At 63.4% G+C, this 423,573-nt stretch carries 415 protein-coding genes, 2 tRNA genes, 3 pseudogenes and 3 riboswitches (1 of these 423 running past the window's edge); of the genes and pseudogenes, 218 read left to right on the forward strand and 202 right to left on the reverse strand.

The window, feature by feature from the left end; genetic code table 11:
* Both ACXAF5_RS02740 and ACXAF5_RS02745 read left to right on the forward strand, forming a co-directional pair.
* A protein-coding gene (locus ACXAF5_RS02740) for a DUF1244 domain-containing protein (RefSeq protein ID WP_474945455.1) crosses the window boundary here: on the forward strand, positions 1-120 show its 3' end. It extends 213 nt beyond the left edge of the window; only the last 120 of its 333 coding nucleotides appear in the window; its start codon lies beyond the left edge, outside the window; it ends in the stop codon at positions 118-120.
* Between the two features lie 187 nt (positions 121-307).
* Positions 308-1,102, forward strand: a complete 795-nt coding sequence (locus ACXAF5_RS02745) for a DODA-type extradiol aromatic ring-opening family dioxygenase (protein WP_474945456.1) — start codon at positions 308-310, stop codon at positions 1,100-1,102.
* 64 nt (positions 1,103-1,166) lie between these two features.
* On the opposite strand, the gene ACXAF5_RS02750 is transcribed toward ACXAF5_RS02745, so the two are convergent.
* The 3 genes from ACXAF5_RS02750 to dgcN form a co-directional block, all read right to left on the reverse strand.
* Entirely contained in the window at positions 1,167-2,027 is an 861-nt protein-coding gene (locus ACXAF5_RS02750) for a D-amino-acid transaminase (protein ID WP_474945457.1), read from the reverse strand.
* A 10-nt stretch (positions 2,028-2,037) separates the two neighbouring features.
* Complete coding sequence (gene dgcA, locus ACXAF5_RS02755; protein WP_474945458.1) at positions 2,038-3,003, reverse strand: N-acetyl-D-Glu racemase DgcA; 966 nt, start codon at positions 3,001-3,003, stop codon at positions 2,038-2,040.
* Between the two features lie 105 nt (positions 3,004-3,108).
* On the reverse strand, positions 3,109-4,110 hold the full coding sequence (dgcN, locus tag ACXAF5_RS02760; RefSeq protein ID WP_474945459.1) for an N-acetyltransferase DgcN: 1,002 nt from the start codon (positions 4,108-4,110) through the stop codon (positions 3,109-3,111).
* A 308-nt stretch (positions 4,111-4,418) separates the two neighbouring features.
* On the opposite strand from dgcN, the gene ACXAF5_RS02765 reads away from it, so the two are divergent.
* Positions 4,419-5,381 carry an L-malyl-CoA/beta-methylmalyl-CoA lyase gene (locus tag ACXAF5_RS02765; RefSeq protein ID WP_474945460.1) on the forward strand — a complete coding sequence of 321 codons (963 nt, stop codon included), beginning with the start codon at positions 4,419-4,421 and terminating at the stop codon, positions 5,379-5,381.
* A gap of 113 nt (positions 5,382-5,494) precedes the next feature.
* On the opposite strand, the gene ACXAF5_RS02770 is transcribed toward ACXAF5_RS02765, so the two are convergent.
* Together ACXAF5_RS02770 and ACXAF5_RS02775 are read right to left on the reverse strand one after the other, a co-directional pair.
* Positions 5,495-5,863: a VOC family protein gene (locus ACXAF5_RS02770; RefSeq protein WP_005675675.1), complete on the reverse strand. Its 369-nt coding sequence runs from the start codon at positions 5,861-5,863 to the stop codon at positions 5,495-5,497.
* Between the two features lie 620 nt (positions 5,864-6,483).
* Positions 6,484-6,936, reverse strand: a complete 453-nt coding sequence (locus ACXAF5_RS02775) for an Lrp/AsnC family transcriptional regulator (protein WP_009175900.1) — start codon at positions 6,934-6,936, stop codon at positions 6,484-6,486.
* 76 nt (positions 6,937-7,012) lie between these two features.
* Here ACXAF5_RS02775 and ACXAF5_RS02780 point away from each other — a divergent pair, with 76 nt between their 5' ends.
* Positions 7,013-7,615, forward strand: a complete 603-nt coding sequence (locus ACXAF5_RS02780) for a LysE family translocator (protein ID WP_474947786.1) — start codon at positions 7,013-7,015, stop codon at positions 7,613-7,615.
* Between the two features lie 109 nt (positions 7,616-7,724).
* On the opposite strand, the gene ACXAF5_RS02785 is transcribed toward ACXAF5_RS02780, so the two are convergent.
* On the reverse strand, positions 7,725-8,558 hold the full coding sequence (locus ACXAF5_RS02785) for an AraC family transcriptional regulator (protein ID WP_474945461.1): 834 nt from the start codon (positions 8,556-8,558) through the stop codon (positions 7,725-7,727).
* A 274-nt stretch (positions 8,559-8,832) separates the two neighbouring features.
* Here ACXAF5_RS02785 and ACXAF5_RS02790 point away from each other — a divergent pair, with 274 nt between their 5' ends.
* Positions 8,833-9,795, forward strand: a complete 963-nt coding sequence (locus tag ACXAF5_RS02790; protein ID WP_239318599.1) for an acetyl-CoA carboxylase carboxyltransferase subunit alpha — start codon at positions 8,833-8,835, stop codon at positions 9,793-9,795.
* Between the two features lie 142 nt (positions 9,796-9,937).
* On the opposite strand, the gene ACXAF5_RS02795 is transcribed toward ACXAF5_RS02790, so the two are convergent.
* Positions 9,938-10,174, reverse strand: a complete 237-nt coding sequence (locus ACXAF5_RS02795; RefSeq protein ID WP_239318601.1) for a hypothetical protein — start codon at positions 10,172-10,174, stop codon at positions 9,938-9,940.
* Positions 10,175-10,583: 409 nt separating this feature from the next.
* On the opposite strand from ACXAF5_RS02795, the gene napF reads away from it, so the two are divergent.
* The 6 genes from napF to ACXAF5_RS02825 all read left to right on the forward strand — a co-directional run bounded on the left by napF (position 10,584) and on the right by ACXAF5_RS02825 (position 15,415).
* The gene (gene napF, locus ACXAF5_RS02800; protein WP_474945462.1) at positions 10,584-11,090 is read left to right on the forward strand and encodes a ferredoxin-type protein NapF; all 507 of its coding nucleotides are present in this window, start codon (positions 10,584-10,586) and stop codon (positions 11,088-11,090) included.
* Entirely contained in the window at positions 11,087-11,359 is a 273-nt protein-coding gene (locus ACXAF5_RS02805; protein ID WP_474945463.1) for a chaperone NapD, read from the forward strand. Before napF ends, ACXAF5_RS02805 begins: the two co-directional genes overlap by 4 nt.
* A gap of 3 nt (positions 11,360-11,362) precedes the next feature.
* Entirely contained in the window at positions 11,363-13,858 is a 2,496-nt protein-coding gene (napA, locus tag ACXAF5_RS02810) for a nitrate reductase catalytic subunit NapA (RefSeq protein WP_474945464.1), read from the forward strand.
* Positions 13,859-13,934: 76 nt separating this feature from the next.
* The gene (locus ACXAF5_RS02815; RefSeq protein WP_474945465.1) at positions 13,935-14,375 is read left to right on the forward strand and encodes a nitrate reductase cytochrome c-type subunit; all 441 of its coding nucleotides are present in this window, start codon (positions 13,935-13,937) and stop codon (positions 14,373-14,375) included.
* 23 nt (positions 14,376-14,398) lie between these two features.
* On the forward strand, positions 14,399-15,106 hold the full coding sequence (locus ACXAF5_RS02820) for a NapC/NirT family cytochrome c (RefSeq protein ID WP_239360670.1): 708 nt from the start codon (positions 14,399-14,401) through the stop codon (positions 15,104-15,106).
* Positions 15,107-15,142: 36 nt separating this feature from the next.
* Positions 15,143-15,415 (forward strand): hypothetical protein, encoded by a 273-nt coding sequence (locus ACXAF5_RS02825; protein ID WP_474945466.1) that lies wholly within the window; start codon positions 15,143-15,145, stop codon positions 15,413-15,415.
* Positions 15,416-15,595: 180 nt separating this feature from the next.
* Here ACXAF5_RS02825 and hemN (ACXAF5_RS02830) read toward each other — a convergent pair whose 3' ends face one another.
* Positions 15,596-16,951 (reverse strand): oxygen-independent coproporphyrinogen III oxidase, encoded by a 1,356-nt coding sequence (gene hemN, locus ACXAF5_RS02830; RefSeq protein ID WP_474945467.1) that lies wholly within the window; start codon positions 16,949-16,951, stop codon positions 15,596-15,598.
* 60 nt (positions 16,952-17,011) lie between these two features.
* Here hemN (ACXAF5_RS02830) and fnrL point away from each other — a divergent pair, with 60 nt between their 5' ends.
* Positions 17,012-17,752, forward strand: coding sequence for a transcriptional regulator FnrL (gene fnrL / locus ACXAF5_RS02835; RefSeq protein ID WP_239318610.1), 741 nt, complete (start codon positions 17,012-17,014; stop codon positions 17,750-17,752).
* Between the two features lie 413 nt (positions 17,753-18,165).
* Here fnrL and ACXAF5_RS02840 read toward each other — a convergent pair whose 3' ends face one another.
* Entirely contained in the window at positions 18,166-19,005 is an 840-nt protein-coding gene (locus ACXAF5_RS02840; RefSeq protein ID WP_474945468.1) for a universal stress protein, read from the reverse strand.
* A gap of 226 nt (positions 19,006-19,231) precedes the next feature.
* Here ACXAF5_RS02840 and ccoN point away from each other — a divergent pair, with 226 nt between their 5' ends.
* Genes ccoN through ccoP form a run of 4 tightly spaced genes read left to right on the forward strand, consistent with a single transcriptional unit; the run spans position 19,232 to position 22,675 of the window.
* Entirely contained in the window at positions 19,232-20,836 is a 1,605-nt protein-coding gene (gene ccoN, locus ACXAF5_RS02845) for a cytochrome-c oxidase, cbb3-type subunit I (RefSeq protein ID WP_474945469.1), read from the forward strand.
* A gap of 14 nt (positions 20,837-20,850) precedes the next feature.
* Positions 20,851-21,582 carry a cytochrome-c oxidase, cbb3-type subunit II gene (ccoO, locus tag ACXAF5_RS02850; protein ID WP_239318617.1) on the forward strand — a complete coding sequence of 244 codons (732 nt, stop codon included), beginning with the start codon at positions 20,851-20,853 and terminating at the stop codon, positions 21,580-21,582.
* A gap of 14 nt (positions 21,583-21,596) precedes the next feature.
* Positions 21,597-21,794: a cbb3-type cytochrome c oxidase subunit 3 gene (locus tag ACXAF5_RS02855; protein ID WP_239318619.1), complete on the forward strand. Its 198-nt coding sequence runs from the start codon at positions 21,597-21,599 to the stop codon at positions 21,792-21,794.
* On the forward strand, positions 21,791-22,675 hold the full coding sequence (gene ccoP / locus ACXAF5_RS02860) for a cytochrome-c oxidase, cbb3-type subunit III (RefSeq protein WP_239360645.1): 885 nt from the start codon (positions 21,791-21,793) through the stop codon (positions 22,673-22,675). Before ACXAF5_RS02855 ends, ccoP begins: the two co-directional genes overlap by 4 nt.
* 624 nt (positions 22,676-23,299) lie before the next feature.
* Here the strand turns inward: ccoP and ACXAF5_RS02865 are convergent.
* Positions 23,300-23,503, reverse strand: a complete 204-nt coding sequence (locus ACXAF5_RS02865; protein ID WP_474945470.1) for a hypothetical protein — start codon at positions 23,501-23,503, stop codon at positions 23,300-23,302.
* 110 nt (positions 23,504-23,613) lie between these two features.
* On the opposite strand from ACXAF5_RS02865, the gene ACXAF5_RS02870 reads away from it, so the two are divergent.
* From ACXAF5_RS02870 to ccoS, 5 genes are all read left to right on the forward strand, one after another.
* Positions 23,614-24,498, forward strand: coding sequence for a LysR substrate-binding domain-containing protein (locus tag ACXAF5_RS02870; RefSeq protein ID WP_239360641.1), 885 nt, complete (start codon positions 23,614-23,616; stop codon positions 24,496-24,498).
* Positions 24,499-24,644: 146 nt separating this feature from the next.
* Positions 24,645-26,075: a cytochrome c oxidase accessory protein CcoG gene (gene ccoG, locus ACXAF5_RS02875; protein ID WP_239318625.1), complete on the forward strand. Its 1,431-nt coding sequence runs from the start codon at positions 24,645-24,647 to the stop codon at positions 26,073-26,075.
* 3 nt (positions 26,076-26,078) lie between these two features.
* Entirely contained in the window at positions 26,079-26,555 is a 477-nt protein-coding gene (locus ACXAF5_RS02880) for a FixH family protein (RefSeq protein ID WP_239360635.1), read from the forward strand.
* Between the two features lie 138 nt (positions 26,556-26,693).
* Positions 26,694-28,877 carry a heavy metal translocating P-type ATPase gene (locus tag ACXAF5_RS02885; protein ID WP_474945471.1) on the forward strand — a complete coding sequence of 728 codons (2,184 nt, stop codon included), beginning with the start codon at positions 26,694-26,696 and terminating at the stop codon, positions 28,875-28,877.
* A 20-nt stretch (positions 28,878-28,897) separates the two neighbouring features.
* A complete protein-coding gene (gene ccoS / locus ACXAF5_RS02890) occupies positions 28,898-29,056 on the forward strand; it encodes a cbb3-type cytochrome oxidase assembly protein CcoS (protein ID WP_239318628.1) in 159 nt (52 codons plus the stop codon).
* Between the two features lie 202 nt (positions 29,057-29,258).
* Here ccoS and ACXAF5_RS02895 read toward each other — a convergent pair whose 3' ends face one another.
* Positions 29,259-30,854 (reverse strand): D-alanyl-D-alanine carboxypeptidase family protein, encoded by a 1,596-nt coding sequence (locus tag ACXAF5_RS02895; RefSeq protein ID WP_474947787.1) that lies wholly within the window; start codon positions 30,852-30,854, stop codon positions 29,259-29,261.
* A gap of 406 nt (positions 30,855-31,260) precedes the next feature.
* Positions 31,261-31,974: an HAD family hydrolase gene (locus tag ACXAF5_RS02900; RefSeq protein WP_239318631.1), complete on the reverse strand. Its 714-nt coding sequence runs from the start codon at positions 31,972-31,974 to the stop codon at positions 31,261-31,263.
* A gap of 90 nt (positions 31,975-32,064) precedes the next feature.
* On the opposite strand from ACXAF5_RS02900, the gene clpS reads away from it, so the two are divergent.
* The 5 genes from clpS to ACXAF5_RS02925 all read left to right on the forward strand — a co-directional run bounded on the left by clpS (position 32,065) and on the right by ACXAF5_RS02925 (position 36,332).
* The gene (gene clpS / locus ACXAF5_RS02905; protein WP_239318633.1) at positions 32,065-32,406 is read left to right on the forward strand and encodes an ATP-dependent Clp protease adapter ClpS; all 342 of its coding nucleotides are present in this window, start codon (positions 32,065-32,067) and stop codon (positions 32,404-32,406) included.
* A 39-nt stretch (positions 32,407-32,445) separates the two neighbouring features.
* Positions 32,446-33,432, forward strand: a complete 987-nt coding sequence (locus ACXAF5_RS02910; RefSeq protein WP_474945472.1) for a class I SAM-dependent methyltransferase — start codon at positions 32,446-32,448, stop codon at positions 33,430-33,432.
* A gap of 152 nt (positions 33,433-33,584) precedes the next feature.
* Entirely contained in the window at positions 33,585-34,388 is an 804-nt protein-coding gene (locus tag ACXAF5_RS02915; protein WP_239318637.1) for an SDR family NAD(P)-dependent oxidoreductase, read from the forward strand.
* Between the two features lie 40 nt (positions 34,389-34,428).
* On the forward strand, positions 34,429-35,331 hold the full coding sequence (hemF, locus tag ACXAF5_RS02920) for an oxygen-dependent coproporphyrinogen oxidase (protein ID WP_474945473.1): 903 nt from the start codon (positions 34,429-34,431) through the stop codon (positions 35,329-35,331).
* 122 nt (positions 35,332-35,453) lie between these two features.
* Positions 35,454-36,332 (forward strand): glycoside hydrolase family 25 protein, encoded by an 879-nt coding sequence (locus ACXAF5_RS02925; protein WP_474945474.1) that lies wholly within the window; start codon positions 35,454-35,456, stop codon positions 36,330-36,332.
* A 171-nt stretch (positions 36,333-36,503) separates the two neighbouring features.
* Here ACXAF5_RS02925 and ACXAF5_RS02930 read toward each other — a convergent pair whose 3' ends face one another.
* Together ACXAF5_RS02930 and hemC are read right to left on the reverse strand one after the other, a co-directional pair.
* A complete protein-coding gene (locus ACXAF5_RS02930) occupies positions 36,504-37,454 on the reverse strand; it encodes a fatty acid desaturase family protein (protein ID WP_474945475.1) in 951 nt (316 codons plus the stop codon).
* A 135-nt stretch (positions 37,455-37,589) separates the two neighbouring features.
* A complete protein-coding gene (gene hemC, locus ACXAF5_RS02935; RefSeq protein WP_474945476.1) occupies positions 37,590-38,546 on the reverse strand; it encodes a hydroxymethylbilane synthase in 957 nt (318 codons plus the stop codon).
* 121 nt (positions 38,547-38,667) lie between these two features.
* Here hemC and hemE point away from each other — a divergent pair, with 121 nt between their 5' ends.
* Positions 38,668-39,711 carry a uroporphyrinogen decarboxylase gene (gene hemE / locus ACXAF5_RS02940; RefSeq protein WP_239318644.1) on the forward strand — a complete coding sequence of 348 codons (1,044 nt, stop codon included), beginning with the start codon at positions 38,668-38,670 and terminating at the stop codon, positions 39,709-39,711.
* A gap of 39 nt (positions 39,712-39,750) precedes the next feature.
* Here the strand turns inward: hemE and ACXAF5_RS02945 are convergent, their stop codons facing one another.
* Entirely contained in the window at positions 39,751-40,863 is a 1,113-nt protein-coding gene (locus ACXAF5_RS02945; protein ID WP_474945477.1) for a CaiB/BaiF CoA transferase family protein, read from the reverse strand.
* 216 nt (positions 40,864-41,079) lie between these two features.
* Between ACXAF5_RS02945 and ACXAF5_RS02950 the strand changes: the two genes are divergently transcribed.
* The 11 genes and pseudogenes from ACXAF5_RS02950 to fdhA all read left to right on the forward strand — a co-directional run bounded on the left by ACXAF5_RS02950 (position 41,080) and on the right by fdhA (position 51,677).
* Positions 41,080-41,625 carry a CoxG family protein gene (locus ACXAF5_RS02950; protein ID WP_474945478.1) on the forward strand — a complete coding sequence of 182 codons (546 nt, stop codon included), beginning with the start codon at positions 41,080-41,082 and terminating at the stop codon, positions 41,623-41,625.
* A 271-nt stretch (positions 41,626-41,896) separates the two neighbouring features.
* Entirely contained in the window at positions 41,897-42,826 is a 930-nt protein-coding gene (locus ACXAF5_RS02955) for an ABC transporter ATP-binding protein (protein WP_239360599.1), read from the forward strand.
* Positions 42,823-43,584 carry an ABC transporter permease gene (locus tag ACXAF5_RS02960; RefSeq protein WP_239318650.1) on the forward strand — a complete coding sequence of 254 codons (762 nt, stop codon included), beginning with the start codon at positions 42,823-42,825 and terminating at the stop codon, positions 43,582-43,584. The genes ACXAF5_RS02955 and ACXAF5_RS02960 overlap by 4 nt, the downstream gene beginning before the upstream one ends.
* 275 nt (positions 43,585-43,859) lie before the next feature.
* Positions 43,860-44,657 carry a S49 family peptidase gene (locus ACXAF5_RS02965; RefSeq protein ID WP_474945479.1) on the forward strand — a complete coding sequence of 266 codons (798 nt, stop codon included), beginning with the start codon at positions 43,860-43,862 and terminating at the stop codon, positions 44,655-44,657.
* Positions 44,658-44,828: 171 nt separating this feature from the next.
* The gene (locus ACXAF5_RS02970; protein WP_474945480.1) at positions 44,829-45,773 is read left to right on the forward strand and encodes a calcium/sodium antiporter; all 945 of its coding nucleotides are present in this window, start codon (positions 44,829-44,831) and stop codon (positions 45,771-45,773) included.
* A gap of 28 nt (positions 45,774-45,801) precedes the next feature.
* A pseudogene (locus ACXAF5_RS02975) lies at positions 45,802-46,587 on the forward strand (SDR family oxidoreductase); the annotation flags it as partial.
* A 334-nt stretch (positions 46,588-46,921) separates the two neighbouring features.
* On the forward strand, positions 46,922-48,802 hold the full coding sequence (gene uvrC / locus ACXAF5_RS02980; protein ID WP_474945481.1) for an excinuclease ABC subunit UvrC: 1,881 nt from the start codon (positions 46,922-46,924) through the stop codon (positions 48,800-48,802).
* A 134-nt stretch (positions 48,803-48,936) separates the two neighbouring features.
* On the forward strand, positions 48,937-49,608 hold the full coding sequence (gene pgsA / locus ACXAF5_RS02985; protein WP_239318655.1) for a CDP-diacylglycerol--glycerol-3-phosphate 3-phosphatidyltransferase: 672 nt from the start codon (positions 48,937-48,939) through the stop codon (positions 49,606-49,608).
* Entirely contained in the window at positions 49,608-49,853 is a 246-nt protein-coding gene (moaD, locus tag ACXAF5_RS02990) for a molybdopterin converting factor subunit 1 (protein WP_239318656.1), read from the forward strand. Before pgsA ends, moaD begins: the two co-directional genes overlap by 1 nt.
* A 4-nt stretch (positions 49,854-49,857) precedes the next feature.
* Positions 49,858-50,304: a molybdenum cofactor biosynthesis protein MoaE gene (locus ACXAF5_RS02995; RefSeq protein WP_474945482.1), complete on the forward strand. Its 447-nt coding sequence runs from the start codon at positions 49,858-49,860 to the stop codon at positions 50,302-50,304.
* A gap of 188 nt (positions 50,305-50,492) precedes the next feature.
* Positions 50,493-51,677, forward strand: coding sequence for a formaldehyde dehydrogenase, glutathione-independent (gene fdhA, locus ACXAF5_RS03000; protein WP_239318660.1), 1,185 nt, complete (start codon positions 50,493-50,495; stop codon positions 51,675-51,677).
* 41 nt (positions 51,678-51,718) lie between these two features.
* Here the strand turns inward: fdhA and ACXAF5_RS03005 are convergent, their stop codons facing one another.
* The 4 genes from ACXAF5_RS03005 to ubiA form a co-directional block, all read right to left on the reverse strand.
* Positions 51,719-52,117, reverse strand: a complete 399-nt coding sequence (locus tag ACXAF5_RS03005) for a DUF4440 domain-containing protein (protein ID WP_474945483.1) — start codon at positions 52,115-52,117, stop codon at positions 51,719-51,721.
* Positions 52,118-52,438 carry a hypothetical protein gene (locus ACXAF5_RS03010; protein ID WP_239318664.1) on the reverse strand — a complete coding sequence of 107 codons (321 nt, stop codon included), beginning with the start codon at positions 52,436-52,438 and terminating at the stop codon, positions 52,118-52,120.
* On the reverse strand, positions 52,435-54,399 hold the full coding sequence (locus ACXAF5_RS03015) for an OmpA family protein (protein WP_474947788.1): 1,965 nt from the start codon (positions 54,397-54,399) through the stop codon (positions 52,435-52,437). Before ACXAF5_RS03015 ends, ACXAF5_RS03010 begins: the two co-directional genes overlap by 4 nt.
* A gap of 81 nt (positions 54,400-54,480) precedes the next feature.
* A complete protein-coding gene (gene ubiA / locus ACXAF5_RS03020) occupies positions 54,481-55,443 on the reverse strand; it encodes a 4-hydroxybenzoate octaprenyltransferase (RefSeq protein WP_474945484.1) in 963 nt (320 codons plus the stop codon).
* Between the two features lie 12 nt (positions 55,444-55,455).
* On the opposite strand from ubiA, the gene ACXAF5_RS03025 reads away from it, so the two are divergent.
* From ACXAF5_RS03025 to ACXAF5_RS03045, 5 genes are all read left to right on the forward strand, one after another.
* On the forward strand, positions 55,456-56,187 hold the full coding sequence (locus tag ACXAF5_RS03025; protein ID WP_474945485.1) for a 16S rRNA (uracil(1498)-N(3))-methyltransferase: 732 nt from the start codon (positions 55,456-55,458) through the stop codon (positions 56,185-56,187).
* On the forward strand, positions 56,187-57,056 hold the full coding sequence (locus ACXAF5_RS03030; RefSeq protein WP_474945486.1) for a GNAT family N-acetyltransferase: 870 nt from the start codon (positions 56,187-56,189) through the stop codon (positions 57,054-57,056). The genes ACXAF5_RS03025 and ACXAF5_RS03030 overlap by 1 nt, the downstream gene beginning before the upstream one ends.
* Positions 57,053-57,580, forward strand: coding sequence for a hypothetical protein (locus ACXAF5_RS03035; RefSeq protein ID WP_474945487.1), 528 nt, complete (start codon positions 57,053-57,055; stop codon positions 57,578-57,580). Before ACXAF5_RS03030 ends, ACXAF5_RS03035 begins: the two co-directional genes overlap by 4 nt.
* 102 nt (positions 57,581-57,682) lie before the next feature.
* Positions 57,683-59,053 (forward strand): glutamate--cysteine ligase, encoded by a 1,371-nt coding sequence (locus ACXAF5_RS03040; protein ID WP_474945488.1) that lies wholly within the window; start codon positions 57,683-57,685, stop codon positions 59,051-59,053.
* Between the two features lie 210 nt (positions 59,054-59,263).
* A complete protein-coding gene (locus tag ACXAF5_RS03045) occupies positions 59,264-59,518 on the forward strand; it encodes a hypothetical protein (protein WP_474945489.1) in 255 nt (84 codons plus the stop codon).
* Between the two features lie 115 nt (positions 59,519-59,633).
* Here the strand turns inward: ACXAF5_RS03045 and ACXAF5_RS03050 are convergent, their stop codons facing one another.
* The 7 genes from ACXAF5_RS03050 to ACXAF5_RS03080 all read right to left on the reverse strand — a co-directional run bounded on the left by ACXAF5_RS03050 (position 59,634) and on the right by ACXAF5_RS03080 (position 64,534).
* The gene (locus tag ACXAF5_RS03050) at positions 59,634-60,119 is read right to left on the reverse strand and encodes a YHS domain-containing (seleno)protein (RefSeq protein WP_474945490.1); all 486 of its coding nucleotides are present in this window, start codon (positions 60,117-60,119) and stop codon (positions 59,634-59,636) included.
* Between the two features lie 280 nt (positions 60,120-60,399).
* The gene (gene plsY / locus ACXAF5_RS03055) at positions 60,400-61,008 is read right to left on the reverse strand and encodes a glycerol-3-phosphate 1-O-acyltransferase PlsY (RefSeq protein WP_474945491.1); all 609 of its coding nucleotides are present in this window, start codon (positions 61,006-61,008) and stop codon (positions 60,400-60,402) included.
* Positions 61,008-62,318, reverse strand: coding sequence for a dihydroorotase (gene pyrC / locus ACXAF5_RS03060; RefSeq protein WP_474945492.1), 1,311 nt, complete (start codon positions 62,316-62,318; stop codon positions 61,008-61,010). Before pyrC ends, plsY begins: the two co-directional genes overlap by 1 nt.
* Entirely contained in the window at positions 62,315-62,863 is a 549-nt protein-coding gene (locus ACXAF5_RS03065) for an aspartate carbamoyltransferase catalytic subunit (RefSeq protein ID WP_474945493.1), read from the reverse strand. Before ACXAF5_RS03065 ends, pyrC begins: the two co-directional genes overlap by 4 nt.
* Entirely contained in the window at positions 62,863-62,994 is a 132-nt protein-coding gene (locus ACXAF5_RS03070; RefSeq protein WP_474945494.1) for a hypothetical protein, read from the reverse strand. The genes ACXAF5_RS03065 and ACXAF5_RS03070 overlap by 1 nt, the downstream gene beginning before the upstream one ends.
* Positions 62,995-63,035: 41 nt before the next feature.
* Positions 63,036-63,569 (reverse strand): hypothetical protein, encoded by a 534-nt coding sequence (locus ACXAF5_RS03075; protein WP_474945495.1) that lies wholly within the window; start codon positions 63,567-63,569, stop codon positions 63,036-63,038.
* Positions 63,570-63,574: 5 nt separating this feature from the next.
* Positions 63,575-64,534 (reverse strand): aspartate carbamoyltransferase catalytic subunit, encoded by a 960-nt coding sequence (locus ACXAF5_RS03080; protein WP_474945496.1) that lies wholly within the window; start codon positions 64,532-64,534, stop codon positions 63,575-63,577.
* 149 nt (positions 64,535-64,683) lie between these two features.
* Here ACXAF5_RS03080 and ACXAF5_RS03085 point away from each other — a divergent pair, with 149 nt between their 5' ends.
* From ACXAF5_RS03085 to ACXAF5_RS03110, 6 genes are all read left to right on the forward strand, one after another.
* Entirely contained in the window at positions 64,684-65,451 is a 768-nt protein-coding gene (locus tag ACXAF5_RS03085; RefSeq protein WP_474947789.1) for a uracil-DNA glycosylase, read from the forward strand.
* A gap of 24 nt (positions 65,452-65,475) precedes the next feature.
* A complete protein-coding gene (locus ACXAF5_RS03090) occupies positions 65,476-66,075 on the forward strand; it encodes a metallophosphoesterase family protein (protein ID WP_239318682.1) in 600 nt (199 codons plus the stop codon).
* A complete protein-coding gene (locus ACXAF5_RS03095) occupies positions 66,072-66,695 on the forward strand; it encodes a LysE family translocator (protein WP_474945497.1) in 624 nt (207 codons plus the stop codon). The genes ACXAF5_RS03090 and ACXAF5_RS03095 overlap by 4 nt, the downstream gene beginning before the upstream one ends.
* 5 nt (positions 66,696-66,700) lie before the next feature.
* On the forward strand, positions 66,701-67,243 hold the full coding sequence (gene moaB / locus ACXAF5_RS03100) for a molybdenum cofactor biosynthesis protein B (RefSeq protein ID WP_474945498.1): 543 nt from the start codon (positions 66,701-66,703) through the stop codon (positions 67,241-67,243).
* A 114-nt stretch (positions 67,244-67,357) separates the two neighbouring features.
* Positions 67,358-68,821 carry an efflux RND transporter periplasmic adaptor subunit gene (locus tag ACXAF5_RS03105; RefSeq protein ID WP_474945499.1) on the forward strand — a complete coding sequence of 488 codons (1,464 nt, stop codon included), beginning with the start codon at positions 67,358-67,360 and terminating at the stop codon, positions 68,819-68,821.
* Positions 68,822-68,904: 83 nt separating this feature from the next.
* Positions 68,905-72,318, forward strand: coding sequence for an efflux RND transporter permease subunit (locus ACXAF5_RS03110; protein WP_474945500.1), 3,414 nt, complete (start codon positions 68,905-68,907; stop codon positions 72,316-72,318).
* On the opposite strand, the gene ACXAF5_RS03115 is transcribed toward ACXAF5_RS03110, so the two are convergent.
* Positions 72,264-72,755, reverse strand: coding sequence for an NUDIX hydrolase (locus ACXAF5_RS03115; protein WP_474945501.1), 492 nt, complete (start codon positions 72,753-72,755; stop codon positions 72,264-72,266). The two genes, ACXAF5_RS03110 and ACXAF5_RS03115, sit on opposite strands and share 55 nt — an antisense overlap.
* A 68-nt stretch (positions 72,756-72,823) precedes the next feature.
* Complete coding sequence (locus ACXAF5_RS03120) at positions 72,824-73,654, reverse strand: protein-disulfide reductase DsbD domain-containing protein (RefSeq protein ID WP_474945502.1); 831 nt, start codon at positions 73,652-73,654, stop codon at positions 72,824-72,826.
* 180 nt (positions 73,655-73,834) lie between these two features.
* Here ACXAF5_RS03120 and ACXAF5_RS03125 point away from each other — a divergent pair, with 180 nt between their 5' ends.
* Complete coding sequence (locus ACXAF5_RS03125) at positions 73,835-74,389, forward strand: YqgE/AlgH family protein (RefSeq protein WP_239360540.1); 555 nt, start codon at positions 73,835-73,837, stop codon at positions 74,387-74,389.
* Between the two features lie 215 nt (positions 74,390-74,604).
* Here ACXAF5_RS03125 and ACXAF5_RS03130 read toward each other — a convergent pair whose 3' ends face one another.
* On the reverse strand, positions 74,605-75,558 hold the full coding sequence (locus tag ACXAF5_RS03130; RefSeq protein ID WP_474945503.1) for an L-threonylcarbamoyladenylate synthase: 954 nt from the start codon (positions 75,556-75,558) through the stop codon (positions 74,605-74,607).
* 200 nt (positions 75,559-75,758) lie between these two features.
* On the opposite strand from ACXAF5_RS03130, the gene ACXAF5_RS03135 reads away from it, so the two are divergent.
* From ACXAF5_RS03135 to ACXAF5_RS03155, 5 genes are all read left to right on the forward strand, one after another.
* A complete protein-coding gene (locus ACXAF5_RS03135; RefSeq protein WP_474945504.1) occupies positions 75,759-77,471 on the forward strand; it encodes an acyl-CoA dehydrogenase in 1,713 nt (570 codons plus the stop codon).
* Positions 77,471-78,514: an MBL fold metallo-hydrolase gene (locus ACXAF5_RS03140; RefSeq protein WP_474945505.1), complete on the forward strand. Its 1,044-nt coding sequence runs from the start codon at positions 77,471-77,473 to the stop codon at positions 78,512-78,514. Before ACXAF5_RS03135 ends, ACXAF5_RS03140 begins: the two co-directional genes overlap by 1 nt.
* A 45-nt stretch (positions 78,515-78,559) precedes the next feature.
* Positions 78,560-79,021: a DUF6173 family protein gene (locus tag ACXAF5_RS03145; protein ID WP_474945506.1), complete on the forward strand. Its 462-nt coding sequence runs from the start codon at positions 78,560-78,562 to the stop codon at positions 79,019-79,021.
* Between the two features lie 325 nt (positions 79,022-79,346).
* Positions 79,347-79,481, forward strand: coding sequence for an aa3-type cytochrome c oxidase subunit IV (locus ACXAF5_RS03150; protein WP_239318702.1), 135 nt, complete (start codon positions 79,347-79,349; stop codon positions 79,479-79,481).
* Positions 79,482-79,537: 56 nt separating this feature from the next.
* On the forward strand, positions 79,538-80,161 hold the full coding sequence (locus ACXAF5_RS03155; protein ID WP_474945507.1) for a hypothetical protein: 624 nt from the start codon (positions 79,538-79,540) through the stop codon (positions 80,159-80,161).
* Between the two features lie 98 nt (positions 80,162-80,259).
* Here the strand turns inward: ACXAF5_RS03155 and ACXAF5_RS03160 are convergent, their stop codons facing one another.
* Positions 80,260-80,604: an AzlD domain-containing protein gene (locus ACXAF5_RS03160; RefSeq protein WP_239360527.1), complete on the reverse strand. Its 345-nt coding sequence runs from the start codon at positions 80,602-80,604 to the stop codon at positions 80,260-80,262.
* Between the two features lie 2 nt (positions 80,605-80,606).
* Positions 80,607-81,332, reverse strand: coding sequence for an AzlC family ABC transporter permease (locus tag ACXAF5_RS03165; protein WP_239318708.1), 726 nt, complete (start codon positions 81,330-81,332; stop codon positions 80,607-80,609).
* Positions 81,333-81,387: 55 nt separating this feature from the next.
* On the opposite strand from ACXAF5_RS03165, the gene ACXAF5_RS03170 reads away from it, so the two are divergent.
* The 6 genes from ACXAF5_RS03170 (at position 81,388) to ACXAF5_RS03195 (ending at position 86,043) form a co-directional block, all read left to right on the forward strand.
* The gene (locus tag ACXAF5_RS03170) at positions 81,388-82,269 is read left to right on the forward strand and encodes a formate dehydrogenase accessory sulfurtransferase FdhD (RefSeq protein ID WP_474945508.1); all 882 of its coding nucleotides are present in this window, start codon (positions 81,388-81,390) and stop codon (positions 82,267-82,269) included.
* Positions 82,270-82,372: 103 nt separating this feature from the next.
* Entirely contained in the window at positions 82,373-82,831 is a 459-nt protein-coding gene (locus tag ACXAF5_RS03175) for a hypothetical protein (protein ID WP_474945509.1), read from the forward strand.
* Positions 82,828-83,466: a molybdenum cofactor guanylyltransferase MobA gene (gene mobA / locus ACXAF5_RS03180; RefSeq protein WP_474945510.1), complete on the forward strand. Its 639-nt coding sequence runs from the start codon at positions 82,828-82,830 to the stop codon at positions 83,464-83,466. Before ACXAF5_RS03175 ends, mobA begins: the two co-directional genes overlap by 4 nt.
* Positions 83,463-83,954 (forward strand): molybdopterin-guanine dinucleotide biosynthesis protein B, encoded by a 492-nt coding sequence (gene mobB / locus ACXAF5_RS03185; protein WP_474945511.1) that lies wholly within the window; start codon positions 83,463-83,465, stop codon positions 83,952-83,954. The genes mobA and mobB overlap by 4 nt, the downstream gene beginning before the upstream one ends.
* A gap of 20 nt (positions 83,955-83,974) precedes the next feature.
* Positions 83,975-84,784, forward strand: coding sequence for a molybdopterin guanine dinucleotide synthesis (locus ACXAF5_RS03190; protein ID WP_474945512.1), 810 nt, complete (start codon positions 83,975-83,977; stop codon positions 84,782-84,784).
* Positions 84,784-86,043 carry a molybdopterin-binding protein gene (locus ACXAF5_RS03195; RefSeq protein ID WP_474945513.1) on the forward strand — a complete coding sequence of 420 codons (1,260 nt, stop codon included), beginning with the start codon at positions 84,784-84,786 and terminating at the stop codon, positions 86,041-86,043. Before ACXAF5_RS03190 ends, ACXAF5_RS03195 begins: the two co-directional genes overlap by 1 nt.
* A gap of 236 nt (positions 86,044-86,279) precedes the next feature.
* On the opposite strand, the gene ACXAF5_RS03200 is transcribed toward ACXAF5_RS03195, so the two are convergent.
* The 4 genes from ACXAF5_RS03200 to ACXAF5_RS03215 form a co-directional block, all read right to left on the reverse strand.
* Positions 86,280-86,792 carry an N-acetyltransferase family protein gene (locus ACXAF5_RS03200; protein WP_474945514.1) on the reverse strand — a complete coding sequence of 171 codons (513 nt, stop codon included), beginning with the start codon at positions 86,790-86,792 and terminating at the stop codon, positions 86,280-86,282.
* A 28-nt stretch (positions 86,793-86,820) separates the two neighbouring features.
* Positions 86,821-87,852 carry a hypothetical protein gene (locus tag ACXAF5_RS03205; protein WP_239318716.1) on the reverse strand — a complete coding sequence of 344 codons (1,032 nt, stop codon included), beginning with the start codon at positions 87,850-87,852 and terminating at the stop codon, positions 86,821-86,823.
* Between the two features lie 38 nt (positions 87,853-87,890).
* Positions 87,891-88,361 carry a transcription elongation factor GreA gene (gene greA, locus ACXAF5_RS03210; protein ID WP_239318717.1) on the reverse strand — a complete coding sequence of 157 codons (471 nt, stop codon included), beginning with the start codon at positions 88,359-88,361 and terminating at the stop codon, positions 87,891-87,893.
* A gap of 315 nt (positions 88,362-88,676) precedes the next feature.
* The gene (locus ACXAF5_RS03215; RefSeq protein ID WP_474945515.1) at positions 88,677-89,057 is read right to left on the reverse strand and encodes a VOC family protein; all 381 of its coding nucleotides are present in this window, start codon (positions 89,055-89,057) and stop codon (positions 88,677-88,679) included.
* A gap of 152 nt (positions 89,058-89,209) precedes the next feature.
* Here ACXAF5_RS03215 and soxR point away from each other — a divergent pair, with 152 nt between their 5' ends.
* The 4 genes from soxR (at position 89,210) to ACXAF5_RS03235 (ending at position 94,203) form a co-directional block, all read left to right on the forward strand.
* Complete coding sequence (soxR, locus tag ACXAF5_RS03220; RefSeq protein WP_474945516.1) at positions 89,210-89,665, forward strand: redox-sensitive transcriptional activator SoxR; 456 nt, start codon at positions 89,210-89,212, stop codon at positions 89,663-89,665.
* A gap of 235 nt (positions 89,666-89,900) precedes the next feature.
* Complete coding sequence (locus ACXAF5_RS03225; RefSeq protein ID WP_239318723.1) at positions 89,901-91,550, forward strand: electron transfer flavoprotein-ubiquinone oxidoreductase; 1,650 nt, start codon at positions 89,901-89,903, stop codon at positions 91,548-91,550.
* Between the two features lie 123 nt (positions 91,551-91,673).
* Positions 91,674-93,392 carry a tetratricopeptide repeat protein gene (locus tag ACXAF5_RS03230; RefSeq protein WP_474945517.1) on the forward strand — a complete coding sequence of 573 codons (1,719 nt, stop codon included), beginning with the start codon at positions 91,674-91,676 and terminating at the stop codon, positions 93,390-93,392.
* The gene (locus ACXAF5_RS03235; protein ID WP_474945518.1) at positions 93,379-94,203 is read left to right on the forward strand and encodes a 4-(cytidine 5'-diphospho)-2-C-methyl-D-erythritol kinase; all 825 of its coding nucleotides are present in this window, start codon (positions 93,379-93,381) and stop codon (positions 94,201-94,203) included. Before ACXAF5_RS03230 ends, ACXAF5_RS03235 begins: the two co-directional genes overlap by 14 nt.
* A 60-nt stretch (positions 94,204-94,263) precedes the next feature.
* Here the strand turns inward: ACXAF5_RS03235 and ACXAF5_RS03240 are convergent, their stop codons facing one another.
* On the reverse strand, positions 94,264-95,262 hold the full coding sequence (locus tag ACXAF5_RS03240) for a polyprenyl synthetase family protein (RefSeq protein ID WP_474947790.1): 999 nt from the start codon (positions 95,260-95,262) through the stop codon (positions 94,264-94,266).
* A gap of 57 nt (positions 95,263-95,319) precedes the next feature.
* Between ACXAF5_RS03240 and ACXAF5_RS03245 the strand changes: the two genes are divergently transcribed.
* The 3 genes from ACXAF5_RS03245 to ACXAF5_RS03255 all read left to right on the forward strand — a co-directional run bounded on the left by ACXAF5_RS03245 (position 95,320) and on the right by ACXAF5_RS03255 (position 96,712).
* A complete protein-coding gene (locus ACXAF5_RS03245) occupies positions 95,320-95,541 on the forward strand; it encodes a putative signal transducing protein (RefSeq protein WP_239318727.1) in 222 nt (73 codons plus the stop codon).
* Positions 95,534-96,313: a tRNA1(Val) (adenine(37)-N6)-methyltransferase gene (locus ACXAF5_RS03250; protein ID WP_474945519.1), complete on the forward strand. Its 780-nt coding sequence runs from the start codon at positions 95,534-95,536 to the stop codon at positions 96,311-96,313. Before ACXAF5_RS03245 ends, ACXAF5_RS03250 begins: the two co-directional genes overlap by 8 nt.
* Positions 96,314-96,544: 231 nt before the next feature.
* Positions 96,545-96,712, forward strand: coding sequence for a YdcH family protein (locus ACXAF5_RS03255; RefSeq protein ID WP_239318732.1), 168 nt, complete (start codon positions 96,545-96,547; stop codon positions 96,710-96,712).
* Between the two features lie 196 nt (positions 96,713-96,908).
* Here ACXAF5_RS03255 and yddG read toward each other — a convergent pair whose 3' ends face one another.
* From yddG to ACXAF5_RS03285, 6 genes are all read right to left on the reverse strand, one after another.
* Positions 96,909-97,772 carry an aromatic amino acid exporter YddG gene (gene yddG, locus ACXAF5_RS03260; protein ID WP_239318734.1) on the reverse strand — a complete coding sequence of 288 codons (864 nt, stop codon included), beginning with the start codon at positions 97,770-97,772 and terminating at the stop codon, positions 96,909-96,911.
* Positions 97,773-97,778: 6 nt separating this feature from the next.
* A complete protein-coding gene (locus ACXAF5_RS03265) occupies positions 97,779-98,717 on the reverse strand; it encodes a transcriptional regulator GcvA (protein WP_474945520.1) in 939 nt (312 codons plus the stop codon).
* 363 nt (positions 98,718-99,080) lie between these two features.
* A complete protein-coding gene (gene phbB, locus ACXAF5_RS03270) occupies positions 99,081-99,803 on the reverse strand; it encodes an acetoacetyl-CoA reductase (protein ID WP_239360456.1) in 723 nt (240 codons plus the stop codon).
* Positions 99,804-100,024: 221 nt separating this feature from the next.
* Positions 100,025-101,200, reverse strand: coding sequence for an acetyl-CoA C-acetyltransferase (locus tag ACXAF5_RS03275; RefSeq protein ID WP_239318738.1), 1,176 nt, complete (start codon positions 101,198-101,200; stop codon positions 100,025-100,027).
* A gap of 296 nt (positions 101,201-101,496) precedes the next feature.
* On the reverse strand, positions 101,497-102,336 hold the full coding sequence (locus tag ACXAF5_RS03280; protein WP_239318739.1) for an EAL domain-containing protein: 840 nt from the start codon (positions 102,334-102,336) through the stop codon (positions 101,497-101,499).
* Positions 102,337-102,518: 182 nt separating this feature from the next.
* Positions 102,519-103,082: a TlpA family protein disulfide reductase gene (locus tag ACXAF5_RS03285; protein WP_474945521.1), complete on the reverse strand. Its 564-nt coding sequence runs from the start codon at positions 103,080-103,082 to the stop codon at positions 102,519-102,521.
* 19 nt (positions 103,083-103,101) lie between these two features.
* On the opposite strand from ACXAF5_RS03285, the gene argH reads away from it, so the two are divergent.
* From argH to ACXAF5_RS03300, 3 genes are read left to right on the forward strand one after another with little or no spacing between them, the layout of a single operon-like run.
* Complete coding sequence (gene argH, locus ACXAF5_RS03290) at positions 103,102-104,493, forward strand: argininosuccinate lyase (RefSeq protein WP_474945522.1); 1,392 nt, start codon at positions 103,102-103,104, stop codon at positions 104,491-104,493.
* Positions 104,494-104,515: 22 nt separating this feature from the next.
* Entirely contained in the window at positions 104,516-104,692 is a 177-nt protein-coding gene (locus tag ACXAF5_RS03295; protein ID WP_474945523.1) for a hypothetical protein, read from the forward strand.
* 13 nt (positions 104,693-104,705) lie between these two features.
* Entirely contained in the window at positions 104,706-104,903 is a 198-nt protein-coding gene (locus ACXAF5_RS03300; protein ID WP_474945524.1) for a hypothetical protein, read from the forward strand.
* A gap of 84 nt (positions 104,904-104,987) precedes the next feature.
* On the opposite strand, the gene ACXAF5_RS03305 is transcribed toward ACXAF5_RS03300, so the two are convergent.
* The 4 genes from ACXAF5_RS03305 to ACXAF5_RS03320 are packed head-to-tail and all read right to left on the reverse strand — an operon-like array spanning position 104,988 to position 107,884.
* Positions 104,988-105,593 (reverse strand): pyridoxamine 5'-phosphate oxidase family protein, encoded by a 606-nt coding sequence (locus ACXAF5_RS03305; protein ID WP_474945525.1) that lies wholly within the window; start codon positions 105,591-105,593, stop codon positions 104,988-104,990.
* Positions 105,571-106,320 carry a lysophospholipid acyltransferase family protein gene (locus ACXAF5_RS03310; RefSeq protein ID WP_474945526.1) on the reverse strand — a complete coding sequence of 250 codons (750 nt, stop codon included), beginning with the start codon at positions 106,318-106,320 and terminating at the stop codon, positions 105,571-105,573. The genes ACXAF5_RS03305 and ACXAF5_RS03310 overlap by 23 nt, the downstream gene beginning before the upstream one ends.
* On the reverse strand, positions 106,317-107,210 hold the full coding sequence (locus ACXAF5_RS03315) for a cell division protein FtsX (protein ID WP_239318747.1): 894 nt from the start codon (positions 107,208-107,210) through the stop codon (positions 106,317-106,319). Before ACXAF5_RS03315 ends, ACXAF5_RS03310 begins: the two co-directional genes overlap by 4 nt.
* A complete protein-coding gene (locus ACXAF5_RS03320; RefSeq protein ID WP_239318748.1) occupies positions 107,207-107,884 on the reverse strand; it encodes a cell division ATP-binding protein FtsE in 678 nt (225 codons plus the stop codon). Before ACXAF5_RS03320 ends, ACXAF5_RS03315 begins: the two co-directional genes overlap by 4 nt.
* A 223-nt stretch (positions 107,885-108,107) precedes the next feature.
* On the opposite strand from ACXAF5_RS03320, the gene ACXAF5_RS03325 reads away from it, so the two are divergent.
* Positions 108,108-109,196 (forward strand): zinc-ribbon domain-containing protein, encoded by a 1,089-nt coding sequence (locus tag ACXAF5_RS03325; protein WP_474945527.1) that lies wholly within the window; start codon positions 108,108-108,110, stop codon positions 109,194-109,196.
* A gap of 96 nt (positions 109,197-109,292) precedes the next feature.
* Here the strand turns inward: ACXAF5_RS03325 and ACXAF5_RS03330 are convergent, their stop codons facing one another.
* From ACXAF5_RS03330 to ACXAF5_RS03395, 14 genes are all read right to left on the reverse strand, one after another.
* Positions 109,293-111,956: a TIGR02302 family protein gene (locus ACXAF5_RS03330; protein ID WP_474945528.1), complete on the reverse strand. Its 2,664-nt coding sequence runs from the start codon at positions 111,954-111,956 to the stop codon at positions 109,293-109,295.
* A gap of 122 nt (positions 111,957-112,078) precedes the next feature.
* The gene (gene lysA, locus ACXAF5_RS03335) at positions 112,079-113,344 is read right to left on the reverse strand and encodes a diaminopimelate decarboxylase (RefSeq protein ID WP_474945529.1); all 1,266 of its coding nucleotides are present in this window, start codon (positions 113,342-113,344) and stop codon (positions 112,079-112,081) included.
* Between the two features lie 176 nt (positions 113,345-113,520).
* Complete coding sequence (locus ACXAF5_RS03340) at positions 113,521-113,835, reverse strand: EthD family reductase (RefSeq protein ID WP_474945530.1); 315 nt, start codon at positions 113,833-113,835, stop codon at positions 113,521-113,523.
* A gap of 91 nt (positions 113,836-113,926) precedes the next feature.
* Positions 113,927-115,324 carry a dihydrolipoyl dehydrogenase gene (gene lpdA, locus ACXAF5_RS03345; protein ID WP_474945531.1) on the reverse strand — a complete coding sequence of 466 codons (1,398 nt, stop codon included), beginning with the start codon at positions 115,322-115,324 and terminating at the stop codon, positions 113,927-113,929.
* Positions 115,325-115,464: 140 nt separating this feature from the next.
* Positions 115,465-116,025 carry a L,D-transpeptidase family protein gene (locus tag ACXAF5_RS03350; protein WP_474945532.1) on the reverse strand — a complete coding sequence of 187 codons (561 nt, stop codon included), beginning with the start codon at positions 116,023-116,025 and terminating at the stop codon, positions 115,465-115,467.
* Positions 116,022-116,432: an MAPEG family protein gene (locus ACXAF5_RS03355; protein ID WP_474945533.1), complete on the reverse strand. Its 411-nt coding sequence runs from the start codon at positions 116,430-116,432 to the stop codon at positions 116,022-116,024. The genes ACXAF5_RS03350 and ACXAF5_RS03355 overlap by 4 nt, the downstream gene beginning before the upstream one ends.
* 151 nt (positions 116,433-116,583) lie before the next feature.
* Positions 116,584-118,092, reverse strand: coding sequence for a 2-oxoglutarate dehydrogenase complex dihydrolipoyllysine-residue succinyltransferase (gene odhB / locus ACXAF5_RS03360; RefSeq protein WP_474945534.1), 1,509 nt, complete (start codon positions 118,090-118,092; stop codon positions 116,584-116,586).
* A 14-nt stretch (positions 118,093-118,106) separates the two neighbouring features.
* A complete protein-coding gene (locus ACXAF5_RS03365) occupies positions 118,107-121,061 on the reverse strand; it encodes a 2-oxoglutarate dehydrogenase E1 component (RefSeq protein WP_239360381.1) in 2,955 nt (984 codons plus the stop codon).
* Between the two features lie 240 nt (positions 121,062-121,301).
* Positions 121,302-122,189 (reverse strand): succinate--CoA ligase subunit alpha, encoded by an 888-nt coding sequence (sucD, locus tag ACXAF5_RS03370; protein ID WP_239318759.1) that lies wholly within the window; start codon positions 122,187-122,189, stop codon positions 121,302-121,304.
* Positions 122,190-122,207: 18 nt separating this feature from the next.
* Positions 122,208-123,047, reverse strand: a complete 840-nt coding sequence (locus tag ACXAF5_RS03375) for a glycosyltransferase family 25 protein (protein ID WP_474945535.1) — start codon at positions 123,045-123,047, stop codon at positions 122,208-122,210.
* 57 nt (positions 123,048-123,104) lie between these two features.
* The gene (gene sucC, locus ACXAF5_RS03380) at positions 123,105-124,298 is read right to left on the reverse strand and encodes an ADP-forming succinate--CoA ligase subunit beta (RefSeq protein WP_239318761.1); all 1,194 of its coding nucleotides are present in this window, start codon (positions 124,296-124,298) and stop codon (positions 123,105-123,107) included.
* A 373-nt stretch (positions 124,299-124,671) separates the two neighbouring features.
* Complete coding sequence (locus tag ACXAF5_RS03385) at positions 124,672-125,211, reverse strand: GNAT family N-acetyltransferase (RefSeq protein WP_474945536.1); 540 nt, start codon at positions 125,209-125,211, stop codon at positions 124,672-124,674.
* A 99-nt stretch (positions 125,212-125,310) separates the two neighbouring features.
* Entirely contained in the window at positions 125,311-126,273 is a 963-nt protein-coding gene (gene mdh, locus ACXAF5_RS03390; RefSeq protein WP_239318763.1) for a malate dehydrogenase, read from the reverse strand.
* Between the two features lie 455 nt (positions 126,274-126,728).
* A complete protein-coding gene (locus tag ACXAF5_RS03395; protein ID WP_239318764.1) occupies positions 126,729-127,040 on the reverse strand; it encodes a hypothetical protein in 312 nt (103 codons plus the stop codon).
* A 350-nt stretch (positions 127,041-127,390) separates the two neighbouring features.
* On the opposite strand from ACXAF5_RS03395, the gene ACXAF5_RS03400 reads away from it, so the two are divergent.
* The 5 genes from ACXAF5_RS03400 to ACXAF5_RS03420 all read left to right on the forward strand — a co-directional run bounded on the left by ACXAF5_RS03400 (position 127,391) and on the right by ACXAF5_RS03420 (position 130,918).
* The gene (locus ACXAF5_RS03400; RefSeq protein WP_474945537.1) at positions 127,391-128,245 is read left to right on the forward strand and encodes an HpcH/HpaI aldolase/citrate lyase family protein; all 855 of its coding nucleotides are present in this window, start codon (positions 127,391-127,393) and stop codon (positions 128,243-128,245) included.
* Positions 128,246-128,283: 38 nt separating this feature from the next.
* Positions 128,284-128,832, forward strand: a complete 549-nt coding sequence (locus ACXAF5_RS03405; RefSeq protein ID WP_474945538.1) for an NnrU family protein — start codon at positions 128,284-128,286, stop codon at positions 128,830-128,832.
* Positions 128,833-128,835: 3 nt separating this feature from the next.
* On the forward strand, positions 128,836-129,039 hold the full coding sequence (locus ACXAF5_RS03410; protein ID WP_068240441.1) for a DUF1737 domain-containing protein: 204 nt from the start codon (positions 128,836-128,838) through the stop codon (positions 129,037-129,039).
* A 1-nt stretch (position 129,040) separates the two neighbouring features.
* Positions 129,041-130,081, forward strand: a complete 1,041-nt coding sequence (locus ACXAF5_RS03415) for a MaoC family dehydratase (RefSeq protein WP_474945539.1) — start codon at positions 129,041-129,043, stop codon at positions 130,079-130,081.
* A 162-nt stretch (positions 130,082-130,243) separates the two neighbouring features.
* Positions 130,244-130,918: a DUF1194 domain-containing protein gene (locus ACXAF5_RS03420; RefSeq protein WP_239318774.1), complete on the forward strand. Its 675-nt coding sequence runs from the start codon at positions 130,244-130,246 to the stop codon at positions 130,916-130,918.
* Between the two features lie 55 nt (positions 130,919-130,973).
* Here ACXAF5_RS03420 and ACXAF5_RS03425 read toward each other — a convergent pair whose 3' ends face one another.
* Complete coding sequence (locus ACXAF5_RS03425) at positions 130,974-131,579, reverse strand: TetR/AcrR family transcriptional regulator (protein ID WP_474945540.1); 606 nt, start codon at positions 131,577-131,579, stop codon at positions 130,974-130,976.
* 70 nt (positions 131,580-131,649) lie between these two features.
* Here ACXAF5_RS03425 and ACXAF5_RS03430 point away from each other — a divergent pair, with 70 nt between their 5' ends.
* The 13 genes from ACXAF5_RS03430 to ACXAF5_RS03490 all read left to right on the forward strand — a co-directional run bounded on the left by ACXAF5_RS03430 (position 131,650) and on the right by ACXAF5_RS03490 (position 142,549).
* A complete protein-coding gene (locus ACXAF5_RS03430; RefSeq protein WP_474945541.1) occupies positions 131,650-132,186 on the forward strand; it encodes a peroxiredoxin-like family protein in 537 nt (178 codons plus the stop codon).
* A 13-nt stretch (positions 132,187-132,199) separates the two neighbouring features.
* Positions 132,200-132,598: a hypothetical protein gene (locus ACXAF5_RS03435; RefSeq protein WP_474945542.1), complete on the forward strand. Its 399-nt coding sequence runs from the start codon at positions 132,200-132,202 to the stop codon at positions 132,596-132,598.
* 380 nt (positions 132,599-132,978) lie between these two features.
* On the forward strand, positions 132,979-133,368 hold the full coding sequence (sdhC, locus tag ACXAF5_RS03440) for a succinate dehydrogenase, cytochrome b556 subunit (RefSeq protein WP_474945543.1): 390 nt from the start codon (positions 132,979-132,981) through the stop codon (positions 133,366-133,368).
* Between the two features lie 11 nt (positions 133,369-133,379).
* Entirely contained in the window at positions 133,380-133,751 is a 372-nt protein-coding gene (gene sdhD / locus ACXAF5_RS03445) for a succinate dehydrogenase, hydrophobic membrane anchor protein (RefSeq protein WP_239360359.1), read from the forward strand.
* Positions 133,752-133,774: 23 nt separating this feature from the next.
* On the forward strand, positions 133,775-135,583 hold the full coding sequence (gene sdhA, locus ACXAF5_RS03450; protein WP_474945544.1) for a succinate dehydrogenase flavoprotein subunit: 1,809 nt from the start codon (positions 133,775-133,777) through the stop codon (positions 135,581-135,583).
* Positions 135,584-136,426 carry a sulfotransferase domain-containing protein gene (locus tag ACXAF5_RS03455; protein ID WP_474945545.1) on the forward strand — a complete coding sequence of 281 codons (843 nt, stop codon included), beginning with the start codon at positions 135,584-135,586 and terminating at the stop codon, positions 136,424-136,426. It begins immediately after the preceding gene.
* The gene (locus ACXAF5_RS03460; protein ID WP_474945546.1) at positions 136,423-137,289 is read left to right on the forward strand and encodes a hypothetical protein; all 867 of its coding nucleotides are present in this window, start codon (positions 136,423-136,425) and stop codon (positions 137,287-137,289) included. The genes ACXAF5_RS03455 and ACXAF5_RS03460 overlap by 4 nt, the downstream gene beginning before the upstream one ends.
* 129 nt (positions 137,290-137,418) lie before the next feature.
* Entirely contained in the window at positions 137,419-138,198 is a 780-nt protein-coding gene (locus ACXAF5_RS03465; protein WP_239360331.1) for a succinate dehydrogenase iron-sulfur subunit, read from the forward strand.
* A 550-nt stretch (positions 138,199-138,748) separates the two neighbouring features.
* A complete protein-coding gene (locus tag ACXAF5_RS03470) occupies positions 138,749-138,925 on the forward strand; it encodes a hypothetical protein (RefSeq protein ID WP_239360329.1) in 177 nt (58 codons plus the stop codon).
* Between the two features lie 150 nt (positions 138,926-139,075).
* A complete protein-coding gene (locus ACXAF5_RS03475; RefSeq protein ID WP_239318798.1) occupies positions 139,076-139,273 on the forward strand; it encodes a hypothetical protein in 198 nt (65 codons plus the stop codon).
* A gap of 289 nt (positions 139,274-139,562) precedes the next feature.
* Positions 139,563-140,135 carry a nucleotidyltransferase family protein gene (locus tag ACXAF5_RS03480; protein ID WP_474945547.1) on the forward strand — a complete coding sequence of 191 codons (573 nt, stop codon included), beginning with the start codon at positions 139,563-139,565 and terminating at the stop codon, positions 140,133-140,135.
* A 226-nt stretch (positions 140,136-140,361) separates the two neighbouring features.
* The gene (locus ACXAF5_RS03485; protein WP_474945548.1) at positions 140,362-141,579 is read left to right on the forward strand and encodes a type III PLP-dependent enzyme; all 1,218 of its coding nucleotides are present in this window, start codon (positions 140,362-140,364) and stop codon (positions 141,577-141,579) included.
* A gap of 112 nt (positions 141,580-141,691) precedes the next feature.
* Positions 141,692-142,549: an urea carboxylase-associated family protein gene (locus tag ACXAF5_RS03490; protein WP_239318804.1), complete on the forward strand. Its 858-nt coding sequence runs from the start codon at positions 141,692-141,694 to the stop codon at positions 142,547-142,549.
* 158 nt (positions 142,550-142,707) lie between these two features.
* On the opposite strand, the gene deoD is transcribed toward ACXAF5_RS03490, so the two are convergent.
* From deoD to ACXAF5_RS03505, 3 genes are all read right to left on the reverse strand, one after another.
* Positions 142,708-143,412, reverse strand: coding sequence for a purine-nucleoside phosphorylase (gene deoD, locus ACXAF5_RS03495; protein ID WP_239318806.1), 705 nt, complete (start codon positions 143,410-143,412; stop codon positions 142,708-142,710).
* A gap of 16 nt (positions 143,413-143,428) precedes the next feature.
* On the reverse strand, positions 143,429-143,749 hold the full coding sequence (locus ACXAF5_RS03500; RefSeq protein ID WP_239318808.1) for an H-NS histone family protein: 321 nt from the start codon (positions 143,747-143,749) through the stop codon (positions 143,429-143,431).
* Between the two features lie 130 nt (positions 143,750-143,879).
* Entirely contained in the window at positions 143,880-145,865 is a 1,986-nt protein-coding gene (locus ACXAF5_RS03505; protein WP_474945549.1) for a methylmalonyl-CoA mutase family protein, read from the reverse strand.
* 177 nt (positions 145,866-146,042) lie between these two features.
* Here ACXAF5_RS03505 and ACXAF5_RS03510 point away from each other — a divergent pair, with 177 nt between their 5' ends.
* The 5 genes from ACXAF5_RS03510 (at position 146,043) to ACXAF5_RS03530 (ending at position 152,369) form a co-directional block, all read left to right on the forward strand.
* Entirely contained in the window at positions 146,043-147,473 is a 1,431-nt protein-coding gene (locus ACXAF5_RS03510) for a 1-acyl-sn-glycerol-3-phosphate acyltransferase (RefSeq protein WP_474945550.1), read from the forward strand.
* A 127-nt stretch (positions 147,474-147,600) separates the two neighbouring features.
* Positions 147,601-148,881: a crotonyl-CoA carboxylase/reductase gene (gene ccrA, locus ACXAF5_RS03515; protein ID WP_239318822.1), complete on the forward strand. Its 1,281-nt coding sequence runs from the start codon at positions 147,601-147,603 to the stop codon at positions 148,879-148,881.
* A 392-nt stretch (positions 148,882-149,273) separates the two neighbouring features.
* Complete coding sequence (locus tag ACXAF5_RS03520; protein ID WP_239360309.1) at positions 149,274-149,993, forward strand: helix-turn-helix transcriptional regulator; 720 nt, start codon at positions 149,274-149,276, stop codon at positions 149,991-149,993.
* Positions 149,994-150,081: 88 nt separating this feature from the next.
* Positions 150,082-151,635, forward strand: a complete 1,554-nt coding sequence (locus tag ACXAF5_RS03525; RefSeq protein ID WP_474945551.1) for an ATP-dependent DNA helicase — start codon at positions 150,082-150,084, stop codon at positions 151,633-151,635.
* Positions 151,632-152,369, forward strand: coding sequence for an SDR family oxidoreductase (locus ACXAF5_RS03530; protein ID WP_474945552.1), 738 nt, complete (start codon positions 151,632-151,634; stop codon positions 152,367-152,369). The genes ACXAF5_RS03525 and ACXAF5_RS03530 overlap by 4 nt, the downstream gene beginning before the upstream one ends.
* 137 nt (positions 152,370-152,506) lie before the next feature.
* Here the strand turns inward: ACXAF5_RS03530 and ACXAF5_RS03535 are convergent, their stop codons facing one another.
* The 16 genes from ACXAF5_RS03535 to paaA form a co-directional block, all read right to left on the reverse strand.
* The gene (locus ACXAF5_RS03535; RefSeq protein WP_474945553.1) at positions 152,507-153,289 is read right to left on the reverse strand and encodes a TIGR02186 family protein; all 783 of its coding nucleotides are present in this window, start codon (positions 153,287-153,289) and stop codon (positions 152,507-152,509) included.
* Positions 153,289-154,206, reverse strand: coding sequence for a sulfite exporter TauE/SafE family protein (locus tag ACXAF5_RS03540; RefSeq protein ID WP_474945554.1), 918 nt, complete (start codon positions 154,204-154,206; stop codon positions 153,289-153,291). Before ACXAF5_RS03540 ends, ACXAF5_RS03535 begins: the two co-directional genes overlap by 1 nt.
* 312 nt (positions 154,207-154,518) lie before the next feature.
* Complete coding sequence (locus ACXAF5_RS03545; protein ID WP_474945555.1) at positions 154,519-155,526, reverse strand: ABC transporter permease; 1,008 nt, start codon at positions 155,524-155,526, stop codon at positions 154,519-154,521.
* Positions 155,526-156,620 (reverse strand): ABC transporter permease, encoded by a 1,095-nt coding sequence (locus ACXAF5_RS03550; protein WP_239318829.1) that lies wholly within the window; start codon positions 156,618-156,620, stop codon positions 155,526-155,528. Before ACXAF5_RS03550 ends, ACXAF5_RS03545 begins: the two co-directional genes overlap by 1 nt.
* Positions 156,621-158,150 carry an ABC transporter ATP-binding protein gene (locus tag ACXAF5_RS03555; protein WP_239318830.1) on the reverse strand — a complete coding sequence of 510 codons (1,530 nt, stop codon included), beginning with the start codon at positions 158,148-158,150 and terminating at the stop codon, positions 156,621-156,623.
* Between the two features lie 193 nt (positions 158,151-158,343).
* Positions 158,344-159,339, reverse strand: a complete 996-nt coding sequence (locus ACXAF5_RS03560) for a BMP family lipoprotein (protein ID WP_239318831.1) — start codon at positions 159,337-159,339, stop codon at positions 158,344-158,346.
* A 137-nt stretch (positions 159,340-159,476) separates the two neighbouring features.
* Positions 159,477-159,914, reverse strand: coding sequence for a ribosomal protein S18-alanine N-acetyltransferase (rimI, locus tag ACXAF5_RS03565; RefSeq protein WP_474945556.1), 438 nt, complete (start codon positions 159,912-159,914; stop codon positions 159,477-159,479).
* Positions 159,907-160,560 carry a tRNA (adenosine(37)-N6)-threonylcarbamoyltransferase complex dimerization subunit type 1 TsaB gene (gene tsaB, locus ACXAF5_RS03570; RefSeq protein WP_474945557.1) on the reverse strand — a complete coding sequence of 218 codons (654 nt, stop codon included), beginning with the start codon at positions 160,558-160,560 and terminating at the stop codon, positions 159,907-159,909. The genes rimI and tsaB overlap by 8 nt, the downstream gene beginning before the upstream one ends.
* 300 nt (positions 160,561-160,860) lie before the next feature.
* Positions 160,861-161,424 carry a NifU family protein gene (locus ACXAF5_RS03575; RefSeq protein WP_239318836.1) on the reverse strand — a complete coding sequence of 188 codons (564 nt, stop codon included), beginning with the start codon at positions 161,422-161,424 and terminating at the stop codon, positions 160,861-160,863.
* A 124-nt stretch (positions 161,425-161,548) separates the two neighbouring features.
* Positions 161,549-162,004, reverse strand: coding sequence for a universal stress protein (locus ACXAF5_RS03580; RefSeq protein ID WP_239318837.1), 456 nt, complete (start codon positions 162,002-162,004; stop codon positions 161,549-161,551).
* Between the two features lie 353 nt (positions 162,005-162,357).
* The gene (locus tag ACXAF5_RS03585) at positions 162,358-163,221 is read right to left on the reverse strand and encodes a branched-chain amino acid aminotransferase (RefSeq protein ID WP_239360287.1); all 864 of its coding nucleotides are present in this window, start codon (positions 163,219-163,221) and stop codon (positions 162,358-162,360) included.
* A 110-nt stretch (positions 163,222-163,331) separates the two neighbouring features.
* Entirely contained in the window at positions 163,332-164,402 is a 1,071-nt protein-coding gene (locus ACXAF5_RS03590; protein ID WP_474945558.1) for a 2Fe-2S iron-sulfur cluster-binding protein, read from the reverse strand.
* A gap of 13 nt (positions 164,403-164,415) precedes the next feature.
* On the reverse strand, positions 164,416-164,892 hold the full coding sequence (paaD, locus tag ACXAF5_RS03595; RefSeq protein WP_474945559.1) for a 1,2-phenylacetyl-CoA epoxidase subunit PaaD: 477 nt from the start codon (positions 164,890-164,892) through the stop codon (positions 164,416-164,418).
* Positions 164,893-165,002: 110 nt separating this feature from the next.
* A complete protein-coding gene (paaC, locus tag ACXAF5_RS03600) occupies positions 165,003-165,764 on the reverse strand; it encodes a 1,2-phenylacetyl-CoA epoxidase subunit PaaC (RefSeq protein ID WP_474945560.1) in 762 nt (253 codons plus the stop codon).
* On the reverse strand, positions 165,764-166,048 hold the full coding sequence (gene paaB, locus ACXAF5_RS03605) for a 1,2-phenylacetyl-CoA epoxidase subunit PaaB (protein ID WP_065323761.1): 285 nt from the start codon (positions 166,046-166,048) through the stop codon (positions 165,764-165,766). Before paaB ends, paaC begins: the two co-directional genes overlap by 1 nt.
* Positions 166,049-166,136: 88 nt before the next feature.
* Positions 166,137-167,129 carry a 1,2-phenylacetyl-CoA epoxidase subunit PaaA gene (gene paaA / locus ACXAF5_RS03610; protein WP_005665833.1) on the reverse strand — a complete coding sequence of 331 codons (993 nt, stop codon included), beginning with the start codon at positions 167,127-167,129 and terminating at the stop codon, positions 166,137-166,139.
* Between the two features lie 244 nt (positions 167,130-167,373).
* Here paaA and ACXAF5_RS03615 point away from each other — a divergent pair, with 244 nt between their 5' ends.
* The gene (locus tag ACXAF5_RS03615) at positions 167,374-168,024 is read left to right on the forward strand and encodes a GntR family transcriptional regulator (RefSeq protein WP_474945561.1); all 651 of its coding nucleotides are present in this window, start codon (positions 167,374-167,376) and stop codon (positions 168,022-168,024) included.
* Here ACXAF5_RS03615 and ACXAF5_RS03620 read toward each other — a convergent pair.
* Complete coding sequence (locus ACXAF5_RS03620) at positions 168,021-168,731, reverse strand: type 1 glutamine amidotransferase (protein WP_474945562.1); 711 nt, start codon at positions 168,729-168,731, stop codon at positions 168,021-168,023. The genes ACXAF5_RS03615 and ACXAF5_RS03620 overlap by 4 nt on opposite strands.
* Before the next feature lie 73 nt (positions 168,732-168,804).
* Between ACXAF5_RS03620 and ACXAF5_RS03625 the strand changes: the two genes are divergently transcribed.
* The 3 genes from ACXAF5_RS03625 (at position 168,805) to ACXAF5_RS03635 (ending at position 172,380) form a co-directional block, all read left to right on the forward strand.
* Positions 168,805-170,064, forward strand: a complete 1,260-nt coding sequence (locus tag ACXAF5_RS03625) for a cytochrome P450 (RefSeq protein ID WP_474945563.1) — start codon at positions 168,805-168,807, stop codon at positions 170,062-170,064.
* Between the two features lie 166 nt (positions 170,065-170,230).
* Positions 170,231-171,520 carry a type I glutamate--ammonia ligase gene (locus tag ACXAF5_RS03630; protein ID WP_474945564.1) on the forward strand — a complete coding sequence of 430 codons (1,290 nt, stop codon included), beginning with the start codon at positions 170,231-170,233 and terminating at the stop codon, positions 171,518-171,520.
* Positions 171,521-171,645: 125 nt separating this feature from the next.
* Positions 171,646-172,380 (forward strand): FkbM family methyltransferase, encoded by a 735-nt coding sequence (locus tag ACXAF5_RS03635; protein WP_474945565.1) that lies wholly within the window; start codon positions 171,646-171,648, stop codon positions 172,378-172,380.
* Between the two features lie 33 nt (positions 172,381-172,413).
* Here ACXAF5_RS03635 and ACXAF5_RS03640 read toward each other — a convergent pair whose 3' ends face one another.
* The 5 genes from ACXAF5_RS03640 to ACXAF5_RS03660 all read right to left on the reverse strand — a co-directional run bounded on the left by ACXAF5_RS03640 (position 172,414) and on the right by ACXAF5_RS03660 (position 178,319).
* Positions 172,414-173,646 (reverse strand): Tm-1-like ATP-binding domain-containing protein, encoded by a 1,233-nt coding sequence (locus tag ACXAF5_RS03640; RefSeq protein ID WP_474945566.1) that lies wholly within the window; start codon positions 173,644-173,646, stop codon positions 172,414-172,416.
* A 101-nt stretch (positions 173,647-173,747) separates the two neighbouring features.
* Complete coding sequence (locus tag ACXAF5_RS03645) at positions 173,748-175,214, reverse strand: aldehyde dehydrogenase family protein (protein ID WP_474947791.1); 1,467 nt, start codon at positions 175,212-175,214, stop codon at positions 173,748-173,750.
* Positions 175,097-176,716: a tripartite tricarboxylate transporter permease gene (locus tag ACXAF5_RS03650; RefSeq protein ID WP_474945567.1), complete on the reverse strand. Its 1,620-nt coding sequence runs from the start codon at positions 176,714-176,716 to the stop codon at positions 175,097-175,099. Before ACXAF5_RS03650 ends, ACXAF5_RS03645 begins: the two co-directional genes overlap by 118 nt.
* A gap of 27 nt (positions 176,717-176,743) precedes the next feature.
* Positions 176,744-177,274: a tripartite tricarboxylate transporter TctB family protein gene (locus ACXAF5_RS03655; protein WP_474945568.1), complete on the reverse strand. Its 531-nt coding sequence runs from the start codon at positions 177,272-177,274 to the stop codon at positions 176,744-176,746.
* Positions 177,275-177,374: 100 nt separating this feature from the next.
* Positions 177,375-178,319: a tripartite tricarboxylate transporter substrate binding protein gene (locus ACXAF5_RS03660; protein WP_239318854.1), complete on the reverse strand. Its 945-nt coding sequence runs from the start codon at positions 178,317-178,319 to the stop codon at positions 177,375-177,377.
* Between the two features lie 205 nt (positions 178,320-178,524).
* Here ACXAF5_RS03660 and ACXAF5_RS03665 point away from each other — a divergent pair, with 205 nt between their 5' ends.
* Complete coding sequence (locus tag ACXAF5_RS03665; RefSeq protein WP_474945569.1) at positions 178,525-179,304, forward strand: IclR family transcriptional regulator; 780 nt, start codon at positions 178,525-178,527, stop codon at positions 179,302-179,304.
* A 29-nt stretch (positions 179,305-179,333) separates the two neighbouring features.
* Positions 179,334-180,704, forward strand: a complete 1,371-nt coding sequence (locus ACXAF5_RS03670) for an aminotransferase class III-fold pyridoxal phosphate-dependent enzyme (RefSeq protein WP_474945570.1) — start codon at positions 179,334-179,336, stop codon at positions 180,702-180,704.
* Positions 180,705-180,898: 194 nt separating this feature from the next.
* On the opposite strand, the gene rpe is transcribed toward ACXAF5_RS03670, so the two are convergent.
* A complete protein-coding gene (rpe, locus tag ACXAF5_RS03675; protein WP_474945571.1) occupies positions 180,899-181,582 on the reverse strand; it encodes a ribulose-phosphate 3-epimerase in 684 nt (227 codons plus the stop codon).
* Between the two features lie 229 nt (positions 181,583-181,811).
* On the opposite strand from rpe, the gene phnC reads away from it, so the two are divergent.
* The 5 genes from phnC to ACXAF5_RS03700 all read left to right on the forward strand — a co-directional run bounded on the left by phnC (position 181,812) and on the right by ACXAF5_RS03700 (position 186,688).
* Positions 181,812-182,630: a phosphonate ABC transporter ATP-binding protein gene (phnC, locus tag ACXAF5_RS03680; protein WP_474945572.1), complete on the forward strand. Its 819-nt coding sequence runs from the start codon at positions 181,812-181,814 to the stop codon at positions 182,628-182,630.
* A gap of 69 nt (positions 182,631-182,699) precedes the next feature.
* Entirely contained in the window at positions 182,700-183,602 is a 903-nt protein-coding gene (phnD, locus tag ACXAF5_RS03685; protein WP_474945573.1) for a phosphonate ABC transporter substrate-binding protein, read from the forward strand.
* Between the two features lie 112 nt (positions 183,603-183,714).
* Positions 183,715-184,593, forward strand: coding sequence for a phosphonate ABC transporter, permease protein PhnE (gene phnE / locus ACXAF5_RS03690; RefSeq protein WP_474945574.1), 879 nt, complete (start codon positions 183,715-183,717; stop codon positions 184,591-184,593).
* Between the two features lie 3 nt (positions 184,594-184,596).
* On the forward strand, positions 184,597-185,916 hold the full coding sequence (gene phnE / locus ACXAF5_RS03695; RefSeq protein WP_239360244.1) for a phosphonate ABC transporter, permease protein PhnE: 1,320 nt from the start codon (positions 184,597-184,599) through the stop codon (positions 185,914-185,916).
* Between the two features lie 157 nt (positions 185,917-186,073).
* Complete coding sequence (locus ACXAF5_RS03700; RefSeq protein ID WP_474945575.1) at positions 186,074-186,688, forward strand: LbetaH domain-containing protein; 615 nt, start codon at positions 186,074-186,076, stop codon at positions 186,686-186,688.
* A 209-nt stretch (positions 186,689-186,897) separates the two neighbouring features.
* On the opposite strand, the gene phnF is transcribed toward ACXAF5_RS03700, so the two are convergent.
* Positions 186,898-187,620, reverse strand: coding sequence for a phosphonate metabolism transcriptional regulator PhnF (gene phnF / locus ACXAF5_RS03705; RefSeq protein WP_474945576.1), 723 nt, complete (start codon positions 187,618-187,620; stop codon positions 186,898-186,900).
* A 122-nt stretch (positions 187,621-187,742) separates the two neighbouring features.
* On the opposite strand from phnF, the gene phnG reads away from it, so the two are divergent.
* The 7 genes from phnG (at position 187,743) to phnN (ending at position 193,032) form a co-directional block, all read left to right on the forward strand.
* A complete protein-coding gene (phnG, locus tag ACXAF5_RS03710; RefSeq protein WP_474945577.1) occupies positions 187,743-188,195 on the forward strand; it encodes a phosphonate C-P lyase system protein PhnG in 453 nt (150 codons plus the stop codon).
* On the forward strand, positions 188,195-188,770 hold the full coding sequence (gene phnH / locus ACXAF5_RS03715) for a phosphonate C-P lyase system protein PhnH (protein WP_474945578.1): 576 nt from the start codon (positions 188,195-188,197) through the stop codon (positions 188,768-188,770). The genes phnG and phnH overlap by 1 nt, the downstream gene beginning before the upstream one ends.
* A gap of 4 nt (positions 188,771-188,774) precedes the next feature.
* Positions 188,775-189,878 carry a carbon-phosphorus lyase complex subunit gene (locus tag ACXAF5_RS03720; RefSeq protein WP_474945579.1) on the forward strand — a complete coding sequence of 368 codons (1,104 nt, stop codon included), beginning with the start codon at positions 188,775-188,777 and terminating at the stop codon, positions 189,876-189,878.
* A gap of 156 nt (positions 189,879-190,034) precedes the next feature.
* On the forward strand, positions 190,035-190,916 hold the full coding sequence (locus ACXAF5_RS03725) for an alpha-D-ribose 1-methylphosphonate 5-phosphate C-P-lyase PhnJ (protein WP_126138767.1): 882 nt from the start codon (positions 190,035-190,037) through the stop codon (positions 190,914-190,916).
* A complete protein-coding gene (phnK, locus tag ACXAF5_RS03730; protein ID WP_009175801.1) occupies positions 190,916-191,686 on the forward strand; it encodes a phosphonate C-P lyase system protein PhnK in 771 nt (256 codons plus the stop codon). The genes ACXAF5_RS03725 and phnK overlap by 1 nt, the downstream gene beginning before the upstream one ends.
* 93 nt (positions 191,687-191,779) lie before the next feature.
* A complete protein-coding gene (phnL, locus tag ACXAF5_RS03735; protein WP_474947792.1) occupies positions 191,780-192,463 on the forward strand; it encodes a phosphonate C-P lyase system protein PhnL in 684 nt (227 codons plus the stop codon).
* Positions 192,460-193,032, forward strand: a complete 573-nt coding sequence (gene phnN / locus ACXAF5_RS03740; protein ID WP_474945580.1) for a phosphonate metabolism protein/1,5-bisphosphokinase (PRPP-forming) PhnN — start codon at positions 192,460-192,462, stop codon at positions 193,030-193,032. The genes phnL and phnN overlap by 4 nt, the downstream gene beginning before the upstream one ends.
* On the opposite strand, the gene ACXAF5_RS03745 is transcribed toward phnN, so the two are convergent.
* Entirely contained in the window at positions 193,014-193,697 is a 684-nt protein-coding gene (locus ACXAF5_RS03745; RefSeq protein ID WP_114963235.1) for a DUF1045 domain-containing protein, read from the reverse strand. The genes phnN and ACXAF5_RS03745 overlap by 19 nt on opposite strands.
* A 52-nt stretch (positions 193,698-193,749) precedes the next feature.
* On the opposite strand from ACXAF5_RS03745, the gene ACXAF5_RS03750 reads away from it, so the two are divergent.
* Positions 193,750-194,892, forward strand: coding sequence for an alpha-D-ribose 1-methylphosphonate 5-triphosphate diphosphatase (locus tag ACXAF5_RS03750; protein WP_474945581.1), 1,143 nt, complete (start codon positions 193,750-193,752; stop codon positions 194,890-194,892).
* A gap of 404 nt (positions 194,893-195,296) precedes the next feature.
* On the opposite strand, the gene ACXAF5_RS03755 is transcribed toward ACXAF5_RS03750, so the two are convergent.
* The 7 genes from ACXAF5_RS03755 to ACXAF5_RS03785 are packed head-to-tail and all read right to left on the reverse strand — an operon-like array spanning position 195,297 to position 201,846.
* Positions 195,297-195,776 (reverse strand): class I SAM-dependent methyltransferase, encoded by a 480-nt coding sequence (locus ACXAF5_RS03755; protein WP_474945582.1) that lies wholly within the window; start codon positions 195,774-195,776, stop codon positions 195,297-195,299.
* Between the two features lies 1 nt (position 195,777).
* On the reverse strand, positions 195,778-196,536 hold the full coding sequence (locus ACXAF5_RS03760; protein WP_474945583.1) for a polysaccharide deacetylase family protein: 759 nt from the start codon (positions 196,534-196,536) through the stop codon (positions 195,778-195,780).
* Positions 196,537-196,558: 22 nt separating this feature from the next.
* Positions 196,559-197,698: a glycosyltransferase family protein gene (locus ACXAF5_RS03765; protein WP_474945584.1), complete on the reverse strand. Its 1,140-nt coding sequence runs from the start codon at positions 197,696-197,698 to the stop codon at positions 196,559-196,561.
* Positions 197,695-198,279 (reverse strand): histidine phosphatase family protein, encoded by a 585-nt coding sequence (locus ACXAF5_RS03770; RefSeq protein ID WP_474945585.1) that lies wholly within the window; start codon positions 198,277-198,279, stop codon positions 197,695-197,697. Before ACXAF5_RS03770 ends, ACXAF5_RS03765 begins: the two co-directional genes overlap by 4 nt.
* Positions 198,276-199,382 (reverse strand): glycosyltransferase family 4 protein, encoded by a 1,107-nt coding sequence (locus ACXAF5_RS03775; protein ID WP_474945586.1) that lies wholly within the window; start codon positions 199,380-199,382, stop codon positions 198,276-198,278. The genes ACXAF5_RS03770 and ACXAF5_RS03775 overlap by 4 nt, the downstream gene beginning before the upstream one ends.
* Positions 199,379-200,620, reverse strand: a complete 1,242-nt coding sequence (locus tag ACXAF5_RS03780; RefSeq protein WP_474947793.1) for a glycosyltransferase family 4 protein — start codon at positions 200,618-200,620, stop codon at positions 199,379-199,381. Before ACXAF5_RS03780 ends, ACXAF5_RS03775 begins: the two co-directional genes overlap by 4 nt.
* A gap of 2 nt (positions 200,621-200,622) precedes the next feature.
* Entirely contained in the window at positions 200,623-201,846 is a 1,224-nt protein-coding gene (locus tag ACXAF5_RS03785; RefSeq protein ID WP_239318888.1) for a glycosyltransferase family protein, read from the reverse strand.
* A gap of 435 nt (positions 201,847-202,281) precedes the next feature.
* On the opposite strand from ACXAF5_RS03785, the gene ACXAF5_RS03790 reads away from it, so the two are divergent.
* Positions 202,282-204,669, forward strand: a complete 2,388-nt coding sequence (locus ACXAF5_RS03790) for a mechanosensitive ion channel family protein (protein ID WP_474945587.1) — start codon at positions 202,282-202,284, stop codon at positions 204,667-204,669.
* Positions 204,670-205,027: 358 nt separating this feature from the next.
* On the opposite strand, the gene ACXAF5_RS03795 is transcribed toward ACXAF5_RS03790, so the two are convergent.
* The 5 genes from ACXAF5_RS03795 to ACXAF5_RS03815 all read right to left on the reverse strand — a co-directional run bounded on the left by ACXAF5_RS03795 (position 205,028) and on the right by ACXAF5_RS03815 (position 212,258).
* On the reverse strand, positions 205,028-205,789 hold the full coding sequence (locus tag ACXAF5_RS03795) for a CoA transferase (RefSeq protein ID WP_474947794.1): 762 nt from the start codon (positions 205,787-205,789) through the stop codon (positions 205,028-205,030).
* A 581-nt stretch (positions 205,790-206,370) separates the two neighbouring features.
* Entirely contained in the window at positions 206,371-207,540 is a 1,170-nt protein-coding gene (locus tag ACXAF5_RS03800; RefSeq protein ID WP_474945588.1) for an ABC transporter permease, read from the reverse strand.
* On the reverse strand, positions 207,537-208,565 hold the full coding sequence (locus ACXAF5_RS03805; protein ID WP_239318893.1) for an ABC transporter permease: 1,029 nt from the start codon (positions 208,563-208,565) through the stop codon (positions 207,537-207,539). Before ACXAF5_RS03805 ends, ACXAF5_RS03800 begins: the two co-directional genes overlap by 4 nt.
* Positions 208,565-210,487: an ABC transporter substrate-binding protein gene (locus ACXAF5_RS03810; RefSeq protein WP_474945589.1), complete on the reverse strand. Its 1,923-nt coding sequence runs from the start codon at positions 210,485-210,487 to the stop codon at positions 208,565-208,567. The genes ACXAF5_RS03805 and ACXAF5_RS03810 overlap by 1 nt, the downstream gene beginning before the upstream one ends.
* Positions 210,480-212,258 (reverse strand): ABC transporter ATP-binding protein, encoded by a 1,779-nt coding sequence (locus ACXAF5_RS03815; protein ID WP_474945590.1) that lies wholly within the window; start codon positions 212,256-212,258, stop codon positions 210,480-210,482. Before ACXAF5_RS03815 ends, ACXAF5_RS03810 begins: the two co-directional genes overlap by 8 nt.
* Positions 212,259-212,512: 254 nt before the next feature.
* Here ACXAF5_RS03815 and ACXAF5_RS03820 point away from each other — a divergent pair, with 254 nt between their 5' ends.
* Positions 212,513-213,004 carry a class I SAM-dependent methyltransferase gene (locus ACXAF5_RS03820; RefSeq protein ID WP_474945591.1) on the forward strand — a complete coding sequence of 164 codons (492 nt, stop codon included), beginning with the start codon at positions 212,513-212,515 and terminating at the stop codon, positions 213,002-213,004.
* Between the two features lie 131 nt (positions 213,005-213,135).
* Positions 213,136-213,810 (forward strand): TetR/AcrR family transcriptional regulator, encoded by a 675-nt coding sequence (locus ACXAF5_RS03825; protein WP_239318896.1) that lies wholly within the window; start codon positions 213,136-213,138, stop codon positions 213,808-213,810.
* Between the two features lie 109 nt (positions 213,811-213,919).
* On the opposite strand, the gene ACXAF5_RS03830 is transcribed toward ACXAF5_RS03825, so the two are convergent.
* Positions 213,920-217,339 (reverse strand): indolepyruvate ferredoxin oxidoreductase family protein, encoded by a 3,420-nt coding sequence (locus ACXAF5_RS03830; protein ID WP_474945592.1) that lies wholly within the window; start codon positions 217,337-217,339, stop codon positions 213,920-213,922.
* 167 nt (positions 217,340-217,506) lie between these two features.
* On the opposite strand from ACXAF5_RS03830, the gene ACXAF5_RS03835 reads away from it, so the two are divergent.
* Positions 217,507-217,965 (forward strand): Lrp/AsnC family transcriptional regulator, encoded by a 459-nt coding sequence (locus tag ACXAF5_RS03835; RefSeq protein WP_239318898.1) that lies wholly within the window; start codon positions 217,507-217,509, stop codon positions 217,963-217,965.
* Positions 217,966-218,097: 132 nt separating this feature from the next.
* Positions 218,098-218,688 (forward strand): type 1 glutamine amidotransferase family protein, encoded by a 591-nt coding sequence (locus ACXAF5_RS03840; RefSeq protein ID WP_474945593.1) that lies wholly within the window; start codon positions 218,098-218,100, stop codon positions 218,686-218,688.
* A 72-nt stretch (positions 218,689-218,760) separates the two neighbouring features.
* Here the strand turns inward: ACXAF5_RS03840 and ACXAF5_RS03845 are convergent, their stop codons facing one another.
* Positions 218,761-219,150 (reverse strand): DUF3307 domain-containing protein, encoded by a 390-nt coding sequence (locus ACXAF5_RS03845; RefSeq protein ID WP_239360190.1) that lies wholly within the window; start codon positions 219,148-219,150, stop codon positions 218,761-218,763.
* A gap of 322 nt (positions 219,151-219,472) precedes the next feature.
* On the opposite strand from ACXAF5_RS03845, the gene ACXAF5_RS03850 reads away from it, so the two are divergent.
* Complete coding sequence (locus ACXAF5_RS03850; RefSeq protein ID WP_474947795.1) at positions 219,473-222,439, forward strand: ABC transporter transmembrane domain-containing protein; 2,967 nt, start codon at positions 219,473-219,475, stop codon at positions 222,437-222,439.
* Positions 222,440-222,537: 98 nt separating this feature from the next.
* The gene (locus tag ACXAF5_RS03855) at positions 222,538-223,386 is read left to right on the forward strand and encodes a fumarylacetoacetate hydrolase family protein (RefSeq protein WP_474945594.1); all 849 of its coding nucleotides are present in this window, start codon (positions 222,538-222,540) and stop codon (positions 223,384-223,386) included.
* A gap of 34 nt (positions 223,387-223,420) precedes the next feature.
* Here the strand turns inward: ACXAF5_RS03855 and ACXAF5_RS03860 are convergent, their stop codons facing one another.
* From ACXAF5_RS03860 to ACXAF5_RS03895, 8 genes are all read right to left on the reverse strand, one after another.
* Complete coding sequence (locus tag ACXAF5_RS03860; protein WP_474945595.1) at positions 223,421-223,735, reverse strand: ArsR/SmtB family transcription factor; 315 nt, start codon at positions 223,733-223,735, stop codon at positions 223,421-223,423.
* A gap of 475 nt (positions 223,736-224,210) precedes the next feature.
* Positions 224,211-225,449, reverse strand: a complete 1,239-nt coding sequence (locus ACXAF5_RS03865) for a mandelate racemase/muconate lactonizing enzyme family protein (protein ID WP_474945596.1) — start codon at positions 225,447-225,449, stop codon at positions 224,211-224,213.
* A gap of 154 nt (positions 225,450-225,603) precedes the next feature.
* On the reverse strand, positions 225,604-226,695 hold the full coding sequence (locus tag ACXAF5_RS03870; protein ID WP_474945597.1) for a Zn-dependent alcohol dehydrogenase: 1,092 nt from the start codon (positions 226,693-226,695) through the stop codon (positions 225,604-225,606).
* Positions 226,696-226,920: 225 nt separating this feature from the next.
* Positions 226,921-227,649, reverse strand: a complete 729-nt coding sequence (locus ACXAF5_RS03875; RefSeq protein WP_474945598.1) for an alpha/beta fold hydrolase — start codon at positions 227,647-227,649, stop codon at positions 226,921-226,923.
* Positions 227,642-228,433 (reverse strand): 3-oxoadipate enol-lactonase, encoded by a 792-nt coding sequence (gene pcaD / locus ACXAF5_RS03880; protein WP_474945599.1) that lies wholly within the window; start codon positions 228,431-228,433, stop codon positions 227,642-227,644. The genes ACXAF5_RS03875 and pcaD overlap by 8 nt, the downstream gene beginning before the upstream one ends.
* A 150-nt stretch (positions 228,434-228,583) precedes the next feature.
* The gene (locus ACXAF5_RS03885) at positions 228,584-229,561 is read right to left on the reverse strand and encodes a threonine ammonia-lyase (protein ID WP_474945600.1); all 978 of its coding nucleotides are present in this window, start codon (positions 229,559-229,561) and stop codon (positions 228,584-228,586) included.
* Complete coding sequence (locus ACXAF5_RS03890) at positions 229,558-230,406, reverse strand: alpha/beta fold hydrolase (protein ID WP_474945601.1); 849 nt, start codon at positions 230,404-230,406, stop codon at positions 229,558-229,560. The genes ACXAF5_RS03885 and ACXAF5_RS03890 overlap by 4 nt, the downstream gene beginning before the upstream one ends.
* A 15-nt stretch (positions 230,407-230,421) precedes the next feature.
* Complete coding sequence (locus ACXAF5_RS03895; protein WP_474945602.1) at positions 230,422-231,111, reverse strand: haloacid dehalogenase type II; 690 nt, start codon at positions 231,109-231,111, stop codon at positions 230,422-230,424.
* Between the two features lie 164 nt (positions 231,112-231,275).
* Here ACXAF5_RS03895 and ACXAF5_RS03900 point away from each other — a divergent pair, with 164 nt between their 5' ends.
* Both ACXAF5_RS03900 and ACXAF5_RS03905 read left to right on the forward strand, forming a co-directional pair.
* Entirely contained in the window at positions 231,276-231,704 is a 429-nt protein-coding gene (locus ACXAF5_RS03900; protein WP_239318918.1) for an FKBP-type peptidyl-prolyl cis-trans isomerase, read from the forward strand.
* 444 nt (positions 231,705-232,148) lie between these two features.
* Positions 232,149-233,222, forward strand: a complete 1,074-nt coding sequence (locus ACXAF5_RS03905; protein WP_474945603.1) for an ABC transporter substrate-binding protein — start codon at positions 232,149-232,151, stop codon at positions 233,220-233,222.
* Positions 233,223-233,337: 115 nt separating this feature from the next.
* Here the strand turns inward: ACXAF5_RS03905 and ACXAF5_RS03910 are convergent, their stop codons facing one another.
* The 5 genes from ACXAF5_RS03910 to fabA form a co-directional block, all read right to left on the reverse strand.
* Entirely contained in the window at positions 233,338-233,952 is a 615-nt protein-coding gene (locus ACXAF5_RS03910) for a TetR/AcrR family transcriptional regulator (RefSeq protein WP_474945604.1), read from the reverse strand.
* Positions 233,949-234,581, reverse strand: a complete 633-nt coding sequence (locus tag ACXAF5_RS03915) for an HD domain-containing protein (protein WP_474945605.1) — start codon at positions 234,579-234,581, stop codon at positions 233,949-233,951. Before ACXAF5_RS03915 ends, ACXAF5_RS03910 begins: the two co-directional genes overlap by 4 nt.
* Positions 234,582-234,719: 138 nt before the next feature.
* Positions 234,720-235,514 carry an enoyl-ACP reductase FabI gene (locus ACXAF5_RS03920; protein WP_005676343.1) on the reverse strand — a complete coding sequence of 265 codons (795 nt, stop codon included), beginning with the start codon at positions 235,512-235,514 and terminating at the stop codon, positions 234,720-234,722.
* A 5-nt stretch (positions 235,515-235,519) separates the two neighbouring features.
* Positions 235,520-236,749: a beta-ketoacyl-ACP synthase I gene (gene fabB, locus ACXAF5_RS03925; protein ID WP_474945606.1), complete on the reverse strand. Its 1,230-nt coding sequence runs from the start codon at positions 236,747-236,749 to the stop codon at positions 235,520-235,522.
* Between the two features lie 81 nt (positions 236,750-236,830).
* On the reverse strand, positions 236,831-237,340 hold the full coding sequence (fabA, locus tag ACXAF5_RS03930; protein WP_239318928.1) for a bifunctional 3-hydroxydecanoyl-ACP dehydratase/trans-2-decenoyl-ACP isomerase: 510 nt from the start codon (positions 237,338-237,340) through the stop codon (positions 236,831-236,833).
* A gap of 229 nt (positions 237,341-237,569) precedes the next feature.
* On the opposite strand from fabA, the gene irrA reads away from it, so the two are divergent.
* Positions 237,570-237,986 (forward strand): iron response transcriptional regulator IrrA, encoded by a 417-nt coding sequence (gene irrA / locus ACXAF5_RS03935; RefSeq protein ID WP_239318929.1) that lies wholly within the window; start codon positions 237,570-237,572, stop codon positions 237,984-237,986.
* 5 nt (positions 237,987-237,991) lie between these two features.
* Here irrA and ACXAF5_RS03940 read toward each other — a convergent pair whose 3' ends face one another.
* Positions 237,992-238,900 (reverse strand): LysR family transcriptional regulator, encoded by a 909-nt coding sequence (locus ACXAF5_RS03940; RefSeq protein ID WP_474945607.1) that lies wholly within the window; start codon positions 238,898-238,900, stop codon positions 237,992-237,994.
* A 92-nt stretch (positions 238,901-238,992) separates the two neighbouring features.
* Here ACXAF5_RS03940 and ACXAF5_RS03945 point away from each other — a divergent pair, with 92 nt between their 5' ends.
* On the forward strand, positions 238,993-239,790 hold the full coding sequence (locus ACXAF5_RS03945; RefSeq protein ID WP_474945608.1) for a phytanoyl-CoA dioxygenase family protein: 798 nt from the start codon (positions 238,993-238,995) through the stop codon (positions 239,788-239,790).
* An 82-nt stretch (positions 239,791-239,872) separates the two neighbouring features.
* Here the strand turns inward: ACXAF5_RS03945 and ACXAF5_RS03950 are convergent, their stop codons facing one another.
* Positions 239,873-240,742: a glycosyltransferase family protein gene (locus tag ACXAF5_RS03950; RefSeq protein ID WP_474945609.1), complete on the reverse strand. Its 870-nt coding sequence runs from the start codon at positions 240,740-240,742 to the stop codon at positions 239,873-239,875.
* Between the two features lie 162 nt (positions 240,743-240,904).
* Here ACXAF5_RS03950 and miaB point away from each other — a divergent pair, with 162 nt between their 5' ends.
* The 4 genes from miaB (at position 240,905) to ACXAF5_RS03970 (ending at position 244,714) form a co-directional block, all read left to right on the forward strand.
* Positions 240,905-242,227, forward strand: a complete 1,323-nt coding sequence (miaB, locus tag ACXAF5_RS03955; RefSeq protein ID WP_474945610.1) for a tRNA (N6-isopentenyl adenosine(37)-C2)-methylthiotransferase MiaB — start codon at positions 240,905-240,907, stop codon at positions 242,225-242,227.
* A gap of 367 nt (positions 242,228-242,594) precedes the next feature.
* Positions 242,595-243,161, forward strand: coding sequence for an OmpA family protein (locus tag ACXAF5_RS03960; RefSeq protein ID WP_239319213.1), 567 nt, complete (start codon positions 242,595-242,597; stop codon positions 243,159-243,161).
* Positions 243,162-243,171: 10 nt separating this feature from the next.
* The gene (locus tag ACXAF5_RS03965) at positions 243,172-243,477 is read left to right on the forward strand and encodes a hypothetical protein (protein ID WP_239318934.1); all 306 of its coding nucleotides are present in this window, start codon (positions 243,172-243,174) and stop codon (positions 243,475-243,477) included.
* Positions 243,478-243,697: 220 nt separating this feature from the next.
* Positions 243,698-244,714: a PhoH family protein gene (locus ACXAF5_RS03970; RefSeq protein WP_474945611.1), complete on the forward strand. Its 1,017-nt coding sequence runs from the start codon at positions 243,698-243,700 to the stop codon at positions 244,712-244,714.
* Between the two features lie 93 nt (positions 244,715-244,807).
* On the opposite strand, the gene ACXAF5_RS03975 is transcribed toward ACXAF5_RS03970, so the two are convergent.
* Positions 244,808-245,287 (reverse strand): GNAT family N-acetyltransferase, encoded by a 480-nt coding sequence (locus tag ACXAF5_RS03975; protein WP_474945612.1) that lies wholly within the window; start codon positions 245,285-245,287, stop codon positions 244,808-244,810.
* A 77-nt stretch (positions 245,288-245,364) separates the two neighbouring features.
* Here ACXAF5_RS03975 and ybeY point away from each other — a divergent pair, with 77 nt between their 5' ends.
* From ybeY to rpsA, 11 genes are all read left to right on the forward strand, one after another.
* On the forward strand, positions 245,365-245,877 hold the full coding sequence (gene ybeY, locus ACXAF5_RS03980) for an rRNA maturation RNase YbeY (protein WP_474945613.1): 513 nt from the start codon (positions 245,365-245,367) through the stop codon (positions 245,875-245,877).
* Between the two features lie 22 nt (positions 245,878-245,899).
* Entirely contained in the window at positions 245,900-246,802 is a 903-nt protein-coding gene (locus ACXAF5_RS03985) for a hemolysin family protein (RefSeq protein WP_474945614.1), read from the forward strand.
* Positions 246,799-248,331 (forward strand): apolipoprotein N-acyltransferase, encoded by a 1,533-nt coding sequence (gene lnt / locus ACXAF5_RS03990; protein WP_474945615.1) that lies wholly within the window; start codon positions 246,799-246,801, stop codon positions 248,329-248,331. Before ACXAF5_RS03985 ends, lnt begins: the two co-directional genes overlap by 4 nt.
* 53 nt (positions 248,332-248,384) lie before the next feature.
* Positions 248,385-248,434, forward strand: a riboswitch (SAM-SAH riboswitch).
* An 8-nt stretch (positions 248,435-248,442) separates the two neighbouring features.
* On the forward strand, positions 248,443-249,624 hold the full coding sequence (gene metK, locus ACXAF5_RS03995; RefSeq protein WP_239318941.1) for a methionine adenosyltransferase: 1,182 nt from the start codon (positions 248,443-248,445) through the stop codon (positions 249,622-249,624).
* A 186-nt stretch (positions 249,625-249,810) separates the two neighbouring features.
* Positions 249,811-250,473 carry a COG3904 family protein gene (locus ACXAF5_RS04000; protein ID WP_474945616.1) on the forward strand — a complete coding sequence of 221 codons (663 nt, stop codon included), beginning with the start codon at positions 249,811-249,813 and terminating at the stop codon, positions 250,471-250,473.
* A 66-nt stretch (positions 250,474-250,539) separates the two neighbouring features.
* Positions 250,540-250,923 (forward strand): hypothetical protein, encoded by a 384-nt coding sequence (locus ACXAF5_RS04005; RefSeq protein ID WP_474945617.1) that lies wholly within the window; start codon positions 250,540-250,542, stop codon positions 250,921-250,923.
* Positions 250,924-251,044: 121 nt separating this feature from the next.
* On the forward strand, positions 251,045-251,815 hold the full coding sequence (trmB, locus tag ACXAF5_RS04010; protein ID WP_474945618.1) for a tRNA (guanosine(46)-N7)-methyltransferase TrmB: 771 nt from the start codon (positions 251,045-251,047) through the stop codon (positions 251,813-251,815).
* 258 nt (positions 251,816-252,073) lie between these two features.
* Positions 252,074-253,426, forward strand: a complete 1,353-nt coding sequence (gene aroA / locus ACXAF5_RS04015; protein WP_474945619.1) for a 3-phosphoshikimate 1-carboxyvinyltransferase — start codon at positions 252,074-252,076, stop codon at positions 253,424-253,426.
* Positions 253,427-253,519: 93 nt separating this feature from the next.
* The gene (gene cmk / locus ACXAF5_RS04020) at positions 253,520-254,131 is read left to right on the forward strand and encodes a (d)CMP kinase (protein WP_474945620.1); all 612 of its coding nucleotides are present in this window, start codon (positions 253,520-253,522) and stop codon (positions 254,129-254,131) included.
* Positions 254,132-254,323: 192 nt separating this feature from the next.
* Positions 254,324-254,953, forward strand: a complete 630-nt coding sequence (locus ACXAF5_RS04025; RefSeq protein ID WP_474945621.1) for a nitroreductase family protein — start codon at positions 254,324-254,326, stop codon at positions 254,951-254,953.
* Between the two features lie 752 nt (positions 254,954-255,705).
* Positions 255,706-257,382: a 30S ribosomal protein S1 gene (gene rpsA, locus ACXAF5_RS04030; protein WP_239318954.1), complete on the forward strand. Its 1,677-nt coding sequence runs from the start codon at positions 255,706-255,708 to the stop codon at positions 257,380-257,382.
* Positions 257,383-257,498: 116 nt separating this feature from the next.
* On the opposite strand, the gene ACXAF5_RS04035 is transcribed toward rpsA, so the two are convergent.
* Positions 257,499-258,182, reverse strand: a complete 684-nt coding sequence (locus ACXAF5_RS04035) for a metal-binding protein ZinT (RefSeq protein ID WP_474945622.1) — start codon at positions 258,180-258,182, stop codon at positions 257,499-257,501.
* Between the two features lie 114 nt (positions 258,183-258,296).
* Entirely contained in the window at positions 258,297-259,211 is a 915-nt protein-coding gene (locus ACXAF5_RS04040) for a glutaminase (protein ID WP_474945623.1), read from the reverse strand.
* Between the two features lie 286 nt (positions 259,212-259,497).
* Here ACXAF5_RS04040 and ACXAF5_RS04045 point away from each other — a divergent pair, with 286 nt between their 5' ends.
* From ACXAF5_RS04045 to ACXAF5_RS04080, 8 genes and pseudogenes are all read left to right on the forward strand, one after another.
* Positions 259,498-259,773, forward strand: coding sequence for a hypothetical protein (locus tag ACXAF5_RS04045; protein ID WP_474945624.1), 276 nt, complete (start codon positions 259,498-259,500; stop codon positions 259,771-259,773).
* 269 nt (positions 259,774-260,042) lie between these two features.
* Positions 260,043-260,330: an integration host factor subunit beta gene (gene ihfB, locus ACXAF5_RS04050; RefSeq protein ID WP_239318961.1), complete on the forward strand. Its 288-nt coding sequence runs from the start codon at positions 260,043-260,045 to the stop codon at positions 260,328-260,330.
* Entirely contained in the window at positions 260,331-260,681 is a 351-nt protein-coding gene (locus ACXAF5_RS04055; RefSeq protein ID WP_239360074.1) for a LapA family protein, read from the forward strand.
* A gap of 1 nt (position 260,682) precedes the next feature.
* The gene (locus ACXAF5_RS04060) at positions 260,683-261,330 is read left to right on the forward strand and encodes a phosphoribosylanthranilate isomerase (RefSeq protein ID WP_474945625.1); all 648 of its coding nucleotides are present in this window, start codon (positions 260,683-260,685) and stop codon (positions 261,328-261,330) included.
* A 273-nt stretch (positions 261,331-261,603) separates the two neighbouring features.
* The gene (locus tag ACXAF5_RS04065; protein WP_474945626.1) at positions 261,604-262,449 is read left to right on the forward strand and encodes a LysR family transcriptional regulator; all 846 of its coding nucleotides are present in this window, start codon (positions 261,604-261,606) and stop codon (positions 262,447-262,449) included.
* Between the two features lie 247 nt (positions 262,450-262,696).
* Positions 262,697-263,956 carry a tryptophan synthase subunit beta gene (gene trpB, locus ACXAF5_RS04070; protein WP_474945627.1) on the forward strand — a complete coding sequence of 420 codons (1,260 nt, stop codon included), beginning with the start codon at positions 262,697-262,699 and terminating at the stop codon, positions 263,954-263,956.
* 278 nt (positions 263,957-264,234) lie between these two features.
* Positions 264,235-265,128: pseudogene (locus ACXAF5_RS04075) on the forward strand (ammonium transporter); the annotation flags it as partial.
* A gap of 4 nt (positions 265,129-265,132) precedes the next feature.
* On the forward strand, positions 265,133-266,581 hold the full coding sequence (locus tag ACXAF5_RS04080) for a methyl-accepting chemotaxis protein (RefSeq protein WP_474945628.1): 1,449 nt from the start codon (positions 265,133-265,135) through the stop codon (positions 266,579-266,581).
* A 58-nt stretch (positions 266,582-266,639) separates the two neighbouring features.
* On the opposite strand, the gene hmuQ is transcribed toward ACXAF5_RS04080, so the two are convergent.
* The 3 genes from hmuQ to pth form a co-directional block, all read right to left on the reverse strand.
* Positions 266,640-266,963, reverse strand: a complete 324-nt coding sequence (hmuQ, locus tag ACXAF5_RS04085) for a heme-degrading protein HmuQ (protein WP_239318969.1) — start codon at positions 266,961-266,963, stop codon at positions 266,640-266,642.
* 183 nt (positions 266,964-267,146) lie between these two features.
* On the reverse strand, positions 267,147-267,527 hold the full coding sequence (locus ACXAF5_RS04090) for a DUF2237 family protein (protein WP_474947796.1): 381 nt from the start codon (positions 267,525-267,527) through the stop codon (positions 267,147-267,149).
* Positions 267,528-267,750: 223 nt separating this feature from the next.
* Positions 267,751-268,476, reverse strand: coding sequence for an aminoacyl-tRNA hydrolase (gene pth, locus ACXAF5_RS04095; protein ID WP_474945629.1), 726 nt, complete (start codon positions 268,474-268,476; stop codon positions 267,751-267,753).
* Between the two features lie 192 nt (positions 268,477-268,668).
* Here pth and ACXAF5_RS04100 point away from each other — a divergent pair, with 192 nt between their 5' ends.
* The gene (locus tag ACXAF5_RS04100) at positions 268,669-269,154 is read left to right on the forward strand and encodes a hypothetical protein (RefSeq protein ID WP_474945630.1); all 486 of its coding nucleotides are present in this window, start codon (positions 268,669-268,671) and stop codon (positions 269,152-269,154) included.
* Between the two features lie 109 nt (positions 269,155-269,263).
* Here the strand turns inward: ACXAF5_RS04100 and ACXAF5_RS04105 are convergent, their stop codons facing one another.
* Together ACXAF5_RS04105 and ACXAF5_RS04110 are read right to left on the reverse strand one after the other, a co-directional pair.
* Positions 269,264-269,905 (reverse strand): 50S ribosomal protein L25/general stress protein Ctc, encoded by a 642-nt coding sequence (locus ACXAF5_RS04105; protein ID WP_239318972.1) that lies wholly within the window; start codon positions 269,903-269,905, stop codon positions 269,264-269,266.
* Positions 269,906-270,011: 106 nt separating this feature from the next.
* Positions 270,012-270,713 (reverse strand): hypothetical protein, encoded by a 702-nt coding sequence (locus ACXAF5_RS04110; protein ID WP_474945631.1) that lies wholly within the window; start codon positions 270,711-270,713, stop codon positions 270,012-270,014.
* Positions 270,714-270,732: 19 nt separating this feature from the next.
* Here ACXAF5_RS04110 and ACXAF5_RS04115 point away from each other — a divergent pair, with 19 nt between their 5' ends.
* Entirely contained in the window at positions 270,733-271,893 is a 1,161-nt protein-coding gene (locus tag ACXAF5_RS04115) for an MFS transporter (RefSeq protein WP_474945632.1), read from the forward strand.
* Positions 271,894-271,932: 39 nt separating this feature from the next.
* On the opposite strand, the gene ACXAF5_RS04120 is transcribed toward ACXAF5_RS04115, so the two are convergent.
* The gene (locus ACXAF5_RS04120) at positions 271,933-273,096 is read right to left on the reverse strand and encodes an alpha-hydroxy acid oxidase (RefSeq protein WP_474945633.1); all 1,164 of its coding nucleotides are present in this window, start codon (positions 273,094-273,096) and stop codon (positions 271,933-271,935) included.
* A 472-nt stretch (positions 273,097-273,568) separates the two neighbouring features.
* Between ACXAF5_RS04120 and ACXAF5_RS04125 the strand changes: the two genes are divergently transcribed.
* The gene (locus tag ACXAF5_RS04125; protein WP_474945634.1) at positions 273,569-274,957 is read left to right on the forward strand and encodes an ATP-binding protein; all 1,389 of its coding nucleotides are present in this window, start codon (positions 273,569-273,571) and stop codon (positions 274,955-274,957) included.
* 3 nt (positions 274,958-274,960) lie between these two features.
* Here the strand turns inward: ACXAF5_RS04125 and trpA are convergent, their stop codons facing one another.
* Together trpA and ACXAF5_RS04135 are read right to left on the reverse strand one after the other, a co-directional pair.
* Entirely contained in the window at positions 274,961-275,764 is an 804-nt protein-coding gene (gene trpA / locus ACXAF5_RS04130) for a tryptophan synthase subunit alpha (RefSeq protein ID WP_474945635.1), read from the reverse strand.
* A 99-nt stretch (positions 275,765-275,863) separates the two neighbouring features.
* Positions 275,864-276,376, reverse strand: coding sequence for an acyloxyacyl hydrolase (locus ACXAF5_RS04135; protein ID WP_474945636.1), 513 nt, complete (start codon positions 276,374-276,376; stop codon positions 275,864-275,866).
* Between the two features lie 186 nt (positions 276,377-276,562).
* Between ACXAF5_RS04135 and ychF the strand changes: the two genes are divergently transcribed.
* From ychF to ACXAF5_RS04150, 3 genes are all read left to right on the forward strand, one after another.
* The gene (ychF, locus tag ACXAF5_RS04140; protein ID WP_474945637.1) at positions 276,563-277,660 is read left to right on the forward strand and encodes a redox-regulated ATPase YchF; all 1,098 of its coding nucleotides are present in this window, start codon (positions 276,563-276,565) and stop codon (positions 277,658-277,660) included.
* A gap of 156 nt (positions 277,661-277,816) precedes the next feature.
* Complete coding sequence (locus ACXAF5_RS04145; RefSeq protein ID WP_474945638.1) at positions 277,817-278,740, forward strand: nucleoside hydrolase; 924 nt, start codon at positions 277,817-277,819, stop codon at positions 278,738-278,740.
* A 366-nt stretch (positions 278,741-279,106) separates the two neighbouring features.
* Positions 279,107-279,196 (forward strand) — tRNA-Ser (locus ACXAF5_RS04150).
* 145 nt (positions 279,197-279,341) lie between these two features.
* Here ACXAF5_RS04150 and ACXAF5_RS04155 read toward each other — a convergent pair.
* Positions 279,342-279,669 (reverse strand): annotated as a pseudogene (locus ACXAF5_RS04155) (IS3 family transposase); the annotation flags it as partial.
* Positions 279,670-279,799: 130 nt separating this feature from the next.
* Here ACXAF5_RS04155 and ACXAF5_RS04160 point away from each other — a divergent pair.
* From ACXAF5_RS04160 to ACXAF5_RS04170, 3 genes are all read left to right on the forward strand, one after another.
* Entirely contained in the window at positions 279,800-280,309 is a 510-nt protein-coding gene (locus ACXAF5_RS04160) for a sigma-70 family RNA polymerase sigma factor (RefSeq protein ID WP_370687459.1), read from the forward strand.
* Positions 280,306-280,989 (forward strand): anti-sigma factor, encoded by a 684-nt coding sequence (locus tag ACXAF5_RS04165; protein ID WP_474945639.1) that lies wholly within the window; start codon positions 280,306-280,308, stop codon positions 280,987-280,989. Before ACXAF5_RS04160 ends, ACXAF5_RS04165 begins: the two co-directional genes overlap by 4 nt.
* A 122-nt stretch (positions 280,990-281,111) precedes the next feature.
* On the forward strand, positions 281,112-281,663 hold the full coding sequence (locus ACXAF5_RS04170; RefSeq protein ID WP_239318987.1) for a fasciclin domain-containing protein: 552 nt from the start codon (positions 281,112-281,114) through the stop codon (positions 281,661-281,663).
* Between the two features lie 246 nt (positions 281,664-281,909).
* On the opposite strand, the gene ACXAF5_RS04175 is transcribed toward ACXAF5_RS04170, so the two are convergent.
* The gene (locus ACXAF5_RS04175) at positions 281,910-282,614 is read right to left on the reverse strand and encodes a helix-turn-helix transcriptional regulator (protein ID WP_474945640.1); all 705 of its coding nucleotides are present in this window, start codon (positions 282,612-282,614) and stop codon (positions 281,910-281,912) included.
* A gap of 104 nt (positions 282,615-282,718) precedes the next feature.
* Here ACXAF5_RS04175 and ACXAF5_RS04180 point away from each other — a divergent pair, with 104 nt between their 5' ends.
* Positions 282,719-283,156, forward strand: a complete 438-nt coding sequence (locus tag ACXAF5_RS04180) for a VOC family protein (protein ID WP_474945641.1) — start codon at positions 282,719-282,721, stop codon at positions 283,154-283,156.
* 815 nt (positions 283,157-283,971) lie between these two features.
* Here the strand turns inward: ACXAF5_RS04180 and ACXAF5_RS04185 are convergent.
* The 3 genes from ACXAF5_RS04185 to ACXAF5_RS04195 form a co-directional block, all read right to left on the reverse strand.
* Positions 283,972-284,358, reverse strand: coding sequence for a RidA family protein (locus tag ACXAF5_RS04185; RefSeq protein WP_239318992.1), 387 nt, complete (start codon positions 284,356-284,358; stop codon positions 283,972-283,974).
* Positions 284,359-284,434: 76 nt separating this feature from the next.
* Entirely contained in the window at positions 284,435-285,340 is a 906-nt protein-coding gene (locus tag ACXAF5_RS04190) for an alpha/beta hydrolase family protein (protein WP_474945642.1), read from the reverse strand.
* Between the two features lie 800 nt (positions 285,341-286,140).
* The gene (locus ACXAF5_RS04195) at positions 286,141-286,953 is read right to left on the reverse strand and encodes a helix-turn-helix transcriptional regulator (protein WP_474945643.1); all 813 of its coding nucleotides are present in this window, start codon (positions 286,951-286,953) and stop codon (positions 286,141-286,143) included.
* Between the two features lie 131 nt (positions 286,954-287,084).
* Between ACXAF5_RS04195 and ACXAF5_RS04200 the strand changes: the two genes are divergently transcribed.
* The 13 genes from ACXAF5_RS04200 (at position 287,085) to ACXAF5_RS04260 (ending at position 301,824) form a co-directional block, all read left to right on the forward strand.
* Entirely contained in the window at positions 287,085-288,059 is a 975-nt protein-coding gene (locus ACXAF5_RS04200; RefSeq protein ID WP_474945644.1) for a threonine dehydratase, read from the forward strand.
* 11 nt (positions 288,060-288,070) lie between these two features.
* A complete protein-coding gene (locus ACXAF5_RS04205) occupies positions 288,071-288,976 on the forward strand; it encodes a DMT family transporter (RefSeq protein WP_474945645.1) in 906 nt (301 codons plus the stop codon).
* Positions 288,977-289,126: 150 nt separating this feature from the next.
* Entirely contained in the window at positions 289,127-289,762 is a 636-nt protein-coding gene (locus ACXAF5_RS04210; RefSeq protein WP_474945646.1) for an NAD(P)-binding oxidoreductase, read from the forward strand.
* 435 nt (positions 289,763-290,197) lie between these two features.
* Positions 290,198-291,397: a GntR family transcriptional regulator gene (locus ACXAF5_RS04215; protein WP_474947797.1), complete on the forward strand. Its 1,200-nt coding sequence runs from the start codon at positions 290,198-290,200 to the stop codon at positions 291,395-291,397.
* 77 nt (positions 291,398-291,474) lie between these two features.
* Positions 291,475-292,743: a Gfo/Idh/MocA family protein gene (locus tag ACXAF5_RS04220; protein ID WP_474945647.1), complete on the forward strand. Its 1,269-nt coding sequence runs from the start codon at positions 291,475-291,477 to the stop codon at positions 292,741-292,743.
* On the forward strand, positions 292,740-294,284 hold the full coding sequence (locus ACXAF5_RS04225; protein ID WP_474945648.1) for a CehA/McbA family metallohydrolase domain-containing protein: 1,545 nt from the start codon (positions 292,740-292,742) through the stop codon (positions 294,282-294,284). The genes ACXAF5_RS04220 and ACXAF5_RS04225 overlap by 4 nt, the downstream gene beginning before the upstream one ends.
* A 48-nt stretch (positions 294,285-294,332) precedes the next feature.
* Complete coding sequence (locus ACXAF5_RS04230) at positions 294,333-295,598, forward strand: ABC transporter substrate-binding protein (RefSeq protein WP_474945649.1); 1,266 nt, start codon at positions 294,333-294,335, stop codon at positions 295,596-295,598.
* Between the two features lie 63 nt (positions 295,599-295,661).
* Entirely contained in the window at positions 295,662-296,609 is a 948-nt protein-coding gene (locus ACXAF5_RS04235) for a carbohydrate ABC transporter permease (RefSeq protein WP_474945650.1), read from the forward strand.
* On the forward strand, positions 296,606-297,436 hold the full coding sequence (locus ACXAF5_RS04240) for a carbohydrate ABC transporter permease (RefSeq protein WP_239319006.1): 831 nt from the start codon (positions 296,606-296,608) through the stop codon (positions 297,434-297,436). Before ACXAF5_RS04235 ends, ACXAF5_RS04240 begins: the two co-directional genes overlap by 4 nt.
* Positions 297,437-297,439: 3 nt before the next feature.
* Positions 297,440-298,447, forward strand: a complete 1,008-nt coding sequence (locus tag ACXAF5_RS04245; protein WP_239360007.1) for an ABC transporter ATP-binding protein — start codon at positions 297,440-297,442, stop codon at positions 298,445-298,447.
* 8 nt (positions 298,448-298,455) lie between these two features.
* Positions 298,456-299,472 carry an SIS domain-containing protein gene (locus ACXAF5_RS04250; protein ID WP_474945651.1) on the forward strand — a complete coding sequence of 339 codons (1,017 nt, stop codon included), beginning with the start codon at positions 298,456-298,458 and terminating at the stop codon, positions 299,470-299,472.
* Positions 299,472-300,407: a carbohydrate kinase family protein gene (locus tag ACXAF5_RS04255; protein WP_474945652.1), complete on the forward strand. Its 936-nt coding sequence runs from the start codon at positions 299,472-299,474 to the stop codon at positions 300,405-300,407. Before ACXAF5_RS04250 ends, ACXAF5_RS04255 begins: the two co-directional genes overlap by 1 nt.
* Before the next feature lie 10 nt (positions 300,408-300,417).
* Entirely contained in the window at positions 300,418-301,824 is a 1,407-nt protein-coding gene (locus tag ACXAF5_RS04260; protein ID WP_474945653.1) for a sulfatase family protein, read from the forward strand.
* Positions 301,825-302,842: 1,018 nt separating this feature from the next.
* Here ACXAF5_RS04260 and ACXAF5_RS04265 read toward each other — a convergent pair.
* The 4 genes from ACXAF5_RS04265 to ACXAF5_RS04280 all read right to left on the reverse strand — a co-directional run bounded on the left by ACXAF5_RS04265 (position 302,843) and on the right by ACXAF5_RS04280 (position 306,694).
* Positions 302,843-302,919, reverse strand: a tRNA-Arg gene (locus ACXAF5_RS04265).
* Between the two features lie 204 nt (positions 302,920-303,123).
* Entirely contained in the window at positions 303,124-304,509 is a 1,386-nt protein-coding gene (locus ACXAF5_RS04270) for a sensor histidine kinase (protein ID WP_239359998.1), read from the reverse strand.
* A gap of 28 nt (positions 304,510-304,537) precedes the next feature.
* Positions 304,538-305,953 (reverse strand): dihydrolipoyl dehydrogenase family protein, encoded by a 1,416-nt coding sequence (locus tag ACXAF5_RS04275; protein ID WP_474945654.1) that lies wholly within the window; start codon positions 305,951-305,953, stop codon positions 304,538-304,540.
* 3 nt (positions 305,954-305,956) lie between these two features.
* A complete protein-coding gene (locus tag ACXAF5_RS04280; protein ID WP_474945655.1) occupies positions 305,957-306,694 on the reverse strand; it encodes a TVP38/TMEM64 family protein in 738 nt (245 codons plus the stop codon).
* 406 nt (positions 306,695-307,100) lie between these two features.
* Between ACXAF5_RS04280 and rpmH the strand changes: the two genes are divergently transcribed.
* From rpmH to yidD, 3 genes are all read left to right on the forward strand, one after another.
* Complete coding sequence (gene rpmH, locus ACXAF5_RS04285; RefSeq protein ID WP_005980833.1) at positions 307,101-307,235, forward strand: 50S ribosomal protein L34; 135 nt, start codon at positions 307,101-307,103, stop codon at positions 307,233-307,235.
* A 32-nt stretch (positions 307,236-307,267) separates the two neighbouring features.
* Positions 307,268-307,735 (forward strand): ribonuclease P protein component, encoded by a 468-nt coding sequence (gene rnpA, locus ACXAF5_RS04290; protein ID WP_474945656.1) that lies wholly within the window; start codon positions 307,268-307,270, stop codon positions 307,733-307,735.
* Positions 307,736-307,903: 168 nt separating this feature from the next.
* A complete protein-coding gene (gene yidD, locus ACXAF5_RS04295; protein ID WP_474945657.1) occupies positions 307,904-308,158 on the forward strand; it encodes a membrane protein insertion efficiency factor YidD in 255 nt (84 codons plus the stop codon).
* Positions 308,159-308,286: 128 nt separating this feature from the next.
* Here the strand turns inward: yidD and ACXAF5_RS04300 are convergent, their stop codons facing one another.
* From ACXAF5_RS04300 to ACXAF5_RS04350, 11 genes are all read right to left on the reverse strand, one after another.
* On the reverse strand, positions 308,287-309,087 hold the full coding sequence (locus ACXAF5_RS04300; protein ID WP_474945658.1) for a formylglycine-generating enzyme family protein: 801 nt from the start codon (positions 309,085-309,087) through the stop codon (positions 308,287-308,289).
* A gap of 91 nt (positions 309,088-309,178) precedes the next feature.
* Positions 309,179-310,327 (reverse strand): copper-containing nitrite reductase, encoded by a 1,149-nt coding sequence (gene nirK / locus ACXAF5_RS04305; RefSeq protein ID WP_474947798.1) that lies wholly within the window; start codon positions 310,325-310,327, stop codon positions 309,179-309,181.
* Positions 310,328-310,631: 304 nt separating this feature from the next.
* The gene (gene hemN, locus ACXAF5_RS04310; RefSeq protein ID WP_474945659.1) at positions 310,632-311,987 is read right to left on the reverse strand and encodes an oxygen-independent coproporphyrinogen III oxidase; all 1,356 of its coding nucleotides are present in this window, start codon (positions 311,985-311,987) and stop codon (positions 310,632-310,634) included.
* 50 nt (positions 311,988-312,037) lie between these two features.
* Positions 312,038-312,730 (reverse strand): NnrU family protein, encoded by a 693-nt coding sequence (locus tag ACXAF5_RS04315; RefSeq protein WP_474945660.1) that lies wholly within the window; start codon positions 312,728-312,730, stop codon positions 312,038-312,040.
* The gene (locus tag ACXAF5_RS04320; RefSeq protein WP_474945661.1) at positions 312,727-312,945 is read right to left on the reverse strand and encodes an NnrT protein; all 219 of its coding nucleotides are present in this window, start codon (positions 312,943-312,945) and stop codon (positions 312,727-312,729) included. The genes ACXAF5_RS04315 and ACXAF5_RS04320 overlap by 4 nt, the downstream gene beginning before the upstream one ends.
* Entirely contained in the window at positions 312,942-313,115 is a 174-nt protein-coding gene (locus ACXAF5_RS04325) for a hypothetical protein (protein ID WP_239361191.1), read from the reverse strand. Before ACXAF5_RS04325 ends, ACXAF5_RS04320 begins: the two co-directional genes overlap by 4 nt.
* 1 nt (position 313,116) lies before the next feature.
* Positions 313,117-314,994 (reverse strand): nitric oxide reductase activation protein NorD, encoded by a 1,878-nt coding sequence (locus ACXAF5_RS04330; protein WP_474945662.1) that lies wholly within the window; start codon positions 314,992-314,994, stop codon positions 313,117-313,119.
* Positions 314,995-314,999: 5 nt separating this feature from the next.
* Positions 315,000-315,794: an AAA family ATPase gene (locus tag ACXAF5_RS04335; RefSeq protein WP_474945663.1), complete on the reverse strand. Its 795-nt coding sequence runs from the start codon at positions 315,792-315,794 to the stop codon at positions 315,000-315,002.
* Between the two features lie 3 nt (positions 315,795-315,797).
* The gene (locus ACXAF5_RS04340) at positions 315,798-317,141 is read right to left on the reverse strand and encodes a cbb3-type cytochrome c oxidase subunit I (RefSeq protein WP_474945664.1); all 1,344 of its coding nucleotides are present in this window, start codon (positions 317,139-317,141) and stop codon (positions 315,798-315,800) included.
* A gap of 12 nt (positions 317,142-317,153) precedes the next feature.
* A complete protein-coding gene (locus tag ACXAF5_RS04345; RefSeq protein WP_474945665.1) occupies positions 317,154-317,606 on the reverse strand; it encodes a c-type cytochrome in 453 nt (150 codons plus the stop codon).
* A gap of 336 nt (positions 317,607-317,942) precedes the next feature.
* Positions 317,943-318,638: a Crp/Fnr family transcriptional regulator gene (locus ACXAF5_RS04350; RefSeq protein ID WP_474945666.1), complete on the reverse strand. Its 696-nt coding sequence runs from the start codon at positions 318,636-318,638 to the stop codon at positions 317,943-317,945.
* Positions 318,639-318,737: 99 nt separating this feature from the next.
* On the opposite strand from ACXAF5_RS04350, the gene ACXAF5_RS04355 reads away from it, so the two are divergent.
* A complete protein-coding gene (locus ACXAF5_RS04355) occupies positions 318,738-319,166 on the forward strand; it encodes a pseudoazurin (protein WP_474945667.1) in 429 nt (142 codons plus the stop codon).
* Between the two features lie 77 nt (positions 319,167-319,243).
* On the forward strand, positions 319,244-320,443 hold the full coding sequence (locus tag ACXAF5_RS04360) for an NnrS family protein (protein WP_474945668.1): 1,200 nt from the start codon (positions 319,244-319,246) through the stop codon (positions 320,441-320,443).
* A gap of 67 nt (positions 320,444-320,510) precedes the next feature.
* On the opposite strand, the gene hmpA is transcribed toward ACXAF5_RS04360, so the two are convergent.
* Positions 320,511-321,692 (reverse strand): NO-inducible flavohemoprotein, encoded by a 1,182-nt coding sequence (gene hmpA, locus ACXAF5_RS04365; protein WP_474945669.1) that lies wholly within the window; start codon positions 321,690-321,692, stop codon positions 320,511-320,513.
* 152 nt (positions 321,693-321,844) lie between these two features.
* Here hmpA and ACXAF5_RS04370 point away from each other — a divergent pair, with 152 nt between their 5' ends.
* The 6 genes from ACXAF5_RS04370 to ACXAF5_RS04395 all read left to right on the forward strand — a co-directional run bounded on the left by ACXAF5_RS04370 (position 321,845) and on the right by ACXAF5_RS04395 (position 326,195).
* Entirely contained in the window at positions 321,845-322,270 is a 426-nt protein-coding gene (locus tag ACXAF5_RS04370; protein ID WP_474945670.1) for an RrF2 family transcriptional regulator, read from the forward strand.
* A gap of 129 nt (positions 322,271-322,399) precedes the next feature.
* A riboswitch (cobalamin riboswitch) is annotated at positions 322,400-322,616 on the forward strand.
* Between the two features lie 129 nt (positions 322,617-322,745).
* Complete coding sequence (locus ACXAF5_RS04375; protein WP_474945671.1) at positions 322,746-323,534, forward strand: DUF4198 domain-containing protein; 789 nt, start codon at positions 322,746-322,748, stop codon at positions 323,532-323,534.
* Positions 323,535-323,537: 3 nt separating this feature from the next.
* Positions 323,538-324,152 (forward strand): cobalt transporter CbiM, encoded by a 615-nt coding sequence (cbiM, locus tag ACXAF5_RS04380; protein WP_239319054.1) that lies wholly within the window; start codon positions 323,538-323,540, stop codon positions 324,150-324,152.
* The gene (locus tag ACXAF5_RS04385; protein ID WP_474945672.1) at positions 324,152-324,757 is read left to right on the forward strand and encodes a cobalt ABC transporter permease; all 606 of its coding nucleotides are present in this window, start codon (positions 324,152-324,154) and stop codon (positions 324,755-324,757) included. The genes cbiM and ACXAF5_RS04385 overlap by 1 nt, the downstream gene beginning before the upstream one ends.
* A gap of 3 nt (positions 324,758-324,760) precedes the next feature.
* Positions 324,761-325,555 carry a cobalt ECF transporter T component CbiQ gene (gene cbiQ / locus ACXAF5_RS04390; protein WP_474945673.1) on the forward strand — a complete coding sequence of 265 codons (795 nt, stop codon included), beginning with the start codon at positions 324,761-324,763 and terminating at the stop codon, positions 325,553-325,555.
* Positions 325,542-326,195: an energy-coupling factor ABC transporter ATP-binding protein gene (locus tag ACXAF5_RS04395; protein ID WP_474945674.1), complete on the forward strand. Its 654-nt coding sequence runs from the start codon at positions 325,542-325,544 to the stop codon at positions 326,193-326,195. Before cbiQ ends, ACXAF5_RS04395 begins: the two co-directional genes overlap by 14 nt.
* Positions 326,196-326,240: 45 nt before the next feature.
* Here the strand turns inward: ACXAF5_RS04395 and ACXAF5_RS04400 are convergent, their stop codons facing one another.
* On the reverse strand, positions 326,241-326,762 hold the full coding sequence (locus tag ACXAF5_RS04400) for a winged helix DNA-binding protein (protein ID WP_474945675.1): 522 nt from the start codon (positions 326,760-326,762) through the stop codon (positions 326,241-326,243).
* Between the two features lie 201 nt (positions 326,763-326,963).
* Here ACXAF5_RS04400 and ACXAF5_RS04405 point away from each other — a divergent pair, with 201 nt between their 5' ends.
* From ACXAF5_RS04405 to ACXAF5_RS04430, 6 genes are read left to right on the forward strand one after another with little or no spacing between them, the layout of a single operon-like run.
* Positions 326,964-327,935, forward strand: a complete 972-nt coding sequence (locus tag ACXAF5_RS04405; RefSeq protein ID WP_474945676.1) for a TRAP transporter substrate-binding protein — start codon at positions 326,964-326,966, stop codon at positions 327,933-327,935.
* 59 nt (positions 327,936-327,994) lie between these two features.
* Positions 327,995-328,543, forward strand: coding sequence for a TRAP transporter small permease (locus tag ACXAF5_RS04410; protein WP_239319060.1), 549 nt, complete (start codon positions 327,995-327,997; stop codon positions 328,541-328,543).
* A 9-nt stretch (positions 328,544-328,552) separates the two neighbouring features.
* Positions 328,553-329,848 (forward strand): TRAP transporter large permease, encoded by a 1,296-nt coding sequence (locus ACXAF5_RS04415; RefSeq protein WP_474945677.1) that lies wholly within the window; start codon positions 328,553-328,555, stop codon positions 329,846-329,848.
* A 5-nt stretch (positions 329,849-329,853) separates the two neighbouring features.
* Positions 329,854-330,606 (forward strand): 5-oxoprolinase subunit B family protein, encoded by a 753-nt coding sequence (locus ACXAF5_RS04420; RefSeq protein ID WP_474947799.1) that lies wholly within the window; start codon positions 329,854-329,856, stop codon positions 330,604-330,606.
* Positions 330,603-331,619 (forward strand): 5-oxoprolinase subunit C family protein, encoded by a 1,017-nt coding sequence (locus tag ACXAF5_RS04425; RefSeq protein ID WP_474945678.1) that lies wholly within the window; start codon positions 330,603-330,605, stop codon positions 331,617-331,619. Before ACXAF5_RS04420 ends, ACXAF5_RS04425 begins: the two co-directional genes overlap by 4 nt.
* 9 nt (positions 331,620-331,628) lie before the next feature.
* Positions 331,629-332,402, forward strand: a complete 774-nt coding sequence (locus ACXAF5_RS04430) for a LamB/YcsF family protein (protein WP_474945679.1) — start codon at positions 331,629-331,631, stop codon at positions 332,400-332,402.
* Positions 332,403-332,460: 58 nt separating this feature from the next.
* Here the strand turns inward: ACXAF5_RS04430 and ACXAF5_RS04435 are convergent, their stop codons facing one another.
* Positions 332,461-333,582 (reverse strand): Gfo/Idh/MocA family protein, encoded by a 1,122-nt coding sequence (locus ACXAF5_RS04435; protein WP_474945680.1) that lies wholly within the window; start codon positions 333,580-333,582, stop codon positions 332,461-332,463.
* Between the two features lie 471 nt (positions 333,583-334,053).
* Between ACXAF5_RS04435 and ACXAF5_RS04440 the strand changes: the two genes are divergently transcribed.
* Both ACXAF5_RS04440 and ACXAF5_RS04445 read left to right on the forward strand, forming a co-directional pair.
* Positions 334,054-335,679, forward strand: coding sequence for a GMC family oxidoreductase (locus tag ACXAF5_RS04440; protein WP_474945681.1), 1,626 nt, complete (start codon positions 334,054-334,056; stop codon positions 335,677-335,679).
* Between the two features lie 157 nt (positions 335,680-335,836).
* Positions 335,837-337,450, forward strand: coding sequence for an ankyrin repeat domain-containing protein (locus ACXAF5_RS04445; RefSeq protein WP_474945682.1), 1,614 nt, complete (start codon positions 335,837-335,839; stop codon positions 337,448-337,450).
* 210 nt (positions 337,451-337,660) lie between these two features.
* On the opposite strand, the gene nrdF is transcribed toward ACXAF5_RS04445, so the two are convergent.
* From nrdF to ACXAF5_RS04500, 11 genes are all read right to left on the reverse strand, one after another.
* Positions 337,661-338,638, reverse strand: coding sequence for a class 1b ribonucleoside-diphosphate reductase subunit beta (gene nrdF, locus ACXAF5_RS04450; protein ID WP_474945683.1), 978 nt, complete (start codon positions 338,636-338,638; stop codon positions 337,661-337,663).
* A 99-nt stretch (positions 338,639-338,737) separates the two neighbouring features.
* Positions 338,738-340,870, reverse strand: coding sequence for a class 1b ribonucleoside-diphosphate reductase subunit alpha (gene nrdE, locus ACXAF5_RS04455; RefSeq protein ID WP_474945684.1), 2,133 nt, complete (start codon positions 340,868-340,870; stop codon positions 338,738-338,740).
* Positions 340,852-341,274 (reverse strand): class Ib ribonucleoside-diphosphate reductase assembly flavoprotein NrdI, encoded by a 423-nt coding sequence (gene nrdI / locus ACXAF5_RS04460; protein ID WP_239319079.1) that lies wholly within the window; start codon positions 341,272-341,274, stop codon positions 340,852-340,854. Before nrdI ends, nrdE begins: the two co-directional genes overlap by 19 nt.
* Before the next feature lie 9 nt (positions 341,275-341,283).
* A complete protein-coding gene (gene nrdH / locus ACXAF5_RS04465; RefSeq protein WP_239319080.1) occupies positions 341,284-341,505 on the reverse strand; it encodes a glutaredoxin-like protein NrdH in 222 nt (73 codons plus the stop codon).
* A 114-nt stretch (positions 341,506-341,619) separates the two neighbouring features.
* A riboswitch (cobalamin riboswitch) is annotated at positions 341,620-341,812 on the reverse strand.
* A 93-nt stretch (positions 341,813-341,905) separates the two neighbouring features.
* Positions 341,906-343,435 (reverse strand): chemotaxis protein CheW, encoded by a 1,530-nt coding sequence (locus ACXAF5_RS04470; protein ID WP_474945685.1) that lies wholly within the window; start codon positions 343,433-343,435, stop codon positions 341,906-341,908.
* Between the two features lie 4 nt (positions 343,436-343,439).
* Entirely contained in the window at positions 343,440-346,196 is a 2,757-nt protein-coding gene (locus ACXAF5_RS04475; protein WP_474945686.1) for a methyl-accepting chemotaxis protein, read from the reverse strand.
* Positions 346,197-346,382: 186 nt separating this feature from the next.
* A complete protein-coding gene (locus ACXAF5_RS04480; protein ID WP_239359898.1) occupies positions 346,383-346,871 on the reverse strand; it encodes a GAF domain-containing protein in 489 nt (162 codons plus the stop codon).
* A 3-nt stretch (positions 346,872-346,874) separates the two neighbouring features.
* A complete protein-coding gene (locus ACXAF5_RS04485) occupies positions 346,875-347,624 on the reverse strand; it encodes an ABC transporter ATP-binding protein (protein WP_065321212.1) in 750 nt (249 codons plus the stop codon).
* Complete coding sequence (locus ACXAF5_RS04490) at positions 347,621-348,460, reverse strand: ABC transporter ATP-binding protein (protein WP_474945687.1); 840 nt, start codon at positions 348,458-348,460, stop codon at positions 347,621-347,623. Before ACXAF5_RS04490 ends, ACXAF5_RS04485 begins: the two co-directional genes overlap by 4 nt.
* The gene (locus ACXAF5_RS04495; RefSeq protein WP_005622798.1) at positions 348,457-349,362 is read right to left on the reverse strand and encodes an ABC transporter permease; all 906 of its coding nucleotides are present in this window, start codon (positions 349,360-349,362) and stop codon (positions 348,457-348,459) included. Before ACXAF5_RS04495 ends, ACXAF5_RS04490 begins: the two co-directional genes overlap by 4 nt.
* 9 nt (positions 349,363-349,371) lie before the next feature.
* Entirely contained in the window at positions 349,372-350,415 is a 1,044-nt protein-coding gene (locus tag ACXAF5_RS04500) for an ABC transporter permease (RefSeq protein WP_065328471.1), read from the reverse strand.
* 248 nt (positions 350,416-350,663) lie between these two features.
* On the opposite strand from ACXAF5_RS04500, the gene ACXAF5_RS04505 reads away from it, so the two are divergent.
* The 3 genes from ACXAF5_RS04505 to ACXAF5_RS04515 all read left to right on the forward strand — a co-directional run bounded on the left by ACXAF5_RS04505 (position 350,664) and on the right by ACXAF5_RS04515 (position 354,090).
* Positions 350,664-351,278 (forward strand): helix-turn-helix domain-containing protein, encoded by a 615-nt coding sequence (locus ACXAF5_RS04505; RefSeq protein ID WP_239319088.1) that lies wholly within the window; start codon positions 350,664-350,666, stop codon positions 351,276-351,278.
* A gap of 46 nt (positions 351,279-351,324) precedes the next feature.
* On the forward strand, positions 351,325-352,914 hold the full coding sequence (locus ACXAF5_RS04510; protein WP_126137789.1) for an ABC transporter substrate-binding protein: 1,590 nt from the start codon (positions 351,325-351,327) through the stop codon (positions 352,912-352,914).
* 72 nt (positions 352,915-352,986) lie between these two features.
* On the forward strand, positions 352,987-354,090 hold the full coding sequence (locus ACXAF5_RS04515; protein WP_474945688.1) for a M24 family metallopeptidase: 1,104 nt from the start codon (positions 352,987-352,989) through the stop codon (positions 354,088-354,090).
* A 35-nt stretch (positions 354,091-354,125) separates the two neighbouring features.
* Here ACXAF5_RS04515 and ACXAF5_RS04520 read toward each other — a convergent pair whose 3' ends face one another.
* The 3 genes from ACXAF5_RS04520 to ACXAF5_RS04530 are packed head-to-tail and all read right to left on the reverse strand — an operon-like array spanning position 354,126 to position 357,083.
* Positions 354,126-354,881 carry a maleate cis-trans isomerase family protein gene (locus ACXAF5_RS04520; RefSeq protein WP_474945689.1) on the reverse strand — a complete coding sequence of 252 codons (756 nt, stop codon included), beginning with the start codon at positions 354,879-354,881 and terminating at the stop codon, positions 354,126-354,128.
* A complete protein-coding gene (locus tag ACXAF5_RS04525; RefSeq protein ID WP_474945690.1) occupies positions 354,881-356,044 on the reverse strand; it encodes a M24 family metallopeptidase in 1,164 nt (387 codons plus the stop codon). The genes ACXAF5_RS04520 and ACXAF5_RS04525 overlap by 1 nt, the downstream gene beginning before the upstream one ends.
* Complete coding sequence (locus tag ACXAF5_RS04530) at positions 356,037-357,083, reverse strand: pyridoxal-phosphate dependent enzyme (protein WP_474945691.1); 1,047 nt, start codon at positions 357,081-357,083, stop codon at positions 356,037-356,039. Before ACXAF5_RS04530 ends, ACXAF5_RS04525 begins: the two co-directional genes overlap by 8 nt.
* Before the next feature lie 174 nt (positions 357,084-357,257).
* Here ACXAF5_RS04530 and ACXAF5_RS04535 point away from each other — a divergent pair, with 174 nt between their 5' ends.
* A complete protein-coding gene (locus ACXAF5_RS04535; protein WP_474945692.1) occupies positions 357,258-357,725 on the forward strand; it encodes an Lrp/AsnC family transcriptional regulator in 468 nt (155 codons plus the stop codon).
* A gap of 139 nt (positions 357,726-357,864) precedes the next feature.
* Here the strand turns inward: ACXAF5_RS04535 and ACXAF5_RS04540 are convergent, their stop codons facing one another.
* The 30 genes from ACXAF5_RS04540 to ACXAF5_RS04685 all read right to left on the reverse strand — a co-directional run bounded on the left by ACXAF5_RS04540 (position 357,865) and on the right by ACXAF5_RS04685 (position 390,665).
* The gene (locus tag ACXAF5_RS04540; protein ID WP_474945693.1) at positions 357,865-358,437 is read right to left on the reverse strand and encodes a hypothetical protein; all 573 of its coding nucleotides are present in this window, start codon (positions 358,435-358,437) and stop codon (positions 357,865-357,867) included.
* A 129-nt stretch (positions 358,438-358,566) separates the two neighbouring features.
* Positions 358,567-359,661 carry a helix-turn-helix domain-containing protein gene (locus tag ACXAF5_RS04545; RefSeq protein WP_474945694.1) on the reverse strand — a complete coding sequence of 365 codons (1,095 nt, stop codon included), beginning with the start codon at positions 359,659-359,661 and terminating at the stop codon, positions 358,567-358,569.
* A 139-nt stretch (positions 359,662-359,800) separates the two neighbouring features.
* A complete protein-coding gene (locus ACXAF5_RS04550; RefSeq protein ID WP_474945695.1) occupies positions 359,801-360,511 on the reverse strand; it encodes a 4'-phosphopantetheinyl transferase family protein in 711 nt (236 codons plus the stop codon).
* Positions 360,508-361,665, reverse strand: coding sequence for an acyl-CoA dehydrogenase family protein (locus ACXAF5_RS04555; protein WP_474945696.1), 1,158 nt, complete (start codon positions 361,663-361,665; stop codon positions 360,508-360,510). The genes ACXAF5_RS04550 and ACXAF5_RS04555 overlap by 4 nt, the downstream gene beginning before the upstream one ends.
* A 12-nt stretch (positions 361,666-361,677) precedes the next feature.
* Positions 361,678-362,700, reverse strand: a complete 1,023-nt coding sequence (locus ACXAF5_RS04560) for an LLM class flavin-dependent oxidoreductase (protein ID WP_474945697.1) — start codon at positions 362,698-362,700, stop codon at positions 361,678-361,680.
* 51 nt (positions 362,701-362,751) lie between these two features.
* Positions 362,752-364,128, reverse strand: coding sequence for an FAD-dependent oxidoreductase (locus ACXAF5_RS04565; RefSeq protein ID WP_474945698.1), 1,377 nt, complete (start codon positions 364,126-364,128; stop codon positions 362,752-362,754).
* Between the two features lie 4 nt (positions 364,129-364,132).
* On the reverse strand, positions 364,133-365,326 hold the full coding sequence (locus ACXAF5_RS04570; RefSeq protein WP_239319109.1) for an ABC transporter permease: 1,194 nt from the start codon (positions 365,324-365,326) through the stop codon (positions 364,133-364,135).
* Positions 365,327-365,330: 4 nt separating this feature from the next.
* Positions 365,331-366,491, reverse strand: a complete 1,161-nt coding sequence (locus tag ACXAF5_RS04575) for an ABC transporter permease (protein ID WP_474945699.1) — start codon at positions 366,489-366,491, stop codon at positions 365,331-365,333.
* The gene (locus tag ACXAF5_RS04580; protein ID WP_239359860.1) at positions 366,482-367,186 is read right to left on the reverse strand and encodes an ABC transporter ATP-binding protein; all 705 of its coding nucleotides are present in this window, start codon (positions 367,184-367,186) and stop codon (positions 366,482-366,484) included. The genes ACXAF5_RS04575 and ACXAF5_RS04580 overlap by 10 nt, the downstream gene beginning before the upstream one ends.
* A 3-nt stretch (positions 367,187-367,189) precedes the next feature.
* The gene (locus ACXAF5_RS04585; protein ID WP_474945700.1) at positions 367,190-368,392 is read right to left on the reverse strand and encodes an efflux RND transporter periplasmic adaptor subunit; all 1,203 of its coding nucleotides are present in this window, start codon (positions 368,390-368,392) and stop codon (positions 367,190-367,192) included.
* 190 nt (positions 368,393-368,582) lie between these two features.
* Positions 368,583-370,124 (reverse strand): AMP-binding protein, encoded by a 1,542-nt coding sequence (locus tag ACXAF5_RS04590; protein WP_474945701.1) that lies wholly within the window; start codon positions 370,122-370,124, stop codon positions 368,583-368,585.
* A gap of 118 nt (positions 370,125-370,242) precedes the next feature.
* Positions 370,243-371,589, reverse strand: a complete 1,347-nt coding sequence (locus tag ACXAF5_RS04595) for a cytochrome P450 (RefSeq protein ID WP_474945702.1) — start codon at positions 371,587-371,589, stop codon at positions 370,243-370,245.
* Between the two features lie 12 nt (positions 371,590-371,601).
* Positions 371,602-373,155: an AMP-binding protein gene (locus ACXAF5_RS04600; protein WP_474945703.1), complete on the reverse strand. Its 1,554-nt coding sequence runs from the start codon at positions 373,153-373,155 to the stop codon at positions 371,602-371,604.
* On the reverse strand, positions 373,152-373,418 hold the full coding sequence (locus ACXAF5_RS04605) for a phosphopantetheine-binding protein (protein ID WP_474945704.1): 267 nt from the start codon (positions 373,416-373,418) through the stop codon (positions 373,152-373,154). Before ACXAF5_RS04605 ends, ACXAF5_RS04600 begins: the two co-directional genes overlap by 4 nt.
* A gap of 40 nt (positions 373,419-373,458) precedes the next feature.
* The gene (locus ACXAF5_RS04610) at positions 373,459-375,036 is read right to left on the reverse strand and encodes a class I adenylate-forming enzyme family protein (protein WP_474945705.1); all 1,578 of its coding nucleotides are present in this window, start codon (positions 375,034-375,036) and stop codon (positions 373,459-373,461) included.
* Positions 375,012-375,986, reverse strand: a complete 975-nt coding sequence (locus tag ACXAF5_RS04615; protein WP_474945706.1) for a beta-ketoacyl-[acyl-carrier-protein] synthase family protein — start codon at positions 375,984-375,986, stop codon at positions 375,012-375,014. The genes ACXAF5_RS04610 and ACXAF5_RS04615 overlap by 25 nt, the downstream gene beginning before the upstream one ends.
* Complete coding sequence (locus tag ACXAF5_RS04620) at positions 375,986-376,849, reverse strand: hypothetical protein (RefSeq protein ID WP_474945707.1); 864 nt, start codon at positions 376,847-376,849, stop codon at positions 375,986-375,988. Before ACXAF5_RS04620 ends, ACXAF5_RS04615 begins: the two co-directional genes overlap by 1 nt.
* The gene (locus ACXAF5_RS04625; RefSeq protein ID WP_474945708.1) at positions 376,846-379,290 is read right to left on the reverse strand and encodes an acyl-CoA dehydrogenase family protein; all 2,445 of its coding nucleotides are present in this window, start codon (positions 379,288-379,290) and stop codon (positions 376,846-376,848) included. The genes ACXAF5_RS04620 and ACXAF5_RS04625 overlap by 4 nt, the downstream gene beginning before the upstream one ends.
* The gene (locus tag ACXAF5_RS04630; RefSeq protein WP_474945709.1) at positions 379,287-379,565 is read right to left on the reverse strand and encodes a hypothetical protein; all 279 of its coding nucleotides are present in this window, start codon (positions 379,563-379,565) and stop codon (positions 379,287-379,289) included. The genes ACXAF5_RS04625 and ACXAF5_RS04630 overlap by 4 nt, the downstream gene beginning before the upstream one ends.
* Positions 379,562-380,533 (reverse strand): 3-oxoacyl-[acyl-carrier-protein] synthase III C-terminal domain-containing protein, encoded by a 972-nt coding sequence (locus tag ACXAF5_RS04635; RefSeq protein WP_474945710.1) that lies wholly within the window; start codon positions 380,531-380,533, stop codon positions 379,562-379,564. Before ACXAF5_RS04635 ends, ACXAF5_RS04630 begins: the two co-directional genes overlap by 4 nt.
* Positions 380,527-381,504, reverse strand: coding sequence for an alpha/beta fold hydrolase (locus ACXAF5_RS04640; RefSeq protein WP_474945711.1), 978 nt, complete (start codon positions 381,502-381,504; stop codon positions 380,527-380,529). Before ACXAF5_RS04640 ends, ACXAF5_RS04635 begins: the two co-directional genes overlap by 7 nt.
* Positions 381,494-382,855, reverse strand: a complete 1,362-nt coding sequence (locus ACXAF5_RS04645; protein WP_474945712.1) for an MATE family efflux transporter — start codon at positions 382,853-382,855, stop codon at positions 381,494-381,496. The genes ACXAF5_RS04640 and ACXAF5_RS04645 overlap by 11 nt, the downstream gene beginning before the upstream one ends.
* The gene (locus tag ACXAF5_RS04650) at positions 382,855-383,493 is read right to left on the reverse strand and encodes a hypothetical protein (RefSeq protein WP_474945713.1); all 639 of its coding nucleotides are present in this window, start codon (positions 383,491-383,493) and stop codon (positions 382,855-382,857) included. The genes ACXAF5_RS04645 and ACXAF5_RS04650 overlap by 1 nt, the downstream gene beginning before the upstream one ends.
* A 4-nt stretch (positions 383,494-383,497) precedes the next feature.
* The gene (locus ACXAF5_RS04655) at positions 383,498-384,148 is read right to left on the reverse strand and encodes a hypothetical protein (RefSeq protein ID WP_474945714.1); all 651 of its coding nucleotides are present in this window, start codon (positions 384,146-384,148) and stop codon (positions 383,498-383,500) included.
* Positions 384,141-384,410 carry an acyl carrier protein gene (locus ACXAF5_RS04660; protein ID WP_239359828.1) on the reverse strand — a complete coding sequence of 90 codons (270 nt, stop codon included), beginning with the start codon at positions 384,408-384,410 and terminating at the stop codon, positions 384,141-384,143. Before ACXAF5_RS04660 ends, ACXAF5_RS04655 begins: the two co-directional genes overlap by 8 nt.
* A gap of 35 nt (positions 384,411-384,445) precedes the next feature.
* Positions 384,446-385,381 carry a 3-oxoacyl-[acyl-carrier-protein] synthase III C-terminal domain-containing protein gene (locus ACXAF5_RS04665; RefSeq protein ID WP_474945715.1) on the reverse strand — a complete coding sequence of 312 codons (936 nt, stop codon included), beginning with the start codon at positions 385,379-385,381 and terminating at the stop codon, positions 384,446-384,448.
* Positions 385,382-385,913: 532 nt separating this feature from the next.
* Positions 385,914-387,080 (reverse strand): mannonate dehydratase, encoded by a 1,167-nt coding sequence (gene uxuA / locus ACXAF5_RS04670; RefSeq protein ID WP_474945716.1) that lies wholly within the window; start codon positions 387,078-387,080, stop codon positions 385,914-385,916.
* A gap of 52 nt (positions 387,081-387,132) precedes the next feature.
* Positions 387,133-387,864, reverse strand: a complete 732-nt coding sequence (locus ACXAF5_RS04675) for an FCD domain-containing protein (RefSeq protein WP_239319135.1) — start codon at positions 387,862-387,864, stop codon at positions 387,133-387,135.
* Complete coding sequence (locus tag ACXAF5_RS04680) at positions 387,861-389,672, reverse strand: glycoside hydrolase family 2 protein (RefSeq protein ID WP_474945717.1); 1,812 nt, start codon at positions 389,670-389,672, stop codon at positions 387,861-387,863. The genes ACXAF5_RS04675 and ACXAF5_RS04680 overlap by 4 nt, the downstream gene beginning before the upstream one ends.
* A gap of 18 nt (positions 389,673-389,690) precedes the next feature.
* Positions 389,691-390,665 carry a TRAP transporter substrate-binding protein gene (locus ACXAF5_RS04685; RefSeq protein ID WP_239359818.1) on the reverse strand — a complete coding sequence of 325 codons (975 nt, stop codon included), beginning with the start codon at positions 390,663-390,665 and terminating at the stop codon, positions 389,691-389,693.
* Between the two features lie 251 nt (positions 390,666-390,916).
* Here ACXAF5_RS04685 and ACXAF5_RS04690 point away from each other — a divergent pair, with 251 nt between their 5' ends.
* The 6 genes from ACXAF5_RS04690 to ACXAF5_RS04715 are packed head-to-tail and all read left to right on the forward strand — an operon-like array spanning position 390,917 to position 398,819.
* Complete coding sequence (locus ACXAF5_RS04690) at positions 390,917-391,432, forward strand: TRAP transporter small permease (protein WP_474945718.1); 516 nt, start codon at positions 390,917-390,919, stop codon at positions 391,430-391,432.
* Between the two features lie 13 nt (positions 391,433-391,445).
* Complete coding sequence (locus ACXAF5_RS04695) at positions 391,446-392,747, forward strand: TRAP transporter large permease (protein ID WP_239319141.1); 1,302 nt, start codon at positions 391,446-391,448, stop codon at positions 392,745-392,747.
* Positions 392,747-395,119: a glycoside hydrolase family 31 protein gene (locus ACXAF5_RS04700; RefSeq protein WP_474945719.1), complete on the forward strand. Its 2,373-nt coding sequence runs from the start codon at positions 392,747-392,749 to the stop codon at positions 395,117-395,119. The genes ACXAF5_RS04695 and ACXAF5_RS04700 overlap by 1 nt, the downstream gene beginning before the upstream one ends.
* Complete coding sequence (locus ACXAF5_RS04705) at positions 395,116-396,531, forward strand: mannitol dehydrogenase family protein (RefSeq protein ID WP_474945720.1); 1,416 nt, start codon at positions 395,116-395,118, stop codon at positions 396,529-396,531. The genes ACXAF5_RS04700 and ACXAF5_RS04705 overlap by 4 nt, the downstream gene beginning before the upstream one ends.
* 3 nt (positions 396,532-396,534) lie before the next feature.
* Positions 396,535-397,935, forward strand: a complete 1,401-nt coding sequence (gene uxaC, locus ACXAF5_RS04710; protein WP_474945721.1) for a glucuronate isomerase — start codon at positions 396,535-396,537, stop codon at positions 397,933-397,935.
* Positions 397,932-398,819, forward strand: coding sequence for a sugar kinase (locus ACXAF5_RS04715; RefSeq protein WP_474945722.1), 888 nt, complete (start codon positions 397,932-397,934; stop codon positions 398,817-398,819). Before uxaC ends, ACXAF5_RS04715 begins: the two co-directional genes overlap by 4 nt.
* A gap of 32 nt (positions 398,820-398,851) precedes the next feature.
* On the opposite strand, the gene ACXAF5_RS04720 is transcribed toward ACXAF5_RS04715, so the two are convergent.
* From ACXAF5_RS04720 to ACXAF5_RS04730, 3 genes are read right to left on the reverse strand one after another with little or no spacing between them, the layout of a single operon-like run.
* Positions 398,852-399,340 (reverse strand): hypothetical protein, encoded by a 489-nt coding sequence (locus ACXAF5_RS04720; RefSeq protein ID WP_474945723.1) that lies wholly within the window; start codon positions 399,338-399,340, stop codon positions 398,852-398,854.
* Between the two features lie 41 nt (positions 399,341-399,381).
* Entirely contained in the window at positions 399,382-399,870 is a 489-nt protein-coding gene (locus ACXAF5_RS04725; protein ID WP_239319150.1) for an AidA/PixA family protein, read from the reverse strand.
* 33 nt (positions 399,871-399,903) lie between these two features.
* Positions 399,904-400,314: a hypothetical protein gene (locus tag ACXAF5_RS04730; protein ID WP_239319152.1), complete on the reverse strand. Its 411-nt coding sequence runs from the start codon at positions 400,312-400,314 to the stop codon at positions 399,904-399,906.
* Positions 400,315-400,679: 365 nt separating this feature from the next.
* Between ACXAF5_RS04730 and ACXAF5_RS04735 the strand changes: the two genes are divergently transcribed.
* From ACXAF5_RS04735 to ACXAF5_RS04750, 4 genes are all read left to right on the forward strand, one after another.
* Complete coding sequence (locus ACXAF5_RS04735) at positions 400,680-401,324, forward strand: hypothetical protein (protein WP_474945724.1); 645 nt, start codon at positions 400,680-400,682, stop codon at positions 401,322-401,324.
* A 104-nt stretch (positions 401,325-401,428) separates the two neighbouring features.
* The gene (locus ACXAF5_RS04740; RefSeq protein WP_474945725.1) at positions 401,429-403,147 is read left to right on the forward strand and encodes a winged helix-turn-helix domain-containing tetratricopeptide repeat protein; all 1,719 of its coding nucleotides are present in this window, start codon (positions 401,429-401,431) and stop codon (positions 403,145-403,147) included.
* A 31-nt stretch (positions 403,148-403,178) separates the two neighbouring features.
* Positions 403,179-404,351, forward strand: coding sequence for a phosphatase PAP2 family protein (locus ACXAF5_RS04745; protein ID WP_474945726.1), 1,173 nt, complete (start codon positions 403,179-403,181; stop codon positions 404,349-404,351).
* Between the two features lie 4 nt (positions 404,352-404,355).
* The gene (locus ACXAF5_RS04750) at positions 404,356-406,434 is read left to right on the forward strand and encodes a S8/S53 family peptidase (RefSeq protein ID WP_474945727.1); all 2,079 of its coding nucleotides are present in this window, start codon (positions 404,356-404,358) and stop codon (positions 406,432-406,434) included.
* A 125-nt stretch (positions 406,435-406,559) separates the two neighbouring features.
* Here ACXAF5_RS04750 and ACXAF5_RS04755 read toward each other — a convergent pair whose 3' ends face one another.
* Positions 406,560-407,678, reverse strand: a complete 1,119-nt coding sequence (locus ACXAF5_RS04755) for a Gfo/Idh/MocA family protein (RefSeq protein ID WP_474945728.1) — start codon at positions 407,676-407,678, stop codon at positions 406,560-406,562.
* 11 nt (positions 407,679-407,689) lie between these two features.
* Entirely contained in the window at positions 407,690-408,412 is a 723-nt protein-coding gene (locus ACXAF5_RS04760; RefSeq protein ID WP_239369230.1) for a GntR family transcriptional regulator, read from the reverse strand.
* 113 nt (positions 408,413-408,525) lie between these two features.
* On the opposite strand from ACXAF5_RS04760, the gene ACXAF5_RS04765 reads away from it, so the two are divergent.
* From ACXAF5_RS04765 to ACXAF5_RS04790, 6 genes are all read left to right on the forward strand, one after another.
* Positions 408,526-409,680 carry an LLM class flavin-dependent oxidoreductase gene (locus ACXAF5_RS04765; RefSeq protein ID WP_474945729.1) on the forward strand — a complete coding sequence of 385 codons (1,155 nt, stop codon included), beginning with the start codon at positions 408,526-408,528 and terminating at the stop codon, positions 409,678-409,680.
* Positions 409,680-410,570, forward strand: coding sequence for an aldo/keto reductase (locus ACXAF5_RS04770; protein ID WP_239319167.1), 891 nt, complete (start codon positions 409,680-409,682; stop codon positions 410,568-410,570). The genes ACXAF5_RS04765 and ACXAF5_RS04770 overlap by 1 nt, the downstream gene beginning before the upstream one ends.
* A 1-nt stretch (position 410,571) precedes the next feature.
* Positions 410,572-411,093: a flavin reductase family protein gene (locus tag ACXAF5_RS04775; protein ID WP_239369232.1), complete on the forward strand. Its 522-nt coding sequence runs from the start codon at positions 410,572-410,574 to the stop codon at positions 411,091-411,093.
* Positions 411,094-411,164: 71 nt separating this feature from the next.
* The gene (locus tag ACXAF5_RS04780; protein WP_474945730.1) at positions 411,165-411,743 is read left to right on the forward strand and encodes a TRAP transporter small permease; all 579 of its coding nucleotides are present in this window, start codon (positions 411,165-411,167) and stop codon (positions 411,741-411,743) included.
* A complete protein-coding gene (locus ACXAF5_RS04785; protein WP_239319169.1) occupies positions 411,743-413,032 on the forward strand; it encodes a TRAP transporter large permease in 1,290 nt (429 codons plus the stop codon). Before ACXAF5_RS04780 ends, ACXAF5_RS04785 begins: the two co-directional genes overlap by 1 nt.
* 33 nt (positions 413,033-413,065) lie before the next feature.
* Positions 413,066-414,124 carry a TRAP transporter substrate-binding protein gene (locus tag ACXAF5_RS04790; protein ID WP_474945731.1) on the forward strand — a complete coding sequence of 353 codons (1,059 nt, stop codon included), beginning with the start codon at positions 413,066-413,068 and terminating at the stop codon, positions 414,122-414,124.
* A 209-nt stretch (positions 414,125-414,333) separates the two neighbouring features.
* On the opposite strand, the gene ACXAF5_RS04795 is transcribed toward ACXAF5_RS04790, so the two are convergent.
* On the reverse strand, positions 414,334-414,933 hold the full coding sequence (locus tag ACXAF5_RS04795; RefSeq protein ID WP_474945732.1) for a TetR/AcrR family transcriptional regulator: 600 nt from the start codon (positions 414,931-414,933) through the stop codon (positions 414,334-414,336).
* Between the two features lie 124 nt (positions 414,934-415,057).
* On the opposite strand from ACXAF5_RS04795, the gene ACXAF5_RS04800 reads away from it, so the two are divergent.
* From ACXAF5_RS04800 to ACXAF5_RS04835, 8 genes are all read left to right on the forward strand, one after another.
* A complete protein-coding gene (locus ACXAF5_RS04800) occupies positions 415,058-415,456 on the forward strand; it encodes a RidA family protein (protein WP_474945733.1) in 399 nt (132 codons plus the stop codon).
* Between the two features lie 148 nt (positions 415,457-415,604).
* Positions 415,605-416,510, forward strand: a complete 906-nt coding sequence (locus ACXAF5_RS04805) for a protoglobin domain-containing protein (RefSeq protein ID WP_474945734.1) — start codon at positions 415,605-415,607, stop codon at positions 416,508-416,510.
* Positions 416,511-416,514: 4 nt separating this feature from the next.
* Positions 416,515-416,868 carry an STAS domain-containing protein gene (locus ACXAF5_RS04810; protein WP_239319176.1) on the forward strand — a complete coding sequence of 118 codons (354 nt, stop codon included), beginning with the start codon at positions 416,515-416,517 and terminating at the stop codon, positions 416,866-416,868.
* 1 nt (position 416,869) lies between these two features.
* A complete protein-coding gene (locus ACXAF5_RS04815) occupies positions 416,870-417,289 on the forward strand; it encodes an anti-sigma regulatory factor (protein WP_239369238.1) in 420 nt (139 codons plus the stop codon).
* The gene (locus tag ACXAF5_RS04820) at positions 417,289-417,903 is read left to right on the forward strand and encodes a SpoIIE family protein phosphatase (RefSeq protein WP_474945735.1); all 615 of its coding nucleotides are present in this window, start codon (positions 417,289-417,291) and stop codon (positions 417,901-417,903) included. The genes ACXAF5_RS04815 and ACXAF5_RS04820 overlap by 1 nt, the downstream gene beginning before the upstream one ends.
* Positions 417,900-419,069: a sensor histidine kinase gene (locus ACXAF5_RS04825; protein ID WP_474945736.1), complete on the forward strand. Its 1,170-nt coding sequence runs from the start codon at positions 417,900-417,902 to the stop codon at positions 419,067-419,069. The genes ACXAF5_RS04820 and ACXAF5_RS04825 overlap by 4 nt, the downstream gene beginning before the upstream one ends.
* On the forward strand, positions 419,066-419,488 hold the full coding sequence (locus tag ACXAF5_RS04830) for a response regulator (protein WP_474945737.1): 423 nt from the start codon (positions 419,066-419,068) through the stop codon (positions 419,486-419,488). The genes ACXAF5_RS04825 and ACXAF5_RS04830 overlap by 4 nt, the downstream gene beginning before the upstream one ends.
* 273 nt (positions 419,489-419,761) lie before the next feature.
* Complete coding sequence (locus tag ACXAF5_RS04835) at positions 419,762-422,974, forward strand: reductive dehalogenase (protein ID WP_474945738.1); 3,213 nt, start codon at positions 419,762-419,764, stop codon at positions 422,972-422,974.
* Positions 422,975-423,573 lie beyond the last annotated feature (599 nt).

A 423,573-nucleotide genomic window follows, 5' to 3' on the forward strand; every position in this document is an offset into this window, starting at 1 on the left:
ATCTTCTACGGCATGACCATGGACGCGTGGAAAGCCAACTATCAGACCGACGCAGGCGCCGACAAACAGGAGGCCTTCAAAAAGTCCTTTGCCGAGAATGTCGGCACCAACAAGGGCTGACGGCCGACCCCTGTTTTCATTAGAAACGGACAGCGCCCGCCTATCAGCCGGGCGTTGTTTCATCTATCGCAGGGCAGATCCCGCACACCGTTTGCACAGGCTCTGTGCGGACCTGCGCCTAGGCAGCCTGGACACACAGGCCTAGCTTCATGAGAGTTCCACAATCCTGCACTCCGGGAGAGCCCTCATGACCCGCATGCCCACATTCTTTATCTCTCACGGTGGTGGCCCATGGCCGTGGCTGCCGGACTGGCGGGCGCAGTTTGCCCCGTTGGAGGCCTCTCTCAAGGCGATGCCGGATCAGCTGCCGGAGCGCCCCAAAGCGGTGCTGATGATCTCCGGCCATTGGGAGACCGAGGGCTTTGCGGTGATGTCCAACCCGCAGCCGCCGATGGTCTATGACTACACCGGTTTTCCGCCCGAAACCTATCAGATCACCTATCCCGCCCCCGGCGCGCCGGATCTGGCTGCGCGCACCCATGCGCTGCTTGCGGCGGCGGGCCTGCCGACGCGGCTTGATGCGGAGATGGGCTATGATCACGGCACCTTTGCCCCGATGGCGGTGATCTACCCCGAGGCCGACGTGCCGCTCTATCAGGTGTCACTGCAACAGGGCTACGACCCGGCGGCGCATTTCGCCATGGGCCGTGCGCTGGCTCCCTTGCGCGACGAGGGCGTGGTCATCATCGGCTCCGGTCTCAGCTATCACAACCTGCGCGCCTTTGGCCCCGGTGCGCGCGTGCCGTCCGAGGCGTTTGATGCCTGGCTGAATGAGACGCTGATGCTCCCGCCAGAGGCGCGGACCGAGGCGCTGATGCACTGGGAACAGGCCCCCCATGCGCGCGACTGCCACGCTGAAGAGGACCACCTCGCCCCGATATTTGCCGCCCTTGGTGCGGCAGAGCAGGACGACATGACCCGGATCTATCACCAGACCGAGATATTCGGCGGTGTGACCGCCTCGGGCTTTCGGTTCGGCTGACATGAAAAAAGGCCACCCGTCATAGGGTGGCCTTTTGAAGAATTCCGTCAAGTCTTGTGTGGTATCACACAGCCGCCTTGATGCTTTCCTCAAGGTAGATCTCGCGCAGGCGCTTGGCGATCGGACCGGGGGTGCCGTCGCCCAGAGCGACGCCGTCGATCTCCACAACCGGCATCACAAAGGCCGAGGCGGAGGTGGTAAACGCCTCATCCGCCGCTTTTGCCTCGTCGATGGTGAACAGGCGCTCTTCGACCTTGAGCTGCGCCTCTTCGGCCATGCGCAGCACCGCCTTGCGGGTGATCCCGTGCAGGATGTCATTGGACAGCGGGCGCGTCACGATCACGCCATCCTTGACGAAATAGGCGTTGTTGGAGGTGCCTTCGGTCACATGGCCATCCTCGATCATCCAAGCGTCATCGGCACCGGCTTTCTTCGCCATCATCTTGCCCATGGAGGGGTACAAGAGCTGCACGGTCTTGATGTCGCGACGCCCCCAGCGGATGTCCTCAATCGAGATGATCTTGGCACCCACCTTGGCCGCAGGACTGTCCGCGAGGCCCGGTTTGTTCTGCGTAAACAACACGATGGTCGGCTTGGTGTCGGCGGCAGGGAACACAAAATCGCGGTCCCCGTCCGAGCCGCGCGTGACCTGCAAATAGACCAGCCCCTCGTCGATACCATTCAGCTCCACCAGCTTGCGGTGGATCTCCAAAAGCTCCTCCTTGGTGCAGGGCTCGGCCATCTCCAGCTCATCCAGCGACCGCTTCAGGCGCACCGCGTGGCCCTCAAAATCGATGAGCTTGCCGCCCAGCACAGAAGTCACCTCATAGACCGCATCCGCCATCAGAAAGCCGCGATCAAAGATAGAGACCTTGGCCTCGGTTTCCGGCAGGTAGTCGCCGTTTACATATACGGTACGGGTCATGGTCGTCTCCTTAGCCCCAGAGCGCAGGCCGTGGGGGGTGCACCCCATCGGCGTCAAAAGTCAGCGGTTCGGGACGGTCTTCGGCCAGAAGCAGCGGCCCGTCAAGATCCGTCACCAACGCGCCCTGCGCGACCAGTGTCGCGGGAGCCATCGCCAGCGACGATCCCACCATGCAGCCGACCATCACCTGATAGCCCTCGGCCAGCGCTGCATCGCGCAATTTCAAGGCTTCTGTTAGACCGCCGGTCTTGTCCAGTTTGATGTTCACAACATCATATTTGCCCTTGAGTTTCGGCAGGCTGGCGCAGTCATGCGCGCTCTCATCGGCGCAGACCGGCACCGGACGTTCCATCCCGATCAGCGCCTCATCCTCACCGGCGGGCAGGGGTTGCTCCACCAGCTCAACCCCAAGGCGCACAAGATGCGGTGCAAGTTCGGCGTAAACCTCGGCCGACCAGCCCTCATTGGCGTCAATGATGATCCGGGCCTCGGGCGCGCCCGCGCGCACCGCCTCAAGGCGGGGCATATCCTCGGGCGTGCCGAGCTTAATCTTCAACAGCGGACGATGGGCATTCTCTGCGGCCTGTTTCTGCATCTCTTCAGGAGAGGCCAGCGACAGCGTGTAGGCGGTGATCTCCGGCCCCGGCCGATCCAGCCCAGCCAATTCCCAGACCGGCTTGCCCGCTTTCTTGGCCTCCAGATCCCACAGGGCACAATCCACCGCATTGCGCGCAGCCCCTGCGGGCAGTAGCGATTGCAGTTCCTCGCGCGTAAACACGTCAGGCAGCGCTTCGATCTGAGCCGTCACCGACTCCAGCGTCTCATCATAGCGCGCATAGGGCACACATTCGCCCCAGCCCGCATGATCTCCATCTTCCACCCGAACCGTCAGCACCTTGGCCTCGGTGCGCGATCCGCGCGAGATGGTGAACACCTGCGCCAGTTTGAACACATCGGGGGTGACAGTGATTTTCATGGCTCTCCCTCCGGGCAGCGCCGCCACCCCTTCTTCATCTTCTTAAAAATATCCCCGCCGGAGGCTCCTGCGCGATCCACAGACGCCCCCGGCAAAGACGTTCAATCAGACCGCAGCCAGCGCGTCCACCAGACGACCGGCGCCGTGGCGATAGGGATCAACCGCAGGCAGGCCCATGCGGCCCTCGGCTTCTTTCAGGTAGGCCACGGCTTCCTCCTCACCCAGATGCTGGGTGTTGACGGAAATGCCGACAATCTTGCAGTCCTTGTTGGCCCGTTGCGCCAGCGGCAGGGCCACATCGCGCAGCTCCTCCAGCGAAGGCACATCGTAATCGGGCAGACCGCGCATATGGGTGCGCGTGGGCTCGTGACACAGGATCAGCGCGTCGGGCTGGCCGCCATGCACCAGTGCCATGGTCACACCGGAATAGGACACATGGAACAGCGATCCCTGACCCTCGATGAGATCCCAGTGATCGTCATCATTGTCGGGGGTCAGATACTCGATCGAGCCCGCCATAAAGTCGGCGATCACCGCATCCAGCGGCACACCGTCACCGGTGATCAGGATGCCGGTCTGACCCGTCGCACGGAAGGTCGATTTCATGCCGCGCGCCTGCATCTCCTTGTCCATCGCCAGTGCGGTGTACATTTTACCCACGGAACAATCGGTGCCCACCGCAAGGCAGCGCTTGCCGCGACGCTTCACACCATCGGCGATCGGATACTGCACCGACGGCACCCGCACATCATGCAGGGTGCGCCCGGTTGCTTCGGCCACGGCGGCCAGATCCGGCTCGTCGCGCAGAAGGTTGTGCAGCCCGGAGGCAAGGTCAAACCCCTCTTCCAGAGCCTGCACCAGCACTTTTTTCCATTCCTGACTGATCTTGCCGCCCCGGTTGGCGACACCGATCACCAGCGTTTTGGCACCAGCGGCTTTGGCTTCTTCAAGGGTCATCTCGGTGAGGCCGAGGTTTGCACCGCAGCCGGGCAGGCTGATCTGGCCCACCGCATGGTCAGGGCGCCAGTCGCGGATGCCAATGGCAACCTTGGCGGCCAGCATGTCGGGCGCATCGCCGAGGAACAGAAGATAAGGGGTCTCGATCATATCCAGCGTCCTTTTTTGGAATTCGTCAGAGTTCAAGGTAGCTTGCGGCAATCGCGCTGCAACTTCCTGTCTAATTCGCCGGTGCAGCGGAGCTTCGGGGGGATTTCTTCGAGCATTGGACATATTCATCGAAGAATCTCCCACTTGATGACAAAATACGCCCAAGATGGCGCGGATCACGCAGAAAGACTATGCAGATGCGGCATCACTAGAATGCTGCAACTGCAAATAAGACTTGCCATCGCGCGAGCAACGAAATACCAAAATGTGAGCCTATTTTGGAATTTATGAACCTGGAGAGACCATAGATGAGCTTTCGCCTTCAGCCCACGCCCCCGGCCCGCCCCAACCGCTGCCAGCTGTTCGGCCCCGGCTCCAACACGAAACTCTTTGCCAAAATGGCCGCCTCTGCGGCGGATGTGATCAACCTCGATCTTGAAGATTCCGTGGCCCCCTCAGACAAGGACCAGGCCCGCGCCAATGTGATCGAGGCGATCAATACGGTCGATTGGGGCACGAAGACCCTGAGCGTGCGCATCAACGGGTTGGATACGCCCTATTGGTACCGCGATGTGGTGGATCTGATGGAACAGGCGGGCGCGCGGCTTGATCAGATCATGATCCCAAAGGTGGGCTGCGCCGAGGATGTCTATGCGGTGGACGCGCTTGTGACGGCGATCGAACGCGCCAAGGGCCGCCAAAAGCCGATCAGCTTTGAGGTCATTATCGAATCTGCGGCAGGTATCGCCCATGTCGAGGCCATCGCCGCCAGCAGCCCGCGCCTGCAGGCCATGAGCCTTGGCGCGGCGGATTTTGCCGCCTCCATGGGGATGCAGACCACCGGGATCGGCGGCACGCAGGAAAATTATTATATGCTCCGCGAAGGCGCGAAACACTGGTCCGATCCGTGGCACTGGGCGCAAGCCGCCATCGTTGCCGCCTGTCGCACCCATGGCGTGTTGCCGGTCGATGGCCCCTTTGGCGATTTCTCCGATGACGAGGGCTATATCGCGCAGGCCAAACGCTCCGCGACGCTGGGCATGGTCGGCAAATGGGCGATCCACCCCAAACAGATCGCTCTGGCCAATCAGGTTTTCACCCCCTCGGACGAGGCCGTTTCTGAGGCGCGCGACATTCTCGCCGCCATGGAAGAGGCCAAAGCCAGCGGCGCGGGCGCAACCGTCTACAAAGGCCGTCTGGTCGACATCGCCTCGATCAAACAGGCCGAAGTCATCGTGGCGCAGTCCGAACTTATTGCCCAAAACAGCTAAAACACGGCCCTTACACCCCTCCTCTTCTAACTAGAAATATCCCGGAGCGCGAGGCAGAGCCTCGCTCCCTCGCGTTCCTCCTCGAAGCAGATGGAGCCAATACGGGGTCGGGTTCAAACCCCGAACCCTGCATCAGACCGCAAGGCGCAGCGCGTGCCTGCGGGGTCGCAAAACTCCGCAGTGCTGCCCCATCCGTGGTGAAGCAAACGCACCTCAACACCCCGTTGCCGCAGATCTTCACAGCTTGCTTTGATGTCAGGCACATTAAATCGCAACTTCAGTGGCAGTCTGGCCAGAGGTGCGGCGAGATCTTCCGCCGGTTCGATCATCAAATAAGCACCACCCAGATCAAAGGTACTCAGGGTCTCCCCGGGACGATTGATGCTATGGAGCAGCCTCAATCTCAAACAGTCCCGATAAAAGGTGACGCACGCCTGATAGTGCGACGTGAATAATATAAGACCCGCTGTGGTAATTTTCATACTGATTGTCCCCTGAAAATGGCCGTCACGAAAAGGAGTCTCGGATCTCAAGCGGGGTTGAGGTCAAGCGCGCAGTTTAAGCGCGAACGACAGGTCGCGCGATCTGTGTGTCTGCGGTGAAGAAGACGGGCAGGAGGGGGAGCGCTCCCGCCCCTTTGCGGATCAGGGCAAGCCTGATCCAAAAGCGTTGGGCCAAGCCGGGGGCCGCGCCGAAGGCGCGGCCCCCGGCCCTGCGGCGTCGCGCGCAGCGCGGCGCAAACCCTCAGCCCCTCGGCATATCAGCAGCGCAATGGCCGGCGTGTCCCGGGATGGGGCGCCGTAACGGTCTTGCTGTCTGGGTGATCCTCGGATTGGGTGGGGATCTGGATGATGAGGACGATAATAATGTTGACGATAAGGAGGCGGCGCCGCCAGATCGGAGATGGACGGGTGTATCCACCCGCGCGCTAAACGTTGTCTCTGCACGCTTCCCTCGCGGGAAAGCCGGTTCCTGGTGTGACCGGGGTGTCAGGTCCGGTCGATGATCGCGATCACCTGAGATCCTAGCGGCAGATCCGAAACATTCCCCTGCCAGAGCGTCCGCGCCCTGCGCAACACCTCGCGCAGACCTTGCCCAAGGATCAGGCGCGCTGGTCCTTGGGGGAGCCCATCACCACATATGTCGTGATCGCCGTCACAAAGGGCGAGGTGCCGAGGATTTCTGTGTGGAATTGTTTGTAACTCTTGAGGTCGGCGCATTCGACGCGCAAGAGATACTCGATGGTGCCGGTGATATTGTGGCACTCCACCACCTCCGGCGCGCTGGACATGGCGCGCTCAAAGGCGGCCTGCGCTTCCTTGGTGTGTTCGCCAAGGCCGACGCCGATATAGGTCACAAACCCCACGCCCATCGCCTGAGGGTCCAGAACGGCGCGGTAGCCGGTGATGACACCTTCGCGTTCAAGCTCCTGCACCCGGCGCAGGCAGGCTGAGGGGGACAGGCCGACGCGCTCTGCCAGTTCAAGGTTTGAGATCCGCCCGTCGCGGCTCAGTTCTTGCAATATATGTTGGTTTATTCGATCTGTTTTCGCCATTTGTTGCGATTATAGCGGGTTCACGCGCGAGATCGCAATTTCATTTCCCCGGCATAGGCGCACATTATTGCGCATGATGACCTATGACCTTCTTGCCGCGCTTGCGCTCTTTGCCTTTGTCTCCTCGATCACGCCGGGGCCGAACAACCTGATGCTTATGGCGTCGGGTGCGAATTTCGGCTTTCGCCGCACCATTCCGCATATGCTGGGGGTGGCGCTGGGATTTGTGTTCATGGTGCTTTTGGTGGGGGCAGGGCTGGTGCAGGTCTTTGACGCCTATCCGGTAAGCTACACGGTGCTGAAGGTCGGCTCCGTTGTCTATCTGCTCTATCTGGCGTGGAAGATCGCCAACGCGGGCGCGGCCAAGACCGGGGCGGGCGATGATGCAGGCACCCCGATGACGTTTTTGCAGGCGGCGGCGTTTCAGTGGGTCAATCCGAAAGCCTGGGCGATGGCGCTGACGGCGATCAGCGCCTACACGCCGGATCATACGCTCTGGGCGATCCTCGTGGTCGGGGTGGTCTTTGGTGCGATCAACCTGCCTTCGGTGGGGTCATGGACCGTCCTTGGCCAGCAGATGGCGCGGTTTTTGACCAGCCCCAGACGGCTGACCCTGTTCAACTGGACCATGGCGGTGCTACTGGTGGCCTCACTTTATCCGGTGATCTGGCCGCATTGATCCCTTGCGGAGGCGGAACAGGACGTCGCGTGGTGGGGGGCGCGTGCAAAACCCCCATCGAGGGGGCTTTGCACGCCCTTTTTCGACCGGGTCGAAAAAGGTGGGTGCCCTATTTCAACGGCAGTATGATTTCGGTGAGCAGGTCCTCGGGCGCGGTGCTGCGGGGATCGTTCAGGTAAATCTCGTAGCAAGGTTCATCCGCCGGGGTTTCGCCCGATTGCGGCAGCCAGCCGCCGAACAGGCTGTCATAGGCCGAAGAGAGCCCGGCATAGGGACCCTTGAAGGTCAGGACAGCCGATTTGCCGCCGGGGATGTCAAAGGGCTGCATCCCCTCGGGGGTCTCGGTGCCATGATACTCGGCGCCGGCGAAGCTGCGCAGCTGGTCCTCCGGCACCTCGCCCGGGGCATCCATATAGACGCCGATCACCGGCCCCAGATCCGGCCAGAGGCTGCGGCTGTTGACCAGCGCCGAGAAATGTTCAAACGCCCGGCCGATCTCGGCGTAGGGGCCGATATGGGGGACGGTGACAAGGCGGCGCGCAGGTTCGGTGCGCAGGATGACATCATGCATGGAAAGCTCCTTTGGATCGCGAAGCGCCAGGGGCGGCAGGTGCTGCCCCTTGGCGCGAAAGGCCCCCGGCGCGTGGCCGTAGGCGGTGGTGAAGGCACGCGAGAAGGAATAGCGGTTGGGATAGCCCACAGTGGCGGCGATGTCCTCGATCGGGGCCTCCGAATGTGTCAGCGCCACCGCCGCGTGATGCAGCCGGATGCGGCGCACCGACTGGCCGCAGGTCTCGCCGGTGAGGGCGCGAAACACCCGATGCCAGTGAAACCGCGACATCGCCGCCACATCCGCCAGCCGATCCAGGCTGAGATCCCCTGCCGGATTGTCGTGAATATAGGTGAGCACCCGCAGGATGCGATCTTCGTAACGCTGGGCCATCCGCCTGTCCTTGTGTCGTCGTGCCACCTGCGTGATGCCAGAGACGCGCGTGACAAATCTTGCTGAGTTTGCGCCCGGTCGCCAAGTTGCCCGCTGGAGGGGGCGCAGGGTTCCGGGGGCGGCTGCCGGCCCTCGCGGAGAGGAGCGGAGCCCTGCCGGTGCGGCGGCGGCCGGTCCCCGATGCCAGCCCGATGCCACCCCGATACCACACGGAGAGTTGCATCAGACGCTGCGTAAGTCCATATAACGGGCAAACCGTGACAGTAGAGACAGCATGACCCAGTATCTGGAATTCGAAAAACCCCTCGCCGAAATCGAAGGCAAGGCGGAAGAGCTGCGGGCGATGGCGCGCACCAACGAAGAAATGGATGTGGTGGACGAGGCCGCCGCGCTGGACAAGAAGGCCGCGCAGCTCTTGCAGGATCTCTATGCGGATCTGACCCCGTGGCGCAAATGCCAGGTGGCGCGCCACCCGGAGCGTCCGCACTGCAAGGACTACGTCGAAAAGCTCTTTACCGAATATACGCCGCTGGCCGGCGACCGGAACTTTGCCGATGACCTGGCGGTGATGGGCGGGCTGGCGCGTTTCAACGATCAGCCGGTGATGGTGATCGGCCACGAGAAGGGCTCTGACACCAAATCGCGCATCACCCACAACTTTGGCATGGCGCGTCCCGAAGGCTATCGCAAGGCGGTGCGCCTGATGGAGATGGCCGGTCGGTTCGGCCTGCCGGTGATCACGCTGGTGGACACCACCGGGGCCTATCCCGGCAAGGGTGCCGAAGAGCGTGGCCAATCCGAGGCGATCGCCCGTTCCACCGAGATGTGCCTGAAGATCGGCGTGCCGCTGATCTCTGTCATCATCGGCGAGGGCGGCTCGGGGGGCGCGGTGGCCTTTGCCACCGCCAACCGCGTCGCGATGCTGGAGCATTCGGTCTATTCGGTGATTTCGCCCGAGGGCTGTGCGTCGATCCTATGGAAGGATGCCGAGAAAATGCGTGAGGCCGCCGAGGCGCTGCGCCTGACCGCGCAGGATCTGAAGGCGCTGGATGTGGTGGACCGGATCATCGCCGAGCCGCTGGGCGGCGCCCATCGCGACCCGGAGGCGAGCTATAGCGCGGTGGCGGCCGCGATCGGTGAAATGCTCGGTGAATTGAAGCCGATGGACGCCAAGGCGCTGATCGCGGACCGGCGCAAGAAGTTCCTCGATATGGGGTCCAAGGGGCTGGCGGCCTGACCGGCCGCCTGACCTGAAGAGGCCGCAACCGGCCCGCTGAATCAAGAAAGCCCTCGCAAGATGCGAGGGCTTTTTCATGTCGGGGTCCCGCAGCGCGCGTGTCCCTGGTGACGGGTCCGGCGGGGGCAGCGGGGCCGGGCGGTCAGTCCTGTTCCTGCAGCGCCTGTTCTGGTGTCTGCGCCTCTTCAACCTCGGCAGGGGTCGGGGCGCGGCCCTTGTGTTGCAGGCGTGCCTTGCGCAGCTTTTCGGTCTTTTCGCGGCGGGTCTGGGCCTCGTCCTCCATGATCTCGCGCGCGGTGCGGGCGGTCTTTTCCAATGCGGTTTCGCGGCGCGGCTGCTGGCCGGCGCGGTCAAGTTCTTCGGTTGTAATCTTGCTCATCTGGACGCGCTCCTGACGTCTGGGCGCGCCTGTCACGGCCTCGAAGGGCGCGCCGCGTGCGTGAATTGCACTCGGATCCGCGCCGTTGTCATGACGCCGCACCTCCAAGCGGGGTGAACCTCTTGTATGTGACCCCTATCCAAGAATGTCCGGGCTGTACATCCCCAGTGGGAAACCGATTTCCGCGCCCCGCACAGGCGTCGCGCAGGCGGCGGGCAGGCGCGCGGCGGGCGTTTCGGTTGCGCAAGGGTAGCGTGAAAGCGAACGTGGCCGGTTTGATTTGGGTCAAGGCGGTTGAGGCGAATCCATTTTCTACCTAGGGTAGATTCACGCGAACGTGATCGGCGCACGTGCATTCCGTTGGCATGTCGTGAGGGCCGAGAGTTTCAGTCTTGGGGCCAGGAAGTCTATGACGACCGAGCACAGCAGACGCAGTTTCTTGCGCGGACAATTCTCGCAGACCGAGGTGTCCCGGATGCATCCGCCCGGCGCGCAACCGGATGTGGCGCAGCTGTGTACCCAATGCGGGGCCTGCGTCGATGCCTGCCCCGAGGCCATTCTCATCCCGCAAGACGCCAGCGCGCCGATCATCGATTTTTCCCGCGGGGCCTGCACCTTTTGCAACGCCTGCGCCGAGGCCTGTGACACCGGGGCGCTGGTGCCCGCCGAGCCGCCGCACTGGCCGTGGCGGGCCACAATTGCGGCGCATTGCTTTTCGCTGACGGGCATCACCTGCCGCGCCTGTGAGGACGCCTGCGCGCCGCGGGCGATCCGGTTTCGCCTGATGACCGGCGGGCGCGCCGCCCCGATACTGGACAGCGACCTGTGTACGGGCTGTGGCGCCTGCGTGGCGAGTTGCCCGGCGGCGGCGATCCGCTTTGAGGTTCCCTCTGACGCGAAGGAGGAGGTCGCATGAACATCTGTGGCTGCCTTGTCCATGTCACCCCCGAGCGGCTGCGCCCGGCGCGCGCGGCGATGGAGGCCATGCCCGGCGTCGAGGTCCATGCCGAAGCCGAGGATGGCCGCCTTGTCGTGGTGGTCGAGGATACCGAGGCCGCCTTTGCCTCGGACACGATCATGGCGCTGCATCATGTGCCGGGCGTGATTTCCCTGACGCTCAACTATCACCATTTCGAGGATCCCGCGCCGCGGGTCCCCCTTGCCGCCCCCCAGCCGGAGACCTGACGCATGACCCTATCGGAATCCCGTCGCACCTTCCTGAAGGCCACCGCAGCGGCCAGCACGGCCGCCGCCGCGGGCATTCCGCTCGCGCCCGAGGAGGCCATGGCGCAAACCCCCGGCAATGCCGACATCCGCTGGGACAAGGCCCCCTGCCGGTTCTGCGGGACCGGGTGTTCGGTCCTGGTCGGCACCAAGGCCGGTCGGGTGGTGGCGACGCAGGGCGACCCCGAGGCGCCGGTGAACCGGGGGCTGAACTGTATCAAGGGCTATTTCCTGTCCAAGATCATGTATGGCGCCGACCGGCTGACCACGCCGCTGCTGCGCAAGTCCAACGGGGTCTATGACAAGAATGGCGCATTCGAACCGGTCAGCTGGGACGAGGCCTTCGACGTCATGGCGGCAAAGTGGAAGGAGGCGCTGGCGCAAAAAGGGCCCGGCGCCCTGGGCATGTTCGGATCGGGCCAGTGGACCATCATGGAGGGCTATGCCGCCTCCAAGCTGATGAAGGCCGGGTTCCGCACCAACAACATCGACCCGAATGCGCGCCACTGCATGGCCTCGGCGGTTGTGGGGTTCATGCGCGCCTTTGGCATCGACGAGCCGATGGGCTGCTATGATGACCTGGAGGCCGCCGATACCTTTGTGCTCTGGGGCTCCAACATGGCGGAGATGCACCCGATCCTGTGGTCGCGCCTGACCGACACGCGGCTGACAAAACCGGACTCGCAGGTGCATGTGCTGTCGACCTTTGAGCACCGTTCGTTCGAGCTGGCCGACAACGGCATCGTGTTCAAGCCGCAGACCGATCTGGCGATCCTGAACTATGTGGCCAACTACATCATCCAGAATGATGCGGTGAACTGGGCGTTCCTGGAAAAACACGTCAATATCACCAGGACCGAAACCGACATCGGCTTTGGCCTCCGGGACACGGACCCGCGTCAGGAGGCGGCGGCGCACCCGAACTCGGGCAAGCTGACACCGATCGACTTCGACGAATACGACCGGGCCGTTGCGCCCTATACGGCTGAATATGTATCGGAACTCTCCGGCGTGCCGGTGCATCAGCTGGAGAAACTGGCGCAACAATATGCCGACCCGGATCGCAAGGTCATGTCGCTCTGGACCATGGGGTTCAACCAGCACACCCGGGGATCCTGGGCCAATGGCTCGGTCTACAACATTCACCTGCTGACCGGAAAGATCTCCGAACCGGGCAATTCGCCGTTTTCCCTGACCGGTCAGCCCTCCGCCTGCGGCACCGCGCGCGAGGTGGGCACCTTTGCGCATCGGTTGCCCGCGGACATGGTGGTGACAAACCCCGAGCACCGGGCCTATGCGGAAAAGATCTGGCGCCTGCCCGACGGCACCATCCCGGCACAGCCCGGTCTGCATGCGGTTGCGCAGAACCGGGCGCTGAAGGATGGCACGCTCAATGTCTATTGGGTGCAGTGCAACAACAACATGCAGGCCGCCGCCAACATCAACGAGGAGGGGCTGCCGGGATACCGGAACCCGGAGAATTTCGTCACCGTTTCGGACGCCTATCCCACGGTGACGGCGATGACGGCGGACCTGATCCTGCCGGCGGCGATGTGGGTCGAGAAGGAGGGCGCCTATGGCAACGCGGAACGCCGCACGCAGGTGTGGCGGCAGCAGGTCATGGCCCCCGGCGAGGCGCAATCCGACCTCTGGCAGCTGATGGAATTCGCCAAGCGGTTCACTGTGGAGGAGGTCTGGGGCGCGGAGCTGATCGCCAAGCAGCCGGAGGTCGCCGGCAAGACGCTCTATCAGGTTCTGTTCGAGAACGGCACCGTCAACAAATTCCCGCTGAGCGAGACCGCCGAGGGGTTTGCCAACGTGGAATCGCACCACGTCGGTTTCTATGTCCAGAAGGGGCTGTTCGAGGAATACGCCGCCTTTGGCCGCGATCACGGTCACGATCTGGCCCCCTACGACATGTATCATCAGGTGCGCGGGCTGCGCTGGCCCGTCGTCGATGGCAAGGAGACCCTCTATCGCTACCGCGAAGGCTATGACCCCTATGTGCCCGAGGGCGCGGATGTGTCGTTCTACGGCCATGAGGACGGCAAGGCCAGGATCATCTTCGCCCCTTACGAGGCCCCGCCCGAGGTGCCGGATGAGGAGTATGACCTGTGGCTGTCGACGGGGCGGGTGCTGGAACATTGGCACTCCGGTTCGATGACCCGGCGGGTGCCGGAATTGCACCGCGCGGTGCCCTCGGCGGTGGTGTTCATGCATCCCGACGATGCCCGCGACCGGGGCTTGCGCCGGGGCCAGGAGATCGAGATTTCCACCCGCCGGGGCCGCATGCTCAGCCGGGTCGAAACCCGGGGGCGCAACAAGCCGCCCAGGGGGCTGGTCTTTGTGCCGTGGTTTGATGAGCACCAGCTGATCAACAAACTGACGCTGGATGCGACCTGTCCGCTGTCAAAGCAGACCGATTTCAAGAAATGCGCCTGCAAGGTGGAGCGCGCCTAGCGGCCGCATCGGCCCCCGCGGGCGGCGGCGTGGCCGCGTCGCGGGGGCGCCCGGGACAGACAGATGGAGAGCTGACATGAAACTGACAGTCAAAGCGGGGATTGCCGCCATCGCCACCACCCTGGCGCTGTCCGGATGGGGCGTGGCGCAGTCCGGCGGCCAGGTTCAGGCGCTGCGCGGTGCGGATGTCGACCTGACGCTTCCGGCGCCCGAGCTCTATCAGCAGCAGGAGGGGCGAGAGGTGCGGAACTACCGCCAGCAGCCCCCGGTGATCCCGCATTCGATGCATCAGTATCAGATCGACAAGCGCACCAACCAGTGTCTGGCCTGCCATGACTGGTCCAATGCCGGCGAGCGCGGCGCGCCGACGCTGTCGATGACGCATTACCTCGACCGGGACGGAAGGCAGCTTGATACCGTCGCCGGGACCCGCTGGTTCTGCAACCAGTGCCATGTTCCGCAGGCCGACACTCCGGCGCTGGTCGGCAATACGTTTCTCCCCAGCCATTCTCGCTGACGCAGGTATCGGAAGGACAAGTTATGGCGGACAATGACACAAACCCCCGGCGCCGGTCCCTGTTGCGGCGTCTTTGGGATGGGTTCTGGAGCCCCACCGGTGTCCTGAGTGTCGGTTTCCTGCTGATTGCCGGGTTCATTGCCGGCATCCTGTTCTGGGGCGGCTTCCACTGGTCGCTCGAACTGACCAATACCGAAGAATTCTGCGTGTCCTGCCACACGATGGAAACCAACCTCGGCGAATACCGCGAGACGGTGCACTACAACAATCACTCCGGCGTGCGCGCGATCTGTTCCGATTGCCACGTTCCGCATGAATGGCAGTACAAGATCAAGGCCAAGATCATGGCGGTGAAGGATGTCTACCACGAGGTGCTCGGCACCATCTCGACAGAGGAAAAATACGAAGAGCGCCGGCTGGAGATGGCCGCGGCGGTCTGGGCCAAGATGAAGGCCAGCGACAGTCGGGAATGCCGCAACTGCCACGCCTTTGAATATATGGACTTCACGATCCAGGAAACCCGCGCCGCCGACAATCACCAGCGCGCCATCGACGACGGCATGACCTGTATCGACTGCCATCAGGGGATCGCCCATGACCTGCCGCCCGGCTACCTCGAGGAATACGAACATGTGGTCGACATGCTCGCCGGTACGACGCCGATCGGACAGGGCACCGATGTGTCCGACGTCCGCGCCTGGATCGGGGGGCAGAGCGATGCCGCGCACTGACGGGATAAGCACAGGCCGACAGGGGAGCACCCAGCCATGATCAGCTTTCTGGATCTACTTGGAACCATCGGGGCCAGCATCATCGGCCTGCCGGGGATCATTGGCGTTGCGGTCGGGATGGCGACGCGCAAGTGGTTTGTGGCGGCCGCGCTTGGAGGTCTGGTCGGCCTGCTGGCGCCGATGATCCTGGGCGGGTCGCATTCGACCCATGTGGCGGTCACGCCGATGGAATACGCGATTTCCATTGGGATCGGCCTGTTGGCGGGGCTGGTGGGCTGCGCCATCCGTCACAAGGGCGCCTCTGTCTGAGGCGGCTTTGCCCCTTCCCGGACTTGGACTTTGCCAGACGTGCATTTTGCCAGACTTGCCCTCTGCCAGTATTAGACACTGCCAGAGTTGGACTGTGTCAGGCCCGCGTGTCGCCGGGCGGTCACGCCCGACCCGGCCTGTGCGTCCGCGCCAGCGGCGGGCCCGCCAGGGATCCGCCGCTCAGATCGCGGAGCTATGGCCCGCCTTGCTGAGGTCATAGGCATCGAAATGGCGCGCGATGATGCGCGTCAGCGGTTTGCCCTCGGGACGGATGTGCAAGCCGTCCGCACTCACATCCAGCATGCCGGGAAAGGCTGCGGCGGCGGCACGAAACATGGCCTCCAGCGCGGCCGGCGAAATGTCGAAGACTGGCAGGATGTCCTTGGCGAAGATCGAGAAATCACACATCAGCGATTCGATCATGCGGCCGCGCAGCAGGTCGTCGCCGGCAAAGACATGCCCGCGTTCGGTGGCAAAGCGCCCCTCCCGCACCGCCTTGGTATAGGCGGAGGTGGAGGGGGCGTTCTGCGCATAGCCCTGCGGAAAGCGCGAGATGGACGACGCCCCGAGGCCGATCAGCACGTCGGATCGGTCATCGGTATAGCCCTGGAAATTGCGTCGCAGATTGCCGGTGCGTTCGGCAACCGCCAGCCCGTCATGCGGGGTGGCAAAATGGTCGATGCCGATCTCGCGATAGCCATCCCAGCGAAACAGCCGCTGGGCGGTTTCGAACAGATGCAGGCGGGCTTCGGGTGTTGGCAGGCTGTCGGTCGGGATCATGTTCTGGCGCCGTGCCATCCAGGGCACATGGGCATAGCCATAGAGCGCCACCCGGTCCGGCGACAGCGACAGCAGCTTTTGCACGCTTTCGGTCATGCGCAGCCGGGTCTGATGCGGCAGCCCAAAGAGGATGTCGGCGTTGAGACTGGCGATGCCACGGGCGCGAATCATCTCCACCGCGTCGCGGGTGACGTCGAAGGGCTGGATGCGGCCGATGGTCTGTTGGATTTCGGGATCGAAGTCCTGCACCCCGATCGAGGCCCGGGTCATGCCCGCCGCAGCCAGCGCATCCAGCCGCGCGGCGTCGATTTCGTTCGGATCTATCTCGACCGAGAACTCTCCGCCCCGCGCCAGGGGCGTCACGGCAAAGATCTCGGCCGCAAGCTCCGTGATCATGTCGGGCGGCAGCAGCGTCGGCGTGCCGCCACCCCAATGCAGGCGCGACAGCTGCACGCCCTCAGGCAGGTGCTGCGCCAGCTGGGCGATCTCCTGTTTGAGCACGTCCACATAGGCTCTGACCGGCGACTCCGTCTGCGTGCCCTGGGTGCGGCAGGCGCAGAACCAGCACAGCCTGCGACAGAAGGGCACATGCACGTAGAGAGAGACCTCCGCACCCGGTTTGACCGACCGGATCCAGGTCGCAAAGCGGTCCGGACTCACGTCATTGTTGAAATGAGGCGCGGTCGGATAGCTGGTGTACCGGGGCACTTTTGCGTCGAATAGTCCGAGCCGTGCCAATTGAGATTCCTGTGTCATACGCGTAGGGTAGGGGCAATCGGCCAGGTCGGCCTTGATACAGATCAACCAGAGGCGTGCATGACCGTTGCTCAATTCCAGTCGATCCAGTGCGCGGATTGTCCGATCCGGCACCGCGCTGTCTGCGCCCGTTGCGATGGTGACGAGCTGGAGGCGCTGGATGCGATCAAATACTACCGCAGCTACGAGGCGGGCCAGCCCATCATCTGGTCCGGCGATCAGATGAATTTTGTCGGCTCCGTGGTGTCCGGCATCGCGACGCTGACCCAGACCATGGAAGACGGGCGCACCCAGATGGTGGGCCTGTTGCTGCCCAGCGATTTTGTCGGGCGACCGGGGCGCCAGGGGGCGGCCTATAACGTGGTGGCCACGACGGATGTGGTCATGTGCTGTTTTCGCAAGAAGCCCTTTGAGGAGCTGATGGCGCGCACGCCTCATATCGCCCACCGGCTGCTGGAGATGACGCTGGATGAGCTGGACGCGGCGCGGGAGTGGATGCTGGTCCTGGGCCGCAAGACCGCGCGCGAGAAGATCGCCAGCCTGCTTGCCATTATCGCGCGCCGGGATGCCTCGCTCAGCACCGATGCGGCGACGGGGGCGGTGAGCTTCGATCTCAAGCTGACGCGGGAGGCGATGGCGGACTACCTCGGCCTGACCCTGGAAACGGTGAGCCGCCAGATCTCTGCGCTGAAGAAATCCGGCGTGATCGTTCTGGAGGGCAAGCGGCATGTGACCGTGCCCGACATGCGCCGCCTGATCGAAGAGGCCGGCGATGACAGCGACGGCGGGTTTGTTGACTAGGCCGCGGAGGATTTGGGTGCGCGAACCGGGCACGGTTCGGGCACGGCGCGGTCAGTGTGCCGTCAGAGTCAGTGTGCAGTCAGACCTGTGCCCTGCCCGGATCGTCCCTGTCTGATTTTTGTCTGATTTTTTGCATTTGAGGATCGGCAACCTGCCCGGGGGTGCATCCCCCTGACTGGATGTGCCTGCCTCGGAGGCGGGGGCGCCGCGTGGCCAAGGGCCACGCGGCGCGCAGCCAGCCCCCGGTGGGGGCTGGCTGCCGGGCCCAAGGCCGTCTGTAGGGGCCTGACCTCCGGTCAGGGTCTGCGCGGGCGCGGGAGCGCCCCCGGCTGCGCCCCTGCGCACGGGGAGCGGTTCGCCGGGGAGGCTGGCCCGTGAAGCTGGCCCGTGAAGCTGGCCTGTGTCGCGGGCGGTTAATGCGCCATCAGCACCGGCACCTCGGCATGTTCCAGCATGTTGCGGGTGGTGCCGCCAAGGATCGATTCGCGGAACCGGGAGTGGCCATAGGCACCCATCACGATCATCTCCGCACCGGTGTCGGTGGCGTGGCGGCTGAGCACATCGGACACGCGCGGCAGCGTCTTGCTCAGCACGTCGATTTCGCAGGCCACCCCGTGCCGCGCCAGCATCTGGCACAGCATCCCGCCCGGGTCGGAGCGTTCGATCCCGTGTTTGGGCGGGTCGATTACCGCGATCCGCACCGTATCAGCCGCTTGCAGGAAGGGCAGCGCCTTGCGCACCGCGACCAGGGCCTCGATGCTTTCGTCCCAGGCGACAAGAACGGTCTTGGGGGCGGGGGCGATCACGCCGCCGTCGGGCACCACCAGAACCGGGGTGCGGGCATCAAACAGCGCCGCCTCGACGATCGGTTCCACCTCCGGGCCCTGACCGTCGCCATAGGGCAACTGCATCACCACCAGGTCGCTGAACCGCGCATGGTGGGCGGTGACCCGGGAGATATCGCCAAGCGGCGCGATCGCGGTAAAGATCGCATGCGCCACATCGCTGGATTTCAGCCGCGCCGCAACCGCGGTTTCGGTGGCTTTGACCTCTTCGCGCGCGCGCTCCAGCATGGTGTTGATGGCGATCGCATTGGCGCCGCCATCGTAATAGCCGACGCGGGTGCGATCCACGCCCAGGCACAGCACATCCAGATGCCCGTCCGCCCGGCGCACCATCGCCTCGGCCTGCTCCAGTGCGGTTGCATTGCCGTCCGGTGTCGAACGCACCGTGAGAATCGTCTTGTAGGTCATGAGTTGGCCCTTTCCCAAATCGAGTGGTCCCAGAAAGGATAACGCGCCCGGCTGGCCCTCTGTGCCACCCGTATCCCGTGAGGTGACATGACACATCCCATACGAGAGTATCTTGATGCAGATCAATGTTTGCAAAACCCCGCTCTGGCATCAGGGTTGGGAAAACGACGCCCGTGCTGTGTCTGCGAGGGATACGATTCGGGTGAACCATTCAAAGGGGCATGAAATGTCTAATTATCTCAAGCTGATCGTGCTTGGCGTGTTGACGGTCTTCTTCATGATCGCCGCCGGCTACGCCAGGGATCTGGCCTATCAGGTGCATGCGGTGATCCTGATGCTCGTCGCGGGCGGCCTGTTCCTGGCCACATTGCGCAACACCGACGAGCCGGTGCCGGCTCCGGTGACCGGAGAATACCTCGATGGTGTGGTGCGGGCCGGCGTCATTGCAACCGCGTTCTGGGGCGTGGCGGGGTTCCTGGTGGGCACCTTCATCGCCTTCCAGCTCGCCTTTCCGGTGCTGAACTTCGACTGGTCCGAAGGCTTTGCCAACTTTGGCCGGTTGCGGCCGCTGCACACCTCGGCGGTGATTTTTGCGTTTGGGGGCAACGCATTGATCGCGACCTCCTTCTACGTCGTGCAACGGACCTCGGCGGCCCGCCTCTGGGGCGGCAATCTGGCGTGGTTCGTGTTCTGGGGCTATCAGCTGTTCATCGTGCTGGCGGCGACGGGCTATCTGCTGGGCGGTACCCAGTCCAAGGAATACGCCGAGCCTGAATGGTATGTCGACCTGTGGCTGACCATCGTCTGGGTCGCCTATCTGGCCGTGTTCCTGGGCACCATCATCCGCCGCAAGGAGCGCCACATCTACGTGGCAAACTGGTTCTTCCTCGCCTTCATCGTGACCGTTGCCATGCTGCATGTGGTCAACAACCTGACCATTCCGGTGTCGATCTGGGGCTCCAAGTCGGTGATCGTCTGGCCGGGGGTGCAGGATGCCATGGTGCAATGGTGGTATGGCCACAACGCCGTGGGCTTCTTCCTGACCGCAGGCTTCCTCGGCATGATGTACTACTTCATCCCGAAACAGGCGGATCGTCCGGTCTACAGCTACAAACTGTCGATCATCCACTTCTGGGCGCTGATCTTCATCTACATCTGGGCCGGTCCGCACCACCTGCACTATACCGCGCTGCCCGACTGGGCCTCGACGCTGGGCATGGTGTTCTCGGTCGTGCTGTGGATGCCCTCGTGGGGTGGTATGATCAACGGTCTGATGACGCTCTCGGGCGCCTGGGACAAGCTGCGCACCGACCCGGTGCTGCGGATGCTGGTGATCTCGGTCGGGTTCTACGGCATGTCCACGTTTGAGGGTCCGATGATGTCGATCCGCGCGGTGAACTCGCTGTCGCACTACACCGACTGGACCATTGGTCACGTGCACTCCGGTGCGCTCGGATGGAACGGCATGATCACCTTCGGCTGTCTCTACTATTTGACGCCGGTTCTGTGGAAGCGCGAGCGGCTCTATTCGCTGAGCCTAGTCAGCTGGCACTTCTGGCTCGCCACCATCGGCATCGTGCTCTACGCGGCGTCCATGTGGGTGACCGGTATCATGGAAGGCCTGATGTGGCGTGAAGTGGACGCAAACGGCTTCCTCGTGTGGTCCTTTGCCGACACCGTGGCTGCGAAGCTTCCGATGTATGTGATGCGTGGTTTGGGCGGGGTTCTGTTCCTCACCGGGTCGCTGGTCATGTGCTACAACCTCTGGATGACCGTTCGTCGGGCACCGGCCAAAGAGGCCAGCCTGTCCGTCGCGGTCCCGGCTGAATAAGGAGGGCCGGAGAGATGGCAATTCTCGACAAGCATAAAATCCTCGAGACGAACGCGACGCTTCTGCTGATCTGTTCCTTTCTCGTCGTCACCATCGGTGGCCTGGTGCAGATCACCCCGCTGTTCTACCTGGAGAACACCATCGAGGAGGTGGAGGGCATGCGTCCCTACACCCCCCTCGAACTGGCGGGGCGCGACATCTACATCCGCGAAGGCTGCTACGTCTGTCACAGCCAGATGATCCGCCCGATGCGGGACGAGGTCGAACGCTACGGTCACTATTCGCTGGCGGCGGAGTCGATGTACGACCACCCGTTCCAGTGGGGCTCCAAACGCACCGGGCCGGATCTGGCCCGTGTGGGGGGGCGTTACTCGGACGAGTGGCACGTCGATCACCTGCGCGACCCGCAGGCGGTGGTGCCGGAATCGGTGATGCCGAAGTACGACTTCCTCGAACGCACCCGCATCGACGGCGAGTATATCGGTGATCTGATGGCCACCAATGCCATCGTCGGCGTGCCCTACACCGAGGAGATGATCGAACAGGCCCAGCGTGATTTCCGCGCCCAGGCCGATCCGGACAGCGATTACGACGGGCTCTTGGAACGGTACGGCGAGGACAGCGTCAACGTGCGCAACTTCGATGGCCAACCCGGTGTCTCCGAGGCGGATGCGCTGATCGCCTATCTGCAAATGCTCGGCACGCTGGTCGATTTCTCGACCTTCACACCTGACGCAAGCCGGTAAGGGAGGATTGAGCCATGGAAACCTATTCCCTGCTGCGACAGTTCGCGGACAGTTGGATGCTTCTCTTTCTGTTCCTCTTTTTCATCGGTGTGGTGATCTGGGCGTTTCGCCCCGGTTCGACCAAGACCTATGAGGACACAGCCAATATCCCCTTCCGCAATGCGGACAAGCCGGCGCCCGAGAGCGCCACTCAATCGGAGGCCCAGCAATGAGTGACACGGGCAACACCAACAAGGTCAAGATCCACGACGGCGATCCCAAGACCACCGGCCACGAGTGGGACGGGATCATGGAGTTCGACAACCCGATGCCGCGCTGGTGGCTGTGGGTGTTCTACGCCACCATCGTCTGGGGGATCGGATACACCATCGCCTATCCCGCCTGGCCGCTGGTGAGCGAGGCGACCTCCGGCATGCTGGGCTGGTCCTCGCGCGCCAAGGTGGAGGCGGAGATCGCCGCGGTCGAGACCGCCAATGCGCCGATCAATGCCGAACTCGAAGCACTGGAGCTGGCGGCGATTCCTAACCACCCCGAGCTTGAGGGCTATGCGGTCTCCGCCGGCTCTGCGGTGTTCAAGACCTGGTGCGCCCAGTGTCACGGCTCCGGCGCGGCAGGGGCCAAGGGCTATCCCAACCTTCTGGATGACGATTGGCTCTGGGGCGGCACCATGGAGGACATCTACACCACCGTTGCCTACGGGATCCGCAACGAGGACAGCGACGATGCGCGCTATTCCGCGATGCCGGCCTTCGGGCGGGACGAGCTGCTGGACAAGACGCAGGTCAGCCAGGTGGTCAACTATGTGATGTCCCTGTCCGGCACGCCCGAGGATGCCACCGAAGTGGCCGAGGGGGCCGTGGTGTTTGAGGAAAACTGCGCCTCCTGCCATGGCGAGGATGCCTCGGGCGACATCTATCAGGGCGCGCCGAACCTCAAGGACGCGATCTGGCTCTATGGCGGCGACTACGACACCCTGTACGAGACCGTCTGGAACTCGCGGTTTGGGGTCATGCCGAACTGGGACAGCCGTCTGAGCGAGGCCGAGATCCGCGCCGTCAGCGCCTATGTGCACCAGCTGGGCGGCGGCGAGTAAGCCGCGCGCCGGTCCCTGACAAACGGATCGCTGAACACGACCGGGGCGCCCCAATGGGGCGGCCCTTTTGCATTGCTGGCGGGGTGGCTTCCTGCCGCCCGCCCGCGCCGCTCTCGGTAAACAGCCCCGGTTGCGGCATTTTTATAAAAATCCCGGGCGCAGTTGATCTGCATCAAGGCTGTGCGGGGGGTGGCGGGGCACTCTGGGGGCAAGACGGAATTCTGGGCCATGGTTGGGAAGGCTATCGTGTCAGGCCCCGGGTTCCGCCGTACCCCGCCAGGACCTCCCGGCGGGTGTTTCCAGCGCCGGTTCCCTGCTTGTTCGCGCGTTTCCTAGGGAGCCGGCGCTTTTTCTTCTCATAAGCCCTGTAATAGCGCCGTTTGGTCCGCCTTCGCTGTATGTCCCCTGTATGCTTCCGGGGTGGCTCCGGGGCGGGGTGACGGCGGGGGCCTCCTGCAACGGGTGTCCTGATGCGCACAGGTTTGAAGGGGGGCAGCGCGGCGCGGGCCCCCCCCCCCCCCCCCCCCCCCCCCCCCCCCCCCCCCCCCCCCCCCCCCCCCGCTGGTCGCTTCGGGCAAAGCCCGAAGCGAAACCCGTGATCGAGTCTTTCTTGATCGCAGGCCATTACTTGCAGGCCACCGGAACATCGCAGCGCGGGGTGCCGGTGGCCGCGGGCTGCGGACGCCGCGCCCAGAGCGCCGAGATCAGGCGGCGCAGAGCCCCCGGGCGACGCCGGGGCGCGCGATACGGCTGCGGCAATGGGCGCTGCGGCAGATCACCGTGACGGGTCGCGTTCAGCAGGGTGCGGGCGTAAATATCAACTAACATGGCACATCTCCTTGGCATGTGATCCACACGCTGGATCTGTGCTCATACTTGCCCGACTCACCCATCTATGCGAGTCAGGAAGAAATCTGACATGTAAGCAGGGATTACATATGAACTGGCGTGACATGCCTCCGCTCGCCGCCTTGCGCGCCTTTGCCGTCTTTGCCGAAACCGGCAATCTGCAACAGGCCGGCGCGCTGGTGAATGTCAGCCATGCTGCCATCAGCCAGCAGCTGCGCCAGCTGGAGGCCCATATGGGGGTGCCGCTGCTGGACCGGTCTGGCCGTGCCCTGAAGCTGACAGCCGAAGGCGAACATCTGGCGCAGGCCCTGACGCTGGGGTTCGGCGCCATTCGCGCCGCGGTGCAGGACCTGACCAGACGGGGCGCCGGGCAGCCCCTGCATGTGACCTGCACGCCGATGTTTGCCACCCATTGGCTGATGCCCCGGCTGGCCGGGTTCCGGCAGGCCTATCCGGAGGTGGATCTGGTCATCGACCCCACCGGCGAGGTGGTGCAGATGACCCCGGGCGGCATCGATGTTGCATTGCGCTACGGGCACGGCGCCTGGCCCGGGCTGGAGGCCGAGATGCTGCTGCCCTCGCCCATGGTCGTGGTCGCGGCGCCCGGCTTGCTGGACCAGCGCCGGGTGGAACAACCCGAGGACCTGCTCGACCTGCCCTGGCTTGAGGAAATCGGCACCAACGAGGCCTCGGTCTGGCTGCGGTCGCGCGGGGTCGAGGACAGTCTGAAGGCTGGCCGGGTCGTCTTGCCCGGCAACCTGCTGATGGAGGCCCTGCGCGCCGGGCAGGGGGTGGCGGTGTCGGTGCGCGATTTCGTCGCGCCGGATGTGGCCGCCGGGCGCCTGACCGAGCTTTTCTGCGAAGAACAGGGCCGTGGCTACCATATCGTGCACCGCCCGGGGCTCCTGCGTCCGGGTGCGCGTCATTTCGTCAACTGGTTGCGGCGCGAGCGCGCTTCTACCTCCTTGAGGTGACCGCAGAAATTTGCTGCGGGCTCCTGAAGGCTGCGACATTTGCGCAAAACGCACATGTAGAATGCAAATTTTGATCCACGTCAAAGTCTCGCCGGCCGGCCTCTGGGAGAACACCATCAGACCTGTCACAGGATCGGAGCCAGACGTTGAGCGATTCGAGCCAAGCCCCCGGCCTTTACGCCGCACGGGAACCCATTTTTCCGCGCCGTGTATCGGGCAAGTTCCGCACCCTCAAATGGGTGATCATGGCGATCACCCTGGGCATTTATTACCTGCTGCCATGGATCCGCTGGGACCGTGGTCCGGAACTGCCGGATCAGGCGGTGCTGCTGGATCTGGCCGGGCGGCGGTTCTATTTCTTCTGGATCGAGATCTGGCCGCATGAGTTCTATTTTGTCGCCGGTCTGCTGATTATGGCGGGCCTCGGCCTGTTCCTGTTCACCTCAGCGCTGGGGCGGGTCTGGTGTGGCTACGCCTGTCCGCAGACGGTCTGGACCGACCTTTTCATCCTGGTGGAGCGCTGGATCGAGGGGGATCGCAACGCCCGCCTGCGCCTGCACCGGCAGAAGAAATGGGACATCCGCAAGGCCCGCCTGCGGGTCACCAAGTGGATCGCCTGGCTCCTGATCGGTCTGGCGACCGGCGGCGCCTGGGTGTTCTATTTTGCCGATGCGCCGACGCTGGCGCAGGATCTGGTGACCGGACAGGCGCATCCCGTGGCCTATACCACGATGGCGATTCTGACCTTCACCACCTTCTTCTTTGGCGGCTTTGCCCGCGAACAGATCTGCATCTACGCCTGCCCCTGGCCCCGCATCCAGGCGGCGATGATGGATGAGGACACGCTGACCGTGGGCTATCGCGACTGGCGCGGAGAGCCGCGCGGCAAGCATCGCAAATCCGCCGAGGCCGACAAAATGGGCGACTGCATCGACTGCATGGCCTGCGTCAACGTCTGCCCGATGGGGATCGACATCCGCGATGGTCAGCAGATGGAGTGCATCACCTGCGCGCTCTGCATCGATGCCTGCGACGACATCATGGCCAAAGTGGGCAAACCGCGCGGGCTGATCGACTATATGGCGCTGTCGGATGAGACCAACGAACGCGCGGGCAAGCCGCCGCGCCCGGTCTGGAAACACATCCTGCGCCCCCGCACGATCATGTACACCACGCTCTGGGGCGGGGTCGGCCTGGGGCTGGTGTTTGCCTTGTTCATTCGCGCCGACATCAACATGACGGTGGCGCCGGTGCGCAATCCGACCTTCGTGACCCTGTCCGATGGCACCATTCGCAACACCTACGACGTGCGCCTGTCGAACAAACATGGCGAGACCCGGGAATTTGCCCTGTCGGTGGTGGGCGATCCGGCGTTGCAGGTCTCGCTTGAGGGCGAGGAGGGTGTTACCGTCGATGTGCCCGCGGACACTGCCAGCCTGCAACGGGTCTATATCACCGCTCCGCGCGGCACCGGCCCGGCAGAGGCGGAAAGCACCGGATTGCGGCTCTGGGTCGAGGATGTGACCTCGGGCGAGCGCGCCTATCGCGATACCACCTTCAATGGACGGGGGAACTGATCCATGACCAGCAAGACCGATGCAAAGCCACGGGAATTCACCGGCAAGCACATGCTGGCGATCTGCGTCACCGCCTTTGGCATCATCATTGCCGTGAACATCTACATGGCGGTCAGCGCGGTGCGCACCTTTCCGGGGCTGGAGGTGAAGAACTCCTATGTGGCCAGCCAGCAGTTCGACACCCGCCGCGCCGCGCAGGAGGCGCTGGGCTGGTCGGTCTATGCCTCTGCGGTCGGCGATCAGGTCAAGCTGGAGATCACGGATCGCGACGGGCAGCCGGTGGAGGTTGCCTCGCTCACGGCGACGCTGGGGCGGGCCACCCATGTGAAGGACGACCAGAAGCCGCAGTTCACATTCGACGGCAGCGCCTATGTGGCCTCGGCAGAGCTGGCCCCCGGCAACTGGAACATTCGCATGATCGCGCGGGCCGAGGACGGCACCGAATTCATGCAGCGGGTGATCCTGCATGTGCAGCGCTGAGCAGATGACCCGCGTGCGCCCGACGGGTGGGTCCGCCTCCGGATCGCCCTCCGGACCGGCGGCGGGCGCATCATGGTCCCCCCGGCGGCGCCCGCGCCCCGCGGTGCCCGCTGTCAGAGGTTTGGAAGAGACATCGCAATGACCGCTCCCCTGCGCCATCAGACGGCCGTGTGCCCGGGCTGCGTTGCCGCCCCGAGCGAGGCGGTCGACACTGCCCCGACCGAGGCCCGGCTGGCGATTTCGCTGCCGACGATCCATTGTCAGGCCTGTATTTCCGCTGTCGAGCGCGGCCTGAATGCGGTGCCGGGGGTGCGGGATGCGCGGGTCAACCTGACGCTGAAACGCGCCTTGGTCGAGGCTGACCCGGATCTGCGGGCGGCGGATCTGGTGCCGGTGTGCGAGGCGCTGGGATACGAGGCGCACGAGCTGGACGCCGCCGCCCTCTCGGCCACGGCGACGGATCGGGCGGGCCGGGACCTGCTGCTGCGGCTGGCGGTGGCGGGCTTTGCCTCGATGAACGTGATGCTCTTGTCGATTTCGGTCTGGTCCGGGGCCTCCGACGCCACCCGTGACATGTTCCACTGGATCTCTGCCGCGATCACCTTTCCGGCGGTGATCTATGCGGGCCAGCCCTTCTATCGCAATGCCTGGGCGGCGCTGAAGGCCGGGCGCCTCAACATGGATGTGCCGATCGTGCTGGCGCTGCTGCTGGCGCTGGTGACCTCCCTGTGGGAGACCTCGCTGTCCGGTGAGCATGCCTATTTCGATGCCGCCCTGACGCTGACCTTCTTTCTGCTGGCGGGGCGCTACCTCGACCATCGCACCCGTGCCGCGGCCCGATCCGCCGCCGAGGAGCTGGCAGCCCTAGAAGTGCCGCGCGCCTGGCGGCTGGATGCGCAGGGCCAGGAGGTGGAGGTCTCTGTCGCGGATCTGAAGATCGGCGATCTGATCCGGGTCCGGCCGGGCGGCCGCATGCCGGTGGATGGCGAAATCGTCGAGGGGCGTTCGGAACTGGATCGCTCGCTCCTGACCGGGGAAACCCTGCCGGTGCTGGCCGAACCCGGGCGGCAGGTGTCCGCAGGCGAGGTCAATCTGACCGGCCCGCTGACCCTGCGGGCAACCGCGGTGGGAGAGGAGACCTCGCTGCATCGCATGGCCGATCTGGTGGCCATCGCCGAGTCGGGGCGGTCGCGCTATACCTCGCTCGCCGACAGTGCGGCAAAGCTCTACGCGCCGGGGGTGCATATCCTCTCGGCGCTCGCCTTCGTGGGCTGGTATCTCTACACGTTTGACCTGCGCACGGCGCTGAACATCGCCGCCGCGGTGCTGATTATCACCTGCCCCTGTGCGCTGGGGCTGGCGGTGCCGGCGGTGACGACCGCGGCCTCCGGTCGACTGTTCCGGGCCGGTCTGCTGGTCAAGCACGCCACCGCGCTGGAGCGCCTGGCGGAGGTGGACACGGTGGTTTTTGACAAGACCGGGACACTGACGGCGGGGACGCCGGAGGTGGTGAACCTGGAGGATCTGAGCCGCGAGCAGCTGTCACTGGCACTGGCGCTGGCAGAGGGGTCCGCGCACCCCCTGGCGCAATCGCTGAGCCGTGCCGCACGCGCCGCCGGGATCACGCCTGTGGCTGTCACCGATCTGCGCGAGGTGCCGGGCTATGGGACCGAAGGCCGCCTCGCGGGGCGGCAGGTCCGGCTGGGCCGTGGGGCCTGGGTCGGTGCCACGGCGTCGACGACGCAAACCACCACATGGCTGGACCCGGGGGAGGGCGCGCCCGTTGCGATCCGCTTTGCCGACAGCCTGCGCCCGGGTGCGGCGGCGGCGGTCTGCGCCCTGCGCGACGCCGGCAAGGACGTGCGGCTGGTTTCGGGCGATGCCGCGGCAGCGGTGGAGGATCTGGCGCAGCGGCTCGGCATCCGGACCTGGGTGGCCGAAGCGCTGCCAGAGCAGAAGGCGACCTATGTGGGGGATCTGACCCAGGCCGGCCACAAGGTGCTGATGGTCGGCGATGGTCTGAACGATACCGCCGCCCTGGCGGGGGCGCATGTCTCGATATCGCCGGCTTCGGCGCTGGATGCCGCCCGCGTGGCATCCGACATCGTGCTGCTGGGGCAGGACCTCGCGCCGATTGCCGAAGCCTGTGGCGTGGCGCGCCGGGCCACCCGCCGCATCCGCGAGAACTTTCGTATTGCCACGATCTACAATATCATTGCGGTGCCGCTGGCGATTGCCGGTCTTGCCACCCCCTTGATCGCAGCGCTGGCCATGTCCACCTCCTCGATTACCGTGTCGCTCAATGCGCTGCGGTTGCGCTGAGCGGGTGAAGGAGAGCACGTATGACTGTCTTGTCCTATCTGATTCCGATTTCCTTGATCCTTGGCGGGGCGGGGCTGATCGGCTTCATCTACACCGTGCGCTCGGATCAGTATGATGATCCGGAAGGGGACGCGCGGCGCATTCTCAGTGATGAGTGGGACGACCACCCCAAACCCTGACACGTGCCGGACCGCACCCGGAGGAAGCGCATCCTTGGGGCGCATCCGCATCTGATTGTGATCTGGCCGATGAAAAACGGGCCCGCACCGCGTCAGCGGTGCCGGGCCCAACTGGCATCGCGCATGTCAATGCGCGTTTGGCAGGCGGGAGCCGCCCCGCCCCGGTCTTGCCCGGTGGGGAGGTCCCGCGTGCAACGCGGTGTCAGGAGGCCGGCCCGAGGGTTTCGCAGGTCACATTGCGCGAATTGAGGCGGCGACAGGCGAGTTCCGCGCCGTCCTTGGTCATGCCGAGGAAATGGGCGTCAAACCCGCGCGGGCTCTGCACCACCTTGCGCAGGGACCCGTCGAGGGTCTCCATCTCGGCCAGCGCCGTGCGCAACAGGACCTTTTCGGCCTGGAACCGCGTCGTGTAGCGCCCGACGTTGATGCCCCAGTAGCGCCCCCCCGATGTGGACAGACGGGTCACCACCACCGGTTCCTCCTCGACGGAGGCGACGCGGGTGTCAAAGGAGGCCGGGCGCGCCTGCGGGCGCGGACCGGTATAGCGGCGCTGGGTGGGGGCGGAGACCGCCTTGGCCACGGCGGTGCTGATCTCCGCTTTCAGCTCCGCATCGCCGTCGGTCTGCGCTTGCAGGCTCTCGGGACGGGCCACTGGTTGCAGGGCGGAGACTTCGGTGACTTCCAGAATGGCGCTGTTGATGCCGGACTGAAGCGCATCGGAATCAAGTGCGGCGACCTGGACCTCCTCGCCGGTGTCCGGGCTCGCCTCTTCCGGGATCTCGGCAGCGGCGACCAGGGCGGCCGGATCGACCTCGGGGGCGGGGCGGGCGCGCGGGCGCAGGGTTTCAGAGATGACACCGCTCACCCGGATGGTCTTGCCCGCCAGGCCATGGGAGTCGTCTTCGGCCAGCTGCACGCCGCTGTTGCCGACATAGGGCGGCAGCGCCGGTTTCTGCAGCTTGGCATAGGCCGGCGCGCGGCGGAAGCCGAGGTCCAGAAGCTCTGCGATCTTGGCATTGCGCGAGGCGGTGGATTTGCCGCCAAAGACGGTTGCGATGATCCGCTCATCGCCGCGTTTGGCAGAGGACACGAGGTTGAAGCCCGCCGCGCGGGTATAGCCGGTCTTGATGCCGTCGGCCCCGCGATAGGCGGCCAGCAGGCGGCGGTTGGTGTTATAGACCACCTTCATCCCGGCATCGGTCGAGGTCCGGGAAAACAGGTTATAATATTCCGGGTAATCATAGAGGATGTGCCGCCCCAGCGTGGTCATGTCGCGGGCGGTCGACAGATGCCCGCTGGCGGTCAGGCCGTGGGCGTTCTTGAACGTGGTGCGGGTCATGCCAAGGGCCTTGGCGGTGCGGTTCATGCGCCGGGCAAAGGCCGCTTCGGACCCGGAGATCGCCTCGCCGATGGCGGTGGCCGCGTCATTGGCGGATTTCACTGCCGCCGCCCGGATCAGATAGCGCAGGGCGATCTTCTGCCCGCGACGCAGGCCCAGTTCCGACGGGGGTTCAGCTTCGGCGTTGCGCGACACCGTGATTCGGGTGTCGAGGTCGATCTCGCCGTTCCGCACCGCCTCAAAGGCGATGTAGAGCGTCATCATCTTGGTCAGCGAGGCTGGGTGCAATCGGGTGTCGGCATTGCGGGAATGCAGCACTTCGCCGGTGCGCGCATCCATCACCATCGCCGCATAGGGCGCGGCGTCCACCCGGGACGCCTGCGCCGCAACCAGTCCCGCGATCAGCATCAGCCCCATCGTGGCCAGCCTGCATCGCCGTGCAAGTCTGCGGAGGCTCATCTGCCCCGGAGTGCGTTCCGTTTCACGGACCAATCCCGCCACAATAGAGGAGGGACGACCGCCATCGACCTGAGAAATCACTGCCATGTCTGCCTCGTGTCGCCGGTTTTCCGGCTGACGTTTTGTCTGCTGCGATCAGCGTATCATAGCCGGTGGGTCGAATAAACCAGTTGTGAAGGAACATCGAAGCGCCTGCACAGCGCAATTTGCGAGCCGCTTCGACATGTGGTGTCCTGTCGAAATAGCACCGCTAGATCGGGTGGGCCGGGCGCCTGCGCCCCCTGCGATTTTCTGGTGTTCGCTTTGCTGTGGCGGGTCAGGAAACCGTGCATTTTCTGAGCAAATGCGGCCTTGGGGTCACAGCAGTGAATAAAGGGTTAACATAACCTCTGCTGCTCGGCAGGACTCAGCCGATGCGCGCGATCAGGGTCGGCAGATCGCCGAGGTCGCGGATCTCGTGAAACCGGGGGCTGTCGGCGGGGGCCTCGGCGTGTTCGACCTCCCAGACCAGACCGTGGGGCACATAGACGCCAAAGCCGCCGGCCTCCACCACCGGGACCACATCGGATCGCATCGAATTGCCCGCCATCAGCGCATGCTCCACCCCGGAGCCATGGCGGTCGAAGATGTCGACATAGACCTGCGGCGTCTTCTCCGACACCACTTCGACGGCGTCGAACAGATCGCCCAGGCCGGATTGCGCCAGTTTGCGCTCCTGATCCAGCAGGTCGCCCTTGGTGATCAGCACCAGCTTGTAGTCCTCGGCCACGGCCTCGACAGTGCTGCGGGCATGGGGCAGCAGCTCGATCGGGAAGGACAGCATCATCTGTCCCGCTTCCAGCAATTCCTTGATGACGGCAGAGGGCACGCGCCCCTCCGTCACGTCGATCGCGGTTTCGATCATCGACAGGGTGAAGCCTTTGACCCCGTAGCCATAGGCGCCCAGGTTGCGTTTCTCGGCGTCCAGCAGTTTGCGGTCCAGTTCCTCGGGCCCCATGTCGTCGGGGGTGTGATCCATCAGCAGTTCGGCAAAGCGGTCCTGAGTGACCCGAAAGAAGCGCTCGTTGTGCCAGAGCGTGTCATCTGCGTCAAAACCGATGGTCGTCAGCGTTCTAGGCATTATCCCGATCTCAATCTCTTTTCCTTATTGGGTCTTCCCCTATATAAGCCGGTGACGAACGCAGATGCACGACTGGAAACTTTTGATCCCATGCTAAAGCACCCCGTTATGATGTCGGACACTCCGGAAGACGACAGCGACCTTGGTGTCCTGACCAAGACGCGCCCGCGGACGCAACGGCCGCCGCGCTACAAGGTGCTGCTGTTGAATGACGACTACACGCCGATGGAATTCGTGGTGATCGTGCTGGAGCGGTTCTTTGGGCTCAATCATGCGCAAGCCTTTGAAATCATGCTCACAGTGCACAAAAAAGGCGTCGCCGTCGTTGGCGTTTTCAGCCATGAGGTCGCCGAAACCAAGGTTGCGCAGGTGATGGATTACGCTCGTCGCCACCAGCATCCGCTGCAATGCACCATGGAAAAAGACGACTGATCCGCCCCTGCGCGGTTGGTCCCGGAAAGGTCTTTCAAGATGTCCCAACGCCTGAGCCTCGCGGTTCAATCGGGCGCGTTCGCCGTTCCTGAAACGGGGCGAATCGCCGTGTTCCATCCGCGCGAGGGGCATGATCTCTCCGCATTGCCGCAGGACCGGCTGGAGGTGATCCAGCCGCTGAAGCCCGATCATGACGATTGGGCCGCGCGGGGGCTGTCCTGCCTGGCCGAGGTCCAGCCGGGGGCGACCTATGCTGCTGCGGTGGTGTTCCTGCCGCGGGCCAAATCCCTGGCGCGGCATCTGGTGGCGCAGGCGGCAGCGACGACGACGGGCCCGGTGCTGATTGATGGCGCCAAGACAGATGGCATCGATTCCCTGTTGAAGGCGTTGAAGACATGCACCGACCCCACGGCCGCCATTTCCAAGGCGCATGGCAAAGCCTTTTGCATCAATGGGGGGCTGGATCTGTCCGACTGGATCGCGGCGCCGCAGGTGGTCGCCGGTGGTTTTGAGACGGCGCCGGGCGTGTTTTCCGCCGATGGCATCGATCCTGCCTCTGCCTTGTTGGCCGCGGCGCTACCGGAAAAACTCGGCAAGGAGGTGGCCGATCTTGGGGCCGGATGGGGCTATCTCTCGGCGCAGGTTCTGAGCCGCGCCGGTGTCGAGGTGCTGCATCTGGTGGAGGCCGATCATGGTGCCCTGGCCTGCGCGCGCCGCAACGTGACGGATACGCGGGCGCAGTTGCACTGGGCGGATGCGCGCGACTGGGGTGCCAAGGGCAGTCTGGATGCGATCGTGATGAACCCGCCGTTTCATAGCGGGCGCAGCGCGGAGCCGGCGCTGGGGCAGGCGTTTATCGCCAATGCCGCGCGGCTGCTGAAACCGGCGGGCCAGCTCTGGCTGGTGGCGAACCGGCATCTGCCGTATGAGACCCCGCTGGGCGCGGTGTTTGCCTCTCACAGCGAGGTTGCGGGCGACAATCGCTTCAAGATCCTGCATGCCTCACGTCCGCGCCGGACGCGCTGACCCCGGTCTGCGGATGCGGCTGCAAAACCTGTTCAAATCTGCAAACCTTCGGGGTATCGTCGCGGCGACATGAGGTCCCCTGCGGGACTTCTGATCTGCAACCTGGCCCAAGGAACAGGCGCATCGCCTGACCAAGCAAGGATCTTTATCCCATGAGTTTTTCAATCTCCGGCAAGACCGCGATCGTGACCGGCGCTGCCAATGGCATCGGTTTGGCGATCGGGCGGCAATTTGCCCGCGAAGGCGCAAATGTGATGTTCGTGGACCAGGATGAATCGGCGCTGCTGCAAGAGTTGGGCAGCGACGTCGAGGACAGCAATATCCGCCATTTTGCCGGTGACCTGCGCGAGCGGCTGACCATCGCCAACCTGTTGTCGGCCACAATCGACGCGTTTGACAAGATCGATATCCTGGTCAATGGCGCCCGCAAGGTCGTGCCCAGCGAGCCGCTGAACCCCGATGACGAAAGCGTCGAGTTCCTGCTGCGGCAGAACCTGATGTCCACCCTGCGCCTGTCGCAGCATGTGGCCAAGCGGATGATCCGCCAGGGCGAAGAGCGCGACGACGACGGCGCAAACGGTGCCATCATCAACCTGTCGTCCATCGCCGCGCGGCGCACCCACCCGGATCTGATGGGGTACTCCGTGACCTCGGCTGCGCTGGATCAGATGACACGCTCGTTGGCGGTGTCGCTGGCGCCGCATAAGATTCGGGTGAACTCCATCGCCTTCGGCTCCGTGATGAGTGCGTCGATGCAGGCCACGCTCAAGGACAACCGCTCCCTGCGGCAGGACATCGAGGAGCATACGCCCCTGAACCGGATCGCACCGCCCACCGAACTGACCGAGACGGCGCAGTTTCTGGCGTCTGAGGCGTCGGGGTTCATGACCGGGCAGGTGCTGACGCTGGATGGTGGGCGCACGCTGCTTGATCCCGTCACCGCGCCGGTGCATTGAGGCGGCACACCCGAATTACGATCTGACCCAGGAGGCCCGGATGGCAGAGAACGCGACAGAGATGTGCGCAGAAAAAGCGCGTGCGGCAGCATGGTTCCGGGAGCTGCGCGATCAGATCGTTTCAGCTTTTGAGGGGCTGGAGGACAGCCATACAGACGGTCCCTTTGCCGATATGGAGGCGGGTCGGTTTGACGTGAGCGAGACCAAGCGCACGGCGGACGATGGCTCTGACGCGGGTGGTGGCCTGATGAGCGTGATGCGGGGCGGCCGCGTGTTTGAAAAGGTCGGCGTCAATATTTCCGAGGTCTACGGCACACTTGGCGAACGCGCGCAAAACGCGATGGCGGCCCGCAAGGGGCTGCCGGGCATGAAGGAAGATCCACGGTTCTGGGCCTCGGGCATTTCGCTGGTGGCGCATATGCGCAACCCGCATGTGCCGGCGGTGCATATGAACACGCGCATGTTCTGGACGCCGCATGGCTGGTGGTTCGGCGGCGGGTCTGACCTCAACCCGTGTATCGAGTATGACGAGGACACGGCGCATTTCCACGGCGTGCAACAAGCGCATCTCGACCCGCATGGCGGCGATCTCTATCCCCGGCTGAAGGCCTGGGCGGATGAGTATTTCTTCATCCCGCATCGCGGTCGCGCGCGCGGGGTTGGCGGTATTTTTCTGGACGATCACAACACCGGCGACTGGGCGGCGGATTTTGCGCTGGTTCAGGATATTGGCCGCGCCTTTCTGCCCGCCTTTGTGCCGCTGGTGGAAAAACGGCGCGTGCAGAGCTGCTCTGAGGCGGACAAAGACGTGCAGCTCATTCATCGCGGGCTCTATGCGGAATACAACCTTGTATATGATCGCGGCACCAAGTTCGGTCTGGAGACCGGGCATGACGCCAATGCGGTGTTGATGAGCCTGCCGCCGCTCGCGAAATGGGTCTGAGGGTCGCATCGGTGTAAACCCGCTCAGCGCGCGGGAAAGCGGACCCTATTCGGCATTCTGCATTGAAGGATCTGCCTGTCTCCGGCTCTATGGAGGCAGGCAGATTTCTTTGGCAGGTAGATATGACATTTCATCGGTTGATTGGTTTGGGGATGCTCGCGGCGCTGGCCGCCTGCGGCAGTGCAACGCGGGAGCCGGTGCCGCCGCCGCCTCTGGAAGGGGAGGTCGAGCGGGTGATAGATCCCGCTTTTGCGCGTGCCTATGCGGCGCTCGCGACCTATCCGAAATACGGCGACAATGACCCCCATGACTGGGACGGGGGCACGCCATGGGGCTATCCGATCCATGGCATCGATGTGGCGCGCTATCAGGGCGATATCGACTGGCGTCAGGTGGGCGCGGCGGGGGTGTCCTTTGCGTGGATCAAGGCCACGGAAGGGGGCGATCACCTGGACCCGGAGTTCAAGTCCAACTGGCGCGCGGCACGGCGTGCAGGTCTGCGACGCGGAGCCTATCATTTCTATTATTTCTGTCGCAGCCCGGAAGAGCAGGCGCGCTGGTTCATCCGAAATGTTCCCAAGGAGGCGGGCAGCCTGCCGCCGGTGCTGGATATCGAGTGGAACCATGCCTCGCCGAGCTGCAAACGCCGCCCGTCCGGGGCCGAGGCGCGGCATGAGGCGGAACGCTTCATCCAGAAGATCGAGCAGCACTATGGTCGCAGGCCGGTGGTGTATACCACGGTGGATTTCTATCGAGATACTGGAATTGGGCAGCTTCAGGGGGTGGACTTCTGGCTGCGGTCGGTCGCCGGGCATCCGGAACAGGTCTATCCCGGCGCGCATTGGGTGTTCTGGCAATACACGGGCACAGGCTCCGTGCCCGGCATCGAGGGGAATGTGGATCTGAACGCCTTTGCGGGGAGCGCGGAGAACTGGCTCCAATGGCTGGGATATCGGAAATACCTGCCGGTGGAGGTGCCCGCGACAGAGGCGGAGGGCTGATCCGGGCGCGGTGCAAGAGGTTTTGCGCTCCGCTTGCGCGGATCGCCGGGGGGCAGGGGCAGCGCCTTCGGCGCTGCCCCTGCCGGGCCCAACGCTTTTGGGGGAGACGTGTCTCACCCGCAAAGGGGCGGGAGTGCCCCCTTGCCCGGTGCGGCAGCAGCGAGGGTGTGGTCAGGCGCTACGGCGGTGCCAGCCCGCTTCGATCAGGGCCTGTCCGTAGCTTTTTGCCACCCGCATGCGCGCGCCGTATCCTTTCGCCAGCAACACAGCGTGCAACTTTGGGAGCTGCCAGCAGGGCACATGCATGACCATGTGGTGTTCGAGGTGATAGTTCACCCAGTAGGGGGCGACCAGAGCACGGGCCAGGGGGCCGGCATAAGTGGTGCGCACGTTCTGGAACGGGTTTTCTGAGCGCTCCACCGCGCCATGTTCGGCGATATTGCGCAGGCGCACGACGAACTGGAACCATGTCAGATAGGGCAGGAGCCAGAAGGCCAGCCCCCACCACCAGCTGCCCAGCAGGCTCATGACCAGCATCGGCAGCAGGAACATTGGCAGGGCGGGCAGCAGGCGCGGGCTCTTGAACGTCTGCGCAAAATCACCCGAGGCGGCTTCCATCGCCTCGTGATCACCGGCCAGCACGAGGGACATGCGGATCTGGCCAAAGAGTTGCTTGAGACCGGTTTGTCCCGTGAGGTCGCGGGTGAACTTGCGCTTGAGAGAGGCGCGGGTGGTCGGGAAGGCCAGTGACAGCGCCAGATCCGGGTCCTTGTCGGTCTGGGTGTGGCGGTGATGGGTCAGGTGGTAGTGGCGATAGGCCGGCAGGTCGGCCAGGATCGGACGCGCGCAGAACCATTGCCCGATGCGATCATTCAGCCTGCGGGATTTGAACAGCGCATTATGCGCGGCCTCATGCATCAGGATCGCCAGTCCCAACTGGCGCGAGCCGATGAGCATCACGGCAATCAGCGCTGTCAGGAGGTTAGGCCGAAGCGCAAACAGCGCCACCGCCGCCGCAATCACGCCCCAGCAATGCAGCACCAGCCACACGCCCATCAGGTCTGATCGCGCTGCAAGCGGGCGAATGTCGTCGCTGCTGAGATAGGCCTTGCCCGGTGTCATCCTGCGCCCTCCCCGCCGCCTGATCCTGTCGTCTCAGGCTGGCAGCGGAACGGGTCTTGCGTCAATCGGGGCGTGGCGTCACGCAGGCTGCGACCAGTTCTGACAGTCGCAACCGCGGGAGCGCGGGCCCGGCGGTCAGTGGCTGAAGAACCCTTCTCCCGCCCGCGCGCGCAGAGCCTCGCCCATGCGGCGACCGAGTTCGGCGCCGTCCTCGATCGCGCAGCTTTGCTGATCCGCCAGAGCCTCTGACCCGTCGGGGCGCAGGATCTGGCCGCGCAGCTGCAAGGTGCCGCCGGAGAGATCGGCCAGCGCGGCGATCGGCGTTTCGCAGGATCCATCCAGCGCGGCCAGGAAGGCGCGCTCGGCCGCGAGGCGCAGGCTGGTCTCGGCGTGGTGGATGGCCTCCAGCATGGTGGCCGCGGTTGTGTCGTCGCTGCGGCGTTCGATGCCGATGGCGCCCTGGGCCACCGCAGGCAGCATGTCCTCGGGCGCGATGGGCGTGGCGGGAACCTCCTCGGCCATGTTGAGGCGGCGCAGCCCGGCCATGGCGAGGAAAGTGGCGCTGGCCACGCCATCGTGGAGTTTCTGCAGGCGGGTCTGGACGTTGCCCCGGAACTCCACCACCTGCAAATCCGGGCGCTGGTGCAGCAGTTGCGCGCGCCGGCGCAGGGAGGAGGTGCCCACGACCGCGCCCTCCGGCAGATCGGCAATCGCACGGATCTGCGGGGAGACAAACGCGTCGCGGACATCTTCGCGCGGCAGGTAGCAATCCAGCATCAGCCCTTCGGGCTGTTCGGTGGGCATGTCCTTCATCGAATGCACCGCGAGGTCGATGCCGCCGGAGGTCAGCGCCTCTTCGATCTCCTTGGTGAACAGCCCCTTGTTGCCGATCTCTTTCAGCGGACGATCCGCGTCGATCATGGCGCGGTTGTCGCCGGTGGTCTTGATCACCACGATGTCAAAGGCCGTGGGCTCCAGCTCAAAGGCGCGGGCCAGCCGGTCGCGGGTCTCATAGGCCTGAGCAAGCGCCAGCGGAGAGCCGCGGGTGCCGATCTTCAGGGGCGAAGCGGGAGAGGGCAGGGTCAGGGTCATGGGGCACAGGATTAGTCGCGACATTATGCCGTGGCAAGCGCCAGTCTGTGCGGGCTGGCAAGCCTTGACAATTTGCCGCTGAGGCTAGACCTCAGAGGGACCGCAATAAAAGGGGCAGAGCATGGGCCAGCAAAAGACGATCCTCCGCGCATTGGCAGGCGAGACGCAGGCCGTGCCGCCCATATGGATGATGCGCCAGGCGGGCCGCTACCTGCCCGAATACCGCGCCACCCGCGCCCAGGCCGGCGATTTCCTGAGCCTGTGCTACAATCCCGAGCTGGCCGCCGAGGTGACGTTGCAGCCGATCCGTCGCTACGGGTTTGATGCCGCGATCCTGTTTGCCGATATTCTTCTGGTGCCGCAGGCGCTGGGGGCGGAGCTGTGGTTCGTCACCGGCGAAGGTCCGCGCCTGTCCACCATCACCACGGAGGCGGATTTTGCCAAGCTTGGCCCCGCCGGCGACGTGCATGAGACCCTCAACCCGATCTATGAAACCGTGCGCATCCTGTCGCGCGAACTGCCGTCGGACACCACGCTGATCGGCTTTGCCGGCGCGCCCTGGACCGTGGCCACCTATATGATCGCCGGGCGCGGCACCCCGGATCAGGGCCCGGCGCATGCGCTGATGCAGGAAAACACCGCTCTGTTCGAGGCGCTGCTGGCGCGGATCACCGAGGCGACCATTCACTACCTCTCGGCCCAGATCGAGGCCGGGGCCGAGGTGGTGAAGATCTTTGACAGCTGGGCCGGATCGCTGAAGGGCGCGGCCTTCGAGAAATACGCGCTGGAGCCCGCGCGCGAAATCACCGCGGCGCTGAAGGCGCGCCACCCCGGCATTCCGGTCATCGGCTTCCCGCGTGAGGCGGGCGAGAAATACGTGGGCTTCCACAAGGCCACCGGCGTCGATTGCGTGGCGCTCGACAATTCCGTGGATCCGGAATGGGCGGCGGCGCATGTGCAGGTGGACGGCTGCGTGCAGGGCAATCTGGCCTCCCGGCACATGGTCACCGGGGGTGAGGCGCTGGTGGCGGATACGCGTCGCATCGTGCAGGCCCTGTCGCAGGGGCCGCATATCTTCAACCTCGGCCATGGGATCACGCCCGATGCCGATCCTGACAATGTGCAGCTGATGATCGACACGGTGCGCGAGGGCGCGGGCCAGTAACGCGGGCAACGGCGGCTCGGCCTGCCCGGAGCTTGCGCCTCACGCGCCTTCGGGGTCCGTCTTGTGCGTCGCTGACGCAGCGAGGGCGGCGAGGATTTCCGTCCGGTTGCCGTCGCGGCGCGGGCGTGTGCCCACGGGCTGGGTCTTGCCATCAAATCGGGGCGCGGGGGCGGCTTGCAGATCGCCGTCCCGGTTGATCCACGTCTTGCGGATGTTCATGGGGTCGGCTGCGGCTTCGGCCGGGGACAGCACCGGCGTGACGCAGGCATCGCTGCCCTCGAACAGTGCGGCCCAGTGGTCGCGGCTGTGTTCGGCAAAGCGCCCGGCGAGGCGGACGGTCAGCTCCGGCCAGAGCGATCTGTCGAACTGGCGTGTGAACTCCGGGTCCTCCGAGAGACCCAGCGTCTCGAGGAAGATCCTGTAGAACTTGGGCTCCAGACATTGCACGGCGATATGCCCGCCGCCCCGGCACAGGTAGGTCCGGCTCCAATGCGGGCCGTCCAGCAGGTTGTGCCCGCGCGTCTCGCCAAACCCGCCGGCCTGGCGCAGCGCCATCAGCAGGTTCATCATATGCGCCGAGCCATCGTAGATCGCCGCATCGACCACGGCGCCCACACCGGTTCGTGCGGCGCGCAGGAGGCCGGTCAGCAACCCTGCGACCAGGTAGAGCGCGCCGCCCCCGATGTCGCCGACAAGCGTCGCTGGCGGCAGGGGCACATCGCCGGGCGCCGACGCGGGCCAGAGCGCCCCCGACAGGGCGATATAGTTGAGGTCATGCCCGGCCCGGGCGGCGCGGGGACTGTCCTGCCCCCACCCCGTCATGCGGCCATAGACCAGCCCCGGGTTGCGCGCGTGCATCTCGTCCGGGCCAAGCCCCAGACGTTCCATCACGCCGGGGCGAAACCCCTCGATCAACCCGTCCGCCGTTGCAATCAGCTGCTGCGCAATCCCGACGTCCTCATGGTCCTTCAGATCGAGGGCGATGGATTTCTTGCCGCGATCCAGGATCGAGTGCTCCGGCAGGCCGGGGGTCGCGGTGCCGCCTTTGCGATGGATGCAAATGACCTCGGCGCCCAGGTCGGCCAGCATCATACCGGCAAAGGGGGCGGGGCCGAGGGCTTCGATTTCGATGATGCGGATCCCGGTGAGCATATCGGCCCTCTCTGGCGGCGGGTGGCTGTCGATCTCATTCGGGCAGGGTGGCGCCGCGGCTGTCAATCCGCGCGCCGATCCGTGACGCCACGTTGTGTTGCGCGGGCGCGGGCGTGTCGCGGCGTATCATCCTCCTTGGCAGCGGGGCGCAATTCCGGCTAGGTGGAGGCGGACACGCCATGCGGGCCACAGGCCCGAAGCCAGGGGAGAGACGCCATGCAAATGAGTGACCAGAAGGAAATCGCGGCCGATCCCGCAACCGTGTATGCGGCCCTGCTGAGCCCGGAGGTGCTGAAAGCCTGCGTGCCCGGCGCGCAGGAGGTGACCGGCTCTGCCGAGGAGGGGTTCGAGGCGAAGGTGACCCAGAAGGTGGGTCCGGTGAAGGCGACCTTTACCGGAACCGTTACGCTCTCGGATCTGGTGCCGGGCGAAAAGCTGACCATCACCGGCGAGGGCAAGGGCGGTGCTGCGGGTTTTGCCAAGGGCGGCGCCGAGGTAACGCTCGCCGCCAGCGAGACCGGCACGCTCCTGTCCTATGACGTGGATGCCAAGGTCGGCGGCAAGCTGGCCCAGCTGGGCAGCCGCATCATCGACGGGTTTGCCAAGAAGATGGCCGATCAGTTCTTTACCAATCTGCAAAATGCGCTTGCGCCGGAAGCCCCCGAGGACGATGCCGAGGCTGCCGAGGCCGGGGGCACGCAGAAGGGCTGGTTCCGCAAGATGCTCGGCGGGTCGGGCAGCGGTGACACCGACAACGGGTGACGCCGCCAGAGGGTGACGCCTTCCTAGGGTGACCCCGGCACGTGGGGCGCTGCCAAAGGGGGGCGTGCCCGGGGGCAGACCCGCGGCGCCCCCACCACCTCCAAAGGAACGCCTGGGGAACAGTTCAAGGCTGCGTGCATGCACAAGCGCTTGCGCGGCGATTGGGGGTGGCCGTTTGTTCACGGGGCCGTTACCCCTAACACAATCCCTGAACAGTCCTGTTCATCTCACCGACAGCCCTGATCCGGGCCAGATCCGAACCGGAGGCCGTATGAGCACCATCCTGTCCATTTCCGACCTGCGCAAATCCTATGCAGGCGGTTTCGAGGCGCTGAAGGGCGTGAACCTGGAAATCGAGGAGGGCGAGATCCTCGCGCTGCTGGGGCCCAACGGCGCCGGCAAGACCACCCTGATTTCCACCATCTGCGGCATTACCACCGCGACGTCGGGCGCGGTCACTGTTGGCGGGCACTGTATCGAGCGCGACTATCGCGCCGCGCGGGCCATGATCGGGCTGGTGCCGCAGGAGATCAACCTGGAGCCGTTTGAAACCGTGATGAACTCGGTCCGGTTTTCGCGCGGCCTGTTTGGCAAACCCCGCAATGATGCGCTGATCGAAGACATCCTCAAGAAGCTGTCGCTCTGGGACAAGCGGACCAGCCAGATCAAGGAGCTCTCCGGCGGGATGAAACGCCGGGTACTGATCGCCAAGGCGCTGAGCCATGAGCCGCGGGTGCTGTTCCTGGACGAGCCCACCGCCGGCGTCGACGTGGAGTTGCGCAAGGACATGTGGGACGTGGTGCGGGAGCTGCGCGAGAGCGGCGTCACCATCATCCTGACCACCCACTACATCGAGGAAGCGGAGGCGATGGCCGACCGTGTCGGTGTCATCGCCGGCGGGGAAATCCTGCTGGTGGAGGAAAAGGCCGATCTGATGGCCCGCATGGGCAAGAAGGAATTGCAGGTGATCCTGACCGACCCGATCAGCGCCGTGCCGGCGGCGCTGGCGGACCACGACCTGCGGCTGGGCGAAGATGGCCGGTCGCTGGTCTACACCTATGACGTCAAGGCCGAGCGCACCGGCATCACCGCATTGCTGAACGACGTGGCGGCGGCGGGGCTGGTGCTGTCGGATGTGGCCACCCGGCAATCCAGCCTCGAAGACATTTTTGTCGGTCTTGTATCGGGAGAGAACGCATGAACTGGACAGCTGTTGCAGCGATCTATCAATTTGAAATGGCGCGGTTCTTTCGCACGCTGGCCCAGAGCTTCCTGTCGCCGGTGCTGTCCACGTCACTCTATTTCGTGGTCTTCGGCGCGGCCATCGGCAGCCGGATCGATCAGGTCGAGGGGGTGTCCTATGGCGCTTTCATCGTGCCGGGGCTGATCATGCTGAGCGTGATCACGCAGGGCATCTCCAATGCGTCTTTCGGGATCTACTTTCCCAAGTTCATCGGCACCGTCTACGAGCTCCTGTCGGCGCCGGTGAACTTTCTGGAGATTGTGCTGGGCTATGTCGGGGCGGCGGCCACCAAGGCGCTGTTCATCGGCGTGGTGATCCTGGCCACGGCGCATCTGTTTGTCGATATCACCATCCAGCATCCGCTGGCGATGATCCTGTTCCTGGTGCTGACCTGCGTGAGCTTTGCGCTGCTTGGGTTCATCATCGGGATCTGGGCGAAGAATTTCGAACAGCTGCAACTGGTGCCGCTATTGATCGTGACGCCGCTGATCTTTCTGGGGGGCTCGTTCTATTCGATCTCGATGTTGCCGCCGGTGTGGCAGACCATCACCCTGTTCAATCCGGTGGTCTACCTGATTTCCGGGTTCCGCTGGTCGTTCTTTGGCACCGCGGATGTGCCGGTGGCGATGAGCCTCCTGGCGATCGCGCTCTTTACCGGTTTGTGCCTCTTTGTGATCGGCTGGATCTTCCGCACCGGCTGGCGCCTGCGGTCCTGAGCCGGCAGGGCGGGGGAGGCTCCCGCCCGGCGTGGTTGCATTGAAATGCCCCCGCGCCCGTTGGGCCCGGCGCCCCCCCTCCAAGGAGGGGGCGGCGCGGTTGCGTCCGGCCTCATCCCGGCTGCCACAGCGTGCCGTGGCACAGGGTGCCGCCGGGCAGAACCGCATGGGATACGTTGCATTTTTACCCGGCACCGGCCGCGAAACGTAACATCGCCGGAATTCCTCTCGGCCGATACCTTGTTTCCGGCAGGTGGGCATTCTACATCGGCGCCATGACTGTTCGATTGCCCTTTCTCAAGCGGCCACCCACGGTGGCGGTTGTGCGCCTGTCCGGAGCCATCGGGATGGCCGGACGGGGCAGTCTCAACGACTCCTCGCTGGCGCCTGTGCTGGAACGGGCCTTCAAGCGCGGCAAGCCCAAGGCGGTGGCGCTGGAGATCAATTCGCCCGGCGGCAGCCCGGTGCAGAGCGCGCTGATCGGCGCCCGCATTCGCCGCCTCTCCGAAGAGCATGATGTTCCCGTCATCGCCTTTGTCGAGGATGTGGCCGCGTCCGGTGGCTACTGGCTGGCGGCGGCGGCGGATGAGATCTTTGCCGATGCTAGCTCCGTCGTGGGCTCGATCGGGGTCATTTCCGCCGGGTTCGGGGCGCATGTTTTCCTGGCGCGCCAGGGGTTGGAGCGCCGCGTGCATACGGCGGGGGAGAGCAAGAGTATGCTGGACCCCTTCCGCCCGGAAAACGAAGAGGATGTGGCACGCCTGAAGGTGCTGCTGAACGACATCCACGCCAATTTCATCGATCACGTCACCGAGCGCCGGGGGCCGAAGCTATCGGATGAGGAGAACCTCTTTACCGGCGAGATCTGGCTGGCGCGTCGGGCCGAGGCGCTGGGCCTCATCGACGGGATCGGCCATCTGAAGCCGGTCCTGGAAGCGCGGTTTGGCAAGAAACTCCGCCTGCGGCGCTACGGGATCAAGAAACCGTTCCTGAGCCGGTTTGGCCTGTCGCTGGCCGAGGACGCCCTGGCTGCGGTCGAGGAGCGCGCGCAGTTTGCGCGTTTTGGCCTTTGACGTGATTTTGAAGATCGTCTCCCTGTTTCTGGTGGCCATGGCAGTGCTTGCCATGTTCGGACGGTTGCGTTTCCCGGGACAAAAGAAACTCAATTCGGCCCGCTGCCGGTCCTGCGGACGTTTCCGGATCGGCAAGGGGCCCTGTGCCTGTGGACAAGGAGGTCCCAAGACATGATGCCCTGGCTGTTTTCTGCGCTTGGTCTGGTGATCCTGTTGCTGGCGGGGGATGCGCTGGTGCGGGGGGCGGTGAACCTGTCGCTGCGGATCGGCATTCCGGCCCTGATTGTCAGCCTGACCATCGTTGCATTCGGCACTTCGGCGCCGGAGCTGCTGATCGCGGTGCAGGCCGTGCACGAAAACGCCGACGGCATCGCGCTGGGCAATGTGGTGGGATCCAACACCGCCAATATCCTGCTGGTCCTCGGCCTGCCCGCCATGCTGCGGGCCCTGCACACCAGCGAGTGCAACACCCGCAAGAACTACATCTTCATGATCGCGGCCTCGCTGCTGTTCATCGCGCTTGCCTTCTGCGGCACCTTCACCTGGATCTCGGGCGTGGTGCTGCTGGTGGCGCTGTTCGGGGTGCTTTTCACCGCCTTTCGCGAGGCCAAGGCGCACCGCGAGGCCGGCGTGGCGGATGACCTCGAAGAGATCGAGGAAGCCGACCCAGACATGCCCTATTGGCGCATCGGGATCTATCTGGTGCTGGGCCTCGTGGGGTTGCCGCTGGGGGCGGAGCTGCTGGTGGAGAACGCCACCATCATCGCCCGCATGTATGGCCTCTCCGAGACGGTGATCGGCCTGACGCTGGTGGCGCTGGGCACCTCCCTGCCGGAACTTGCGACCACGTTGATGGCGGCATTGCGCCGCCAGGCGGATGTGGCGCTGGGCAATGTGATCGGGTCGAACATGTTCAACCTGCTTGCGATCATCGGGCTGGCGACCTTTGTCGGGCCGATTTCGGTCGATCCGGAGTTCCTGCGCTTTGACCTCTGGGTGATGCTGGGCGCATCGCTGATCATCATACCCTTCGTGTTCTTCCGTCAGGACATCACCCGCCTGTGGGGCGTGATTCTGACGCTACTTTATGTGGCCTACATCTGGATGCTGCTCTAGATCGTGGTGAAAGCCACAGGCACGAGGAGAGCAGAACATGCGGGCATTGGTCACCGGAGCGGGCAAGCGCCTGGGCCGCGCAATGGCGCTGGCCCTTGCGGAAGACGGCTATGACGTCGCGGTCCACTATGCCAGCTCGGAGGCGGCGGCGGCCGAGACGGTTGCCGCCATTCGGCACACCGGACGTCGGGCCGTTGCCCTGCAGGCGGATCTGCTGCAGGACGCGGAGACATCGAGGCTGTTGCCACGCGCCGCAGATGCGCTGGGCGGGCCGATCACCTGTCTGGTCAACAATGCCTCCATATTCGAAGAGGACAGCCTGGAAACGGTGACGCGCGACAGCTGGGATCGCCACATGCAGAGCAACCTGCGCGCGCCGGTGCTGCTGTTGCAGGCGCTGGCGGCGCAGGCGCTGCCCCCACGGCGGGACACCGCCGGAGAGCCTCTTGCCGGGGCTGTGGCGATCAACATGATTGACCAGCGGGTCCGCAAGCTGACCCCGCAGTTCATGAGCTACACGCTGGCGAAATCCGCCTTGTGGACCCTGACCCAGACCGCCGCGCAGGCGCTGGCCCCGCAGATCCGTGTCAATGCGATCGGACCGGGGCCGACCTTGCAGGGCCCGCGCCAGACCGCGGCGGATTTTGCGGCACAGCGCGCCACCACCCCGTTGCAGCGTGGTGCCGGGACGCAGGAGATTGTCGCCGCGCTGCGATACCTGGTCAGCGCCCCGGCCGTAACCGGGCAATTGATCTGCGTGGACGGGGGGCAGCATCTGGCCTGGAACACCCCGGATACCGCGCTTCCGGAGTAGCCCTGCACCTGTGGTAAACCTGTGTCGCCAATGTACAATTCGGGCCGTGATGCCTTGACTTATGCACGAGTCACAAACCGTTCACCTAAGCGTTACAAAAACACGAGTGTTATCAATGATTTGGATCTGAGATGAAAAAATATCATTCAAAATCAATACCTTGATAATTCGCTTAAATTTTAGGCAACTGAGCGAAACCGCCAGATATAAAGGGAAAATCCCAGCTACCCAAAAGTTACCCGCGTAGTTATCCACAAGAATGGTGGATTCATCACAGCTTGAATTCACCGCCGGAAGATTGCAGCGGAGACGCCAGAATCATATGTCAGACAGCATGAGTGATCCCAGCGCAGAATCGTCCGGTCCGACCGACCTTCCGCACACCGGCTATGGTGTGATCCAGGCCTATCTGCGGACGCTCGGTTCCTCGCCCGGGGTCTATCGCATGCTGGATGCCGAGAGCCGTGTGCTCTACGTCGGCAAGGCCCGCAACCTGCGTGCCCGGGTGTCGAACTATTCCCGTCCCGGCCATACGCCGCGCATCGAGAAGATGATCTCGCAGACCGCGTCGATGATGTTCCTGACCACGCGGACAGAGACCGAGGCGCTGCTGCTGGAGCAGAACCTCATCAAGCAGCTGAAGCCGAAATACAATGTGCTGCTGCGCGACGACAAAAGCTTTCCCAATATTCTGGTCGGCAAGACCCACGACTATCCGCAGATCAAGAAGCATCGCGGCGCGCGCAAGGAGAAGGGCAGCTATTTCGGCCCCTTTGCCAGCGCCGGCGCCGTGAACCGGACGCTCAACCAGCTGCAAAAGGCGTTCTTGCTGCGGAATTGCTCTGACAGCATGTTCGAAACCCGCTCACGTCCGTGCCTGCAATATCAGATCAAACGCTGTTCGGGGCCCTGCGTCGGGCTGATCTCGCGCGAGGACTATGCCGAAAGCGTGCGCGACGCCGAGCGGTTTCTGTCGGGGCGCTCCACCAAGATCCAGGAGGAGTTGGGCGCGCAGATGATGGCAGCGTCCGAGGCGATGGAATTCGAACGCGCGGCGGCGCTGCGGGATCGGATCAAGGCGCTGACGCAGGTGCAGTCGGCCCAGGGCATCAATCCGCGCGGTGTGACCGAGGCGGATGTGATCGGCCTGCATCTGGAGGCGGGGCAGGCCTGCGTGCAGGTGTTCTTTATCCGCGCCAATCAGAACTGGGGCAACCAGGACTTCTATCCGCGGGTGTCCGAAGACATGTCGCCCGCCGAGGTGATGGAGGCCTTTATCGGCCAGTTCTACGACAACAAGGAAGTTCCGCGTCAGCTGATCCTGTCCGATGACATCGAGAACGCCGACCTGATGAGCGAGGCACTGGGCGACAAGGCCGGGCGCAAGGTGGAGATCCTGGTGCCACAGCGCGGCGAAAAGACGGAACTGGTGGCCAGCGCCGTGCGCAACGCCCGCGAAAGCCTCGCCCGCCGCATGGCCGAGAGCGCGACGCAGGCGAAACTGCTGCGCGGCATCGCCGAGGCCTTTGGTCTGGAGGGGCCGCCGCAGCGGATCGAGGTCTACGACAACTCCCACATCCAGGGCACCAATGCGGTGGGTGGCATGATCGTGATGGGGCCCGAAGGGTTCATGAAAAACGCCTATCGCAAGTTCAACATCAAGGGCGAGGACCTGGTGCCGGGCGATGACTTCGGCATGATGAAGGAGGTGTTGAACCGTCGCTTCTCGCGGCTGCTCAAGGAAGACCCGGATCGGGACAAGGGCATGTGGCCCGATCTGTTGCTGATTGACGGCGGGGCCGGGCAGGTGTCGGCCGTGGCGGAGATCATGGAAGAGCACGGGGTTGCGGATATTCCGATGGTCGGCGTCGCCAAGGGTGTTGATCGCGACCACGGCAAGGAGGAGTTCTATCGCCCCGGTGCCGCGGTCTTTGCCCTGCAACGCAACGATCCGGTGCTGTATTTCATCCAGCGCATGCGGGACGAGGCGCACCGGTTTGCCATCGGCACCCATCGCGCCAAACGGGCCAAATCCATGGCGGCCAACCCGCTGGATGACATCCCCGGCGTCGGGGCGCGGCGGAAAAAAGCCCTGTTGACCCATTTCGGCAGCGCCAAGGCGGTGAGCCGCGCAAACCTGTCGGATCTGAAGGCGGTGGACGGGGTCTCGGATGCGTTGGCCGAGACGATCTACAACTATTTTCAGGACCGCTGAGGCAACCGGTTCCGGCATGAGGGGCGCTGCCCCTCAAACTCCCCGAGGTATTTGACAAAAGGTGAAGGCCCAAGTGGCGGTCCGGGACGAATTGACCCTTCCCGACCCGCGCGGCAGCCTGTAGGTATGCGCTCATGATCTGGAATTTACCCAATGTCCTCACAGTCCTGCGGTTGCTGGCGGCGCCGGCGCTGGCAGTGATGTTCCTGTTCTTCTCGCGCCCGCATGCGGATTGGTTTGCGCTGATCCTGTTTGTCGGTGCCGCGGTGACGGATTGGTTTGATGGCTATCTGGCCCGCAGCTGGAAGCAGGAAACCAAGATGGGCGCGATGCTCGACCCGATCGCCGACAAGGCGATGGTGGTGATCGCGCTGATGATCCTCGTGGGCTATGCGGCCTCGCACTGGACCGCCTGGCTGGTGTTGCCGGCCACGGTGATCCTGTTCCGCGAGGTCTTTGTCTCCGGGCTGCGCGAGTTCCTCGGCGATACGGCGGGCACGCTGAAGGTCACCAAACTGGCGAAGTGGAAGACCACGGCCCAGATGATCGCGATCGCGACATTGTTTTCGCAGGGCATTTTTGAGCACCACCTCGGAATGGGGGGCTTTGGCATGGATCGCCAGATGGTGCAGGATGTGCTTTCTGGTGCGGTGGAGGACACGCAGGGGCTGCGGTTCTATTTCGAGGGGATGGTCTGGTCCGGGCGCATCGGCCTGTGGCTGCTGTGGATTGCGGCGGCATTGACGCTGATCACCGGGTTTGACTACCTCAAGAAGGCCCTGCCCTACCTGAAGGAGACGCGCTGATGGATGTTCTGTATTTTGCCTGGGTGCGCGAACGCATCGGCGTCGCAAAGGAACAGGTGGAAACCTCGGCGGTGACGGTGGCGGAGCTGGTCGAGGAATTGAAGGAGCGCGAGCCACGCTATGCGGCGGCCTTTGCTGATCTCTCGGCGCTGCGGGTCGCGCTTGATCAGGAGCTGGCGGAATTCGATGCGCCGCTTGCGGGCGTGCGCGAGGTGGCCTTTTTCCCGCCGATGACCGGGGGGTGAACCGATGCGGGTTCTGGTCCAGGAGGCGCCGTTTGCCTTTGCAGCCGAGGCCGATGCCTTTGCCTCCGCGGCCAGCGGGGCGGGGGCGGTTGTGACCTTTACCGGCGTGGTGCGCGACTCTGACAGCGGCGCCATGTCGGTGATGGAGATCGAGCATTATCCCGGCATGACCGAAAAGGCGCTGACGCAGATCGCCAGTGAGGCCGTGTCCCGGTGGGATCTTGCCGATGTTCTGGTGATCCACCGGCATGGGCGCCTTGTCCCCGGGGATCAGATCATGATGGTGGCCACCGCCGCGCGCCATCGTGTCGCCGCCTTCGAAGCGGCGGAATTCCTGATGGACTACCTGAAATCCCGCGCGCCGTTCTGGAAGAAGGAAATCCTCAAGGACGGGGCAGCGGAGTGGGTGGCGGCCAAGGACGCGGATGAGGACGCGCTCGACCGCTGGTAACCCCATCGGCCCCGATGCTGTTTAATTACACCCTATAGTTGTGTTCGCATGTCCATACGCTCGCATGGAGTGTCGCATATGCGCCACCTGACCTCCTGATCTTTGCCTAGCGTGCACCTGTATGCCGGGCCACCTCTCGACGCGGGAGGTGGCGCGCGGTGCGACACATTTGAGGAGGAGATTAGATCATGACCAGCAATCGAGGCGTCGTATACCTCGGCCCGAACGAGGTCGAAGTCCAGAATATCGCCGATGCAAAGCTCGAAGCCCCGGACGGGCGCCGCATCGAACACGGGGTGATCCTGAAGGTGGTCTCCACCAATATCTGCGGCTCGGATCAGCACATGGTGCGCGGGCGGACCACCGCCGAGGCCGGTCTGGTGCTTGGTCATGAGATCACCGGCGAGGTGATCGAGGTCGGGCGCGACGTGGAGATGCTTGCGGTCGGCGATCTGGTCTCGGTGCCGTTCAACGTGGCCTGCGGGCGGTGCCGCTGTTGCCGATCCCAGGACACCGGCGTCTGCCTCACCGTCAATCCGGAGCGCGCGGGCGGGGCCTATGGCTATGTCGACATGGGCGGTTGGATCGGTGGTCAGGCTCATTACGTGACCATCCCCTATGCCGACTTCAACCTGCTGAAATTCCCCGACAAGGATCAGGCGCTGTCGAAGATCCGCGACCTCACCATGTTGTCCGACATCCTGCCCACCGGCTTTCACGGGGCCATGCAGGCCGGTGTGGGTGTCGGATCGGTGGTCTATGTGGCGGGAGCCGGTCCGGTTGGCCTGGCGGCGGCGGCCTCGGCCCGTATTCTCGGCGCGGCGGTGGTTCTGATCGGGGACTTCAACGCCGAGCGTCTGGAGCATGCCGCCCGGGTCGGGTTCGAACCGGTGGATCTGAGCAAGGGGGACAACCTTGGCGAGTTGATCGCCGAGATCATCGGCACGCCCGAAGTTGATGCGGCCATTGATGCGGTCGGCTTCGAGGCGCGCGGCCATGCCGGTGGCGAACAACCGGCGATCGTGCTCAACCAGATGATGGAGATCACCCGGGTGGCAGGCTCGATCGGCATTCCGGGCCTCTATGTCACCGAAGACCCCGGCGCCGTGGATGCGGCGGCCAAACAGGGCAGCCTGTCGATGCGGTTCGGGCTGGGCTGGGCCAAGGCGCAAAGCTTCCACACCGGGCAGACGCCGGTGCTGAAGTACAACCGGCAGCTGATGCAGGCGATCCTGCACGAACGGTTGCCGATTGCGGATATCGTCAATGCGACGATCATCCCGCTGGAGGATGCGGCCAAGGGCTATGCCAGCTTCGACAAGGGTGTGGCGCAGAAATTCGTGCTGGACCCCCACGGCATGCTGGCGGCGTAAACCCAACCCCTGGTCCGGCCTGATCTCGTGTCGGGCCGGATCTACCCCGCAGGCAGAGCGGGTGTGTCCTGGCTGAAGATGTTCCGCCAGTCCGGGCCGTGGCGCTGCCAGATCGAGCTGACGAACATGACGTCGCTTGTGTCCCGCCCGACGCGCAGAAAGGTCGCGCGATAGCTGAGCAGCGCATGCTCCGGACCAAGCGGGCGGGCCTGCATCTGATCCAGCTGGTAGGTCTGAACGGTCGGCCCCTGTTGCAACTGGCCGGTGTGGTCGGCCTTGTTTGCAAAGCCATCGGCATAGACACCGAGGAAACTGTCGCACAACAGCGCGGCATCCGCGGATTGGTCGCCACGCACCAGCGCCTCCCAGACCTGACGCTCGCAGGTGGTCAGCGCGCGCAGGAGATCGGCATCAGACGGCAGAGGCGGCGGCGCGGTCACTCAGCCCATGCCGCGCAGCTGGCTGCGCAGTTCTTCGGTTTCATGCCGGGCTTCGCGCAGGCCATCCATGGCGGCGCGCAGTTCCGCTTCGGTCTGGCTGAGCTGATTGGTCAGTTCCGCCTCGCGCTGTTGCAGGTAGGTGATCGCCTGATCGCGCGTCTCCTCGGCCTCGTGCAGTTCCTGGCTCATGCGGTCCAGGTCGGCCACATCGCTCTGGCGCACGCGGGTGAAGCGATGCACCAGCCAATTGGCAAACCATCCCATCGCAAAGGCGACAAAGAGGATGATCGCTGTGGTGAGGATGAACTCTGTTCTGCTCATTGTCCGTCGGTGTCCTCTTCGGTTTCCGCCTCCGTGGCGGCGTCTGCGGCGGGCTCTTCCGTATCCGTATCAGGGGCGGCGGCTGCGCCCTCCGTGCCAGTGTCCGCTTCGGCGGTGTCGCCGTCCGCTGCGTCCGTGTCCTCCTGCGGCAATTCGCTTTCGATCAGGCGGAATTCGATGCGGCGGTTGGCCTCGCGGCCCTCTTCGGTGTCATTGGTCGCGATGGGGTTGGATTCGCCATAGCCCTTGGCGACGAAGCTGCCGGTCAGGATGCGCCGCGCCCGCAGTGCATTCAGCACCGACTGCGCCCGCGCCTGGCTGAGGTTCTGGTTCATCTCCTCGCGCCCCTGGCTATCGGTATGTCCCTGAATCTCCAACGGGATTTCGCCGCATTGCCGCAGCAGCTTGGCGATCTTGTCGATCACCCGGGCACTGTCGGCGGCCACGGTGGCGGAGCCGGGTTCAAAGGCGATCTTGTCCGCACGCTGAATGGCGGCCAGCTCCGCCTCGCAGAGCGCCGGCGCCATTAGCTGGTCCTCGGGTTCGGGCGGCGCCTCATAGGTGATGTCCAGATCGTAGTCTTCGGCCTCGCCCAGCTTGTCCGACAGCATCCGCGCCACTTCGGCGCTGGCGTTTTCGACGTGGCTCATGCCGCGCACGGAAACCAAGTCCGGCGTCACCGTGACCGAGCCGCGTTCCAGCTGCGCCAGCGCATCCAGCGCCGCCAGCACGCGGATCGGCCAGACCCCGGGCAGGTCCGGCGCATTGCGGGTGGCGAGGTGGACCACATCGCTTCCAAAGCGGGCCTTGGCGTAGCTGTCCACGGTGCGCCGCTGGGCGTTGTCGCTCAGCCGGCCGCGCAGCTGCACCTGGCCTTCGGGGCTGAGGGTGGCCGTGAATTCCGGCCTGATATCGGGGTTCTGTTCTTCGGGTTCCGGCAGCACCGCATGCAGGACAAACACCTGCGGCAGCGCGTTTTCCAGTTCGCCCACCACATGGTCGAAACGCGCCTGCGGCGTGTTCTGGGCCGCCACCAGCGTCACGTCGCCGTTGGAGAAGGTGATCGATCCCTTGCCCAGTTCCTGGAGCGCGTCGAGCCCGACCTCGACCGCGCGGGCCCAGTTTGCCGAGGGCACGCCCAGACCGATGGTGCAATCCGCCTGCCTGCGCAACTGCGCATCCTCGGCGGCGCGCAGGATGCGGGCACGGCTCTCCTCGCTTTCGGCAGAGCAGGCATCAAACCGGCCGCCCTCTTCGCCCAGCACATAGCGCAGGGTGAAAGGCGAGATCACCGGCCGGGGGGCTGCAATGTCCAGGCTCACATGCACCGTGGGCGGCAGCATCCGGTTCAACTGGTTTTCCAGCTGTTCCTTGGCCTCGGGGCTGTCGGCGATCGCGGTGATGCTGACGGCACCGGCCTCGACGGAGATCTTGGTCCGGGGCAGCAGCGCCAGGGCCCGCAGCGCATAATCGATCGCATCCGACCAGCCCTTGGGCACGGGGTGATCGGCGGTTTCCACAAAATCCGTCACCTCCGGCGTGCCCCGGATCGCGCCCAGCTTGCGCAACAGCGCCGCGTGGTCGCTGGCGGCGGGGATCAGGCCGATGATGGAAATGCCCGCGTCATTGCGCAGGATTTCGGTGGAAAAGCGCGGCGGTGCGATGCCTTCCGAAGGGGTGACCTGCATCTGGTCGATGATCCGCGCGGCATCCACCACGGCGCCGACGCGCGAAATCGCGGCAAAGCGCTTGGCCTCGTCCGGGGCTTCGCCCGACAATTCCACCCGCAGCCCGTCGGCCACCACTTCCGCCCAGGAAAACCCGGCTTCGTCCAGGGTCCGGCGGACCACGATCTCGGAGTTGGTTTCCAGTGCCGTGGCCGCGAACCCGGCCACCACCAGGCTGAGGCCGGCAGCCCCGGCAAAGGTCGCGGTGGGGATCAGGAGCGAAGAAAGACGCATGAGGTCAGGCATTCCGGCAGTTTGGGTGTCATTGGTCTTACAAGCGGGGGCGTCGCGGATCAATCACGCGGGGCGCGACATTCAGGCAAACAGCGCCAGCCCGAGGAAGATGAGCGGAATCAAGCCGGTGTCGCGGTTGAGCCGAAACAGCGACAGCAGGCGGTCATTATTGTCCGCATCAAAGGCGCGCAATTGCCAGGTCATATGCCACCCCATCGCCCAGGGCGCGCAGAGTGACAGCGCAAGGGCAAGGATCGACGCCGTCGGCTGCACCGCCATGATGATCGCCAGCGCCATCAGACAAACGGTGGCGACGATGAACCGGCGCAGCCAGACCGGCGAGCGGTCCGCAAACAGGCGGGCGGTGGATTTCACTCCGATCAGCGCGTCATCCTCGGTATCCTGATGGGCGTAGATGGTGTCGTAGAACAGCGTCCAGGCCATCCCCGCGAGGTAGAGAACGATCGCCGGCCACTCCAGCCAGCCGGTATGGGCGACCCAGGCCAGCATCGCGCCCCAGTTGAAGGCCAGACCAAGGAAGATCTGCGGCCACCAGGTGAACCGTTTGGCAAAAGGGTAGATCGCCACCGGGAACAGCGCCAGGATGCCCATGGCGATGGCAGCCTGGTTGAAGGTCAGCAGAATGCCAAAGGCGATCAGCGATTGCAGCGCCATCCATGCCAGCGCGCCCTTGACCGTGACCTGACCGGAGGGGATCGGGCGGGAGCGGGTGCGCTCCACCCCGCCGTCGATGTCGCGGTCGGTGATGTCGTTCCAGGTGCACCCCGCCCCGCGCATCAGCCAGGCGCCCAGCCCGCAGCCGACAAAGATCCACAGATCCTCCCAGCGCGGGTTCTGCCCCGCGATCATCGCCAGCGCCAGCCCCCACCAGCAGGGCAAGAGCAACAGCCAGGTGCCGATCGGGCGGTCGGCGCGGCTCAGCCGCAGGTAGGGCCGGGTCCAGGCGGGGGCGTAGATGTCCACCCAATTGCCTTTTACCGCATCGGCGACTTGTCCATCTGGTGTTGGCGACTGGCCTTGCATATGTAGGACCCCATGAATGCTAAAGTCAGACTGTATGTAGATCACCCCTTGGGGGCAGGGCAAACGGTTCCTCTGGACCGGGACCAGGCGCATTACCTGTTTGGGGTGATGCGGCTGGCTGTTGGCGCGCGGGTGGCGCTGTTCAACGGGCGCGACGGGGAATGGCAGGCTGAGGTGGTCGAGGCCGGCAAGCGCGGCGGCGTGCTGACCTGCGCGGAGCAGTCCAGGCCCTTGCAGCTGCCGCCGGACCTCTGGCTGATCTTTGCCCCGATCAAGAAGGCGCGCACCGATTTCATCGTCGAGAAGGCCGCTGAAATGGGCGCTGCGCGTATCCTGCCGGTGGGAACGGAGTTCACCAATTCCGAGCGCATCCGCCAGGACCGGCTGCAAGCGCATGCGGTGGAAGCGGCCGAGCAATGCGGCGGCACCTATGTGCCCGAGGTAGCAGCGTTGCAAAAGCTCTCCGCCCTGCTGGATCAGTGGCCCGCCGAGCGGCAGCTGATGTTCTGTGACGAGGCCAAGGTGGGACAGCAGCTGTTCCTGGACAGCGCCGCGGGCGGCGCGGCGGCGGGTCCCTGGGCGATCCTCATCGGTCCGGAAGGCGGGTTTTCCGATGCGGAGCGCACACGCCTGCACGCGATGCCGCAGGCCCATGTCGTCAGCCTCGGCCCGCGTATTTTGCGAGCCGATACGGCGGCGGTGGCGGCCATGACCCTCTGGCAACATACCTTAGGGGACTGGTGATGGTCTGGCGTGCGGCAACCGAAGCGGATGTGGCGTGCGTCCTGCCGTTTCTGGATGCCCATATCCAGAGCTCGATGTTCCTGTTGGAAAACCTCAGCCTGCATGGGCTGGGCTCGGATCACCCGAACGGGCTGACCCTCTGGGTGCAGGCGCGGGGCGACGGGGTCTTTGGCGTCACCAATCGTGGCACCGTGCTGATGCAGATGCCCGAGGGTCGCACAGCGGATTGGCGCGCTGCCGGGCAGCTGCTCTCCGGTCGCGAGATCCACGGCGTGCTCGGCGATGCACCGCAGGTGCGCGGCTTTGTTGCGGCCAATGATCTTGGCGGTCATCCGTGCCAGCTGGACAGCGATGATCCGGGGTTTCTGCTCGATCTTGACGATCTGACGGTGGAGATGCGCCCGGAGGAAGAGCTGATTTCCGTGCGCGATGCGCCGCGCGCGCTGATGGACGCCTGGCGTATCGCCTATGAGATCGAAGCCGTGCAGGCCCCGCCCGAGGCGGCGCGCATCAAGGGGCCGCAGGATATCGATCAGTTCATCGCCCGCGACAGTCACCGGGTGCTGCTGGTCGATGGCGTGCCGGTGGCGATGAGCGGTTACAACACCACATATGAAGATACGGTCCAGGTGGGCGGGGTCTATACGCCGCCGGACCTGCGCGGGCGGGGCTACGCGCGCCGCGTCGTCGGTCGGCACATGGCCGAACGTCGCGCCCGCGGCGCTCGGCGGGCGGTGCTCTTTGCCGCCAGCGCGGATGCGGCGCGGGCCTATCGCGCCATCGGTTTTCGTCCCGCCGGGACGTTTGCCCTGGTTCTTTTTGCGCAACCTGCGCGTATCGGCGGGGTGCCGAGGGAGGTGACGGAATGAGCTTTATTCGACCCGAAGCCCGCGCCCTGCTGTGGCGCTGGCGCGAAATCCTGGGCGCCTTGCTGTTGCTGGCGCTGGGGCTGCGCTGGGCGCTGGTGGGTGTCGGCGTCACCCAGATCACCGGCTGGGCCTGCGTCACGCTGGCGGTGGTGCTCGGGGTTGTCGGGGCACAGCGAATGCGGTTCCGCCGTGGCTCGGATGGGCCGGGGGTGGTGCAGGTGACCGAAGGCCAGATCAGCTATTTCGGGCCGCTCACCGGCGGTGCCGTGGCGCGTTCCGAGATCGAGACGGTGCGGCTCGACCATACGGCGCGGCCCTCGCATTGGGTGCTGGAGCAGCCGGGCCAGCCGCCGCTGGCCATCCCGGTGACCGCCGCCGGGGCAGAAGCCCTGTTTGATGTCTTTGCCAGCCTGCCGGGGCTAAAGACAGAACGCATGCTGAGTGAACTGCATCACAAAGGTCCTCATCAAGTCGTGATATGGCAGCGATCACCAGAGCCGCGCAGCCTGCATCGGCTGCATTGACACTGGCGCGATTTCGCATCACCACTTTAACCCCGGGCCCCGTGCCCTTTGTCAGAAATGCCACGCCTGCCCTTGGCGGCGACCTACGAAGGGGGCCTACCCATGTCCATTCCCCAGTCCGGTGGCGGACCGATCGAAAGCCATGCGCAGCTGGCTGCCTATATGGAGGCGGGCTGCAAGCCGCGCGACGATTGGCGCATCGGCACCGAGCATGAAAAATTCGGCTACTGCAAGGATACGCTGAAGCCGCTGCCCTATGAGGGAACGCGCTCGATTCGGGCCGTGCTCGAAGGGTTGCGGGATCGCCACGGCTGGGACCCGGTCACCGAGGGGGGCAAGCTGATCGGCCTCACCAAGGATATGGCGAACGTCAGCCTGGAACCGGGCGGCGCGCTGGAGCTGTCGGGGGCGCCGCTGGAGACCATCCACGAGACCTGCGACGAGGTGAACATTCACCTGTGCGAAGTGAAGGACATCGCCGACGAGATCGGGGTTGGCTTTATCGGTCTTGGCGCGGCGCCAATCTGGCAGCATGACGAGATGCCCCTGATGCCCAAGGGGCGTTACACGCTGATGAACGACTACATGGAGCGCGTCGGCACCATGGGGCGGGCGATGATGCGGCGCACCTGCACCGTGCAGGTGAACCTCGATTTCGCCTCCGAAGCCGACATGGTGCAGAAGCTGCGCGTGGCTCTGGCCCTGCAGCCGGTGGCGACGGCCTTGTTTGCCAATTCTCCCTTCTTTGAAGGCAAGCCAAATGGGCTGAAATCCTGGCGCAGCCACATCTGGCGGCATCTGGACGACGCCCGCACCGGCATGCTGCCCTTCGTGTTTGAAGATGGCATGGGGTTTGAGCGTTACGCCGATTATGCGCTCGATGTGCCGATGTATTTTGTCTACCGCGATGGCAAATATATCGACGCGCTGGGCCAGTCCTTCCGCGATTTCCTCAAAGGCGAGCTGCCGGCGCTGCCGGGCGAGACACCGACGCTGAGCGACTGGGCGGATCATCTGACGACCGCCTTCCCGGAAGCGCGGATCAAGAAATACATGGAAATGCGCGGCGCCGACGGTGGTCCGTGGCGGCGTCTGTGCGCCTTGCCGGCGATCTGGGTCGGGCTGATGTATGACCAGACCGCCTTGGATGCGGCTTGGGATCTGGTCAAGGGCTGGGATGCGGAAACCCGCGAGAGCCTGCGGGTCGAGGCCGCGGTCAAGGGATTGCAGGCCGAGGTGGGCGCCATCAAGATGCATGATCTCGCCCGGGAGGTGCTGCGCATTGCCGAGGCCGGATTGCAGGCGCGCGGGCGACAAGGCGCGGGCGGGCTGGTGCCGGACGAGACCCATTTCCTCAACGCGCTGAAGGAAAGCGTCGAAAGCGGCAAAGTGCCTGCCGACGAACTTCTGGAGCGCTACAATGGCGACTGGAATGGCGATCTGACACAGATCTACGCCGACTACAGCTACTGAAACCCGGCACAGCGCACAGGTTGAAGAACGCAAGGAAGGGGCGCCGCCGAGACGCCCCTTTTTTGTGCCCATGGTGGTCTGGCGGCGCGCCAAGACCTCGGTTCGCGTGGTGAGGTGTCGGGGGTGTTTTTCCCCCTAACCCGCTTCTTGTGAGACGCAATGCAGCCCCTTAAGAGAGCGCTCGATCTCTCGTTCCCAAAAGGTGTTCAAATGGGCAATTTCTTTATCTCTGCATTCGAAAAACTTGTTGGCGTCGTTGTGGTGCTGCTGCTGATCGGCGTGGCCATCGGCGCGGTCTTTGCGTTGGTGGAACCGATGGGTGGTGGTCTTCTGCCAGCGCTTCTGGTGCTGGTTGGCGGCTCGCTCTACGTGATCCTGATTGGCGGATCGCTCTATCTGGCGCTGGGGATCTACAACAACACCAAGCGCACTGCCGAAGCGGTGGAGCGCCTCGCCGCGAAATAAGCACCCTGTTCACCGTTCCCTCCGGTGTCAGCGTGCAAAGAACGGGCGGCAGGATACCCCTGCCGCCCGTTTTGCGTTGTCCGTTGTTATGGTGCCGTGAGTGGCGCGGGCAGCCTTACTGAAGCAGCTCCGCCGGATCCGCGTCTTCGATATCTTCCCAGTTCACGTCCGCTTTTTCGATGTAGCCCGGGATGTCGGTGGCCCAGCGTTCCTGAATGTCCTTGGAGAGGTTCAGGTACAGCACGTCGTCAACGATTTTCCACTGATGCGGGTCGCCATCGAATTTGAAGCCCATCGCCGCGCCGAACGCGCAGTAGCCGCCATAGGCCGGCACATAGGCCTCCGGATTGGCTTCGAACAGGGCTTTGTTTTCCTCTGACGCGAACCAGTAGGTCGCTTCGTCATGCGTCGCGGTCAGCTTGTAGCTGCCCTTGTTGGCCTCACCTTCGGTGAAATAGGCAACCGGGTCGAAACCCTGCATCGCAAGGCCGGTGGAGGAGGCGTTTACATCGACGCCCGCAGCGAAGGAGGCAGTTGCCAGCGCCACGGAGAAGGCGAGACCGCCGAGGAGGGATTTGGTCAGGGATTTTGTCTTGGTCATCGGTTTGAACCTTTTGATCTGTCCGGGGCCACGCTGCGCCCGGGGGGAGGGGTTGAATGTGACAGGTGCTCGAAATCCTGCGTGAGTTGGACGGGTCAGTGCCGCCACACCGACGATCTGGGGAGCGGTCTGATCACATGCAAAACAACTCAATTTGTGTGTGCACAGGCGCAAACAGAGCCTGCGCATCCGCGGCAAAACAATCCCGTGAGCGCAATGTGAAAAGCCCCGCCGATGAGGGCAGGGCTTTGAAAATCAACGGTGTTTACGCTGGGCGGCGTTACTTCTGGCCAATCTTTGGCTCGGTCCCCGCCAGCAGCCGTGCGATGTTGTCCTTGTGCCGCCACAGGATCACCAGGGTGAGGATGATCGAGAGCGCAATGGTCGACGGGTACCCCAGGACCAGACACCAGATCGGAGCCGCCACAGCCGCACAGAGCGCCGCCAGCGACGAGATCCGCCGCAGCAGCGCCAGTGCAAGCCACGTCAGGCAACAGGCGATGCCCACCGGCCAGGCGATCGCCAGCAGGAGCCCGAGGAACGTTGCAACACCCTTGCCGCCCTTGAACCCCAGCCAGACCGGGAAGCAATGCCCGACAAAGGCCAACAGCCCGGCCAGCTGCGCCGCATCCTCGCCCGCCAGAGCACGCGCCAGCAGCACCGCCGCCGCGCCCTTGCCGCCATCCAACAGGAGCGTCGCTGCCGCGGCGGCTTTGCTTCCGGTGCGCAGCACATTGGTGGTGCCGATATTGCCCGATCCGATTTCGCGCAGGTTGCCCAGACCAAAGGCCCGCGTGATCACCATGCCAAAGGGAATGGAGCCCAGAAGATAGCCGATCACACCCCACATCAGGAGCATCGGCAGGGCGGTCTCAAACGCAGGCAACATCACGCCTCCTTCCGATAGACGGGTTCACCCGCCACATAGGTGGCCAACACGCGGCCCTGCATCTGCTGGGTGTCAAACGGCGTGTTCTTGGATTTGGACTGGAGTTTGAAACGGTCCAACACCAGCGGTGCGTCCGGGTCGAACAGCACCAGATCCGCCGGCGCGCCTGCGCTCAGGCGGCCAGACGCAAGACCAAGCCGCGTCGCGGGGTTCAGCGACATCGCCCGAAACAGCGTCGGCAGGTCCAAAAGCTCCGCATGATAGAGGCGCATCGCCGCCGGCAGCAGCGTTTCCAGCGCCACCGCCCCGGCGGCGGCCTCTTCAAACGGCAGGCGCTTGCTCTCTTCGTCCTGCGGCGTGTGCATCGACGAGATCACGTCAATCAGACCCGTGCGCACGGCCTCGACCACGGCGAGGCGATCCTCTTCGGAGCGCAGCGGCGGCTTCACCTTGAAGAAGGTGCGATAATCGGCCACGTCCAGCTCATTCAGTGTCAGGTGGTGGATCGAGGTGCCCGCCGTGATGTCGATCCCGTTGGCCTTGGCGCGCTCCAGCGCAGGCAGCGCGCGCGCCGTGGTGATCTGATCCGCGTGGTATTTGGCACCGGTCATTTCCAGCAGCGCGATGTCGCGGTCGAGGCCCATCCGCTCCGCCATGGGAGAGACCGACGGCAGCCCGCGGAGCGCTGCGAATTTGCCAGAGGTTGCAGCAGCGCCCGCCGACAGGCCCGGCTCTTGCGGATGAGCGATCACCAGTGCGCCGCAACTCTTGGCATAGGTCAGCGCGCGCGAGAAAACCTTGGTGCTGGTGACCACGTGGTCGCAGTCGGTAAAGGCCACGGCGCCTGCGTCCAGCAAGAAGCCGATCTCGGTCATCTCGCGCCCCTCGCGCCCCTTGGTGAGCGCGGCCATGGGCAACACATTGACGGGGGCGTCGGCCTGTGCGCGGCGAGTGACGAACTCCAGCGTCTCCGGATTGTCGATACAGGGCGAGGTGTCCGGGCGGGTCACGATGGTGGTCACACCGCCTGCCGCCGCCGCAAGCCCTGCGGATTTATAGCTTTCCTTGTGACGCTCGCCCGGCTCGCAGACTTTGACGCCAATATCGACGATCCCCGGCGCAAGGCATTTGCCGCCGCAGTCGATCACCTGCACGTCGTCGGCGCGCAGATTGTGATCCGCAAGAAGCGCGGCCGTGTCGCTCTGATCGGAGCGGGCGAGGATCGTGCCGCGGTGCACCAGAAGGCTGCCGGGCGCATCGCTTCCGGCCTCGGGATCGATCAGGCGGGCGTTGATGAAAAGATTGGTCATGTTTCCGGTGTCTCCATGGTGCTGTCCGCTCCGGCCTGGACCTGTCGCATCAGGCGGAGCACCTCGCGCCCGTTGCTGATCCGTTCAAAGCCCGTTCGTTTGGGATATGCATTTGCGCCCTCACCAATTGTTTCCTCGTGAAACCATATTGTAGAGTATCTGCCTTCCTCGAACTCGATCACGGAATCGCTGTCGATGTCCCAGAAGCGCAAGCCCCGGCCGACAAAAGGCAGGTCCGTGGCAATAAATGCGCGGCGGTTGGTCAGGCTGTACCAGGTGCGCCGCCGCGAAAAGGACGGCCAGAACAGGCCGGCGCCAAGCAGGTACAAACCGACCCCAAGCGGGAACAGGCCGGTGATCCCCAGCAACACCCCAAAGGACATCGCGCCCACTGTCCAGAAGGCTCCGAAGCAGGTGACGATCAGCCCGAAAATGGTAAAGGGAATCATGTTCCCGCTCACCACGAAGCCGGGGTTGGGGCGCCCCTGCCACAGGACGTGCTCCTCCGCATCCAGAAGACCCTCCCAGCCGCGCGCATCCGTCATCACAGTGCGCCCCTGACGGTGGCGACGGTGTGGCCCGGATCTGCCTGCGGTTCGATCAGCTGCGTGTTGCCGGCAAAACCACGGCCCGATGCGGGGGCGATAAGGCGGGCGTTGCGGAAAAGCGTCGTCATCGGACCGAAGCCTTCGCACATGTCAGAGCGGCAGGGTGCGTTCATGTGGCAAGCCCCCAGATCAGCAAGCCGATGAGCAGCATCACCACCGCAAACAAGCTCGCCCCGATGCGTCGGGCGCGGTTGCGGGCGTCGCGGGGCGGTGTGCGCAGGGACGGCTGAGCCGCGTCACTGGGGATCGCGCCGGGCGCGGACCAGTCGGTTTTGATCTCGCCGAGACGCGCCACCAACAGGAGGCTGCTGGCCGGGGTCAGCCGGGTCTCCGCCCCGTCAAAAGCGCGGGCGCGCAGCACCAGGACCCAGCCGCTGAGGCCATCCAGCGCCATGCCGTGGTCGGAAAGATCGGCCTCGGAAACCCCCATGCCCTCGCGCAGATACCCCAGCAGCCCCAGACCTTCGAGGTCCTCGACGGGGAAGATCTCCGCTTGCGTCATGTCCAGTGCGGGCAGTCCCAACACTTGCGCCAACGCGCCATCTTCGTCGCGCAGGAATTTTGCCTGCTCCACCGGCATGTCGAGGGCAAAGACCAGCACCTGATCGCGGGCACCCTTGGGGATTTCGATTACATCACTCATCGCGCTCAGGATGCCTCGGCCTGCCGGGCGCTGCGCAGGTTGCGCGCCAGCAGATCCATCGCAGCCATGCGCACAGCCACCCCCATCTCCACCTGTTCCTGAATGACGGAGCGTTTGATGTCGTCGGCGATGGTGCCGTCGATCTCCACGCCGCGATTCATCGGGCCGGGGTGCATGACGATGGCGTCGGGCTTGGCCAGCGCCAGTTTTTCGGCATCCAGCCCGTAGCGGTAGAAATATTCGCGTTCCGAGGGGATGAAACCGCCGTCCATACGCTCCTTCTGCAGACGCAGCATCATGACCACATCGACGTCCTTCAGCCCTTTTCGCATGTCGTCATAGATTTCGGCGCCAAATTCCGCAAATTGCTGCGGCACCAATGTGGGCGGGCCGATCAGGCGGATGCGGTTTTCCATCTTGCCCAGCAGGATCAGGTTCGACCGGGCCACCCGCGAGTGGGTGACATCACCGCAAATCGCGATGTTCAGCCGGTGCAGCCGGCCTTTGGCGCGCCGGATCGTCAGCGCATCCAGCAGCGCCTGCGTCGGATGTTCGTGCCGTCCATCGCCGGCGTTCAGCACCGCGCAGTTCACCTTTTGCGCCAGGAGATCCACCGCGCCGGAATGCGGGTGGCGCACCACCAGCAGATCCGGGTGCATGGCGTTCAGCGTCATGGCGGTGTCGATCAGGGTTTCGCCCTTTTTGATCGAGGACGCCTGCATCGCCATGTTCATCACATCCGCGCCCAGACGCTTGCCCGCCAGTTCAAAACTGGCCTGGGTGCGGGTGGAGTTCTCAAAGAACATATTGATCTGGGTGAGGCCCGCCAGCGCCTCGGAATGTTTCTCGGTCTGCCGGTTCAGCGCTACGTAGTCTTCGGCCAGATCCAGAATGGCGGTGATCTCATGTGGCCGGAGCGGCTCGATCCCGAGGAGATGGGGCTGGTCGAAAGAGGGGGGCTGCATGGGCGAACTCCGCGCTGTTTCGGCCCTTATAGGAGGGGGGCACGCATGGGGCAAGCGGTGGGCTGCCGGGGCAGGGGGCGAAACGCTGGCGAGGGTGCCCATGTGATGAGGCGTTTTCCTTTGTGCCGCAGGGGGCTACTGTGTCGCTCATGGAATCGGAACTGGATTATTGGAGCGCAAAGGCGCTGTTGGAATGGCAGGTGGAGCTTGGCGCCACCGAAGCCATGATGGACGTGCCCATTGATCGCTTCGGGTTGGAAGACCAGAAACCCAAACCCGCGCGCGCTGCCGATGCGCCGCCGCCACCGGTGAAGCCCAAGACGATCGACCCCGTGGCGGAGGCGACCAAGGCCGCCCAGGGCGCCGATGCGCTGCCCAGCCTGCGGGCGGCGATGGAGGCCTTTGAGCATTGCGACCTCAAGCACGGCGCGCGCAACCTGGTGTTTTGTGACGGCCAGGCCGGGGCGCGGGTGATGATCATCGGCGAGGCGCCGGGCCGGGATGAGGATTTGCAGGGCAAGCCCTTTGTCGGGCGGGCCGGGCAGCTGCTGGACAAGATGCTGGCGGCCATCGACCTCAGCCGCGACCAGAATGTCTATATCACCAATGTGCTGCCCTGGCGTCCGCCGCAGAACCGCGATCCGCTGCCGGCCGAAATTGCCATGCTGGTGCCCTTTCTGGAGCGCCATGTGGCGCTGGCGCAACCGGATGTGCTGGTGCTGATGGGCAATATCTCCTGTCAGGCGGTGCTGGGCAAACGGGGCATCACGCGGTTGCGGGGGCAGTGGGAACAGGCCTGGGGCAAGCCGGTGATCCCGATGTTCCACCCCGCCTATCTGCTGCGTCAGGCCCATGCCAAACGCCAGGCCTGGGCCGATCTCCTGGAGTTGCGCGCGCGGCTCAACAGCCTCAACTGATCCCGTCATCAAGGACATCTGCTTATGAAAATCCTCGCGTTTTCCGATCTCCACCTGGTCGAGGAGCTGGCCGTCGATCTGGTGACCGCCAGTGTCGGCGCGGATCTGGTGATCGGCGCGGGAGATTTCTGCAATACACGGCAAGGCCTGCCGCGGGCGATGGAGATGCTGGCCGGGATCGCGGCGCCAATGGTGGTGGTGCCCGGCAATGCCGAGAGCGCCGAGGAGCTGCACGGCTGTGCGCTGCCGTTCATGACCGTGCTGCATGGGCAGGCGGCCGACGTCCAGGGGCTCAGGATCTTTGGGCTGGGTGGCGGCATCCCGGAGACCCCCTTTGGCGATTGGTCGTTTGACCTGTCGGAGCGTGCCGCCGCCCGAGAGCTGGCGCAGGTCGGGGAGATCGACATCCTGGTGACCCATTCGCCCCCCAAGGGCGCGGGCGACACCACCTCGGCCGGGCTGTCGATCGGCTCTGACAGCATCCGCGCCACCATCGAGGCCACGCAGCCGCGGCTTGCGGTCTATGGCCATGTGCATGATTGCTGGGGCTATCGGGGTCGGATCGGGGGGACGGAGTGCGCCAACCTTGGCCCAACGCCTAACTGGTTCGAGGTGACGCCATGATCGCGCTTTCCACACTTGTGGCCTTTGTTCCGGCGGCGCTGGCGCTCAATATCACCCCGGGGGCGGATATGATGTTCTGCCTCGGTCAGGGGCTGAAATCCGGCCCCCGCCCGGCGCTCGCGGCCAGCCTCGGCGTGGCGGCGGGCGGCATGGTGCATGTGGCGCTGGCGGGTCTTGGCGTGGCCGCGGTGGTGGCGACGCAGCCGGCGCTGTTCGACATCATCCGCTGGGTCGGCGTGGCCTATCTGCTCTATCTGGCGTGGGGCGCGATCCGGCATCCGGGTGGTGCCGGGGTCCCGGGGCAGGCGGTGCCCGCCCGCCGCGCCTTTCGCGCCGGGCTGATGGTCAATCTGACCAACCCCAAGGTGATCCTTTTTGTGCTGGCCTTTGTACCGCAATTCGTCCGTCCCGAGGCCGGATCGGTGCTGGGGCAGTTTCTGGTGTTCGGCGCGATCATCGGGCTTGGGGGCGTGCTGGTGAACGGTGGCGTCGGAATCTTTGCCGGACGGGCGCGTGCGCTCTTTGCCGGCGGCGGGCAGGCCGCGCGCTGGATGAGCCGGATCACAGGTGGAATTTTTGCGGGCCTCGCGCTGCGGCTCGCGCTCTTGGAAAGGGCCTGACAGCCATGTCCCGTATCGACGACAGCACAGATTTCATTCCCGTCCGCATCGCCATCCTGACGGTGTCCGACAGTCGCAGCCTGGCGGAGGATCGCTCCGGTCAGGTGCTGGTCGACCGGCTGGAAGGCGCCGGCCATATCCTGGCCGACCGCAAGATCCTGCCCGATGAACGCCGCGACATCGCAGAGCAACTGCGCCTCTGGTGCGCCGACCCGGAGATCGACGTGGTGATTTCGACCGGCGGCACCGGCCTGACCGGGCGTGATGTGACGGTGGAGGCCCATCGCGATGTCTATGAAAAGGAAATCGATGCCTTTGGCACCGTGTTCACCATCGTTTCGATGCAGAAAATCGGCACCTCAGCCGTGCAGAGCCGCGCAACGGGCGGTGTCGCCCGGGGCACCTATCTCTTTGCGCTGCCCGGCAGCCCGGGCGCCTGCAAGGATGCCTGGGACGAGATTTTGCAAAAACAGCTCGATTATCGGCATCGTCCCTGCAATTTCGTAGAAATTATGCCCAGACTTGACGAACATTTGCGACGGAAATGATCTGCGGTCACGTATAAGCACGTAGACTGTAGGATACGTGCTATATCCATCAGTGGTTCGAGTGTCGGGCATATCATGGCCAGCCGGTCTTTCGGCCAGCCGAAAGGAAAGACGATGCGATTTTTGCGACACAGCGTTGTGGGCTTGTTCCTGCTTGGGCTGACGGCGGCCCTGGTGCTGTTTGCGGTGCAGATGATCCACTCTGCCATCCAGCAGAGCCTGGCAGAGGAACGGATCGCCCCGCCCGCGCGCGAGCGGGTGTTTGCCGTCAATGTGGTGACCGCGCGCCTTGGGCCCGAGCAGCCGGAAATGGTCGGCTTTGGCCATGTCGAAAGCCGCCGCACGCTGGAATTGCGGGCCGCGGTCTCCGGGCGTGTTGTCACCCTTGCGGAGGCGTTTCAGGACGGCGGCGCGGTCACGGCGGGCGATACGCTGGTGCAGATCGACAAGGCGGATGCCCGCGCCGCCCTGGAACGGGCCGAAGCCGACATGATGGACGCCCAGGCCGAGAGCCGCGATGCCAGCCGGGCGCTGGTGCTGGCCCGGGACGAGTTGGAAACCGCACGGATGCAGGCCGAGTTGCAGGAGCGGGCCTATCAGCGGCAGGTCGACCTGAAGGAGCGCGGGGTCGGTACCGAAGCGCTGGTGGAGGCGGCGGAACTGACCGCGACCAGCGCCCGCCAGTCGGTGTTGACCCGACGCCAGGCTGTCAGCCAGGCCGAGGCGCGCGTGGATCAGGCCCGCACTCTGGTGGCACGGGCCGAGATCGCGTTGGACGAGGCGCAGCGCGATCTGGACGATACCACCGTCACCGCGCCGTTCACCGGCACCCTGCAATCCGTCACCCTGGTCGAGGGGCGTCTGGTGTCGGCCAATGAAATCCTTGCCCAACTGGTAGACCCGGATCAGCTGGAAGTGGCGTTCCGGGTATCGACCACGCAATATGCCCGCCTGCTCGATGAGGCGGGGCGCCTGATCCCGGCCGAGGTCACGGTGACGCTGGATGCCGCCGGTGCCGGGATCCGTGCGGCCGGTCAGCTTGCCCGTGCTAGCGGCGCGGTTGGCGATGGCCAGTCGGGGCGGCTGATCTATGCCCGGCTGGACACGGTTGCAGGGTTCAAGCCGGGGGATTTTGTGACTGTCACCGTGCGCGAACCGGTGATCGAGAACCTGGCCCGCCTGCCGGCCTCGGCGATGGATTCGCGCCAGACCGTGCTGGTTCTGGGGACGGATGACCGGCTGGAGGAACTGCCGGTGCAGCTGGTGCGCCGGCAGGGCGATGACATTCTAGTCCGTGGCACCGGGCTGGCCGGGCGGCAGGTTGTGACCGGACGCACGCCGCTGCTGGGGGCGGGCATCAAGGTGCGCCCGCTGACGCAGGGGGCGGAGAACGCGGCTGTCACGTCCGAGCCGGACCTGATCGAGCTCACAGAAGAGCGCCGCGCCCGGCTCAAGGCGTTTGTGACCGGCAATGGCGGCATGCCCAGTGCGGTAAAGACCCGCGTGCTGGCGCAACTGGAACAGGCGCGCGTTCCCGCCAAGCTGGTGACGCGCATCGAACAGAACATGGGCGGCTGACGCCCGCCTTCGGCGCGGTCCCACGTCGCGTCCGCCGCCCGCCCTCCAGGGGGGGCGCCCCGATCAAGCACAGGTGACTTCTCATGGCGACCACACCGACCCAAAAGGCCAGCGGCATCCTGAGCTATTTCACCCGCCATCGCACGGCGGCGAACCTGTTGCTGATGCTGCTTCTGGTGCTTGGCGCCGCCGCGATCCCCAATATGCGGGCGCAGTTCTTCCCGGATGTGATTGTCGAATCCGTTGATGTCTCTGTGGTCTGGGAGGGCGCCGGCCCCGAGGACGTCGACAGCGCCATCGTGCAGGTGCTGGAACCGGCCCTGCTGGCGGTGGATGGGGTCGAAGAGACCCAGTCGTCCTCGCGCGAGGGGCGCGCGGTGATCGACATCGACTTCGAACCCGGCTGGGACATGGCCCGCGCCACCGATGATGTGCAGAACGCGGTCGACGCGGTCACCACCCTGCCCGAAGACGCCGAAGACCCGGAGGTCGAGCGCGCGATCTGGCGTGACCGCGTCACCGATATCGTCATCACCGGCCCGGTCGGGGCGCAGCAACTGGGGCTGTTGGCGGATGAGCTGATCCTGCGGCTCTTTGAGGTGGGCGTCACCCGCACCACCATCCGCGGTGTCGCCGCCCCCCGCACCATTGTCGAGGTGCCCTCCAGCCAGCTCATTGCCCATGACATCACCATGGCGGAGATTGCGTCGGTGATCGCCGCCGAGGTGGAGATCAACCCGGCGGGCGAGGTCGAGGGCGCAAATGCCCGCGTGCGCACCGGCACCCAGAAACGCACGCCCGAGGAACTGGAGGCGGTCGTCCTGCGCTCGGAGGCGGATGGCTCGGCGCTGACCATTGGCGATGTGGCCACAATCCGGGTCGAGGGCGCGGATCGCCAGCGCAGCTACTTTGTCGGCGACAACCGGGCCATGTCGATCCGGGTGGACCGCTCTGACAAGGGCGATGCGATCAGGATCCAGCGCCAGGTCGAAGACGTCGTGGCCGAGATGAACCTGTCGCTGCCGCAGGGGGTGGAGGTCTCGCTCATCCGCACCCGCGCCGAGGCGATCACCGGGCGGCTCGATATTCTGGTCGACAACGGTCTGATGGGCCTCGGGCTGGTGGTGATCCTGCTGTTTTTGTTCCTCAATGCCCGCATTGCATTCTGGGTGGCCGCTGGCATCCCGGCGGCGATGTTTGCCGCGATCGCACTGATGTATATCGGTGGGCTGACGATCAATATGATCTCGCTCTTTGGCCTGATTATCACGCTGGGGATCGTGGTGGATGACGCCATCGTGGTGGGCGAACACGCCGATTTCCGCGCCCGCCGCCTGGGCGAGCCGCCAATGGTCGCCGCCGAAAACGCGGCCCGGCGCATGGCGATGCCGGTCTTTGCCGCGACGCTTACAACCGTGATCGCCTTTTTTGGTCTGGTCGCCATCGGCGGGCGGTTTGGCGAGTTGATCGCCGACATTCCCTTTACCGTCATTGCGGTTCTGGCGGCGAGCCTGATGGAGTGTTTCCTGATCCTGCCCAACCATATGGCGCACGCCCTCGCCCACACCAGCGAGCGGCATTGGTATGACGCGCCGAACCGGGTGGTGAACCGGGGCTTTCGCTGGTGCCGGGACCGGTTGTTCCGGCCACTGATGGTCGGTGTGGTGCGGGCGCGCTACGTGGTGGTGGCATGTGCCTTTGTGCTGCTGGCCAGCCAGATGGCGCTGTTCATCAAGGGCGATGTCACCTGGCGGTTCTTCAACGCGCCGGAGCGGGCATCGGTGTCCGGCAATTTTGCCATGGTCGAAGGTGCCACCCGCGCCGACACGTTGGAGCAGATGCGTGAATTCCAACGCACGGTCGAGGCATTGGGGGCGGAATATGAGGAACGCTATGGCCGCAATCCGGTCGATTTTGTCATGGCCGAAGTCGGCGGCAACACGGGCCGGGGCCTTGCCGGGACAGAAACCAAGGACAGCGACCTCTTGGGCAGTATCGCGATCGAGCTGATCGACGCCGACCTGCGCCCCTATTCGAGCTTTGCCTTTGTGGGCGAGCTGCAGGAGCGCGTGGTGCAATTGCCCCTGACCGAGGTGGTGTCCTTCCGCGGCTGGCGCTCCGGTCCCGGTGGCGATGCGCTGGACGTGCAGTTCTATGGCGCTGATGTCACCACGCTGAAGGCCGCCGCAGAGGATCTGAAAACCGCCCTGACCCGCTATCCAGAGGTTTCGGCGGTGGAGGACAACCTCGCCTATGACAAGGAAGAGCTGGTTCTGGATCTGACACCGCAGGGCCAGGCGCTCAATTTCACCATTGAAAACCTCGGTCAGGCCCTGCGCCGGCGTCTGAACGGGATCGAGGCCGCCACCTACCCGGACGGGCCGCGCTCTGCCCAGATCCGGGTGGAACTGCCCGAAGGGGAGCTGACGGCGGACTTTCTGGAACGTACGCAGATGCGCGCGCCGTCAGGGATTTATGTGCCCCTTGCGGATATCGTGACCGTCAGCCAGCGCACCGGATTCTCAACCGTCCGGCGCGAAAACGGGGTGCGGCTGATTTCTGTCACCGGCGACATTTCCGAGGATGATCCGGTGCAGGCCGAGGCCATCATCGAGGCGCTGGAAACCGAGATCCTGCCCAAGATCGCCGAGGAACGTCAGATCGAGTTCCGCCTGTCCGGCCTCAGCGAGCAGGAGGACGAGTTCCTCAGCGATGCGCGCACCGGGCTGATCCTGTGTCTCACCGGGATTTATCTGGTGTTGTGCTGGATCTTCTCCAGCTGGACGCGCCCGATCGTGGTGATGGCGATCATCCCGTTTGGCCTCGTCGGGACCATCTGGGGCCACCACCTGTGGGAGCTGCCGATGAGCATGTTCACCGTCGTGGGGCTTTTGGGGATGACCGGGATCATCATCAACGATTCCATCGTGCTGGTCTCGACCATTGACGAATACGCGCAGGAGCGCGGGTTGATCCCCTCGATCATAGATGGGGCGGCGGACCGGTTGCGGCCGGTGATGCTGACCACGCTGACCACCGTGCTGGGGCTGGCGCCGCTGATGTATGAGACCTCGCAACAGGCGCAGTTTCTGAAACCCACGGTCATCACGCTGGTCTATGGCCTTGGGTTTGGCATGTTCCTCGTGTTGCTGGTGGTGCCGGCGCTGGTCGCAATCCAGGCCGATGTGGCCCGCCCGATCCGGTCGTTGAAACGCGCCCTGGCTGCGGGGTCGCATGCGGGGGCCCGCCGCCTGCGGGGCTTGATGCTGCTGAGCGGTCTGGCACAGGTCGGCTGGATCGCGGTGACCCTTGGCTGGACCATGGCAAACGGCGTGCTGCCCGCAAGCCTTCGGCACATGCTGCCGGGGCTGGCCGAGGTCGCCCCCATCCGCGCGGCACTGCTGCTATGTCTGGGCGGGCTGGTTGTTCTGAGCGGGGTGACCTATGTGATCGGCGCGATGGGCGCGGCGCGGGGCACATCGCGCCAGGACGCCTGAGCCAGTCGCGCCAGATCCGCCACCCGGTCCAGCAGCTCAAGACCCAGATCCTCGATCCGCGCAACTGGGACCCATCGGGCCTCCAGCGCATCATCATCGGGCACCGGCTGGCCGGAGACGTAATGGCATAGTGTCGCGACAAGGAAATACTGCCCGCCAACCGAGCCATCGGCATTGCGCGGGATCACGTCGAGCGTCATCAGTTGCGCGCCGGGCTCCGCGATAACGCCGGTTTCCTCGCACAATTCGCGCGCGGCGGCCTCGGCGGCGGTTTCACCCAGCTCCACATGACCACCGGGAAAGCCCCAGGTGCCCGCATTGGGTGGGTTCTTGCGCTTCACAAGGATCACGCAATCCTCGCCCTCGATATGGGCGCAGACCACCCCGAGGGCACCAAGGATCGGTCGGCGCGGCGGGGCCGCGGCTGGATCGGTCATCAGGATAAAGGCCTTCTGTCGACACAAAGGGCGCGGCGATGACCGGGGCGTGGCGTGACGATGGGCCCTTAGCCCGACGTGCAGCCCCGGATGTCCACCGCATGCGATGTGCCCAGCACCGTAAAGCGCAGGGCGGAGCGGTCAACCGCAACCGGGCCATTTGCGGCCGGCAAAAGCTCGGCCTCGGCGACCAACTCGCGGCCCTCGCGCCAGGATTTGGTCTCTGTCGCGATCAGCGTGCCGTCGCCTTCGATCACGGCATATTCTTCGCCGCCCGCGGAGGGCATCGCGATGCGGGCGGAGACCTTCAGCCCGTAGGGCGTGGGCGACAGGCGGCAGGTCACGGCCCGCACCTGCGCCTCGCTGGCGGAGTATGGCCGCGCCGCGAGCGCGGCCGCGATGGCCGGGTGGCGTCCGGCCGTCAGGTCGGCGCGATGGTCAAAGCGCAGCTCGGACGGGATGCAGACATCCTTGCACAGACCCAGTTCCATCCGGCCCTTGATGCGGATCGGCTGGCCCGGTGTCTTGGGGGTGATCTCGATCGGCAGCACCAGCTCGTCGTGATAGCCGATGGTGCGCATGCCCGAGGTCAGAAACACCTCCGGGGTGGGCCAGGTGATGCGCAGATCGGCGATATTGCGCGATCCGTGCCAATTGAACTGCGGCGGTATGCCGGCGTCTCCCGGCGCGCGCCAGTAGGTTTTCCACCCCTTGGCGAGGCGCAGGTGCAATGCGCCCATGTAGCGCCCGTCGGCAGAGGGGCCGCCATCGAGCACATCGATGGACACGAGGTCAGCCATGTTCTCCTGCGCGGCAACGGGGGCCACGGCCGCGGTCAAGGCAGCCCAGGCAAGCAGGAGGATCGCAAGGCGGGTACGCCAGGAAGGATGCAAGGTCATGCCCAGAGCTATTGCCTCTGGGCACCGTCAAAGCCAAGTCACATCCCGGAGAGCGCTCGGGGAAGTAACTCAAACGTGACAGTTCCGGGGTGTTTATGACCAAGGGGGGCAGGGTTGCATGTGGCGCGCCTGCGCGTCATGCTGGGTCCAAAGGCCACGCGCCGCAACAGAGGCAGTCACATGGAACTGACAGGTAAGTTGCTGATCGCCATGCCGGGAATCGGGGATCCCCGATTTGACAACTCGGTGGTGTTTCTGTGTTCGCACGGGGATGAAGGGGCGATGGGGCTGATTATCAACAAGCTCGCCCCCGGCGTGGAACTCAGGACGCTGTTCGACCAGCTGGAGATCGAGACCAAACCGACGCCCGGGCGCGCGCCGGTCTATTTTGGCGGGCCGGTGGAGACCCAGCGCGGATTTGTCCTGCATTCGGATGAATATATCTCGACCGTGAACTCGCTGCCGGTGAAGCCCGGGTTTTCGATGACGGCCACGCTGGACGTGCTGGAAGAAATCGCCGAAGGGCGCGGGCCGGAGCAGTTTCTGGTGATGCTGGGCTATGCCGGATGGGGGCCAGGGCAGCTGGAGGATGAAATCGCTCAGAACGGTTGGCTCACGGCGGAGGCCGAGCCGGAGATGATCTTTACCGATACGGCGGATGAAAAATGGGAGGCCGCGCTGGCCAGCATCGGTGTGACGCCGTTGAACCTGTCGATGGATGCCGGTCACGCCTGATCCGTCAGGGTCTGCGAAACGGGGGCTGCGAGACGGGGGCGCTCCCGCCCGTCGGGCGGCATTGTAAATGCCGTCCTCCCGTTGGGCCCGGCGCCGCTGACGCGGCGCGGGTCTGGTCGCATCTGGCGCGCCACCGCGCAACCGGGGGGGGCAGGGTCTCGGGCAGATCAGTGGTGGCGGGGCCTTGCCGCACGGAGTTCCTGCACCAACGCGTGTCAGCGCGGGGCGGCAGCGCGCCGCAAGCGGTCATTGATGGCAACGCCCAGCCCCTGTTCGGGGATCGGCGCCACCGCAATGGGCCTGGCCCGCGCATCCAGCGCATGCAGATGGCCAAAGAGATTGGCAGCGGCCTCGCGCAGGTCGCCCGTTGCCGACAGGTTGAGGTCGCATTGCCCCGCCCCAAACCCAAGCGATAGTTCGCCGGGCTCAAACCGTGTCGCGTTCAGGCGCACGCTGGCCTTGGGGGCGTAATGGGACAGGAGTTGCCCCGGCGCGGTCAGCGGGTCGCTGCTGTCGCGTTCGGCAATCGCATGCCCGAGCGTCGCCTCGATGTCTTCGGCGGACAGCCCGCCGGGGCGCAACAGGACGGGGACATCGCCGGCCAGTCCGAGGATCGTGGATTCCACCCCCACCGTACAGGGGCCGTCGTCGAGGATCGCCGCGATGCTGCCGCCAAGCCCCGCCTCCACATGCGCTGCGGTGGTCGGGCTGATCCGCCCGGAGGGGTTGGCAGAGGGCGCGGCCACAGGCCCGCCGACCGCCGCCAGCAACGCCCGGGCGCAGGCCTTGGCGGGCACGCGCACCGCCAGCGTGTCGAGCCCTGCCGTCACCAGCGGTGACACGCCATGGCCGGATCGCAGCGGCAGGACCAACGTCAGGGGGCCGGGCCAGTGCGCCGCTGCCATGGCCTCGGCCATGTCATTCCACTCGACCAGCGCGCGCGCCGCTGCCACATCCGCCACATGCGCGATCAGCGGGTTGAACGCCGGCCGCCCCTTGGTGGCGTAGATCCCGGCCACCGCGGTGCCATTGCGCGCATCCGCACCCAGCCCGTAGACCGTCTCGGTCGGAAAGGCGACCAGCGCGCCGGCCTGCAACAATTCCGCCGCACGGGCGATCCCGGCGGGCGCGGCATCCAGCGCTTCGGTCTTGATCGGGCTTTGGGTCATCGGCGCAACTCTTGGGGTAGATCCATCCAGTGGCCGTTCCGTCACTTTGCCCGATGACGCCGCGTTTTGATTGCGTGCGGTGCGGGGCAGTTTACGACATGGGCCAAGGCACAGTAAATAACGGCTATGGGCGCGGTTGCCAAGCGGCGCCGGCCCGTATGGCGCACGCCACGCCGCCCCGATGAGAAGAGGTCCCTCAGATGAGCTATCGCGCCCCCGTTTCCGAATATCAGTTCCTGTTGTCCGAGATCCTCGGCTTTGATCGCATCACCGCGACCGAGCGCTTCGCCGATGCGGATGCGGATGTCGCCAGCGCCATCCTGACCGAAGCCGCCAAGATGTGCGACGCGGTCATGGCGCCCCTGCAACGCGCCGGCGACCTGGAACCGGCGCGGCTGGAAAACGGCGTCCTGCGCACCTCGCCGGGGTTTGGTGACGGCTACAAGGCCATCGCCGAGGGCGGCTGGATCGGGATGAGCGCGGACCCCGAATATGGCGGCATGGGGCTGCCGATGTCGCTGACCACCTCGGTGAATGAGATGATGTCGGGCGCGTGCCTCAGCCTGCAATTGGCCCCGCTCATGAGCCAAGGCCAGATTGAGGCGCTGGAGCATCACGCCTCTGATGCGCTGAAGGATCTCTATCTGCCCAAGCTGATCTCTGGCGAATGGTCGGGGACCATGAACCTCACTGAGCCGCAGGCGGGGTCTGACGTGGGGGCGCTGTCGTCAAAGGCAGAAGACAACGGCGATGGCACCTATGCGGTCTCCGGCCAGAAGATCTATATCTCCTGGGGTGACAATGACTTTACCAAAAACGTCTGCCATCTGGTGCTCGCACGGCTGCCGGATGGGGTGCCCGGCACAAAGGGCATCTCGCTCTTTCTTGTGCCCAAATACCTGCCCGACGAGAACGGTAACCCCGGCAAGGCCAACAGCCTCAAGGTGGTGAGCCTCGAGCACAAGATGGGCCTGCATGGCTCGCCCACCTGCGTGATGCAATACGACGGCGCAACAGGTTGGCTCGTGGGCAAGGAACACGGCGGCATGGCGGCGATGTTCACGATGATGAACAACGCCCGTCTTGGCGTGGGCGGTCAGGGTGTTGGCGCCGCCGAAGGGGCCTATCAGCACGCGCTGGCCTATGCGCTGGATCGCAAGCAGGGCAAGACCCCGGTAGAGGGTGGCACAGGAACCATCGTGGACCACGCCGATGTGCGCCGGATGCTGATGGAGATGAAGGCGGATGTCTATGCATCGCGTGCGATCATGCTGGCCTGTGCGGGGGCCATCGATATGGGCACCGCCACAGGCGACGCCGAATGGAAAACCCGCGCGGCTTTCCTGACACCCATTGCCAAGGCCTTTGGCACCGAGACCGGCATCCGTGTGTCCGAGCAAGGCGTGCAGGTGCATGGCGGTATGGGTTTCATTGAGGAAACAGGTGCAGCGCAGTTCTACCGCGACGTGCGGGTCACGGCGATCTATGAGGGCACCAATGGTATTCAGGCCATGGACCTTGTGGCGCGCAAGATGATGGACGGTGGCGAGATGGCGCATCGGCTGATCGACGAGATCGAAGAACAGGCCGAGCGCGCCCGCCCCACCCATCCCAATATGGCCGAGGCGGTCTGGCAGGCCTGCGAAACCCTGCGTGAGGCCACCGAATGGCTGGTCGAAGCGGATATGCAGGACCGCTTTGCCGGGGCCGTGCCCTACCTGATGGCCTTCGCCCGTGTTTTGGGCGGGCACTATCACCTTGCGGCGGCCTTGGCGGACAAGGGCGGTGCGCGTGAAAAACTGGCGCGGTTTTACATCAAGCGGATGCTGCCCCAGCACGCAGCCTATCTGATCCACGCCCGCGAAGGCGCTGCGGGGGCCTTTGCCCTCACCGCAGAAGAACTGGCAAACTGATGGTGTCTGTCGCCGACGTGGCCCCCCGCACCCCGTGGGAAGAGCCGCCCGCACAGGGCGACGCCATTGAGGTCGCCGAGGGCGTTCTCTGGATGCGCCTGCCGCTGCCGATGAAGCTCGATCACGTCAACGTCTATGCCTTCGACGAGGGGGACAGTTGGACGGTGGTGGACACCGGCATGTCCTCAAACAAGACCCGCCGTATCTGGGAGCAGTTGATGGCGGGGCCTCTGGGCGGCAAACCCGTGCGCCGGGTGGTGGTGACCCATCATCACCCCGATCATATCGGCAATGCCGGCTGGTTTCAGTCCGAACACGGCGCGGAGCTGGTCACCACCCGCACGGCCTGGTTGTTTGCCCGGATGCTGACGCTGGATGTACAAGAGCAATGGCCTGCGGAAACACTGGCTTATTATCGCAGCGCCGGCATGGATCCAGAGACCTACGCGACGCGCAAGGCCGACCGGCCCTTTAACTTCTCCGACACAGTCTACCCGATGCCCTTGGGCTTTACCCGCGTGCAGCAGGGCGATGTGTTTCGCATGGGTGGACGCGACTGGGACGTGCATATGGGCAATGGTCACGCGCCGGAGCACGCGACCTTCTGGAGCCGGGACGATAACCTCGTGCTGACAGGCGATCAGGTGCTGTCCTCGATCAGCCCCAACATCGGCGTCTATGCCACCGAACCCGAGGCCGATCCGCTGGCGGAATGGCTGGAGGCTTGCGAGCGACTGGCGGCATTGGCGCGCCCCGAGCATCTGGCGCTGGGCGGGCACAAGCTGCCGTTTACCCGGTTGCCACTGCGGATGCGGCAACTGATCGACAATCACCACGGCGCGCTGGACCGGTTGCTGGATCACCTCGACTGTCCCAAAAGCGCCGCCGAGTGCTTTCCTCCGCTTTTCAAGCGCAGCATTGGACCGGGCGAATACGGGCTCGCGCTGGTCGAGGCGGTGGCCCATGTCAATCATCTCTACCGCACCGGCCAGGTCTCGCGCACACGGCGTGATGATGAGGCTTGGGTTTACCAACGGCGCTAAGCCTGCCACCTTGGGTGAAATATCGACGACCCAAGGACGTTTCCAATGGATGACAAGATTTCCACCAGCGCCGAGGCGGCAGAGGCGGCGGCGCTGCCCTGCCATCGCGAGGTGCATACGGATCCCGATGCGCCCGCGGCGTTGAAGGATGTGCCGGCCCCGATGCAGAAGGTGCCCGCGCCAGAGCAGAAGAGCGAGGCGCGCTGGGCCTATGAACGGCTGATCCTCTACATCCAGAACTTTGAGAAGACGCTGGATGGCGAGCATGAGGTGGCGATGGGGTTTGCCGGTGGCGATGCCGGTGTGCTGCGGATCGAGGGCATGGGGTATTTTGACCCGGACATCGTGACTTTCTACGGCAGCGATTCGCGTGGCGCCCGAACGCAGCTGGTGCAGCATGTGAGCCAGCTGAACGTGATCCTGCGGGCGATGCCCAAGCCCAAACCGGAAGAGCCAGCCAAGCGGATCGGATTTCGTCTGGTGGCGGAGCTGGAAGACCAGGCCTGATGGGATGAGCCCGGGCTGGACGATCTGGGCGGCCCGTTCCATTCGGTCATTGAGGGATTGCGCTTTGCTTTGCAAATCGCCGGGGGGCAGGGGCGGCGCCTTCGGCGCCGCCCCTGCCGGGCCCAACGCTTTTGCGGGAGGCTCTGCCTCATGCATAAAGGGGCGGGAGTTGCCCCCCTGCCGCTATGGTTTTGACGAGGTGTCAGGTCTGCGGTTGGTTGCCGCAGTGGTTTTGAAACATGTCCGGTGCGTGGGGTGGTGACAGCCGTTTTGAAATCCAGTATCACCACGTGCAACAGGAAGATGCGAACAGGACTTCACAGTTATGGCTGAACACAAGCACGGCACCATGGATACCACCGTTCAAGAGCAGACCTACGCGGGCTTCATGACCTTCGTCACGCGTTTCTGCATCGCGCTGGTTGTTTTTGCCCTGTTCCTGGCGATCTTCGCAACCTGAGTTCTGCTCGTCCGACCAGCCCCCCATCTCGCCGCGACATTCAGGAGCACCGTCCGATGCGCAAGCCGATCCTGATCCTTGCGCTCTGCGCGGCACTTGCCGGATGCGCAGCGCCCCACCGTCCGGACGCTGATCCCGATATGATCGCAGCGGTGCGGTATCGGGATGCGGGCGGGCCGTCGATGACGCTGATCACCGTGGTGAACAACCGGACCGGCCAGGGCGGACACACAGCGCTGATGGTGAATGCCTCCGAACGTGTGATCTTTGATCCGGCCGGATCGTTCTACGCCGATGTGGTGCCGGAGCGTCAGGACGTGCTGTTTGGCATTTCCCCGCGCGTGTTCCAGGCCTACCGCAGCGCCCATGCGCGCGAGACCTTTCACGTGGTGACACAGGAGGTCGCGCTGACGCCCGCGCAGGCCCAGACGGCCTATCGGCTGGTCACCACCAATGGCCGCGTCCCGGGTGCGTTCTGCGCCAACGCGACCTCGTCGATCCTGCGCCAGATCCCGGGCTTCGAGCGCATCGACGTGACCTATTATCCGGTGAAGCTCCAGGAGCAATTCGCGCAGTTTCCCGGTGTCGAGACCGACAAATACTATGAAAACGACAGCGAGGATCTCTCTGCGGGTCTGGAGGCAGGCAATGCCAGCCTGAACGCAGATACCGGCAGCTGATGGGGCGCCCGTGCCTTTGAGCCAGAGAACCTAAGGCGCGCCTGTCAGAGGGCGCTGTTTGCAAGGCTGCAAGACGGCCCTTGAGCGCTCCGGCGGGCTCAGCCGGTGAGATACATCAGCACCCACAGGCTGCAGGCACCGGACACCATCGCCAGAAGCACGTTCTTTGTGAGCGCCGCAATTGCAAAGGTGAGCGCGGCTGCTGCGAAGTGGATCAAGCTCGGCGTGCCCCCGGTCGGTGCTGGCCAGACCACCAGCGGTGCCACCAGCGCCGGGATGATCGCCACCGCCGTATAGCGCAGGTGCCGCATCAGCCAGGCGGGCATCGCGCGATTGCCGACGAGCCCAATAAAGGCAAAGCGCAGCGCATAAGAGCCCACCGCCAATCCGGCAATGACAATCCAGAGCGTGCTGCGATCAAAGCTCATTTCGGGCCCACCCATGCCTATACCTCCGTCTTGGTTGCGGTGCGGCGTTCGAACCACAGTTCCGCCTGCGCCCCCGCCATCATCCCGGCCAGCCCGGCCACGATCAGACCGAGGTTGTAGGGCAGCATCGCCGCCGGCAGCGCGACGGCACAGGCGGTGAAACAGGCCACAACATGCGCCGGGGTGCGCAGCATTGGCCCGATCATCGCCAGAAAGGCGATCGGCAGCACAAAATCCAGCCCGAGACTGTCGGGCACCGATGCCCCCACCAGCGCGCCGGTGATGGTCGCCACCATCCAGAAGGGCGCCACCAGTCCGTTGGTGCCAAAGAAATAGGCCATCCGTTCCGACGTGCCCCAGTCGGCGCGGCGTTCGAATTCGATCATCGACAGGGCATAGGATTGATCCACGGTGACATAGGCCGCACAGGCCCGCTGCCAGAGCGGCGCATCGCCGAGGTAGGGCGTGAGCGAGGCCGAATACATCGCCACCCGAAGGTTCACGGCGAGGGCGGAGATCAGCACGATCAACGTCGGGCTTTGTTCCTGCATCAACTGGAGCGCGGTGAACTGGGCAGAGCCGGCAAACACCGCAAGCGAAAAGGAAAACGCCTCGATGACGTTCAGCCCGGCTTCGGCGGCCAGCACGCCGAACAGCAGGCCAAAGGGGCCAGAGACCAGGACAAAGGGGGCGCTGTCGCGCATGCCTTTCCAAAAGGCGGATTTCACGGTGGAGATTGGCATGACGGGGCCTTAGGTTATGCCTCACATGGCTACGCGGGTTGGAGGCGCTTGGCAATTGGCAAAACTTAACGTGGCAACGGAATACCGTATTGCACCGGACCCCGGCAACCCGCGTCTGACGCGCAAGGTCACCGGCGTTGATCACCTTGGCCAGGAGGCCGAGATTTCGGTGGTCGAGGAACGCCCGCTGACGATCTATCTGAACCGGCAGGAAATCGTCACCGCCATGACCATTGGCGACTACCCGGAGTATCTGGCGCTGGGCTTTTTGAAAAACCAGGGCATGCTGAGCGCAGATGATGTCGTGACCCGCGTCGACTACGACGAAGAAGTCGAGACGGTTGTGGTGCGCACCGAGGTCGAGACCTCGCATGAAGAAAAGCTCCAGAAAAAGACCCGCACCTCGGGCTGCGCGGTGGGCACGGTCTTCGGCGATATGATGGCGGGGCTGGAGGGCGTGACCCTGCCTGCAACACCGGTGAAGACCTCTTGGCTCTATACGTTGGCGCATGAGATCAACCGCACGCCCTCGCTTTATCTGGAGGCGGGGGCGATTCATGGCACGGTGCTGTGTCATCAGGACCACCCGCTGGTCTACATGGAGGACGTGGGCCGCCACAATGCGGTGGACAAGATCGCCGGCTGGATGCTGTCGGAGCGGGCGGAGGCGTCGGACAAGATCCTCTATACCACTGGGCGGCTGACCTCGGAGATGGTGATCAAGACCGCGATGATGGGCATCCCGGTGCTGGCCTCGCGCTCTGGCTTTACCGCATGGGGCGTGGAAATTGCGCGGCAGGTGGGGCTGACCCTGATTGGCCGGATGCGCGGGCAGCGGTTTGTTTGTCTGGCGGGCGAAGAGCGTCTGTTGCGCGACGTGGACCCAAGCGCCATGCCGGAAGAAGACAAGAAACACCGCCGCAAGAGTGCGGATTGAGCGCGCCGGGGGGGGGGCAGCGCGCCTCAGGGCCATCGAGGCCCCTCGGCGCGCGTCGCGGTTGTGCCGCTCTGGGTGCGCCGCGAGTGGATGGAAGTGAGCCATGGAACGTGATTTTGGGATATGGGTCGTTTTTGGTTTTATGGCGTGGATACTGGCCGGGTTCTCTGCGCTTGCGTTCTTCTGGAAAACGAATTCGGCTTTAGGGCGGTATTTTAGCGCAATGGAGACGACCCCTTGGCAGCACCGCGCCGCACTGGGGTGGCGACGTGAAAACCCGATTGTGCCGACACTGGGTGTTCGCCAAGAGTACTCGCATCGCAGATTGATTTGGCGGCTTACGCTTTGGGGGCCTCCGCCACAGCTCGTGCACTCGCGAGAGGCGTTGTCGGCCCTGCGGTCCTATCGGAGCTTCGCTCTTTCGGTCAATTTGACTCAGGCGCTCGTGGTGGTGTTGATGGGGCTATTTTTCACGTGGGCATTTTTCTGGCTCAGCTTAGGCCTCACATTGGCGGCAGCATTGGTGTTGCGGCCTGACTCTTGGACGGAGAAGGTGACATGACCCAACCCCTTGGCGTGATCCTCGCAGGTGGCCTCGCGACCCGGATGGGCGGCGGTGACAAGGGGCTGCTGTCCCTGGGCGGGCGTAGCCTGTTGACCCGCGTGATCGACCGGCTGGCGCCGCAGGTGGCGGGACTGGCGCTCAACGCCAATGGCGATGCGGCGCGGTTTGCGGGGCTGGGGCTTCCAGTGGTCGCGGATACGATCGAGGGCTTTGCCGGGCCTTTGGCGGGGGTGCTGGCGGGGCTCGACTGGGCGGCGGAGCAGGGCGCGGAGGCGATTGTCACGGTGGCGGCTGATACGCCGTTTTTCCCGCATGATCTGGTGGCGCGGCTGGTCGCGGCCTCTGATGGGCAGAGCCACCCGCTGGTTCTGGCAACCACGCCCAAGAGCGGTGATGAGGTGCTGAAATCCGGCGGTAAGGGGCGGGTGAACCGCCACCCGACCTTTGGCCTCTGGCCGGTTGCCTTGCGCGATGATCTGCGAGCAGCGCTTGAGGCTGGTTTGCGTAAGGTGGTCCTGTGGACGGACCAGCACGACGGACGCGAAGCCCTGTTTGAGGCGGAGCCCTTTGATCCCTTCTTCAACGTCAACACGCCCGACGATCTGGCGCGGGCGGAGGGTCTGCTGCAATGAAGCTCTATGGGGTGACGGGCTGGAAGAACAACGGCAAGACCGGGCTGATGGAGCGACTGGTGGCGGAGTTCACCGCACGCGGCCTTACGGTCTCGACCCTCAAGCATGCCCATCACGCCACCGATGTGGACCAGCCCGGCACGGACAGTCACCGTCACCGTGTTGCGGGCGCATCAGAGGTGGTGCTGGCCTCGCCCAATCGCGTCGCCATCATGCAGGAGTTGCGCGGCGCGCAGGAACCCTCACTGACGGAGCTCCTCGCCCGGATGCGGCCGGTCGACCTGATCCTGATCGAGGGCTATAAGCGCGAGACCCATCCAAAGATCGAAGTGCACAGGGCGGAGGCCTCGACCGCGCTGATCGCGCCAAACGACCCGACCATCCGCGCGGTGGCATCTGATACGGCGCTGGAGCTTGATCGCCCTGTCTTTGATCTCGATGACACGGCGGCTATTGCCGATTTTATCGCGGCGGAGCTGGGGCTCTGAGGGGCTTTGACACGTTTGTCATGGTGGATTGGTCCGGGGGCAACGACACCGGACCGCGCCCGCGCAAGGATGCCATCTGGGCCTGCGTGGCGCGCGGGGGCGCGGCTGAGCCCCCTGTCTACCTGCGCAATCGCGCGTTGGCGCAAGAGTGGCTGGCCGATCTGATCGACACCGAACTGACAGCGGGCCGCAGGGTGGCGCTTGGGTTCGATTTTCCGTTTGGTTACCCGGCAGGCTTTGCAGCGGAGATGACCGGCCGACCCGACGCGCTGGCCCTCTGGCAGTGGTTCGCTGACCGGATCGAGGATGCACCGAAGGCGAACAATCGCTTTGATCTGGCAGGTGAAATCAACCTGAGCCTTGGGTCGGGACCGCAGAGGCAGGGGCCGTTCTGGGGCAATGGGCTGAGGCGTGACATTCCCGGCCTGCCGCGTCGCAAGGTGCGTTATCACACCCCCTTTGCGGAGCGTCGAGCGGTGGAACACCGCGCCAAGGGCAGCTTCACTTGCTGGCAGATGTCGGGTGTGGGCGCGGTTGGCGGGCAGGTCATGATGGGCCTGCCGGTGCTGCACCGCCTGCGCGCAGGGTTTGCGCCCCATGTGGCGGTCTGGCCGTTCGAGCGGCTTGATGCACCGGTCGCGCTGCTGGAGATCTGGCCGTCGCTAACAACCCCTCCGGCCCCCGACGGCTGGATCAAGGACGCCTGGCAGGTGCATAGCGTGGCGCTGGACCTCGCCCGTCGCCCTGTGGCAGACCTGAACCGATATCTGAACGTGACCGCCCCCATCGCATTGGAAGAGGGCTGGATTTTCGCCGTGGAGCCTGACTGATGACCCTCACACCACCGCCTCTCAGCAATGATTGTTTCGCTTTGCCGCAAGGGGTGAACTGGACGCCCGTGGACGAGGCATTGGCACTGTTGCGTGGCCGTCTGGGACCGGTGACCGGGGCAGAGGCCGTGTCCTTGTCGGAGGCGCTGGGACGTGTCCTTGCCGAGGATGCAATTGCGCTGCGCTCCAATCCGCCGCAACCCAATACGGCGGTGGATGGCTATGGCATTGCTGGTGGGCGTCCCGAAGGAGCGCATGTGATGCCGCTGGTGGCAGGGCGTGCCGCTGCCGGGGTGCCGTTTAACGGTGTCGTGCCGCCGGGACAGGCGATCCGCATCCTGACGGGGGCGGCGCTGCCCGAGGGGGTTGATACCGTGATTCTTGAGGAAGACGTGCGCACGGATGGGGCCTCTGTCGCCTTTAACGGGCCGCTGAAAGCGGGGGCCAATACGCGTAAGGCGGGCGAGGATGTGGCCGCAGGCGATGTGATCCTACCCGCAGGCCGGGTGCTGACCCCAGCGGATCTGGCGCTGGCCTCCGCCACCGGGCTTGCCGAGCTTCTGGTGCGCAAACCTCTGCGAGTGGCGGTGATCTCCACCGGTGATGAACTGGTGGACCCCGGCGAACCAGCAAGCCTGGGTCAGATATACGACGCCAACCGTCCGATGCTGCTGGCTCTGATGCGGCAGTTTGGTTTTGAGACGGTGGATATGGGGCGGATCAAGGATGACCGCGCCGCGCTTGGCGCGGCCCTTGATCAGGCCGCCGCGCAGGCGGATGTGACCTTGACCAGTGGCGGGGCCTCGGCCGGGGATGAGGACCATGTGTCGGCTCTGCTGCGCGAGGCTGGCGCGATGCAGGAATGGCGCATCGCTCTGAAACCGGGCCGCCCGCTGGCGCTGGGGATGTGGCAGGGCACGCCGGTCTTTGGCCTGCCGGGCAATCCGGTGGCGGCGCTGGTCTGTACATTGGTGTTTGCCCGCCCCGCTATGGGGCTGATGGCAGGCGCCGGTTGGGCAGAGCCGCAGGGGTTCGAGGTGCCAGCCGCCTTTGCAAAACGCAAGAAACCGGGGCGGCGGGAGTATCTGCGCGCGCGGATGCGGGCAGGACGGGCGGAGGTGTTTAAATCCGAAGGCTCAGGCCGGATTTCGGGCCTCAGTTGGGCCGAGGGTCTGGTGGAACTGCCCGATGGGGCCGCCGAGATCGCGCCGGGGGATGCTGTGCGATTTATCCCCTTTGCCAGCTTTGGCATGGGGTGACAGGGCGGGCGGGGGCGCTCCCGCCGAGCGCGGCGGCATCACAGATGCCACCACCCCCGTTTGGGCCCAGCAGCGCGCCCTGCGGGCGCGCTGTGGGTCGCGCCTGAACCACCCCTATCGCTGTAAATCGCGGGCCGCGCCCGCAGGGCGCGCCGGGCCCAACGGGAACGGCTGCATTTATAATGCAGCTGTGACGGGCGGGAGCTTCCCCGTCCTTGTGTCCTCGGTCAATGTCATCAGGGGGCCAGCGCCCGCGCAAAAACATCGTTTTGATAGGCCTGATCCTCAATGCGAAACTGCGTGATGCCGATCCGCTCAAAGCCCTGAGCGAGGTAGAAGGCGACGGCGGGCGCATTCTCAGAGTTGGTGGTGAGCCAGACCGTGGCAGCTCCCGCCTCCTGTGCGGCCCGCATGCCGGCTGACAAGAGCGCGCGGCCAATGCCCTTGCCATGATGACGCGGCTGCACGTAGAGCGTGGCGATCTCGGTTTGGTGGTCGCCCGCCAGCGGGTCCGGGCAGCGGTGTGCCACCCGGATATAGCCATCAATGCCATCCTGGTTCTGCGAGACGATGATGGTTTGATCCGGCGCGTGGATCAATGCCGCCATTCGGGCCGGCGTAAACTCCGAGAGCACATAATCGGCAAAATGCGCGTTGATCCCTCGGCGCAGGTACGTGCCGATCCAGACCTCCAGCGACAGGGCCGCAAGGCTTGATGCATCCTCGGCGCGGGCCGGGCGCAGGGTCATGCGCCCGCAGCCCCAAACGCGCTGCGCATCAGTCGAAGGTGCCCGCCACACGCCCCAACAGCATGAACGCACGGGCGGTGCGGGTGTCGCTCAGGGCGGAGATTTCGGTATCGGTCGCCTCCGCCTCAAACCGGGTGAACATCTGGTCGAACCGGCGCAGGAAATGGTGGGCGCTGTCGCGAAACAGCGGGTCCTGCTTCATCCGCGCCGACGACAGCGCCAGCGATGACCGGTCCCGCACCCCGCCAAGCGCCGCGACCGCGCGTCCGCGCGCGCCATTTGCGAACTGCCGCCAGATGTCGGGGCGGGCGCGGTCGGGGCGCAGGTCATCCATATAGATGCCTTCCTGACTCAGCAGGGTCAGCACATCCTGGGCGGCGCGGATCACCTGTGCCGCGTGGCGGTCCTTCAGCGCAAGGCGCAGAGAGACAAAGCCATCCTCATCCTCAGCCGACTCCGGAAAGTTCAACGCCCGGATGAAATGCTCATTGGACAAGGGCGGCGACATGTCCTCGGCCGAGGTGCCCAGCTCCAGCGATCCCTGTTCAGCCACCGCCTCCATCGCCTTGGACGGAATCGCCAGCCGTTCCGGCGTGCGGCGGGTGGACTGGAAGGTGGCCAGAACCGTCTCCGTCTTGCGGGCGGTTTCGGCGATCTCTTCCAGCTTCTTGGTCACCGAGGGCTCGGACACGGCGGCTGCCGCCTGGGTATGGGCCAGATACATGTGGCGCAGGCTGGAGATCGCCGCATGCAGGCGATCCGTCTCTTCGCGCATGATCCGGGCCGACCGCAGCGCGATCGCGGCCACCAGCAGCATCAGCACCGGCATCATCACCGCAAGCACCCGCACCAAGGGCGCGTTCCACTCGGTCGACAGGGCCATATCGGGCGCCAGCACATAGACCGCTAGGATGACCAACACCCAGAGCACCGCCAGCGCCAGCGCCGCCAGCTCGGGCAGGCCAAGCGGCGTCCGGGAGCTGCTCTCCAGTTCCGGCAATGCCATACCGGCCTGCCGGGCGGCAGAGGGCTGGTCCTTCTGGCTGGGATCGGTGGTCATGTCCTGCCCGCTATGTCCCTCTGTGTGCTTGGTTTTGCCTAGGCGTAGGTGATCTTGAGAATCTCATAGGCACGATCCCCGCCGGGGGTGCGCACCTCTACACTGTCGCCTTCTTCCTTGCCGATCAAGGCGCGCGCGATGGGGGATTTCACATTCAGCAGCCCCGCCTCGATATTGGCCTCGTGCTCACCCACGATCTGCCAGGTCTTCTCCTCGTCGGTGTCCTCGTCCACCACGGTGACCTTGGCGCCGAACTTGATCGCACCCGACAGTTTTGCCGGATCGATCACATCGGCCAGCGACAGCACGCCTTCGAGCTCCTTGATGCGGCCCTCGATAAAAGACTGCTTTTCACGGGCGGAGTGGTATTCGGCGTTTTCCGACAGATCGCCCAGTTCGCGGGCCTCGGCAATGGCCTGAATGATGGCCGGGCGCTCCACGCTCTTGAGATTCTTAAGTTCCGCTTCCAGCGCCTGAAAGCCCGTCGGCGTCATCGGGATCTTGTCCATGGTCTTGTCCGCTTTCGTGGTTCGTTCTTTTGTTGTTGTTTCATGTCTCTTGAACGCCGCCGCCCCGCCGCGAGGAGCAGCGGGGCGAGCCGTCGTGTTGGCAAATACCTGACCCAATCATGGACGCAATTGCAAGGGGGGCTGCGCGGGATGTGCGGGCTTTTGCTGTTTGCTGCGGGTGTTTAACGCAGCCAGCGGGGCCTCGGCGGCAGCGGCCCGGTCAGGCTGGGAGGCCGTGGGGGCCGCGCCCGATGTCGCCGCGCGGGGCCGATGTCCCGTAACCCGCGCGGTCCGTTTGCGGCCAGGAACAGCAGGTCAATCATACTCAACGAGCTCATACTCCACCCCCTCTTCGTCGAGGAAATAGAACCGGCGCCCCGGTTCATAATCCGCATGGCTTTTGGGGGTGTAGCCGGCCGCCTTCACCGCGGCTTCGGCGGCATCGAGATCCTCGACCACGACCGCAAGATGGTTGAGCGCGCCCTTGCTGGAATAGCGCGGGGCCGGGTCGGCCAGACCCTCGGCGGGCGCGTAGAGCGCGAGGTAGCTGTCCTTGGACCCCACGTGCACGGTATAGCCGCCATTCAGGGCCGGCCCTTGCCAGCGGATGTGCCAGCCAAAGATTTTTTCCATCCATGCGGCGGTCTTGTCGGGATCGCTGACGCAGATATTGGCGTGTTCGAGCGTTGCAGTCATAGCGGAGGCTCCTTCCATATGTCTTGCCTCCATCCGTGATAATTTCTAAACCTAACTTTAGCTCAAGAGGTTTCTGGCCGATCCCTGCGTTTTTTGCCCGGCCCCAAGATTGGCCCGATGCCCAGCCCGCCCGCTACGGAAGGATCTACCGCATGCCCGCATCCCATGGATTGTCGATCGGATATCTGGCCGAGCGCACCGGCCTCGCGGTGTCGGCCATTCGCTATTACGAGGCGCAGGGCCTGTTGGAGCCCTGGCGCAATGCGGGCGGCCAGCGCCGGTTCCACCGCGCCGACATCCGCCGGCTGAGCTTTATCATGATCGCGCAGAAGTTCGGCTTTACCCTGCCGGAAATCCGCGAGCAGCTGCAAAGCCTGCCCAACAAGCGCACCCCGACCAAGGACGACTGGTCGCGCCTGTCGGCGGGGTTTCGCAGCCATCTGGACGCGCGAATCGCAACGCTTGAAAAACTGCGCGACGATCTGGATGGCTGTATTGGCTGCGGCTGCCTGTCTTTGCCCACCTGTGCGCTCTATAATGCAGAGGACCGGGCCGCCCAAAAGGGCCAGGGACCACGATATCTGATGGGAGATCGGCCCGAAACTTGACACTCCTGTCGATTCACGCCGTTATTCGCGTCTCGGGTGACGAAAACCGGCGCGCCAAGGGGGTATTTTCCGGGTCTGTCAGGGAACCTACGTAGGGTATGGATTGACCTCTCCATGCTGCACCCGCTAAGCAACCGCGCAAGAATGTTGCGCCACACCGCCAGCGCAGTCACATTGCGCCAACCAGCCAAGGACCAGACGCGCAGGTCCGCACGATAGCCAAGGAGCACGCCGAATGGCCGAGATTGAACGCGAAGCAATGGAATACGACGTTGTGATCGTCGGGGCCGGTCCTGCCGGTCTGTCGGCCGCGATCCGTCTGAAGCAACTCGATGCCGATCTGGACGTCGTGGTGCTGGAGAAGGGGTCCGAGGTCGGCGCGCATATCCTGTCCGGCGCGGTTCTGGACCCCTGCGGTCTCGATGCGCTGATGCCCGACTGGAAGGAAAAGGGCGCGCCGCTGAATGTCGCGGTCAAGGACGACAACTTCTACATGCTGGGTGAGGCGGGCCAGATCCGCATTCCCAACGCGCCGATGCCGCCCCTGATGAACAACCACGGCAACTACATCGTCTCCATGGGCAATGTCTGCCGCTGGATGGCGGAACAGGCCGAGGAGCTGGGCGTCGAGATCTTCCCCGGCATGGCCTGCTCCGAGCTGGTCTATGGCGACAAGGGCGAGGTCAAAGGCGTGGTCGCAGGTGTCTTTGGCCTCGAAGAAGACGGCTCTTACGGCCCCAACACCGAACCGGGGATGGAGCTGCACGGCAAATACGTCTTCCTCTCCGAGGGTGTGCGCGGCTCGCTGTCGAAAGAAGTCATCGCCAAATACGGTCTCTCTGACGGCAAGGAGCCGCAGAAATACGGCGTCGGCATGAAGGAAATCTGGGAGATCGACCCCGCCAAGCACAAGGAAGGCTCCGTCACCCACACCATGGGCTGGCCGCTGAATTCCAACGCCGGCGGTGGCTCCTTCATCTATCACCTTGATAACAATCAGGTCTATGTGGGCTTTGTGGTGCATCTGAACTACAAGAACCCGCATCTTTATCCCTACATGGAGTTCCAGCGCTTCAAGCATCACCCGATGGTGGCGGAGCTCCTGAAGGGCGGCAAACGCGTCGCTTACGGCGCACGCGCAATCACCGAGGGCGGCTATCAGTCGATGCCGAAGCTGACCTTCCCGGGCGGCGCGCTGCTGGGCTGTTCCGCGGGCATGGTCAACGTGCCGCGCATCAAGGGCAACCACAACGCCATGCTGTCCGGCAAGGCCGCAGCCGAAGCGGCCTATGAGATGATCAAGGCCGACACCACCGATCAGGAGCTGACCGCCTATGAGGCCGAGGTGCGCAATGGCGCCATCGGCAAGGATCTCAAGATGGTGCGCAACGTCAAACCGATGTGGTCCAAATGGGGTCTCACCGCCTCGCTGGCGCTGGGTGGTCTGGACATGTGGACCAACAACCTCTTTGGCCTGTCTCTGTTTGGCACGCTGGGCCACGGCAAGAACGATGCCGAGGCGACGGAACCGGCCGAACAGCACAAGCCCATCGACTATCCCAAGCCCGATGGCGTGTTGTCCTTTGACCGCCTGACCAACGTGTCCTTTGCGGCGACCAACCACGAGGAAAGCCAACCCTGCCACCTGCGGCTGGGCAACAAGGACACGCCGATCTCCGTCAACCTGCCGAAGTTCGACGAACCCGCGCAGCGCTACTGCCCGGCGGGTGTCTATGAGGTGGTCGAAAAGGACGGCAAGGCCGAGTTCGTCATCAACTTCCAGAACTGTGTCCACTGCAAGACCTGCGACATCAAGGACCCGAGCCAGAACATCAACTGGACCACGCCGCAGGGCGGGGATGGACCCAACTATCCGAACATGTAACCGGCAGATATGCCATTCGTGATCACTTTGATGGGGCGCCTGCGGGGCGCCCCATTGCGCATTGCAGGGTTGGCGTCTACGCTCCGATCCAGATTGTTGTGATCCTGCTCTGGAGGCCCCTTCGTGCCCGTATCCTATCTCCGTTCCTTGACCTGCGCCGCCGCGCTTTTGTTGACCACTGGCCCGATGGCGGTGGCGGACGGGCTGGCCGGGGCATACCTGGCCGGGCGGGCCGCGACCTACGACAGCGATTTTGCCGCCTCGGCCAAATATTACACCCGCGCGCTGGTGCGCGACCCGCAGAACGTCACCCTGATGGAGAACCTCGTCTACGCGCAGCTGGCGCTGGGCAACGTGAAATCCGCCCTGCCGGTGGCGCAGCGGATGTGGGAGGCCGGCGTGCGCAGCCAGGTCGCCAATATCGTCATGGCCGGCAACCTCGCGCTTGAGGAAGACTACGCCGGATTGCTGGCGCGCGACGCACAGCAGTTCGAAATCAGCCCGCTGGTCGACGGCCTGCTGGACGCATGGGCCCATATGGGCAACGGCGCGGTGTCAGAGGCGCTGACCCAGTTCGATGCGGTGGCCGGACAGGACGGGCTGCGCTTCTTTGCGCTCTATCACAAGGCGCTGGCGCTGGCCTCTGTCGGCGATTACGAGGGCGCCGAGGAGCTGCTGGCCGCGAATGAGGGCCAATTGGGCCGCTCCTCCCGCCGCGCTGCCATTGCCCGGGTGCAGATCCTGTCGCAGCTTGGCCGCAATGAGCAGGCGCTCGAGGTGCTGGTGGACAGTTTCGGCGCCGGGTTTGACCCCGCGCTGACGGATCTGGCAGACCGTCTCGCCACCGGTGAAACGCTGGCGTTCTCGATCGCGCCAACGCCCCGCGATGGCATGGCCGAGGTGTTCTTCAGCCTCGGGCAGGCGCTGTCGGGCGAGGCCGCGAGCGACTATGTGCTGATGTATGCGCGCATGGCCGCGACCCTCAGCCCCGCGCATGTGGATGCGATCCTGCTCAGCGCCGGTCTGCTGGATCAGATGGGCCGCTACGAGCTGTCGATCGCCACCTACAAGAAAGTGCCGCGCGATCACTCCGATTTCCACGCCGCCGAACTGGGCCGCGCCGAGGCCTTGCGCCGGTCGGCCAATCCGCAGGCGGCACAGGAGGTGCTGGAACAGCTGGTACGCGATTTCCCCCAGCACATCGCCGTGCACATCGACCTGGGCGATCTGATGCGCCAGCAGGAGGACTATGCCGGCGCTGTGGCGGCCTATAATCGCGCCCTCGACCTCAGCGAGGAGGACGCTCCCAATCGCTGGTTCCTGCTCTATGCGCGCGGCATCTGTCACGAGCGGTTGCAGGAATGGGACGCGGCGGAGGCCGATTTCCGTGCCGCGCTGGAGATCGACCCGGACCAGCCGCAGGTGCTGAACTACCTCGGATATTCGCTGGTGGAGCGTCAGGAAAAGCTGGACGAGGCGCTGGCGATGATCGAACGCGCGGTCGCTGCGCGGCCCGACAGCGGCTATATCGTCGACAGTCTCGGCTGGGTGCTCTACCGGCTCGGAGATTACGCGGCGGCTGTCGGGCATATGGAACGCGCGGTGGAGCTGATGCCGGTGGATCCGGTGGTCAACGATCATCTTGGGGATGTCTACTGGGCCGTGGGCCGCAAGCTGGAGGCCGAATTCCAGTGGAAGCGCGCCCTGTCCTTTGTCGACCCCGAAGACACCAACGCCGAAGCCGACCCGGAGCGTATCCGCCGCAAGCTGGAAGTTGGCCTGGATGTGGTCCTGGCCGAAGAAGGCGCGGCCCCCTTGCAGGTGGCCAATGACGACAGCTGAGGTCTTTGCCCCGGCCAAGGTCAACCTCACCCTGCATGTCACCGGCCATCGCGGCGATGGCTATCATCTGCTCGACAGTCTGGTGGCGTTTGCGGACGTGGGGGACCGGCTGCGTCTGTCCCCCGGACCAGAGCTGTCGCTGGCGGTGTCGGGGCTGTTTGCCCCCGGCGTGCCCGAGGATGCGCGCAACCTCGTGTGGCGCGCGGCAGAGGGCGCCGGGTGGACCGGTCGGATCGCGCTGGAGAAATCCCTGCCGCATGGGGCTGGCATCGGAGGCGGGTCTTCGGATGCGGCGGCCCTGTTGAACGCCGTGAAAGGGCAGGGGGGGACGTTTCCGGACGCTCTGCCGCTCTCGCTTGGGGCGGATGTTCCGGTCTGCATGGCCGCTGCGGCTGCGCGGATGCAGGGCATCGGAGAGGAGATCACGGCCGTCGCCTTGCCACATCTCCCGGCGTTGCTGGTCAATCCCGGCGTCGAAGTGCCCACGGGGGCCGTGTTCTCGGCGCTTGCGTCACGCGACAATCCCCCGATGCCCGCAGAGGTGCCGCTGTTTGACGGCATCGGAGACTGCGCCGCCTGGCTGGAGGCGCAGCGCAACGATCTGGAGCCGGCGGCGATCCAGGTCGCGCCGCAGATCGACCGGGTATTGAGCGATCTGCGCGGCACCCGCGATGCGCTGATGGCGCGGATGTCGGGGTCGGGGTCGACCTGTTTTGCGCTTTATCCCAGCATGAAGGCCGCGCATTTCGCCGCCTATGAAATCGGCGCAGAACATCCCGAGTGGTGGTGCGTGGCGACCGAACTGACCTGAACCGCCCCGGCCTGCCCCGGCCTGCCCCGGCGAGCCCGGCAACCCGCCCGACCCGCGCCGTTAGTTCAGCCGCGACACCACGTAATCGGCCAGATCGATCAGCATGGTGCGGATGGGGTGCTCCGGCAGGACCGCGAGCGCGGATTTCGCCTTTTCCGCCCAGCCAAAGGCATCCGCGCGTGTTGCCTCCAGCGTGGCGTATTTTGCCATCAGCTCCAGCGCATGCTCCAGATCGCCGTCCTGCTGCCGGCCTTTGGCGATGGTGCGCTGCCAGAAGGCGCGCTCCTCATCGGTGGCCTCGGCAATCGCCTTGATCACCGGCAGCGTCAGTTTGCGTTCGCGGAAATCGTCGCCGATGTTCTTGCCGGTCTTTGCGGCGTCGCCCTGATAATCCAGCAGGTCATCGGCGATCTGGAAGGCGATCCCAAGCGCGTCACCATAGTCAAACAGCGCCTGCACCTGCGCTTCGGGCGCATCCGCGATGACGCCGCCCACTTCGGTGGCCGCCGAGAACAGCGCCGCCGTCTTGCCGCGCACCACCTGGAGGTAGATCTCTTCGGTGGTGGCCAGATCGGTCGCCGCCGTCATCTGCAACACTTCACCCTCGGCAATGGTGGCCGAGGCATTGGCGAGGATGTCCAGCACCCGCAGCGATCCGGTGTCCACCATCAGCTGAAAGCTGCGCGCAAAGAGGTAGTCGCCCACCAGAACCGAGCTTTTGTTGTCCCACAGCAGGTTGGCGGTGGGGCGGCCGCGACGCTGGGCGCTTTCGTCGACCACATCGTCATGCAGCAGCGTGGCGGTATGGATGAATTCGACCGTCGCCGCCAGCTTCAGGTGGTGGTCGCCGGTGTAGCCACACATCCGTGCCGCGGCGAGCGTCAGCATCGGGCGCAGCCGCTTGCCGCCGGCCTCGACCAGATGCGCGGTCACTTCGGGGATGCGAGGGGCGTGTTCCGAGGCCATCCGCTCGCGGATCAGCCGGTTCACGGCCTCCAGTTCCTCCGCAAGGGTGGCGGCCAGCAATTCATGGGGCTTCTGCGTCATCACCTGGTTCATCACATTCCCGACTGATAGGCTCGACAAGACCCCGGTCTTGCCCTTAGATCCATGGATATGAAGGAAGTTCTGCGCAGCACCGATCCGACGATCATGGCCTTTGCCACCGCCCTTCTTAACGGAGAGGGTATAGACTGCTTTGAAATGGACGTAAATATGAGCGTTCTTGAAGGGGGCATCGGGATTTTTCCGCGTCGTCTGCTGGTGCATCCCGATGATCTGGCGGAGGCGCGCGTGGTGATGCGCGACAACGATCTGCCGGTGTCGGACCGTGACTGACCCGGCGGTGTTTTCCGACACCGACCTCAGCCACGATGGCTTCCTCGGGGGGCGCCTCACCCTTGCCCAGCCCCGGACGGGCTATCGTGCCGGGGTGGATCCGGTGCTGCTGGCGGCCAGCGTAGCCGCACGTCCGGGACAGTCAGTGCTGGAACTGGGCTGCGGCGCGGGGCAGGCGTTGCTCTGCCTTGGGGCGCGTGTGGAGTCGCTGACCCTGACCGGGGTCGAGCTGCAACCCCCCTATGCGGAACTGGCGCGCCAAAATGCCGCTGCCAATGGCATCGCGGCAGAGGTCGTCTGTGCGGATCTCGAACAGCTGCCGGATAGGCTGCGCCAGCAGAGCTTTGACCACGTGATCGCCAACCCGCCCTATTACCGTGCCGGCGCCCATAGCCCGGCGCAGGATGCCGGACGGCGCACGGCCCTGGGCGAGGCGACCCCGCTGGCGGTCTGGATCGATACTGCCGCCCGGCGACTGAAACCCAAAGGGTATCTGCACATGATCCAGCGCGCGGATCGTCTGCCCGACATGCTGGCCGCCGCTGCTGGGCGGTTGGGCGCGCTGGAGGTGCTGCCGCTGGCGCCCAGGGTGGGGCGCGGAGCGGAGCTGGTGATCCTGCGCGCACGAAAAGGCGGGCGGGCTGCCTTTCGCCTGCATGCGCCGCTGGTGTTGCATGCTGGCGCGCGGCACGAACGCGACGGCGCCGACTACAGCGCGGAGGTCACCGCCGTCTTGCGCGACGGAGCCGCCTTGCCCTGGCCGCAACGCTGAATCGCCGACCACTCCGCAGCGGGTCGAAGATTTGCGCTATCTTTGTGCTTTTGAATAGGCAAAGCCGAATGTGGCTGCCCGCAGGTGGGGCAGGATGAGCGGGTTTTAGCCAAAAGTTGCAATTTGCACAAAAGAACCGTTCCGAATTGTGCGTCTGCGGCGTGACAGGTTGAAAGATCCATGCTCCAATCCCCATGTTGTTGGCATCAAGCTTTGAAAAGGAGGAATGACATGAGCCTCAGCTCGCATCTCACCGAACTGAAGAAGAAGCACGAGCATCTGAGCTTTGAAGTGGAACGAGCGGAGAAATCCCCGGCCACAGACCGCCTCCAAGTCAAATCCATGAAAAAAGAGAAACTGCGCCTGAAGGACGAGATCGAGCGTCTCTCCCACGCATAGCGGCGCGGCAGATCGGTTCGCTGCACCTGCACAGGACCGATCCACAGTATCCGATGACGGGCCGCATAGGGGCTGTATCCCAACCGGTCCCGGTCAGTGACAGGATGAAGGGCCTCGCCAAGCGCGAGGTCCTTTTCTATTTGAGAAAGGCAAATATGCCGGTCTGCGCCTCCGGCGCGTAGGATGTGCCGCCCGCTCAGGCGGTGACGGAGGCCCGCGCGGCCAGAAGGGCACCGCCGGTGATCAGCAGCGCCGCCAGTGCCAGGCCCCAGGAGGGCGCGGCGATCCCCGCAGCCACCAGAATCAGTGTCGACAGCAGCGGCGCGGCATAGGAACTGGTGCCCAGCATCTGAATGTCGCCCTGTTTGACGCCGATGTCCCAGACGTAGAACGCCAGCCCTACGGGACCGAGACCCAGGAGCAGGGTCGAGCTCCAGCCCAACAGGCCGAGCGGCCAGACGGTCTCTTCCACCAGCAGATGCAGCACGCCGGATGCAATGGCACTCAGCAGGCAGAACACCGCAACCGAGGCCGTGGGCGCATGCCCCATCAGGCGGGAGCCGACCGAATAGCTGGACCAGAACAGCGCACACAGAAAGGCAAGGCCGTAACCGGGCAGATATTGCGCCTGAAACCCGTCACCGCCTCCGGTGATGATGCAGGCCGCCCCGGCAAACCCCAAGAGCGCCCCGAGGAAATGCCCCCCGCGCAGCCGCTCGCCGGGCAGCAGGCCGGAAAACAGCACGATCAGCAGCGGCCAGAGATAGGCGATCAGCCCGGCCTCGGCCGCCGGCGCCGCCCGCAGCGCCGAAAAATAGAGCGCGTGATAGCCGAACACCCCGATGGAGCCAAAGGCATAGACCCGCAGCGGCACCCGGCGCAGTTGGGCCCAACTGTCGGTCATCTGAACCCAGATCAGCCCGATCACCCCACCAATGGTAAAGCAGATCGCATTCAGCATCAGCGGTGGGGTAGGGCTGGAGCCGACCGTCAGCAGCGCCAGAAGCGCCCAGAGGAGAACAGCGACAAATCCAATGGCGGTGGCGCGGGTGCGGGGCATGGGGCGTCAGAGATCCTTGACCGGGATGATTTGAAAATCGTCCCACATATGTGCAGTTTTCTCGATCTCTGCAAAGAACCATTCGCGAAATGCCCGGATCTGCGGGCGATCCTGGGTGCTGGGCAGGCACAGGAACCGAAACCGGGCCTCGGTTTCGATCGCGATCTTGAACGGCGCCACAAGGCGGCCTTCCTGCACATCCTTGATAATCATCGGGCGCCGTCCCAGCGCGACGCCCAGCCCGGCGCAGGCGGCATCAATGGCGTGATCCGCGTGCGAGAAATGGGTGCCATGGCCCGGCGTGAACGCCAGCCCCAGGGCGCGAAACCATGTGGGCCAGTCGCAGGCCGGGCTGAGAAAGCTGATGCTGTCATCATAGATCAGCGGCGCTTCACGCAGGCTTTCGGGGGTGGGAAACCGCTCATGAAGCTCCGGTGTCATCACCGGGGTCAGCCACTCCGGGCGCGCGGGTTGCGATACGAGATCCTCGTCAACGCCATAGCCGAATCGGATCGCCACATCGACGCTGTCGCGGCGCAGGTCCACCACCCGCAACCCCGCCGACAGGCGCAGGTCGATGTCGGGATGGCTGCGGGCAAAATCATAGAGCCGCGGCGCCAGCCATTTTGCCGTCAGCGCCGGCCCCGCCGTCACCGTCAGCGAGGTGGTGTCCAGCACCCGCTGCGCCTGTCGCCAGGCCGCGCTCAGGGCCTGAAACCCCGCGTCCGCCCCCGGCGCCAGCGCCGCCCCGGCCTCGGTCAATTCCACCGCACGATTGAGGCGGTGAAACAGCGGCGCCCCCAGATGCGCCTCCAGCGATTTGATCTGAAACGACAAGGCGGCCGGAGTCACATTCAACTCCTCCGCCGCCTTGGCAAAGGACATATGCCGGGCAGCCGCGTCAAAGGCGCGCAAAGCGGTCAGCGGGGGCAGGCGGTCGGTCACGGTTCACCCAAGAATAACTTAACCGAAGCTCGCAAAACTCTCGTTTGTCGTCAATCCAGCAAATGCGCATATTGAGGACACAACAGAGACGCTAAACCGAAAGGTGGCCAGGATGATTGAATATACTGCAACAGCCGAAGTGAAACAGGGCATGGCCCGGGCCCACGACGCGCGTGCGCAGGTCCTGCGCGATGCGCTCTCATGGATCTTTGCCCGCCGCCGTGCACCGGCTTCGGGGTATAGGGTTTCCCGCTGGACCTCAGCGCGCGCGAGCTGACCAACAGGCCCTTACGGGATGAGAGAGGGGCCGGTTCATCACGAACCGGCCCTTGCTCTGTTCATAGCGTTGCGAAACCCGGGCGATCAGACGAAGAACTGGCCGCCGTTTGCGGAAATCGTGGAGCCGTTGATGAAAGAGGCCTCGTCCGAGGCGAGGAACCCGACGCAGCGGGCGATTTCTTCGGGCTCGCCCAGACGCCCGGTGGGGATCTGTCCGATGATCGCATCGCGCACTTTCTCGGGCACCGCCATCACCATCTCCGTCGCGATATAGCCGGGGCAGACCGCGTTGGCGGTGATGCCCTTGGCCGCACCTTCCTGGGCCAGCGATTTCACGATGCCGAGGTCGCCGGCCTTGGTGGCGGCATAGTTGACCTGTGCAAACTGGCCCTTTTGACCATTGATCGACGAGATCACCACAACGCGGCCAAAACCCCGCTCGCGCATGCCGGGCCAGACCGGATGCACCGTGTTGAAGACACCGGTCAGGTTGGTGTCGATCACCTGCTGCCATTGTTCGGGCTGCATCTTGTGAAACGGCGCATCGCGGGTGATGCCGGCGTTGGCGACAACGATGTCGATGGGGCCAAGCTCCGCCTCGACCTGTTCGATCCCGGCCTTGCTTTCCTCATAGCTGGCCACGTTCCACTTGTAGGTCTTGATCCCGGTTTCCTCGGTGAACTGTGCAGCTGCGGCATCGTTGCCGGCATAGGTCGCGGCGACCTGACAGCCTTGCGCCTGAAGAGTCTTGGAAATAGCGGCGCCGATACCGCGCGATCCGCCGGTAACAAGGGCAATACGAGCCATGTGAGGGTCCTCCAACTTCTTTACTTCACTTTGTAATCTTATTGCATGGCGCTGCGCCAAGTGGCAATAAAATTTCGTAACCATTTTGCGCTTGCAGAATTGCGCCACGCCTCAGGCCGTGCCCCCACACTAAACCGGAGATTGTAACGGGGGAACGAAAAACAAAGGGGCGTCCGAAGACGCCCCCAAAATTGCCGATATTCCAATCAGGACTGTGCTTTTTACGGGCGCTCAACGCACATGGCGACGCCCATGCCGCCCCCGATGCAGAGCGTCGCGAGGCCTTTTTTCGCGCCGCGGCGTTTCATTTCAAACAGCAGCGTGTTCAGGACGCGGCAGCCCGATGCGCCGATCGGGTGGCCGATGGCGATGGCGCCGCCGTTGACGTTCACGATTTCCGGGTTCCAGCCCATGTCCTTGTTCACGGCGCAGGCCTGGGCGGCAAAGGCTTCGTTGGCTTCGACCAGATCGAGGTCGTCGACGGTCCAGCCGGCCTTGTCCAGCGCCTTGCGCGAGGCATAGATCGGCCCGACGCCCATCACGGAGGGGTCAAGGCCAGCCGTCGCATAGGACGCAATGCGTGCCAGCGGTTCGATGCCGCGCTTCTCGGCCTCGTCGGCGCTCATCAGCAGGGTGGCGGCGGCGCCGTCGTTGAGACCGGAGGCATTGGCCGCGGTCACCGAGCCGTCCTTGGCAAAGGCGGGGCGCAGTTTCTGCATCGCCTCGATGGTGGCGCCGTGGCGGATGTATTCGTCCTGATCCACGGTGATGTCGCCCTTGCGGTGCTTGACGACAAAGGCGGCGATTTCATCGGCGAATTTGCCTGCCTTTTGCGCTGCTTCGGCCTTGTTCTGCGAGGCCACGGCGAATTCATCCTGCATGTCGCGCGAGATTTGCCATTTTGCGGCCACGTTTTCGGCGGTCTGGCCCATGTGGTAACCGTTGAAGGCATCCCACAGACCATCGCGGATCATGGTGTCGATATATTGCATGTCGCCCATCTTGTGCCCTGCGCGCAGGTTGGCGGCATGGGGGGAGAGGGTCATGTTTTCCTGACCGCCTGCGGCGACGATGGACGCATCCCCCAGCTGGATGTGCTGGGCGCCCAGTGCAACGGCACGCAGACCCGAACCGCAGACCTGGTTGATGCCCCAGGCGGCGCTTTCCTGCGGCAGGCCCGCGTTGATATGAGCCTGACGGGCCGGGTTCTGGCCCTGGGCTGCGGTCAGTACCTGGCCGAGGATGGTTTCCGAGACCTCGGATTTGTCGATGCCGGCGCGGGCCACGACGGCCTCCAGCACGGCGGCGCCCAGATCATGGGCGGGCGTATTGGCGAACGCGCCGCCAAAGCTGCCGACGGCGGTACGCGCGGCGGATGCGATTACTACGTTGGTCATTCGGTCAGTCCTCTGCACTAAATGCGAAAATGCCGACGCGCCGGGGTGTGTAAAGCGTCACCCGGATCGTGCGACGTCTCCTCCCTTTCTCTCACTGGATAGCCCAACCGTGCACGTGCAGCAATGGTTTCGGCACAGCGGAGCCGGGTTCGGCGCAAAAAGGACGTTCCGGGACTGGAGGGACCGGCGCAGGGCCACAGCAGGCAAACGCGACCTTGCGTCCGTGCTGTACCGAGACAGGACAGAGGTGATCGCCGTCCCGGGGCAGGGGAGGTTGCAGTGGTCAGGGCAGCGGATCAGGCGCGGGCGCGGGTCTCGCCCTTTTCGTGCCAGGGGGGCGTGATCGTCGGCGCACCGTAGAGGAACCCTTGCAGGCAGTCGACACCGGCATCCACCAGGAAATCGGCATCCTCTTGCCGTTCCACAGATTCGGCGACGATGAACATGTCGAACTGCTTGGCGATCGCCACCAGAGCCCGGATCACCGCCTGATTGTCGTGATTGCCACTGACGCCGCGGACAAACTGCCCGTCGATCTTCACCGCGTCGAAGAAGAAATCGCGGAAATGTCCGATCGCGGTGGTGCCAGCACCAAAGTTATCCAGCGCAAAGGCGATGCCGTGCTGCTGCATCTGGTCCATGAAGTCGATCACCAGCTCCGGCGCCGCCATGGCGGAGGCTTCGGAAATCTCCAGCACCAGCCGTTCGCCGAGGAATTCGTCCCGTTCCAGGAACCGCTCCAGCACCTTGTTCCACTGGCTGTAGCCGATGGAGCGGGCGGACATGTTGATCGACAGGCGCACGTTGGGATTGCGTTGCAGCACCCGCAGGCCCTGTTCCAGCGCGAGGCAGTCGAGCTTGCGCCCCAATTCGCGCTCTTCGATCACGCTCATGAATTCGCGGGCGGGAATGATGCGACCGGTGGCATCCATGACCCGGATATAGCCCTCGTAAAAGGCGATCGTGTCCTGGGCCTGGCTTTGCACGATGGGCTGATAGGCCAGCAGGGTCTGGTCATGCTTGACCGCCTCCGCCACCATGTCCACCACGCTGCGATCCCGGGCAACGATGGCCGCCGAGAGTGGGTTTTCCGCCCCTTCCGGGATGTCGGTTTTCCAGAAATGCCGTTTCTTCACCTTCGCACGCCCCATCGGTCTGCGGTGACCGGCACAAGGCCGCCACCTTCCGAGTTGTCCATTGAACTCTAACTTCTCTCAAAAGAGTTGCGTGGAGATTAAGAGGCGCATTTTAGTCAATGCCCGGTTCGCAGCCGAAAGACGCTGCAAAACCGGGCGATGCGACAGGTTCCGGAGGCGCGTCAGGACCCGGCCACAAGGGCGCCGATCACGGCCTTGGCGCTCTCGGAGCTCCAGTCGGCCTCGCCACGTAACCGTGCGATTTCATTGCCTTCCGGGTCCAGAATCACGGTGATCGGCAGGCCCAGAACGGTCATGTCGCGGGCCACGGCGCTCTTGGGGTCCTGGTGGCGCGGCAGGTTGGTGACACCGATTTCGTCAAAGAACTTCTTGATCCCGGCCGGGTTGTTGCGCCCCGTCGCCAGCGTCAAAACTTCGAAATTTTCGCCGCCGAATTCGTCTTGCAGGGCCGAGAGCATCGGCATTTCCTTGCGGCAGGGCGGGCACCAAGTGGCCCAGAAGTTCACGAGGACATATTTGCCCTCATAGTCCGACAGCTGCGCCTCACCCGCGCCATCGGCCAGCTCAAAGCTGGCATTAGATGCCGGTTTGGCCTCGGTGTGGAAGACCAGTTTCTTCATGTCGCCCTCGCGCAGCGCTTCTACCGCGCTGAGGTCGGCGCCGAAGGCGGCATTTGCACCGAGGGCAAGGGCCATATAAAGGGAAAGCTGACGAACTAGACGCATAGTATCTCCAGGGTTGGCCATGACAGACAAGACCTCGAACCAGATGTGGGGCGGCCGCTTTGCCGCCGGACCGGACGCGATCATGGAGGCCATCAATGCCTCGATCGGGTTCGACCAGCGCATGGCAGCGCAGGATATTGCCGGTTCACGGGCGCATGCTGCGATGCTCGCCGCCACCGGTGTGATTACGGATAATGATGCCGAGGCGATCCGTGAAGGGCTGCTCACCGTTTTGTCAGAGATCGAAAGCGGCCAGTTCCAGTTTTCCACCGCGCTCGAAGACATCCACATGAATGTCGAGGCGCGCCTGAAGGAAATCATTGGCGAGCCAGCAGGCCGTCTGCACACCGGTCGGTCGCGCAACGATCAGGTCGCGACCGACTTCAAACTCTGGGTGCGCGATCAGTTCGACGCCGCAGAAAAGGGCCTGCTGGCGCTGATTGGCGCGCTGGTGGATCAGGCCGAGGCCGGCGCGGATTGGGTGATGCCGGGCTTTACCCACCTGCAAACCGCGCAGCCGGTCACGTGGGGGCATCACATGATGGCCTATGTGGAGATGTTTGGCCGCGATCTCAGCCGCGTCCGCGATGCCCGCAAACGGATGAACGAATCGCCCCTTGGCTCTGCCGCGCTGGCGGGGACGTCGTTCCCGATTGATCGCGAGATGACCGCCGAGGCGCTGGGGTTCGACCGCCCGACCGCGAACTCGCTTGATGCGGTGTCGGACCGTGATTTTGCACTGGAGTTTCTGTCGACCGCCTCCATCTGCGCCATGCATCTGTCGCGCTTTGCCGAAGAGCTGGTGATCTGGTCCTCGGCGCAGTTCCGCTTTGTGACGCTGTCGGATCGGTTCTCCACCGGCTCCTCGATCATGCCGCAAAAGAAAAACCCCGACGCCGCCGAGCTGATCCGCGCCAAGGTGGGCCGGATCTTTGGTGCCAACACGGCACTGATGATGGTGATGAAGGGGCTGCCGCTGGCCTATTCCAAGGACATGCAGGAAGACAAGGAACAGGTCTTTGACGCCGCCGACAACTGGATGCTGGCGCTTGCGGCGATGGAAGGCATGGTGAAGGACATGACCGGCAACCGCGACAGCCTTGCGGCCGCGGCGGGGTCTGGCTTCTCTACCGCCACCGATCTGGCGGACTGGATGGTGCGGGTTCTCAAGGTGCCGTTCCGCGATGCGCACCATGTCACCGGCGCCTTGGTCGCGATGGCCGAAGGGCGCGGCGTTGATCTGCCGGATCTGACCCTTGAGGACATGAAATCCGTGCATGAGGGCATCACCGAGGATATATTCTCGGTACTGGGCGTGGAAAACTCGGTGAATTCCCGCACATCCTATGGCGGCACCGCGCCCGCGCAGGTGCGCGCGCAGGTGGCGCGCTGGAAACAGATCCTGGGCTGAGCCCGACGCAAGGAGAACGACCATGACCCGTGTTCTGATGATGCTAGGCGTGGCGGCGTTCCTCGGCGCCTGCGGAGTCGACGGCGAACCGGTGCGCCCGAGCCTGAACGCGGGTCTCGGGATCTCCAACAGCGGTATCCACTTGGGTGGCGCAGTAGGGGTCAGCAAGGGCCCCGTCACCGTCAGCGTTGGCCTGTGAGGGCGCCTGCGTGATGTCCGAGCTTGCAATGCGATGCGCGCAGCGTGGGCCGGGGGCGCTTTGCCGTCGGTTCGGCCTGATCTGCATTGCTCTGGGGCTGGCCGCCTGCGACGTCGGCGGCCCACCCCGGGCACCGGCCCCCACACCGCCCACAGAGCCGGGCATTCACATCTCCGGCGAGGCCCGCGTGGGCGTTGTCTGGAGCGATTGAGGCCGGATCGTCCGCCGCCGCCGCGCTCTGCGCGTCCGAATTTTCTGCGGTCCTGACACGACCCCGAAACCGAGCCTGCCCGGATTACCACATGGTCTTGGCCGCACGCGGAGCCCAGGCGGCGTCATAGGCGGGGCCGCCTTCCTCGCCTGCGGTTTGTTCGGCCAGGATATCGCCCATCGAAGGCAGATCCGCGCTTTCATCCCCGCAGGTCCAGATCCGCGCGCGCATCAGGGCGCGGGCGCATTGGCAGTAGATTTCGTTGATCTTGATCACGATGACCGTGCGCGGCAGTTTGCCCGCTTTGTCAAACCGCTGCAGCAGGTCAGGGTCGGCGGTCACCTGGGCGGTGCCATTGACGCGCACCACGTTGTTTGATCCCGGCACCAGGAACATCAGCGACACCCGCCCGTCGCGCACGATATTGCGCAAGGAATCGATGCGGTTGTTGCCGTGCCAGTCGGGCAGCGCCAGCGTGCCCGGATCCAGTTCCTGCACCACCGGACCGTCATCGCCGCGGGGGCTGTCGTCGGTGCCCTCCGGCCCGACCGTGGCCAGCATGCACAGCCGCGATGCCATGATCCATTTGCGATAGAGCGGCGTCATCTGCCGCGCCACTTTACGTAACGAAGGCGCTCCCGGTGTCCCGTAAAGCGCCTCCAGATCTTCAACCGTGTTGACGAAGTCCATCGTGTTCAAACCCCAATTCTGACATCAATGCATCCGATCGGCTCTCGATGCGGCGCTCCAGATCGGCCATGAACAGGTCCCGCTCCTGTCCCGGCGGGATCGGGTCGAGGAACTCGACGACCCCGAGGCCGGGTTTGCGCAGGATGCCGGTGCGCGGCCACAACAGGCCCACGTTGGTGGCGACCGGAACGCAGGGCTGCTGCAACTCCGCATAGAGCACGCCGCTGCCCACCTTGTAGGACTTCTGCGCGCCCGGCGCGACGCGGGTGCCTTGCGGGTAGATCACCAGCTGCCCCGGTTCGGTGAACTCCTTGGCCACATCCTGCACCATCCGGGCGATCGCGGCCCCGCGGCGGCCCCGGTTGACGGGGATGCATCCCAGGCGCTTGGCGTAGACGCCGATGATCGGGGTCCACATCAGCTCTCGCTTCATGATGAACTTGGCCTGCGGCAGCGCGTTGAAGATGACGAGAATATCAAGGAAGCTCTGATGCTTGGCCGCGACGATGACCTCGCCGGTGGGCACCGTGCCGCGCACCTCGGTGCGAATGCCGACCATCCAGCGCGCGCTCCACAGCGCCCAGCGGGCATAGGTCTTGCAGGCCCGCCGCGCGCCGTTCTTCGACAGTAGCGCATAAGGGGCAAAGACGATGCCCAGCAGCAGCATGGCGGCATAGATCTGGATCACGTAGATCAGCGAGCGAAGATATTGAAAGGCAAGGGTCACGCAAGTTCTCCGAGACGTTTGCGCGCCGCGCGGGTGGTGGCCGCAAAGGCCACGGTCGCCGCGACAGGCGGGATGAGGAGCGGCAACAGCCAGCGCCAGCTCTGGAAGCCAAGCCCGGTGAGAAAGCCCCCTTCCTCCGAGGCCGCCGGCATCAGCCAGACGCCGATCATGCCCAGCCCGACGCCGACGGCGGCCCCGGTCAGCGCCCGCAGGGTGAAACGGCGCACAAAGGCCTGCGCGATATAGCTGTCCTGCGCCCCCACCAGCCGCAGCACCTCGATCACCTGCGCGTTGGCCGCAAGGGCGGCATTGGCCGCCAGCGTAATCATCGCGGCCATGGCGCCGCCAATGAGCAGGATCGACACCACACCAAGGCGACGCAGGGCGATCGCCGCCTCCACCAGCGGGCGCCGCCAGCGGGCATGGTCGTCCAGCACCGCACCGGGCACCTCCGCTTGCAGCCGCAGCCGCAGCCCCTGGGCGTCATAGCCGGGATCGTCCTCGGTCACCTCGATCAGCTGCGGCACCGGCAGCGTGTCCAGCGGGATCCCGGCGCCGAACCAGGGCGCCAGCAGCGCCGCCTGTTCCTCTTGGGTCAGCGCCCGGGCCTTGGCCACGCCGGGGGTCTGACGCAGGATCTCCAGCGCCGCCTGGGTCTGGGCATCGCGCTGTTCGGCGGGCGCATTGATGCGCAGGGTTGCAGCGCGCGCCAGCTCATCCGACCAGCGCGTGGCCACCCGACCCGAGGCCAGCGACAGCGCCAGCGCAAAGACACAGAGAAACGCCATCGCGCCGGAGACGAACAGCGTCAGCTGCGCGGTAAAGCCGGAGGGCGGCACCACCCGGTCGGCCTGGGCGTCACCGATGATGAGCTTGCGCAGCGCGTTCATAGGTCTGCCCCCGCCGAGACGATCTGCCGGTTCGACAGCCGCAGCACCCGCGCCTGCACCTGGTTCTTGGCGGCGCGGATCAGCGGCAGGTCATGGGTCGCCACCAGGATCGTCTTGCCCATGTGGTTCAACTCCACCAGCAGCCGCAGCAGGCGCTGCGACATTTCCCAGTCGACGTTGCCGGTGGGTTCGTCCGCGATGATCACATCGGGGCTGAGGATCACCGCACGGGCCAGGGCCGCGCGCTGGCGCTCGCCGCCCGACAGCTCCGGCGGCAGGGCGTCCATCCGCTCCGACAGGCCGACCCAGTTCATCAGTTCCTGCAGGTTCGCCTGCTCTTCCATCAGGCCGCGGCCCGACACGGTCAGGGGCAGGGCGATGTTCTCCACCACCGGCAGGTGGTCGAGAAAGCGGCAGTCCTGATGCACCACGCCGACGCGACGGCGCAGATAGGCCATCTGGTCCCGGTCCAGCCCCTTCACGTCCATGTTGAAGGCGCGCACATGGCCCGAGGTCGGCGTCAGGGCCCCGTAGCACAGCTTGAGCAGCGTGGTCTTGCCCGCACCGGACGGGCCGGTCAGAAAGTGGAAGGAGCCGGGCGCCAGCTGCACGGAAAGGTTGCTGAACAGCTCTCCTCCGCCGTAGTTGTAGCCCACATCTTCGAGTTCGATCACGATTGCATCCCAGCCCGAGGTTTCTGCCAGCGCGCGGCCATTCCGCGTTGCGTCGCGGTGTTTTGCACGAGCAAGGCGGCAGTTTCAATGGTGCGCGCAACCGGCTGCGGTGCGCAATCTGGAGGCCCGGCGGGGATTGGCTCTTTCTTGCCTTTCAGGAAGTTACTATGATTAGAGGGAAATTCACCCTTTTCGGGGTCACAGGGCCCGCCAAGGAGACCGGATGAGACTGATTTGCCCCAATTGCGGCGCACAATACGAGGTGCCCGAGGACGTGATCCCGGACGACGGGCGCGATGTGCAATGCTCCAATTGCGGTGATACCTGGTTTCAACCCTCCGCCCGCATGCTGGCTGAAACCGCGGCACAGCCTGCGGCGTCGGCGGCTATGGCGCCCGATGAACCGGTACCGGAACCCGAGCCAGCACCCGCGCCGGACCCGGAGCCGACACCGGCGCCAGCGCCCGAACCGTCTCCGGAACCCGACCCGACGCCGCCCTCTGATCCGGCTCCCGCTGATCCCGCATCGGATCCCGCACCGCAGGAAATCCCAGAGCCACCCGCCGAGGAGGTCTGGCCGCCCGCGCCCGAGCCCGAGGTCCCCGCCGCCGCGGCCGATGCCACCTGGCAGGAGGACCCGGAGGCGCCCGACCTTGCAGCGGAACGGGACGTGGAAGACGACATCGACGATGAGGAGGCGGCGACTGCGCCGCCGCGCCCTGTGGATGCACCGTCCAAGCGCCGTCTGGATCCCGAAGTGTCCCGCGTGCTGCGCGAGGAAGCCCTGCGGGAAAGCGCCCTCAGATCCGGGCAGGACGGGTTGGAAACCCAGGCCGAACTGGGCCTCGCCGATCCTGCCGAGGATGAGGCCAGCCGCCGCGCCCGCCAGGCGCAGGACCGTGTGGCGCGGATGCGGGGCGAGCCCCCCGCGCCCGACCCGGCACCGGCAGAGCCGGCGGCGCGCCCCCGGGAGGATACCGGGGCGTCCGAACGCGCGATGCCGGAGACCACCTCCCGCCGCGACCTGCTGCCGGACATCGAGGAGATCAACAGCGGCTTTGCCTCCGGCAGCGGCTCTGCGACGCCGCCCCCGGAACAGGATCTGCCGCGTGCCCGGCAACGCAGCGGCTTTTCACGTGGCTTTGTCCTGATGATCCTGCTGATGGTGGCTGCGATCCTAGTCTACGCCAATGCCCCCGCCATTGCCGAGCGGTTGCCGCAGGCCGATCCCTATATCAGCGCCTATGTGGCCTGGGTCGACCAGCTGCGTCTCTGGCTTGATGCCAAGGCCAGCGCGCTGGCGGCGGACTGAACCAACACCGGTAACAGACACTGACAGCACAACGCCGCGTTCGCCCAAGGCCGAACGCGGCGTTTGTGTTTCTGTCCCGCTGCGGGGCGGTGAGGGTCAGAATTTATCCAGCAGGCGTTGCAGGTAATTGCGTTCGCTTTCGCTGCGCTCCCGCTCGCCGGCACGGCGGCGGATTTCCTCCAGCAGGTCCCAGGCGCGGCGGTAGGCCTGGCCGTCGCTGATGCTGTCGCGGCTGAACATGTCGCCGCCCTGGCCGCTCCGGTCGCGGCCCAGAGGGTCGAGCGCGTTGCCCTGGCGGTTGCCGAGGCCCTGCTGGTTGCCCGGCTGCTGGCCCTGCTGTTGCTGTTCCGCCATCGCCTCGCCCAGGGCGCGCATGCCTTCGCGCAGCGCTTCCATCGCTTCGGACTGGCGGTCGATGGCTTCGGCATAGTCGCCACCGCGCAGGGCCTCTTCGGCGCCCTCCATGGCGCGCCCGGCCTGATCGAGGGAGTCGCGCGCCGCGTCGCCCTCGGGACCGCCCAGAGGCAGACCGTCGCGCTGGCGCTGCAATTCGTTGCGCAGGGCCTGTTGCCGCTGCGCCAGATCTTCGGGGCTGCCGGGGGTGGCGCCGGGGGCCGAGCTGCCGCCCTGACCCTGACCGCCCTCGCTCTGGTCGCGCTCACCGGGGGACTGTCCGTCACTGCCGCCCTGACCCCCCTGGCCGCCCTCGTGGGACTGGCCACGCCCAAGCCCGCCGTTGCGCCCTTCGTTGCCCTGGCTCTCCCCCCGGCGCGCATCGGGATTGAACTGTTCCTGCAAGTCGCGGAAAGCCTGATCGGACAGGCCCTGCTGATCGCGCAGGGTTTCGGCGAGCCCTTCCATCGCCTCCTGGCCCGGGCTGCCGCCTTCACCACCTTCGCCTTGCGTGACGCGCATGTTCTCCATCATCTGCTGGAACTCGCGCAGGGCCTGTTCGGCCTCGGCCATGCGGCCCTGTTCCATCAGTTCCTGAATGCGGTCCATCATCGCCTGCAGGTCGGACTGGCTCAGCTGCATGCTGTTCTGCTGCCCCTCCTCGCCGCCGTCCTGCGAGTCGCCCTGTTCCTGCGCCTGCCGTGACAGCTGGCGCATGTAATCCTCGGTCGCCTCGCGCAGTTCCTGCATCAGGCGGGCGATTTCCTCGTCGCTGGCCCCGTCCCGCATTGCCTGGCTCAGCCGTTCCTGGGCCTGACGCATGCGCTCCAGCGCATCGCCGACATCGCCCTCTTCCAGCTGCAAGGCCAGATCCCACAGCGCGGTGGCGATCTCCTCCTGCTGCGCCACGCTGATCGGACCCTGCGCGCTAAAGCCCTCGAGCCGCTTCAGGATCGTGCGCAGTTGCAGATAGTTGCCCATATCGGGAAACACGTCCTCCGGTCGGTGGCTGAGGGTGCGCAGGATCTGCGCCACCCGTGGGCCATTTGCCCGCGCCCACAACAGATCGCGGCGCTGCTCGATCAGGGCCGCCGCCATCGGGTCAAAGAACCGGCGCGCGGTCAGCGGCGCAGAAAGGGTCGCGGCGCTGCTCTGCTGACCCGGCGCATCCTCTGAGCGAAAACTGTAGACCACCGGCAGGTTGGCCCAGGGATGGGCAGAGAAATCCTCGACCAGCGCCTCGCTGAACAGGCGGCGGTCGCCGGTCAGGGACAAGGGCAGCGGCACGGAGATCGGGTCGCGCGCATCCGGTGGCGTCGCCAGCCCATGTGTGCGCGCCAATGCGGTATCGTCCAGCGTGATGGTCACCTGACCGCCAATCACGCCATAATCATCGGCGGCGTCAAACGGCAGTGTCATGGTCCCGTCCGCGGCCAGATCCGGCGTCCCGGTGATGGCCACATCCGGCGGCGCGTCGGCGATCACCGAGACCTGCCAGCTGTCGCCGCCCGGCCCGTCGATCGTCAGATCACCGCTGCGGGTGACGGCAAAGCTCTGTTCCGGATCGGTGGCCGAGGGCAGCTCTCCGGTGCGCCCGGAGACGGTCTCGGCCAGAGCCAGATCGCCGACCTCGCCGTAAAAGCGCAGGGTGATCTGGCTGTTTTCGGGAATGCGCAGCTCCGTCCCGGTCATGTCGCCCAGATAGAGCGTCGGCAGGCCGGTATAGCGCGGCGGTTCGATCCAGCCCTCCCAGGTGGGGCCCGACAGGCCCGCGGTGCCCGTGCCCGGCAACAGCTCGGCGACGCTGCCGGCGCGCCAGGCGGTACCGAACAGGACCCCGGTGACCAGCACCAGCAGCGCCACATAGCGCAGCGCATAAGGGTCGCGGTCATGCAGCCGCAGGTTCGGCGCCGGGGCTTCGGCGCGGGCGGCGCGGGCGGCCATACGGTCCTGATGCGCCTGCCACAGGGCGATCGAGGCCGGGTCGGTCGCCCCGGAGGCCTGGGTATCCAGAAGCGCGGCAATGGGCCGGCCCGGCAGGGTCTCGTCGAGGCGGATCAGCGCGTCTTCGTAGTGGGGCCAGCGAAAGCGCAAAGCCCCCCAGACCAACGCCGCCGCGCTGCCCAAGAGGGTGATGACGACCAGCGCCCAGACCGCTTCGACCGCCAGCCAGTCGAAGCCACCCAGCAAGACGATGCCGGTGGCCAGGAACAGGATCGTCACCAAGGGCCAGAACGCCCGCCACAGGCGTTCCGCTACAAGGCCTAGCCGGGTCATCACAATCGCCCGGCGCAGCGGTGCCAGCGCCGGTGGGCGGGGGGACGATCCGACCTCGACGGACGGGTCAGGGGTGTGCTGCTCGGTCATGCCGCTGTGCCTCCGCGCGGGTCCCGACAGGGGAGAGACCACCTGTCGCCGGGCTGCAGACCCGCCACCGCCGGTCTCGACCGGACGGGATCAGGTCCCGGACCGGCGCAGGGCAGAGCGTGTTACAGCCACTCCGGGATGGTATCGCGATTTATCATCTCGTCAAAGGTCGGGCGGTGCCGGATGACCGCAAATTGATCGCCATGCACCAGAACCTCGGGGATCAGCGGGCGCGAGTTGTACTCGCTCGACATCACCGCGCCGTAAGCGCCCGCACTGCGGAAGGCGACCAGATCGCCCGCCCCAAGCGGCGGCATCTGGCGCTGCTTGGCAAAGGTGTCGCCGCTTTCGCAGACCGGACCGACGATGTCATAAGGCTTGGGCTCCAGCCCCGGCGTGGGTTCCACCACCGGAATAATATCGTGATAGGCCTCATACATGGCGGGGCGAATAAGGTCGTTCATCGCGCCATCCAGAATCAGGAAATCGCGCCCTTCGCCCTCTTTGACGTAGATCACCTTGGAGACCATGATCCCTGCGTTGCCCGCCACCAGACGCCCCGGCTCGATCTCGATCTCGCAGCCCAGATGGCCAAGTTCTTCCTTGATCATCTGGCCGTATTCCACCGGCAGCGGCGGTGCCTCGTTGGAGCGGGTGTAAGGGATGCCCAACCCGCCGCCCAGATCGAGGCGGCGAATGTCGTGACCATCGTCGCGCAGGGTCTGCGTCAGCTCCGCAACCTTTTGATACGCAAGGCGGAACGGGGCTAGATCCGTGAGCTGAGAGCCGATGTGAACGTCGATCCCGATGACCTCAAGCCCCGGCAGGCTGGCGGCATGGGCGTAGACCTCGCGGGCGCGCGCGATCGGGATGCCGAACTTGTTCTCGGATTTGCCGGTGGCGATCTTGGCGTGGGTCTTGGCATCCACATCCGGGTTCACCCGCACGGTGATCGGCGCGGTGGTGCCCAAGTCCAGCGCGACGGCGTTGATGACGTCCATTTCCGGTTCGGATTCGACGTTGAACTGGCGAATGCCGCCGCTCAGCGCGGTCCGGATCTCCTCTGCGGTCTTGCCAACACCGGAAAAGACGATCTTGTCGCCCGGCACACCTGCGGCCTTGGCGCGGCGATATTCGCCCTCGCTGACCACATCCATGCCCGCACCCGCCGCGGCCAGCGTTTTCAGGATCGCCTGATTGGAGGCGGCCTTCATCGCGTAGCACACCAGATGGTCGGTGCCTTCCAATGCCTCGTCAAACAGGCGGAAGTGGCGCAGGAGCGTCGCGGTCGAATAGACGTAGAACGGCGTGCCCACCGCAGCGGCAATCTCGGCTACGGGGACGTCTTCGGCGAACAAGGCGCCATCGCGGTAGAGAAAATGATCCATGGCCCGCGTTTAGGGCAAAACCTGCCCCTTGGGCAAATGATTCCGATCATGCCGGGGCTGCTGATCCGGATGGTTTTCGCATCGCGGGGGATGAACTGGCACCAGCCCGCGCAGGCGGGGGAATGACGCCGCAACTACCTTGCCGCTCCCGTAGCGCCGGTCGGGCGCCTCCGGGGTCAGCTCATCAGCAGTTCGCCGACCAGGATCTGCGGGCGGATATTGGTGAAATTGGCCACATCGTCGATGATGACACCGCCTTTTTCACCCATCGCGGTATCGAGCGCCTCCATATCCGGGAAGGTGATCGTGGCAATCAGCAGGTAGGGCGGCGGCACATCCGGGCCGCCCGCCAGCCCGCGCGTCGCCTCGACCGTCTCGATCAGATCGCCCCAGTGCTCCTCGATCAGGGGCAGGTGGGTCTCGACATAATAGTCATAATCGAACTGCGCCTCGTCGGACGCGGGATAGAGCACTTGCAGGCTGACGGTCATGGTTGCGTTCCTTTGCAGACGGAAACGGCCCGCCGATGTGGCGGGCCGATGAGATATGCGGCGGTATTGCTCCGCCGGGCCCGAGTTGGGCTTAACTGTGGATGGCGCCGTCGCCGCAGGCAAGGGCGGCTTCGCGCACGGCCTCGGAATAGGTCGGGTGCGCGTGGCAGGTCAGGGCCAGATCCTCGGCAGAGGCGCCGAATTCCATCGCCACGCAGATCTCGTGGATGAGATCGCCTGCAGCGGGGCCGATGATGGCCGCGCCGAGGATGCGGTCGGTTTCCTTATCGGCAATCAGTTTGACAAAACCACCCTCGGCCTGATGCACAGCCTTGGCGCGCGCATTGCCCATGAACATGAACTTGCCGGTCTTGATCTTGCGGCCCTCGGCCTTCAGCGCGTCCTCGGTGGCACCGACGGTCGCAACCTCGGGTGTGGTGTAGACCACACCGGGAATGACGCCGTAGTTCACATGGCCATGTTTGCCCGCGATCACCTCGGCGACGGCCATGCCCTCATCCTCGGCCTTATGCGCCAGCATCGGACCCTCGATGACGTCGCCGATGGCATAGATGCCTTTGACATTGGTGGCCCATTGCGCGTCGGTGGCGATCTGGCCGCGCTCGGTCATCTTTACACCCAGCGCGTCAAGGCCAAGGCCCTCGGCATAGGGTTTGCGCCCCGTGGCGACCAGCACCACATCGGCCTCGATGACCTCGGCGTCGCCGCCTTTTTTCGGCTCATAAGAGACTTTGGCCTTGGACTTGGTGGTTTCGACGCCTTTGACGGCGGCCCCCATGATGAAGCTGAGGCCCTGCTTTTCAAGGATGCGTTTGAAGCCGCGCTGGACGTCCTTGTCCATGCCGGGGCAGACCGCGTCCATATATTCGACCACGGTGACCTCCGCGCCGAGGCGTGCGTAAACCGAGCCCAGCTCCAGACCGATGACGCCTGCGCCGATCACGACCATTTTCTTTGGCACCTTGGGCAGTTCCAGCGCGCCGGTGCTGTCGACCACAAGGCCCTTGCCGTTGTCGACCTCGACACCCGGCAGGGCGGAGGGCACGGAGCCAGAGGCAATCACGATGTTCTTGGCCTCATGGGTGTCGTCACCCACTTTGACCTTGCCCGCCTCGGGGATGGAGGCCCAGCCTTTCAGCCAGTCGATTTTGTTCTTCTTCATGAGGAACTCAACACCGCCGGTGTTCTGGCCGATGACCTCATCCTTGTAGGATTTCATCTGGTTCCAGTCGACCGAGGGGCTTTTGCCCTTCAGGCCCATGGCGCCGAAGTTATGTTCTGCCTCATGCAGCATATGCGTCGCGTGCAACAGCGCCTTGGAGGGGATACAGCCCACGTTGAGGCAGGTGCCGCCGAGGGTCTCGCGGCCCTCTACGATGGCGGTCTTCAGGCCTAGCTGGGCGCAGCGGATGGCGCTGACATAGCCGCCGGGGCCAGCGCCGATGATGATGACGTCATAGGATGCCATGGGTCATGTGCTCCTTTGGAGTTGAGCGGGGAGGGGGCGCTGCCCCCGGCCCATATGGGCCTCCCCCGGGATATTTTGGGTTAGAAGATGAAGATGCGCTCGGCAATGTCCAGAGCGAATTTGTTCGATCTGAAGGATCATCAGAGCGCCTCCGTGATGGTGATTGGGGTTCCGTTTGGGACAAGTGACCAGATTTCGCGCATCTCGGCGTTGGTCACCGCGATACAGCCATCGGTCCAGTCCCGCATCAGGTGCAATGCACCCAAGGCCCCCCAGCCGTTGGGCAGGCCGTGGATCATGATATTGCCGCCGGGATCGCGCGTGGCGGCCTCAGCAGCGGCCTCGTCTGCGGCATTGGGGTAGGAGATATGCAGGCTCAGATGTGCGACGGAGTTTGGATTGCGCCAGTCGATTTCATAGTGGCCTTCGGGCGTGCGCTCGTCACCCTCGGACTGTTTGTGACCTGCGGGTGCAGCGCCAAGCGAGATGTCGTAGCTGCGGATGGTTTCGCCTTGGCGCAGCAGATGCAGTGCGCGGGTGGATTTGACCACGAGGATCTCATCCGCCTGTGCGTGGGCTTCGGCCATTGGCGGCGGTGTGCCGGACCCCGTGCGCGCCATCACCTTGGTATAGGCGAAGATGGCGACGCCGAGCCCCAGTCCCAGCACACCCAGGCGCAGGATATGCCTGATGATGCTCATATCAGGGCGGCCACCAGTATCGCCGCGGTCGCGAGATAGCCCACGGCCCAGATCAGGCTGCGCCACGGCACCCAGCCAAAGGCATAGGCCGGGATATAAAGCACCCGCGCGCCGAGGTAAGAAAAGGCGCAGACGGTGGTGAACAGCGAGGATTGCCCCGCGAGCGTGACCACGACGCAGGCGATCGAAAAGAGGATCAGCCCCTCAAAGTGGTTGTTCATCGCACGAAACAGCCGCGCGGTGCGTTTGGAGACCTGATCTTGCAGGTCCCCGCCCATGCGGTCGCGGTCGCGCGGACTGACCGTCTGGCCCGGTTTCAGCTCCAGGTTCGCCGGCACCGCCATCAGGGCGATCTGAAAGACCTGAAGCAGGGCGGCAAGGGTGAGGGCGGTGAGTTCGGGGGTCATTTTACCTCGACATATCGCGAAATAGCTCTGCCAATTCTTGCGCAGTCATTTGCTGCTTCCCTCTTGCCCGGCATCGCCGGGCAGCGCCCGACCCTCCCCACGGGAGGGCGCTTTCGCACCCACCCAGGGTCGGGCGCTGCCCTGATGGTGCTTACAGATCCATCAGCAGGCGGCGGGGATCTTCCAGCGCTTCCTTGACGCGCACGAGGAAGGTCACAGCGCCTTTGCCGTCGACGATACGGTGGTCATAGGACAGCGCCAGATACATCATCGGGCGGATCTCAACCTTGCCGTTGATCGCCATCGGGCGGTCCTGGATCTTGTGCATGCCCAGGATGCCGGACTGCGGCGGGTTCAGGATCGGCGAGGACATCAGCGAGCCATAGACACCACCGTTGGAGATGGTGAAGGTGCCGCCTTGCATTTCCGCCATCGACAGCTTGCCGTCGCGGGCGCGCGCGCCTTTCTCGGCGATCGCTTTTTCGATGTCGGCAAAGGACATCGCATCGGCGTCGCGGATGACCGGAACCACCAGACCCGTGGGCGTGCCAGCGGCGATGCCCATGTGGACGAAGTTCTTGTAGACGATGTCGGTGCCGTCGATCTCGGCGTTGACCTCGGGGACCTCTTTCAGCGCGTGGCAGCAGGCCTTGGTGAAGAAGGACATGAAGCCCAGTTTCACGCCGTGCTTCTTCAGGAACAGGTCCTTGTACTCGTTGCGCAGCGCCATCACCTCGGTCATGTCGACCTCGTTGTAGGTGGTCAGCATGGCCGCGGTGTTCTGGCTGTCTTTCAGGCGTTTGGCGATGGTCTGGCGCAGACGGGTCATCTTCACCCGCTCCTCGCGCGAGGCATCATCGGCAGACACCGGCGCGCGCGGTGCGGCGGCGGGCGCCGCGGCAGCGGGGGCGGATTGGGCCGCGGCGATTGCGCTTGTGACATCTTCCTTCATGATGCGGCCATCGCGGCCGCTGCCCTTGACGTCGGAGGCGGAGAGACCGGCCTCGGCCATCGCCTTTTCCGCCGATGGCGCATTGGCGACGTCCTTGGACGCGGCGGCAGGCGCGTCACTGGCCGCAGGCGCATCAGCCGGGGCCGCCGCCACCGCTGCACCGTCGCCGGAGAGGACGCCCAGTTTGGCAGATGCATCGACGGTGGTGCCTTCCGGCGCGGTGATCTCTGCCAGAACGCCAGCGGCAGGTGCGGGCACCTCGACGGAAACCTTGTCGGTTTCCAGTTCGCAGAGCATTTCGTCCTGCGCGACGCTGTCGCCGACCTTCTTGAACCAGGTGGAGACGGTCGCCTCGGAAACACTTTCGCCCAGGGTCGGCACCATCACATCGACGGATCCCGCGCCTGCGGCAGGGGCCTGGCCTTCGCTGTTGTCGGCTTTCGGCTCCGGGGTTTCCGGGCCCGCTTCGCCAGCCTCGGCGATATTGGCCAGCAGCGCATCGACGCCGACGGTCTCGCCTTCCTTGGCGACGATCTCGGCCAGGGTGCCTGCGGCGGGCGCCGGCACCTCGACGGTCACCTTGTCAGTCTCCAGCTCGCAGAGCATCTCGTCCTGCGCCACGCTGTCACCCGGTTTCTTGAACCAGGTGGCGACGGTGGCTTCGGTCACGGATTCGCCCAGGGTGGGCACGCGCACTTCGGTGGTCATGATCTCAATCTTCCTCAGATGCTCAGCGCTTCGTCAACGAGCGCCGCTTGTTGGGCTTTGTGTTCGCTGGCCAGGCCGGTTGCAGGCGAGGCCGAGGTGGCGCGTCCGACGTAAACCGGACGGGTGTGTTTTGCTTTGATGCGGGTGAGGACCCATTCGATGTTGGGCTCGATAAAGGTCCAGGCGCCCTGGTTCTTGGGCTCTTCCTGACACCAGACCATCTCCGCATCCTTGAACCGCTCCAGCTCCTTCACCAGGCTGATCGCCGGGAAGGGATAATACTGTTCGATCCGCATGATGTAGACATCGTCGATGCCCCGGGCGTCGCGCTCTTCCAGCAGATCGAAGTAGACCTTGCCGGAGCACAGCACCACGCGCTTGATCTTCTTGTCTTCGACCAGCTTGGTCTCCGATGCGCCGGTTTCCGCGTCATCCCACAGAACCCGGTGGAACGACGATCCGGTGGTGAACTCATGCGCCTTGCTGACCGCAAGCTTGTGACGCAGCAGCGATTTCGGCGTCATCAGGATCAGCGGCTTGCGGAAGGTCCGGTGCAGCTGGCGGCGCAGGATGTGGAAGTAGTTCGCTGGCGTCGTACAGTTCGCCACGATCCAGTTGTCCTGACCGCACATCTGCAGGAACCGCTCCAGACGCGCGGAGGAGTGCTCCGGCCCCTGACCTTCGAACCCGTGCGGCAGCAGGCAGACAAGGCCCGACATCCTGAGCCATTTCGATTCACCCGAGGACACGAACTGGTCGAACATGATCTGCGCGCCATTGGCAAAATCGCCGAACTGCGCTTCCCACAGCGTCAGCGCGTTGGGCTCGGCCAGCGAGTAGCCATATTCAAACCCCAGCACCGCATATTCCGACAGCGCCGAGTCGATGACCTCGTAGGAGGCCTGACCCTTGCGGATGTTGTTGAGCGGGTAATAGCGCTCTTCGGTGTCCTGATTGACGATGCCCGAATGCCGCTGCGAGAAGGTGCCGCGGGTGCTGTCCTGACCGGCCAGACGCACCGGGTAGCCCTCGGTGAGCAGCGAGCCGAACGCCAGCGCCTCGCCGGTGGCCCAGTCAAAGCCCTCGCCGCTGTCGAACATCTTTTTGCGCGCATCGAGGAAACGCCCGATGGTCTTATGCACCGGATAGCCCTCGGGCAGGGTGGTCAGACCCTTGCCGACCTCGTCAAGCGTCTCGGGCTTGATGGCGGTCTCGCCGCGCTGATAATCCTCGTCCTTGCTGTCGAGATGCGACCAGCGCCCGTCCAGCCAGTCGGCCTTGTTGGGCTTGAAGTTCTTGCCGGCCTCGAACTCCTCGTTCAGATGCGCCTGAAACGCGGCCTTCATGTCCTCGATCTCGCCCTCGGGGATCAGGCCGTCCTTGACCAGTCGTTCCGTATAGAGGCTCAGGGTGGTCTTGTGGCCCTTGATCTTCTTGTACATCAGCGGGTTGGTGAACATCGGCTCATCGCCTTCGTTGTGACCAAACCGGCGGTAGCAGAAGATGTCGATCACCACGTCCTTGTGGAACTTCTGGCGGAACTCGGTTGCGACCTTGGCCGCATGCACCACGGCCTCCGGGTCGTCACCGTTGACGTGGAAGATCGGCGCCTCGACCACCAGCGCATTGTCGGTGGGGTAGGGCGAGGAACGCGAGAAATGCGGCGCCGTGGTGAAGCCGATCTGGTTGTTCACAACGATATGCATGGTGCCGCCGGTGCGGTGGCCGCGCAGACCGGAGAGCGCAAAACACTCCGCCACAACGCCCTGACCCGCAAAGGCCGCGTCGCCGTGCAGCAGGATCGGCAGCACCGCGGTGCGATCCGCGCGGTCATTGAGCTGGTCCTGCTTGGCGCGGACCTTGCCCAGCACCACCGGGTTCACCGCCTCCAGGTGCGAGGGGTTCGCGGTCAGCGACAGGTGGACCTTGTTGCCGTCAAACTCGCGGTCCGAGGACGCGCCGAGGTGATATTTCACATCGCCCGAGCCATCCACGTCTTCGGGCTTGAACGACCCGCCCTGGAATTCGTTGAAGATCGCGCGGTAGGGCTTTTGCATCACATTGGCCAGAACCGACAGGCGGCCGCGGTGCGGCATGCCGATGACGATATCCTTGACGCCCAGATTGCCGCCGCGCTTGATGATCTGCTCCATCGCCGGGATCAGGCTCTCGCCGCCGTCGAGACCAAACCGCTTGGTGCCCATGTATTTGACGTGCAGGAATTTCTCGAACCCTTCGGCCTCGACCATCTTGTTGAGGATCGCCTTGCGGCCCTCGCGGGTGAAGCGGATTTCCTTGTCGTAGCCTTCGATGCGCTCCTTCAGCCATGCCGATTGCTCCGGGTCGGAGATATGCATGTACTGGAGCGCAAATGTGCCACAATAGGTTCGCTTCACGATGTCCACGATCTGGCGCATCGGTGCGACTTGAAGCCCGAGCACATTGTCGATGAAGATCGGCCGATCCATGTCGGAATCGTTGAACCCGTAGGTTTTGGGGTCCAGCTCCGGGTGGGGCGTGTTGGCGCGCATGCCCAGCGGGTCCAGGTCCGCGGCCAGGTGGCCCCGGATCCGGTAGGCCCGGATCAGCATGATGGCGCGGATCGAGTCGAGCACCGCGCGTTTGATGGCGTCATCGGACACCGCAACGCCATGCTCCTTGGCCTTGTCCGCGATCTTCTTGCCGGCGGCCTTGGCCTCGGCCGGGGCGGGCCACTCGCCGGTCAGCGCGCCGGTCAGGTCATCGTCGGGGGCCGGCGGCCAGTCGCTGCGTGCCCAGCTCGGCCCGGCGGCCTCTTTCTTGATGTCCATGTCGCCGTCGCCCATGGCGCGGAAGAACTCTGCCCAGGCGGCGTCCACCGCACCCGGATCATTGGCGTATTGGGCATAGAGCTGCTCCAGATACTCCGCATTGTGCCCCTGCATGAAAGAGGACGCATGAAAGATGTCGTTGGGGCTTTGGTCGGTCATTGTTGTGCCTCATATGGGTTTGGACCGTAAGCAATCAGCCTGTTGTCCGGGGCTGAAAGCCCGAAAGGGCGTAAATTCCGTATCAGGGGGCTGGCGGATCTTGTGGCGAAGGCGGCCAGAGCGCCGCATCAGCAACAGGGTCCGTGGATCTGCGCAGGACAGGCAGAACCGGGGCGGGCGCAAAACGCCCACCCCGCAGATCATCAGATGATCTCTCGCTATATGTCGGATGCGGTTGCATCAGCCGTTTGCGATCGCTTTCTGAACCGCTTCGCCCAGGGTCGCCGGGCTGTCGGCAACCACGATGCCTGCGGATTTCATCGCTTCGATCTTGTCTTCGGCGCCCCCTTTGCCGCCGGCGACAATCGCGCCCGCGTGGCCCATGCGGCGGCCCGGAGGGGCGGTGCGCCCGGCGATGAAGCCTGCAATCGGCTTCCAGCGGCCTTTTTTCTTCTGCTCGGCGATGAATTCCGCCGCTTCTTCCTCGGCAGAGCCACCGATCTCACCGATCATGATGATCGACTGGGTTTCCGGATCGTCGAGGAACATGTCCAGCACGTCGATATGCTCGGTGCCCTTGATCGGGTCGCCGCCGATGCCCACAGCCGAGGACTGGCCCAGACCAATGTCAGAGGTCTGCTTCACCGCCTCATAGGTCAGGGTGCCGGACCGGGACACAACACCAACCGAGCCACGCTTGTGGATGTGGCCGGGCATAATGCCGATCTTGCAGGCGTCGGGGGTGATCACGCCGGGGCAGTTGGGGCCGATCAGGCGCGATTTGGAGCCTTCGAGCGCGCGCTGCACCTTCATCATGTCCAGAACCGGGATGCCCTCGGTGATGCAGACGATCAGTTCCATCTCGGCGTCGATCGCCTCCATGATGGAATCGGCTGCAAACGGCGGCGGCACATAGATCACCGAAGCGTTGGCCTCGGTCACATGCTTGGCTTCATGCACGGAGTTGAACACCGGCAGGTCGAGGTGGGTCTGACCGCCCTTGCCGGGGGTCACGCCGCCGACCATCTTGGTGCCATAGGCGATGGCCTGCTCGGTGTGGAAGGTGCCCTGAGAGCCGGTGAGACCCTGACAGATGACTTTGGTGTTTTCGTCGATGAGGACTGCCATGATGTCCTTTCCTTTCGATTATGCGGTTTGTGCCTCGGCGGCACGTGCCGCGCTGTCGTCGGTGAGCGCCCGATCCGCATAGGTGACCCGCACAAGCCGTGCGCGCCCCGAGATCAGGCGAAGGAGATGCAGGGGCAGAGCGCGCAGCTCGGCCATGCCCCGCAGGCGTTTTTGTTTGCGGTAGAGCGCACCTTGGGGCTTGCGCTGCGCATGGCCCAGAAAGGTGCCCTCGTCAGGAGGGGTGTTGCCCTGTGTGACCAGGGCAGGAGTGATCTGATGCGGGGTCAGGCTCCGCGCGGGCCCGGACACCATCGGGTTGAACAGAAGCGAGTCCACGGTCTGATCGAACGGCGCCTGCGCCAGCAGCACCTCGGCTCCGCGCCGGGTCAGCATATAGCCCGCCGCGCCGGGATAGCGCGACAACATCGGCGCCACGTCGCGGCCCAGATGTGCGTGCGTTTCTGATCCCAGCATGACTTTCATGGTCTCGCTGCGCCAGAACTCCAGACTGAGCAGATCGCAGCCCTGCGGCCACCAGCTCAGATCCGCGGTCCATTGGCGCAACTCCGACGAGATGAAGACGTCATCCTCAAAAATGAGGGCAACATCCGCATCCGACGCCAGAAACTGCTCCCAAACCTTGGCGTGGCTCAGGGTGCAGGCCATGTTGCCATGGGCAAACACCCCCCAGGGGCCAAAGCTCTTGCACTGCTGCAACAGTTCCGCTTCCGGAGTGGTTTCCAGATCCACGGCGGACACGAACTCAGCCTCCAGACCGGCATCCCTCAGGGCGGCCTGCATCGCGGCATGCCGACCCGTCGCCCGGTCGAGAGAGATCATGTATGTCACCAGCTTCATGCCCGGAAACCATTCAGATCCTGCGCTCCCCGAGCCGGTTGGCTCGGGGAAGGCGGGTCAGCCCTTCACCGCTTTCACGATCTTCTCGGCCCCGTCGGACAGGTCATCCGCGGCAATCACGTTCAGGCCAGAGGTCGCAATGATCTCTTTGCCCTTCTCGACGTTGGTGCCTTCCAGACGCACAACCAGGGGCACCTCAAGACCGACTTCCTTCACGGCCGCGATCACGCCTTCTGCGATCACGTCGCAGCGCATGATGCCGCCAAAGATGTTCACCAGGATGCCTTTGACGTTCTTGTCGGAGGTGATGATCTTGAACGCCTCGGTCACTTTCTCCTTGGTGGCGCCGCCGCCCACATCGAGGAAGTTCGCAGGCTCCGCGCCATAGAGCTTGATGATGTCCATGGTGGCCATCGCCAGGCCTGCGCCGTTCACCATGCAGCCGATCTCGCCGTCGAGCGCGATGTAGTTCAGGTCGTATTTCGACGCTTCCAGTTCCTTGGGGTCTTCCTCGGTGGTGTCGCGCAGCTCGGCGATGTCGGCGTGGCGATAGATCGCGTTGCCGTCAAACCCGACCTTGGCGTCCAGCACCTTGAGATCGCCGCTGTCGGTCACGATCAGCGGGTTGATCTCCAGCATCTCCATGTCTTTGTCGATGAAGGCCTGGTAGAGCTGGCCCATCAGTTTCACGCATTGCTTCACCTGCGCGCCTTCAAGGCCGAGCGAGAAGGCGATGCGGCGGCCGTGGTAGGGCTGGTAGCCGGTGGCCGGATCGACGGAGAAGGACAGGATCTTTTCCGGGGTCTCTGCGGCGACCTCTTCGATGTCCATGCCGCCCTCGGTGGAGCACACAAACGACACGCGCGAGGTCACGCGGTCCACCAGCAGCGCTAGGTAAAGCTCGGTCTGGATGCCGGAGCCGGCTTCGATGTAGATCCGGTTGACCTGCTTGCCCGCCGGGCCGGTCTGATGGGTCACAAGGGTGCGGCCCAGCATCTTCTTGGCTTCTTCAGCGGCTTCTTCCACCGATTTGGTCAGGCGCACGCCGCCTTTTTCGCCCGCATCGGCCTCCTTGAAGGAGCCCTTGCCGCGGCCACCCGCGTGGATCTGGGCCTTCACCACCCAGAGCGGCCCGTCCAGCTCACCGGCTGCGGTCTTGGCTTCGTCGGCTTTCTTCACCACGCGCCCGTCGGAAACCGGAGCGCCGTAGCTGCGGAGGAGGGCCTTGGCCTGATATTCGTGGATGTTCATGAGAAACTGTCCCGTCTGGCTGCAATTGTCCCTTGCTAGTACGCCGTCTTCAAACAGGAGGTTAAAGGGTTTTCTGCCCGGTGAGCGCTAAATGATGAAGTTTTTTCGGATTTGTGATCACAGGTTTGGGGGGTGTGATCACATAACTGAAACGCTAAAAAACAGCCGATTCGTGCAGGCATTCCCCGAAGGCGGAGGCAGGATGTGCCCGGCGTCAAGAGGCTTCCAGCAACTGGAGGTCACTGTTTGCAGCGGCTGTCGGCGTGGTTTTATGTGGCCGGCATCCGCGCGCTTCTGCACTCTTGGGCGATTTCGGATTGGGGCGTTTCAGGCGACCGCCCCCGTTGTCCTGTTGGCGGCGATCCCCCGGCCGTCACGGTCTGGGCAGGCGGTAGACCTCGACCGCGCGCCCGCAGCTCGGGTCCAGGGTGCGCCGGTCAAATACCAGCCCGAGCTTTTGCATGATGCGCCCGGAGGCGGCGTTTTTGGGTTGGTAGATGCTGACAATCTCCGTCAGGCCGCGCGTCCCGACGCCAAACTCCAGCGCCGCCGTTGCCGCTTCGCTGGCGTAGCCGTGCCCCCAGTGTGCCTTGGCAAACCGCCAGCCGATCTCGACCGCGGGGAGGATCTCGGGCAGGAACCCGGGCCAGGACAACCCGGCAAAGCCGATCAGGTCGCCGGCGGCCTTCGATTGCACCGCGAACAGACCATATCCGCGCTCCGCCCAATGCGCCTCGAAGGATGCGATGCGTCGCGCGGTCTCCTCGGTCGTCAGGGTCGCGCCAGTGCCGATGTAGCGCATGACATCCGGGTCAGCGCAGATCGCGGCAAAGGGGGTCAGATCACCCGGTTTCCAGCCGCGCAGGAGCAGGCGTCGGGTCTCGATCTGCGGCGGTGTCTGGTGCAGGGGCATGTGCGGGGGCTCCACAATTGCGGTGCAGCGTGACACCGCAGGGACAAGAAAAAAGCGCCCCGGAACAGGGCGCTTTGATCTGTGTTATCGCGTCGTGGCTCAGGCCAGCGAGCTGTCGATGCCCTTGCAGGCGTCCACGAGACCCTTGACCGCGTTCACGGAGGTGTCGAACATGGCCTGCTCTTCCGCGTTCAGGTTGATGTCGACGATGCGCTCGATGCCGCCGGCACCGATCACGGTCGGCACACCTACGTACATGCCGTTCAGACCCAGCGCGCCGTCCACATAGGCGGCACAGGGCAGCACGCGCTTCTGGTCCTTCAGGTAGGCTTCGGCCATCTCGATCGCCGAGGTCGCCGGCGCGTAATAGGCAGAGCCGGTTTTCAACAGGCCGACGATTTCGGCGCCGCCGTCCCGGGTGCGCTGCACGATGGCGTCGAGCTTGTCCTGGGTGGTCCAGCCCATCTTCACCAGATCGGGCAGCGGGATGCCGGCCACGGTGGAGTAGCGCACCGACGGCACCATGGTGTCGCCATGGCCGCCCAGCACAAATGCGGTGACGTCTTTCATGGAGACGTTGAATTCCTCGGCGAGGAAGTGGCGGAAGCGGGCGCTGTCCAGCACGCCCGCCATGCCGCAGACTTTTTCATGCGGCAGGCCGGAAAATTCGCGCAGCGCCCAGACCATCGCGTCGAGCGGGTTGGTGATGCAGATCACAAAGGCGTCGGGGGCGTTGTCGCGGATGCCTTCGCCGACGGATTTCATCACCTTGAGGTTGATGCCCAGCAGGTCGTCGCGGGACATGCCCGGCTTGCGCGGCACGCCTGCGGTCACGATGCAGACGTCTGCGCCTGCGATGTCGGCATAGTCCTGTGTGCCCTTGAGGCTGGCGTCAAAGCCCTCGGACGGACCGGATTCGGCAATGTCCAGCGCCTTGCCTTCGGGGGTGCCTTCGGCGATGTCGAACAGAACGACGTCGCCAAGTTCCTTGAGGGCTGCAAGATGCGCGAGGGTGCCACCGATCTGACCTGCGCCGATAAGGGCGATTTTGGGTCGTGCCATGGGATAATCTCTCCGGTCCGGTTGATTTCTGACCCGATGCCTACGGCGTTCGGTGCCGCTTCGCAAGTGTTCTGCGATGCGGCATTTCCGGAGAGGGCTGCTGCTTTGTGCCTATTTGCGACAACATGTGTTGATTTTGCGAAGGAAGTCGGGCGCCGGATGGCGCGGCCGACCCCGCTGCTGCACCCTGACGCTGGCGTCGCGGGGCGCCCCGGCACGGGACGGTGCAGAGGCGATACGAGCGGATGGTCATCGCTGGTGATGCGGCGAATCGGGGGACCTGCGCATCCCTTATGCCCGGGTTTTGCAGACCCTTCCCTGCGCCCATGCCCGCAGCCCGTGACCACATATGACCTGACCACATGTGGCCTTGCCCGAACGCGTACCCACGCGCGGGGTGACCTGACGCGAAGGCGTCCCCGCGTGCGGGGGCGTGGAGGCCGGGCCCGGTGCGATCAGGCGTCGGTGTCCATCGCCGGCAGCGCCTCGGCCAGGACCTCGTAGGACTGGCCCGAAGCCACCAGGCAGGTCATGCCGTTGGGAGTGGTGACGGTGATGGTCCAGGAGCCGGTCTCGTTGGAGGCAAATGTCTCCATCACCATGCCCTGCTGGCCCATGCCGATGCTCTGGCGGCTCTCGCCATATTTCTCGGCCAGCCGCTTCACGACCATTTCGCGCGGCGCGCAATTCTGGCTCTGGGCGGTGGCCATCTGGGCGGTCAGGGCCAGGATCAGCCCTGCGGAGAATGTGAACAGCGTCTTCATCATAGGTTTTACCCCTTTCGGAACGGCTCCCCCGGCAGGGCGCCGAACAGGCACCCCGGCGACCTGGGACGGACCGGTTTTCTGGTGACGTAATCATGACTGCGGACCCAAGGCCCACATGGCGCCAGAGCGGAACACCCGCCGGAGAAGAGCGCCGGTATGGTTCAGACTGACAGAGAGGTCCAAAGAACTGGTTAATGGGGCGTTCATGTTGTAATTCAAGTGTTTATCAGATTTCCGGCACGCGCCACCTGGATAATTTCTGCGATGCGGCGCAATTCACCTTGAAATTATTACGCGTCAAATGTAGCGATTTGGGTAATATTGTGACTTTGTCAGATCTGGAGAGCCCCATGGATCCGCGCGCCCGCCCTCATCGTTCCGTCCTCTATATCCCGGGATCAAAGCCCCGGGCGCTGGACAAGGCCCGCAGCCTGCCGGTGGATGCGATCATCTTTGATCTGGAGGATGCGGTCTCGGTCGAGGAGAAGGACAACGCCCGCGCCACCCTGGCCGAGGCGCTGGCGGCAGGCGGCTATGGCAACCGCGTGAAGATCGTGCGGATCAACGGGCTCGACACCGCATGGGGGCGTGCGGATGCAGAGGCGGCTGCCAACATGGGATGTGACGCCATCCTCCTGCCGAAGGTGTCTTCGCCCGCCGACCTCGACGCGCTGGCGGAGATCACCGGGGACCTGCCGCTGTGGGCCATGATGGAGACGCCGCAGGGCATGCTGAACGCCGCCCAGATCGCCGCACATCCACGGTTGCAGGGGCTTGTGATGGGCACCAATGATCTGGCCAAGGACATGCAGACCCGGTTCCGCGCCGATCGCCTGCCGTTGATGAGCGGTCTTGGATTGTGCCTGCTGGCGGCCAAGGCGGCGGGCAAGGTGATCGTCGACGGGGTCTATAACGCCTTCAAGGACGACGCGGGGCTGATGGCGGAATGCGAACAGGGCCGCGACATGGGGTTCGACGGCAAGACGCTGATCCACCCGGCGCAGGTGGAGGTCGCCAACCGCGCCTTCGCGCCGTCGGAGGCCGAGGTCGATCTGGCGCGCCGCCAGATCGCCGCCTTTGACGCCGCCGCTGCCGCGGGGCAGGGGGTGGCCGTGGTTGATGGCCGCATTGTGGAAAACCTGCATGTTGTGACCGCGCGTGAAATCATCGCGAAAGCAGATGCAATTGCCTCTCTCAGCGGATAGGGCTGTAATCAGGCACCGGTCTGATGTTGGAGAAAGACATGGCACTTCTGATACTTGGCATTATCCTGTGGTGGGCCGCCCACCTGTTCAAACGCCTCGCCCCGGCACAACGCGCTGCCCTGGGCGACAAGGGCAAGGGGCTGGTGGCGCTGGCGCTGCTGGCAAGCGTGGTGCTGATGGTCATCGGCTATCGCGGTATCGACTACATCCATGTCTGGGCGCCGCCATCGTTCATGGTGCATATCAACAACTCACTGATGGTGCTGGCGCTGTTCTTCACCAGCCCGGGTCCGCGCAAGGGGCGGCTGTTCTACAAGATGCGCCACCCGATGCTGCTGGGCTTCTCGCTCTGGGCGGTGGCGCATCTGCTGGTCAACGGTGATCTGGCCTCGGTGATCCTGTTCGGGTCGCTGCTGGTCTGGGCCGGGGTCGAGGTCATGGCGATCAACCGCGCCGAGCCGGAGTGGACCCCAGGCCCCAAGGGCACCACCGCCAAGGGGCTGATGTTCCTGGCGATTTCCATCCTGCTGGTCGGTGTGATCGGCTATATCCACGGGCTGATCGGGCCCTCACCATTTCCGGGATAACACATGAAACTCTATCGATTCCTGAGCGAGGACGACACCTCTGCCTTCTGCCACAAGGTCACCGAGGCGCTGAACAAGGGCTGGGAACTCTACGGCAGCCCGACCCAGACCTTTGACCCCGTGAAGGGCATCATGCGCTGCGGCCAGTCGGTGGTGAAGGAGGTGGACGGCACCTACACCCCGGACACCAAGCTGGGGGCGCACTGACATGACCAAGACCAACCGCGGGCGTTTCTTCGAGGATTACCGGCTGGGCGAGGTGATCCGCCACGCGGTGCCACGCACGGTCTCGGGCGGCGAGCGGGCGCTCTATCATGCGCTCTATCCGGCGCGGCATGCGCTCTATTCCTCGGATGAATTTGCCCGCGCGGTTGGTCTTGGTCAGGACACAGGCGCGCCGCTGGAGGATCTGGCGGCGTTCCACATCGTCTTTGGCAAGACGGTACCGGATATTTCCCTCAACGCAGTCGCCAATCTGGGCTATGCCGAGGGGCGCTGGCATCTGCCGGTCTATGCGGGCGATACGCTGCGGGCCGAGAGCGAGGTGATCGGGCTCAAGCAGAATTCCAACGGCAAGACCGGGGTGGTCTGGGTGCGCACGCGCGGGCTCAACCAGCGCGACGACTGCGTGCTGGACTATGTGCGCTGGGTGATGGTGCGCAAGGGCAACCTCGACGCCGACGCACCGGAGACCCGGGTGCCGGAGCTGCAACCGGCGCTGGCTGCGGCAGACCTGTCGCTGCCGGCGGGGCTTGATTTCTCGGCCTATGATTTTGAACTGTCCGGAGAGCCGCACCGCTGGGGCGATTACGCCATCGGCGAGCAGATCGACCACGTCGATGGTGTCACCGTGGAGGAGGCCGAGCATATGCTGGCCACCCGCCTGTGGCAGAACACCGCCAAGGTGCATTTCGACACCACCGCGCGCCCCGATGGCACCCGGCTGATCTATGGCGGTCACGTGATCTCGATGGCGCGGGCGCTGTCGTTCAACGGGCTGGCCAATGCGCAGATGATCGTGGGGCTCAATGGCGGCGCGCATGCAAACCCCTGCGTGTCCGGCACCACGATCCGCGCCTGGTCCGAGGTGCTCGACAAGGCAGAGACCGACAGGCCCGGCGTCGGAGCGATCCGCTTGCGGCTGGTCGCGACCTCCGGCGGCGCGCCGTTCCAGCTCAGGGGCGCGGATGGCAAATACCTGCGCGAGGTGCTGCTGGATCTCGACTACTGGGCGTTGATGCCTGTCTAACCTGCCTGTCTGACCCGCGCGGCTGGCCGCGCGTCTGGTCCAGCGGCTGGCATTCAGGCGATGCGCCGGTGCCCCGGCCCGGCAATGACATATGCGCGAGGTCGCGGCTGCGGTCGCGCTTTGATCTTGCCCCCACGGGCCTGTGGCCGCAGTCTCGATCCCATGCGCGATGTGATCCTCTTGGCTGTGAGTGCGGTCGCTGCCCTGTTGCCGGGGAGCGCGCGTGCCTGTGACCTTGCGCTGGTGCTGGCGGTGGATGTCTCCGGCTCTGTCGATCCGCGCGAGTATGACCTGCAGATGCAGGGGCTGGCCTTTGCCCTGCGCGACCCGCTGGTCAGCGAGGCCCTGGTGCGGGCAGAGGCACAGGTGGCGCTGGTGCAATGGAGCGGCATGTCCCGTCAGGCCCTGACGGTGCCCTGGACCGCGGTGCCGGATTTTGTCGCGCTGGAGGGGTTTGCCGATGCGGTGGAGCAGAGTTCCCGCAAGTGGCGCAACTACTCCACCGCCATCGGCGAGCTGCTGACCTTTGCCTTGCCGATGTTCGACGCGGTTCCGCAGTGCCGTCGCCGGGTGGTGGATGTGTCGGGCGACGGGCCGTCGAACGAGGGCATCGCCCCGGAGGCACTGCGGGCCCGGCTGACGGCGGCGCGGGTCACCGTCAACGCCATTGCGATCGAGGCCAGCGAGGACGATCTCGCCGCCTATTTCTTCGAACATGTCATCCACGGCCCCGGCGCCTTTGTGGTCTATGCGGACAGCTATGAGGACTACCCGCGCGAAATCCGCAAGAAGCTGCTGCGCGAGGTGGTGAAGCAGACCGCCGGGCTTGCCCGCTGATCCGACCTGACCCGAGCTGACCTGACCCGACCGGCGCGGGCCGGCGCGGCGGCGCTCAGGACAGCAGCAGGGCCACCCGCTCCGGCACGTCCTTCAGCATTTGCGCGCGGGTCCATCCGGCCCGGCCGCGGAACATGTAGCCCTGGCGGATGTCGAACAGCAGCGCCGCCCGGTCCCGCGCCGGAAAACCGGGTGGCAGGGTGCCCTTGTCGATCTCGCGCTGAAAGCGGGCCGTCAGCCGCGCCTCGGCCTCGCAGATCGTCTCCTCGACGCGCGCGGCCACGCCCTCCACCTGACCGACTGAGGCCACGACGCTGGAGCTGATAAAGCAGCCCTTGGCGCCGCTGTCATGCTCCGTGGCCGATGTGATGACCGCGACCAGAAAGCCGCGCAGCGCGGTTTCGATGTCCTCTTCGCCCTCCAGCACGACCAGCGGCGTGCAGGCATCCGAGGCGCGATAGTGGTCGATGGTCTTCAGGTAGAGATCACGCTTGTCGCCGAACGCCGCATAGAGGCTTGGCCCGGTGATTCCCATGGCCCCGGTGAGATCGCGCATCGAGGCGCCATCATAACCCTTCTCCCAGAACACGGTCATCGCCTTCAGCAACGCCTGATCATAGTCGAAAGTCCGGGGGCGGCCCAATTTTTTTGTAACACTCAATATAGAATCCTTGACGCCCTGCGCGCTCGCTACTTATGTATCAATCAATACATATAAGGAGTCCCCGAAATTGACCAGTCCCAAACTTGCCGCCGGAACGGTGTTTCCGGCGATCACCCTTCCTGTGCTTGATGGCGGCACGCGCGACATTTCAACGCCCGCTGCGGGCTTTGACTGGATGCTTGTCGTTGTTTATCGCGGCAAACATTGCCCGCTGTGCACCCAATACCTGCGCCAGCTGAACGACACCCTCGACGATCTGCACGCGCTGGGCGTCGACGTGGTGGCGGTGTCTGCCGACAGTGCCGTCCGTGCCGCCGCCCAGATGGCGGAGGTGAGCCCTCGTTACGAGGTGGCCTATGGGCTGTCCGTGGAGCAGATGCAGGCGCTTGGCCTCTATGTCTCCGATCCCCGGAACGGGCAGGACGTGTCAGAGCCCTTCGCGGAGCCGGGCCTGTTTGTGCTGAACGAGGATCGGGTGCTGCAAATCATCGACATCTCGAACGTGCCCTTTGCCCGCCCGGATCTGGCCTGGATCGCCAAGGGCATCGGGTTTCGTCGTGGCCCCATGAAGGCCGCGCCTGTCAACGGTACCTATGCCGCCTAAAACGGAGACCCCCATGACACAGACCCCCGAGCAAGCCCTGCAGGATAAGGTGCAGGACCTGATGACCTTCGGCACCAGCGCCAATATGGCAGAGCTGGACAGGATCTATCACGACGACATCGTGGTCATGGATCTGAGCATCGACGGCCGTCTCGTCACCCTGGACAAGCAGGGTTTCATGGCGCTGATCGGCGAGTCCTTCAAGGACAAGATCCCCGAAGAGCATATGTGGTCGAAGATCCACAGCCTGACGGTGAGCGGCGATCGCGGCCATGTGCTGATCTCCCGCAAGATCCCGGTGGGCGGTCCCAGGATGCATATTGATCTCAGCATCGACTTTGTGTTCGAGGAAGGACGCTGGCAGGTGACGCGAGAGGTCAACTTCAGCCGCCCGGATGCCGCCGCGGCCTGACACTAACGCGGCCTGACCGCGAGCGCGCGGATCAGATACCGAGGCCGGCAGCATGTGACCCTGCCGGCCTTTGCACGTGGGCGCCGGGCTTGCGATCGCAAGCCGCTCTGGCAGCGCTGCGTGGCCCGGTTCAGCACCGGATCTGTGGCAGGTGGTCCGGTCCCGGGGGGATCGGGAATGCCTCTGCCCTGCACGGGCGGTGCTGATTCTGACTGTTCTACTTGGGATCAGGGTTTGTGATCACAGCAATCTGGCTTGTGATCACAACGTGGAGAAATTGCCACAAACGGCAGCGTTAACAGGCGATTTTTACCACTCGTTTGCGTGACAGTGCGCAAAAATAGGCTAAAACGTCGTCAGCTAACCGGAAAGGAGCCAACATGGCCGATGTCAATCGGGGCAACCGCCCGCTATCGCCCTTTATGATTGGGCCGTACTACCGGCCGCAGCTTACCTCCATCTCCTCCATCATGGTCCGGATCACCGGCATTGCCTCGCTCGGGGCGGCGTTGCTGGTGGTGTGGTGGTTGCTGGCGGCTGCGACCTCCGCGTCGTCCTTTGCAGTGATCGACGGGTTCTTGCGCAGCTTTGTCGGCGACATTGTGCTGCTGCTCGCAAGCTGGGCGATCTTCTACCACATGCTGGGCCGCCTGCGGCACGTGATCTGGGACTTCGGCTACTGCCTTGAGGTCGCCACCTCCGAGAAGATGGCGCGCGGCATGTTCGTGGGCGCAACCGTGCTGGCGATCCTCGCCGCCATCGTGCTGTAAGGAGATCTGACATGCGATTTCTGACTGACCGTAAGCGCGCCGAAGGTCTGGGCGCAGGGGGCACCGGCACCCATCACCACTGGCAGATGATGGTCACCTCGATCCTGCTGGTTGTCCTGGTGCCGGCCTTTGTGATCACCTTTGGCCTCGGCCTTGGCGGCACCTACGAAGAGGTTCTGGCCTATTACGCCCGGCCGCTTCCCGCCATCATCACCGGGCTGACCCTTGTGGTCGGCGTCATTCACCTGATGCGCGAAACGCAGGTCGCGGTGGAGGACTATGTGCACGGGCTGGCCGGTAAACTGCTGCTGATCGCCGTGGCGGCGTTTTCCTACACCCTGATTGCCGCGGGGCTGTTTGCCCTCGTCAAGCTCGCCCTCTGATCCGCGCGAAGGACACGATACAAATGACAACAGCATATGAATATGAAACCCACGACTATGACGTGGTGGTTGTCGGTGCCGGTGGTGCGGGTCTGCGCGCCACCCTCGGCATGGCAGAGCAAGGCCTGCGCACCGCCTGTGTGACCAAGGTGTTCCCGACCCGCTCGCACACCGTGGCCGCACAGGGCGGCATTGCGGCCTCGCTGGGCAACATGGGCCCCGACAGCTGGCAGTGGCACATGTATGACACCGTCAAAGGCTCCGACTGGCTCGGCGATACCGACGCGATGGAATACCTCGCCCGCGAAGCGCCCAAGGCGGTCTACGAGCTTGAACACTACGGCGTGCCGTTCTCGCGGACTGAGGAAGGCAAGATCTACCAGCGTCCCTTTGGCGGCCACACCACCGAGTTTGGCGAAGGCCCGCCGGTGCAGCGCACCTGTGCCGCCGCCGACCGCACCGGCCACGCGATCCTGCACACGCTCTATGGTCAGAGCCTCAAGCAGAAGGCCGAGTTCTACATCGAGTATTTCGCCATCGACCTGATCATGTCCGAGGACGGGCAGTGTCAGGGTGTGGTGTGCTGGAAGCTTGATGACGGCACCATGCATGTCTTTAACGCCAAGATGGTGGTGCTGGCGACCGGCGGGTATGGCCGGGCCTATTTCTCGGCAACCTCGGCCCATACCTGCACCGGCGACGGTGGCGGCATGGTGGCGCGCGCAGGTCTGCCGCTTCAGGATATGGAGTTCGTGCAGTTCCACCCGACCGGCATCTACGGCTCCGGCTGCCTGATCACCGAAGGCGCGCGCGGCGAAGGCGGTTACCTGACCAACTCCGAAGGCGAGCGGTTCATGGAGCGCTATGCGCCCAACTATAAAGACCTCGCGCCACGCGACTATGTCTCGCGCTCCATGACCATGGAGATCCGCGAGGGCCGCGGTGTCGGCGCCGAGGGCGACCATATCCACCTGAACCTCTCCCACCTGCCGGCCGAAGCGCTGGCGGAGCGTCTGCCGGGCATCTCCGAGTCTGCGAAGATCTTTGCCGGTGTCGACGTCACCAAAGAACCGATCCCGGTTCTGCCGACCGTGCACTACAACATGGGCGGTATCCCCACCAACTATTGGGGTGAGGTGCTGAACCCGACCGAAGAGAACCCGACCGGCGTCGTGCCGGGTCTGATGGCCGTGGGTGAGGCGGGATGTGCCTCGGTGCATGGTGCCAACCGTCTGGGCTCCAACTCGCTCATCGACCTTGTGGTCTTTGGCCGCGCGTCGGCCATCCGCGCCGGCAAGGTGGTGGACCCTGAGGCCCCCAATCCGGTGCTCAACCAGGCGTCGATCGACAAGGCGTTTGACCGCTTTGACACCCTGCGCAACGCCAAGGGTGGCACGCCCACCGCAGAGCTGCGTCTGGAAATGCAGCGCACCATGCAGGCGGATGCGGCGGTGTTCCGGACCGACAAGACCCTCAAGGAAGGCGTCGGCAAGATGGAGGCAATCGCCGCCAAGCTCGACGATCTCCACGTCACCGATACCTCGCTGGTGTGGAACTCCGACCTGATGGAGACGCTGGAGCTGACCAACCTGATGCCCAACGCGCTGGCCACTATTGTTGGCGCCGAGGCGCGCAAGGAAAGCCGTGGTGCCCATGCGCATGAGGATTACGCCGAGCGTGATGATGAGAACTGGCGCGTCCACACCGTGGCGCGGGTTGAGGGCAACAAGACCTCCCTCAGCTATCGTCCGGTGATCGTCGATCCGCTGACCGACGAGGACGCCGGTGGCATCAGCCTCCAGAAGATCGCGCCAAAGGCACGGACCTTCTAAATGACCTCTGCGCCTCCTCGACTGCTCTGCGTCGGCACGCATCACAAGACGGGTACCGTCTGGATGCGGCGTGTCTGGCGTTTGATCGGGGAGGCGCTCGGTATTCCTTTTGTGCCGGTTCACAACCCGGCCAGATGGACAAAAATCCCGCAGACGGGGCGTGCGATTGTGGTGAACTGGGCCGGGGCCTTTGCGCCGGAGCTGTTCGACAATCCAGAAGCAAGGTTCCTGCACATCATCCGCGACCCGCGTGATGTGCTGTTGTCCGGGGCGCGGTATCACGAAAACAGTCCCGGCCGGCAAGAACGGTTCCTGCATGGCCCGCGCGACGATCTTGGTGGCAAGAGCTATCAGCAGCACCTCCAGGCCCTTCCCACGCAAGGGGCAAAGCTGGATTTCGAGATGCAGAACATGCATCTTCAGGTCGTGAAGGAAATGCTGGCCTGGCCCTATGGGCATCCCCGCGCCATGGACCTGCGTTACGAGGATCTGATCGAGGACCACGACTGCGCGATCTTCACGGACGTGTTGCGTTTCTTTGGCTTCAGCGAGGCCGAGATCGAAACCGCGCGGCAGATCTACTATGACAATTCGCTGTTTGGCGGCCTGAGTTCCGAGAGCGACGTCGGGCGCATGGCGACCCATGTCTCCTCGGGCAAAGCGCGCCAGTGGCCGTCCAAGCTGCCACGCGCCACTGCAGAGCGCTATCTGGAGCGTCATGGCGACGATCTGATCACGCTGGGCTATGAGCGCGACAAGGACTGGCTGTCGCGGCTGGAAACCGACCAGCAGGCAGAGGTGGCAAGCCCCCCTTTTGCACAGGCGGCAGGGGGGATGGCATGACCTCTGTCGCAGCCCTCGCCACCGTCGAAACTGGCTGGAGCGCCCTTGGCATTGCGCCGGGAGCGGCGTTGCGGATGACCGGCATGCGCCGATCCGGCAACCATGCGATTGCCAATTGGCTGCAACGCAACGCGGATCGTGCGTTGTTTCTGAACAATTGCCGCCCCGGTCATGATCCGCTGAGCAGCCACAATGGCATCGAGGTCTCGGGCCAGCGCTATGATGGCAGCCTGCAGGATGCCGCGGCAGACGCAGGTGACGGGGCGCTGTTGTTGCTCTCTTACGAGGACACGGTGCATCTGCGCTTTGACAGCAGGGACAACCTGTCTGGCCCCTATGGCAGCGACAGCTTCGACGGCGACCTGCTGATCTACCGCAGCTTCCTCAATTGGAGCGCGTCGCTGCTGAAAAAGCTGCAACGCAATGACACCTACCGGTCTGCGGATCGGATGGCGGTGATGGCGCGGGCGCTGGCGACCTATGGCGATCTGCTGGTTGAGGTGCGCGAGGCGCAAGACAGCGGTCGGATCGCGGTTTGTTATGACGCGTGGTCTCGCGATGAGCTTTACCGCGCGCGTGTGCTGGCGGATTTGGGGCTGACGCTGCGGGACAACAGTCTTGGCGCGGTGCAGCCCTATGGCGGCGGGTCGAGCTTTCAGCTGGATGTGGCGGCTGCCGAGGATCTGCACTCGCAGGAGCGTTGGCGCGCGATGATTGGTGATCCGGAATATCAGATGCTGCTGCGTCTGGCGGCATTGGATCGCGCGTTTATGGACCGCCTTGAGGCGTTGTTTCCTGCCGATGCAGCGCTGATGACGCGCCTTCCCGCATTGCCCGAACTTGACGCGGAGGTCTTCTCATGATCCCGCGCCCGACTGAAATGCGCAGGTTCTGCGCCCCGCATGACGCCCGGATCGCTCCGGGCCCAGCCCTCTCCCCGTGCGCGCTGCCCCTTGCAGCCGTTGCGGGCAGCTAAGCAAGGAGACACGATCATGGTCGAATTCGCACTTCCGAAAAACTCCAAGATCACCACAGGCAAGACCTGGCCCAAGCCAGAAGGCGCAACCAACGTCCGCAAGTTCCAGATCTACCGCTGGAACCCGGATGACGGCAAGAACCCGTCGGTGGATACCTATTTCCTCGACATGGACAAATGCGGCCCGATGGTTCTGGACGCGCTGATCAAGATCAAGAACGAGATCGACCCGACGCTGACCTTCCGCCGCTCCTGCCGCGAGGGGATCTGTGGCTCCTGTGCGATGAACATCGACGGGATCAACACGCTGGCCTGTATCTATGGTCTCGACGAGGTGAAGGGCGACGTGAAGATCTACCCGCTGCCGCATATGCCGGTGGTGAAGGACCTGATCCCGGATCTGACGCATTTCTATGCCCAGCATGCCTCGATCATGCCGTGGCTGGAGACCAAGACCAACCGCCCCGCCAAGGAGTGGAAACAGTCGATCGAGGATCGCAAGAAGCTCGACGGTTTGTATGAATGCGTGATGTGCGCGTCCTGCTCCACCTCCTGCCCGAGCTACTGGTGGAATGGCGACCGCTACCTCGGCCCCGCCGCGTTGCTGCACGCCTATCGCTGGATCATCGACAGCCGGGACGAGGCCACCGGAGAGCGCCTGAACCAGCTGGAAGACCCCTTCAAGCTCTACCGCTGCCACACTATCATGAACTGTGCCAAGACCTGCCCCAAGGGTCTCAACCCCGCCAAGGCGATCGCGCATATCAAGAAGATGATGGTCGAACGCACCGTCTGATCGGGACTGAAAGGTCACAAGATTTGCCCCGGAGCCCAAAGCGGCTGCGGGGTTTTCTTTTGTGGTGTCGACTGGCCGGAGGCCGGACAGCCCCCGAGCCGGTGTGGGGGTAAAGCCCCCTCCCGGGGGGGGGTCGGGGGCTGTTCGGCCTATCGGCCAAACGGGTCCTCCCGTGAAGAAAGAATAGGCGGCCGCCCATCAAGGCGGAGGATCGGATGGGGTGGAAAGCCCCATGTCCGAAAGTGAGGTCGGATCGGACCCTGCCTGCACCCAATGAGGGGGTGGTCTCTGGCGGGCCGGTCTCCTGGTCTTTGGGTGTGTCGCGACCCGCACAGTGTGCCACAGAGATCTGAAACCCGGGACAACGCCGCGTGCGCTTCCCCCGCAACAGGGCAGGGGGCACCGGCGCGCGGCAGACCATGCGACCCGGCGCCACATCTGCACGGGATGCATGGCGTGCTTGCAAAACAAGGGGATGCGGCACCGCGGCGGGGCGCCTAGATTGGTGGTCGAGGGAGACGCAGACACCGACAACCCGAGAGGTTCCCCAATGACATCCCCCCTGTCCGCCCCGCAGATCCTTGCCGATGCCGCCGTTGCCGTAGCGACCGACGCCCTGGCCGTGCTGGAAGACAGCTGGGCCTACTACAGCCCGGAGCCGCCGGTGACCCTGCACGAGGTGGAGGCACCGCAGGACGGCGTCGTCGCCTATTACGAGGCCGCCTGACGCGCCAGTCCGCGCGCCCCGACTGCCGTGGTGCGACCAACGGTCTGGTCCGGCTGCTGCGCTGCGGGCCGCAGGTCCGATGCGCGTCGCGGTTCAAAACACCGGCGCCATGGCTTGCGTCCCCCGGGGCGCTGCCTCTAGATGCGGCATATGCCTGTTCTTCTGATCCTCCTCCTGCTGGGCACGCTGACCTATCTCTACTGGCGGCGTCGCACGACCACGCTGACGCGCAACTGCCGCTGGCGACAGGATCGCCGCGCCGGCGGCTGGCGCTGTGCCTTCTGCGGAGCGGTCGAGGGCGGCGCCGGCGCTCCGCTGCACTGCCGCCGCGGCCAGGATCGGGGCTGACCCCGGCGCTCCGCTGCGGCAGTCGACACGCCGCCCCGTCAGGGGCGGCGCCGGGCCCAACGCTTTGCCCGGCATCTGTGATGCAGGGCCAAAGGGGCGGGAGCGCCCCCGGCGACCGCGAGGACCAGAAATGCCGTCGTTTGCTCTCGGTGAGGCGAAGCTCCGCGAAAAGCTCAATAATGCAATTTTCCGCTATGCCGATCCTGCCTTGGTGTCTAACCAATCGCTTTGGCACGAACTCTCAGGTACTTGCTGTATACCTGCATCTTAAACTCTTGTTGGCGCTTAGATGGACTCAGATGAATTTGCTTCAATTGTCTTAGGGAACCCAGTGAACCGGGCTATCTTGGAGCGTCTGCCTTACACAGGACTCAATGATGTTTGGTTGGTGTCCGGATGTCTTTTCCAGACCGTCTGGAATAGAAAGACCGGGCGCACACCCGGTTATGGGATCAAAGATTACGACCTGTTTTACTACGATGACAGTGACCTATCATGGGAAGCCGAGGACGCCGCAATTCGCCAAGCCATGCAGGCGCTGTCCGGTATTGACGCAGAGATAGAAATTCGAAATCAAGCACGGGTCCACCTATGGTACCCGAAAAAATTTGGCGTGCCTTACGACCCGTTGCAACGCGCGACCGACGGCATCGACCGCTTTCTTGCGACAGCTTGTATGTTCGGCGTCGCGGGATCGGCTGATGGTATCGCGAACGTATACGCTCCCAAAGGCTTCGCGGACCTCGATCACTTAGTTATCAGACCGAATTCACTTCCCTACTTCGACGCGGAAACTTACGAAAACAAGGCACAGCGCTGGCAAACGCTCTGGCCGGAACTTCGTGTCCAAAGCGTTGGCTGATAGCTTACTCAACTTGCGTGGAGGTCCGCTTCGTCCCGCATCCTCCCAGTTCATGCGCCCTCCCCCCGCGCGCGGAGCCATGCAGAAAAGAAATATCTTCCTTGCAGAAATTGGTGCTTGATCGACTCGAGGTTTTGCCTGATACGCGCGCTCAAGACGCCAACGCACGCGCCTCTGTCGAAAGGGTTCACAGCCCTAGGGTTACGTAGCGACGGTAACGTCTCTGATGGAACTGAGCGGTCATGTATGGCCGGGTCTTTTGGAGATGACCATGAATGTAAATGTGACCGGGCCTGCTGCCCGCGACGACGCACACCCTGTCCCCCGCCACTTGCACTATATTGCCAACACCCGGTTCGAACGCCCGACGCTGGTGGTCGACAGCGAGGCCGTGGCGCGTCAGTACGTGGGTCTTGCCCGCGGTCTGGGCCGGGCGCGTATCCACTACGCCGTCAAGGCCAACCCGGCGCCGGAAATCCTGCGCCGTCTCTGCGCGCTGGGGTCGAATTTCGATGCCGCCAGCCGCGCCGAGATCGAGATGTGCCGCGCTGCCGGTGCCTCTGCTGCGCGCATCACCTTTGGCAACACCATCAAGAAACCCGCAGACATCGCGTTCGCGCATGCGCTGGGGATCACCCATTATGCGGCGGACGCGGTGGAAGAGCTGGAAAAGCTCGCCGAGCACGCGCCGGGGGCACATATCTGCATTCGTATCCTGGTCGACGCCACCTCAGCCGACTGGCCGCTGAGCCGGAAATTCGGCTGCGCGCCGGATATGGCGGTGGGGCTGATGGATCGCTGTGTCGCGCTGGGTCTGGTGCCGCATGGGCTGTCGTTCCATGTCGGCTCGCAAACCCGCGAACCTGAGATGTGGGAGCCGATCCTCGATCAGGTTGCCGACGTCTGGCAGGCGGCCCGTGCGGCAGGCCACGACCTCAAGCTTCTGAACATCGGGGGCGGTTTTCCGGCAGGCTATCGCAATGCGGTGATGGCGCCGCAGGACTATGCCGCCGCGGTCATGAAGCGGGTGAATGCCTGCTTCCCCGATGCTGCCGAAGTGATGGCGGAGCCGGGTCGCGGACTGGTGGCCGAAGCCGGTGCCATCGCTGCCGAGGTGATGCTGGTGTCGCGCAAACACGACAGTGATCTGCACCGCTGGGTTTACCTCGACATCGGCAAATTCTCCGGTCTTGCGGAAACCATGGACGAGGCGATCCGCTACAAGATTACCACCGACCGCGATCACGAGACCATGGGCGCCTGTGTGCTGGCGGGGCCGTCCTGTGACAGTGCCGATGTGCTCTATGAAAAGCAGCCCGTTCAGCTGCCGCTGGGGCTGAAATCCGGCGACCGCGTGGTGATCCACTCTTGTGGGGCCTATACCACCACCTATGCGTCGATTGGCTTCAACGGCTTCCCGCCGCTGGATGTTGTGGTGCTCTGAGGTCATCAGGACGCTGTGATGCCGCAAGGCGCGTGAACCGTCGTCCGGGTGCTGTCCTTGTTCTGTTAAGCCATGTATCAGGTAGAAAACAGAACAGGGAGACCCGCGCAGAATGTCCGACACCCAATTCCCCATCCCCGCCGACGCAGACACCCGCCGTGCGGTGCCGCCGGTGATTTGCTATCCGAACGAGACCTTGCCAAAGCCCGATCTGGCGCTCTATCGCGCGGCACGGGACGGCGCGGAAAAGGTCGCAGAGGTCACCGTGCCGCCGCGCGAAGCAGCCACCTTCGAGGTCGCCGCCGGGCAGTTTTTCCGTATCTCCTCCATTGAGGGGCCGCAGGTCGGGGACCTGAACCTGTGGAATCGCAATGATATTTCCGAGCGGTTCTTTTCCGGCAAGACCCGCGCCCTGCATGGCACCCATGTCACCACGGGCGAGCGGCTGTGGTCGAACCTGCCTTATATGCGCCCGATGGCGACGATCATTGCCGATACGCTGGAATGGTACGGCATCGACGCCTACGGCGGCTCCGTTCATGATGTGATTGGCACGCGATGTGATCCCTACACCGGCAATCTGCTGCAAGGCAGCCAGTATCACCATTGCTGCCACTCAAACCTGACCCGGGCGCTGGCCGATCACCTCGGCCTGTCGCTGGCGGAGGCGGAACCGCATGTGCATGACGTGCTGAACGTCTTTATGTGCACGGGCTTCACCCGCGATACCGGCCAGTATTTCATGAAAGCGAGCCCGGTGCGCCCGGGCGATTATCTGGAGTTTTTTGCCGAGATCGACCTCTTGGGCGCGATGAGCGCCTGCCCCGGCGGGGATTGTTCGGCCGAGCATTCCAGCGATACGGCCGCCTGCCATCCGATGCTGGTGGAGGTCTTTGCCCCCAAAGAGGGCAGCCTTGCCGGCTGGCAAAGCCCCGCACTCAACGGCTATGACCGCAGCCACGGACGCTGAGCGCGCCCGGCGTCCAATAGACAGGTTGCCAATATAAAGGGCTGCCAATCAGCAGACTGCCACTAAAAAGGGCCGCCAGCGCTGGCGGCCCTTCGTTTGTTTTCTGCGCGGGCCGGGGCTGGTGAGTGGTACAGTCCCGATCCCGCTGTGGCGTCACCTCAGGTGAAGGCAGCGGCGAGGGCGATTTCGACCATCTCGCCAAAGCTGCGCTCGCGCTCCTCGGACGGGAGGGCCTCGCCGGTTTGCAGGTGGTCCGACACGGTCAATACCGCCAATGCGCGGCGACCGTGGCGGGCGGCCAGCGTATAAAGCTCCGCCGCTTCCATCTCCACGCCCAGCACACCATGGCGGACCATCTGTTCGTTCAGGTCCGGGCGCTCGTCATAGAAGGTGTCAGAGGAATAAATACCCCCGACATGCGGGGTCAGCCCCTGCGCCTCGGCGGCCTGTACTGCGTTGCGCAGCAGCGACCAATCGGCCGTTGGCGCAAAGTTCACGTCCTTGAAAATGCTAGAGGAGGGCGTGTTGACGCTGGTGGCCGTCATCGCAACGATGACATCGCGCACCTTGACGTGGGGTTGCATCCCGCCACAGGATCCGATCCGGATCAGCGTCTTGGCATCGAAGTCCCGGATCAGCTCGTTGGCATAGATCGACAGCGATGGCATGCCCATGCCGCTGCCCTGGATCGAGACCCGATGCCCTTTCCACGTGCCGGTGAACCCGAGCATGCCGCGGACCTCGTTGACGAGGCGCACATCACTCAGAAAGGTCTCCGCTGCCCATTTCGCACGATAGGGATCGCCCGGCATGAGCACGGTTTCGGCGAAATCGCCCTTTTCTGCTCCAATATGAACTGTCACTTATTGCGATCCCGGTTCAGATTTCGAGTTCAGAAATATCAACGCCTTTGCTCAGGGCGGCATGTACCCAATGCGGTTTGCGGCCACGGCCTGTCCACGTTTCGTCCGGATTTTCCGGATTGCGGTATTTCGGCGTCGCCTTTGATTTCCGCGCCGCCCCCTTGTTGGGCGATGTCAGGACTTCATCCAGCGAAAAACCATATTCCGCCGCAGCCTTTTCAACGGCCTTCAGGGCCTCGGTGCGCTCGCGTTGCTCGGCATCTTTCAGTGCTTTTTCAACGTCCTTCTGGAGCTGAAGCAGCTCCTTGCGGGACATCTCGGTCAGGTCAAGAGACATTGTTTTACTCCGTAGATTAGTGGCCACGGATCAAAATCCGGGCTAACGCTCTTATTGCCCGAATTTTGGATGCTATTCAGCATCTAATTTTCATTTTTTTGTTTTTTGGCGAAATTCAGCGGAGCGTGAATTAAACCGAAGAGTTTGCACCTGCCAGTTCCACGATATCCATCATGATCGAATTCAACTCGAAATTCTTAGGGGTGTAGACCCGTGACACCCCCATGTTCAGCAGTTTCTTTGCATCTTCGTCGGGAATAATCCCGCCAACAACAACCGGAACATGAGTAAGCCCGGCGTCGCGCAATTGCGTCAGGGTGTCTTCAACCAGCGGCAAATGGCTGCCCGACAGTATCGAAAGGCCAACAATATGGGCGCCGTCCTGACGCGCAGTGGCGACAAGTTCCTGCGGCGTGAGGCGAATACCGTCATATGTGATGTCCATTCCGCAATCACGGGCGCGAAAGGCGATCTGCTCGGCGCCGTTGGAATGACCGTCCAGACCGGGCTTGCCGACGACGAATTTCAGTCGCCGTCCCAGCTGGTCGGAGACCGCATTCACCGCGTCCCGCAGGTCGTCCAGCCCTTCGGTCTTGTTGGAGACGGAGGCCGAGACCCCGGTGGGGCCGCGATAGGTGCCATAGGCCTTGCGCATCTCTTCGGCCCATTCTCCGGTGGTGACACCGGCCTTGGCGGCGCGAATCGATGCGGGCATGATGTTGGCGCCGGTGCCGGCGGCCTCGCGGAGCCCGGCAAGCGCGGCGGTGACCTCGGCGGCGTCGCGGTTGCGGCGCCAGTCCTCAAGGCGCGCGATCTGGTCGGCCTCCACCGCCGGGTCGACGGTCATGATGCCGCCATCCTCGGTCTGGAGCGGCGAGGGTTCGCCCTCGGTCCATTTGTTGACGCCGACCACCACGGTTTCGCCGGCCTCGATCCGGTTCAGGCGTTCGGCGTTGGCGTCCACGAGGCGGGATTTCATGTACTCGATGGAGGCCACGGCGCCGCCCATACCTTCCAGCGTGGCAAGCTCGGCGCGCGCGCCCTCTTTCAACGCCTCAACCTTGGCGTCCACCACCGGGTTGCCATCAAAGAGGTCGCCGTATTCCAACAGGTCGGTCTCATAGGCGAGGATCTGTTGCATCCGCATCGACCATTGCTGATCCCAGGGGCGCGGCAGGCCAAGCGCCTCGTTCCAGGCCGGAAGCTGCACCGCACGGGCGCGGGCCTTTTTCGACAGCGTCACGGCGAGCATCTCAATCAGGATGCGATAGACGTTGTTTTCTGGCTGTTGTTCGGTCAGCCCGAGAGAGTTCACCTGCACGCCATAGCGGAAGCGGCGGAATTTAGGGTCCTCCACCCCGTAGCGTGTCAGACAGATCTCGTCCCAGAGGTCGACAAAGGCCCGCATCTTGCACATCTCGGTCACGAAACGGATGCCTGCATTCACAAAGAACGAGATGCGCCCGACCAGCGCCGGGAAGTCCTCAGCCGGCACGCGGGGTTTCAGCTCGTCCAGCACCGCCTGCGCGGTGGCCAGCGCAAAGGCCAGTTCCTGTTCCGGCGTCGCGCCAGCTTCTTGCAAGTGGTAGGAACACACGTTCATCGGGTTCCACTTGGGCACGTTCTCGTAGCAGTATTCCGCCACATCCGCGATCATCTTGAGGCTGGGGGCGGGGGGGCAGATATAGGTGCCGCGGCTGAGATATTCCTTGATCAGGTCATTTTGCACCGTGCCCTGAAGCTTTGACACATCTGCGCCCTGTTCTTCGGCCACCGCAATATAAAGGCTGAGCAGCCACGGCGCGGTGGCGTTGATGGTCATCGAGGTGTTCATCTGCTCCAGCGGGATCTGATCGAACAGCGCCCGCATGTCGCCGAGATGCCCCACCGGCACGCCGACCTTGCCCACCTCGCCCCGCGCCAGCACGTGATCGCTGTCATAGCCGGTCTGAGTGGGCAGGTCGAAGGCCACGGACAGGCCGGTCTGACCCTTGGCAAGGTTGGCGCGGTAAAGCGCGTTGGAGGCGGAGGCGGTGGAGTGGCCCGCATAGGTGCGGATCAGCCAGGGCCGGTCCCGGCTGGGGGCTTCGGGGCGGTCTTTCTGCGCGAGCGACATGGCGGGCCTCGTGAATCATCGAGTGAGCAATAAAGTTACGTTGAGGTGATCTAAACTGGAATTTTGCTACCTTGTCAATTCGCCGCGTTGCGGCAATTGCTGCACTGCGACTTTTGCGACCGCAGAAGATGCGCGGTTGCAGTTGTGCCGAGAGGCGGGCGCAGTAAGAGTGCGGGTATGACGCAGACTGTTGAACTTCCGCTTTGGGCTTTTGTGCTGATCCTGCTGTTTGCGGCGGTGACATTTGCGTCGCATTTCCTGTTTCCCTCGGTGCGCTGGTTCTTTCGCCGTCGGCTGGAACGGGCGGTGGCGCGGCTCAATCAGCGGCTGGAGCGCCCGATCGAGCCGTTCAAGCTGGCGCGCCGCTATGACATGATCCAGCGGCTGATCTATGACCCGCAGGTGGCGCAGGCGGTCTCGGACCATGCGGCGGCAAAGGGCATCCCGGAAAACGTCGCCTTTGAGGAGGCCCGGCGCTACGCGCGCGAGATCGTACCGTCCTTTTCGGCCTTTACCTATTTCAGCTTTGCGATCCGGGCGGCGCGGCTCCTGTCGAATGCGATCTACCGAGTGCGGTTGGGCAGCTACGACGAGGGGCTTTTGAAGGCCATCGACCGTGACGCCACTGTGGTTTTTGTGATGAACCACCGCTCCAACATGGATTACGTGCTGGTGACCTATCTGGTCGCCAAACGCTCGGCCCTGTCCTACGCGGTCGGCGAATGGGCGCGGGTCTGGCCGCTGAGCCGTCTGATCCGGGCGATGGGGGCCTATTTTATTCGGCGCAAATCACAAAATGCGCTCTACCGGGCGGTGCTGGCGGCTTATGTGCGGCTGGCGACGCGGGCAGGGGTGACGCAAGCGATGTTCCCCGAGGGGGGGCTGAGTCTGACGGGGGCGATGGCACCGCCCAAGCATGGCTTGCTCAAATACATCGTGGATGGTAGCGCCGAGGTGGGCAAGGACGTGGTCTTTGTGCCGGTGGCGCTGAATTATGACCGGGTGCTGGAAGACAAGATCCTGATCCGGGCCGCACAGACCGGCGACCGGCGGTTCCGGGCGCGGATCGGGGCGGTGATGCTGCGTTTGCTGCGGCAATTCTGGCTCTGGCTCACCGGGCGCTATCAGCATGCGGGGCAGGCGGCGGTGAGCTTTGGCCGCCCGCTCAGCGTTAGCGAGCTGCCGCAGACCTCTCGTGAGGACCGTGCGCGGATGCTGTCGACCGAGCTGATGCGCCGGATCGGAGAGGTGGTGCCGGTGCTGCCGGTGCCGATGGTCAGCTATCTCTTGTTGCAACGTGGCGCGATGAGTGAGGCGGCATTGCTGCAGGCGTTGCGCGACACCGTGGCGCGGATGCCGTTGGCCAGCATCCATTTGCCTGAACACGCCCATGACGCCGCCATCCAGAGCGCGGTGTTGCAGATGCGCAGACGCGGGCTGATCCGCACATCCGGGGGGCTGGTCACGCCGGAGCGGGCCCAGATCGACATGCTGCGCTACTACGCCAATTCCATTGCCCATCTGGTGCCCGCTGCCCTGGAGCCGCCTCCCGAAACGGAGGCTGTTTCTGCGGACGCAAAAGGAAATTCTGCATCCGCTGGGTCATAAAATTACAAACTGGCAATGATGGGGGTTGCTTTATTACCCTTCCGTTCGTACTCCTTGGGAGAGAACGGCGCGATTCTGCGTTGCAGAACCACTGCGCCGAGAGAGATCGAGACCAAGGGAGGCCGGCATGGCTCTGGACACGCAGGACGGCATGATGACCTACGACGCACCGCAAAAAGACCTCTATGAAATGGGAGAAATTCCCCCGATGGGCTATGTGCCCAAGAAGATGTACGCCTGGGCGATCCGCAAGGAACGCCATGGCGAGCCGGATACTGCGATGCAGCAGGAAGTGGTCGATGTGCCCACCCTCGACAGCAACGAAGTGCTGGTTCTGGTGATGGCGGCGGGCGTGAACTACAACGGCGTCTGGGCCGCACTCGGCCAGCCGATCAGCCCCTTTGACGGCCACAAGGCTCCCTATCATATCGCCGGTTCCGATGCTTCGGGCATTGTCTGGGCCGTGGGGGACAAGGTGAAACGCTGGAAGGTCGGCGACGAGGTGGTGATCCACTGCAATCAGGATGACGGCGATGACGAGGAGTGCAACGGCGGCGATCCGATGTATTCCACCAGCCAGCGGATCTGGGGCTATGAAACCCCCGATGGCTCCTTTGCCCAGTTCACCAATGTGCAGGCCCAGCAGCTGATGCCGCGGCCCAAGCATCTGACCTGGGAGGAAAGCGCCTGCTACACGCTGACGCTGGCCACCGCCTATCGGATGCTGTTCGGCCATGAGCCGCACGACCTGAAGCCGGGCCAGAACGTGCTGGTCTGGGGCGCCTCGGGCGGGCTGGGGTCCTATGCGATTCAGCTCATCAATACCGCCGGGGCCAATGCGATCGGCGTGATCTCGGACGAGAGCAAGCGGGAGTTCGTCATGAGCCTGGGGGCAAAAGGCGTGCTCAACCGCAAGGATTTCAACTGCTGGGGACAGCTGCCCACCGTCAATACGCCGGAATATGCGGAATGGTTCGGCGAGGCCCGCAAGTTCGGCAAGGCGATCTGGGAGATCACCGGCAAGGGCAATAACGTCGACATGGTGTTCGAACACCCCGGCCAGGCGACCTTTCCGGTGTCGACCTTCGTGGTGAAGAAGGGCGGTATGGTGGTGATCTGCGCGGGCACCTCCGGCTTCAACTGCACCTTCGACGTGCGCTACATGTGGATGCACCAGAAACGCTTGCAAGGCAGCCATTTTGCGCATCTCAAGCAGGCGTCGGCGGCGAATAAGCTGATGATCGAGCGCCGTCTGGATCCGTGTATGTCCGAGGTCTTTACCTGGGCGGATCTGCCGGCGGCGCATATGAAGATGCTGCGCAACGAGCACAAGCCCGGCAATATGTCGGTGCTGGTGCAGGCGCCGAGGACCGGGCTGCGCACCCTCGAAGAGGTTCTGCACGGCTAGGCGCCTCGCCCGTCCCGGAGCACGGGGCCGGAGAATGCAGCAAAACGTGACCCGGTCGCCACGCGCGGCCGGGTTTTATCATTTTGATAGGTTTTCGTCGTCGAACTAGAGAGGATTGTTCTGATACAACTGACGGACGAGGATAGGGATCAGTGAGATTTCTCACGGGCCGGAGTGGGCCGGGCCGGAGGGTGCACTATCATTACGCCAAGTTTGAACTGTGCGCAGATCCCGTGTTCGGCAGAACCGTGTTCTGCAGGACATGGCGCGCGCGTGGAGCGGCGCAGACCGGCGTCCAATGCCCGGCGCCGCGGGGCACGTCGTGCCACGCGGCTGGTTCCGGATGGGGCGGCCGCGGCGGTGCAATGCGTCGGGAGTAGGTACGAGAGAGAATGGTGAGACGTCAGACCCTGAACACAACTCTCGAATTGATCGAGAGCGCAGCCAACCTCGAAGAGATCGGCGAGGTGATGGATCGGTTCCGCTCTCAGATCGACGTGGATCATGTCTTTTATCGCTGGGTGGATCGCTGTGGCAGCATCTATGGCTGTTCCACCCTGCCGACCGCCTGGCAGGACCGCTATTCCGCGATGTCATACCACCGGATCGATCCGGTGGCGGTGGGCTGCTACACTGCGGTTCATCCCGTCGATTGGCGGGATCTGGATTGGTCGTCGCGACTGGCGGCGGCCTATCGCAAGGATTCCCTTGCCTTTGGGATGGGCAGCCAGGGCTATAGCGTGCCGGTGCGTGGACCGGCGGGGCAATATGCAATTTTCAGTGTCAGCAAGACCTGCGATGGCGATGTCTGGGACAAGTTCACCCGCAAACATGGCCGTGATCTGATCCTGGTGGCGCATTACGTGAACCGGCGGGCGCTGGATTTCGAAATGGCCTATTATCCGCTGCCCGAACAGCCCCTGTCGCTGCGCGAGATCGAGGCGCTGAGCCTGCTGGCCGAAGGGCGCAGCCGGGCGCGCGTGGCGGAGGCGCTGGAGATTTCGGAGCATACGCTGCGGGTCTATATCGAAGGGGCGCGCGGCAAGTTGCAGGCCCAGAACACCACGCATGCGGTGGCCCGGGCGATCACCATGGGGCTGATCGCGGTGTGATCCTGCCGGGGGCAGCGGGGTGGAACTTCTGCCGTTGGGATGCGCCTTCCCACTGGTGCCCTCTGGCGTGCGGCTGTAGGGTCGCGCCATGACACAGGCCCCGACGCCAGCGCCCGAGCTGCGCTTCTCCGATGACCAGGCGCAAGCCTTTGATGCCCTGACCGAACAGCTGCGCAAGGCGGGTGTCGATCTGGGCGAGGATCTGTTGCATCCGCCACGTGGCGAGACCGGCGTGGCAGCGGTGATCGGCAAGGCCGGATCGGGCAAGACGCTGCTTCTGGCGGAGTTCTACAAGGCGCTCGCCGCAGCCGGGGTCGAGGTGGTCTCGGGCGATTACGAGAGCCGCAAGAAAGCCGACAAACGCACCCTGGCCATTCTGGCGCCCACCAACAAGGCGGCAAGCGTGTTGCGCCTGCGCGGTGTGCCCGCCACAACCATCCACCGCATTCTCTATACCCCGGTTTATGATCCCGAATACGAGCGCATTGCCGAGTGGCTGGCGGGCGAAGGCGAGCGGCCCGAGATCGAGGGGCTGAGCGAGGAGGCGCTGGCGCGCGCCGAAGCCTTTTATGCCACCAACAAATCCATGCCGGGCGCTTTGGCGGCGGCAGGGCTGCGAGGCTCGGATTTCATCACCGGCTGGAAACGGCGCGAAGAGCCGTTGGACATCGGCTTTGTCGATGAGGCCTCGATGCTGGACAACCGCCAATTCGAGGATCTGAAGGAGATTTTCCCGACGCTTGTGCTGTTTGGCGACCCGGCGCAGTTGGCACCGGTGAACCAGTCGGGGTCGATGGTGTTTGAGGACCTGCCCGAAGAGCGCAAGCTGATCCTCAACCGCATTCACCGACAGGAGGCCGACAACCCGATCCTCGATCTGGCCCATGCGCTGGCGGATCCGCAACTGGGGTTTGATGATTTCGAGCGTATGGTGGAGGACAAGGCCCGTCAGGACGAGCGCGTGGTCTGGGGACAGCGGGTCGAGGTCGATCTGATGGCACGCTCGCCGGTGCTGGTCTGGCGCAACAACACGCGCATCCGGCTGATCAATGCGTTTCGCGCGGTGCATGGTGCGCCCGAAGATCAGCTCCTTGAGGGTGAACCGCTGATCTGTGACGGGTTGGAGCTGCCGCTGAAGCACCGCAAGAAACGGCTGGATCTGGAGGCGCGCGGTCTGATTAAGGGCGCGCAGGTGATCTACCTCGGCCCCGGCCGCAAACCCGGTTTTTCGCGCCTGCATGTGATGGGGGCAGAAGACCCGCAGGTCTCTGCCGCCTCTATCGTGAAGATCGAAAAACCCGAGGAAGAAGAACCGTTTATTCCCTTTGCCGCGCGTATGGGGGCCACGTTTTTGCATGGCGCGGCGGTGACGATCCACAAGGCGCAGGGCTCGCAATGGGATACGGCACAGGTCTTTGCCCCCGATATTTACGCGGCGGCCCGGATGGGGCGGGTGGAGGCGGGCCAGCCCCTGTGGAAGCGGCTGGCCTATGTGGCCATCACCCGCGCGCAGGAGCGGCTGATCTGGGTGGTGCGCAATCGGTTGGCGAAGCCTACAGGCCCGCTGCCGGTCGATGACTTGCGGCAGGTGGCGGCCCCGACATTGACACTTGAGGCACAGGGTGAGGAGGCGCCGGCATGACACGTTCTATTCTGATCACAGGTGCCAGTTCCGGGATCGGCCGCGCGGTGGCGGAGCTGTTCCTTGGGCGCGGCTGGACGGTTGGTCTGTTGGCACGGCGGGCGGAGAGGCTGGCGGAGATCGCCGCGGGTCAACGCCGTGCCGTGGTGCTGCCTGCGGATGTGACCGACCCTGCGGCAGTCGACGCCGCGTTTGATCACTTCTGCAGCGAGGCCGGGCGGATTGATGTGCTGTTCAATAACGCTGGCATCTTTACCCCGCCGGGCATCATCGACGAGATCGCGCTGGAGGATTGGTTTGCGGCGGTGAACGTCAACCTCAACGGCATGTTCCTATGCGCGCGGGCGGGGTTTGCCCGGATGCGCCACCAGAACCCACGGGGCGGGCGGATCATCAACAATGGCTCCATCGCCGCGCATGTGCCGCGCCCTAATAGTGTGCCCTATGCGGCGACCAAGGCCGCGATCACCGGGCTGACCAAATCGCTGTCGCTGGATGGGCGTGCCTATGACATCGCCTGCGGGCAGATCGACATTGGCAATGCCCGCACGCCGATGGTGGCGGATCTGGCGCAGCGACAGGCCGAGGCACAGCCGGACGCGCCGCCGATGGATACCTTTGATGTGGCGGATGCGGCGCGTTCGGTTCTGCATATGGCGGAGCTGCCGTTGGAGGCCAATGTTCAGTTCATGACCGTGATGGCAACAAAAATGCCCTATATCGGTCGCGGCTGAGAGGCGCCGGTTGAGGGGCACCGAAGGGGGCGAAACCCGGGACGGGGGCGCTCCCGCCCATATGCCCCGCGCCCTGCGGCACGTGGCCTCTGGTTGGGCCGGGCGCCGCGCTGACGCGCGGCGCGGGCGCGCCAGGTTCAGCGGTCGCGCAACATCTGGAACAGGGCGGCGGCGCCCCAGCCGGACAGCATGGCGATGACCAGCGCCAGCACGCCATAGATCGCGGGCTGTTCGCGCGAGAGGTTGAACAGGAAGCGTTCCAGCCCGACCTTGTTCACCTCGATCACTGTTTCGTAGCGAGAGATCACCCGCCCGGCCCGGGTCAGGAAGATGCGCGTCTCATACTCGCCCTCGATGAGATCGGCGGGCATGCGCAGGGCGGTGCGGAACAGGGTCTGCTCATCCAGCGCGACGGCCTCTTCCTGAAGCGTGTAGAAGCCGCGGTCCTCGCGGATGCGCATCAGCGCCTCGGTAAAGGCCTGGGCCCCTTCCACCGTCGCCCCGACCGAGCGGATCGCCCGCTGGATCGACACCTTGTGGCGCAGGTCTTCGGTGTCGCTCAGGGCGTCGGAGAAGGGGGCGGAGGTTGCCACCGCGTAGAAGCTGGGCGCGGAATCGACCGCGACGCTGTCGGTGTTGACCCAGATGCCGAATTCGCGCTCCTTGCGGCGCACCATCACCGGCTCGCTGGGGCCGGAAACGGTGACGACCACTTCGAGCGGTGCGTCGGTCGCGATCGGGGCCTCGCGTTTGACGGCGCCGAAAATCAGGATCTCGGAGCCGTCAAAGGTCGCGGTGATGGCGACCCGGTCCTGGCTGAGCCCCAGCACGACTTCCTCGGCCTGTGCCGGTGGCGTGGAGAGGAGCGCGGGCAGCAGCGGGGCGGTGGCCAGCAGCAGGAGGGTCAGAAGCGCGCGCATCACTGGGCCTCCCGCAGCGGGTTCAGGGAGTAGAGCTCGCTTGGTTCCAGCAGCAGATCGAGCCCCAGCTTGGCACAGACCAGAAGCACCAGAAGCGCCAACAGGATGCGCAGCTGCTCTGCCTTCAGGAGCGTGCCGATGCGGGTGCCGAACTGTGCCCCGACGACCCCACCGATCAGCAGCAGAACCGCCAGCACGATGTCCACCGTCTGGTTGGTGATCGCATGCATCATGGTGGTGGCGGCGGTGACCAGAATGATCTGGAACAGCGAGGTGCCGACCACGACCTTGGTGGGCATGCCCAGGAGGTAGATCATTGCCGGCACCATGATAAAGCCGCCGCCAACCCCCATGATCGCGGTCAGCATGCCGACAAAGACCCCCACCGCCACCGGCGGCAGCACCGAGATATAGAGGCCCGAGGTGCGAAACCGCATCTTGAACGGCAGCGCGTGGACCCAGCCGCGCTGTTTGCGCTTGGGGGGGGCGCCGCGTTTGGATTTGCGCAGGGCGTTCAGGCTCTCGATGAACATGAGGCCGCCGACAATGCCGAGGAAGACCACGTAGCACAGGGTGACGAAGAGATCGACCTGACCCAGCGATTTCAGATAGTTGAAGATCGCCACGCCCAGCGCCGCCCCGATCAGCCCGCCGCCCTGCAACACCGCGCCCATCTTCAGGTCCACCGTGCGTCGCCGCAGATGTGCCAGCACACCGGAGACGGAGGAGGCCACGATCTGATTGGCGCCGGTCGCCACCGCCACCGCAGGCGGGATGCCGATAAAGAACAGCAGCGGGGTCAGCAGGAAGCCGCCGCCGACGCCGAACATGCCGGAGAGCACGCCAACCAGACCGCCGAGTCCCAGGACAAGGAACGCGTTCACGGCAACTTCGGCGATGGGGAGGTAGATATTCATATCCCTGACTAGTCTTTTATTGGCTGGTGAATCAATAAAAATGCTGCCGCGCAGCGTGACCCGGCTGAGGTTTTATAAAGCTTAGATCAGCCACTCAGGGAAAGCGACCGTGATGGGCAGAAAAACGCCCCGCGTGCGGCAAGTGAGGCGGAGGCGCTACAGACGCACTGCAGGGGGCGGCGCGCGGCGCTCGAATCGCCCGGGCACACAGCGTCGAGGCGCACAGGGCCGGCGCGGTTGAACGCAAAACCCCCGCCCTGCGGGAGGGCGGGGGCTGATCGGCCTGTTGGTCGGTCACGACGGTCCGGGGACCTAGCGTTCCTTCACATAGGGTTGCCCACCGGCGCGCGGCGGGATCGCCTTGCCGACAAAGCCTGCGAGGATCACCACGGTCAGGATATAGGGCAGGGCGTCCATCACCTGCACCGGGATCGACACGCCGCCGAGCTGGATGCTCTGGAACCGCAGCGCCACCGCTTGCAACAGACCAAACAGCAGACAGGCCCCAAGCGCGTGCCAGGGGCGCCATTTGGCAAAGATCAGCGCCGCCAGCGCGATATAGCCGCGACCAGAGGTCATTTCCTTCACAAAGCCCGCCTGAAGGCCGGTGGCGAGATAGGCACCGGCGATGCCACAGAGCACGCCCGCAATGCCGATTGCGGCAAACCGCAACCCGCGCACGGACACACCGGCGGTGTCCACGGCGGCCGGGTTTTCCCCCACGGCGCGCAGGCGCAGGCCAAAGCGGGTGCGAAACAGCACCCACCATGTCAGCGGCACCATCAGGGCGGCGACATAGACCAGAATGGAATGGCCGGAGATCAGCTCGGACCAGATCTGCTGGATCACATTCGCCTCGCCAATCAGCTCGCTCAGCGGGCGGTCGGCGGCTTCGGCCTCGGTAGGGCCGATGGCAAAGGGCAGTTCAATCCCGTTGAAGCGGCCTTCGGTGAACAGCGACGGCGTGCGCCCGCCCTGGCGAAACCAGCTCTCGGCAATCAGGACCGTGAGACCGGAGGCCAGGAAGTTGAGCGCCACGCCGGAGATCAGCTGGTTGCCACGGAAGGTGATCGAAGCCAGCCCGTGCAGGCCGGACAGGGCCATCGACGCGGCGATCCCGGCCAGAAGGCCAAGCCAGACATTGCCGGTGACGGCGGCAACGGCGGCAGAGAAAAACGCCGCCATCAGCATCTTGCCCTCAAGGCCGATGTCGAAGATGCCCGCACGTTCCGAAAACAGACCCGCCAGACAGGCCAGCAGAAGCGGCGTTGCCATGCGCACGGTGCTGTCGAGCACCTGAATGAGTGTCAGGAAATCCATCAGGCGTTCTCCTTCCGGAAGGCGAGGAAGATCTTTTCAATCGGCATGCGCACCATATTGTCGAGCGCGCCGGTGAACAGGATCACGAGGGCCTGAATGACCACGATCAGCTCGGACGGGATATTGGTCCAAAGCGCCAGCTCCGCGCCGCCCTGATAGAGGAACCCAAAGAGGATCGCCGCCAGAAATACCCCAAACGGGTGGTTGCGGCCCATCAGGGCCACCGCGATCCCGATGAAGCCCGCGCCCTCGGTGGCGTTCAGCACCAGACGTTCAGCCTCGCCCATGACGTTGTTGGTGGCCATCAACCCGCAGAGCGCGCCGGAAATCAGCATGGTGATCATCACAGTGCGCACCGGCGAAATACCTGCATAGACCGCGCCGCGCTCGGACTTGCCGAGGGCGCGGATTTCGTGGCCCAGCGGCGTGTGCCAGATGAGGCCCCAGACCACGATACAGGCGGCGATGCCGACAAAGAGCGTGACATTGGCGGGGGCGGATTTGGAGAACTCGATGCCGATTGGCGCCAGGATCTCATGCAGGGAGGGCAGCTGCGTGCTTTCGGGGAACTTGGCCGTGGCCGGGTCCATCGCGCCCTTGGGCTTCAGCACGCTCACCAGCATGTAGTTCAGCACCGCTGCCGCGATGAAGTTGAACATGATGGTGGTGATGACGATATGGCTGCCGCGTTTGGCTTGCAGATAGGCGGGGATCGCGGCCCATGCGGCCCCAAAGATCCCGGCGCCGAGGGCGGCAAAGACCAGCGCGATGGTCCAATGCGGGAAGGGGATATAGAGGCAGACCAGCGCCAGCCCCAGCCCGCCGATCATCGCCTGACCTTCACCACCGATGTTGAACAGACCGGCGTGCGCCGCCACCGCCACCGCCAGCCCGGTAAACAGGAAATTGGTGGCATAATAGAGCGTGTAGCCCCAGCCATAGGTCGACCCCAGCGCGCCGGTGACCATCAGGTCCAGCGCCTCCATCGGGCTTTCGCCGATCAGCAGGATCACGATTGCAGAGATAAGTGCGGCCAACAGCAGGCTGATCACCGGGATCAGCACCACATCGGCCCATTTTGGCATCTTTTCCATTTACGCGGCCTCCCCCGCGACGCCGGCCATCAACAGGCCGAGTTCTTTTTCATCGGTTTGATCTGCGGGGCGTTCGCCCATGATCTTGCCGTCAAACATCACCGCAACCCGGTCGCTGAGCGACAGGATCTCCTCAAGCTCCACCGAGACCAGCAGGATCGCCTTGCCCTGGTCGCGCAGCTCCATGATCTGCTGGTGGATGAACTCGATCGCGCCGATATCGACGCCGCGGGTGGGCTGGCCGATCAGCAGGAGGTCGGGGTTGCGCTCAATCTCGCGCGCCACGACGATCTTCTGCTGGTTGCCGCCGGAAAAGCTCTTGGCGGCGAGCCAGGGATTGGGCGGGCGGACGTCGAATTTGGCCATCTTGGCTTCGGTGTCGGCGCGCAGGGCGGCATTGTCGAGGAACAGGCCCTTTTTGTAGATCTCTTCGCGGTGATAGCCGAAGGCGACGTTTTCCCAGGCGTGGAAGTCCATGATGAGACCCTCGCGCTGGCGATCCTCGGGCACATGGGCGATGCCGGCGTGACGGCGGGCGCGGGCGTCCGAGCCCGCGCCAGACAGCGGCAGCGGTTCGCCGTTGATCCGGATGCTGCCGGTGCCCTCGCGCATGCCGCCGAGCACCTCCAGCAGTTCCGACTGACCATTGCCCGCAACGCCCGCGATGCCGAGGATCTCGCCCGCGCGCACGGTGAGGTCGATGTCTTTCACGCGCTGCACACCGGCACTGTCGACGACCGAGAGCTTCTCGATCTCGAGGATCGGCTTGCCGGGGGTGGCGGGCACTTTATCGACGCGCAGCAAGACCTTGCGGCCCACCATCAGCTCGGCCAGATGTTCCGGGCTGCTCTCGGCGGTTTTGACGGTCGCGGTCATTTCTCCGCGCCGCATCACCGACACGGTGTCGGTATATTCCATGATCTCGCGCAGCTTGTGCGTGATCAGGATGATGGTTTTCCCTTCTGAGCGCAGACGGTCGAGGATGCGGAACAGCTGGTCGGCTTCGGCCGGGGTCAGCACCCCGGTGGGTTCGTCCAGAATGAGGATCTCGGCCTTGCGATAGAGCGCCTTCAGGATCTCCACCCGCTGCTGCATGCCCACGCCGATCTCGTCGATACGTTTGTCGGGGTCGACATAGAGCTCGTATTCTTCCTCCAGCTCCTTCAGCTCCTTGCGGGCGCGAGAGAGCGAGGGCATCAGCAGGCCGGAATCCTCGGCGCCAAGCACGATGTTTTCCAGAACGGTAAAGTTCTCCACCAGCTTGAAATGCTGAAACACCATGCCGATGCCGGCAGAGATGGCCGCCTGGCTGTCGGGGATCTCGGTCTTGTTGCCCTTGATCCAGATCTCGCCTTTGTCGGCCTTGTAAAACCCGTAGAGAATGCTCATCAGCGTGGATTTACCCGCGCCGTTTTCGCCGATGATCCCGTGGATCGTGCCGGGCTCGACGCGGATGGAAATGTCCTTGTTTGCCTGGACGGGGCCAAAGGCCTTGGAAATGCCTTTGAGTTCGATTGCTGGTGCCGTCATCGGGGCTCCCCTGTCGCCTCATCGCCGGTTCATGCGCGCAGGGTGCGTGCTGCGCATTATGATCATGTTAAGAAGGACCGGGACGGGAAAAACCAAACCCGGAGGGCACGCGGACGCGACCTCCGGGCCATATGTAAACGCCCCGCCCGCCGGGCAGACATGCCATGGCGGAGCGGGGCGCGGATCATGTCGATCAGAAGTTCAGAACCGGGCAGCTGTCGTCGCTGGTGTAGTTGTGAACCTCGATATCGCCGGAGATGATCTGGGCCTTGGCCTCTTCGACGGTGGCCTGCATTTCATCGCTGACCAGCTCGGCGTTGTTGTCATCCATCGCATAGCCGACACCGTTGTCGGAGAGGTCGAGGGTGACCTTGCCCACTTCGAGGTCTTCGCCGGCCTGCAGGATGTTGTAGACCGCCACGTCCACGCGCTTCAGCATCGAGGTCAGGACCTTGCCCGGGTGCAGGTGGTTCTGGTTGCTGTCGACGCCGATGGAGAGGATGCCCTCATCCGCGGCGGTTTGCAGAACGCCCACACCGGTGCCGCCCGCTGCGGCATAGATCACGTCCGCGCCCTGGGAGATCTGCGCCTTGGTCAGCTCGGAGCCCTTCACCGGGTCGTTCCAGGCCGCCGGGGTGGTGCCGGTCATGTTGGAAATCACGGTCGCATCCGGGTTCACAGCCTTGACGCCCTGGGCGTAGCCGCAGGCAAATTTGCGGATCAGCGGAACATCCATGCCGCCGATAAAGCCGACGGTGCCGGAGTTGGACGCCTGCGCCGCCATCATGCCCACGAGGTAGGAGCCTTCGTGTTCGGAGAAGCTGACCACATGGACGTTGGGGGCGTCGACCCAGCCGTCGATGGTGACGAATTTGGTGTCCGGATAGTCACCGGCCACATCCGCCAGCGGTGCGCTCATGGCGAAACCGGTGGTGATGATCGGGTTGGCGCCGGATTCGGCAAAGCGGCGCAGCGCCTGTTCGCGCTGGGCTTCGGACTTCATTTCGATTTCCAGATATTTGCCGCCGGTCTCATCCGCCCAACGTTTGGCACCGTTATAGGCCGCCTCGTTAAAGGATTTGTCGAACTTGCCGCCGAGATCGAAGATCAGCGCCGGGTTTGCCAGAGCCGCACCTGCGGTCAGCGCAACCGCTGCCGCCGCGCCCATGAGCGATTTCATCAGGGTCATTCAGTTACTCCCAGTTTTTCTTTTTCTGCCCCGCGTGGCGGGCGTGTCCGTTCAAAAAGGTGGAGCGATTTAGCCTGCTGTGCCGGTCCGGGGTCAACAATTTTTTGACCAACCGGTCCAAAAATCGCCAACTTCCCCTAGGGAAGTCGCCGTTTCATGAGCAATGCATCCGCCGCTGCCGTCGTCGGGCGCGGATAGTAGGCCTTTCGAATCCCGACAAGACCGAATCCGCAGGCCGAGTATAGCGCCTGTGCGGTGGTATTGTCTTGTGCGACCTCAAGAAAAGCCTCTGTCGCGCCCCGCTCTGCGGCGGTTTTCATCCAGCTCTGCATGATCTGGCGGCCGAGGCCCTGCCGCTGGTGATCGGGATGGGTGGCGATGGTGAGCAATTCGGCCTCGCCCGCGATTTCGCGCACCAGCGCAAAGGCACGCGCGTCGCCGGTGAGATGGGTGAACCGATCCGCCAGAAGCTCTGTAAACTCCTGCGCGGTCCACGGTCGGGACTGGATAAAGGCCGCTGTGTGCGTGGCGGCAAGCGCCGCAGGGTCGGCCTGCGGTGGCGTTGGATCAGTCATCGAGCAGGGCAGGCGGCTGCTCGCGCGAGGGGGCGGCATCGGCCTCGCGCAGGTAGAGCGGTGCCGGCGCGGGCAGGTCGGACTGGTCCAGCCGGGTGGCGGCGACACGGGCGATGGCCTCGGCAATGGGATAGCGGGGGGCGGACACCTCGCCGTTGCAGCGCGCCGCGATCTCCGCAGCGCGGTGACCGATGCAAAGGGGCGCGGCGGTGGGTGTGAGGGGCGGCAGAGCCTCCATGGTGAACAGGCCCGGGGGCTGGTCCTCGATCTGCAGATACAGGTGGTCGCGGCGCGCATCTAGGCTGGAAATCACCGGTTGGTTCTGTCCAAAGGTCTGGGCCTCAAGACTGGAGACGCCGATGGCGGGCACATCCAGTCCCAGCGCAAGGCCGCGTGCGGCAGAGACGGAGATGCGGATGCCGGTGAAATTGCCGGGGCCGATGCCAACGGCGATTGCGTCCAGATCGGCCCATGTCACGCCGCCTTGGGTCAGGAGTTCCTCGAGCAGTGGCATCAAGCGTTCCGCCTGGCCCTTAGCCATTTCATCGCGGCGCTGCGCCAGAATTTCGTTGCCGCGCAGCAACGCCGCCGCGCAATGGGCCGCTGAGGTGTCAAAACCCAGGATCAGGGGGGCGTCTGTCGGCATCTCGGTTCAGTCTCTGTGGTCTGTGGCTGCAGTCAGCCGGTCTCTGGCAGAGCCGCCCGCCCATGGCAAGCCGTCCGCGCGTGGCGCTGCATGATGCAGAAAGCATCCTTTACGGGCACATGCGGTTGAAAATGGCGGGGAGAGCGTCGCGGTGGCGGCATCTGTTGCTCCGGTGCGGCGCCAGTCGTCAAGGTCGTGGCGGACGGAGCGGGGAAGTGCGGGGCACGAAACAAGATCCGTCCCCCGCCAAAATCATGCGGCGCCGCATCGGGCGCCTGGAGTGTCTCAGTCCGGCGCGCCTCAGACGGCAACCGGGCGGACCTCGGTCACTTCGGGGATGTAGTGGCGCAACAGGTTCTCGATCCCCATCTTGAGCGTCAGAGTCGAGGACGGGCAGCCCGCGCAGGCCCCCTGCATGTGCAGGTAGACAACGCCGCGGTCAAAGCCGTGGAAGGTGATGTCGCCGCCATCCTGTGCCACCGCAGGGCGCACGCGGCTGTCGAGCAGCTCCTTGATCTGGTCGACGATTTCGCCGTCTTCGCCGCTGTGCTCGGCATGGCCGGAGGCCTGCTGGCCGCCTTCGTCGATCACCGGCTGGCCGGACTGGTAGTGCTCCATCACCGCGCCAAGGACGGCGGGTTTGATGTGGTCCCACTCGACCGAGTCGTCCTTGGTGACGGTGACGAAGTCATTGCCAAAGAACACGCCGGTCACGCCGCTGACCGCAAAGATACGCTGCGCCAGCGGTGATTTCGACGCCGCTTCGGCCGAGGGGAAGTCGGCGGTGCCAGCATCCAGAACGGTCTGGCCTGGCAGGAATTTCAGGGTCGCCGGGTTCGGCGTGGATTCGGTCTGGATAAACATCTCGGTTCTCCGTCAGACTGGCCCGGGCGGTCGGCCCGGTGCCTGTCGGGTTTTGGAATGGTTCTAAATTAAAGGCTGCGGCGCGAAATGCAAGGGTTTGCCCGATGCGGCGTGGCGGATTGCGTCAGGTGATGGCCTCGAGCTTCTCTTTGGACATGTCGCCGGGGACGATGGTGATCGGAAAGGGAAGCGTGCCGGCGGTGCGGGTCAACTGGGTGACGATGGGGCCGGGGCCCTTGCGGTCGCTGGCGGCGCCCAGCACCAGCACGCCCACTTCGGGGTCGGCTTCGATCTGGGCGAGGATTTCCGGCACGATGTCGCCTTCGCGGATGACCAGTTCGGGATCGACGCCCTGGCGGTCGCGCATCCATTTGGCAAAGACTTCGAAGTGGGCGTGGATGCGCTCGCGGGCCTCCTCGCGCATCACCTCGCCGACGCCGATCCAGTGGTTGAATTCATCCGGCGGGATGATCGACAGGATGACCACGCCGCCACCGGTGTTGGACGCGCGCATGGCGGCAAAGCGCATGGCGTTCAGGCATTCACGGCTGTCGTCGAGGACGACCAGGAACTTGCGCATCAAAACCTCTGTTGTCGTGTCCCGGCCATATTGGCTGATGCAACCGTCCCGCGCAATAGAGGTCTGCGGTCGCGCCCGTTGTCCGCGCCGCGCGGCGAACCACCGGAGGAAGGGGGACCTCCCGCCCGCTTCCATTGCATTGAAAATGCCACGGAATCCGTTGGGCCGGGCGCCGGACTGCCGCCCGGCGCGGTTGCGTTCTGCGGCGAGGGCAGGATCTGGACGCAACCGCATCGCGGCCCGTCAGGGCTGCGATGCGCGGCCCAACGCCGCCAGGGATCTTTGGCGCAGCCAGAAGATCGCGCGGGGGCGGGAGGGCTCCCCTCCTTGTTGCGATGACGTAACGGCGCGTCTCAGGTACCGGATTTGGCCCAGTCCCAATAGAGTTCGCGCACCCGGCGGGTGACGGGGCCATGGGGATAGGTGACATCGTCAAATGCGGTGACCGGGGTCACCTTGGACATGTTGCCGGACATGAAGATCTCATCCGCGGCTTCGAAATGCGCATAGCCCAGCACGGTCTCATGCACGGTGATCCCATCGGCGCGCATGTTCTCGATGTGGCGCGCGCGGGTGATGCCAGCAAGGAACGTCCCGTTGGCAATCGGCGTGAACACCTCACCATCCTTGACCATGAAAATATTGGCGGTGGCGGTTTCGGCCACATTGCCCATCACGTCGCAGGTCAATGTGTTGGTGAAGCCCTTGGCACGCGCTTCGCGCAGCATGCGAGCGTTGTTGGGATAAAGGCAGCCGGCCTTGGCATTGACCACCGCGGACTCCAGAACCGGGCGGCGAAAGCGGGTCCGCGTGAGCGTCGCCGAGGCGGCTTCGGGGGCCATCGGGATCTCCTCGAGGCAGAGCGCGAATTGCGTCGCCTCCGGCGCGGGGGCGATCAGGGTCTGATCGCCGTCGGTGGCCCAATACATCGGCCGGATGTAGACGGCGCTGTCGGCAGAAAACCCTTCGAGCCCTTCGCGCACGATCTCCACCATCTGGTCGGCGGGCACCGTTGCCGCCATCATCAGCGCCTCCGCCGAGGCATTGGTGCGGGCGCAGTGCTTGTCCAGATCCGGGCTGACGCCGTCAAACCAGCGCGCGCCGTCGAAGACGGAAGAGCCGAGCCAGGCGGCATGGTCGGCGGCGGACATGATCGGCACATCGCCGTCATGCCATTGGCCGTTGAAATAGGTGCGGATACTCTTGCCGACAGCCATGGGAACCTCGGGTCTGGGAATGCGGATTGGATACGATCGGGACGTTAGGCGGCACGCCCGGCAAGGTCCAGAGCCAATCCCGTCTCAGGTTGGTCTGGACCCCACGCCTGTCATTCGTCGTAGCTGACCACCAGGTGATCGCTGACCGGGTAGGACTGGCAGGACAGCACAAAGCCCTTGGCGACCTCGTCATCCTCCAGCGCGTGGTTGGCGGCCATCTCGACCTCGCCCTCGATCACGCGACAGCGGCAGGTGGAGCAGACACCGGCGCGGCAGGACCACGGGGCATCCATGGCATTGTCGAGCGCGGCCTCAAGCACGCTGGTATTGCGATCCAGCGTCACCGAGCGCGTGGCCCCGTCCAGCGTGATGGCAGCGGTGACCGGCGCACTGGCGGCGGCGTCACTGCTGGCGGCTTTTTTCGCAGCACGTCCAGGTTGGTTGGAGGCGAAGAGTTCGAACTTGATCTGCGCATCCGAGAGGCCCGCCGTGCGCAGTGCTTCGGCAATGCCGAGCATCATCGGCTCGGGGCCGCAGATGAACGCGGTATCGACGCTCTGGATCGGGATCCAGCGCTCAAACAGCTGGGCGCATTTCTCCTGCGTGACCAGCCCGGTGAACAGATCCACCTCCTGCGCATCCGCCTCCAGCACATGGATCACCGACAGACGCCCCATGTAGCGGTTTTTCAGATCCTCGATCTCCTCGCGGAACATGATCGAGTTGATGCCCTTGTTGGCGTAAACCAGCGTGAAACTCGACCGGGGTTCAGCCTGCAGGGTGGTTTTCAGGATCGACAGCACCGGCGTGATGCCGGAGCCACCGGCAAAGCCCAGGTAGTGTTTCTCGGCCGCCGCATCGAGATCGGTGAAAAACCGCCCCTGCGGCGGCATCGCTTCGACCGTGTCGCCGACCTTGAGGTCGGTGTTGGCCCAGGTCGAAAAGGCGCCGCCATCGACCCGTTTGATGCCGACTTGCAGGATGCCTTCATCCTTGCCCGCACAGATCGAATAGCTGCGGCGCAACTCGGTGCCGTCGAAATCGCGGCGAAACGTCAGGTATTGGCCTTGGGTGAAGTCGAATTCTGCCGCCGCGCCATTGACGGGCTTCAGCGTGACCACCACCGCATCGCGGATGGTGTGTTTGATGTCGGTGACTTCGAGCGGGTGAAAGCGGGCCATGAGCCAAGCCTCCTCAGATACACTTGAAATAATCGAAAGGTTCCAGGCAGCTGTTGCAGCGCCAATGGGCCTTGCACGGGGTGGAGCCGAACTGGCTCACGCGGGTCACATCGGGACTGCCGCAGCGGGGGCAATGGTCGGGGCCGCCGGCGGGGGAGGGGGGCGCGATGCCGTATTCCTCCAGCCGGGCGCGGCCTTTCTCCGAGAGCCAGTCGGTGGTCCAGGGCGGCGCGATCTGGGTCTTGATCTCCACGCGCTCAACCCCACGGGCGGCCAGCGCGGTTTCCACATCCAGACGAATGATCGAGGTCGCCGGGCAGCCGGAATAGGTGGGCGTCAGGGTGACGATGAGACCGTCATCGCTCCACTCAACATCGCGCACGATGCCGAGGTCGACGAGGGAGATCACCGGGATTTCCGGATCAGGCACCGCATCGAGCCATTCCCAGATCTGCGCGAGGGAAGGTTGGTTGGATTGTGTGTCCTGCATTTAGGCACCTCGCCCGACCGATAGGTCGGGCAGCCCCCGACCTCCCCCCCGGGAGTGGGCTTCACCCCCACCCGAGGCCGGGGGATGCCCTGTGCGCGCAAACGCAAGCATCACCACGTGGCTCCCGGATAGGCGCGCTGCATCCACTGCATGGTGGTTAGCAGATGCCCGAGGTGTTCGGTGTGCATCTTGCCATCGCGGCCACCGCCACGGGCGCGGCGGGCTTCGGGGAGCGTCAGCGTCGCCTCGCCCAAAACACGGGCAAGTGTTTCATCGTAGTCCGCGCGCAAGCTCGCAGGATCCGGCGCAATTCCGGCCTCGACCAGCACGGCATCCACCGCGTCGCTCAGGAACATCTCGCCCACGTAAGGATAGAGGTAATCGAGCGCTGCCTGCATCCGGGCGTGGCTTTCCTCGGTGCCGTCACCAAGGCCCACCACGGTCTCGGCGGAGCGCTCCAGATGGTAGGTCGCTTCCTTCACCGCCTTTGCAGCAATTGCGGCGATACGTTCGTCGGTAGAACCGGTCAGAGCGCGCAGTTGCAGCACGTGCCAAGCATCAAACAGGAACTGCCGCATCAGGGTCTGTCCAAAATCGCCGTTTGGCATCTCGACCAGCAGCAGATTGCGGAAATCCCAGGCATCGCGCAGGAAAGCCAGGTCATCTGCGGTTTTGCCCTCGCCCTGCACTTCAGCCGCGAGGCCGAGCCACATCTGGGTCTGGCCGATCAGGTCGAGCGCGGTATTGGCGAGGGCGATATCCTCTTCCAGCACCGGCGCATGGCCGCACCATTCGCTGACACGATGGCCGAGGATCAGGGTGTTGTCCCCCATCCTGAGCAGGAACTCATAGAAAGCAGCGTCGCGCGACATCACATCGCCCCCACGTCTTCGGGAATGTCGTAGAAGGACGGGTGGCGGTAGACCTTGCTCTCGGAGGGCTCATACATGGGGCCTTTCTCCGAGGGCGAGGAGGCCGTGATCTGCGCCGCCTCGACCACCCAGATCGACACGCCCTCATTGCGGCGGGTGTAGACGTCGCGGGCGTTCTTGATCGCCATTTCCGCGTCCGGTGCATGCAGGCTGCCGACGTGACGGTGGCTGAGGCCATGCTGGCCGCGGATGAAGATTTCCCAGAGGGGCCATTCGGTTTTCATGTTTGGTCCTTTCGGTGCTGAGACAGGGCGCGCCCGGGGCTGCGGGCGCGCGGCGCTGCCGCAGGGAATGTCAAAACGAAGGGGGCGCTTATTCCGCCGCCATCTTGCGGGCGCGTTTCTTCTCGGCGTGGGCCATCATGCCCTCGCGCACCCAAGCGCCATCATCCCAGGCCTTGTTACGTGCGGCCAGACGGTCGGTGTTACAGGGGCCGTTGCCTTTGATGACCTCAAAGAACTCCTCCCAATCGGGCTCGGAAAAGTCGTAGCCGCCCTTTTCCTCGTTCCACTTGAGGTTCTCGTCCGGCACCGTCAGTCCGAGGTATTCCGCCTGTGGCACAGTCTGGTCGACGAACTTCTGGCGCAGCTCGTCATTGGTGTTCATCTTGATTTTCCACGCCATCGACTGTGCGGAATGGACCGAGTCCTTGTCCGAGGGGCCGAACATCATCAGCGCCGGATACCAGAAGCGGTTGAGCGCATCCTGGGCCATGGCTTTCTGCTGGGCATTGCCCTGCGCCATCTTCATCATGATGTCAAAGCCCTGACGCTGGTGGAAACTCTCTTCCTTGCAGACGCGGATCATCGCACGCGAATAGGGGCCAAAGGACGTGCGCTGCAACGGCACCTGGTTCATGATCGCCGCGCCATCCACCAGCCAGCCGACCGCGCCCATATCGGCCCATGTCAGCGTCGGGTAGTTGAAGATCGACGAATACTTCATCCGCCCATCCAGCAGCATCTCGGTCATCTCATCGCGGCTGACGCCCAGCGTTTCAGCGGCACAATAGAGATAGAGCCCGTGACCAGCCTCATCCTGCACCTTGGCCAGGAGGATCGCCTTGCGCTCCAATGTTGGCGCGCGGGTGATCCAGTTGCCCTCGGGCAGTTGGCCGACAATTTCGGAATGGGCGTGCTGGCCGATCTGGCGGATCAGCGTTTTGCGATAGCCTTCGGGCATCCAGTCCTTGGGTTCGATCTTTTCGCCCGCGTCGATGCGGGCCTGAAACGCGCGCTCCTCGGCGCTCATCTCGTCCGCGGATTTTAGTCCCGTGCCGGTCGATTTGACCATTTGCGCGTACATGGCTGGCTCCTCCGGTCCTGGCCCAATACTCGGCCCGAATAACTTGGCGTGCATCGCCGCATGTTGCGCGACGCAGGATCAATCTACGCCCGCGCTCGATTCGGCTCAAGAGAAATGTAACACAAAAATACACATTGGCAAAAAACGGTAACGCAATGTGCTGACCTCCCACGCGGATCGACCTGCCGCGTTGCCAAGGTTGCCCTTGCTGCCGTAAGCAGGGGGCAGGCAGCAGGAGACAGCGATGGCCGGGCAGACAGATACGCTGATTGCCGCGATCCTTGAGGATATCGACGCCGGGCGGCTGGCGCCGGGGCAGGAGATTGACGAGGCCGCATTGACCGCGCGCCATTCCGTGTCGCGCACCCCGATCCGCGAGGCCTATATCCAACTCGAAGCCTCTGGCCTGATCCGGCGTCTGCCCCGCAAGGGCGCGGTGCTGTTCAAACCCACGCTGGAGGAATTCCTCGCCATCCAGGAGGTGCATGCGCAGCTGGAGGGGCAGGCGGCGGGGTTGGCCGCGCGGCGGATCTCACCCGTATTGCGAGAGCAGCTGCACGCGGTGGTCGCAGCCTGCGAGGCGCATGCGTCCCAAAAGGGCGACGCCGATCCCGATGGGTACTACCAGTTGAACCTGCGGTTTCATGAAACGGTCGCGCTGGGCGCGGCAAACCCGTTTCTGGTCGAGATGATCAAGACCAATGCTCGCAAGCTGATGGCCTATTATCGCGCCCGCTACCGCTATCCCGGAGCCATTGCGCAATCGGCGCTGGAGCATCGCGAGATCGCCACGCTGATCCTGTCGCATGACCGCGCGGGTGCCGAGGCCGCGATGCAGGCGCATGTGCTGTTTGATCAGGTGACGGTGATGGACCTGCTGGCCGCCCTTGGCTAGGCGGCGCGCGCAGCCTCGAAAAACCGCGCGATAGCCTCTGCCAGTGCGGGCTGGTCGACCTTCTGCTTCAGGCTCTCCTGCGCGCGGGCGTAGACCTCGGGGCCCATGTCCTGCCGCAGTTCTTCGGTCAGCGCGCTTATGAACGCATGGGTCATTTCCGGGTGGTGCTGGCTGGTGGCGATATGGGTGCCAAGCGTAAAGCCGGTGTTGTGGCCGTCGCGGGTCATCAACGGGTCGGCCCCTTTCGGCAATTCGCGCACATATTCCACATGAGAGCCGTAGATCGAGACCACCTCCGGCAGCTCTGCGGCCCACTCCGGGCGTGCAACCAAGTGATTCTCGGTGCGGCCATGCACCCAGCCGCCGGGCAGATTGTCGACGCGACCCCCCAAGGCGAGCGCAATCGCCTGATGGCCGAAACAGGCCCCAAAAAGCGGCAGGCGCAGCGCATGCATCTGTCGGATCAGATCCAATAGGCGCGTCACCCACGGCGCGCCGGACCGGGTTGAGGCTGGGCTGCCGGTGATCATCGCGCCGTCATAAGTACTTATATCTTCGGGAAAAATATCGTCCTTCACCGCGAACACATCACAGGACCAGTGGGGCCGCGCCATCTGCACCAAAGTGGTGAACTTCTCACCATCCATCGGGTGCCTGTGAGCAAAGGCGCTGTCGTCCGTATTGGTCATCAAAATCGCAATGCGCATGTTCAGGCTTCCCATATGCATATTTACAGTGCTTAATAATATACATGTGAAGCAACCCAAAGGAAGCCCCGCCATGACGATCTGGACCCCGACCGATGATGGGCACGCGGACCTGTCGAGCCATGACGCCTTTGCCGGTGGTGCGCCGCACAACACATTTGCCCGGCTCCGGCGTGATGATCCGCTGCATTGGACAGACTACCCGGACGGGCAGAATTTCTGGTCGGTGACCCGTTACGATGACATCACCAGGATGAACAAGAACACAGAGGTGTTCTCCTCGGCGCGCGGCATCCGCATGGAGGATCAGACCTATGAGGAATACCTCGCGCGGCGGACCTTTCAGGAGACCGACCCGCCCGACCATTCACAGGTGCGGATGAAGCTGCTGAAGGCGTTCTCCAAAACCACCATGGCGCAATATGAGGACGACATCCGCGCCCTCTGCGCCGAAATTCTGGACGCGGCGCTGGCAAAGGGCACCTTTGACGCCACCAAGGAGATCGCCCGGCAACTGCCGATGCGGATGCTGGGGCGCGTGGTGGGGCTGCCGGACGCGGATCTTCCGTGGCTGGTGGAAAAGGGTGATGCGTTGATTGCCAATACCGACCCGGATTTCACCTCGCATGTGCTGGATAAAATGGACACGGATGAATTCCGTATGATGCCGTTCAATTCTCCTGCGGGTGCCGAATTATACATCTACGCCAAGGAGTTGATGGAAGCGAAGGAAAAGGCGGGCGATACATCCGGCGTGCTCAACATGATCCTGCAGCCGGCGCGGGACGGCTCGGTCATTACCGAGACCGAGTTTCGCAATTTCTTCTGCCTCTTGGTGGCGGCGGGCAATGACACCACGCGGTATTCCATCGCGGCTGGCATTCAGGCGATGTGTCATCAGCCGGAGCTTCTGGCGCAGATGCAGGCGGGCGGCGCGGTTTGGGAGACGGCGGCGGATGAGATCATCCGATGGGCGACGCCCGCGCTCTACTTCCGCCGCACGGCGACGCAGGATGTAGAGATGCACGGCAAGACCATCCGCGAAGGCGACAAGGTGCTCTACTGGTTTGCCTCGGCCAATCGCGACGACAGCTATTTTGACGACCCGTTTCGGGTGAACCTGATGCGCAATCCCAACCGGCACCTGTCCTTTGGCCAGTTCGGCCCGCATGTCTGCCTTGGCATGTGGCTGGCGCGGCTGGAGGTCACCGTGCTGTTTCAGGAGCTTGCCAAGCGGATCAGGTCCATCGAGCCCGCCGGTGCGCATAAATTCCTGCGCTCGAATTTCGTCGGCGGCATCAAGGAATTGCCGGTTCGGGTGGAAGCCGCGTAGGCTCAACAGAAGACCCGTTCGGGCGACCGCCCGGACAGCGCCCGACCTCCCCCACGGGAGGGCGCTTCGCACCCACCCGAGGTCGGCCACTGCCCTCTGTTGGGACCCAATCTGGGCCAAGACGCACGCCAAAGATGCGCAGGCCGCCAACAGGAAAGGAAGCCAAATGAAAACCCGCCTGCGTGCGCTTTTCTGCGACCATCTCAGTATCATGCGCGGAAAATATCTGCCGCATTCCAAGATCGGCGACGATGACACCCGGTTCTGCCGCTCCGTCTTTGGCACCCATTATGACCGCGATCTGCTGGATGCGCCGGGGTCGCTGGTGAAACAGGGCCTGCCGGATATGGAACTGCGCTGGCGCGGCGAGGAGATCCGCGACAGCTGGCATGCCTCCACCAAGATCGTGTTAGGCGATCTCTATGATGATGCGGGCGCGCCGCTCACGCTCTGTCCGCGGGGGGCGCTGAAACGCGCGGTGGCGGATTGGCAGGCCAAGGGGCTTTCGCCAAAAATCGGCATCGAGCTGGAGGCCTTTGCCCTGCAGCCGGACGATTATGGCCGGTTGGTGCCCTATGACGCGCCGGGTGGCGTGGTCTATGGCACCGGGCCTTTTGCGGACCCGTTGCGGTTCAACGACCGCATCTGGGCGATGGCGGATGAAATGGGCTTCTCGCTCGATATGATCACCGCCGAGTTTGACAGCCCGCAGTTTGAATACACGCTGACCTTTGACGATGCCGTCAAAGCGGTCGATGACATCGTGCTGTTTCGCCTGATGGCGCGGGAGATTGCGCTCGAATACGGCATTGTCCTGACCTTCATGCCCAAACCGGTGGCGCAGGCCGGAGGCTCGGGCATGCATGTGAACCTGTCATTTGCGGATGAGGCCGGGGGCAATGCGCTGTCCTCCGGACCCAAAGGTGGGCCGGAGCATATGAACGATCTGGCGCGCGGCTGCCTAGCCGGGTTCCTGCACCACCACAAGGGGCTGGCCGGACTGATCGCGCCCACCGCCAACAGCTACATGCGGTTGCAGCCGGGCAGCCTGTCGGGCTTCTGGCAGAACTGGGGCGGCGATCATCGCAATGTCACCACCCGGATCAGTTCCGAAGGCGGCGCCAAGGCGCGGCTGGAGCATCGGATGGCAGATGCCTCATCGAACCCCTACACCACGGTGGCGGCGCTGTTGCAGGCGGCGCGGCTTGGAGTGGAGAAGGGCTATGAGCTGGGGCCGATGGAGACCGGCGACGGGTTCGATCGCACGGATACCCGCGAAAGCACGGCGATGACGCTTAAGGGCGCGGTGGCGGATCTGGAGAAGGACACAACCCTCACCGAGGCCGTGGGCGCAGATCTGGTCGCCAATCACGTCTATATGAAACAAAAAGAGGTTCGCAAAACCCGTGATCTGGAGGGCGACGCCCTGCGCGATTTCTACGTGCATTTTGTCTGACGAATTGTCTGAACCGGGACACAGGTGATGGTCGATGCGCAGGCCCGCTGTGGCCTGCGCTTGCTTTTGCATCGAAGACCGCGCCAGAGTGCCGGCACAATCAACTCAGGCGAAACGAGCAGAACATGTCTGATACAAAAGTGGCACCGCATGATGCGAGCCCGGTGGTGACGCAGGAGGTCGCAGCGACCTGCCTTGGCGTGAAGGTGCCGCAGTCACCCTTTTTGACCGAAACGCGGATCAACCGGATCAATGCGGCGCGCTATGAGGGCCAGGAGATCGCCGGCGCGCTGCATGTGGTGCGTGAAGACGACCGGGTGCTGGAGGTCGGCGCCGGCCTTGGTGTGGTGGGGGCGGTGATCGCAACCAACGCCAAGCCTGAAAAGGTGCTGTCGTTCGAGGCCAACCCGGAATTGGTGCCCGTCATCCGCGCCCTGCACCAACTGAATGATCTTGGCGACCGGGTGGAGCTGCGCAATCAGGTGCTCTTTGCCGGTACGGACCGACCCGACAGTATGGACTTCCACCTGCGCAACAGCTTTCTCGGCTCTTCGCTGCTGAACGAGGGCGGGCGCCCGTCGCGCGTGGTGCAGGTCCCCACCGTCGATCTGGCCGAGGTCGTTGCCGAGCTGACCCCCACCGTCTTGGTGATGGACATCGAGGGCGGCGAATTGGCGCTGCTGGAAGCGATGGATCTCGCGCCCTTCCGCGCCATCGTGATCGAATTCCACCCGGAGGCCTATGAGGTCAAGGGCATGCGTCGCTGCAAGACCATCCTGCGCGAGGCGGGGTTTCAGAAGGTCGAAGAGGTCTCCAGCCGCACGGTCTGGACCTGCACCCGCGCGGAGACGCCGAGCTGATCGCCGCCCCGCCTGGGATCGGAAAGGCCCGCCTTAGCGCTGGATCACCCCGGTGGCGGTCCAGCGGTCAAACTGCGCCAGCACGGCCTCTGTAAACGGGGCGTCGTTGATGTGGCAGGCCAGCTCCTGCAGGTCGACCGTGCCGGGCACCGTGCGGCGGATCTCGTCACAAAAGGCGGCCAGCCCGTCGGCGTCATGCAGATCTCCGCCGCTACGATCCCATTCATTGCAGCCTTCGGTGGGAAGAAAGAGGGCAACGGGGGCTTTGGCGCCTGACAGTTTCTCGCAGATCGCCCGGGCCACCGTGCGGCGCTCCTCTGCCGAGAGCATGGCAGAGGTCAGCAGGCGGTTGTGGGCGTGGCACTCCCGCCCCTGAAGCGGCGCGGGCACGCCCTGCCAGCCGACGAAATCGACCAGATCGTAGCAGCCCGGCGCGATCATCTGCGGGATGCCGGCCCGGCCCGCATGGGTCATACGCCCCTCACCGGCCGAGAGCCCGCCAAACAGATGATTGCTCACCTCTTGCGGGGCAAAATCCATTACGGCAGCAAAGGCACCATCGCCGGCAAGGCTCTCAAACGCCCGTCCGCCCATGCCGGTGGCATGAAACACCGCCACATCAAACCCGCGCCGTTCAAGCTCCGGTTTCAGCGTCACCATGTAGCGCAGCACCGTCTTGCCAAAAGACGTCATCCCGATCATCGGCCGCGTGAACGTCGGTGCCTCCACCGCGCGGGCGGCGCCCAGAACCGCCCCCGCCGCCTGACTGAGCGACGCCTTGCAGATGTCATTCAATCCATAGAGCCCGCCGGCCCAGAGGATCATCTGCACATCCGCCGGAATGCGATCCGGCGGCAGCAGCGGTGAAAACGCCACGGTAGAGACCACATATTTCGGTACCCCAAGCGGCAATGCCCCGCAGAGATCCAGCGCCAGATCGGTGCCCATGGTGCCGCCCAGTACGATCACACCATGAATGCGCCCCGCCCGCCACAGATCAAGCGCAAGCCGGGCCGATCCCGCCCCCATGATCTGCATCGCGGTATTTTCATCGCCGCTGTCGATGGCGGCCTGAATGGAGCTGCCCGCCGCCTCGGCCACCTCGTGTTTTGAGACATCCGTGGGCAGCTTGGGGTCGCCCAAAACACTCACATCCATGTGGAGCACCTGACCGCCCTGTCCCCGGATCGCCTCCGACAGATAGGACAGCTCGTCATCCTTGGTGTCCCAGGTTCCGGCCACAAGGATCGTCTTTTCACCGCTCATCTTATCCCCTCCTCAGACGCCTCCCGCGCCCGTCTTCATCTTCTTCCAAATATCCCCGCCGGAGGCCGCGCGGTCCGGGCGCAGCCAGGGCCGCGCACCCGTCACAACTGAATCCAGGCGGTTTTCAGATCGACGTATTTCTCCAGCGCATGCAGGGATTTGTCGTGACCGTTGCCGGACTGGCCAACACCGCCCAAGGGCACCGTATTATCCGCACCGCCATAGGTGTTCACATGCACCACACCGGCGCGTATGCCTGCCACACAGCGATGGGCACGGGACAGATCCTGCGTCCAGACCCCGGCAGCGAGGCCATAGTCGGTGGCATTCGCGAGCCGTAGCGCCTCTTCTTCCGTCTCGAATGGTGTCACCGACAGGACTGGCCCAAACACCTCGCGTTGAAACAGGCTCGCCTGCTGGGTCACGCCGGTCACGACTGTGGGGGCCATGTAGGTGCCGCCAGTGTCCTGCAAAATTCGCCCGCCGCCACACAGCACCTCGCCGCCTTCGGCGATAGCGCGCTCCACATGCGCGAGGTTGGCCTCCAATTGCACCTCAGAATTCACCGCGCCGATCTGGGTGCTCAGATCCAACGGATCGCCGACCGTCAGCGCCTTGGCATGCTCCACCACCCGCGCGACAAATTCATCATGGATCGATGCCTCCACCAGCAGGCGGGAGCCTGCGACACAGACCTGCCCGGAGTTGCGAAAGATCCCCATGGCGGAAACCTTGGCGGCGTGGTCCAGATCCTTGGCATCGGCAAAGACGATGTTGGGTGACTTGCCGCCCAGCTCCAGATAGCAGCGTTTGAGGTTCGAACGCGCCGAGGCCTCCAGCAACCGCCGTCCCGTCGCGCCAGAGCCGGTAAAGACCATCACGTCCACATCCATATGCTCCGACAGGGCGGCACCTGTCACAGCACCCGGCCCGGTCACCACATTGAGCACGCCATCCGGCAGACCGCAGTCCGAACAAATCTCTGCCAGCCGAAGCAGCGACAGCGACGCGGTCTCGGCCGGTTTCAACACCGCGGAATTGCCCATCGCCAGCGCGGGCGCCAGTTTCCACGCGCCGATCATCAGCGGGAAGTTCCATGGCACGATCGCACCCACCACACCGACGGGCGCGCGCTGCACCAGACCCAGCACATCCGGCGCGGTGGGGGCCACTTCGCCCGCCACTTTGTCCAGCGCCTCGGCGTAGTAGCGAAAGGTCCCGGCAGCGGAGCCGGCCTCAGCCTTCAGCGCCATGTTGTACTCGGTGCCGTTGTCACGCACGCCGAGCACCGTGAGCGCCACAGCCTCGGCCTCGATCCTGTCGGCGATCCGGTGCAGCACTTTCTTGCGCGCCGCAGGCGCCAGCCCTGACCAGCGGCCATCCTCGAACGCCCGTCGCGCAGAGGCGACGGCCCGGTCGACATCTGCCGCCGTGGCCGTGGCCAAAGTGGTCAGAACAGATCCGTCAATCGGCGAAGTAGTTTCGCGTGGCGTGCCCGAACCTTGCGTCCATGCTCCTTCAAGAAAGAGGTTTTGCGGCGCAACAGGAGTGCTCCGAAGCGTGTTGATGCGGTCTTGGTCTGCCATTCGGCCTCCTTCAGCTCGCGCGCTTCCTTGCGAATGCGAAGGACATGCGTCGCCAGCACGATCAAGATGATGGTAAACAGGATGAACGCCACCGGGCGATCAATGAAATCAAAGGGGGTCTTTACCCGCGCCATGGCAGCGCGCAGCTTCACTTCCATAATGCCGCCCAGCACCATGCCGAGGATGATCGGCACCGCAGGCAGTTGCAGGCGCTTGAGGATGAAGCCAAAGAGACCAAAGCCTGCCGCAATAAAGCAATCGGTGGCGGAGTTTCTCAGGGAGTAAACGCCCACGAAACTGAGGGTCAGGATGCCCACGCCGAGGAACCGGTTCGGGATACGCACCACCTGAATGAGCGATTTGGTCGCGCCGAGCAGGAAGACCAGAACCAGCACGTTGAGGATCAGCAGCGCCAGATAAAGCGCGACCACGAAATCCATCTGGTTCTGAAACAGCCCCGGTCCCGGCACCACGTTGTGCACGTAAAAGACCGAGAGCATCATCGCCGTCAGCGCCTCACCCGGAATACCAAGCGCCAAGAGCGGCACCATGGCGGCGGCGGGCACGGCGTTGTTTGCGGTCTCGGCGGCAATCAGCCCCTCGGAAGAGCCATTGCCAAAATCCTGCGGCCGTTTGGAGGATTTCTGCGCGTAAGTGTAGGACATAAACTGCGCGGTGAACTCGCCCACGCCGGGGATCATACCCATCACAACGCCAAACCCCGCCGACACCGAGGCCACACGCGGATGGCGCGCCAGCTCGCGCAGGCCCTGAAACATGCCGCCGCGCAGCTTGGTGAGGCGGATCTTCTCGTCCTCATCGGTCAGCAGCACAAAGGCCTGCGAGATCGCAAATAGCCCCAGCACCACCACGATGAGGTTGATGCCCGACCCAAGCGCATCCGTGCCAAATGTGTAGCGCTGGGTGTATTTCACCGGCTCCATGCCAATGGTGTTGAGGAATATCCCCAGACAGGCCAGCGCCGCCGCGATAAGCGCCTGACCGCGATGGGCCACCACCACCAGCAGCAAGCCCAGCAGCGCGGCAAGGAAGATCTCGCGCGCGCCAAACAGCGGCGCGATTTTTGCCAGCACGGGCGCAAACAGGATCAGGCAGATCACCGAGAACACGCCGCCGAAGAAGCTCGCGGAATAGGCGAGGCTAAGGGCGCGGCGCGGCTCGCCCCGGGCGGTCATCGGATAGCCGTCATAGGTGGTCAGCGCATTGACGGCGGTGCCGGGGGTGTTGATCAGGATCGCCGGGATCGCACCGCCATACATGGACGAGCCATAGATGCCCAACAGCACCGTCAGCCCCACGATGGGATCAAGCGAGAAGGTCGCGGGCAGCAGGATCGCGATGGCCACCGCCGGGCCGACGCCGGGGATCGCTCCGATCAGCACGCCGCCGACGGAGCCCGCCAGCAGTGCCAGCGCCACGTCCCAGCGCATCAGGATGTCGAGGGCAGAAAGGATCAGGTCCATGCGCGCGCGTCTTCCTTGGAAAAAGTCTCAGAGATAGAGGATGGCAAAGCTGCGCCAGGCGTCCGGCAGGTATTCATAGAGAACCGCCCCGGGGATACGCACCGCCAGAACACCCTTGAAGAACAGCACGATGAACACCGCAAACCCGGCACTGATCGCCATCATCTGCGGGCTGCGATAGCCCATCCGCCAGGCCAGAAGCGGCACAAACACCAGGGTCACGGGCAGGTAGCCAGCCAGCGGCACCAGCACGACATAGCCCATGAACCACAGCATGTATTCCAGCGCACTGGCCCACCGTAGCGCCTCGCGCAGGTCGCTGCGTTCAATCCGGCGAAACGGCAGCCGCCACAGGTGCAAGGCGGTGAACAGCACCATGCCGCCCACGCCCACCGCGGGCCAGAACCGTGGCTGGGCAAAGAAATCGGTTTTCTTCACCCAGGCGGTCTGGGTGCCGATCTGCGACAGCAGCAGCACCGAGAGGATGAGGAAAGACAGGAGAAACAGAAGCTGCCCCCGGCGCGGGCCGACAAATCTGCGTTCGCGTTCGCTTTGCATGGAAGGTCTCTGGCTGGGAAGGCGGATCGTGTGGGTGCGTTCGGCGCTGCGAAAAATCCGCCGGGTCACATAGGTGACACCGGCGGAAGGCTCGGGGAGGTTACTCCAGTGTTTCGCTGATCCGCGCCATGGTCTCGATGTCATTGGCAACACGCGCCGCGCTTTCATCGGCGGTCTGCCAGTAGACCAGCGCGCCGGTTTCGGCCGCAACGGCCTGCGCCCGGTCGCTCATCACCGTTTCCTTGGCGACGGCGATGATCTTGTCGCGCACGTCCTGCGGCGTGTCCTTGGTCACGAACAGCCCGTTCCACAGCGCGATGTCCAGATCCGGGTTCAATTCACCAATGGCGGGCGCATCCGGCACCAGCGGGATCCGTTGGTCGGTGATGGAGACCAGCACTTTGACATCGTCCAGGCAGGGCAGGATCAGTTGCAGCGTGGTGTTGATCACATCCGCATCGCCCGAGGCCAGCGTGTTGCAATCCAGCGCGTCAAAGGCGGCATCCGCGCCCCATTCAAAGCCTGCCGATTTGGCATAGGCCTTGGTCACCTGGGTCGGCGTCAGCACATCCCCGAAATGGCCCAGCACCACGTCATTGTCCTGCGCATGCGCCGCCAGCTCCTCCATCGAGGAATAAGGCGCATCGCCCGAGGTCGCGATGACAAAGGGATAGGTGAGGAAGATCCCCAGCGGGTCGAATTTCGCGGGTGTCAGTGGCGGGATGTCGATCTGGTGGCCCATCACCGGCACCCCGATCACGAAGGAGCCCACGGTGTAGCCATCCGCCGGCGCATTGGCGACCTCGATCGCCCCGGGGAAGGGCCCGCCACCGCCGCCGGGCTTGTTCACCACCGCGGCCGCGACGCCGTATTCCTCCTGGAAATCCTCGGCGATCATGCGGGTCAGCACGTCCTCAAGATCGCCCGGGGGCCAGGGCACGATGAAGTTCACGGGCTTTTCCGGGTAGTCCGCAAACGCGGCCCCCGCTGTCAGTGCCAGGCCGGCTGCGGCCACACATCCCTTGAGTACAGATGTCACGGTCATTGGCTGTCTCCCTGTTCGCCATTCGAGTTGCCGTTGGTGAGGTGGCGGCGTTGCTCGCCGCTCGGATGGTGGTTTGATATATGAACCACTGGTTTGAATTTAGATTGACAGCCATAGGGCAGATCTGTCAACAAAAATGAAAGGGCGCGGATCTCTCGGGGTCGCCAGCGCTGTGTTTTCCGGCAGACAGGGACCTGTGACACCCATGGGAACAACCACCAAAGCCTTGAGTTTGCTCACCCATTTCAACCATGGGCGGCTGGAGATCGGCTTGAGCGACCTCACCCGGCTGTCGGGGATGAACAAGGCCACCGTCTATCGCCTGATGAGCGAATTGCAGGAGGTGGGATTCGTCGAGCAGGTGGATGGCGCGCGCTCCTATCGTCTGGGGCCGCAGGTTTTGCGGCTGGCGGCGCTACGCGAAGCCAGCGTGCCGATTCTGTCGGCCTCGCGCCGGGTGCTGCGGGAGTTGTCCGAGGAAACCGGCGAAACCACCCACCTGTCGCTGCTGCAGGGTGATCAACTGGCCTCGCTCAGCCACGCCTATGCGCCGCAGCATGCCACCAAGGTGATGATGGAAGACGCCGAGGTGCTGACCTTTCACGGCACCGCCTCGGGGCTTGCGGTGCTGGGCTTTGCCGAGCCGGGCTTTGTCGAACGTGTGCTCAGTGCGCCGCTGGCCGCCCGCACGGCCCAGACCGAGACCGATCCGGGCGCGATCCGGGCGCTGATTGCCGAGGTGCAGGCGACAGGCATGGCGCAATCCGTCGGCGGGTTCGAGGCGGAGGTGCATTCCCACGCGGTGCCGATCTTCGGCCCCGACCGCGCGGTTCTGGGTGCCCTGGCCGTAGCTGCACCCACCTCGCGGATGACTGACGACCAACGGATCGCGATCCCGCGCGCCTTGCGCGCCGCGGGGCTTGCCCTCACCGAACGTATCGGCGGCGCCTGTCCGCCCGAGTTCCCCACCGACATCGCGGCCTGACCCGCCGCGCCGCGACAAGGAGACCGACCATGACCGCGCACCAAACCGACGCCAATTTCCTGAAAGAACACAACGCCCGGAGCCTCTGGCATCCGATGGCGCATCCCGGCGACAGCCTCGCCAACCCGCCCACCATCGTGACCGGGGCCTCCGGCGTGCGCATCAAGGATGTGGACGGGCACGAGGTGGTCGACGCCGTGGGCGGCCTGTGGAACGTGAACCTCGGGTTCTCCTGCCAGCCCGTAAAGGACGCCATCGCCGCGCAGCTGGACGTGCTGCCCTATTACTCGATCTTTCGCGGCACCACCAACGATCAGGTGATCCAGCTGGCCGAAGAGTTACGAGATTTTTTCGCCCCCGACGGTCTCAGCCGCGCGTTCTTCACCTCGGGTGGCTCGGATTCGGTGGAAACCGCCCTACGGTTGGCGCGGCAGTATCACAAGGTACGTGGCGAGCCGTCCCGGGTGAAATACCTGAGCCTGAAGAAGGGCTACCACGGCACCCATTTTGGCGGTGCTTCGGTCAATGGCAACGCCAACTTCCGCACCGCGTATGAGCCATTGCTGGCCGGCTGCCACCACATCCCGGCGCCCTATACCTATCGCAATCCGTTTAATGAAACGGACCCGGAGCGGCTGGCGCAGCTGTGCCTCGCGGCGCTGGAGGACGAGATCGCCTTTCAGGGTGCCGGCACCATCGCGGCCTTCATCATGGAGCCGATTCTCGGCGCAGGCGGCGTGATCCCACCGCATGAAAGCTTCATGCCCGGGGTGGCCGAGATCTGCCGCAAGCATGGTATCCTGCTGATCGCGGATGAGGTCATCACTGCCTTTGGCCGCTGCGGCTCGTGGAGCGGGTCGCGGCACTGGGGCGTGCAGCCGGACATGATGTGTACCGCCAAGGCGATCACCAATGGCTATTTCCCCTTCGGCGCGCTGATGATTTCTGAGCGGTTGGTCGAGGTGTTTGAAAAGGATGAGAGTGGCAAGGCGGCGATCGGCCATGGCTACACCTATTCCGGCCACCCGGTTGGCGCGGCGGCGGCGCTGGCCTGTCTGGCCGAGACCAAGCGCCTCGATGTGCCCACAAATGCGGCAGCGCGCGGTGCGCAGATCTACGCGGGGCTCCAGGACCTGCAAGAGCGCTACAGCCTGATCGGCGATGTGCGTGGGGGCCACGGGCTGATGAGCGCGTTGGAACTGGTCAGCGACCGCACGACCAAGGCGGCCATCGACAAGAAGACCATCAACACCGTTCAGGAGGTCGCCTATCAGAACGGCGCCATGGTGCGGGTCAGCGGGCCCAACATCATCCTGTCGCCGCCGCTGGTCCTGACCGAAGCGGATGCCGCGCAGATCCTGTCGGCGCTGGACGCGGGCTTTGCGGCGGTGAGCGGCTAGGGCAGCAGGTCGACGGGCGGGCGCGGCAGGCAGCCCCGTAACAGGCCTGCAGTGGATCGCTCCCCGCTGCGAAGGGCGCGGATGCGCCGGGCCGTCAGGTCCGGCGCCCGGCCCAACGGGAGCGGATCTGCCCTGCGGATCCGGCGACGGGCGGGAGCCTCCCCGTCGCTATCTCATCGAGAGGTCCAGCCGGATCAGTCGCGGGTCGCTGCGGCGCGGATCTTGCGGATATTGTCGCCGTACACCTGCGGCGCCTCGACGGAGCCGCCGCGGAACACGGCGGAGCCCGCCACCAGCACATCGGCCCCGGCCTCGGCCACCAGCGGTGCGGTGGTCGGGTCAACACCACCGTCGATCTCGATGTGCACCGGACGGTCTCCGATCATGTCCCGCAGGGCACGGATCTTGCCCGTCATGTCGATGAACTTCTGGCCGCCAAACCCCGGGTTCACGGTCATCACGCAGATCAGATCGGTGAGGTCCAGCAAATGCGCAACAGCCTCTGCCGGGGTGCCGGGGTTCAGCGCGACACCGGCCTTCATGCCCGCGCCACGGATGGCTTGCAGGGTGCGGTGAATATGCGGGCCGGCCTCCACATGCGCGGTCAGCACATCTGCCCCGGCATCCGCATAGGCGTCGATATAGGGATCGACCGGCGCGATCATCAGATGCACGTCCATCACCGTCTTGACGTGCGGGCGAAAGGCTTTGACCGCCGCCGGACCAAAGGTGAGGTTGGGCACGAAGTGACCGTCCATCACATCCACATGCACCCAGTCCGCGCCCTGGGCCTCGATGGCCTGAATTTCCTGCCCGAAGTTGGCGAAATCCGCCGATAGGATGGACGGGGCGATCTTGATGGAACGGTCAAACGACATCGGCGGAGTCCCTTGTGAGAAACGGTGTGAGTGTGATCGCCGCCCGTATAGACCGAAACACAGGATGTGCACAGGCCCTGTTTCCCACCCGCGCGATCGACGCGGGCGGAGGCGGGCAGGGCAGGGGGCACCCCCGCAAATCCGCGGGGTTTACAAAACTTTTACCCTCCTGACACAAATGATTTGGTGATTATGCGTAGGCAGTCGCGGAACCAAAGGGGGCCGCCACGTGCTGCGCATCGACAAACTGACCAAGAGATTCGGCGACAAGACGGCTGTCGAGGCCGCCACGCTCGAAATCGACAAACCCTGCATGCTGGGCATCATCGGACGCTCTGGCGCAGGCAAATCCACCCTGCTGCGGATGATCAACCGTCTGGGCGACGCCTCCGAGGGCTCGATCAGCTTTGAGGGCCGCGAGATCACCACCCTGAAGGGCAAGGACAAACGCGCATGGCAGTCCGAATGCGCGATGATCTTTCAGCAGTTCAACCTGGTGCCACGTATGGATGTGGTCTCCAACGTCCTGCACGGCACGCTGAACCGGCGCTCGACGCTGGCGACCATGTTCAACCTCTATCCGATGGCGGACATTCACAAGGCGATCGAGATTCTGGATCGTCTGGGTATCGCCGAACATGCGCCCAAACGCGCCGAGGCGCTTTCGGGCGGTCAGCAGCAGCGTGTGGCGATTGCCCGCGCCCTGATGCAGGACCCCAAGATCATCCTCGCCGACGAGCCGATTGCCTCGCTCGACCCGATGAACGCACAAACCGTGATGGAGGCCCTGCGCCGCATCCACGAAGAAGACGGCCGCACCGTCATCGCCAACCTGCACACGCTGGATACCGCGCGCCGCTATTGCGACCGGGTTGTCGGCATGCGCGATGGCCGCATCGTCTTTGACGGCTTGCCGGAGCAGCTGACCACCGGCGTTGCCCGCGAAATCTATGGCGCTGGCGCGGATTTCTCCGAAGCCGCCACCTCCACCGCGATCGAAACACTGGACCAGACCGAGGCCATGCGCACGGCAGAGGCCTACGTCTGATCCTGCCCCCTTTCATCCACCCCGGGGCCGGTGTGGTCCCGGGCCAACCAACAACCGGAGTGTTCCACGATGAAAAAACTGATCCTTGCCGCATTGGCCACCACCGCCCTGACCTCCCCGGTCCTGGCAGACGAGATTTCTGAATTCCGCATCGGCATCCTCGGCGGCGAAAACGCCCAGGACCGTCTGAACTCCAACGAGTGCCTGCGCGCCAAGACCGAAGAGCTGCTGGGCGTTGAAACCAAGCTGTTCGCCCCTGCCGACTACAACGGCGTGATCCAGGGTCTGCTGGGCGGCACCATCGACATGGCCTGGCTGGGCGCTTCCGGCTACGCCAAGACCTATCTCTCCGATCCCGAAGCGGTTGAGCCGGTTCTGGTCAAGGTCAACGTCGACGGCGGCTACGGCTACTACTCGGTTGGTTTTGCCCGCAAGGACAGCGGCATCAACGCGCTTGAGGACGTCAAGGGCAAGGTCTTTGGCTTTGGTGACCCGAACTCCACCTCCGGCTACCTGATCCCCTCCATCGAGATCCCGCAGGCGACCGGCTCCACCATGCAGTCCGGCGACTACTTCGGCGAAGTGAAATTCACCGGCGGCCACGAGCAGACCATCGTTGCGGTTGCAAACGGCGACATCGACGCCGGCGTGACCTGGGCCGACGGTCTGGGCAACTGGGAAGACGGCTACAACTCCGGCGCCCTGCGCAAGGCGGTTGACGCTGGTCTCATCGACATGAACGATCTGGTCCAGATCTGGCAGTCCAAGCCGATCCCTGAGGGTCCGGTTGTTCTGCGCAAGGCCCTGCCCGAGGACGTCAAGGTCAAGATGACCGCGCTGATGGCCTCCATGCCGGCGATGGACTACGACTGCTATTACTCCGTGGCGGCGGGCGACTCCAAAGGCTTCCAGCCGATCTCCCACGACGCTTACGAAGTCATCATCGAAGCCCGCAAGTTGAAGTCCAACTAAGCGCGCGCTTTTATGTCTTCGCGGGGTTCGGGCCGGTGCCCGGGCCCCGCAATCGTGGCACGGGCCAGCGTGTGACGCCCCGTGCCACCCCCAATGACTCAGGAAGAATTCAATGGCTGATCTGACCGCTCAGGCCCCCGGATCGGTGGCTGAGATCAAGGCGCAATACGCCGATCTCACCCGTCGCAAGCGTATCTATGGCGGCATCCTTCTGGCCCTGTTCATCGCGCTGATGGTGGCGGGGTTCCGCACCGCCGACGACCGCAATGCAGGCTCCTTTTCCGATGGCTACCAGCGCATCTTCGACTATCCGGCCGAGGTGCTGTCGGAAGCGGCGGAGAAGGCGGTTGAGCTGCCCGCCCATGTGGTCCATTTCTTCCCGGCCCTGATCGAGACGGTGAACATCGCTGGTGCTGCGACCCTGATCGGCGCCATCTTCGGCACCCTCCTGTCGCTCTTGTCGACCCGCGGCATGGCCCCGTGGCCCGCATTGATCCCGCTGTTCCGCCGCATCATGGACATCTGCCGCGCGATCCCGGAAATCGTGATTGCCCTGGTGCTGATCTTCCTTTTGGGCGGCGGCCCGGTGCCGGCGATGATCGCCATTGCGATCCATACCGCGGGCGCCCTGGGCAAGCTGTTTTCCGAGGTCAACGAAAACGCCTCGCTCAAACCCGTCGAGGGTCTGAATTCCACCGGTGCCTCCTGGGCGCAACGCATGTGGCTTGGGGTGATCCCGCAGGTGGGGCCGAACTATGTCTCCTATGCGCTGTTGCGCTTTGAAATCAACATTCGCGCCTCTGCAATCCTCGGTTTCGTGGGCGCGGGCGGCATCGGCTACGAGCTCAAGAACTCCATGTCCTGGGGACAGGGCAAATACGACGAGGCGGCGGCGATCTTCATTCTGCTGTTTGTGACCATTGTTGTGGTGGACCAGATTTCTGGCGCGCTGCGCGACCGTCTGACCCACGGCAACCGGAAAGGGGCCTGAGACATGAGCACCATGGACCTCAACACCGCGCCCCTCAAAGGGCAGATGGACAAGCTGTTTTTCAAGAAACGGCTGATGAACTTCGGCATTCCCGCCGTGATCCTGGCCTATCTCACCTATGTGTTCTTTGCCTTTGACGTGCCGGGCCTGTGGGAGCGTGCGTCGATGGACAATGCCCGCACGCTGGTGTCTGACACCTATAGCTATAAAACCCATGTGACCCGCGACAATCGCACGGGCGATGTGACCTATGCCGTCGAGGGCGAGCGCAAGGGCGAATACCCCGAGGGCATGAGCCCCGATTGGGTCACCCCCGGCGAGACCACGATCGTGGATCTGACGGGCGGACATGTGGTGCGCTTTGGGCCCGAGACCATCGAGTATGATATTCCGGGCTATGGTCTGGTCTCTGCCACGCCATCGCGCAGCCAGGGTGTGCAGGCCGTCCTGCCCGAAGGCGACGTGCCCGAATGGATCAACCTGTCGAAAAACCGTCTGGCGATCACCACCGATGCAGGCCGCCTGACCGTGACCCGCAACCGCGCCGAAGTGTTCCGCTATTTTGTCGGCTGGGAGCTGTTCTTCTTTACCCTCGACAGCCCCTATCATGGTGTTGGTGTGATTGAACTGGCGGGCCGCGCCGTGTCTGGCGAGGCCGGGGCGATCTGGAATGACTTCTGGAACAACAAGATGTGGCGCCACGGCGATGTGGCATGGGCCATTGGCGAGACCATTCTGATGGCCTTCCTCGGCACCTTTGGTGCGGGTCTGGTGGCACTGCCGCTGGCCTTCCTCGGGACGCGCAACTTCATGCCGATCCTTGCGATCCGCTTTGCGGCGCGACGGTTCTTTGACTTTGTCCGCGGTGTCGACTCGCTCATCTGGACCGTGGTTCTGGCCCGCGCCTTCGGGCCCGGCCCGCTCACCGGGGCGCTGGCGATCCTGATCACGGATACCGGCACCTTTGGCAAGATCTTCTCCGAGGCACTGGAAAACGTCGATGAAAAGCAGATCGAAGGGGTATCCTCCACCGGGGCCAAGCCAATCCAGCGCTACCGCTTTGGGGTGATCCCGCAGATCACGCCGGTTCTGCTGTCGCAGCTGTTGTACTTCCTCGAGTCCAACACGCGGTCGGCCACCATCATCGGGGCCATCACCGGCGGCGGTATTGGCCTGTTGTTGACGCAGGCGATCATCACCCAGAAGGACTGGGAAGAGGTCTCCTATTATATCGTGCTGATCATCGTCATGGTGATGTTCATGGACTGGTTCTCCGGCTGGCTGCGCAAACGTCTGATCAGCGGGGACGAGGGCGGCCACTAAAGGCGCGCCGCCGATACCGACGCCTCTTTCAAAAGACCCCTTTCGCAGTCGTGAGAGGGGTCTTTTTGCATCCGGTTCGTGGTGTTTCGGATGGTCTCATGACGGTCGTGATGATATTATAAGTCTAGTTGTATATTGAATCTCGACAGGTGCCCAGATGCCCAGACTTTCCGCCACCGAACCGCTTGTGCACGCCGGGTGCAGCCTGACCAACAGCACCTTTGGGGCTTGGGTTGAGATCGGGGCCGACACCCGGGTCGCCAACAGTCATTTTGGCGACTACAGCTATTGCGACCGGATGTGCGACATCGCCAATGCCGAGATCGGGAAATTCGCCAATATCGCCAGTTCCGTGCGGATCGGGGCGACGGATCATCCGATGGAGAAGGCCTCATTGCACCATTTCCTCTATCGCTCCGCGAGTTATTGGGAAGATGCCGAGGATGACGCGGATTGGTTTCAGCACCGCAAGAGCCGCCGCGCCGTGATCGGGCATGACACATGGATCGGCCATGGGGCGCTGATCAAGCCAGAGGTCACGATTGGCCATGGGGCGGTGGTGGCCTCCGGGGCAGTGGTGACGAAGGATGTGGCGCCTTACACCATCGTGGGGGGAAACACCGCGAGGCTGATCCGTCGGCGGTATCCGGAACAGGTCGCGGACCGGATGATGGCACTTGCCTGGTGGGAGTGGGATCACGCGGTATTGCGCGAGAGACTTGCGGATTTTCGCAGCCTAAAGGCGGAAGAGTTTTTGGGGAAATACGAATGAAATAAAAGGGGTGCGCAACAAGGGGGGGCGCTCCCGCCTCCGCAGGTGCCTTGGCCTGAAAAGGCCAAAACCCCTTGGCGGAGTTGGGCCCGGCCGCGCGTCACCTTCGGGGACGCGCGGCGCGCCGCCGGTGCACCGGCGGCGCCACCCCCAACGGGAGCGGATCGCACCCGCGATCCAGCGACGGGCGGGAGTGCCCCCTTGTTTGTTCAATCGTCGCCGACGGTGAGGGTCACCCGGTCGCCCGCAAACCAGGTTCGGCCAAATTCGATCGGTGTGCCGTTCGCATCATCCGAGATGCCGGTGGTGCGCAGGATGGGCGCGCCTTCTGATGTGCGCAGGTGCAGCGCCTGCGTCGCGGTGGCGAGCTTGGCGGTGATCCGGGTTTCCCGGCGGGTGTAGTCCTCCACCCCGCAGGCGTTCAGCGCAGCCGTAATCGACTCATGTGCCTCCAGCGCGTCGAGGATGCCGGGCAACCGTTCTGCCGGAAACACCGTGCGCGCCAGCGCCACGGGGTGATCGTCCGCATAAGACAGCCCCTCATAGACCACCACCGGATCGCCGGGCTCCAGATCCAGCGCATCCGCCTCGCGTGCGTCTGCTGCAAGTACCTCCAGGCGCAGGACTTTCTTGCTCGGTACACGTCCTGCGCGACGAATATTCTGGTGAAAGCGGATGCGCTTGCCCACCGGATAATCGGTGGGCTTTGCCGCGACAAACACCCCCGCGCCCCGGCGAGCGTGCACCAGCCCCTGTTCCGCCATATCCGCCAATGCGCGCCGCACCGTGTGGCGGTTGACACCAAAGCGTTCGGCGAGCTGCGCCTCGGCTGGCAGCTTTGTTCCCGTCTCGTAACGGCCCTGCGCAATGTCATCGATCAAAGTGATTGCGATCGACTTCCAGACCGGTGTGCGGGTGGCGGATTTGGCCATGTTCAATCCTCTGTCACGAAACCTTCACGAGAGAGCGGCTTGCGCCCCGAGAGCCGACTCATGTAGTATTTGTCTAGTTGTATAGTACATGTAGACAAATCTGCCAAGAGGCGACACCAGACATGACACAAGAAATCACGCCGGAGGCACGCAAGGCTTGGATGAGCCTGCTGTCCACCGCGCCCGAGGCCCGGCTTGCCGCGCTTTTCGACAAGCTGGACGACAGCCCCGACCACGATACTCTGCGCGCGCCGGAAACAGGTGGCGTGATGGTGCGGGGCCGGGCAGGGGGCACCGGCGCGCCCTTCAACCTCGGTGAGATGACCGTCACCCGCTGCACATTGAAACTGGCGTCCGGTGCGGTGGGGCATGGGTACGTGCAGGGCCGCAGCAAACGGCAGGCGGAACTGGCCGCAAAGCTCGACGCGATGATGCAGACAGAGGCCGCCGCAGAGGTCGAGGACAAGATCCTGACCCCCCTGCGTACTGAGCGTGACGCTGCCCGCGCTGCCCGCGCCGCCAAAGCGGCCGCCACCAAGGTCGATTTCTTCACCATGGTGCGAGGAGAGGACTGATGACGCAGACCAATATCTACACGGGCGGCTTTGCCGACCCGGCGGTGGCCTCGGCCCATGGGTTCCGCGCTGCGATGGACGTGATGGCACGTCCGGGCGAGATCCGCGAAATCAAGGGTGGTGTGGCGCCTGAGGGACTGAGCATTGCGGCGGCGAGCCTGATCCTGACGCTTTGCGATCCTGAAACCCGGATCTATCTCGCGCCGGATGTCGACAGCACTGCCTTGCGCGGCTGGATCACCTTCCACACCGGCGCGCCGATTGTGCCCGCAGCGGACGCCGATTTTGCCGTTGGCAGCTGGGATGCGCTGATGCCCATCGACCAATACCGCATCGGCACCTCGGAGTACCCGGATCGTTCCGCCACGCTGGTGGTGGAACTGGCGGAGTTTGCCGCCCCCAATGCCACGCTTACCGGCCCCGGCATCAAGGACACCGTGCGGATGAACCTGCCCGATGTGGCGCTGATGCAGCGCAACGCCATGCTCTACCCGCTTGGGGTGGATCTGTTCTTCACCTGCGGGTCGGAAGTGTCGGCGCTGCCGCGCTCGACCCAGATCCAAGCGGAGGGCTAAGCAGATGTATGTAGCCGTAAAAGGCGGTGAGCGCGCCATCGACAACGCGCATGCGTGGCTTGCCGAAGAACGTCGGGGCGATCAAAGCATCGCAGAGATGACGCTGGCGCAGATCCGCGAGCAGCTGAAACTGGCGGTGAACCGGGTGATGGCCGAAGGCTCGCTCTATGATCCCGATCTGGCCGCGCTGGCGATCAAACAGTCGCGGGGCGATCTGATCGAGGCGATCTTTCTGATCCGGGCCTACCGCACCACGCTGCCACGTTTTGGCAACTCACGTCCGGTAGAAACCGCGGATATGACCTGCGACCGCCGGATTTCCGCGACCTTCAAGGATGTGCCGGGCGGGCAGGTGCTGGGGCCGACATTCGACTACACGCACCGTTTGCTGGATTTCAAACTCGCCGCCGAAGGCGAGGTGCCCGAGGCTCCTGCTGCGGAGCCGCGTCGCGAGCCAACCCCGCATGTGACATCCTTCCTACGCGGTGAGGATATCATCCAGACCGAGGACGCTTCGGAGGCGACGCCCAAGGACATCACCCGCGAGCCGATGTCCTTCCCGGCGGATCGTGCCACCCGGTTGCAGACGCTGACCCGGGGCGATGAGGGCTTTGTGCTGGGCATGGCCTATTCCACCCAGCGCGGCTATGCGCGCAACCACGCCTTTGTGGGCGAGCTGCGCATCGGCACCGTGGCGGTGGAGATGGACATCCCGGAGCTGGGCTTTGCCATCGAGATTGGCGAGGTGGAGCTGACGGAATGCGAGACGGTGAACCAGTTCAAAGGCTCCAAGACAGAGCCGCCGCAGTTCACCCGTGGCTATGGTCTGGTGTTTGGCCAGACAGAGCGCAAGGCGATCTCCATGGCGTTGGTGGATCGCGCGCTGCGCTGGAAGGAGCTCGGCGAGGACGATGTCGGTGCCGCCGCGCAGAATGAGGAGTTTGTCCTCAGCCACTGCGACAATATCCAGGCGACCGGTTTCCTCGAACATATCAAACTGCCGCATTACGTGGATTTCCAGTCCGAACTGGAGCTGGTGCGCAAGCTGCGCCGTGAGGCCGAGGCCGCGCGTGCCGCAGCGGAGCAAACGCGGGAGGCGGCGGAATGAAGCCGTTGCAGATAACGAAAGCCCGGCGCACCGCCGGGCAGCCCCCGGCCGCCCCCCCGGGCGGGGGCTTCACCCCCACCCGCGGCCGGGATCTGCCCTTTGCCGCATATGACGCAGCTTCCACCAACGGCACCCTTTCCCGGGAAAGGACACAACATGTCTGACTACAACTTTGCCTACCTCGACGAGCAGACCAAGCGGATGATCCGTCGCGCAATCCTCAAGGGGCTGGCCATTCCCGGCTATCAGGTGCCCTTTGCCAGCCGCGAGATGCCGATGCCCTATGGCTGGGGCACCGGCGGCGTGCAGGTCTCCGCCGCAGCACTGACGCCCGACGACACCTTCAAGGTCATCGACCAGGGGGCCGATGACACCACCAACGCGGTCTCCATTCGTAAGTTCTTTGAACGCACCGCGGGTGTCGCCACCACCGAGGAAACCGAAAAAGCCTCGATCATCCAGACCCGCCACCGGATCCCGGAGGCCACCCTGCGCGAGGACCAGATCATCGTCTATCAGGTGCCGATCCCGGAGCCGCTGCGCTTTCTGGAGCCGCGCGAGACCGAGACCCGCAAGATGCACGCGCTTGAGGAATACGGCCTCATGCATGTGAAACTCTATGAAGACATCAGCCAACATGGCGCCATTGCAACCGCCTACGCCTATCCGGTGAAGGTGGAAGGGCGCTATGTGATGGATCCGTCTCCCATTCCGAAGTTCGACAACCCCAAGATGGAAATGGCCGCGATCCAGCTCTTTGGTGCAGGGCGGGAGCAGCGTATCTACGCGGTTCCGCCCTACACCAAAGTGGTCTCTCTCGATTTCGAGGACTACCCGTTCGAGGCCACCAAGGCCGACCACCCTTGTGATCTCTGCGCCGCAGAGGACAGCTATCTCGACGAGGTGATCCTCGATGATCAGGGCGGGCGGATGTTTGTCTGCTCCGACACCGACTATTGCCGCTCTCGGCGTGAGGCGGGCCATGTGGGCCGTCTGGGCCAGGACGCTCCTCTCACCACCGGACCGGAGGCCGCGTGATGCATCCCCTTCTGAAAGTCAACAATATCAAAAAGATGTACGGCCATCGCATCGGCTGTACGGATGTCTCCTTTGACCTATATCCGGGCGAAGTCATGGGCATCGTGGGCGAGTCCGGCTCCGGCAAGTCCACTTTGCTGAACTGCCTTGCGGGTCATCTGGACACGGATGGCGGCGAGGTGATCTTTGATACTCGTGACCGTGGTCCTGTTGATACGCTCACCATGTCGGAACCCGAGCGCCGCATGCTTGGCCGCACCGACTGGGCCTTTGTGCATCAGCACGCCCGCGAGGGCCTGCGCATGTCGGTCTCTGCCGGTGGCAACATCGGTGAGCGTCTGATGGCCGTTGGAGATCGCCATTATGGCAATATCCGCGACCGCGCCGTTGACTGGCTCGACCGGGTGGAGATCGACGAGAGCCGGGTGGATGATCGCCCCACGGCGTTCTCCGGCGGTATGCAGCAACGCTTGCAGATTGCCCGCAATCTGGTGACAGGCCCGCGTCTGGTGTTCATGGACGAACCCACCGGCGGTCTGGATGTATCGGTACAGGCGCGGCTTTTGGATCTGCTGCGTGGCTTGGTGCGCGAAATGGGCCTCTCGGCGATTATCGTCACCCATGACCTCGCCGTGGTGCGCCTGCTGGCGGATCGCCTGATGGTCATGAAATCGGGCCACGTCGTGGAAACCGGCCTCACCGATCAGGTGCTGGATGATCCTCAGCATGCCTATACGCAGTTGCTGGTCTCCTCCGTGTTGCAGGTGTGACTTGATGCGTTCTGCCTGCGCGATGGATGCAGACGCGCGGCAGGCTTCTCTTTATCGTTGGAAAGGCTGGCTATGACCGCTTCTCAAACTCCCATGATCGACATTCAAAATGTCTCCAAGACCTTCACGCTGCACAATCAGGGCAGCGCCCTGATCCCGGTGATGGAGGGGGCCACCCTGTCGGTGAACCCCGGCGAATGTGTCGGGCTGATCGGTGCCTCGGGGGCCGGCAAATCGACCCTGATGCGGCTGATTTACGGCAATTACCTTGCCGCCTCGGGCCATATCAGGATTGGCGGTCTGGATGTCGCCAATGCCGAGCCGCGCGAAATTCTGGAACTGCGCCGCAAGACACTGGGCTATGTCAGCCAGTTCCTGCGGGTGGTGCCCCGGGTCTCGACGCTGGACGTGGTGGCAGAGCCGCTTCTGTCCGTTGGCACCCCGGTGGAAAAAGCCCGCGACCGCGCCGCGTCGCTTCTGGCGCAGCTCAACATCCCCGAGCGTCTGTGGACCCTGAGCCCCACAACCTTTTCTGGTGGCGAACAGCAGCGGGTCAATATCGCGCGCGGCTTTGCCTATGACTACCCGGCGATGCTGCTCGACGAGCCGACCGCCAGCCTTGATGCGCAGAACCGTGCAACGGTGCTGAACCTCATTGAGACCGCCAAGGATCGCGGCGCGGCCATCATCGGCATCTTCCACGACGAATCCGCCCGTGAACAGGTCTGCGACCGTTTCATTGATGTCTCGGCCTTTGCGCCCAAGGCCGCCGCATGAGCGCGCCTGCCGACATAAACCCCGCAAAAGGGCCGGTGATTGCCGTTGTCGGCCCCTCGGGCGTCGGCAAGGACAGTCTGATGAGCGGTCTTGCCGTGGCCGATCCGCGCCTGCGCAGCATGCGGCGTGTCATCACCCGCGCGCCAGAGGCCGGGGGGGAGGACTATCAACCCGTCAGCGAGGCCGAATTCGCGGCCCTGGTCGAGGCGGATGTCTTTGCGCTCCACTGGAAGGCCCATGGGCTGCGCTACGGCGTGCCGCGCGACATCGAGAAACTGCGCATCGGCGCGTCCGGTGTTTTGGTGAACCTGTCGCGCGCGGTGCTTTTGCAAGCGCAGGAGGTGTTTGACGACTTCCGCGTGATTTCCGTCACCGCCCGGCCAGAGGTTCTGGCGGAGCGACTGGCAGGCCGCGGGCGCGAGGATGCCGAGGAGGTCAAACGCCGCCTCGCACGTGCCAGCCTCGCGCTGCCCGACGGGCTGAAACAGGTCTATGAGGTGGACAACAGCGGCGATCTTTGCGCCGCCATCGTCCAGGCTCAATCGATCATTCAGGCCAGGAGGGGGTAGCGTTGGATCAGGTGAAAACGCCCATCCTCGGCCTCGCCCATCAGCGCCAGATCGTTGATCTCAAAGGGCTGTGGCAACAGCGGTGCCAGTTCGGTCGCGAGGTAATCCTCGACCGCAGGCAGATCGCCCTTGGGCAGTTTGCCGGTGAGGGTGATGTGAAAGCGGAACTGATCGAGCACATAAGGATAGCCCCACTGGATGAGGTTTGTGTCCTGCTCTGCGCTCAGCCCCGCCGCCCGGCGTTTCTCGATTTCCGCATCGGGTGCGGGCGCGCGAAAGGCGTCAAGCTCGGTCACGCAAGCCGCAGCCAGCGCATTCAGCGCGTGCACATCCCCAAGCGGGCGCAGCGCCAGAAACCGGCCCAGACGTTCCACCTGCAACCCCTCCAGACGGACGGGGGCGCGGGTGGCGGCCAGTGCCGCGCAGGCTGCGCGCAGGGCGTCCTCGTCGGTGCCCGTCGCCAGCCGCATCGGCGGCTTCATGGTCGCATGCAGCCCGTATTTGCGCGGCGTTGCCGTGATCGCCGCCACATCCAACGCCCCGGCGTCGGGGAGCGCGGTCGCACAGCCCGCCTCCATATCCCAACCGAGCCAGCCGGTTGCCCATTTGCTCCACGCCGCCTCGGCGGGGGGCGCATAATAGATCGCGTATCGCGTAAATGTCACATTGGCCTCCTAAGACGTGGGCCTTCCCTATCCCGAAAGATGTGAACTTCAGATGACACAAGAGTTGATCCTTGCCAATGCCACGCTGATCCTTGCAGGTGAAACCTGCACGGGCAGCTTGAAAATCAGCCAAGGCGTGATTGCCGACATCTCCGAGGGTGCCGCTGTCCCTGCCGGTGCGGTGGATCTTGAGGGCGATTTCCTCAGCCCCGGTCTGGTGGAGCTGCACACGGACAATCTGGAACGCCACATCGAACCGCGCCCCGGCGTCGACTGGCCCCATGCGGCAGCGCTGGTGGCCCATGACGCGGAACTGGCCTCCACCGGGATCACCACGGTATTTGATGCGATGCGCGTGGGCTCGATCCCGCGCGGCAAGGGGCGCTACCTGAAATATGCCCGCCAGCTTGCCACCGAGATGCTGGAACTGCGTGCCAAGGACATGCTGAAGATCAGCCACTTCCTGCACCTGCGCGCCGAGGTCTGTTCGGAAACGCTGGCCGAGGAGCTGTCGGAATTCACCGCCGAGGACCGCGTCGGGCTGGTCAGCCTGATGGACCACACGCCGGGTCAGCGCCAGTTCCGGGATATCTCCAAGCTCGAACAATATGTGAAATCCAAACGCGGCATGTCGGATGAGGAGTTCATCAACCATGTGGCCGAGCTGAAAGACCTGCGCGCGCAATATGGCGATATGCACGAAGCGGCCACGGTATCCGAGGCGGCGCGGTTTGGGGCGGTGCTGGCAAGCCACGATGACACCACCGCCGAGCAGGTTGCCACCTCCGCGGGCCACGGCATCCGACTGGCCGAGTTTCCCACCACGGTCGAGGCGGCTCGGGCCTGTCACGAGCATGGCATCAAGGTGATGATGGGCGCGCCGAACCTCATTCGTGGCGGGTCGCATTCCGGCAATGTCGCGGCGCGCGAGCTTGCGGATCTGGAACTGCTGGACATCGTCTCGTCGGATTACATCCCGGCGGCACTCTTGCAGGCGGCGGTCAAACTCGGTGACATCTGGGGCGATCTGGCGCGGGGTATGGCGACGGTGACAGCGGCGCCTGCCGCTGCGGTTGGCTTGACGGATCGCGGGGTGCTGGAGGTTGGCAAACGCGCAGACCTGATCCGGTTCCGTGTTGGCGAAGGGGTTCCGATGCCACGGGCCGTCTATGCGCGCGGTGCGCGTGTCGCCTGACGGGAAAGGCATTGGGAAGCGATAACACGCGCGCCTTACGTGGGCGCGCGTTATGTTTATATTTCAGTAGGTTAAAGAGCCGGTGAGTCCGCTCACATCTGGTGCAAGCGAGCGCATTCCCAGATGTCAGCGCACGCTGCATGTGCAACGCCCACATAAAGTATCAGTCTCTGTGACCTGTTGTTTCGCACGCGAAACAATCCGACAAGACAGCTGACCTATTCTCTGTGTTGCGGGGAGGGGGGAGCTCCCGCCCCTTTATGAGTGAGGCAAAGCCTCCCCCAAAAGCGTTGGGCCGGGCGGTGGCCGCGCCGCAGGCGCGGCCACCGCCCCACCGCGATTTGCAAAGCAAAGCGCAAAACCTGAGAGCCGCGAGGCTCTCCGCTGGGGTAAGAGATTGCGGCTTACCCGGCGCGGTAGAACATGTAACGGCCTTCGGGGATGCCTTCGGGGCCGTCGATTTCCTCAAACCCCACCAGTGGCTGACCTGAAATGATCAGCCCTCCCGCTGCCATGACCTGCAAAATCGCGGGCGAGAGTTTTGCGGCTTCGGCAACATCCTGTTCCTTGACGCCAAACCCGAGATCGTAATGTGCAAGCGCCAGCCGATGCCCGCCGTCTGCAAGTCGCGCCAGCATCGGTTCTGCCTCGCCTTGCAGGAAGTTTTCTTCCGGGGGCACACAGGAGGGGTGGCATTGCAGGACGCGATCAATGACCCAGACCCGCCGCTCCGGCATGACCTCGCGCAGATGGTCATAGGTGCGCCCGTTGCCCAATCCCAGATCAAGCACATCCCCCTCAACGCCCGAGATCTGTCGCGCGGCCCAGTTCAGCCCATCGCGTTGCGCAGTGAGGCGGCGCAGCATGCTGTCCAGTCGGCTCATCTCAGCCAATCCTTTCATTGAAACGCCAAGGGTGTGCCGGGCCATCCAGCAGTCGGCGCAGCAGTGTTTCGCAGAATTCCCACACCTCGTCACTGTGCACAAGGTGATGCGTCAGCAGGCCAAGTGGCTCTGCGTTATCCTGCTGACCGGTGCGGCGTGCTGTGAGCGTGTCGACCAACCGTGACAGGAGGTGATCCTCGGGCACCAGACCCCGTCCATGTTTCCAATCGATGGGATCGATATGGGTGTTGATCTGCACCAGACCCGGCGCGGCCTGACTGCGCTTGCGTGGCCCATAGGTGGAGATCGCGGCAAAGCCCAGGCCCGCGAGCCAGGGCAGCAAGGCTGGAGAAATCCGGTTCCAGGGGGGCACAAACATCGGCTGCAACGCAGAACCAAACAGATGTTTCATGCGGTCCATCCCCTGTTCCGCCGCGTTGAGCGCCTCATCCACCGGGCGGGTGCTGGGAAATTCGCATTTCTTTTTGTCGGCGCTGGCGTGGTTTTTATGCGCCCAGCCATGCACCACCGGGATCAAGTGGCTCGATTGCGCAACCGCCTGTGCCAGTTCCTCTTGCGCAGTTTCGGGGATCACCGCCAGATGCACCGGCAGGTTGAGCCGCGTCGCCAGTGCCTCCAGCCGGACCAGCGCCTCCGTGGGCGCAATGGCATCATCATCCCGCCACCACAGCGGCAGCCGCAGGCCCTCCGTGGCCCAGTGCGCCAGCTCCGCGTCCAGCGCGTCCCAGCCTTGTGTCATGTCCGTCTCCCCCCCGTTGCGCTCAAGCGCGCTGCCGCCTCAGCAGCGTTGCGGCAATCTCCACGCTCCGGTGCGCCCCGTCAAATTCAAAGCCGTCAAGGCCGCGTTGCGTATCGTGCATGGCACGGGAGAGTGCGGCGCACAGACGAGCCGGGGTGAGGGTTGCTGCCCCCTCCACCTCAATGCCTGCGAGGGGCGCAAGGCTCTGGGCGCGCAGGGATTGTTCCACCTCTTTGCCCGCGTCAAACGGCACCAGAACCGCGGGGGTGCCGGATTGCAGCAGATCAAGCGCGGTGTTGTAGCCACACATACTGACGGAGGCCGCCGCATGGGGCAGCATGGCGCGAAACTCCGGGCGGGCGGGTTCCAGGACCGCAGGCGAGCCTGCATCCTCAAGATCCGCGATACGCGCCCGTGCATCCGCGCCGCCAACCAGAATGCGCCAGCGGTAATCGGGCATCAGTTTGGCGGCCTCAATCGCGCAAGCGTAAAGCGCATCCCCGACGCTGCCACCGCCGGCACTGACGAGGATTTCCCCTTTGCCGAGGCCCTCGGGGTGCGGTGCAGCAGCAGGTGGCGCGACATAGCCTGTATACTGCAGCCGTGACGCCAGCATCCCTGAGACCGGCCAGCTGACGTCCAGCGTCGTGGCTTTGGGGTCCGAGTGCACAAGCACGCCATCGTAATAGGCCGCAATCATTGCATCGGCGTCCTCGGCCTTCTTGGGCTTGGAGGGCGGTGCGAGGATGTCACGGATCGACGACAGCACCAGCGGACGGCGAGGCAGCGCATGCGCCGTCTCCAGCAGGGCGCGAAACTCACCCCGGAGGGAACGACGGCCAAACGGATAGAGCTCGGTGATCAGAACATCCGGTTGCAGATCCTGAACCAGCGCCTGCATCTGTTGCCGCCTGCGCGTCAGATAAGCCTCATCCGCAACCGTGCCCTCCGCGCCAAGCAGGCGCGAGAACTCGACGCCATCAGAGCGCAGGGGCGGTAGCTGCTCAAACTGCAGACCCTGAGCAGAGAGTTGCGGTGCCGGAAAACCACCAGAAACCACCGTAACTTTATGATTTTCCGACGCAAATGCGCGCCCCAGTGTCAGGGCGCGTGACAGATGCCCGGTGCCCAGAAGGTGGGTGACGGCGATCAAAACCTTCATGATGGGCGTCGCTCAAGTCGAATGGGATCAGGCCAGGGCGTGAGCTTGTCGCGCGAAACCTCCACCACAAAGAGCCGATTGCGTTTGACCTGAAACGGAGCAGGGCCGTCGAAATCCCAGCCATAGGCGCGGGCAAGGATCATACGCATGATCCCGATATGGCAGACCGCGACGGTGTCGCGCGCGAGGCTCTTGATCCACGGATTGATGCGGTTCCAGACCTCGCGCGGGCTTTCACCGCCGGGGGGGCGATAGTCCCAGCCCCAGTGTTCGATGTCGCGAAAGCCGGACGCGGGATCTGCACGCAGGTCCACCCCGTGCTGGCCTTCCCATGCGCCCCAGTTCATCTCGACGAGCGCAGCTGTGGTCCGGGGCGCGCGCCCGGCCACAAGCGTGGCCGTTTCAGCGGCGCGTGTCAGGGGGCTGGACCAGAGATCCGCGTCTTTCCAGTCCTCGGGGAGAGACTGCGCGGCGAGGTCTGCGCGTGCGGTCTCGTCAAGCGGGATGTCGCTGCGCCCCTGAATGCGGCCCGCACGGTTCCATGCGGTATGGCCGTGACGCAGCAGGGCAAGGCGGATCATGCGCGCCGTTCCTTGATCAGTGGCCCCAGTGCCGCCCAAAGGGTGTCCGCAGCGGCGGGTCGCAGGTGGTGGGTGGCGATATGTTGGCGCGCCCGCCGCCCGAGGTCGTCGCGCTCAGACGCACTGTCGAGAAGGCGCAGAACGCGGCCCGCCAGCGCGGAGGCCCCGGCGTCGGGTGCAGGATAGGCATCGGGCATTGCGGGCAGCAGCACATCGCGCAGTCCGGGGCGGTCTTGCGCCACCACGGGCAGCCCGTGGGATTGCGCCTCCAGGTAAACCATGCCGAAGGCTTCATTGACGCCGGGCCACAGGAACAGCTGTGCCGCGCGATAGGCCTCTGCCATGGCTGCGGCATCAAGCTGACCGAGAAAGCGCACGCGCGTTCCAAAGCGTGCAAAAAGCGCCTGCACCTCGGCGCGCGCGGGGCCGTCGCCCGCAATCAAGAGCTGCCAGTCGACCGCGCGCTCTGTGCTCTCCAGATGGCGCAGCGTCTCGGCGATGAGCGCATAGGAGGCCAGCTTGTCACCCCGCCGCATCATGCCGGCAGCAAGCATTGGGCCATCACCCGTGCTGGGCGCGGGGAGGGCATCCTGCGGCAGGAAGGGGCGCAAGTGCACCAGTTGCTGGTTGCCCGCGCGATCACGCTCCAGTGTCTCGCGGTCCTGTTCGGTAAGGTAGAAGATCACCGCCGCCTGATCCGCTGCCGCATGTGCGGCTTGGGCAAATTCCGACCATGGGCCTGTCAGGCGTTTGCTGGCGCGGGTGCTCTCGATCTGCACATAAGGAATGTCACGGGCGGCCGCCACGGCGGGGCCGATCAGGTCGGGGGCTTTGTAGTAGTTGTGATAGGTCACCCAGGCGTCGACCTCGGGCAGCTCTTCGATCAGGCGGCCGACCTCATCCGCAGCGCGTTGTTGCAAGATCTGCTGGTGGTCGCGGTCGCCGAGTTTGTCATGCAGGCGCAGCTCGGACGCGAGAATGACCTCCGCACCACCCCTTTCCAACAGGCCCATCAGGCTTTGTGCCATGGCCCGGTCGCCGGAGGGCGTCGGATGGGTCGGGGCCTTCATCGGCGCATAATAGGCGATGCGGGGCGCGGTCATGCAGCGCCCTTGAGCATGGCGTTCAAGCGGGTGTTCAGCTGCCGGATGCCCGGGTCCATGCCAAAATCACGACGCAGGCGGTTGAGCGCGGCGTCGGCCATGCGGCGGGCCTCGTCGGGGGCATGGGCGAGGCGCAGCATCGCGTCGGCAAGCGCTGCGGGCGCGTCATCACTGAGGAGACCGTGGGTGCCGCTTTGGATGAATTCCGGGATCGCCGACACGGGCGTCGACAGGATCGGCAGGCCCTGCGATGCGGCCTCCATCAGCACATTGGGCAGCCCGTCGCGATCGCCATCCTCGGCCACACGCGAGGGCAGCACAAAGAGATCGGCGGCGCGCATGGCGGCGATCACCTCCGGCTGGTCACAGGCGCCGCGCCATGTGATGCGCGCTGCAATCCCTGCGTCCTCGGCCATGCCCTGCAACAGATCGCCCAACCCGCCACCGCCAATATGGGTCCAGTGCCAGTCCAGATCCGCAGGCAGCAGCGCCAGCGCGGCGATCAGCCGGTCAAAGCCCTTTTTCTCGACCAGGCGCCCTACCGACATCATGTGAAAGGGAGCGTCAGGCGCGCGCGCCTCCCGGTCGGGCGGGGCTGGGAACCGCGTCAGGTCAAGGCCGTGATAGATCAGATCCACCGGAGTGCCAGCCGAGAGGTCTTGCAGGTGTTTCGCGCCAAAGCCCGTGCAGGTCGCGCCAAAGGCCGCGCCTTGGGTCTGTGATGAGAGCTTTTCGCGCAACTCCCATTCGGGCGAGGTCCAGATGTCCTTGGCGTGGGCGGAAAAGCTCCATGGCAGGCCGCGCATGATCGCGGCGTAGCGTGCCACCGATGAGGGCGTGTGCAGGAAATGCGCATAGAGGCCGCGCACCTCGGGCGGCAGTTCCGCCGCCAGTACACAGGCCTGACCAAAGCGGCGCACCCGGTTGCGGGTCGGATCACGGCGCAGGTCCGCGCGCCAGATGCGATAGGCGGCGGCATAGCCGGGCAGGGCTTGCGCAATGGCGCGCGATCTGGCGACGCGGGCCGGGTCGTCATAAAGATATTCCGGCAGGTAGTGCACCGGGGCCTGCAAACGATCGTGCAGCGGGTGGGTCTTGGTGTCGGTGGGGTGGCGCAGCGACCAGATCTCAAACGGCTGGCCTGCGTCCTCGAGGGCGACAAGTTCCTGCGCGATAAAGGTCTCGGACAGGCGCGGCCAGCCCTTGACCAGCACGGCGAGCGCCGGACGGCGGGTCATGTTCATTCGGCAGCCTCACGCGGCAAAAGATGCAGAAGGTGGTCGACACGGCCGGTCACATAGTCGAGCCCGTCGAGCAGCCCGTCGGAAATCGCCTGCGAGGGGCGGGGTTGACGGTCGAGGGCGCGGATCGCGCCGATCATGGCATCCGGTGTCCAGCCGTCGCGGGTCTCGTCCAGCATGGTGACAAGGCCCAGCTCCTCGGCGCGGCTGGCGCGGATCCACTGCTCCAGCCGCGGCGTGGTGCGGGGCACGATCACGGCCGGTTTGTCAAAGGACAGAACCTCGCAGAAGGTGTTGTAGCCGCCCATGCAGATCACCCCCTGGGCGCCGGCAAACAGGGTCTCGATCTGGCTTTCAAAGCCGACGGCGGTGACACGCCCGTCGAGTGCGGCGACGCGATCTTCAAACGCGGCGCGGGTTTCGCCCGACAGGAACGGGCCGTAGACCAGCATCGCGCGGGGCGTCAGGCTGGGGTCACGCTCGTAGGCCGAGATCGCCAGATCCACCATCATCGCACCATCGCCGCCGCCGCCGGGGGTGATCAGCACATAGGGCTGTTCGGGCGGCTCTCCGACCTCGCCGAGGTCCCGGCGCAGGTAGCCGGTCCAATGCATGCGGGCCTGTGCCGCAGCACTCAGATCCAGCCCGGCGGTGGGATCATAGACATCGCGCAGGCCATAAACCCAGATCTCGTCATAATATTGTTCGGTGGCCGCCAGCGCGCCCTTGCGATCCCATTCGGCGCTCAGCACCTCGGGTTCGTCCAGCACGTCGCGCAGGCCCAGCACCAGCTTGGCCTTGCCGCGGTGCTGCAACAGGTCGAGCGTAGGCAGCAACTCGCCGCGAAAGCCGCAGGGTTCCTTGTCCACCACCAGCACATCCGGGTCGAACTGTTCGGCGGTGGAGCGGATCAGACCGGCGCGCAGCTCGGTGGTTTCCTCGATGGTCATGCCCATGGTGCGGCTGGCATAGGAGCCGTCGGCGCGTTTGATGACACCGGGCAGGCGCATGTGGTCGACCCGGTTGGGAAAGGCAAAGCGCCCCGCCACCGGCGAGCCGGTCAGGATCATCGCCGAGGCGGTGGGATCGGCAGAGGTGATCGCCGCCGCCAACGCCCGCGAGCGGCGCAGGTGGCCAAGCCCAAAGGTGTCGTGGCTGTAGAACAGGATGCGCGGACCGCGCCCCGCCTCTGGGCCCAATCGGGACGTGGTGCTGGCACTCATAGGGGGGCTCGCTTGCAGGGGTGGTCAGAATGTAAAACCGCGGGCGCAGGGCAAGAAGAGGGGACGACGCGGAGGCGCATCGGATCGAACCGGCGCCGCACGGAGGGCGATGCGCGACGCCCGGCCGGGCTGGCGCCTTGCGTTCTGGCCATATTCCGCCCCGCCATATTCCGCCCCAACGTCGTGACAGCCCGCTCCCGTCAGCGGCGGAGCGTGGCCGGTTGTTCCATCTTTTCCGCCCGGTTTGCTATGGCTCCGCGAACACGCGAGGCCAAAAACAGGGGAATTAAACATCCGTGATATAGCCTGCAGAGGCAGGTCATGCAATCAAACCAAAGAGAACGAGATGTGATTTGAGGCGCAAAATCGACAGTTGCCACCGGAAATGACCCGGATCGCATATCATTTGCCCAAAGGGCCAAGGGAGAAAACGTCATGCAGAGCCTGATAAGCCTGTTTCGGTTGTGGATCGCGGTGGCAGTGCTGTGTGTCCTGTCCGTGGGGGGCGCCCAGGCCCAGACCGCGCTCAATAGCGTTGCCGGACGCGACAATGCGGGCGACGCCAGCGCCCTGGCGGAGGCGATCCGGCAGGCCTCGGAGGCGGGCGTTGGTGTGGTGATCCTGGATGGCAGCGGGCGGCCGCTGACCGGGGCGGCGGCGCTGGCCGAAGCCGAGGCGGAAATGGCCAATGAGCCGGGCGTCATGGGCGGGGCCTCGTCGATGATGAAGGCGCAGACCCGGATGCGCGAGTTCCGGGCCCAACTGAACGAGCGCCTTGAGGCGCTGCCCAACTCCTATATCGAGATGGCCTATATTCTGCGCGCCACCAGCCCCGACGGGCGCATCATGACCTATGTGGAGGTCATGGTGATCACGCTGCTGCTGTTGTTGGTCGGTCGCTGGCTGTCGGTCGAGATCTATGGCAAGCGCCTGATAAAACGGTTTGTGGTCAGCCGGATCGAGGACGCGCCCGAGGGCTATGCGGGCAAGATGCCGTTCCTGCTGATCCGCTTCTTTGCCGGGCTGGGGGCAACGCTGTTTGCCATGGTCTTTGCGCTTGTGGTGACGCTGCTTGTCTTTGGTCCCTCCGGCGATGTCTCGGTGGAGTTCACCTCGCTTGCGGTCTACCTGACCTTCTTCGCCGCCCGCACGGCGTCTGATCTGTGGCGCATGGTGCTGTCGCCTTACCTCAGCCAGTACCGCATTCCGGCGCTGGAGGACCGGGCGGCACGGCGGCTGTATCTGTGGCTGTCGGGATTGGCGACGTTTGATTTTGCGGCGGTCATGATTGCAACCTGGGTGCAGGACTTCGGCCTCAACTACAATATCTACGTGCTGACCTATGCCATCCTGATGCTGGTCTCGTCGCTGTTGGGGATCTTGCTGGTGCTGGTCAACGCGCGGGCGGTCTCGGCGGCGATCCGCAATGTCGGGGCGGCGCATGTCGTGGCCTGGCCGAACCGCCTGTTGTCCTGGATCTGGGCCCCGATGGTGATCCTCTATATCGCGTTCGGCTGGCTGGCGCTGACCTTTGATCTGGTGCTGGAGAACCCCAGCCCGGTGCCGCCGAACATGGGGCTGTTTGCGGTGCTGAGTTCGATCCTGGTGGTCTATGGCCTGATCAACTACGTCATCGAACAGTTTGCGACCCGGCGCCGCCGCGCCGAAATCGTCGCGGAACCTGCCGCAGGAGATGCCGACGCGGAGGGTGATCCGGAGGGCTCGGTTGCAGGCGACGGGCAGGCGCAGGCCGGAGTGCCGCGGCACCCGATCGCCACCTTCCGCGATCTTGCGCGCCGTGCCGCCGGCATTCTTGCGTTCCTCGGCGGGACGGTGTCGCTGATCTATGTCTGGAACCCGGATTTCTCGTTGGAGGAGAACTCGGTTCTCGACCGGATCATCGACGTGCTCGTGATCCTGTTCATCGGCTATCTGGTCTTTCACATCGCCCGGATCTGGATCGACAGCAAGATCGAGGAGGAAAGCCAGGATCAGGAGGACGGCGAGCTTGGCGATGAAGGCGGCGCCTCCAGCGCCAGTCGTCTGGCAACCCTGCTGCCGCTGTTTCGCGGTGCGATCCTCGCCGTCGTGATCGTCACCATCGTGTTGATTGTCCTGATGGAGATCGGCATCAACGTCAGCCCGCTGTTCGCCGGCGCCGGTGTCGTTGGCCTGGCGGTGGGCTTTGGCTCGCAGACGCTGGTGCGGGATATATTCTCCGGCGCCTTCTTCCTTTTGGATGATGCGTTCCGGCGGGGCGAGTATATCGACATCGGCAGCGTCAAGGGCACGGTGGAGAAGATTTCCGTGCGGTCGTTCCAGTTGCGCCATCACCTTGGGGCGCTGCACACGATCCCCTTTGGCGAAATCCAGGTGCTGACCAACTACTCCCGTGACTGGGTGATCATGAAGCTGCCCTTGCGGGTGACCTATGACACCGACGTGGAGAAGGTGCGTAAGCTGATCAAAACCCTCGGCAAGGAGCTGCTGAAGGATGAGGTGATCGGCCACAACTTCATCCAGCCGCTGAAGTCGCAGGGGGTGATCGAGATGCAGGATTCGGCGATGATCATCCGGGTGAAGTTCATGACCAAACCGGGCGATCAGTGGCTGGTGCGCAAGAAGGTGTTCCAGGAGATCCGCGACCTGTTTGAGCGCGAAGGAATCAAGTTCGCGCATCGGGAGGTCACGGTTCGGGTCGTGGACGACAGTGAGGAGCGCAACACGCCGGCGCGACGGGATGCAGCACTTGGGGCGGCACAGGCAGCGATCGAGGACGATCTGATGGATGCCAATGACGGCGGCGGCGGGGACGACCGCTGAGGGCGGGCAGGCTCTCCCGCCTCCGCAGCGGACCGCAAGTGCCTTGCGCCCCCTTTGGAGTTGGGCCGCGCGCGCCGCGGACCCGGACGCGGACCCGGAAGGGTCCGCGGCGCGGGTCGCTTCGGGCATGGCCCGAAGCGAAAGGCCTCTGGCGCTGGGCGAGGCGGATGGCGGCTGATGTCAGCGCGTGAAACGAATTCCGGGCTTTGAAGGCCGCGCCGTCTGCGGTTGACTGCAGGCCGTCACGGGCAGCCGCAGGCCCCTGATCGCCGAGTGAGGCCCGGCAAAACTGCTGTGTCTGGTTCAGCCATGACCCGCCCCGTCCGCGTCCTCCCGGCGGGGGAGCAAGCCGCAACAATCAGGCGGCGTCCCACCGGGGCGCATATGTGCCGCTCGGAGAGGCGGGCCATTTCCAGCACATCGCGCAGCCCTCCAGGCTCAGTGGCGGTAAGAGGCGTCGCGCCGGTCCCCAGCCGCTGTCTTCATGGGGCCCGAGATCCGCCGCATCGGCGGTGTGGATCTGGACGCCTCGCAGATCTTTGGGCAGTGCCACCAGCGTTTCGGCCATCCGCGCCAGCGACAGTCGTGCCACCGCGACCTCCTCGCCCCGGGCCGCCGCCGCCAGGGCGGACAGAACCGCTGCGGCCATCAGATAGCCAGTGCCGTGATCCAGCGCCTGCACGGGCAGCGGCGTCGGCCGGTCGCTCCGAGCCCAGTCCTGCCCGGCGTGGGCGATCCCGGCGCTCATCTGGACCAGGCTGTCAAAGCCGCGCCGCCCGGCCCAGGGACCGGTCCAGCCATAGGCGTTCAGCGTCACCTCGATCCGGTTGGGCGCAATGGCATCGCGCGTCGCCAGATCGAGCCCCAATGCCTCCAGCGCCCCGGGCCGATAACCGTGCACCAGCACATCCGCCTGCGCGAGCAGATCCTTCAGCCGCTCCCGGTCGAGCGCACTGCGCAGATTGAGCTGCGCCATGTATTTCCCCAGGCTGATCTCCTGCAGCACCCCGGGCTCGTCCCAGCCGGGCGGGTCGATCCGCAACACATCGGCGCCAAACCCGGCCAGCGTGCGGGTGCTGACCGGACCGGCCAACACGCGCGTCAGATCGAGCACCCGCATCCCCTGAAGCGGGCGCGACAGGCTTGCCTCCGGGCGGTCGCGCAGCACCACGCGGCGGGGCTTGATCCAGTCCACCAGGGGCTCTGCCGCGACCGCCTTGCCCTGCGGATGCGCCTGCCAGTCCGCACGGCTGCGCAGGGTGGCCGCGACACCGCCGGCGGCGACCACCGCCTGTTCAAGCGGATCGCCGTCCCAATGTGCAACCTCCGCCGCGACAGCCTCGCGGTCCTCGGCGCAGCCCAGCACCGAGAGCGCTGCAGCACGGTGGTGCGGCAGGTTGGTGTGCAGGCGGATCCAGCCATCGGCGCAGGGGTAGTCCCCAGCGATCGGATCCCAAAGCGCGGGCATTTCCCAGCCATCCGGGTGAAAGGACGTGCCGAACCACAAGGACGCCAGACGCTGATCCACCGTGACCTCCGGCGCGCGCGCGGCGAGGTTCAGCGCCGCGATCAGATCCGCCATGGCCAGCCCCACCGCAGCAACCGACGCATTGGCCAGTTCCGACACCGCATAGACACTCGGCCGATGGCCGGTGCCTGTGACGCGATAGGAGCCGGGAGCCGGGAGGGAGGTCAGGAGTGTCATTGCTGATAGGGATCCAGACTGTCGCGCAAACCGTCGCCGAGGAAGTTGAAGGCCAGCACCACCACGACGATCGGCAGCATCGGGATCGCGGTCCAGGGGTAGATCTCGATATTGGCCAGGTTCTGCGCGTCATTGAGCATCACGCCCCAGCTCACGGCGGGCGCCCGCAGACCGAGACCGAGGAACGACAGCGCCGTCTCGCCGAGGATCATCGCCGGGATCGACAGGGTGGCCGAGGCGATCAGGTGGCTCATGAAGTTGGGCAACAGGTGCTTCTTGATGACGCGGCCGGACGAGGCTCCCATCATCTCGGCGGCGCGGACGTATTCCTCTTCGCGCAAGCTGAGGAATTTGGCCCGTACCGAACGCGCCAGCCCGGGCCAGTCCAATATGCCGAGGATGATCGAAATGATGAAGAACACCGCCACTGGCGACCAGGTGGAGGGCACCGCCGCCGAGAGGGCCAGCCAGAGCGGCAGCTCCGGCAGGCTGCGCAGGATCTCGATCACCCGGTTGATGACCCAGTCGATCTTGCCGCCGAAATAGCCCGCAACCGAGCCGAAGAAAATGCCCAGCACAAAGGACACGGTGATGCCGATCAGACCCACCGTCAGCGACAGTTGCGCGCCAAACAGGATGCGGCTGAAAATGTCGCGACCCAGCCGGTCCGAGCCCCAGAGGAACAGCGTCGCGCCCTCGGGGGCGCAGAACAGATGAGTATCGGCAGGGATCAGCCCGGCGAGGCGATATTCCGCGCCTTCGCAGAAAAACTCGATCTGCTGGGGATTGTCATAATCGGGCTTCACCACCCATTGAAAGGTCTCCAGATCCGCTTCGGAGGTCAGCGGATAGATGAACGGGCCGAGGAATTCGCCCTCGTGAAACAGGTTCACCGATTGCGGCGGCGAATAGAGATGTTCGGCATCGCGTTCATTTGGCCCGTAGGGGGCGATAAAGCCGACAAAGGGCAGCATCACGTAGCAGAACAGCAGGAAGATGCCGGAGATCAGGCCGAGGCGATGGGTCTTGAACTTGCGCCAGATCAGCACCCAGTTGGGGGCGTCGAGGTCCTTGCGCTCCAGCTCGCGGATCGAGGCCTGCGGATCATAGGGCGCATCATCGACGTAGCGCCCATCGGGGCGCCCATCGGGGGAATTCTGGCTCATGTCTCACGCCCCTCATAGCGGATGCGCGGATCAAGCAGGACCAGCAGCACGTCGGAGATCATGGTGCCGATCAATGTCAGCAAGGCCACGAACATCAGCACAAAGCCCGACAGGAACATGTCCTGCGATTTAAGCGCCTGCAGCAAGACCGGGCCGATGGTTTGCAGCCCCAGCACCACCGAGACCAGGACCGAGCCGGAGACCATCGCGGGCAAGAGGTTGCCGATATCGGCCACAAAGGGGTTGAAGGCCACCCGCAGCGGGTATTTCGCCAGCATCCGCGAGGGGCGCATGCCCTTGGCCACGGCGGTTTCCACATAGGGTTTGCCCAGCTCGTCCAGCATATTGGCGCGCAGCCGCTGCATCATCGCCGAAGCACCGGAGGTGCCAATCACGAAGGTGGGCACGATCAGGTGGATCAGGATCGACTTGACCTTGTCCCAGCTCATCGGCTCGCCCTCGAACTCCGGCGCCATCAGCCCGCCAATGGGCAGGTTCAGGTATTGGTGGCCATAGTAGAACAGGATCAGGGCGAGCAGGAAGTTCGGCGTGGCAAGACCGAGATAGCCGATGAAGGCGGCGGTATAGTCGATCATGGTACGCGATTTGGCGGCGGCCAGAACGCCGAGCGGCAGCGCCACCATATAGACAAACAGCACCGCCGCGAGGTTCACCAGCACGGTGAGCCAGAGGCTTTCGCCGACGATTTCGGAGACCGGGCGGTCAAATTCGAACGACCAGCCGAAGTTGCCCTGCAACATGCCGGAAAACCCGTGCGGGCCGGGGAGAATGCCCATCCAGATGAAGTACTGCTGCCACAGCGGCTTGTCCAAGGCGTATTCGCGGCGCAGGAATTCCGCCTTGGCCACACCTGCCTCCTGCCCGGTGGCGCGCAGTTCCGCGATCTGGTTCGACAGGAAATCGCCCGGCGGCAGGTTGATGATAAAGAACACCAGGACCGACACCAGCAGCAGGGTCAGCAGCATGGTGCCGAACCGGTAGATCGCGTAGCGGAGGATTTCCATCAGCCCTGGCCGTCCTCAAAGAAGAATTCGTCCATCCGGTGCACGCCGAAATGCGCCCCCGGATCCCAGGCCCAGATCGCGGTCTTGGGCACGTTGCGCAACCGGTCGGAAACCACCACCGGCTGTGGTGCGCCGGCCACCAGGCCGATGGCAAAGACATTGTCGGCGTGGATCTGCAGCATCTCGCGCCAGGCCTCGGCGCGCATGGTGGCATCCGTGGCGAGGTTCCAGTCGTGCAACCGCTCCATCAGGCGCTGGGCGGGCGCCAGGTCGGGCGCCTCGCCGACCGCGCCGCCGGTCTGGTAGAACTGGCCCCATTTTGGCCAGGACAGGAACACCTGATCGGTGGGGGCGAGATAGGCGGGCGAGGTATAGCTTTGCGGCAGCCCGTTGTCCCAGCCGTACCAGACCGAGGCCATGGTGGTGCCGGAAAACACCCGGTTGCGCAGGATGTCTCGGTCCAGCGGGCGCATCACCAGCTTCACGCCCACATCGCGCCAGTCATCGGTGATGATCTGCAGCGCGTTCTCCACCTCCTGACGTTCGCCGGCGGTCTCGATCACCAGCTCCATCGGGCGGCCATCGGGCAGGCGGCGGATGCCGTAGCCGTCCCGTTCGACCAATCCGGCCTCGTCCAGCAGCCTGTTGGCCAGATCCGGGTCATATTGCGCCCAGGCATCACGCAGGCTCTGGTCGAAGAACGGGCTTTGCTCCAGCACCGTCATGGCGCCGGGCTTGGCCAGTTTGAAATAGAGCGATTTGTTGATCGCGGCGCGGTTGATGGCCACCGACAGTGCCCGGCGCACGCGCACGTCGCGCAGGGTCTGGCGCCAGACCTCATCGACGGTGTTGAGGTTGGGGTAGATCGCGATCTGCGAGGCGGTGCCGGAGGACCAGAGCTCGGTCCGGTAGCCCCCGGCGGCCTCGCCCTTGCGCAGGATCGGGATGTCGCGGAAATCGAGGCCGCGGGCCTGCAGGTCGGCCTCGCCCGCGTTGGATTTGGCCGCCACCAGCCCGCCGGAGACGATCTCCATCTCGACGGTGTCGATATAGGGCAGCTGCACGCCGTTCTCGTCGATGCGGTGGTAATAGGGATTGCGCACGAACTGGTGCCGGATCTTCTTGCCGGCGGTGGCGTTGATCCAGGGCTGCAGCGTGGGCAGGTCGGGATTGTCGAACTTGTCCATATTGTCGCGCTTGTTGTGCAGCGCGGCCCAGCTCTTGACCCGGGCGTAGTCGATTTCCTCCTGCAGCGCTTCGGGCTCGGCAAAATCCTTGTGGAACTGCTTCAGATAGGCGGAGGGGCGATAGATGAACGGCGGCGCGGCCTGCGCCAGCACCTGCAGGAAGCTGGGGTTGGGGGTGGTCCATTCAAACACCACCGTGGTCGCATCGGGAAAGGAGACCTGCGGCAGTTCCCCCTCGACGCGGACAAAATCCGGCGGACCGGTGGGGTTCAGGTCTTCGTTGTTGGCGATGTGTTTCCACCAGTATTCGAAATCGGCCGACGTAAACGGATCGCCCGAGGACCATTTGTGCCCTTCGCGCAGGTTCAGCGTGAACCTGCGGTCGCCCTCGCTTTCAAAGCTTTCGAGGATGTCGGGCACCAGATCGTAGGCTTCGTTGTAGCCGACAAGGCGGGCATAGCCGTAGACCACCATCTGGCGGATGTCCTTGGAGCGGGTGACCATGGTGTTCAATGTGCCGCCCTGAAGGCCGGGCGTGCGGCCCTTTGCGGCGACATTCACCACCAGAGGTTCGGCAGGAATGCGGTCGGCGACAGGGGGCAGATCGCCTGCCTCGACCTCCTGACTCCAGAAGCCACTCTCCTGCGGCTGCGGCTGTGCGATCGCCACAAGCGGCAATGTCAGCGCCCAGGCAAGGGTGGAGGCGAGGGTGAACAGGGGGCGTGCGTTAGACATGACAGCGTACCTTGTGTCCGGGGTCCAGTGGCACCAGCGGCGGGGCATCCTGTCCGGCAAAGCGGAAGGCCTCCGGCCAGCTTTCGGGCGCGCCTGCGCCCTGGGCCACGAGTTTCAGGTTGATGGGCCGGTCCACATCGGGCACCGGCTGAGCGGCGATCAACGCCTTGGTGTAGGGGTGTTTGGGATCATGAAACAGCACCTCGGGCGGGCCTTGTTCCACGATCATGCCGCGCCGCATGACAGCGACCTCATCCGCGATACGGGCCACCACCGCAAGGTCGTGGCTGATAAACAGATAGGACAGCTGGCGGGCGTCGCGGATTTCTTCCAGCAGGGTCAGGATCTGCTCCTGCACCGAAACATCCAGCGCCGAGGTCGGCTCGTCACAGACCAGAAGCGCCGGATCGAGCATCAGCGCGCGGGCGATCGACAGGCGCTGGCGCTGGCCGCCGGAAAACGCATGCGGATAGCGGCTGAGCATGTCTGCGGGCAAGCCGACCAGCCGCAGCATCTCGGCGGCACGGGCCTTGTGATCGGCGCGGCTGCCGATGCCATGGATCTCCAGCGGTTCGGCAAGGGTGTCAAAGATGCGCTGGCGCGGACTGAGCGAGGAATAGGGATCCTGAAACACCATCTGCGCCTGTCGCTGGAAGGCGCGCCGGGCATCGCGGTCCATGTCGTGCACCTGAAGCGGCGCCGCACCCGTGGTCGGGCGGAACAGCACCTCGCCACCGGGGTCCACGGTTTCGGCCCCGAGGGCGATCCGTGCCGCCGTGGTCTTGCCGGAACCGCTTTCGCCGACGATGGCCAACGTCTTGCCGCGGGGCAGGCTCAGGTCGACCTGTTCGCAGGCGCGCACCAGAACCGGTTTGCTCCAGCTCTTGCCGGAGCGCATGGTGAAGGTCTTGGTGACGTTGCGCAGCTCCAGGATGCGGTCCTCCTGCCCGTCGCGCAGCGGGCAGATCGCCTCCGGGATCTTGGGGGCGGCGTTGAACAGATGCTGGGTGTAGGGGTGTGCGGGGGCGCGCAGGATCGGCTCGGCGGGGCCGGACTCCATCACCCGCCCCTTGTGCATCACCACCACCTGTTCGGCCATATTGGCCACCACGCCGAGGTCATGGGTGACAAGGATCATCGCCATGCCGGTTTCCTGCTGCAGATCCTTCATCAGCCCAAGCACCTGCGCCTGTGTGGTCACGTCGAGCGCGGTTGTGGGTTCATCGGCGATCAGCAGGTCAGGTTTGGCCACCATGGCCATGGCGATCATCGCGCGCTGGCGCATGCCGCCAGAGAGTTCAAACGGATAGGAGCGCCAGGTGCGGTCCGGATCGGGAAAGCCCACACGTTCGAAACATTCGAGCACTTCGCGCCGGGCCTCTGCCTCGGACACCGATCTGTGCAGGTGGATGATCTCTACCACCTGGTTGCCGATCCGGTGCAGCGGCGAGAGCGAGCGCATCGGTTCCTGAAAGATCATGGCAATCCGGTTGCCTCGCACATCGCGGCGCATCTGGCGTTCGCTGATCCGGGCAAGGTCGAGATCGCCATCGCCGTCACCTCCGCTCAGCATCATGCGGCCCGAATGAAGCCTGGCGGTGCGCGGCAGGATGCGCAGCACGGCGCGGCAGCTGATGGTCTTGCCAGAGCCGCTCTCGCCGACAAGGGCCAGCGTTTCGCCGGGGGCGACGGAAAAGTTCACATTCCGGACAACCGGCTTGTCCTTTCCGAACCCGATACTTAGGTCTTCGACCGACAGGAGGGGACGCATTGCTAGTGGTCCCTGCCGCGTGATCGCTGCGCAAGACTGGTGATGTGAGATCTCCCTGTTTTTGCCATACCTTCGCGCGGGCAGGCCCTGGTAGTCAAATGCCATTTGTCGCAGGCAGGGGACTGCTGGAGCAATTGTGACCCACGCGCCCGTTCCCGCGCCGCACCGATGGCGGTACGCAGGGGCTGATAGTGTGAAGTTACGACATCAACGCGACAGTCCGGGTGGCTGTTCCAATCGAAAAGGGATCACAAGTGCCGACGAGACTGGATTTGTTCATCGACCGGATGGTGTCGCAGCGCGCCTGCCTGGATTTTGCCATTGCCGAAACCGACCCGCTGCCGGGGCCGGTGTTCGAACTGGGGCTGGGGAACGGGCGCACCTATCATCACATGCGGGAGCGGATCCGGGGGCGCGACATCTACGTGTTCGAGCGCGCGGTGGGGGCGCATCCCGACAGTATTCCGCCGGTAGACCGCACCATCCTGGGAGACGTGCGCGAGACGCTGCCCGCGGCGCTGGACCGGTTCGGGGCCAGTGCCAGCCTGATCCATGCGGATCTGGGCGGGCACAACCGCGAAAAGAACGATGCCTTTGCGCGGTTGATTTCGCCGCTGGTGGAGCCACTGCTGGCGCCGGGGGGGCTGATGGTCTCCTCCGACCGGATGTATTTTGAGCAGATGCAGGAACTGCCCCTGCCCGAAGGCGCGGTCGAGGGGCGCTGTTTCGTGTATCAGCGGGTCTGAGCCTGCGTGATCCGGACCGGGCGTGCAGGGCCGCGCGGGGATTGATGTGCTCCGCCGCGACTTGCGCTGGCGGGCCCATCGGGGCACTGTGCACGGGCGCGACATAGGCGCGCGATGACCCCGAGAGCGTGATGACATCCAGACCCCTGCTGCACCGTGATGATCCCGACGCGGCCCCCCTGATCGGCAATATCAAGGTCACCCGCGACGATTGGCTGAATGTCGCGCTTGATGTTCTGATCCGTGACGGGGTGGAGCGGGTGAAGGTCTTGGCGCTGGCCGAGGCGATGGGGGTCTCGCGATCCTCTTTCTATTGGTATTTCAAGTCGCGGCAGGATCTGCTGGACGCCCTGCTGACCCGCTGGGAAGAGACCAATACCGCGGGTCTGATCGCACAGGCGCAGGCGCCGGCGGAGCGGGTCACCGGTGCGGTCCTGAACATCTTTCGCTGTATCGCCAATCCGGATCTGTTCGACACCGCGCTTGATTTTGCGGTGCGCGACTGGGCGCGTCGGTCCGATGCGGTGCTGGCACGGATGCGGGCGGGGGATGCGGCGCGGGTGGCGGCGCTGACCTCCATGTTTCAGCGCTACGGATGTGATGATCTCGAAGCGCTCACACGGGCCAAGGTGCTGTATTACATGCAGCTTGGCTATGACATGGCGGAGCCGCAGGAGAGCCATGACTATCGTCTTTCGATGACGCCGGAGTATCTGAAGGTCTTTACCGGCCAGGCGCCGACAGATGCGGAGATGCAGGAGTTTGCCGATTACAGTCGCCGGTTCTGGCGCGATCTGTCCCGTTAGGGGCGTCTGCCAAGCGGGCGCGCTGGCGCGCGGCAGGTTGAGCCCTGCCCCCAAAAGGGGACAGGGCGGTGGCCTCCGGCGGGAGGTATTTTGGAAAAGGTGAAAGCGGTCAGGCTATGCGCCGGGCGTCGACCTCGGCCTTCACCCTGCGGGCGGCCTCTTCGCGCACCGGGCCATAGCCGCGGATCTCCATCGGGGCTTTGAGGATGGTGTCCAGCGTGTCGGGTGCCAGGGCTGCGGGGTGGGCAATGATGTCATCGACCATGTTCTGGAACCACTCCCTGAGTTCGCGGTGCATGCGCGCCTCGGCGTGGTAGGCGAAGGGGTTGAGTGGGGACTGGCGGAAGGTCTTGCCTTTGGCCAGCAAGGACAGCACCGGTGTCATCCAAGCCCCAAGCGCGCGTTTGACAGGGCGGCCCCGGGCATCGGTTTTGAAGTTCAAGAGCGGCGGGGCCATGTGGTATTTGACGGTGAAGTCGCCGTCAAATTCGCGGTCGAGTTCGGCGCGGAAACTGTCGGCGCTCATCAGGCGGGCCACTTCGAACTCGTCCTTGTAGGCCATGAGTTTAAAGAGGCTGCGGGCGGCTGTGGCCGTGAGCGCGTCGGCTTGATCCGCGGGCAGTGCTGTGTGCAGGCGCTTCAGGCGCTCCGTGTAGGACTTGGCGTAGGCCGCGTTTTGGTAGGCGGTCAGGAACGCGGCGCGGCGGTCGATGAGCTGCTCCAGCGTTTCTTCCTCTGGCGTGTCCTCGCTGTAGTGGGATTTCAGCCGGTCTGGTGCGGCGGCCATGGCGCGGCCAATGGCGAAGGCGAGCTGGTTTTTCTCAATCGCGACGCCGTTCAGCACAATGGCCTGTTGCAATGCGGTGAGGCTGACGGGCACCAGACCCTGCTGCCATGAAAACCCCAGCATGATGACATTGGCCAGCACCGCATCGCCCAGAAGTGTTTCGGCAATTGCGTTTGCATTGAGGGCGGTGATGTTCTCGGTGCCGACCACCGAGGCCACCGCGCGGGCGCGGGCGGGGATGTCGAGTGTGGCGTCGCGGCGCAGAACGATGTCGCCGGTGGGCATTTCGGCAAGGTTCAGCGCCACCCGGCTGCCCTCACGGTAATGCGCAGAGGCTTTGGGCGCGGAGGAGACCACCGCGTCACAGGCGATTACCGCGTCGGCCGCGCTCAGATCGGTGCGCACCTGATGGACCTCATCCGGGGATTTGGCGAGGCGGATGTAGCTGAGGACGGTGCCGAATTTCTGCGCAAAGCCTGTGAAATCAAGCACCGATGCGCCTTTGCCCTCCAGGTGGGCGGCCATGGTGATGAGCGCGCCTACCGTGACCACACCGGTGCCGCCAACGCCGGTGACCAAGAGGTCGAAGGGTTTTCCCAGCGCAGGCAGGTCGGGTGCGGGCAGATCGTCGGTGAGCTGTTGGGCGTCCAGATCGCGCAGTTCTTTCTTGCGCCGGGTTGCGCCCTCAACCGTCACGAAACTGGGGCAGAAGCCATTGAGGCAGGAGAAATCCTTGTTGCAGCTGGAGAGGTTGATCTTGCGCTTGCGGCCAAAGGGGGTCTCCTTGGGTTCGACGCTCAGGCAGTTGCTCTCGACGGAACAATCGCCGCAGCCTTCGCAGACCAGATCGTTGATATAGGCAAAGCGCTTGGGGTCTTCCATCTTGCCGCGTTTGCGGCGGCGGCGTTTCTCGGTGGCGCAGGTTTGCTCGTAGATCAGGAGGGTGACGCCCTTGATCTCGCGCAGCTCGCGCTGGACCAGATCGAGGTCGGCGCGATCGTGAAAAGACGTGCCCGCCGGGAAGTCGCTGCGGGTGAATTTACCGATATCATCAGAGATCAGCGCGATGCGCTCTACGCCTTCGGCGCGCCCGGCCTGCGCGATGCCGGCGACCGAGACCGGGCCGTCCACCGGCTGACCGCCGGTCATGGCCACCGCATCGTTATAGAGCACCTTGAAGGTGATATTGGCCCCCGCTGCCACCGCCTGACGGATGGCGAGCGAGCCGGAATGATACCATGTGCCTTCGCCAAGGTTCTGGAACACATGTTTGCCGCCGTTGTACTTGGACGCGACCAGATGCGGCACGCCTTCGCCACCCATCTGTGCATAGCCTGCGGTGTCGCGCCCCATCCAGGAGGCCATGACGTGACAGCCGATCCCGGAGTTGGCGCTGGAACCTTCGGGGATCTTGGTGGAGGTGTTATGCGGGCAGCCGGAACAGAAATAGGGCGTGCGGGTTGCGCCAGGGATGTTCAAAAGGTTGGGCGGCTGTTCGGTCAGGGCGCGCGCCTTGTCGCGCAGGTTCAGCTCCGGGAAGAACCGGTCAAGACGTTCGGCCACCACCGGCACCAGCATCAACGGGCTCAACTCGCCCACCCATGGGATCAGAGGTTCGCCTGCGGCGTGGTATTTTCCGACCATTTTCTTGGGCTTGTCGCCGGGCCAGTCGTAGAAATACTCCTTGAACTGGCTCTCGATGATGCCGCGTTTTTCCTCGATGACCAGCACTTCTTCCTTGCCGTTCACAAAACGCAGCGCCTCGGCGCGGGCCAGCGGCCAGACCATGCCGACCTTGTAGATATCGATGCCCAGGCTGCGGCAGGCGTCCTCGTCCAGATCCAGCAGCCGCAGCGCCTCCATCAGGTCGAGATGCCCCTTGCCAGTGGTGACGATGCCAAAGCGGGCCTCGGGCAGATCGTAGATGCGGCGGTCGATCGGGTTGGCCTCGGCAAAGGCGCGCACGGCCTGGAGTTTGGCACGAATGCGGGTCTCGATCTCGGGGCTGGGCAGGTCGGACGACCGGATGTGCAGCCCGCCGGGATGGTCCGGCAGATCGGGCAGCGTGAAGGCGCGGTCCTTGGGCAGCTCGACAGAGCGGCCACTTTCCACGGTTTCCGAGACCGCCTTGAACCCCACCCAAGTGCCGGAATAGCGCGACAGCGCGATGCCGTATTCGCCAAAGGACAGGTATTCGCCCACATCGGCGGGGTTCAGCACCGGCATGAACCACGACATGAAGGCCACATCCGACTGATGCGGCATGGAGGAGGAGACACAGCCGTGGTCATCGCCCGCCACCACCAGAACGCCGCCTTTCGGCGAAGAGCCGTAAGCGTTGCCGTGTTTCAGCGCATCGCCGGAGCGGTCCACGCCGGGGCCCTTGCCGTACCACATGGAAAACACGCCCTCGACTTCGCAGTCGGGGTCAAGAACGGCCTGTTGCGCGCCCAGAACGGCCGTTGCGCCGAGGTCCTCGTTGACGGCGGGCATGAAGGTGATGCCGGCCTCGTTCATCCGGTCGCGGGCGCGCCAGAATTCCAGATCGACACCGCCAAGGGGAGAGCCGCGATAGCCGGAGACAAACCCGGCGGTGTTCAGCCCGGCGGCGCGGTCGCGGCGGGATTGGTCCAACATGATCCGGGCGAGGGCTTGTGTTCCGGTCAGGAATACGCGGCCTTCGGTGCGGGCGTAGCGGTCCTCCAGCTGGTACGTGTCAAACGCGTGGGACAGCTCGGTCATGTCGGCTCCTTCGTGGCTATCGGGCGTGGCTATCGAGCGGGAATGGCTCGGCGATGCAATGATACGCCTCGTTCGGCGAAAAAACTTGCCAGATATGGTGCCTCCTTGCAGTTATGTGGATAAACTGTCCGTATAAGGTCTGTTTTCTGAACAGGAGTTCCACACCGATGAAGCTGGATGACCGCGATCGTCGCATTCTGACGCTGCTACAAGAGGATTGCCGCATGTCGAACGCCGATCTGGCCGACGCGGTTGGCATGTCTCCCTCGGCACTCTGGCGTCGGGTGCGCGCGCTGGAGGAGGCCGGTGTGATCGACCGCTATGGGGCCGTGGTGGTGCCCAAGGCGGTTGGATTGGGGTTCGAGGCGCTGGTGCAGGTCAACCTGACGCGGCACGCGCCCGAGCATCTGACCGAATTCATCCATGCGGTTGAGGCCAACCCTCATGTGGTCGACTGCTATGCGACCACCGGACAGGCGGACTATCATTTGCGGGTGCTGGCGCCGGATCTGGAAGCCTACAACCAGTTTCTGGAGCAGTTCCTGTTTCAGCTGGCGGGGGTGGCCAGCGCACAAACCCATGTCATTCTGAAAACGATCAAGCGGGATACCCCAGTGGTGCCCTGAGCGTGGCTGTGCGACGTCCCACTTTGCGATGCCTCGTGCGAGGCTGCGGAAATGCCCGGGGCAGGGTTTCCGGTTGTGCTACATAAATGTTCCCTATATGTTCCGAGTCGTGGAGAAGCGAGGAGTGAAGCGATGGCCAGGGTTGCGGTGCTGCTGACGCAGGGGTTTGCGGATTGGGAATATGGTGTCTTGTGCGGCCTTGGACAGGGCTACTTCGGTCTTGAGATCCGCTATGTGACCCCCGAGCCCGGCGCGGTGACCTCGATGGGCGGGCTGGTGGCGCGGGTGCCGGATGGGTGTGAGACGCTGACGTCCTGGAACCCGGAGGCGTTGGTGGTGATCGGCGGCACGATCTGGGAGCAACCGAACGCGCCGGAGCTGTCCGCGTGGCTGCAAGACCTGCATGCGCGCGGCACGGTGATCGCGGGGATCTGCGGTGGGACGCTGGCGCTGGCGCGCGCCGGATTGTTGAATGCGCGGCGCCATACATCGAATGATCCGGCGTTTCTCGGCACCCACGCCGACAGCTATGCGGGCGCGGCGCGCTATGTGGACCAAGCCACGGCCGTTTCCGATGGCGGTGTGATCACTGCGGCGGGCACGGCACCGGTGAGCTTTGCTGCCGAGATCATGACCGCGGTCGATATCCCGCTGGAGACCGTGCATCAGTTGAAGTCGATGCTCGGCGCAGAGCACAAGGCAGGACCGGTGCCGGTCTCCTGACAGGGGCGCTGCTGGCTGGAGGGTCAGGCGCACAGGATCTGCGGCCGGATGATCCGGCCGCGGGGCGAGATGTCAGAACGAAACCGTTGCCCAGGCTGCGGCCATGCCCACGTAGGTCAGGTGATGCAGCAGCTGATCGGTGCCCATGGCGCGCCAGAATGCCCCCTGGGTGGGGTCGAGCTTGTGGCACTCTGTGTGGTGCGCTTTCCAGAAGTCGATATTGAAATGGATCACCCATTCCGCGGCACAGACGGCAACGATGAACCATGGGGGGCTGCCGACAATGAACAGGACAACCACCGAGGCCAGAGCGTGGACGCCCGCGTGCTGCGCCCGGCCGGGATGAAAATACTGGCACCGGCCTGACAGCATCTTTTTGGTCTGCAGGTAGAAGTCGGCAAACATATGCTTGACCTCGAGCAGGCAGATCAGCAGCAGGACGATCCCGACATTCTCAGGCAAAACAGGCGCTCCTCTTGCAGTTGCGTTTCGCGCGGGCATGTTACCCCGGCGGACCTTACGGTGTTTGTCCTGTATCGCAAATACCGCATTCGACTGTCTGTGACATAGCTCACAGACGCGTTCCAGCCAGCTTTCTAGGCTGGGATCGCGCCTGTGCCTGCGCCATTGCCTGCCATGGTCAAACCGCGCTACCCATGGCAAAACACTGCATAATAACCGTCACATCCTACAGGCCGCGTCCTGTCACCTGATCTTTGGAGCTCCTCCCATAGAACGCTCGCTTTTCCAATTCATCTGGAAGTACTCCAAGCGCGACCAGCTGATTCTCCTGGTGGTCACGGCCTGTCTGTTCCCGCTGCTCTATCTGACGCTGGAGCTGCCCAAGCGGATCATCAATGACGCCATCGGGGCGCAGAGCTCCGTGGTCGAGGTCTGGGGCCATCAGGTGGATCAGCTCACCTACCTGTGGCTTCTTTGCGGTGCCTTCCTGCTTGCGGTGCTGGCGCATGGGCTGACCAAGATGCGCATCAACACCATGAAAGGTGTGCTGGCAGAGCGTATGCTGCGCCGGTTTCGCTACAGTCTGATCGCGCGGGTGTTGCGGTTCCCGCAGCCCTATTTCGAGCGCACAAGTCAGGGCGAACTGGTGTCGATGATCACCTCCGAATCCGAGCCCATGGGCGGGCTGATGGGGGATGCGGTCAGCCAGCCGGTGCTCCAGGCCGGCCAGATGCTGACCATCCTGTATTTCCTGTTTGCGCAGAATGTCTGGTTCGGTCTCGCCGCGATCGCCCTCATTCCCTTGCAGGGCTGGCTGATTCCGCTGTTGCAGCGGCGGATCAACAAGCTCAACAAGAAGCGCATCCAGCAGGTGCGCGCGCTGGCCTCGGAGATCGGCGAAAGCGCCGCCGGGGCGGCGACGCTGCGGGTGAATGGCGGCTGGCGCTACCGCATGGCGCGGGTGACGGATCGACTGGGACGGCTCTACGAGATCCGCTTCGAGATCTATCAGAAAAAGTTCTTCATGAAGTTCCTCAACAACTTCATCACCCAGCTGACGCCGTTCTTCTTCTACGCGGTTGGCGGCTATCTGGTGCTGGAGGGCAAGGTCTCGCTCGGGGCGCTGGTTGCGGCTCTGGCGGCCTACAAGGATCTTGCCTCGCCGTGGAAGGAACTGCTGACTTATTACAACCAGACCCAGGACATGGCGCTGCGCTGGGAGGTGATCCTGGAGCGGTTCGCGCCGCCGGACATGGTGGATGAGCGCCTGATGCAGGGCGAGCCGGAGACGCTGCCGCATCTGGACGGCGACATCGTGCTGGACGGCGTCAGCGTGCGCGATGCGGATGGCAATCTGGTGCTGGAGGAACTGACGGCGACCTTCCCCAAGGGCGAGTTGATCGGCATCGCCGCGCCGTCCGAAGAGGACCGCCGCGCTCTGGCGGAGGTTCTGACCCGTGAGGTGCTCCCCGCATCGGGCACGGTCACCCTGGCCGGACACAACATTCGCGAGCTGCACCAGATGGTGCTGGCAACGCGGGTCGGCCATGCCACCTCGCGCCCGGCGCTGTTTCAGGGATCGTTCGGGGAAAACGTGCTGATGCCACTGCGGGTGCGCCCGTTGGAGGATCCTTCCGATCCCCGCGTCCAGCGCGATGCCATCCGTGCGGGCAACAGCCCCGATCCCTTTGATGTGAACTGGGTCGATCCGCGCATTGCCGGGTTTGAGAAGCCGGAGGAGCTGCGCGACTGGTGGTTGCGCATCGTCGAGGGCATCGGCTCTGACACGGCGCTGCTGCGGCGGGGCATGGACCAGATCTTTGACCGGGCGGAGCATCCGAAACTGGCCGATGCGCTGGTGAAACTGCGCCCGCATGTGCAGCTGGCGCTGATGGATGCGGGGCTGGATGCCTTTGCCCATTTTAACAATCGCGAACAGTATAACCCCGCGTTGCCGGTGGTGGAGAACCTGCTCTATGCGACGCGCTCGGTGCCGATCACCTACGAGCTGTTGCGACAGCAGAGCGACTTTCTGGAGACGGTGCGCCGTATCGGGCTCGACAAGGACCTGGTGATGCTGGCGCAGGACGTGCTGGAAATGCTGCGGCAGATCTTTGGCATGGACGGCACCGTGCATCCGTTGTTCCGCAAGCTGGGACTTGAGGCCTCGGACTATGAGGCCGCATTGCAATTGCTGCAAAAGGTGAAATCCAAGGGCACCGAGGCGCTGGAACCGGAAGAGCTGGCGCAGATGATGATCGTGCCCTTCTCGATCTCTGCCGAGGCGCTGGGGCCGGCCTTCAGCACTGAGATCGAGGACCGCATCCTGTCCCTGCGCGACAGCCATGGGCGCGAGCTTCTGGACACGCTCGACGATATTTTTGTGCCGCTCTACGAGGGCGATTTCGCGCCCGGTTTCACCGTGCTGGAGAACGCCATCTTCGGCAAGATTTCGGACAGTGCCGGCGCGCGGGCCGAGGATCTGCGCAAGGCGGTTGCCGAGGTGATCGACGAGGCCGGCGTGCGCGAAATGGTGGTGGAGCTGATCTTCGACCTGCCGGTGTCCGTCGGCGGGCAGGGGCTGGGGCAGAGCTTTGCCGAGCCGCTGGCCTTCTGCCGCGCGTCGATCAAGCGCCCGGATGTGCTCATCCTCGACAGCGCCCTGGCCAGTTTTGATCGCGACACCCGCCGCGCCATGCAGGACAATCTGCGCGAGCTGCTGCCGCAAACCACGCTGATCTTCCTTGAACCGGCGTTCCGGGACCCGGATCGGTTCGACCATTATTTCGAACTGCGGCAAGGACGCCTGAAGGACGAACGCGCCGACGACCGGGAGACTGGCGACGAGGACAGCGCCTCGGCGGCGGATCTGTCGCGCAAGCTGCGCGCGCTGGAAACCACAGAGCTGTTCTCCGGCCTCAACCGCCGCCAGCTGCGACTGCTGGCCTTTGGCGCGCGCTGGTATGAGGCGGCACCGGGCACTGCCGTGTTCCACAAGGATGATGCGGCCACCGACGGGGCCTATATGATCATCGAGGGCGAGGCGGGGCTCTACCTGCCGTCCGATGACGACGGCACGCAGGCGCAGATGATCGCGCGGGTCGGGCCGGGTCGGCTGGTCGGAGAACTTGGCCTGATCCGCAAGGAGCCCCGCGCCTTGTCGATGGTCGCGGAAAGCGACCTGACCTGCCTGCGGATCGGTGAGGAGGAGTTCCTCGCCGTGGTGGAGAATGATGCCAATACGGCCTTCAAGCTGTTGCAGGTGGTCGCGGGATACGTCTCCAGCTGAGATTGCGATCCGGCGTGATGCGACAGGCGGCCCTCCGGGGTGCCAGGCGGGCCGCTCAGGCGGGCCAAACATACCAATGAAAATCAGGGAGAGAACGCATGAAACTGTTTCGCTACCGGACCGCCGAAGGGGTCCGCCCCGGCTTGATTGACGCGGAGGGCGTGCCCCGGGATCTGGCCCAGCATGTCGCGGATGTCACGCCGGAGACGCTGAACCCATCCGTGCTGGCGGCGATCGCGGCACTGGACGCCCGCGCACTGCCCGAATTGGAGGGAGCACTCGACTATGCGCCCTGCGTCGGAGGTGTCGGCAAGTTCCTCTGCATCGGACTCAACTATTCCGATCATGCCCAGGAAGTGGGGGCGTCCCCCCCGGCACACCCCATTCTTTTCATGAAAGCAAATTCGGCGATCATAGGCGCCTGCGATGACGTGTGCATTCCCCGAGGGTCGAAGGCGACGGATTGGGAAGTCGAGCTGGGCGTGGTGATCGGTCAGGCGGCAAAATACGTCACAGTGGAAGACGCGTTGGACCATGTGGCGGGCTACTGCGTTGTGAATGATGTCTCGGAACGCGACTTCCAGATGCAATTGACCGGGCAGTGGACCAAGGGCAAGAGCTGCGACACCTTTGGTCCCATTGGTCCGTGGCTGGTCACCGCTGATGAGGTGCCCGACCCTCAGGCGCTCGACCTGTCATGCGATGTGAACGGCCAGCGGATGCAGACCGGGCATACCAGCCGGATGATCTTTTCCGTGGCTGAGATCATCAGCCATCTCAGCCAGCTGATGACGCTGCATCCCGGTGATGTCATCGCCACCGGAACCCCGCCCGGGGTCGGCATGGGGCAGAAGCCCACGCCGATCTTTCTTCAGGAGGGTGATGTTATGGAGTTGGAAATTCAGGGGCTTGGCCGTCAGCGGCAAAGCGTGCGCGCCGACCACTAAGTCCGGGACACCGCGCCTGGGCGGCGCGGACCCGTCAGCTGCAATAGATGTCGTGCAGTGTATCGAGGATGCTTGTGGCCGGTCCGTCGGCAAGGGAATAATAGACCGTCTTGCCCTCGCGCCGGGCCACAACCAGCCGATCTTCGCGCAGGCGGGAGAGCAGCTGGCTGACCGCGGCCTGCCGCTTGCCCAGCCTGTCTTCGAGCGCGCCCACCGAAAGCTCCTGCTCGCCTGCGAGATAGCACAGGATCATCAGGCGTCCCTCATGCGCCAGGGCTTTCAACAGGGTTGCGGCGTCAGACGCGCGATCTGCCATGTCGGGGGCGGGCATGTCCAGTGTTTCAGTCATGGTCAGGGTCTACTCTCGGGGCCGTCGTTGATCCTGCACGGGCGCAGGCTGAGTGTGTCAGGCCATAGGGCTGACGCTAACTAGAGTAAGTTCACGTCTTGTAGGGGGATCGCAAGAGTTTTGGCAAATATTTATTCATTTTAGCAAACCTCCGCTCACTTTTTGCGGGAACGCCTCGCCGGATCTGGCGAGGTTGGAAAATTTGTCCTAGCGGCAATGCGCTGGAAATGTCCAGACACGTCGCCGTGAGGACGGGCTCCGGGCGCAAGGTTACGACAGGCGTGGGGCCACCTGTGAGGGGCATTGCCTGTCTGGCTACATGCGGGAATCAGGCGCTGTGCGCGGCAGCCGGCGGACTGTTGCTAGTCCGCCGGCTGGTTTGGGAAGTTCAGGGCTGATGCGCCGGTGGGGTGACACCGGTGCCGCGTTATCTGCGCTGCGTGTGGCGCTGGGTGACTTGCGGTCCAGGGAACCGCTAGGTGTCGCCGTCCAGAACCGGAGCACCCCCCTGAAACGCATTGCCGTTTGCATAGTCGCAGGGCGCTTCTTGCATGTTGAGGTGCAGGTCGTCGCCGGTAAACGGATGCGCGCGGGCGAGGTCCTCGTCCACCTCGATGCCGAGGCCCGCCGAGGATGGCGGCGTGACAAAGCCCTGTTCGACCCGGATCGAGGATTTGATAAGCGCATCGTGAAAGGGGGTTTCGATGGTTTCCGCCATCAGCAGGTTGGGGATGGAGGCGGCGAACTGGATATTGGCCGCCCATTCCACCGGGCCGGCGTAGAGATGCGGCGCCATCTGGGCATTGAACACTTCGGCCATGGCGGCGACTTTCTTCATTTCCCAGATCCCGCCGGCGCGTCCGAGTGCGGGTTGCAGGATTTCCGCGGCACCGGCCCGCAGGAGCGCGCCGAATTCGGCCTTGGTGGATAGGCGTTCCCCGGCGGAGACCGGGATGCGGACCTGTCGGGCCACGCGGGCCATGTCCTCGACCATATCCGGCGGGGTGGGTTCTTCGTACCAGAGCGGGCTATAGGGTTCGAGCGCCTGGCCCATGCGGATTGCGCCCGCGGTGTTGAACTGGCCATGGGTGCCGAACAGGAGATCTGCCCTGTCGCCGACCGCGTCGCGGATCGCCTTGCAGAAGGCGACCGAGAGGCTGATGTCGGACATGGCGGGCATGTGGCCGCCGCGAATGGTGTAGGGGCCGGCGGGGTCGAATTTCACCGCCGTGTATCCGCGCGCGACGGCATCGCGGGCGGAGTCGGCGGCCATTTCGGGAGAGGTCCAGAAGGTGCTGATGTCGTGGTGCGGCAAGGGGTAGAGGTAGGTATACGCGCGGATACGGTCGTTCATCCGCCCGCCAAGGAGGGCATGCACCGGTCGGTCGCGATCCTTGCCGAGGATGTCCCAGCAGGCGATTTCGAGACCGGAGAAGGCTCCCATCACGGTTGGATCCGGGCGCTGGGTGAAGCCGGAGGAATAGGCCCGGCGGAACATCAGCTCGATGTTCTCGGGGTTTTCACCCTGCATATGGCGGGCAAAGATGTCCTCGATCACGGCGGTCATTGCCTTGGGGCCGACAGTGGAGGCATAGCATTCCCCCCAGCCGGTGATGCCGGTGTCGGTGGTGAGTTTGACGAGAATCCAGTAGCGCCCGCCCCAGCCCGGAGCGGGGGGCGCGGTGATGATGATGTCGAGGTCCTGGAGTTTCATATCTCTCGGTCCTTTGATGGTCTGCAGATCGGGTGGAGGCGGGAGCGCCCCCCCCCCTCCCCCCCCCCCCCCCCCCCCCCCCCCCCCCCCCCCCCCCCCCCCCCCCCCCGGGTCCGGGCCTGGTGGCCCGGATCCCTGCGTCAGGGTGCAATCCTCAGCGGTCGAAGAGGATCACATTGCGTTTGGCGCTGCCGGTTCTGGTATCGGCGATGGCGTCGTTGATCTGCGCCAGCGACCAGCGCCCCGAGATCAGCTCGTCCAGCTTCAGGCGGCCCTGCTGGTAGAGATCGACGATCCAGGGCACGTCCCGCTGGATCACCACATCGCCCATCTTGGAGCCCAGCAACCCCTGGCCCAGGGCGGCCATCACCACCGGTTCGTAGCGGGCCGTCTGGCCGGAGTGCGGCATTCCGATCATCACCGCGCGTCCCCCCGCTCCGAGATAGCGGGGGGCCTGCTCGTAGGCGGGAATGGCGCCGACGGTAATCAGCACAACCTCCGCGCCCTTCCCGCCGAGCGCTTCGAAGGCAGCGCGCCAGGGTTTCGGATCAGTTGCGAGGATGCCGTGGGTTGCGCCGAACTCCTGTGCAATCGCGAGCTTTTCGGTGCTCATGTCAACCGCCACGATACGGCGGGCGCCGGCGATGCGGGCACCCTGGATCGCATTGAGCCCGACGCCGCCGGCGCCGATGACCACGACGTCCTCGCCCGGTCGCAGGTGGGCGGTGTTGACCGCTCCGCCGATGCCGGTGATCACGCCACAGGAGATCAGCGCCGCCACGTCCTTGGGGATCTGCGCGGGGATCTTCACGATCTGTCGGGCGCTGACCACGACCTTTTCGGCAAACGCACCGCAGTCCATCGCCTGAAGCATGGGGGTTCCTTCCGCGGTGGTTAGGGGCCCGCCGGTCCTGTCCCGGGGCGTGGCACAGTTGACGGGGCGACCCGCAGCACATGTGGGGCAGCTGCCGCAGGCCCGGATCAGGGTCACGATCACATCATCGCCGGGGGCGAACCCTTCGACACCGGCGCCAACCGCGGTGACGCGCCCGGCGGCCTCATGTCCGAAGACCGCAGGCAGCGGGCCGCCCCAGGCCCCGTCGGCATAGGAGATGTCGCTGTGGCAGATCGCGACGGCATCGAGGGTCACTTCGACTTCGCCCGCTCCGGGTGGTGCGATCCGGATTTCTTTGATCACAAGCGGGGCGCCATGTGTGTGGCACACTGCGGCCTTGATCAACTGCATGGTTCGTCTCCTCGTCGGTTGAGGTCAGGGTGACGGGCGCTCTGGCGCACTGCAATGCGGAAAACGGCGCTGAAGTGTCGGTTTTACGCAACGGCATCGGGGAGGGGGGTAGAGAGGCGCGCCGAACGGGGCCACCGGGCCCGGGGGGCGGTGCGGGGCATGGCGCACCGAGGGAGGCGAACACGCGGTGTTCCGGCCCGCGTGCACGCCCGCCCCCGGGGGGCTCTAAAATCGCGGCTCCGACGGGTCCGGGATATTGGCCGTGATCTGGTCGATCAATCTGGCCAGCGGTTGAGGCGCGGCAAAGAACGGGGAATGAGCGCTGTCCAGAACATGGACCTGCGCGTCCGGCCAGTCCGCGGTCATGCTGGCCTGATACTCGGGCGGGATGGTCCGGTCGTGTGTACAGCGGATGTAGTGCTTGGGCAGGCTGCTCCAGCGGTCGGGAACGGTGAGGGGCGTCGCCTGTGGCCGGATCGGCTGCGGGCAGATATGCTCCAGCGCGAAAGACACCGCGTCGGGCGGGCAGTCGTGATAGAACAGCTCCGGCGCAGCATCCGGATGGACCGTGTAGCTGTGCCCGTCCTCGGATTTGACCGCCGCGCTGCCGATGGTCTGGCGTGGACCGGCCCGGCGCATGTCGATCAGCGACATGCCGGAGATCGGGACATAGGCGCAGAGGTAGATCAGCCCGCGTGGGCAGGCGTGGGCCACGGCGCCGGTGATCGGAAAACCGGCCCAGGAGTGTCCGACGACAATTGTGTCTGGCGTGATCTGGGCGGCCACTGCCCGGCAGCTGTCGTCCAGGCTGACATCTGCTGGCGAACGCCCGTCGCCGTGGCCGGGCAGGTCGATGGTGCGCACGGTATGGCCATATGCGGCCAGGGCCGGGATCAGGTCGCGCCAGCACCAGGCGCCGTGGCAGGACCCGTGTACGAGAAGAATATCAGCCAAGGTGAGCGATCTCCTGCATGAAATGTGTGAGCCGTTCGGCATAGGTTTCGGGCTGGTCGATGGGCGGCACATGCCCCGTCCGGCGCAACAGGGTGAACTGCGAGCCGGGGATCAGATCGACGGTCTCGCGCACCAGATCCGGCGGCGTCGAACCGTCCTCGGAGCCGGCAATCCCGAGGGCCGGCAGCCGCAGGCCGGAGGTCGGCGTGTAGAAATCGGTTCCGGCGATGGCGGCGCAGCAGCCCAGGTATCCTTCCGGTGGGCAGTTTTCGATCTGTGCCTGTGTCGGGGCGTGGGCACCCGATTTCACATGGGCCCGGGGAAACCAGCGCTGCATGGTGTCTGTGCTTATGGCGGCCATGCCACCGCTGCGGATCGCCGCCATCCTGCGCTGCCAGATTTCTGGCGTCCCGATCTTTGCGGCGGTGTTCGACAGCACCAGCGCCCGGATCTGATCGAGCCGCTTGACCGCGAGACCCTGGGCGATCATGCCGCCGATGGAGAGGCCAACAAAGAGGCTGTCGCGGATCTCGCAGAACTCCATCAATCGTTCCGTGTCGCGCACCAGCGTGCCCATGGAGTAGGGACCGTCGGGCACCGAGGACCCTCCGTGACCGCGCAGGTCGAAGGTCAGGATACGCAGGCCGTCGGGCAGAAGGTCGATCACGCGATCCCAGATGTGCTGATCGGTACCAAGCGCATGGGCAAACACCACGGGTGGGGCCGTCTCCGGACCGCGTAGGGTGTAGTTCAACTGGACGTCGCCGAGGTCTGCGAGGGGCATGGGTGGGGCTCTTTGGTTCTGCGCTGTGCGGACCGGACGCCGGGTCCGATCAGGGTGGGGTGAGGCCCCCGACCCTAGCCGGATCTGTCAGAAGTGGCCAGCGACCGGGACACTTCGAATGACGGTCGCACACGCGCGGCAGGGGCCGTCTCAGCCAAAGCGCGCGAGCGCCTCGGTAAAGGTCTCGGTGTCCACATTGCCGCCGGTGGCAACCGCGATCACGGTATCGCCCTCAAGGTCCGAACCGTGGAACAGGGCAGCGGCCAGAGACGCGGCGCCGCCGGGTTCCAGCACGATCTTGAGGCGCTGAAAGGCCAGCGCCATGGCCTGTTGTGCTTCGGCATCGGTGATGGTGATGCCCGGCGCGCAGAGGCGGGACAGCAGCGGCCAGGTGATTTCGCCCGGGGCCGGGGTCAGGATCGCATCGCAGATGGAGCCGGTGGGCGCGGCATTGGTCTCGATCCGGCCTGCGGCCTGCGAGCGCACCACGTCATCGAACCCTTCTGGCTCTGTCGGGCGCACGCGCATCCCCGGCGCGCGATCTTCCAGTGCCAGCGCGATGCCGGAGGTCAGACCTCCGCCGCCGCAGCAGACCAGGACGTCGGCCTCCGTAATGCCAAGCTCCGCGGCCTGATCGGCGATCTCCAGGCCGGTGGTGCCCTGACCTGCGATCACCTCGGGTTCGTCATAGGGTTTGATCAGGGTGAGGCCGCGGCTCTCGACCAGCGGTGCGGCGGCGGCTTCGCGGCTCTCACCGGCGGCGCGGTCATAGAGAACGACCTCGGCGCCGAGGGCGCGGGTGTTGTCGATCTTGAGCCGGGGCGCATCGGCAGGCATCACGATGACCGCGGGCGAGCCATGGGCCTTGGCGGCGGCGGCAACGCCCTGTGCGTGGTTGCCAGAGGAATAGGCGATGACGCCGCGTGTGCGCAGCTCCGGGGAAAGCGCCGAGAGCGCCGCCCAGCCGCCGCGGAACTTGAACGATCCGGTGTGTTGCAGGCACTCGGCCTTCACCAGGAGACGGCGGCCCGCGATCTCGTCGAGAAACGGCGAGGACAGCAGCGGCGTGCGACGGGCATGGCCCTTGAGCCGCGCGGCGGCGGCCTCGATCATGGCGAGTGTGGTCATTGGGCGTCTTTCAATACGTAGTGGATAAGGGACAGGGCGGCGGGCTCATCGAGAAAGGGCACATGGCCGCGATCTGGCAGTTCCACCGCGCGCAGCGCGGGCAGGCGGCGCTGCATTTCCGCATAGGTCTCGGCCGAGAGGATGTCGGACTGTGCTCCACGGATGACGCCGCAGGGCAGGCCGTCGAGTGCGGCGAACCACGGCCAGAGGCTGGGTTTCTCCTCCATTTCCGCCACGGCCTCGGCCTGGGCCAGCATCGCGTCCCGCAGGCGGGCATCATAGCGCAGCTCCAGCCCGTCCGGGGTTTCCTTGTAGAAGGTCTGTGCCTCTTCCAGCCAGCGCTGCGACGGGACGCCGGAAAAGGCCGGAGTCATCGCGGCCCCGAGCGCCTGCGCAGCCTGCGCGTGGGTTTTTGCGGCTGGTCGCCGCCCCAGATAGTCGAATATGCGCCCGAGCCCCGTGTCGGCGATGTCCGGGCCGACATCATTCACGATCACCGCCGACAGCCGGTCCCGGGCGGTGCCGGCAATGGCCATGGCGACGAGCCCGCCGCGCGAGGTGCCCAGGATGGCGGCACGGGACAGGTCGAGATGATCCATCAGCGCGACCACATCCCCGGCTTCGGTCAGGATGTTGTAGCTGCCGGGGTCCTCGGCATAGTCGGAACGCCCCCGGCCGCGCAGGTCCAGCAGGATCACGTGGTAATCGGCAAGATGCGGCAGAACATAGCGGAAATCCTGCCCGTCGCGGGTCAGCCCGGGCAGGCAGATCAGCGGCACTCCATCGCGGTTGCCGTGGGTTTCATAGTAGAGCGACAGCCCGTCGGGCGTGGTGAAACGGCTCATGTAACAGGGTCTTTCTCAGCAGGAGGCGGCAATGTCGGGCACGGTGCTCAGGTCGGTCAGGATATGGGTGGGACGCCAGGGCAGCCGATCAACCGGCTCGCTGCCCCGGTTGACCCAGACCGTGGTAAAGCCATAGCCGGTTGCACAACCGGCGTCCCAGCCGTTGGAGGACACAAACAGCACGTCGGATGGATCATCGCCAAAATGCGCGCCCACCAGATCATAGACGGCAGCAGCGGGTTTGAAGACGCCGACGCTTTCGACCGACAGCACCGCATCGAGGCATTCGGAAATCCCGGCCGAGTCCACCGCCCCCGTCAGCATGTCGGGCGAGCCGTTCGACAGGATGCCGGTGTTGTAGCCTGCCGCCTTCAGCGCCTGCAGCATCGCCGGAACCTCCGGATAGGCGGCGAGCTGCCAATAGAGGTCGAGCAACCGTTGCCGCAACGCCGGCTGGTCGGTCAGGCCCGCGGCCTCCAACGCCCAGTCGAGGCCGTCCTGTGTGATCTGCCAGAAATCTGCATGGGCGCCGACGACCGCACGCAGCCAGGTGTATTGCAGCTGCTTCAGCCGCCAGTCCTGCGCCAGTGTCGCCCAGCTGTCGGCAAGCTGCGGAAACGCCGGGTCTGCGGCGGCCTGCCGGGCGGCAGCCGTGACATCGAACAACGTGCCATAGGCGTCGAAGATGCAGGTCTTGAGTGTCATCTCTTGGGTCTCCCTGTCGCGGCAAAGGTGCCACAAGCGGGGCCGGTCTCAATGGGCTAAATTGTGTTGGTACGGGTTTACTCTGCCGTCATGGCCGTTAGGGTGGCGCTTTATCATTGGGCGTTGGGCCTGAAATACACCAGAGAACCCGAAAGGGGGTCATTATGACCGCGGTAAAAAATGGCGACACGGTTCGCATCCACTACACCGGAAAACTGACGGACGGCACCGTCTTTGACAGTTCCGAAGGGCGCGATCCGCTAGAGTTCACCGTCGGCGCCGGCCACGTGATCAAGGGCATGGATGAAGGCATGCTGGAGATGGCCGAAGGCGATACCAAGACGTTGGAGATTGCCTGCGAAGATGCCTACGGCCCGATCAACCCGTCGGCGCGCCAGGCGGTGCCGCGCGAGGGGATCCCGGACGATATTCCGCTGGAAATCGGCACCATGCTCCAGATGCAGACCCCCGAAGGCCAGGTACTGCCGGTGACGGTGGTCGAGGTGGACGAGGCGAATGTGACCCTGGACGCTAACCATCGTCTGGCGGGCCAGGACCTGGTCTTTGACGTGGAGCTGGTGGCGATCGCCTGAGGCAAGGCATCACTGCCACTGCTTTGAAAGCCGGGCAGGCGGGGCTCCCGCCCGCTCGGGACGCGGCAAGCGCATCCTTCCCGGTTGGGCCCGGCGCCGCGCCTGCGGCGCGGCGGGGGACAGGCCGCCGCCCGACCGTGTGATCGCCGCCACAACCTGTTTGGCGGTCGCTTCTTCCCCCTTCCGTCTGCGCGCGCCGCCTGTACGCCTCGTCAGCCTCGCGTCGCGAGCGCATTCCGCCCCGGGCGATCACCCGCAACTTACTTCAATTGCGCCGCGCATTTCTGAAGCGCGGTGATCGGGATTCACGTCCTGTTCATTTCTCTCGGCGACCTTCCCCACAGACCCGCTGCCGCGCTGGCGTGATGCCGCGTTTTGTTCCCGGCCCGATAGAACGGCCGGTCGGCCTGCGGGTGGGTTTTTATCTAACGGGAGTTCTCTCACATGCGGAATCTGCTTCTTGGCGCAATGTTCACCATTGGCGGCACCATGGCGCATGCCACCGAATATCTGAATGTTTTCACCTGGGACGGCTATGTCCTGCCGGCCGAGGTTGCGGCGGTGAACGACATCCTCAAGTCCGAAGGCTATGATGTCGAGGTGCGCGTCATGGACACGCTGGCCGAGGGGCCCGAGCAGATGTTCGACGTGATCCGTTCCGGTGATGTGGATGTGTCCTTCCTGACGCTGAACTACATCCAGATGGAGGGCTTTCCCTTCTCCAACCTGTTGCAACCCATCGATCTGTCCTCGCCACGGCTGAGCAACGCTGCGTCGCTGCTGCCGGAATTGAGCGCAATCCCGATGGGCATGTCGGATGCGGGTCCGCTTTACCTGCCGTTCGGCGGCGGGTCCTACGGGATCTGGGCCAATGACGATGTGGTGTCGGAACACCCCGCCTCTGTCGCCGATCTTCTGAAGCCGGAATGGAAGGGCCGCCTCTCGCTGACCGAGGGGCAGGTGCAGCCCAACGTGGCGCTGGCGCTGATGGCGATGGGCGAGGCGCCGTTTGCGGTGCAGGATGCCTCCGGAGATCGCAAGAAGATGGCGGAGATGCAAAAGGCTGATGGCGCGCTGCAGCAGACCATGAACACGCTGTACGATCAGGTCGGTTTCTTCTGGAGCGCCGGTCCGGAATTCCGCGACGATCTGGCGTTTGTGGCCTCTTACGGGCCGGGTGCAGCGGCGCATGTGGCCGAAGGTGGCAACTGGAGCATCGTGAACTTCGAGGAAGGCAACACGGTCTGGCTCGACACCATCAACTTCTCCAAGAAGCTTGAGGGCGAGAAGCTGGAAGCGGCAGAGATCTTTGCCAACTATTTCATCGGCAAGGACGTGCAGGAGCGCATCGTGAATGGTCTTGGCATGGTGGCGGCGACAACGCAGGTCGATGCCAACCCGATGCTGGACGAGAACCCGGAGTTCTTTGCCGAAGAGCTGTTCTGGCCGCCCTACACCAAGGTTGCCAACAACGTGATGAACATGCTGTCCAAACGCGCCTCGGGCGGCGACAGCTGATCCGGTTCATTGGATCGAGACGGAGAAGGGGGCGCCAGGGCGTCCCCTTTTTTGTTTGCCGGGCCAGATTGTGGCCCGGTGTCTGGGGGGGGGGGCGGCGCTGGGGCGCTGCCCGTTACAGCAGTGACGCGATGCTGCGGGCCGAGCGCTGGAGGAGGACCCGCAATCCTTCGATGCCGCTGCCGGCCCGAACGCGCAGCCCCAGAGAGTGCAGAGTTGCGGCGGCGAGGTCTGTGGCGGCTGCGCGGGAGGCCTCTGGCGCAGCCGGTGCCAGGTGGTCAAAGAGACGGCGGAACTGGTGATCGGTTTGGGCAATCCGGGCGCGCAACGCAGTGCGGATCTCAGGGTGCATGGGGGCTTCGGCAATGGCGGTTGAAAACACCAGACAGCCGCGTGCACCGGAAGCGCCGTCCTCCTGATAGATTGCCAGCATCGCGGTGAACACCGCCAGAAGCGCGTCTTCGGGCGCGGCATTGCGCGGCACCTGACGGCGCAGATCGCCCTGCACGCGGATGACAAAATCATCCATCGCGCGCAGGAACATTTCTTCCTTGTTGCCAAAGGCGGCATAAAGGCTGGGGCGGACAAGGCCGGTTGCCTTGGAGAGATCATCGAGCGAGGTGGCCGCATAGCCCTTCTGCCAGAAGGTCTCCATGATGGTCTGCCGTACCGCGCGTTCATCGAACTTGCGCGGACGGCCCCGACCGCGTGTCTGCCCCGCCTTGCTCATTCGGGGAAATCCGCCCCGTGCAGCACATCGCAGAAATGCGGCTGGTGAAAGCCCGGCACATGGCGATGGGCCACATCAGCGCCAAAATTATGCATCGCTGTCATGGGCTTGGCTTTGTAGATCCGGGTGAGCGCTTGTTCCATGGCCTTTTTGAAACCCAGACGGGGGTAGGCGTCAAGCACCTGTTCCATCACCTCCGGCGTGATGTGGTCATGTGGGATAACGCCCACGTCCAGCCCTGCACCGAACTGCACCAGCGCGGCCTCGGGCGATTTCTTCTGCGGGATCGAAAACGTCGTGTGCAGCGCAATCGCGTCCCAGACCCGGTCAATGCGCGATTGCTCGACGTTTTGTGCCGCAAGGAACGTGGCGGCGGCATCGGCGGCGTCCACCTCAAACCGATCCTCCGCCATATAGGTTTCTGTGAGGCCGAGATCATGCAGCATGGCGGCGATGTAAAACAGCTCCGGGTCATATTGCGTGCCCGTCGCGCGCGCCGCCAGCGCGCCAAACACATAGGAGCGGCTGACATGGTTATAAAGGAAGGGATCGCTAGCCATGCGCGCCATCTCTTCGGCGGCGGAGCACAGGGCCGTGTCGGGCGGGGTGACGAGGTCAGTGAGAAGCATCGAAAGTATCCTGTCTTGAAAGGTTCCCTTTTATTATGCGATTCGGTATAAAATAAAAGAGCCGATACCCAAAACGACCTGCGACAAAAAGAAAAGGCACCCCGAAGGGTGCCTTAACAGTCTGAATTCTAATTGAAATCAGAGGTGTTCTTGCTGCGGCATGCCAAGGATGTGAAAGCCGCCATCGACGCGGATGATCTCACCGGTGGTGTAGGCCCCTGCGTCCGAGGCCAGATAGACCGCTGTGCCGCCCACCGCTTCAAGGGTCGCATTGGACCGCAAGGGGGCGTTCTGCTCGGTGTGCTTGTAGGTCTTGCGCGCACCACCGATCGCAGCACCGGCGAGCGTTTTCATCGGGCCGGGAGAGATCGCATTGACGCGGATGCCATCGGGGCCGAGGTCATTGGCCAGATAGCGCGTGGCGCTTTCCAGCGCGGCCTTGGCCACACCCATCACGTTGTAGTTCGGCGTCACCCGGTTGGAGCCACCATAGGTCAGCGTCATCATGGTGCCGCCGCCGTTTTCCTGCATCAACGGATAGGCGCGACGCGCCACCTCGATGAAGGAATAGGCGGAGATATCCATGGAGTTCTTGAAGTTCGCGCGGCTGGTGTTGATGAACCGACCGGTGAGTTCGGTCTTGTCCGAGTAAGCAATCGCGTGAACTAGGAAATCAATCGTCGGCCAGCGCGCGCTCAGCTGTTCGAAAGCGGTGTCGAGCGAGGCATCATCGGTGACATCCACATCCACCATAAAATCGCTGCCTACAGAGGCCGCGAGCGGCTCCAGACGTTTGCCAAAGGCTTCACCCTGATAGGTAAAGGCCAGCTCGGCCCCTGCCTCATGCATCGCCTTGGCGATCCCCCAAGCGATGGAGCGGTCATTTGCCACCCCCATGATCAGGCCCCGTTTGCCGGCCAATACTCCTGTCACGGTCGTCAATCCTTGTACTTGCTCAGAACCATGGAGCCGTTGGTGCCGCCAAAGCCGAAGCTGTTGGTCATGACACTGTCGAGTCCTGCGTTTTCAACATATTGCGTGGCCACTTCGCCGTCTTCGATGCCCTCGGCAAGGGTGTCGACGTTGATGGATGGCGTGATGAAATCATTGTCCAGCATGAGGAGGCAGAAGATCGCCTCCAGCGCGCCCGCCGCGCCCTGTGCGTGGCCGGTCATGGATTTGGTCGAGGAGATCGGCGGCACATTGCCTGCGCCGAATACACGGCGTGCGGCCTCAACCTCGCCCACATCGCCCACCGGCGTCGAGGTGCCATGCGCGTTGATATAGGAAACCTTGCGGCCTTCGGGCAGGGTTTGCAGCGCCAGACGCATCGCGCGCTCACCGCCCTCGCCGGAGGGGGCCACCATGTCGTGACCGTCGGAGGTCGCGGCAAAGCCTGTCACTTCGGCGTAGATCTTGGCCCCACGCGCCAGCGCATGTTCCAGATCCTCAAGCACCACAATGCCGCCACCGCCGGAGATCACAAACCCATCGCGGTCCTGATCAAACGCGCGGGAGGCTTTTTCAGGCGTGTCGTTGTATTTGGAGGACATCGCGCCCATGGCGTCAAACAGACAGGACAGGGTCCAGTCCAGTTCCTCGCCGCCACCGGCAAACATCACGTCTTGCTTGCCCATCATGATCTGCTCAGCCGCGTTGCCGATGCAATGCAGCGAGGTGGAGCAGGCCGAGGTGATCGAGTAATTGATGCCCTTGATCTTGAACGCGGTCGCAAGGTTCGCCGAGATCGTGGAGGACATGCACTTCGGTACCGCAAAGGGGCCGATGCGCTTGGTTGCGCCGGTTTTCAACACGGTCTGATGCGCTGTCAGCATCGACGAGGTCGATGGCCCGCCGGAGCCGGCCACCAGGCCAGTGCGTTCGTTGACGACCTGATCGTCCGCGAGGCCCGCGTCCGCAATCGCCTGGCTCATGGCGATATGGGCATAGGCGGCACCCGGACCCATGAACCGCAGGGTGCGCTTGTCCACATGCTCGGCCGGATCAATTTTCAGCGTGCCCGCGATCTGGCTGCGAAAGCCGTGTTCGGCCATCTCTTCGCTGGCGACGATGCCGGATTTCCCGGTCTTCAAGGAGGCGATGACCTCCTCGGCATTGTTCCCGATCGAGGAAACGATCCCCAAGCCGGTGACGACGACGCGACGCATGTTGCGTACTCCTGTAACTGGTGTGAAGGGGGCGCACCCCGCATCATGGGCCCGAAGCCCCAAGCTGACCCGGAGGGTGGATCAGGTCTCGGAGAGGGCCACCTTCATATCCTTAACCTGATAAATCACTTCTCCATCCGCTTCCACGATCCCGTCTGCGACGCCCATGGTCAAGCGGCGGGTCTGTACGGCTTTGGTGAAATTGACGCGATAGGTCAGCATTTTGCGATCCGGGCGCACCATGCCGGTCAGTTTGACCTCACCAACGCCAAGCGCATAGCCGCGCCCCTGCCAGCCACGCCAGCCGAGGTTGAAGCCGGTGAGCTGCCACAGGCCGTCAAGGCCAAGGCAGCCGGGCATGATCGGGTTGCCGGGGAAGTGGCAGTCAAAGAACCACAGGTCCGGGGTGATGTCGAATTCCGCGAGGATATGGCCCTTGCCATGCTCGCCGCCATCGGCGCTCACTTCGGTGATGCGGTCCATCATCAGCATGGGCGGCGCGGGCAGCTGCGCATTGCCGGGTCCGAACAGCTCGCCTCTTGCACATTTAAGCAGGTCTTCCTTGTCAAAGCTGCTGGGATATTGGGTCATGTGCGGGGCAACTCCTGCCTGTGGGGTCTGATATTTGTTCACTGCCCCCATTAGCACCGCGTTTACATATCCTGCAAGGGCAGCGCGTTGCCGCAGGTGCGAGGGTCCGCGCCGCAAATCCGGGACGGTGCCGCGTTCGTGTCGCACGCCCACTTTGCAAATCCGTTTGAAAAAGGGCAGTATTCTATCCTATAAGGCCCCGGTAGCAGTGAACGGTAGGAAGGTGATCATGACACCGACCCATGAAGAGAACGCCAACAAGTGGCTGATGGAGGCGGGCCTGCGCCCGACCCGCCAGCGCGTGACGCTGGCCTCGCTGCTGGTGGGCGACGGTCAGCACCGGCACGTCACCGCCGAAAGCCTGTTTGATGCGGCCAAGGACGATGGCGCTGCGGTGTCTCTGGCCACGGTCTACAACACGCTGCGGGCGTTCTGCGATGCCGGTGTGTTGCAGGAAATCACTGTCGACGGCTCCAAGAGCTACTTCGACACCAATGTGCACGACCATCCGCATTACTATTGGGAAGGCGAGGGCCGCGTGACCGACGCCCCTTCCGAGGAGCTGGTGATCCAGTCCCTGCCGCAGCCGCCCGAGGGGATGGAAATCGCCTCGGTGGATGTGGTCATCCGCCTGCGCAAGAAGTAAGCCTCTCAATTTAAATCAGAATTCACGGCCAGACCGCTGGCCAGCGCTGACATGGCGCGTTCCGTTGTCGATCCGGGCACAGGGGTGGCGTGGCAGCTCAGCACGACGGATTCCGTGGCCTGCGGATCACGTACCGGGCGACTGGCGAGCGGCATGCCGTCATAGGTGGTGTCGCTGGCGGGCAAGCTGTAGGCCAACCCGACCCCTTCGCCGCGCGCCGCCATGCTGCGAAGCAGTTCGAGCGACGCCACGCGGTAGGCAACCTGCGGCACCAGATCCGCGGATTTGAACATTTGCATCATATGGGCGATGGACAGACCGTCGCGCGACAGGATCAGGGGCACCTCTGCCAGCGCGGCCAGATTGGTGTCCGGCTGTTGGGCGAGCCGGTGATCCGGCGGCATCAGCGCCCGGGGCGTGACCTGAGAGAGCGGCGTCCGGGTGATGCTCGAATCAAGGCCGAGGTCATAGGTCAGTGCCAGGTCGCAGGTGCCGGCCTTCAACGCGGCAATCAGCGCCTCAAACCCACCCTCGAACACATCGAGCTGCACGTGGGGCAGGGTCGCGCGCAGAAGGCCGAGCGCCCGGGGAATCAGGAAGGGCGCCAGATCGCTGAAACACCCGATGGTGAGAGACAGCGGCGGGTGCGCCGCCGTGCCGGCCTGTTCGAGCCGCGCGGCTTCTGCCAGCAGGGAATCCGCGCCCGCGACGAAATCCCGCCCTGCCGGTGTCAGTTCCAGCGGCGCGCCCTTGCGGCGCAGGAACAGCACCCGCCCCAGATGCGCCTCGATCCGTGACAGCGCCGTCGATAGCGCGGGCTGGCTGACATGCAGGGCATGGGCGGCGCCCGACAGGCTGCCGTGACGCGCGATGGCGGTGACATATTCGTAGTGCCGAAGTGTAAGGTATAACATCAGTGAAATGGTGCCTTAGATAACTATGATTTGAATTTATATTCAGGCGCACAGAAGATCCAGCCGACAGCGATCATCAAGGGAGAGCGATCATGGCACATGCGATGCTGAGCGAGGATCAGGTTGAGGCGTTTCAGCGCGATGGTGCGGTCCTGATCAAGGGGCTGTTCAAGGATCAGGTGGATCTGCTGCGCGCGGGCGTGGCCGCGAATATGGCGCAGCCGGGCCCCTATGCGTCCAACAACGAAAAGGCCGGCGAAAGCGGGCGTTTCTTTGACGACTATTGCAACTGGACCCGCATCCCGGAGTTCGTCGCCGCCATCGAGGCTGCGCCGGTGGCGGAGGTCGCGGCCGATCTGATGCGTTCGGACCGTGTGCAGATGTTTCACGACCATGTGCTGGTCAAGGAACCGGGCACCTCGATGGCGACCCCCTGGCATCAGGATGGCCCCTATTATTTCGTCGAGGGACAGCAGACCGTGAGCTTCTGGTCCCCGCTTGACCCGGTGCGGGAGGCATCGCTGCGCTGTGTCGCGGGATCGCATCGCTGGGAAAAGGAGGTGCTGCCCACCCGCTGGGTATCCGAACAGGGATTCTTTCCCGATGAGGGGCAATACATGCCCGTGCCCGATCCGGACGCCGAGGGCATGCGGGTGCTGGAGTGGCAGATGGAGCCGGGGGACGCGGTTGCCTTTAACTATCGCACCCTGCACGGCGCACGTGGCAACACCTCCGCGCAGCGGCGCCGCGCGTTTTCCCTGCGGTTGGTGGGGGCAGATGCACGCTATGTGGAGCGTCCGGGCCCGACCTCACCGCCCTTTCTGGGGCATGACATGGTTCCGGGGCAGCGCCTGCGCGAAGACTGGTTCCCGGTGCTGTTGCAACGTTAGGGGCAGGGGGTCCCCATGCTTTGGTGCGCGACGTCCCTCAAATACGCCTGGATTGGGGGGAGTTGCGACGGCGTTCAGCGGTCTAGAACCACTGTCCCGGCTCCATCAGCCCCAGGTCCAGCAACTGCCGGGAGTGCCATTCAAACGGTGCGGAATTGTGCCATTTGAAGCTCTTGATGTCGAAGGTGGAGCCTGGGTTGCGCTTCAGCGCCTTGGCGGCCCGAAAGGAGCAGATCGCCGCGGTCAGATTGTGGTGCCACGGGCAGGCGTAGGTATTGTATTCCTGCGTGTTGAACGTGTGGTCGGGTTGCAGCACCAGCCCCTTGTCAGCGCGGAACAGCGCGATGCGGTCGATCTTGCGGCTGGCCTCGGGGATATGTTCTTCGTGCCGCCAGCGGATACCGCCAAAGAAATCCAGTTGCCGATCACGCGGCTCTCCGGAGACCGGATCCTTGCGTCCCTGCGCATAATAACCGGAGCGGTCGAGGCAGGCATCCTCGATCGAAACCGCAGTCGGATGCGCGGTCAGGTCGCCGGCGTAGAGATCGATCACATAGGTCAGCATCGCGGCGCGCCGCTCTTCCATGTGAAAGCTCAGCATCTCGGTCACGGAACGCGTTTCGCAGAACGGGTAGAACAGATATTCGGCGTTGTAGCAGTAATAGAGCCAGCAGCCCGGGGTCGCGGCTGCGATCACCTTGTTCACCGCGTCGGTCACCGCCTCCGGCGGCGTGCAGTCATAAGGAACGCGGTGGACGAGTGCCTCCACATCCGGCGGCAGGGCAAAGGCATCGGGCATCAGGGCGACCACCTGCTTGAAGCCGCAGTTGAGGTGGTGGCGCAGCGTGGTGGCGATTTCCACCTCGTCCTCGATGAAGATCAACGCCACCGGCCCCTTGCGCAGCAGCGGTTTGCCGGTCTGCAGGAAATCCTCCAGGGAGGCATACATCATCGGCGCGATCCTTGTGTTCTGTCCCGGTTCACACCCGGCGCGTTGTCTGGTCTTTGCCGGTAAAATCGGGTAAACGCCTCGCCATTGCAAGCGGTCGGAATTCGCGCTATGCGCAGCCGCTGTTTCCACGCCCGCCCTCCGTCCCTAGAAGGTAGCCCCGCCATGTCCGCGCCCAAGAAGCTCTATATCAAGACCTACGGCTGTCAGATGAACGTCTATGACAGCGAACGCATGTCGGAAGCGCTGGGTGGTCAGGGCTATGTCGAGACCAAGACGCCGGATGACGCGGACATGATCCTTTTGAACACCTGCCACATTCGCGAAAAGGCCGCCGAGAAGGTCTATTCCGAACTGGGGCGGTTCAAGGGGCTGAAGGCCGAGAAACCTGACCTGAAGATCGGCGTGGCGGGCTGTGTCGCGCAGGCCGAGGGCGAGGAAATCATGCGCCGCCAGCCGCTGGTGGATCTGGTGGTCGGCCCGCAGAGCTATCACCGTCTGCCCGAGATGGAAGCCAAGGCGGGCGCAGGTGAAAAGGTGCTCGACACCGATTTCCCCGAGGAAGACAAGTTCGAGCAGTTGAAACGCCGCCCCAAGGCCAAGCGCGGCCCCACCGCGTTTTTGACCGTGCAGGAGGGCTGCGATAAATTTTGCGCCTTCTGCGTGGTGCCTTATACGCGCGGGGCCGAAGTCTCTCGCCCTGCCGATCGTATCCTGCGTGAAGCCGAGGATCTGGTGGAGCGCGGCGTGCGCGAAATCACCCTGCTCGGTCAGAACGTCAACGCCTATCACGGCGCGGGCCCCAACGGGGACATGACGCTGGCGCAGTTGATCTGGGAGCTCGACAAGGTGGACGGGCTGGAGCGCATCCGGTTTACCACCTCGCACCCCAATGACATGATGGATGACCTCATTGAGGCTCATGGCACCTGCGCCAAGCTGATGCCCTATCTGCATCTTCCCGTGCAGGCAGGATCGGACAAGATCCTGAAACGGATGAACCGCAGCCATACCGCCGAAAGCTACATCCGCCTGATCGAACGTATCCGCGCGGCACGCCCCGACATCCTGATTTCCGGCGATTTCATCGTCGGCTTCCCCGAAGAGACCGAAGAGGATTTTCAGGCGACGCTCGATCTGGTGGAAGAAGTGAAATACGGCACCGCCTATTCCTTCAAATACTCCACGCGTCCCGGCACGCCAGCGGCGGAACGCGCGCAGGTGGACCCCAAGGAAGCCGACGACCGGTTGCAGCGGCTACAGGCTCTGCTGACCCGCCAGCAACGCGAAGTGCAGGACAGCATGGTCGGCCGTGAGCTTGGTGTGCTGTTCGAAAAGCAGGGCCGCTTCCCGGGGCAGATGGTCGGCAAGTCCGACTACCTCCACGCGGTGCATGTGGCCGATTGCGACGCGGCGGTCGGCGATCTGCGCCGGGTCCGGATTGTGTCCTCGGGCGCCAACTCGCTGGCCGGCGAGCTGATCGACTAACCGCGCGGCCGGTCTCGGGGTGCCGTGTATGGGGGCGCGGCCCGGCAGTGGCAGCGCCCTTTTGTGTACTTGGCAAGTGTGCTTGGCAGGTGCGGTTGGCAAACCACGCAGGCCCGCGCGACTCAGGGTCTGCCGGAGTGTCATTCGTATTTTCGAATTTATGATCGATTGGCCGCGCCGCGTGGGCAATCGCTGGCCGGGTTTGGGACTGTTTCTCAGAATCGCCCTTTGGGCGGAATTTTTCCCCTTTAAGTCCCGGATATTCAGGGAAAATTAGCATAAACTGGTGAAGTAATTAGGACCGGAGAGGCCAGAAGGACGCTCTCTGAAGTGGGCCAACTGAAGGAAGCCTGTTGTGTTGAAACGAATTCTAGGCAAAGCCAGCGCGGCCCTCGCTTGCGCTGTGATCGCCGTCTCGCTCGCGGGTGTTTCATCCGCGGTTGCGCAGGATGAAAATCCGATCCGGGTAGAGCGCTATGTCCCCACGATCTGGGTCGATCCCGATGGATGCGAGCACTGGGTCATGGATGATGGCGCCGAAGGGTATATGACCACTCATATGACGCCGGATGGCAAACCCGTCTGTCGACGCGGCCGCCTCTGCGGCATGATGCCCACGGACCAGTTCTTTCCGACCAATCAGCATGGAATCAACGCCGCCGGGCGCAAGCGTCTTCAGGAGTGGTTTCAGAAGACCATGCCAGGCACACGCGCGTTTGTGATTGCGGGGCATACGGACAGCCGGGCGTCGGATGAATACAACATGGCCCTGTCCCAGCGCCGGGCCGATGCGGTGGCGCGGGTTGCACGCTCTGTCGGGGCACGCATCGACGACGTGCGCGCCTATGGCGAGCGCAGCCCCCGTGTGCCGAACCGGGGCGCTGCAAACATGGCGCAGAATCGCCGTGTCGAAATCTACTGCATCAGCCGCTGAGGGGGCAAATATGACAATTCTCAAGGGATTTTCCGCCCTGGCGCTTGCTCTTGCTGTCGCGGCCTGTGGTGATGTGTCCGACAAGACCCGCGACCAGAACATCTTTGACGGTGGCAATGGCGATCTGGCCGGCCTGAGCGCTGGCATCTGGGTTGACCCGCAGGGCTGTGAGCACTGGATTATCGACGATGGTGTCGAGGGGTACATGGATCCGCGGCTGACACCGGATGGCAAACCGGTGTGCAACAGCGAGCTGCCGCGCAACACCGCGAGCGGGCCGTTCAAGGCGGGATCGCAGTTCTCCGACGCGATTTGACGCGGCGCTGACGGATCGGCCCGTCGCCTGCCCGACCATCCATGGTCGTTGACGCCAGTCCAACGGGGCTGGCGTTCCTGCGTCTGCCGGACTTCGGCGGAGCTTTGCCGGGAAATTGTTTCAGTTGCGTGAAATTGAGGCCGCCTATCCGGGCGAGCCCTTGCGCGCACATGGCATTCGGGGGCAGACTGAGGGGGCAATACCAAAACAGGAGAGCCGTTTGGCCACCAGTGTTCTGCCCCCGTCCTCCGAGCACGCCCAGCCACCCGAAGTGCTGCTGGAATTTCCTGACAACCGACTACTGATCGAGCTGTGCGGCGAATTTGACCGCAACCTCGCCGAGATCGAGCAACGCATGGGCGTGCAGATCATCCGGCGCGGCAATCAGCTGATCGTGCACGGTGATGCCGAACTGCGCGTGCAGGCCGGTGAGTTGTTGCAGGCGCTTTATGAGCGCTTGGAAAGCGGTCGCCCGGTGGAGCGCGAAGACATCGACCGGGAAATCCGTCTGGATCGCTCGGACGAAGACAGCGACGCAGGCCCCGACAGCCAGCTGGAGATGTTCTCGGGCGGCAAGGTCGAGATCAAGACCCGCAAGAAGCTGGTGGAGCCGCGTACCGACGCGCAGAAGGTCTATGTGAAGAACCTCTTCGAACACGAGATGGCCTTTGGCATCGGACCAGCGGGGACGGGCAAGACCTATCTCGCCGTGGCCGTTGGGGTCTCGATGTTCATTCAGGGGCATGTGGACAAGATTATCCTGTGTCGTCCGGCGGTTGAGGCGGGCGAACGTCTGGGCTTCCTGCCCGGCACGCAGGAGGAGAAAGTCGACCCCTACATGCAGCCGCTCTATGATGCGCTGAATGACTTCCTGCCGGGCAAGCAGCTGGCCAAGCTCAAGGAAGAAAAGACCATCGAGATCGCGCCGCTGGCCTTCATGCGCGGGCGCACGCTCTCCAATGCCTTTGTGGTGCTGGATGAGGCGCAGAACGCCACCACCATGCAGATGAAGATGTTCCTGACCCGTCTGGGTGAGGGGTCGCGCATGGTGATCACCGGCGACCGCTCTCAGGTCGATCTGCCGCGCGGGGTGCAATCCGGCTTGCAGGATGCCGAACGCCTGCTGACACCGATCCCCAAGATCTCATTCAACTATTTCACCGCCAAGGATGTGGTGCGCCACCCGCTGGTGGCGGCGATCATCGAGGCCTACGACAAGGACGAAATCTCCGGTTGAGGGCGCCTGTGCGCTGCGCCCCTGCCGCGGCCAATGGTGGTGGCGGGCAGGACAGATGCCTTCGGCGAGGATATTTATGAGAAGTTGAAAGGCTCAGTCTGCAAGATCGTATCGCATAAAAGCGCTCTCGGGGTGGGCTTTGTAGGCGCCGAACGGGGCGCAGTATCGATACCCGAGACTCTCGTAGAGGGCGCGGGCTGCGTCAAAGGGCGGCAATTGGTCGGAGCCGGTTTCCAGCAGCAGCACTTGAGCGCCCGAGTGGGCGGCAACGTCGTGAAGCCGCTGCATCAGGGCGCGGGCGATGCCGCGTCCGCGGGCGGCGGAGGCAACATGCACGGATTTGACTTCCATTCGCCCCGCCCCGAGATCCTTTAGCGCGCCGCACCCCAGAGCGATGTCACCGTCGTAGGCGGCATAGAACCGGATGTCCGCCGCTTGCAGACCCGCAAGATCCAGCGCATGGCAGGCCTCCGGCGTGCTGGTATGTGATGTATGTGTCAGATGCGCCTCCAGCAGCGGCCGGATCGCGGGGCTGGCGGGGTCTGCGGGGCGGATGTCGAAGCGGGCGGTCATCGGCGGGGGCTTTCTTGTGACGGGGTGCAGGGGGAAAGGTTCTTTTTTTCCCAGCCGCGTCAAGCTATGGCGGCAGTATGATATTGGATGTTGTGATCGAAGATGCCCGCTGGGATACGGCGGCGCTGAATAAACAGGCAGAAGTCGCCGTGGCGGCCACGCTTGCGTATCTGGAGCTGCCGGCTGAGGACTGGGAAATCACTGTGCTGGGCTGTGATGATGCGCGGATTGCGGATCTCAATGCCGAATTTCGCGACAAGCCAAAGCCGACCAACGTGCTGAGCTGGCCTGCGCAGGAGCTTGCCGCCGCGGAGGAGGGCGGTCAGCCTGCGCCGCCGGAGGTGGATTTCATGGGCGACGCGGCCTTGGGCGACATCGCGATTTCCTATGAAACCTGCATGAAAGAAGCCGATCTGGCGCAAAAACCGCCCGAGGATCATATCCGCCATCTGCTTGTTCACGGAACCTTGCATCTTTTGGGGTATGATCACATTCGTGACGGCGACGCCACGGTTATGGAAAGATTGGAAGTCGGGATACTTGGCAAACTGGGTATCCCTGACCCATATATCATAGAGGACGGGCCGTAGGCGGCCTTTTTGGAATGGATCAATGGGCGATATAGAAGGCAGTTCTAACGCAGCGCATGGCGCGCTGCAGGATATTGAAGCGACGGAGCCGAAGCTGAATGGGGCGGAGACGCCCGGGTTCCTGAGCAAGATTTTGGGGAGTTTCTCCCAGATCGCTGAAGACGAGGCTCCCAAAAACGGGACCGAAGAAGTTTTGGCGGACCCACCACCGGGTATGATGAACCTGCGTCGTTTGCGGGTCGAGGACGTCGCCATTCCCACGGCGGAGATCGATGCCGTGCCGGTGACCATCTCGCGCGATGAGCTGGTGCAGGTTTTCCGCGACACCGGGTTCACCCGCATCCCCGTCTATGAGGGCACGCTTGATACGCCCCTGGGGTTTGTCCACCTCAAGGATCTGGCACTGACCTACGGGTTTGATTGCGAGAACGACGATTTCCAGTTGGCGCGTATGGTGCGCCCCTTGCTGTTTGTGCCCCCGTCGATGCCGATTGGCGTGTTGCTGACCAAGATGCAGGCAGAGCGCCGGCATATGGCGTTGGTGATCGACGAATACGGCGGTGTTGACGGGCTGCTGACGATCGAGGACCTGATCGAACAGGTCGTTGGCGAGATCGAGGATGAACACGACAGTGGCGAGGATCAGACCTGGGTGCAGGAAAAGCCCGGCTGCTATGTGGCGCAGGCCCGAACGCCGCTCGGTGAGTTCGAGGGCGAGATCGGCATTCCGCTGACGCAGCACGAGGATGTGGACGGCGAGGAGATCGATACGCTCGGGGGGCTGGTGTTCATGCTTTCTGGCCGGGTTCCGGCGCGTGGGGAGGTGATCCAGCATCCCGAAGGTCCCGAGTTCGAAGTGATCGACGCCGATCCGCGCCGGATCAAACGTTTGCGGGTGCGCTTGCCGGGCATCGCCGCCGAATGAAGCTGGCGCGTGCGGTGCGGCCTGTGGCGGCGCTGATGCCGGCCTTTGTTGCGGGCGCGATCCTCGCGCAGGGGTTAGCGCCTGTGGCGGCGGTTTGGGCGGCTCCCTTGGCGTTGTTGGGCGTGGCGTTGCTGTATCTTCATGCCGGGTCCGCGCGTTGGTCCGGCTGGATCGGCTGGCTGTTTGGCTATGGCTACTTCGGTTTTGGCCTGTCCTGGATCATGGAGCCGTTTCAGGTTGATGCGGCCACCTACGGGTGGATGGCCCCGTTTGCGCTGGCGCTGCTGGCATCCGGGTTGTCGCTGTTCTGGGCTTTGGCCTTTTGGGGGGCTGCACGGCTGGGGCGCGGAGACTGGCGGATGTTCACGCTGATCGGCTGCTGGAGCCTGGCGGAGTTGGCGCGCGCCTATGTGTTGACGGGGTTCCCTTGGGCCGGGATGGCGCAGCTTGCCATGCCGGGTGAGTTGGCTTTGCGAGCGGTGCCGTGGGTCGGGTCGCACGGGTTTGCGATGCTGCTCCTGCTGTGCGTGCTGCCCCTGGCGCTGGTCTTGCGCCGGCCGGTGGTCGCGCTTGCGCCGCCGCTGGTTGTGATCTGCGCGGTGGCCTGGATGCCGGATGGCCGACAATTTGGTGGCCGCTTGCCCCTGACCGAGCAAACGATACGGCTTGTGCAGCCCAATGCACCGCAGTCCGAAAAATGGATGCCGGAGAAGCGCTGGACCTTTGTGCAGCGCATGCTGGAGTTCACGGCCGCCCCGGTGTCCACCGGGCTGGCGGCAGGGGGGCGGCCGGATCTGGTGATCTGGCCGGAGACGGCGATCCCCACCTTGCAGAATTACATCGCCGACCTGCGCCCGGCACTGGTCGAGGCCGCGGGAGGGGCGGAACTGATCTATGGCATTCAGCGGCAGGAAAATGGTCGCTACATGAACTCTGCCGTGGTGATGAGTGCAGAGGGAGAGGCGCTCGACATCTATGACAAGATGCATCTGGTGCCCTTTGGGGAATACATGCCGCTCCCGGCGCTTTGGGAACGGTTCGGCGTCTTCGGCCTCGCCTCCCGCGTCCGCGGTGGCTATGCGCCCGGCACGCAACGCAGGCTTCTTGATACGACCGCCGGCCGGGCGCTGCCGTTGATCTGCTATGAGGCGGTGTTTGCGCAGGACGTGAACGCAGCGCCGGACCGCCCCGACTATCTTGTTCTGATCACCAATGATGCCTGGTTCGGGAGCTATTCCGGCCCCTATCAGCATCTCGTTCAGGCGCAGCTGCGGGCGGCGGAGCAGGGGGTGCCGATGGTGCGGGCGGCCAATACCGGGATTTCGGCGATCATCGGACCTTATGGCCAGATCCGCGACAGCCTGGCGCTTGATACCGCGGGATATCTCGACGCCCGCTTGCCTGCTGCCTTGCCGGCAACGGTCTACAGCCGCAGCGGCGATTGGCCGGCATTGGTCCTGGCCCTGCTGCTGACAGGTGTCGCAGCGCTGCCACGTCTGGGCATGAAACGCCGGCAAACACTTGCTTAATCTCTTCAAGCTATAGATTGACCAGCATCATGAACGCGCGTACTGCGTTCCGATTGCCGCCACAACGGCTTCCTGGCGTGGCGGTCTTACATTCAATGGAGCACATCTCTCATGAGCCGCACTACCTATACCTTCACCTCGGAATCCGTTTCCGAGGGTCACCCGGACAAAGTCTGTGACCGGATTTCCGATGCCGTTCTGGATGCGCTGATTGCCGAAGAACCCGAGGCGCGTGTCGCTGCCGAGACGTTCGCCACCACCAATCGCGTGGTGATCGGCGGCGAGGTCGGGCTGGCCGATCAGGCCAAGCTGAAGGACTATATGGGCAAGATCGATGAGATCGCGCGCGCCTGTATCAAGGATATCGGCTACGAGCAGGACAAGTTCCATCACGAGACTGTCGAGATCACGAACCTCCTGCACGAGCAGTCCGCCCATATCGCCCAGGGTGTCGATGCCTCTGGCGACAAGGACGAAGGTGCGGGTGATCAGGGGATCATGTTCGGGTTTGCAACCGATGAGACCGATGCGCTGATGCCGGCGCCGATCCAGTTCTCCCACGCGATCCTGCGCCGCCTCGCCGAGGTGCGCAAGAATGGCAGCGAGCCCGTGCTGGGCCCGGATGCGAAGTCTCAGATCTCGGTGCGCTATGAGAATGGCAAGCCGGTCGAAGTCTCCTCTTTGGTGCTGTCGACCCAGCATCTCGATGAGACCCTGACGTCGAATGACATTCGCGCCATCGTCGAGCCCTATATTCGCGAAACCCTGCCCGACGGGTGGCTGACCGACAACACCGTCTGGCACGTGAACCCGACCGGCAAATTCGTGATCGGTGGTCCGGATGGGGATGCCGGGCTGACCGGGCGCAAGATCATCGTCGACACCTATGGCGGCGCAGCTCCCCATGGCGGCGGTGCCTTCTCCGGCAAGGATCCAACCAAGGTGGACCGGTCCGCCGCCTATGCCGCGCGTTATCTGGCCAAGAACATCGTTGCCGCAGGGCTGGCGCATAAGTGCACCTTGCAGCTGTCCTATGCGATCGGCGTCGCCGCGCCGCTGTCGATCTATGTGAACACGCATGACACCGGCGCCGTCCCCGATGAACGGATCGAGGCTGCTGTGCGTCAGTGCATGGACCTGACCCCGCGCGGCATTCGGACCCATCTGGAGCTGAACCGGCCGATCTACCAGCGGACCGCCGCCTATGGCCACTTTGGTCGTGCGCCCGAAGCGGATGGTGGGTTCTCCTGGGAACGCACCGACCTGACCGAGGCGCTGAAAGCGGCCGTCTGACACGGTTGGGCAATGCAATCCGATTGAAGAAGGGCGGGCTATCCCGCCCTTTTTTCTGCGCGTGGCGTTTGGTCCCTTGCCTGTGATGGGGCGGAGCGTGCGGTTGAGGGGAGAAAAGGAACTGGCATGGCCGGGGGCGACGGCGCTATGCAGGGGGCGATAGGTTTCATCAGGGGTATTTCCAAAATGACCACCCGTTTCCGACCGGCATGTGTCCTCAGCTTTCTGTGTCTTGTGGGGATGGCGCTCCCGGCAGTGGCGCTTGACCCCGGCGGTGAGCGCCTGCGTGTGGCAGGTGAGACGCTGATTTTTGACACCGAGGTGGGGGGCGAGGATCAGCCGGGAGAGATCGTGGTCGAGGACATCGACCGGGTCCGCGCCCTGTTGCAGGCGCATCCCGATGTCAGCATGTTGCGCCTGAATTCCAGCGGTGGCAGCATCTACGCCAGTTCCGAGATCGCCTGGATCATCGCCGACTACGGGCTTGATACGCAGGTGGACGGAGAATGCGTAAGCGCCTGCGTCGACATCTTTCTCGCCGGGGCGCGACGTCAGATGACGCTGGGGTCCAAGATCGGCTTTCACCGCCGCTCCTGGTCACCCGGGGCCGTCGAGAGCTATTATGACGACCTGCGTCAGAGCCGGGGCTGGGATACCCCCTTTGTTTTTGGGTCCTGGATCTACGAAGATACCCAGCGTGAGATGTATGAGTATCTCCGCTACATGCTGACGCGTGGGGTCGAGGCCGAGTTTGCCATCGAGACCTTGCAGGTGGATTCGGGGGATGAGTGGTATCCCTCGCGTCTGCGGTTGATCGCGGCAGGTGTCTTGCGCGAGGAGGCTCCGTGAGGAGCTGCGTTGCGCTGACTGCGCGGCAGAGCCAGCGCATGCCTGCGGTGCTGGGGGGCAGGGTTCATGTATGAAACGCGCCGCACCCCGCCGATCTCGCGAGGTCGGTTCCTGCGCCGGATGGGCTGGCATGTCGGGGCGGCGGCGGGCCTGGTCGTGGGGTCAATCACGGCGGGGGCATTGATCCTGATGCACCTGGAGCAGATCGCGCTCTCGGAGGCGCTGTTGCACGCCGCGACGCTGGTGAGCGGCCTGGGGCTTGTGCAGATGCCGGGTACCACGCAGGCGCAGGTGTTTGTCAGCCTGTTTGCGCTCTATAGCGGATTTGTCGCGCTGGCGGTGTCCGGGCTCATCGTGGCACCGGTCGCACACCGGTTGTTGCATTGGTTTCATTGGGAGGACACGGCCGAGCAAGACAGCAGCGGCCCCGACGCCACCACTGACGACTGAGGGCAGCACGATAGCGGGTGACTTGACGGCGGGCGTGCTCTGCGGCACAGGGAAGCGCGATTTTTCAGGTGGCTCTATTGCATCCGCGATACCCGCCATCACTCAGAGGACACCAGCCCCGATGTCAGACAAGGATGCCCCGGCCGGCGCGGCTGCTGCGCGTAGCGAAGATATGGATGCGGCGGACAAGCATGCCTCCGGTGCGCCCTGGCGTAACTTCTACGGGCGCTTCAAAGGCAAGCAGTTGAAGCCAAACCAGGTGCGGGACCTCGACGAGATGCTGCCTGGGCTCAGCCCGGGAGCTGTCGGCTGGGACGAAAACCCGGATCGGGTGCCGCTGGATCTGGCGCGCCTGTTTGACGGGCGCGAGGTCTGGCTCGAAGTGGGGTTTGGCGGCGGCGAACATCTGGTGCACCAGGCGCAGTCCAACCCGGATGTCGGCATCATTGGCGCAGAGCCATATGTGAATGGGGTTGCGATGCTGCTGGGGAAGCTGCGCAAAGCGGGTTTGGGCAATGTGCGCGTACACCCCGGCGACGCCCGGGATCTGATGGATGTGCTGCCGGAGCAGAGCCTGTCGCGGGCGTTTCTTCTGTATCCGGACCCTTGGCCCAAGGCGCGCCATCACCGTCGCCGTTTTGTAACGCCCGAGCACCTCGAACCGCTTGCCCGTGCGCTGAAGCCCGGCGCGCTGTTTCGCGTGGCAACGGACATTCCGGATTATGTGCGTCAGACCCTGGAGGAAGTGCCCAAGGCCGGATTTGAGTGGCTTGCGGACGGGCCCTCCGACTGGCGCCAGCCCTGGGCGGACTGGATTTCGACCCGCTACGAACAAAAGGCACTGCGCGAGGGGCGCACGCCGCACTACCTTACCTTCCGCCGCAAGGGGTAGCGGGGACAACTGCGGCTCCCGGGCCCGATCGCTGTTCCGGAGACGGGGGCGCTCCCGCCCGTCGCCCCTGCATATGAAATGCACGGCCTCCCGTTGGGCCCGGCAGGCCGCGCCGGAGGCGCGGCCTGCCCCACCGCGATTTGCGGAGCAAAGCGCAACACCTTGGACCTTGCGCCATGTGGTCAGGTGCTTGACGATGGACGACCGTTGCGTCTTGCGCTAACAGCCTTGCAACCGACTGCACAGAGAGGAACTGCCATGTCCGGCCACGGAACGCCCATCCCGATGACCTCCCGCCGCGCCACTGCGCTCAAGGGCGAGGCCCATGTTCCGGGGGACAAGTCGATCTCGCATCGGGCCTTGATCCTCGGCGCGATGGCGGTGGGGGAAACCCGCATTTCCGGTCTTCTGGAGGGCGAGGACGTTCTGGATACGGCCAAGGCGATGCAGGCGTTTGGCGCAGAGGTCATCAATCATGGCGGCGGCGAATGGTCCGTCTTTGGGGTCGGTGTCGGCGGCTTTGCCGAGCCGGAGAACGTGATTGATTGCGGCAACTCCGGAACCGGCGTGCGCTTGATCATGGGCGCGATGGCGACGTCCCCGATCACTGCAACCTTCACCGGGGATGCTTCGTTGAACAAACGGCCGATGGCACGGGTCACCGATCCGCTGGCCCTGTTTGGGGCGCAATCGGTGGGCCGCGAAGGCGGTCGCCTGCCGATGACCATCGTCGGTGCGGCGGATCCGGTTCCGGTGCGCTACGAGGTGCCGGTGCCGTCGGCGCAGGTGAAATCGGCCGTTTTGCTCGCCGGACTCAACGCCCCCGGCCAGACCGTTGTCATCGAGCGCGAAGCCACCCGGGATCATTCGGAGCGGATGCTGGCAGGCTTTGGCGCAACGATTACCACCGAAACCACGGATGAGGGGCGCGTCATCACCCTCACCGGTCAGCCGGAACTGAAGCCGCAGGTGATCGCCGTCCCGCGCGATCCATCCTCTGCCGCCTTCCCGGTGTGCGCGGCGCTGATCACGCCCGGATCGGATGTGCTGGTTCCCGGCATCGGTTTGAACCCGACCCGGGCCGGCCTGTTCTACACGCTGCAGGACATGGGCGCCGACCTCAGCTTCGAGAACCCGCGCGAAGAAGGCGGCGAGCCGGTCGCTGATCTGCGCGCGCGATACTCTCCCGACATGAAGGGGATCGAGGTGCCACCCGAACGCGCCGCCTCCATGATCGACGAATATCCGGTGCTGTCGGTTGTCGCGGCCTTTGCAACAGGCACCACCATGATGGCCGGCGTCAAGGAGTTGCGCGTCAAGGAGAGCGACCGCATCGACGCCATGGCCCGCGGCCTGCGTGCAAATGGTGTTTCCGTTGATGAAGGCGAAGACTGGTGGAGCGTGGAAGGGTGCGGCCCCGATGGCGTCAAGGGCGGCGCAACCGCCGAAAGCTTTCTGGATCACCGCATCGCCATGTCCTTCATGGTGATGGGGATGGGCGCGCAAAACCCGGTGTCCGTCGATGACGGCAGCCCCATTGCCACGTCCTTTCCGATTTTTGAACGGCTGATGGGGGATCTCGGGGCGAACCTCAGCCGCGACAATCAATGAACTGCCACCTGTCGAGAAAATTCCCGGGGGAGGCCAGCGCCGCCTGCCGGGGTTGGCATCGCCCGCCCAAGTTGCTGTGAGGAGAAGGGTCTGATGAGTTTTACCGTTGCAATTGATGGCCCCGCAGCTGCGGGCAAGGGCACCATTTCGAAGGCGGTCGCGGCGCACTTCGGCTTTGGGCATCTCGACACCGGATTGCTGTACCGCGCGGTTGGCGCGCGGATGCTGGACGGGGCCGAGCCGGTTGCCGCCGCAGAGGCGCTGGAGGTGACGGACCTGGATCGCACGGATCTGCGCACCGCCGAGGTGGCTCAGGCCGCATCAAAGGTTGCGGTGATTGCCGGAGTGCGGGCGGCATTGGTGGATTTTCAACGCGCCTTTGCTCGCCGCTCCGGCGGGGCTGTCATGGACGGGCGTGACATCGGCACGGTGATCTGCCCGGAGGCGGAGGTGAAGCTCTTTGTCACCGCCAGCGCCGAAGTGCGCGCCACGCGCCGGTTCCGGGAGTTGACCGGCAACGGCGGGATCATCACGCTTGAAGAGGTGCTGGCGGATGTCCGCGCGCGGGACGAGCGCGACATGCACCGGGCCGAAGCGCCGCTGAAACCAGCCGATGATGCGGTGACACTGGATACCAGCAGCCTCAGCATTGATGAGGCGGTCGGTCAGGCGGTTGCTCTGGTGGAGGCCCGCCGAAGCACCTGAGCCGGTTACCATGCCTCATTGCTGCGTGTGGCGCCCCCTGCAGGGGCGCCTTTTTCATTTCACCTAGAGACAGACGGGTTGAAACCGGATCGCATGGCGCATAACTAAATCTCGACGTCGAGATAATAGCCACTTGAACCGAACGGTTCAGTTGTTATGTGACCTGCCATACCGATCAAAAAGGACTGACCGATGTTTCTCGAAAAGCTCAACTGGCGCTATGCAGCCAAGAAGATGGATCCCTCAAAGACGGTCCCGGAAGACCTGGTTGCGCAGATTGTCGAAGCAATCCGCATGGCGCCGACCTCCAGCGGCGTACAGCCGTTTGAGCTGTTTGTGATCCGCAACAAGGAGATCCGCGAGGCGATCCGCCCCGTGGCCTGGGATCAGGCACAGATCACCGACGGGTCCCACCTCTTGGTCTTTGCCTCCTGGGACAACTACACCGAAGACCGGATTGATGCGGTGGTGGCGCAGATGGTGGAGGAACGCGGCGACTCGGAGTTGCTTCAGGCCTATTACGGCAACCTCAAGGACATGCTGCTGCCGCGCCCGGCAAAGCAGAACGCGGCGCATGCGGCGCATCAGGCCTATATCGCGCTGGGGTTCGCGCTGGCGGCAGCAGCCGAGCTGGGCGTCGACAGCACCCCGATGGAGGGCTTCGACCCCGATCAGGTGGATGAGATCCTCGACCTGAAATCCAAGGGGCTGCGGTCCAAGGTGCTGTTACCGCTCGGGTATCGCCAGGAAGAGGGCGACTGGCTGTTGCCAATGCCGAAGGTCCGCAAGACCAAGGCGGCGCTGGTCACCGAGATCGATTGATCCGGAGCCGACGGGGCAAGGAAGAGGCGGGGCCGTGAGGCTCTGCCTTCTTATTTTTGAGGTAGCTAGATGTTTAGAGCCCGATTGGGAGGGTAGCCCTAGAACCAATACCGTTTCATTCTTCCCAGGAATTTCAGATCGTGCACGGGAAAATTGGAAGCATCGCCAATGACAGAATCGATGCCGCAGCGTGGGCACAGCACTGTACGTCCGTCGTCACACCAATCGATAATTTCTTCTGGGGCGAAAACTGAAGAACAGTAATGCAGCCACATTGACGGCTCGCTTCGATCTCGGAGCGGTGGTTTGAAGAATGCGTGTGCGCGAATCGAATTCGTTCGTCCATGACCAAATGGTGCCATGCAAAATGGTGCTGTCCAATGGCCGATTGTTCGCCCGTTTTGGCGCGCAGGGCGGAAGGCTGGCCAATTCGTTCTCCGGGATTGGGGCACCTTGTCTGTCCTGGATGACGAGAGACCCACCTGCTATTGGCCCCGTCCCGCCTCAAGGCCGCGCCCACTGCCAATGCCCCTTGCCAGCAAGGCCAAAACCGCCTATACAGCGCCTTGTCAACAGAGATGCGAAAACGCACCAGGACAGTCGGAGCAGGGTCGGGGCATACCTCGGCCCTTTGTGTTTGTTTGTGGCTCCCGATTCGTCTGCGTACCGCTTTTCGGACCGACCAACCCCGTTCAGACCGGTGGAGACAACCACTCGGCCAGCAAAACTTTGAAAAGGAAACCTGAGACCACATGGCTCAAAACACATCGATGGAGGAATTCGAAGCCCTCCTGCAAGAAAGCTTCGAAATGGACACCCCCGAAGAGGGTTCCGTAGTCAAAGGCAAGATCATTGCCATTGAGGCCGGTCAGGCCATCATCGACGTCGGCTACAAGATGGAAGGTCGCGTCGAACTCAAAGAATTCGCAAATCCCGGCGAAGCGGCAGACGTCACCGTTGGCGACGAAGTCGAAGTCTACCTGCGCGCGGCTGAAAACGCCCGTGGCGAAGCTGTCATCTCTCGCGAGATGGCGCGCCGCGAAGAAGCATGGGACCGCCTGGAAAAAGCATACGCAGACGACCAGCGCGTCGAAGGCGCGATCTTCGGCCGCGTCAAGGGTGGCTTCACCGTCGATCTCGGCGGCGCCGTGGCCTTCCTGCCCGGTTCGCAAGTTGATGTCCGCCCCGTGCGCGACGCAGGCCCGCTGATGGGTCTGAAGCAGCCGTTCCAGATCCTGAAAATGGACCGTCGTCGTGGCAACATCGTTGTGTCCCGTCGCGCAATCCTCGAAGAGTCCCGCGCCGAGCAGCGTGCCGAAGTCATCGGCAACCTGTCCGAAGGCCAGGCGGTCGAGGGTGTGGTCAAGAACATCACCGAATACGGTGCGTTTGTTGACCTCGGCGGTGTTGACGGGCTGCTGCACGTCACCGACATGGCATGGCGCCGTGTGAACCACCCCTCCGAGATCCTGTCCATCGGCGAGACCGTCAAGGTCCAGGTGATCAAGATCAACAAAGAGACCCACCGTATCTCCCTCGGCATGAAGCAGCTGCAGGAAGATCCGTGGGATCTGGTTGGCGCCAAATACCCGCTGGCCTCCGTGCACAAGGGTCGCGTCACCAACATCACCGATTACGGTGCATTTGTTGAGCTGGAGCCCGGTGTCGAAGGTCTGGTCCACGTCTCCGAGATGTCCTGGACCAAGAAGAACGTGCACCCCGGCAAGATCGTCTCCACCTCGCAGGAAGTGGACGTCATGGTGCTGGAAATCGACGGCGCCAAGCGTCGCGTGTCCCTGGGCCTCAAGCAGACCATGCGCAACCCGTGGGAAGTGTTTGCAGAAACACACCCCGAGGGCACTCAGGTCGAAGGCGAAGTCAAGAACATCACCGAATTCGGTCTGTTCATCGGCCTCGAAGGCGACATCGACGGCATGGTTCACCTCTCCGACCTGTCCTGGGACGAGCGCGGCGAAGATGCGATCCAGAACTACCGCAAAGGCGACGTGGTTCAGGCCGTTGTCTCCGAAGTGGACGTCGAGAAGGAGCGTATCTCGCTCTCCATCAAGGCGCTGGGCGGTGACAAGTTCGCAGACGCCGTTGGCGGCGTGAAGCGTGGCTCCATCGTGACCGTGGAAGTGACCGCGATCGAAGACGGTGGCATCGAAGTGGAATACGAAGGCATGAAGTCCTTCATCCGCCGCTCCGATCTGTCCCGTGACCGTGCAGAGCAGCGCCCCGAGCGTTTCTCGGTCGGTGACAAGGTCGACGTGCGCGTCACCAACATCGACTCCAAGACCCGTCGTCTGGGCCTGTCGATCAAGGCACGCGAGATCGCAGAAGAGAAAGAAGCCGTCGAACAGTATGGTTCTTCCGACTCCGGCGCGTCCCTCGGCGATATCCTTGGCGCAGCGCTGAAGAGCGAATAAGCCGCTCTGACAGAGATCAGAAAGCCCCGCAGGAGCGATCCTGCGGGGCTTTTTTATGTGTGCGAGACGTCCGGGGTGGGGACCGCCGAACAGGCGGAGCCCCAGGGTGTGCAGGTTCAGTGCGCGATCATCTCGTGCACGATGTCGTCGGCGCTGTAGCTTGCCGGGTAATAGGTCGGCCAGTTGGTCAGCTCTTCCAGCACCTCGGCACGGTCATCCCCCCAGTAGAGGTGGTAGTGCGACACGGCTTTCGGCGCGATGTGGTGATCGCTGAACTGGATGTAGGTCGGTGCCTTGTCGTCGCCGCTGTCTTTTTTGAAGATGTAGCGAACGCCGCGATTGCCCTTCTTGTAGGTCAGCACCTCGTAGCCGTCGGACACATAGGTGCCGCTGTAGCTCTCCTCGCCGGCCGTGAACGTCACCGTGTCACCATCAAAGCGGATTGCGTCCACATCGGTTGCATAGCCGGTCTCGTAGTAGGCGCGATACTCTGCGGCGGTCTTGTCGCCATGTTCGGCCTTGTGTGCCATGACAGGGGCCAGTGTTCCGTCGACGAGGTAAGGATAGACGGATTGCCAGTCACCTTGCCAGTCGGCCAGGGTGCGCGGCTGAATCTGTTCGTCTTCGAAATACCCTTTGTAGATCTCTTTGTTGTGCGCGTGCTCATGTGCATGATCGTGTTCATGCGCGTGATCATGGTCGTGGTCGTGGTCGTGGCCGGAACCCGCGAAGGCCGGGGCGGAGAATGCCAGGGTGGCCGCGCTCAGCAAGGCGATGCTTGTGCGAGAGAGGGTGGGCATGTGGAATAATCCTCTGTGATTCATATGTAATAACGTAACACTTATTGGAGGTGTCCTGGCCCTGCAATAGCAACCCGTTGGCCATTCCCTTGCCGCCGTGGACAGGGGATCCGCTCAGCCGAAGACGGACCAGCCGGTCTCTTGCGCGAAGCGCTCTACCGCGAGGGTTCCGAGTTGCGAATTGCCATGGCGGTTGAGGCCGGGAGACCAGACGGCGATCGATGCGCGCCCGGGGGCGATGACCAGGATGCCGCCCCCCACGCCGCTCTTGCCCGGGAGCCCGACCCGATAGGCAAAATCGCCCGAGCCATCGTAATGCCCGCAGGTCAGCATGAGCGCATTGATCCGGCGCACGCGATCACGTGAGATCATCGTCGGCAAATCCGGTGACCCCACAAGGAACCGACCCGCCATGGCCAGCTGGCGCGGCGTCATCTCGATCGCGCATTGGTGAAAATAGGTGCCACAGGTGAGATCGGGGCTGTTTTCGAAATTGCCATGCGCTGCCAGGAAGTGGCTGAGCGCCATGTTGCGATTGCCATGCTCCGTCTCGGATCGCGCAACAGCCTCATCGATATGGATGTTCTCATCCTCGGCAGCGGCGCGGATGAACCGCAGGATTTCGCCGAGAACTTCGCGCGGGGCATGGCCGGCCAGAATGGCATCGGTCACCACCAGGGCGCCGGCATTGATGAACGGGTTCCGGGGAATGCCGTGTTCATGTTCGAGCTGAAGGATCGAGTTGAAGGGCAGGCCGGAGGGTTCTCGCCCGACCCGGCGCCACAGGTCTTCGCCCAGACGCCCCAACGCAAGGGCCAGGGTAAAGACCTTTGAGACGGACTGGATCGAGAACCGCGTATCGGCGTCGCCCACCGCAAAGCTGCGGCCATCGGCCAAGGCGACGACCATGCCGAACTTGCCGGTGTCGACGCTGGCAAGCTCGGGGATATAGCTTGCGGCCGCGCCGCGGTCGGCCTGCGCCTGCATCTCGGCTGCGATCTGTTGCAATATGCCGTCGAAATCCATCATCTGTCTGTCTCGCTCTCCCATGTGCCCAGCCATAGGCGAGCCACCGGGGAGAGGCAAAGCCTGTTTGCGCTGACGGTGGTGCTGTTGTTCAGGCAAAGGGGCTGCGGATATGTGGGATAGGAAACGCGGAACTGAAAGCCCTTGCCCTCGATCTGAGGCGCTCCACACCGGCAGCGTAGATTTTGCGCCCAGGATGTCGCATCAATGGCGCAGAGGCAGAAAACAGCGCCGTCCGCCCGAACAACAGGGCAGGGGCGCGTCCCGGAGGCTGTGAGGAGTGCGACTGATGAAGACGAAACCGATCCGACTGTTGGTGGTCCTGGCCCTTGGCGGCTGCGCCGCCCCGATAGCGCCGGAGTCCATGAGTATGGATCTGGCCCGCGATGGCGCGACATATAAGGTGTCAGGCCGATATGGTCCGGGCTGGTCCGAGGGGGACGTGCGCGGCGAGGTCGAGGCCGCCTGTCGTGCAAAGGCAATGCGGCTGAGCCGGTTCCGGGGGCAGCCCTACACCGAAACCGGTGGCACCGCGTATGAGGCGCGATGCAGCCCGGCCCATTGATCCGGGCCGCAGCTGCGCGCCGCGATCTTCTGCCGGTGAAGGCTTGCGAATCAATAACTTCGCGGATGCAGCATTCCCAGCCGGTTTGCCTGAAACTTGTGCGGCGGGCGACGATGGCGCCTGTGAAATTGCGTGTTTCTCCGCTCAAATCAGCCGACAGTCGATGATTTTGGCCTCAAGCCCCTGCCTAACCTGTTTTCGCTGAACAACTTTCTTCCTATAGTTCACGTACCCTATGTGTCAGACACGGGCTTTGGGAGGGCCACTACATGATCCGTTCGGAACTGATCCAGAAGATTGCAGACGAAAACCCGCACTTGTATCAGCGGGATGTGGAGCGGATCGTCAACACGGTCTTTGAGGAGGTCACCACTGCCATGTCGCGGGGGGACCGGGTCGAGCTCAGGGGGTTTGGCGCTTTTTCTGTAAAGAAGCGTGATGCTCGGGTTGGACGCAATCCTCGCACCGGTGAGACGGTTCATGTTGAGGAGAAGCACGTGCCCTTCTTCAAGACGGGCAAGCTGCTCCGTGATCGATTGAACGGAAAAGAAGAGTAAATGCGTTACATCCGCTATGCTGTCTGGGGCGTTCTGGCTGTTGTTCTGGTCTCTGTCAGCCTCGCCAATCGTGGGTTTGTGAACCTGAAGCTGATGCCGGAGGCCTTGGCGGAGCTGGTCGGGTTCAATCCCTCTATCACCCTGCCGCTGTTTGTGGTGGTGCTGGGCGGTCTGGCCCTTGGGGTGGCGCTGGGCTACGTGCTGGAATACCTGCGCGAGCACAAGCACCGGCGCGAGGCCCGGGTCAAACATGGCGAAGTCAAGAAACTCTCGCGCGAAGTCAAACGCCTGAAGCGGCAAAAGCACGAAGGCAAGGACGAGGTTCTCGCGCTGCTGGACGACGCCTCCTGATATGTCGGGGATCAGGGTCAAGATCTGCGGCATGAAAACCCGCGCCGATATGGAGGCTGCGGCGGCCGCCGGTGCGGCCTATGTTGGCCTGAATTTCTTTGCAAAATCAGCCCGTTCCGTCACGATCGCGCAGGCGGCAGCGCTGGCGGTGGATGCGCCGGTCGGGCTGGCGAAGGTCGGGTTGGTGGTGAACCCCACAGATGCCGATCTCGATGCGATTGCCGGTTCGGTGCCGCTGGATATGATCCAGCTGCACGGTCAGGAAAGCGTGGAACGTGTGGCCGAGATCAAGACCCGCTATGGTTTGCCGGTGATGAAGGTGATCGGCGTGGCCGACGCCTCCGATCTGGCGCCCATCGATCTTTATGCGCAAGTGGCGGACCAGATCATGATCGATGCCAAGGCGCCAAAGGGGGCAAAGCTGCCCGGGGGCAATGGCATCGCCTTTGATTGGCAATTGCTGGCGGACAAGAAATACTGGCAGGCGCCTTGGATGCTGGCGGGTGGCCTGGCTCCCGAGAACGTCGCGGAGGCGATCCGCAAGACCGGCGCGCGTCAGGTCGATGTGGCCTCTGGCGTAGAAAGCGCTCCCGCACAAAAGGACCCGGATCTGATGCGTGCGTTTGTCGATGCCGCGCAGACGGTTTGACGGAATTTACGGGTCCGATTTCCAACATCGCTTGATCCATCTAAGCGCCCTCAGGCGGCGCAACTGTCGTTTGCGTCTGCGATAGGAGGCGAGGCGACGGTGGGCCGTGTTGCGCTCGATCTGCCAACCGCTTTGGTGGGGCGCATGGGGTGTGCGCGGCCGTGTGTAAGAAAGAAACATGTCGGAAGGCTTTCATTTGTGGTAGGATGCCACCAGAATTGCTGATGTTTTTCAGCAATTGGAGAGCGTATCTGTGCAAGTGGCATTCCAAAAATGAAAGAGACTCCATCGCTTGATGATCTGGAGCTGTTCGCGCGTGTGGGTCACGCGGGCGGGCTGGCCGCCGTCGCGCAGCAGACCGGTGTAAGTGTTCCCACACTCAGCCGACGCATGCGCGCCTTCGAGCGTCAGGTCGGCGCGCAGTTGTTCGAGCGCGGTCCCCATGGGTATCGCCTGACAACGCAGGGGCGGGCGCTCCTTGGCGAAACCCGTGGTCTTCAGGCCGAGGCGCAGCGTTTGCGGCGCCTTGTTGCAACACCCCTGGCGGCAGAGGTGCGCATCACGGCGGGCAGTTGGACCTCGGCCTACCTTGCCCGGCACCTGTCGCGGTGGTGGCAAGCAGAGGCGAACTGGCGCCCGGCCTTCCTGGAAGCGGATGCGCGGCTGGATATCGCGAGGCGGGGCGCAGACATCGGCGTTCGAAACCATCGCCCGGATCAGAGCTGGTTGGCCGGGCGATGCACGGGGCGGGTTTCCTATGCATGCTATGCAGTGGACGAGACGGTGCGCGGCTTTGTGACAGTGCCAGAGCGCGCCGCAATGATACCCTCCGCACGTTGGATCTGGGCGCATCATGGGGCTGAGGTCTCCGTCACCGCTGGCAACCCGCGCATGCTGGTCGATCTGGCCTGCGCCGGTGCGGGGCGGGTGGTCTTGCCACAGTTCGTGGCGGCCTGGTTTCCGCCTTTGCGGCAGATCGGACCTGAGATCGCCGAACTTTCGCATGAGGAATGGTTGGTGAGCCATCATGACGCGCGGCATGATCTACCTGTTCGGGCCGCGCTTGAGGCGGTCGCAGCCGTTCTGACCGATCTCAACCTGCGCCCCAAACAGAACTGACGCAGCCGGGGGCGGCTCCCGCCCGCTCTTGTGCTTCCCTTTGGGAAGCCCATCGTGCCGTTGGGCCTGGCGCCGCGCGCGCCCGGAGGGCGCGCGCGGCGCGGGTCGCTTCGGGCTCTGCCCGAAGCGAAACCGTTCACGAAACCCCGGTTTCTGACACAGGGGTCAGGAAATTACCGAGAAACCTGTTTCTCTTGCCCTAAATGCGCTTTAGAACCAGCGCATACGGAAGACGGAGACACCACCCATGGCCGATGATCTCATCAACAGCTTCATGAACGGGCCGGACGAAAATGGCCGTTTCGGCATCTTCGGCGGTCGCTTTGTCAGCGAAACGCTGATGCCGCTGATCCTGAGCCTCGAAGAGGAATATGAAAAGGCCAAGGTGGACCCGGACTTCTGGGCCGAGATGGACGATCTGTGGAAGAATTATGTAGGCCGACCAAGCCCGCTCTACTTCGCAGAGCGCCTGACCGAGCATCTGGGCGGTGCCAAAGTCTATATGAAGCGTGACGAGCTGAACCACACCGGCGCGCATAAGGTCAACAACGTGCTGGGGCAGATCCTGCTGGCGCGCCGCATGGGCAAGACCAGGATCATCGCCGAGACCGGCGCGGGCCAGCACGGGGTTGCGACCGCTACGGTCTGTGCCAAATTCGGTCTGAAGTGCGTCGTCTATATGGGCGCGCATGACGTGCGTCGTCAGGCCCCCAACGTGTTCCGCATGCGCCTGCTGGGCGCCGAAGTGATCCCGGTGACTTCGGGGCGCGGGACGTTGAAGGACGCGATGAACGATGCGCTGCGCGACTGGGTGACCAATGTGCGCGACACGTTCTATTGCATCGGCACCGTGGCGGGGCCGCATCCCTACCCGGCGATGGTGCGCGATTTCCAGTCGGTGATCGGCAAGGAGGTGCGCTGGCAACTCGCCGAGCAGGAGGGCGAAGGCCGTCTGCCCGACACCGTGATCGCGGCGATCGGTGGCGGTTCCAACGCGATGGGACTGTTCCATCCCTTCCTTGATGACAAGTCGGTCAACATCATCGGCGTCGAGGCGGGTGGCAAAGGCGTGGATGAGAACATGGAGCATTGCGCCTCTCTCACCGGCGGCCGTCCGGGCGTGCTGCACGGCAACCGCACCTACCTGCTGCAAGACGATGATGGGCAGATCCTCGAGGGGTTCTCGATCTCGGCCGGTCTGGACTATCCGGGCATCGGGCCGGAGCACGCATGGCTGCATGAAACAGGCCGGGCGCAATATGTCTCCATCACCGACAAGGAAGCGCTGGAGGCGTTCCAGCTGTCCTGCGCAATGGAAGGGATCATCCCGGCCCTGGAGCCGAGCCATGCTCTGGCACATGTGACAAAGATCGCGCCGACCCTGCCCAAGGACCACATCATCGTGATGAATATGTGCGGGCGGGGCGACAAGGACATTTTCACCGTCGCCCGTCACCTCGGTTTTGACATGTCGGACACCGAAGAGGGGCGCGACCTGAAGGACTGATCAGGCAGCTGATGTGCTGTCCGGATTGAGAGGCGTGGCCGCAGGGCCGCGCCTTTTTCGTTCTTTTTCTGCTGCGGATTAGCAGACCCGGGGCCATTCAGGTCAGGGCCGGATCCGGACTTAACACCTTTTTATAAGAGTTTGAGTAATCCTGAGACCTGTTTCTGGTAACGATTTTCGGGTTTACGATGCAGGAAGACGCCTTACACGCCGTGCAGCAGCTTCAGCTTGCTGCGGACCACATGTGGACACTCATCGCCGCGGCTCTGGTCTTGCTGATGCAGCTGGGCTTTCTTCTGGTCGAAGCGGGCATGGCGCGGTCCAAGAACAGCATCAACGTTGCGCAGAAGAACATCACCGATTTCCTGATGTCGGTCAGTGCCTTCTATGTGCTCGGCTTCGGGTTGATGTTTGGCGCCTCTTATGGCGGCTGGTTCGGAACAGATACCTTTGCCTTTGAGCAGGCAGATGACTGGCAATACACGTTTTTTGTGTTCCAGGCGGTCTTTGCGGGCACCGCTGCGACAATCATGTCCGGCGCGGTGGCAGAGCGGATGCGCTACGGTGTCTATGTTGCGGCGGCCCTGTTCATCGGGTTGCTGATCTATCCGGTGAGCGGCCATTGGGCGTGGGGAAACCTGCTCAACGGGGACAACGCGGCTTATCTCGCGGACCGGGGGTTCATCGATTTTGCAGGCTCGACCGTGGTGCATTCGGTTGGTGCTTGGGTTGCGCTTGCAGGCATCGTGGTGTTGGGCGCGCGTATAGGCAAATTCAATGCGGACGGAAGTCCGAATGTTTTGCACGGGCACAGCTATGTGCTGGCAACTGCGGGGGCGATCATTCTCTGGGTGGGCTGGATCGGCTTCAACGGCGGCTCAACCACGGCGGCGAGCCCCGATCTGGCGCATATCGTGCTGAATACCCTGCTGGCCGCGTGTTTCGGTGGCGTGATGGGGATCTTGACCGGGCGGGTCATCGATCCCGTGAACATTCCGCATCGCCCCATCAACGGCAGTCTCGCCGGGCTGGTCGCGATCACCGCAGGCTGTGATGCGGTTTCGGTGCAGGGCGCCGCCGTCATCGGTGCCAGCGCCGGTTTGCTGGTGGTTGTGTCCGAATGGGTCATGGAAAACAGGCTGAAGCTGGACGATGTGGTCGGGGCTGTTTCGGTACATGGTGTCTGCGGCGCATTCGGCACTGTTGTCTTCCCACTCTTTGCGCTGCCGGGAAAGCTCGCTGCTGACAGTGTCGGCGCGCAGGTGCTGGTGCAGATGGAGGGGGTCGTGCCAGGTCTTTGCCTGGGCGTTTGGTCTGAGCTGGGTGTTCTTCAAGGCAATCGACATGGCGGTGGGCATCCGCGTGCCGCGTGAGGATGAGATGATCGGTCTCAACAGTACCGAACACGGGGCAACGCTGGGGACCGGGGGGCTTCAGAAACAGATCGAGGCGATGACGGAAAACGGGGTCGATCTTACGCGGCGTTTGGATGAGAGCACTGGCGACGAGGCCGCGGAGCTGGCGGCGCTGTTCAATCCGTTCATCGATCAAGTGCACGATCTGGTGTGTGATATTCATGAAAACGCGCGGCGGATGAAACGGTCGTCGTCGGGGCTGGAAACCCTCTCGGGGGCCTTCCGGGAGGGCGCAGAGAGAACCGGTGCGCTGACGGGAGTGGTCAGCAACAGCTCGACCGAGGTCGCGGGGCAGGCGCGAAACAACCGCGAAATTGCCGAGCAGATCCTGGCAGAGATGACCCGGATCGCCAGCAGCGCGGGGGGCATGTCAGAAGAGGTGACGGCAGTCTCCGAAGCGATCGCTGAGATGATGAACTCGATCAGCCAGATTTCCGGAAACGCCAGCGCAACCAGCGGTGTCACCAAGGAAGCCAACGTTCTGTCGGGAGAGGCGGTCGAGACAATGCAGGCGCTCTCCAAAGCCTCTGAGGAGATCGAGGCCGTGGTCGGGCTGATCCAGAAGATCACCATGCAGACAAATATGCTGGCCATCAATGCCGCGGTTGAGGCGGCGCGCGCAGGCGATGCGGGCAAGGGGTTTGCGATCGTTGCCGGCCAGGTGCGCAGCCTGGCTGCGGAAACCGACAAGGCGGCGGAGGAGATCCGCCAGCGGATCTCGCATATGCGCAGCCAGTCGGATGATGCGTCGAGCGTGATTGGCGGCATCACGGAGCTGATGCAGTCCATTCACGCCTCGGTCGAAGGGATCACGGCCGAGGTCGAAAGCCAGCGCCGCGCGGCAGGCCGCGTGTCCGAGCGCATGACAAGCGCATCAAACAGTGCGCAAACGGTGACGCAATCCATTCAGGATGTGCAGCAACGGGCTGAAACCGTGCGCAGCAACGCGACGCGCAACGAAGAAAGACTGTCGGAGAACGCGAAAACCGCCGGGGACCTACAGGCGGACGCACGTCAGAGCATGCAGCAATCCACCGACCTTGCCAAAGAAGCCAATGCGATCAACACGCTCTCGGCCGAATTGACGACATCGGTTGAACGTTTTGGCCTGCGCGGGGAGGAAGCGGATCGCGACGCGGACTGGCTGGCACAAGAGGCGCGGCAGGGACGTGACCCCTCCGGCGATCTAAAGGCAGAGGGCGGCGCCTGAGCGCCGACGGGCAAGCCGGGGCCTGTCTCGCCGAGGAGGGCGAGACAGGGGGGGGGCGCTACGAAGCGTCGTGGAGGACGGTCTCAAACCCTTCGAATTGAGGCGCGCCGAGTATCGGGCTTTCGCCCTCGCGTTTCCCGGCATTGCGGTGAGCGGCGCGAAACTGGTCTGATTTGGTCCAGGCCTCGAAATCCGCCCGGCTGTCCCAGATCACATGGCTGGAATAGAGCGTGTGATCCTCGTGTTGGGGGCCCTTCAGAAGGCGAAATTCGCGAAAGCCCTGCATCTCCGAGAGGCGGCTTTCACGTTCCTTCCAGATGGTTTCGAAGTCGGTTTCCCGGCCGGGACGAATTTTGAAACGGTTCATGGCAATGAAGCCCATGGGATTTTCCAGTCCTGTCTGTGTTCGCTGAGTGAGGCTGGCAAGGAGGCTGCGGATCCGGCTGGCCGACACATTCAGTAATCTGACCCGCCTTCGCAATCAAGCGACTGACCCGTCGCAACTGGGACATTCGTGCGCAGAGGGCGGGGTGGGTGCCCGAGACGGCGTTGCCCCGCCGCGCGATCAGGTCGGGGAGGTGACGGCATGGGCGCGCAGGACCGGGAGCGGGATGATCTCCAATGCGCGCCTGTGGGTTGCTTCCAGGTGCACGGCCGGTGCGCAGCCTTCTTCTGCCGCTTGCATGAAACGGGACGCGCACAGGCACCACCGGTCCCCCGGTTTCAATCCCGGGAAGTGAAACGCGGGCAGCGCGGTCGATAGATCATTGCCAACATATTTCGAGTAGGCGAGGAACTCTGACGTCATCACCGCGCAGACCGTATGGCTGCCGTGATCTTCGACGCAGGTGTTGCAGTGCCCATCGCGGAAGAACCCCGTGACCGGATCCTCTGCGCAGGGGCGCAAGGGGCCTCCCAAGACATTTATCGCAGGGTCTTTGTCCATCATGTCCGTCTCTCCGTCGTGCCAATCGCGCGGGCGCGCGCACGCGCGCTCTCACACTCTATGTTAGTGCGCTGCTCTGCGTTTTCACGCAATGGCGAGTTCCGCCGCGCGACGTTCCGTCATATCTGGAGGTGCGGTTTGCCCGGACGCGTGGACGCGTCGCAGCCCGAACGGCGTGATCGCAGGTCGGCGCGGGCGGGCATTGCTGTGTCGAACGACGTGGTTATTTGAACTTGTCGAGAAGTTTCTGCATCGGGGTCCGGTTCTCCGCAGAAGAGGGGGCGGGGGCGTCCTCGGTTGCGGGTTTGGCGCGGCCTTGTTCCGCCCCCGTGCGCGACTGTTGGTTTGTCTTGCCCGTGTTGGACCCGCTGGCGCCGCGACCGGGAGCCACTCTGAGGGCCACGGCATTCATGAACCGACCGCTGTCGCCCCGGGCCAGATCCGCGGCGCCGTCGGACAGGCCCCGCAGGAGATCGTCGAGCCAGGTCTGATCCGCCTTGGGGAAATCACGCAGCACATACCCTGCAACCGCGTCCTTGTGACCGGGGTGCCCGACGCCGAGGCGGACGCGCCCGTAGTCTGCGCCGATGTGGGCATGGATCGACCTGAGCCCATTATGCCCCGCATGACCGCCGCCGTACTTGACGCGGCATTTGCCAGGCGCAAGGTCCAGTTCATCGTGGAACACCACCACATCCGCAGGTGTCAGCTTGAAAAAGCGCAGCGCCTCTCCCACCGACTGTCCGGAATTATTCATGAAGGTCTGGGGCTTGAGGAGGACCACCTTTTCCGTGCCGAGGGTGCCGTCGCACATCTGCCCCTGAAACTTTGACTTCCAGGGAGAGAACCCATGATCCGTCGCAATCTGATCCAGGGCCATGAAGCCGATATTGTGCCGATTTCCCGCATATTTTGCGCCCGGGTTTCCGAGGCCGACGAGGAGTTTCATAACCTGCTCTCCTGGTGACTGATGCGGGCAGTCATGCCCGGTTTTGGCCCGAAGATCCAGTCCGTGACCGCTGCCGCGGTTTTGTGATGCCAGTGCCATAAATCGGCCCGGTTCCGTTGCGAGTTCAGAGCATTGGATTGGAGTGGTCCGGAACGATCAGGTTCGGGGATTGAGATGAAGGATATTTGGGACATGAACAACAACGTTCAGGCACAGAACACGCCGTCACGTGGTGGATTTCGCAAGGGCGCGTTGGTTCCGCGCATGGTGGGCATTCTGGCGGCTGCCGTGATGCTGTCGGGATGCGCGGTCGAGCCCGGGCCGTCGGTGCCGACCAAATCCGGCAGTACCGTTTTTGAGGCACGCGAATCCCTGGCGTTCTGTGCGCCGCGGGGACCAAGGGCCGGTCAGGCCGCGGTCACGTCCAGCTATATCGCGGGCATCATTTTCCTCGGCGTTCTGCCGGGGACGATCGCAGCCGCCAGCGGCGCGGAGAACTCTCGGCGTCAGGGGGCGATAAACGCAGTGGATGACTGCCTGGCGGAGCAAGGGTTCGAGCGGCGCGAACTGACCGCGCAGGAGGCGATCGCCATCAAGCAGCGGGACCGCTATGCGCGTGAGCAGTTGCTCAATCACTTGATCAATGGCGGCACGCTCGCCTCTTATGAAGGGCCCTGACCGGCGCGCAGGCTCTTGTGCGGCAGGCCGGGCAATAAAAAAGGCAATAAAAAAACGGGCTCCTGAGGAGCCCGTTTCAAAGGTCGCCTTCCCGCGTTCGGGAGAGGGATTATTCTTCGGCTGCTGCTGCGGCTTCCGCCTCTTCGCCTTCACCTTCGGCTTCGTCATCCGCGGACTTGAGGCCGGAGGGCGCGGAGATGTTCGCAATCACGAAATCCCGGTCGATCGTCGGTTTGGTGCCTGCGGGCAGCTGTACTTCGGAGATGTGAATCACATCGCCAATGGCTTTGCCGGCGAGGTCGACGGTCAGCTTTTCCGGGATGTCACCAGCGGTCACCACCAGTTCGACTTCGGCGCGCACCACGGTCAGAACGCCGCCGCGCTTGAGGCCAACGCATTCTTCCTCGTTGATGAACTCAACCGGAATGAACAGGTTGATCTTCGAGGTGCGACGCAGGCGCATCAGGTCGAAGTGGGTCGGCAGGTCCTTTACAACGTCACGCTGAACGTCGCGGCAGATGACGCGCACGTCATCGTGGCCTTCAACCTTAAGGTTGAACAGGGTCGACTTGAAGCGGCCGGCCTTCAGTTTCTTCAGCAGTTCGTTGAAGGGGATCTGGATGGACAGCGGGTCAACGTCGCCACCAAATACAACACCAGGAACCATGCCTTCGCGGCGGGCTGCGCGAGCGGCGCCCTTGCCCGTCCCCGCACGTTCCTGGCATACGAGATCAGGAATCTCATTCGCCATTTTATATCTCCATAAGCAATCGGGGGTGCCTCCAAGGCTGTCACCCCGCGTGAAGCCGTTCTGGTAGACGGAAACATGCTGTTTGGAAAGACCTAAACTGTGACAATCATCCGCGCGGGGCGAGTTTTCCACCTGCATCGCGCAGTCTGGCGTGCAGATCGAACTCTGCCGCGCGGGCGGCCCGCAGACGATCGCGGTTCCGCGGCGACAGCTCGGCGGGGACAGCGGGTGACACGTTGCGCGGCGCAAAGGTGATTCTCTCTTCGAAGCGCTGGCTGAGAAAGGTCTCGAGCAGGTCCAGCTGTTCGTAGGCGAACAGGTGATCGACCAGAATGCGGCCGCCCCGGCCGGACAGCAAGCGATACTGGCTGCCGATGCGCGCGCAGGGGGGCGGGTCTTCGGACAGGAGGGCTTCGACAAAGGCGTCAAAGCTCAGATGGCCAGCGTATTCCGGTTTGTCCTTGATGTCGTCACGACTGCGATACTTGTACCAGCTGCGGATCTGGTCTTCCGGGTCGCGCAGCACGGCAAAGCACCGCAGTTTGGCCCCGAAGGTGTCGCGGACGAAGGGGCGGATGCGCCGGTGCAGGCGCCGCGCCGAGGTATGCTTGCGGGATTTGCGGAAAACAATATCGGCATGGGGCCGCAACGCCTGTTCGATGGCGGTTGTCCCGGTCTTTGGCACGGCAACAAAAGCAAGGGCCTGCGGCGTGAAGATCAGCATGGCAACGGGATAGCGCGCCGCGCTGCGCGGCGCCAGCGTGTAACGGTACAATTTGGCGATTGTGACCCAACGCGCACTGTGCATTCTCGCGGCTATGGAATTCATGACGGATATGCGCACCAGCGCGGTGCATGGGCGGGCCTTTGCGGTGATGGGGTTCTGTGTCGGTACCTTCGCGGCCTACGCGCCGCAGCTGAAGGCGCAGGCCGGGTTGGGCGATGCGGATTTTGGACTGGCGCTGCTGGTTGGTGCTGCAGGGGCGGTGGGGGCCATGTGGGTCGCGCCGCGGATCGACCGCCTGCTGGGGGCCTCGGCAATGACGGTCTGTGCTCTGATGTTGGCGGCAGGATTCCTGCTGCCCGGCCTCGCCACCAGCTGGGCCGCATTTGCCGCTGCGATCTTTGTCGCCTCCAGCGCGGCAGGCCTGCTGGATGTGGTGATGAATGCCCGGCTGAGCGGCCATGAGGCGCGCACGGGGCGATCGCTGATGAACCTCAACCACGGGCTGTTTTCGCTCGCCTATGCGCTGGCGGCCCTGGTTGCGGGGCTGGTGCGGGAGGCCGGCGTCGCCCCGGTCTGGTGTTTTGCCGGGGTGTTGGCGGTCACGGTCATTCTGGCGTTTGGCATGCGGGACGTTGTGGAGCCGGAGCCGACGGAGGCGACCGATCAGAGCCTTGCGCCGGTTGTCCTGCCCTGGGTCATGGTGACCCTGGCGGGGTTGATCGTGTTGATCTCCTTTACCGCCGAGCAGGCCACCGAAAATTGGTCCGCCCTGCATCTGGAGCGGGCCTTTGGGGCCAGCGCCGCAGAAGGTGCTTTGGGGCCGGCTGTGCTCGGGCTGACGATGGGGATCGGGCGATTGTCCGGTCAGGAAGTGTTGCGCCGGGTGGCCGAAGGCACGTTGATGCAGATCGCCGCAGCACTGGCCGCCACCGGGCTGATCCTGGCGGCCTTTGCTCCGGTACAGGGGCTGGCCTATGCGGGGTTTGCAATCCTGGGATTGGGTGTATCGACGATCGGGCCCACGGCGCTTGCCTGGGTCGGCAAGACCATATCCGCGCAACTGCGCAGCGCGGCGATTTCGCGCATGGTGATGATCGGCTACTGCGGCTTTTTTGTGGGTCCGCCGGTGATCGGCTTCATGGCAGAAGCCTTTGGGCTGCGTCTGGCGCTGGCGACCATGGGGGGCATGCTCCTGTGCATCACCGTCATTCTGGTGCCGGCGCTGCGGGCCTCGGCCCGGCGGAGTGGTGTCATCGCCTGAACAGCGGCGCACCGCGGCCCAAACCGCCAGGTCCCGCCGTCACGCCCAGCGGCCGGTGAAATCCTCCGGCACCAGCAGGTTGTGACGGCCCAGGTTGGTCACGGCCTTCTCGCCGCAGAGCGCCATCGATGTGTCGAGCTCCTTGTGGATCACCTCAAGCGCCCGTGTCACGCCCTGCTGGCCCATGGCACCGAGACCATAGACAAAAGCACGGCCGATCATGGTGCCGCTGGCGCCGAGGGCGAGTGCCTTGAGCACATCCTGACCGGACCGGATGCCGCTATCCAGATGCACTTCGACCTGATCGCCGACCGCGTCCATGATCCGCGGCAGCATCCGGATGGAGGACAGCGCCCCGTCCAACTGGCGGCCGCCATGGTTGGAGACGGTAATGGCATCGGCCCCTACCTTGGCCGCCATCCTGGCATCCTCTTCGTCCAGGATGCCCTTCAGGATCACCTTGCCGCCCCACATGTCCTTGAGCTTTTCGATTTTGCCCCAATCCAGCGAGGGATCGAATTGCTCGGCGGTCCAGGCGCCCAGGGAGGACGCATCGGAGATGCCCTCGACGTGGCCGACGATATTGCCGAAATGGCGCCGTTTTGCCCCCAGCATCTCAAGGCCCCACGACCATTTGGTCATCAGGTTGGCGATCGTTCTTGGCGTCAGCTTTGGCGGCGCGGAAAGACCGTTTTTCAGGTCCTTGTGGCGCTGGCCGAGGATCTGCAGGTCGAGCGTGATCACCAGAGCCGAACAACGGGCGGCCTTGGCGCGTTCGATCAGGCGCCGCACGTAGTCCTCGTCCCGCATGGTATATAGCTGAAACCAGAAGGGTTTGGTGGTTGCTTCGGCGACGTCTTCGATCGAGTTGATCGACATGGTCGACAGCGTAAAGGGCACGCCAAAGGCTTCGGCGGCGCGCGCGGCCTTTATTTCGCCATCGGCGCACTGCATGCCGGTGAGCCCGACCGGAGCCAGGGCCACCGGCATGCTGACATCCTGCCCGATCATCTGGCTGGCCGTCGACCGGCCCGCCATGTCCACCGCAACCCTCTGCCGCAAGCGTATCTTGTCAAAATCCGTCGTGTTCTCGCGGAAGGTCTGCTCGGTCCAGGAGCCGCTCTCGGTGTAGTCGTAGAACATCTTGGGCACGCGGCGGGCGTAGATCCGTTTCAGGTCGCCGATATTGGTGATGACAGGCATGAAGATCTCCTCGACCGCGCAGTTGGTAATGTTTTCTTACCAATCGTATCTGGCCATGGCAAGCGAGGTAATCGTAATCTTGCATTTACGGTTTTGTGCAACTTTATCGGTGAACACCTCCCAGAATCGCGATGTGACAGCGCGGGTCCGGGTGGGAAACTTCCGGAGAACAGCCGAAGTTTCATCTGCTGACCATCGCGCAGCCCTGAATTCCTAAATTCCGAACGGGGACCGTTCGGGGTGGTTTATTGATTTTGGACCAGATGCACGCCAGATCGGGATTTTGCCCGGGCGGGCACCGGCCGCGTCAGCTGTCGGTTTTCACTGGAGGGTGGAGCAACATGAGTGTTGTGTTCGTATCTGAAGAGATTCCCAGGGGCCTTGGCGCCCCTGCCTCCGGAGTCGCCGACGCAGCCCCAGACACCGGACGCACGCCACGAACCTGGGTCCGGATGCAGCGCCAGAGGTTGTCATGACGCTGCATCCCGATGATCCCCTTGTGCCGGAACGGTCTTCTGATGACCCTTCGTATCAGGAGCTGCTGGCCGAGCTGCAGCGCGAGCGGCTGCTGCGGGAGGATCTGCAGTCCAAACTGGACAAGACCGGTCAATCGCTGCGACAGGCCAACAGATCGCTGGTGTCGCTGGCGCGGCAAGTGGACCGAATGGTCAAGGAACGCACGGAGGACCTGGCGCGGGATCGCGCCGCTGCCGAGGCGGAGAATGCGGCAAAAACCCAGTTTCTGGCCACGATGAGCCACGAAATTCGCACGCCACTGAACGGGGTGCTCGGGATGGCCTCGGCCCTGTCGGATACGCCGCTGAGGGAGGAGCAAGCCCAGATCCTGGGCGTGCTTCACGACAGCGGTCGGCTGCTCTTGAGCATTGTCGACGATATTCTGGATCTGTCGAAGATCGAGGAAGGCAAGCTGGAACTGGAGCGCCTGCCAACCGATGCCGTGGCTTTGGTCAAGGCCGTGTACCGCCAGTTCGAGGCCCGTGTCAGCGCCAAGGGACTGAACTTCAGCAGGATGTGCAGCGGCCGGTTGGCGCGCGGTGAGGTCTGGGTCAATATCGATCCGACCCGGTTTCAGCAGGTCCTGAGCAATCTGCTCTCCAATGCGATCAAGTTCACGGAGCGCGGTTCCGTTGCCGTGATCGCGGATCTGGAGCCGGAGCGCGGCGGCACGATGATGCTGTCCGTCACCGTGCGCGACTCTGGCATCGGGTTGACCCCGCAACAGCTTGACTGCCTGTTCGAACCCTACATGCAGGCGGATGCCAGCGTGCACCGCAATCACGGGGGCACGGGGCTGGGTCTCGCGATTGCCCGGCAGATCTGCCAGCGCATGGGCGGAGACCTGACCTGCCGCAGCGTGGAAGGGGAGGGCAGTGAATTTCGCGCCAGCTTTCGTGTGACGCGCGCCGAGCCCCTGCCCGAAGACCTTGAGGTCGATACCAAGATCGACAATGCGGTGCTGTCAGCCCGCCGCTGGCGCGTCCTGGTGGCGGAGGACAATCGCACCAACCGCATGGTCCTGCACCACATGTTGAAGGACTTCGACCTGGAGCTGGTTTGGGTGCAGAACGGCGAGGAGGCGGTGGAGGCCTGTTTCCAGATCCGGCCCGATCTGGTGCTTATGGATGTGAACATGCCGGTGCTCGACGGGCTGACGGCGACGGCCCGTATTCGGGCACGCGAACAGCGGGAAAATCGGGACCCGGTTCCCGTGATCGCGGTGTCGGCGAACGCCCTGCTGCACCAGGTGAACAGCTACCTGGATCAGGGCATGACCGATCATGTCGCCAAGCCACTGCGCAAGCGCCGGCTGTTGCAGGTCATGGCAAAGGCATTGTCCTGACGGTCAGCCGGCGTGCGCGCCATCCGCCAGCGATTTCACAAATGCCAGCACCTCGGCCGGGGATTTGCCCGCGCCGATTTCGGCAACAATCGCGCTGCCGACAACAGCACCGTCGGACACCGAGGCGATGGTCTGAGCACGTTCCGGGGTCTTGATGCCGAACCCCACGATGATCGGCAGATCGGTGGCGGCTTTGATACGGGCAACCTCGGGGCCAACATCGGCGGCTTCTGCCTCGGCGGCACCGGTGATGCCGGTGATCGAGACGTAATAGACAAACCCCGATGTGTTCTGCAGCACCCGCGGCAGGCGCGCGTCATCGGTGGTGGGGGTGGCAAGACGAATGAAGTTCAGACCCGCAGCCTGTGCAGGCAGGCAGAGTTCGCTGTCTTCTTCCGGCGGCAGATCAACCACGATCAGCCCGTCGATGCCTGCCTCCTTGGCGTCGCTCAGGAATGTGTCGACGCCGCGCGAATAGATCGGGTTGTAATAGCCCATCAAAACGATGGGGGTGGTGGTGTCTTCTTTGCGGAAATCCCGAGCGAGCTGCAGTGTGCGCTCCAGCGTCATGCCGGCTTCCAGGGCGCGCTGGCCTGCAAGCTGAATGGTGGGGCCGTCCGCCATGGGATCGGTGAAGGGCAGGCCGAGTTCGATCACGTCAACGCCCGCTGCTGGCAGGCCTTTGACCACTTCGAGCGAGGTATCATAATCGGGGTCGCCTGCCATCACATAGGTCACGAAGGCCTTCTTGCCCGCGGCAGAGAGTTCAGCAAACTTGGCATCGATGCGTGTTGTGGGGCGGGTCATGGGCAGGCCTTTATAGATCTCTGTTGCCTGCCTGATGTGCCGAAACTTGTCGGTAAAATCAATCCCGCACGACAGTCATGATCGCTGAGCGGCGCCGCTTTAGCCGGGTGGTGTGCGGCCAAGGGGCATGTGCAGGCGCAAGGCGATGGTATTCAGCCCCGGGTTCACGTCGCCCACCGAGGCGTTGGAGATATGCGTCAGCGCCAGCGACACGCGCCGGCCACCACGCAGATCGCGCCCGATGCCCAGCAGGGAGCGGATTTCGAAGGTCGAGCCCAGATCGTTGCGCGCCGAGCTTTCGAAAAACACGCCGGGCATGATGCTGGCCTCTATGAACCAGCCCTGTCCAATCGGGCGATGCGCCTGGAGGCCTCCGCCCAGAAAGGCGTCGCCGGTCTCATGGATCTGGCCGGCCAGCCCAAGCCCGGCGTCAAAGCCCAGGATCTGCCAATCGCGGGGGCCCAGATATTCGGCGGAGAAATAGGGGCCGCTGTCGGCTTGGTCTTCATGAAAGTCGGCATACCCCAATCCAAACGTCAGTTCTTGCGCCCGGAGTGTGGAGGGAAGCAACAGCATGGAAACAAATGTCAAAACGGAGATCGTGTTACGCATACGGACCTCGCTACTTGTGAACCGCCTGCGCCGGGACATCCGGCGCTGTAAGGCATAAAATTAGGATAAATGAATATGTATGGTTTGTGTCAATGCTCTGCTTCAGCCTGTCACACACGCTGTGCGCTTGCGAAAAGGCCCGTGAGAGCCTAAGTGCTGGCTCCCAAATGGCATCAGGAGGCCGGTATGGGCTTTAAAATGGGAATCGTGGGTCTGCCGAATGTGGGCAAGTCGACCCTGTTCAACGCGCTGACCAAAACCGCCTCGGCGCAGGCGGCCAACTTTCCGTTCTGCACGATCGAGCCGAACGTGGGCGAGGTGGGGGTTCCCGACGCGCGCCTTGAGAAACTGGCGGCGATTGCGCAGTCCAAGCAGATCATCCCCACGCGCATGACGTTTGTGGATATTGCGGGCCTTGTGAAAGGCGCATCCAAGGGCGAAGGCCTGGGCAATCAGTTCCTCGCCAATATTCGCGAAGTGGACGCGATCGCCCATGTTTTGCGGTGTTTTGAGGATGGTGACGTCACCCATGTGGACGGTCGTGTGGACCCGGTTGCGGACGCGGACACCATCGAAACCGAGCTGATGCTGGCGGATCTCGAGAGCATCGAAAAACGCCGCGCCAACCTCGTGCGTAAACTCAAGGGCAACGACAAGGAAGCACAGCAGCAGGACCGTCTGCTGGCAGAGGCTCAGGCGATGCTCGAAGACGGCAAACCCGCCCGTCTGGTCGAGGTTGATGCCGAGGATCAGAAAGCCTGGGCCATGCTGCAGCTTCTGACCACCAAACCGGTGCTCTACGTCTGCAACGTCGGCGAAAGCGAGAGCGTCGAAGGCAACGCGCATTCCGCCAAAGTTGCCGAGATGGCAGCGGCTCAAGGTAACGCGCATGTGATCATTTCGGCGCAAATCGAGGAAGAAATCAGCCAGCTGGAGGCAGAAGAGGCGCAGATGTTCCTCGATGAGATGGGTCTGGCAGAGGCCGGGCTCGACCGTCTGATCCGCGCAGGCTACGAGCTGTTGCATCTTGAGACCTATTTCACCGTCGGCCCCAAGGAGGCGCGCGCTTGGACCATCCGTTCTGGCACCGCAGCGCCGCAGGCTGCAGGCGTGATCCATGGCGATTTCGAAAAAGGGTTCATCCGCGCAGAGACCATCGCCTATGACGATTTTGTTGCTTGTGGTGGCGAAAACGGTGCAAAGGACGCCGGCAAGATGCGGGCCGAAGGCAAGAGCTATATCGTCAAGGATGGCGATGTGATGCACTTCCTGTTCAACACCTGACCCCGCGCGTTTGACGTTGAAGTCCCGATGCCCGTCTTCCCAAGAAGGCGGGCATTTTTCTGATACAGTTGTCGGATATTCGAAACGCTGACAGGCTTGAGTTGCCGCTAACAGAAGTGCTACACCCGCTCGATTAATCAGTCGTAGGTATAAAAAATGACAACGAAACTCATCATCGACACGGATCCCGGCATCGACGATGCAATGGCGATCTTCTACGCTGCCGCCGCCCCGGATATCGAGCTTCTGGGCCTGACAACCATCTTTGGCAATGTGACCACCAAGATGGCCACCCGCAACGCGCTGCGCCTGCTGGAAGCCGCCGATCTGGAGCTGCCCGTCGCGCATGGCGCGGAAAAGCCGCTGGTATTGCCGCCGTTTGAACCGTCGGCCCATGTTCATGGCGACGAGGGATTTGGGGATATCCCCGCCGCCGATCCCAAGGGGCAGGCGGTTTCTGAAGAGGCCGCCGATTTCCTGATCCGCATGGCGCGCGAGCACAAAGGCGAGCTGGTGGTGTGCCCGGTGGGCCCGCTGACCAATATCGCCCTTGCCGTTCAGCGTGACCCGGAGTTTGTGAAAAACTGCAAACGCATCGTCATCATGGGCGGCTCGCTTGAGGCAGGCGGCAATATCACGCCCCACGCCGAGGCCAATATCTACCATGACCCCCACGCTGCCGAGGTGGTTTTTGCCGCCGCTGCGGGCAAGGTGGTGATGGTTGGGCTGGATGTGACGCTCAAGATCCTTTGCACCCCCGAGGATTTCGACGCCATCAAGGAACGCTCGCCGGAACTGGGAGGCATGCTCAAGGATATGAGTGTCTTTTACATCAAGTTCTATCAGGAGGTTGCAAACCTCAACGGCTGTTCCCTGCATGACCCTGCGGCAGTGATCGCCTGCACGCATGCGGATCTGTTCAAAACCCGCGCTGTCAAGCTTGGGGTTTCGGTCGAGGAAGACACCTCTGGCAAGACGCAGCTGGCGGATGATGCCCGGGGCGAAACCCATGTGGCGATGGAAGTCGATGCCGATGCGGTAAAGGCCTTGTTCCTGAAGCGCCTGTCACTGCTGCCCTGATTGCAGCCTGATCGGTGCCTGGAGCGTCGCGGGCTGTTGGGGGCAAGATCACGTGATCCGATGTCAGCCCGTGATCGTCTCTGCAAATCGGGGCACACAAATGCGGATAGGGTCACTCTGCTCTTTCCGCGGCCCAGGTTTGAGGGTCTGGGTGAGGGTGGCCAACCTGTTGCCGGGGGCCTTCGGTTTCGGGCCAGGAAACAGCCCCGAGCAGGCGGCGAGCGGTATGGTCAATCAGCGAGGCCGCACTGTGTAAGCGGTCGCAAAGCCCTCGTAAATCATTCCGTATTTCCGGGGATGATGTTCGTCACAGAAATTCCAAAAAACGCCTTGTCTCTCCTGACGGTGGCACATATACGGGTCAGCGGAGACGTGGCCGAGTGGTCGAAGGCGCTCCCCTGCTAAGGGAGTAGGCGGGAAACCGTCTCGAGGGTTCGAATCCCTTCGTCTCCGCCATAACCATAAATGAAGCCCATATATATCAGTGAGGTAGGGCTTTACTGCTGCCGAAAGCGGCTGTTCTCCCCCCGTTACAGCGTCTGCCTTCTTGGCAGCGAGACGCTTGAAGCGCGCTCACGCTCTTCTTGAGCCACCTGAACGTATATGGCTTTCCGTCATCCGTCCTGTGGTGCACAAACTTATACGACCATACCTGACTGCGATATTCTGGCCTCAGCCGGACACACGAGCCATCGTTGAGCCACAGACTTCCCTTTTTAGGTTCTTTAACGGGCAGTTTGAGCCCGCCACAGACGCTCGACACGCTTGTCGTTCACAAACCATCCTGCACCCCTTAGCAGGGCGGCAATCCGACGATACTCGTATCGACCATACTGCCGGGGCAGCTCGATCATGTCGGTCATCAGACGATCCTCGTCGGCACGCCCAACGGGCAGCCGTCTCTGTGTGGATCGGTGCTGCCCTATCATCGTCCTTTGCCGCCAGGTTTCCGTCGGGATTACAACTGGCATAATCTGAATTGTTGATGCATGGTCGCCTCAGCCAGGCGACAGGAAGCACAGCCTTTTGACGGACGGGAATGACATCGAGAACGCGATCATGCGTGTGAGCCTTGGCGACCGCGAGGCGTTTTCTTTGCTCTATGACGCGACCTCTGCGAAACTTTTTGGCGTGTGCCTTCGTGTCTTGAATGACAGGGCAGAAGCCGAAGACACGCTCCAGGAGGTTTTTGTGAAGGTTTGGCACAAAGCCGACCAATACAAAGCCAACGGATACAGTCCGATGACCTGGCTGATCACGCTGACGCGGAATACGGCCATTGATCGGTTGCGGTCGAAAAAGGCCGTGAATGTGGACATCGCGGATGTGCATGATCTGTCGGATGGGGCGCCGACACCGGAGGCAGATGCCATTGCTTCATCAGAGCGACAAAGGCTGAACAACTGCCTGAATGAACTGGATGCAGACAGATCGGACGCGGTGCGCCGGGCGTATCTGGACGGCGACAGCTACAAAGACCTAGCGGCGCGTTACGATGTGCCGCTGAACACGATGCGAACCTGGCTGCGTCGCAGCCTGCTGACCCTGAAGGACTGCCTGAGCCGATGAGCCAAGAAGAGGATCATAACGACGACACGGCCCTGGCCGGTGAGTACGTCCTGAGTCTTCTGGAGGATGACGAGCGTGCGGCGTTCGAGGCACGGCTGGTTGCAGAGGCGGCGTTGCGGGACCGCGTGCGCGAATGGGACGAGTCTCTCGTAGACCTCGCCGATGGGATCTCGCCCGTGCCGCCGCCCCCCATGGTGAAGGACAGGCTCCAGGCAACACTTTTCCCGGAAACGATCAGGCGAAAACGACCGCTCTGGACCTGGCTGGCCGGAAGCATTGCTGCCGCGATAATCGTCGGTTTTGTCGTGCTGATGCCTTCGCTGCTGCAGGAGACGGCCTATGAGCCGACCTTAACCGCCAGCGTCGCGGCGGAAGACGGCACGCTTGTGGTTGCGGCACAGTTCATCGCTGAAACGAAAGCGCTTGAGCTGGTGCGCGAAACGGGCGATGCGCGCCCCGGCCGCGTGTTGGAGCTCTGGTTGATTGCCGAGGGCTCCGATGCGCCGATGTCTCTTGGGGTGCTCCCTGATGACGCCGAAACGCGTTTCACACTCTCACCCGACGTGGCGCAACAACTGACCAATGGTGTTCTGGCGATCAGCGATGAGCCCTCGGGGGGCTCACCAACAGGTGCGCCGACCGGCGATGTTCTGGCGGTAGGCCCCGTGACAAGCCTTTGATTCAACGGCCTGTTTCAAGTTTCTCCAAAAAAAATTGGATTTTGGTGAAACTTCTTTCTCACACGCCCCGTGTCTTCTCCATCGCAAGGCCACCCGGCCTCGCCTGACAGAGGAGAAAGACCATGACATTCAAGACACTCGTTGCCACATCGACCGCCGCCCTCGCGCTTGCCACCGCGGCTTTCGCGATGAACCCATCCGTGGGCGGGGCTCCGATGCTGGAAGAGCGCAATATCATCGAGAACGCCGTCAACTCCCCGATCCACACAACGCTGGTTGCCGCGGTGAAAGCCGCCGATCTGGTGGAAACCCTGCAAGGCGAAGGCCCGTTCACCGTGTTCGCGCCCGTCAATGACGCGTTTGCCGCACTTCCCGAAGGGACGGTGGAAACACTCCTGAAGCCCGAGAACAAGGCGATGCTGCAAAAGGTTCTGACGGCTCACGTGGTGGCCGGAGACTGGTCGTCGGCAGATATCATTGCGGCTGCAAAATCGAGCAGCGACGGTTTCTACCACTTCAATGCTGTGTCCGGTGATGCGTTGTCGGCCAAAGTCATGGGCGAGAATGTCTACATCTTTGACGAAAGCGGCAACGCCAGCATGGTGACCGTGGCTGATGTGGATCAGTCCAACGGTGTGATCCATGTGGTGAATTCGGTTCTGGTGCCGAAGTAAGGCCCTCGTCAGTCACGATCTCCCACCGCCACAGGCGGTGGGAGCCGATGAGTTGCCGCCCGCAGAGGCCGCGTTTATCAGGTCACTCTGTTCAGGGTTTTTGCCGCACGCGCTGCCCTGATGGCAAGGTGTCGATCCACTCCCGGCCTAAGTCATCGATGACGCGCAGTACACGGTACTTGCGCCCCTCCGAGCGACTGCTCGATGCGAAGTCCAGCGACCATCTTTGGTTCGGCAACTAACGTCTCAAGCCCCCTCTTGATAGCGCTGCCGTTCCGAATCCGTCGTATCGCGCCACTCCGCGCGAAGTAGGTCCATTCGCCGCGGAATACTGTCTTCAAGAACCTCCGCCTCAATGATCCGTTCTGTCCGAAAGTAACGAAAGTCTTCTCGCAGTTCGCACCATGCGGCGATGATACGACTGGTGTCCCGATACCCCAGCAGTATAGGCCAGATCACACGACGGGTCTTATTGGATGTGTTGTCTGAGTATTTCAGGGCTATCTTTTTGCGGTGCCGAATTGCCAGACGAATGGCGCTGGCGCCAAGCACCTCATCCGGCTGAGCGACAGGCGCCACGCTGACCGCCGGGTGAAGAAACGACGTCCGGTACTTGGCCGGGGCGACAGCTTCGAGCTTGGTGATGAGCTTCTCAGCAGCCAGCGCAAGCTCGGGCTCGCCCCGAGACTGAACCCAAAGAACTCCAAGTGTCACGGCCTCGATTTCGTCCGGGGTCAGCATCAGCGGTGGCATGTGAAAGCCGGGCTCCAACACATAGCCGACCCCGGCCTCGCCGTTGATAGGCACGCCCTGTCCGATAAGCGCGGCAACGTCGCGATACACCGTGCGCTTGGTCACGCCCAACGCGTCACCAATGGACTGGGCAGAGATCGGACCCTTGGCACGTCTCAGAACCTCGATGACTTCAAATAGCCTGTCGCCACGCCGCATGTGATCTCCTTTCGGTGAAGCAGACCATACTGACATTATGCTGACAACACGCTGTCAGCATAGTCACTGTAAGAGCAGGGCAGACAAAAAACGGAGATCAAAACATGAGACGCTTCATTGCCACCGCCCTCACCGCAACCCTGCCCACAGCGCTTGTTGCGGAACCGGCGGAGCAAGCGGGAACCGCGCCAATCATGGCCATGGGCGCCTATGTGCCGACCGACGACATGAAGGGCTCGGAAGCCTTCTATCGCGTTCTGTTCGACAGCGATCCTGTGATCGGGCTGCCGGATTTTGTAGCCTTTGGGGTGGCGGGCGGATGGTTCGCAATCGTGTCGCGGAGCAAATACGCACCGGGGGCTGAGGCGGGGTCGGGCGCAGTCCCTTACCTGCAATCGTCCGATTTGGAGGCCCTGCAAGTCCGCGCCATGGCCGCCGGTGGAGCTGTGCCGGAGATCATCAAGGAACCAGGTATCCAGCTGCTCAAGATCACCGACCCCAATGGTCAGCTGATCGAGTTTTTCAAACTGACCGGTCAGTGACGCACACAACACGCACCGCAATCTAAACGGACATCGTACAAAGCCGAAGAAACACTTCGTCGTTGAGACCAAGGATATGGAAGCCGCGGCGCGCTTCTGTGCGCCGCGGTGACCGTCATCTCGCGGCGGGTGCACCAAGTGTAACGCACCTCCAGCGATCGACCTGAGCAAGGCCAAACGGCTAAGTCAGCGGTGTTGGCGGCGCCAATACACCCGGGATCTCGAGCACGGTGAACCTCGTTCGGTGCGGGGCGCTGAGGGCGAAGATACTCGGCCGCCTGCTACGAGGTGTGATTGAAAACGAAGGCGTCCGGGGCGCATACCCTCGCGCCCAACCAAGAGATGAGCCCGCAGATAGCTCCGGCGGCAATCAGAATAAGACCTGCGATCGGCGTCGCAAAAAGTGCCCAACTGATCGCAAAACCAAGAGCCATACCGCAAAAAACCGCAGTGAGCCAACCTCCCCAACCTGTCCAGAGAGCGACAGCAAAAATCAAGCATGTAGGCAGGGTGGAAACCCCGATCACCAAGGTTGTCATTGCGGATGCGAAGCCTAGAAATTCGACGGCCTCGAGGACTCGTGGATCGAGAGGAGCCTGTCGTGCCAGTTGGGCGAGGAGAATAGTCACGATGCTCAGAGAGATCCAAAGTACGAGGAGTGCCGTCGGACCAAGCAGCGACGCACGCAAGAGCGCGCGTCGCTTCACCGGGGTTGGGGACCGCAGAGGATTTCGGGTTGGCATTGTCTGTACGCCCTCCGGGCAGAATTCAGGCAGGATCGAAGATGCCCACGCCCGGAGGGGCGCGTGATCCGGTCAGCTGTCGGGTTGCAGAGCAGTCACTTCGATTTCGATCAACATATCAGGAACCGCCAGACTTGCTTCGATCATTGTCGCCGCTGGTGGGTGAGCCCCGAACGTCTTTGACAAAATCGGCCAACACGCCGGGAAGTCCTCTGCATGCTTCAGGTAATAGTTGATCCGCACGACGTCCTGCAGGCTTGCGCCCACCGATGCCAAGGCGGACCCGATGTTTTCCAGGCATTGGCCTGCCTGTTTTTCGACTTCAGGTTCGATTTCCATGGTCGCGTAGTTGTAACCAGTCGTACCGGAGACGAAGATCCATCTGTCAGCCGTAACAAGCCGAGCATAGCCAATTTCCTTTTCAAATTCGCTCCCCTTGGGATGTCGGACGATTTTCATGTTTCTTCCTTTGTTTGTGCGTCCACCCGCATCCTCCCTTGAAGAGGATACGTGAGATATTGGGGCAGACCTTGGGTTATTGTGGGGTCAGGAATTGTGCGGTGATGGTGGCCGTCGAATGCGGGAAATCATGGCCACTCTCCACCCAGGTGAGACGTGCTGACGCGCCGATTTCATTGACCAGGCCCTCGATCTGTTCGGCGTCGTAGAACGTGTCCATCGTGCCGCCGATGAAATGAACCAATCGGTCGTTGAAAGCGCCGGCGTAAAGATGCTGTGCCGTGAAACTTGTGGTGTGCCTCTCCGACACGTCGAGAAAGGGCATCCCGATCAGCAGTGTCTTTTCAACGTTTTCGTTCAGTGCAGCACCGATGTAACCCACCCACGCCCCCAGCGAGAAGCCCACGATGGAAACGCGATCCGCATCTACACCTTCGAACTCCGACAGGGTGTCAAGACCACGCGTCAGATCCATTGCGGATTGCGCGATCATCTTTCTTGCGGCTTCAAGATACCCCTCTTCGAGATACGTATAGGGGTTCTGAAAATCGTGCGATTGCACACGCGCCCCATGATTGCGCAGGTCGAAGGCCATAACCGCGACGTTGCTTTCCAACAGCGCAGCACGATGAGACGCGGGAAACGAGTACGGGCCATCATCCGTTCGCCACCATTGGTCCGCAGACTGCGTAATTCCGTGCAGCAGGACCGCGATCGGCACGCTTGCGTCACCCGACGGGGTCGGAATTTCCAGCACGGCGCGGATCGGCTCATTGTCGAACCCGGTAAAGGAGTATTCGATAACGCGGCTGTTTGGGGTGTCGTGCTCTCTTGTAATTTTAACGTGCAATGGGAGATGCGGATCAACAGCATAATACGACCGCAATACGTCCAGTTTTGTCTCCGCAAATGCGGCCGGCGCGACGGCGATGAGGCTCACCGCGGTCAGCGATATGTTTAAAAGTCGTCCTACCAGGCTCATTTTCTCCAGCTCCGTTGTGGTGTCTTCAGTCGAAGACGACAGAGGCCGGCAGTGTGTGACACATGTTTCGGACATTTCCCGACGTCGACAAAAGGACGCGCCCGGTTCGGCACAAACACGGGACACGTTCCCTTCGCTGCAGACGCAAAACACTTACTTAATCGGTCCTGACGCCATCCCAGCATAGCATAAGCGCTTTCCGTGCATTGGCGTTCTAAAGATCTAGCGAAGCATTACGTCAGGGGGGCGAACCGGATACTCGCGGTTTGCCCACAATCATCCGGTTCTCGGTGATTGGGTCAGTTTATGACGTAAAAGCCAATTTCGTCTGACGTCTTACAATTTTGTGTGGAACGTCGAACACCTTTGACCCAATCCGCGGCCAAAACCCGAGGGAACGGAACGGCCGCGTCATGCAATTCTGACCCAATACGACAGCTGCCATTCATGCGGATCGAAACGAAGGCGGGCGCAGAACCCCACTTTACCAAATGCTGCGCCCTGGTCGCATGAAAGGGAAGCGTAGAGAGCTCCCTTTGCAAAGTCGGAGCTACCAGCGGGGCCCAAGGGCTGCGCATGCATCCCGGACGCGAAGAGTGCCCGCAAGACGCACAAAAACTCAGAATTGTAACGACAAGGGGTGTGTTGAGGGCCGAAGTGTCCGCGTATGTTGGCGAACAGTCAGTATAAATCCGAACGCGGATTGCATAAGGAGTGAAATGCCTGGCCTGACGGAGCGCCTTTTCCCTGCAGGTGGTAGAAAAAGATGCCATACCTTCAACGGCAATCAGCATTCTGGTTCAGCGACGCCTTTCGAAATGGCTTGGCGGCAGGCCTAGCCGCTTTTGAAATTGGGCCGTCATATGCGCATGTGACGCAAATCCGCATTTAATAGCGATGGCAGTCAATGGCTCTGTCGAGTCTGCGAGCAAGGCACGGGCGCGTGCAAGACGGCGATCAATGATATATTGCTGCGGGGACCGTCCGACCGCAGCGGTGAACGATCTGGTGAAGTAGCCGGGGGACAGGCCTATCGCATCGGCCAGCTCTGAAACGGTCAGACCACTACCGATCCTGTCCTCGATGAGATCATTGATACGGCGCATGCGAAATCCGGTCATGCAGCGTGCGTCGCTCGGAAGCGCTCCTGCCTTGTCCAGGTCCTGCGCGGCCCGGGTGGCAATCTCGCTTGCCAGAGCTTCGCACTCCAGAGGGTCCGCCTGGCCTGCACGCAGCATCTGGCGACGCAGGCTGTAGGCCGCCGAGACTGCCCGCCGGTCCACGCGGTCGCTGAAACGCCGGGCGTTGGCAAGTCGTCCTTCCGCGCCGGCGCCGGAGAGCCGCAGGTACTCACCACCAGAATCTGAGCAAGAAAAAACATCGCACCCAGCCGGGATCAGAGCCAGAGTGTTGGCCCCAGTTTCGAAATTTCGGCGTTTGTCGGAGGCAAATGCATGCGTCCCTTTCTGTGGGTCAAAAGCAAAACCCACGATGCATGAGCCGGGCGTAAAGGACACTTCGTATGCGCCCTGCGGCAGCAGTTCGATAGTCCATTGTCCGGCATGCAAGCGCCTTGGGCCGTGTTTCCGCCTGGGATTTTTGAGACCAACCATGGGGCCTTGATAGCGGAAAGCTGGACAACAATCATCATCCCGAAGCCGCTTGACGAAGTTTCCGTCAGATTTGTGAAAGCCGGCCCGGCGGTCGCCGGATACGCAGAGGCAAATTGAGAAGGAAACCGCAAATGGAATTGTGCACACGCTCGGAACTCGATCAGGCTGCAGACATCGTGCAGGAAACCGTCCTGCCGACGCCGGCGTATTCCTGGCCGCTTCTTGCACGCCGAACTGGGGTAGATGTTGTGGTCAAGCATGAGAACCACACCCCGACCGGTTCGTTCAAAGCGCGTGGCGGGCTTGTGTTCGTCGAAAACCTCCGGCGGCGGGGCGCCTTGCCGCAGGGTCTTGTGACCGCGACGCGCGGGAACCACGGTCAATCCATCGCTATGGGGGCCGGCCGGGTTGGTATTCCGGCCGCCATTGTGGTGCCCGAGGGAAATTCGGTAGGCAAGAATGATGCAATGGCCGCATTCGGTGGCGAGGTCATCGTCGCAGGCTGCGACTTTGATGACAGCCGTGCCATCGCATTGGAGCTGGCTGCGGAACGCGGCTACCAGTTCGTTCCCTCGTTTCATCGCGACCTTGTTGCGGGTGTCGCCACCTATGCTCTGGAGCTGTTTACAACTCACCCGGACCTGGATGTTGTGCTGGTCCCCATCGGTATGGGGTCGGGAATTTGTGGGCTGATTTCTGTCCGGGACATGCTCGGACGAAAAACCGAGATCATTGGCGTGGTCGCAGAAGGGGCTGCGGCCATTTCGAAATCCTTCGAGGCCGGGAGGCCGGTGCCGACACTGACGGCCAGAACATTTGCCGATGGTGTGGCGTGCCGGGAGCCGCAACCTGAGGCGTTTAACATCATCAAATCTGGAGCGAGTGACGTCCTAAAAGTCAGTGATCGCGAAATCGCGGAAGCAATGCGCGCGCTTTACACCGATACGCATAATCTCGTTGAGGGGGCTGGTGCCGCGCCCCTTGCTGCATTGCTGAAGCACCAAAGCCGCTTCGCCGGAAAGAAGGTGGGGCTGATTCAAACCGGCGCAAACATCGACCTCCATGCATTCGCCGAGGTTCTCGATGGCCGCACGCCAGCGTGCTGAGGGGGACGACGATGTCAAACTGCGATACGAGATCCCCAGCCAGCGCCTTTCTCCCCGCACTGGCGGCCATCGGTGCTGTCATAATCTGGGGGGCATGCCCAGCAGCAACGGCGATTGCCGCGCGCGATGTGCCGCCCGATCTCATCGGCGGATTAAGGACCATCCTCGGAGCACTTTTTCTGACCCCCCTGGCTGGCCGCTTTTGGTCCGCCTTGCCACGTGACCTGTCCGTACGAATAGAGCTTCTTGTCGGAGGGGTCGCGGGCTTTGCGGCCTATCCCGTGCTGCTAAGCATAGGCGTGGCGAATACTTCGGTCATGCACGCATCACTGATCCTCGCGTCAGCGCCGGTATTCACGGGTCTTGTCAGCTTTATCATCACCAGAAGCTGGCCTCGGTCCACATGGTGGATCGGGGCGGCGATGGCGATCACCGGCGTTGGGTTCTTGCTGCTCTATCGAGGGGCGCCAACAGCGTCGGCTGCATCCTCAAGCATCGCTGGTGATTTTACCGTTCTTTTGTCAGTGCTGTTTGCAAGCGTCGGCTACGTCTTTGGGGGCCGATCCTCAAGGCGTATCGGACAGTGGCCCACACCCTTCTGGAGCCTGGTTGCAGGCTCGCTTGTCCTTCTCCCGTTCATCGGCCCACGTGCAATTGCATGGAACTGGATGGAGGTCAGTCACAGCAGTGTTCTGGCGCTCTTGTTCCTGGTCCTTCTGGTCACGGTGGTAGGCTATGTCCTGTGGTTCTGGGCGCTTGGCCAGGTCGGAGCAGGCAAGGTCGCCCCGCTGCAATTCGGACAACCCGTCGTGGGTGTGCTGCTGGCGGCTGTTCTGTTTGCGGAGCCGTTGACTTTTCCAATCGCGCTTTCGGCGGGGCTGACGATCCTTGGAGTTTGGGTCGCGCGTCGGGCGTGAACTTGTACGCGCCTGGCGATTGTTAAGTACACCGGAAAACTTGCCGGACACCAACGTGACCGGCTCCCCATCCTTGGTTCCGGGTTTTCCGGTTCCCGCAATGAAAGTCTCGGCACGGGGCAACCCGGGCCAAATAAAGAAAGGCAGATAATGAAACTTGTCATTCTCGGCGCGAACGGACGCACTGGGGTACATGTGCTGCGTCGCGCACTTGATGAAGGCGCTCACATCACTGCTGTAGTCCGGTCCAAAGCCAAACGACCGGAGCTAAGGCATCACAGGTTGAAAGTCGTGGTCGGCGACCCTTGCGACCCGAAGTTTCTGACCGCGGTCTTCCGCGGTCAGGACGCGGTTATTTCAACTCTTGGCGGCAGACGTCCGACCAAGACTGCGACATCCATCTATTATCGATCAGCGAGCGCAATTGTCGAAGCGTCTCGGCAAACCGGTCTCAAAAAGGTCGTCGTCACGTCGAGTGCGCTTCTCTTTCCACCCCGACGATGGATTGACCGCTTGTTGAAGATCGTGGTGCGCAGTGTTGTCACAAGCGCCAGCCTGATGGAGCAGATCCTGAAGGCCGCCGATCTTGACGTGACCATCGCGCGATGCGGTTTTCTAACCGACGCCGATGAGACGGAGTATCGTACGGTGAATGGGGCATTGCCCGAGGCAGGATCATCGGTTTCCCGTCGTAGTTTGGCTCATTTTCTTGTGGATGCCGTACAAGGGGCATCGTCTGGGCACATTGTGTGGGGCGTGTCAGCGCCCGCGAGGTCGGATGCATAGGCCACGGTTAAGGCTGGTTCGACATTCTGTCATGATAGGTTTGCTCTTTTTACACACTGGACCTGAGTACCGCACGCAGCGAAGACCCTCTTCCCGCCCAGCTTCGAATGCTGGTAGGGCGAAGTGCCATGCGGACCGTGTCCGCTTAGGGCTGGCTGATGTCATCTGGCGTCGGGCACGAGGTGCGGTATCCCTGCAACCCGATGCCGCGCCGCAAGTCCGGTGTGAAGCCATGACTAAGGGTTACTGCGATCTGCACGAAAGTCCGAGAAACCTGAACCAGATCCGCCCTTCGAAAGGGGCAGATTCTTCTATCTGATGGTGTCTAGATGGAACTTATAAGTTCTTTCAATGCATTGCAGAGCATTGCGTACTCCGGTTGATCGTGGATCGGCTGAGTAGATTTGGGCTCCTCGCGCATTAACTTTGGCCAAAGTGCGAAGCCAAGATTTCATCAATGTCATGGGCCGCGCTTTCATTTCGAGGGGGCATCGGACTATTCTTTCTGGCGAAACAGAAGACAGGCCCCGCCACTGGCCCAGCATGAAAACTAAGAGCAAGATGTCCAAGGACGCCGCAGTCAGGAACAAGCTAAAAAGAAAGATCGCCGAGGGGCAGCCCGGTGATCGGCTGCCGCGGGTGCGCGACTTGATGTCCGAGTTTGGCACCTCGCAGCGGGTCGTAGAACGGGTGCTCGCACCGCTGATCGAGGACGGTCAGATAACTGCTCGACCGGGCGCGGGGTTGCATATCGCCCAGCAGCCGGATGAACCCGAAGCCGTCTTCAATGCCGATTGTCTGATCCTTTACAGAGCCTCTGAAAGCCGTCTGGCCCGCAGGCTACTGGTGGAGCTTGTTAACCGCCTGCGGCGCAACGGCTACCGCGTGGAAATGAAAGCCTTCGTCGATGAGGCGGAGGGCGAAAGCTTTCTGGAACGTCAGGGGCGCTTTCGTTGCTGTCTTTTGCAGACCAATTTCGAGGTCGTCTCGGTCAGGTTCCTTGCGCGTATCCTTGATTGTGCCGATGCGCTCGTGGTCGATGGTGTGTCGCTGACGGGCATAGATGCCGATGTCATCGGAACCAACTGGCGCGAAGCGCTGTCGGTCGGATACCGGATGCTGCAGGATCGGGGGCATAGTCGGATCGGCTTTTTGACGTCTGCACATGACGCACGCCAGATCGCAATGGCACGGCGCGAATTTCTGCTGCTCAGCGGGTGGGAAGGCCCCGCACCGCATCCCCGTCTGCACACCGTAGCGGCGCTTCCGGGGTCCTATCGTCACTCGGACCTCGTCGGTGCCTTGCCCGAAAGCCCACCGGATGCCGCTGCATCGACCGCTTTGATCATCTGGGGGCTGGTCGAAGGGCGGCTGCTGGATGCTGCATTGCAAGAAAAGAACCTGAAACTGGGTGAGGATGTCAGCCTTTTGCTTCTGGGCAGCGTCGATGTCCCGTCCGAACATGTCAGCCGTTTTGACATCGTCGGCAATTCGGACCGCGAAAAACTCGATCTGTTCGAAACGGTTGTCACTGCGCGGATCAAGGGCAGCAAGGAACCGCCACGCACTCATTATCTGCCGATCTACACGGTCGTGAATGGTTCAATCCAACGGCACGATGCGACAGTGGCCTGAAGGGTGAGTATAGCTATCGTTGTTGGGCTAATTATACTCACTTAGGCTCGCCCCAAGAAGACATACTGGGGGCTTTGATGTCAAAATCGGATGACAGCTTTGGAATTGCCATCATCGGGGCCGGTGAGCGCGGCGTCTATTTCATCGGCAGCCGCATCGCCGAGGCCGCGCGCGATACGGGGCTGCGGGTGATCGGCGTGTTCGACCGTCTGGCCGACCGTGCCGAACTTGCCGCCGCGCACCTGAGTACAGTGTATAGGTCCGTCGGGTTGGACCACGAGGTTCGGGTCTTCGCGACACTCGATGAAGCGACTGCGGATTCGGCGGTGGACCTTGCTATTGTGACAACCCACACTGACAGCCATCGTGAACCCGTCGAACGGGCGGTGGCCCACGGCAAGCGGGTCTACCTGGACAAGCCCATATCGGTGACACTGAGCGATGCCGAGGAAATCGCAGAGGCCGAGCAGCGGTCGGGCCAGCCGATCATGATGGGGTTCACCCGTCGCTACGAACAGCCCTGGATCGAGTCCGTGCGTCTTGCCCATGGCGGGCGCATCGGCACCCCGCGCATGGTGTTGCTTCGGTCGGTCATTCCCTACACGCGCTATTTGCAGCTGTGGCATCGCAGCGGCGCGCGGTCGGGCGGTGCGCTGAATGACAAGGGATCGCATCATTTCGACGTGCTCAACTGGATCGCTGATGGGGCCCAGCCTGTTCAGGTCTCGGCGACGGGTGGTGTGTCGGGTATCTTTACCCCCGATCCGACCGCGGCCGCGCGCTGTAGCGAATGCGACCGCGATTGCCCCTATCGCCGCCACGAGACGCTGATCGACAAGTTCGAAGGCGTCGGCCGCGTTCCCAATGTCAGCTGGCAAACCGCAGAGGAGGTCCATGATCGCAACGACACCTGCGTCTATCATCCGGGTGCGGACATCGACGACCACGCCGTGGTCACTGTGCAATACGACAGCGGCCTTGTCGCAACATTGTTCTTCGCAATCTTCGGTCCGTGGGCGACGGATCAGGAAACACTCGAAATCATCGGAGACAGTGGCCGTTTGCGGATGGAGCGGCACAGCGGTGACATCGACCTCGTTGAACAGCATGGTCGCGCCCGTTCTATGGTGCACCACCCGAATCCTGATCGCAGCTCGTCTCATTACGGGGCTGATCGGGAATTGGTGCGCAAGCTTGAGCGGTTCCTGAAAGGCGAAACACCACCGGTGGGCGTGGCCGAAGGTGTGGACTCGCTGCGGCTGGTGAAGGCAGCGCAGATGAGTCTTGCCGAGGGCGGCCGCCCGGTTGACCCGCGCAAGCTGTCCGTGGCGGAGGTCGCACAATGATCAATGCCCCCCTGCCAGATCGCTTGTGCCCCCGTGCCACCTCGCTCGGTCTTGCCCCGTTCTACGGTGACATTCACAACCATTCCGACCTTTCCTATGGCCATGGTTCCTTCCCGGATGCGCTGATCAAGGCGGCGCTGCAGCTTGATTTCGTGTCGATCACAGGCCACGCTCATTGGCCGGACATGCCGGTGGGCGACCCTTCGGTCGCACATATCGTCGATTTCCACGTCAAAGGCTTTGCCAAGCTGCGTGCGGCCTGGCCCGGGCACTACGACAAATTGCGCAGGGCGGACCGGCCCGGTGCCTTCACCGTTTTCCCGGGATACGAGATTCATTCCGGCGCACACGGCGACTACACAATCGTGTTGGCGGATCTGGCGGACGGGCCGCTGGAGCTGGCTGACGATCCGGCCGGGCTCAAGGCGGCGCTTTCGGCGCGCTACGGCGACAGGGCTCTCGCCTTTCCGCACCATATTGGTTACCGCACTGGCGCGCGGGGGATCAATTGGGCCACCTTCGACCCCGATCTGTCCCCTTTTGTCGAAATGTTCTCGATGCACGGCTGCGCTGAAGCGTCCGAGACCGAGCGCGGCTATCTTCATTCCATGGGGCCGGTAGACGGACATTCAACCATGGCTTACGGGCTGGAGCAGGGACACCAGTTCGGCATCATCGGTAACACCGACCACCACAGTGGCTTTCCCGGCTCCTACGGACATGGCCGCATGGCGCTTTATGCCCCCGCACATGCCCGTGACTCGTTCTGGGATGCGATGCGCGCGCGCCGGACCAATGCGCTAACCGGCGACCGTATCCATCTATTGGCGCAGATCGGCGAAACGGTGCAGGGCGGCACGGTCACGGCTGGGTCTGACGCACAGTTGGCGATTGAGGGCGTGGCAGGCGGAGCCATCGACTGCATCGACGTGATCCGCAATGGGCAGCTTTCGCATCGCATCAGCCCCGCCATCACGCCATCACCCATCGACGCAGAAAGCGACGAGACCTTGATCCATCTGGAAATGGGCTGGGGCGCGCGGGGAATGCGGCACGACTGGGATGGTACACTCAGGCTCGAGGGCGGTGAGATCCGCGCGGTCGAGCCGCGCTTTCGCGGCCGCGAGATCGTCTCGCCACTCGAAGGCGAGGACAGTGGCCACGCGATTCCCACGATCCAGTCGGACGGGCAACGCGTGACCTTCTCCGTCACCGCTGAAGCAAACCCCAACAATACCACTCCTGCGACGCAAGGCCTGATGCTGCGCGCCGCATTGTCCGGGGATGCGGTGATCCATGCGCGGCTGTGCGGGCAGGATATCGCGATCCCTGCCGCGCGTCTGTTCGAGGGGGGCAAGTCGGGCAACTTGGGGGCAATCGATACCCCTGCTTGGCGGTTTCACCAGCTTCCTCGGGCGGAGCTTTGGCAATGGCAGGGCACTGTCCCGCTGGGGCGGCTGGATGCGGGCGACACGATCTATCTGCGGTTGCGACAGCAAAGCGGCCAGATGGCCTGGACCTCACCGATTTTCGTCACGTGAGGGCAAAAAAAAATAAGACCAAGACCAAAATCATGACAGGAGGAAAACATGAAACACTTTAGAAATCTCATGACCGGGATCGCGACAACGACGCTCTTGTCGACCGGTGCGATCGCAGAGGATCTGACGATTGTCCACGGCTCCGTTGGCCGTGACCAAGAGGTCCTGCGCGGACAACTTGATCGTTTCGAAGCGGAGACGGGTCACACTGTGACGATCGTCTCAATGCCGGAAAGCACAACCGATCAGTTCGGTCAGTATCGCCTCTGGCTTTCGGCGCAATCGAGCGATATCGACGTCTACCGGCTTGATGTGATCTGGGCACCGCAGCTGGCGTCGCATTTCGTAGATTTAAAGCCTCATGTGGCAGATATCGTGGACGACTTTGTACCCGCTGCGATCGAAAGCCAGACAGTGGATGGCAAGCTGGTCGCGCTGCCGATGTTCCTTGGTGCGCCTGCGCTCTATTATCGGACAGACCTTCTGGAGAAATACGACCAAGAGGTCCCGACCACCTGGCAGGAGCTGACCGAGGCGGCGCAGGTCGTCATGGATGGCGAACGGGCAGAGGGTAACACCGACATGTGGGGCTTCGTCTTTCAGGGCGCGGCTTACGAAGGCCTGACCTGCAATGCGCAGGAATGGATCAACAGCTCCGGCGGTGGCCGGATTGTCGAATTGGACGGGTCCATCAACATCAACAACCCGCAGGCCGCCGCGGCAATTGACCTTGCGGCCAGCTGGGTCGGCGGCATCGCCCCTGAGGGTGTTCTGAACTACAAGGAAGAAGATGCACGCGGTGTCTTTCAGTCTGGCAATGCGGTCTTCATGCGCAACTGGAACTACGCCTACGCACTCGCCGCAGGCGAAGACAGCCCGGTGCGCGACAGCTTCGCAGTGACGACGCTTCCATCTGGCGGTGAGGGCATGTCCTCGTCCGCGACGCTGGGGGGCTGGAATTTGGGGGTCTCGCGCTATTCCGAGAACCAGGAAGCCGCGATCGAATTGGCGCGTTTCCTCACCAACTATGAAAACCAGAAGGAACGCGCGATCGTCACATCGCGTCCACCAACGCTGAATGCTGTCTACGAAGACGCTGAAGTGGCCGAGCAGCAGGAGTTCATCCCCCTCTGGAAGCCTGTGGTCGACAATGCCCTGCCGCGTCCATCGGCCGCGACACTGCGCAAATACAACGAAGTCTCGGCGGCGTTCTGGACAGCTGTTCACAACACCATGTCCGGCGATGGCGATGCGGCGACGAACCTGTCCCGCCTCGAGAACGAGCTGAAACGCCTGCGCGGGCCGCGCTGGTAAAGCCTGATTTTAAGAACCTGTTCCGGGCGGTATGGCCGCCCGGAAACCACAACGGAGGCAGCCATGGCTAAAACAGAACAAAGATCGCGCCTATCTCGAAGCCGCACCCGCTCGGCCTGGTTGTTTCTGGCGCCGATGCTTGTGATGCTCTTGGTCGTCGCCGCTTGGCCGCTTGGCCGCACGGTCTGGTTCAGTTTCACCGATGCGTCGCTCGACCTGATGAGCGAAGCCCGCTGGGTGGGGTTCCGCAACTACCTTGAATATGTCGATTTCGGCGATGGCGAGGGACAGTATTACGGCTTGCTGGCCGATCCCCGCTGGTGGCGTTCTGTCTGGAACACGATCCTTTTTGCCGCCGTTTCGGTTTCTTTCGAAACTGTCTTTGGCCTCATCATCGCGCTGGTGCTGAACCAGCAATTTCGGGGCCGTGCATTTGTCCGCGCGGCTGTTCTGATCCCGTGGGCGATCCCGACCATCGTTTCAGCCAAGATGTGGGCCTGGATGCTGCATGACCAGTTCGGGATCATCAATGATATGTTCATGGCGCTCGGTCTGATTTCCGAACCTATCGCTTGGACCGCCTCACCGGAGACCGCAATGGTCGCCGTGATGATGGTCGATATCTGGAAGACGACGCCCTTTATGGCGCTGCTTATTCTGGCCGGGCTTCAGATGGTGCCGGGTGACATCTACGAGGCTGCGAAGCTTGACGGTGTGCCGGCCTGGCGCGTGTTCCGCCGCTTGACGCTGCCATTGATCATGCCGGCCGTCCTTGTGGCTGTGGTCTTCCGTGCTCTCGATGCGCTGCGTGTCTTCGACATCGTCTATGTCCTGACACCCAATACCGATGCGACGCGGACCATGTCTGTTTATGCGCGTGAGAACCTCTTTGATTTTGACCAATTCGCCTATGGTTCGGCCGCATCCACGTTGCTGTTCGTTGTGATCGCCTTGATCACCATCACGTTCATCATGGCCACTCGCATGGATCTGGAAGGTAAACGCTCATGAAACCTGCTCTTTGGCAAACTGCGGGCTTCTACGCCCTTGTCGCAATCATCGTTCTGCAGGCGATCTTCCCTTTCTACTACGCTATCCTTACCTCGCTCGAGGATGGGCAGGCGCTGTTTGAAGTGAACTACCTGCCAAAGGCGCTGAACTTCGCAAACTATCAGGCCATGCTGTCCGGGGGCGTGTTCGGCAAGCAGATCCTGAATTCTGTTTTCGTGGCGAGTGTGGTGGTCATCCTGTCGCTCTTCCTCGCGATCACCGCCGCCTTTGCCCTGTCGCGCATCCATTTCCGGGGGCGGGGGCTGCTGTTGCTCACGGTCCTGTCCGTGTCGATGTTCCCACAGATCGCGGTGCTGTCCGGGCTTTTTGAGGTCATACGCTACTTTGGTCTGTTCAACTCCCTCTGGTCCCTCGTGTTCTCCTACATGATCTTTACCTTGCCCTTTACGGTTTGGGTGCTGACGACGTTCATGCGCAACCTCCCGGTCGAGATCGAAGAGGCAGCGATCATGGACGGAGCCTCGTCGTTCACCATCATTCGCCGCGTGTTCCTCCCCCTGATGTGGCCTGCGATGGTAACGACGGGGCTTCTGGCCTTCATCCACGCGTGGAACGAGTTTCTGTTTGCGCTCACCTTCTTGTCGACGGACAGCCAGCGCACGGTCCCGGTCGCAATTGCTCTCATTTCGGGGCGCAGCGAATTCGAGATCCCATGGGGCAACATCATGGCGGCTTCGGTCATCGTGACCCTGCCTTTGGTGGCGCTCGTCCTCGTATTTCAACGCAAGATCGTGTCCGGCCTGACCGCCGGTGCTGTGAAAGGATAAAACATGGCGACTGTCGAACTTATCAACGTGTCCAAATCTTACGGGAACGTCGAGGTGCTGCGCGACATCAATCTGTCGCTTCAGAAAGGGGAGTTTGTTGTTTTTGTCGGCCCCTCGGGGTGTGGCAAGTCCACACTTCTGCGCATGATTGCCGGGCTTGAGGACATCTCTGGCGGGGATCTGCTGATTGATGGCAAACCTATGAATGATGAGATGCCCGCCAAGCGGGGGATCGCGATGGTTTTCCAATCCTATGCGCTTTACCCGCATATGACCGTGTTCGAGAACATGTCTTTCGGTCTGGAACAGGCCAAGCTCGGCAAAGACGAGATCAAGGCTCGGGTCGAGAAAGCTGCGGAGATGCTACAAATCGAAGGGCTGCTTGACCGCAAGCCAAAACAGCTTTCGGGGGGGCAACGGCAGCGTGTGGCCATTGGCCGTGCGATCACCCGCGATCCCCGTGTGTTTCTGTTTGATGAGCCGCTGTCGAACCTCGACGCAGCCCTGCGGGTGGATACAAGGCTCGAAATCGCCGGATTGAGCCAGCGTTTGCCAGACACAACGATGATCTACGTTACCCATGATCAGGTCGAGGCGATGACGCTCGCGGACCGGATCGTGGTGCTGAACGGCGGGGTTGTCGAACAGGTGGGTACGCCGATGGAACTCTACGAACGGCCCGCCAGCCAGTTTGTGGCAGGGTTCATCGGAAGCCCGCGGATGAATTTCTTGAATGGTGCTGTTGCGCAAGCCCACGGCGCAGAATGCTATGGCATTCGACCCGAGCATATCGCGCTGGACCATGAAAACGGCGATTGGCGCGGCCGCGTGATACTGACCGAACGTCTGGGCTCTGATACCTTCGTCCATGTCAATGTCGAGGGCATCGGGACCGTCAATGTCCGGATCGAGGGCCGGGCGGAGGTTCAGGCCGGAGAGGCTGTGCATCTGACGCCTGATCCGGCTTCCATTCATCTGTTTGATGCGAAAGGGCAGCCTGTTTCGGGCTGAGAATAACCATGAGCAAAGGTATCGACCAACTGCGCACAGAGATGGCGCGGCAACACAGTGATGCGCTGGCCTCTTTGCGGGCGGCGCGGGACAGTGCAAGGCCCATCGCCGAGGCGTTGCGCGCGCGGGGGCGATTGGCGCTTCTGGGCATGGGCGGCTCGCACTGGATCAACCGTGCGGTGGGGGATTTTTACCGCGCCGCCGGGCTTGATACGACGGAGCATGTGGTTTCGGAATACATGCGCGCACCGTTGCCCGGTGATCCCGCAATGTTGGTCACCTCGCAATCGGGCCGCTCGGGCGAGGTGCTGCACCTGATCGAGCGCGGGATGGTGAGCCCCGTGGCCTATGGCCTGACACTTGAGGAGGACAGCCCGCTTGCGACGGAACTGCCCTCCCTTGTGGGTGTGGGCGGGCGCGAGCTTGCCTATGCCGCGACACGCTCGCAGCTTATCACACTGGGGCTGCATGCGGCTATTCTTGAGGCCTTGGGGCACGATATCTCGGCCGCCGAGGTCGCTCTTGCGGCGGGGGCATCGCCGCGTCCGGCCGAGGCCGATGCCGCTATTGACCGGTTGGTCCCTGCACCCGTTGCGATCATGGTCGCAAGGGGTGGCGGGGCGCAGGGGGTGATGGACGCCGCCGCGCTGTGCCTGATGGAAATCGCCCGCCTGCCGGTTTTGGGACTAGAGGCCGGGCAGTTCCGCCACGGCCCGTTCGAGATGATCGACCAAGAGAGCGCGGTGATCCTGCTGCGCGGTCAATGCCAGGACCGCGACGACCTCTCGCTTCTGGCCGAGGAATGTGTGGCGCACGGGATCGCGCCGATCATTATCGATGCTTCGGGGCGGGCTCCCGTGCGCGGTGCGCTTACCGTGCCGCTCACCCCGCAAAAGGGCCTTGCTCTGGCGGTTGCAGCGCTGCCGGTGATTCAGGATATCCTTGTCAGCGCCGCCGCGCGCCGCCTGCCTGATGCGGGCCTGCCGCGCCGGTCTTCCAAGGTTGCCAGCGCCGAGGTCGCCTGATGAAAGCCGCACCATTCCCCATCGCTGTCATAGGCAATGCCAATCTGGATCTTGTGGGCGGGCTTTTGGCTGACTGGCCCGAACAGGGGACCGAAATCTTCCTGGACCGCGCAGACAGCCGCATTGGCGGTTCCGCGGCCAACACGGCGCTCGTATTGCAACGGCTTGGTGCTGTGTCGGGGTTGATCGCTTCGGCCGGTTCGGATGCCGTCGGAACCATGATAGCAGAAGCCTTCGCAGCCCCTTTGGACCGGATCGCGCGGGTTGAGGCCCCCACGTCTGTCACATTCGGCCTGCTGCATCCGGGGGCAGAGCGCACCTTCTTTTCGACACCCGGCCATCTGGATCGTTTCGACATGGCGCAGGTGCGCGCGGGGCTGGCCGATTGGCCCCTCGACGGGGCTCTGGCGATGATGTCGGGAGCCTTTGCACTGCCAGCCTTGACGCGGGACAGTCTGTCACTGATGCGCGACTTGCGCGCGCGGGGGGCACAAATCGCCATCGACCCGGGCTGGCCGGGCGATGGCTGGACAGACACGACCCGCGCGCTGGTGCAGGGCTGGATCGCCGAAAGCGCCTTGGTGCTCATCAATGACAAAGAGCTGGTGGGACTGACCGGGGCAGACAGTGTCGAAGGCGGGCTCGACGCCATGGTAGGCCAGCTGCCGGAGGATTGCGTGCTGGTGGTCAAATGCGGGCCGGACGGCGCGATTGCGCTGCGCGATGGGGAGACTGTCTCCGCGACAAGCCCGCGCGCCGATATCTTCGACACGATCGGCGCGGGGGATGCGTTCAACGCAGGCTTTTTAGCAGCCCTTCAGGTCGGGCTGGATCTGCAAACCTGTCTGCGCGCAGGCAGCGCTGTGGCCAGCGCTGTGATCCGGATTTTTCCACGCAGTACGGGCGCGTTCCAGCTGTCCGAGCTTCTGGCCTAAGGAGAGCGGCTTGAACATACTTCTCCTCATCGCAGATGATCTGGGCCGCATGACGGGCTGTTATGGTGAACCTGCAATCCGCACGCCCCATATTGATGCGCTGGCCGCACGCGGTACACGCTTCGACATGGCCTTCACCTCAACCGCGTCCTGCTCGGCCAGCCGCTCGGTTATCTATACTGGCCTTCACACCCATCAAACGGGCCAATACGGCCTGCACCACGATTACCACCATTTCATGACCTTCGTAGATGTGCCCACCGCGCCCGCGCTTATGAACGAAGCCGGCTATCACACGGGCATCATCGGCAAGGTCCATGTGGGCCCGTCCGAGGTGTATCCCTGGACATACCGCGCAGAAAGCGACACCCGTGATGTGGGGTGGGTCGCCCAAAAGGCAGGCGCCTATTTCAGCGATCGCCGGGCCGACGGGCAACCGTTCTTTCTGACCATCGGCTATGTTGACCCGCACCGCGACGAGACCCGCGGCGGGTTCGGCAACGACGCATTCGGGGCCGAAGACCCAGTTTTCGCCCCCGAAGACGTACATGTTCCGCCTTTCCTGTCCGATTTGCCCGAGGTGCGCAACGAACTGGCGTCCTATTACCGTTCGGTCCATCGGCTTGACCGGGGGGTGGGGCAGGTGCTCGACGCGCTCGACGCGGCCGGCTTGGCCGAGGAGACGCTGGTGGTGTTCCTGTCGGACAATGGCGCACCGTTTCTGAACTCAAAGACCACACTCTTTGATGCGGGCGTGCACCTGCCGCTGATCATTCACAGGCCCGGTCAGAGGGCAGGTGTGGCCAACCCCAATCTTGTGTCCTTCACCGATCTCCTGCCGACCTTTCTGGATGTTGCAGGGGCCGAGACATCACAGGGCAAGCGGCAAGGCCGGTCGCTGCTGCCCATCCTCGAGGCAGCGGACATGCGGCCCGGTTGGGACATCGTCTTTGGTTCTCACACGTTCCATGAAATCACCAACTATTGGCCAACGCGGTTCCTGCGCACCCCCCGCTACAAGTATCATCGCAATGTGGCATGGCAGCTGGATTTCCCGTTTTCTGGCGACCTTTATGGCTCACTATCCTGGCAAGGCATCCGGCGCGTCGATCCGGTGATGATCGGGCAAAGACCTCTGCGCGATTATGTTCGCCGGCCGCCAGAAGAGCTTTACGATCTGGAGGCCGACCCACAGGAGGTCCACAACCTCACCGAAGCGCCCGAACATGCCGAGCGGCTGTCGGAGTTCCGCCGACAAATGGAGGATTGGCAGCGCGACACACGCGATCCCTGGCTTTATCGCGACGGTGTGTCGGTTATGGCGGTAGAACATCACCTGAATAACGGCTTGCGGCTGCCCGACCGGTTCGATTTCGATCCCGACAGCCCCTACGACCACAAGCCGAAATCGAACTGAAACTGGCCTCACGACGTTCGCTGTATTCGCTTCACAAATCTGGCTGGGTTCCCTATTTGCGCGCAGGCATCTTTAGGCATCGCACAGAACAACCTCAGTAAGCAGCCTGCAAACACGCAAGATTGCCTCATGCACACATCGAGGAAAGGCCAGATTGTCCGGCTCGATTATGGCTGCGACCTTTGGAGTTGTCAGTGGTTGGTGCCCAGAACAAAGCAAATGACCGCAAGGCGCACAAAACAACTGCGTGCGCGAACGCAGCGGATTTCGACCCGCTCAGTGGACGATGGACGGTATTGGGCTGCTACAGGCGCAGCGAACGGCGGCTTATTTCGGTGCTCGTGCAGCGTGGGACCGCCTCCCAGTTCATCGAAACCAAGACTTTGCAATGGTCGATATCTGCGCTTCCCTGTCATTCGACCAGGGCGCAGCATTGTTCACGTCAGTTGTCCCAAGATGAATATCCGGTTCAGGGAGTTTGGACACGAGCGTTCGCGCCCGCAGCAGGTTCCTCGCTGAGCCTGGTGCGAACGTCGTGATTGGGGCAGGCTACGGCCATTGATGCGGGTATCAGCACTAGCGGTTCGGTCCCGCAACCTGTGAACTCAGTTTTCAATATTGAAGGATCGCAACACGGAGGCGGGGCTGATGGCCCTGCCGCTTCTGTTTTGTGGGCCAGTGGGATTTGGGCAAGCCAAACGCCCCTGGCCGTCCGGGAGAGGGCGCTGCCCTCCCCCTCGGGCAATCCGATCAGACCGGGCCGTGTCCTCGGCTACGCCTTCGGGCCGCACCAACCCGGTCGAATAGCATTGCCTCGCCCCCTCTCGCGTTCGCCCGCCTTTTGAAACTTGCGGCAGATCAGCAGAAACAGGCAGTCTCAAAGACTGAACCTGCAAATCAGCCCTGATTTTCCGAAAGGACGGTCAGATCAACGCAACAAGCCACACGGCAAAACAGTGGATTGGGTCAGTTTATGACGCCTAGGTCAATTTCGTCTGACGTTCAACAATTTTGGAAGTGGCGGACCGAGGAGGATTCGAACCCCCGACCCCTTGATTCGTAGTCAAGTACTCTATCCAGCTGAGCTATCGGTCCACTGAGGGCGGGGTTTATCTCTGCGCTTCGGTGGGTGCAACCCCAAATCATAACTTTTTTCGCGGGGAGCTACGCGGCGCCTTCAGGGCATCCGTGACCAGGCAGGGGCTCGCCAACGCCTGGGGGGCAGGTGGAGCCGTATGTGCGTCAAAACCCAGCTTGGTCATGGGCGACGCCAAGAGACGCGGGCGATGAGGGACGAGCCTAGACTGCGCCGTCGCCCTTGGGCAGGCAGATCTCGAAGACGGTGCCGTCAGGGCCGGTCGCGCCGAGGCTGAGCTGGCCTCCGTGCCCTTTGACCAGTTCGGCGGCAATCGCCAGGCCGAGACCGGAACCGCCCTTGCGCGCCCCGCCCTGAAACGGGGTGAAGAGATTGTCCTGGGCTTTCTTGGGCAGGCCAGGGCCGTTGTCGGTGACCAGTATCCACCAGGCATCGTCCTGCTCGCGCAGGGATACGGTGATGCGCCCGTCACGACCTGTCGCAATGATTGCCTGACGGGCATTGCGTACGAGGTTCATGATCACGCGAAAGATCTGCTCCTTGTCACAGCGGATCATGGTCGGCAAAGGAACCGCATTCACGATCTCGACCGTCACGTCGGAGGCAACGAGGTTCTCGCTTTCGGCGATATCATCGACAATCTCACTCAGGCACACCCGGCTGAATGTGGGCGCAGGTTCCTCCGCTCGGCCAAACGCCAATGTGCCCTCGCAGAGGGACACCGCGCGGGTGATGGAGTTTACCAGTTTGGGGGCCAGCCGCCGCACAAGGGGGTCTTCGCTCATCTCGATGCGGTCGGTGAACAGCTGGGCCGAGGTGAGGATATTGCGCAGGTCATGGCTGATCTTGGCCACCGCACCGCCCAATTGCGCCAGCCGTTCGCGTTGCTTCAGCGCATGGGTCAGCTCGGTTTGCAGTTTCTGCAATGCCTCCTCGGCCTCGCGCAGTTCGATCACGCCTGCCTTGGGTGTGATGATGCCGCGGGCATCTTCGGGCGCGGCGGCGTATCGCTGCATGTAGCCGATGACGCCCTTGATCGGCTTCACCAGCACCATCCGGACCGCGATGAACAGCAGCACGGCTGTCAGAACCGAAATGACCGCCGACAAGACCAGAATTCGCAACCCGTAGTCGATCATGGCCATGCGCAGCGGGCCGGTCTCCATCGTGATCTCGATCAGAAGGCCGGCATCGCGCACCGGCGCGCCAATCACCCGGATGATGTCGTTTTGTGGCGTGGCGAGGCGCATCATCGCATCACCGATCAGTGTGAAGGCTCCGGCGTCGCGCAGGTCGAAGGTGCCGCCGATGGGGCGCGGAATGGGGGAAGACAACACCAGCTGGCGCATCTCGTCGCGCCGGAGCACCACGTTGTAAACGCCCGCGTTTTCCAGCAGTTCGCGCTCCAGATCGCTCTCGATCATATCATCTGCAAGCAAGGCCAGCGATGCGATCTGTGCGCGTTCCAGGCGATCTTCGAGATAATCCTGACGGAACCGGGCGATGGAGGGGACAAAGATCAGGACTTCGGCCAACATGACGAAGACCGTTGTAAGGATCAGGAATCGGCCCGAAAGCGTGTTTAACATGCGTCCCCGTTTTCGTCCCGGTGGTGTCTCAGGGTAGCCAGCGCTGTACCAGCCGGACAACCCGCTTTATGCCAGCATTCTCAAATAGTCTCGGGGAGAAATACGCGCCTGCGACCCGTTTGTTAAGCTCCGCGATCGTCGGATAAGGCGCAACCATTGCGGCCATTTGGCTCATCTTCATGCGATTTGCGATGGCCAGTGACCAGGTTGCGATCAATTCACCTGCCTGGTGGCCGGCGATGGTGGCGCCGACGGGGCGTCCACTGACCACCATCACTTTGATGAAACCGGTGGTCTGGCGCGTGGCGATGGCGCGGTCGTTGTGGGCGTAGTCGAACCGGGCGACCTCCAGGCGGTCCCCGTATCGGTCGCGGGCTGCGGTCTCGGTCAGCCCGACCTGTGCGAGTTCCGGGTCGGTGTAGGTCGCGCGCGGGATATGATCTGTTTTGATCTTGGCGGGCAGGCCAAACAGCAACGCGCGAATGACGACACTGGCGTGATAGCCCGCCAGATGGGTGAACTGCCCCTGGCCGGCCACATCGCCGATGGCATAGACCTTTGGGTTGGTGGTGCGCAGGCCCGCGTCGACATGAATGCCGGCAGGGGTGACCTCGACATCGGACACCTCCAGATCGAGCCCTTCCGTATTTGCCGTACGCCCGACCGCCACCAGGAGGTGAGAGCCGGTGACAGGGCCTGCGCCGGTGTCGACCACGATCTCTGTCCCCTGTTGTCGCACGGCCTCTGCCGCGGTCTGTTCACGGATGTCGATGCCGTCGCCGCGCAGACGGTCAAGCACCAAGGCTGCCGCTTCGGGGTCGTCCCGACCCAGTGCCCTCTGCGCCTCCAGTACGGTGACTTTGCTGCCCAGGCGACAATGGGCCTGCGCCATCTCCAGGCCGATGGGGCCGCCGCCGATGATAATCAGATGTGCCGGGCGTTCCTTCAGGTCCCATAGTGTTTCATTGGTGAGGTAGGGGACATCCTCCAGACCCGGGATCGGTGGTACCAAGGGGCGGGATCCGGTTGCAATCACAATCCGGCGGGCTTGGATCCGGGTATCGCCGGCTTCGACCTCTGCGGGGCTGACGAAGCGGCCATGGGCGCGGATCACGCGGACGCCGAGGCTCTCGAACCGCTCCTGGCTGTCCACGGGGGCGATGGTGTCGATCACCTGCTGCACGTGGTGCTTGGTGGCGGGGTAGTCCACCTCGGGGGCATGGTTGGCGACCCCGAAGGCCGCAGCGTCCGCCTGCGCATGGGCGATATGGCTTGCGGCCAGTAACGCCTTGGAGGGGACGCAGCCGTAGTTCAGGCAGTCGCCGCCCATTTTATGCGCTTCGAGCAGGATCACATCCGCTCCCATCTGGCTTGCGCCCGCAGCCAGCGACAGGCCGCCGGATCCCGCGCCTATCACCAGAAGATCACAGGTCGTGGTGTTCATGGATCAAATCTCCGTCTTGCCGCGGATGGCCTTAACCAGAATGGGCAGGGCTGCCAGTGCGCAAAGCCCGAGGATGGGGCCAATCACATGCGGCTCCCAGAACAGGGTGAGGTCGGGGGTTTCGCCCCGATCAAAGACATCCCCCAGCCCGACACCGATCCAGGTAAAGACAATGGCGCCGGGAATGATACCCACCGCGGTGGTCCAGAAGAAGTTCCAGAGCTTCACCCCCACCAGCGCGGGCAGCAGGTTGGCCACAAAGAAGGGCACAGCCGGAACCAGGCGCAGAAGCAGCAGAACCTCGATCTCGGTGTCGTGAAGGGCGGTTTTCAACCGTTGAATGCGGCCTCCGTTGGCCTCGATCCGGGCAGAAAGGGTCGCGCCCAGTCCCCAGCGCGCCGCCAGAAAGATCCCGATCGCCCCGATGGTGGCGGCCGCCACATTGAAGATCGTGCCCGCAAACAGGCCGAACAGGAAACCACCGGTGACCGAGGCAACCGCTGCGCCCGGCAGCGAGAAGGCGACGATCACGATGTAGGCGGCGAGGAACGCCAGCACCAGTGCGGCATAATTCTGGTCCCGGAACGCCAGCAGGTCCGAACGGTTCTCTTTCAGGGTTTCGAAGGACAGCACATCTCCGAGCGTCACCGCCCCCACAAGCGCAGCCAGCGCCACGAGGGCAAAGGGCACCTGCCGAAGCCATCGCTTCTGCGGAGGGGGAGAAGAGGGGTTGCTCATCATGCTCAGATCCTTTTGGGCGCACGGCGCCGGGGCACCGATGTCTCTGTCTTGCTCTACGTCGAAGATGCGGATCTGGCGAGGGCGGTTCAGCCACTCTCACGCCCGCTTGAAGCCATGGCGCGGTTTCGTGATGATCCGGGCCTTCGGGGACGGGAATTGAAACATTTGCGTTCTGGTGATTCTCTGTGGGACAAGAGCGGGCTGTCAGGCACGGCTGGCGGAGGTCATTTGATCACGCCACGCGCCCTCGTTGCTGTTTTTTGACAGTTTTGTGGCGCCGGGGACGGAAAATGCGCCCATTGGGTTTGACAGGAGGGCATCCGGGGTCTAGAGACCGGGCCTCGAGATAGACCCCGGGGGGCGATTCCGCGCCGTACCCGATGACAGACAATTGGAGACCGGAGCGATGAAACGCACCTATCAGCCTTCGAACCTGGTTCGCAAACGCCGCCACGGCTTCCGTGCGCGTATGGCCACCAAAGCAGGCCGCAAAATCCTGAACGCACGCCGCGCACGCGGTCGTAAGTCCCTGAGCGCATAAGTTTCGCGCTCAGACGACCGGTTCTGACGGATATGACACCGCCGGAGGCTCCCATGGACGGCAAAGCTGACCAGGGAACACAGCCTCCGGCGGTGTCCGTTTGTGCATCTGCCACCCCCAAGACAAGCCGTGCCCCGCGCCCGTCCAAGCCTGCCAAGATTCGGGCGGGCATGGAGCTTTTGACCAAACGCGGTGATTTCCTCGCGGCTGCGCGTGCGCGCAAACAGGGCACGCGGTCGATGATGGTTCAGGGCCGCAGGCGCGGCGATGATGGGCCGTTCAGGGTTGGATTTACCTGTTCCAAGAAGGTCGGCAACGCGGTCACCCGCAACCGCGCCAAGCGCCGCCTGCGTGAAATCGCGCGACTGCTGTTGAAAGAACACGGCAAACCCGGCTGGGATTACGTGCTGATCGGACGCGCCGGAGAAACCACGACCTGCCCCTTCGATCAGATGCAACGCGACTTTGTCTACGCGCTGCGCAAGATCCACGGGGCCTGAAGGACCGGGGGGGCTCCCGCCGGGGGGGGCTCCCGCCCGTCGGACCAGCATTGAAAATGCAAGTCCTCCCGTTGGGCCCGGCGCCGCTGGCGCGGCGCGGACTCCGGTGGATCGCCCTGCGCTTGCCGCACTGTTGCACCTCTGGTCACTGCAACCTATCTGTTGCGTATGCAATTGTTCGCCCGCCTCATTGCCTTGCCCGTGCGTGGCTATCGGCTGCTCTTCAGCCCCTGGGTCGGTTTCAACTGCCGTTACCAGCCCACCTGTTCGGCCTATGCACTAGAGGCGCTGGAGCGGCACGGTCCCTTCAAAGGCACATGGTTGATGCTGCGCCGGATCGGCCGCTGTCATCCTTTCGGTGGCGCTGGTTACGATCCGGTGCCCGGCGCTGATCCGGACCATGACCACCGCTGCGGGTCCTGATATTTGGGGCCGCGCCGGATTTCTGGCTGTCAGGGACGCATTGGCGGCGACCCTTTGGCGACACACCGTGTATGGGGTACCACCCGCCCGGGGAACGCAGGCCATGCGACGTCGTCGGCACGGGCAGATCAGTCCTGCCGCACCAGGCGGAAACCGAGATGGTCGGGCGGCAATCCCACCGCGCAGCCGCCCACGCTGGCATCGCGGATGAAGTCCACCACCGCAGCCCTGTGCAGCCCACCGGCGATGCGGACACCGCAATAGGTCTCCGGATCCAAAACCAAGCCATCCGCCCGCAGGCGCCCGCTCCAGACGCAGCCGTTTGTCCATTCCCAGACATTGCCGGCGACATCCGCGATGCCAAAGCTGTTCTCGCCAAAGCTACCGGCCGGGCGCAATCGGGAGGTTGCCGTGCCGCGCAGCAGCAATCCCCGTTCATAGCGCGCGAGCATCCGTTCCCCGGGATCGAGATCTGAGCGGTCCGCTTCGGCATCGCCCCAGCGCTCGGCGGCGGCCAGTTGCCATTCGGTTTCTGTGGGCAAGCGCCAGTTTTCGCCGGTGCGCTCAGAATACCATGTGGCAAAGGTGGTGGCGTCCTGCCAGTTGACCTGCGTTTGCGGCAGCGCGCTGCCATTGCCGGTGCCGGTGCCGGGGGCGGCAGCGCAGACCAGATCCGCCACGCAGGCGCGATATTGCCTCCGGCTGACCTGATATTTCATGATTTCGAACGAGGGCACTGCCACCGTGACGGGTCGTGGGGTGCCAGCCTTGCCCGCGTGCGAGAAATTCCCCAGCGGTGCCCAGGCGACTGTGCCGCGCGGGATCTGAATCAATGGGGGCGGCGCAAATGGCGGCTCCTGCCGCGCCGGCCAAAGGGTCAGAGCAACCGCGACGCCAACAGCCGCACAGGTCAGAATGCGGGCCTTCATCCGGGGCACCTCCGTTCAGCGAGCGCGACGGTCGGGTTTCCGACCGCCGGCTCCTGTGTGATCGCGTTGACGTGCGACAGCGCCGCACGGGTCACGGCAACGCGGTCTTGCCGTCGTAGGCGGCGTTGTATTCGACCGGCGCCTGCACCTGTTCCATCAGGTCATTGTCCCAGTCTCCATCCACCACCACATGGGCTGTCGCCCCGAGATTGACCGCTTCGATCAGGTTGTGGTTCACGTAGGCGTAGACGCCCGGCTGCAGGAATTCGTAGAGCGCGGCCCCCGCCGATCCGCCCCGGATGAACCAGGTTTCAAGGTCACGTTCTGGTGGGTTGTTGAATTTACCGGTCTCCCACACGAGGTCGCCATGCCCGCCGATCAGGTGCGGACGGCTGTCTCTGTTGGCCTGGCTGTGCACAAAGAGGATCTTTTCTCCCTGCGAAGCGTGCAGCGCATTGTCCCCGGTGAGAGCGCCGACCTTGCCATTGAACACGACATGGCTGGGGATCAGCCCGTTCATGACGTTCAGCGTATCGGGGTAACTCTCTCCGATGTCTTCGAAACGTTTGTAGTCGCCGTCGGCGTCCTTCGGGATGTAAAAGTCGTTTTCGCCGATATAGAACACACGATCATAGCGCACAGCGGCGCCGTTTTCGTCGGTCAAGCCGCCTCTGGGCAGCACCATGATTGCGCCCGACATGCCGCTGACGACGTGCCATGGGATCATTGGTCCACCGGGGGCGCAGTGATAGACGAAGGTCCCGGGGCGGGTTGCCTTGAAGCGCAGTGTTGTTTTTTCGCCCGGGTTCACAAGCGTCAGAGAGCCGCCACCCAGCGCACCGGTGGCCGCGTGGAAGTCGATGTTGTGCTGCATCATGTTCTCTGGTGAGTTGTAGAGCGTCAGCTCCACGTAGTCGCCTTCGTGCACCACCATGAGCGGCCCGGGGATGGACCCGTTAAAGGTCATGGCCTGAAGATAGGCCCCGTTGTCGACCTGGACTTCCTTTTCGACGATCTGCATGTCGAATTCGACGATGCGCGGTTCGGGTGGCGCGACCTGCTCGTGGGCGTGCACCATGGGCGGGCGCACCAGCTTGTGTTTAATGCGCTTCAGGCTCGACAGATCGACTGGAGCTGCCATCGAGGTGTCCATGATTTCTTCGGCCTTGGCTGCCTTTGCGAGGACGGGGATTGAGGCCAGACCAGCGGCTCCCATCAGCGCGGCTCTTCTCGTCAGCATCGTCAAGTTCCTCTTTGCTAGGATTGCTGCTGGAGACGAGTCTAGAGCCTGTGCCCCGTCGGAACGTTGCGCGAGAGCAAGCTTTGGCGCTCGTTTCACGCTGGCAGACGTGGGGCAAATGTAGGCGATATCGCGGGCCTCGGCGCGTCGGCTGTCGGGCAAGCCGGCCCGCAGGATGCCCCGCGACCCGCCACCCCGGTGCCGTTGTGATCCGACCCGCGCCCCTGTGCGTCCGCTTGGGGGCTTTGGGCGCAGGGCGGGCCGTTGTGTGCCCCAGACGTCTGTCAGCAGAGGTTCCCGACCGTCACGAGGCCTGACTGTAGCGCGCACCGTCCGGATTATAGCTGTCGAACGCGCCTGCAACGATCCGGGTCAAGGCGCGCGCCTCGGGCGTGATGATCAGCCGGTCGTCCTCGATGTACAGAAGTTCACCGAACCGCTGCGCGATTGCGTGCATCTCGGCGCGCAGCTGATCGGCGCGCGTGCTGAAACGTTGTCGGAGCAGGGGCAGGTCAAGGCAGAAATCACACATGATCATCTCGATGGCCCGCGCGCGCAGCAGATCGTCATCGCGCAGTATATGGCCGCGCACACCCGCAAGCTGCCCGGCCTCGATGCGTTGCGTATAGGCAGGGGTGGCCGGTGCGTTCTGGACGTACCCCGACGGCAGCCGCGAGATCGACGACGCCCCGAGCCCGATGAGCGTTGCACAGGTGTCATCGACATAGCCCTGAAAATTGCGCCGCAGATGGCCTGTGTCGGCCGCACGGGACAAGCTGTCCACGGGGTGGGCGAAATGGTCGATGCCGATGCTCTGCAACCCCGCGGTGCGGAACCGCTCAGCGGCCAGTTCCGCAAGCTGATACCGCGCCATCTCCTGGGGCAAGGCGGCCTCGTCGATCAGCTTTTGCCGTTTGGACATCCAGGGGACATGGGCATAGCCGAACAGTGCGATGCGGTCGGGAGAGAGCGCCAGCACCTTGCCCACCGTGTCCTGCAGGCGGGCAGTATCCTGATGGGGCAACCCATAAACCAGATCGGCATTGAGCGAGGTGATACCTGCGGCACGCAAATCCGTGACGCAGGTCTGCGTCTCTTCGAAGGACTGCTGCCGTCCGATCGCGTGCTGCACCAGCGGGTCGAAGTCCTGAATTCCGATGCTTGCGCGGGTCATGCCTTCGGTCGCAAGCGCGTCGATCTTGTTGCGGTCCACCATGGTCGGGTCGATTTCGACCGAGAATTCGCAATCCTCCGTTGGTGGAAACACGGCTTTTACCGCCCGGGCCAGCCGACGGATCAGATCTGGCGGCAAAATCGTGGGTGTTCCGCCGCCCCAATGCATGCGGCCCATGCGCAGCCCTGCCGGCAAGCTGGCCTTCACCAAGGCCAGTTCCTGCTCCAGTGTGCCGATGTAGCTTTCGACGGGCGACAGGCTCTTTGTGCCCTGCGTACGGCAGGCGCAGAACCAGCACAATCGCTCGCAAAAGGGAATGTGGACATAAACCGACACCGGTTCCGTCGCCGGAAGCGCGGCAAGCGCCTGCGCCTGAAACGGCGCACCGACCTGCGGTGCAAAGACGGGTGCGGTCGGATAGGAGGTGTAGCGGGGCACCCGGGTGTCAAAGAGCCCGAGACGTCTGAGGCGGTCGATATGTTTCATGTACCCGGTTTGCAGGTTTTTCAGCCAGCAGACTTTGCGCGGGATCAAGTTCAGGTCGGGAAAGCGGGGACACCCGTGACAATGGCATGCAGATGCAGGGCAGCCAGCCACAGCGCCAACCCGGCCAGCGCCCGCCAGCCGAGGCGCCGGGCATTGCCACGCAGCCATTCAACCGAGGTCAGCGGCCGCAGCGAGAACAGCGCCGTTCGGGTAAAGAAAGGCTCGGCATCATGTGCCAAGACGCGCCGCGCGCGGGCGTCAAAGGCCCAGATCGCCAGCAGCGCCATTGCCACAAAACTGCCAAAGAGGATCACCATTGCGAGCTCACCGTTCGGCACCAGATGAGCCCCGGCCCAGAGTGTCAGCGCCAGCAGCAGCGGGTGGCGCGAGACCGCTGCAAAGCCGGGATCGGCAGGGTCGAAGCGGACACCGCGCCGTGCGCCAAGGGTGAACGGTTGGCGCAGTCGAACCCCGCAGCATCCCAGCACCAGCGCCACCGGCATTGCCAGGTTCGGGGCCCAGCGGGACCAGGGCTGTTGCGGCCATACCTCAAGGTAGGGGGCCCGGATCGCTGCGCCAACGACCCAGATCAGGAGCACCAGCGACAGAGCGCCGTAGAGGGCGAAATAGGTGCTGCGCCCGATGCTGGCAATCATCCGGCCGCGCAGATCCGCGATCCGCGGGACAAAATGGCTGCCGGTGAACAGAGCCAGCGCCAGCGTATATTCGCTCCAGCCCGTCATGACTCGTCGGCCTGTTCCATCAGCCGGGTGATATGGCAGGCGAAACTGTAGGTGGCTGGCAGGCCGATCACCAGGCCACCGAGGGCGGAGTGCCATGGTGTCAGCACCGGCCAGCCCAGCCAGGAACCGATGAGCGAGGCAAAGAACAGGTTCACCCCCATGGCCCCCGCCGCAAAGGGGTAGAGGCCAAGCAGCAGCGTCCAGGATGGTTTCATTTGCGGTGCACCAGAAACTGTACGGCGGCCAGCGCGATGACGAGTGCGATCGAGCCCACCAGGAACCAGAATTCGGCCGTTTCCGTTTGGGGCTGCGGGATCGGGCGTTCGAAGCCGGTGGCCAGGGCCGGGAGCGGCAGCACGAGCAGCAGGCAGATGAAGCGTATCACATCAGGTCTCCATGGTCAGGGTTTGGTAGATATCGGGCAGGACCCGGGGCAGGCGTTCGGGATTGGACAGAAGGGTAAAGCCCGCGCGCCCGAAAATGCGGGCAAACCAGTCCTGCCCGTCCTGATCGACGATCACGCCGTGCACGGCCTGCCCCAGCGCGCGGGCTTCGCGTACAGCCATATGACTGTCTTCGATGCCGTGCTGGCCCTCGTAATGATCCAGGTCATTGGGTTTTCCATCCGTCAGCACCAGGAGCAGGCGGCGCGTGGCGCCTTCTTCGGCCAAGCGGGCGGAGACATGCCGGATCGCGGCGCCGAGGCGCGTGTAGTGCCCGGGCGTCAGCCCGCCGATCCGGTCAGTGACCTCGGTGGTCATCGGGTCCGCAAAGGCTTTGGCGCGGTGCAGGAACACCCGGTCCCGGCGCAGCGAGGAAAAGCCCCAGATCCCCAACCGGTCGCCTGCCGTATCGATGCCGCTGGCCAGAGCCGAGAGCGACTCCCGTGCGATCTCGATGACGGAGGAGGGACCCAGGGCGGCCTCCGTGGATCGGGAACAATCCATCAGGATCGCCACCGACAGGTCACGGGCCATCGGGCGACTGGACTGCCAGATCCGGTCGCTGCCCTCGCGCCCACAGGCGATGTCGACATGCGAGGTGACGGCGGCATCAAGATCCAGATCGCTACCGTCCAACTGGCGCGGCAGCATGACCCGACGTGGCTGCAAGGGGGCGAACTGGCGTTTTACCCGCGCAACCAGACGCGGGTCCGGCGCGTAGGCGGTACTGGCGGTCGCATCGGCTTCGAGCACGCGCACGTGGTCGGGCATGTAGGCTCCGGTCCGGCGGTTCCATTCCGGATAGGTGAACCGCCCCGCCAGCTGTTCGTGTTCCGCGTCCTGCGGCGACAGGTCCAACGACAGGCGAAGCCGCGTGGCCGCACGGCGGACGGTCTGTGACAGTGTCAGGTGATCCTGGTCTTCGGCGGCCTTGACGGCATTGTCCGGGTCATCATCGTCCACCATCCGGTTGATGTTCAGGCTTTCGGCCCAGGACATGATGGTCTCGAAGCGATGGATGATGAAGCTGTCATTGCGATTGGCCTGTTCGCGGTCTTCGCGACAGGCGTCCTTGCGGGCCGCAAGCGCCATGGCGGGCGCGGCGGTCTCCGCCGGGGCGCTATCTGGCTTGCCGGTGGGGGCACCATTCCGCAGCCGGAGCCAGAGCGGCACCGGGGCATAGCTGCGATATCCGCGCGGTGCGGGGCAATCGAGGCAGGGATCGACCTTTGAAATCCCGGACAGTTGATCCAGGATCAGCCGTTCCAGCCCCGCCTCGCACCGCGGCAGGGGCGGACGCGTGCGCTGGGCCACGACATGCCGGCACATGGCGGCATAGGGCTGGCGCAGACCGGGACAGGCGGCGAAGGCGGCGTCGGAGGCGCGGGCGAGTTCTGCCAGCTCGGCGCGGTCCGTCGCAAGCGGATCGGTCAGCGGAGGCGGGATCTCGACATGGGCCGCAAGCGCCGCCAGCCAGAGATAGCAGGCCCGGTTCAGGTCCCGGGTGGGGAAGCTGTCGATGACGGGGGGCAGACGCAGACGGTCGCCGTCATAGTCGGCGACATGTGCCCGCTCCTGCGGGGTGGCGATACGACGGATCAGATCCGGCCGGTGCCCGCAGGTGACCAACGGCGCGGCGCAGACCTCGGTCCCAGCCGCGCCGCCGAGTGCACGAAACAGCGTCGCTGCCGAGCGCTGCACGTCCTCAAGCCGCACGGCGCGGGTGCCGTCATGCCCGGTCCGCCCCCAGCCGGTCGCCATGTCATGCCAGAGGTTGCCAATGGTCTCTTCGGGTTCCATGAGGTCGAGAACATGCAGCATCGTCGTCACCCGTAGAGCACCGCGACGAGGTTGCGCAGCGCCTGTTGCGTGTCCGGGTCGTCGCTGAGCGGCGCGATGATCGCGGTCTCCAGCGCACGGTTCACCGCCATGCCGTCGGCAATCATCGTGGCCGCGTAGATCAACAGACGGGTGGAGACGCCTTCTTCGAGATCCATACCCGAAAGGCTGCGAATTTTTCCCGCCAGGCGCACCAATGTGGCTGCGCGCGCCTCGTCCAGCCCGCTTTCACGCATGACCACCGGCTGTTCAACCTCGGGGGCGGGAAACTCAAAACCGATGGACACGAAGCGCTGGCGGGTCGACGGTTTCAGCTTCTTGAGGATGTTCTGATAGCCCGGGTTGTAGCTCGCCACGAGCATGAAGGGCTTTGGCGCCTCAAGCTCTTCGCCGGTCCGGTCGATGACCAGCCTACGCCGATCATCCGTCAGCGGGTGCAAGACCACGGTCACGTCCTTGCGGGCTTCCACCACCTCGTCGAGGTAGCAGATGCCGCCGTCGCGAACCGCGCGGGTCAACGGGCCGTCGGTCCAGACGGTTTCCCCGCCCTTGAGCAGGTAGCGCCCGATCAGATCGGCAGCGCTCAGGTCGTCGTGGCAGGCGACGGTGTGCAGGGGCAGGCCCAATCGTGCTGCCATGTGTTCCACGAACCGGGTCTTGCCGCAGCCGGTGGGCCCCTTCAGAAGCAGGGGCAGACCCTTGGCATGGGCGGTTTCGAACACCGCGCATTCATCGGATTGCGCGTGATAGAAAGGCAGGTCGGGGTGTGTCAGGTCTTTCATGGATCACTCTCCAGCAACGGCCACAGGGCCGGGTTTCACGATCTCGCGGCGCGCCACGAGCATGGAGTAGATGAACAGGATGGCACCAAGGACCACGGCCACGCCCGAGCCGAAGCGCATCATGTAGAACAGGCCAAGCTGATCCTGCACATCCATGTAGTAGTCGCCGACGATGCGCTGCATATGCGTCTGGATGGTGCCGGCGAAGGTCAGCGTGAAGGTCATGAAGGACATGCCGCCGGTCATCAGCCAGAAGGATGCCATGTTGAGCACCTGGTTGTAGGGATCGCGCCCCTTGAGGTGGGGCATGGCGTAGCTGAACATGGCGAGGTTCAGGGCCACATAGGCACCGTAAAAGGCCAGGTGGCCATGTGCGGCGGTGATCTGGGTGCCGTGGGTGTAGAAGTTCACCCCGTGAAGCGTGTGCAGGAACCCCCAGACGCCCGCGCCAAAGAAGGCGACGGTAGAAGAACCCAGTGACCACAGGAGCGCGGCCTTGTTGGGGTGGTTCTTGCGGCCTTTCCAGACCATGACGAAGGCGAAGGACATCATGGCGAAGAAGGGGACCACCTCGAAGGTCGAGAAGATCGAACCGATCCACTGCCAATAGCCGGGTGTGCCGATCCAGTAGAAATGGTGCCCGGTGCCGAGGATGCCGGAAAACAGCGCAGTGGCGACGATGACATAGAGCCATTTCTCGATCACCTCACGGTCCACGCCGGTGAGCTTCAGCATCAGGAAGCCGAGGATCGCGGCCATGACCAGTTCCCAGGTTGCTTCGACCCAGAGGTGCACAACCATCCACCAGTACATCTTGTCGAGGCTGAGGTTGTCGGGGTTGATGAAGGCAAAGACCCACAACAGGCACAAGAGCCACAGCCCCACCATCAGGATATTGGTGATCGCCGTCTTGCGGCCGGCGAGGAAGGTCAGCGAGACGTTCACGAGGAAGATCACGGCAGCCACGAGGATGCCGACCTTAACCCAGAGCGGCTGCTCCAGGAACTCACGTCCGCCATGGATCCCGACGAGGTAGGAGCCGACCGCGCCGAGGGTCCCGACCACGAGGATCGCCAGCTGGATATAGGCCAGCTTTACTGAAAAGATCTCGCGCTCGGATTCTTCCGGCACCAGATAATAAGCCGCCCCGAAGAACCCGAGCAGCAGCCAGACGATCAAGGCATTGGTGTGGATCATCCGGATGATGTTGAAGGGCAGCAGTTCAGACAGGGTGTTGGGTGCGACATAGATCCAGCCGGCCAGCAACCCGCCCAGCACCTGAATGGCAAACAGGCCCATGGCAACGAGAAAATAGGCGTAAGCCACCTTTTGCGATTGATATTTCATGATTGATCTCCCTCAGCCGGCGTCGTTTGGCGGCCAGTTCTGGGTGTCGGTCTGATCGGCCCAGCGGAGGAATTCCGCCAGAGCGCGCATTTCCTCTTCGGTGATGTCGAAATGGGGCATCTGACGGCGCCCCTCGATGCCCGTTGGTTGCGCCTCCATCCAGCCATCCAGGATTTCATAGGCCAGTTCGGGGTCGTCCAGAGCGCCCCAGCGGGTCATCACGTTGCCCAGTTCGGGCGCGAAATAGGCGCCTTCGCCATGCAGCGTGTGACAGTTGATGCAGGAATGACGTTCCCAGATGTGTTTGCCATGGCGCACCTCATCGGTCAGGGGCATGCCGGCTGTGGCGGTTTGGGTAATATGACGGTGGCTTTGCGCCGTCAGGGCTACGAACACGACCACGAAGAAAATGGATCCCCCGTAGAACACGTTCCTGGCCCGCGATTTGGTGAGCAATTCTGACATGTCGCGGTCCCGGCGATTGGTTTCGGATAGGCCATGCCTATCGCGATGCGGTGGGCCGCTTTTTGTGCAAACGCAAAGAAGACGGCGAAAGATGCGGGCAACATGTGGCTATGAAAAGACCGCCAACGGCCCTGCCAGACCTGGATGACCCCGACTTGACGTTGTCAGATCTGTTTCGGATCTGTCCGGCGACCGCGGCGGCGTTCCTGCGCCGGGGCATGCTCTGTCGGGGTGCCCGATCACACCCTTTCACACCATCACGGAGGCCTGTCAGGCGTATGATCTCGATGAGGCCCTCTTCAGGGCGGAGGTGAACGGTCTCGCCCGGGCCGCAGGTCAGCTCTGAATGCCGCTCAGCAGGACCAGCGCATGCGGGTCCGTGACCACGATATGCTTGCGCCGCGAGGAGACCACGCCTTCTCTTTCCCAGGCCGACAGCAGCCGGCTGACGGTGTGCAGGGTGGTCCCCGTCATGTCCGAGATGTTCTGCCGGGTAACCGGGAAGGCGATCTCGATGCCGGCGTCGGACTTGCGCCCGCTCTGATTGACCATGCGCAGAAGGGCGCTGGCCACACGTTTCTCGACCGCCTGGGTCGCCATCTCGGTCAGGGTTTCCTGGATCTGACCGAGCCGTCGGCCGAGGGTCTTGTAGCTTTCCGTGGCGAAGCCCTCGTAGGTGGCGCTGAACTCCGGCCACAGGTTGACGGGCCAGGACAGGGCAATGGATTCGGCGGCTGTGACAGCACTGGCGGGGTAGGTATCCCGCTGGAGCGCCGGCGCAATGCCGAACAACTGCCCCGGAGAAATATGCAGGACGATGACCTGATCACCATCCGGTGTCGAACGCACCACCCGCAGAAACCCGTCGAGCAACAGGAAAAAACGGTCTGCGTCCTGACCTTCGCTGAAAATGGTCGCGCCTTCGTCGTATCGGCGCGACGTTGCATGATCCAGGATCTCGCGGATTTGCGCCCGGCTCAGACGCGAGAAGGGTGGCATTCCGATCAGAAGGCTTTCGTCGAGTTTGGACATGGTTTCAGCTCGGAAGTTTGATGCAAAGCAACGTTTCGTATCCAGCGTTAACGCATACCCGTCGCAGAATATGCAACCGGAAACGAGAAGGACATTCCGATGCTCACAAAACTTACCATGACAGCAGCACTTCTTCTGGCCGCCGGATCGGTCACTGCAGAGACGATCGAGGTCAAGATGCTCAACAAGGGTGAGGCCGGGGCGATGGTCTTTGAACCGGCCTTTGTCAGGGCACAGCCCGGGGACGTGGTGAAATTCCTGCCCACCGACAAGGGACACAACGTCGAGGATATCAAGGGCATGCTGCCCGAGGGCGTGTCCCCCTTCAAGTCGAAGTTCAATGTCGAATACGAGCTCCCCGTCGAACAGGAAGGTCTCTATGGCATCAAATGTACGCCGCACTACGGCATGGGGATGGTCGCGCTGATCCAGGTCGGCGAGGCGGTGAACCTGGAGACGGCCACGGGGGTCAAGCAACGCGGCAAGGCCAAGACACGGATGGCCGATCTCATTGCACAGGTTGAATGACGCGCTGCCCCTGCGTTGTTCGACCCTACCGGGCGGTGCCACTGGCGCCGCCCGCCTGACGTGAAAGAGAGGTTCCCATGTCCACGCGTGACCCATTTACCGGACCGGCCCTGTTTTCCTACGGCTTTCGGCCCTTCTTCCTGTCCGCATCGCTGTTTGGAATCGTGGTAATCCCGTTGTGGTGGTTGGTCTGGCGCGGTGCGGTTGCATTGAACAGCCCGCTGGGGGCGGTGGATTGGCATGTCCACGAAATGGTGTTCGGCTACGGCGCGGCGGTGGTGGCCGGGTTTCTCTTTACCGCGGTGCCGAACTGGACCGGCCGGTTGCCGACTCGCGGCTGGCCGCTGGTGCTGCTGGTGGCGATCTGGATCGCGGGGCGCTGCGCGATGGCGGGGCTGACGGCCCTTGGCCCCTTGGCCGTGATGCTGGTCGATCAGCTCTTTCTACTGGCGGTGGTGCTGATGATTTCGCGCGAAATCGTGGCAGGACGGAACTGGCGCAACCTGAAGGTGCTGGTTCCGGTGACGCTGCTGTGGGTCGCCAATGTGGGCTTTCATCTCGAAGCCTGGGCGCAGGGCGGTGCGGACCACGGGCGCCGACTGGGGATTGCGCTGCTAGTCTTTCTGATCCTCCTGATCGGCGGGCGCATCATCCCGAGCTTTACCCGCAACTGGTTGGTTCAGCGTGGTGAGACACGCCTGCCGACGCCGTTTGGGGCATTCGATGGCCTGTGTCTTGTCGTTGCGGCTGTTGCGTTGGCCTGTTGGGTCGCGGTTCCCGCTGGTCCGCTGTTCGCGGGCCTGAGCCTGCTTGCTGCAGCGCTGCATGTGTGGCGTTTGTTGCGTTGGTGTGGCGCCCGGTCCTGGCGTTCGCCGCTGCTGGTGATGCTGCATCTGTCCTACCTCATGGCCCCATTGGGGTTTGCGTTGCTCGCCGGTTCCGCGCTGGGCGCCACCGGGGCGGACAGTGGCGCGCATGTGCTTGGAATTGGTGCAATCGGGGGGATGACAGTCGCCGTCATGATGCGGGCCACCATGGGGCATACGGGACGTCCCTTGGTGGCTGGCCCGGTTCTGACCCTCGCGTTCCTCGGGATCCTGGTCGCCACGCTGATGCGGGGTCTGGGGTATGGCTTCGAAGTGATCTCGCTGACCGGCATCGACCTGTCGGCAATCCTGTGGACCGGATCCCTCGCAGCGCTGACATGGCGGATCGGACCTTGGCTTGCAGCGCCCCGGGTCGCGCAAAAACGCCCAACCGGAGCATCGGCGCGGTAGCAGGGTGCACCGCTTCAGGGAGTAGGAGATACCCAGCCGTTGCGGTTGGGTATCTCCTTGCCGATGGTCAGCCGATCTGCGCCGCGGCGGGACCAAAGAACTCGTAGTGAATACGGGAGCTTGGAACATTCGCCGCCTTGAGCCCATCGACCATCGCCTGCATGAAGCCCGCCGGACCGCAGATGAAGTAGTCGGCGGCGGTGGGATCGCTGATCTCGATCAGCCATTTCGGGTCGATCCGACCGCGCCGAACGCCACTGTGCAGGTCCTGCTCCGACGCGACATCGTAGAACACGTAGCTTTCGGTTGCCCGGTTCCGGAGCGTCTCGCGCATCGCATGGTGCCGGTCATCCCGTGCGGCATGTACGGAAATCATCCGTAGATCTTCCCGGCCATAGCTTTCGAGCATCGCGACCATCGGTGTAAGGCCGACCCCGCCGGAGAGCAGCACAACCTCACGCTTGTGCGCCGGGTCCAGAAAGAACTCTCCGGACGGTGCGGCTACGTCGACCTCGGTTCCGATCTCGGCACTCTGGTGCAACCAGTTGGAAATGCGCCCGTTTGGCTCGCGTTTTACGGTGATCCGATAGCTCTTGCCGTCGGGAGCCGAAGAAATCGAATAGTTCCGCCGGCACTCTTCGCCGGGTGCAGGCACAAAGCGAAAGCTGAGATACTGACCTGGGCGATGCCGCATGACGGGGCCATTGTCCACGGGGCGCAGAACAAAGGACATGATGTCTTCTGCCTCACGGGTTCTGGAGACCACCTGAAAGCGCCGCCAGCCGCGCCAGCCCCCGGTCTGTGTCTCGGCGTCGGCATAAAGCTGTTCCTCGCGCGCAATCAGCGTATCGGCAAGCACCCAGTAGGCCTCTCCCCAGGCGGCGAGGACCTCTGGCGTTGCGGCGTCCTTGAGCACTTCTGAGACGGCACCGAGCAACGCATCTGCAACATGAGGGTAGTGCTCGGGCAGAATTTGCAGACCGGCGTGTTTCTGGGCAATCCGCTCGATGGCGTCGCACAGAACGTCGGGGGTGCGGATATGTGTTGCGTAGGCGACCAGCGCCCCGGCCAGTGCCTTGTGCTGCGGCGAGTCCCCTTGCTGGTGGGACATATTGAACAACGCCCGGATACTGGGTTCCGCAAGCAGCCTGCGATACATGCAGGGCACGATTTCGTCGATATGTGCCGCGACGACCGGGGCGGTCGCATCGATAATCCTGAGCGTGTTTTCGGTGAGAGGCGTGGCCATTTCTATTCTCCTGCCTTAAAGATGTCAATGATCGGAACCTATAAAGTGGATAGAAAAGATGCCATACGTAGGTATGTTTTTAGTTTGCGACATTCTGTCCCGGATACCAGCCCATTGCCCGAGGTGCTTCCGGGGCGCGGAAAGGAACACATATGCGATTGAATGACACCACCGACGTGGCGATGCGCATCATGATCTATGCAACCTCGATCGGCCCCCGTCTGTTTACGATCGATCAGGTGGTCGAGGTCTACGGCCTGCCGCGCAGTACGGTGATGAAGGTGGTCAACGCGCTCACCAAGGGGCAGTTTCTGATCGCTCAGCGCGGGCGGGCAGGGGGGCTGCGGCTTGCACGTGACGCCGACGCGATCCGGCTGGGCGATCTGGTGCGTCACATGGAAACGGATTTTGATCTTGTTGAATGCATGCGCCCGACCAACCGCTGTACCATTTCGGGGTGCTGCAAGCTGATCTCCCCATTGGCGGAGGCCCGAACCGCATTCCTCGCGACGCTGGACCAGTACACGGTGCGCGATATTGCGCTGGCGCCTGCGGAGTTTGGTATCGCCGGATCCTGATCCTCGCGCGATGAAAGTCGGCGCGCAACGGGCTCAGGTCTGCGAAAGGGCGCCATGTGCAGTGGCCTTGAGGCGGACGTGCCAGGCGCGCGGGCGCTATATGCAATTGACAAGATCTCTTGCGGTTTCCATAAGAATGGCGTGAACGGTTCCACGGCGGGCGACATCTCGCGGTGGGAGTAAAAGGGAACACGGTGCGGCGTACCCAAAAGGGACCAAATCCGTGGCTGCCCCCGCAACTGTAAGCGGGACGTGCGACCGATAATGCCACTGGGATCTGTCCTGGGAAGGCCGGTTTGCATCATGCCCCGCGAGCCAGGAGACCTGCCGCGCACAAGGGTCGGGAGACCGATCCGTCTTGAAGCGGACGCCGGGGTGCGCGTCAGGCTCGGCTGGTCGTGCCCGATCAATCCCGTGTCTCACATCCCGTCTGTCCTTTCACCCGTGGGTTTCCCACCTGTTTGAGAGGCATGACATGACCAAGAAACTGTTTTCCGCCGCGGCGCTGGCCGCGCTCCTCCCGCTTGCCGCACAGGCCCATTTTGTGCTGCCCTACGCAGATCAGACCCAGATCGAACGCCCCGGCGATGTGCCGCTCGCGGTGGTTTTCTGGCATCCGTTCGAAAACGGCCATGTGATGGACATGGACACGCCCGAGGCGTTCTACATGATCCACAATGGCGAAATGACCGACCTGGCGGATCGCCTTGAGGCAGCCCCTTTCAAAGGCGCAGAGAACGAAGGCGCGGCCTTCAAGGCCTCGCTACCGGTGAAACGCTCCGGCGACTATGTGCTGGTGACCGAACCCGTGCCCTACTACGAGCAGAGCGAGGATATCTATATCCAGCAGCTGACCAAAGTGGTGTTCAACCGCAATGAGCTGCCCACCGACTGGATGAACCCCGTTGGCCTCGCGACCGAGATCGTGCCGCTGGTCAAACCCTACAACGTCGTTGCGGGGTCGAGTTTTACCGGTCAGGTGCTGCGCGAGGGGGAACCTGCCGCCGGTGTCGAGATCGAGATTGAATATGTCGCAGCCGCGCCGGACATCGAGGGCTTTTCCACGACAGAACCAACCGTCGGCACCATGCCGGGGGGGGCCATCGTCGCGATCTCCGACGAGAACGGCTATTTCACCTTTGGTGTTCCCAAAGCAGGCTGGTGGGGCTTTGCCGCGCTGGGATCGGGCCCGGTGACGGAACATGAGGGCAAGGAACTGAGCCAGGACGCCGTGTTCTGGATCCGCGCCTACGATATGGAGTGATCGATGCACATCGTTGACGGAGCCCTGTCAAATCCGGTTGTCATCGGCGGCGCGGTTCTCGCGGCAGGCGGCATTGCGCTGGGGTTGAAGCAAATGACGCTGGAGCGCATTCCCGCCACCGGCATGCTGTCTGCCTGCTTCTTTGTCGCCTCGCTGATCCATGTGCCGATCGGCCCGTCATCGGTGCATTTGATCCTCAATGGTCTGGCCGGGATGATCCTCGGCTGGGCCGCGTTCCCGGCCTTATTTGTGGGCCTGCTGCTTCAGGCCGTGTTCTTTGGATTTGGCGGTCTCACTGTGCTGGGAATAAACACGCTCAATATCGCCGGGCCAGCGGTCCTGGCCTGGCTGTTGTTCGGGCGTATGGTTGAACGCGGCACCCCCAAGAGCGGAGCGGTTTGGGCGGGGATCGGCGGCGCCTTTGCCGTTGCCGCCACCACGATCTTTGTCGCGCTTTCCCTGGCATTGACCGGCGACGCCTTCTTGCCGGCGGCAAAGCTGGTCTTCTTTGCGCATCTGCCGATCATGGTCATCGAGGGGTTGCTCACCGGGGCCGCCGTTTACCTGGTCAGCAAGATACGCCCTGACCTGTTCACCACAGTTACCGGCCAAGCATGATGTTTCACAGGCTTCTACTCGTTTTCATCCTTGCGCTCACGCCGGTTTCGGTGCTCGCGCACAAGGTGATCTTTTCGGTCTTCAAATCCGGCGATGTCATTGAGGGAGAACTCGGTTTTTCAAACGGTGACATGGCTGTGGGGCAGGTGATCGAGGTCTTTGACACGACCGGGGTCAAACTGGGCGACGCGGTCACCGACGAAGACGGGTTCTTTGTCTATGCGCCCACTGAGCCGGTCACCCATGTGTTCAAGGCCGACATGGGCGCTGGGCATATCGGCGAGGTCGACATGGCGGCCTCGGATGTGGCCGCGCTCCTCGGTGTTGCCCCGCAGGATAGCGGCGCGTCTTCGGGGGCGGAGCCAACGGTCGCAAACGCACCATTGGCAGAGGAACCGGCAGCGGTGACCATCGCGGCCCTGACGGAGGACGAGCGCGCCGCCATTGCCAAGGCTGTGCGCGATGAAATGCGCCCGCTGCGCCGGGAGATTGCCGCCTACCGCGAGCACAATGATTTTCAAACGATCCTTGGTGGTATCGGGTATATCTTTGGCCTGTTTGGGCTGGGGTTCTACCTTGCCGCACGGCGCCGGTTGGCGACCTGAGCGATGGGTCACCGGCTGACCTCTGGCGAAAAGACCCTGCGGACGACGGGGGGGAGCTTTGCCACGTCTGGCATCATGGACCTGGACCCACGGGTGCGGATCGTGGTGGCTGTGGTGTTTGCCGTGGTGGCGGTGGCGCTCTCCGATCTTGCCGCGCTGTTCTGCGCGGTGGCGATGTCGGCGCTGTTGTTGCCGCTGTCGGGATTGCCGGTGCGGCGCACGCTCAAGCGGATGGCAGGGATGGACGGGTTCATCCTGTTCATGCTGGTGTTGCTGCCCTTCACGGTGCCGGGGACGCCGATGTTCACCCTGTTTGGCATGGCGGCATCGTGGCAGGGGCTTTGGCAGGCGGTGGAGATCGCTCTGACCGCCAATGCGGTCATCTTGGCGCTGATGTGTCTGGCCGGATCGATGGAGCCGGTGACCCTGGGGCACGGGCTGCTGGCGCTGCGGGTGCCCGAGCGCCTTGTGCAATTGCTGATGTTCACCATCCGCTACATCGAAACCCTGCGCGAAGAATACAATCGCCTGCGCGCCGCGATGAAAATGCGCGGATTTCGCCCGGGCACGAACTGGCACACCTACCGCAGTTTTGGATACCTGGTGGGGATGATGCTGGTTCGGGCGCTGGAGCGCTCTGAACGTGTGCTGGGCGCGATGAAATGCCGTGGCTTCACCGGGCGGTTCGTCCTGCTGCAAGACTTTCGCACAACCCGTCAGGACTGGCTCTTTGTGGCAGCAATGGTCGCGGGTGTGCTGGTGCTGATCGGAATCGAGGTTCGCCATGCCTTTGCTTGAACTCAATGACGTGTCTTTCACCTACCCCGGGCAGCCCCCGGTTCTGAACAACGTGTCCCTGTCGCTCGATCCCGGCGAACGGTTGTCGATCATCGGGCCGAATGGCGCGGGGAAATCGACCTTGCTCAAACTCATTGTGGGCTTGCTGTCGCCGGGAAAGGGCGAGGTCATCGCCTTTGAGCAGGCCCGCAGGCAGGAAAGTGACTTTCAGGATGTGCGCCGCCGCGTCGGCTATGTGTTTCAGGATCCCGACGATCAGCTGTTCTGCCCGACCGTGGCCGAAGACATCGCCTTTGGTCCCTTGAACCTGGGCAAGAGCCGTGACGAAGCGCTGGAGATCGTCGATCAGGTGCTCGCGCAGATCGGGCTGAGCCACCTGCGCGACCGGATCACCCACCGGCTGTCGGGCGGGGAGAAGCGTCTGATCACGCTGGCGACGGTGTTGGCGATGGAGCCGGAGGTGTTGTTGCTGGATGAGCCGACCAACGCGCTGGATGTCGAAAACGAGGCCCGGTTGGTGGAGATCCTCAAAAGCCTTCCGCAAGCCTGCCTGCTGGTCAGCCATGATGCCGGATTTCGGGCCGAGATCGCGCCAACGGGGTTCGAGCTGACCGGTGGCCGCTTGCATCGCGTTGGCTGACTGGCTGGCATCGCAACGCAGGGGAGGCCGCCGGAGGCAAAACGGCTAAAGCGAGGCCGCGGCCCGGCTGGCCTGATCGTACTGGCCCGACAGGGCGCGCAGGCTTCGGGCAAGGTCTCGCAATTCGCTGCCCGAGAGTTCTGCCCCCGCAAGCCCGTCCAGCAGGCATTGCCGCCGGACGTCGCGGTAGGTGTCGCATAGGGCCGCGCCGTCGGCAGAGGTGCGATAGAACACTTCCTTGCCGCGTTTCTCGGACGTCAGAAACCCCGCCTTCAGCAATTTGCGCAGACCGTAGTTCACCGTGTGGCTGTCCTCGATATTGAGGAGGAAGCAGATGTCGGACAGGCGCTTGTCCTTGCCGCGGTGGTTCACATTGTGAAGGATCAGGATGTCCAGCGGGCTGAGGTCCGCCTGACCGGCGGCGGCCATGCAGCGGGTCATCCAGCGCGAGAAGGCGTTGTAGGCAACGATCATGCCGAATTCCAGCTCGGACAGTTCCCATCCTTCTCCTTCTGCGAGATGGCGCGAGGATACGATTCGGCGCCCGTCCTGAGTGTTGCTGGTCACGGTGGCCCCTTCCAAGTGCACAAAACGTCAGCGTTTCGCTGGCGTCTTTGTATAAAACTACATCATTCCAATGAGATCAAGCAGCCAGAGAGGCAAAAACAGAGCCCAGGTTGACGCCTCAATGCGATTACACTTGCGAAACGTTGACAAAATGCCAACGTAATGCCATCAATAATTCAATAATCGCATTGGGAGGACAACATGCAGATCACTCGTATTCTTGGCGGCGCTCTTGCGGCTTTTGCTGGCGCTGCAATTTCGGCTCAGGCCGCCACATGGGACATGCCGACACCCTATCCGGACGCCACGTTCCACACCGTCAACATCACGGAATTCGCCAGCGATGTCGCAGAGGCGACGGGCGGTGACCTGGAAATCAAGGTCCATTCCGCGGGCTCGCTCTTCAAGCATCCCGAAATCAGCAAGGCCGTGCGCAGCGGCCAGGTCCCGATCGGGGAGTTCTTCCTGTCCCTGCTGGCCAATGACAACCCCGCCTTTGGGGCGGACTCGCTGCCGTTCCTGGCCACCAGCTATGAGGAGGCAGAGCGCCTCTGGGCGGCGCAGAAGGATGTCATCGACGAGCTGCTTGATGAGCAGGGGCTGATGGCGCTTTATGCGGTGCCGTGGCCGCCGCAAGGTCTGTACACCACCAAGGAAATCACCAGTGTCGAGGATCTCGCGGGGCTGAAGTTCCGCACCTACAATGCGACGCTTGAACAATTTGCCAACCTCGCGGGCGCCGCCCCGACGCAGGTGGAAGTGCCCGATATTCCGCAGGCCTTCAGCACCGGCCGCGTCGAGGCGATGATCACGTCGCCTTCGACCGGCGTGAACTCCAAGGCCTGGGACTTCCTGACTCATTACACCGACATTCAAGCGTGGATTCCGAAGAATATCGTGGTGGTCAACAAACGGGCCTTCCGCCGTCTGGATGAAGACACCCGCACCGCCGTCCTGGACGCGGCAGCGGCGGCCGAGGCCCGCGGCTGGGAGATGAGCCAGGCCGAAACGGCAGAGAAGGTGGCCGTCCTGAAGGAAAACGGCATCACCGTCTCCGCCCCCTCCGACGCGCTGATCGAAGGGCTGCGCGGCATTGGTGAGGAAATGCTGGAAAGCTGGAAAGCCGATGCTGGTGAGGCGGGTGCCTCGCTTCTGAACGCATACCAGCAATAAACCAACGATCTGCGGGCGTGCGCAAGGCGCGCCCGCCGGCAGGACAGGGGGAGGGCACCATGCGGCCTGTGCTTGATTTGATTTATCGTGCGGCGGGGGGGCTGGCAGCTTTCTTCATCGTTGCCATCGTGGCGCTGGTTTTTGCGCAGGTGATCCTGAACCTCGCGGACAAGGTATCCGCGGCGATCTGGGGTGTCGGAGTGGGGCTGACCATTCCCTCCTATTCGGATTTCACCGGTTTTTTCCTCGCGGCATCGAGTTTTCTGGCGCTGGCCTATGCCTTGCGCGCAGGGGGCCACATCCGGGTGACCTTGCTGACCAACACCTTGTCGCCGCGCCTGCGTCGGCTGTTTGAAATCGTGGTGATTGGCCTCGCCCTCGTGATGAGCGGCTATGCCACCTGGTACATGGGGTTGCTGCTGCTGGAATCGCTGGAATTCGGTGATCGCAGCGCTGGCATGGTCTCGGTCCCGCTGTGGTTGCCGCAGAGCCCGGTCGCACTGGGGCTTGCCATCCTCACGCTGGCGCTGGCCGACGAATTGGTCTGCGTCCTGCGCGGTGCTTTTCCCTCCTGGGAGGGAAAAGGCGAAAATCTCTTGGGCGAATAGGGGGTTCCGATGTCGATCACCGCGCTTTCCATCATTCTGCTATTGCTGCTGTTCCTGTTTCTCGGCTCCGGTCTTTGGGTGGCCTTCTCGCTCCTGGGTGTCGGTATCGCCGCCATGGCCCTGTTCACCGAAGCCCCGCTGGGGCTGGTGATGGCCACGACAATGTGGGGCCACAGCAATTCCTGGGCCCTGGCTGCGTTGCCGCTGTTTATCTGGATGGGGGAAATCCTGTTCCGATCCCGTCTGTCCGAGGACATGTTCACCGGCCTGTCACCGTGGATGAACCGTTTGCCGGGGCAGCTGTTGCATGTGAACGTCTTTGCCTGCGGGATCTTCGCGGCGGTGTCCGGATCCTCGGCAGCAACCGCGGCCACCATCGGCAAACTGTCGATCCCGGAGCTGTCCCGCCGGGGCTATCCGGAGAAACTGGTCATTGGCACGCTGGCAGGTTCGGCCACGCTGGGTCTGCTGATTCCGCCGTCGATCATCCTGATCGTCTATGGCGTTGCCACCGAACAGTCGATCGCCCGGCTGTTTGTGGCAGGTGTCCTGCCGGGGGTTCTGCTGGTGGGCCTGTTTGTCGGCTATGTGGTGATCTGGGCATTGCTGAACCGCAACCAGCTGCCGATCGAAGACATGCGGACCAGCTTGAGCGAGCGGCTGATGCGCGCCCGCCGTCTGCTGCCTGTGCTCTTGCTGATCGGCGGCGTGATCGGGTCGATCTATGCGGGGATCGCATCTCCCACCGATGCCGCGGCTGTAGGTGTGGTGCTGGCGCTGGGCCTGTCCTGGGTGTCGGGCTCGCTGAACCGGGAAAGTTTCGTTTCCGGGTTGATGGGGGCGACGGTGACTTCCTGCATGATCGCCTTCATCCTGGCGGGCGCTTCGTTCCTGACCGTGGCCATGGGGTTCACCGGTATTCCACGCAGCCTTGCTGAATGGATTGGCGCACAGGGGCTGTCGACCTTCACGCTGCTGGCGGCCCTCACCGTATTCTTCATCATCATGGGCTGCTTCCTGGATGGGATTTCGGTGGTGGTGCTCACCGCCTCCGTGATCATGCCGATGGTGCTGGAAGCCGGTATTGATCCGCTGTGGTTCGGGATCTTTCTGGTGATCGTGGTGGAGATGTCGCAGATCACGCCGCCGGTGGGCTTCAACCTGTTTGTCCTGCAATCGCTGACTGGGCGCGACATCCTGACCGTGGCGCGGGCGGCGCTGCCGTTCTTCTTCCTGATGATCCTCGCGCTGGTGTTGATCGTGGTGTTCCCATCCATCGTCACCTACCTGCCGGAGCAGATGTGACCCGGATGGCAGAGGCACGCAGCGATATGCAGGAGAGCTTTCCCAAGATCAGGACCGTTGGCGTCGATGGCATGCTGGTCAGTTTTGGCGCAGGTCTGAGCGAGGCAGCCAATCGCGCAGCGCTGGCATTCCGCGCCGCGCTCGCCACCGAAAGCTGGGATGGGATCGAGGAGGTCTCGACCTCGCTGGTGTCGACCTATCTGCGCTTCGACACGGTCCACCTCGATCACGCCGCATTGCGCCGCCGGCTGGAGCAGCTGTTGCGGACGCAGGACTGGTATGCCGCTGAGCTGCCCGGCAAGCGGCGCTTGTGGCGTATTCCTGCGGTTTTTGGCACCGAGCTTGCGCCGCAATTGCCACAGGCTGCGGCGGCGTCTGGTCTCAGCGAGGAGGAGGCGGTTGCCTCCCTCACCGGGGCGCGGGTCCGAGTGCAGACCATCGGTTTTGCGCCGGGACAGCCCTATCTTGGCGAACTGCCCGAAGCCTGGGACATCCCGCGCCAAAGCCAGCTGACCTCGCGCATTCCCGAAGGGGCGCTGGCGGTTGCCATCCGGCAGCTGGTTCTGTTCTCGGTGTCGACACCAACCGGCTGGATGCATGTGGGACAGACGGCGGTCCGGTTGTTTCGACCAGAGGCGGACGAGCCGTTCCTGTTGCGCCCCGGCGATGAGGTCCAGTTCGCGGCGATCGAGGCCGAGCAGCTAGAGGCCCTGCGCCGCGACCCCTTGGGCGGCGCCAGTGCGGAGGCCTTGGAATGAGCCGGACACTCACCATCTTGCGGGCCGGGCCCGGGATGACGGTCCAGGATGCGGGCCGCTCGGGTTGGCTCGAATACGGTTTGTCCCGTGGCGGTGCCATGGACCGTCTGGCGTTGGCAGAGGGCGCGGCGCTGCTTGGACAATCGGCGGAGTGTGCGGCGCTGGAAATGGCCGCAATGGGGGGCGAGTTCGAGGCGCAGGAGGATCTGCGGATCGCCCTGACCGGAGCCCCGATGCGGGCATCCATCGATGGCACTGCGGTGGCGTGGAACGCCAGTCACCTGTTGCCCGCCGGGGCGCGCCTCAGCATCGGGGCGGCCACCTCGGGCAGCTACGGGTATCTGCATGTCGGCGGCGGGATTGCGTCGACGCCCCGTCTTGGGGCGGGATCGGCCCATTTGAGTGCTGGTATCGGTGCGCTGCTGGCCGCGGGCGATGTCCTGAACATCGGGCCGGAGGAGGGGGCGCACACCGGGTTTGGATTGCCGCGCCCGGATCGCTTTGACGGCGGTTCTGTCCGTGTGGTGCCCAGCCTGCAAACCGAGCTTTTCCCGGCGGCGGAGCTGGCGCGCTTCGAGGCGACAGCGTTTCGCCGCAGTGCCCGGGGCAATCGGATGGGCGTGCCGCTGGAGTGTGAGGGCCGGGGCATTGAGCTGGAAGGAGGGCGCACCGTGCTCTCCGAGGTGATCGTGCCCGGAGACATCCAGATCACCGGCGACGGCACGCCGTTTGTGCTGATGGCCGAGTGTCAGACGACCGGGGGCTATCCGAGGATCGGAACGGTTCTGCCCTGTGACTTGCCGGTGCTGGCCCAGGCTGCAGCCGGGGCGCCGCTGCGGTTTCAGTTCGTGTCTCTGGAAGAGGCGCTGACCGCCGAGCGCGAGGACGCGGAGCGTCGCGCGGGGCTCGCGCGCCAGCGGTTTCCGCTGATCCGTGACCCGACGACTATGCCGGATCTGCTATCATACCAACTGATCAGCGGCGCGATCGCCGGTGACGAAGACGTGCTGTAAGGAGCTGACATGACACGAACCGTCGATTTGAACGCGGATATGGGCGAGAGCTTCGGGGCCTGGACGCTGGGGGACGATGCGGCACTGCTGGACATTGTCACATCGGCCAATATCGCTTGTGGTTTCCATGCCGGTGACTGGGACGTGATGGCGGCGACGATGCAGCGCGCGACCGCCAAGGGCACCGGGATCGGCGCGCATCCCGGCTTTGCCGATCTGCACGGGTTCGGGCGTCAACGCATGCAGGTGCCGTTTGCGTCTCTGGCCAACATGGTGCGCTACCAGCTCGGGGCGGCCCAGGGCATGGCGCGCGCCGCCGGTGGCGAGGTGCGCCACCTGAAGCTGCATGGTGCGCTGGCCAATATGGCCTCTGAGAACATCGAGATGGCGCGCTGTTGCTACGAGGCCGCATTGTCGGTTGCGCCCGACATCATCATCATGGTGCTGGCAGGCACTGCCCAGCAGAAAGCGGTCGAGGATCTTGGCTGTGCCGCGGCCTGCGAGATCTTTGCCGACCGGGCCTACAATGATGATGCAACCCTGGTCGACCGCAGCCAGCCCGGCGCCGTGATCCATGATCCCGCCCGCGCCGGTCAGCGCATGGTCGACATGGTCCGCGAGGGGGCCATCATCACCGAGAGCGGCAAGCGCATCGAGACCCGGATTGACACGATCTGCCTGCATGGGGACACGCCCACGGCTGTCTCGATTGCGGCTGCGGTGCGTCAGGCGTTGCAGGAAGATGGTGTTGAGTTGCGCCAATTTGACGGTGCCGTGCTCTAGGCGCCGCGACGGCATTCGCCGACCATCGAACTGCGAGCACTACGGAAAACGCGCATTCCTACGGATAGTCGGGATGCGCCACCCATCTGCCCCCAGCGCGCGAGCTTTCAAGGCAGGCGGCAATGAACCACATCCCGTCCAATCCATCCTGTAGACCGGGCAAGAGGGCACCGATATCGCGGCCGGAGATCAGCTCGGCTGCGTCGGCGTAGAGGGTGGCAAACCCTTCGAGATAGCCCTCCGGATGGCCCGGTGGGACGCGCGTGGCTTCGGTGGCCTCGCCTGCACCTCGTGTGAGCAGCTGCGGCGCGTCGCCAAAGCGGGTGAACCACATCCGGTTTGGATCCTCTTGCGCCCATTCCAGCCCGCCCTTGTCGCCGTAGAGGCGCAAGCGCAAGCCGTTCTCGTTGCCGATCGCCACCTGGCTGGCCCAGATATTGCCGCGAGCGCCCCCTTGCAGGCGCAACAGGATGTGGGCGTTGTCATCCACGGCCCGGTCAGCCACGAAACTGTGCAACTCTGCCAGAAGCGCCTGTGGTTTCAACCCGGTCACAAAGGACATGAGGTTATAGGCATGGGTGCCGATGTCGCCGATCGAACCTGCGCCTGCACGGGCGGGGTCGGTGCGCCAGTCGGCCTGCTTGGTCTGCGTGTCTTCGGCCAGCCAGTCCTGCGCATATTCCACCTGAACCACCCTGGGCGTCCCGAGATCGCCCCTGGCAACCATGCGACGCGCGAGGCGGATCAACGGGTAGCCGGTATAATTATGGGTCAGGATGAAATGCGCCTCCGATGCCCGCGCGGCCTGGCTCAGCGCCTCGGCCTGCGCCTGTGTTGCGGCGAGGGGCTTGTCGCAAATCACATGAATCCCCGCGTTGAGAAAGGCGATCGCAGGCGCCGCATGCAGGTGGTTGGGCGTGACGATCGCGACTGCGTCAATCCCATCCGCGCGGGCGGCTTCGGCGCGGGCCATCTCCTCGAAAGAGGTATAGCTGCGTTCGCCCGCGATCCCGAGCTCTGCCGCGGACGCGGCCGCGCGGCTGGCGTCGGAAGACAAGGCCCCCGCCACCAGATTCCATTTGCCATCAATCCGGGCCGCGATACGGTGCACACCGCCGATAAAGGCGCCTTGACCGCCGCCCACCATGCCAAGTTTCAGTCGTTTTTCAGGTTTGGTCATAGGCCAAGCCTCCTCCTCAGTGTTGCCGCGTTCCGGCAAAGCCTTCGACTTGCGTATATCCGAGTGCGCCCAGATGTGTGAAAATGTCGACCCGCCCGTTGCGCCGCAGCGAAAGGAAAGGCGCCTGGATGCAAGCCCGCACCAACCTGTCCTGTCTTGGATGAAGGGGTTGCATGAAAACGTTAGCGTCAACACCAAAGCAGAGAACCACGCCTGTGTAAACGTTTGCATCTCGCGTCAGGGATACACCCCCGCACGCTCCATGTACCGGCAGTACGCGGCATCCGGGGCGTCCCCATGGGAGCTTCGTCGACAACAGGGCGCGCCCTCTTGCAGAGTGCGCCGTGCTCGCGCACTACTTGAACAGAGCCTATCCTGGGCCGCGTGCGGGACATGCCCGTGCCGGTCTCCACACGCGGTCCCGCAGTCGCGCCCCAAGAGGCCCGGTGGTTTTGCAAAGGTCAGATGAATATGCCGCAGTCTTCCTCGTCGCATGATACCTATGACTATATCATTGTCGGGGGCGGCACCGCGGGCTGCGTCTTGGCAAACCGGCTGAGTGCTGACCCGAAGAGGCGGGTGCTGCTTCTTGAGGCGGGCAAGAACGACGCCTATCACTGGGTGCATATTCCGGTGGGGTATCTCTACTGTATCGGCAACCCCCGCACGGACTGGATGATGAAGACAGCCGGGGAACCGGGGCTCAATGGACGCAGCCTTACCTATCCGCGGGGCAAATTGCTGGGGGGATGCAGTTCGGTCAATGGCATGATCTACATGCGCGGGCAGGCGGCTGACTATGACCTCTGGCGACAGCTGGGCAATCCTGGCTGGGGCTGGGAGGACGTGCTGCCCTATTTTCTGAAATCCGAGGATCATCACGCGGGCGACAGCGATATGCATCGCGCTGGCGGCGAGTGGAAGGTCGCGCGCCAGCGTCTGAAATGGGACATCCTCGACGCGGTGCAGCGCGGCGCCGCCGAATTTGGCATCCTTCCGCGCGCGGATTTCAACGATGGAAACAACGAAGGGTCGGGGTTCTTCGAAGTGAACCAGCACAAAGGGGTGCGCTGGAACACGGCCAAGGCGTTTCTACGCCCTGCGATGAAACGTCCGAACCTGCATGTCCTGACCGAAGCACATGCCGCTCGGCTGGTTCTGGAGGGCCGTCGTGTTACGGGCGTGATCTATCAGCGGCGGGGGCAGACCCATCACGCCGCTGCACGGGCCGAGGTGCTGCTGGCCGCAGGCGCAATCAATTCCCCCAAACTGCTGGAGTTGTCGGGGATCGGCTGTCCGGACGTGCTGGCGAACCAGGGCCTTTCCGTCGCGCATGCCCTGCCCGGGGTGGGCAAGAATTTGCAGGATCACTTGCAGATCCGCACCGTCTACAAGGTGGAGAATGCCCAAACCCTGAATACGATGGCGAACAGTTTCTTTGGCAAGGCCCGGATCGCCTTGCAATACGGCCTGACCCGCAGTGGACCGATGTCCATGGCGCCGAGCCAGTTCGGCATGTTCACCAAATCCCGCCCGGATATTGAGACCCCGGATCTGGAGTATCATGTGCAGCCTTTGTCAACCGACAAGCTGGGGGATCCTTTGCACCCGTTCCCTGCGATCACGGTCTCGGTGTGCAATCTGCGACCGGAAAGCGTTGGATCAACCCACATCCAGAGCACCGATCTGTCACAACAACCGGAAATCCGCCTGAACTACCTGTCGGCCGAAAGCGATCAGGCGGTTGCGCTGGCTTCGATCAAACAGGTGCGAAACATCATGACGGCGCAGGCGCTCTCTGGCTACGCGCCGCAGGAAATCCTGCCCGGATCGCATTGCCACAGCACCGCAGATATCCTGAGTGCCGTGGGCGACATCGCAACAACCATCTTTCACCCGGTTGGCACCTGCAAGATGGGCACCGATCCGGGGGCGGTGGTGGACCCGGAACTCCGGGTCCATGGGCTGCACGGCCTTCGTGTGGTGGATGCGTCGATCATGCCGCGTATTGTCTCTGGCAATACCGCGTCGCCGGTTGTCATGATTGCCGAGAAGGCCGCAGATCTGATTGCGGCGGACGCCAAGCTGCGGGTTTGACAGTCTCTGATTGGCTGATTACTGTCCCGCCGTGCGGTTCAAGCTGCATCCGGACCCGCGGGAAGGGCAGAGCCCACTTGACGCGAAACGCCCATGTTTCATGAACCTTTGTGCTGCCGGATTGCGGGTCGTCGGCGCCAGTTGCACGGAGGTTAATATGAACCTGCTTCCCGAGAATCCCGACATGTCTCAGCTTCGCCGACAGGCAAAGGAGCTGCACGCCCGTTATCGCGCACAAGACACCGCAGCCTTGCAGCGCCTGCGCCAATCCCTCCCCGCGGCCAGGGGCCTGTCGCAGGCAGAGGTAGCGGCAGCCGGCTACCGGTTGCATGACGCGCAATCCTGCCTGGCGCGCGAATATGGCTTTGCGTCCTGGGCAGACCTGAAAGCCTTTGTCGAGGCGGCCCGGCTCAGATCCGGTGATGTGTCAGCGCTGCGGCGTGCTTTCCTGGGCTTTGTCTACGCCGGCGAGGTTGTTGGCGGCATGAACAGGTCCCGGCCCGCTCTCGCCGAACGATTGTTGACGCAATACCCGGAGATCGAGGCGGGCTGTCCGACAACCGCCTGCGCAGTTGGCGACGTCGAGACCGTGCGCGCGGCGATCCTCCGCGACCGGGGCTGGATCCATGCGGCGGGCGGGCCTTTGTCCTTGCCGCCCCTGGTTGCAGCCTGTCACTCCGGTCTGTTGGCGGTTGCAGACAGGCGCCCCGGGATCCTCGACGTGATCCGGCTGCTGCTTGCCGAAGGCGCAAATCCGAACCAGTCCATCGCAAGCCGCTGGCCACCGGCGTCTGTCGAATTTCCGGATGCGACAGTGCCTCTGACGGCGCTTTACGGGGCGGCTGGGGTGAGTTTTGACGCGGATGCTACGCGGCTGCTGCTGGCTGCCGGAGCCGATCCGAATGACAATGAATCGCTCTATCATTCGCTGGATCGGCCCAACTGCACCGCGCTGCTGCTGGCGGCGGGCGCGCAGGTGTCGGGGACAAACGCGTTGTTTCGCTGTCTGGATTTTGATGACCTCGATACGTTTGAAATGCTGCTGTCTCATGCCGCCGGAGCGCCCGAGTTGTCGCATTCTGGTCTGTATTTTCACGCCATTCGCCGCCGCCGTTCGCTGTCGCATTTTCAGGCTTTGCTTGATGCAGGTGTCGATCCCGACACTACGAATGAGGAGGGGATGACACCTGCGGCGTTTGCTCTGCGTCACGGGCTCGCCGAAGTGGCGACCTTGCTTGGCGGCACTGCGGAGCTGTCAGAGACGGATCAGTTCCTTGCTGCCTGTGCGGCGGCTGATCTGGATGCGGCACGCGCGTTGCTGGACGACGCCCCGGATCTGTTTGCCCGGTTGCAGGAGCGTGATCTGCGCCTCTTGCCGGAGCTGGCCGCCGCCGGGGCAACCGCTGCGGTACGGGTCATGGTTGACCTCGGCTGGCCGATCGAGGCGACCGGCGGGGACTGGTCGGCAAGTGCGCTCAATCTTGCTGTGTTCCGGGGCGACAGGGAGCTCACCAGATTTCTGCTGGAGCGGGGCGCGTCCTGGCGTGCCGAGCATGGTTTCGGGGATGACGTGTCAGGTACGCTCTGCTGGGCCTCCCTCAATCGTCCGGTCGAGGGCGGGGACTGGAGCGGCTGCGCAGAGGTCCTGCTGCAACACGGCATGCCTGCGGTGCGGCGGGATCGGACCGATCCTCACACCGTGATCATGGAAGGCCGACCGCGGCAGTTTTCCGAAGACGTGACACGGGTCCTGCTGCAAGAGGGACCGTAGCAGCGGGGCAGGGTGTGCCCGCTCCGCCAATGTCGCGATATGCAATGCGCAGGGGCCGTCGTGCCACATTTCCCTGTCGCGTTGCGGTCCCGGCCTCGTGGATGAGGGCAATCCCGCTGACGGATCAGCGCCGCACCGGATCAAAGTCCCGACCGCCACATGCGGATGAAACAAAGCCGCCCGCGACGGTTCGCGGGCGGCCTCAGTCTATCAGAAATCCCAGTCTTCGTCCTCGGTCGCAACCGCCTTGCCGATCACATAGCTCGACCCGGATCCGGAGAAGAAGTCGTGGTTTTCATCCGATCCAGGCGACAGCGCTGCCATGATCGCCGGGTTCACACGACAGGTCTCTTCCGGGAACAATGCCTCAAACCCGAGGTTCTGCAGAGCCTTGTTGGCATTGTAGTGCAGGAAGTTCTTTACATCTTCGGTGAGCCCCAACCCATCATAGAGCTGCTCTGTATAGCGCGCCTCAATGTCATAAAGGTCAAACAGCAAACCAAAGGCAAAATCCTTCAGCTCCTTGCGCTCCGCCTCGTTCAAACGCTCCATGCCGCGCTGGAACTTGTAGCCGATGTAATAGCCGTGGATGGCTTCATCGCGGATGATCAGGCGGATAAGGTCGGCAGTGTTGGTCAGGCGTGCGCGGCTTGACCAGTGCATCGGCAGATAAAAGCCCGAATAGAACAAGAAGCTTTCAAGGAACACGCTGGCGATCTTCTTGCGCAGCGGCGAGGCGGTGGCATCGTATTCGTCAAGGATCAGCCGGGATTTGGCCTGCAGATGCTCATTCTCCGCCGACCAGCGGAACGCCTCATCCACCTCAGTGGTTTGACACAGGGTAGAGAACACCGAGGAATAGGACCGCGCATGCACCGCCTCCATAAAGGCAATATTGCTAAGCACCGCCTCCTCATGCGGGGTGATCGCATCCTGCATCAGCGTCGGCGCACCCACGGCATTCTGGATCGTATCCAGCAGTGTCAGACCGGTGAACACCCGAATGGTCAGGGTCTGTTCGTCCGGGGTCAGCTGTGACCAGGACTGAATGTCGTTGGACAGCGGCACCTTCTCCGGCAACCAGAAGTTCACCGTCAGACGGTTCCAGATCTCCAGATCCTTGTCGTCCTGCAGCCGGTTCCAGTTGATCGCTTTCGGGACGGCGCGGGCTTGGGTCATGTCTTTCATACACTCAATCTCAGCAGCTTGGGGCCGGGCCCCTTCATCTTTTCCAAAATACCTCGGGGGAGGCCACGGATGTGGCCGGGGGCAGCGCCCCCTCCCGGTTTACAGCGAACAGGACACGCAGCCCTCGACCTCGGTGCCTTCCAGCGCCTGCTGGCGCAGGCGGATGTAGTAGATCGTCTTGATCCCTTTCTTCCACGCATAGATTTGCGCGCGGTTGATGTCTCGGGTCGACGCCTCCGCCGGGAAAAACAGGGTCAGCGACAGCCCCTGATCGACGTGCTGCGTCGCCGCCGCATAGGTGTCGATGATCGCCTCGGGACCGATGTCATAGGCATCGCGGTAATACTCGAGGTTGTCGTTGGTCATATAGGGCGCGGGATAGTAGACGCGACCGATCTTGCCTTCCTTGCGGATCTCGATCTTGGCGGTGATCGGGTGGATCGAAGAGGTGGCGTAGTTGATATAGCTGATCGAGCCAGTGGGCGGGACCGCCTGCAGATTGCGGTTATAAAGCCCGTGCTTCATCACCTTGTCGCGCAGCGCTTCCCAGTCCTTGCGGGTCGGGATCTCAATGCCTGCGGCTTCAAACAGCTCTTTGACCCGGTCGGTTTCCGGCAGCCAGTCCTGATCGACATATTTCTCAAAGAAGCTGCCATCGGCATAGGCCGAGTCCTCAAAGCCTTTGAACTTTGCCTTCTTCTCTTTTGCCAAGGCGTTAGAGGCGCTGAGCGCATGATACAGCACGGTGCAGAAGTAGATATTGGTGAAATCCACCCCTTCTGCGCTGCCGTAATGGATGCGCTCGCGGGCGAGGTAACCATGCAGGTTCATCTGACCGAGACCAATCGCATGGCCTTCCTCGTTGCCCTTGCGGATGGAAGGCACAGAATCGATGCTCGACATTTCCGACACTGCATTGAGCGCGCGGATTGCGGTGCCCACGGTGCTGGCAAGATCGCCACCATCCATCGCACGTGCGATGTTCATGGAGCCGAGGTTGCAGGAAATATCCGTGCCCATCTGCGCATAAGACAAATCGTCGTTGAACGCGGAGGCCTCGTTCACCTGCAGGATTTCGGAACAGAGGTTCGACATGGCAATGCGGCCCGCGATCGGGTTTGCGGCATTCACCGTGTCCTCGAACATGATGTAGGGATAGCCGGATTCAAACTGGATCTCGGCAATGGTCTGGAAGAACGCGCGCGCGTTGATCTTCTTTTTGCGGATCTGCGGGTTGTCGACCATCTCGTGATATTTCTCGGTGACCGAGATTTCCGAGAAGGCCTGACCGTAGACTTTTTCCACGTCATGCGGCGAGAACAGATACATGTCCTCGTTCTTCTTGGCGAGCTGGAAGGTGATATCCGGGATCACCACGCCCAGCGACAGCGTCTTGATGCGGATTTTCTCATCCGCATTTTCGCGCTTGGTATCCAGGAAACGTAGAATATCCGGGTGATGCGCGTTCAGATAGACCGCGCCGGCGCCCTGACGCGCGCCCAGCTGGTTGGCATAAGAAAAACTGTCCTCAAGAAGCTTCATCACCGGGATGACGCCCGAAGACTGGTTCTCGATGCCCTTGATCGGGGCGCCGTGTTCACGAATGTTGGTCAGCATCAAGGCCACGCCACCGCCGCGTTTCGACAGTTGCAGGGCGGAGTTGATGCCGCGCCCGATCGACTCCATGTTGTCTTCGAGGCGCAACAGGAAGCAGGACACAAACTCACCGCGCGCCTTTTTGCCCGCATTGAGGAAGGTCGGCGTTGCGGGCTGGAAGCGGCCGTCGATGATCTCCGACATCAGCTTCATCGCGAGTTTTTCATCCCCGCGCGCCAGCGTCAGCGCATTCATCACCACCCGGTCCTCGTAACGCTCCAGATAGCGCTGACCGTCACGGGTTTTCAGCGTGTAGGACGTGTAATATTTGAACGCGCCGAGGAAAGACGGGAAGCGGAATTTCTTGCCATAGGCCGCGTCCCAGATCTTGCGCTGGAAATTGAGCGAGTATTGATCCAGCACTTCGGGTTCGTAATAGCCTTCCTCAACCAGGTAGCGCAGCTTCTCGTCCAGCGAGTGGAAGAAGACGGTGTTCTGGTTCACATGCTGAAGAAAATACTGCCGGGCCGCCATGCGGTCAGCCTCGAACTGGATGTTGCCCTCGTCATCGTAGAGGTTCAACATCGCATTCAGCGCGTGATAGTCGAGGTCGGCGGTTACGCTTGCGTCAAGCATGTCTGCTGCTCCTGTGCCGCCCAGAACCGGGCGAGGCCCGCGCGGATGCGGGCGATGTCTGTTTCGGTTCCCGCCAACTCAAAGCGGTAGAGGACGGGGACATTGCATTTTTTGGCGATCACATCCCCGGCGAGGGCGAAGGTGGTGCCAAAGTTGCGGTTGCCCCCGGCAATCACGCCCCGCAGAAGGGCACGATTGCGCGCGTTGTTCAGAAATTTGATGACCGGTTTCGGCACCGCGCCACGCCCTTCGCCATCGGCAAAGGTGGGCGTGACCAAAACATAGGGCGCATCTACGTCCGGGAAAGGCTCTGTCTGCGGCAGCCGCAGAGCCTCCAGCCCCAGTTGCTCCATCAAACGGGCCGTATTGCCCGAACGGGAGGAGTAGTAGACAAGCCCGGCCACTCTGGCGCCTTAGGCCAGCTGGCCGATCAGGTCGGGACGGAATCCTGCCCAGTGATCGTCGCCTGCGACAACGACAGGTGCCTGACGATACCCCAGCCCCTGAACCATCTCCATGGCGGCGGCATCCTCGGTCAGGTCAACGAGATCAAAAGAGATCCCCTTGGCCTCCAGCGCGCGGGTGGTGGCGGTGCATTGCACGCAGGCCGGTTTAGAATAGACAGTGATGCTCATCTGCAAGGTCCCCTCAGGTGGTATCTGCTCGTATGTCTGGTCAGGCGAAAACGGACACGAGAACCCGGCGCTGACCAAAGCACCGAACCACGCGTCCGGGCCCTCCGCCTCGGTCGTCGTTCAGTTGCTTTGGCAGGTCTCCTGACTTTGCGGCTCAGACGCCCGGTCCCCCTTCCCAATGCCGGTCATGCATCAGTGGTCCAGGATAGGCTTGCCGCTTACAGTTGCGGGGGCAGCGCCGGATTTCCACCGACTTCCCTCTTCACCCGCGAGTCACCCCGCAAGCACCAAAGCACCCGCATATTGCGTCTTTTGTTAGGGAACTGTCAATATATGGTTATTCACACAGGGGGGCTTTTCCTGTGGATGAATCACGTGTCGCGCGCAGTCTCCGAGGGGGTCACGGCACCAGGCTGGTCGGATCGTCAACGGCGACCAAACGTTTCGCGGTTCCGAACCCCAGTTCGACCAATTGTTCGGACGGGCAGGTGCTGGCAGCGCCACCGGCCTGGCGAAACCCCTTGAGGCGCCCGATGTCGATCGATTTCATGGCCTCCACCGCGAGACCGTAGTGATGACCGTCCTTTTCCAGGATCATTATGCCGGACTCCGATCCGAACTGGCCATCGCCGTGCCCGCGGCGGCGCGCGCAGTCATAGACCGGCATCAGGCGACTTTGATACGAGAGATTGGCGAGGTGGCCGTCGTAATCTGCCCCTGAGATGCTGGTCGGCAGCCGCATGATCTCGCTGACGGCTTCGATCGGGACGGCAAAGTCCCCACCTGCGGAAACCGTCAGATAGCGCCCCGACGCAGAGCGCAGCGCGGCGAGACGGTTCTCATCATACGCCGGTTCCGTGCCGACAGGGTGGTCCGAGGGTTTGCCCTGGGCATCTTTGACCGCGATCTGAGGCGTGGTCTTGAGGCGATGCGATGTTTCGGCCAGTTGCAACAGGTCCGGGTCCTGACGGCAAGCGGCCACGTCGATCACCAGACACTGCTCATCCTGTTCGTCAATATGCACACCGCTGAACAGCTCCCGGCGTGAGGTGACACTGGGCGGAAAATCATACACCGCGCCTGCCTCAATGTTCATGACACTGACAACCTGGTCGACATGAAAGGCCAGCGCATGATCGTCGGGAAACTCAATAATGATGCCTGCCGCCGCCTCCGGTCTCTCTCCCGTACTGGCGAACCCGAGGTTTTCCAGCGTGTCCAGCATCGGCATTTCCATGCCGTGGCGCTGAATCAGACCCAGGCAGGAACTGCCGCTTATCGGCCAGGGGCTGAGCGGACTGGTGGGAACCGTGGAGGCGATATCCGACATGGCGATCAGGAAATTCCGCCCGCCCACGCGGAAGCGGATATAGGGCAGGCGCTTGATGCGGGCCCGCTGGCGCGCGGTTTCGGAGATCTCGTCCGACGGTGCTTGTGGCACATTCAGCAACTCGGGAACCGACAGCATCGAGAAATGCCCGTTGGTTTCGCAGATATAACCGCCGCTGATCAGAGCGTCTTCATGCTCGGGGAGGTTCTGATGCCAGGTGTCCCCCAGTTGCAGCAGGCAGCGCACAGAATCCACAAGCAGTCCGACGACCCGTCCTTCGGCGCGGATGACGACGATGACACCGCCGGCCGGAGTGGCCCCCTGTGCCGTATCTTCCGGCGCGGTGCCTGCGTGCAGACTGGCCTCGGCACCCAGCCTTTGGTGCAGGCTCTGAACCGGGATTGCCTTGCCACGTAACAGGACCGCTCCGAGGAGATCCAGGTGTTGGCCGGGGAGACGCTGAAACTTCTCCGGCGCGGGAATGACCTCGCGCACATGGTGGATCGGGATTGCAAACAGCATGGCGCCGATCTCGACCACGCCGACCAGCTGGTCCGCGGGGTCGGCGCAGGTGTCCGGTTCAGCTGCGCGGTCTGACATCGGTTCAGGCCGCCCGGTTATCGCCGGACAATTGGCTGATCAGATCGACGACCTGTTTCGACGCCGCAAGCTGGTTTTCCGCCGCCGAGGATATCTGATCGACCGACTGACCTGTCAGGGCGACACTTTCAACGATCCGAGAAAAGGCATCCCGCGCCGCGACCGAGCGGGTGGTCCCCTGATCGACACGGACTTCGGACTCGGTGATCAGGCGCGAGATCTTCTGGGCGGCTTCGGAACTGCGCTCGGCCAGTTTTCGGACTTCCTCGGCGACGACGGAGAAGCCGACGCCGTGCTCCCCGGCCCGGGCCGCCTCGATTGCGGCGTTGAACGCCAGGAGATTGGTCTGGTTCGCGATTTCGCCGATCACCTTGACGATCTCCGAGATCTCGCCCGAAGAACGCTGCATCAATTCGATCGTTTCGATCGTGTGGTTCAGCGCCTCGAACCCCTGGTTCGCGTTCTGCTCGGTCTCGCCGGCTTTGGTGCGGGCCTCGCTGGTGGCAAAGGAAATGTCCGAGATTGCTTCGCTCAGCGAATCTACAACGCGGGTCATTTCCTCCGCCTTTTCGCGGATGCGGTGTTCGCGCGCCACCTGTTCGGTCACATCGGTGGCGTATTCGATCACACCGACCGGCTGTCCGTGCAAGTCCATGAGCGGTGCGTAGGTGGCCTGGATATGAACATCGCGGCTGAACTTGCCAACCCTGTGGTACCGTCCGGACTGATATTCCCCGCGGTTGAGCGCCAGCCAGAAGTCCCGGTACTGCTGGGATTTCAGATAATCCGGAGTGCAGAACATCGAATGGTGCTGACCGAGAATTTCGCGCAGTGAATAGCCCATGACGCTGAGGAAGTTCTCGTTGGCCGAGATCACATTGCCATCGAGGTCGAACTGCACCACCGCCTGGCTGCGGTCCATGGCCTGGATCTTGTTGTTGGCATCCACGGCCTGTTTTTTGGTCTCGGTCACGTCGCTTGCGTATTTGACCACTTTCACCGGTTCGCCGCGCAGGTCGAAGATCGGATTATAGGTCGCCTGAATCCAGACCTCTTTGCCATCACGGCCGATGCGGCGGTATTCGCCCGCCGCAAAGTTGCCGCGCCGCAGCTGCGCCCAGAAGTCGCGATAAGCTTCGCTTTCCGCATAGTCCGGCTCGCAGAACATGGCATGGCGTTGACCGACCACCTCGTCGGTATCATACCCCATCAGGGACAAAAAGTTCTCGTTGGCGCTCAGGATCGTGCCCTGGAGATCAAATTCGATCACCGCCTGGCTGCGGCTGACGGCATTCAGCTTAGCCTCGAATTCGACCGATTGTTTTTTGGACTCTGTCAGATCGTTGGCGAATTTGACCACTTTGATAGGGTTGCCATCGAGGTCAAAGACCGGGTTGTAGGTGGCCTGGATCCACAGATCGCTACCGTCCTTGCGCCGGCGCTGATAGACGCCACTTGCAAATTCCCCGGCGCTCAGTTTGCGCCAGAAGCTTGCATAGTCCCGGCTGGCCACATGTTCTTCGGTGCAGAAAACGCGATGATGCAGGCCGACAATCTCGTCGCTTACATAGCCGGTCAGGTCGAGGAAGATGTCATTGGCCCACAGCACAGTCCCGTCGAGGTCGAATTCAATCACCGCCTGACTGCGGTTGGCGGCATTCAGACGAGCTTCCATCTCGGCGCGTTGCTGATGTTCGGCGCTTACGTCAGTGGCGAATTTGACGATCTTCAGCAATTCCCCATCAGGTCCGTAGACCGGGTTGTAGGTGGCCTGAATCCACACCGGAGAGCCATCTTTGCACAGGCGGCGGTATTCGCCGCGGGCGTGCTCGCCACTGGCCAGTTTGCTCCAGAAATTGCTGTAGCCCGCACTTTTTACGGTGGCAGGGTCGCAGAACAGCCGATGATGGCGGCCTATGATCTCGTCCCGGGTATAGCCGGTCAGGTCGAGGAAATTCGCGTTGGCGTCCAGTATCGTGCCATCAAGATCGAATTCGATCACAGCACTGCTGCGGCCCAGGGCCTCGATCTTGCCGGCGCTTTCCGCAGACTGACGTTTGCTGGCGGTCACGTCCATGGCGTATTCGATGATCCGGACAACGTTGCCTTCGCGGTCAAAAATCGGATTGAAGGCCGCGCGCACCCAGATCTGGTTGCCCTTGCGACCAACGCGCTGGTACTCGCCTTCGACGCCATGGCCTTTGCACAGATCGCTCCAGAAGGTCAGGTACGGCTCCGGCTTGTCCTGTAGTTTCGGCCACAGAATGCTGTGGTGGGCCCCGATCAGGTCGCCCTTCTTGAAACCGGTCAGGGCGCAGAAATTCTCGTTCGCCCGCATGATGGTGCCGTCGATGTCATATTCCACGATGGCCTGAGCGCGGTCGATCGCCGCGACATAGCCCTGTATCGCCTCGTCCGGCTCAACCACGCCCCCGGTCAGGAAGACATGGTCATCATGGGATTTCTGCATGATGCCAAAGAATTGCGGAGAGGTTGGCGTATCCTCCAGGCGTACCCTGAATGAGGCGCTTCCTGCGCCGGATGCCGTGGCCGCAATATCTCGGCGCAGACATCCCTGATCGACCACCAGATCCGTCAATGTGCTGGGTTCCGAAGTGCGCAGGCGGGCAAATTCGTCGTGCGCGGTGTCGCTCGCGGCGACAATCTCAAGCGTTTCGGGTTGAACCTTGAGGATGATCGAGTGGTTCATCAGGGCTTCGCCAGCGCCTTTCAGGTCGATTTCGACGAATTTTTTGACCATATATCCGAATCCCTGGTTTTGAGCGCCCGTTCCAGCGCCGAGGCATCAAGTTGTCGTGCCGGGATTACTGCATGTTTGCGTTTAAGAAGCCGTAAAGGCATGCGTGGTCACATCGTGAAATTCCGCAGATTGACCAATGTGCGGGAGCAGCCGCTAAGCGCGCCGCTGCTCCCGCGGGCGACAGCCTCAGGTTGTTGCGGCAACAACGGCCATGGAGGGCAAGCGAAGGACCTCATGCGCCTGTGCGACACGCTCCGGCGTGTAATACCCCTCTTCGTGCAGGATGTTGACCGTGGCCACCATCTTGCCGCCAAGGATCACCGGCAGGTTGATGACCGATCCGCAGCCCAGTTTGCCGATCAGTTCCGCGTCTGGGAACACGGTGTCGATATCGGCCAACGTGTTGGAAACAAAGGTCTCGTGACGGCCATGAACCTGCTCGAACCAGCGGTTCATCTCGATTTCCTTGGTGCCTGTTGTGGGGTAATTTTCCGCATCATCCGTGTAGACGCGACGGGCGAGCATAGCGTCCATGTCAGCGGTCATCACAGTGAACAGCTTTGCCCCCACCGTGGCCTTGGTCAGCGCGCAAAGCGCGTCATAAGCCTGCTCTTCGGTAGTGGCCTCTGACAGCGCTTTTTCAAAATCCTGGCGCGCCGTGTTTGTATCCGTCATGTCTTAGTCCTTGCGGTCTGGATTGCCGCCCGATGCGGCGTAAAGGGATTGCGTGTAAGGGTCGGTGAAACTGCCATCGTGGAGCGCTGATGCGGGCGCGATCTCGACGATGCGGCCCTTGTTCATCACAGCCATGCGGTCGCACATGAAGCTGACGACAGGCAGGTTGTGGGTGACCATCAGATAGGTGAGCCCCTGCTCGCGGCGCAGTTTTTTCAAAAGGTTGAGGATCTCCGCCTGTACCGAGACATCCAGCGCCGATGTGGGCTCATCAAGGAGCATCACCTTGGGCTCCAGCATCAGCGCGCGCGCGATGGCGACCCGCTGGCGTTGTCCGCCCGAAAGCTGGTGTGGATAGCGAAACCGAAACCGTTGGTCGAGGCCCACGGCAGCGAGCATCTCGATCACGCGGGCATCGCGATTGCCCAGCCCATGGATCTTGAGCGGCTCGCTCAGCACCGTGTCCACGGATTTGCGCGGATGCAGCGATCCATAAGGGTCCTGAAACACCATCTGGCACCGGGTGGCAAAGCCCTGATCCACGTTGCGCCCGCGGGGCTGTCCCAGTACCGAGATTTCGCCGCTCCAGTCGGGCGCGAGGCCTGCAATGGCCTTCAGAATCGTGGACTTGCCAGAGCCGCTTTCACCGACCAGAGCAAAGCTCTCTCCCTCGGCGACCTCAATATTCACGCCCTCAACCACCTTGGTGTGGCCATAGGAGATATCGAGGTTTTTCAAAATGATCGCGCTCATGTGCCGCTCCATGCGCTGCGGTCGAGGACGGGGAGTTCCTCGCGCGTTTCTTCCATCCGTGGCACCGCCGCCAGCAGGCCTTGGGTATAGGGGTGCGTGGCTTTGTGCAGGTCTTCGGCGGCACAGCTCTCGACCACTTCACCTGCGTGCATCACGAGGATGCGGTCGCAGTAGCGCGCCACCAGATTGAGGTCATGCGTGATCAGGATCAGCCCCATGCCCTTGTCGCGCACCAGCTCGTCGATGAGGTCCAGAACCTGCGCCTGCACAGAGACATCCAGCGCCGAGGTCGGCTCATCCGCGATCAGCAGATCCGGGCGCGGGATCAGCATCATGGCGATCATGATGCGCTGGCCCATACCGCCCGAAACCTCATGCGGGTAAAGGTTCACCACCCGTTCGGGATCGTTGATGCGCACGGAATGCAGCATCTCCAGCACCCGGGATTTGACCTCGCTGCGGGCAAGGTTCTCGTGGGTCTTGAGCGCCTCGGCGATCTGCGCGCCGATGGTCATCACCGGATTGAGCGAGAATTTCGGGTCCTGCATGATCATCGAGATCCGCGCGCCGCGCAGGTCGCGCATCTTGCGTTCCGACAATCCTTGCAGGTCGATGCCGTCAAAGATCATGCGATCAGCCTGCTGGCGTCCCGGTTTACGCACAAGCCGCAGGATCGCGCGGCCCGTCATGGATTTGCCCGACCCGCTTTCGCCGACGATGCCCAGGCGTTCGCGGCCCAAGGTGAAGGACAGGCCTTTGACCACCTCAACGCGCCCCTGTGGCGTGGGGAAGCTCACGCGCAGGTTTTCCAGCTTCAATAGTGGCGTATCGCTCATGATTTGCCTCCCTGTTTGGGGTCCAACACATCGCGCAGGCCGTCACCGAGGAAACAGAAACCGAGCGAGACGATGATGATGGCAAAGCCCGGCATGGTAGCGACCCACCACTGATCAAGGATAAAGGCTCGACCGCGCGAGATCATCGCGCCCCATTCCGGCAGCGGCGGCTGTGCGCCAAGGCCGAGGAAGCCCAGACCAGCTGCGGTCAGGATGATCCCCGCCATATCCAGCGTCACCCGCACGATCATCGAAGAGGTACACAGGGGCAGCACATGGCCGGTGATGATCCGCGTGTGCGATGCGCCAAGCAGGCGCATGGCCGAGATGAATTCCGAGTTGCGGAAGGTCAGTGTTTCGGCCCGTGCGATCCGCGCATAGGCAGGCCAGGATGTGATGGCGATCGCGATGATCGCGTTTTCAATCCCCGGCCCAAGTGCGGCCACAAAGGCCAGCGCGAGGATCAGCTTTGGCATCGACAGGAACACATCCGTCACGCCCATGATGATCTTATCCGTCCAGCCACCGAAATAGCCGGATACCGCACCGATGAGCAGTCCAAGCGGTGCGGAGATCACTGCCACCAGCGCCACGATCAACAGAGTGATGCGCGCGCCGTAAATGACGCGGCTAAAGATGTCGCGGCCCAGCTCATCGGTGCCCATCCAATGCGCGGCAGAGGGTGGCAGCAGGCGTTGACCGAGGTTTTGTCCCAGCGGGCTGTGGGGGGCGATCCACGGCGCAAAGATGGCCGCAAGGATCAACACCAAGAGGATCAGCGCCCCGACCACAGCGAGCGGATTGCGCATCAGCATTCGTGTCACACGGTAGCTGTGACCCAAGGAGGCCTGCAGGCGGGAGCTGGGGGAGTCGTCGAGCAGCCAGTTTGTCATCGTTGTCATGGCACCCTCCTATCGGCTGCGCGGGTCGAGAATGCGGTAGAGCACATCCGACAGCTTGTTGATGAGAATGAAGACCGAACCGATCACCAAGGTTGCGCCAAGGACGGCGTTCATGTCGGCATTGAGCAGCGCCACGGTCAGATAGTTGCCGATGCCCGGCCAGCTAAAGACCGTCTCGATCATCACCGAACCTTCCAGCAGTGCCGCATAGGAAAGGCCGATCACTGTGATCAGTGGCACTCGGATCGGGCGGAAGCCGTGGGTCCAGATCACCCGCCATTCCGACACGCCTTTGACGCGGGCGGTGGTGATGTACTCTTGGCCGAGCTGATCCAGCATGAAGCTGCGGGTCATGCGCGCGATATAGGCCAGCGAGAAGAACCCAAGGATGGTGGCAGGCAGGATCAGGTGATCCAATGCGCTCCAGAACACATCCATGTCGCCTGCAATGAGGGCATCGACCAGCAGCAGGCCGGTGTGCGGCTCGACCAGACCCTCGTAGAAGATATCGACACGCCCCGGACCACCGACCCAGCCAAGGCCCGCGTAAAAGACTACGAGCCCCACAAGGCCAAGCCAGAAGGCAGGAACAGAGTAACCCAGCAGTGCAAAGACGCGGATCAACTGATCTACCCATGTGCCTTGCCTTGCCGCGGCCCAGACACCCAGCGGAACGCCCATGCCGACGCCGATGATGATCCCAAGCGTTGCCATCTCCAGCGTTGCCGGGAAGACGCGCGCCAGATCCTCTGCGACGGGTCGGTTGGTGGACACCGAATGGCCAAGATCACCCTGAAACACATCGCCCACATAGGTGATGAACTGCACCACCAGTGGCTGATCCAGCCCCATGGCGATGCGGGCGGCGTCGTATTGTTCTTGCGTGGCGCGATCACCGACCACGGCCAGAACCGGGTCAATCGGGATCACGCGGCCGATGAAGAAAGTGATCGCCATCAATCCGACAAAAGTCAGGAAAGTGACGATGACAAAGCCACCAAATGCGCTGGCGGTTTTCCTCAGCCCGGCGTGTGAAGGCGCGGCTGTACTCAAGGGTCTGGTCCCCTATTCTCCTCCCAAAGCCCCCGGCAGCCGGGAGATCTGGCATCGTGAAAACTCTGCGCCAGAGCGGCCCCTGACGCGGTGGTTGGTGCATCAGGCATAAAACAATTTTCGAAATGTGCAAAAAAATTTTTGCCTGACAAAATTTTTTTTTGTAGCGTGAGCGAGACAACATCCAGGAATGTGACCCTGTCTGATGCTACAGACGCAGGGTCCAACCCAAAGTGTGAAGAATAAAAATGCCGCGTGAAAAACCACCACAAGAGCCCAATGTCGGCCCCGCGATTCGCAAGCGCCGCAAGCAATTGAAACTGACCTTGCAGGCGCTCTGCGACAAATCCGGTGTGTCTGTGGGCTATCTCAGTCAGGTTGAGCGCGACAACGCAACACCTTCGCTTGGGACCTTGGCGCAGATTTCAGCGGCGCTGGATGTTGGGCTGGATTATTTCATTTCGGCATCGAAGCCTTCGGATGGTTTGACCCGTGCGGGAACACGTCCGCTGTTTGCGCTGGATGATTCCTCCCTGCGCTACGAGGCGCTGGGCGCGGATTTTCCCGGCTCTGAGATGTCGTCCTACATCCTGCACATCCCGTCTGGCTATGTATCGGAAACCGTGAGCCACGAGGGCGAAGAGATCATCTTTGTCCTTGAGGGGGAAATCCAGCAAACGCTGGACGGCCAGTCCTTCGCCATGACCGCGGGCGACAGCCTGCACTACAGCGGCAACACACCGCACGCATGGAGCAACCCAACCGATCACACCGCCCGGCTGCTCTGGACCGGGACGTTGACAGTTCTCAACCGCAAAGGCGCCATCGAGCTTCCGGAACTGTCCCACAAACAGAACGCGTAAACCGCGAGAGACAGATTAGAAGTTTCATCCAACAAGGAGACCTCCCGTGAAACACCTGAAGACAACATTGCTGGCCAGCGCGCTGCTGTTGCCGCTTGCGGCACCTGCCGTCTTGGCCGACACGCCCGAGGGCGTGCTGGTGGTGGCACAGAACATCGACGATATCGTCGCAATCGACCCCGCGCAGGCCTATGAGTTCACCTCCGGCGAGCTGGTCACCAACCTCTATGACCGTCTGGTTCAGTACGATGCCGAAGACACCACCGTTCTGGCGGCAGGTCTGGCATCGGAATGGGTCACCGATCCCGACGCCAAGACCATCACCTTCACCCTGCGCGATGGCGCGACGTTTGCCTCTGGCAACCCTGTAACGGCAGAAGACGTGGTCTATTCCTTCTCACGCGTGGTGAAGCTGAACCTGACCCCGGCATTTATCCTGACCCAGCTGGGCTGGACGGCAGATAACATCGGCGAGATGGTCACGGGCGAGGGCAACACCGTCACCGTGAAATACGCGGGCGATTTCTCTCCGGCGTTTGTGCTGAACGTCCTGGCTGCGCGCCCCGCATCCATCGTCGACAGCAAGCTGGTGCAGGAAAACGAAGTTGACGGCGACATGGGCAATGCGTGGCTCAATGCCAATGCAGCCGGTTCCGGTCCCTTCACGCTGCAACGCTATTCTGCGGGTCAGATGGTGCGCATGCAGGCGAACCCGACCTATTTCAACGGCGCGCCCAAGATCGACAGCGTGATCATCCGTCACGTTGCCGAAAGCGCGACCCAGCAGCTGCTGCTGGAGCAAGGCGATGTCGATCTGGCGCGCAATATGACGCCGGATCAGGTGGCTTCGCTCGACAGTGGCGAGATCAAGGTCGAGACCTTCCCGCAGGCGGCTGTCCACTTCCTGTCGTTCAACCAGAAAACCGAGAGCCTGACGCCCCCCGCTGTTTGGGAAGCGGCACGCTATCTGGTCGACTACAAAGGCATGACCGAGACCATCATCAAAGGTCAGATGGAAGTGCATCAGGCCTTCTGGCCCAAAGGCTTCCCCGGTTCTTATGATGAGACACCGTTCTCTTATGATCCGGAAAAGGCCAAGAGCATCCTGTCCGAAGCTGGCATCGAGACCCCGATCACCGTTTCGCTGGATGTGATCAACGCGGCCCCCTTCACCGATATGGCGCAGTCGCTGCAAGCGAGCTTTGCCGATGCGGGCATCAACTTTGAGATCCTGCCGGGCACCGGGAGCCAGGTGATTACCAAATACCGCGAGCGCAGCCATGAGGCGATGCTGCTGTATTGGGGCCCGGACTTCATGGATCCGCACTCCAACGCCAAGGCCTTCGCCTATAATTCCGACAACTCTGACGACAATTATGCAGCGACCACCACTTGGCGCAATGCATGGGCCGTGCCGGAAGAGATGAACAAGAAAACCATGGCAGCGCTGTCCGAGAGCGACGCGGATGCGCGTCTCGACATGTACCGCGAGCTGCAAAAAGAGGTGCAAGCCGAGTCGCCCATCGTGATCATGTTCCAGGCCGCCTATCAGGTCGCCATGAACGAGGCGGTTTCGGGTTACGTCAACGGCGCGACCTCTGACTTTGTGTTCTACCGTCTGGTGGAAAAAGAGTAATTGTGAACTGATCGGGCCGCCCGCGCTGGTGGCCCGATTCCCCTATCTCTCCCTTCAATCCCGGAGCCTTCGATGACCGAATTCCCGCTGACCGCCGCCCGCCTCGCTGCTCTGCGTGCCCGTATGGAGCTGACAGGCACCGACCTTGTCGCTCTCGGCCCTTCCAGCCATATGGCGTGGCTGTCTGGTGTGCATCCTCATGGCGATGAGCGCCCGGTGATGCTCTTGGTGAGCCAGTCTTATGCGGGCTTTTTGATGCCGGCGCTGAATGCCGCCGCCGCGCGCAAGGACACGGACCTGCCGTTCCACCCATGGCGTGATGACGAAGGCCCGGATGCCGCTCTGGCCGCATTGCTTGAGGCCTGCGGTGCAACGCGCCCGAATCTGTCGGTGGTTCTGGATGAGACCATGCGCACCGATTTCTCTCTGCGCCTGTTGGACGCACTGGAAAACCCACGTCGTCGTTTTGCCGATGATACCGTGAGCCTGTTGCGGGCCTCCAAGGACGACAGCGAGTACCACGCGATCAAAGCCGCGCATCTGACCAACGACAAGGCCGTCAAAGCCGCGTTCGCCGCCCTCAAAGAAGGCGTCACCGAGCGTGAGATCGTCGAGCTGATCAAATCCGAATATGCCGCTGCCGGAGCGACGCTGGAGTTTTGCTCCGTGTGTTTTGGCGCGTCCGGGGCCTTCCCGCATCACACGCCCGGTGACACCCAGTTGACCCGCAACTCTGCCGTGCTGATTGACACCGGTTGCCGTCTGGATGGCTACCCGTCCGACATGACCCGCTGCGGCTACTTTGGTGCGCCCGAAGAGGGTTTTGAGGAGGTCTTTGCCGTGGTCGAGAAGGCCGTTCAGGCCGCGCTCGCGGTGGCTAAACCCGGTGTTGTGGCCAGCGATATCGACAAGGCCGCGCGCGATGTGATCACCGCCGCAGGCTATGGAGATCGTTTCCTGCATCGCACCGGCCATGGTCTCGGCATCGACATTCACGAGCCGCCCTATATCGCCGCCAATTCCGACGTGGTGCTGGCCGAGGGCAATGTGTTCTCGATCGAGCCGGGCATCTACCTTGAGGGTAAGTTCGGCATCCGTCTGGAGGAAATCGTCATCCTGCGCGAAGACGGTGCGGAGATCTTCTCCGAGATGCCGCGCGACATGGTGCGCGTCTAAACACGTAGCCCCTAACGACAAACAGGCGGCGTGGCTCAGGGCTGCGCCGCCTTTTTTCCAAGCAGTCCCGGCACCGCCAGATGCCGCAGCGCAAGGCCTGCGAGGCCTGCCATGTGCCAGCCGAGGACTTGATTGGAACTCAGCACCTGCAGGCCCAGTTCCGCTTCGAGCGTCGGGATGACCTCAAGTGTGCGCAGGTTGGTGCAGGACAGGAAGACCGCATCCAGTTCAGCCCGTGATGCAAGCGCATGGGCCGCGGCACGGATGGAGGCAGGTGCGATCCGCGCAACACGGGCCTCAACCTCCTCGCCAAAACCAATCATGTCGGGCACCACAAAATCCGCCGCTTCAAATCCTGCGCGGATCGGGGCAGCCACGGAGGCGATATAGGGTGAGACGATCCCGACACGTGTCACATTCAGTGCCCGGAGCGCGGCAATCGCGGCGCTGAGCGGATCGCTGACAGCTTGTGTTGTGGCATTGGCATGGACCAGTTCTCTCACGCGACCTGCGCCGATCAGGCTGGTGCCGGAGGTGCAGCCATAGGCGATGACCTCAAACCGGGCGGCAGGCGGCAGCAGGCGCGCGGCCTGTGGCAATTCCTCTTCCATGGCGGCGATGGTGTCGGGCGTCAGCTCCGCACCGGAGGGAACGCGACTGATGTGTAGCCGTGCCGCAGGCTGAGGAAACATCTGGCGGAAGTCCTCTTCGATGGTTTCATCCACCTGTAAGGCTATCAGCCCCAGACGCGGGCGCGGGTCTTCCGTGATCTCATATGGAAAGGATGTCATCACCCAATCTCCGGCAGGTCAGATGGGACACGGGGCGACAAAAGCTCAGCACCATTTTCGCGCAAAACGATGTTTTCCTCATGCACCATGATGCAATCCGGTCCCACCATTGCGCCGGGTTCGAGCGTCAGCACCATGCCCGCCCGCAGGGGCGTGGTGTCCTTCGGGGTGAACGACGGCCATTCCGTCAGCGTCACGCCCAGCCCATGGCCCAGCCGTCCACCACCGGGTGTGGCCCCTTGCGCGATCAGCGCATCGCTCAGGATCTGATGTACATCCCGCGCCAGCATCCCCGGACGCAGCGCCTCAAGACAGGTCTCCGTTGCGGACCAGAGCGCGGAATGCGTGCGTTTGGCCAGATCCGAGGCCGGACCGATGGCAAAGTTACGGTCAAAATCACAGAAATACCCCTCGCGGACCGCACCAGTGTCGAGCATCAAAATATCGCCGCGCTCCAGCGGCTGCGCCGTCGCTGGAGAGATCACATCGCCGTAACCGTCCGCGCCCGCGCCGCCGGCGAGATAGCTCACCCAATCGGCCCCCTCGTCCAGTAACAGAGCCTGAAATGCGCGAAACACCTGATCAAGCGGGCGGCCCACGCCCGCGATCTCTGACACCCGATCAAAAGCGCGCCCGGCGATGGCGCAGGTGGTGCGGATCTTGGCAATTTCGGCCTCGGATTTGATCTCACGCACCCGTTGGACAATATCAGTGCCATCCAGCACCTGTCGCGGGGCCAGCTGCGCGCAAAGGGCGTGATAACCTGCAAGCGGCATCCGCAAATGTGTCTCTAATCCCATCGGTAGAGCAATTTTTCCTTGCTCTGGGACCAGTGACGCCAGCGTGTCGACCAAGAGGCTCAGGCCGTCATCCGCAGGGTCAGGCGCATCCCACGTCCGGACCTGCGTGATCCATGTGCGCCGCATCAAGGCGGCACCGATAGAGGGGATGACCGCCACCGGAGCGCCAGAGGCGGGCACCACGATGAACCAGGGCCGGGCGGGGCTTTCCCAGAACCGGGTCAGGAAACCGGTGACGTAAAACACATCCGCCGCCGTGGTCAGCAACAGCGCATCGGCCCCGGCTGCTGCCATACGGGCCTGCAACCGGGTGATGCGGTTTTGATATTCCCGCGCGGGAAAGATCAGCGACGTTTCAGGCATCCTCTGGCCCCTCGCTCAAGATCGCGAGAACGCGGGCCTCTGCGGGCAGATCAAGCCCGGCAAGCAAGGCCCCGATCCCGGCCCCGCCAGAAGGGGTTGTGGCCAGTCCTTCGGTTTGGAGTGTGACCACGGCGGCAGCGGCCTCCTCTTCGCTGAGGGTAACCAACAGATCCGCATCGCGCGCCAATCCCTGAAGCGCGATCATCGACGGCGTTTTGCAATCCAGCCGCCCCATCGCAGAGACCGGCCCTTGGGTATCGACCACTTTACCAGCCTGGATGCTTTCCATGAGGGCAGGGGCAGCCTCTGGCTCAACGACAATGACCTGCGGGGCGTCGCCCCAGACTTTGCGCGCATGGGCGGCGACCGCAGCCGCCAACCCGCCCACCCCGGCTTGCAGCAGGATATGTGTCGGTGGTGCGGGGATCTGCTGAGCGGCCTCCGCCGCGAGTTGCAGGTATCCCTCCATCACCAGATAAGGGAGTTCGGTATATCCGGGCCAAGAGCTGTCAGAGAGCAACGTCCAGCCGTTGCGCACTGCCGCCGTCTCTGCCGCATCCATACTGGCCTCGTAATTGTTTCCCTCGCGCACAACCTCGGCACCTTTGGCACGCAAGCGCGCAGCAAAACTTTCGGGCACGGTTTCGGCAAGGTAGATCACCGCCTGCGCCCCAAACAGGGCCGCCCCGGCGGCTACGGACAGTCCGTGGTTGCCTGCACTTGCGGTGACGAACGTGCGCCCTGCCAGCGCCGTTGACCAATCGCCACCCTCGACCACATCCCACGCGGCGCGGGCAATGGCATGTGCGGCCCCGAGTGCCTTGAAACTGCCAAGCCCCATGCGATTGCGCTCGTCCTTGAGGTGGATCTGAGCAACGCCACAGTGCGCGGCTAGTGTGGGCACAGACAGGAGCGGTGTTTCCTGATGCGCAGGGCATTGCCCCAGCAAATCGGCGACCCCTTTTGCATCATCGCAAGGAAACGGCGCGTCGAGGGCGAGACCTCGACCACGGTGGGGGTTGGCAATTGTCACGGGCATATAGCGGGCTCCTGTTCTTTGATGCTCAGCCTAGCGCCCTTGCGGTGACGTATCCCGGATTTCTCGGATCGGATCTGGCCGAAAACCGTACGGATAGCGCCCTCATGGGCCGAAAACCGTCCAAGCGAGCCTTTGCGCCTTACCCGGAGGCCGAAATTCCGCCATGCTGCCGGTATGGATAGATTCGACGCCCTGATACTGGAGGCCATCCAGTCCGACGCGCGCATGACCGCCGAGGCGCTCTCCAAGCAGGTGGGTCTGTCGCCGGATGCCTGCCGCAAACGCTTGGCACGGTTGCGGGCCTCAGATGTGGTGGAATCCGAAATCACGGTGCTCGCCCCGGATCAGGTGGGACGCGGGTTGCTGCTGATTGTCGAGGTGACGCTGCAAAACGAGCGGATGGAAGATCTGGACCGCTTCAAGGCGCAGATGCGCGCCGCACCGGAGGTGATGCAGTGCTACTATGTGACGGGGAACGCTGATTTTGTGCTGATCATCTCGGCGCGCGATATGGCCGATTATGATGAGTTCACCCGACGTCAGTTCTTTGCCGAAGAAAACGTACTTCGGTTTCGCACCAGCGCGGTGATGGATCGGGTGAAAACAGGGTTTTCAATGCCGGTTACCGTACCTGACGGATAAGTCTCCTGCGCCGATGGGGGTGCGATGGCCCCGCGGCGCAGGCGGTGTTCAGGAAACCGGGCGCGGGGTGGCCCCGTGCCGCTGCTGGCTCCGGATGGGTCACACATGCTGTGGGGCGCGACGCGGCCGCAGGGTCTGCTCAGGCGCCGTTGAAGGTGACATGTGACAGAATGGTATCAACATCGAGTTCCACGGCCTCGCGCGGCATGTCGCGCGGGAAGTTCAGACGGACCGCCGCACGCCGCCCATGCAGCGTGAAATGCTCCGCTGCACCGTCGAAATCGATTACCGATTGGCCGGTGCGAATCTGGACCTGATCGTAGGTCCCTTTGATGTCTGCAGCGAGGTTGGTCAGGCCGATCTCCAGGCTTAGCCCGGCCGGAAGCGAGAGCGTCACATCGGGGTCGCACCAGAACCCCACGCGCATGCGGCCTTTTTTAACTGAGATCTTCAATTGATCGCCAACCGTTTCGACGGTCGATGCAATGGCACAGCCGATATTGTCCTCGGTGGTGATCCTCGCTTCGCGCACGTCATCAGCATGAGTGGTCAGCTTCAGCGCGGTGCCGTCCCCATGCAGTATGACCGTGCGAATGGCGGCGGACAACGGAATGGACTGATCGTCCTCGGCCTGGACCAGACGCGGGGCGGCGCTCAGGACCACCAGGGCGGCGCTGATCGAGGCGAGCGTGATCTTTGTCTTGCGTTTCATGCCAATGCTCCTGTGCAAGGGGGCAGCAGGCCCCGTCTTCTATGCAATGGAGTGTGGCCCCTCCGCCCCCTGTATGCGACCTGATGCGCGATCAAGGACGTCCGCGATCGGGTTTCCGGACCTGGGGGCTCAGGTCTCCGATGCGGTTTCCTGCACCCGGACCGTGTCAGAGCCGGAGCGGGGTTCGGAGGTGGTACAGGCACGGCTGCGCCAGGCGCTGGGGTTGAGGCCGGTCACGCGCTGGAATTCGCGATTGAAATTGGATTTGGTGGTGAACCCCACGGCAAAGATCACCTCGGTCACCGGCATGTCGGTTTCTTCAAGGATGCGGCAGGCATCGCGAATGCGGAACGTATTGACGTATTTCGGAACATTCATCGCCCGCAGCGTATTCACGGCGCTGGACACCTGTCGGGCGGGCACGCGGATCTTGCGTGCGATTTCGTTCAGCGACAGGTTTTCATTTCGGTACAGATGGTTGGTTTCCATCTCCTGATCCAGCTTTGCAAGGATGCTTTCGGCGCTGGTCTCATCCTCCGGCGACAGGGACTGCGCCTGCGGCGTGGTGGGCTGCGGCCGCGGGGCCGGGGCTGGGCCGTCGTGGCGGGTAAAGAACACCACGATCAGCGCAAGCAGGAAGGTGAGGTTGGAATATCCGACCAATGCAGGCGAAATCTGACTGTCGTTGAGCCGGATATCCAGCGCGACCATCACGTCCACTCCGGCCGAGAGCAGCAGAATTGTCCCCGCGACCATATAGGCGCGCTGGGTGGGAATGAGGCTCTGCAAGGGGCGGCTTGCCATCCAGTCCAGATCAAGGTTCATGCCGGACCAGATCAGATGTCCGCCAAACAGCAGGTAGACCAGGATCGACATCGTATCGACGATATCCTCGATGCCGAGGAGGAAAGCGCCATTGGTGATCGCCAGCAACACCGCGATCACGCCGAATATGACGGGGCGGCTGAAACGTCCGGTACGTCCCGCCAGTTCATTCAGCGACAACCAGGTCAGTGGCGGCAGGGCGATCGCCAGCGAAATCAGCGGCATCTTGGGCATGTCCTGAATGCCCCAGGACACGCCAAGCAGCACCGACTGCAACGCAAAGCCCACGACGGTCAACATGACCACCCAATCAAGCCCCCGCCCGATGAAACGGGCAAGCTGCATGATCACGAAGATCAGGAAGAACGCGGTCAGGAACGGCAGGGGGAAAAACAGCAAGGCCTCAGTCTCCGGTCATTGAAGGCGGTCGTCTGGATCATGCGGCATCAGCAGGACGGCGGCACAGAACGCAGGGGGCTGCCCCGATCCTGACCCGGTACATATCGCCATATTCGGGCCTCTGTATGACACGTCCATCTCAGGCCGCCCTTCCCATATCAACGCGCATATCCAGAACCCGGTGTTTGATTTCAACGGGGTATGCGGTCCATACCACTAAAGCGCTATCAATATTATTACACAACTCCTTATAGGAGAGTTGAGGGCGGATTGGGACCTCCATGTCACTGCAAAGAAGACGGGGCGCAAAAGGGTCGATGGCAAAACTGTCGAGGGGGCAGGCCAGACCCCGGCCATCCGCCTTGATATAGGCTTCCTTGAGGACCCAGAGCCGGGCAAAGGCGGCGTCAAACGCCGCAGATCGGAGCGGCAGAAGGCGCGCGCGTTCAGGCTCTGCAAAGAGTCGTGCTACCAACTGTCGCGCCCGGGGGCGCGCTCGGCGCTGTTCCAGGTCAACCCCAAGCGGGGCGTGACGGCACAGGGCAATCGCCGCATCTGCGCCAGAATGGCTCAGGCTGAAGTGCGGGGCGTTGCGACCGTGCAGCACCGGGCGTCCGTGAGCCTCGCGGAGAAACCGCAAGGCGTCGGGTGCGCATCCGCTGGCCGCTCCCAGAATTCGGCGTAGGGCGGCATGGGCGGCGACATATTGCACGCGGTGCGCCGGCATCGAAATGGCTGTGGCCCGCGCGTGTTCCTCACGATCCAGCAGGGCCAGATCCTCAGGGCGCAGCTTATCGGGCAACCGGACATGCCAGACCTCGACCGGCAGTGGCGGCAACGCGCAACTCATAGCCCACTGGCCATGCTGCGGCCAATCAGGTCCTGAAGGATCTCGCTGGTGCCGCCCCAGATGGACTGCACCGATGCATCCAGAAGATCCTGGCTCGCTGCGGCGCCGCTGTCCCCGCTGATGCCGCCGGCCCCCCGCAGTTGCACCCCCAGTGCGGCGAGCTTCTTCAGGGTGGCGGTGGTCCGCAATTTTGCAATGCAGGCGCTCTTGGGGTCAAACCGCCCGTCTTGCACCTGTGGAATGCACTGGTCGATGAAACTGCGGTTCACGGCACATTCGCTGTACAGGTCCGCCAGGGCAAACCTGGGGTTTTGATGATCGAGAAGACTGCCCTGCGGTGTGCGGCGTGCGTCGCAATCCCGGATCAGATCCTGCAAGATCCGCTCGCAGCACCCCTGCGCATAGATGGCGAGGACTAGCCGCTCCACCCCGAGGAAACTCATCAGGTAGACAAAGCCCATGCCCTCGGCACCGAGGAGGTTGCCGCGCGGAACGACACAGTCCTCCAGCGAGATCCGACCGGTATCCAGCGCCGGCATGCCGCATTTCTGGATCGCTTGCTGACTGATACCCGGACGTTCGGTCTCCACCAGCACCAGGCTCAGTCCGGGTTGGTCGCCGATCGCACCACGCTCGCTCTGCGCGGCAACGATCACCACATCTGCGACTGACCCATTGGAAATATGTGTCTTGCATCCGTTCAGAACCAGGCTTTCACCGCTGTTGCAGGCCGTGGTGGCCATATCGGACATGGCGCTGCCGCCCTGCGGTTCGGTCAGGGCCAGCGCGCCGAGGGTTTCGCCCTGGCACAGGGCCGGGAGCAGGCGGTCTTTTTGCGCGTCCGTACCGAGCCGCAGAATGAAAGGCGCGACGATATCGCTCTGCAGGCAGGTGAACAGCCCGTGGACACGGTGCCGCGCCAGTTCCTCGATCACGATGGCGCTGTCGCGAAAGTCCCGCCCCGCGCCGCCATATTGCCGGGGCATCCCGCGTCCCAGCAACCCGGCCGCGCCAGCTCGTTGCCAAATGTCACGCGGTGTCTTCTTGTCTGCAACCCAGCGATCATGCTGCGGGACAACCTCGGAGGTCAGGAAACGGGACACCTCGGCGCGCCAGGCGTCGTGCTCGGGGTCGAAGAGGGTACGATTGAACATGGTGTCTCGCGATCAGCTGAAGGAGGCGGGTTCGGGACGCAGGAGCTGCGCACCACCGAGCTGCACCGCGCGAAGGCTGTGCTGAAGCTCCGCCTCGCTTTCCGGCACGTCCAGGATCAGCGTGGTATAGCCAAGAGCCCGATACCGGCCGACATAGGCCGCCACCTCGCCGTAGCTGCCGACCAGATAGGGGCAGAATGTCTTGTAATTGCGCAGGGGAAACAGCCAGTACGCACCATCGCGCGCCTCGTGCAGGTCATCCGCCTTTCGCGAGATTTCCTGGTGCCAGATGCTGTCGGTGGTGCCCCGCGCCATCTTGTGGGCGAATTGGCCGCGCCGATCCGCCGGGAACCGCAGGCGTGCCTCCTGCCAGGCCTCGTCGGAGGTTTCACGGGCAATGACGCCAAAGCGCAGGCCGATCTGGCCTTCGCCGGGAAGCGGGGCAAGCGGTTCGAGATCGTGAGGCGGCTTGGTATAGCTGAGGCGGGTGGCCCCCAGGGTCGCCGCTGCCGCCGCGCAGGCCTCAGATGCGCCGGAGAGGTAAATCTCGGGCATGAGCTCCGGCGGCAGCTCTGGCGACAGCGTCAGATTGGTCACCTGATAATATGTGCCGCTGAAGGTCACGGATTCTCCGCGCAGCAGCGCCTGCAAAATCTGCGTGTACTCCACCAGCCGGTCATAGCGGGCATCATGCTCGGTTGCGTCGCCCAGCTGCTCCAGATCGCGGACGAAGCCCCCGGCCACCATGTTGAGCGCCATCTTGCGCCCATAGAGAAAGGCGAGGGAGGACACCTTTCGCGCGGCAGCCAGGGGAGACATGTAAAGCGGTTGAACAGCGACCAGCGGTACAAAGCGACGGGTCCGCTCCATCACCGCCTGGGCGACGGTCCACGGATCCATCAGGCTGTTGTCGGTATAGATCAGCATCCCCTCAACGCCGGCGGTTTCATTCCATTGCGCCAGCGTTCCCACGGCATCGAGATAGGCACCGGGCGCGTAGCGGACAGAAGGCGGAGCGGTGGTCAGAAGTTTCATCTTGGTATTCCTTGCCAAAGAGATGGGAGATCGCAGAACCGGCGCGACGCGTCACTCGGCCAGTTCGCTGCAGAGCACGTCGAGCCTGTCCGGCGGATCAAGCAGATGCAGGACGCGGTCGATCTGGCCACGCATCGCCGGGCGCATGACGGAAGCGGAGAAGGCGAGCCGCAACCGCTCGGCGAGGTGATCGCACTCGGCGTCCGGCTGTTGCCGCATCTGCGGGTAGGCGCGATCAACAGCGCCGCCGATGTTCCAGGCCCAGCCGGCAGTCCGGCAGGCTTCTTGCAGATAAGCGCTTTGTGCCATTGCCAGATCCGGCTCGCAGGCCAGTGCGTTATGCAGCGCCAGTGCCTGAAGCGCGGCAACGCTCATGCCCTGTCCAAACAGCGGGTTGAAGGTGGCGATGGTGTCTCCGATCGGGAAATATCCGGCCGGCAGGTCCTCTGCGATGTGATCAAAGCGCCGGAAGCGCACCGTCTTGATCGCAAAGCCACGCAGGCGAGAGACCATCGGCGCATCTGCCAGTCGGGCGGACAGCTCTGCGCCGGCGGTGGCCTCGAACAGCTGGCGAAAGCTCTGCTCGTCTCGCGGCATCTGCGCGCCGAAACGTCCGGTCAGGGTGATGATCCAGCGGTTGTGTTCCACCGGTGCCATGACCAGGCTGCGGGTTCCGGGCGCCTGTGCCGGGCGGAGCCAGGCGCTGAGGGCGGTGGAACCATCCTGCGCGGTCCTGTCAAAGAAGGCACTGCAGTAGCGGATGTCAGGTGTCCGGGTGTCTTCCGGCGGCAGGCGGACCGCCGCCGCGGCCAGCCATTTGAGACTGTCGCCGGCCCGTCCCGAGGCATCGATGACGATGTCTGCCGGGACCGGGCGATCCGGTGCGGAGGAGGGCTGCGCTTTGTCCTGTACATGGACCCCGGTGATACGCACCGAATGCGGGTCTTCACCCGTCTGAGTTACCAGCCCCCGCACACGGCCTGGCATGAGGGTCAGATGTGGTATCCTTCGTACTCGTAACCGCAGCGCCTGTTCGAGGAGCGGTCGACTTTGGCTCAGCACCATCGGACCGGTGTCTTCGGGCGTGCACCATTCGTGCCCATCGTGAGTGCGCCATTGCGACCGGACCTTGAGAGGCAGGCTTCCGGCCCGTTGCAGCGCCGCCCCGATCCCCGGCATCAATTGTTCCAGCGCCTGCCGGCCGCTGTCCAGCAACGCATGTACATGCGGGGCCTGCGGGATTCGGCGCCTGTAGGTGGCACCGTCGGTGAGGCCGTCGGACTCGATCAGAATGATCGACGCGGCATGGGGGGCAAGCGCGCTACAGGCGGCAAGACCGGCGATGCCGCCACCGATGACCACCGCGCGGGGACGCTCTGGGTGCATCCCACGCGGTGGGGGGGAGGTCGAGGGCTGCGGCAGTGCCATCGGCTCAGGCCCGTCCGGTCATTGCCGCGCGCAGGGGGACACGTGTGGCGCGCAATGCGGGCAAGCCGCCGCCGACCGCACCGATTGCAAGAGCCAGCACCACCGCGCTCACCGCCTGTGGCCAGGACAGGGCCAGCTGAAACGCCAACTGTGCATTGGCCCCGCCCTTTGTCGAGGCACTCCAGCCATCGAGCCCGATCCAGGCCAGCGCCACACCGATGGCGCAGCCGATCAGTGTCAGAACCAGCGCTTCGACAAGCGTGGCCACAAACGCCGCGCTGCGGCTGAACCCCAATGCGCGCACGGTGGCGATCTCGATCATCCGGTCGGAGACCGAACTGTACATGGTGGTCATGGCACCCACCGCGGCGCCGAAGGCCATGACGATCGCCAGGGGCCATCCCAGGAACAGGATGATGCGGCTGATGTCGCTGGCCTGGGCGGCATAGAAGGCCTTTTCGGTCTGTGCCGCCAGTCCCATGTCGAGCTCGTCTTCCACATAGGCGCGAAACTGTTCAAACCGCGCTGCATCGGAGAGTTGCACGCGCAGGGATTGGATCTGGTTGGGGCGGTTGAATTGCGCCTGCACCAGCCCCGCATCGGCCAGCAGCTCGCTCTCGAAGACACTGCCCCCGGCCGTGAAATGCCCGACGACGGTCCATTGCGAGCGCCCGAAGGTGATCGTGTCGCCCACCGCCAGATTGCGGTAGCGCGATGCCAGACGTGCACCAACAACGATCTCGGCTGTGCCGGGGGTCATCATGCGGCCATCGCTGATCTGCACCCGGGGGCGGAGCGTCAGGCCGGTTTGGTCGATACCGCGCAGCGACAGGGTTTCATTCTTGTTGCTGTCCAGTGCGACCGCGTCCACCGGCACCACCAGTTCCCGCGAGATCAGAGGTGTTCCATCGTCGGTGCGAACAAGGCCGGGGGCCTCTTCAACCAGATGTGCCTGCTGGGTCTCGATCCGGCTCAGGGCCTCGCTGAAGGCACCGCGACTGAGCACCAGCGCCACGTTGTCGGCGCCGGTCGACGACAGCGTCTTGCGAAAGCCGTTGGCCATGGCGAGAAAGCCCAGGAGCACCAGCACAACGAGGGTCACGGACAGCACCATCGACAGGGAAATCCAGGCCCGGCGCGGCAGGCTGCGCAGGTTGGCGGTCGAGAGCGCGAGGGATTGACGGAGAAAACCGAACATTGGATCACCTGTGTTTGAGGGCTGCCGCGATCGGCAGGCGAAGAGCATTGATCGAGGGCAGCGCGCCGCAGGCGAGGGCAAATCCCACCGCCAGCGCCACCGCCGTGCCAATCACGCGCGGGGTGAGGTAGAGGCCGGGCACGACGCTTTGCAGCGCATCGGCCAACATGGGGATCACCGCGGCCGTGAGACTGAGCCCAAGGCACAGCCCCAGCGCAAACAGCACCAGTGTTTCCGCCAGAACGATGCGCATGATCCGCCCGCCGGAAAACCCGAGGACCTTGAGCACGCCGATCTCCAGCGTGCGTTCCCGGATCGCAAAGATCATCGTATTGGCGACGATCATCAGGATGGTGGCAAAGGCGACCCCGACGATCAGCCGGACCAAAAGCGCGATATTGGCAAACTGCTCCAGGAAGGCCGACATGAAGGCGGTTTCGGATTGGGTCCGGGTCTGGGCGCCGGAATTGGCATAGGCGGCGTCAATCTGGCGGGACAGAGCGTCGGTGTCCGCGCCCGGCTGCGGTTTGATGCCGTAGAGATCGACCCGGTTGCGATTGCGCAGGACCGCGGCGTGGAAATAATCGGACCGCGCCAGCAGAAAGCTGGTGTCGGTGGTGATCTCGGCCCCCTCGAAAATCCCGGCAATGGTGAAGCGCCAGTTGCGGTCCCCGCCGTCGCGGGCGTGCACAAAGCTGGTCAGCGTCACACTGTCTCCGGTATGCCAGCCCATCCGGTCGGCAAGGGTGCGCCCGACCAGAATGGCGGTGCGATCCGCCTCGGCGGCGCGCAGCATGTCGGGCGTGAAATTATAGGTGTCGGCATAGACCCGGGCGTAGCTTTCAAGATCGACCGCGTTGGCACCGACGATGTTGCGCTCGTTGCCGACAAAGGCGCGCAGGCGGGTGATGTGGGTGACCTCGGCCACGTCATCGAGTGCTGCGATCTCCGGCAGATAGGACAAGGGCAGCGTCTCGTTGCCGCCGACCTTGGAGGCGACCACCAGCCGCGCGGTCTGTGACCCGGCCCCTTCAAACCCCTGGCGAAAGCTTGACAGGACGCCAAAGATGAAGAAGGCGACGCCGATGCACAGGATCAGCAATACGCTGCGCAAGAGCTTGCGCGTCAGGTTCTGACGGATCAGCAGGGACGGGCTCAGGCGCATTGCGCGACCTCCTCCGACACGAAACGCCCCTTGTCGAGGAACACGGTGCGTTTGGCCACGCGGGTCGAGCTTTCGTCGTGGGTGACCATGATGATGGTCTTGCCCAGTTTGGTGTTCAGCAGTTGCAGCAGGTCCAGGATCTCGTCGGCGGACTTGCGGTCCAGATCGCCGGTGGGTTCGTCGCAGAGCAGGATGCGCGGGTCGCTGGCGATGGCGCGTGCAATGCCGACCCGTTGCTGCTGCCCGCCGGACAGCAGTGACGGCAAGTGATCGTGCCGATCCGACAGACCGACGATATCCAGGATCGTATGCACCCGCTCGCGCCGTTCCGACGCGCTGAGGTCGGTCAGCAGGAGCGGCAGCTCGACATTCTGCGCGGCACTCAGCATCGGCATCAGGTTGTAGAACTGGAACACGAAGCCGATCACCTCGGACCGCCAGCGCGTCAAGGCGCGGGTGCTCATCTTGTCGAGCATGGTGCCGCCAATGCTGACATGGCCCTTGTCCACCGTATCGATGCCGCCGATCAGGTTGAGGATGGTGGATTTCCCGGACCCCGACGGCCCCATGATGGCGAGAAAATCGCCATCCGGAATGGACATGGTCAGATCATCGAAGATCGGAATGCGGGACTTGCCCAGCGGGTAGCTCTTGCAGACGTTGGTGAGTTCGATGTCGTATGAGACAGGGGTCATGGGTCAGTTGCTCCCGTTGATCCGGAGTTGGGCCAGCGCCCGGTCCGTGAGGTTGGTGAAAGTAGCTTTGGCAGACATATTGGGCCGCACGCCGTCCAGATCGGTGGTGTCCAGCTTGAGGCGCACGCGGATCGTGGCTTTTTCCCGCGAGGCGCGCGGATCAATCGCCGACACCTGCGCCGCAAGAATCCGGTCGGGAAAGGCGTCGAGACGCACTTCGGCGATCTGATCGCGGCGGATCGTGGCGATATTGCGTTCCGAGACATCGACATCGACATAGAGCTGGCTGACGTCCATCAGCTCCATCAGCCCGGCCTCGTCGGCACCGCCGTTGATACCGGAGGAAACCGTCATGCCGGGGGCCGCTGGCAGATCCACGACCACCGCATCGAAAGGGGCACGCAGCACGTGCTTTTCCAGATCGCTCTGTGCCCGCTGCAGGGTCAGCCGTGCGGTTTCAAGTTGGCTGCGGGCGATGGAGATGTCGTGGCCGAGGCTGGCCAGTTGAAGCTGTGCGTCTTCCAGCTCGGCGCGCTTGCCGATGCCGCGGGCCTCCAGCATTTCCAGACGGCGCAGGGGGGCTGCGGCGGCGGCATGGTCGGCGCGGGCACTGTCGAGCCGAGCCTGGGCCAGCCGCATGTCTTCGCGCGCCAGATCGAGTGCCAATCGGGCATTGCCGTCCTCCAGCCTCAACACCGGAGTGCCCGCATCCAGACGGGTGCCAATTGTCACGTCGACATTGTCGACCCGGCCCCCGATTTCCGACATCAGAATGACGGAAGTGGGCGCAACCACAAAGCCTGAACCGACAATCCGCGGCCCCGGTGCCGGTTTGGGCGGCGCGGCAGAGGCAGAGGCGGTGTCATCATCCGCGGACGCCCGGGCGTGTCGTTCTGCGGCCGGTGGCTCTGCGCCTGTCGCAGTGGTGGCCGGATCGGCCTGATCCGGAACGGCTTGGTCCAGCAGCTGCTTGGCCGGCTCCAGAAGGGGGGTGGCCAGCGTGATCGCGCGATCCTGTAGCGCCGGAGACAGAAAGAGTGCACTCCCCCCGGCCAACAGGACCAGACCCAGACCATAAACCCAGAATGGCGCTGAACGCCGGCCGCGGCGCTCGGATCCTGAACCGGAGGCCGCGCTTGGGGCAGTGTCTGCCCTGTCGATGGAGAGAGAGCGCAGCCTGGTTTCGAGATCATCGGGATTGGACATGTCGGATCGCTTTCCTCGCGGGGGCAGGCCGGTGACGGATTGGTCGCACTCGGGCGACGGGATGGGTCAAGCTTGGAACAACAGGGCGGGACGCGAGACCTAAATCACAAAGAAGGACGTCCTAATCGGCGTTTTGCTCCACTTATTAAGGGGTTGAGCGTGATGTTGGTCGTTCCGGAGACGCATCGGATCACACTTTGGCGGGTATCTTGGACGTGGCCTCTGCAAGCAGGGCCCGAGAATCGACTTTGCCATTCACGGTCACCGGCAGGCTGTCGCGGACCCGGATGTCGCGCGGGATCATGGTCTGCGGCAGCACTGCGCTCAGTGCCTGTGCACAGTCCGTCGCAGCGAGACTGTGCCCGCATTCCGGTTGCACAAAGAGAATGATATCCCGCAGCTGCCCGGCTTCGCGAACGGGCAAACAGGCGGCTTTCTGAACCTGCGCGAGGCTATGCGCCGCCCGCTCGATCTCGTCGAGTTCGATGCGGTTGCCATTCCATTTCACCTGCCGGTCCGCCCGACCCAGCAGGATCAGGTTGCCAGCGGCATCGACATAGCCCAGGTCACCGGTCCGATAGGAGCGTTGTCCGTTGTGATGGGAGAAGGCCGCATTTCCGGGGTGGTCGGCTGGCAGGTAGCCGGTCACGATCTGCGGTCCGGTCAGTTCCACCTCTCCCGGCGCGCCCTCTGGCAGGGCGGTGCCATCGGCGTCGACGATCCGCATCACATTCTCGGCCAGCGCCGGCCCGAGGGGCAAAATCCCGCCGCGGTCGATCTCGGCGCCGGAGAGGCGATGCACATGGCTCATGCAGGTGCCCTCGGAAGGACCGTATGCGTGGCGGATGTCGGCCTGTGGAAAGCGCCGTTTCAGATCCTTCACCAAGCGGTGTTGCACAGCCTCGCCGCCGACAAAGAAACACTGCAACCCGGGCAGGGTGTTCGCGTCGAACCGGGGATCGGTGCACATCAGCTGCAACAGCGACGGGGTCGAGAACCAGGAGCGCACGCCCACCTGATCGGGATGGGCGATCAGGGCCTCGATATTCTTGTGCGGCATGATGTTGTGCCGGTGGTCGAGCAGGACGACCGGACGCCCCAGTGCCAGCACGGGCCAAAGATCCAGCATGCCCATGTCAAAGGCGAGACTGGCATGGTTCACATGCGCGCTCTGCCAGGGGGCAAGCGTGCGCCCGGGTATGTCCTGCAACATCGGACTGTACCAGTCGTGGAATGCAGCGAAGTTGGCATGGCTGATCGGCACGCCCTTGGGTTCGCCCGTGCTGCCGGACGTGAAGATCACATACAGAAGATCGGCTGGGTCCCGATCTTGTGCGGCGGTTTCGCCGAGCGCCTGATCCGTTGCGGGCGGGATGCGATGCAAGGTCACGTCAGCGTACACCTCGGGCGCTTCGTTGGCGTGGAACAGGGTCCGCGCGTCTGCCACCCGTTGGATCCGGGCGAGCCGGTCAGGCGGGTTCGAGCGATCCACGAACACAAATCCCCGCCCGGCACACATGCAGGCCAGCATGGCTGCCACCACGCCAGGTTCCTTGTGCCCCTGGATCATCACCAGCCCGGAGGTTGCATCCGTTTCCAGCATGTCGAGGACGGCCCGCACGTGGCGCCCCAGAGCGCCAAACGACACGACGGTGCCGTCACTGACCAGCGCCGGAGCCTCCGGGTGCGAACGTATGTGGGCGAGGATCTTGGATAGGAAACTCTCTGGCATGGGGCCTCCGGTGAAGTGAGAAGGTGAAGCCGGGGGCGGCGACACCGGTGTGATGCGCCCGTCCCCCGTGTCATCGTGCAGTCAGGGCGCAGCCTGCCTGCGACCCGTTGGTCCGGGCCTAGAGCGCCAGGGTTGCGGCTTCTGTCGCGGCAGTGCGATACCTGAAGGCAACCGGAACCGCACCACGGGGGGCGAGGGTGGACCGCAGGATGGGACGCAGGTTGCCGCGCTTGCAGTCCGGGGCCAGTTGCAGGTCGAACTCCGCCACCACCGCGCGCACGGCAACGGACAGCTGATGCTGCAAAAATCGGCTGCGGCTGCGCACACGCGGGCCGATCCCGAACGGCAGATAGGAGTTGCGATCCTCGGGCGGGGTCAGGAACCGGTGACCGTCAAAGCGATTAGGGGTGTCCCAGTAGCGCCCGTCGCGATGGACCAGCCAAGGGGCGAACAGGATGGTGGTCCGCGGCGGCACATTGTAGCCCTGAACCTCCATTTCCTTGCTCGTAATCCGGTAGATGAAGGGCAATTCGGGGTAGAGGCGCTGCGCTTCCTGGATCACCGAGTAGCACAGCGGGGTTTCGGTGTCCGGCGCGTCGTAGAGATCCGTGCATCCGTCGACCTCCCGTGCCATTTCAGGGACGAGATCCGGGCTTTGCGCCAGATGGCACAGGGTCCACAGCAGCCCGAGCCCGTCAATGTTGAGCTTTTCCAGCAGCAGGCGCCCCAATGTCGGGCGCAGAACGTCGATCCGCTGTTCCTCACTGAGGGTCTCCGGCAGGCACTTGTTCATCGTGGCCAGAACCGAGGAGGTCCCGTCGTTCAGTTGGGCCAGGCCTGCACGCACCGCGCGGTCCAGGAACCCGCGCGCCTGCTGGAATTCGGCCAGCGTCTCGGGATGTGCAATCTCATCGGCGTCTTTGGTGCTCATGGCAAAATAGAACTGTTCGATCTGCATCAACCCGTCGACCATGTCCTGGTCGGGCAGGGCGTCCCCGAACAGGGTCGGACAAAGCGCCCGCACGGCCCAGAGGGAGCAGATCGGGCGCAGATCAACCGGCGCCTCGGCAGTAAGGGCAAGATCGCGTACCAGCGCGCGGGTCGCCGTGGTCAGGCTCCGGTGCGCCCAGTCGTCCCACCGGGCGTTGACCTCTGCCAGACCACTCCGGCTGGCGTCCCAGATCGCCGCGTTCTCCGGGCGCTCCAATGCGTCGCCGATAAGAATACGCGTGGTCCCGGCATTGCTGGCGATGTCCCCCAGTTCGGTCTGGAACTGTCCCTGGTGGTTTTTCCAGTATCGGATACTCTCTGTTCCCGTCAGCAGCAGCATCTGGCGGCTTTCGCTGGCTCGTATCATCACCACGTCGCCGAGTTTGCGCATGGCGGTTTCGGCGACCTTCAGCAGGCCAAGGTTCTGGTGGAACTCGGAGCTGGCGTCGAAAACGGGGATCTGCGGTTCTGTCATCTCTAAGTCCTCTCAACTGATCGTTTCTGCATCGGGTTGGCTGTGCACATGGCGATGGTCTGCGGTTCTGGCCGCTTCGGAGAGCCAGGCGCGGTCAATCTTGGAATTGCGATTGAGGCTGGCTTCGAAGCCGGCGTACCAAAAGCGCGGCACCAGATAGGAGGGCAGTTCGCGGGACATCTGACCGGCGAGCTGCTTCAGCACATTCGCGGTGTGGTCGCCAAAGATGTAGGCATTGAGCGCACGGGCTTCGCCGCGCAGCATGTAGGGCTCCACCACGGCGTCCTCGATCCCGGGCTGGCGGCGGATATGAGCCTCGATGTCGTCCAGATCGACGCGCATGCCCTGCACCTTGATCTCGCGGTCGATGCGCCCGCCAAAATACCAAAGCCCATCCGCCCGGCGCAGCCCCCGGTCCCCGGTACGGTAGCAGCCGGGGGCGGGAAAGGCGCGTGCCTGCTTGTCCGGCAGCTTCAGGTAGCCGCGCCCGACCGACGCGCCGCGGATCTCGATCTCGCCCTGGTCCGGGCCGGGATCTGCGACCAACGCGGTTCCCGGGCGGGCATATCCGATCGGCAAGTCCTCCGAGGCTGCCAGATGATCTGCGGTGATGTCGACCGCGGTGACGGCCACGGTGCATTCGGTGGGGCCATAGGTGTTCAGCACGCGGCACCCCGGAAACCGATCGAACAGGCTCTGCACGACCGGCTTGGTCAGGGCCTCGCCGCAGAACAGAAAGGTCGAAAGCGCGGGCAGGGTGGTGCCATTGAAACGGCGATTGCGCAACATCAGGCGGGCGATCGAAGGCGTGGAGACCCACAGCCCGACCTGATCGGTCGCAAGGCGCCGGATATAGCCGGTGGAATTGGCAAAATCCGCGTGATTGAGCGCTGTGATCGGCCGCAGCCGCAGCCAGGAATTCCAGAGTTCGAACAGGGACACATCAAAGCAATGGCGAATGTTGCCGGTCACACCGTCGAAGGTCGCCCCTGCCAGAAGCTGGTCCTGCCAGCGAATGAAGTCCGCCAGATTGGCATAGGTGACCTGAATGCCCTTGGGCTGGCCAAGTGTGCCGGAGGAGAACATGATATAGGCCACGTCATCCGGTGCGACGTCGTGCGGTGGCAGATCCTGCGCAGGCGCGGCATCGAGGTCCACGCCCCAGACCGGGACGTCACTCCCTGTCAGCGTCTTGTGCAATTGCGCGGGCACATTCGGATCGGCGTCGGCAACCAAGACCACCGACGCATCACATGTCTGCACGATCTGGCGCAGCCGTTCCGCTGGGGTGTCCTGTTCGGTGGGCACCAGGGGCCGGCCCGCCAGCAGGCAGGCCCAGTAGGCGACGAGGTAGCGCGGGTCCTTGTGGCCCCAGATCAATACAGGGCGGCTGCACCTCGGGTCTGGCACGCGCGCGAGCTTCTCCGCCAGTGCCAGGGAGGCGTGGTAAAGGCGATCAAAGCTGAGCGTCTCGGACGTGGTGCGATAGGCCTCCGCACCGCGCCCCGCAAACCGGCGATGAATGTCGCGGAGCAGCTGGTGTGGATCATCCGCCTGCGGCTTCATGCCGGGACATCCTCTTTCATGAACGACGCGATCAGCGCCGACAGGCTTTGAATGGTGGAGAACTGTTCCGGGCGCAGCTCGGAGGGGTCGACCTCCAGCGCCGGGAGACGCTCTTCCAGCGCCATGAACAGCTCCAGCAGCAAGCCGCTGTCGAGGCCGAGATCATCCTCGATCCGGGTGTCCGGCGTGATCGAACTGCCGTCATCCATGTCCAGAAGCTCTACGATGGCGTCAATGATATGGGTGTCGATATGCGTGGTCATGATGGGTCCTTTCAGCTGTCGAATGGGCGGGGCGGCGGCGTCAGTGCGCGGGGCTCAGAGGCCGGGCGCGGGATCTGGGGGCGGCGGTCGGGGCAAGCGCGTGCAACGCGGCCCTGTCGAGCTTGCCATTCTGGGTGCGGGGCATTTCTGCGTGGATCGCGATCCGGGCGGGCACGGCATGGCTGTCGAGGCGGGATTTGCACCATTGGACCAGATCCTGGCTGGTACACTCCGCCCCGGGGGCCAGCGCGACATGTGCGAGACAGATCTGACCCTGCACCGGGTGGTCGGCGCCAAGCACGCAGACTTCGGCGACGGCGGGATGGGCGATCAGCGCCGCCTCCACCTCCGAGGGGGCGACTTTCTCTCCAGCGATTTTCAGGATGTCGTCATTGCGCCCGACGAAATAGAGGTATCCCTCCGCATCGAGCCGGCAGGTGTCGCCGGTGTACAAGACCTGCTCGCCGGGCAGGGGGCCGGGGCGCAGGCGCGTGGCAGTGGCCTCGGGATTGTTCCAATAGCCCTTCATCACCGTCGATCCGCGAATGACCAGTTCCCCGGTGGCATTCCTGCGCCGGGCCTGCCCTTCGGCATCCACCACCCAGAGTTCGGTGTTGGGGATGGCGATGCCGACGCTGTCACGCCGGTGGGGCAGCTGCGAGGGCGGCAAATAGGTGCAGCGGTGGCACTCCGTCAGACCGTACATGGAAAACACCGTCGCGCCGGGGAGGGCGGTTTCCAGTGTGTCGATGAGTTCCGGATGCAGCGCCGCTGCCGTCGAGGAGACCAGCCGGACCGCACCGAGGTCGAACCGGTCGGCCAAAGGCGCGATCAACGGCACCATCGTGGGGACCACGGGAAACACGGTGGCCCGGCTTTGGGCCAGATGCTGAAGCGCAAAGAGCGGTTGCCCGAACCCCGGTTCGGCAAAGATCTCTGCTCCGGTCAATGCGGCCATGGTGATCTGGTGCAGCCCGTAGTCAAAGGTCATCGGCACGGCACAGAAAATTCGATCCTCTGCGTGGTAGCCGAGATAACTTGCCACCGACCGCGCTGCGCTGGTCATATTGAGATGCGACAGCATCACGCCTTTGGGCGTGCCGGTGGAGCCGGAGGTGTAGATGATCGTGGCCAGATCCTGATCCAGAACCGAAGGTGTGGGCAGGTCTTCGCAGGCGTGCTGTGTTGTGCAGGCGGCAGTGACAGAGGCGTCAATTTCCGCGCAGAGCACCGGTATGGGATCCCCGGTCCGCTCCAGTGCAGTCTCCACGACGTCGCTGGTGGAGGGGTCGGCGAGAATGGCCGCCGGGGTACAATCCTGCAAGACAAGCGCGAATTTGCTCGCCGGCGTGCCGGGGTTCAGCGGGACCGCAACTGCACCGCTGGCCAGGATGCCCCAGTAGCCGGCGACGAACGCGACCGAATTCGGGCAGGACAGAACCACCCGGTCACCGGCGGTCACGCCCCGGGCATGCAGGGCCCGGGCGATGCGGGTCGCGGCGTCTTGCAGCTCCGGGTAGCTGAGGGTGTGTCGCGCGTCGCTGACGGCAGGCGCATGTGGCCAAGTGCGGGCGGCCTGTGACAGGAAATGGGTCAGGAGGGAATGAGTTGCGAACATGTGGCGCGCTCCTTCGTATGCGCAGAGACGGGGGACTGGGTGATCATGCAGGCGCCCGCAAAGCCGCCCATGCCGATCGACAGGATGGCGCAGGACCTGCCCGGGCGCAGATCGGCGTGCTCTTGCTCCAGCAACAGGAACGGATCGCTGGTGTAGCAATGACCGATGTCGGGCAGCAGCCCCAGCCGCAGCCGGGTCTCGGGCAGGCCGGTCTCGCGGCAGAACATCTGCCAAGCCAGTCGGTTGACGTTATGTGGCAGAAGCGGGCAATCGCCTGCCCAATCGAACCCGATCCGTGACAGCGATTGCTGGACGATCCCGGCGTGGGCAGCGAAGAACGCACCCATTTCGGTCGCGGTGCCGGCCCGGCCGCGTGCAAACTGGGGGTGCGTGCACATGGCAATCTCGCCCAGTTGCAATCCGCCTTCTGCCCGATCCACGATCATGCCGCAGAAGGCATCGCCCATCAGGGTACAGCCGGGCACGTAGCGATCTCCCGGCGGCAGGCCGATATGGCTGTCGCCACCCAGCACAACAACGGCGCGGGCCAGTCCGGTCACCAACAAGGTGCGCGCCATGTCCAGCGCCCAGAACAAGCCGCCGCAATTGTACTGATCGACCTCATAGCGTCGTTCGATCTCCGCCAGGAGGGGCTGACCGGCGCAGAGATGATGCACCGGGGAGCGTCCGACAGCATATTGCAGCGGCTGCCCATGCGCATAGATCAGCGCGTCGGGAAGCGGCCCGCGATGTCGGGCGGCGAGCTTGCGCACCACCAGATCGAACTGGGCTTCCAGCGTTTCCCCGGGGGGCACGGCGGCCACGCGATCCAGACCGAACATACGCTCGAACACACGGGCTTCGGCGGGGCTGCCGCCAGCTTCGCGTATGATCTCTTCGGCGCCCAGGCGCGCGGAGGGCACATGGCTGACGAGGCTCGCAAGGCGCATCAGGTGCCTCCGTCCTCTGCGGCGAAGCCCACGACGCAAAGCTCCTGGTCCTGCCAAGTCATCAACAGGCTGTTGCGCGCCGCAGGCATCCCCATCAGTGCCCGCAGGGGCGCAGCGCACATCTGGCTGGAGGGAGCCGGGCGCCAGTCGGCGAACCCCTCGTCGAGGCCCCCGAGACGGTCATCGGAAATCAGCACCGTTGCCGACGGATCAAGCCCGAGATCGCGACAGGTGGTGTCCAGCACCGCGGGCAGGTCTGCCTCTTCGATCTGGATGTGACGGCGATAGCCCCGATAGCAAAGCCCGGATTTCGCCTCCGACTCCAGCAGCAACAGGCTGGCGGAATTCTCCGGCTGCAGCTGTTCGGCGGTTGGTGAGCGATAGAGCAGATGCTTCTGATCCATGGTCATCACCAAGGCGCGGCCGCCCTGGCGGGCCAGGTAACGCGCGGCGCAGTCAATGGCAAACAGCGGAGCAGACAGCCCCCGGTCCGAGATGGCAAATCCGAACCCGTCGGGCCGATCCATCCAATGCATGGCAAAATTGGTGACCGAGGTTCCTAGGTGCAGGTCGGGCATCCAGTGAGCCAGCAGCACCAGATCGACGTCTTCCAGCGGGTCGTGCTGCCTCAGCTCGCTCAGCAGCTCCTCCGCCATGGCGGCAAAGGAGGCCCGATCCTGCGCAGACAACCAGTTCTCGACATTGCTCTGTGTGGCGGGATCGTATTCCTGTCCATTGGAGCGAAAGAAACGGGCGTTGAAATCTTCCCAATAGGCATGCTGGTCCGCCGCATCCGCGACCGGCGGTTCCAGTCCGCCGAAGCTGGCGCCAACGATCTTGGCCGGGTCCAGGCGCAGGGTCATGATGCCACCCCCGCAACATAGGTGCGATAGGCATTGAGCACATGGATATTGGAGGTTCCCTCCATATATTCAAAGCCCTTTGCATCCCGGATCTTGCGACGCAGCAGCGGGTCCGTCAGCATGGCCGCGGGCGCATTGCGGGCGATCCGGGCGGCCAGCGCATCGGAAAAGGCCACGGCCTGAAACTTGACCTCGCTGATCCGGTGCCCGCGCGACCGTCCGCGCAGACCGTCGGCGCAGACTTCCGCCAGGGCCGCGATCAGGGCGCTGTGGGTGCGGTATTCGCCCGCAAAGGCGCTGGCCTGCCCGTGCCGGCTGAGCCGGTCCAGCATGCCGCGTGCATTGCCAAGCGCCAGCGCGGCCACCACCGGGCGGTAGCGTTCGAACACGCCATTGATGGCCATGAACCCGTCCCGCAAAGAGGGCTTTTCGGATTGCGCGGCAACAAGATCTTCGTGGGCGACCGGCACATCGTGAATGTCGAGCCGACAAAGGTCGGCGCCGGACATCCCGGTCGTGGGCAGGCGTGTGATGGTGAGGTGATCCGCCACCTTTTCCGGTTCGATGAGCACCAGCGCACTGCGCCCGGAGTCGGCGAACCTGGCATAGACAATACCGATCCGGGCCCGGGCCACGTTGCCGATCAGCATCTTGCTGCCCCTCAGCACGTAACCTGCGCCGGAGGTCTCCAGCACGGTGGCACCCGCCGATGCATCGGAGCCGACATCCGGCTCCGTGACCGCAAAGAAGGTGCCTTGCGGGCCGGTGCGATAGGCGGAAAAGAACCTCTCCTGCTGCGCGGGTGTCCCCACCGCTTCGAGCGCGCCCCCCGCCAGCGACGGACCTTGCAGCGCGAGAATGCACCCGGCGTCAAACCGCGCCAGCCGTTCGACCAGTGCCACATGCAGATCATGCGGACAGCGCTCCAGCCCGAGGGAGGTCTCGGCCAGCGGAAAGCCGTTATAGGCCTCCGGCACGCCGATCATTGTCAGGGCCTTGACCAGCGGATCGGCCCAGAGATCCCGCCAAGCGCCCGGATCTTCTGCCAGCTTGCCCCCGGTGGTTTCAAACAGCGTGCGGAGATCTTCAAGCCGCTCCAGCGCCGGATGGTCAAAGGGCGCGGGCAAGGTGACAAGCGGCGCCGCGGGCTGTATGGAGATCGGTCGGGGGATCTGCTCGTCCAGAAATCCCTGCACCCGGGGGCGTTCGCGCACGACGGTGGCGGTGCCCTCATCGACCATGACCTCGACCGGCGCGCCAAAGCCGAGGAAATTGACCGGCGACGCGGTGGCACCATAGGCGCCGGACTGGTGGATGCAGATCAGATCACCCGGTGCGGGCGGGGCGAGCGCGACATCCTTGGCGATCACATCCATTGGGGTGCAGAGCGGGCCGGTAATGCTCCAGGGGGCATCGGGGCCAGCGGCAGCATTGCTCCGGGCCGGGTGCGGCACCAGCGAAACCGGGAAGTTGCGGCGCATGAAGCCCTGTCCCGCGGCGGCGCTGTGGACATTGGACCCACCGTCGCAGACCGCGAAGTTTTCTCCCTTGTTGGCCTTTACCTGCCGCACCGAGGTGACAAAACGCCCGGCTTCGGCCACCATGTAGCGGCCAAGCTCTATGGCGATCCGCGTGTCCGGATGTGTCTCTGCAAAGGCTGTCAGCAGCGGCTGCATCGCCGATCCGAGGGCATTGAGGTCGAGTGCGATCTCGTCCTCGTAATAGGGCACGCCATACCCGCCGCCGATGTCGACAAACTCCAGCGGCGCGGCGAGGTCGCGGGCCACACGCGCCGCAAGTTCGAGAATGCCGCAGGTATTGGCCAGGATCGTGTCATGGCTCAGGATGCGGGTCCCCATATAGACATGCAAACCGGCAAGACGCAGGTTGTGGAGATCCTCAACCCGCCGCAACGCGGTGTCCAAGGCGCATTCGTCGATCCCGAATTGCGTCGGCCGTCCACTCATGTTCAGTCGGGCGCCGCTGACCTTGAAATCGGGGTTCACCCGCATGGCAATGGGCTGGGTCCGCTCTGCCCGAGCAGCGATCCGGTTGATCTGTTCGAGCTCGGGCAGGGATTCCGCGACGATCGCCTTGAGGCCAAGCGATACCGCCCGCTCCAGATCGTCTTCGGCCTTGCCGGGGCCGACCATCAGGATCTGATCGGCGGGGCATCCCGCTGCCAGTGCGGTTTCCAGCTCCAGCCGCGAACTGACCTCGGTTCCGGAGCCCTGGGCCACCAGCAGGCCCACAAGGCTCAGGTTCGGATTGGCCTTGAGCGAATAGAAGAACTGCGCCTGCGGCAAGGCCCGCGTCAATGCGCGATAGCGGCCACGAATGGCTGCGGCGTCATAGACATAGAAGGGCGTGCCGACCGCGTCTGCCAGGCCGTGAAGCTGCGCCGCGTCCTGCGGCAGGATCTCGAACCCCGTCATCGTCATACCGCCACATCGTGGGATTTGCGCGCCGCGATGAATGCAGACAGAGCCGAGATTGTTTCGAATACGCCTGTACCGCCTTCGAAGCGCTCCATGAACTCAAAGCTTTCCATGCCCGTGCGGTCCGACAGGGCAACGATGAACTGGACCAGCTCGATCGAATTCAGCAAACCGCCGGTCCCGAACAGAGCCTCGCCTGATCTGGCCCGTTCGATGCGTTGAGGTCCAAGGCCGATGTCGCTCAGGCTGGCGAGGATGGCATCTGTCATGTCGGTCATTGGGAAACTCCAGTTTGCGGGAATGAGAGAGGCAGAGGTGTGTCCGTCACCCGCAACAGCGCGCAGGATGCGGTCGCGCCGAGGCCGATGCTGAACAGGAGCACCTCGTCGTCGGGCTGCAGCACATCGTCCTGTGCGCCGCGCCAGAGGTTGAGAAAGGGATCGACACCAAAACAGTGGCCATAGCAGCCGATGGTCGACAGGCGCAGTTTCTGCGTGTCGATCCCGGCGTCTTCGGCCACCTGATACCAGGAGGGCGCATTGACATTATGCGGCATGACCCATCGCAGATCCTGCGGGGTGCGGCCAAAGTGCCGAAGCGCGTCCTGCAGCGTCTTGCTGGCCAGCTGGACATAGGCGCTGTCAAAACCATCGAGGTAGTTTTCGCCACGCAGACCGGTGTTCTTCCAGAATTGCGGGGCATGACGGGTAAAGGTGTCGACCACCTCAAAGGGCCCGGGGGTGCGACCGACCAGTAAGGCGGCTGCGGCCTCGCCCATGATCGTGGTGTTCTCGATCACGCGGATCGCCGGGTGAAAGGCCTTCTCTCCGATCAGGATCAGGCCAGTATCATCGGGGCCGAGCAGGTGATCCAGCATGCCCAGCATGCTCAGCCCGGTTGCACAGTGGTTCATCGTGGCGTCAAAGACCTCGACCCCCGCGGCGGCGAGTGCCGCAAGATGGCTGGACGCCGGCGTGTCAAAAACCTGCGTCGAGAGCAGCGTGTGACAATGCACGGCATGGCTGAGGGCGCTTTGGCGGTTCCGGTTGCGCCCCATCAGGGCGCCCACCGCCTGGTCGAGCAGCTGGTGCAGTGGTTCCGCGTGGTCGCAATGGAAGGTTTCGAACCCGAAAAAGCGATCATACATCCGGATCTGGTTGCGTGACAGCGACAGGTCGTCGGCCAGGTCAGCAAGCTTTTCCTGCCGCGCCGGGAACACCACCGAGAGATCGAGGAGGTTCAGCATGGTGGTCCTCCGCGGGGGGGACCGGATCGGGCAGGTGGCGTCGGTGGGGTTCCCACGTGCGCCGAGGTAGGGTGGCGCGTGGTTTCGGGCAGTGCAAAGCACACAATGCCTTCGAACAGGCGCGGATCATCGAGGATGCTGTGGTGGTTGCAGGCGTCCAGCACCAGCGCGCGCGCGGCGGGCGCGATGGAACAGATGTCTTCTGCCTCGCTGAGGCGAACCTGCCAGTCACGCCGGGCATGAATGACCATGAGCCGCGATCCCATGCGGGCAAAAAGCTCCGGTCCGATTTCATGCGGGGCGCGCCCCTCACGGCGCGCCGATCGCGAAAGCAGCGCATCGGTCACTGCGATTGGGGCTGAGATGCGACACAGATACGCTCGCAGCAGCGTTTCCATCGAATACGGCGCGCAGATCGTGACCAGACGGGCCGCAGTCAGCCCGGCCTCGATCACCTGCGCGGCGATCAACCCACCGGCGGAATGCCCGATGACTGTGTCGATGTCCTCATCGCGATACTGGGCGGCCAGAATCCGGGCCTTGGCGCTGAAACTCATCGGGCGCGCCGGGTTGCAGCCCTCCCCCGGCAGGTCCGGCAGAATGACGCGCGCGCCGCTCGCCGCGAGGGCCAGCGCCAGGGGCGTCATCATGGCGCTGCGGGCATTCCAACCGTGCAGAAGCAGCACGCGCGGCCCGTTTTCCGGTCCGAACCGGCGTTCGGCAAGGCAGCCTGCGGTACGGGCATCCGGGGCCTCCTGGGCGGTATCTGGGGTCATGCGCTCAAACCGGTGCAACGCCAGCATCGCGCCCCATTCGGGGTTGAGCGCGGTCAGTGCATTCAGCTCTTGTCGACGCATCCGACCCCGCACAGCGCGAAAGGCGAACATGGGCCCCGCAGGTGTCGGGCGGCGCAGGACGCGGCGCCACAGCGCCAGCGCACAGAGACCGGGATAGGCGAGTTCAAACAGCATGGGCCCGCCCCAGGCTGCGCAGAAGCAGCAGGAACTGCACCGCGAAGAGACCAAAGCTGCCAGCCGCTGCCGCGATCAGAACGTCCAGGATCAGCCCCATGCCCGCGCCCTGCATCATTGCCCAGAGCACGGCGGCACAGGTCCCGGCCTCGATCAGGAAGGTGATGACCAGCACCTGAACACCGCGCCCCAGCTGCTCCAGGATCACCTGCAGCATGGCGGAGCCGGAAATCAGGAAGAAGGTGATCAGCAGCTCGGTGAACATCTGGTTGGTGGCCGCGCGCAGCGCTTCGGCCTGTTCAGGAACCAGCAGATCGAGCGCCCCTGTCCACTGTGGCAACAGCGCGGTCACGATCGCATACAGGCAGAGCATGAAGGGCACACCGATGATCAGATAGCGCAGGCGCTGGGCGGTTTGACCCTGCTCGGCGAGCTGGTTGACAAGGATCGCGATGGCGGATCCGATCGCGATTGCGGGGATCATGAAGGCGATGCGATAGCGCAGCACCACGAAGAAGGCAGAGGCGCTGTCCTCGCCGATCTTGGACAGGATCGGGAACACCACCGAGGCGCTGACAAACCCCACAACGATCGAGCTGAACACGGGGATGCCGACGCCGATCTGGAGCTGCCGGATGCGGATGCGGAAGGGTTCTTCCGGGCTGTCTTCCCCATCGCGCAGCTCGCGCCGCAACAACAGGGCGATGACCGGCAACATCAGGATCGGACCAACGAGATTGCCGATCAGAACCGCTTCGAACCCCCAGCCGTATTGTGACACCAGCACGTAGGTTGTGGACAGGTCGATCGCGACAAGACCGACAAAGGGCACGAGCCCCAGCAGGACCTTCCCTTGTCCGCGCATGGCGCCATAAAAGATGTCGAACACGACGAAGGGCACCAGCGACAGCATGAACAGAGGAAAATGCGCGAGGATCAGGCGGATCTCCGGGTCCTGGACAGGCAGAGTTTCGGCCGCGGCATAGCCAACTGCGGCGACGATCACGAACAGGATCACGCCATTGCGGCACAGGCGCAGCACCGCGCGCTGGGTGCCACGCCGGGGCCAATTGTGACGCGAGCGGGCGCTGAACACCTGCGCGGTGATGGCCAAGCCCTCCATGATGGCCAAGGCCAGGATAAAGCTTGGTTGCAACAGCGACAGCGTGTTCAATGCGCCGGTGTCCGGCACACGGGCCAGCAGCGCAACTTTGCCGAGGTTCAGCGTCGAGGTGGCGGCGGCACCAACGGCAAAGGGAATGGCAAGCAGCAGAATGCGGGAAAGCGTTTGCCAGACCGTGGGTCTGGCCGCGTCGAGCAGGGCATCGGCGGTGGGAGTTGCGGGTTGCATCATTGGCTCCTGATGGGCGTTGCGGCGAGGGGGACGGCGGCCTGTGCCCGGCGTTGGCTGAGATCAGCGGCGCGGTCCCGGGTGCCGAGCAGCGCATAGCGCAGGGGGCGCGTGGGGCGCGGTCGCGGGGTGAGCCGTTCGGTGGGGTCGCGCAACACCAGCGACAGGCTGCTGTTTGCGGTCATCGCGCGGGCGAGGGCCATCGCATCTTGCAGCGATTTTCGACACTCCACCCGCAGCGCATGCACCGGCCCGTGGTGATCCAGGGTCTGCAACAGGTATTGCAGGATCGGGCTTCGGGTGTCGGGTTGATGGCCGCAGTGCAGATAGACCAGTAGCGGAGTATCCGTTTCGGCGCAGAGGCGCCGCCAATCGTCCCGCAGCCGTTGGGAATGCAGGTCGGGCACCGCGTCCGCGTTCGAGAACAGATGCATCGCCGGCGGGGTCGGATCCGTGGACGACTGGAGGCGCTTCCAGGCGTCCAGTCGCTGCTGAAGGCAAGGGTCGAACGGATGCTCTCGGGCGGCGCTGTCCTCTCCGGTGTCGCAGGAATACAGGATTGGACGCGCCGAAGCGCGATCAGGCAAGGTTCCGGATGCCAAGAGCCGAACTTCGGCGGGACTGGGACGAAGCGCCATCCGGTCACACCCCGCTGTGCGACGACGGGACCAGGGTCGCACGGATCAGGGTCGAGAGGTACTCCAGCCCATGCACGGCCCCCTCACGCAGGCCGTGGCCGCCCATGAGTTTGGCGATTTGCACCATATGTGTGTCGATCTCGGTGTGCAGCCGATCACAGCCTTCGATGTCGCCCCGGGGGTCCGACAGGATGAGTTCGCGGCGCAGCTGGTTCACAAACATGCTGCTTGCGGAAAACCGTGCCTTGACCAGTTGGTGATGCAGCGTTTTCTGCCCCAGGCTCTCTCTGGTTTCGAGATGCGCAAAGGCCATATCCATGGCCTGCGCGAGGATCCCGGCGCGCAGGGCCAGGGTCGCCAGGGCGACAGAGGCCGGACGCGGGTGCAACGGCCGGGGGGCGACCTCCGACAGCACCAGCCCGAAACAGGCGATGCCATGTTCCGTCCGCGTGGATTGGGTGCTGATGTCGGCTGCCGGCTCTGCCGGATCAACCAATGGCGCATCCGGCAGATGGACCGCATGGCTGCGACCGGTGAGGAAACCGTCCCGTCCGGTGACCAGAAGGCACGCGGATTGCAGGGCCTGCGCCGGGGGCGCGCGCCGGGCGGTCTCGAAGATCTGCTCCGTGAGGGAGCCGGTTGCTGAATCAAGCATGTGCCTGCTCTCCCCGGGCAAGGCTTGCTTCGATGTGCTCCACCAGTTTTTCCATGGTGTTGAACCCGGCCTGACCAATGGTCTCGGGGTCGAACCGCAGCCCCGGCAACTTGTCCTCAAGGCCCAGGAGGAACTGCACGAACATGTAGCTGTCGAGATCGAAGTCCCGGTCGAACCGCATGTCAGGGCGAATGCCGGTAACAGGGCGTTCCAGAACCTCGGAGAGAACCTCGGAAACGGCAGTGGAAATGGTCTTGTTCATGGAAGGCTTCCTTATGCTTCGGGCAGAGAGTGGGATCAGGGGGTGGGGCAGGCGGCGGGATCTCGGTCCAGCAAGCAGGCGGAGAAGGTCACGCCGGTCCCTGCCGCCAGCAGCAGGACCTGCTGGACCGGGCCAGCGTCTGAGACCACCGCCTCCAGATTGACGAACGGATCTGAACAATAGGCATGACCGGTCCCTGCGATGTCGCCCTGGAACGTCCGGTCCTGCCAATCGAATGCCCGGATCAGGGCATCGGTCAGCGGACGGTTGAGATTATGCGGCACAAAGATCATGTCGCGGCTCAGCAGCGCTGCATGGCGATCCAGAAAGGAGGCCACAAATTGCGTGAGCCCCGGCGCATACTCCTGTTGCAGGGCACGTCGGTCCTCCGGGCCCATCGCTTCGGGGTTGATGTGAAATCGCGGCAGGTGCCGGACCGCCGTGCCGCGCACGTGCCAGGACCCGGGACCGGCATTCAAAACCGCTGCGGTGGGAACCTCTGCCAGCAGGCCGACCGTCAGGCGTGACACCGAAGGGTGGAAGGCCTTTTCCCCGGTCAGCACGATGACGGGCGCCTCAGTTCCGCACTGCGTGACGAAATGAAGACAGGCCAGCGCGGAGGCGCAGCTGGTCATCGACAAGGCATGCACGTCCCAATGGGCCAGCCCGTGCTGATCGACCAGCTGCCGCAGCCAGTTCTGGTCGGCGCGCGTGTTGTGTGTCTGGGTCTTGCAATACACGACCAGTCCCGCGGACCGGCCGCGGTCAGGCAAACTGTCGATGGCGCCTTGCAGGACCGGGGACAGCATCCCAGTCTGTGCGTCCCGATGACGCGTGACGGATTGCAATCCGTAAAAACGGTCATACATCTTGGCTGAGGTCGGGGTCAGCCCATGACTGGGGCCGAGCTCTTGCAGAGGTATCTTTGTGCCACCGTCCGGGGACAGCGCGATGTGACACAGGGTTGTCATTGGGCCGATCCTCTTTCCTGTCGCCGCACTGCGGGGCGACCTGAAAAAGCGTTACAAACTGACCGAAAATGGGGCGTCCAATTTCATGAACTAGGACGGGCTAGATTGTGAATCAGGTCTTTGGACAGCCTGGTCCCGTCGGGCCTAGATCACGATAATATATTGCGATTTATGGATATTTTTATGGCGTGACCGGCGAGGGCGCCGCATGCGATTTTTTCGCCGTCCGCCCGTTTTATCTGCTGCGCAGGCGATGGGCTGCCGATGTGAGGCAGGCGAACAAAATCCTGTGCTCCTATTTTTGTGATGCACACAACCTGAAATACGCCCGCCGCGAATCTGTCAGATGGAAATGAGGTCGTGTCCCCGCGCGACAAAACGCAGCGCTGATGCCATGTGCTGGCGGGCGCCGCGTCTTCCGTGGGGCGGCGAGCTGCCGCTGGCCCGGCTCTCGCTTCTCAGGGGGCTGCGAGTGGTCCGCCGCCGCAAGCAAATATTCCAGAGGGCGCGCCCGCTGGCCCCGCCGCCGATTTTATGTCGCGGCGCTGTGGGCCAGCGTGTGCAGGATGCCGCGCAGTTCGGCCAGACCCCGGAGACGGCCGATATAGGGGTAGCCGGGTGTGCTGGTCGTGCGTTGGTCATGGGCCAGCATATGCCCATGGTCGGGCCGGAACGGAAGCGCGCGCCCTTGTGCGGTTTCCGCCTCCAGGGCCGCCTTGCAGATTGCCACCATGTCCACGTCCCCGGCCAGATGCGGCGCTTCATGGAAACTGATGCCATCGGCTTCGCGCAGGGTTGCGCGCAGGTGGAGGAAGGCCACCCGCGGGCCGAACCGTGCCAGCATTGCCGGCAGATCATTGTCCGCACGTACCCCGAGCGATCCGGTGCAGAAGGTCAGGCCGTTGGCCGGGCTGTCCACCATGTCGAGGATCGCCTGGAGGTCCTCTGCCGTGGAGACCACCCGTGGCAAACCGAAGATCGGGAACGGCGGATCATCGGGATGAACCCCAAGGGTGACGCCCACCTCTTCGGCGACGGGGACGACACGGCGCAGGAAAGCCGCCAGATTTGACCGAAGGCGGGCTGTATCGATCCCGTCATACATCGCCAGATGAGCGCGAAAGCTGTCGAGGTCGAAGCTCTCTTCGGCACCGGGGAGGCCCGCGATAATGGTCCGCGTCAGCTGCTGGCAGTCCGCTTCGTTCATTGCGGCGTGGCGCGTTGCCGCGCGGGCTGCAATCTCTGGATGGTGGTCGGCTGTGGCGGCCTCTCGACCAAGGATGTGAATGTCGAACACCGCTGCATCCACCGCATCATAGCGCAGGCAGAGCGCGCCATCCGGCAACGCATGGGTCAGGTCGGTGCGGGTCCAGTCCAATAGCGGCATAAAGTTGTAGCACACGGTCCGGATGTCGCAGGCGGCGAGATTGCGGATCGACTGCGCCCAGGCGTCGGCCTTGTCCTCCCAGCCCGGAGCGCCGCGCTTGATGTCCTCATGCACCGGAACGCTCTCGACCACCTCCCATCTGAGACCTGCTGCTGCAATCATGTCGCGGCGCTCGGCGATGGCTTCCACGGACCAGACGGTGCCGTTCGGCTGGTCATGCAGGGCAGTGACAATACCGGTCGCACCGGCCTGGCGGACATCCTCCAGCGTCACGGGGTCATCGGGGCCGAACCAGCGCCAGGTTTCGATCATGCGATCCTCTTGTTCTTTGTTTTTGTGGGCAGGAAAGGCCCGGACTGCGCCGTCAGCCCGGCGCGGAGATGGGTTGGAACAGGTAGCCGTCAAAGGCGGGGTCATCCACATCCGACAGCTCCATCAGGGTTTCACGGACATGTGCGAGGTGCTGCCACATCGCTGCGCGCGCCCCGTCTCTGTCCTTCGTGCGCAGCGCGGCGAGGATTTTCTGGTGATCCTCCAGCCAGTTGCGTCGATAGTCCGCGTCAAAGATCCGGTCGTGCAGCTTGGCCCACATCGGGCTTTGTTCGCGCTTGCGCCAGAGTTCGTCGACCATGTCCACCAGCACCGAATTCTGTGTCGCTTCGGCGATCAAACGGTGAAAGAGCTCGTCTCCGGAGTGGTCGGCGCTGCCGGATTCGATCTGCTGGCGCTCCATCTCCAGGGCTTCGCGCATGCGGGTGATGTCGTTCTTGGTGACCATTTCCGCGGCAAAGGCTGCGATCGAGCTTTCCAGAAGCTGCCGCGCCTGCAACAGCTCGAACGGACCGATATCGTCACGTACCGGCGGTGCGGTGGTCGCAGACGGAGCGGCGAGATAGATGCCGGAGCCCTTGCGGACCTCCACCAGACCATCGATCTCCAGCATGATCAGCGCCTCGCGCACCAGGGAGCGCGACACCGACAGCCGTTCCGACAGTTGCCGTTCGGGCGGCAGCCGGTCCCCCACGGCAAAACCTTCGTCCCGGATCACGACCCGCAGGGCCTGTGCCACATCCTGATAGCGCCTGTATTGGCTCATGCTGTCTCCCCGCTGGTTTGCGTCGCGCGGCTTTCTTCTGCCGCGCGTTCGGCATAATAGGCGGCGAGCCGGTGAAAGGCGGGTTTTTTCGTCGCTTTATCGGCGGCGATCAATCCTTTGCGGTTCCAGCCCCGTTGAAAAATGCCCTGACGGCGCTCGACCCGGAAATCATAGAGGATCCAGGGCGACATGCCCTTCACATAGTCCAGCGCGCGCAGGGTGGCGATCTGCCTGGCGTAGACTTCGTCCTGATAGGCGAGGCTGAACAGCCCGCGTTCGGGGCCGTGTTCGGTGCTGTCGCCGTCAGCGCCGGTTTCGGAGATCACAACCGGGCGATCCGGCGCGGAGTTGCGGCCGATCTCGCCCAGCTCGTCAAAGTTCTCTTCGTACCAGCCGTAATATTCATTGAGGCCGATCACGTCGATATGCGCGGCCAGACGGTCTTCGATCTTCAGCTTGGCGTGGTTCACCAGGCAGGCGGCCGAGGTCAGGCGGGTCGGGTCCTCGGCCTTGGCCAGATCCGCAAGGCCGCGCATGAAGTCGAGACGGGCGTCGGTGTCGGGGTTCTCGTTTCCGACCGACCAGATAATGACGCTGGCGCGGTTGCGATCCCGGCGGATCAGTTCGCGCAGCTGGTTTTCGGCATCGCGCCGGGTGGCCGGATTGGCAAAATCAATCGCCCAATACACCGGAACCTCTTCCCAGAGCATCAGACCCAGCTCGTCGGCAATCTCTGCCGCGCGTTCATGATGCGGGTAATGCGCCAGCCGCAGGAAATTGCAGCCCAGTTCCTTGGCATGGGCAAAGCGGCGGCGGATGTCGGTCTCACCGGTGACCTTGCCCTGAGTTGCGTCATCCTCATGGACAGAGATGCCACGCAGAAAGATCGGCGCGCCGTTGAGCAGAATTTCAGTGCCCTCGCGCGCGATGGTGCGGAACCCGACGCGGTCCTGCACCTGATCCCCTCCGGCACTTAGGATCACGTCGTAGAGTTTTGGGGTGTCCGGTGACCACAGCTCTGGTGCGGCATCCAAGGTGATGTCACCCTTGCCCTCGGACAAGGGCAGTTCGGTATCGATTCCCAGTTCGGGAATCGCCAACCGGGCAGAGGCACAGTCTCCGTCCACATCGACAGAGGCACGGATCGCGCCGTTCTCGAGCCGGACAAACAGGTCGCGGATCACCACCGGCGGCAGATCATAGAGCGTCACCTCCCGGTAGACACCGCCGTAGTTGAACCAGTCGGTGTTGCGCATGGGCACGCGGTCCAGCGTGCGGGTGTTATTGACGCAGAGCATCAGCCAATTCTGGCCCGGCTTCAGGGCCTGGGTCAATTCCACACAGAACGGGGTGGAGCCGCCATAGTGGTTGCCCAGGAATTCGCCGTTCAGGAACACCTTGCAATCATACTGTGCCGCACCGATCCGCAGCACCTGCCGCCGGTTTGGCGCAGGGTCGTGCAGGAGGGGGCGGGTGTACCAGGCAGAGCCCTCGAAGAAGTACCACTTCTCCTTTTGCATCTGCCAGCAGGAGGGCACAGGCACCGTCTCGCCCATATAGGGATCATAATCCCAGGGCTCGATCCGGTCTTCGGGAGCCTCGGGCAGCATGGCGTACCATTTCTGCCGAAGCCCGGTGTCCAGAAGATCGACGCAGAAATTCCAGTCCCCGTCCAGCGACTGCCCCTGGCGGCCGCGGGTGAAGATCAGCGTTTCGGCGTTGAGGGTCTGCGTGTTGAAGGGACGGTCATAGTCCTCGTCGTGCAGGGCCTGCAACGCGTTGTCTGCGAGTTCGGATCGTTCCAGCATGGTGCCTGTGCCTATCGCTTATTGTGCCGCTTTGATGCGATCGATCAGATCGGCGAGGTGCTCCGACTTCGCCGCGACTTCTTCGTGCATCGGCAGAACAGCTTCGGCGAAGGGGGCCTTGTCCACCTCGTGCACGTTCACGTTCAGCGTTGCCTTGGCTTCGTCGATGGCGGCGGCAGAAGCCGCATTCCACGCTTCGCGATGCGCAGCCATGGAGTCTTGCGCCGCCGTGCGCAGCGCTTCCTGCTGCGCTTCGGTCATTGCGTCCCAGGCACAGTTGGAGATCACAACCACGGAGGGGATCATGGTGTGCTCATCAAGGGAGAAATCGGTGACGACCTCGCCGTGACGGGCGGTGGTCAGCGCGGTCGGATTGTTTTCTGCCGCATCGACAACACCCTGCTGCAAGGCGCTGTAGAGTTCCCCCCAGGAGATCGGGGTCGGGTTGCCCCCCAGCAGCTCAACCATGCGGATGGCAGAGGGGCTCGGCTGTACGCGCACCTTCACGCCTTCCAGGTCGGCGGGCGACATGATCGGCTTCTGGGCATAGAAAGAGCGGGCACCTTCGGTGTAGAAGGCCACGCCACGGAACCCCTGATCGACAGAGGCGTTCAGGATGTCCTGCCCGATGTCGCCGGTGATAACGGTGTTGAAATGCTCTTCGGAGGAGAAGATGTAGGGCAGGTTTAGCGCCGAGTAACTCTCCTCGAAGGCTTCGAGCTCGGAGGCGTTGGAGCGGGCCATCTCCAGCGCGCAGTTCTGCACCAGCTCCATGGATTCGCGTTGGGTGCCAAGCTGGGCATTCGGGAAAATCTGGATCTTGATCTCGCCATCGGTCAATTCCGCCACGCGGTCGGCCATGACCTGCATGGAGATGTGAACCGGGTGATCCGGCGGGTTGTTGTGGTTCAGTTTCAATGTCGCGGCAGCGCCAACGCCAGCAGACGCCGCCAGCGCCAGTGCGGACAGGGCCGTGGTCAATGTCTTGGTCATGGTCTCTCCTCCCAAGGTGCTTTGGTCTGACCTGTCAGAATTGGTCGACCAATATTTGAGGAAACTTCCCCATCTTTTCGATTCAGTCAACCAAAACTTCGAAATTGCAACGTGGGTGTGGAAGTTTTTAGAAATTGGTTGACCAATTTGGATTCCTGCGCGAGTGTCTGGCGCAGATCTCACATGGTTGTCGCGGGGAGGGGACCTATGACGTGGAGCGTATCAGCCCGTTGGGGCAGGGCAGGCCGCAGATGAGGTGGGCGGTCGATCTATTGCTCAAGACGGTTCTCACGGCGATTTTCGTCGTTCTGGTGGCTTGCGTCAGCTGGCAGGTCATAAGCCGCTACATCCTGGGCGTGCCAAGCACGGTGACGGATGAGCTGGCGCGGTTCCTGTTCATGTGGCTTGCGCTGATCGGTGGAGCCTACACGATGGGATTGCGGCGTCACCTGGCCATTGATCTCTTGACACAAAAGCTCAGTGGTCGGGCGCGGAGTGTGGCCGAGGGGTTCAGTCTCTGCGCCATTGCGGGGTTTGCGGCCCTGGTCATGATCAAGGGCGGCGGTCAGCTGGTGCTCAAGACCTTTGCCTCGGGGCAGGTCACTCCGGCCCTGCAAATCCCGATGGGCTACGTCTACGGCGCGATCCCTTTCGCCGGGGCGATTATCTTTTTCTACTGCGTGATTTTTCTGGTTGAGCTTTGGCGAGATGGGCCGGGCACGAAGGACCCCGGGGCTGATGCCCCTGTGGGCGGACCACTGGACTGAGGGCGGAACTGACATGACACTGGCCATTATCCTGCTGTTCGGCAGTTTTGCCCTCTTGATGGCGCTGGGGGTTCCGATCGCCTTTTCCATCGGGATTGCCACCACCGCGACGTTCCTGCTGTTCATGGGCTTCGATCAGTCGTTGTTCATCGTGGCACAGCAGATGGCGTCCGGGCTGGACAGCTTTACCCTGCTCGCCATTCCGTTCTTCATTCTGGCGGGCAACATCATGAACCGTGGCGGTATCGCCATGCGCTTGATCAACTTCGCCAAGGTGCTTGGCGGGCGGTTGCCCGGGGCACTGGCGCACTGCAACGTCATTGCAAACATGATGTTTGGCTCGATCTCGGGCTCGGCCGTGGCCTCCGCGGCGGCGGTCGGTGGTGTCATGTCCCCGTTGCAGAAGAAAGAGGGCTATGACCCGGCATTCTCGGCGGCGGTGAACATTGCCTCCTGCCCGACGGGGCTGTTGATCCCGCCCTCCGCAACGCTGATCGTCTACTCGCTGATCACCGGCGGAACCTCGATCGCGGCGCTCTTTGTGGCCGGATATCTGCCGGGTATCCTGATGGGGCTGGGGCTGATGATCGTCGCAGGCATCATCGCCAAACGTCGCGGCTACCCGGTGGCACCGCGCCCGGCGCTGCGCGAGGTGCTGGTGTCTGCCCGCGATGCAGCGCTGCCCCTGGGGCTGATCGTCATCGTCATGGGCGGCATCATCACCGGCGTTTTCACCGCCACCGAAGCCTCTGCCGCCGCGGTGATCTACACGCTGCTGCTGGCGCTTGTGTGGTATCGCGAAATCACGGTCAAGGACCTGCCCGCGATCCTGATCGAAAGCGCGGTGACCACGTCGGTCGTGCTGCTGATGATCGGCGCTTCCATCGCGATGAGCCGGGTGATGGCCTTTGGCGGTATTCCGTTTGCGATTTCGGACTTCCTGCTGGGGCTGTCAGAGAATCCGCTGGCGATCCTGCTGGCGATCAATATCGCGCTGCTGGTGGTGGGCACTTTCATGGACATGACGCCTGCACTGCTGATCTTCACGCCGATCTTCATGCCGGTGGTGCAAGGGCTGGGCATGGATCCCGTCCATTTCGGAGTTGTCATGACCTTGAACCTTTGCATCGGCATCTGCACGCCCCCGGTCGGGTCGGCGCTCTTTGTCGGCTGCTCGGTGGGGGGCACGTCGATCGCCAAGGTGATCCGCCCCTTGTTGCCCTTTTACGCGGTGTTGTTCGGTCTGTTGATGCTGGTGACCTACGTGCCTGAAATCAGCCTGTTCCTGCCGCGACTTCTGTTGGGATACCAATAATGAAATGCCTGAAATCATGGGTGCTGGAGGCCGAGACGGCCTCCGGTGCCACCCTGCGTGTCGAAGAACGGCACCTCCTGCATATCTCGGTTTTGGAGGACACGCTGTTTCGCGTGTCTCTGCAAAAGGATGCAGCCTGGCGGCTTGGGCGCACATGGACGATTGCGCCGGGAGGGAACGCCCCCTGGGAAGGGCGGCGGCGGGAGGATCTTTCAGGTTTCACATGCCCGCCGCCGGTCATTTCGGAGGCAGAGGGCGCGTTGACCGTCGCGACAGAGACGCTGCGGCTTCGTGTGCTGCAGCCGCTGCAGATGGTCTGGGAGGCGAAGATCGACGGTGCCTGGCAAACATTCGCCACGGATCGGGCGACGGGGGCGTTCCACCTGGGCCTGCGCGACCACGCTCATGCGCATTTCCTGTCCCGTACCGCGGGTGAGGCGGTCTATGGCCTGGGTGAGAAAGCCGGGCCGCTGAACCGCACGGGCAAGCGCTACGAGATGCGAAACCTCGATGCGATGGGCTATGACGCCGAGAGTACCGATCCGCTCTACAAGCACGTGCCCTTCACGATCACCCGCACGCAAGGCGCAGGATGCTGGTCGATCTTTTATGACAATCTTGCCGGCTGCTGGTTCGATCTCGGCAATGAGCTGGACAATTACCACGCGCCCTATCGTGCCTACCGGGCCGAGGATGGCGATCTCGATTTCTACATGTCCTGGGCGCCGCAGCTGCTGGATCTGGTCAAGCGGCAGGAGCAACTGACGGGCGGCACCGCGTTTCCACCGCGCTGGAGCCTGGGCTACTCCGGCTCGACCATGTCCTATACCGACGCGCCCGACGCGCAGGCGCAGCTCGAAGGGTTCCTGGCCAGGATCGAGGAGCATCAGATCCCCTGCGACAGCTTCCAGATGTCATCGGGCTACACTTCCATCGGGGCCAAACGGTATGTGTTCAACTGGAACGATGACAAGATGCCGGACCCTGAGAGCATGGCGGCGAAGTTTGCCGATCAAGGCATCCATCTGATCGCCAACATCAAGCCCTGCCTGTTGCAAGATCACCCCCGCTATGACGAGGTGGTGGAGAAGGGTCTGTTCATCCGCGCGAGTGCCGAGGCCGATGCCGCCTGCGGGCCGGAGCGGTCGGTGTTCTGGGATGACGAAGGATCTCACCTCGATTTCACCAATCCGGATACGGTTGCGTGGTGGAAGGCCAACGTGACCTCGGCGCTTCTGGCGCGCGGCATCGGGTCGACCTGGAACGACAATAATGAGTACGAGATCTGGGATCGCCACGCCCGTTGTGCCGGCTTTGGCGAAGAGGTCGATATTGCACTGATGCGCCCGGTGATGCCGATCCTGATGACCCGTGCCTCGATGGAGGCGCAATTGGAACAAGCGCCGGATAAACGTCCCTATCTGATCAGCCGGTCCGGGGCGCCGGGGTTGCAACGCTATGCCCAGACCTGGAGCGGCGACAATCGCACGGACTGGAAAACCTTGCGGTGGAACCAGCGCACCGGCCTCGGGATGAGCCTGTCGGGGTTTTACAACATCGGCCACGATGTCGGCGGTTTCTCCGGTCCGCGCCCCGAGCCGGAGCTGTTCGTGCGCTGGGTCCAGAACGGGGTGTTCCACCCGCGCTTTACCATCCATTCGTGGAACGATGACGCGACGGTGAACGAGCCCTGGATGTATCCGGAGGTCACCGATCTGATCCGGAACGCAATCCGCCTGCGCTACAGGCTCTTGCCCTATCTCTATACCTGTCTTTGGCAGGCGGCGGCGCAGAGCGAACCGATGCTGCGGCCGCTGTTTCTTGACTTTGACCATGATCCGCAGGCCTGGCAGGAGACTGACAGCTTCCTGCTGGGGCGGGATCTTCTGGTGGCGACGGTGCTGGACAAGGGCGTCGACAGCCGCCCCGTTTATCTGCCCGAGCATGCCGGGGGCTGGTGGGATTTCCACACCGGCATCTGGCACCAGGGCGGCCAATGGCTTGAGGTGCCCGTGACGCTTGAGACGATCCCGCTCTTTGTGCGTGGCGGCAGTGTCATCCCCTTGTCTGAAGGTGCTGATCGCGCCGCGCCATCCGCTGACCTTCGCCGCAGCCTTGCCCTGTTTCCGGCGGCGGGCGACGCGGTGGGGACGAGCCTTATGTACGAAGACGATGGTGTCTCGGTCGATCCTGTCTGGTGTGTCACCCACCTGGAGATGTCCAGCGCCTCCGATGAGGTCACACTTCTAACGCGGCGCGAGGGGCCGGGCGCTCCGAATGTCCCAATCGCCGAGGTGGTGCTGCCCGCGGGGGAGCGCCGCAGTCTTATCTTGTCCAACCCCACTGAACCTGACGGGAGGATCCATCTGTGAGCGTGATCAGACATCCCAGCACCCTTGACCGGGCCAGCCTCAAACCCCGCATCCTGCATATCGGGTTTGGCGCTTTTGCGCGGGCGCATCCGATGGTCTACCTGCAAGAAGGACTCGAGACTGCTGGAGGCACCTGGGGAGTGGTCGCGGCGCGCCTGAACTCCGGTGTCGAAGACCTGGATCACCTGGCGGCTGCGGATCATCTGTATCACGTGGCCGAGGCGGATGGCGATCAGACGCAGTTGCGCGAGATTGGTGTGCTCTGCGGCACCTGTCACCCCGCGCGCGACGGGGCCGACGCGCTGCCGGCCCTGATTGCCTCGGGCGATTTGTCGGTGATCCTGCTGACCATCACCGAAAAAGGCTATTGCACGTCGGGTGGTGCGCTCGATCTGACCCACCCTGGAATTCGGGCCGACCTCGAAGGGACTGAGGCGCCGCGCACGGCGATCGGTGTCCTCGTGGCCGGGCTGGCACGGCGGCGCGCTGCGGGGCAGGGGGGGCTGACGATCCTGTCCTGCGACAATCAACCGGCCAACGGCAGGCTGACCCGCCGTGCCGTCTTGGGTTTCGCCCGGGCGCAGGACCCGGAGCTGGCAGCCTGGATCGAAGGCACCGTGCGCTTTCCCTCCTCGATGGTGGACCGGATCGTGCCCGCAATGACCGACAGCAGCCGTGCCGAAGTTGCAACGGCACTCGGGCGTGAGGACGCCAATGCGATCCTGTGCGAGCCTTTCCGCCAATGGGTGATCGAAGATGACTTCGCCGGCGAAGCGCCGCCCTTTGCTGCCGGTGGAGCACTCCTCGTCCCGGATGTGGAGCCGTTCGAGGACATGAAGCTACGCCTCTTGAACGGTGCCCATACCACGCTTGCCTGGGCGGGGCAGCTTCTCGGCTATGAAACCGTGGCCGAGGCGATGACGGACGCGCCCCTGTGTGCGGCGATCCGGCGCCTGATGTTGGCAGAACAAGCGCCGACCCTGGATTTGCCGGCGGGCGTGGATGTTGCAGACTATGCCGAGGATCTGCTTGCGCGGTTCACCAACACCCGGCTGCATCACCGTCTCGAACAGATTGCGACCGACACGAGCAACAAGATGCCCCAACGGCTGTTTGCGCCCGTTGAACAATCGATCACAGCGGGGCGACCCTGGCCGGTGACGGCAGTGGCCATCGCCTGCTGGGTTACGGGATTGCAAAGGCTTGCCCCGATTGCCGATCCCCGGCAGGAATCGCTGCGCGCGGCTGCCGCCTCGGACCGGCCGGTTGCCGGGGTGCTGGCGGTGCCCGGTGTGGTCCCGCCGACGCTGGCGCATTCTTCTGAATTCGAAAGTGAGGTGACGGCGGCCTATGACCGGATCGAGGCGCAGGGGCTGTCTTCCGTCCTGTCCGCTCTGATGGAGGCGACATAACCCATGGCCAGATTTCTAGACCAGTCCTTCCTGCTGGATACGGAGACCGCAAGGCGGCTCTATTTTGAGGTCGCGCAGGATTTGCCGATTATCGACTATCACAACCACCTCCCGCCGGGGGAAATCGCGGCTGACCGACGGTGGGACACGCTTGGTGAAATGTGGTTGGCGCATGATCACTACAAATGGCGGGTGATGCGCTGGGCCGGCATCGACGAGGCGCGCGTCACGGGGGCGGCCAGTTGGCGCGAGAAATTCGATGCCTTTGCCTCCGCCATGCCGCGCGCGGTTCTGAACCCGGTGCACCATTGGTCCCACCTCGAACTCTGGCGCTATTTCGATCTGGACGGCACGGTGCTGACACCGGACACCGCGGATCGCGTCTGGGCGCAGGCCAATGCAAAGTTGGGCGAGGACGGGTTTTCCGCCCAGGGGCTGTTGCGCCGGATGAAGGTGGAACTGGTGGGCACTACCGATGATCCGTTGGATACGCTGGAGCACCACGCGGCGCTTTCTAGCGCCGATATACGGGTGGTCCCGACCTTCCGGCCCGACAAGTCTGTGCAGATCGAGGCGGACGGGTTTGCTGCGTATCTCGACCGTCTCGAAGCGCTGACCCATCCGATCCGCAGCTTTGAGGATCTGGTCGCGGCGCTGCTTCTGCGTCTGGACCATTTTGTCGCCCATGGCTGCAAGGCGGCCGATCATGGCATCAATCACCTCGATGCTGCCGAGATCCCCGGGGCGGCGGCGCTCGACGCGGCGCTTGCGACTGCGCGGGCCGGGCGCCCGGTCTCGCCGGAGCAGGCCGCGGGCCACCGGGCGGCATTGTTTGATGCCTTGGGGCGGGCCTATGCGGCGCGCGGGCTTGTGATGCAATGCCACATGAACGTGGTACGCAACGGGTCCAGCAGATTGCTGCACCGCATCGGCCCCGATGCAGGCGGCGACTCGCTGCGCGACACCGACATGGCCGGGCCGCTCAACCGGTTGCTGGACCGGCTGGATCGCGACGGGCACTTGCCACGGATGGTGCTCTATGGGCTTGATCCAGGCCGCAACCCGGTGCTGGCGGCCACGGCGGGGACCTTCCAGGACGGATCCGTCCCCGGCAAGGTGCAGGCTGGCGCGGCCTGGTGGTTCAACGATACGCTGGATGGCATGGAAAGCCAGATGCGCAGTCTGGCGCAGGTCGGGCTGTTGTCCACCTTCCTCGGCATGCTGACCGACAGCCGCTCTTTCCTGTCGTTCCCGCGGCATGAGTATTTCCGGCGGCTGCTCTGCGGCATGATCGGACGCTGGTCGGAAACCGCCCATCTGCCGGATGACGAGGCGCTGTTGCATCAGCTGGTGCGCGGCATCTGCTACGAGAACGCACGCGACTGGTTTGTGGAGGCGACATGATGCGCATTGCCGTGATCGGGGAGTGTATGGTGGAAATGGCGCCGGTCGACGGCGGGCTCTACCGGATGGGGTTTGCCGGGGACACGTTCAACACCGCCTGGCACCTGCGCCGCCTGTTGGATGACCAGCATCAGATCGACTATGTGACAGCCATCGGGGATGATGCGACATCGACCCGGATGCGCGACTTCATCGCTGCTTCGGGCGTCGGTGTCGATCACGTGCAGCGCCTGCCCGGGGCATCGCCGGGCCTGTACCTGATTGGGCAGGAGCAGGGGGACCGAGTGTTCAGCTACTGGCGCAGCCACTCCGCCGCGCGTCGCCTGGCTGACGATGAGGCTGCACTGGCGCTGGCCCTGGAAGGGGCGGCGCTGGTGTATCTGTCCGGCATCACCCTGGCGATTCTGAGCCCGGAGGCCCGGGCGCGGCTATGGGCCGCCATCGAGACATCAGGGGCGCGGGTCTGCTTTGATCCAAACATCCGCCCGCGCTTGTGGGACAGCGCCGAGCAGTGCCGTGACGTCTTGCCCGATGCTGCGGCGCGGTCTTGGTGTGTGCTGCCGAGTTTTGGCGACGAACAGGCGCTGTTCGGGGATGGCTCCCCCGAGGCAACCCTGGCGCGCTATCGCCAGGCTGGGGCCGAGGTCGTGGTGGTCAAGGATGCGGAAAACCCCGTGTTGATGGATGTGGCGGGTCACAGATGCCAGGTCGCACCGCCCATGCTGGCGGGTGGTGTCGTTGATGCGACCGGTGCGGGAGACGCCTTCAACGCAGGCTGGATCGCGGCATATCTGTCTGGACAGGATCCGCAGGCGGCCGCGCATCAGGCCAATGCCCACGCCGCCAAGGTCCTCAGGGTCGCCGGAGCATTGCTGACGTCGTGAGGGGCGTTAGAAGCCGCGCGCAGCGCAGCGTTTCAGGACGCGGTGAGTGTCGCCTCCCAGGTGACATAAAAGCTGGTCGGTTGCAGGGCGCCAACCGTCACTTCGATCTGGATCTGATATGCTTCGGTCCCGGCGGCCATTGCCTGTCCGATCCAGTAGCTTCCCGGTGCCAGTCCCTTTGGCGGAGGTTCGGCCCGGGGGTGCCCGGCCCCGGTGAACACATCATCACCGCCTTGCAGCGCAAAGGACGTCAGCGCGGCGCTGTCGCCGCTTGTGCCTGCGGCGTTGATCGCAAGCACCTGAAACCCGATCAAGGCGCCCACATTGCAGACGGTATGGAGGTCGATGTGGCCCTCATGGCCAGAGCCGTTGCGGACCTGATTGTCCATCATATACACGCCGCTCGTGATTTTGCCGTCCTGCACAGCTGCAATCGCGGCCGTGTCGACCGCGATTGCAATGCTCACAGAAGGGGTGAGGGCAGCCGAGACGGGACGCGCCGGGGACACAAATGCCGACATGGGCGTTTCTCATCCTCCGCTTTCGGCCCCGCTTCAGGACCCTAGCGGGCCGTGATGAACGGATCCCAATTGATGAAGTAGGAGACCGGTTGCAGCTTGCCGACGGTCACTTCGATCTGGATCTGGTAGGTTTGTTCGCCCTGATGCATGGCCTGACCAACCCAATAGGCGCCCTGGGGTTCACCCTTGGGGGATTCCTGCTGGCGGGGTTGGCCCGCAGCGGTGAACACGGACCCTTGGGATACGGTGAAGCCGGTGATGACGACTTCATCGCCGGAGGTGCCAAGGGCATTGATGGGCACCACGTTGAACCCGATCAGGTCGCCGTTGTTGCAGACGGTGCTCAACTCGAGGGTTCCCTCGCCGGTCGAGCCATTCCGCAGACGGTTGTCCATCATGTAGATGCCCTTGGACACATTCTGCCCCTGTTGCGCGGCAACATAGGCGGTATCCACGGCGATGGTGATACTGGTTTGGGGTTGCAGGCCGCTCTTCCGGCCGGTGGAGACTTGTGCGACGGCTTCAGACATTTTGACTTCCTTTTTCCAGAGGTGAGGCTTGCATCAATGCACGCTGAGCGTCGGATCGACCGACGTGGTGATGCCGGACTTGCCGGGGATCTGGGCGGAGAAATTGATCGCATAGCGATCTTCGCCCTGTGCCTGCACGGTTCCGGTCCAGGTGGTGGCATTGACCTGCTGCGGCGTGCCGCTGGCACCGAAGACACCCGCGTTGCCAAAGTTCTGAATGCTCAGAATCGTGTCGGAGGTCGGGTCGACGTTCAGCAGGGACCAGCAGATGTTGGTGCCGACCGGTACCGCGGTCATCAGGTTCACGCTGCCTTCGTTGGCACTGCCGTGATTGAGGTTGTTGTCGACGAGATAGACCCCGGTGGTCTGACCGTTGACCAGCGCATCTGTGTCGACCCAAATCTGGACAAAGATGGTGCAGTCACTGGGTTGAATGGCGGACATCGTCATTTCCTTTCTGTGACGCCGGTTCCGAAGCGGCCAGCAGGTGGCCGGATCCGTTGGGACCGGAGGGTTCTGATTGAGGTATGAACGCCGCGGGGCTGACCCGCTGACAGCACCCAGTCTGGGACCACCGCCGCCGATAATCCTGAAACGCAGGCGAAATCTGCAAAGGTCGGCGCGAGCGATCTGATAACGCACGACATTCCCTGCCCTTTGTCCCACCCTCGGCCGTGGGGTGCCGTGGCGGTCACAGGGAGATTTCAGAGCGATTTCAGTTTGATTTCAGGAAATCTGCGCCGGAGAGCCGCATGCTGCAAGACAGCTGAACGCAGCGCCCTTGCAAATGAAACAAAGGACCCGTCCGGATGGAAAGCCGTACTGTCACATCCGTGCAGGTGTTTCCCTATATTCCCGGTGTCGTTTGCGATGCAGAGCCGGTGGTTCTCAATGCCTCCGGCACCTATTCGAGCGCGCGCATCATGCACTCCCACATGCATCTTCTGCATCTGGAGCCGGGCTGTGCCGTGTCGCGCTTGCAGGTCGGCGCAAGTTACAGCTGGAACGGCGTCTCTCCGTCGGGCCAATCGCTCAGCTCACATTGGTTGTATTGCACGTCTCTGGGCAATGAGCTCACCTTTGGTACGGTCCTGAACCTGGAGCGCCGCATTCAGGCGGCGCCGCTTCCGACGCAGGCCTCTGTCGACCCGATAAAGTTGGAAGCCCTGGCGGATCTGACTTCGATCGAACGGTCCCCCAATCCGGTATTCGATCACGTCCAGGTGCAGCTCGGCAGTGAAGGCTGGCTTGTTATGACACATATGACCGTCCCGGCCTGCATCGGCATATTGCTTCCGTCCACAGCGTTGCCTGCGGGATTTACGGTCGGCGCGGCGCGCCTCACGATTGCGGCGAAATCGAAACGTACATTGCAGTCGATCGTCATGGACGAACTCTACTGCGCCCATATCGGCGAGGACGTCCTGTTTCTGAAGTCGGTGGACCAATGCTGAATCTCTCGCATAAAGAGTTGGACGGCAGTGGAGTTTTCCCTAGGGTTGTGTCGATAGGTATGCCCGCCCGCGAAAGCGAGCGTCAGGGGAGAGTAGGGGCTGTCATGCGCAGGCCAACAGCAGAACCAGCGCAAGAGATCTCGAATGGCAAGGGCGGATCTGAGCAACGCACGGTGGCTGCGTCGGATCCCGGCTCGGGGTCCGTTGCAATCGGCACTGCGTCTTATGTCACGGCAACACGCCGCTTGTTCGATGCCAGAGGTGAAGAGATTTTCCTTCGCGCTCAATCCGCTGAAATTCTTCATTTTCTCGTCCTGAAGCTGGGAGAACTGGTATCGCGCGACGCCCTGATCGAGCGGGTCTGGCATGATGTTGCGGTTACGGATGACAGTCTGACCCAGTGCATTCGCGATGTGCGAAAAGCGATCGGAGATCAGGGCCGAGAGACCCTGGTGACCATCCCCAAACGTGGCTACCTGTTGAAGGGGCGCAGGATCGATGGACCGGACGCGGCGCGGGACATCGTCTTTGCGGCGGAGGCGCGCCGCCAACCCACAGCCGAAACAGCCGCAGCGGACAATCGCGTTGATCGTGAAAATGCATCGCATATTTCTGCCGAGCTTGACCCACGGGACGTTCTGCCCACTCTGGCGATCCTGCCGTTCAAGGCCGGAGAGAACACCTCCGCCGCCACTTATGGGATCTTTCTCGCGGATGAAATCGCCAAGCTGCTGAGCATGAACGCCGACGTCAATGTGATTTCACGGATGTCGACCGGGACTTTCGGAGGCGAATGCATCACGCCGCAGGTGGCCCGGGACAAGTTGCGGGCGGATTTCCTGCTGTCCGGCTTCGTGGTGCAGCGGGCGGACAAGGTTGCGTTGTCGATCGAGTTCTCGGAGGCCGAGACAGGTTTTGTTCTCTGGGCGGAGCGCATGCAGATCCCCTTTGATCCGATGGCTCCGGAAACCGAAGGGCTTGACCTGGTTGTGGCCAATATCCGGCGTGCCATCACGCTCAACGAGGTGCGGCGCGTCGCCTCCCGCCCGTTGGGGGAGTTGCGGCGTTTCAGCATCCTTCATGGTGCGGTCGGGTTGATGCATCGCTTGTCGGTCCGTGACTTTCGCAAGGCGCATGGGCTGCTGGAGCATCTCCAGTCTGTCGCGCCGAAGCATCCCGCCCCGCTTGCCTGGCTGGCCCGGTGGCATGTGTTGAACTCCGCCCAGGGGTGGGCGCCCGATCCCAAGGTCGAAGCGCAAACGGCGCAGGATCTGACGGCCCGTGCACTCGACATAGACCCGTTCCACACGCTGGCCCTTGTTTGTGAGGGGCAGGTGCAGATGCATCTGGTCAAGGACCTGCAAGCCGCGGAGCGAAGCTATGACTCGGCGCTGTCGGTCAATCCGAACGATCCCAATGGCCGCAGTCTGCGTGGCATGCTGCTGGCGTTCAGCGACCGGGGGCCTGCGGGCCGGCGCGACACGGAACGGGCGCTGCATCTGACACCGCTTGATCCGCATCGCTTCATGTATCTTGCGCTTGCCGCAGGGGCCTGCATCGCCAACGAGGACTACGAGCGCGCGCTGGTTCTGACCAAGGAATCCCTGCGCCTGAACCCGGCGCATGCCTCCAGCCTCCGCATGCTGCCCGTGGCGCATCTGGGCTGCGATCAGGAAGCCAAGGCGCGTGCGGCGGCGCAGGGTCTGATCGCCCGGCAGCCGGATTTGACCGTCAGTGCCTGGAAAAAAGGTGCGCCGAGCGGTGCGTTCAGAAATGGCCAACGGTTCGCCGAGATGCTCCGTCATCTCGGCATCCCGGAATAGCCACAGTGAATTTTGTCTGGAAGGAACGAGAATGGCCGGTCGAGAAAACGCCTATAACGCCTATAATGCCTACAACGCGTATAACGCTTACAACGCCTACAATGCGTATAACGCCTATAATGCCTACGGCAGTGACGCGCCTGCGGATGCCTTGGCGCTGCTCACCAACCGCGATGGAATTGTCAGCAGCCAGATCGAGCACATTACGCCACCGCGACCGGCCAGCGCGGGCAATCCGGAAGCGCTCAAACGGCTGACGCCAGAGCAGCAAGCTGCGATTTACATGTCGGTTCTGGCACCCACGATTGATGTCACGTCAGAGGCTGGTGCCTCGGAGTGCGTTTCGGCGACGGTCTGGCGCCGATCTGGTGCGACGGGTAACGGGGGCGGTTTGAAATACACCGAGATGCTGCGGATGAAAGCGCCCGCGATCGATCAGCTTGTCCAGCAGCTCAACTATGTTGCGGGCTACGCGCAGATACGTGGGGACAGGACGGCCGAAATCCTCACGCAGCTGAGCCTGCCGTTCCCGTTCTTCCAGAGCATCGGATACATCGATCCCGCACGCACGCCACGGACGTTGGAACTCTTGGGTCTTGCGGCGGCATTTGCCTTCTCCACGATCCAGCGGTTGAAGTTTGCATTGGCAGTCAAGCGACCGATCGAGTTCTCACCACAGGTGCAACCGATCATTCCAACGCCCACCCATGCGTCCTTGCCCAGCGGACATGCGACAGAAGCCTTCCTGATCGCGCGGCTTATCTGGAAACTGATGCGGCAGAGCGAGGCGCCCCAATATGGCGATCACGCCTACTGGGGGGACATGCTGATGCGTCAGGCCGCGCGTATCGCAATCAACCGGACAGTGGCAGGCGTGCACTTCCCCGTCGACAGCGCCGCCGGCGCGATGCTCGGCCTTGTGCTTGCGGAGCACATGCAGAATGTCACGCGAGGGGGCAGCTGGGAGTCTGCCGACTTTGATGGGCCGGGTTTTGAAGGCAGGCTCGATTTCGACTGGCACGCGCTTTATGAGCCGGCAACGGATCGCCTGCACCGAAAGGTCGTGACTGACGGCTGTCGCTGGGGCACATCAAAGGCGCATAAGGGGGCTCGGGATACTCCGTCCGACATTTTGAGCTGGCTCTGGGAGGCCGCCGTCGCCGAATGGCGCGATCTGCCGCCCTCCGGTGCGGTGGCAGGATAAGCCGATGGCGGTTTCATCAGCATCTGATAGCGCTCCCGCGGCGAACATCCTCAGCCAAGAGGCGGATTTCCGGCTCACGCGGCATCCGCATGCAAATCCCGAGAGCCAGATCGCAAAATGGTGGTCCGTGCTGTTGCAGATCGAAGGCAGCATCGACGCGTTTATTGCCAAGGCAGAGGCTTATGGGGGCGCGGGGGCAGGGCCGTATTTTTTGGTTCCGGTTGCCTATGATCCGGATGACCGGCAGGTGGCTGCCGACGTGCAGCCCGTTGTGATCTATGCCCGGCAGGATTTTGTGCACGCGCTGAACCGGCGACCGGAGGACCCGGACACCGCCAATCGCTTTGGCGTGCGGGCGCTGACGCTGGGCGCGCTGACCGCCCGAAATGTGCTCGATTTCGCGGCGGATTGGCCGGAGACAAGCGTGATCGAGGTCGCCGACGACAGCGTGGTCATGGCTGTCATCGACGATGGCATCGGCATAGCCAACAACCTGTTTCGCATGGGACCCGTGGCGACGCGGGTGGAGTTCGCCGCGCTGCTCGAAGCGCGCAAGGGGCCGCGCCCCAGCCGGGCAAGCGCGGGCCGGACATTCGGGCGCGACGAGATCGACGCATTGTTGGCGGCCTGCACCTTCAATGGTCTGCTGGACGAGGATCTGTTCTATGCGCGCACGGGGCAGGCGGATTATGACGGAGAGGTGTTTTCCACCGTCTCTCTGCGCGCTTCGCATGGAACCCATGTGATGGGACTGGCCGCCGGCTATCCAATGCAGGAGCAGATCGGAAATCGGCCGATCATCTGCGCCGCGCTTCCGGCGCGGCTGGTCGAGGATACGACAGGTGTCGAAATGCTGCCTGCTCTGTATTTGTCGTTTCACATGCTGATGAAGCAGGCGCGACGGTTTCGCACCGAGGATGGTGCATTTGCGCCGGTGGTCTTCAACCTGTCTTTTGGCAACGCGGGCGGGCCGCATGATGGGACCGGACCCTTTGCCACCCTGTTCGATCATTTCTTTGCGGAGAACGGTGGTGCCGCCGCACAGCAACCGGCGTGGCTTACTCTGGCGGCAGGCAATCTGAACCTCAGCCGCATGCATGGGCAGATCCCCGAGGGGCGCGGCAAGACCCAGTTGGATCTGATGGTGCAGCCGGATGATCGCACGGCGACGCAGGTGCAGATCTGGCTGCCGTATTCGGCTGATGGCACAGAGGAAAAGGCGGAAATCAGCGTCTCAACCCCGTTTGGCGACGGTGTCGCGATCATCACGGCGGGCCGAACCTGTGCATCCCTGTTAAACGCCGCGGGGCAGGAAATCGCCCGTCTGTCCTATGAGCATGTGCCTGCTCCGGTAGAGCGCGGGCGCGCGATTTTATCCCTCAACCCGACCGCCAGCCTGATCGCGGAGGAGCCTCTGGCACCCTGCGGGAGGTGGGTGGTGCAGATCAGGCGCCGGAAACGGTCCAAGGGGGCGATGCAGGCCTGGGTTCGACGGGATGAAACGCTGCCCGGTTTCAAACCCGGTGGGCGCCAGGCGTATTTCGACAACGCGGATTATGTCCGCTTTGGTCCCTTCGGGCGTCCGCTTCCCGTCGATCCCGTGGATACAACCTCCCCTGTGCGCCGGGCGATGACGTTGAGCGGCTATGCCTGCGGCCAATCGGCGGTGGCGGTGGCTGCGTTTGTCGGCAAGGAACGTGAGCTGTCCGCCTATTCGGCGGCGGGTCCCCTGAATGAACCTGCTTCCGGATATGCGGCAGACCGCGTGGGGCCGGATCTGACGGGACGCGGCGATGACAGCGCGGTTCTGCGCGGGGTGTTGGGGGCCGGGTCCCGGAGCGGTTCCATCGTGCGTCAGGGCGGGACAAGCAGTGCCGCCCCCCAGATCGCCCGGGCGGCAGCGTTGGGTGTGCAGACGCCCAGGCTGGCGGCGCGAGACTGGGCGCAAGCGCCGCTTGAGTATGGCACAGGGTTGAGGTCGGTGGCGCTGCGCGGAGAGGCCGAGCCCGCGCGGGCGGGCTCCGGGGCGTTTGATCTGTGCGGATCTGGCGGCGCTTTTCGGGTGGAAGACGCATCCGAATGACCGGGCTCCGAACCGGATCGGCAGGGCGCCCGGAGCAAGGGATGCCTGCGAGGCAGGCCTGACCTGATTCAAGACGGCGCTTGCCTGCCGGATGTACAGTGCGAGTGCTCATCCGGCAGGGCCCGTCAGGCAGCGGTGGGCATCAGCTCCGAGATCTCGACCGCGCGGTGCTCTTGCATCGACATTTGCGCCGCCATTCCCATCAATACGGCCATGCGCCCGTCGTCGAGGCTCACGTCTGGTTGACTGCGGACACCGCGCACCAGTTCGAGAAAACCCTGATGCTGGTAGAAGGTGGAGCCGTTGTGATCGCCTGCCTCAAGCAGGGCCGGATCGACGGGAATATCGCGTACCTCTGGTCCTTTGGGCGCGCGCGGCGATACCACGACCTGGGGCACGGGCGGGGCGCCCAGATGCTCTGGCCAGAACCTGCCCGGTCCGGGCACCAGTGCCTCGATCTTGCCTTTGGCGCCCACGGCAGAGATTTCCTCCTGATACCGGGATCCTTCGGCGAACATGCAGAGCTCCAGCAGGGCGCGGGATCCGTTGGCAAAGTCAACGATCACATAGCCGTTGTCGAGAATATCCGGAGCCTCGCCCGCATAGCTCTCGTCCAGGTGGTTCACATCCTTGCCGCCGGATGCCAGCACGCGGACCGGTTCGGATTTCAGCGCCAGTCGCATGAGGTCGAAGAAATGGCAGCATTTCTCGACGAAGGTGCCTCCGGTGTAGCGGTTGAAGCGGTTCCAGTCGCCGACTTTCTCCAGAAACGGGAAGCGGTGTTCGCGGATCGTCAGCATCCGAATGCCGCCGGTTGCCGCTTCGACTTCGTTCAACAGGGTCGCGACGGGCGGCATGTAGCGGTATTCCATCGCCACCCAGACCGGCGCGGGGTAATTGCTGCGAAATGCGTCTAGACGGGCCACATCGGCCGGGTCCGTGAACAGGGGTTTTTCGACCAGCACGGGCAGCGGGCGCGCCGTGGCCAGAGCCTCGAGTTGCTCGACATGGCGATAGTTCGGGCTGGCAATCAGGATGCAGTCCAGATCCTCAACCGCGAGCAGTGCATCGACACTGTCGACGAATTGCGCATCGGGTGCGAATTTACGGCTCTCCTCGGCCATATGCGCATCCGGCTCGAAAATGGCGGCAACGCGTGTGTCGTCCAGCAGCGCGATATTGCGCAGGTGTTCCTGGCCCATCATGCCGCAGCCGATGACGCCGTAGTTGATCGTTTTTGACAAGACTGTCTCCCTCAGATCAGGCGCTGCACGTAGAGCGCCTTGCTTGTGTCGAACCAGGTTCGGGAAAACTCCACCGGGGACGCGGTGTCGGCCCAGCTGAAGCGTTCGATGTATCCGGTGAGCGTGCCGGGCGCGAGCGCGAAGCCCTGTGGCGCCCAATCGGGCACCTGGCCGATGGACACTCGATCCTCTGCCCGTGCGATGATCAGGCCCAGTTGCATCTGGTAGGTCCGATAGAGCGAATCCGACATGCTCTCGGGTTTGATGATGCCGGCATCGCCATCGAGCCAGATTTCCTCGACAGCGATGGGCGTGCGGTTCAGGAATCGCAGCCGGCGCACGCGCGTGCCATGATCGGCGGTGCCAAAGGCGGGCAGGTCCGCCGGTTTGGGAACCGCTGCGACCTCTAGGATGTCGGCCGTCGGCAGGCCGCCGCCGGTGGTCAGTTCGAGCCGGAACATCGAATAGACGCTCTGCACCTTGTGGTTGGCGCGTATGTAATTCCCCGACCCCTGAATGCGCTCCAGCATCCCCTTTTTCTCCAGCTCCGACAGGGCTTTGCGCAGGGTCCGCACCGTCGTTCCATGGCTCTTGGCCATATCCCGTTCCGGCGCCAGCCGCTGACCATCCACCAGACGGCCGGCGGCGATCTCGCGGATCAGGAATTCGCTGATCTGCATATAGATGGGAAGCGCCGTTGGGGCAGTGCGGTCAAGGTCGTTCGGCGGTGTCATGCGAGATCCCATGCGCAAGAGTGTAGACGGGCAGAAATAATTGATGCACCATTGATGTACTTTAAATCTGCTGCTACGCAAGAGGAAATTCGATTGCCCGCCAGGAGACAGAAATGACCGTCGTTCCCATCACATCGCCCGATCTGGACGCTGCCGAAGTGTCATGGTTTTCCGCGCTCTGCTCGGACGATTATCAGTTTCTGGGCGTTCCGGACGGCGACCTGCGGTCGTCATGGGCACATTGTTCGGAGATCGTGAAAACCGCCGAGGCGCAGGGGTTTCGCAACATTCTGTGCCCGTCCTCCTACCAGGTCGGGCAGGACACGCTGTCCTTTGTCGCGGGCTGCGCGCCGATCACGTCAAAGATCAACCTGCTGGCCGCCGTGCGCTGCGGTGAAATGCAGCCGATCATGCTGGCCCGCACTATCGCGACCCTAGATCACATGCTTGAAGGGCGGCTGACGGTGAACATCATCTCCTCCGATTTTCCGGGAGAGAAGGCGGAGAGTGCCTATCGCTATCAGCGCTCGCGCGAGGTGGTGGAGATCCTGAAACAGGCCTGGACACGGGATGAGATCAACTACGAGGGCGAGGTCTATAACTTCAAGGGCCTGACCACCGATCCGGTGCGGCCCTATCAGACCGGCGGCCCGCTGCTTTACTTCGGGGGCTACAGCCCTTCGGCGTTGGAGCTGTGCGGGCAGCATTGTGACGTCTACCTGATGTGGCCGGAAAAGATGGAAGAGCTGCAAGGCCGCATGCAGGCCGTGCACTCCGTCGCCGAGAAATATGATCGCACATTGGACTATGGGCTGCGCGTGCATGTGATCGTGCGCGATACCGAGGCAGAAGCCCGCGAGTATGCGGACCACATCGTGTCAAAGCTGGATGACGAACAGGGCACCGCGATCCGCGAACGTGCTCTTGATGCAAAATCGCTTGGGGTCAGCCACCAGGCAAAGAACCGTGAGGTCGCGGATGACGCGGGCTTTATCGAGCCGCATATGTGGACCGGGGTGGGGCGCGCGCGTTCGGGCTGCGGCGCGGCGCTGGTTGGCTCTACCGATCAGGTGATGAGCAAGCTGGAAGCCTATCAGAAAATGGGCATCCGCGCCTTCATCCTGTCCGGCTATCCGCATATCGACGAGGCCAAGCACTTCGGTGCCCGCATTCTGCCCAACATGAAAACCTGCTCGTTGCCCGAGGCCTATGGCCGTGTGCCGGCGAGCCCCCCAGAAACACCCCTTGGTGTAGGAGTACGTCGCTGATGGACCGCGTAAAACTCTCTGATGACTTGGAATTTTCCCGTCTGATCTACGGCATGTGGCGGATCGGTGATGATGCCGACACCTCCGTGAAACATGTCGAGGCCAAGATCCACGCCTGTCTCGAACAGGGGATCACCACCTTCGATCAGGCCGATATCTATGGCGATTATGGTGCCGAGGGCATCCTTGGCACCGCGCTCAAGGCCAATCCGGCCCTGCGTGACCGGATGGAGATCGTGACCAAATGCGATATCGTTGCGCCCATCGGCCTGCACAGCGACAAGCCGGTCAAATACTATGACACCTCGCGCGCCTATGTCGAAGGCGCGGTGGACCGATCACTGACGGAGATGGGGATCGAGCAGATCGACCTTCTGCTGATCCACCGCCCGGACCCGCTGATGGACCACCACGAGACCGGCGCCACGCTGGATGATCTGGTGAAATCCGGCAAGGTCAAGGCCGTGGGCGTGTCGAACTTTCGCCCCTGGGACTGGAAACTGCTGCAATCGGCAATGTCGAACCCGCTGGTGACCAACCAGATCGAAATCTCGCTGTCGGAAGTGTCTCCCTTCACCAATGGCGATCTGGCGTTCCACCAGATGCAGGGGGACGCAGTGATGGCCTGGTCGCCGCTAGGTGGCGGCAGCCTGATGACCGGCTCGGGTGAGCTGGCGTCGCGCCTTGATGAGGTGGCGACAGCGCAAGGGGTGGATCGTGCGGCCGTTGCCGTTGCGTTCCTCCTGCGGCATCCGGCCAAGATACTGCCGGTGATGGGCACCAACAACCTGGCCCGGATCGCAACGATTTCCGATGCCCAGAAGGTCGAGCTGGATCGTCAGACCTGGTTCCGCCTCTACGAGGCCGCGTTGGGCCGGGAGGTCGCATAACATGGGCCTGCAAATGAACGACAAGATGCAGAAGGCCTTTGTGCCGGATGAAAGCAACACCCGCCTGCTGCGCGATGCCTTTGGCCGTTTCGCCACCGGGGTGACCATCGTGACGGCCAACACGCCCGAGGGCGTGGTGGCAATCACCGCCAGCAGTTTCTCGTCGGTCTCGCTGACGCCGCCGATGGTGCTCTGGTCGCCGGACCGCAATTCGCGCCGCTTTCCCCATTTCGAAAAGGCCGAGCACTACGCGATCCACGTGCTCGCCGCCGACCAGCAGGACCTTTGCTACAGCGTCGCCAAGGATGCCGCGGGGCTGCGCGATCTTGATCTGGCCCTGAACGCGGAGGGCGTTCCGGTGCTGGAGGGCTGTCTGGCGCGTTTCGAATGCACGCGCCACGCAGTCTACGACGGAGGAGACCATGCCATCGTGCTGGGCGTCGTGAACCGGGCGGAGATGCGCGAGGAGGGCGAGGCGCTTGCCTTCTTCAAGGGACAGATGGGCCGCATTACCGCGCATTAGGCCGCGCGATTTGACTGCGCCGGCGGAGGAGCCCGGCCTGTCGTTTGGGGAGGAACAAGACGAACGCATTGATGGCGGTGGTGACACCGCTGTACTGGATCAACGCAACCTTGTTGCGCCTCGGGCGCTGGGTTGGCTGTGTTGCTGTGGCCGCCATGGTCGTTGCGATCCTGATCCAGGTCTTCTTTCGCTATGTGATGAACAACGCGCTGCCTTGGCCGGACGAGGCGGCGCGTTTTTGCATGCTCTGGATGACCGGCTTGATGGCGCCGACGGCGTTTCGTCAGGGGGGCTTTGTCGCCATCGACACGCTGTCGGCGATGCTCCCGCTTCGGATCGGGTCGCTGCTGTCGCTGGTGCTGCTTTGCCTGAGCCTGCTGGTCCTGGTGGTTGCGGTGAAAATCGGCATCGGAGAGGTGACGGGGATCGGCGGTCGTTTTGCCACCGCGTCGCTCTATCTGCCCAATTCGCTTGGGTTCGACAGTTGGTTCCGGATTCCGCGTTCGTGGATGATGCTGTCGCTGCTCGTTGGCATTGTGCTGCTGATCCTCGTCAATGTTGAACTGATCCTGCACCGCATCGTTGCCCTGTTGGGCGGCGCGGACCGGCTGCCGGAAATCGAATTCGCCACGGCGGGAGGTGCCGAATAATGCTGATCTGGTTCCTTCCGCTGTTCCTTGTCTTTCTCATGGTGGGGCTGCCGGTCTTCTTCGGCCTGCTGGCCGCGCCTGGCATCATGCTGTGGCTGGGCGGGCAGGAGCGCGACATCACGCTCCTGTACCGCAATCTCTACAACGGCATGGACAGCTTCCCGCTGATGGCGATCCCCTTCTTCATGCTGGCGGGCGAACTGATGAACAAGGGCGGGATCACCCTGCGGCTTGTGGAGTTCTCGCAGGCCCTGATGGGGCACCTGCGCGGCGGGCTGGCGCATGTGAACGTGCTGTCCTCGATGCTGTTTGCCGGGCTCTCGGGCTCCGCCGTGGCGGATACCTCCGCGCTGGGCTCCATGTTGATCCCGGCCATGGAAAAACAGGGCTATACCCGCAAATTCGCCGCGGCGATCACTGCGGCAAGCTCGGTGATCGGCCCGATCATCCCTCCTTCGGGGATCATGATTATCTATGCCTATGTGATGGGAGAGAGCGTCGCAGCCCTGTTCCTGGCGGGCCTGGTGCCTGGGGCGCTTGTCGGTTTTGGCCTGATGGGGATGATCAAGATCATGGCGGACAAATACGACTTTCCCGTCGCCTCGCGCCGCTACAGCTGGGGCGAACGTGGACAGGCCAGTCTCAAGGCCTTCTTTCCGCTGCTGACCCCGGTGATTATCCTCGGGGGCATCCTCGCCGGGGTCTTTACCCCGACGGAGGCCGCGGCGGTCGCGGTTGCCTACGCGCTGTTCATCGGCCTCTTTGTGCTGCGCACGCTGAAACTGCGAGAGCTGCCGGATGTGATGACGCGGGCCGGGATCACCTCTGCCGTGGTGTTGTTGCTGGTCGGCGCGGCGATGTCGTTCAAGACGGTGGTGTCGCTCAGCCATGCGCCGGAGCAGCTGGCAGAATTCATCCTGGCGCTGACCGAGAATCCGCTGTTGCTGCTGTTCCTGATCAACCTCTTGTTGTTCGTGGTCGGCATGTTTCTGGACGCAGGGCCGGCGATCATCATTCTCGGTCCGATCCTTGGTCCCGTCTTTGCGGGCCTGGGGGTCGACAGCGTGCACTTCGCCATCATCATGTGCGTGAACCTGACCGTCGGTCTGGCGACGCCGCCGATGGGGCTGGTCCTGTTCGTGGCCTCTGCCGTCTCCGGCGAGCGCGTCACCACGATCGCCCGTGCCATTCTGCCGTTCCTGGCCGTGGAAATCGCGGTGATCTTCCTGATCACCTTTGTCCCGGCCATCTCGATGACGATCCCCCGCCTGACGGGGTTCGTGAACTGACCTTAAAATCAAGAGCATCAGGGAGGATACTAAATGCTCAAGAAAGCGTTGAAGACCGTCGCAGTCGCGGCACTTATGGCTGGGACTGCGCTCTCGGCTACGGCCGCGGATTATACCATCCGCGCGACGGCCAATTCCAACGAAAACGACGAGGACTATGACGGCCTCGTGGTGTTCAAGAACTACGTCGAAGCGGCCTCGAATGGCGCCATCGAGGTGGAGCTGTTCATCGGAACCCAGCTGTGCTCGAACGGGGCGGAGTGTCTGCAAGGCGTCGCCGATGGGTCCATCGACGTCTATATCTCCACCTCTGGCGGCGCGTCCGGTCTGTTCCCTTATGTGCAGGTGCTGGACCTGCCCTATCTGATGGCCGACGACCGGGTGGCGGAGCATGTGCTGTCCGGGGACTTCACCCGCACCATCCGCGACATGGCGCTTGAGGACTCCGGCGATACCATCCGCCTGATGACCATCGGCAACACCGGCGGCTGGCGCAACTTTGCCAATACCAAGCGACGGGTGGCCGAGCCTGCGGATATGGAAGGTCTGAAGATCCGCACCGTGGTTGCCGACCTGCCGCAAGAGCTGGTCAAGGCCCTTGGTGCGTCGCCGACGCCGATCCCGTGGCCGGAGCTGTTCACCTCGTTCCAGACCGGCGTTGTCGAAGGGTCGAAGAACGGCATCACCGACATCATGAGCATGAAGTTCCCGGATGCGGGTTTGCAATATGTGACGCTGGACGGCCATGCCTACATGGGCGCGCTGTGGTGGATGTCGAACGAAACTTTCATGGCGATGCCGGAAGACATGCGTCAGGTGGTCGTCGATGGCTTCTATGCGCTGCAACAGGCCACCTTTGCCTCGCCCAAGCGCAAATCCATCGCAGCCTATGAGGACTTCGTTGCCGGTGGCGGGGATCTCTACGTGCCAACGCCAGAGCAGAAAGCCGCCTTCAAAGAGGCCGCGTCCCCGGTCTATGACTGGTTCAAGGCCAATGTCGACAAGGGCGAAGAAGCCTTTACGGCCCTGACCGAAGCGGTTGCTCGGGCCGAAGCCGACATTGACGCTGCCCGGGCCAAAGATCTGAACTGATCTCTGATGACCACAGGCCAGGGGCTGGTGCAGGATCACTGCCGCCAGACCCTGATGCCTCTGCGGTCTGATGGACATTGCATTTCCCCTCGGATCCTGTCCGCGGGGGGATGCCACTGCACTGCGGCGGTCCCACCGTCGGCCTGCAACGCCAGGCTGTGCGCCTCTCCGGCCGGTGATCACGATCTGGCCGGGGGCAGTTGCGGCTCTTACTCGGGATGAGTGTTTAGAACGCCTGAGGCAAGGCACTCAAAGGCGGCAAGCGCTTTGGGAAGCGTGGCTTCCGGTTCGTCGCTGGTGCCCACCCACAAGGCTGCATTCAGGGCGACGCCATTCAACAGCCGCGCGACCGCTTCGATGTCAACCGGCTTGATGATATGCGCCTGTGCCAATTCCTGCAGGGTCATGATCGTGGCTTGCAGGCATTTGTTCTGGCTGGGCCATTGCGCCGGATCGCCCAGAACCGCAGGTCCGTCCAGCAGGACAATCCGCTGCACTTCCGGTTCAAGTGCCATGCGGATGTAGGCCGCACCCTCTGCCAGCAATCCGGGCCAACCGCCTCCGGCTTTTGTACCCGCTGCCTTGGCATCCGCCGCCATGGCGCTGTCGATCTGGTCGACAACTGCTGCGAGCAACCCGCGTTTGTCGCCGAAATTGTGATAGAGCGCCCCGCGGGTCAGGCCAGCCTCCGCGGTCAACTCATCCATGGAGGCCTGGGCAAAGCCTTTTTCGGCAAACGCCCGGCGCCCGGCGTCTATCAGTTTCAGTCGGGTTTCTTCCATCTTCTCGGCGCGAGATCGTGGTGCCATTCAATCCATTCCCTTCACATACGATGCGTATGCCAATTGACATACGGCGCGTATCTGATTATTTGACATACGTAGCGTATATGAACGCGCGTGATCCTACCATTCTTATCTCTGCGAGGTTGTCATGGCACTGAACAATGAACCGATTTTTCCAGCAAATCGCCACGCGCTCTATGCGCAACATGGGTATTCCGCCGCGATCAGGTCAGGAGACCTGGTGTTTGTTTCGGGGCAGGTCGGCAGTCGCGAGGATGGCACCCCGGAACCGGAGTTCAAGACGCAGGTCGAGCGCGCGTTCGAGAACCTGCGCGCTGTTCTTGACGCGGCCGGGTGCGCATTTGCCGACATTGTGGATGTGACCACGTTTCATACGGATCCGGAACAGCAGTTTGCTGACATCATGGAGGTCAAGGCGGTCATGTTTCCGGATGCCCCCTACCCGAACTGGACCGCCGTCGGGGTGAACTGGCTCGCTGGATTTGATTTCGAAATCAAGGTGGTGGCGCGTATGCCCTCGCAATAACGACCGGGGCTTGGCGCGCGCGGATTGACATCTGCGAGGGCACGTTCGCTTCCCGCCGAACGCAGACGCTGCGATTAAGGCCCTGTTAACGACGCGGGCATAGGGTTGGAGGTGTTACGATGTAGTGTTAGGCGGTTCGAGGTGTCCCATGCTCGAGATTATTGCGTCCTCGGCGGAGGATGCGCGCAATGGTTATGATCTGCAAAAGGCGATGAAATGGTTCGACCTGTCGCCGGAAGACCGGGATCGAACCATGCAGCTCGGCGAAATCTCCGAGAGCGTGGCCGAGTCGATCATTGAAACATTCTATGAACATCTGCTCAGTGACCCGGTGGCGGCGCAGCATTTCCACGGCCCCGATCACGTCGAAAAGGTCAAAGCCGGGCAGCTGCGCTACTTCAGGGAATTGATCTCCGCGGAGCTGGATGACGATTACATCGCGGATCGTCGCCGGATCGGCGGCATTCATGAACGCACGGGGGTTACGCCGACGCTGTATATCGGCGCGTATGCCTTCTATCTGAATCGCCTCGCGACGATCGTGCTCGACCGGATGAAGGAAGAGCCCGACTCGGCCTTCCCACTGCTGCTGTCCTTGTTCAAGTTCGCGCATTTTGACATGGCGCTTGCGCTTGAAACCTACGTGGACACCCGAGAAGAGACCATCCGGGATCGCGAGCGGGAGCTGAGCGAATTGCCGACGCCTGTGTTGCAACTGCGCCCAGGCCTATTGCTGATCCCCGTGGTCGGGACATTGGACAGCTTTCGTGCACGGGCGCTGACGGTGCAACTGCTCGAGGGTATCCGAGCGCACCGGGCCCGGGCGGTGGTGCTCGACATCACCGGCGTCGCCGCGGTGGACAGTGCGGTGGCCAATCATCTGATCCAGACGATGTCGGCAGCACGGCTCATGGGGGTGCGCTCCGTCTTGACCGGACTGTCGGCAGAGGTGGCGCAATCGCTTGTAAAGGTCGGTGTCACCGCAGAGAAATTGCAGACCGCCGGAGATCTGGAAAGTGGCATCGAGCTGGCCGACCGCTTGATGGCAGGGTAGGGGGATGAGCAGCCGTGTGCCCATTCTGCGCCAGGGAGACGTGCTGATCGCGTCGATTCAGGAAGAGTTGAGCGACGGGGATATTCTGGACCTGCAGTTGCGCATTCTCGAAGAGGTGATCCGCTGTCGGGCCAGTGGCGTGATCGTCGACGTGAGCGCATTGGATGTGCTCGACAGTTTCGGATCTCGCAGCCTGTCGGATATGGCTCAGGCGGTGCGGTTGCGCGGCTCTCGGTTGGTGATCGTCGGGATCCAGCCGGACGTGGCCTATTCCATGGTCTTGCTGGGCGTCACCTTGCCGGATGTCGCCACGGCGCTGGATCTGGACCGTGGCCTGGCCTTGCTGGAGGCCGGCTAGCATGCAGGTAGAGGGGGCGCTTGGTGGCGATATTCAGGCCATTCGTCGTGATTCCGATGTCATCTCCGCCCGCCAGTCCGGTCGGCAGATTGCTGAGCGAATGGGGTACAGCCGGCCGGATCAGGCCCTGATCGCAACTGCGATTTCCGAGCTCGCGCGCAATATCGTCAATTACGCCGGCAAGGGCGAAATCGAAATCACACCGGTACGTCGGCGGGGCCGCATGGGGCTGCGTATCATCGCCCGCGACCACGGTCCCGGCATTGAGGACCTGGAGCGCGCAATGGCGGACGGGTTTTCCACCGGAAACAGTTTTGGCCTGGGGCTGCCGGGGGCGAAGCGCATCATGGACGACTTTGATGTCGTCACCGCCGTGGGCGAGGGCGTGGTCGTCACGGCAATCAAGTGGATGGGGAGATAGTGGCAGGGCGGATCGATATCGTCGGCAGTTCCAATGTCCTGAGCTGGGCCGTTGCGGGGCGCGCCAAGGTTTCGGGGCACAGTGGCGATGGCTACACGCTGTTGCGCGATGGCGAGGACATACGTGCGGTTGTGATCGACGGTCTGGGGAGCGGCGCGGAGGCACATCAGGCGGCGACCATCGGGCTACGGGCGGTGCAGCAGCGGGACTGTACCTCGCTTGAGCATATGTTTGCATCGGCCCATGAATCCTTACGGCGTGTAAGGGGGGCGGCAATGGCGGCCGTGTCGGTATCCTTGCGGACGATGTCGGCATCCTGGGCGGCCGTTGGCGATGTCGACGGGCTGCATCTGCGGTGCGGAATGCCAAATGGCGGCCTGATCCAGAGAAGCGGCACGCTTGGGGTCGCCTATGACGGGATACGCGTCATTGATATCGCACTCGAAGCGGGTGATGTGCTGGTTCTGACAACAGATGGTGTTCGGCGATCCTATCGCGGAGCCCCAATGCATGGGCATAATGTGCAAGCGCAGGCCGACACGATACTGGAGACCTATGGTCGGCCATCAGATGACTGCCTTGCGCTGGTTCTTAAGGTCGAGGCAATGAGATGAAAGCACTGTCTCTGGTTGACCCTGAGCCGTTGAACGGAGATGCGGCACGCCGATACCGGCAGGCCCTGATTGCCTATGCGCGAAACGGCGGTGAGGCGGACCTTCTGGAGGCTTATGAATGCGCGCGCGCCGCATTGCAGGCGCAGGTTGCGATCAGCGACATCGGCGAAATCCACTTTCATGCCGCGCGCGAACTCCGGGCGGACAGTACAGATCGGGAGCTTACGGAAACGCGGCTCGAGGCCTTCTATCTCGAAGCGGTCTCGGTCTACGACATGGCGCTGCGCGGCTATGGCGCCAGCGTTGCAACGCTGACAAACGAGATCGCCGAACGCCGCCGCGTCGAGGAAGAGCTGCGCAAACTCTCCGGCATGTTGACCTTGCAGCGTGACCAGCTGGATCAGCAGGTGAGGGCGCGTACCGCCGAATTGCAGAACAAGGTCGAGGAATTGCGGGCGCTGAACGGTCAGTTGCGGCAGACCAATCAGGAACAGTCGCAGTTCACCTATGCGCTGTCGCATGATCTGAAGTCGCCCGTGAATACCATGACCAATATGCTGGAGTTTCTTGCTTCGGACTATCAGGACTGCATCGATGAAGACGGGCAGGAGCTGATCTCTGCGGCGCGCACGACAGCCGCGCGCATGTCCCGGATCATCGCCGATACCCTGTGTTATTCACAATTGGTTGGGCTGGAGCCTCGGTTCGAGCCGGTCGATCTGGCGCAGCTCTGCAAAGAGGTGCTGGCGGATTTGCGTGCCGACATCGACGCGGCGCAGGCGAAGGTACATGTCGGAGCGCTTCCGGTGATACGAGGCCTTCCGACGCAGGTGCGCAGCCTGTTGCAAAACCTGATCTCCAACGGGCTGAAGTTTAGAGCGCCAGACCGCCCCTGCGTATTGCACATCGAGGCCGCCAGCGACGTCGATGATTGCGAAGTGGAAGTGTCGGTCCGCGACAATGGTATCGGAATCGCGGCTGCACAGCAGGAACGGATCTTTGGATTGTTCCAGCGGTTGCACACGCATGACGACTATCCCGGAACCGGCATCGGACTGGCGCTGTGTCAGCGGGTTGCGCATGTTCACGGTGGATCCGTACAGGTGCAGTCCGAACCCGGAAAGGGCAGCTGTTTTAGTATTCGGTTCTGGGGGGCGGGGTCATGAACGCGGCGGCGGAGTTGACGCGTGTCCTTGTGGTGGATGACGACAAGTTCGATCACCTTGCGTATCGGCGTCTCTTCAAAAAAGCGAATGTCGCTGTGGAGCTGATCCCCTGCTATTATGCGCGTGATGCGCTGGCGTATCTGCGCAGGCCGGACCACGCCCCCTGTGATGCGATCTTTCTGGACATCAACATGCCAGCGATGAATGGTCTGGAGTTTCTCGCGGCGGCGTCGGCGGAATTCGGTGAAGCCTTTTCCCATCAGGTGGTTGCGGTGATCTCGACCTCGATGGATCCGCGCGACCAGGAAGCGGCGGAAGGCTACGACGCGGTCAAGGCGTTCTACAGCAAGCCGATGACCGTTGAGACGATCGCTCATATCGGAGCCCTGGTGGCCGAGGCGCGTCGCGCCCACAGCTGATGATGTCGCGCAGACACGACAGGGATATACGAACAGCTTTCAGGACGTGTTCCCCTCAGCCTCCCGCGACCTGAAACGCCGAGGGCCAAAACGGCCTCATTGACGTCGATGGGGCGGGTTTGCTGATCCGGTTGGGGTATCCAGCCCAATAGCCCGTGCCACCTGTCGGCACGTCAGACGTCTTCATTCTGCCAGATGTGCTGTAGCCGCGATAAAACGCGAGCCGCGCCGCCGTTTTCAGGCGCACGCCACATCCGACGCAGGAGAGCCAGCATGTCCATTCGTTTCTTTTCCTCCCGGAACCGGCCGGTTCATTTGGGGCCGTTCCCGCTGGAGCGATTGAAGCGCTGCGATCATGTAGATCTGAGCGAGGTGCCGCCTTCGGCGCCGCTTGATTTCCGCCGCCCACAAAAGCCCGACAGCATCATCAATGCGATATGCGAATATCAGGCGATGATGGATGCGATCCGTGATGGGCTGGTGAATGGCTCTCGCGGCGAGGTGCCCACCGATCTGCAAGAGCGATCAGATCACATCAAAGCCTTTGGGTATTTTGCGGATGCCTCCATGGTGGGTATCGGGCCGATGACGGAAGAGGCCCGCCTGTCAACGCCGTGGCTCAATCCGGACATCGACCGTCTGGCCGAGGATCTGAAAACCCGCCAGACCAAGACGCTGGCCTCGGGGATCGACATGATCATGGCGGACCTCAAAGAAGCCATGCACGCCCCACCCACCACGATTGGTGCGCATCGTCATGCGATTGTGTTCCTTTATGAAATGCCGCGTGATCCTCGCCCGGAAGAGGCGGGATGTGACTGGATCGAGGGCGCGGAGGCGCATCGAGCCTGTTTGCGCAGCGCCGAAACCGCTGTTGTGATTGCCAACTACATCCGTTTGCTGGGCTGGGATGCCAAGGCGCATACCGGGACGTCGTCTGATGTGGATCTGAACCGGCTCGCGGTTGCGGCGGGGTTGGTGCGTATGGAAAACGGCCAGCTTGTTGCGCCCTATCTGGGCGCGCGATTTGGTCTGGCAGCCGTGACCACGGACTTTGAGTTGGCCGAAGATCGCCCCTTGGCGCCGCTGCCGGAACAGCCCGGACAAAAAGGGCGCGATTTGCGCTGGTGGATCGGGGCAGGGGCAGAGCGGTCTGCCCTGAATGATGATCCCTATAAAGAGCGCGATTTTCGCGACGGCCCGCACCCGTTTGAGACACTGAAGCGGGTAGAGACGCCCACGACATATATAGATGAGGCGCGCGTGGCCCGTGTGCCCAAACGCGCCGATATGTTTGCCCGTGCCCAGTTCGGCGATATGGGCAAGGGGAACCAAAAGGCCGCGACCGGCGGCTTCTATGTCCGCAAGGCAGCGCCTTCAATGGCGCAGCGGCGAATGCTTGGGGCGTTTGTGCTGTTGCAGGACGGCACGCCTGCCGACGGACCTCGTCCGACGGATGCCACGCGCAATGCGGATATGGTGAAGGCGGCGTCCTATTGGTTGGGGATTGATGCGGTCGGGATCAGCCGTTGCCCGGATTGGACATGGTACAGCCATGACGCCACCGGCACACCCATTGTGCCGGATCAGCCGCATGCGATTTCGATGATCGTCGATCAGGGGTTCGACACCACCGAAGGGACCTCAGGTGACGACTGGATTGCGGTTGCGCAATCCATGCGCGCGTATCTGCGGTTCTCGCTGTTGGGGGGGGTGATTGCACGCCAGATCCGCAATCTTGGCTATAAGGCCAAGGCGCATACGGTGATGGATGGTGAGGTTCTGCAGCCGCCCTTGTTGTTGCTGTCCGGTCTGGGTGAGGTCTCACGCATTGGCGAGGTGATTCTCAACCCCTTCCTCGGTCCGCGCCTGAAATCCGGTGTGGTGACCACCGACATGCCGATGGCGCATGACAAGCCGATTGACTTTGGCCTGCAATCCTTTTGCGAGTCCTGTAATAAATGTGCGCGCGAATGCCCGTCGGGCGCGATCACTGCGGGTCCGAAGCTGATGTTCAACGGCTACGAGATCTGGAAATCCGACAGCCAGAAATGCACCACCTACCGGATCACCACGCCCGGCGGCGCGATGTGCGGGCGGTGCATGAAAACCTGTCCATGGAACCTCGAAGGGATCTTTGCGGAAAAGCCCTTCCGCTGGGCGGCAATGAACATTCCCATGGCCGCCCCCGCACTGGCCCGGCTCGACGATATGCTGGGCCATGGCGAGATGAACCCGACCAAGAAATGGTGGTGGGATCTGGAACTGGAAGAAGACGGTGCCTATCGCCCGACCCGGCATCCGGTGAATGCGCGGGATCTGCAAAAGGACCTCAACCTGCGCTACGAGGATCAGACGCTGGCGGTCTACCCGGCCCACCTCGCACCGCACCCCTATCCCTATCCGTTTCCGATGGATCGCGAAGCCGGGATCGAAGCCTATCAGGCTATGATCACCGCTGAGGAATACAAACAACGAAGAGAGCGGGGCGAAACCGGTGACTGGGACCACCTTTATACCAATGATGACGAAAGCCCGGTTCTACAGGTGATCGTCTCAAAGGTCGAAGAGATGGCCGCAGGAGTCACAAAATACGAGTTCCGTGCTGCCGATGGCTCCGATCTGCCGGAGTGGAGCGCCGGAGCGCATCTCGATATCGTCGTCGCCCCAGAGTTTCTGCGTCAGTATTCCATGTCGGGCAATCCGGCGGATCGCTCGCATTACCAGATCGGCGTGTTGCGAGAAGAGGCCGGGCGTGGCGGCTCAAAGCTCTTGCACAGGATCTTCTCGGAAGGGCGCCGGATTTTCATCTCTCGCCCGATCAATCACTTTCCGCTCGATGAAAGCGCCAGAAAGACTTTTTTGATGGGGGGCGGGATTGGGGTCACCCCAATGATCGCCATGGCGCACCGCTTGCATGCATTGGGCGCGGAGTTTGAGTTCCACTATTCGATCAAGTCGCGGGAGCAGGGCGGCTACCTTGATGATCTCGCCCAGATGCCTTGGGCGTCCAAGGTCCACCTCCATATATCACAAGAAGGGACGCGGGCAGCCTTTGACCAGATCCTGTCGGGGTATCAGCCGGGCTGGCACGTCTACACCTGCGGGGCCGCGCCTTATATGGAAGCTGTCATGACAGCGGCCGAGGCTGCCGGTTTTCCGGAGGACGCAAGGCACCTGGAGTATTTCTCTGTGCCGGAGCAGCCTGAGTATGAAAATCATCCCTTTGTCTTGAGACTGGCGCGCTCTGGTCGCGATATCCATGTGAGTGCGGAGCAAACCGCCACGGATGCATTGGCCGAGCAGGGCATCCATGTAGATGTGAAATGTGCTGACGGTATCTGCGGTGTCTGCAAATGCGGATTGCTGGCCGGAGAGGCAGAGCACCGCGACTTCGTTCTGTCCATAGCGCAACGGCGCGATGCGATAGTCTTGTGCCAATCTCGTGCAGCGGACCCCGACGGGGTGCTGGAAATCGACCTATAGGGCGAATGCCTGGCGGGCAGGTAGGCGACTCGAGTCGTCGTTTCCGCATCCCTCTGGTGCGTGCCAGAGCTTCGACCGCAACATATAGACATGGCTTCATGATTCATCTCACGGCAAACCATTAAGCTTGGGGAGGGTGAGTAAAATCCTCAATGCTGGCATCACTTCAAACGTCTTGTAACTGCATGAAAACATGTTGTTTTGTTGATTTTGGGTGAAAAAATGACAGTTTTGCAAAAAAGGGGTTGCGGGCCTCTGAGGTTATGCTTAGAACCCCCTTCACCGGCGGCGCTGAGGCGCTACGGGGCGCGGCGGCGACGCTGCTGACGGATCGGAAAGACGGTTGTGACGCTCAGGAGAGACTGGGGCATTCTTGGTTGGATGTAGGCGGTGGCGCTGCAAGATTTGCGCGACGGTCTGCTTTTGGGTCTTGGATGTTTGCTCTTTGACATTGTTGGATGACTGAAGAGATATGTGGGCGGTTTGGTTCATTTCGATGGATCAACGTCTGTATATCAACGCTCTTAGAACGCAAGTTCGATGATGGAGTGTCAGCTTCACTGTCTTGTTCGGCTTCGGTTTCTTTTGAAACCAAGCAC

It is taken from the genome of Epibacterium sp. ABV4_022, from assembly GCF_056159345.1.

What these genes read in the sequence shown, in the direction of transcription:
- ybeY (WP_474945613.1), top strand. Translation starts at nt 245,365, where the DNA reads ATGATATTGGATGTTGTGATCGAAGATGCCCGCTGGGATACGGCGGCG.
- ACXAF5_RS03725 (WP_126138767.1), top strand. Translation starts at nt 190,035, where the DNA reads ATGTCTGACTACAACTTTGCCTACCTCGACGAGCAGACCAAGCGGATG.
- ACXAF5_RS03885 (WP_474945600.1), bottom strand. Translation starts at nt 229,561, where the DNA reads ATGACCACACTCGCCATGATCGAGGCCGCCGCCGCGCGGCTCAAGGGC.
- ACXAF5_RS03750 (WP_474945581.1), top strand. Translation starts at nt 193,750, where the DNA reads ATGACACAAGAGTTGATCCTTGCCAATGCCACGCTGATCCTTGCAGGT.
- ACXAF5_RS03475 (WP_239318798.1), top strand. Translation starts at nt 139,076, where the DNA reads ATGCCTGTTCTTCTGATCCTCCTCCTGCTGGGCACGCTGACCTATCTC.
- ACXAF5_RS03585 (WP_239360287.1), bottom strand. Translation starts at nt 163,221, where the DNA reads ATGGCTGTCGGCAAGAGTATCCGCACCTATTTCAACGGCCAATGGCAT.
- ACXAF5_RS03045 (WP_474945489.1), top strand. Translation starts at nt 59,264, where the DNA reads ATGGGCAATTTCTTTATCTCTGCATTCGAAAAACTTGTTGGCGTCGTT.
- ACXAF5_RS04200 (WP_474945644.1), top strand. Translation starts at nt 287,085, where the DNA reads ATGGAATTGTGCACACGCTCGGAACTCGATCAGGCTGCAGACATCGTG.
- ACXAF5_RS03545 (WP_474945555.1), bottom strand. Translation starts at nt 155,526, where the DNA reads ATGGATTTCCTGACACTCATTCAGGTGCTCGACAGCACCGTGCGCATG.
- ACXAF5_RS03755 (WP_474945582.1), bottom strand. Translation starts at nt 195,776, where the DNA reads ATGAGCCGACTGGACAGCATGCTGCGCCGCCTCACTGCGCAACGCGAT.
- ACXAF5_RS04565 (WP_474945698.1), bottom strand. Translation starts at nt 364,128, where the DNA reads ATGGCACTGCCGCAGCCCTCGACCTCCCCCCCACCGCGTGGGATGCAC.
- ACXAF5_RS03620 (WP_474945562.1), bottom strand. Translation starts at nt 168,731, where the DNA reads ATGCGCATTGCGATTTTGATGACCAATACGGACGACAGCGCCTTTGCT.
- ACXAF5_RS03285 (WP_474945521.1), bottom strand. Translation starts at nt 103,082, where the DNA reads ATGCGTCTAGTTCGTCAGCTTTCCCTTTATATGGCCCTTGCCCTCGGT.
- ACXAF5_RS02820 (WP_239360670.1), top strand. Translation starts at nt 14,399, where the DNA reads ATGGCGGACAATGACACAAACCCCCGGCGCCGGTCCCTGTTGCGGCGT.
- ACXAF5_RS04375 (WP_474945671.1), top strand. Translation starts at nt 322,746, where the DNA reads ATGACCAAGAAACTGTTTTCCGCCGCGGCGCTGGCCGCGCTCCTCCCG.
- ACXAF5_RS03915 (WP_474945605.1), bottom strand. Translation starts at nt 234,581, where the DNA reads ATGCTTCTCACTGACCTCGTCACCCCGCCCGACACGGCCCTGTGCTCC.
- ACXAF5_RS04345 (WP_474945665.1), bottom strand. Translation starts at nt 317,606, where the DNA reads ATGTCAGAATTGCTCACCAAATCGCGGGCCAGGAACGTGTTCTACGGG.
- ACXAF5_RS02950 (WP_474945478.1), top strand. Translation starts at nt 41,080, where the DNA reads ATGCAAATGAGTGACCAGAAGGAAATCGCGGCCGATCCCGCAACCGTG.
- ACXAF5_RS04040 (WP_474945623.1), bottom strand. Translation starts at nt 259,211, where the DNA reads ATGATGGATTTCGACGGCATATTGCAACAGATCGCAGCCGAGATGCAG.
- phnH (WP_474945578.1), top strand. Translation starts at nt 188,195, where the DNA reads ATGACGCAGACCAATATCTACACGGGCGGCTTTGCCGACCCGGCGGTG.
- trpA (WP_474945635.1), bottom strand. Translation starts at nt 275,764, where the DNA reads ATGACCCGCCCCACAACACGCATCGATGCCAAGTTTGCTGAACTCTCT.
- ACXAF5_RS03665 (WP_474945569.1), top strand. Translation starts at nt 178,525, where the DNA reads ATGGGAACAACCACCAAAGCCTTGAGTTTGCTCACCCATTTCAACCAT.
- ccoO (WP_239318617.1), top strand. Translation starts at nt 20,851, where the DNA reads ATGGCAATTCTCGACAAGCATAAAATCCTCGAGACGAACGCGACGCTT.
- ACXAF5_RS04645 (WP_474945712.1), bottom strand. Translation starts at nt 382,855, where the DNA reads ATGCAACCCGCAACTCCCACCGCCGATGCCCTGCTCGACGCGGCCAGA.
- ACXAF5_RS03670 (WP_474945570.1), top strand. Translation starts at nt 179,334, where the DNA reads ATGACCGCGCACCAAACCGACGCCAATTTCCTGAAAGAACACAACGCC.
- napA (WP_474945464.1), top strand. Translation starts at nt 11,363, where the DNA reads ATGACCCTATCGGAATCCCGTCGCACCTTCCTGAAGGCCACCGCAGCG.
- argH (WP_474945522.1), top strand. Translation starts at nt 103,102, where the DNA reads ATGACAGACAAGACCTCGAACCAGATGTGGGGCGGCCGCTTTGCCGCC.
- yddG (WP_239318734.1), bottom strand. Translation starts at nt 97,772, where the DNA reads ATGCCCCGCACCCGCGCCACCGCCATTGGATTTGTCGCTGTTCTCCTC.
- pcaD (WP_474945599.1), bottom strand. Translation starts at nt 228,433, where the DNA reads ATGCCCCTCGCAGACCTCGGCGACGTCCAGTTGAACTACACCCTACGC.
- greA (WP_239318717.1), bottom strand. Translation starts at nt 88,361, where the DNA reads ATGGACAAGATCCCGATGACGCCGACGGGCTTTCAGGCGCTGGAAGCG.
- ACXAF5_RS04690 (WP_474945718.1), top strand. Translation starts at nt 390,917, where the DNA reads ATGAGGTGGGCGGTCGATCTATTGCTCAAGACGGTTCTCACGGCGATT.
- ACXAF5_RS03905 (WP_474945603.1), top strand. Translation starts at nt 232,149, where the DNA reads ATGCGGAATCTGCTTCTTGGCGCAATGTTCACCATTGGCGGCACCATG.
- ACXAF5_RS02825 (WP_474945466.1), top strand. Translation starts at nt 15,143, where the DNA reads ATGATCAGCTTTCTGGATCTACTTGGAACCATCGGGGCCAGCATCATC.
- ACXAF5_RS02915 (WP_239318637.1), top strand. Translation starts at nt 33,585, where the DNA reads ATGAGTTTTTCAATCTCCGGCAAGACCGCGATCGTGACCGGCGCTGCC.
- ACXAF5_RS03535 (WP_474945553.1), bottom strand. Translation starts at nt 153,289, where the DNA reads ATGCGCGCGCTTCTGACCCTCCTGCTGCTGGCCACCGCCCCGCTGCTG.
- ACXAF5_RS03650 (WP_474945567.1), bottom strand. Translation starts at nt 176,716, where the DNA reads ATGGACCTGATCCTTTCTGCCCTCGACATCCTGATGCGCTGGGACGTG.
- ACXAF5_RS03225 (WP_239318723.1), top strand. Translation starts at nt 89,901, where the DNA reads ATGGCCGAGATTGAACGCGAAGCAATGGAATACGACGTTGTGATCGTC.
- ACXAF5_RS04720 (WP_474945723.1), bottom strand. Translation starts at nt 399,340, where the DNA reads ATGTCGGCATTTGTGTCCCCGGCGCGTCCCGTCTCGGCTGCCCTCACC.
- ACXAF5_RS03520 (WP_239360309.1), top strand. Translation starts at nt 149,274, where the DNA reads ATGGTGAGACGTCAGACCCTGAACACAACTCTCGAATTGATCGAGAGC.
- ACXAF5_RS04160 (WP_370687459.1), top strand. Translation starts at nt 279,800, where the DNA reads ATGCGTGTGAGCCTTGGCGACCGCGAGGCGTTTTCTTTGCTCTATGAC.
- ACXAF5_RS03630 (WP_474945564.1), top strand. Translation starts at nt 170,231, where the DNA reads ATGAAAACCCGCCTGCGTGCGCTTTTCTGCGACCATCTCAGTATCATG.
- ACXAF5_RS04580 (WP_239359860.1), bottom strand. Translation starts at nt 367,186, where the DNA reads ATGACCCCTGTCTCATACGACATCGAACTCACCAACGTCTGCAAGAGC.
- ACXAF5_RS04540 (WP_474945693.1), bottom strand. Translation starts at nt 358,437, where the DNA reads ATGAAACGCAAGACAAAGATCACGCTCGCCTCGATCAGCGCCGCCCTG.
- ACXAF5_RS04235 (WP_474945650.1), top strand. Translation starts at nt 295,662, where the DNA reads ATGGCTAAAACAGAACAAAGATCGCGCCTATCTCGAAGCCGCACCCGC.
- fnrL (WP_239318610.1), top strand. Translation starts at nt 17,012, where the DNA reads ATGACCGTTGCTCAATTCCAGTCGATCCAGTGCGCGGATTGTCCGATC.
- ACXAF5_RS03415 (WP_474945539.1), top strand. Translation starts at nt 129,041, where the DNA reads ATGACCAAGACCAACCGCGGGCGTTTCTTCGAGGATTACCGGCTGGGC.
- phnF (WP_474945576.1), bottom strand. Translation starts at nt 187,620, where the DNA reads ATGGCCAAATCCGCCACCCGCACACCGGTCTGGAAGTCGATCGCAATC.
- ACXAF5_RS03765 (WP_474945584.1), bottom strand. Translation starts at nt 197,698, where the DNA reads ATGAAGGTTTTGATCGCCGTCACCCACCTTCTGGGCACCGGGCATCTG.
- paaA (WP_005665833.1), bottom strand. Translation starts at nt 167,129, where the DNA reads ATGTACGCGCAAATGGTCAAATCGACCGGCACGGGACTAAAATCCGCG.
- ACXAF5_RS04240 (WP_239319006.1), top strand. Translation starts at nt 296,606, where the DNA reads ATGAAACCTGCTCTTTGGCAAACTGCGGGCTTCTACGCCCTTGTCGCA.
- ACXAF5_RS04530 (WP_474945691.1), bottom strand. Translation starts at nt 357,083, where the DNA reads ATGCCCGTGACAATTGCCAACCCCCACCGTGGTCGAGGTCTCGCCCTC.
- ACXAF5_RS04630 (WP_474945709.1), bottom strand. Translation starts at nt 379,565, where the DNA reads ATGACCGACATGACAGATGCCATCCTCGCCAGCCTGAGCGACATCGGC.
- ACXAF5_RS04225 (WP_474945648.1), top strand. Translation starts at nt 292,740, where the DNA reads ATGATCAATGCCCCCCTGCCAGATCGCTTGTGCCCCCGTGCCACCTCG.
- rimI (WP_474945556.1), bottom strand. Translation starts at nt 159,914, where the DNA reads ATGACTGATCCAACGCCACCGCAGGCCGACCCTGCGGCGCTTGCCGCC.
- ACXAF5_RS04360 (WP_474945668.1), top strand. Translation starts at nt 319,244, where the DNA reads ATGTCCACGCGTGACCCATTTACCGGACCGGCCCTGTTTTCCTACGGC.
- ACXAF5_RS04715 (WP_474945722.1), top strand. Translation starts at nt 397,932, where the DNA reads ATGATGCGCATTGCCGTGATCGGGGAGTGTATGGTGGAAATGGCGCCG.
- ACXAF5_RS04025 (WP_474945621.1), top strand. Translation starts at nt 254,324, where the DNA reads ATGTTTCTCGAAAAGCTCAACTGGCGCTATGCAGCCAAGAAGATGGAT.
- ACXAF5_RS04120 (WP_474945633.1), bottom strand. Translation starts at nt 273,096, where the DNA reads ATGCCTGTCATCACCAATATCGGCGACCTGAAACGGATCTACGCCCGC.
- ACXAF5_RS03315 (WP_239318747.1), bottom strand. Translation starts at nt 107,210, where the DNA reads ATGAACGCGCTGCGCAAGCTCATCATCGGTGACGCCCAGGCCGACCGG.
- ACXAF5_RS03900 (WP_239318918.1), top strand. Translation starts at nt 231,276, where the DNA reads ATGACCGCGGTAAAAAATGGCGACACGGTTCGCATCCACTACACCGGA.
- irrA (WP_239318929.1), top strand. Translation starts at nt 237,570, where the DNA reads ATGACACCGACCCATGAAGAGAACGCCAACAAGTGGCTGATGGAGGCG.
- ACXAF5_RS04775 (WP_239369232.1), top strand. Translation starts at nt 410,572, where the DNA reads ATGGGCCTGCAAATGAACGACAAGATGCAGAAGGCCTTTGTGCCGGAT.
- tsaB (WP_474945557.1), bottom strand. Translation starts at nt 160,560, where the DNA reads ATGCCGACAGACGCCCCCCTGATCCTGGGTTTTGACACCTCAGCGGCC.
- ACXAF5_RS03190 (WP_474945512.1), top strand. Translation starts at nt 83,975, where the DNA reads ATGGTGGATTGGTCCGGGGGCAACGACACCGGACCGCGCCCGCGCAAG.
- ACXAF5_RS04440 (WP_474945681.1), top strand. Translation starts at nt 334,054, where the DNA reads ATGCCGCAGTCTTCCTCGTCGCATGATACCTATGACTATATCATTGTC.
- ACXAF5_RS03215 (WP_474945515.1), bottom strand. Translation starts at nt 89,057, where the DNA reads ATGACTGCAACGCTCGAACACGCCAATATCTGCGTCAGCGATCCCGAC.
- hmpA (WP_474945669.1), bottom strand. Translation starts at nt 321,692, where the DNA reads ATGGCCACGCCTCTCACCGAAAACACGCTCAGGATTATCGATGCGACC.
- ACXAF5_RS04320 (WP_474945661.1), bottom strand. Translation starts at nt 312,945, where the DNA reads ATGAAACCATCCTGGACGCTGCTGCTTGGCCTCTACCCCTTTGCGGCG.
- lpdA (WP_474945531.1), bottom strand. Translation starts at nt 115,324, where the DNA reads ATGGCATCCTATGACGTCATCATCATCGGCGCTGGCCCCGGCGGCTAT.
- phnG (WP_474945577.1), top strand. Translation starts at nt 187,743, where the DNA reads ATGACACAAGAAATCACGCCGGAGGCACGCAAGGCTTGGATGAGCCTG.
- ccrA (WP_239318822.1), top strand. Translation starts at nt 147,601, where the DNA reads ATGGCTCTGGACACGCAGGACGGCATGATGACCTACGACGCACCGCAA.
- ACXAF5_RS04090 (WP_474947796.1), bottom strand. Translation starts at nt 267,527, where the DNA reads ATGGACAAAGACCCTGCGATAAATGTCTTGGGAGGCCCCTTGCGCCCC.
- ACXAF5_RS03375 (WP_474945535.1), bottom strand. Translation starts at nt 123,047, where the DNA reads ATGAAGCTGGTGACATACATGATCTCTCTCGACCGGGCGACGGGTCGG.
- ACXAF5_RS03455 (WP_474945545.1), top strand. Translation starts at nt 135,584, where the DNA reads ATGACCTCTGCGCCTCCTCGACTGCTCTGCGTCGGCACGCATCACAAG.
- ACXAF5_RS04555 (WP_474945696.1), bottom strand. Translation starts at nt 361,665, where the DNA reads ATGTTCAATCGTACCCTCTTCGACCCCGAGCACGACGCCTGGCGCGCC.
- ACXAF5_RS04415 (WP_474945677.1), top strand. Translation starts at nt 328,553, where the DNA reads ATGTCGATCACCGCGCTTTCCATCATTCTGCTATTGCTGCTGTTCCTG.
- ACXAF5_RS03255 (WP_239318732.1), top strand. Translation starts at nt 96,545, where the DNA reads ATGAGCCTCAGCTCGCATCTCACCGAACTGAAGAAGAAGCACGAGCAT.
- ACXAF5_RS03785 (WP_239318888.1), bottom strand. Translation starts at nt 201,846, where the DNA reads ATGAGTGCCAGCACCACGTCCCGATTGGGCCCAGAGGCGGGGCGCGGT.
- paaC (WP_474945560.1), bottom strand. Translation starts at nt 165,764, where the DNA reads ATGTCGCGCGACGCTGCTTTCTATGAGTTCCTGCTCAGGATGGGGGAC.
- ACXAF5_RS03835 (WP_239318898.1), top strand. Translation starts at nt 217,507, where the DNA reads ATGAAGCTGGATGACCGCGATCGTCGCATTCTGACGCTGCTACAAGAG.
- ACXAF5_RS04635 (WP_474945710.1), bottom strand. Translation starts at nt 380,533, where the DNA reads ATGCTGAACCTCCTCGATCTCTCGGTGGTGTTCCCGGCGCGGCAGGAA.
- lysA (WP_474945529.1), bottom strand. Translation starts at nt 113,344, where the DNA reads ATGGATCATTTTCTCTACCGCGATGGCGCCTTGTTCGCCGAAGACGTC.
- ACXAF5_RS03355 (WP_474945533.1), bottom strand. Translation starts at nt 116,432, where the DNA reads ATGACCCCCGAACTCACCGCCCTCACCCTTGCCGCCCTGCTTCAGGTC.
- ACXAF5_RS03155 (WP_474945507.1), top strand. Translation starts at nt 79,538, where the DNA reads ATGCGCAAGCCGATCCTGATCCTTGCGCTCTGCGCGGCACTTGCCGGA.
- ACXAF5_RS04110 (WP_474945631.1), bottom strand. Translation starts at nt 270,713, where the DNA reads ATGCACAGTGCGCGTTGGGTCACAATCGCCAAATTGTACCGTTACACG.
- fabA (WP_239318928.1), bottom strand. Translation starts at nt 237,340, where the DNA reads ATGACCCAATATCCCAGCAGCTTTGACAAGGAAGACCTGCTTAAATGT.
- ACXAF5_RS03085 (WP_474947789.1), top strand. Translation starts at nt 64,684, where the DNA reads ATGGAATCGGAACTGGATTATTGGAGCGCAAAGGCGCTGTTGGAATGG.
- ACXAF5_RS04185 (WP_239318992.1), bottom strand. Translation starts at nt 284,358, where the DNA reads ATGAAAATCGTCCGACATCCCAAGGGGAGCGAATTTGAAAAGGAAATT.
- ACXAF5_RS03840 (WP_474945593.1), top strand. Translation starts at nt 218,098, where the DNA reads ATGGCCAGGGTTGCGGTGCTGCTGACGCAGGGGTTTGCGGATTGGGAA.
- ACXAF5_RS03200 (WP_474945514.1), bottom strand. Translation starts at nt 86,792, where the DNA reads ATGACCCTGCGCCCGGCCCGCGCCGAGGATGCATCAAGCCTTGCGGCC.
- uxaC (WP_474945721.1), top strand. Translation starts at nt 396,535, where the DNA reads ATGGCCAGATTTCTAGACCAGTCCTTCCTGCTGGATACGGAGACCGCA.
- ACXAF5_RS04525 (WP_474945690.1), bottom strand. Translation starts at nt 356,044, where the DNA reads ATGCCTGAAACGTCGCTGATCTTTCCCGCGCGGGAATATCAAAACCGC.
- ACXAF5_RS03240 (WP_474947790.1), bottom strand. Translation starts at nt 95,262, where the DNA reads ATGAACCAGGTGATGACGCAGAAGCCCCATGAATTGCTGGCCGCCACC.
- nrdH (WP_239319080.1), bottom strand. Translation starts at nt 341,505, where the DNA reads ATGAGCATCACTGTCTATTCTAAACCGGCCTGCGTGCAATGCACCGCC.
- ACXAF5_RS04035 (WP_474945622.1), bottom strand. Translation starts at nt 258,182, where the DNA reads ATGCCCACCCTCTCTCGCACAAGCATCGCCTTGCTGAGCGCGGCCACC.
- hemF (WP_474945473.1), top strand. Translation starts at nt 34,429, where the DNA reads ATGGCAGAGAACGCGACAGAGATGTGCGCAGAAAAAGCGCGTGCGGCA.
- plsY (WP_474945491.1), bottom strand. Translation starts at nt 61,008, where the DNA reads ATGTTGCCTGCGTTTGAGACCGCCCTGCCGATGCTCCTGATGTGGGGT.
- ACXAF5_RS04000 (WP_474945616.1), top strand. Translation starts at nt 249,811, where the DNA reads ATGACCACCCGTTTCCGACCGGCATGTGTCCTCAGCTTTCTGTGTCTT.
- ACXAF5_RS02945 (WP_474945477.1), bottom strand. Translation starts at nt 40,863, where the DNA reads ATGCTCACCGGGATCCGCATCATCGAAATCGAAGCCCTCGGCCCCGCC.
- ACXAF5_RS04080 (WP_474945628.1), top strand. Translation starts at nt 265,133, where the DNA reads ATGGTGTCTGCGGCGCATTCGGCACTGTTGTCTTCCCACTCTTTGCGC.
- ychF (WP_474945637.1), top strand. Translation starts at nt 276,563, where the DNA reads ATGGGCTTTAAAATGGGAATCGTGGGTCTGCCGAATGTGGGCAAGTCG.
- uxuA (WP_474945716.1), bottom strand. Translation starts at nt 387,080, where the DNA reads ATGATCGAAACCTGGCGCTGGTTCGGCCCCGATGACCCCGTGACGCTG.
- ACXAF5_RS04190 (WP_474945642.1), bottom strand. Translation starts at nt 285,340, where the DNA reads ATGAGCCTGGTAGGACGACTTTTAAACATATCGCTGACCGCGGTGAGC.
- ACXAF5_RS04660 (WP_239359828.1), bottom strand. Translation starts at nt 384,410, where the DNA reads ATGAACAAGACCATTTCCACTGCCGTTTCCGAGGTTCTCTCCGAGGTT.
- ACXAF5_RS04385 (WP_474945672.1), top strand. Translation starts at nt 324,152, where the DNA reads ATGTTTCACAGGCTTCTACTCGTTTTCATCCTTGCGCTCACGCCGGTT.
- sdhA (WP_474945544.1), top strand. Translation starts at nt 133,775, where the DNA reads ATGACAACAGCATATGAATATGAAACCCACGACTATGACGTGGTGGTT.
- ACXAF5_RS03080 (WP_474945496.1), bottom strand. Translation starts at nt 64,534, where the DNA reads ATGCAGCCCCCCTCTTTCGACCAGCCCCATCTCCTCGGGATCGAGCCG.
- ACXAF5_RS04750 (WP_474945727.1), top strand. Translation starts at nt 404,356, where the DNA reads ATGGCGGTTTCATCAGCATCTGATAGCGCTCCCGCGGCGAACATCCTC.
- ACXAF5_RS04255 (WP_474945652.1), top strand. Translation starts at nt 299,472, where the DNA reads ATGAAAGCCGCACCATTCCCCATCGCTGTCATAGGCAATGCCAATCTG.
- ACXAF5_RS02895 (WP_474947787.1), bottom strand. Translation starts at nt 30,854, where the DNA reads ATGAGCCTCCGCAGACTTGCACGGCGATGCAGGCTGGCCACGATGGGG.
- ACXAF5_RS03790 (WP_474945587.1), top strand. Translation starts at nt 202,282, where the DNA reads ATGCAGAGCCTGATAAGCCTGTTTCGGTTGTGGATCGCGGTGGCAGTG.
- ccoS (WP_239318628.1), top strand. Translation starts at nt 28,898, where the DNA reads ATGACTGTCTTGTCCTATCTGATTCCGATTTCCTTGATCCTTGGCGGG.
- ACXAF5_RS04335 (WP_474945663.1), bottom strand. Translation starts at nt 315,794, where the DNA reads ATGAAAGACCTGACACACCCCGACCTGCCTTTCTATCACGCGCAATCC.
- nrdF (WP_474945683.1), bottom strand. Translation starts at nt 338,638, where the DNA reads ATGAAAGACATGACCCAAGCCCGCGCCGTCCCGAAAGCGATCAACTGG.
- ACXAF5_RS03625 (WP_474945563.1), top strand. Translation starts at nt 168,805, where the DNA reads ATGACGATCTGGACCCCGACCGATGATGGGCACGCGGACCTGTCGAGC.
- ACXAF5_RS04830 (WP_474945737.1), top strand. Translation starts at nt 419,066, where the DNA reads ATGAACGCGGCGGCGGAGTTGACGCGTGTCCTTGTGGTGGATGACGAC.
- ACXAF5_RS04780 (WP_474945730.1), top strand. Translation starts at nt 411,165, where the DNA reads ATGGCGGTGGTGACACCGCTGTACTGGATCAACGCAACCTTGTTGCGC.
- ACXAF5_RS03015 (WP_474947788.1), bottom strand. Translation starts at nt 54,399, where the DNA reads ATGCGTCTTTCTTCGCTCCTGATCCCCACCGCGACCTTTGCCGGGGCT.
- ACXAF5_RS04220 (WP_474945647.1), top strand. Translation starts at nt 291,475, where the DNA reads ATGTCAAAATCGGATGACAGCTTTGGAATTGCCATCATCGGGGCCGGT.
- ACXAF5_RS04105 (WP_239318972.1), bottom strand. Translation starts at nt 269,905, where the DNA reads ATGGCGAATGAGATTCCTGATCTCGTATGCCAGGAACGTGCGGGGACG.
- yidD (WP_474945657.1), top strand. Translation starts at nt 307,904, where the DNA reads ATGCAATTGTTCGCCCGCCTCATTGCCTTGCCCGTGCGTGGCTATCGG.
- ACXAF5_RS04785 (WP_239319169.1), top strand. Translation starts at nt 411,743, where the DNA reads ATGCTGATCTGGTTCCTTCCGCTGTTCCTTGTCTTTCTCATGGTGGGG.
- ACXAF5_RS03775 (WP_474945586.1), bottom strand. Translation starts at nt 199,382, where the DNA reads ATGACCGCGCCCCGCATCGCCTATTATGCGCCGATGAAGGCCCCGACC.
- cbiM (WP_239319054.1), top strand. Translation starts at nt 323,538, where the DNA reads ATGCACATCGTTGACGGAGCCCTGTCAAATCCGGTTGTCATCGGCGGC.
- ACXAF5_RS03860 (WP_474945595.1), bottom strand. Translation starts at nt 223,735, where the DNA reads ATGACTGAAACACTGGACATGCCCGCCCCCGACATGGCAGATCGCGCG.
- ACXAF5_RS02995 (WP_474945482.1), top strand. Translation starts at nt 49,858, where the DNA reads ATGCGGGTTCTGGTCCAGGAGGCGCCGTTTGCCTTTGCAGCCGAGGCC.
- ACXAF5_RS04615 (WP_474945706.1), bottom strand. Translation starts at nt 375,986, where the DNA reads ATGCGCCTTGCGAGCCTCGTCAGCCATGTGCCCTCCGCGCGCCTGGGC.
- hmuQ (WP_239318969.1), bottom strand. Translation starts at nt 266,963, where the DNA reads ATGGGCTTCATTGCCATGAACCGTTTCAAAATTCGTCCCGGCCGGGAA.
- trmB (WP_474945618.1), top strand. Translation starts at nt 251,045, where the DNA reads ATGTCAGACAAGGATGCCCCGGCCGGCGCGGCTGCTGCGCGTAGCGAA.
- ACXAF5_RS04725 (WP_239319150.1), bottom strand. Translation starts at nt 399,870, where the DNA reads ATGTCTGAAGCCGTCGCACAAGTCTCCACCGGCCGGAAGAGCGGCCTG.
- ACXAF5_RS03090 (WP_239318682.1), top strand. Translation starts at nt 65,476, where the DNA reads ATGAAAATCCTCGCGTTTTCCGATCTCCACCTGGTCGAGGAGCTGGCC.
- ACXAF5_RS03050 (WP_474945490.1), bottom strand. Translation starts at nt 60,119, where the DNA reads ATGACCAAGACAAAATCCCTGACCAAATCCCTCCTCGGCGGTCTCGCC.
- ACXAF5_RS03830 (WP_474945592.1), bottom strand. Translation starts at nt 217,339, where the DNA reads ATGACCGAGCTGTCCCACGCGTTTGACACGTACCAGCTGGAGGACCGC.
- ACXAF5_RS04770 (WP_239319167.1), top strand. Translation starts at nt 409,680, where the DNA reads ATGGACCGCGTAAAACTCTCTGATGACTTGGAATTTTCCCGTCTGATC.
- ACXAF5_RS04655 (WP_474945714.1), bottom strand. Translation starts at nt 384,148, where the DNA reads ATGCTTGATTCAGCAACCGGCTCCCTCACGGAGCAGATCTTCGAGACC.
- ACXAF5_RS03030 (WP_474945486.1), top strand. Translation starts at nt 56,187, where the DNA reads ATGGTCTGGCGTGCGGCAACCGAAGCGGATGTGGCGTGCGTCCTGCCG.
- ACXAF5_RS04665 (WP_474945715.1), bottom strand. Translation starts at nt 385,381, where the DNA reads ATGACAACCCTGTGTCACATCGCGCTGTCCCCGGACGGTGGCACAAAG.
- ACXAF5_RS03480 (WP_474945547.1), top strand. Translation starts at nt 139,563, where the DNA reads ATGGACTCAGATGAATTTGCTTCAATTGTCTTAGGGAACCCAGTGAAC.
- mdh (WP_239318763.1), bottom strand. Translation starts at nt 126,273, where the DNA reads ATGGCACGACCCAAAATCGCCCTTATCGGCGCAGGTCAGATCGGTGGC.
- ACXAF5_RS02930 (WP_474945475.1), bottom strand. Translation starts at nt 37,454, where the DNA reads ATGACACCGGGCAAGGCCTATCTCAGCAGCGACGACATTCGCCCGCTT.
- ACXAF5_RS02955 (WP_239360599.1), top strand. Translation starts at nt 41,897, where the DNA reads ATGAGCACCATCCTGTCCATTTCCGACCTGCGCAAATCCTATGCAGGC.
- ACXAF5_RS03985 (WP_474945614.1), top strand. Translation starts at nt 245,900, where the DNA reads ATGGGCGATATAGAAGGCAGTTCTAACGCAGCGCATGGCGCGCTGCAG.
- ACXAF5_RS03780 (WP_474947793.1), bottom strand. Translation starts at nt 200,620, where the DNA reads ATGACCCGCCGTCCGGCGCTCGCCGTGCTGGTCAAGGGCTGGCCGCGC.
- ACXAF5_RS04735 (WP_474945724.1), top strand. Translation starts at nt 400,680, where the DNA reads ATGGAAAGCCGTACTGTCACATCCGTGCAGGTGTTTCCCTATATTCCC.
- ACXAF5_RS04605 (WP_474945704.1), bottom strand. Translation starts at nt 373,418, where the DNA reads ATGACCACGCATATCGACACCCATATCATTGACGCCATCGTAGAGCTT.
- ACXAF5_RS04445 (WP_474945682.1), top strand. Translation starts at nt 335,837, where the DNA reads ATGAACCTGCTTCCCGAGAATCCCGACATGTCTCAGCTTCGCCGACAG.
- ACXAF5_RS04395 (WP_474945674.1), top strand. Translation starts at nt 325,542, where the DNA reads ATGCCTTTGCTTGAACTCAATGACGTGTCTTTCACCTACCCCGGGCAG.
- ACXAF5_RS04595 (WP_474945702.1), bottom strand. Translation starts at nt 371,589, where the DNA reads ATGACAGAACCGCAGATCCCCGTTTTCGACGCCAGCTCCGAGTTCCAC.
- ACXAF5_RS03145 (WP_474945506.1), top strand. Translation starts at nt 78,560, where the DNA reads ATGGATGACAAGATTTCCACCAGCGCCGAGGCGGCAGAGGCGGCGGCG.
- ACXAF5_RS04800 (WP_474945733.1), top strand. Translation starts at nt 415,058, where the DNA reads ATGGCACTGAACAATGAACCGATTTTTCCAGCAAATCGCCACGCGCTC.
- ACXAF5_RS03405 (WP_474945538.1), top strand. Translation starts at nt 128,284, where the DNA reads ATGGCACTTCTGATACTTGGCATTATCCTGTGGTGGGCCGCCCACCTG.
- ACXAF5_RS04370 (WP_474945670.1), top strand. Translation starts at nt 321,845, where the DNA reads ATGCGATTGAATGACACCACCGACGTGGCGATGCGCATCATGATCTAT.
- ACXAF5_RS03245 (WP_239318727.1), top strand. Translation starts at nt 95,320, where the DNA reads ATGAAGGAAGTTCTGCGCAGCACCGATCCGACGATCATGGCCTTTGCC.
- ACXAF5_RS03940 (WP_474945607.1), bottom strand. Translation starts at nt 238,900, where the DNA reads ATGTTATACCTTACACTTCGGCACTACGAATATGTCACCGCCATCGCG.
- ACXAF5_RS03555 (WP_239318830.1), bottom strand. Translation starts at nt 158,150, where the DNA reads ATGACGGCACCAGCAATCGAACTCAAAGGCATTTCCAAGGCCTTTGGC.
- ACXAF5_RS04495 (WP_005622798.1), bottom strand. Translation starts at nt 349,362, where the DNA reads ATGACAACGATGACAAACTGGCTGCTCGACGACTCCCCCAGCTCCCGC.
- ACXAF5_RS03640 (WP_474945566.1), bottom strand. Translation starts at nt 173,646, where the DNA reads ATGAGCGGTGAAAAGACGATCCTTGTGGCCGGAACCTGGGACACCAAG.
- ACXAF5_RS03485 (WP_474945548.1), top strand. Translation starts at nt 140,362, where the DNA reads ATGGAACTGAGCGGTCATGTATGGCCGGGTCTTTTGGAGATGACCATG.
- ACXAF5_RS03470 (WP_239360329.1), top strand. Translation starts at nt 138,749, where the DNA reads ATGACATCCCCCCTGTCCGCCCCGCAGATCCTTGCCGATGCCGCCGTT.
- ACXAF5_RS03660 (WP_239318854.1), bottom strand. Translation starts at nt 178,319, where the DNA reads ATGACCGTGACATCTGTACTCAAGGGATGTGTGGCCGCAGCCGGCCTG.
- sucD (WP_239318759.1), bottom strand. Translation starts at nt 122,189, where the DNA reads ATGGCAGTCCTCATCGACGAAAACACCAAAGTCATCTGTCAGGGTCTC.
- nrdE (WP_474945684.1), bottom strand. Translation starts at nt 340,870, where the DNA reads ATGCTTGACGCAAGCGTAACCGCCGACCTCGACTATCACGCGCTGAAT.
- ACXAF5_RS03385 (WP_474945536.1), bottom strand. Translation starts at nt 125,211, where the DNA reads ATGCCCCTGCACCAGACACCGCCGCAGATCGAGACCCGACGCCTGCTC.
- ACXAF5_RS04470 (WP_474945685.1), bottom strand. Translation starts at nt 343,435, where the DNA reads ATGTCAGACCGCGCAGCTGAACCGGACACCTGCGCCGACCCCGCGGAC.
- ACXAF5_RS04765 (WP_474945729.1), top strand. Translation starts at nt 408,526, where the DNA reads ATGACCGTCGTTCCCATCACATCGCCCGATCTGGACGCTGCCGAAGTG.
- ACXAF5_RS03095 (WP_474945497.1), top strand. Translation starts at nt 66,072, where the DNA reads ATGATCGCGCTTTCCACACTTGTGGCCTTTGTTCCGGCGGCGCTGGCG.
- ACXAF5_RS03945 (WP_474945608.1), top strand. Translation starts at nt 238,993, where the DNA reads ATGGCACATGCGATGCTGAGCGAGGATCAGGTTGAGGCGTTTCAGCGC.
- ACXAF5_RS04640 (WP_474945711.1), bottom strand. Translation starts at nt 381,504, where the DNA reads ATGCTGTTTGAACTCGCCTATCCCGGTCTCTGTGCGCTGGCGCTGTGG.
- ACXAF5_RS02805 (WP_474945463.1), top strand. Translation starts at nt 11,087, where the DNA reads ATGAACATCTGTGGCTGCCTTGTCCATGTCACCCCCGAGCGGCTGCGC.
- nirK (WP_474947798.1), bottom strand. Translation starts at nt 310,327, where the DNA reads ATGCTGACGAGAAGAGCCGCGCTGATGGGAGCCGCTGGTCTGGCCTCA.
- ACXAF5_RS04270 (WP_239359998.1), bottom strand. Translation starts at nt 304,509, where the DNA reads ATGTTAAACACGCTTTCGGGCCGATTCCTGATCCTTACAACGGTCTTC.
- hemC (WP_474945476.1), bottom strand. Translation starts at nt 38,546, where the DNA reads ATGACCCTGACCCTGCCCTCTCCCGCTTCGCCCCTGAAGATCGGCACC.
- ACXAF5_RS04825 (WP_474945736.1), top strand. Translation starts at nt 417,900, where the DNA reads ATGAAAGCACTGTCTCTGGTTGACCCTGAGCCGTTGAACGGAGATGCG.
- phbB (WP_239360456.1), bottom strand. Translation starts at nt 99,803, where the DNA reads ATGGCTCGTATTGCCCTTGTTACCGGCGGATCGCGCGGTATCGGCGCC.
- ACXAF5_RS04355 (WP_474945667.1), top strand. Translation starts at nt 318,738, where the DNA reads ATGCTCACAAAACTTACCATGACAGCAGCACTTCTTCTGGCCGCCGGA.
- ACXAF5_RS03115 (WP_474945501.1), bottom strand. Translation starts at nt 72,755, where the DNA reads ATGACCGATCCAGCCGCGGCCCCGCCGCGCCGACCGATCCTTGGTGCC.
- ACXAF5_RS03525 (WP_474945551.1), top strand. Translation starts at nt 150,082, where the DNA reads ATGACACAGGCCCCGACGCCAGCGCCCGAGCTGCGCTTCTCCGATGAC.
- moaB (WP_474945498.1), top strand. Translation starts at nt 66,701, where the DNA reads ATGTCCCGTATCGACGACAGCACAGATTTCATTCCCGTCCGCATCGCC.
- ACXAF5_RS03965 (WP_239318934.1), top strand. Translation starts at nt 243,172, where the DNA reads ATGACAATTCTCAAGGGATTTTCCGCCCTGGCGCTTGCTCTTGCTGTC.
- ACXAF5_RS03125 (WP_239360540.1), top strand. Translation starts at nt 73,835, where the DNA reads ATGGAACTGACAGGTAAGTTGCTGATCGCCATGCCGGGAATCGGGGAT.
- ccoP (WP_239360645.1), top strand. Translation starts at nt 21,791, where the DNA reads ATGAGTGACACGGGCAACACCAACAAGGTCAAGATCCACGACGGCGAT.
- ACXAF5_RS03135 (WP_474945504.1), top strand. Translation starts at nt 75,759, where the DNA reads ATGAGCTATCGCGCCCCCGTTTCCGAATATCAGTTCCTGTTGTCCGAG.
- ACXAF5_RS04485 (WP_065321212.1), bottom strand. Translation starts at nt 347,624, where the DNA reads ATGAGCGCGATCATTTTGAAAAACCTCGATATCTCCTATGGCCACACC.
- ACXAF5_RS03410 (WP_068240441.1), top strand. Translation starts at nt 128,836, where the DNA reads ATGAAACTCTATCGATTCCTGAGCGAGGACGACACCTCTGCCTTCTGC.
- ACXAF5_RS02815 (WP_474945465.1), top strand. Translation starts at nt 13,935, where the DNA reads ATGAAACTGACAGTCAAAGCGGGGATTGCCGCCATCGCCACCACCCTG.
- ACXAF5_RS02785 (WP_474945461.1), bottom strand. Translation starts at nt 8,558, where the DNA reads ATGGCCCAGCGTTACGAAGATCGCATCCTGCGGGTGCTCACCTATATT.
- ACXAF5_RS04425 (WP_474945678.1), top strand. Translation starts at nt 330,603, where the DNA reads ATGAGCCGGACACTCACCATCTTGCGGGCCGGGCCCGGGATGACGGTC.
- ACXAF5_RS04625 (WP_474945708.1), bottom strand. Translation starts at nt 379,290, where the DNA reads ATGACGATGACGGGGTTCGAGATCCTGCCGCAGGACGCGGCGCAGCTT.
- ACXAF5_RS03295 (WP_474945523.1), top strand. Translation starts at nt 104,516, where the DNA reads ATGACCCGTGTTCTGATGATGCTAGGCGTGGCGGCGTTCCTCGGCGCC.
- fdhA (WP_239318660.1), top strand. Translation starts at nt 50,493, where the DNA reads ATGACCAGCAATCGAGGCGTCGTATACCTCGGCCCGAACGAGGTCGAA.
- trpB (WP_474945627.1), top strand. Translation starts at nt 262,697, where the DNA reads ATGGCCGATGATCTCATCAACAGCTTCATGAACGGGCCGGACGAAAAT.
- ACXAF5_RS04475 (WP_474945686.1), bottom strand. Translation starts at nt 346,196, where the DNA reads ATGGTCAAAAAATTCGTCGAAATCGACCTGAAAGGCGCTGGCGAAGCC.
- paaB (WP_065323761.1), bottom strand. Translation starts at nt 166,048, where the DNA reads ATGAAAACCGAATGGCCCCTCTGGGAAATCTTCATCCGCGGCCAGCAT.
- lnt (WP_474945615.1), top strand. Translation starts at nt 246,799, where the DNA reads ATGAAGCTGGCGCGTGCGGTGCGGCCTGTGGCGGCGCTGATGCCGGCC.
- ACXAF5_RS04245 (WP_239360007.1), top strand. Translation starts at nt 297,440, where the DNA reads ATGGCGACTGTCGAACTTATCAACGTGTCCAAATCTTACGGGAACGTC.
- ACXAF5_RS04745 (WP_474945726.1), top strand. Translation starts at nt 403,179, where the DNA reads ATGGCCGGTCGAGAAAACGCCTATAACGCCTATAATGCCTACAACGCG.
- ACXAF5_RS03795 (WP_474947794.1), bottom strand. Translation starts at nt 205,789, where the DNA reads ATGCGGGTGCTCGATCTGACGCGCGTGTTGGCCGGTCCGGTCAGCACC.
- ACXAF5_RS03075 (WP_474945495.1), bottom strand. Translation starts at nt 63,569, where the DNA reads ATGAGTGATGTAATCGAAATCCCCAAGGGTGCCCGCGATCAGGTGCTG.
- ACXAF5_RS03025 (WP_474945485.1), top strand. Translation starts at nt 55,456, where the DNA reads ATGAATGCTAAAGTCAGACTGTATGTAGATCACCCCTTGGGGGCAGGG.
- ACXAF5_RS03550 (WP_239318829.1), bottom strand. Translation starts at nt 156,620, where the DNA reads ATGGAAAAGATGCCAAAATGGGCCGATGTGGTGCTGATCCCGGTGATC.
- ccoN (WP_474945469.1), top strand. Translation starts at nt 19,232, where the DNA reads ATGTCTAATTATCTCAAGCTGATCGTGCTTGGCGTGTTGACGGTCTTC.
- ACXAF5_RS03560 (WP_239318831.1), bottom strand. Translation starts at nt 159,339, where the DNA reads ATGACCCTGATGAAATCGCTCATGGGCGCGGCGGCAGCGGTTGCGCTG.
- ACXAF5_RS02970 (WP_474945480.1), top strand. Translation starts at nt 44,829, where the DNA reads ATGATGCCCTGGCTGTTTTCTGCGCTTGGTCTGGTGATCCTGTTGCTG.
- ACXAF5_RS04795 (WP_474945732.1), bottom strand. Translation starts at nt 414,933, where the DNA reads ATGGCACCACGATCTCGCGCCGAGAAGATGGAAGAAACCCGACTGAAA.
- ACXAF5_RS03350 (WP_474945532.1), bottom strand. Translation starts at nt 116,025, where the DNA reads ATGAGCATCATCAGGCATATCCTGCGCCTGGGTGTGCTGGGACTGGGG.
- ACXAF5_RS03275 (WP_239318738.1), bottom strand. Translation starts at nt 101,200, where the DNA reads ATGACCAACGTAGTAATCGCATCCGCCGCGCGTACCGCCGTCGGCAGC.
- ACXAF5_RS04340 (WP_474945664.1), bottom strand. Translation starts at nt 317,141, where the DNA reads ATGAAATATCAATCGCAAAAGGTGGCTTACGCCTATTTTCTCGTTGCC.
- ACXAF5_RS02765 (WP_474945460.1), top strand. Translation starts at nt 4,419, where the DNA reads ATGAGCTTTCGCCTTCAGCCCACGCCCCCGGCCCGCCCCAACCGCTGC.
- pth (WP_474945629.1), bottom strand. Translation starts at nt 268,476, where the DNA reads ATGAAACTCCTCGTCGGCCTCGGAAACCCGGGCGCAAAATATGCGGGA.
- cmk (WP_474945620.1), top strand. Translation starts at nt 253,520, where the DNA reads ATGAGTTTTACCGTTGCAATTGATGGCCCCGCAGCTGCGGGCAAGGGC.
- pgsA (WP_239318655.1), top strand. Translation starts at nt 48,937, where the DNA reads ATGATCTGGAATTTACCCAATGTCCTCACAGTCCTGCGGTTGCTGGCG.
- rnpA (WP_474945656.1), top strand. Translation starts at nt 307,268, where the DNA reads ATGACACCGCCGGAGGCTCCCATGGACGGCAAAGCTGACCAGGGAACA.
- ACXAF5_RS04835 (WP_474945738.1), top strand. Translation starts at nt 419,762, where the DNA reads ATGTCCATTCGTTTCTTTTCCTCCCGGAACCGGCCGGTTCATTTGGGG.
- ACXAF5_RS04740 (WP_474945725.1), top strand. Translation starts at nt 401,429, where the DNA reads ATGCGCAGGCCAACAGCAGAACCAGCGCAAGAGATCTCGAATGGCAAG.
- ACXAF5_RS04535 (WP_474945692.1), top strand. Translation starts at nt 357,258, where the DNA reads ATGGATAGATTCGACGCCCTGATACTGGAGGCCATCCAGTCCGACGCG.
- sdhD (WP_239360359.1), top strand. Translation starts at nt 133,380, where the DNA reads ATGCGATTTCTGACTGACCGTAAGCGCGCCGAAGGTCTGGGCGCAGGG.
- ACXAF5_RS03910 (WP_474945604.1), bottom strand. Translation starts at nt 233,952, where the DNA reads ATGAGCAAGGCGGGGCAGACACGCGGTCGGGGCCGTCCGCGCAAGTTC.
- ACXAF5_RS03635 (WP_474945565.1), top strand. Translation starts at nt 171,646, where the DNA reads ATGTCTGATACAAAAGTGGCACCGCATGATGCGAGCCCGGTGGTGACG.
- ACXAF5_RS04695 (WP_239319141.1), top strand. Translation starts at nt 391,446, where the DNA reads ATGACACTGGCCATTATCCTGCTGTTCGGCAGTTTTGCCCTCTTGATG.
- ACXAF5_RS03130 (WP_474945503.1), bottom strand. Translation starts at nt 75,558, where the DNA reads ATGACCCAAAGCCCGATCAAGACCGAAGCGCTGGATGCCGCGCCCGCC.
- ACXAF5_RS04100 (WP_474945630.1), top strand. Translation starts at nt 268,669, where the DNA reads ATGAACAACAACGTTCAGGCACAGAACACGCCGTCACGTGGTGGATTT.
- odhB (WP_474945534.1), bottom strand. Translation starts at nt 118,092, where the DNA reads ATGACCACCGAAGTGCGCGTGCCCACCCTGGGCGAATCCGTGACCGAA.
- ACXAF5_RS03365 (WP_239360381.1), bottom strand. Translation starts at nt 121,061, where the DNA reads ATGACCGACCAAAGCCCCAACGACATCTTTCATGCGTCCTCTTTCATG.
- ACXAF5_RS04115 (WP_474945632.1), top strand. Translation starts at nt 270,733, where the DNA reads ATGACGGATATGCGCACCAGCGCGGTGCATGGGCGGGCCTTTGCGGTG.
- ACXAF5_RS03770 (WP_474945585.1), bottom strand. Translation starts at nt 198,279, where the DNA reads ATGATCCGCCTTGCCCTGCTGCGTCACGGCCATACCGCATGGAACCGT.
- pyrC (WP_474945492.1), bottom strand. Translation starts at nt 62,318, where the DNA reads ATGACCAATCTTTTCATCAACGCCCGCCTGATCGATCCCGAGGCCGGA.
- ACXAF5_RS04145 (WP_474945638.1), top strand. Translation starts at nt 277,817, where the DNA reads ATGACAACGAAACTCATCATCGACACGGATCCCGGCATCGACGATGCA.
- ACXAF5_RS04760 (WP_239369230.1), bottom strand. Translation starts at nt 408,412, where the DNA reads ATGACACCGCCGAACGACCTTGACCGCACTGCCCCAACGGCGCTTCCC.
- ACXAF5_RS04230 (WP_474945649.1), top strand. Translation starts at nt 294,333, where the DNA reads ATGAAACACTTTAGAAATCTCATGACCGGGATCGCGACAACGACGCTC.
- ACXAF5_RS03065 (WP_474945493.1), bottom strand. Translation starts at nt 62,863, where the DNA reads ATGACGGATGCGCGCGGCTGGGAGGGTCTTCTGGATGCGGAGGAGCAC.
- ACXAF5_RS04180 (WP_474945641.1), top strand. Translation starts at nt 282,719, where the DNA reads ATGAGACGCTTCATTGCCACCGCCCTCACCGCAACCCTGCCCACAGCG.
- ACXAF5_RS03460 (WP_474945546.1), top strand. Translation starts at nt 136,423, where the DNA reads ATGACCTCTGTCGCAGCCCTCGCCACCGTCGAAACTGGCTGGAGCGCC.
- ACXAF5_RS03800 (WP_474945588.1), bottom strand. Translation starts at nt 207,540, where the DNA reads ATGAGCCAGAATTCCCCCGATGGGCGCCCCGATGGGCGCTACGTCGAT.
- phnE (WP_474945574.1), top strand. Translation starts at nt 183,715, where the DNA reads ATGGCTGATCTGACCGCTCAGGCCCCCGGATCGGTGGCTGAGATCAAG.
- ACXAF5_RS03575 (WP_239318836.1), bottom strand. Translation starts at nt 161,424, where the DNA reads ATGTTTATCCAGACCGAATCCACGCCGAACCCGGCGACCCTGAAATTC.
- ACXAF5_RS04680 (WP_474945717.1), bottom strand. Translation starts at nt 389,672, where the DNA reads ATGCTGGAACGATCCGAACTCGCAGACAACGCGTTGCAGGCCCTGCAC.
- ACXAF5_RS03010 (WP_239318664.1), bottom strand. Translation starts at nt 52,438, where the DNA reads ATGAGCAGAACAGAGTTCATCCTCACCACAGCGATCATCCTCTTTGTC.
- ACXAF5_RS03070 (WP_474945494.1), bottom strand. Translation starts at nt 62,994, where the DNA reads ATGACGACGCTTTTCCGCAACGCCCGCCTTATCGCCCCCGCATCGGGC.
- ACXAF5_RS03400 (WP_474945537.1), top strand. Translation starts at nt 127,391, where the DNA reads ATGGATCCGCGCGCCCGCCCTCATCGTTCCGTCCTCTATATCCCGGGA.
- rpe (WP_474945571.1), bottom strand. Translation starts at nt 181,582, where the DNA reads ATGTCGTTTGACCGTTCCATCAAGATCGCCCCGTCCATCCTATCGGCG.
- ACXAF5_RS02870 (WP_239360641.1), top strand. Translation starts at nt 23,614, where the DNA reads ATGAACTGGCGTGACATGCCTCCGCTCGCCGCCTTGCGCGCCTTTGCC.
- ubiA (WP_474945484.1), bottom strand. Translation starts at nt 55,443, where the DNA reads ATGCAAGGCCAGTCGCCAACACCAGATGGACAAGTCGCCGATGCGGTA.
- ACXAF5_RS04675 (WP_239319135.1), bottom strand. Translation starts at nt 387,864, where the DNA reads ATGAGCCAATACAGGCGCTATCAGGATGTGGCACAGGCCCTGCGGGTC.
- ACXAF5_RS02855 (WP_239318619.1), top strand. Translation starts at nt 21,597, where the DNA reads ATGGAAACCTATTCCCTGCTGCGACAGTTCGCGGACAGTTGGATGCTT.
- ACXAF5_RS04520 (WP_474945689.1), bottom strand. Translation starts at nt 354,881, where the DNA reads ATGACATCCTTTCCATATGAGATCACGGAAGACCCGCGCCCGCGTCTG.
- ihfB (WP_239318961.1), top strand. Translation starts at nt 260,043, where the DNA reads ATGATCCGTTCGGAACTGATCCAGAAGATTGCAGACGAAAACCCGCAC.
- ACXAF5_RS03855 (WP_474945594.1), top strand. Translation starts at nt 222,538, where the DNA reads ATGAAACTGTTTCGCTACCGGACCGCCGAAGGGGTCCGCCCCGGCTTG.
- ACXAF5_RS04490 (WP_474945687.1), bottom strand. Translation starts at nt 348,460, where the DNA reads ATGAGCGATACGCCACTATTGAAGCTGGAAAACCTGCGCGTGAGCTTC.
- ACXAF5_RS04700 (WP_474945719.1), top strand. Translation starts at nt 392,747, where the DNA reads ATGAAATGCCTGAAATCATGGGTGCTGGAGGCCGAGACGGCCTCCGGT.
- ACXAF5_RS04135 (WP_474945636.1), bottom strand. Translation starts at nt 276,376, where the DNA reads ATGCGTAACACGATCTCCGTTTTGACATTTGTTTCCATGCTGTTGCTT.
- ACXAF5_RS04195 (WP_474945643.1), bottom strand. Translation starts at nt 286,953, where the DNA reads ATGGTTGGTCTCAAAAATCCCAGGCGGAAACACGGCCCAAGGCGCTTG.
- ACXAF5_RS04590 (WP_474945701.1), bottom strand. Translation starts at nt 370,124, where the DNA reads ATGCCAGAGAGTTTCCTATCCAAGATCCTCGCCCACATACGTTCGCAC.
- ACXAF5_RS03590 (WP_474945558.1), bottom strand. Translation starts at nt 164,402, where the DNA reads ATGGCCCGCTTTCACCCGCTCGAAGTCACCGACATCAAACACACCATC.
- napF (WP_474945462.1), top strand. Translation starts at nt 10,584, where the DNA reads ATGACGACCGAGCACAGCAGACGCAGTTTCTTGCGCGGACAATTCTCG.
- ACXAF5_RS03870 (WP_474945597.1), bottom strand. Translation starts at nt 226,695, where the DNA reads ATGCAGTTGATCAAGGCCGCAGTGTGCCACACACATGGCGCCCCGCTT.
- ACXAF5_RS03035 (WP_474945487.1), top strand. Translation starts at nt 57,053, where the DNA reads ATGAGCTTTATTCGACCCGAAGCCCGCGCCCTGCTGTGGCGCTGGCGC.
- ACXAF5_RS04405 (WP_474945676.1), top strand. Translation starts at nt 326,964, where the DNA reads ATGCAGATCACTCGTATTCTTGGCGGCGCTCTTGCGGCTTTTGCTGGC.
- ACXAF5_RS04610 (WP_474945705.1), bottom strand. Translation starts at nt 375,036, where the DNA reads ATGTTCGCAACTCATTCCCTCCTGACCCATTTCCTGTCACAGGCCGCC.
- ACXAF5_RS04810 (WP_239319176.1), top strand. Translation starts at nt 416,515, where the DNA reads ATGAGCAGCCGTGTGCCCATTCTGCGCCAGGGAGACGTGCTGATCGCG.
- phnL (WP_474947792.1), top strand. Translation starts at nt 191,780, where the DNA reads ATGATCGACATTCAAAATGTCTCCAAGACCTTCACGCTGCACAATCAG.
- ACXAF5_RS03175 (WP_474945509.1), top strand. Translation starts at nt 82,373, where the DNA reads ATGGAACGTGATTTTGGGATATGGGTCGTTTTTGGTTTTATGGCGTGG.
- ACXAF5_RS02840 (WP_474945468.1), bottom strand. Translation starts at nt 19,005, where the DNA reads ATGACCTACAAGACGATTCTCACGGTGCGTTCGACACCGGACGGCAAT.
- ACXAF5_RS02770 (WP_005675675.1), bottom strand. Translation starts at nt 5,863, where the DNA reads ATGAAAATTACCACAGCGGGTCTTATATTATTCACGTCGCACTATCAG.
- ACXAF5_RS04620 (WP_474945707.1), bottom strand. Translation starts at nt 376,849, where the DNA reads ATGACCCTGCGCCTGGACCCGGCCAAGATCGTTGGCGCCAGCTTCGGC.
- phnE (WP_239360244.1), top strand. Translation starts at nt 184,597, where the DNA reads ATGAGCACCATGGACCTCAACACCGCGCCCCTCAAAGGGCAGATGGAC.
- ACXAF5_RS02750 (WP_474945457.1), bottom strand. Translation starts at nt 2,027, where the DNA reads ATGACCCGTACCGTATATGTAAACGGCGACTACCTGCCGGAAACCGAG.
- miaB (WP_474945610.1), top strand. Translation starts at nt 240,905, where the DNA reads ATGTCCGCGCCCAAGAAGCTCTATATCAAGACCTACGGCTGTCAGATG.
- ACXAF5_RS02910 (WP_474945472.1), top strand. Translation starts at nt 32,446, where the DNA reads ATGTCCCAACGCCTGAGCCTCGCGGTTCAATCGGGCGCGTTCGCCGTT.
- dgcN (WP_474945459.1), bottom strand. Translation starts at nt 4,110, where the DNA reads ATGATCGAGACCCCTTATCTTCTGTTCCTCGGCGATGCGCCCGACATG.
- ACXAF5_RS04600 (WP_474945703.1), bottom strand. Translation starts at nt 373,155, where the DNA reads ATGAAGCCGCAGGCGGATGATCCACACCAGCTGCTCCGCGACATTCAT.
- ACXAF5_RS03700 (WP_474945575.1), top strand. Translation starts at nt 186,074, where the DNA reads ATGCCCAGACTTTCCGCCACCGAACCGCTTGTGCACGCCGGGTGCAGC.
- ACXAF5_RS03305 (WP_474945525.1), bottom strand. Translation starts at nt 105,593, where the DNA reads ATGGACTTCGTCAACACGGTTGAAGATCTGGAGGCGCTTTACGGGACA.
- ACXAF5_RS03890 (WP_474945601.1), bottom strand. Translation starts at nt 230,406, where the DNA reads ATGAGCCGTTTCACCACGCCCGACGGGCTGTCGCTCTACTATGAAACC.
- ACXAF5_RS03395 (WP_239318764.1), bottom strand. Translation starts at nt 127,040, where the DNA reads ATGATGAAGACGCTGTTCACATTCTCCGCAGGGCTGATCCTGGCCCTG.
- ACXAF5_RS04570 (WP_239319109.1), bottom strand. Translation starts at nt 365,326, where the DNA reads ATGTTCGGTTTTCTCCGTCAATCCCTCGCGCTCTCGACCGCCAACCTG.
- ACXAF5_RS04805 (WP_474945734.1), top strand. Translation starts at nt 415,605, where the DNA reads ATGCTCGAGATTATTGCGTCCTCGGCGGAGGATGCGCGCAATGGTTAT.
- ACXAF5_RS03615 (WP_474945561.1), top strand. Translation starts at nt 167,374, where the DNA reads ATGGCCGGGCAGACAGATACGCTGATTGCCGCGATCCTTGAGGATATC.
- ACXAF5_RS02795 (WP_239318601.1), bottom strand. Translation starts at nt 10,174, where the DNA reads ATGAGCAAGATTACAACCGAAGAACTTGACCGCGCCGGCCAGCAGCCG.
- ACXAF5_RS03040 (WP_474945488.1), top strand. Translation starts at nt 57,683, where the DNA reads ATGTCCATTCCCCAGTCCGGTGGCGGACCGATCGAAAGCCATGCGCAG.
- mobB (WP_474945511.1), top strand. Translation starts at nt 83,463, where the DNA reads ATGAAGCTCTATGGGGTGACGGGCTGGAAGAACAACGGCAAGACCGGG.
- ACXAF5_RS03825 (WP_239318896.1), top strand. Translation starts at nt 213,136, where the DNA reads ATGACATCCAGACCCCTGCTGCACCGTGATGATCCCGACGCGGCCCCC.
- ACXAF5_RS03655 (WP_474945568.1), bottom strand. Translation starts at nt 177,274, where the DNA reads ATGCAAAGCGAACGCGAACGCAGATTTGTCGGCCCGCGCCGGGGGCAG.
- soxR (WP_474945516.1), top strand. Translation starts at nt 89,210, where the DNA reads ATGCCCGCATCCCATGGATTGTCGATCGGATATCTGGCCGAGCGCACC.
- ACXAF5_RS02965 (WP_474945479.1), top strand. Translation starts at nt 43,860, where the DNA reads ATGACTGTTCGATTGCCCTTTCTCAAGCGGCCACCCACGGTGGCGGTT.
- ACXAF5_RS03760 (WP_474945583.1), bottom strand. Translation starts at nt 196,536, where the DNA reads ATGACACAAGGCTGGGACGCGCTGGACGCGGAGCTGGCGCACTGGGCC.
- uvrC (WP_474945481.1), top strand. Translation starts at nt 46,922, where the DNA reads ATGAGTGATCCCAGCGCAGAATCGTCCGGTCCGACCGACCTTCCGCAC.
- ACXAF5_RS03420 (WP_239318774.1), top strand. Translation starts at nt 130,244, where the DNA reads ATGCGCGATGTGATCCTCTTGGCTGTGAGTGCGGTCGCTGCCCTGTTG.
- ACXAF5_RS04730 (WP_239319152.1), bottom strand. Translation starts at nt 400,314, where the DNA reads ATGTCCGCCATTCAACCCAGTGACTGCACCATCTTTGTCCAGATTTGG.
- ACXAF5_RS03810 (WP_474945589.1), bottom strand. Translation starts at nt 210,487, where the DNA reads ATGTCTAACGCACGCCCCCTGTTCACCCTCGCCTCCACCCTTGCCTGG.
- hemN (WP_474945659.1), bottom strand. Translation starts at nt 311,987, where the DNA reads ATGAAACATATCGACCGCCTCAGACGTCTCGGGCTCTTTGACACCCGG.
- ACXAF5_RS02885 (WP_474945471.1), top strand. Translation starts at nt 26,694, where the DNA reads ATGACCGCTCCCCTGCGCCATCAGACGGCCGTGTGCCCGGGCTGCGTT.
- ACXAF5_RS03110 (WP_474945500.1), top strand. Translation starts at nt 68,905, where the DNA reads ATGGCGACCACACCGACCCAAAAGGCCAGCGGCATCCTGAGCTATTTC.
- ACXAF5_RS03195 (WP_474945513.1), top strand. Translation starts at nt 84,784, where the DNA reads ATGACCCTCACACCACCGCCTCTCAGCAATGATTGTTTCGCTTTGCCG.
- ACXAF5_RS03505 (WP_474945549.1), bottom strand. Translation starts at nt 145,865, where the DNA reads ATGTCGCTCGCGCAGAAAGACCGCCCCGAAGCCCCCAGCCGGGACCGG.
- ACXAF5_RS04280 (WP_474945655.1), bottom strand. Translation starts at nt 306,694, where the DNA reads ATGATGAGCAACCCCTCTTCTCCCCCTCCGCAGAAGCGATGGCTTCGG.
- ACXAF5_RS03165 (WP_239318708.1), bottom strand. Translation starts at nt 81,332, where the DNA reads ATGCCAATCTCCACCGTGAAATCCGCCTTTTGGAAAGGCATGCGCGAC.
- ACXAF5_RS02960 (WP_239318650.1), top strand. Translation starts at nt 42,823, where the DNA reads ATGAACTGGACAGCTGTTGCAGCGATCTATCAATTTGAAATGGCGCGG.
- ACXAF5_RS04410 (WP_239319060.1), top strand. Translation starts at nt 327,995, where the DNA reads ATGCGGCCTGTGCTTGATTTGATTTATCGTGCGGCGGGGGGGCTGGCA.
- rpsA (WP_239318954.1), top strand. Translation starts at nt 255,706, where the DNA reads ATGGCTCAAAACACATCGATGGAGGAATTCGAAGCCCTCCTGCAAGAA.
- ACXAF5_RS04560 (WP_474945697.1), bottom strand. Translation starts at nt 362,700, where the DNA reads ATGAAACTTCTGACCACCGCTCCGCCTTCTGTCCGCTACGCGCCCGGT.
- ACXAF5_RS04060 (WP_474945625.1), top strand. Translation starts at nt 260,683, where the DNA reads ATGTCGGGGATCAGGGTCAAGATCTGCGGCATGAAAACCCGCGCCGAT.
- ACXAF5_RS04585 (WP_474945700.1), bottom strand. Translation starts at nt 368,392, where the DNA reads ATGTCCAATCCCGATGATCTCGAAACCAGGCTGCGCTCTCTCTCCATC.
- ACXAF5_RS03975 (WP_474945612.1), bottom strand. Translation starts at nt 245,287, where the DNA reads ATGACCGCCCGCTTCGACATCCGCCCCGCAGACCCCGCCAGCCCCGCG.
- ACXAF5_RS02880 (WP_239360635.1), top strand. Translation starts at nt 26,079, where the DNA reads ATGACCAGCAAGACCGATGCAAAGCCACGGGAATTCACCGGCAAGCAC.
- ACXAF5_RS03510 (WP_474945550.1), top strand. Translation starts at nt 146,043, where the DNA reads ATGACGCAGACTGTTGAACTTCCGCTTTGGGCTTTTGTGCTGATCCTG.
- ACXAF5_RS03540 (WP_474945554.1), bottom strand. Translation starts at nt 154,206, where the DNA reads ATGAATATCTACCTCCCCATCGCCGAAGTTGCCGTGAACGCGTTCCTT.
- sdhC (WP_474945543.1), top strand. Translation starts at nt 132,979, where the DNA reads ATGGCCGATGTCAATCGGGGCAACCGCCCGCTATCGCCCTTTATGATT.
- cbiQ (WP_474945673.1), top strand. Translation starts at nt 324,761, where the DNA reads ATGGGTCACCGGCTGACCTCTGGCGAAAAGACCCTGCGGACGACGGGG.
- ACXAF5_RS04480 (WP_239359898.1), bottom strand. Translation starts at nt 346,871, where the DNA reads ATGACGGATACAAACACGGCGCGCCAGGATTTTGAAAAAGCGCTGTCA.
- phnN (WP_474945580.1), top strand. Translation starts at nt 192,460, where the DNA reads ATGAGCGCGCCTGCCGACATAAACCCCGCAAAAGGGCCGGTGATTGCC.
- metK (WP_239318941.1), top strand. Translation starts at nt 248,443, where the DNA reads ATGAGCCGCACTACCTATACCTTCACCTCGGAATCCGTTTCCGAGGGT.
- rpmH (WP_005980833.1), top strand. Translation starts at nt 307,101, where the DNA reads ATGAAACGCACCTATCAGCCTTCGAACCTGGTTCGCAAACGCCGCCAC.
- ACXAF5_RS04205 (WP_474945645.1), top strand. Translation starts at nt 288,071, where the DNA reads ATGTCAAACTGCGATACGAGATCCCCAGCCAGCGCCTTTCTCCCCGCA.
- ACXAF5_RS03105 (WP_474945499.1), top strand. Translation starts at nt 67,358, where the DNA reads ATGCGATTTTTGCGACACAGCGTTGTGGGCTTGTTCCTGCTTGGGCTG.
- ACXAF5_RS04515 (WP_474945688.1), top strand. Translation starts at nt 352,987, where the DNA reads ATGACCGAATTCCCGCTGACCGCCGCCCGCCTCGCTGCTCTGCGTGCC.
- ACXAF5_RS04045 (WP_474945624.1), top strand. Translation starts at nt 259,498, where the DNA reads ATGAAGACGAAACCGATCCGACTGTTGGTGGTCCTGGCCCTTGGCGGC.
- ACXAF5_RS04350 (WP_474945666.1), bottom strand. Translation starts at nt 318,638, where the DNA reads ATGTCCAAACTCGACGAAAGCCTTCTGATCGGAATGCCACCCTTCTCG.
- ACXAF5_RS03325 (WP_474945527.1), top strand. Translation starts at nt 108,108, where the DNA reads ATGAGACTGATTTGCCCCAATTGCGGCGCACAATACGAGGTGCCCGAG.
- ACXAF5_RS04505 (WP_239319088.1), top strand. Translation starts at nt 350,664, where the DNA reads ATGCCGCGTGAAAAACCACCACAAGAGCCCAATGTCGGCCCCGCGATT.
- ACXAF5_RS04815 (WP_239369238.1), top strand. Translation starts at nt 416,870, where the DNA reads ATGCAGGTAGAGGGGGCGCTTGGTGGCGATATTCAGGCCATTCGTCGT.
- ACXAF5_RS04435 (WP_474945680.1), bottom strand. Translation starts at nt 333,582, where the DNA reads ATGACCAAACCTGAAAAACGACTGAAACTTGGCATGGTGGGCGGCGGT.
- phnK (WP_009175801.1), top strand. Translation starts at nt 190,916, where the DNA reads ATGCATCCCCTTCTGAAAGTCAACAATATCAAAAAGATGTACGGCCAT.
- ACXAF5_RS03160 (WP_239360527.1), bottom strand. Translation starts at nt 80,604, where the DNA reads ATGGGTGGGCCCGAAATGAGCTTTGATCGCAGCACGCTCTGGATTGTC.
- hemE (WP_239318644.1), top strand. Translation starts at nt 38,668, where the DNA reads ATGGGCCAGCAAAAGACGATCCTCCGCGCATTGGCAGGCGAGACGCAG.
- ACXAF5_RS03205 (WP_239318716.1), bottom strand. Translation starts at nt 87,852, where the DNA reads ATGACCACCGATCCCAGCCAGAAGGACCAGCCCTCTGCCGCCCGGCAG.
- ACXAF5_RS04550 (WP_474945695.1), bottom strand. Translation starts at nt 360,511, where the DNA reads ATGAGTTGCGCGTTGCCGCCACTGCCGGTCGAGGTCTGGCATGTCCGG.
- ACXAF5_RS04575 (WP_474945699.1), bottom strand. Translation starts at nt 366,491, where the DNA reads ATGCGCCTGAGCCCGTCCCTGCTGATCCGTCAGAACCTGACGCGCAAG.
- ACXAF5_RS04315 (WP_474945660.1), bottom strand. Translation starts at nt 312,730, where the DNA reads ATGACGGGCTGGAGCGAATATACGCTGGCGCTGGCTCTGTTCACCGGC.
- ACXAF5_RS04430 (WP_474945679.1), top strand. Translation starts at nt 331,629, where the DNA reads ATGACACGAACCGTCGATTTGAACGCGGATATGGGCGAGAGCTTCGGG.
- ACXAF5_RS03720 (WP_474945579.1), top strand. Translation starts at nt 188,775, where the DNA reads ATGTATGTAGCCGTAAAAGGCGGTGAGCGCGCCATCGACAACGCGCAT.
- ACXAF5_RS02900 (WP_239318631.1), bottom strand. Translation starts at nt 31,974, where the DNA reads ATGCCTAGAACGCTGACGACCATCGGTTTTGACGCAGATGACACGCTC.
- ACXAF5_RS04650 (WP_474945713.1), bottom strand. Translation starts at nt 383,493, where the DNA reads ATGGCGCTTCGTCCCAGTCCCGCCGAAGTTCGGCTCTTGGCATCCGGA.
- ACXAF5_RS04165 (WP_474945639.1), top strand. Translation starts at nt 280,306, where the DNA reads ATGAGCCAAGAAGAGGATCATAACGACGACACGGCCCTGGCCGGTGAG.
- ACXAF5_RS02865 (WP_474945470.1), bottom strand. Translation starts at nt 23,503, where the DNA reads ATGTTAGTTGATATTTACGCCCGCACCCTGCTGAACGCGACCCGTCAC.
- moaD (WP_239318656.1), top strand. Translation starts at nt 49,608, where the DNA reads ATGGATGTTCTGTATTTTGCCTGGGTGCGCGAACGCATCGGCGTCGCA.
- ACXAF5_RS04125 (WP_474945634.1), top strand. Translation starts at nt 273,569, where the DNA reads ATGACGCTGCATCCCGATGATCCCCTTGTGCCGGAACGGTCTTCTGAT.
- ACXAF5_RS03805 (WP_239318893.1), bottom strand. Translation starts at nt 208,565, where the DNA reads ATGGAAATCCTCCGCTACGCGATCTACCGGTTCGGCACCATGCTGCTG.
- dgcA (WP_474945458.1), bottom strand. Translation starts at nt 3,003, where the DNA reads ATGAAAATCACTGTCACCCCCGATGTGTTCAAACTGGCGCAGGTGTTC.
- hemN (WP_474945467.1), bottom strand. Translation starts at nt 16,951, where the DNA reads ATGACACAGGAATCTCAATTGGCACGGCTCGGACTATTCGACGCAAAA.
- ACXAF5_RS03865 (WP_474945596.1), bottom strand. Translation starts at nt 225,449, where the DNA reads ATGAAACTCCAGGACCTCGACATCATCATCACCGCGCCCCCCGCTCCG.
- ACXAF5_RS03435 (WP_474945542.1), top strand. Translation starts at nt 132,200, where the DNA reads ATGACACAGACCCCCGAGCAAGCCCTGCAGGATAAGGTGCAGGACCTG.
- ACXAF5_RS03580 (WP_239318837.1), bottom strand. Translation starts at nt 162,004, where the DNA reads ATGCGCAAGTTCCTGGTCGTCCTCGACGACAGCCGTGAATGCCTGAAC.
- ACXAF5_RS03490 (WP_239318804.1), top strand. Translation starts at nt 141,692, where the DNA reads ATGTCCGACACCCAATTCCCCATCCCCGCCGACGCAGACACCCGCCGT.
- aroA (WP_474945619.1), top strand. Translation starts at nt 252,074, where the DNA reads ATGTCCGGCCACGGAACGCCCATCCCGATGACCTCCCGCCGCGCCACT.
- ACXAF5_RS04055 (WP_239360074.1), top strand. Translation starts at nt 260,331, where the DNA reads ATGCGTTACATCCGCTATGCTGTCTGGGGCGTTCTGGCTGTTGTTCTG.
- ACXAF5_RS03465 (WP_239360331.1), top strand. Translation starts at nt 137,419, where the DNA reads ATGGTCGAATTCGCACTTCCGAAAAACTCCAAGATCACCACAGGCAAG.
- ACXAF5_RS03500 (WP_239318808.1), bottom strand. Translation starts at nt 143,749, where the DNA reads ATGTCTCTTGACCTGACCGAGATGTCCCGCAAGGAGCTGCTTCAGCTC.
- ACXAF5_RS03300 (WP_474945524.1), top strand. Translation starts at nt 104,706, where the DNA reads ATGTCCGAGCTTGCAATGCGATGCGCGCAGCGTGGGCCGGGGGCGCTT.
- ACXAF5_RS03330 (WP_474945528.1), bottom strand. Translation starts at nt 111,956, where the DNA reads ATGACCGAGCAGCACACCCCTGACCCGTCCGTCGAGGTCGGATCGTCC.
- ACXAF5_RS03150 (WP_239318702.1), top strand. Translation starts at nt 79,347, where the DNA reads ATGGCTGAACACAAGCACGGCACCATGGATACCACCGTTCAAGAGCAG.
- ACXAF5_RS02745 (WP_474945456.1), top strand. Translation starts at nt 308, where the DNA reads ATGACCCGCATGCCCACATTCTTTATCTCTCACGGTGGTGGCCCATGG.
- ACXAF5_RS04005 (WP_474945617.1), top strand. Translation starts at nt 250,540, where the DNA reads ATGTATGAAACGCGCCGCACCCCGCCGATCTCGCGAGGTCGGTTCCTG.
- ACXAF5_RS03950 (WP_474945609.1), bottom strand. Translation starts at nt 240,742, where the DNA reads ATGATGTATGCCTCCCTGGAGGATTTCCTGCAGACCGGCAAACCGCTG.
- paaD (WP_474945559.1), bottom strand. Translation starts at nt 164,892, where the DNA reads ATGCAGGACACACAATCCAACCAACCTTCCCTCGCGCAGATCTGGGAA.
- phnD (WP_474945573.1), top strand. Translation starts at nt 182,700, where the DNA reads ATGAAAAAACTGATCCTTGCCGCATTGGCCACCACCGCCCTGACCTCC.
- mobA (WP_474945510.1), top strand. Translation starts at nt 82,828, where the DNA reads ATGACCCAACCCCTTGGCGTGATCCTCGCAGGTGGCCTCGCGACCCGG.
- ACXAF5_RS03530 (WP_474945552.1), top strand. Translation starts at nt 151,632, where the DNA reads ATGACACGTTCTATTCTGATCACAGGTGCCAGTTCCGGGATCGGCCGC.
- ACXAF5_RS03815 (WP_474945590.1), bottom strand. Translation starts at nt 212,258, where the DNA reads ATGCGTCCCCTCCTGTCGGTCGAAGACCTAAGTATCGGGTTCGGAAAG.
- ACXAF5_RS03120 (WP_474945502.1), bottom strand. Translation starts at nt 73,654, where the DNA reads ATGACCTTGCATCCTTCCTGGCGTACCCGCCTTGCGATCCTCCTGCTT.
- ACXAF5_RS02780 (WP_474947786.1), top strand. Translation starts at nt 7,013, where the DNA reads ATGACCTATGACCTTCTTGCCGCGCTTGCGCTCTTTGCCTTTGTCTCC.
- ACXAF5_RS04175 (WP_474945640.1), bottom strand. Translation starts at nt 282,614, where the DNA reads ATGCGGCGTGGCGACAGGCTATTTGAAGTCATCGAGGTTCTGAGACGT.
- ACXAF5_RS02790 (WP_239318599.1), top strand. Translation starts at nt 8,833, where the DNA reads ATGACCCAGTATCTGGAATTCGAAAAACCCCTCGCCGAAATCGAAGGC.
- fabB (WP_474945606.1), bottom strand. Translation starts at nt 236,749, where the DNA reads ATGCGTCGCGTCGTCGTCACCGGCTTGGGGATCGTTTCCTCGATCGGG.
- ACXAF5_RS03140 (WP_474945505.1), top strand. Translation starts at nt 77,471, where the DNA reads ATGGTGTCTGTCGCCGACGTGGCCCCCCGCACCCCGTGGGAAGAGCCG.
- ACXAF5_RS04685 (WP_239359818.1), bottom strand. Translation starts at nt 390,665, where the DNA reads ATGACCAAGACATTGACCACGGCCCTGTCCGCACTGGCGCTGGCGGCG.
- ACXAF5_RS04790 (WP_474945731.1), top strand. Translation starts at nt 413,066, where the DNA reads ATGCTCAAGAAAGCGTTGAAGACCGTCGCAGTCGCGGCACTTATGGCT.
- ACXAF5_RS04275 (WP_474945654.1), bottom strand. Translation starts at nt 305,953, where the DNA reads ATGAACACCACGACCTGTGATCTTCTGGTGATAGGCGCGGGATCCGGC.
- ACXAF5_RS04065 (WP_474945626.1), top strand. Translation starts at nt 261,604, where the DNA reads ATGAAAGAGACTCCATCGCTTGATGATCTGGAGCTGTTCGCGCGTGTG.
- ACXAF5_RS04330 (WP_474945662.1), bottom strand. Translation starts at nt 314,994, where the DNA reads ATGCTGCATGTTCTCGACCTCATGGAACCCGAAGAGACCATTGGCAAC.
- ACXAF5_RS04170 (WP_239318987.1), top strand. Translation starts at nt 281,112, where the DNA reads ATGACATTCAAGACACTCGTTGCCACATCGACCGCCGCCCTCGCGCTT.
- ACXAF5_RS04250 (WP_474945651.1), top strand. Translation starts at nt 298,456, where the DNA reads ATGAGCAAAGGTATCGACCAACTGCGCACAGAGATGGCGCGGCAACAC.
- ACXAF5_RS04420 (WP_474947799.1), top strand. Translation starts at nt 329,854, where the DNA reads ATGGCAGAGGCACGCAGCGATATGCAGGAGAGCTTTCCCAAGATCAGG.
- ACXAF5_RS04300 (WP_474945658.1), bottom strand. Translation starts at nt 309,087, where the DNA reads ATGAAGGCCCGCATTCTGACCTGTGCGGCTGTTGGCGTCGCGGTTGCT.
- sucC (WP_239318761.1), bottom strand. Translation starts at nt 124,298, where the DNA reads ATGAACATCCACGAATATCAGGCCAAGGCCCTCCTCCGCAGCTACGGC.
- ACXAF5_RS02775 (WP_009175900.1), bottom strand. Translation starts at nt 6,936, where the DNA reads ATGGCGAAAACAGATCGAATAAACCAACATATATTGCAAGAACTGAGC.
- clpS (WP_239318633.1), top strand. Translation starts at nt 32,065, where the DNA reads ATGCTAAAGCACCCCGTTATGATGTCGGACACTCCGGAAGACGACAGC.
- ACXAF5_RS03340 (WP_474945530.1), bottom strand. Translation starts at nt 113,835, where the DNA reads ATGACCGTCAGCCTGCAAGTGCTCTATCCCGCGTCCGACGAGGCGCAG.
- ACXAF5_RS02925 (WP_474945474.1), top strand. Translation starts at nt 35,454, where the DNA reads ATGACATTTCATCGGTTGATTGGTTTGGGGATGCTCGCGGCGCTGGCC.
- ACXAF5_RS03235 (WP_474945518.1), top strand. Translation starts at nt 93,379, where the DNA reads ATGACGACAGCTGAGGTCTTTGCCCCGGCCAAGGTCAACCTCACCCTG.
- ACXAF5_RS04210 (WP_474945646.1), top strand. Translation starts at nt 289,127, where the DNA reads ATGAAACTTGTCATTCTCGGCGCGAACGGACGCACTGGGGTACATGTG.
- ACXAF5_RS03895 (WP_474945602.1), bottom strand. Translation starts at nt 231,111, where the DNA reads ATGACACTCAAGACCTGCATCTTCGACGCCTATGGCACGTTGTTCGAT.